Source organism: Xenophilus arseniciresistens (assembly GCF_028023875.1).
GTDB classification, from domain to species: domain Bacteria; phylum Pseudomonadota; class Gammaproteobacteria; order Burkholderiales; family Burkholderiaceae_C; genus Xenophilus; species Xenophilus arseniciresistens.
Window position 1 is genome coordinate 169661 of the sequence record NZ_JAQIPB010000003.1, and the last position, 452816, is coordinate 622476.

Consider the following 452816-nt stretch of genomic DNA (forward strand, 5'->3'; position numbering starts at 1 on the left):
TGCTGGACATCGCCAAGGTCGAAGCCGGCCGGCTCGACGTGCATGCCGAGCATGTGCCGGTGCCGCGGCTGCTCGAGAGCCTGCGTGCCACGTTCGCGCCACTGGCGCAGCAGAAGTCGCTGGCGCTGAGCATCGAGGTGGCGCCCGACGCGCCGGCGCAGTTGGTCTCGGACCGCCAGCGCCTGGAGCAGATCCTCAAGAACCTGATGTCCAACGCCATCAAGTTCACCGACCACGGCCGCGTGGCGCTGTCGGTGGCGCGCGAAGGCGACGGGCTGCGCTTCGACGTCAGCGACTCGGGCATCGGCATCGCGCCCGACCAGCAGCAGCTGATCTTCGAGGCCTTCCACCAGGCCGACGGCACCACCAGCCGCAAGTACGGCGGCACCGGGCTGGGGCTGTCGATCTCGCGCGACCTGGCCGCGCTGCTGGGCGGCACGCTGCAGGTGCGCAGCACGCCGGGCCAGGGCAGCACCTTCACGCTCACGCTGCCGCACGATCTGGCCCAGCCGCTGCCCGAGGCGCTGCGCGCGCAGCCGCCGGGCCTGCGCGCCAGTGCGGCGCTGGCGCCCCCGGCGCAGCACGCGCCGGCCGTGGCCGCGCCCGTGGCCAGTGCGCCGGCCGCCGCCGCGCCGCAGCCCACCTTCGACGACGACCGCGACCAGCCCGCGGGCGAGCGGCGGCGTGTGCTGGTGATCGAGGACGAGCCGCAGTTCGCGCGCATCCTGTACGACCTGGCGCACGAATACGGCTGGCACTGCACGGTGGCCCACGGCGCACACGAAGGCTTCGCGCTGGCCCGGCAACTGCAGCCCCAGGCCATCCTGCTGGACATGCGGCTGCCCGACAGCCCGGGCCTGTCGGTGCTGCAGCAGCTCAAGGACGATGCGCACACGCGCCACATCCCCGTGCACGTGGTCTCGGCCCAGGACCAGGCCGAAGCCGCGCTGCACCTGGGTGCCGTGGGCTATGCGCTCAAGCCCACCACGCGCGAACAGCTGCAGGCCGTGTTCACGCGCCTGGACGCCAAGCTCTCGCAGACCGTCAAGCAGGTGCTGCTGGTGGAAGACGACGACCTGCAGCGCGACAGCGTGGTGCAGCTGATCGCGGACGAGGACGTGCGGATCACGGCCGTGGCCACCGGCGAAGAGGCGCTGGCGCTGCTGCGCGAGCGCGTGTTCGACTGCATGATCACCGACCTGCGCCTGCCCGACATGCAGGGCGGCGAGCTGCTGCAGCGCATGTCGGGCGAAGAGATCTGCTCCTTCCCGCCCGTCATCGTCTACACCGGCCGCAACCTCACGCGCGAGGAAGAGGCCGAGCTGATGCGCTACTCGCGCTCCATCATCATCAAGGGCGCGCGCTCGCCCGAGCGGCTGCTGGACGAGGTGACGCTGTTCCTGCACAAGGTGGAGGCGCAGCTGTCGAGCGAACGCCAGAGCATGCTGCGCAGCGCGCGCGGGCGCGACCGGGTCTTCGAGGGCCGGCGCATCCTGCTGGTGGATGACGACGTGCGCAACATCTTCGCGCTCACCAGCGCGCTGGAGCAGCGCGGCGCCATGATCGAAGTGGCGCGCAACGGCCGCGAGGCGCTGGACAAACTCGATGCCGTGCCCGACATCGACCTGGTGCTGATGGACGTGATGATGCCGGAGATGGACGGCCTGGAGGCCACGCGCCGGCTGCGCCAGGACAGGCGCTTCACCAAGCTGCCCGTCATCACCGTCACGGCCAAGGCCATGAAGGACGACCAGGAGCAGTGCCTGGCCGCCGGCGCCAGCGACTACCTGGCCAAGCCCATCGACCTGGACCGCCTGTTCTCGCTGCTGCGCGTGTGGATGCCGCACATGGAGCGCCTGTGAACGACGCCCCGCAACAGGACGGAGCGGCCGCGCCGGGCCCGCGCGCGCAACCCGCAGCGCCGCCACCCAGCGCCGGCGACATCGAGCTGCGCCTGCTGATGGAAGCCATCTACCTGCGCTACAACCACGACTTCCGCGACTACACGGGCGCCTCGCAGAAGCGCCGCGTGGCGCATGCGCTCACGCAGATGGGCTTTCGCAGCATCTCGGCGCTGCAGGAGCAGGTGCTGCGCGAGCCGGACGTGTTCGCGCGGCTGCTGCAGTACCTGACGGTGCCGGTCAGCGAGATGTTCCGCGACCCCTCCTACTTCCTGGCGCTGCGCGAGCACGTGCTGCCGGTGCTGCAGACCTACCCCTCGATCAAGGTCTGGGTGGCCGGCTGCAGCACGGGCGAGGAGGTGTATTCGCTGGCCATCCTGCTGCGCGAGGAAGGTCTGCTGGAGCGGGCCCTGATCTATGCCACCGACATCAACCCCGAGTCGCTGGAAAAGGCACGCCAGGGCATCTTCTCGGCCGAGGCGGTGCGCCAGTACACCACCAACTACCAGCGCGCGGGCGGACGCCGCGCCTTCTCCGACTACTACACGGCCGCCTATGGCTCGGCCCGCTTCGACCCCTCGCTGCGCGCCAACGTGATCTTTGCCGACCACAGCCTGGCCACCGACAGCGTGTTCGCCGAAACGCACCTGGTCTCCTGCCGCAACGTGCTGATCTACTTCAACCGAAGGCTGCAGGACCGGGCCCTGGGCCTGTTCCTCGACTCGCTGTGCCACCGCGGCTTCCTGGGGCTGGGCTCCAAGGAGAGCATCGACTTCTCGGCCCATGGCGAGAACTTCGACGTGGTCGCGCGCGCCGACCGCATCTTCCGCAAGCGCCAATGAACGGGGTGCCTGCTCCCGCGCCGCTGCCAGCGGTCGACCTGGTCGCCATCGGCGCCTCGGCCGGCGGCATCGACGCGCTGATGCGCCTGTTCCACGACCTGCCGCAGCCCTGGCGGCTGCCGCTGGTGGCGGTGCTGCACCTGCCCGAGGGGCGCGACAGCCGGCTGGCCGAGATATTCGGTCGCCGCCTGGGCCTGCCGGTGCGCGAAGCGCAGGACAAGGCGCCCGTCGCGCCCGGCACCCTGCACTTCGCGCCGCCGGGCTACCACCTGTTCATTGAGCGCGAGCGCGTCTTCTCGCTCAGCTGCGAGCCGCCTGTGCTCTACTCGCGCCCCTCCATCGACCTGCTGATGGAAACCGCGGCCGATGCCTACGGCCCCCGACTGGCCGGCCTGCTGCTGACCGGCGCCAATGAAGACGGCGCGCGCGGTCTTGCGGCCATCGGCGCGGCGGGCGGCCTCACGGCCGTGCAGCGGCCCGACGACGCCGCCGTGCCGCAGATGCCCCAGGCCGCCCTCGACCTGCTGCGCCCGCGCGGCCCCGACCATGTGCTGCCCCTGCCCCGACTTCGCCAACTGCTGATGCAACTGGACTCCCTGCATGCCCCATAAGATCGAAAGCAAGTTGCTGCTGGTCGACGACCTCCACGAGAACCTGGTGGCGCTCGACGCGCTGGTGCGCGGCCCTCAGCGCACGGTCTTCCAGGCCGCCTCGGGCGAGGCTGCGCTGGCCATGATGCTGGAGCATGAGTTCGCGCTGGCGCTGGTGGACGTGCAGATGCCGGGCATGAACGGCTTCGAGCTGGCCGAGCTGATGCGCGGCACCGAGCGCACGCGCCAGATCCCCATCATCTTCGTCAGCGCCGCCGGCCGCGAGCTGAACTACGCCTTCAAGGGCTACGAAAGCGGCGCGGTGGACTTTCTGCAGAAGCCGCTGGACCCCCACGTGGTGCGCAGCAAGGTCAGCATCTTCGTGGAGCTGTACGCCAACCGGCGCGCGCTGATGCGCGAGGTGGAGCACCAGAGCGCGCTGGTGCACGAACTGGAAGCGGCCCGCCAGGAACTGGAGCGGGCGGTGCGCATGCGCGACGACTTCATGTCCATGGTCTCGCATGAGCTGCGCACGCCGCTGAACACCCTGCTGCTGGAAAGCCAGTTGCGCAAGCTGCACCTGGCGCGCGGCCACAGCGCCAGCTTCACGCCCCAGAAACTCCTGGAGATGGCCGAGCGCGACCAGCGGCAGATCCAGAGCATGGTGCGGCTGATCGACGACATGCTGGACGTCACGCGCCTTCGCAACGGCCGGCTGTCGATGAAGCCGCAGCCCTGCGACCTGGCGGTGCTGGCCGGCCGCGTGGTGGACACCCTGCGCCAGCAGGCCGAATCCGCAGGCGTGGCACTGAGCCTGGACGCGCCCGCGCCGGTGCACGGCGTGTGGGACGAGTTCCGGCTCGAGCAGGTGCTGACCAACCTGCTGACCAACGCGCTGCGCTATGGCGGCGGCGAACCCGTGCATGTGCAGGTGGACAGCATCGACGGCTTGGCCCGCATGCAGGTGCGCGACCGCGGCCAGGGCATCGCGCCCGAGGACCAGGCGCGCATCTTCGGCCAGTTCGAGCGCGCCCATGGCGACCGCAGCCCGGTGGCAGGGCTGGGCCTGGGCCTGTTCATCACGCGCGAGATCGTGCAGGCCCACGGCGGCCGCATCGAGGTGCAAAGCCAGCTCGGCGAAGGCTCGACCTTCACGGTGACGCTGCCGCGCGAAGCCCCGCCGCGCTGAGTGCTTCGGCGCGGCGCGGGGTGTACGATGGCGCCCGGCCGCAGCCCGCTGCGGCCAAAGGGAGGATGGCCAAAGCGGTCATCAGGAGAAAAAGCGCGGAGGCACGACGCATGAACTCGCAGCAAATCATCCAGGACCATGACCGCTGGCGCAAAGGCGCGGGCGGCGCGCCCGCCGGCCTGGTGGGCCAGGCCGACAGCCACGCCTACACCGGCCTGGACCTGAACGAGGCCCGGTTCGAAGGCAGCAGCTTTTCGGGCAGCACCTTTTCGGCCACCACCTTCGGGCAGGCCACCTGGAGCGGCTGCCACTTCACCGGCTGCACTTTCACGGGCTGCGACTTCCGCGCCATCGCCATCCAGGGCTGCACCTTCACCGAGTGCAACTTCGCCACCAGCATCTTCGACGAGGGCAGCTTCAACACCACGCAGTTCCTGCGCTGCCGCTGGGACGAACTGAGCTTCCACCACAGCCGCTGGGAACAGGTGCTGGTGCTCGACTGCACCGGCACCATCGTCAGGGGCGACACCCTGACCGGCGAGCATGTGGACTTCACCGGCAGCTACTTCGAGCACCTCGCGTTCAACAACGTCCGGATCAACAACTGAGGCAGGGCGGCGCCCCGCCTTGCGCCGCTGCACTCGCGCGCGGCGGATCATTCCCCTGACGCTGGGGGCCTGACGGCCCGCATGAGAAAATCCGCGCTTTTCCCCGCGCAGGGGAAGCCGCCTGCCGCGGGCCCGCCCTTGCGGCCCGCCCACCCCACCCACCGGAATACAGAGCATCACATGGACGCAGAACGCATCAACCAGATCGGCACCCTCCTGGAAGACCTGAGCACTCGCACGGTCGACCTCCGGAGGTATCTTTGACTACGATGCCAAAGCCGAACGCCTGAGAACCGTCAACGCCGGCCTTGAAGACCCGGCGGTCTGGAACGACCCCAAGAAGGCCCAGGAGCTGGGCAAGGAAAAGAAGGCCCTGGACGGCGTGGTGCTGGCCCTGGACCGCCTGACGGCCGAGCTGGCCGACAACACCGAGCTCTACGAGATGAGCAAGGAAGAAGGCGACGAGGCCGGCCTGCAGGCCATTGCCGACGACGCGGCCGAGCTGCAGAAGGAAATCGAGGCGCTCGAGTTCCGCCGCATGTTCAACAACCCGGCCGATCCGCTGAACTGCTTCATGGACATCCAGGCCGGCGCCGGCGGCACCGAGGCGCAGGACTGGGCCAGCATGCTGATGCGCCAGTACCTGAAGTACGCCGAGCGCAAGGGCTTCAAGACCACGGTCGAAGACGAGTCGCCCGGCGACACCGCCGGCATCAAGGGCGCCACGATCAAGATCGAGGGCGAGTATGCCTACGGCCTGCTGCGCACCGAAACCGGTGTGCACCGCCTGGTGCGCAAGTCGCCCTTCGATTCGTCCGGCGGGCGCCACACCAGCTTCGCCTCGATCTTCATCTACCCCGAGATCGACGACTCGATCGAGATCGAGATCAACCCGGCGGACGTACGCACCGACACCTACCGCGCCAGCGGCGCCGGCGGCCAGCACATCAACAAGACCGACTCGGCCGTGCGCCTGACGCACATCCCGACCGGCATCGTGGTGCAGTGCCAGGACGGCCGCAGCCAGCACAGCAACCGGGACGTGGCCTGGAAGCGCCTGCGCTCGCGCCTGTACGACCATGAGATGCGCAAGCGCCAGGAAGAGCAGCAGAAGCTGGAAGACTCCAAGACCGACGTGGGCTGGGGCCACCAGATCCGCAGCTACGTGCTGGACAACAGCCGCATCAAGGACCTGCGCACCAACGTCGAGATCTCGGCCACGCAGAAGGTGCTGGACGGCGACCTCGACGCCTTCATCGAAGCCTCGCTGAAGCAGGGCGTCTGAGGCGCAGCGCGCCGCGAAGCCCTCGCCCTGAACGAAACCTGCGGCCGGCACCCCCGGGTGCCCGGCCCTCTTCAACCGAATTGCCTGGAGACCGCCTGATGCTGCTCTCTCGTGACGCCCAGGGCCAGCCTGTGGCCATCCGCCGTGAGGACTACACCGCGCCCGCGTGGTGGATCGACACGGTGGACCTCACCTTCGACCTGGAGCCGGCCAAGACACGCGTGCTCAACAAGATGCAGGTGCGCCGCAACCCCGAGGTGCCGGCCGAGCCGCTGCGGCTGCACGGCGACGAACTGAATCTGGCGCGCGTGCTGGTCAACGGCCAGGGCGCGTCCTTCCGCATGGAAGGCAGCGAACTGGTGCTCGACGGGCTGCCCGACGCGTTCGCGCTGGAGATCTTCACCACCTGCTGCCCGGCCAAGAACACCAAGCTCATGGGCCTGTTCGTGAGCCAGGACACCTTCTTCACGCAATGCGAGGCCGAGGGCTTCCGCCGCATCACCTACTTCCTGGACCGGCCCGACGTGATGGCCAGCTACAGCGTGCTGCTGCGGGCCGACAAGGCGCAATACCCGGTGCTGCTGTCCAACGGCAACCTGGTGGAAGAAGGCGATCTGCCCGAGGGCCGCCATTTCACGCGCTGGGTCGACCCGTTCAAGAAGCCCAGCTACCTCTTTGCCCTGGTGGCGGGCAAGCTGGTTTCGCGCAGCCAGCGCATCAAGGCCCGCAACGGCCGCGAGCACCTGCTGCAGGTGTACGTACGCGCGGGCGATCTGGACAAGACCGAGCACGCCATGCGCTCGCTGGTGAACTCCATCGTCTGGGACGAGCTGCGCTTCGGCCTGCCGCTGGATCTGGACCGCTTCATGATCGTCGCCACCAGCGACTTCAACATGGGCGCGATGGAGAACAAGGGCCTGAACATCTTCAACACGAAGTACGTGCTGGCCAGCCAGGCGACGGCCACCGATGCCGACTTCGCCAACATCGAAAGCGTGGTCGGCCACGAGTACTTCCACAACTGGACCGGCGACCGCGTGACCTGCCGCGACTGGTTCCAGCTCTCGCTCAAGGAAGGGCTGACGGTCTTTCGCGACCAAGAATTCAGCATGGACCTGTGCGCCGAACCCTCGGCGCGGGCGGTCAAGCGCATCGAGGACGTGCGCGTGCTGCGCAGCGCCCAGTTCCCCGAGGACGCGGGCCCCATGGCCCACCCCGTGCGCCCCGACAGCTACATCGAGATCAGCAACTTCTACACCGTCACCATCTACGAAAAGGGTGCCGAGGTGGTGCGCATGATGCAGACGCTGGTGGGGCGCGCCGGCTTCACGCGCGGCATGCAGCTGTACTTCGACCGCCATGACGGCCAGGCCGTGACCTGCGACGACTTCGCGCAGGCCATCGCCGATGCGAACCCCGATTCGGAACTTGCACGCCTGCTGCCCCAGTTCAAGCGCTGGTACAGCCAGGCCGGCACGCCGCGCCTGGCCGCCACCGGCCAGTGGGACGCGCAGGCCGGCCGCTACACGCTGCAGCTGACGCAAAGCTGCCCGCCCACGCCGGGCCAGGAGCACAAGCAGCCCTTCGTCATTCCCGTCAACATCGGCCTGGTGGCCGCCGATGGCCGCGCCCTCGCGCTACAGCTCGAAGGCGAGCCTGCGCCGCAGGGCGAATCGCGCACGCTGGTGCTTTCGCAAGCCAGCGAACAGTTCGTGTTCACGGGCCTGAGCGCCGAGCCCGTGCCCTCGATCCTGCGCGGCTTCAGCGCCCCGGTGATCCTGGAATTCGACTTCAGCGACGCCCAGCTGCTCACGCTGCTCGCCCACGACGGCGACCCCTTCAACCGCTGGGAAGCGGCCCAGCGCCTGGGCCTGCGTGCCGCGCTGGCGGCCATCCGCGATCCGCAGCATGCCGCGGGCACGCCCGTGCTGTCTGCGCAGTTCCTCGACGCCATGCGCGAGGTGCTGCGCCATCCGCAGCTGGACGCCGCCTTCAAGGAACTGGTGCTGACGCTGCCCACCGAGGGCTACATCGCCGAGCAGCTCGACGTGGTGGACCCGCAGCGCGTGCACGCCGTGCGCGAAGCCATGCGCCTGCAGCTGGCCACGGCCCTGGCGGCCGACTGGCAATGGGCTTTCGAAGAGAACAGCGACACCGGTGCCTACAGCCCCGACCCGGCCTCGGCCGGCCGCCGCGCGCTGGCCGGCCTGGCGCTCACGCAGCTGTGCCTGGCCGCGCGCGAAAGCGGCGATCCGGTCTGGCCCGGCAAGACGCTGCAGCGCTTCAAGAATGCCGGCAACATGACCGACCGCGTCAATGCCCTGTCGGCGCTGGTCGTGGCGGGCCACCCGCTGGCGCAGCAGGCGCTGGCGCGCTTCCACGCGCTGTTCAAGGACGAAGCCCTGGTCATCGACAAGTGGTTCGCGCTGCAGGCCGGCGCGCCCGACCGCGGCGGCGACGTGCTGCCGCTGGTCAGGCAGCTCATGAAGCACCCGGACTTCTCCATCAAGAACCCGAACCGGGCGCGCAGCGTGATCTTCAGCTACTGCAGCGCCAACCCCGGCGCCTTCCACCGCCCCGACGCCGCTGGCTACGTGTGGTGGAGCGAGCGCGTGATCGAGCTGGACGCCATCAACCCGCAGGTGGCCGCCCGTCTGGCGCGCGCCATGGACCGCTGGAGCAAGCTGGCCGAGCCCTACCGCACGGCCGCACGCGAAGCCATCGCCCGCGTGGCCGCCAAGCCCGAGCTCAGCAAGGACACGCTGGAAGTCGTGACCCGAGCCCTGGCATCGAACTGATCCTCAAGTGAGAGAGAACGCTTTATGACCTCGAAGATTTCACTGACCCGCTACCTCGTCGAACAGCAGCGCGTCGACGGCAAGATCCCGGCCCAGCTGCGCCTGCTGCTCGAGGTGGTGGCCCGCGCCTGCAAGAGCATCAGCCAGGCCGTGAACAAGGGCGCCCTGGGCGGCGTGCTGGGCACGGCCGGCAGCGAGAACGTGCAGGGCGAAGTGCAGAAGAAGCTGGACATCATCTCCAACGAAGTGCTGATCGAGGCCAACGAATGGGGCGGCCACCTGGCAGCCATGGCCAGCGAGGAAATGGACACCATCCACCTGGTGCCCAGCCGCTACCCGCAGGGCGAGTACCTGCTGATGTTCGACCCGCTGGACGGCTCCAGCAACATCGACGTCAACGTCAGCATCGGCACCATCTTCAGCGTGATGAAGAAGCCCGACGACCATCCGGGCGTCTCCGAAGCCGACTTCCTGCAGCCCGGCAGCCAGCAGGTGGCCGCCGGCTATTGCGTGTACGGCCCGCAGACCACGCTGGTGCTCACCGTGGGCGACGGCGTGGCCATGTTCACGCTGGACCGCGAGCAGGGCAGCTTCGTGCTCACGCAGGAGAACGTGCAGATCCCGGCCGACACCAAGGAATTCGCGATCAACATGAGCAACATGCGCCACTGGGACGCCCCCGTGAAGCGCTACATCGACGAATGCCTGGCCGGCAAGGAAGGCCCGCGCGGCAAGGACTTCAACATGCGCTGGATCGCCTCCATGGTGGCCGACGTGCACCGCATCCTCACCCGCGGCGGCGTGTTCATGTACCCCTGGGACAAGCGCGAGCCCGAGAAGGCCGGCAAGCTGCGCCTGATGTACGAAGCCAACCCCATGGCTTGGCTGGTCGAGCAGGCCGGCGGCGCCGCCACCAACGGGCGCCAGCGCATCCTGGACTTGCAGCCCACCAAGCTGCACGAGCGCGTGGCCGTGTTCCTGGGCTCCAAAAATGAAGTGGATCGCGTGACCAGCTACCACGCCGCCGAAAAAACCTAAAAACTGGCGCTATAATCTGAGGCTTCGCCGGTGTAGCTCAGTCGGTAGAGCAGCTCATTCGTAATGAGAAGGTCGGGTGTTCGATTCATCTCTCCGGCACCAAACAAAAAAGCCCGCTGTCTTCGGACAGCGGGCTTTTTTCTTGTCAGCCGGCACGCTGGCATGGCTGTCAGCGGCGGGCCAGACTTGCGGGATTCGCGCGCGCGCGGGCGGCAGAATCCCTGCATGCCTCCCGACACCGCCTCTTCCCCCGCTGCCACGCTGACCGTCCCGCGTTCGCTGCGCCCTGCGGGCGCAATGCCAGGGCAGGTACCGCCGCAACGACAAGGCAGCGAAGCCGTCAGCCGCTTCGGCGCGGCCGCCTACCTGCTGGACCGGCTGGACACCCGCCCCATCGAACAGCGCCAGCCGCAGCGGCCCTGGTGGCGTCTGTGGTGAGGGGTGAGCACGGTTGGCGCCCCGCCCCCATGTGCCGGCGCTGAAGCGACGACGGACGCGGCTGCGCCCTCGCCTTTTCAGCTCTGGATTCGTGCGCGATCAGGCAGAGGCAGCAGCAGCAGGCCCGTGCAGCCTTCACTGTTGTCCGTGACCAGCGGCGCCTTCGCGCAGCCCACCTGTAGCACCACATTGCGACGCGGTCGGGCGCCAGTGTTCATGCCGCCGCCGTGCCTCACCTTGGGATGGATCAGCACCAGGTCGCCAGGCCTGCACGCCAGTGTGCGCACGCCTTCCGTTGGCGGTACCGCACTGCCACGGACGTCCTCCTGGCGCTTGGCCTCGCGCGCCGCCTCGTCGGTCACCCGATGCGAACCTGGGACGAAAGCCGTTGCGCCCGTCTCTTCGTCCATGCCGTCCAGGCACAGCATCAGGCGCATGAAATCCGACCCTTGCGTGCAGATGTAGGTATTCGGAAAGTCGCGGTGCCAGCCGATGGACCGGCCAAATCGCGGATGCTTGAACGTCACGTTCATGAAGTGCGCCACCACGGCGTCGCGGCCCAAGGCCTGCCGCGAGGCCTGTACCAGCGGCGGCCAGCTCAGCAGGCGAAGGAAGATGGGGTCGAAGGTCTCGGGTTCGCCGATGATGAAGAGCGCATCGCCCACCTCTTCGGCCGCGATGCCGCCGCGCCCCCTCGCACTCAGGTCGCGCTCGAAGACCAGCCGTGCGCGCTCATAGTCCTGCAGGCTGGCCACCCGGCCCTGCAACTGGTCGACGGCTTCCCGCATGGCCGCAAGCCAGCCGGCGGGCACGAAATCGGCCAGCAGCGCATAGCCCTGCGACTCGTAATGCGCCAGCCAGTCGGCGGCCGCGGCCGGCGCATCCTTCAATGCGCCTGGTCCCAATTGGGCCCGACGCCGATCTCGGCCAGCAGAGGCACTTTCAGTTCCGCCACGCCGGCCATCAGGCGCGGGATTTCCGTGCGCACCCATTCGACCTCGGCCTCGGGCACCTCGAACACCAGTTCGTCGTGCACCTGCATGATCATCTTCGTGCCGCGCCGCTCGGCGTCGAGCACGGCCTGCACCTTGTTCATGCTGAGCTTGATCAGGTCGGCGGCCGTGCCCTGCATGGGCGCGTTGATGGCCGCGCGCTCGGCGCCGCCGCGGCGCGGGCCGTTGGGCGAATTGATCTCGGGCAGGTACAGGCGCCGGCCGAAGACGGTTTCGACATAGCCCTTTTCCTTGGCGCTGGCCCGCGTTTCGTCCATGTAGGCCTTCACGCCCGGGTAGCGCGCGAAGTAGCGGTCGATGTAGCTCTTGGCAGCCGTGTTGTCGATGCCCAGGTTGCGCGCCAGGCCGAAGCTGCTCATGCCGTAGATGAGGCCGAAGTTGATGACCTTGGCGTAGCGGCGCTGTTCGCTGCTGACCTGTTCCGGCGGCACGCCGAAGACCTCGCCGGCCGTGGCACGGTGCACGTCCAGGCCCTCGGTGAAGGCGCGCAGCAGCGATTCGTCGCCGCTGATGTGGGCCATGATGCGCAGCTCGATCTGCGAGTAGTCGGCGCTGGCGATCACATGGCCGGCCGGCGCCACGAAGGCCTCGCGCACGCGCCGGCCTTCGGGCGTGCGGATGGGGATGTTCTGCAGGTTCGGGTCGTTGCTCGACAGCCGCCCGGTCACTGCCACCGCCTGGGCATAGTGGGTGTGCACGCGGCCGGTGCGCGGCAGCGCCATCTGCGCCAGCTTGTCGGTGTAGGTGCCCTTGAGCTTGGACAGCCCGCGGTGCTCCAGGATCTTGGCCGGCAGCGGATAGTCCTCGGCCAGTTTCTCCAGCACCTCCTCGTCGGTGCTGGGCGCGCCCTTGGCGGTCTTCTTGATGACGGGCAGACCGAGCTTCTCGAAGAAGATCTCGCCGATCTGCTTGGGGCTGCCCAGGTTGAAGGGCTGGCCCGCGATGTCGTAGGCCTCCTGCTCCAGCGCCAGGATGCGCTGGCCCAGCTCATGGCTTTGCGCCGCCAGCGTGGGCGCGTCGATCAGCACGCCGTGGCGCTCGATGCGGTAGAGCGATTCGCTGCTCTGCATCTCCAGTTCGTAGATGAAGCGCAGCCGGTCGTCGGCCTGCAGGCGCGGCCACAGCACGCGGTGCACGTCCAGCGTCTGGTCGCTGTCTTCGCAGGAGTATTCGGCCGCCTTCTCGATGGCGACCTGGCTGAACGGAATCTGGTGCGCGCCCTTGCCGCACAGGTCTTCGTAGTCGATGCCGCTGCGCCCCAGGTGGCGCTCGGCCAGGCTGGCAAGGCCGTGGGGCTTGTGCACTTCCAGCACATAGCTCTGCAGCATCGTGTCGTGCGCGTAGCCCTGCACCTCGATGCCGTGGTTGGCGAACACATGGCGGTCGTACTTGATGTGCTGGCCCAGTTTCTTCCTGCGCTCATCCTCTAGCCAGGGTTTGAGGCGCGCCAGCACCTCGTCGCGCGGCAGCTGCTCGGCCACGCCGGGATAGTTGTGCATCAGCGGGATGTAGGCCGCCTCGCCGGGCTTGACGCTGAAGCTGATGCCCACGATCTCCGCGCGCATCTCGTCCAAAGACGTAGTTTCGGTGTCGATGGCGGCCAGCTCGGCGGCCTGCAGCCGCGCCAGCCAGTCGTCGAACTGGGCCCAGCTCAGGATGGTGTCGTAGGCCAGGTTGCTCGCGCGCGCAGCAGCCTGCTCGGCCATCGACTCGAACATGTCGGGCGTGGCGCCCGCCCCTTCGGACTGGGCCAGCTCGATCTGTTCGGGCGGCACGGCGTGGGCCTGCAGCGTCTTGACCAGGCTCTTGAAGCCATGCAGCTCGTAGAAGGCCTTCAGGGCTTCGGGGTCCTGCTCGCGCGGCGCCAGTGCGTCCAGCGCAGGCAGGCCCTCGAGATGCCCGTCCAGCGCGCAGTCGGTGCGGATGGTGACCAGACGCCGGCCCTGCGGCAACCAGTCCAGCGCCTTGCGCAGGTTCTCGCCCGCGGCGCCCTTGACCTCGGCCGCCTGCGCGATCAGCGCATCGAGCGAGCCATACTGAAGCAGCCACTTGGCAGCGGTCTTGGGGCCCACCTTGTCCACGCCGGGCACGTTGTCCACGCTGTCGCCCACCAGCGTCTGGTAGTCGACCATCAGGCTCGGCGGCACGCCGAACTCGGCCGTCACACCGGCCACGTCGCGGCGCTTGCCGCTCATGGTGTCGATGATGGTGATGTGCTCGTCCACCAGCTGGCTCAGGTCCTTGTCGCCGCTGGAGACGATGACCTCCACGCCCTGCTGCGCACCCACCCGCGCCAGGGTGCCGATCACGTCGTCGGCCTCCACGTCGGGCACGCACAGCACCGGCCAGCCCAGCAGCTGCACCACTTCGTGGATGGGCTTGATCTGCGCGCGCAGGTCATCGGGCATCGGCGAGCGGTTGGCCTTGTACTCGGGGTACCAGTCGTCGCGGAAGGTCTTGCCAGGCGCGTCGAAGATGCAGGCCACATAGTCGGCACGCACCTCGCGGCGCAGGGCCTGCATCATGTTGATCATGCCGCGGATGGCGCCCGTGGCATGGCTGCTGGGGTCGCCAGGCACCGCCCGCAGGTCGGGCATGGCATGGAAGGCGCGGTACAGATAGCTCGAGCCATCCACGAGCAGCAGCGTTTTCTTGTCGGTCATCGCGGCATTTTGCCGCCTCGCCAGAAGGCCGGGCGTGCAGCGCCGCGCAGGCCGGCCACGCCCGCCCAAAGGCCCGTCGGCGGGCAGGCACGCTGCGTGCCCGCCGACAGCGACGCACGGGCGCAGACCTACAATCGCCCCATCATGCGCCCGACCTCCTCGACCCTTCCCGCGCCCCTGCGCACCGGCCTGCTGGCACTGGCCCTGGTGGTGCTGCCGCCAGCCCTGGCACAGGCCCAGACCGCCGCAGCCCCGGCGCCAGCAGCCACGGCTGCGCCCGTGGACCGCTCGGCCGAGCCGCTGGATGGCCGGCGCAACCAGAAGATCGAGCACATTACCGTGGAAGACACCGGCGCGCGCGTGGACGAGATGCGCTACGGCGGCGTCACGCAAAGCATCACCGTGCAGCCCAAGAGCGCCATGCCCGCCTACCAGGTGCAGCCCACCGACGAGCGCCGCGCGCGCCAGGGCGATGGCAACGGCGGATCGCGCGTGTGGAACGTGATGAAGTTCTGACGTCGTGGCAGTTTTCACGGAAGTGGGCTTCGCGGAAGCCGACGCGCTGGTGCAGCGCCTGGGCCTGGGTGCGCTGCAGTCGCTGCGCGGCATCGAAGGCGGCATCGAGAACACCAACTACTTCGCCACCACGGACCAGGGCGACTACGTGCTCACGCTCTTCGAGCGCCTGAGCTTCGCGCAACTGCCCTATTACCTGGAGCTGATGCGCCACCTGGCCGAGCGCGGCCTGCCCGTGCCGGCCCCGGTGGCCGACCCGGCCGCGCTGCCCGGCGCCGCCGCGCATCCGCTGGAGCAGAGCGCCAGCGCGCCCTGCCCGCTGCTGCACACGGTGGCCGGCAAGCCCGCCGCCGTGGTGCAGAAACTCAGCGGCCGCAGCGAACTGGCTCCCACGGCCGCCCATTGCACGGCGCTGGGCACCCTGCTGGCGCGCATGCACCTGGCCGGGCGCGACTTCCCGCGCATCCAGCCCAACCTGCGCGGCCTGCCCTGGTGGAACGAGACCGTGCCCGTGGTGCTGCCCTATCTGGACGCCCACCAGGCCGCGCTGCTGGCGGGTGAGCTGGCCTACCAGAACCACCTGGCCGAATCCGCCGCCTATCAGGCGCTGCCTCGCGGCCCCGTGCATGCAGACCTGTTCCGCGACAACGCCATGTTCGAGCCGCCGCGCTCCGAAGGCGAGGCGCCGCAGCTCACGGGCGTGTTCGACTTCTACTTCGCAGGCACCGACACCTGGCTCTTCGACCTGGCCGTGTGCCTGAACGACTGGGCCATCGACCTGCCCACCGGCGAGCCCGATGCCGCGCGCACCGATGCGCTGCTTGGCGCCTACGAAGCCGTGCGCCCGCTGGGCGCCGCCGAACGTGCGCTGCTGCCCGGCCTGCTGCGCGCTGCGGCGCTGCGCTTCTGGATCTCGCGCCTGTGGGACTTCCACCTGCCGCGCGAAGCCAGCATGCTCAAGGCCCATGACCCGGCGCACTTCGAGCGCGTGCTGCGCCACCGCGCCAGCATGCCCGCGCCCCGTATCGCGCCTGCGGCCCCGCTCGTAGCTGCCGAGCCCGCGGCCACCGCATGAAGCTGCTGGTCGTTGCCCCGGGCACCGGCGCGCGCTGGGTTCGCGAAGGCCTGCTGGCCTTTCGCCGCGCGCCCATGGCCTTCTTCTCGCTGTTCATGATCTTCATGGCCGCGATGGCGCTGGTGGCGGCCCTTCCGCTGGTGGGCGTGCCGCTGGCCGTGGCCTTGGGGCCGGCCAGCACCCTGGCCATCATGGTGGCCAGCGAAACCGTGGCCCAGCCCGGTGCAGCGATCCCGCTGCTGCGCCCCGGCCAGCCCACGCCGCCGCTGTCGGCGCGCGTGTTCATGGCTGCGCTGGGCGCCGTGCGCGAGAAGGCGCGCTCCCTGGCCATCATGGGCGCCCTGTACGCGGTGGCCGTGCTGCTGATCGGCGCGCTGGCCTCGCTGCTGGTGGGCGACCCCATGGCCGATGCCATCAACAGTGACGGCACCTTCAAGGCCGACGTCGTGCGCAGCGGCGCCTTCCAGGGCGCGATGGTGCTGCGCATGCTGATCTACGTGCCCGTGGCGCTGGCCTTCTGGCATGCGCCAGCCCTGCTGCACTGGCACGGCGTGCCGCCCGTCAAGGCGCTGTTCTTCAGCTTCGTGACCTGCGTGCGCAACATCGGCGCCATGCTGGTCTTCATCCTGTGCTGGACCGGCGTGGCCCTGCTGGTGAGCCTGGTGCTGGCCATGGTGGGCTCGCTGCTGGCCTCGGTGGCCGGCCCGCTGGGCGCGGGCGTGATGGTGGGCGGCACCTTCCTGCTGTCGGCCATGTTCTTCGCCTCGGCCTGGTTCAGCTTTCGCGACTGCTTCCAGGCCGATTGAGCCCGCGCGCGGCCTGCCCGCCGGCCTTGCGGCGCACGGGCACCGACCGCGCCAGGCGCCGATCTCCGACACGCTGCCCTCAGGCCCGGGACGAGGGTGTGTCTGTCACACAAAACAGACATGGAGAACAGCATGCGCATCTACAAAGTCCGCATCATCGATTCGGCCGGTCGGCTGCACCGTTTCATCAAGGCCGCCAGCAGCGCCCGCGCGGTGGAATCGCTTTACTGGGCCCGCTTTGGCGTGGTTCGCCTGATGAGCGTGGTGGGCGTGGGCAAGGACGACCCGCTGCCCGCGGGCGCCGGCTTCAGACCGGCGTCAGCTTGGCCACGCTCAGGGCCAGCCACTTGACGCCGTGGCGGCCGAACTTGACCTGCGCCCGCGCGTCGTCGCCGGTGCCTTCCAGCGCCAGCACGGCCCCTTCGCCAAACTTGTTGTGAAAGACCTGCATGCCCACGCGCAAGCCATGCGAGGGTTCTGATTTGCGCGGCACGGGCGCGCTGGGCGCTGCGGCCTGGCCGCCGCCGCTCCAGCCGGGATTGCGGCCACCGTAGCCGCCGCTGTAGCCGCTGCTGGCGCCGTAGCCTGCTCCTGCACGCGCCGCACCGCCCGGCGCAAACTGGCCGAAGCCCGACTGCTTGGGCGTGAGCCACTTCAGCGCCTCTTCGGGCAGTTCGTCGAAGAAACGGCTGCGCAGGTGGTAGCGCGTCTGGCCATGAAGCATGCGCGTTTGCGAGAAGCTCATGTACAGCCGGCGGCGCGCGCGTGTGATGGCCACATACATCAGGCGCCGTTCCTCCTCAAGGCTTTCCACGTCGCTCATGGAGTTCTCGTGCGGGAACAGTCCTTCTTCCAGGCCCGTGATAAACACCGCGTCGAACTCGAGCCCCTTGGCCGCATGCACGGTCATCAACTGCACGGCGTCCTGCCCGGCCTGGGCCTGGTTGTCGCCGGCCTCAAGGGCCGCATGGGTCAAAAAGGCCGCGAGCGGGCTCAAGGTTTCGCCGGTCTCTGCATCCGGCGCCAGCGGCTCGTCCAGCACCGCACGCGAGGGGTCGATGCCCTGGCTCGCCAGTGACTGGCGCAGCTCGTCCACGGGCAGCGCCACGGCATCGCGGCCAAAGCCTTCCTGCGTGACGAAGCTCTCGGCCGCGTTCACCAGTTCGGCCAGGTTTTCCAGACGGTCTGCGCCTTCGCGGTCGGCCTTGTAGTGCTCCTCCAGGCCGCTGGTGTCCAGCACCAGCTCGATGATTTCCTTGAGCGACAGGCCCTGCGTCTGCTCGCGCAGCACATCGATCCTGGCTGCGAAGGCCGACAGGTTGGCGCCGGCCTTGCCGGGCAGGCCGGCAATGGCGCCGTAGAGCGAGATGCCACGCGCGCGTGCGGCGTCCTGCAACTGCTCGATGCTGCGCGCCCCGATGCCGCGCGGCGGGAAGTTCACCACGCGCAGGAAGCTGGTGTCGTCGTCCTTGTTCTCGAGCAGGCGCAGGTAGGCCAGTGCGTGCTTGATCTCGGCGCGCTCGAAAAAGCGCAGGCCGCCATACACGCGGTAGGGCACGCCGGCATTGAACAGCGCGGTTTCGATCACGCGGCTTTGCGCATTGCTGCGGTAGAGCACGGCCACTTCCTTGCGCTCGAAATCCTCGCGCACGAGGTGGCGGATCTCTTCCACCATCCACTGCGCTTCGGCGAAATCGCTGGTGGCCTCGTTCACGCGCACGGGCTCGCCGGGGCCTTGATCGGTGCGCAGGTTCTTGCCCAGCCGCTTCTTGTTGTGGCTGATCAGCGCGTTGGCCGAGTCGAGGATGTTGCTGTAGCTGCGGTAGTTCTGCTCCAGCTTGATCTGGCGCTGCACGTCGTACTCGCGCACAAAGTCCTGCATGTTGCCCACACGCGCGCCGCGGAAGGCATAGATGCTCTGGTCATCGTCGCCCACGGCCAGCACGCTGCTGTGCGGCGCGGGCGTGAAGCGGCCCTGCGCATCGGTCTGGCCCGAGAGCATCTTGATCCAGGCGTACTGCAGGCGGTTGGTGTCCTGGAACTCGTCGATCAGGATGTGGCGAAAGCGCCGCTGGTAGTGCTCGCGCACCGCATCGTTGTCACGCAGCAGCTCGTAGCTGCGCAGCATCAGCTCACCAAAATCGACCACACCTTCGCGCTGGCACTGCTCTTCATAAAGCTGGTAGAGCTCGATCTTCTTGCGGTCGTCTTCGCTGCGCGCTTCCACGTCGCCCGGCCGCAGGCCGTCTTCTTTCGCGCCGGCGATGAACCACTGGGTCTGCTTGGCCGGAAAGCGCTCGTCATCGACGTTGAACTGCTTCATCAGCCGCTTGATGGCCGAGAGCTGGTCCTGCGTGTCCAGGATCTGGAAGCTCTGCGGCAGGCCCGCCAGCTTCCAGTGCGCGCGCAGGAAGCGGTTGCACAAGCCATGGAAGGTGCCGATCCACATGCCGCGCACATTCACCGGCAGCATGGCCGACAGGCGGGTCATCATCTCCTTGGCCGCCTTGTTGGTGAAGGTCACGGCCAGCACGCCGCCTGGCGAGACCTGCCCCGTGGACAGCAGCCAGGCGATGCGCGTGGTGAGCACGCGCGTCTTGCCCGAGCCGGCACCGGCCAGGATCAGCGCATGGCCCTGGGGCAGCGTGACGGCGGCCAGCTGCTCGCCATTGAGACTGCTCAGCAACGGGGAAGGCTGCAGGGTGGCTGCGGTGCCATCGGCTGTGAACGGCTCTCCGAAAAGCGGCAGAGAAGAAGCCGGCGGCGCGGCATCGGAACCCGAAGAAGACATGGCCTGATTGTAGGAAGGCCCTTGCGCCGGGCCCGTGCGGCCCGCGCATGACCCGGCGCGGCCATGGCATGGTTCAGCCCAACGGCGGCATCACGCAATCCGCATAGGGTCTATGCACTTGCGCAGATGAGGGGCGCGCAGGCGGCGGCCTAGAATCAACCACCGGGCCCAAGATTTCTTGCGCCCGGTTTTTTTGTGCCCGCACATTCCACAGATGTGCCGCGCGCACCAAAAAAGCCGGCCAAGCCAAGCGCTCATTCGTTCGTCAACAACGACCTTCCTTCAAGGAGAGCCTGGTCATGGAAATCTTCGACTACGACAACGTCCTGCTGCTGCCGCGCAAGTGCCGCGTGGAGAGCCGCTCCGAATGCGATGCCGGCGTGGAGCTGGGCGGCCGGCGCTTTCGCCTGCCCGTGGTGCCTGCCAACATGAAGACGGTGGTGGACGAGTCCATTTGCCTGTGGCTGGCGCAGAACGGCTACTTCTATGTGATGCACCGCTTCGACCTGGACAACGTGGCCTTCGTCGAGCGCATGCACAAGGCCGGCGTGTTCGCATCCATTTCGCTGGGCGTGAAGCAGCCCGATTACGACACCGTGGACCGCCTGCTGGCCAAGGGCCTGAGCCCCGAGTACGTGACCATCGACATCGCGCACGGCCACGCCGACAGCGTGAAGAACATGATCGGCTACCTGAAGGAAAAGCTGCCCAAGTCTTTTGTGATTGCGGGCAACGTGGCCACGCCCGAGGCCGTGATCGACCTGGAGAACTGGGGCGCCGATGCCACCAAGGTGGGCGTGGGCCCGGGCAAGGTCTGCATCACCAAGCTCAAGACCGGCTTCGGCACGGGCGGCTGGCAGCTGTCGGCGCTCAAGTGGTGCGCGCGCGTGGCCACCAAGCCCATCATTGCCGACGGCGGCATCCGCAGCCATGGCGACATCGCCAAGAGCATCCGCTTCGGTGCCAGCATGGTGATGATCGGCTCGCTGTTCGCGGGTCACGAGGAATCGCCGGGCAAAACCGTGGAAGTGGAAGGCCAGCTCTTCAAGGAGTACTACGGCTCGGCCAGCGACTTCAACAAGGGCGAGTACAAGCACGTCGAAGGCAAGCGCATCCTCGAGCCCGTCAAGGGCAAGCTGGCCGACACACTGGTGGAGATGGAGCAGGACGTGCAGTCTTCCATCAGCTATGCAGGTGGCAGGAAGCTCATGGACATCCGCAAGGTCAACTACGTGATCCTGGGCGGCGACAACGCAGGCGAACACCTGCTGATGTGAGACAGCACCCACGCCGCGTTGAGCGCGTGTTGACGATTTGACGCAGTGATTTGCGCCGAGCCAAAAATATGCGCTATACTTGCGGTCTTGCCTGATGACGCCGACCTTCAAGGAAAGCCGAACAGACAAGGGCTCTTAGCTCAGTTGGTAGAGCAGCGGACTCTTAATCCGTAGGTCGAGTGTTCGAGTCACTCAGGGCCCACCAAAATACCCGAACACGAAAAAGCACTTGGCGCAGAAATGCCCAAGTGCTTTTTTGTTGGCTCTGCGGCAAGTGACGCGACGCCCTCCTCCTCTGCCTGCTTCAGTCGCCCGCCGGGACAAGCAAAAAGCGCTGCAGGTCATCCCACTGCTCGCCTGCGATCCTGACGTGTCCGCCCGGGTAGACATGCAGGCGCTTGTCCGGCGTGCCCAGCGCGTCAAACAGCGCGAGCTGCCCCTGCCGGCTGAACAGCTCGTCATCCCATTTCTGCTGGAACAGCACCGCGCAGCGCAGCGCGGCCGCATCGGCCAGCAGCCGTTCAGAGTTGGGATAGCAGGCGCCCCACATGCCCAGCACGGCACGGTCAATGGCAGTGCCGCGCGCCAGCAGCGGCAGGCCGTAGGCGGTGCCCATCGACACGCCCAGCCAGCGCAGCGCGGCCGTGGGCCAGACGGCCTGCACCTCCTGCAGCACGGCCTGCCATCGGTCCACATGCTGGGCCACATGCGTCGCGTCCTCGCGCCACAGGGCCAGAAAGCGATCGCGCGTGGCGGCGGGCTCCATCGGCGTGGCTGCGCGCGCGCCATGCACCGGGCCGTCGAGGGCGAGCACGCGGCAGCCCAGGCGCGTGAAGGCCGTGGCCGCATCCAGCACGTCCGGCCCGTCCTTGGCGCTGCTGCCCCCGTGCTGCATGCACACCACGGGCACGGCCTCGTCCAGCGCCAGGCCTTCGGGCTCGTAGACGATGCCCGAAGGCAGGCCGCCTTCATGCTGCGGGCTGAAGATGCGGCGGCGGATGCCGTCTTGCGTGTGCGGGTCTTGCGTCCAGTGGAGCATGGGATGGCCGGTGTGCTGGGTCGGCCCCACGGTAGCGGCTAGCGCGCGGCGCCGCCATCAAGCGCGCGCAATGGGCGGATTGCCTGCGCTTGACGCGGCGCAGGGGCGCGGATGTCGAAGCCCAGCGTGGCGGCGCCCGGCACGATCTCTCGGACCTGCTCGCGCAGCCAGCGATGCAGGGCCAGCCGATGCGTGCGCTCGTGCCACACCATGACCGTGGTGGCCGAGGGCACGGCCACGGGCACGGGCGACACCTGCAGCGGCAGCAGCGTGGCGAAGTGCCTGCATATCCATTCGGGTAGCGTGGCGACATGCTGCGAGCCCGCCACGATGTACGGGATCAGCATCACCGAAGAGACCCGGACCAGCCGCCTGCGCTCGTGCCCGGCAGCCGCCAGCGCGGCGCCCAGCGTCTGCTCGAGCGTGGAGCGCGGCGAAAAGGGCGAGCCGAACACCACATGGCTGCGCGCGAGGTACTCGCTCAGCGTCAACGTGCCCCTGACGGTGCCGCGCGCGTGAATGCAGGCCAGCGGCTGCTCCAGCAGCGGGTGGCTGCGCAGGTCCGGTGCCAGATCGGGAAAGTGCCCGATCGCGACATCGCATTCGCCTTCGGCCAGCCATTCGCGCAGGTGCGCAGGGTCGGGCGCACGCACGTTGAGCACCAGCGCCGGCGCCTGCGTGGCCACGGCCTGTGCGAGTGCCGGCATGTAGGCCAGGCCCATGGATTCGGCCAATGCGAGCGTCACGGTGCCGCTGGCCGAAGCCAGGTCCAGCGGCCCTTCGTGCGTGAAGATGTCGTCCATCAGCTCGATGCCGGTGCGCACCTTGCGCGCCAGGGCCTGCGCGCGCTCGGTCAGCAAAAAGCCGTTGCCGCTGCGCACCAGCAGCGGATCGCCCGTGAGTTCGCGCAGGCGGGCCAGCGCATTGCTCACGCCCGGCTGGCTCATGCCCAGCCGCTCCGCGGCGCGCGTGACGGAGCGTTCGGTCAGCAGCGCGTCCAGACAGATCAACAGATTGATATTGCTGCGCTTCATCGTGAGGGCGCATCAAGAAGACCGAATGGCCGCATTGCGCGCGCCTGATTGTGGGTGCGCCACCGCGATGCTCGAATCGGGACATCCTCCAATCCGTGTGCCCCATGACGATCCAGACCACCCTCCCCCGACGTGACGACATGCTGGCCTGCGTGGCCCGCTTCGGCGATTTGCAGCGCTGCGAAACCGGCCTGCCGGACATGCAACTGCCCGAATGCCGCCGCGCCTTCCTCAACGTGCTGGGCTTCGACCAGCCCAAGGGCGAAGGCCAGTTCTCGCCCTTCGGCGACCGGGCCAAGGCCCGGGTGTCCCACCTGCAGGCCGGCTTCGGCGTGTCCTTCATCGCGGCGGCGCCGGGCAAGGGCGTGCTGATGCACACCCACGACACCGTGGAGAGCTTCATGGTGATCAAGGGCCGCTGGAAGCTCGAATGGCAGGGCGATGGCGGCGACGAGCATCTGATCCTCGATCCGCTGGACTTCATCGCCTTTCCGCTGGGCGTGCAGCGCCGCTTCGAATGCGTGCAGGCCGCGCCCGGCGAGGCCGAGGGCCTGCTGCTGGGCATGATCGGCGGCAATGCACCCGCAGCGGAGATCGCGCCCGAGGGCGTGGCACGCCTCATCGAAGCGGGCATCTTCACGCCGGAGCGGGCCGGGGCCTAGACCCGCCGCACAAGAAGACGAGCAAGCAAAGAACAACAAGCAACGGAGACCCACGTGAAGACTGCATGCTTGGCCGCGATGACTGCGGCAACGCTGCTGCAGGGCGCGACGCCCGCGGGTGCGCAGACGGCGTCATGGCCCTCGCGCATGGTGCGCATCGTCGTTCCGGCGGCCGCAGGAACAGGCCCCGACATCATGGCCCGCATGTATGGCGAGCACCTCTCGCGCAGCCTGGGTCAGCCCTTCGTCGTCGAGAACCGCCCGGGTGCTTCCGGGAACATCGGCGCCGAATCGGTCGCGCGGGCCACGGACGGGCACACGCTGCTGTATGCCTATAACCAGATTCCGACCATGAACCCGCACCTGTTCGGAAAGCTGTCCTACGACATGCGCAAGGACATGGCGCCGGTGAGCATCACGCTGACCACCGGCTACGTGCTGCTCGCCAACAACCAGTTTCCGCCCAACACGCTGGCCGAAGCGATCGGCCACGCGCGCGGGCAGCCCGGCAAGGTGGCCTACGCCAGCTACGGCCCGGGCACGGCTTCGCACCTGGCCTTCGAGATCATCCAGGACCAGACGCGCACGCAGTTCCTGCACGTGCCCTACAAGCAAGGCCAGGTCACGGACGTGATCGCAGGACAGGTGGCCATGGTTTTCGAGCCCTTTCCGTCCGCACTGCCCTTCGCGGCCAGCCGGAAGGTCAAGGCCCTGGCAGTGACCACGCCCAAGCGCCTGGACGCGCTGCCAGATGTGCCCACGCTGGCCGAAGCGGTGCCTGGCTTCGATCTGCTGGGCTGGCAGGGCGTCTGGGCCTCGTCGAGCGTGCCGCCCGAAGGCGTGGCCCGCCTGCAGGCCGAGGTCGCGCGCATCACGCGGCTGCTCGACATGCAAAAACGCATCCGCGACCTCGCTTCCGAGCCCGTGGGCGGCACGTCCCAGGAGATGACCCGGGCCATCGACGCCGAATACGCACGCTGGGGTGCGGTCATCAAGGCCAAGAACATCCGGCTGGACTGAACCTGCGCAGGCCCGGTGGCGCGCGGCCCGCGCTCAGCCGCCCTTGTTGCGCATCCAGTCCGCGGTCTGGAAGAAGGAGGCGTTGAGCCGGTGGCGCAGCGGCTCGGGCACGTCGGTCTCGATCATGGCCTGCTCCATGCACGCCAGCCACTGGTCGCGCTCGGCGATGCCGATGGCAAAGGGCATGTGGCGCGCGCGCAGCCGCGGGTGGCCGAAGCGCTCGACGTAGTGGTCGGGCCCGCCCAGCCAGCCACACAGGAACCAGAACAGACGCTGGCGCGCGTTGTCCAGGCTGGTGCCGTGGGCAGCGCGCAGCGCGGCGTAGGCCGGCTCCAGGTCCATCAGGTCATAGAAGCGCTCGACCAGCGCATGGACCCTGGCCTCGCCCCCTATCCATTCGAAGGGGGTGTCAAAGGGCGGCTTTTCCTGAATCTGCATCCGGCGATTGTCGGCGCTCCATCCATCCATCAATCAATCAGCGGCCTGCCGCAAGGTGGCCACCACCGGGCGGCGCAGCACTTCGCGCAGGCCCCACCAGCCGGCCATCAGCGCCAGCACGGCGCCGGCCAGCGCACCGCCCACGGGCACCCAGAAGGAGCCCGTCCAGGTGAACTGGAACACGTAGCGCGCCAGGCCCCAGCCAATGACCGAAGCCACCAGGCTGGCCAGCAGCCCGGCCAGCAGGCCCACGCCCGCCAGCTCCGCACGCTGCACCTGGCGCAGCAGCGCAGCGCGCGCGCCCACCGCGCGCATCACGGCGAACTCCTTGGCCCGCTCCTCGCGCGTGGCCGTGACGGCCGCGAACAGCACCACCAGGCCCGCCGCAAGCGTGAAGCCGAAGAGGAACTCCACCGCGCGGATCACCTGGTCCAGCACGCGCTGCACTTGCGCGATGGTGGCGCTCATATCCACGTTGGTGATGTTCGGGAACTGGCGCACCAGGCCGTTGTCGAAGCCGGCCTTTTCAGGCGCGCGGAAGGCGCCGAGATAGGTGACGGGCACCTCGGGCGGCATCTGCGCCAACGGGAACATGACAAAGAAGTTGGCATGCAGCGAGCCCCAGTCCACCTCGCGCGTGGAGGTGATGCGCGCCTCGCTCTGCATGCCGCCGATGTCGAAGCGCAGCGTATCGCCAAGCTTCAGGCCCAGCTCGGTCATCAGGCCGTCTTCCACGCTCACCACGCCGGCCTCGCCGGTGTTCCAGCTACCGCTGAGCATCTTGTTGTGCGGCGGCGCCTCGGCCGCGTTGCTCAGGTTGAACTCGCGGTCCACCAGGCGCTTGGCGCGCTCCTCGGTGTAGTCGTCGGGCGAGACCGGCTTGTCGTTGATGGCCACCAGCCGGCCGCGGAACATGGGGTACCAGTCGAACTGGCGCACGCCCGCGTCGCGCAGCGCCTGCTGGAAGGCCTGCTCCTGGTCGGGCATGACGTTGAGCACGAAGCGGTTGGGCGCATCGGGCGGCGTGGCCTGGCGCCAGCTGGACACCAGGTCGGTGCGCAGCAGCACCAGCAGCACCAGCGCCAGCAGGCCCACGGCCAGGCTGCTGACCTGCACCACGGCATAGACGGGCCGGGCCGAGATCTGGCGCGTGGCCAGCACCAGCCAGCGCGGCGCGGTGCTTTCATTGACCGCGCGGCGCAGCAGCTTGACCGCCACCCAGGCCAGCGCGGCAAAGAGCAGCACGGCGCCGGCAAAGCCGCCGACGGCGATCAGACCCAAGGTGAGGTCGCTGCTGGCGGCCAGCAGCAGGGCCGCAAAGCCCAGCACGCCCACGCCCAACACGGCGGCCGAAGCCGGCTTGAGCCCGCCCACGTCGCGGCGGATCACGCGCAGCGGCGGCACCTTGGCCAGTTGCAGCACGGGCGGCAGGCCGAAGGCCAGCAGCAAGGTCAGGCCCATGCCGATGCCAAAGGCCGCCGGCCAGAGCGAGGGCGCAGGCAGTGAGCTCTGCACCAGCCCGGCCAGCAGCAGCACGAACACATGGTGAACGCCCCAGCCGATGGCCACGCCCAGCGCGCTGGCCACCAGCCCGACCACCACGAACTCCAGCGCATAGGCGGTGGCGATGCGCCGCTGGCTCTGGCCCAGCACGCGCAGCATGGCGCAATCATCCAGGTGGCTGGCGGCAAAGCCGCGCGCAGCCAGCGCCACGGCCACGGCCGACAGCAGGGCCGCCAGCAGCGCCACCAGGTTCAGGAATTTCTCGGCCCGGCCCAGGGTCTGCTGCATCTCGGGCCGGCCGCTTTCCAAAGACTCCAGGCGCGCGCCGCGCAACTGGCCCGCGTCCAGCGCGGCCTGCATCTGGTCGCTGAAGCGCTTGACGGCAGCGGCATCCTCGCTGGCCACCGCCAGCCGGTAGCGGATGCGGCTGGCCGGCTGGACCAGTGCGGTGCGCGGCACGTCGGCCGCATTGACCATCACGCGCGGCGCGAAGCTCATGAAGCCGCTGCCGCGGTCGGGTTCGATCACGATCACGCGCGCGATGGTGAGCGCGGCATCGCCCAGCAGCAGCGCATCGCCCACCTTCAGGCCCAGCGCGTCGAGCAGCGGCGCATCGGCCCAGACCTGGCCCGGCTGGGGAATCTCGCGCACGGCGCGGCTGGCACCGCCCACCTCGTCGGCCAGCTGCAGGCTGCCACGCAGCGGGTAGCCCGCGTCCACGGCCTTGAAGGCCACCAGACGGCTGTCGCCGCCACGCTCGTCGGGTGCGCGCGCCATGGTGGGAAAGTCATAGCTCAGCGTGGCCTGCAGGCCTTGCGCGCGGGCGCGCTCGATGATCTCCGGCGGCGGCGGGTTGTCGGTGCGCAGCACCGCGTCGCCGCCCAGCAGCTGGCGCGCATCGCGCTGCAGGCCGCTCTTGAGCCGGTCGGCAAAAAAGCCGACCGCCGTGAGCGCGGCCACGGCCAGCAGCACGGCAACGACGATCAGGCGCAGCTCGCCGGCGCGCAGGTCGCGCCAGAGCATGCGCCCACCCAGGCGGAGCGAAGCAGTCATGGGGCGCGACGATAGCCCACAAGGACGCTGCAGGACGCCGTCATGATGGCGCAGCTAGCAAGGCGTAGGGATTTCTATGCAGCGCGACGGGGCACCAGGGACTGCTCGGCGTAGTGCAAGGTCTTGGCATCGAACATGGCGCGGTCGGCCTGCAGCAGCGCGCCTTCGACTTCGCTGGCCTGGTGGGCGCACGCAATCCCGATCGACAGGCTCAGCGGCTGGCCCGGGTAGAACTGGTTGCTGACCTCGATCAGCGATTCGATGCGGGCGTGGACTTCCTGCGCCATGCGCTCGTCCGCACCGGGCAGCAGGGCGATGAATTCGTCGCCGCCCACGCGCGCCACGCACCAGGGCTGGCCCGCGGTGGCGTTGGTCAGCACCTCGCCGGCCCGCCGCAGCAGGTCGTCGCCGGCCGCATGGCCTTCGCTGTCGTTGATGCGCTTGAGGCCGTTGAGGTCCATGACGATCACGGCCAGCGGCCAGGGCCCCTTGCGCGAGATGCGGTTGAGCTCGTCCACGTAGAAGGCCCGGTTGCGCAGGCGCGTGAGCGAGTCGTGCTTGCCCAGGTATTCCAGGTAGGCCTCGGCCTTCTTGCGCGCCGTGATGTCGACCAGCGACAGCAGCACCAGGTCCCAGTTCTCCAGGTGCTCGGGCATCACGGAGAACTGCATGTGGATGTTGATCAGCGACCCGTTGAGGCTGTAGTTGATGACCTCGCGGACCTGCTCGGTCTTGCCGTTCCACAGGTCGATCAGCTGCTCGGCAAAGGTGTCGTGCATCTCGTCCCTGAAGACCTGGCTCAGGTTGGCCAGCAGCTCCTTCTGGCTTTCGGCGCCGAACATCTGCAGCGTCTGCTGGTTCACCTCCAGCACGCGGATCTCCTGCATGCAGCGCTCCACGAACTCGGGATGCACGCTCAGAAAGACGCGGAAGTCCTGGATGCCCTGGTTGCGTGCCTCGTCGAGCAGGCTCTTGACGCCGCTGAAGTCCTCCACCCAGAGCGAAACGGGCGAGTAGTGGAAGAGGTTGCGCGCATGGCGCTCGCTGGCGGCCAGCTGCGCCCGCGCCACCACGGTTTCGGTCACGTCCTCCAGCGAGATCAGCACGCGGTCCCAGAGGTCTTCGTGGCCCTGCAGCACCCGCACATGGATCTGAGCCTCGATGCGGCGGCCGTCGAGCGCGTAGTTTACGGTCTGGTTCGAATAGTCGAGCCGGCCCTCCCACAGCGCCTGCATCTCGGGCAGCATGCGCGTGAGCATGTCGCCCCGAAACACGTCGTGCAGGTTCTGCTCCAACTGCTGCTGGTTCTGGGCCCCGAAAAGCTTGAGCGTCTGCCGATTGACCTTGATCAGGCGGATGCTGGCCGCGCACTGCTGCACGTGCGCCAGGTCAGCCTGCAGGTGGGCCTTCAGGTCGATGACGCCCTGCGCGCGCCAGCCCTCGAACAGGCGCTTGAGGGCACTGAAATCCTCGAGCCACAGAGAAATGGGGGCTCGGTCGAACATCTGTTCGAAGTCGGTTTCGCTGGAAAGGCTCATCTTGGACAAGATTGTGTCTCCAGCAAGGCAATTCGTACACCTTGTGTAACACTTTTATCTGCCCGATGCATGCGGCGGGCGCCCGCCGGTCTCAACCGGCCGTGTAGCGCACCGCGCGCGGCGGCCGGCACAGACCCCAGAGCGCGATGCCGCACAGCCGCGCCATCTGCACGCCCATGGCAGTGGGCGCTGACACCGTGGCCAGCGCCGGCACGCCCAGCTGCGTGCATTTGCGCACCAGCTCGTGGCTGCCGCGGCTGGTCATCACCACGAAGCCCGGCTGACCCAGGCGGCCGGTGCGGGCCAGCCGGCCCAGCAGCTTGTCCAGCGCGTTGTGGCGGCCCACGTCTTCCAGCACGTCGCTGAGGGCACCGTCCAGGCCGGCCCAGCCGGCCGCATGCAGCGCGCCGGCGCGCGCGTTGAGCGCCTGCTGCGCGCGCAGGCCTTCGATGGCCTGCAGCACCACGGGCAGGTCGATCTGCGCGGCCCAGGGATGGGCGGGCACGCGCGGCGGCGACAGGTCCAGCGCGGCGAAGCTCTCGACGCCGCAAACGCCGCAGCCGGTGCGCCCGGCCAGGCTGCGGCGCCGGCCCTTGAGGCGCTCGAAGGCGCGGGTGGATATCTCGATCTGCACCTCGATGCCGGGCATGCCCTCGGGCAGGCCGGCATCAGCGGCGGCCAGCGCCGTAGCCTCGATGCCGCGGCAGTCGGTGGCCGAATCCAGGATGCCTTCGCTGAGCGCGAAGCCCAGCGCGAAGTCCTCCACGCCCTGCGGCGTGGCCATCATCACGGCATGCGAGAGGCCGTTGAACACCAGCGCCACCGGCACTTCGGCCGCCAGCGTGTCCTCGCGCAGCTGGCCCTGCGGCGGCAGGCCGGGTTCGCCAAAGACCTGCACGCCCAGTTGGGCCAGGGGCGGAATGTCGAACTCGGCGGCGGAGGAATGAATGGGTTCGGAAGACATGGCGTGCAGGCGCCCAGGCGGCGCATGGGCCCGATTCTGGCCGCTGCGGCCGATCAGTGCAGCGGCCCGGCCGGCGGCAGGCGCAGGGCCTGCGCGCGCCCGGCCTCGGTCAGGTGCGCGACCCAGCGCCCCTCGAGCTGCTCGACGCGCACCCAGCCGGGCCCGCGCACGCCGCCGAGCACGGCATCGCTCATCAGCGTCAGCTCGCGCATCAGCGCGCTGGCGCCCAGGCTCAGGCGCTTGACCAGGCGCGGCAACGAGACGCCGCGCACGCCGTCGCCCTCCTCGGCCAGCGCGCGCAACAGCGCGGCGGGCAGGTCGGCCAGCGGCTGCGCCTCGTCGGTCATGGCTCAGGCGGCGGTGGTGGCGGCCTCGCTGGCCACGGCGCCGTCTGCGAGCTCGCCGCGGTGCGGCACCAGCAGCACCGGAATCGCCTTCGACGTGGGCGTGCCCGCGGCAATGGCCGTGGCCGAGAGCGGCACCAGCGGATTGGTCTCGGGGTAGTAGGCCGCGAGGTTGCCGCGCGGGATGTCGTAGGCCACGAGCTTGAACTTGTCGGCGCGCCGTACCGTGCCCCCCACGCCCGGCACTGCGTGTCCGGGCGGCCCGGCGCTCGGCTCGGGCCCGTCATCCCACACCGTCATCAAATCCACCCAGTCGCCATCCTTCATCCCCAGCGCACGGATGTCCTCGGGATGAATGAAGACCACGCGGCGCTGGCCGAAGACGCCGCGGTAGCGGTCGTCCATGCCGTAGACGGTGGTGTTGTACTGGTCGTGCGAGCGCGTGGTGAAGAGCGTGAACACGATCGCGTCGCGCTGCTTGCCCTGCATGCGGCGGCGCGCGCGGTGCGTGGGCGTGTCGCGCGGCACGGGGTGCGCAAAAAAGGTCGCCTTGCCCGTGGGCGTCGCCCACACGCGCTCGCTGGCCGTGTTGCGCAGGCGAAAGCCCCCGGGCTGGGCCACGCGGGTGTTGAAGTCCTTGAAGTCGTCGAAGACCGCTTCGATCTTGTCGCGGATGCGCGCGTAGTCCTCGATCAGCCAGAGCCAGGGCGTGCGGCTGCGCCCGGCGAGGGTGGCGTCGGCCAGCCGCGCCACGATGGCGGGCTCGGACAGCAGGTGCTCCGACGCGGGCGGGTTGATGCCCGAGGAGATGTGCACCATGCTCATCGAGTCCTCCACCGTCACGCCCTGCGGCCCGCCGAACTGCATGTCGATCTCGGTGCGGCCCAGGCAGGGCAGGATCAGCGCCTGCCTGCCGTGCACCACATGGCTGCGGTTGAGCTTGGTGGTCACGTGCACCGTCAAGTCGCACTGGCGCAGCGCGCGCCAGGTGGCGTGGGTGTCGGGCGTGGCCGCCGCGAAGTTGCCGCCCAGCGCAAAGAAGACCTTGCCCTTGCCGTCCAGCATGGCCTGGATGGCTTCCACCGTGTCATAGCCATGCGCGCGCGGCGGCTCGAAGCCGAAGACCTGGCCCAGGCGGTCCAGCAGGGCCGCGGGCGGCTTCTCCCAGATGCCCATGGTGCGGTCGCCCTGCACGTTGCTGTGGCCGCGCACGGGGCAGAAGCCCGCGCCGGGCCGGCCCACGTTGCCGCGCATCAGCAAGAGGTTGCCCATCATCTGGATGGTGGCCACCGAATGCATGTGCTGCGTGATGCCCATGCCCCAGCAGAAGATCGCGCTCCTGGCGCCGATGTACACGTCGGCCGCGGCGCGGATCTGTTCCTGCGTCAGGCCCGACTCCTCCACGATCACATCCCAAGGCTCCGCACGGATGTCGTCGGCCACTGCGTCAAAGCCCACCGTGTGCTGCGCGATGAACTCGGCGTCGAGCACGGATTCGCCCGCCTCCTGGCGCTCCAGCAGGTGCTTGGCCATGCCCTTGACGACGGCGAGGTCGCCGCCCACGCGCAGCTGGAAGTAGTGCGAGCTGATGGGCGTGGAGCCCAGGGTCGCCATCTCCATCTTGCTCTGCGGATCCTGGAAGCGCTCCAGCCCGCGCTCGCGCAGCGGGTTGAAGCTGACGATGCGGGCGCCGCGCCTGGAGGCATCGCGCAGCTCGGCCAGCATGCGCGGGTGGTTGGTGCCCGGGTTCTGGCCGAAGATGAAGATCGCGTCGGCCGCCTCGAAGTCCTGCAGCGTCACCGTGCCCTTGCCCACGCCGATCTGCGGGCGCATGCCGCTGCCGCTGGGCTCGTGGCACATGTTCGAGCAATCGGGAAAGTTGTTGGTGCCGTATTCGCGCACGAACAGCTGGTAGAGGAAGGCCGCCTCGTTGCTGGCCCGGCCCGAGGTGTAGAAGATGGCCTGGTTCGGATCGGGCAGTCCGTTCAGGTGCCTGGCGATGAGCGCAAAGGCCGAGTCCCAGTGGATGGGCAGGTACTTGTCGCTCTCGGCGTCATAGACCATCGGATGTGTCAGCCGCCCCTGGTCTTCGAGCCAGAAGTCGCTTTGCTGCAGCAGTTCGGTGACCGTGTACTTGGCGAACAGCTCGGGGCCGGCGCGGCGCGCGGTGGCCTCGGCAGCCACGGCCTTGGCGCCGTTCTCGCAGAACTCGAAGGTGGAATGGTGGTTGCGGTCGGGCCAGGCGCAGCCCGGGCAGTCGAAGCCGTCGGGCTGGTTGGCCGAGAGCAGCGTCTTGGCACCCTTGATCGGGATGTCCTGGCGCAGCAGCGCGTTCTTCACGCTGTTGAGCGCGCCCCAGCCACCGGCGGGGCCCTTGTAGAACTCGATCTTCTGTTCGTTCATCGTGGTCTCCCTGCACGGCCCGGCGCCGTGGCCGGGCACTCTCTTCAATCGGTCAGTGGAAGAACTTCGCCGCGCTGACCAAGGTCTTGTAGATGCCCCAGGCCAGCGGCACGCCCACGGCCACCCAGGCCAGCGCGACCACCACCGGGCTCACGCGGTCCTCGCGGCCGCTGCCGGTGCCCACTTCGGCCGCGGCGGCCTTGTCATGGGCCAGCTTCTTTTCGTGCGCCAGTTCGGCATCGGTCATGAAGTGCTTGTCGGCCACGGGGCGGATCAGCAGGTTGGCGATGAAGCCGATGGCCAGCATGCCCACCAGGATGTACATGGTCTGGTTGTAGACCTGTTCGCGCGCGATGCCCAGCCCCAGCTGGTATTCACGCATGTAGTTCACCACCACCGGCCCCAGGATGCCGGCCGTGGCCCAGGCGGTGAGCAGGCGGCCATGGATGGCGCCCACCATCTGCGTGCCGAACAGGTCGGCCAGGTAGGCCGGCACGGTGGCGAAGCCGCCGCCGTACATCGACAGGATCAGGCAGAAGGCGCCCACGAACAGCAGCTTGCTGCCCATGCCGGCCGAGCTGGGAATGCTGAAGTACAGCAGGCCGCCGAGCACGAAGAAGATCGTGTAGGTCAGCTTGCGGCCGAACTTGTCGGAGGCCGTGGCCCAGAAGAAACGGCCGCCGATGTTGAACAGCGACAGCAGCGCCGTGAAACCGCCGGCCACGGCCGCGATCGCGGCCAGCTGGCCCTTGTCCAGTTCAGAGAACCTGGCCGGCACGTTGATCAGCGCGCCGCCAAACACTTCCTGCAGCATGGGCGAGGCCATGCCGATCACGCCGATGCCGGCCGACACGTTCATGCACAGCACGGTCCACACGAGCCAGAACTGCGGGATGCCCCAGACCTTCTTCACGTGCACATGGCGTTGGGTGACCATGGCGTTGGCAGCCTGCGCGGCGGGCGGCGTCCAGCCTTCGGGCTTCCAGCCGCTGGGCGGCACGCGGTAGCCCAGGGCGCCGCCCATCATGAACACGAAGTACACCAGCGCCATCACCACGAAGGTCTGCATCACGCCCACGTCGGTGGGGGTGGCGAAGTGCTTCATCAGCTCCACGGCCAGCGGCGAGCCGATCATCGCGCCGCCGCCAAAGCCCATGATGGCCATGCCCGTGGCCATGCCGCGACGGTCCGGGAACCACTTGATCAAGGTGGAGACGGGCGAGATGTAGCCCAGCCCCAGCCCGATGCCGCCGATCACCCCCGAGCCCAGCAGCATCAGCCAGAACTGGTGCAGGTGGATGCCCAGCGCCGACAGCAGCATGCCGCCGCACCAGCACAGCGCGCTGATCACGCCGACCTTGCGCGGGCCCACGCGTTCGAGCCAGCCGCCCCAGATGGCGGCCGAGCAGCCCAGGAACACGAAGAACAGCGTGTACATCCAGCCCAGGGTGGAGACGCGCCAGTCGCAGCCCGTGGCGAACATCTCGGCGAAGAAGCTCACGTCGGCGCCGCAGGTGAGCGCCCCCGTGCCGGCCGTGCCCAGCATCTTCGACAGCGGCAACCAGAACACCGAGAAGCCGTAGGCCATGCCGATGCACAGGTGGATGGCCAGCGCGGCCGGCGGCACCAGCCAGCGGTTGAAGCCGGGGCCCGCGATGGTGCGCTCCTTCTCCAGCCAGCCCGGCGCTTGGGCAATGCCCGGGTTCAAAAGGGCCTCGCCGCCCGCGGTGCCGGATGCTGCTCCTGACATGTCGCTCCTCAGTGTGTTGTCTTCAACCAGTACCCCTTTTCAGGGCGGGCGGAGTCTAGGAGCGATGCCCGGGCAGCTCAAATTGAATCAGCACATGCGGCGATTCAATCCTTGAATGAAAGGGCCGTGCAGGGCACTGCGCGGCCATGCCCATCAGGCCATGCTCACCGGCGTGGGCAGCCTGCGCAACGAAGCCAGCCAGCCCTCGTCCTGCAGCAGCGCGATGGCGGCCTCCAGCGCGCGCGACACGCGCTCGCCGCGGTAGCTCATGAAGCCCAGCGGCGTCTGCAGCCGGGGCTCCACCAGCGGCCTGGCCTCATAGCTGCCGCCCTGCAGCAGCGCCAGCGTCACATCGGGCAGCACGCCGCCCAGCGCCCCTTCCTGCAGCGCCGCGGCCAGTGTGTAGATGGAGTTGGTGTCCATGGCCGGGCGCACCATGCCTCCGGCTTCTCGGATGGCGCTGTCGACGATGGCGCGGTTGTGCATGTCGGACGTCAGCAGGCACAGCGGCTGCGCCGCGGCTTCGGCCCAGCCCATGGGCGGGCCTTCGCGCACGCCCTCCTTCGCGCGCCTGGCTGCAGGGGGCAGGCGGCGCACGAAGTAGTAGTGCTCGATGAACTGCGGCCACACCATCAGGCTGACTTCGCGCACCTGCGTGCGCTCGATGTAGCCCAGCGCCATGTCCACGGCCATGCTGTCCAGCGCGGTCTCGATCTCCTGCGAGCTGAGCGACACCACGGTGGGCGTGATGGCCGGGTGCAGGCGCTGCAGCTCGACGGCGAAGCGCGTGAGGATGGGCATGGCCGTGGGCACGGCCGCCAGCCGCAGCCCGCCGCTGGGCCGGTCGGCCTCGCTGCGCAGGCGCTGGCGCAGCAGTTCCTGCTCGTGCAGCATGCGCTGGGCCGTGGCCAGCACGGCTTCGCCTTCGGCCGTGAGGCCCGCAAAGGTGCGCCCGCGCTTGACGATCAGCACCCCGAACTCGCGCTCCAGTGCGCGCAGGGCGTTGGACAGCGCCGGCTGCGTGATGTGGCTGGCCAGCGCGGCGCGGCCGAAGTGGCGATGTTCATTGAGCGCCACCAGGTAGCGCATGGAAGCCAGCAGGTTCATGGCGGGCGCAATGTAGCCCAGAACGGTGCGGGCCCTGCTGACAGCCCGCAGGCGCAAAGGCGCTTTCCGGTCAGCGTATGGCCTTGGCGCGCGCCGCGCCCTGGCGGGCCGCCGCGCTCGCGGGCTTGTTTGCGTCGGCACGCAGGGCCGCGCAGTCGGCATCCTTGCCCGGGCCGGGCTCCAGCGTCGCGGCCAGGGCCAGCAGCGGGTTGATGCTGGCGCCGGCCACCACGGCTGCGGCGCGTGCAATCAGCGGCGCAGCTTCCACGCCGGGGCGCGGATCGCCCAGCGTGCCCTTGACCGTCAGCGGCGTGCGCACCGACAGGATGCTCGGGCTCTTGGGTTCGGGACGGATCACCAAGTCCAGCTGCTCGCTGGCCAGGTTGATGCTGCCCTCGGCCTGGAAGATGGCGTTGCTGGTGTCCAGCACCAGCGTGCGGCTGTTCATCAGGCCCTTCTGGATGTCGAAGGCCAGCGCGGCGCAACGCAGCTGCACATCGCGGTCGCCGCGGGCCAGGAACTTGATCACGTCGCCCCCCACCAGCGTGGCGAACACCGGCAGCAGGTTGCCGAACTGGCCGCTGCCCATGAGCAGCGCCACATCGCCCGAAGAGGCGCCCAGCCAGGTCGCCACCGATTCGCCGCGGCCCGCGATGTTCAGGCGCCCGTCCAGCCGGCCCACGCTGTTGCCGCTGCTCTCCAGCGCCGGCAGCAGGCGCGCCAGCTGCAGGCCCCGCATGTCCAGCGATGCGCGGATGTCGGCGGGCCGGCTCGAGCCATCGATGCGGATGCTGCCCTTGAAGCTGCCGCCGGCCACGCCCAGGTCCAGCGGGTCCAGGCTCAGCACCGCGTCCTTGAGCTTCACGTGCACGGAGCCGCGCTCCAGCGGCACCTCGCGCACGTTGCGGATGCGCTGTGCCGTGTAGCGCACGTCGGCGTCCATGGCGCGCAGCCGCTCGAAGTCCAGCGGTGCGGTGGGCAGCACCTTGCCGTCGGTGCGCCGGCGCTGCGCCTGCTCCTGCGTCACCGGCGGCGGAATGTCCTCGAGCTTCACCGCCCTGGCCGAGCGCGCGCTGGGCTGCAGGCCGATCAGCGGCCCCAGGTCGTCCATGTCCATCAGCTTGGATTGCAGCTCGCCGCTCAGGCGGGGCCGCGTGCCGCCCTGTTCGAAGGCCAGGTCGCCCGCGATGTCCGACAGGCCCAGCCGTCCCTTGAGCGCCGCGGCATCCCAGCGCTGGCCGTTCTTGCGCAACTGGCCCTGCACCGCATAGGGCGGCGTTTCGGGCAGTGCCACGCCCAGCAGCTTGTACAGGTCGCCCAGCGTGCGCCCGCGCAGATCGAACGTGGCCTCGATGCCATCGAGCGTGGACAGCGAGCCCACCCGACCCTCCGCATTCAGCCGCGTGGCGCCGGCGCGTGCGCGGATCTCCAGCGGGAAGGGCGGCGCGCCCACGGCGTCGATCTGCAGCACATGGCCGGTGCGGCCCTTCGCCTGCAGCGGCTGGCCCTGGTAGCGGCCCTTCATCTCGAAGTGCAGCGGCATGGCGCCGCGCGCACTGTCGAAATCGAAACCGGCCTGGATGTCCACGCCATAGGGCGGCGCGAGGAAGTCCAGCGCGCCCCGGTCCACCTGCAGCAGGCCGATCCGGGGCACCGTGCCCGAGCCGCCCTCGCCCGAATCGGACTTGCCCAGCGCCCAGGTGCGCCGGCCGTCGGCTTCCATCTGCAGGCCCAGCTCGGGCGCCGCCAGCGCGATGCGCGGCAGGTCCACCTGGCCCGTCAGCAGGGGCCACAGCCGCACGTCGATCTCGGCCCGCTCGGCACGCACCAGGTGCGGGCTGCGCGCCCAGCCCGGGTTGGCAAAGGTCAGGCCATCGAGCATCACCGTCGCCTGGCGCCAGCCGGGCTTCACATCGAGCCGACGCGTGATCTCAAAAGCGCGGCCGGTCTTCTCGCTCACATAGCGGTTCACGGGGCCGCGCAGCAGATCCCACGGAAAGAAAAGCACCAGCAGCACCAGCGCCAGCATCAGGCCCAGCAGCAGCCACAGGGCGCGGCGAAGCCAGCGCCAGGTGGTGGAGGATCCAGGAGATGCTGCGAAGGTCGGCATGGTTCAAAGGGCTGCAGCAGGGCGCGCGGATGCGGGCGTGCAGGCTGCAAGACCGGAGTCTAAAGACTAGGGCCTGCGTCCATTCCCACCCGGTCGGCGGCCCACGCGCAGACCTGTGCGCGACGGCCTACGCGTGGCAAATTTTTTGAAGGCTCAACCGCCGCGCCCCTCGCCCGCGCTGCTGGGCGCGCGGGCCAGCTTGTCGTTTTCGGCGATGAGGAAGGCCAGTTGCTCCATGAAACGGGCTCGCGCCTCGTCGGGCAGCGGCTCCAGCATGCGCTGCTGGGCGCGCAGCACGGCGGGTTCGGCTTCCTGGACGAGGGCCTGGCCCTCGGGCGTGACGTGGAGCAGGCGCACGCGGCGGTCGGTGGGGCTGCCGCTGCGCACCATCAGGCCGCGGGCCTCCAGCCGGTCGATCACGCTGCCGATGGTGGAGGCATCAAAGCCGATCAGCCGCGCCAGGGTGCGCTGGTCCACGCCGGGCTGGCGCAGCACGGCCGACAGCGCAGCGTATTGCACCGGCGTCACGCTCCAGGGCTGGGCCTCTTCCATGAACACGGCCACGGCGATCTGCTGCAACCGGCGGATGTAGTAGCCGGGAAAGTTCTCGAGTTCGGCGGGGCGGAAGTCCATGGGGATTGACGGCGGCTGGGTCTGCGCGCGCGGGCTGGGCGCACTGCCTGCGGGTGGGCGGGATCATAGGGGCTGGCCTGAATGGGCTTCTCCCCTCTTTTGGAAAGCGGCCGGGTGAGGGGCTGCGCCACAGGCGCACACCCACGGGCAAACCCCAATGTCTGCGTTTCCAATCAAGGCCGTACACTTTTCATCAGTATACTTATTATGTGTATGCAGATGACATGCCGATGCGAACGCGAGCCGCCTTCCCCTGGCGCCGCCTTCGCGTCATGCTGCGTCTGCATCGATATGCCTGCGGGGTGCGGTCTGCAACAGCCGCGGCCTGCGCCCCGCCCCCAGCCCTGAAAGAGGACTTGTCTCATGAGCGTGATTGACATCCCCCCCTCCCCCGTGCGCCTCGCGGCCGTGGCCGCGCCCGGCCAGCCCGAGCCCACGCCTGCGCTGGAGCAGCTTTACCGCGGCTTCGAGCAGGAGTTGCTGGTGCCGCTGTGGACGCAGATCGGCGACCTGATGCCGCGCGAGCCGCGCAGCAAGGCCAGCGCGCATCTGTGGCGCTGGGACCGCCTGCTGGCCCTGGCCGATGAGGCCGGCCGCATCGTGCCCGTGGGCCGCGGCGGCGAGCGCCGCGCCATCGCGCTGGCCAACCCCTCGCTGGGCGGGCGGCCCTTTGCCACGCCCACGCTGTGGGCCGCCATCCAGTACCTGATGCCCGGCGAGGATGCGCCCGAGCACCGCCACAGCCAGCATGCCTTCCGCTTCGTGGTCGAGGGCGAAGGCGTGTGGACGGTGGTCAACGGCGATTCGGTGCGCATGTCGCGCGGCGACTTCCTGCCCCAGGGCGGCTGGAACTGGCATGCCCACCACAACGCCGCCAGCCAGCCCATGGCCTGGATCGACGGGCTGGACATCCCTTTCTCGTACTACACCGAGTCGCAGTTCTTCGAGTTCGGCCGCGAATCGCTGCCGCCGGCCGAGCGCATCTCGCCCGAGTTCTCGCGCTCGGAGCGGCTGTGGGCCCACCCGGGCCTGCGCCCGGTTTCGCAATTGCAGGACCAGCCCACCACGCCGCTGCTGGCCTACCGCTGGGTCGACACCGACCGCGCCCTGGCCGAGCAGCTCGCGCTGGAGGCCGAGGGCGTGCCGGCCACGCTGAGCCCGGGCCATGCGGCCGTGCGCTTTTGCAACCCCACCAACGGCCGAGACGTGCTGCCCACCCTGCGCTGCGAGATGCACCGCATTCGCCAGGGCGCGAGCACGCTGGCGCGCCAGGAGGTGGGCTCCGCCGTGTTCCAGGTCTTCGAGGGCCGCGGCCGCGTGACGGTGGGCGAGCGCAGCTGGGACGTGGCGCGCGGCGATCTGTTCGTCGTGCCCTCGTGGATGCGCTTCGAGGCGCATTGCGACAAGAACGCGGCCTCGCTGGACCTGTTCCGCTTCAGCGATTCGCCCATCTTCGAATCGCTGCACGCGCACCGCACCCTCGTTCAGCCGCGCTGAGCCCTTCTCTGTCTTTCTTCACCTTGCTCACACCATGACCCAAGCTGCTTCCTACCTCTGGACCCCCGCCCCCGTCTATTCGCTGCCCGTGCGCGGCAGCGCGCAGCGCCTGCCGATCCAGCGCCTGTTCTTCGTGGGCCGCAACTACCACGCGCATGCCGTCGAAATGGGCCGCCCCGTCGACAAGAGCGTGGAGCGCCCCTTCTACTTCACCAAGGCGCCATCGACGCTGACCGACTCGGGCGCCACCGTGGCCTATCCGCCCGAAACCAAGAACTACCACTTCGAGATGGAGCTGGTGGTGGCCATCGGCAAGGCGGGCTTTCGCATCGCGGCCGAGCAGGCGCATGAATACATCTACGGCTATGCCTGCGGCCTGGACATGACGCGCCGCGACCTGCAGCTGGTGGCGCGCGACAAGGGGCGCCCCTGGGACCTGGGCAAGGATGTGGAGCAGTCCTCGGTGGCCTCCGAGGTGGTGCCCATGCCCGGCAAAGTGATCGAGTCGGGGCTGATCGAGCTGTCGGTCAATGGCGAGGTCAAGCAGAAGTCAGACGTCGACAAGCTGATCTGGAACATCCGCGAGATCATTGCCGACCTGTCGCTCTTCTATCACCTGCAGCCCGGCGACCTGATCTACACCGGCACCCCCGAAGGCGTGGGCGCCGTGCTGCCGGGCGACCGCATCACCGGCCGCGTGGAAGGCGTGGGCGAGATCGCGCTGACCGTCGGCCAGCCCGAATAAACGCTCACCCAGCCCTCAGGTGTTCTTGCTGATCGTGATGGTGGGGAACCTGGCCGAGAAGTCCTTGGCCTTGTTCGCGATCGTCACGGCCACCTGGCGCGCGATGTCCTTGTACAGCGCCGCCACCTCGCCTTCGGGTTCGGCCACCACCGTGGGCCGGCCGCTGTCGGCCTGCTCGCGGATGGCCATGGCCAGCGGCAGCGCGCCCAGGTAGGGCATGCCGTATTCGGCCGCCATCTTCTTGCCGCCCTCGGCGCCGAAGATGTGTTCGGCGTGGCCGCAGTTCGTGCACACGTGCACGGCCATGTTCTCGACGATGCCCAGGATGGGCACGCCCACCTTCTCGAACATCTTGATGCCCTTGCGCGCGTCCAGCAGCGCGATGTCCTGCGGCGTGGTCACGATCACGGCGCCGGTCACGGGCACGCGCTGGCTCAGCGTGAGCTGGATGTCGCCGGTGCCCGGGGGCATGTCCACCACCAGGTAGTCCAACTCCTTCCAGTGGGTCTGGCGCAGCATCTGCTCCAGCGCCTGCGTGGCCATGGGGCCGCGCCAGATCATGGCCTGGTCGGCATCGACCAGAAAGCCGATGGACATCACCTGCAGCCCGTGCGCCGCGATGGGCTCCATGGTCTTGCCGTCGGTGCTTTCGGGCTTGCCGCTGGCACCCAGCATCAGGGTCTGGCTGGGGCCGTAGATGTCGGCATCGAGCAGGCCCACGCGCGCGCCTTCGGCGGCCAGGGCCAGGGCCAGGTTGGCGGCCGTGGTGCTCTTGCCCACGCCGCCCTTGCCCGAAGCCACGGCAATGATGTTCTTGACCGCCGGCAGCAGCTGCACGCCGCGCTGCACGGCATGGCTGACCACGTCGGTGCGGATCTCCACAGACACGTTCTGCACGCCCGGCACGGCGCGGGCGGCGGCGATCAGGCTCTTGCGCAGGGCCGCATGCTGGCTCTGCGCGGGGTAGCCCAGCACCAGCTCGAAAGCCACGTCGGCACCGTCGACCTGCACGTTGCGCACGGCCTTGGCGGCCACGAAGGATTGCCGGGTGTTCGGGTCTTCGACGCCCTTGAGCGCGTCGAGCAGGGCCTCGGGGGTCACTGTCATGGAAAAAATGCTCCTCAATGCCGGGGAGTCTACGGCGTGCCCCCACCCGGCCCGGCGGGCAGGGACATTGGCCGCCCGGCACGGCCCCGCAATGCACAAGGCGCCCGCGAGGGGCGCCTGGTGCGTGTTCATCAGCCAGCACGCGGGCTCGTCACCCGCGCCGCGCTCACTGCGCCGTGGCCGGCTGCTGGTAGCTCTTGGTGCTGTACAGCTCCACGGGCAGCCGGCCAATGCCCGGCAGGCCCGAGCCTGCGTTGAGCGTCAGGCCCTGCACCCATTCGAGGAACACGTCGGCGTCGAGCACGCCGATGTCCAGGCGGCGCGCGGCCGGCACGCTGGCCAGCGTGGCGTAGCCGTCGCCACCGGTGGCGTTGAAGCTCAGCACGAACAGCTTGTAGCTGCGGGTCTCGCTCAGCGGCAGCCATTGGCCGCTGGCCTGGTCGCGCACCTCGAAGTTGGTGGCGCGCTGGCCCTTGGCCGCGTTGGCATTCACGTCGAAGCGCAGGCCGCCCGTGTACGGGTAGGGGCCGGTGCTGCCGCCGCTTTTGAACACGCCCTCCAGGCCGTCCTCGATCATGCCCTTGACTTCAGCGCCCGTGACTTCCAGGCGGAACAGCATGTTGCCGAAGGGCAGCACTTCGATCAGCTTGGCCGCCGTGACGGGGCCCGGCAACAGCGGCACGCGCGCGCCACCACCGCTTTGCAGCGAGATGTCGGCGCCGCCGTACTTGCGCTGGCCGATGTCCAGGAAGGCCTGGGCCGCGATCTGCTGGATGTCGCCGCCGCGCAGGGACACGCTGCCCAGCGTGTTGCAGCTGGCGCTGGAGCGCGAGTAGTCGACCGTGCCCACCCCGCCCGGCACGCGGCGCGAGCAGATCTCTTCGGTGGCCGTGGCGACCACGGTCTTGTTGAAGACCTCGATCTTGGCCTTGAACGGCGCCAGCACGGCAGTGGCGCTGGCGTCGGGCGTGGTCACGCGCAGGAAGCCGCTGGCGGCCACGTCGGCCATCAGCGCGGTGCGCTGGGCATCGGTGGGCGGGGCGCCGGCGACGGCGAAGTTGTCGCCGATCAGCACGTGCGGCGTGCCGGCGCAGGCCTGCACGTCGCCGTTGGCGTCGAAGCTGACCTTCAGCTCGCCCACGACCTGGCTGTATTCCCAGGCCTGCACCACGCACACGCGCTTGCCGTCCTTGTCCTGGATCACGGTGGGGTAGGCGCCCGCGGGCGAGCCCACGCCGTAGCGGCTCATCGAGGCCGGGCCCACCAGCGTGTGCGAGTCGCCGCCCACCACCACGTCCACGCCCGACAGGCCCTTGGCCACGGTCTGGTCGTAGCCATAGCCGATGTGGCTCTGCACGATGATCTTATTCACGCCCTGGGCCCGCAGCGCGTCGATCTCGCGCTGCGCGGCCACGGTCTCGTCCTCGAAGGTGGTGTCGGGGTCGGGGCTCGAGGACGCCTTGGTCTTGGCCGCGATGGTCAGGCCCACGATGCCGATCTTCTGGCCGCCGCGCTCCAGCACGATCGAAGGCTTGACGTAGCCGGGTGCCGTGTTGGGGTTCAGGGCCGAGTTGGCGCCGAACTTCACGTTGGCGCTGATCACCGGGGTGCTGCACGCGGTCGTGCGCAGGCGCTCCAGGAAGCCCTTGAGGCCGCTGTCGCCCTTGTCGAACTCATGGTTGCCCAGCGTGAAGGCGTCGAAGCAGACGGTGTTCATCATCGCTGCGTCGGCCTCGCCGTCGGCGCCGGCGCGGTTGAAGTACAGCGTGCCGGTCAGCGCGTCGCCGGCATGCAGCTTCAGCACGTTGGGCTTGCCCTGGGCCAGCTCCTGGATGGCGGCCGTCACGCGCGGGAAGCCGGCGGCGTCCACGGTCACGTCGGTGGTCGCATCGCCGCTGCCGGTCTTGAGCTTGAGCGTGCGGCTCTTGCCGTCGAGGTTGGAGTGGTGGTCGTTGATGTGCAGGATCGTGAGCTCCAGGGGCTCGGCCGGCGCGGGGGCCGGCGCAGGCGCCGGCGCGGGTGCGGGCGCAGGCGCGGGGGCCGGCGGCAACACGGGCAGCACGAAGTCATTGCCGCCACCGCCGCAAGCCACCACCAGCGCGCTTGCAGCCACCATCGATCCGACCCTCAGGCCTTGTTTCAGACGCACACCCTTCTCCTTCAATTGCAGAAAAGGGCATCCTCCCGGCCTTGCATGTCGGTCTCATGAAAGCCTGGGCGGCGCGGGGTCACAATCGCAGCCCGATGACCGACGCCCCCGCCTCCAGTGCCGCCGCTGCAGCCGCCGCGCACACCGGCCTGCTGCTGACCGGCGGCGGCGCCCGCGCGGCCTACCAGGTGGGCGTGCTGCAGGCCATCGCGCAGCTGCGGCGCGAAGCCGGCCAGGCGCATGCGGGCAACCCCTTCTCGGTCATCACCGGCACCTCGGCCGGCGCCATCAACGCGGCCGCACTGGCCTGCGGCGCCCATGACTTCGACCGCGCCGTGCGCCGCATCGCGGGCGTGTGGCGGCAGTTCAAGCCACAGCAGGTGTACCGCACCGACGCACTCTCGAGCCTGGACGTGACGGGCCGCTGGCGCATGGCCTGGGGCCTGGCGCAGTTGCTGGTGCGCTGGCGACGCCAGCAGCCGCGCGCGCTGCTCGACAACACGCCGCTGGCCCGGCTGCTGGAACGCCTGGTGCCGCTGCAGCGCCTGCCCGCGCTGCTTCAGGCCGGCCACCTGCGCGCGCTGGCCGTCACGGCCTCCAGCTACAGCTCGGGCGAGCACTTCACCTTCTACCAGTGCCGCGCCGACGAGGCACCGATGCCGCCCTGGGTGCGCTCGCAGCGCCAGGCCGTGCCCGGCCCGCTCACGCATGCGCACCTGCTGGCCTCGGCCGCCATTCCCTTCGTCTTTCCGGCCACGGCGATCGAGCACGCGGGCCACACCGAATATTTCGGCGACGGCTCCATGCGCCAGACCGCGCCCATCGCGCCGGCCATCCACCTGGGCGCCGAACGCGTGCTGGTGGTGGGCGCGGGCCGCCTGCACGAGCCGCGCGAGGCGCCCGGCCCCAACACGCTCAGCGGCTACCCCAGCCTGGCGCAGATCGCGGGCCATGCGATGTCCAGCATCTTCCTGGACGCGCTGGCCGTGGACGTGGAGCGGCTGCAGCGCATCAACCAGACCCTGGCGCTGATCCCGCCGGCCGCGCGCATGCACACGCGCCTGCGGCCCATCGAGCTGCTGGTGATCACGCCCACGGAGCGCATCGACGCGCTGGCCGCGCGCCATGTGCAGGCCCTGCCCGGCGTGGTGCGCCGGCTGTTTCGGGGCAGCCCCGGCACCAACGGCGACGCCGCCACCCAGGCCGTCAAGGCATCGGCCCTGGCCAGCTACCTGCTCTTCGATGCCGGCTTCACGCGCGAGCTGATGGCGCTGGGCCGCGCCGACACGCGGGCGCAGGCCGAGTCGGTGCGGCGCTTCTTCGGCTGGCCGAGCGCGCCGCAGCCCTGAGCGCGGCTGTTCATGCGGCGCGGGCCTTGTTCGCCTCCAGCATGGCCGCCATCTTCTGGTGGATCAGCTGGATCGCCTTGAGCGGCCGCACCATGACCTTGAACTCGGTGATCCGGCCGGCCTCGTTCCAGCTGATCATGTCGATGCCGTTGACGTGGATGCCTTCGATCTGCACCTCGAATTCGAGGATCGCGTGGTCCGCGCCCACGGTCTCCCGCACGTAGCGGAAGCTGTCGTTGAAGAAGACCTTGAAGGCTGCGTAGAGGTACTGCGCCGTGATGGCCTTGCCCACCTGCGGCGTGTGGACCACGGGCGAGTGGAAGACCACCTCATCGGCCAGCAGGGCGTTCAGGCCCTGCATGCTGCGCTCGGCCACCAGCGCATGCCAGGCTTGCAGAACGGCGGGGGTGTTCAGGGTCGTGTTCATGGCTGTCTCTGTTTCTTGGAGGCCGCACGGTAGCGCGAGCGCATCGCGCGTCCAGCGCCGCCAGTCCGCTGCGCGACTGTGACCCTTCTCACGACCCTGCCCGCAGCCCCCGGTGCGCACCCCGCGCGGCTGCGCGTGCGAGCCTCTTTGTTACAGACCCGCCGTGTAGACTGCGCGGTTTTTCCGAACCGGGCCCATGGTGTCTCAAAGCACGGCAATCACCGGCTCGACGCTGGTGCGCCTGCTCGCCCGGCTCACGCAGGTCGACGCCGCTCAATCCCCTCAGGTCTTCACGGAACAGCTCGGTCAATGGATCGGCTGGGCCGAGGCCATCCCGCTGTCGGCGGCGCTGTCGGCGGCCGGCCGGCCCCAGAGCGTCGAAGACGGCGTGTGGCTGCCCGACGCGGCACACGCGCAGCGGGTGCTGGACCAGCTGCAGCGCGAGATCGACGACGAAGCGAAGCCGCCGGTGCGGCGCACGCGCATGCCCACGCTGCGCGGCGTGCCGCTGCCCCCGCCGGTGCCCGACTTCGGCAGCTGGCGCCGCCGCTACCAGACGCGCCAGCAGGCTTTCGACAATGCCGTGGCGCCGCTGCGCGCGCAGTTGCGCCAGGCCCTGGCTGCGCAGTCGGCCGAAGGCGCCAGGCTGGCCGCCGTGGACCAGGTGATGGAGCGCGTGCTGGCGCTGCAGGAGCGGCAGTGGCTGGCCGGCGTGCCGGCGCTGCTGGAGCAGCACTACGAGCGCCTGCGCCAGGCGGCCGAGGCCACGCCCGAGCCCGCGAACCCGCAGGACCCGGGCGACGAGCCGCCCTGGCTGCGGCGCTTCGTGCAGGACCTGCAGCATCTGCTGCGGGCCGAACTTGAATTCAGATGGCAGGCCATCGCCGCGCTGCTCGCAGCCTTGAGCGAGACCCGGGCCCACCCCAACAACAAAGAAACGCAATGAGCCGACTTCCACACCTTGTCATCTTCATCGCAGGCCTGCTGGCCGTCGGCTGGGTGGGCGCGGGCTACCTGGGCCAGCACCTGCTGGCGCTGGCCATGACCCTGCTCATCGCGGCCTTCTACATCCTGGGCGCCTGGGAACTGTGGCGCTGGCGCGGCTACACGGCCGGCCTGCGCCAGGCCCTGGCCGCGCTCACTGCGCCGCCCGCCGCGCTGGACGACTGGCTGCAGCAGTTGCCCCCCGCCCTGCGCAGCGCCGTGCGCCGCCGCGTCGAAGGCGAGCGCGCCGGCCTGCCCGGCCCCACGCTCACGCCCTATCTTGTGGGCCTGCTGGTGCTGCTGGGCATGCTGGGCACCTTCATGGGCATGGTGGTCACCCTGCAGGGCACCGGCAGCGCGCTGGCCACGGCCACCGACCTGGGCACCATCCGCCAGTCGCTGTCCGCGCCCGTGCTGGGCCTGGGCCTGGCCTTCGGCACCTCGGTGGCCGGCGTGGCGGCATCGGCCATGCTGGGACTGATGTCGGCCCTGGCGCGGCGCGAGCGCGCGCAGGTGGTGCAGCAGCTGGACGCGCAGGCTGCCAGCTTCCTGCGCGGCTTCTCGCCCGCGCGCCAGCACGAATCGACTCTGGCCCTGCTGCAGCAGCAGGCCGGCGCCATGCCCGCGCTGGTCGAGCAGGTGCAGACGTTGATGCAGACCCTGGCCAGGCAGCAGGAGCTGCTCAACGAGCGCCTGGGCCAGAACCAGTCGCGCTTCCATGAAGAGGCCCAGAGCGCCTACCGCGCGCTGGCCAGCTCGGTGGACCAGTCGCTGCAGAAAAGCCTGGACCACAGCGCCCGTGTGGCGGCCGAATCCCTGCAGCCCGTGGTGCAGGCCACGCTGGCCGGGCTGGCCGAACAGGGTGGCCAGCTGCAGCAGGCCATGGCCCAGCGCCTGCACGAGCAGCTTGCGGGCCTGAGCGAGCGCCTGGAGGCCACCAGCGGCGCCGTGGCGCAGAACTGGCAAAGCGCGCTGGCCGAGCACCAGCGCAGCAGCGAGGCGCTGTCCCTGTCCCTGCAGCAGACCCACGCGCAGGCGGCCCGCGAACAGGCCGAGCGCCAGGCCGCGCTGATCGAACAGCTGCAGGCGCGGCTGGACGCCAGCAGCGCGCAGCACAGCGCGCAGTGGCACGAGGCGCTTGCCCATCAGCAGCGCAACGGCGAAGCCCAGAGCGGCCAGACCCAGGCCGCGCTGGAAGCCGCCGCAGCGCGCTTCGACGCCGTGGCGCAGCAGTTCGGCCAGCAGGCCGGCCAGCTCTTCGAAGGCGTGGATGCGCGGCTGCAGGGCAGCGTGGCCGCCGTGGCCCAACAGTGGGAACAGGCCCTGGCCCAGCATGCGCACAGCAGCCAGGCCATGGGCGAGCGCACGCAGGCCGCGCTGGAAGCCGCCAGCACGCGCTTCGATGCGCTGACCCAGCGCTTCGAGCAGGACAGCGCCGCGCTGGTCAACGGTGTGGGCACGCGCCTGGAAGGCGCCGTGGCGCAGGTGGTGGGCCAGTGGGAGCAGGCCCTGGCCCAGCAGGGCGAAGCCAGCACCCGCCTGGCCGAGCAGACGCGCAGCGCGCTGCAGGCCGCCGGCGAAGGCTTTGGCCAGCAGGGCGAGCAACTGCTGCAGCGCCTGCAGGCCGCGCAGACCGAGGCACAGGCTTCGTCCGCCGCCCAGGAAGCACAGCGCCTGGCCGCCTGGCACGAATCGCTGGCCGCCCTGCGCGACGGCCTGCAGCAGCAATGGACGCAGCTGGCCGAAGCCAATGCCGCGCGCCAGCAGCAGCTGTGCGACACGCTGGCCGGCACCGTGCGCGAGATCACGACGCAGCATGAAGCGCATGCGCGCGGCACGCTGGAGCAGATCGGCCAGCTGACGGAGGCCGCGGCGGAGGCGCCGCGCGCCGCCGCCGACGTGGTGGCGCAGCTGCGCCAGAAGCTCTCGGAAAGCATGGTGCGCGACAACGACATGCTGAGCGAGCGCGCGCGCATCCTCGAGACGCTCTCGACCCTGCTGGACGCCGTGAACCACGCCAGCACCGAGCAGCGCGGCGCCATCGACGCGCTGGTCAGCACCTCGGCCCAGCTCATGGAACGCGTGGGCGCGCGCTTCGGTGAACAGGTGGATGCGCAGGCCGGCCATCTGCACCAGGCCGCCGCCCAGCTGCAGACCGGCACCGCCGAAATCGCCAGCCTGGGCGAAGCCTTCGGCGGCGCGCTGGCCCACTTCGGCCAGGGCCACGAAAAGCTGATCGGCCAGCTCGCGCGCATCGAAGAGGCGCTGGACGCCTCGCTCGCGCGCAGCGATGAACAGCTCGCCTACTACGTGGCCCAGGCACGCGAGGTGATCGACCTCAGCGTGATGTCGCAAAAGCAGATCATCGAAGACCTGCAGCAGATCGCTTCGCGCCAGGCGCGTGCGGGCCAAGCCGGCGCATGACGCACGAAGAAGACTTTGAGGCGGACGGCGCGGGCGCGGGCTCGAACGCGCCCGTGTGGGCCGTCTTCGGCGACCTCATGGCCGGGCTGCTCGGCGCCTTCGTGCTGCTGCTGGTCTATGCGCTGGGGCTGCAGGCCGACCTGGCCACCAAGCTCGAAACCGAGGTGCAGCAGCGCCAGCAGGAAACCCAGCGCCGCCAGGCGCTGGAACAGGTGCTGGCCGGCCCGCTGGCCAGCGGCCGCGTCACGCTGGTTCATGGCCGCATCGGCATCAGCGGCAACGTGCTCTTCGCCTTCAACTCGGCCGAGCTGCAACCCGAGGGGCGGCAGTTGCTCAAGAGCCTGTCGGCGCCGCTGGCGCGCTACCTGGCCGAGCGGCGCGAGATCCTCATGGTCAGTGGCTTCACCGACGACCGGCCGATGCGCGAGGACGCGCGTCGCTTCGCCGACAACTGGGAGCTGTCGGCCCAGCGTGCGCTGACGGTGACGCGCGCGCTGATCGACGAAGGCCTGCCGGCCGAGGACGTGTTCGCGGCCGCCTTCGGCTCGCAGCAGGCCGTGGCCTCCAATGCCGATGCCGAGGGCCGCGCGCGCAACCGCCGCGTCGAAATGGCGCCCATGCCGCGCCCTGCCCAGGGCGATGCACCCGCGGCGCCCGTGCCGACGGCCAGGCCGGCCGCTGGCACGAACGCCACGCGCTGAGGCGCCGCCCCGCACCCCGACCATGACCGCCGAAGAACGCCCGCTATCGATGCCCGACGCGCCCGCCGAGGACGCGGCCCTGGCCGGCCTGCTGGGCCGATGGGACGCGCTGCCCGGCGCGCAGCCGCGCTTTGACGTGCTGTACGTGCAGGCCCTGGCGCGCCAGGCCCGCCAGCACCAGGGCCGCGTGCGCGCGCAACTGCACGCGCGGCTGGAGACGCTGATTGCCGCACGCGAAGCCAGACTGCCAGCCGCCGCAGAGGTGCCTCCCACGCCTCCCACGCGCCGCAGGCCCGCCGCAGCCGAGCCCGCCGCCGTGCGCCCCAGGGCCGCGCGCACGCCGCTGGCCGGCCTGGTTGCACAGCTGGATGAACTGAGCCGCCCCAGCGCGCTGCCCCCCAGCGCCGACCGCCCGTCGGCCACCGACGAAGCCCTGGCCAGCCTGGGCGGTCCGCCCGACCTCAAGGCCATGGGCTACTTCCGCAGCACCTGGAGCCGCCTGAGCGCCGAGCGCCGCCTCACGCAATCACTCGCGCGCGTGCCCGACCAGGCCGGCCCGCTCAACGCGCAGCATCTGGTGCACCAGACGCTGGCGGCCATGCGCGCGCTCTCGCCCGGCTACCTGAACCACTTCCTGGACTATGCGGACACGCTGATGTGGCTGGAACGCGCGCAGGCGCCCCGGCCCGAAGGCGCCACCCCCGCGCGCGGCGCCACCGGCAAGGCGGCCAAAGGGGGCGGCGGCAAGGCCGCAGCCAGGAAGATGATCACGCGGCGCAGCCGGCCGCGCTGAGCAGGCCTTTTCGTGCGCGGCTGCAGGCAGCTGCGACCCCGGGCGCCCTTATCCAGCCCGGCCGCCAAATCGGCCCGCAGGCCGCATGGGCACTGGCGCATTTGCTTATCCGCATAAAGCGCGAACTAAAAGATCGTTTGTTTTCATAAGGGGCCTCCCTAAAGTGCGGGGCCTCGGGCCTTTGCGCGCGTCGTTGCTGTTGCATTCCTTCGGTTGCCTCAGGGCACGGCGCACGCAGCCCCCGGCCCACGACCTCTTTCGCTGCCCTCCATGTCCCTCGACCTCGCACACATCAACGCCACGCTGGGCCGCAACGCTTGCGGCCTGGTGGACTGGGCCCTCGGCCTGGGCCAGGACGCCATCGTCACGACCAACTTCCGTCCCTTCGAAGCCGTGATCCTGCACATGGTCACGCAGGTGCGGCCCGACGTGCCCGTGGTCTGGATGGACAACGGCTACAACACCGAGGCCACCTACCGCTTCGCCGACGAGGTGAGCCAACAGCTGAAGCTGAACCTGCGGATCTACCTGCCGCGCCGCTCGCGCGCGCACCGCGAGGCCGTCGAAGGCCCCACGCCCGCACTGGACGACCCGCGCCACGCGGCCTTCACCGAAGAGGTGAAGCTCGAGCCCTTCGCCCGCGCCCTGCGCGAGACCGCACCCAAGGTCTGGTTCACGGCCCTGCGCGCCACCGACACGGCCGTGCGTGCGCAGATGGAGCCGGTGAGCCTCAACCCCGACGGCCTGATCAAGGTCGCGCCGCTGCTGCACTGGAGCTCTAAGGAGCTGTACGAGTACTGCGAGAAGCACGGCCTGCCCAACAACTTCGACTACGTGGACCCGACCAAGGGCGAAGACAACCGCGAGTGCGGCCTGCACCTGGCCCACTGAGCAGGGCCCGCCTGCACCTTCCACGATCCGAACGAGCCCCGACGATGAACGCCCGTACCGACGCCGAACTGCTTCTCTCGCACCCCCAGGTGCATGTGTCCAACGCCCACCTCGACGCGCTGGAGGAAGAGACCATCTTCATCCTGCGCGAGGTGGCCGCCGCCTTCGAGCGCCCGGCCCTGCTGTTCTCGGGCGGCAAGGATTCGCTGGTGCTGCTGCGCTGCGCCGAAAAGGCTTTCGGCGTGGGCCGCCTGCCCTACCCGCTGCTGATGATCGACACGGGCCACAACTTCCCCGAGGTGACCCAGTTCCGTGACCAGCGCGCCCAGGAGCTGGGTGCCGAGCTGATCGTGCGCAGCGTCGAGGACTCCATGGCCCGCGGCACCGTTCGCCTGGCGCACCCGGGCGAATCGCGCAACGTGCACCAGTCGGTCACGCTGCTGGAGGCGATCGAGGAATTCCGCTTCGACGCGCTGATCGGCGGCGCCCGCCGCGACGAGGAAAAGGCGCGCGCCAAGGAGCGCATCTTTTCGCACCGCGACGCCTTCGGCCAGTGGCAGCCCAAGGACCAGCGCCCCGAGCTGTGGACGCTGTTCAACACGCGCCTGGCCCCGGGCGAGCACTTCCGCGTGTTCCCGATCAGCAACTGGACCGAGCTGGACGTGTGGCAGTACATCGCCCGCGAGCCCGTGGCGCTGCCCAGCCTCTACTACACGCACAAGCGCGAGGTGGTGGAACGCAAGGGCCTGCTGGTGCCCGTGACCGAACTGACCCCCGCGCGCGAGGGCGAAACCGTGCAGCAGCGCGACGTGCGCTTTCGCACCGTGGGCGACATCACCTGCACCTGCCCGGTCGAGAGCCTGGCCGCCAATGCGCAGGACGTGGTGGTCGAGACCCTGGCCACCGATGTGAGCGAACGCGGCGCGACGCGCATGGACGACAAGACGTCTGACGCTTCGATGGAGAAGCGAAAGAAGGACGGCTATTTCTGAGCGTCCCTCCAAAGCAAACACACACAAGCCCATCATGACGACCCTTGCCACCCCTCACACGCAAGACACCACCGCCGACACCGGCACCGCGCTGCGCTTCATCACCTGCGGCTCGGTGGACGACGGCAAGAGCACGCTGATCGGGCGCCTGCTGGTGGACAGCCGGGCCGTGCTGGCCGACCAGCTCGCGGGCGTGCAGCGCAATGGCGAGACCGACCTCGCGCTTTTGACCGACGGCCTGTCGGCCGAGCGCGAGCAGGGCATCACCATCGACGTGGCCTACCGCTACTTCTCCACCGCCACGCGCAAGTTCATCATCGGCGACGCGCCGGGCCATGAGCAGTACACGCGCAACATGGTCACGGCCGCCTCGAGCGCCGACGCGGCCGTGGTGCTGGTCGATGCGACCAAGCTGCCCTGGGCCGCCGAAGTGGGCGACGGCGAAGTGGTGGCAAGCACGCTGCTGCCGCAGACGCGCCGGCACCTGCTGCTGGCCCACCTGCTGCGCGTGCCCTCGCTGGTGGTGGCCGTCAACAAGCTGGATGCGATCGACGACGCCGCGCTGGCCTTCGAGCGCATCGGCGCGGCGCTGGGCGACTTCGCGGCCGCCGCGGGCATCACGCTCAAGGCCGTGGTGCCGGTTTCAGCCCTCAAGGGCTGGAACGTGACCACGCGCCACCAGGACGGCAAGGGCCAAGACACCGGCTGGGCCGGCTATGAAGGCCCGGCCCTGCTGGAGCTGCTGGAGCAGTTGCCCGTGACCCAGCCCGATGCCGGCCAACCTTTCGCCTTCCCCGTGCAATGGGTCGAGAAGTTTTCGGGCTCCGCCGACACCTCGCAAGGCCGCCGCATCTTCTGGGGCCGCGTGGCCAGCGGCCGCGTGGCGCCGGGCCAGCGCATCGCGATCCTGCCGGGCAACCAGCAGGCCACGGTGGCGCGCGTGCTCACGCACACCCGCGCCGAAGCGGCCGTGGGCGCCGGCCACAGCGCCGGCATCGTGCTGGACCGCGAGGTGGACGTCTCGCGCGGCGACTGGCTGCTGGCCACCGAAGGCTTCGAGCCGCAGCGCGAGCTGCACGCCACCGTGGCCTGGCTGGACGACGAGCCCCTGGTGCCCGGGCGCCTGTACTGGGCGCTGCACGGCCACCGCTGGGTCAAGGCCAAGGTGGCACGCATCGTGTACCGGCTGAACATCCATACCCTCGAAACCGAGGACGCGCAGCAGCTGGAAGCCAACACCATCGGCGAGGTGGTGCTGGCCCTGCAGCAGCCGCTGGCCGTGCTGCCCTTTGCACAGGCACGCAGCCTGGGCTCGCTGATCCTGGTCGACAGCGCGAGCCACAAGACCGCGGCGGCAGTGCTGGTTCGCTCCGCAGCGACTCATTGAGCAAACACTTAACTACAATGGCGGGTTTTCCCGAGCCACATACAAGGGGCGCCCTGCCCGCATGGCCCCGGCCCTGCGCCAGCGCCTTCTTTGAATCAGCGACACCACCATGACTCACGTCGTCTCCGAGAGCTGCATCCGCTGCAAGTACACCGATTGCGTTGACGTGTGCCCGGTGGACTGCTTCCGCGAAGGCCCCAACTTCCTGGTCATCGATCCGGACGAGTGCATCGACTGCGCCGTGTGCATCCCCGAATGCCCGGCCGGCGCCATCTATGCCGAGGAAGACCTGCCGGCCGACCAGCTGGACTTCATCGCGCTCAATGCCGAACTGGCCCAGGCCGACGGCTGGAAGAGCATCACCAAGCGCAAGGCGCCCCTGCCCGATGCCGATGAGTGGAAGGACAAGACGGGCAAGCTGTCCGAGCTGATCCGCTGAGCGCGCTTTTCTCGCACGCACCCCCGCCAGGCCGATGAGCGGCGCCCCGGCCCCCCTCCAGACCAGCGCCCTCATCATCGGGGCCGGCCCCGTGGGCCTGTTCCAGGCCTTCCAGTTGGGCCTGCTCGAGATCGACTGCCACATCGTCGACGCGCTGCCCCATGCGGGCGGCCAGTGCGTCGAGCTGTACGGCCACAAGCCCATCTACGACATTCCCGGCACGCCGGCCACCACGGGCCGCGCGCTGGCGCAGGCGCTGCTGCAGCAGATCGCGCCCTTCAAGGTGCCGATGCACCTGGGCAGCCAGATCGAGACGCTGGCGCGCGAACCCGACGGCCGCTGGCGCGCAGCCACCGCGGCGGGCCAGCAGTTCATCGCGCGCACCGTGTTCATTGCCGCCGGCGTGGGCGCCTTCGTGCCCAAGAAGCTGGGCGTGAGCGGCGCCGAGGCCTTCGAAGGCAGCACCCTCTTCTATCACCCCGGTGAGCTGAGCCGCTTTGCGGGCCAGCGCGTGGTGGTGCATGGCGGCGAGGAAGCCGCCGTTGAAACCGCCCTGGCGCTGGTGGGCCAGGCCCGCGAGCTGTGGCTGCTGCACCGGCGCGACGCCTTCCGCGGCGACGAAGCCACCGTGGGCCGGCTGCGCGCGCAGATCGAGGCCGGCGCGATCCGCCTGGTGGTGGGCCAGCCCGGCGCCTTCGATGGCAGGCAACTGGTGATTGCCACGCCCGAAGGCCAGACCGTGGTGCTGCCGCTGGAAGCATTGATCGTGTGCCAGGGCATCTCGCCGCGCCTGGGGCCCATTGCCGACTGGGGCCTGGCGCTGGAGCGCAAGCAGATCCCCGTGGACACCGAGCGCTTCCAGACCACCGAAGCGGGCCTGTTCGCCGTGGGCGACATCAACACCTACCCGGGCAAGCGCAAGCTGATCGTCTGCGGCTTCCATGAAGCCACGCTGGCCGCCTGGGCCGCGGCCGAGATCGTGTTCGACGGCAAGGTGCCGCCGCTGCAATACACCACCACCAGCACGCGGCTGCACACGCTGCTGGGCGTGGCCACGTCCGCAGCACACCCCGACTGAAAACGCAGGCCCCGCACGGCGCGCGACAGGCATGGCCTTTGGTCGTGGATGAGAACTCCTATCATCCACAGGACACCACTTCGGCCCCAGCCATGCACGCCACCTCTTTTCTGCGCCGCCGCACCTTCACGCTTCTTGCGCCCCTTGCGGCGGCCCTGGCCTTGAACGCGCCAATGGCGCATGCGCAGGCGGCCGAAGCCTTTCCCAGCCGCACCGTCACCTTGATCGTCAACGGCGGCGCCGGCAGCCTGCCCGACAGCTTTGCGCGGCCCCTGGCCGACAAGCTGCGCGCGGCGCTGGGCCAGAGCGTGGTGATCGACAACCGGCCCGGCGCGGGCGGCATGGTGGCCATGCAGCAGCTCAAGGCCCAGCCGGCCGATGGCCACACGCTGGCGCTGATCACCAACGCCCATGCAGTGTGGAACCCGCATGTGTTCAGCAAGCTCAGCTACGACCCCGAAGCCGACCTGCTGCCCGTCGCGCCCATCGCCATCATTCCGATGGCGCTGGCCGTCAACCCCAAGCTGGGTGTGAGCACGCTCGAAGAACTGGTGGCACTGGCCAGGAAGCAGCCCGGGCGGCTGAACTACGCCTCTTCGTCCAACGGCAGCCCGCCGCATGTGCTGTTCGAGCTGTTCAAGCAGCAGGCCGGCATCGCCGTGACCCACGTGCCCTTCAAGACCGGCACCGACGCGCTCACGGCCACCGTCGCGGGCGACACGCAGATCTACCTGGCCGGCACTTCGCTGGTCGAGCCCATGGTCAAGGACGGCCGCCTCAAGGCGCTGGCCGTGAGCCCGGCCGTCAGGAGCCCCGCCTTCGCCGGCCTGCCCACCTTCGAGAGCAAGGGCTACAAGGGTTTCGAGGGCGCCGTGTGGCTGGGCGTGGTGGCCCGCCCCGGCGTGAGCGAAGCCGTGCTGCAGCGCCTGAACCGCGAGATCGGCGCCGCGCTGGCCGACCCGGCCCTGGCCTCGGCCTTCGAAGGCCATGGCTCGCTGCCCTACCATGCAAGCCCGGCCGCCTTCGCCAGGCGCATCGCCGACGACCGCGCCCTCTGGACACCCCTTCTGCAAAGCGTCGGCGTCAAGGCCGACTGACTTCTTCGCATCCCCAACCTCCCCCATGAAACTCATCGACGACATCAGCACCCAGGCCGCCTTCCTGCAATCCGTGCGGCGCGACATCCACGCCCATCCCGAGCTGGCTTTCGAGGAGACACGCACCTCGGACCTGGTGGCCCGGCTGCTGACGGAATGGGGCATCCCCGTGCATCGCGGCCTGGGCAAGACCGGCGTGGTGGGCACCATCGTGGGCACGGGCCAGCAAAGCGGCGCGCGCGCCATCGGCCTGCGCGCCGACATGGACGCGCTGCCCATGAGCGAGCACAACAGCTTCGAACATGCGAGCCGGCATGCGGGCAAGATGCACGCCTGCGGCCATGACGGCCACACCACCATGCTGCTGGGCGCCGCCCAGTACCTGGCCAGGAACCGCGACTTCGACGGCACCGTGCACCTGATCTTCCAGCCGGCCGAAGAGCACGGCGGCGGCGCGCGCGAGATGATGCGCGAGGGCCTGTTCGAGAAGTTCCCCTGCGAAGCCGTCTTCGGCATGCACAACATGCCCGGCATTGCGGTGGGCAGCGTGGCCGCCTCGCCCGGGCCGGTACTGGCCTCGAACAACGAGTTCAAGGCCGTGATCCGCGGCAAGGGCGGCCATGCAGCCATGCCGCAACTGGGCGTGGACCCGATCCCCGTGGCGCTGCAGATGATCCAGGCCTTCCAGACCATCATCACGCGCAACAAGAAGCCGCTGGAGACGGCCGTGATCTCCGTCACCATGATCCACGCGGGCAGCGTGCCCAACGTCATCCCCGACGAATGCGTGGTGCAGGGCAGCGTGCGCGCATACACGGCCGAAACGCTTGATCTGATCGAGCGCCGCATGGGCGAGATCGCCACCCACACGGCCGCCGTCTTCGGCGCCGAATGCGAGTTCCACTTCCAGCGCAACTACCCCTCGACCGTGAACCACGCGGCCGAGACCGCCTTCGTGCGCGAGGTGCTGGCCCAGATGCTGCCGCCCGAGCAGGTCATCACCCAGGTGCCCATCATGGCGGCCGAGGACTTCGCCTTCATGCTCGAGCAGGTGCCCGGCTGCTATGCCTTCATCGGCAACGGCGACGGCGACCACCGCCTGCCGGGCCACGGCGCCGGCCCCTGCGTGGTGCACAACCCCAGCTACGACTTCAACGACGAGATCCTGCCGCTGGGCGCGAGCTTCTTCGTGAACCTGGTGCAGCGCTGGTTCGCGCAGCCGCGCGCTGCCGCCTGAGACCCGCGCCACCACGGGCGCCTGCTCTTGGCGGCCACCCGGCCTTGCTCTACAGTGAAGGCGCACGCGCCTCACAGCGCCCCTGCGGGCGCCCCATCCCAAGGCCCACGCGTGCGGACCTTGGCGATGATGAAGGAGAGCAGCCATGAAACTGGCCTTCAGATGGGATGTCGTCTATGACATCGTCTTCGTCTACAGCTGGGCCGTCGCACTCGGCCTGCTGCTGGGCGCGGTGCGCGGCTGGGCCATCGGCCTGGCGGTGATGGCCGTGGTGGCCGCGCTGATCTACGCCGTGGAGCGCGGCGCCCGGTCTGCCGCGCGCAAATCGCAGCAGACCCAGGTGCCGCCGCGGCGCTTTCCGGCAGGGACTGACTGAGCCCTGCGCGCCGGCCTGAGACGGAACTCGAAGGCAGGTGACTGCCGTCTGAATCCACATTGGACGGTTGTTGAATCCAAATTGGACGCTTCCTCAATCCAAATTGGACGCTCGCTTCAAAGCGGCGCAGCCCGGTACACCAGCACCTTCAACGCCCGCTCGGGCGAACGATCCTCAAACGCGGCCGGGTTGGCCACGCGCTCGACGAATTCAAGCTCGGGCGCCAGCTCCTGCATCTGGGTCTGCAGGAAGTCGGTGCCCAGTTCGGGGGCGTTCAGGCACAGCAGCGCATGGCCGCCGGGGGCCAGCAGTTCGGGCAGGCGGCGCATGAGGCGCGCGTAGTCCTTGGTGGCGACGAAGCTGCCCTTCTGGAAGCTGGGCGGGTCCACGATCACCAGGCCATAGGGGCCGAAGCGCGTGACCTTGCCCCAGGTCTTGAACAGGTCATGCGCGAGAAAGCGCGCGCCCTCGCCCACGCCATTGAGCCGGTGGTTCTGCTGGCCGATGGCGATGGCGCCCGCGCTCATGTCGAGGTTGATCACCTGCGTGGCGCCGGCCTGCAGCGCCACCACCGAAAAGGCGCAGGTGTAGGCGAAGAGGTTGAGCACCTTCAGCCGCGGGTGCTGCGCCACATGCTGGCGCACCCAGCGCCGGCCCTCGGCCATGTCCAGGAACAGGCCGTGGTTCTGGCCCTTGAGCACGTGCACGCGAAAGCGCGCGCCGTCTTCCGTCACCTCGTGCGGCTCGGGCACGGCACCGGCCATCAGGCGCGTTTCGCTGCGGCCTTCGTGGCGGCACTGGTAGACCCAGTTGAGCGGCTCGCCCGTGGCCAGTTGATCCCAGCGCGCCTGCAGGGCCTGGCCGATCTGCGCCAGTGCGTCTTCGGACAGCGGCTGGAAACTGGTCAGCACGAACACGGGCGCAAAGGCATCGAGCGCCAGATGCTCGCAGCCCGGATGCAGGCCGCCGCGGCCGTGAAAGAGCCGCTGGGCCTGGGTGGGCCGCTGCAGCGCGGCGATGGCATTCAGAAGGGCTTGCATCAGATCAAGGACAAAGAGAACGAGGAGGCTCGGACTCGCCCCTCCCCGCCGCGCGCGCGTATGAGGCGCGTATGAGTTCAGCCGCTCAGATCTGCGCCAGCAGTTGCTGTGCCGTCAGCGGCACCCCGCAGGTCGCGGCCACCCACTGCACCGCCATCATGTGCTTCTCGCGCGAGAAGTCGGCCAAGGCGTCGGCCACGAAGAAGGGCTCGATGTCGCGCTGGAAGGCCTCCACGGCCGTGGCCATGCAGCCGATGTGGGCGTACACGCCGCAGACCACCAGCTGGTCGCGCCCGCGCACGCGCATCAGGGTTTCGAGGTTGCTGCGCTGGAAGGCGCTGTAGCGGTGCTTCGTCAGCACGAAGTCGCTGGCCTCGGGCGCCAGCGGCGGGGTGATGCTTTCATGCTCGGCCATCGCGCGCATGCCCGGGCCCCACAGGTCGGCCTGCAGGCCGCGGTCGCGGCGGTCCTGGTTGCCGTGCTGGGCCGTGTAGAACACCGGCATGCCGGCCGCGCGCGCGGCGGCAATCAGGCGCGCGATGTTCTCGATGACGGCTGGCAGCGGCTGCGGCGCATCGCCATAGGCGGCCAGGAAGTAGGCCTGCATGTCATGCACCAGCAGCGCCGCGCGTTTGCTGTCAAAACGCCAGGGGCCGCGCGGCGCGGGCAGTTCATCGGCATGCGGGAGGGCGTATTCGGGGATGCGGGGCAGGCTGCGGGCGGGTTCGGTCATCGCGTGGAAGAAAACATCAAAGATCGGAAGGGAGCGCGGCCAGGTCCAGCTCCAGCGCGTTCAGCATCGCGTTGAACTTGGCGCGCGTCTCGGCGCCCTCCAGGGCCGGCACCGAATCGGCCACGATGCCGGCGCCCGCGAACAGGCGCGCCTCATGGCCCTGCACGCGCGCGCAGCGCAGCGCCACATGCCAGTCGCCGTCGCCGGTCGCGTCGCACCAGCCCACGGCGCCGGCATAGAAGCCGCGCGGCACGCTTTCAAGCTCGGCGATGGCCTGGGCCGCCAGCGCGCGCGGCGTGCCGCACACGGCGGGCGTGGGGTGCAGCAGCGCGGCCAGTGCGGCGCTCGATGTGGCGCCCAGGCCTTCGGGCGAGCTGTCCTTCAACTCGCCCTCGATGCGCGTGCCCAGGTGCCACATGGTGGCCGTGGCATGCAGCGAAGGCGCATCGGGCACGCGCAGCTGGCGGCACAGCGGTGCCAGCAGGTCGGCGATGGCCTGCACCACATAGCGGTGCTCCTGCTGGTCCTTGGCCGAGCCGCGCAGCGCATCGGCCAGGGCCTGGCTCTGCACGGCGTCGCCCACGCGCGCGGCCGAGCCGGCCAGCGGCTCGCTGACGATGCGCGCCCCGCGGCGCGAAAGCAGCAGTTCGGGCGTGGCGCCCACCAGCCAGGCCGGCGCCTCGCCCGCAGGCACGGGCAGCGGCACCACATAGCGCATCACGCCCGGGTCGCCGGCCAGGCGCTGGAGCAGCCGCCATGGATTGACCGGCTGCGCGGCGTGCGCGCGCAGCGTGCGCGCCAGCACCACCTTGTGCAGCGCATCGGGGCCGCGCAGCCGTTGCACGGCCTGCGCCACCGCCTCTTCATAGCGCGTGCGGCTGGGCTGCGGCGTGATGGCCCATGGCGCGGGCGCATCGCCCCGCGCGGCCATGCGCTGCAGCCAGGCTTGCGCAGGCGCGGCGTCGACCAGCCGCTGCGGCGCCATCAGATGGGCCGCCTGCGCGCGGTCGAAAGGCAATGCACCGGCCAGCAGGCCGGCTTCCACGGCCAGCGGCGAGGCGAAGTGCCTGGCCACGGCCGCGCCCAGTTCCGGCAGGGCCGGCGACAGCACGGCGGCCACGCCTTCGCACAGGCGGCTGCCTTCATGCGACTGCAGCAGCAGGTGCGCGCGGCCGTCGTCGTGCGTGGCGGAAGCGGCCAGCGTGTTCGTCATGCTCGGGTCCCGGGTCAGCGCGCCCATGGTTCAGGCCCGCAGGGTGGCGCCGCCGTCCACGTACAGGTCGCTCATCGCGATGTGGCCCGCCTGCTCCGACAGCAGGAACATCACGGCGTTGGCGATGTCTTCGGGCGTGGCCAGCTTGCGCAGCGGAATGCCGGCCTTGTAGAGCTCGGGCAGGCCCGCGATCACGCGCTCGGCGCCGCGTTCGTCGGCCCACATGCCGGTCTGCATGGGGGTGAGCGTGGAGCCCGGCGCCACGATGTTGCAGCGGATGCCGTGCGGCGCCAGTTCCAGCCCCAGGCAGCGCGTGAACATGGTGGCGGCGGCCTTCGAGGCGGCATAGGCAGCCATCGCATGGCGCGGCACGCCGGCCGCGTTGGAGCCCACGGTGACGATGGCGCCCTGCCCGCGCGGCTGCATCACCTGGGCCAGCGCACGGCCCACGTGGAACACGCCGTCGCAGTTCACGGCGAAGACGCGACGCCATTCGGCATCGCTGGTGTCGGCCACCAAGCTGCCCGACAGCACGCCCGCCACGTTCACGCCCAGCGCGATGGGGCCGACCTCGGCCTCGGTCTGCTGCACCAGGCGGGTGACGGCCTCGCCATCGCTCACGTCCAGCGCGCGCGCCAGCAAACGGCCGCTCGCACCTGCCGGGGCCGCGTAGATAGGCGCCGCCACATCGGTGGCCACCACCGTGCAGCCGGCCTGCAGCAGCTGGCGCACCAGCGCCTGGCCGATGCCGCCGGCAGCGCCGGTCACGAAGGCGATGCGTCCGTCGAATCCTGTGAGTTGCATGTTCGTTCCTCTCCTTGTCACTGCGGCGCGGCGCCTTCGGCCATGCGCGCGATCAGCATCGGTGCGATCAATTCGGTGGCCGCTGCGCTGGTCATCTGCGAATGCAGCAGCGGCACTTCCAGGCGCTGCACGTCGTCGGCATAGGCGGCCCAGCCGGCGGCCTGCAGCTGCGGCTTGCCGGCGTGGTCGCGCGCGGCGCGCACGTGCGTGAGCGTGCCGGCCATGCGCCGGTGGTGGTGCTCGCGGATCAGGCGGTTGGTGTCGGTCACCACGCGCACCACGCCTTCGAGCGCGGCCGCAGGCAGGTTGCCCAGCGCGCTGTCGCCCTCGCGCAGGAAGGCGACGAGCTTTTCGCGCGTGTCCAGTTCGGGATGGCCTTCGGGGTCGTAGCCCGCGATGGCCAGCAGCGCGCGCAGCGCCTGCTGCGGCGTGGGTTCGGGCTCGGCGCGCCACACATCGGCGGGGTAGGCGTCGAGCAGCGCCACCAGCCCCACGTCTCGGCCCTGCTGCTGCAGCGCCACGGCCATGGCCTGCGCCAGGATGCCGCCCACCGACCAGCCCATCAGGTGGATGGGCCCCGCGGGCTGCAGCTGCACCACGCGCTGCGCGTATTGCTGCGCCAGCGCGTCAATGCTCGCGGGCAGCGGCGCCTCGGGCGCGAGGGCGGGCGACTGCAGGCCCCACACGCTGCGCGAAACCGCACCGCGCGTGTCTTCCAGCAACTGCGGATTGGCGATCACGCGCGCCAGATGCCGGTAGCCCCAGGCGATGCCGCCGGCGGGGTGGATGACGAACAGCGGCGCCTGCTTCGGATCCCCGGAGGCCAGCTGGATCAGCGGCTTGAGCCCGCTGTCGAAGCTGACTTGGCCGCTGTCGATGGCCGCGGCCAGCGCGGCCACGGTGGGCGATTCGAACAGCGCGCCCAGGCCCGGGTCGCGGCGCCACTGCTCCTGCACGCGCAGCAGCAGTTGCACGGCCGAGAGCGAATCGCCGCCCAGGCCGAAGAAGTCGGCATCGCCGCCCAGCGGCAGGTCGGCCGGCAGCGCCAGCAGCTCGCGGAAGATGCCGGCCACGGCTTCTTCGGTGGCGGTGGCCAGCGGCACCCGCGGCGCACTGCCGCCGTCCGCAGCCAGGGCCGGCGCGGGCAGCGCGCGGCGGTCGAGCTTGCCGTTGGACGTGACGGGCCAGTCGGCCAGGGCCACGAAGGCGGCCGGCACCATGTAGTCGGGCACGCGCGCGGCCACGTGGGCGCGCAGCGCATGCAGGTCGCAGCCCTCCTGCGCCAGGCGGGGCTGCACATAGGCCACCAGGCGGCGCTCGCCCGCGCGGTCTTCGCGCACGATCACCTCGGCGCGCAACACGGCGGGAAAGGAGGCCATGGCCGCGTCGATCTCGCCCAGCTCGATGCGCAGGCCGCGGATCTTGACCTGATGGTCGCTGCGGCCCAGGAAGACCACGGCGCCGTCCTCCTCGCGCCAGCGCGCGAGGTCGCCGGTCTTGTAGATGCGCTCGCCGGGCCGGTGCGGGTCGCTCAGGAAGCGCTCGGCCGTGAGGTCGTCGCGGCCCAGGTAGCCGCGCGCCAGCTGCACGCCGCCCAGGTACAGGTCGCCCGCCACGCCGGGCGGCTGGGCGCGCATGCGCGCGTCCAGCACGTAAAGCCGCGTGTTCCAGACCGGAAAGCCGATGGGCACGGGCAGGCTCAGGTCGCGTGGATGGGCGTTCCAGTAGCTCACGTCCACGGCCGCCTCGGTGGGGCCGTAGAGGTTGTGCAGCTCGGCCGAAAGCGTGGCGTGGAAGCGATCGCGCAGCGGCGCGGGCAGCTCTTCGCCGCTGCAGAACACGCGCTGCATGCGGATGCCGCGCGAGGCCGGATCGGCCAGGAAGGCTGCAAGCATCGAGGGCACGAAGTGGCAGGTGCCGATGCGCTGCTCGCGCAGGATGCGCGCCAGCCAGGCCGGGTCGCGGTGCGCCTCGGGCGGCGCGATGACCAGCGTGCAGCCGGTGATCAGCGGCAGGAAGAACTCCCACACCGACACGTCGAAGGTGGCGGGCGTCTTCTGCAGGATGCGCTCGTCGGGGCCAAAGCCGTAGTGCTCGCGCATCCACTCCAGGCGGTTGACGATGGCGCGGTGCTCCACGAGCACGCCCTTGGGCTCGCCCGTGGAGCCCGAGGTGTAGATGACGTAGGCCGCGTGCTGCGGCTGCACCTCGGGCAGCAGCTGCGCAGAAGGCTGCACGGCCCACTGCGCGGGCGCCAAGGTGGGCAGGCCCGCGGGCAGGCGCGCGGCGTCTTCGGGCTGCACCAGCGCCAGCAGCGGCTGCGCCAGTTGCACCACGCGCGCCAGCCGCTCGCTCGGGTGCGTCAGGTCCAGCGGCAGGTAGGCGCCGCCTGCGCGCTGCACGGCCACCAGCGCGATCAGCAGCTCCAGCGAACGCGGCAGCGCCACGGCCACGCGCGTGTCGGCCGCCACGCCCTGGGCGCGCAGCTGCTGCGCCAGCGCCTGCGTGCGCGCGTCCAGCTCGGCATAGCTGAGCGTGGCGCCCTCGAACTCGAGCGCGATGGCCTGCGGCCGCGCGCGCATCTGCGCCAGCATCAGCGCGACCAGCGTGGTCTCGGGCACCGCGTGCTCGGTGGCGTTGAGCGCGAACACATGGCGCTGCGCTTCGGCCGGGCTGGCCAGCGGCGCGTCGTCCACGGTGGCGGCGTCCAGCGCGGCTTCGATGAAGGCTTCCAGGCGCGTCAGGTGCGATTCGACCGCGGCCTCGCTGTACAGGCCCGGGTTGGCCTCGATCTCCAGCATCAGCGACTGCACGCCGTCGCCGCGAAAGCCGATGGTGATGTCGTCGATGGGGCCCGTGCCCAGGATCTGCAGCACGCAATGCAGGCCCGGCAGGCGCAGCGGCTTGTAGAAGGGCTGCACGTTGATCAGTGCCCCATGCAGGCGGCGCTGCCCGCCCAGCAGGCCCAGGTCGCGGCGCAGCTGTTCGCTGCGGTAGCGCCCGCGCCGGCGCGCCTGGATCTGCGCCCTGGCCAGTTGGGCGATGAACTCGCCCAGCGGCTGGCCCGGCGCAGCGGCCACGCGCAGCGGCAGCACGTTCATCACCGTGGCCGTGGCGCGCGCGCTGGCGCTGCCCAGGCGGCCCATGGAGGGCACGCCCACCACGGCCTCGGGCGCGCCGGCCATGCGCTGGCAGTACAGGGCCGTCAGCGCCGTGAGCACGTCGGGCCACATCTGGCCCTGGGCCTTGGCAAAGCCCAGCACGCGCGCGCGCCAGTCGTCGCTCAGATGCAGGCTGCGGCGGTGGCAGAAATGCGCGCTGCCCGCGCGCCCTGCCGCCATGCCCGCCACTTCGGGCATGGGTGTGAGGGCCTCGCGCCACCAGGCGGCCTCTTCGCTGCGGCGCGTGCTGCTGCGGTAGGCCGCGTCTTCGTCGATCACGCCCTGCAGCGGCGCCAGCGGCGGCGGCACGGCGGCTTGCGCGCCGGGCTCCACGGCCTGCGCATAAAGCTGCGCCACGCGCTCGCCCCACAGCGCCATGCCGTAGCCGTCATTGCTCAGGTGGTGCGCGCGCTGGTACCAGCAGAAGGACTGCGGGCCCAGCACATACAGGCGCTGCAGCGCGAGCCCGTCGCGCAGGGGGTCGATGGCCGTGCCCATGTCCTGCTGCATCGCGGCCTCGGCCGCGGCGCGCGGGTCGGCCAGTGCGCGCAGGTCCACCACGTCCAGCCGCGGCGTGCGCGAGGGATCGATCCACTGCATGGGCTCGGTGCCCTGCAGGCGGAACGCAAGCGACAGCGACTGGCATTCGGCCGCCGCCTGGTCGGCCACCGCGGTGAAGGCGGCCACGTCCAGCGGGCCGTCCATCCACAGCGCGTGCGCGGTGTTGAAGCTGGGATTGGCCGGCGCCAGCTGCTGGGCGTACCACAGGCCCGCCTGGGCCTCCGTCAGCGGCCACGTCACGGCATCACTGCTCATGCTGCAAAGCGCCCCACCTTCACAGGCTCTGGCGAGCGCAGAGCACCTTCCACCAGCCTTCCAGCGTGGTGTGCTCGGCCAGGTCCGAGAAATCGATCTTCAGGCCGGCTTCGTTCCAGCCCATGATCAGGTTGAGCATGCGCATGGAGTCCAGGCCCACGTCCATGAGGTTGTCGTCCAGGGCGATGTCCTCGGGCGCCTCGCCCACCATGCGGGCCACGTCGGCGCGCAGCTTTTCCAGGGTCAGGACGGGGGCGGAGGAAGTCGGATCGGTCATGGCTAAAGGGCAGTCAGCAAAGGGCGCGGCTCACACAGCAGCAGGCGCGCCCCGGAAAAAGAAACAACGGCAGGAAGAATCAGCCCTGCGCGGGCTGCGCCTTGAGGAAGTCTTCGCGCAGGCGCGCGCGCAATTCCTTGCGGCTGGTCTTGCCCACGGCGGTGGTCTCGAAGGCGTCGACAAAAACGATCTGGTCGGGGATCTTGTAGGCGGCCACACCGCGCTCGCGCATCCAGGCCTTGAGCGCGGGGCCGCGCGGCCTGGCCTCGCCAGCGCGCGGGATGACGAACGCGCAGATGCGCTCGCCCAGGTACTCGTCGGGGATCGACACCACCGCCACGTCGAAGACCTGCGGGTTGGCCAGCAGGTGGTCTTCCACCTCTTCGGCCGAGATCTTCTCGCCCGCGCGGTTGATGTGGTCGTGCGCGCGGCCCTGCACGTTCAGGTAGCCCTCGGGCGTGCGCAGCACCACGTCGCCGGTGCGGTAGAAGCCGTCGTCGGTGAAGCTGCGGGCGTTGGCCGCGTCGTCGTTGTGATAGCCGCGGATGGTGTACGGCCCGCGCGTGAGCAGATAACCGGGCTGGCCCTCGGGCACGCTGCGGCCCTGGTCGTCCACGATCAGCACCTCGTCGTCGGGGCTGATCGGGCGGCCCTGGGTGTTCAGCACGATCTCGTCGGCATCATCCAGGCGCGTGTAGTTGACCAGCCCCTCGGCCATGCCGAAGACCTGCTGCAGCCTGCATTTGAGCCCCGCCACCACGCGGCGCGCGGCTTCGGTCGTGAGCTTGGCGCCGCCCACCTGCAGCACGCGCAGGCTGGAAAGGTCGTGCTTCGTGGACTCGGCCGCCTGCGCCCACAGCAGCGCCAGCGGCGGCACCAGGCCCAGGTCGGTCACGCGCTCGCGCTCGATCAGCGCAAAGGTGGTCTCGGGCGAGGGCGAAGGCGACAGCACCACGGTGGCGCCCGCGTAGAAGGCGCCCATCGCGCCGGGCGAGCTCATCGGGAAGTTGTGCGCGGCCGGCAGCGCGACCATGTAGACGCTGTCTTCGCCGATGCCGCAGATCTCGTTGCTGGCCCTGAAGCTGTAGATGTAGTCGTCGTGCGTGCGCGGGATCAGCTTCGACAGCCCCGTGCTGCCGCCCGAGATCTGCAGGAAGGCGACGGACTGCGGGTCGGGGTCTTCGGTGGGCAGCAGCGCGGGGTTGGGCGCGAAGGCGTCGAAGTCTGCGAACTCGCCCGCGTCGCCGCCCACGATCACGGCCTGGCGCAGGTGCGGCAGCTCGCCGGCCTCGGCCTGGGCCTGGAGTTCTCGCGCGAGCAGGCGGTAGTCGTAGTTCTCGTAGCTGCGCAGCGCCACATAGGCCGCGGCCTGCGATTTGCGCATGAAGTGGCCGATCTCGGTGATGCGGTGCGCGGGCAGCGCATACACGGGCACCAGCCCGGCGCGGAACAGGCCGAAGACCACGCTGTAGAAGGCCGGCACGTTGCCCAGCTGCACCACCACGCGGTCGCCGGGCACCAAGCCCAGGGCCAGAAAGCCCGCGGCGGCGGTCTCGGCACGCTCCCACAGCTGGGCATAGCTCCAGCGCTGCTCGCCCCCCACCACGGCGGTGCGGCTGCCCAGGCGCTGCGCGCGTTCGCGCAAGAAGGCCGGGAAGGTCTCGCCGCGCCAGTAACCGGCTTCACGGTAGCGGCGCACCAGCGCGTCGGGCCAGGTCTGGCGCAGGGGAATCAGGGCTTCGGGCATGGGAAACGGAGAGCAGGGCGACTCGAGAACAGCCGCCGATTCTCCCTCAGTTATCAAGAATGATTCTTATCGCGATCGTAAAGCCACGCTGGCCGCCAGGGCGAGCAGCGCCAGCCCCACCAGCGCATAGGGCGCGCCGGGCGCCAGCCGGTAGACCAGGGTGCCGATCAGCGGCCCCAGCACCATGCCCAGTCCCTGCGCGGCCGACAGGTTGCCCGCGGCGGCGCCCTGCTCGTGCGCCTGCACGGCGTTGGCGGCCATGGCCTGGAAGGTGGGGAAGATGAAGCCCATGCCGAAGGCGGCCACGCCATAGGCCGTGAACAGCAGCGCCTGGCTGTGCACCCAGAACACGCTCAGAAAGCTCAGGCCCGAGATCAGCGCCCCCATCCACACCCAGCGCAGCGGCGGCACGCGCTTGAGGCGCATCACCAGTTGCTGCGACACGATCAGTGCGCAGCCCACGGCCGTCAGCGCCAGCCCCGCCACGCGCGCGCCCTCCTCGGCGCGCAGGCCGAAGCGGTCGATGGCGAAGAAGCCCACCGACACCTGTGCCACCGCCACCGAGGCCATGGCGATGAAGGCCGTCAGCAGCGGCAGGCGCAGCCGCGCGTCGCCCAGGCCCAGCCCGGCCTTGCCGCCCGGGCCGCCCGCCGGCGCGGCCACCGGCGGGTGGGCCGGCAGGCGCAGCGCCACCAGCACGAAGGCCAGCGCCGGCAGCGCCGCGGCCACGTACAGCGCCAGCCCCAGGTCGCGCGAGGCCAGCCAGCCCGCGGCCGCAGGCCCGGCCACCATGCCCACCGCATTGGCCGAGCCCAGCTTGGCCATCACCGAGCCACGCGCGGCCGGCACCGTGTGGTCGGCGATCACGGCCGCCGCCGTGGGCGGCACCGCCGCATAGAAGGCGCCGACCAGCGAACGCGCCACCACCAGCGTCAGCACCGCGGCCACGCCGCCGATGGCGCCGCGCAGCGCCAGGTCCACGCCCAGCGCCATCGCCAGGTAGGTCAGCGAGAACACGCCCAGCCCGGCCAGCAGCACGGGCTTGCGGCCCACGCGGTCGCTGGTGCGGCCCCACCAGCGCGCCAGCAGCATCCAGCAGATGCCGCCGGCCGTGACCGACAGGCCCGCCACCCATTCGGGCAGGCCCAGGCGGCGCACGGCCGGGCCCACCACCGCCACGAAGGCCATCATGGCCATCGTGCCCAGCAGCGCAGCCAGCAGCAGCGGGTACAGGCGAAGGGCAGGCGCAGGCGCGCCCGAGGAAAGGGGGGAAGTGGGCAAGGCAGAGGACATGGCAGGCACCGCAAGGGCCGCTGCCTTCCAGCGCAGGCCGGGGCAACGGCAGCGCCCGGTGCCGGCAGAAGCTGGCGCGCGCTGGCGGGATGCCCCTGCAGCCGGGGCGTCCCCGCGCGGCACGGGACGCGAGAGACGGGAAAAAGGGAGGGCAGTGTAGCCAGCGGGGGCGCTTCATGCCGATGCCCGGGGCCCGGCCGTCCTACAGCCGTGCCCGCAGCAGGCCGACTCTGCGCGCGCGCTGCGCTTCCTATGGTGACCCCGTCAGCCCCGCCGAAGCCTTGGTTGAGATCCGAGAAGGAAGGTGGAACAGGCAGACGCTTTCTCTCAAGAACCACTGTTCATCCCAGACTCAAGGAGCACACCATGACCGTTTCGAAGATCAAGCTGTCCCTCGTCACCGCCGCCCTGGTCGCCGCTGGCGCCGTGGTGGCCCAAGGCACGCCGCCGAACCCCAACGTGGCCAATCCCGCCCTGGGCGCCGGCCAGCAGACGCAGCAAGGCACCTCGATGGGCACCACCGGTGTGCCCACCCCCGCACCCGACACGATGCAGCAGGCACCCAGCACGGCCCCCAGCAATGCCGTGACGCCCGCCACTCCCTCGGCCCCGCCCTCGACCAGCATGGACGCTCCGATGCGCCCGGCCCGCGCCGACCGCAACTGAGCCACTGGCTGCGGAGTCCGCATCGTGAGCCTTCGCACCTTTGCCCGCACACGCGCCTGGGTCGCTGCCGCCCTCACGGGGGTGGCGGGCCTGGGCGCGGCGGTGGCGGTCTTCGGGCCCGGGGACTCGCCGGCCGCCCCCATTGCGATGGCACCGTCGGTGGCAGCCAGCGCGGTGCCCCGGCCCGAGCCGGCCGTGGTGCAATCGGCGCCCGCGGCGGTGGAAGTCGTGGCCGCAGTGAGGCCCGCCGCGCGCGCCCCCGCACAGCCACCGGCAGCGCTCAGCACCTCCGCTGCGGCGCTGTGGTCACGCATCACCGCCACTGGCGACCAGGGCGAGCAGCCCTTCGTCATCCTCGACAAGCAGAGCGCGCAGATCTTCGTCTTTGATGCGCAAGGCGCGCTGCAGGGCCGCACGCCGGTGCTGCTGGGCCTGGCCCGGGGCGACGACTCGGTGCCCGGCATCGGCCAGAAGGCCATTGCGCAGATTCGGCCCGACGAACGGACCACGCCCGCGGGCCGCTTCAAGGCCGAGCCCGGGTTGAACCACGAGCACGAGGACATCGTGTGGATCGACTACGACGCCGCCGTGTCCATGCACCGGCTGCGCCCCACCGCCGTGCCTGCCGAACGCCGCCCGCAGCGGCTGGCCAGCGCGCAGGTCGAGGACAACCGGATTTCCTACGGCTGCGTGAACGTGCCCCCTGCGTTCTACGACGCCCACATCGCGCCCGGCCTGGGCCGCGAAGGCGGCACCATCTACGTGCTGCCCGAAACGCGCAGCCTGGCGCAGCAGTTCCCGCAGCTCTTCGAGGGCACGGCGCTGGCCGCGATCTGACGATCTGCTGAAACTCAGGCCCGCACGCGCACCTCGGCCGGGCCCTGCACCATGCGGCCGATCACGGCCGCCTGGGCGAAGCCGCCGTCTGCGAAGGTCTTGAGCACGTTCGCAGCGGCTTCTGGTGCGCAGGCCACCAGCAGCCCGCCCGAGGTCTGCGGGTCGGTCAGCAGCGCGCGCAGCGGCGCCGCGCCTTCTGCATCGGCACCCTCCCAGCGCACCTGCGCACCATACGACGCCCAGTTGCGGCCCGAGGCACCCGTCACGATGCCGCGCGCCGCCAGCGCCTGCACGCCGGGCAGCCAGGGCAGCGCCGCCGCGTCGATCTGCGCCGTAAGCCCCGCGCCGCGCGCCAGCTCCAGCGTGTGTCCCAGCAGGCCGAAGCCGGTCACGTCGGTCATCGCATGCACCTGCGGCAGCATTGCCAGCGCGGTGCCGGGGCGATTGAGCTGCGTGGTGGCGGCGATCATGGCCGCGTAGCCCGCCGCATCCAGCACCTCTTTCTTGAGCGCGGCCGACAGGATGCCCACGCCCAGCGGCTTGCCCAGCACGAGCACGTCGTTCGCGCACGCGGTGGCGTTGCGCTTGAGCTGCGCGATCTCCACGATGCCGATGCCCACCAGCCCGTAGATGGGCTCCACCGAATCGATGGAATGGCCGCCGGCCAGCGGAATGCCGGCCTCGCGGCAGACCGATTCGCCGCCTTCGAGGATCTTCGCGATGGTGGCGTGCGGCAGCACGTTGATGGGCATGCCCACGATGGCCAGCGCCATCAGCGGCTGCGCGCCCATGGCATAGAGGTCCGACAGCGCATTGGTGGCCGCGATGCGGCCGAAGTCATGCGGGTCGTCGACGATGGGCATGAAGAAGTCCGTCGTCGCCACGATGGCCTGGCGCTCGTTGATGCGGTAGACGGCCGCATCGTCGGCGGTCTCGCTGCCCACCAGCAGGTCGGCAAAGGGCATGGGCGGCAGGCTGCTTTGCGCCAGCAGCGAAGACAGCACGCCCGGCGCGATCTTGCAGCCGCAGCCGCCGCCGTGCGAGAGGGATGTGAGGCGCGGGGGCGTGGCGGCTTGAGAAGTCATCGGGCGCTTTTGCAGGAAGTGGGGCACCAAGTTTCGCCCATGCCATCCGCACTTGTCCCCATCACGCGCCGGGCACAGGTGCAAGAATGAACGCCGCTCGCGCGTGTCGCGCAACCTTCATGGAGTGCCATTCATGCAACGCCGCCAATTCATGCACCTGTCCAGCACCGCCGCCGTGGCCGGTGCCGCCACGGCCCTGGGCCTGCCGATGCAGGCATCCGCCGCCACCGCCACGCGCGCGCATCCGGCCGGCGAAGGCTGGCGCGTTTATGAGATCACCACCACCATCGACCTGAGCGAGCGCACGGCCCAGGGCCGCGTGTGGGTGCCGCTGCCGGCGCAGCAGTTGCTTGGCAGCGACGGCAGCCCCTACCAGCAGCTGCTGGGCACGCGCCATGAAGCGCCCGGCGCGCAGCAGGCGCGCGTGGTGCGCGGCCCGGCCGGCGCCCAGATGCTGCAGGTTCAATGGACCGACCCGCAGGCGCCGCAGCAGCTCAAGCTGGTCAACGAGGTGGCATTGCGCGACCGCGCCACCGACCTGGGCGAAGCCGGCCGCGGCCGCACAGCCAGCGATGCCGCGCTCAGGCCCTGGCTGCAGCCCAGCACGCTCAAGCCGCTCGACGGCGTGGTGGGCCAGACCGCGCGCAAGATCACCCACGAAGCCGGCGCGCACACCGACATCGAGAAAGCCCGGGCCATCTACGACTGGATCGTGGCCAACTGCCATCGCAACGGCAGCGTGCGCGGCTGCGGCACCGGCGACGCCGCCTACGTGCTGACCAGCGGCAACCTGGGCGGCAAGTGCGCCGACCTCAACGGCCTGTTCGTGGCCCTGGCGCGGGCCAGCGGCGTGCCCGCGCGCGACATCTACGGCGTGCGCGTGGACGACTCGGCCCGCGGCTACAAGAGCCTGGGCAAGAGCGGCGACATCAGCCGCGCGCAGCACTGCCGCGCCGAGTTCTATGCGCAGGGCCACGGCTGGGTGCCGGTGGATCCGGCCGACGTGCGCAAGGTCATGCTCGAAGAGGAAAAGGGCGGCCTGCCGCGCGCCGACGCGCGCGTGCGCGCAGCCAACGCCCTGCTCTTCGGCGCCTGGGAATCGAACTGGGTCGGCTACAACAGCGCCGAAGACCTGCGCCTGCCCGGCAGCCGCCAGACCGCGCCGCTGGGCTTCTTCATGTACCCCCATGGCGAAACGGCGCAGGGCCGCCTCGACAGCCTGGATCCGGCCAGCTTCCGCTACAGCATCCAGTCCCGGCGCGCCTGATGCACGCTGCGGCCGGCGCCTGGCCCCGGCGCCGCCTGCTGCTGCAGGCCGCAGGGGCCTGCCTGTGGGTGCCCGGTGCGGCGGGCGCGGCCGGCGCCGATGAAGACACCCGCCTCGATCCGTGGCCCTGGCGCCCGCCCGGCCAGCCCGTGCTGCACGCCCGCACGCTGGAAGGCCAGCCGCGCACGCTGGCCGACTTTGCAGGCCGGCCGCTGATCGTCAACCTCTGGGCCAGCTGGTGTGCGCCCTGCCTGGACGAGATGCCCGCCCTCGATGCCCTGGCCCGCGAACTGGCGCCGCAGGGCTGGGCCTTCATCGCGCTGAACCACGGCGAAATGCCCGAGCGGGTGCGTCGCTTTGCGCAGGAGCTGGGGCTCGCGGGCCCGGTGCTGCTCGACCGCGAGCAGGCCACCTTGCCGGCCTGGGGCGGCCGCTCGCTGCCCGCCACCTTCATCTTCGATGCGCAGGGCCGCCCGCGCCGGCGGGCCCAGGGCGCGCGCGACTGGCGATCGCCCGCGCTGCGCAGCGCGCTGCTGGCGCTGGGCTGAACGCCGGCACGCCTTTCCCCCGCCCCTCCGGGCGAGGCACGCACGGGCCTGCCGAGCCGGCGCGCAGAGGGCCCGGCGACACCGCCCCGTAAAATTTAACAACCTGTTTCAAGCACTCCCGTTCCATGCCTCCCGCAGCTTTTCTGAAGACCAGCCATGACCCCTGGTTCGTGGCCGCCTCGCTGCTGGTCGCGGCCTTTGCCGCCTATGTGGCGCTGGACCTGGCCCGGCGCGTGCGGCGCGACGGGCAGCCCAACCCGCTGTGGTGGTTCGGCGGCTCGCTGGCCATGGGCACGGGCGTGTGGTCCATGCACTTCGTGGGCATGCTGGGTTTCGACGCCGAGGGCCTGGTGCTGGGCTACCGCTGGCTGCCCACCCTGTTCAGCTGGCTCGCGGCGGTGGTGGCCGCGGCGGTGGCGCTGGGCATCGCCTCGCGCGCGCGCCGGCTGGACCTGCGGCTGCTGCTGCTGGGCAGCACCAGCATGGCGGCGGCCATCTGCACCATGCACTACCTGGGCATGCATGCCATCGAGCTGGCGCCGCCCATCGTCTGGAGCATGCCCATGGTGCTGGCCTCCATCGGCGTGGCCTGGGTGGCTTCGGCCGCGGCGCTGGGGCTGTTCTTCGGCCTGCGCGAGCAGCGCGGGCGCAGGCGCTACGCGCTGCAGGTGGGTTCGGCCGTGCTCATGGCAGGCGCCATCGGCGGCATGCACTACACGGGCATGGCCGCGGCGCAGTTGCCCGTCGGCACGGTGTGCCTGAGCGCCAACAGCCTCGCGGGCGCGCCGCTGGCGCTGATGGTGACGGTGGCCACCGTGTTCATCCTGGGCGGCGTCATGCTGCTGCTGATGCTCGACGCCATGGCCTACAACCGCGAATCCCAGCTCACCGAGTCGCTGCACCAGGCCAACCACGACCTGCGCCGGGCCAACGACCGGCTGCAGCGCAAGGCCTTTGAAGACCCGCTGACCGGCCTGCCCAACCGCGCCCTCTTCGACGACCGGCTTCAGCATGCCGTCACGCGCGTGGCGCGCACGCTGCGCAACCAGAACCAGGCCGTCAGCGCCAAGTCGCGCGAGCGCGTGGCCGTGCTCTTCTTCGACCTGGACGGCTTCAAGCCCATCAACGATTCCTTCGGCCACGAAGTGGGCGACAAGGTGCTGCGCTCGGTGGCGCTGCGCCTGCAGCAGTCGGTGCGCGAAAGCGACACGCTGGCCCGCCTGGGCGGCGACGAGTTCGTGGTGATGGTGGAAGCCGCCGACGCGCAGGCCGTGGCCATGGGCGTGGCGCAGCGGCTGATCGACAGCCTGCGCCGGCCGCTGATCGTCGACGGCAAGGAAATGAGCCTGTCCTGCTCCATCGGCATGGCCGTGTTCCCCGACCATGACGATGCCGGCCAGCGCCTGCTGGCCTGCGCCGACGCCGCGATGTACACCGCCAAGCGCGCGGGCGGCGGCACCTGCGTGGTGTACGACCAGAGCATGGCCGGCGACTCCACCGAGCAGCTGGCGCTGCGCGAGGCCCTGCGCCACGCGCTCGACCATGGCGAGCTGCAGCTGCACTACCAGCCCAAGATCACGGCCCAGAGCGGCGAGGTCCATGGCTTCGAGGCGCTGCTGCGCTGGCACCACCCGGAGCGCGGCCTGATCAGCCCTTCCACCTTCGTGCCGCTGGCCGAGCGCTTCGGCCTCATCGGCAGCATCGGCGCCTGGGTGATCGAGGAAGCCTGCGCGCAGCTCGCGCGCTGGCACGCCGACGGGTTGCACTGCCGCGTGGCGATCAACCTGTCGCCCTACCAGCTGCGCAACCCCAACCTGGCCGGGCAGATCCGCGACGCGCTGCTGCGCCATGGCATCGAGCCCTCGCAACTGGTGTGCGAGATCACCGAAAGCGCGCTCATCGAGACCATGAACACCGAAGGCGCGACCCTGGCGGAGCTGGCCGCGCTGGGCGTGCGCCTGGCCATCGACGACTTCGGCACCGGCTATTCGAGCCTGGCCCACCTCAAGCACATCCCCGCGGGGCAGCTCAAGATCGACCGCAGCTTCGTCAGCGGCCTGGCCTCGGACGCGGACGCCCGCGCCATGGTCGACGCCATCGTGCGCCTGGCCCATGCGCTGCGCATGGAAGTGGTGGCCGAAGGCGTGGAGACCAGCGACCAGCAGCGCCTGCTGGCCGAGCTGGGCTGCGACGTGCTGCAGGGCTTCGTGTTCGCCAGGCCCATGCCCGCCGCCGAAGTGGCCCAATGGCTGCAGGCCAAGGGCAGCGAGCCCGCGTCGGCCCCGGCGCTTGCGCCAGCTTCCTCGCCCACGGCCTGATACGGTTTCGCCTTCAAACGCATAGCTTCGTTGGGGTGCCTTGCCGTGCGTCAGCACTGTCTGCGGCACCCCGCCTCGCTCTGCGCTTGAATGCAAAACCGTATGAGCGGCGGGCGCTGCGCATTCGCGGCCGGCCACAATGCTGGCCGGCCCCGCCCTCACGCCTTCAGAGCAAAGACCACCAGCCATGCACGACATCATCTGCCCGCATTGCGGCACCGCGTTCACCATCGACGAAGCCGGCTACGCGGACATCCAGAAGCAGGTGCGCGACAAGGAGTTCGACCGCCAGTTGCACGAGCGCCTGGAGGTGGCCGAGCGCGAGAAGAAGAGCGCGCTGGAGCTGGCGCGCAGCCAGATGGCCAGCGACGCCCAGGCCGCCGCCGCGGCCAAGGACGCGCAGATCCAGGCGCTGAAGGCCCAGCTCCAGGGCGAGGACATGACCCGCCAGCTGGCCGTGGCGCAGGCGCGCAGCGAGCTGGAGCGCGAGCGCGACGCGCTCAAGGCCCAGCTGGCCAGCGCGCAGATGCAGCAGAAGCTGGCCGTCACCGAAGCCGTGGGCCGCGTGGAAAAGGAACGCGACACGCTGCAGGCCGACCTGCAGCGCGCGGCGCTGGAAAAGGCGCTGGCTGAAAAGTCGCTGCGCGACAAGTACGAAACGCAGCTCAAGGACCGCGACGACGCCATCGAGCGGCTGCGCGACATGAAGGCGCGCCTGTCCACCAAGATGGTGGGCGAGACGCTGGAGCAGCACTGCGAGACCGAGTTCAACCGCATCCGCGCCACCGCCTTCCCGCGGGCCTACTTCGAGAAGGACAACGACGCGCGCAGCGGCAGCAAGGGCGACTTCATCTTCCGCGACAGCGACGAGGCCGGCACCGAGATCGTCTCGATCATGTTCGAGATGAAGAACGAAGCCGACCAGACCGCCACCCGCAAGCGCAACGAGGACTTCTTCAAGGAGCTGGACAAGGACCGCACCGAAAAAGGCTGCGAATACGCGATCCTGGTTTCGCTGCTGGAGCCCGAGAACGAGCTGTACAACGGCGGCATCGTCGACGTGTCTTACCGCTACCCCAAGATGTACGTGGTGCGGCCGCAGTTCTTCATCCCCATGATCACGCTGCTGCGCAACGCGGCGATGGGCGCGCTGCAATACAAAAATGAGTTGGCGCTGGTGAAGGCGCAGCACATAGATATCACCCACTTCGAATCGCAGCTGGACGGCTTCAAGACCGCCTTTGCGAAGAACTACGAGCTGGCCTCGCGCCGCTTTGCCACGGCCATCGAAGAAATCGACAAGTCCATCGACCACCTGCAAAAAACCAAGGACGCGCTGCTGGGCGCCGACCGCAACCTGCGCCTGGCCAACGACAAGGCGCAGGACGTGACGCTCAAGAAGCTCACGCGCGGCAACCCCACCATGGCGGCCAAGTTCGCGGAGCTGCGCAGCAGCGCGCCGGGCCGGCCCCGGCGCGAGCCCGGTGCCCCGCCCGACGCAGGCGGCACGCCTGAGCTGCCCGGCATGGACTGACGCGGTGCCACGCCCGCGCCCGTCGATCAGGTCTGCGGCTGCGTGCCCATGGTGACCGCCGGCACGCCATTGCGCACCGTGGCCACCAGGCTGCGCGCCATCAGCGGCGCCGTGGGGGCCTGGCCGCCCACCAGCGGGTTGACCTGGCGGAACTCGCAGCGCAGCGCGGCTTCGGTCAGCGTGACCAGCGCATAGCCCTGCACGTCGGTCTGCGACAGCGCCAGCCAGGGGTTGCTGCGCAGGCCGGCCAGTTGCTGCGCCACCGGCAGCAGCTGGCCCACGAAGGCGGCATCGGTCTGCAGCGCGCCCAGCACTGCCGTGTGGGTGGCGTCCAGCTGCGCTTCGGGCACGCCCGCGCGCGCCAGGGCGCCCCGCAGCGGCACGCGGATCTGCTCCACCAGGTCTTGGGCCGTGGGGCTGGGCATGCCCAGCGTGTAGTCGAGCAGGTTCACGTTCACGCGCACGTCGCCGATGCCCGGCACGGGCAGCGTGAGCGGGTAGTACACCAGCGTGGACAGGCCCTCGGCCAGCCCGTCGGCGGCCGACGAGAGGTAGTTGAAGAACGAATCCGAGCTGACGCCCGCGGTCACCAGATCGACCATCACCGGCGTGCCGCCGCCTTCGGCGTCGAAGTCGTCATGCACCGCACCCGCGAAGAAGGCGTGGATGTCGCCCGTGAGCGCCACCACGTTGCGCACGCCGCGGTCGCGCAGGTGGGCCAGCAGCTCGCGGCGCTCGGCGCCGTAGCCGTCCCACTGGTCGCAGTTGATGAGGAACTTCGTGAAGTACGGCGCCAGCGCATCGGCCAGGCCCGCCGCAATCACGAATGGCGAAGCCGCCTTGTTGGCGATCACGTCGCCCTTGACGTAGCCGAAGGCGATGACCTGCGCGCCCGCCGTGGCCTGGGCCGCGGCGCCGCCTTGCTGTTGTTGTTGCGCCTGCGCCGCCTGCATGGCGGCCTGGGCCAGCCCGGCCTGCGTGGCCGTGAGCCCGGCCAGCACGCCGGCCTGCACGCCCCCGGTCTTGATGGCCGTGGCGCCGAGGAAGGCCACCTGCTGGCTGGCGCCCGCCACCACGGCGGCCACCACGCCCGCGGCCAGCGGCACGTCGCCCGCGGTGTTGGCGGCCGTCTGCCCGATCTGCGTGGCCAGCGTGGCGATGGACTGCAGCGCCACCAGCGTGCCGATGGCCTGCGTGCCATCCAGCCCCATGCGCAGCAGCGAGACCTCGTTGCCCCACAGCTTCCAGGTCGCGTCGGAGGCGGCCATGGTGTTCTTCCACCAGCTGCGCTGCGCGGTGCCCAGCATCGACACGTTGGCCAGCGCATCACCCGTGGGCTGCGCGGCGCGGGTGGCGGCGATCTTCTGCGCTTCCAGCGCGCTGATCAGCGGCTGCGGCACCATGTAGCGCGCGCCGATGGAACCCAGCGCCGCGCCCGAGGCAGGGTTGGGCATGGCTTCGGGCACGACGTGGTCGCTGCGGTACAGGCGCTCGTCGGTCATCACCAGATGCGCCAGGCGGCCAAAGCGCAGGTCGCGGTAGATCTGCACGCTGTCGATGCCCGTGGTCTCGGCGTCGAAGGCGATGTCGGCCAGCATGAACTCGAACCACGCCTGGTTGGCGCTGCGGCGGCGCGCGCGCTGGCGGTTGTTGTCGCCGCCGCCCGTGCTGGCGTTGAAGCTGCCGTTGCTGTACGTTTCCGCGTCCTGCCAGGCGTCGTCGCTGAACTCGTGGTCGTCCCACACGGCCACGAAGGCGAAGCGCTCGTGCACGGCCTGCAGGCGCGCGTCACTGCGGTAGTGCTTGTAGAGGTAGCGGTAGTCGGCCAAGGTGGTGGCGTAGCGGCCGCTGCCTTCGGCACCCTCTTTGCTTGCGCCGTCGGGCAGCGCGAGCAGGCCGTGGCGCGTTTCCACCGCGCCGGTCTGGAAGGCCTCGCCCACCGTCTCGTAGATGTAGTCGCCCAGGTGGACGACGAAGTCCAGCTCCTGCGTGGCCAGGTCGCTGAACGCGCCCCAGTGGTTGATGCTCCAGTCCTGGCACGACAGGAAGGCGAACTTGAGCTGCGGCACGGCCGCATCGGCCGCCGCTGCGGTGCGAAAGCGCCCCACGCGCGAGCGCACGTCGCCCGCGATGAACTGGTAGTAGTAGGTGCGGCCGGCTTCCAGGCCCGTGACGCGGTGGCGCACCGTGTGGTCCCACTGCGCCTGTACCGGCACGGCCACATCCAGCACCAGCGTGCCCGCCAGCGCCGCGCTGCCGCCCAGCGCGGGCGCGTTGTCGGCGGCCGTCACCTGCAGGCGGATCGAGAAATCGGCCGTCAGGCTGGCAACGGTGTCCACGTCATGCGCATCGGCCGGCACCGCGCGCGTCCACAGCAGGATCGAGCCGGCCTTGGGGTCACCACTCGCGACGCTCTGCGGAAATTTCCAGTTCGAGCCCGTAGCCGGCGGCACGGAGGGATCGCCACCGCCGTTGTTGTTGTCACCCGGGTCCGAGCCGCCCGGGGTGGGGACGATGGGCAAGAACGGCGGGCTGCCGCCCCCGCCACCGCAGGCCGTGAGCACGGCCGAAGTCGTGATGAACCCGCCCCATCGCAGGAAATGTCTTCTGTCCACGCTGTCTGCTCCAGTTGCAGGAGAAAAAAGAAAGGGCCGCGGGCATCCATCCAGGAAGGCCGGCGGCCCAGCGGGCGCAGCGTAGGCAGGGGGCGTGGCACGGGCATGACATGGCACTGCGCCGGCCCAAGGCGCGGCGGTCACATCACCGCCGCCGCCGCATCACGCAAGTGCCCGCTCACCTATCAAAAACCATTGGACACAGATGTGTAACTGCACCTTACATTGAAGGCCGCAGCAAGAAGAGGAGAAAGACGGATGGGTTGGGGACTACTGCGAAGAAAAGGGGCGGCCGAGGCGGCCGCCCCTGCTGGCAAGGAGCGCGCGCCGAAGGTGGGGCCCACCCTGTTGGCCCGCGCCGCCACCGCCGTGCCGGCACGGGCGGCTGCGCCCCCCGTGGCCGTGCCCGCGCCACCGGTGCCCGAGACGCACTGGAACGCCAAGGTGTTCGACCACATCGAGTGGCGCCGCTTCGAGGCTGTGTGCGAAGCCCTCTTTGCCCAAAGCGGCATGCGCGCCGAAACCCAGTCACACGGCGCAGACGGCGGCGTCGATATCTGGCTGTGGAGCCAATACAGCGACAAGCCCGTGATCGTGCAGTGCAAGCACTGGAAAAAGCGCGTGGTGGGGGTGAAGGAGCTGCGCGAGTTTTATGGGGTGCTGAAGTCGCATGACCTGACATATGGGACGTTTGCGACGAGTTCGACCTTTTCGCAGGACGCGCTTGAATTTGCGAGGGCCAACCGGATCAATGCGCAGGATCGTGGGGGGCTACTCAGGCTCATCGCTGGGCGCACAAACGAGCAACAAACTGCTCTTCTGCAAACGGCATATGCCGACGAGTACTGGAAGCCCACTTACGTGAACTGCGGGATCAAGATGATCGAGCGACAAAAAAAGGAAGACCTATCTTGGTTGTGGGGATGCCCGAACTTTGGGAGAACACGTTGCCGCAGCATGATGAAGGCAACTCAATGACTGGTGGTCAACCGCTCGAGAGCGACGAAGGCAACCGCCGCCTCACAGAATTGGACTCTTATGCAAATCCGAGGTGTCATCAATGCCTCAAGGCACCGCCCACGTTATGCGCATTGCCCGGCACCATACACGCTCACCGCCGGACCCAATCGCGACCGTAGTCGGTGCTGACCACGATAGACGAAAACTCAACTGGAGCGAATATGGAATATCTTAGTGAAATCGTTTCATTTCTTGCCGGCGCTTTCGCGGGCGGCATTGCTACGAAAATTTTCATTGATCGGTCAAATCACAATTCCACAGTCCAAAAATCAAACGTGGCCGGAGGAAACATTGTTGGTAGAGACTCGACAAGCAAATAAGTAAAACAATGTTCCCGCAAACTAGGCAAGAAGGAAACGTTGCGGGCGGACACATTGCGGGTCGTGATGTAAATATCACCACCCACACCGCTCCCCACAACTATATTGACCAACTCTATGAATCATTAAAGCATGAGGTTAACAATTCAACACCGCAAGAGTTCATTGAGCAATTGCAACACTTCATGGCCTCGCCCCCATCTCAACTCTCGAGGAGCCTTGCCGATAAGTTGAGCGACACCAATCGGCAAGATATTGTTGAAACCGCTGAATTAGCTAAGGAGCGAGCAGCAAAGAAGATCATGAGGTTCCAGACTTCTTCGGCTGCTCAAGAGATTTTTGCTCACATCTTGGGCGAGCTACATACAAAATACGTGCAGCACGTTAGGCCCTTGATTGAAGCCGAGGCCACTCGCCTCGAGATCGATGCAGCTTTTGAAGAAAAGGTCGTGGCCCCGGTTGCTCAAAGTATGAGGCCAAGCACTCTCGGACTATCCGCAGATGTTGTGCACGCCTTTCTATTTTTTTTGGCAGGAAGCTGTCACGTTCGCTGGGACTAGTATGCTTATCTACCATCCTGCATACGACGCTTACCATTGTCTTGTCCGATTTTGCGCCATATTAAAGTCGGTTTCAAAACTGGAGTACGAGCGACTGAGAATTTTGGACTACTGCCTTTGCTTCCCTAGCATTGTGGGCAGCTTTAGGCTTCCTAAAAATGCAACAAAGCTGCGTGCCGAGAGTCAATCTTTGAGCAACCCATATCGCACACCAATCGGACTAAAAAAAGTTTTCGAGGATATTCAAAAAATCCAAGATCCTGCATTGGCCTGCTTGAAGACAATTAATGTTATACGCATCGATGCAAATAATTTTTTGACATTAGCTGCGGCTAACATTCCCAGCGAAATAAACGCGCGTTGCGTTCAAATTAGAGAAGAGGAAAAGTTCTTCTTTGAACAATGCCTACCTTCTTTCCTTTCAATTCATTTAAATGGTGAAGATGGATTGAAGGATAGATCAGGATTGATGGAGTACCGCTACGATGCTGCTTGAGCCGACATTACGTGTAAGCGCGATGCGCATTCATCGCGACCGAAATATAGTTTACGAAGCCAATTTCCATAGCGGAGTGAATATTGTTCGGGGGCAAAACTCCACAGGAAAATCTACGATCTTGGATTTTATTTTCTACGGCCTTGGCGGAGAAGATGTGCCGTGGAAGAATGAAGCGCTACTGTGCGATCACGTCACCCTCGAGGTTTTCCTTAACGGCATACCCATATCTCTTCGACGTCAAGTCAATGATTCGATCAGAAATCCCATGTCTATATTCTGGGGGCCTCTAAATGAAGCTTTTAAGTCCAGTGTATCTGATTGGGAAACCTATCCTTATCAAAGATCTACCTCAAAAGAGAGCTTCTCACAGGTTCTATTTCGATCACTTGGCCTTCCTGAGCTTCGTGGAGAAGGAGCAGCCAATATCACGATGCATCAACTTTTGCGCTTGATGTACTCAGATCAGCGGACACCACACGATGAAATTTTCAGAGCAGAGGCATTCGAATCAGATTTAAATCGAGAAACAATCGGCAACTATTTGTGTGGAGTGTATAGCGCCGACCTCTATGAAGCTCAAATTGAGTTAAAACAAGTTGAATCTGATCTCACTAGAGCCGTTTCCGATCTTAGAAACATCTTTGCCGTACTTGGAAAATCAGGCCAAGGTGGTGCAACAACACTTGAATTTCTACAAGCCGAAGCAGCAGCGGTGAATGAAGAAATGGCAGTAAATGAGAGCCACCTACAAGAACTTAGAAAATCAAATACGGTTGATCAGAAGGCGCCGGCTGCTCAGCGGCTAGCCAAACTTCGGAAAGAACTAAACGATGCACAACAGAATTTTTCAAAGGCGCAATCTAGACTTGCTGAGTTAGAGCTTGAGGACAAGGACTCCGAATTATTTTTAAGAGAAATAGATCGACGACTTGTTGCTTTGGATGACTCGCAGAAAGCACGCTCCTATCTGGGCTCGCTTCGTTTTCAGTTCTGCCCTTGCTGTTTGAGCGCTACCTCTACCCCAAGCGATGGCAAGTCATGCCATCTGTGCAGAAATGATCTTTCTGAGGCACCAGGTGATGCGCAAATATTGCGAATGAAGAACGAACTAGAAATACAGAAACGTGAATCCACTGCGCTAATGAAATCCAGAGTCAACGCAATCAATGAGAATCGACAAAATTTAGAGTCGTTCAAGATAAATCTTAAGAATCTCGAACGGGAGTTTTTCAAGTCCGGGCAGACTTGGAGCACTCCTCACGAAATTGAGATCGAGACTACTTCACGCAAGCTAGGTGAACTCAGTCAACGGTTGAAGCAAATTTCTGAGTACTTAAAGCTTGCCAATGTTCTCAACGAATTGCAGCAAAAGAGAGGATCGCTCGAGCACAAGCGCTCTACGCTACAAGAGAAAATTGAATTGCTGCTTTCTGAAAATGAAGATGTTAAAAAGAATGCAAAGCATGCAATCGCTGAGGAATTGCTGTACTTGCTGAAGAATGAACTGCCTCGCCAAGATGAGTTCATTTCGGCAACTGCTGTTGATTGGAGTTTTGGAAAGAATCGTGTTGCAGTCAACGGAGCCACGCAGTTTTCCGAAAGCTCCATGGTGATTTTGAGACATTCTTTCCACGTCGCTCTGTTAATAGCAAGTGCGAAAGAAAAGTTCTTCAGATTTCCTCGATTCCTTATGATCGACGGCATTGAAGATGGCGGACAAGAGCAACAAAGAGCGTTCAAATTTCAGAAACTAATTGTTGACCGTTGCGAGTCGCTCGAAAATGAATACCAGATTATTTACGCGACCTCTGAAATAGAACCGTCTTTGAACACAGACGATTACACCGTAGGGAAATCATCTACTACAGACGACAAAACGCTGTCCATCATTTGATGATCTATTCTTTGAATAAATCAAATTTAAGCTAGCGGGAGAGGCGGAAAGCAGCCGGAGTCGAACCGACCAGGAAGCGGCTGGCGCCCCCTACCGGGTTTGAAGCCCGGGCGCACCACCGGGTGCGTTTGCCTTCCTTGGGCAGCAGGCGCTTGAGTAGGGTTTGAGCCCCGGCCTGTGCGATGCGTGTGTGGCGGGGCTTGCGGGCCGGCCACAACTGTCAAAAAGTCTGGGGGATTCTAGGGTTGGGTTGTTGGGAGCTGGGGGGAGAGCCCTCACCCCTGCCCTCTCCCAGGGGGAGAGGGAGGAAGACCGGGGAAGGGAGGAAGACCGTCAGGGGCGCAGGCGGAAGCTGGCGTCTTTGAAGGTGCCGCTGATGACGCAGGCCATGCCGCTGCCGGCGGGGGTGGCGTCGAAGCGGTAGCTGCCGCTGGCGATGGCCACGCCGCCGTTACTGCCGCCGCCGCCTTCGTCTTCGTCGTCGCGCGCCACCACGCGCACTTCGGTGATCTGCAGTTCGCCTTCGCCGCCCTTCCACATCACGCCGTTGTCGCCAAAGACGGTGGCCATGCCGGTGCGCAGTTCCGGGCCGGGCGCAGCGGCGGCCGCGGCGCCGGCGCCCAGTTCGGCGCGGCGCAGGGCGCTGGGGTCGGCGCTTTCTTCGGCACGCTTGAACAAATCATTGGCGCGCAGCGGAAAGCGGCCCACCAGCTTCGGCGCGCCGTCGGCCTGCAGCAGGCCGGGTTCGCCCTGCAGGTTGAACTGCACGTTCAGTTCGTCGATGGGCTGGTCGGGCTGGGTGGGTGCCTGGCGCGGGATGCTCAGGGCGATGGTCAGTTCGCGCTGGCCGGGCAACTGGCCGGTGTAGAGCGCGTCCCAGTAGTCGGATTTCTGTTCCCAGCTCACGGCGCGGCCGCACAGGTCGGCGTGGAACTGCGAGGTGGGCGGGCGCGGGCTGCAGGCGCCCAGCAGCAACACGGCCGCGCCCAGCAATGCCGCAGACCAGGAAGCGGCTGGGAAGGAAGAAGAGGAAGAGACTGAAGTCGAAAAAGTGGAAGGGCAGGCTCGTCGGGCCGTGCATGGCTGCATCAGAAGGTGACTCCTTGGTTCATGATGAAGAAGGGGCTGCGGGGGTGCCGGCAGCATTGGCGGTGGAAGCATCGCCAGAGCCGGTGACGGGGCCTTCGGCACTCCAGTGCGTGTGAGGGCGCACGAGGTGGGCGTCGCCCACGCGGCGGGTGTAGCCCACGCGGTCGAAGAATTCGAGGATCTGGATCGCGCGCTTGCGGCCCAGTTCGGTGGCGTCGCGGAACAGGCGCGCCTCCACGGCGCCCGGCGGCAGGGCGCCGCGGCGCGCAGGCATGCGGGTGGCGGCTTGCTGGTCGACGTGTGCCTGCGCCGCCAGCCGGGCCACGGCGGCGGCCAGTTGGGCGATGCGCTCTGCGGGGTAGAACAGGTCTTTGACCACCTGGTAGAGCTGGCCGGTGCGCGCCAGCTTGCGCAGCAGTTCGCGCACGGCGTCTTCGCGCGTGGCGCTGGCCTTGGCCAGGTCGCGCACCCATGGCGGGTCGTTGCCGCCTTCGGCCAGCAGGGGCAGCAGGCGGTCGGCCAGCGCGCGTTCGGCCTCGTTCAGGCTGACGCTGTGGCCGGGCAGATGCAGCCAGTGGCCGGTGCGCGCAATGGCACCCTCTTCCACCAGTTGCGCCAGCCAGGCGGCCCAGCCGGGCAGGCCGGCCTGGGCGCTCAGGCGCGATGAAGAAGAAGCTGATGACGAACCTGGCGCCCACTGCAGCGCGGCCGCGCTCGAGGGAAAGGCCATGCGCTGCAGCCGCGCGCTGTTGAGGCCGGGCTCGTCGGGCGCGCGCGCATGGTGGCGCTCCAGCGCGCCCAGCACGCGCTCGCGCACCTGGGCCCATGCGGCCGGCGAAAGCCAGAGCAGATCGGCGCTGCCGCCGATGTCTGCGGTGGATGCAGTACCGCCGACGATGCCAGGCTGGCCCAGCGCAAACACGGGCACTTCAGCACCGGCCCAGTCGGGCGCGGGCAGGCGCCCCAGCAGCCGCGCCAAGCCGCTGCGCGTGAGGCCCGCGGGCGCCGCATCGAGCAGCGCGCGCAGGGCGTCGTCATCGGTGCGGCCGTGCTCGCCCGCGTTCACCACCAGCGCATCCATGGCGGCCAGCCACTGCATGCGCTCGGCGCTGCGGCGGCGGCGCTCGGGCGCCTGCGCATCGAGCACCACGCCACCGCCCACGGTGCGCGTGCCCTGGGCGTTGCGCAAAATGAGCCGGTCGCCGGGCACCACGAACATGGGCACACCGGCATCCAGCACCAGTTGCACCCACGCTTCGGTGCCGGGCGCCATGCTGTCGCCCTGCAGCGTCACGGCATGGGCCTGGCGGTGCGCGGCGCCCAGGTGCACGTGCAGCGGCGTCCAGGCCGTGAGCGCGGGGGCGTCTGGCAGCAGGCGCAGGCGGATGTCGATGCGCGTGGCGCTCTGCAGCACGCGCGCGTCGGCGATCCAGTCGCCGCGCGCGATGGCCTCTTTGCTCAGGCCCGTGAGGTTGAGCGCCACGCGCTGGCCCGCGCTGCCCTGCTCGGCCGCGCGGTTTTGCGCATGCAGGCTGCGCACGCGCACGGTCTGGCCGCTGGCCGAATGGGTCAAAGCCTCGCCCACGCGCACCTGGCCGCCAAAGACGGTGCCGGTGACGACGGTGCCATGGCCGGCCAGGGTGAACACGCGGTCCACGGCCAGGCGGAACAGCCCATCGCGGCGGCGTGCGTGTTGCTGGCGGGCCAGGGCGAAGAGGTGGTTGCGCAGGGCTTGCACGCCTTGCTGCGAAGCGTCATCGGCGTGCTGCCCCTCTCCCAGCCTCTCCCCAGGGGGGAGAGGAGCAAAGCCGGGGGCGATGGCGGTTTCGAAGATGGGCGCGCCCGCCAGCGGCGTGCCGACCAGCAGCGCGGCCACTTCGGCCTTCACGGCGGCGATGCGCGCGGCGTCGGCGCGGTCGCACTTGGTGAGCACCAAGGTGCCCTGGCGGATGCCGAAGAGCAGCGCAATGGCCAGGTGCTCGCGCGTCTGCGGCATCACGCCGTCGTCGGCGGCCACCACCAGCAGCGCGTGGTCGATGCCCGAGGCACCGGCGGCCATGGTGTGGACGAACTTCTCGTGGCCCGGCACGTCGATGATGCCCAGCACCTGCTGCGCCGCGTCGGCGTCATCGCCTGCGGCGGGCGCGCCCGGTTGCGGCGGCACGGGCATGTAGGCATAGCCCAATTCGATGGAGATGCCGCGCGCCTTTTCTTCCTTGAGCCGGTCGGTGTCCACGCCCGAGAGCGCGCGCACCAGCGTGGTCTTGCCGTGGTCGATGTGGCCGGCGGTGCCGAGGATCATGCGGGGCGGGCCTGCAGCGCGCGTTGCAGCGCGGGCAGCTGCGCTTCAAAAACGACCTGCTCCGCGGCCTCCAGGCAGCGCAGATCCAGCCACAGCGCCTGCTCGGCCACACGGCCGATCACGGGGCGCGGCAGGCCGCGCAAGGCTTCTTCGAGCCGCGCGAGCTGGCGGCCCGATTGGCGCGCGCCGGCCGGGCGCAGCCGCAGGCCGGCGCTGGGCAGCACGTCCACCGGCAGGGCGCCGCTGCCGATCTGGCTGCTCATGCCGGCCACTTCCACGGTGTATGCGTCGCCCACGGCAGTCTGCAGCGGCGCCAGCAGCGCCTGGGCCTGCTGCCGCATGGCCGCCTGCGGGCGTGTGAACAGGCGCAGCGTGGTCAATCGCGCGGCCAGGTGCTCGGGCTGCAGGTACAGGCGCAGCACCGGTTCCAGCGCGGCCAGGGTGAGCTTGCCCACGCGCAGCGCGCGCTTGAGCGGGTTCTTCTTGATGGTGGCGATGAGTTCCTTGCGGCCGACGATGAGGCCGGCCTGCGGGCCGCCCAGCAGCTTGTCGCCGCTGAAGCTGACCACGTCGGCGCCCGCGTTGACGATGTCGCGCACGGTGGGCTCGCGCGGCAGGCCCCATTGCGCCATGTCCACCAGGGTGCCGCTGCCCAGGTCCACGGCCAGCGGCAGGCTGCGCGCATGGGCGATGGCGGCCACCTCGGATTCGCTCACGCTCTTGGTGAAGCCGCTCACGGCGTAGTTGCTGGTGTGCACCTTCATCAGCAGCGCCGTGTGCTCGCCGATGGCCTGGGCGTAGTCCTTGGTGTGGGTGCGGTTGGTGGTGCCCACCTCGACCAGCCGCGCGCCCGCGCGGGCCATGATGTCGGGGATGCGGAAGGCGCCGCCGATCTCCACCAGCTCCCCCCGCGAGACGATGACTTCGCGCCCCTGCCCCAGCGTGTTGAGCATCAGCAGCACGGCGGCGGCGTTGTTGTTGACCACGGTGGCGGCTTGCGCGCCGGTCAGCTCGCACAGCAGGTCTTCGACCAGGCCGTCGCGGTCGCCACGGCCGCCGCTGGCCAGGTCGAATTCGAGGTTGGCCGGCGCGGTGAGCGCGCGCATGACGGACTGCACGGCTTCGTCGGGCAGCAGCGCGCGGCCCAGGTTGGTGTGCAGCACGGTGCCCGTAAGGTTAAACACGCTGCGCAGGCGCGGCGCAAAGCGGGCCTGCAGGCGCTGTTCGCAGGCCGCATGCAGGGCGCTGTCTTCGATGGCCGCAGCGCCAAGCGTGCCGGCCAGGGCCTGGGGGCGCAGCGCGTCGAACTCGCCGCGCAAGGCATCTGCCAATGCGCTGTGGCCGTACTGCGCGGCCAGGGCGCGCATGGCGTCGGTGGCCAGCGCGCGGTCCACCGAAGGCAGGCGCAGCGGCACTGAATCGCTCATACCGCCAGCGGCTTTTCAATCACCAGCAGCGGATTGCCGCTGGCGCGCGAGAACTCGGTCTCACCCATCAGCAGATCGAGCGTGAGGCTGGCCAGGTCATCGGCCAGGGGCTCGGCGTAGGGGTCCTTTTCCTGGCTCACGATCTTGCGGTAGGTGTGGCATTCGGTGCAGGTCTCGGCCTGCACCACTTCGCCGATCTTGCCCTGCGCGTCTTCGGCGCCCTGGTAGCGCACGCCGCGGGTCGATTCGCAGTGGCTGCACTTGACGCGCACCATGTGCCATTCGGTGGCGCACAGGCCGCAGTGCAGGTAGCGATGACCGGCGATGTTGCCGCCGATGCGCACCACGCTGGCCACGGGCGCGCTGCCGCACACGGGGCAGATGGTGGCGGGCTCGGTGTAGGGCGCCTGGTGCGCGCCCACGGCCGCGGCGCGCTGCACAAACACGACCTGCAGCGCGGCCATGAGCAGCGGGGCGGTGGCGATGTCTTCGCGCGCCACGTTCTCGGCCAGCACCTGGCGGGCCAGCGAATTGAGCGCGGTATCGTCGCGCGCGGCCAGTTGGGCCATCACGGGCGCCAGCGGCGCGGGCACGGCGGCATCGGCGCCCAGCAGGGCCAGCAACTCGCGCAGCGTCTGCTGCCAGCCTTCAGGCAGCGGCTCTGAAGCCGGCAGCAGCGGCATGCCGCTGGCGCCTGCGCGCTGCACCGCTTCTTCACTGGGTGCGTCCGCAGCCGGTGCCTTCAGGGCGAGCTGGTGCTGGGCCTGCACCACGCGCGCCGCAAAGCGCAGGTAGTCGGCGATGGGGCTGTCCTGGGCCAGTTGCGCCAGGCGCGCGGCACGTTCCTGGAACAGCGTGGCTGGCTGGGGCAGGCGCACGCGCGGGAAGCTCACGCGGTCTAGGGCTTCGATGTCACCGGGCTGGAGGATGCGTTGCACGGGTCGGCCTGAATGAAGAAGGAAAACAGGAAGAGGAAGGCAGGAAGCAAAGCGCCGGGCGAACCCGGCGCTTGCGCCTCAGTCTATGCCAGCGCTTTCGCAGGCGGCTCGCGCGCGCCTGCTGCGCTTGCTGCTCATGCCGGCGGTGCCTGCGTGTCGCGGCTGACGTCCCTGCCGCCGCGGCGCTCACGCGCAAGTTGCTCTTCACGCGCCACCACCTCGCTGTACCAGGCTGCGTGGTGCTTGCGCGCCCAGGCGTAGCTCACGGTGCCGCGCGTCATGGCCTGCACGGCGCCCTTGATCCACAGCGCGGCATAGATGTGCACGATGATCGAGCAGATGATCACGAAGCCGAAGAAGGCATGCAGCAGCGAGGCGATGCGGATCACGCCGATGGGGAACAGGTGGCTGAAGTAGGCGCGCCACATGACCAGCCCGGTGAGCAGCAGCCCCAGCATGGAGAGCACCAGCACCCAGAACAGCAGCTTCTGGCCCGCGTTGTAGCGGCCCACGGGCGGCAGGCGTTCTTCGCGGTTGTTCACCACGTCGCCCATCTGCTTCATCCATTGGCGGTCGCGCGGCTCAAGGATGTTGTGGCGCCAGAAGCGGATGACCAGGAACATGAAGGACAGGAACATCACGATCCCGATGAAGGGATGCAGGATGCGCGTCCAGGGGCCGCCGCCGAAAAGGTGGGTGAGCCAGAACATCGAGGGATGGAACAGCGCCAGCCCCGACAGCGCCAGCAGCACGAAGGTGATGGCGGTCACCCAGTGGTGGCTGCGCTCGTTGGGGGTGTAGCGCTCGATCACGGGCCGCTCGTGCGCGACGGAAAAGTCCTTCGCGGTGGGGCGTTCAGGCTTGCTGCTCATGGCGCACCTCCGGGCGATGGTCGGCACTGGGCGGCACGCCGGCGGCCTCGCGGCGCGCCAGGGCCTGGGCGTCGGCATCGGCTTCCTCTTCGCCGGTGGTTTCGTTGGGGCCCACGCGCGTGTAGTGGAAGAAGCCGGCAATCGCCGTGAGCGCGATGCCCGCCAGCGCCAGCGGCTTGGCCATGCCCTTCCACACGGCCACCATGGAGCTGATCTTCGGCTCCTTGGGCAGGCCCGAGTACAGCGCCGGCTTGTCGGCATGGTGCAGCACGTACATGACGTGCGTGCCGCCCACGCCGGCCGGGTCGTACAGGCCCGCGTTCTGGAAGCCGCGCTCCTTCAGGTCGGCGATGCGGTCGGCGGCCTGGTCCTTCATCGCCTTCTTGGTGCCGAACATGATGGCGCCGGTGGGGCAGGTGGTGACGCAGGCGGGCTCGCGGCCCACGGCCACGCGGTCGGAACACAGCGTGCACTTGTAGGCCTTCTTGTCCTTCTGCGAGATGCGCGGCACGTCGAAGGGGCAGCCGGTCACGCAGTAGCCGCAGCCGATGCAGTGCTCCTCGTGGAAGTCCACGATGCCGTTGCTGTACTGCACGATGGCGCCCGGCGAAGGGCAGGCCTTGAGGCAGCCCGGGTCTTCACAGTGCATGCAGCCGTCCTTGCGGATCAGCCATTCAAGGTTGCCCGATTCCTCGTTCTCGTATTCGGTGAACTTCATCACCGTCCACGCGTTCTCGGTCAGGTCCGCCGGGTTGTCGTACACGCCCACCGTGTGGCCGGGCTCCTGGCGCAGGTCGTTCCACTCCATGCAGGCGGTCTGGCAGGCCTTGCAGCCGATGCACTTGGACACGTCGATGAGCTTGGCCACCTCGCCCGAGTGGGGCTCTCGCGCCTGCGGCGAGGGCGTGGTGGTGGCGGAACGGCGCTTGATATCGAGGGATTGCAAAGACATCGTGCGCCCCTTTAAAGCTTCTCGACTTTCACTAGGAAAGTCTTGAATTCGGGGGTGTTGGTGTTGCCATCCCCCACGAACGGCGTCAGTGTGTTGGCCAGGAAGCCGGGCTTGGTCAGCCCCTTGAAGCCCCAGTGGATCGGGATGCCCACGTGGTGCACGTTTTTGCCTTCGATGCTCATCGCCTTGATGCGCTTGGTCACCACCGCCACGGCCTTGATGAAGCCGCGCTTGGAGCTGACCTTCACGCGGTCGCCGGCCACGATGCCCAGCTCCTTGGCCAGGCCCTCGCCGATCTCGACGAACTGCTCGGGCTGCGTGATGGCGTTGACCAGCGAGTGCTTGGTCCAGTAGTGGAAGTGCTCGGTCAGGCGGTAGGTGGTGCCTACGTGCGGGAACTCCGCGGCCTTGCCGAAGGTGGGCCAGATGTCCTTGAACACGCGGGCCGCCGGCGAATGGGTGGCCTTGGCGTTCTTGGGATACACCGGGTTGAAGCCCAGCGGCGTGTCGAAGGGCTCGTAGTGCGTGGGGAAAGGCCCTTCGTTGAGCCCCTTGCGCGCGAAGAAGCGGGCCACGCCCTCGGGGTTCATGATGAAGGGGCCGTTGCCGGTTTCGGGCGCGATGGCGGCGCCCGTGTCGGGCACGTCGGCGCCCGTCCAGGCGCGGCCGTTCCACTCGACCAGCTTGCGGTGCGGGTTGAAGGCCTTGCCCTTCAGGTCTGCCGAGGCGCGGTTGTAGAGCACGCGCCGGTTGGCCGGCCAGGCCCAGGCCCAGTTCAGCGTGTTGCCGATGCCCGTGGGGTCGGCGTTGTCGCGCCGGCCCATCTGGTTGCCGGCCTGCGTCCAGGCGCCGGCATAGATCCAGCAGCCCGAGGCCGTGCTGCCGTCGTCGCGCAGCTCGCCAAAGCCCGAAACCTGCTGGCCCGCGGGGCGCAGCACCTTGGTCGCATCGTTGGGGTCGAGCAGGTCCGTCAGCGCCTTGCCGTTGTACTCCTTGGCCAGCTCCTCGGAGCTGGGGTGCGCGGGGTGCGCGTACTTCCAGTCCAGGTTGAGGATGGGGTCGGGGAAGGCTCCACCGTCCTTCTGGTACAGGGCCTTCAGGCGCAGGTGCAGCTGCGACATGATGGCCACGTCGGTCCTGGCCTCGCCCGGGGGCTCGGCCGCCTTCCAGTGCCACTGCAGCACGCGCGAGGAGCTGACCACGGCGCCTTCCTCCTCCGCGAAGCAGGTGGTGGGCAGGCGGAACACCTCGGTCTTCACCGAGGCCGTGTCGATGTCGTTGAACTCGCCGAAGTTCTTCCAGAACTCCGAGGTCTCGGTGGCCAGCGGGTCCATGATGACCAGGAACTTGAGCTTGGCCAGGCCGTCGCGCACGCGGGTGCTGTTGGACAGCGCCGCGACGGGGTTGAAGCCCTGCGCGATGTAGCCGTTGACCTTGCCCTCGTTCATGAGCTGGGCGTACTGCAGCATGTCGTACTGCTTGTCCAGCTTGGGCAGGTAGTCGTAGGCCCAGTTGTTCTCGGCCGTGGCCGCAGCGCCGAACCAGGACTTCATGAGGCTGACGTGGAACTTGGGGTAGTTCTGCCAGTAGCTCATCTGGTTGGCGCGCAGCGGCTTTTGCGTGCGCGAGGCGATGTAGCCGGCGTAGTCCTGCTCGGTCTCATTGGGCAGGGTGAGGTAGCCCGGCAGGCTGGCCGACAGCAGGCCCAGGTCGGTCAGGCCCTGGATGTTGGAGTGGCCGCGCAGCGCGTTCATGCCGCCGCCGGCCACGCCGATGTTGCCGCACAGCAGTTGCACCATGGCGGCGCAGCGCAGGATCTGCGAGCCGATGGAGTGCTGCGTCCAGCCCAGCGCGTACATGATGGTCGCGGCCCGGCCCGGCACGGCCGTGGACGCGAACTTCTCGCACACATGCAGGAATTTGGCCTTGGGTGTGCCGCAGGCGCTTTCGACCTTCTCGGGCGTGTAGGAGGCGTAGTGCTGCTTGAGCAACTGGTAGACGCAGCGCGGGTGCTGCAGCGTCGGGTCGGTCTTCACATAGCCGTCTTCACCGAGTTCGTAGTCCCAGCTCTTCTTGTCGTAGCTGCGCTTTTCCTCGTTGTAGCCCGAGAAGATGCCGTCGACGAACTGGTAGTCGTCGCGGACGATGAAGCTGAAGTCGGTGTAGTTGTGGACGTACTCGTGGTGGATCTTGTCGTTGCTCAGCAGGTAATTGATGATCCCGCCGAGGAAGACGATGTCCGAGCCCGAGCGGATGGGCGCGTAGAAGTCCGCCACCGAGGCCGAGCGGTTGAAGCGCGGGTCCACCACCATGAAGTGCGCCTTGTTGTGCGCCTTGGCTTCGGTGACCCACTTGAAGCCGCAGGGGTGGGCTTCGGCGGCATTGCCGCCCATGATCAAGATAACGTCCGCGTTCCTGATGTCGACCCAATGGTTCGTCATCGCTCCACGGCCAAACGTCGGGGCAAGACCTGCCACCGTCGGGCCATGTCAGACACGGGCCTGGTTGTCGAATGCGAGCAGGCCCCAGGAACGGGCGACCTTGTGGGTGATGTAGCCGGCTTCGTTGCTGGAGGCCGAGGCGGCCAGCATGCCGGTGGTGAGCCAGCGGTTGACCTTGAGCCCTTCCGGCGTGGCGGCCTGGAAGTTGGCGTCGCGGTCTGCCTTGAGCAGTTTGGCGATGCGGTCGAGCGCTTCGTCCCAGGACATGCGCTGCCACTCGCTGGAGCCGGGCGCGCGGTATTCGGGGTACAGCAGGCGGTTGGGGCTGTTGATGAAGTCCAGCAGGCCCGCGCCCTTGGGGCACAAGGTGCCGCGGTTGACGGGGTGGTCCGGATCACCCTCGATGTGGATCACCGACGACTTGGCGTTCTTGCCGCCCGTGCCCAGCGAATACATGAGGATGCCGCAGCCGACCGAACAGTAGGTGCAGGTCTGCCGCGTGACCGTGGCCGAAGCCAGCTTGAACTGACGCACTTCCGCGAGGACGGTGGCGGGCGAGAAGCCCATCAACGCCAGGCTCGAGCCTGCCAGCGTGGAGCCAGTCACTTTCATGAACTGGCGACGTGAGAGTTGCATCGTGGGTCCCTCTTGATGGGGTGGTCCGGTCATTCTAGGAACCGGTCCCGCCAAGAGAGCATCGGGTCCCCCCTTAGTCAGAGGGCTTTGCTGCGGTATTGCCGCGGCGGGCGCGGCGCCGTCCTACGGGGCCTCGGCGCGGCGGTCGGGTGTGGAGCCGCTGCGCACCACGTACTGCTGCTCGTTGAGCACGGCCGTGAACACCATGTCGCTGTTGGGCGCCTGCACCCAGCGCCATTCCCATTCGGTCTCGCGCTTGAGCGCATAGGGCGTGACCTTGGCCGGCCTGCCCAGCAGCTTGCGCAGCTCCTCCATCGGCATGCCCGGCTGCACGCGCGCGAAGTAGGCCGGCGCCAGCACCTGGCGCAGCGCGGCCATCTTGCCGTCGGCGCCGATGGTGATCATGTAGTTCTTCTGGCCCGCGGGCTGGCGGTTGTATTCGAAGACGCGGCCCGGCGGGCCCTCGGGGCCGGCGTCCCAGATCGCCTCGGGCTCGCCGAAGCGGGCGCGCACGTCCGCCTCGGTCGAGACACCCTCTTCCAGTTCGCGGATGCGCTGCGGGTCGCAGGCCACCAGGCCCGCAAGCGCTGCGCTGATGGCGGCCCACAGTGTCATTCGACGGCTCAATCCCTGAATTGCTTTTTTCATCGCTGCTGTCGCGGTCGCTAAAATCCGCGCCTCACGAAAGAGTCTATGCCCTTCTTCGCCCGCCCCCACTACACCTCCGACGCGACCCAGTTCATCGAACAGATGCGCCAGCAAAAGCCCACGCTGGAGGCCGAACAGCGCGCCGGCCGCGCCCTGCTGTGGGACAAGCAGATCGACCGCCAGGCGCAGACCGAGATGGCCGCCGGCGAAGTCGCCCAGCAGCCCTACGTCTACCAGACCCACGGCTGAGCGCCGCGGCCGCCTGCACGCGCGCACGCGGCCCGGCCCTTTGGTTCCTGATTCTCTTGCCCAGGCCTTCATGAGCAGCACCCAGGCGTCCGGCTCCCACAGGGAAGACCCGGACGAGGCACCCGTGCTGCCCGCCATGCCCGAGGTCGTCGACCAGGTGGCGCTGGCGCGGCTTTACGGCGAGCCCCTGTTCGCGCTGCCCAACGACCTCTACATCCCACCCGACGCGCTGGAGGTGTTCCTGGAGGCCTTCGAGGGGCCGCTGGATCTGCTGCTGTACCTGATCCGCAAGCAGAACTTCAACATCCTCGACATTCCGATGGCCGGGCTCACGCGGCAGTACCTGGCCTATGTGGACGAGATCCGCACGCGCAACCTGGAGCTGGCGGCCGAGTACCTGCTGATGGCCGCGATGCTGATCGAGATCAAGTCGCGCATGCTGCTGCCGCCCAAGAAGACGGCCGAGGGCGAAGAGGCCGAAGACCCGCGTGCCGAGCTGGTGCGCCGCCTGCTGGAATACGAACAGGCCAAGCTGCAGGCCGCCGCCATCAGCGCCCTGCCCACCTATGGGCGCGACTTCTGGAAGGCCCAGGTCTACATCGAGCAGTCGCTGCAGCCGCGCTTCCCGGAAGTGAGTCTGGCCGACCTGCAGGGCGCCTGGGCCGACATCCTCAAGCGGGCCAAGCTGGTGCAGCACCACAAGATCTCGCGCGAAGAGCTGTCGGTGCGCGAGCACATGAGCTACCTGCTGCGCATGCTGCAGGGCCGCCGCTTCGTGGAGTTCGAGGCGCTGTTCGATCCTTCGCGCGGCGTGCCGGTGCTGGTCGTGACCTTCATCGCGATGCTGGAGCTGGCCAAGGAAACGCTGGTCGAGATCACGCAGGCCGAAGCCTTTGCGCCGATCTACGTGCGCCTGGCCTACTCCCCAGCCTGAGCCTTCAGCCCAATTCGGCGCCGGGCTCGCGCTCCATCAGCAATCGCACGGCATCGGCCGGCGCCAGGCGTCCATCGAGCACGGCCACCACGCCTTCGGCGATGGGCATGTCCACCCCCAGGTGGCGCGCGCGCTGCACCACCGTGCGGGCGCAATAGACGCCTTCGGCTACGTGGCCCAGCGATTCCACGGCCTGGGCCAGCGTGCGGCCCTCGGCCAGCAGCAGGCCGACGCGGCGGTTGCGTGACAGGTCGCCCGTCGCCGTGAGCACCAGGTCGCCCAGGCCCGACAGCCCCATGAAGGTTTCGGGCCGCGCGCCCAGGGCCAGGCCGAAGCGCGTCATCTCGGCCAGGCCGCGCGTGATGAGTGCGGCGCGCGCATTCAGGCCCAGCTGCAGGCCGTCGGCCAGGCCGGTGGCGATGGCCAGCACATTCTTGACGGCACCGCCCACTTCCACGCCGACGATGTCTTCATTGGCATAGACGCGCAACGAGGGGCCATGGAAGGCCTGCACCAGCAGCGCGCGCAGCGCGGCGTCGGGGCTGGCGGCCACCAGCGCCGTGGGCTGGCCGCGCGCAACCTCCTGGGCAAAGCTGGGGCCGCTGAGCACGCCGCAGCGCAACTGCGGCGCCACCTGGGCCTGCACTTCATGGGCCAGCAGGCCTTGTGCGCCCTCGGCATGGGCCGGCTCCACGCCCTTGCAGAGCCAGGCCAGGGGCGCGGCCGGCGAAGGCAGGGCCTGCAAGGCCTGCAGGGTGGAACGCAGGGCCGACATGGGGGCGCCGAGGATCAGCAGGTCGGCGTCGGCCACCGCATCGGCCACGGCACCCGAGACGACGTGCAGCGCTGGCGGCAGCGCGATGCCACGCAGGTAGCGCGTGTTCTCGCGCGCCTGGGCCATCGCGGCGGCCTGCGCCGGGTCGCGCGCCCACAGCCGCACTTCATGGGCTGCGCCGCCGGCGGCGGCCGCCATGGCCATCGCGGTGCCCCAGGCACCGGCTCCCAGAACGCAGATGCGCATCAGACTTTCAGTGCCTGCAAAGACGGCAACGGGCGGCGCATGGGCCGGAAGCTGGAGCCTCCTGGCACATGGTCACCGCCCGTGGCAGTCGGGTGGATGGTTACTGGGCGTTGGCCGGGGTCTGGCCAGCGGCCTGGGCCTGCTGCTGCTCGTACATGGCCTGGAAGTTGATTTCCGCCAGGTGCACGGGCGGGAAGCCGGCGCGCTGCACCACGTCGGCCACGTTGCCGCGCAGGTAGGGGTAGACGATCTGCGGGCAGGCGATGCCCACGATCGGGCCCATCTGGTCTTCGGGCAGGTTGCGGATCTCGAAGATGCCGGCCTGCTTGGCTTCGACCAGGAACACGGTGCGGTCTTCGATCTTGGTCTGCACGGTGGCCGACACGACGATCTCGAAGATGCCTTCCGCGACGTTCTGGGCTTCCACGCCGAGCTGGATGTCGACGGTGGGCTGGGTCTGCTCCAGCAGGATGGCCGGCGAGTTGGGCTGCTCCAGGGACAGGTCCTTCAGGTAGACGCGCTGAATCTGGAACACGGGGTCTGCGGCTTGTTGGTCGGCCATGGTTTTCTTTCAGGTCAGAACAGGGCCTGCAGCCGGGAAGCGACCGAAAAGGCGCTCGCCCAGGCAGGCGGACGGAAACAGGAACTGGACATTATGGCCCCGGCCGTTGACAGCTCCGGCCAGGGCGCCGCGCGCCGCCTCAGGCGCCGCTGAGCAGGGGCACCAGGCCGCCGCGGCCGTCCAGGGCGATCAGGTCGTCGCAGCCGCCCACGTGGGTGTCGCCGATGAAGATCTGCGGCACGGTACGGCGCTGGGTGATTTCCATCATCTGCGCGCGGGCCTGCGGGTCGGTGTCGATGCGGATCTCCTCGATCTGATCCACGCCCTTGGCCTTGAGGATCTGCTTGGCGCGGATGCAGTAGGGGCACACGGCGGTGGTGTACATCTTGACGGCTTGCATGCTCGGTCTCCGAAAGAAGAAGTGGCGATCCGGGGCAGATGGGGGCGGTTTACGCCTTTTCCACCGGCAGATTCGCGTCGGCCCAGCCGCGCATGCCGCCGGCGATCACCTGCGCGTTCTCGTAGCCCAGCTTCTTGGCCGCCGCAACGGCGCCGCGTGCCCGCGTGCCGCTGCCGCAGATCAGCAGCACCGGCACCGTCTTGTTCTTGACCACCGAGGCCAGCTTCGATTCCAGGTCGGCCAGCGGAACGCTGCGCGCGCCCACGGCATGGCCGGCGGCGTATTCCTCGGCATCGCGCACATCCACCAGCACGGCCTTTTCGCGGTTGATCAACTGAACGGCACCCTGTGCCGTGAGCGTGCCCTGCCCCGCCCCGCGCAGCGCCGGAAAGGCCAGCATACCGCCCGAGCTCAAGGCGATCAGGATCAGGACCCAGTTGTCGAGGATGAATTTCACGTGCGAATCCGGTGGCGAAAACCGGCGATTCTAAAATGCGCCCTTTATCCAAAGACACGCAAAGGCCTCCATGCATAAGTTGGTGCTGATCCGCCATGGTGAATCGACCTGGAACCTCGAAAACCGCTTCACGGGCTGGACCGACGTGGACCTGACCCCGACCGGGGTGGAGCAGGCCAAGCAGGCCGGCCGGCTGCTCAAGGCCGAGGGCTATGACTTCGACGTGGCCTACACCAGCGTGCTCAAGCGCGCCACGCGCACGCTGTGGCACACACTGGACGAGCTGGACCGCACCTGGCTGCCGGTGGTGCACAGCTGGCGCCTGAACGAGCGCCACTACGGCGCGCTGCAAGGCCTGAACAAAGCCGACATGGCCAAGCAGTACGGCGACGAGCAGGTGCTGGTCTGGCGCCGCAGCTACGACACGCCGCCGCCAGCCCTGGAGGCCACCGACCCGCGCAGCGAACGCAGCGACGTGCGCTATGCCAAGCTGACGCCCGAGCAGATCCCGCTGACCGAATGCCTGAAGGACACGGTGACGCGCGTGCTGCCCTTCTGGAACGAGTCGATGGCCCCGGCCATCCGCGCCGGCCGCCGCATCGTGGTGGCGGCGCACGGCAATTCGATTCGCGCGCTGGTCAAATACCTGGACGGCATCTCCGACAGCGACATCGTGGGCCTGAACATCCCCAACGGCATTCCGCTGGTGTACGAGCTGGACGACGACCTCAAGCCGCTGCGCCACTACTACCTGGGCGATGCGGAAGCGGCGGCCAAGGCCGCTGCGGCCGTGGCCTCGCAAGGCAAGGCCTGAGCGAACGCGCCGGGCCAAGAGGACAAAAAGCCGCCGAGTCCGCCAGGAAACGGAACCCGGAGCCTTTTGCCGGTTCCAAGCGACGTATATTGCGCAGATTGGGTGCACATTGGGTGCGCACAGCGCTCCCCGGAAGGATTTCCATGGGTCAGAAACTCAAGATCACAGGCTGGGTGGCCGCCGGTGCCTTCGCTGGCGCGCTGACCACCGTCTCGCTCCAGACAGTGGCACGCGGCGCCACGGCCCCGCTGCCGCTCGAGGAGCTGCAGCAACTGGCCGCCGTGTTCGGCATGGTCAAGAGCGACTATGTGGAAGCGGTGGACGAGAAGAAGCTGATCACCGATGCCATCAGCGGCATGGTGGCCGGACTGGACCCGCACTCGCAGTACTTCGACAAGAAGGCCTTCAAGGAATTCCGCGAAGGAACCTCGGGCCGCTTCGTCGGCGTGGGGATCGAGATCTCGCAGGAAGACGGCCTGGTCAAGGTGGTGTCGCCCATCGAGGGCTCGCCGGCCTTCCGCGCCGGCCTCAAGCCGGGCGACCTGATCACCAAGATCGACGACACGGCCGTCAAGGGCCTGTCGCTCAACGACGCCGTCAAGCGCATGCGCGGCGAGGCCGGCACCAAGGTGCTGCTGACCATCTTCCGCAAGGACGAGAGCCGGACCTTCCCCGTCACGATCACGCGCGAGGAAATCCGCACGCAGTCGGTGCGCGGCAAGGTGATCGAGCCGGGTTATGCCTGGGTGCGCCTGTCGCAGTTCCAGGAGCGCACGGTCAGCGACTTCGTCAAGAAGATCGAGGAAATCTACAAGGAAGAGCCCAACCTCAAGGGCCTGGTGCTGGACCTGCGCAACGACCCGGGCGGCCTGCTGGACGCTGCCGTGGCCGTGTCGGCCGCCTTCCTGCCCAGCAACGTCACGGTGGTCAGCACCGATGGCCAGCTGGCCGAGAGCAAGCAGGTGTACAAGGCCACGCCGGCCGACTACCAGCGCCGCTCGGGCAGCGACCCGCTGCGCGGCCTGCCCGCGGCGCTCAAGACGGTGCCGCTGGTGGTGCTGGTCAACGAAGGCTCGGCCTCGGCCAGCGAGATCGTGGCCGGCGCGCTGCAGGACCACAAGCGCGCCACACTCATGGGCAGCCAGACCTTCGGCAAGGGCTCGGTGCAGACCGTCCGTCCGCTGGGCCCCGACACGGGCCTGAAGATCACCACGGCGCGCTACTACACGCCCAGCGGCATCTCGATCCAGGCGCGCGGCATCGTGCCCAACGTGCTGATCGACGAGACCGCCGAGGGCAGCCCCTATGCCGCGCTGCGCATGCGCGAGGCCGATCTGGAGAAGCACCTGTCCAGCGGACAGGGCCCCGAGGTGAAGGACCCCGAGCGCGAGAAGGCGCGCGACGAGGCCCGCAAGCGCCTTGAAGAAGAAGCCAAGAAGCCGCCGCAGGACCGCAAGGTGCCCGAATTCGGCTCCGAGAAGGACTTCCCCCTGGTTCAGGCGCTCAACCAGCTCAAGGGCCAGCCGGTGCTGGCCAGCAAGACGCAGGTGATCGTCGAGAACAAGCAGGAAAAGGAAGGCAGCAACAAGGAAAACTAAAGGCCCGCTGCGGCGACAGGCCCTCACCGCCCATCGGCCTGCCCTGCGCAGGCCGATGTCGCTTTGGGCCGCAACCGCCGCCGCGCGCCAGGGGGCACCACGCCATGGACGATCACGACCTGCTGCGCTATTCGCGCCACATCCTGCTCGAGGAGTTCGGCATCGACGGCCAGGCCCGCGTCAGTGCCGGCCACGCGCTGATCATTGGCGCCGGCGGCCTGGGCTCGCCAGCCGCGCTGTACCTGGCCGCGGCCGGCGTGGGCCGCATCACGCTGATGGACGACGACGCGGTGGACCTGACCAATCTGCAGCGCCAGATCGCCCATGCCGACGCGCGCGTGGGCCAGCCCAAGGTGGAATCTGCCGCCCAGGCCATGCGGGCCATCAACCCGCGGATCACGGTGCAGGCGCTGCAGGCACGGGCCGACGAGGCGCTGCTGGACGAATGGGTGGCGCAGGCGGATGTGGTGCTGGACTGCAGCGACAACTTCCTGACCCGCCAGGCCGTCAACGCCGCCTGCGTAACCCATGGCAAGCCGCTGGTGGCCGGTGCCGCGATCCGCTTCGACGGCCAGCTGGGCGTGTACGACCTGCGCGACCCGCAGGCGCCCTGCTATGCCTGCCTGTTCCCGCGCGAGGCCCAGTTCGAGGAAACCCGTTGCGCGGTGATGGGTGTCTTCGCCCCGGTGGTGGGCACCATGGGCACGCTGCAGGCCCATGAGGCGCTGAAGCTGCTGGCGGGCATCGATGGCGGCCTCAGCGGGCGCCTGCTGATGTTCGACGGCCGCCAGAGCCGCTTCGACACGGTGCGGGTGGCGCGCGACGCGCACTGCAGCGTGTGCGGCCATCGCCCGGCGCCCACGGCCGCAGTCGGCGGCTGAGCAGCGCCGAAGAATCCCTTCAAAAAGGACTCAATGGGGAACCGGCGTCGCCTCCGGCGGGCCTGCGGGCGCAGCCACTTCGGTGGCCGCTCGCACCCAGCCCAGGCCGGCCAGTGCAGGATCGCCCTGCATCACGGCAATCGCGGCCAGCAGCACCAGCACGGCTGCGATCAGGTATTGCGCCAACCCCTTCTTCATGTTGTTCCTCGGTTTGGACTTGCGTTGTGCGGGCGGCGCGTACTGTTTCATGCAGAAACACCTGTCACGCCTGCCCATGCCACACGCTGAACTTAACCGCAGTCAGCGCCCGCACACGTCATCAAGCACACCTGAGTGAGGTGCGCATTTGCCTACGCCATTGGTTCCTGCGGGCCGCCCGCGCCCCTGCAGCACCCGCCGCAGGTCGTAGGCACCCACCTACAGAAAGAGGCCCCAGGGGCTTGCACCCGCGGGCCGGGGGCCGAACATACGATCGCTTGCATCTGCAAAGAATGCAGGCCAGACCGGTGACCATCCGTGGGCCCGGTCGGAGCGAAGGGAGCAAGCAACATGGTGATCGCGGTGGAGCAGGCGCGCCTCAATACATACCTTGTCGAAGACAACCGGACCATCCGCGAGAACCTCGTCGGCACGCTCGAAGAACTCGCGGCCATCCACGTGGTGGGCTTTGCGGAAGGTGAGGATGAGGCGCGCGGGTGGCTGGACCAGCACGGCGGCGACTGGCATCTGGCCATCATCGACCTGTTCCTGAAACAGGGCAGCGGCCTGGGCGTGCTGCAGGCCTGCACGCGGCGCGGTCCGCATCAGAAAGTGGTGGTGCTGACGAACTACGCCACCCCGGACATCCGCAAGCGCTGCCTGGAGCTGGGCGCCGACGCGGTGTTCGACAAATCCAACGAGATCGACGGCCTGGTGGACTACTGCCTGGCCCATGCCGCACCCCCGACCATGGACACGCCCCGCTCGGGCGCCGAACCCGCCGCGCCCGCCTGATGAGCCGCAGCAGCGGCCGTGCAGCTCAGTCGATCAGCTTGTTCTTCAGCGCGTAGTAGGTGAGGTCGCTGTTGGAAGACAGGTTCATCTTCTCCATCAGCCGTGTGCGATAGGTGCTCACCGTCTTGACCGAGAGTGACAAGGTTTGCGCAATCTCCCCCGCCGTCTCTCCGCGTGCGAGCTTCAGGAAGACCTGGAACTCCCGCTCCGACAACTGTTCGTGCGGCGCGGCGTTGTCCTTGCGGTCCAACTGGCGGGCCAGCAGCTCGGCCACGGCCGGCGTGATGTGGCGGCGCCCCAGCGCAATGGTGCGGATCGCGTTGACGATCTCGATGGGCTCGCAGTCCTTGTTGAGGTAGCCGCTGGCGCCCTGGCGCAGCAGGCTCATCGCGTAGTGCTCTTCCGGATAGGCGCTGAGGATCAGGATGCCGACATCCGGCGCCTTGGCGCGGATCATCGCCAGCGCATCGATGCCGCTTTGGCCGGGCATGGACAGGTCCATCACCAGCACATCCAGCTCCGTGGTGCGCACCAGCTCGATGGCCTCACGGCCCGTGCTGGCCTCCCCGGCCACGCGCAGGTCCACATGTTCCGAAAAGAATTGGCGCAGACCGCCGCGCACGATGGCGTGGTCATCCACAATGCCGACTCTGATCATGGGTACTCCCCCTTTGTTGCCCCGTGCCGGCCAGCCAGGCTGCCCGACGACTCACAGGAACCGCTTGACTGCTCCCTGCCACCTTGCCGCCCCGTGCCGCGCCGCATCGCGCGATGCGGTGCGCGCGGCCAGAGGCTCAGAATTGCACGCCGACCATTATTCATGAAAGCAGTGCAATGCTGAGACGCTGGCTCGCTTCCAAACTGGCATGGAGCCTGGTGCTGGGCCTGCTGGCCGCGGGCACCTTGCTGACCATCAATGAAACCGGCTACCGCCAGTCGAGCCGCGCGCTGGCCGAGATCAGCCGCGCCCAGCAGGCGCGCTTCGCCGTGACCATGCTGCAACAGAACGTGCTGGACGCCGAGACCGGCCAGCGCGGCTACATGCTCACCAGCGAGGCGATCTACCGCGAGCCCTACGACAACGCGATCAAGCAGATCGATCTGCACCTGGCGCGCCTGCGCGAGCTTTCCGCAGGCCGCCCCCTGGAGCAGCAGGGCCTGGCCAATTTGTCCAACCACCTGTCGCGCAAGCTGGCGGAAATGGACATGAGCCTGCGCCTGGTGAGTTCGGGCAACGAGGACGCCTCGCGCTTCGTGCTGACCACCGACGTGGGCCGCGAGGAGATGGTGCGCATCCGCGAGGAAAGCGCCAAGCTGGTGAAGCTGAGCAACGACTCGCTGAGCCAGGCACAGCAGCAGATCGCACGCTCGATGCTGCTCTCGCGCGTGGGCATCGCGCTGGTGGTGGCCGCGGGCCTGCTGGCCTTCTTCCTGTACCTGCGCCAGGGCGAGGCCCTGCGCTCGGCCAACGAGCGCCAGCAGCAGGCCCTGCAGCGTGAACGCAACCTGCTGGAGCAGGAGGTGCGCGAGCGCACGGCCTCGCTGGCCGAGCTGGCCACCCACCTGCAGGACGTGCGCGAGACCGAGCGCGGCTTCCTGGCGCGCGAGCTGCACGACGAACTGGGTGCGCTGCTCACGGCCGCCAAGCTGGACGTGGCGCGCCTGAAGTCCCGCCTGGCCGATGCACCCGATGCCGTGCAGCGCCTGCAGCACCTGACCGAGCTGCTGAACTCCGGCATCGCGCTCAAGCGCCGCATCATCGAGGACCTGCGCCCCTCCTCGCTGAGCAACCTGGGCCTGGTCGCCTCGCTCGAGATCCTGGGCCGCGAGTTCAGCGACCGCTCTGGCGTGCGCGTGGACATGGTGCTGGAGAACGTGAACCTCGACGAAAGCCGGCAGCTCAGCATCTACCGGATGGTCCAGGAAAGCCTCACCAACATCGGCAAGTACGCCCAGGCCAGCGAGGCCGCGGTGGTGCTGAAGAACTACGACAACCACGTCACGGTGGAGGTCAGCGACAACGGCAAAGGCTTCGACACCCAGTTCGTGCGGCCGTCCACCCATGGGCTGGCCGGCATGCGCCACCGCGTGGAGGCTGCCGGCGGCAAGCTGCTGATCCAGTCTTCCGAGGGGACGGGCACGCGGCTGCAGGCCATGCTGCCGGCGCACGCGCCGGGCTCCGCGCGCGCACCGGGCGCGAGTTGAATCTCGGCGGGCGCGCGGGCGGCTTTCCTACGGCCGTGCATCGACGCTGCTGACACCTGCGCGCCCCAGCGCCGCCTACATTGAATTTCACCGTCCCCCAGGGGATCCACAACAAGGGAAGCCGGCCTGAGCGGCGCCCCAGGAGAAATTCACATGCTGTACTACACCGTCGTGTTTCTGGTCATTGCCCTGGTGGCTGCGCTGCTGGGCTTCGGCGGTCTGGCGGCCGGTGCGGCCAGCATCGCCAAGCTGCTGTTCGTGATCTTCGCGATCCTGACCATCGCCAGCTTCATCGGCAGCCTCATGCGCCGCAACTCCTGAACCACGGCGGGTGCGCCGATCAACACGCATGCGCGTGCAGCTTTGCCACCCATTCACCTTGAGCCCTGCGCTAGAGTAGGGCCCTGCAAATCTCTGAGTCTTGAGCAATAAAGGAAGGTATCCATGAACTCGACCGCCAAATCTCCTTCGCAACTGGCCGACGAAGTGCGTAGCACCGCACAGGACGCCGTGGAGAGCACCCGAGCCTACGCCCAGAACGCCGTGGACGCCGCGGGCCAGAAGGTGCGCAACCTGCGGCATGACGTGGAACCGGCGGTCGAGCAGATCGCCTCGCGTGTCCAGCAGGCCGTGCAGCGCGGCCTGGAGGCCGCATCCAAGAGCGGCGTGCGTGCGCAGGAGCGTTTCACCGACGCGGCCCAGGTGACCACCCGCTACATCTCCGACCAGCCCGTGCGCTCGGTGCTGATCGCCGCAGCCGCTGGCGCGGCCATCACCGCGCTGCTGGTGCTGGCCACCCGCCGCCGCGACGACTACTGATCCGTCGCCCCTTGCAGACCCCCCTTCGATCTGCAAGCCCGCGCGCCATGCCCCGTGCCACCGCCTGGCACGGCATGGCGCGTTTTGTCGCCATGCGCTGGTGGCAGCGGCATCCCTTGCAGGCGGTCGTCATCGCCGGCGAGCCCGCGCTGCGCGACTACGCGGCGCGCCACCCCTGGCGCCTGGTGGCGGGCGCGGCAGCAGTGGGTTCGCTGCTCGTGCTCGGCCGCGCCTGGCGGCTGGGCCCGCGCGGCTGGTGGTGGCGCACGGCCATCGGACACGGCGTGGCAGCGGGCTTGCTGCTTTCATCGCGCAAGCGGCGCTGAGCGACCGGGGCCGTCCGCCTTTCATACGGTTTTGCATTCAAGCGCAGAGCGAGGCGGGGTGCCGACGACAGTGCTGACGCACGGCGAGGCACCCCAACGAAGCTATGCGTTTGAAGGCGAAACCGTATCAGGCGCTGACGATCCACCCTTCGAGCACATCCATGTGCGCCGGCAGCCCATAGCCTGACGCACCCGCGGGGCGTGGCTGGGCCTGTGCCCAGGCCGCCTGCATCAGGCACAGCACGGCATCGAGCGAATCGCCGCTGGCGTCCGCCAGCAGCAGGGCGTGCTGCGCGGGCTGCAGCTCCAGATGCAGTTTCAGGCGCAGACTGCCCGTTGCCTGCAGGCGTGCGAGGAGGTCCTCGCGCGCAAGCTGGCGGGCCTCGTTCTGGCGTGCAGGGTCGTCGGCCTTGTAGCTGCGCCGGCCGATCAGCTCGCGCGCCAGCAGGCCCGGATAGGCCTCCAGCGCCACGCGTGCCGACCCGCGCAGCCCGCCCAGGCCCGGGAAGCTCGCGCCGACATCGAGCAGGCGCGGAACGCCCGCGTGCATCATCCAGGCCACAGGCGGGTTCACCCACTTCATCGACGGGCTGGCGCCGGCCGGCCCGTCGGTGGCGCGGTGCGCGAACTTGGCCCCTACAGGCCGGGCGTCGCAAAAAGCCTTGAAACGCTCGCGCAGCACGCGGCGCTCCAGGGCCGCATAACGCCGCATGCCCGCCTCCCAGTCGGCCGGCCATTGCCAGGCCTGCCACAGCGCGCGCGGCAGTCCGAAAGGAAAGTCGAAGCCGCCCAGCCAGGCCGGCTGTGCAGCCAGCCACTGCTGCCAGGCATCGAGCGTGGCGAAGCTCAGCAGCTGATGCAGCCGCACGGCGTCGCCCACGCGCTCGCCCACGGCCAGCGTCACGGGCTTGCGCCGCGTGGGGGCCGAGCTGAAATCACAGCCCAGCAGCAGCAGCACAGGCGCCGTTGCCGCGCCCTGCCCGCTCACGGCGGCGCCGCTCAGGTGCGGCCGGCGATGGCCGCAGTGGCCATCAGCTCTTCCAGCAGCGCCAGCGAGACCTTGCCGGAGACGGCATGCGGGTCGAGCACCGGCTTTTCGGAGTACTTGAGCAGCGTCGAGGCGTTGAGCTTGCCCAGGTTGACCTGGCCCATGGTCCAGCTGCCGAAGCGGCGCTCCAGGATCTCCTCGTAGTGCAGCAGCACCACGTCCTGGTGGCGCTCGTCGCGCAGGATGTGGCCGTAGAGCTCATTGACGGCGCGCCGGCCGCCTTCGATGGCCTGCAGGAACACACCGCCGCCGTAGCACAGGATGCCCGTGACGCCGTTGGCGGTGTTGTGGTTGCGGGATTGCGCGAGGATCGCTTCGATGGTCTTCGCGCTGGCGTCGGTGGCGCGGCTGGCGTAGAGCAGGCGGACAAGCATGGGGCGGTCTCCGGGCGTGATGCGCAGCCGCTCAGCCGTTGCGGCGCGGCAGCAGGGACAGGAATTCGCGGCGCAGGTTCGGGTCTTTGAGGAACACGCCGCGCATGACCGAATTGATCATCTTGCTGTCGGTTTCCTTCACGCCGCGCCACTGCATGCAGAAGTGTTCGGCCTCCATGACCAGGGCCAGGCCGTCGGGCTGGGTCTTTTCCTGGATCAGGTCGGCCAGCTGCACCACGGCCTCTTCCTGGATCTGCGGACGGCCCATCACCCACTCGGCCAGCCGCGCGTACTTGGACAGGCCGATCACGTTGGTGTGTTCGTTGGGCATCACGCCGATCCACAGCTTGCCCATGATGGGGCAGAAGTGGTGCGAGCAGGCGCTGCGCACGGTGATCGGACCCACGATCATCAGCTCGTTCAGCCGTTCGGCGTTGGGGAACTCAGTGAGGCTGGGGGCCTGCACGTAGCGGCCCCTGAAGACCTCGTTGACGTACATCTTGGCGACGCGGCGCGCCGTGTTGCCCGTGTTGTGGTCGTTCTCGAGGTCGATCACCAGGCTGTCGAGCACGCCGCGCATCTTGACTTCCACCTCGTCGAGCAGCGCTTCGAGCTCGCCCGGGTTCATGAAGTCGGCGATGTTGTCGTTGGCGTTGAAGCGCTGGCGCGCGGCCTTGAGCCGCTCGCGGATCTTCTGCGACACGGGCACGCCCTCGTCGTCTTCCTTCACGGAAGCGACGGGCAGCGGTCGGTCATCGGCATTCTTGAGCATGGCGGGAATCGTAACAGTGGTGTTCAGGAAGCGCGGGTCGCGCGCAGGGCTGGGCGAAGCAGGCCGAAGGCACTCAGTCGAGCGCGAACTCGGCCACCAGCGGCAGGTGGTCCGACATGCGGCCCCAGATGCGCCCGCGCGGCACATGCAGCGAGACCGGGTGCAGATGCCGGGCATAGACGAAGTCCAGCTGCGTCAGCGGCAGGCGCGAGGGATAGGTGAAGTTGCGGCCGCCAACCATGTCCTTCAGGCCCATGGCATTCATGGCCGCACGCATGCGGGCGCCCCAGTCGTTGAAGTCGCCGGCCACCACCACGGGCTCGTCCTTGGGCACCTCGCGCTCGATGAAGGCACCCAGCTGCGCCACCTGGCGCACGCGGCTGCCCTTGATCAGGCCCAGGTGCACCACGATGGCATGCACGGGCTGGCCGGCGATGGTGAGCTCCACGTGCAGCAGGCCGCGCTGCTCGAAGCGGTGGTCGGACATGTCTTCATGGCGGTGCCGCACCACCGGCCAGCGCGAGAGCAGCGCATTGCCATGCTCGCCATGGCGTGTGAAGGCGTTGGTTTCGTAGACCGCCGTATAGCCTTCGGGGCAGAGGAAATCGGCCTGCGCCTGCTCGGGCCAGCGCGCGAAGCGGCGCTCGCCCTGGCGGTTCATCTTGCGCACTTCCTGCAGGCAGATGAGGTCGGCGTCCAGCTGCTCGACGGCAAGGCCCAGGTTGTGGATCTCCAGCCGCCGCGCGGGCCCAAGGCCCTGCACACCCTTGTGGATGTTGTAGGTGGCCACGCGCAGGGTGTCCAGCGGCGCAAGGCCGGACTCCGAGGGCTCGCTGCGGGGCAGGATCACCGAGGACGTGGAAGCGTCGCGCAGGCTCATCGCGCAAATTGTGGCAGCAACAGAATGGCTTCGGCGTTGGACGGGCTAAAGCAGGCGGCGGCGGCTTCGCGCCAGGGCAGCCAGCGCCAGTGCGTGTGCTCGCGCGGCGCCAGCCGGGGCGTGAGCGCCGCGGGCAGGCACAGGCTGAACAGGTGTTCGGTGTTGTGGGTCACGCCGGGCGCGTAGCGGGCGCGCCAGCGCGGGTAGATCTCGTAGACGTTCTCCAGGCCCCAGTCGGTGAGCCTGCCCTCCACACCGCAGCGCCAGCCCGTTTCTTCCTCGACCTCGCGCCTTGCCGTTTCGGCGAAGGGCTCGTCGGGGCTGTCCTTGCTGCCGGTCACGGACTGCCAGAACTCGGCCTCGGTGTCCGCGCGGCGGATCAGCAGCACCTCGAGCGCCGGCGTGTGGATGACCACCAGCACTGATTCCGGAATCTTGTGCGGCATGGCTTGCGGCGGCGGCAAGGCTTCAGGCCCTGCCCTGCGCCCCGGGTAGGCGCGCGCGTGGCGTGCCGGGCTGCAGGCACCGGGCGGCGAAAGTCACCGGCCCGGCGTGCATGGCCTTATTGCGCAGCGGGCTGCGCGTTGCGCAGGCGGATATGCAGCTCGCGCAGCTGCTTTTCGTCCACCGGCGAAGGCGCCTGCGTGAGCAGGTCCTGGGCGCGCTGGGTCTTGGGGAAGGCGATCACGTCGCGGATCGAATCGGCGCCGGTCATCAGCGTGATCAACCGGTCCAGGCCGAAGGCCAGGCCGCCATGCGGGGGCGCGCCGTACTGCAGCGCGTCCAGCAGGTAGCCGAACTTGGCCTGCGCGGCCTCGGGGGTGATCTTGAGCGCATCGAAGGCCTTCTGCTGCACGTCGGCGCGGTGGATACGCACCGAGCCGCCACCCAGCTCCCAGCCGTTGAGCACCATGTCGTAGGCCTTGGCCAGGCAGGCACCGGGGTCGGTGTCCATCAGGTCCTCATGGCCGTCCTTGGGCGCCGTGAACGGGTGGTGCACGGCATTCCAGCGCTGCTCGTCCTCGTCGAACTCGAACATCGGGAAGTCCACCACCCACAGCGGTGCCCAGCGGTTCTCGAACAGCCCGCTCTTCTTGCCGAAGTCGCTGTGGCCCACCTTCAGGCGCAGCGCGCCGATGGCGTCGTTCACGATCTTGAGCTTGTCGGCGCCGAAGAACAGCAGGTCGCCGTCCTGCGCGCCGGTGCGCTTGAGGATCTCGGCGATGGCTTCGTCATGCAGGTTCTTGACGATGGGCGACTGCAGGCCATCGCGGCCCTTGGTCACTTCGTTGACCTTGATCCAGGCCAGGCCCTTGGCGCCGTAGATCTTCACGAACTCGGTGTAGCCGTCGATCTCGCCGCGGCTCATCTCGGCGCCGCCGGGCACGCGCAGCGCCACCACGCGGCCGCCCTCGGCGTTGGCCGGGCCCGAGAAGACCTTGAAGTCCACCGTCTTCATGACTTCGGTCAGCTCGGTGAATTCGAGCTTCACGCGCAGGTCGGGCTTGTCCGAGCCAAAGCGGAAAGCCGCTTCCTGGTAGCTCATGATCGGGAACTCGCCCAGGTCCACGTTCAACTGGGTCTTGAAGACTTCGGTCACCATGCGCTGGAACAGCGCGCGGATCTCCTCTTCGCCCAGGAAGGAGGTTTCGCAGTCGATCTGCGTGAACTCCGGCTGGCGGTCGGCGCGCAGGTCTTCGTCGCGGAAGCACTTGGTGATCTGGTAGTAGCGGTCGTAGCCGGCCACCATCAGCATCTGCTTGTACAGCTGGGGCGATTGCGGCAGCGCGAAGAACTGGCCGTCATGCACGCGGCTGGGCACCAGGTAGTCGCGCGCGCCTTCGGGCGTGCTCTTGCCCAGCATGGGCGTCTCGATATCCACGAAGCCCTGGGCGTCGAGGAAGTTGCGCACCTGCATCGCCACCTTGTAGCGCAGCATCAGGTTCTTCTGCATGTACGGGCGGCGCAGGTCCAGCACGCGGTGCGTCAGGCGCGTGGTTTCGCTGAGGTTGTCGTCGTCCAGCAGGAAGGGCGGCGTGACCGACGGGTTCAGGACGATCAGCTCCTGGGCGAAAACTTCGATCTTCCCGCTGCCGATCTTCTCGTTGACGGTCTCGGCCGTGCGGGCCTTCACCACGCCCTTGACCTGGATGCAGAACTCGTTGCGCAGGTCTTCTGCGCGCTTGAACTGATCGTTCAGCAGGTCGGGGTCGCACACGACCTGGACGATGCCCTCGCGGTCGCGCAGGTCGACGAAGATCAGCTTGCCATGGTCACGGCGGCGATTGACCCAGCCGCACAGGCTGACGGTTTGGCCCAGTTGGGCTTCGGTCACGAGACCGCAATAGTGAGAGCGCATGGCCATGTGAGATTCCTGTGGCGCCCGAGGGCGCCCTGCTGCTGATTTAGGGGGAGATCGCGTCGCGCGCGGGCAGGCTGGCAGGGCCGCCCGGCACCACCACGCCCATCGAGACGATGTACTTGAGTGCGGCGTCCACACTCATCTGAAGCTCGATGCACTCGCTGCGGCGGAGCATCACGAAATAGCCGCCCGTCGGGTTGGGCGTGGTGGGCACGTACACGCCCACGAAGGCGTCTTCGCCCAGGTGCTGGGCTACCTCGCCCGCGGGCGAACCGGTGACGAAGGCGATGGTCCACATGCCCGGCTGCGGCCACTGCACCAGCACCGCGGTGCGAAAGGCGTTGCCGCTTTCGGAGAACACCGTGTCCGAGACCTGCTTGACGCTGGTGTAGATGGAGCGCACCACCGGGATGCGGCGCACCAGGGCATCGCCCCAGCCCAGCAGGCGCTTGCCCACGAAATTGCTGGCGATGGCGCCCACCGTGAGCAGGATGGCCAGCGTGAGCAGCACGCCCATGCCGCGGATGCGGCCCGAGCCCGCGAACTGGCCCTCGGCCATGAGCCAGTCCTGCCAGTGCTGCGGCAGCAGCCACAGCGTCTGGTCCAGCAGGCCGATGACCCAGTTGAGCACGCCCGCCGTGACGGCCAGCGGCACGATGACCAGCAGGCCCGACAGCAGCCAGCGACGCAAGGCGTTCATGGTGCGCGAGAGTCCTCAGGCGGAGGTGGAGGGTGCGGCGGCCGGCGCAGCGGGCGCCGGGGCGGGCGCTGGCGCGCTGGCGGCCGGCGCTGGCGCAGCAGCAGCAGGGCTGGCCGCGGCGTCAGCCGGCTTCTTGTCGCCACCGCCCGCGCCGGCCTTGTTGGCGCCGCCGTCGCGGAAGTCGGTCACGTACCAGCCCGAGCCCTTGAGCTGGAAACCGGCGGCCGTGAGCTGCTTGCTGAACTGTTCGGCACCGCAGGCCGGGCACACGGTCAGCGGGGCGTCGGACATTTTCTGCAGCACATCCTTGGCATGGCCACAGGCGCTGCACTTGTAGGCGTAGATGGGCATCGGACTCGGGTGTGGTTGGTGCGGGCGCGTCGCGAAGGCACCGCTTCGCGCCCGACAGACATGAAAAAAGAGGGCTGGCGAGAAGGCGCAAGCCGCTCGCAAAGCCCTCGATTATAGGCAGCCGACCGCCTCTGGAGGCGGCCCTGGCAAGGCTCAGGCCGTGCCCACGGGCGCCGGCCGGTGGGGCGTGCGCGTGTTGCGCACCGCCTGCGGCAGCAGCGAACCCAGCACCATGCCGGCCATGGCCGCCAGCACGCCGGCGAGCTGGGCCGGGAAGACCTCGCCCCAGCTCATGGCATGGCCCGAAATCCAGACGCCGATGCCCAGCACCACCGCACAGATCGCGCCCTGCGTGCTGGCCCGGTTCCAGTACAGGCCGAAGACCAGCGGCACGAAGGCGCCCACCAGCGGCACCTGGTAGGCACCCGACACCAGTTCATAGATCGGCGTGCCTTCCATCTGGATGGAATAGGCCAGCACGCAGGCCGCGAAGACCAGCACGCTGATGCGCATGGCCAGCAGGTTCTCGCGGTCGCTGCCGTGGGGGCGGAACTGGCGCCAGATGTTCTCGGTGAAGGTGACGCTGGGCGCCAGCAGCGTGGCCGAGGCGCAGGACTTGATGGCCGACAGCAGCGCGCCGAAGAACAGCACCTGCATCACGAAGGGCATCTTCTCCATCACCAGTGTGGGCAGCACCTTCTGCGGATCGTCGCCCAGCAGCTCCGTGGCACGCTCGGGCATGATCAGCAGCGCGCTGACCACCAGGAACATGGGCACGAAGGCGAACAGGATGTAGGCGCTGCCGCCGATGATGGTGCCGCGCGTGGCGGCCTTGATGCTGTTGGCCGACATCACGCGCTGGAACACGTCCTGCTGCGGGATGGAGCCCAGCATCATCGTGATGGCGGCGGCGAAGAAGAAGACGATCTGATGCCAGGTGGGCTCGGGCCAGAAGCGGAACAGGTCGCGGCTGGTGGCCAGGTCGATCACCTGCCCCGCCCCGCCAGCCATGTTGCCTGCGAACACCGCCAGGATCAGCAGCCCCACCACGAGGATGATCATCTGCAGGAAGTCGGTGACGGCCACCGACCACATGCCGCCGAACAGCGTGTAGGCCAGGATGGACACCACGCCGATGGTCATGCCCCAGGGAATGGAGATGGCGCCGCCCGAGAGCAGGTTGAACACCAGGCCCAGCGCCGTGACCTGCGCCGACACCCAGCCCAGGTAGCTCAGCATGATGATCAGCGAGCAGGCCACCTCGATGCCGCGGCCATAGCGCTCGCGGTAGTAGTCGCTGATGGTGAGCAGCGTCATGCGGTAGAGCTTGCCCGCGAAGAACAGGCCCACCAGGATCAGGCACATGCCGGCACCGAACGGGTCCTCGACCACGTTGTGCAGGCCGCCCTCGATGAACTTGGCCGGCACCCCCAGCACGATCTCCGACCCGAACCAGGTCGCGAAGGTGGTGGTGATGATCATGTACATGGGCAGATGGCGCCCGGCGATCGCGAAGTCGGTGGTGTTCTTCACGCGACGCGCGGCGATCAGCCCGATGACGATGGTGATCAGCAGATAGACGATGACCAGGGTCAACAGCACGGTGGTTTCTCCTCGATGGACGGTGGTTTTTCTTGTCTCAGAACAGGCGGACGCGGACCAGCGCCTGCATGACCAGCAATCCCAATACAAAACCCATGCCAGCCCAGATAATGGCCTGCAGCAGGCGGTTGGTGCGCTTCTGGGCGGCCAGCAGCTCCAGCAGCTCCTGGCGATGGTCCTGCGGGCGCTGGGCCAGCGCGTCATGCAGCAGGCGCGGCAGCGCCGGCAGCAGCTTGGCGTAGCGCGGGGACTCGGCGCGCAGCTGCTCGAAGAGCTTGCGCGGGCCCACCTGGTCGGCCATCCACTTTTCGAGGAAGGGCTTGGCCGTGTGCCACAGGTCCAGGTCCGGGTCGATCTGGCGGCCCAGGCCCTCGATGTTCAGCAGCGTCTTTTGCAGCAGCACCAGTTGCGGCTGGATTTCCACATGGAAGCGGCGCGAGGTCTGGAACAGGCGCATCAGCACCATGCCCAGCGACAGCTCCTTGAGCGGTCGGTCGAAGTAGGGTTCGCACACGGTGCGGATCGCGCCCTCGAGCTCGTCCACGCGGGTGTTGGGCGGCACCCAGCCGCTTTCCAGGTGCAGCTCGGCCACGCGCTTGTAGTCGCGGCGGAAGAAGGCCGCGAAGTTCTGCGCCAGGTATTCCTTGTCCGACTCGGTCAGCGTGCCCACGATGCCGAAGTCCAGCGAGATGTATCGCCCGAAGGTCTCGGGCGCCACGCTGACCTGGATGTTGCCCGGGTGCATGTCGCCGTGGAAGAAGCCGTCGCGAAAGACCTGCGTGAAGAAGATGGTCACGCCGTCGCGCGCCAGCTTCGGGATGTCCACGCCCGCGGCCCGCAACCGGTCCAGCTGCGCGATGGGAACGCCCTTCATGCGCTCCATCACGATCACCTCCTCGTGGCACAGGTCCCAGAACATCTCCGGGATCATGACCAGCTGAAGGCTTTCCATGTTGCGGCGCAGCTGGGCCGCATTGGCGGCCTCGCGCACCAGGTCCAGCTCGTCGTGCAGGTACTTGTCGAACTCGGCCACCACCTCGCGCGGCTTCAGGCGCTTGCCGTCGGCCGACAGGCGTTCGACCCAGCCGGCCATCAGGCGCATCAGGCCCAGGTCCTTCTCGATCACCGCACGCATGCCCGGGCGCAGCACCTTCACGGCCACTTCGCGCACCTCGCCCTTGGGGCTGCGCAAGGTGGCGAAGTGCACCTGGGCAATCGAGGCGCTGGCCACCGGCTTGGTGTCGAACTGCTCGAAGATCTGCGCCACCGGGCGGCGGAAGGCGCGCTCGATGGTGGCGACGGCCACCGCCGAATCGAAGGGCGGCACCTGGTCCTGCAGCAGGGCCAGCTCGTCGGCAATGTCGGGCGGCAACAGGTCACGGCGCGTGGACAGCACCTGGCCGAACTTCACGAAGATCGGGCCCAGGCGCTCGAGCGCCTCGCGCAGGCGCTGGCCGCGCGGCGCGTCCAGCCGTCGGCCCATCGAGATGATGCGCGCCGCGGCCTGCAGCCAGGGGCGCTCGAAGCTGTTGAGAACCAGCTCGTCCAGGCCGTAGCGCAGCGCGACCCAGACGATGAAGGCGCCGCGCGCGACGCGCGTCATTCGGTCTGGCTCGCAGGCTTGGAGGGGCTGCGCGCCGCCTTGTCGATGAACTGGCGCAGGGCGCCGCCGACCTTGCGCGCGGCATTGCCGATGGCATGGGCCGGCGCATCGCCGATCACGCGCGCCAGATCGTCCTCCACATCCCAGCGCACATGGTCGACCAGCCAGTTGACCTCGGCGGCCAGTTGCACGTCGCCTTCGATCTGCACCGCGGGCTTGTCGCCCCGCAGCGTGGCGCCTGCCAGCGCGAAGGGGGAGCTTTCGGTGACCGTCAGGGTCAGATCGGGCGTGGCGCCTTCGGCCGCCAGGTCCAGCAGGCCAGCCGGCGTGGCCTGCAGCCGCATGTTGAAGCCGCGCCACTGGAACAGCACCACGCGGCCCTTCTGGCGCACCAGGCGCTCCTGCGCTTCGGGCTCCTGCTGCAGCACATGGTTGAGGAACAGCACCACCCGGTGCTGCACCTCGTGCACGGCCCACGCAGGGGGCTGCAGATGCTGGCCGACGCGGCCCAGGAGGTCTTCCAGAAATGCGAATGGGGACGATGGTGCTGCCATGTCCCCATTATCCGGCTTGGTGTTGCCGTCCCCGGACAGGAACCCCAAAAAGTCGCGGCCCGGCGGGCCGCGCCGCGCAGCGCCTTATTGCAGGGCCTGCACGCCCGCCACCAGCCAGCCGCCACCGTTGAGCGGCTTGCTCATGTTCCACACTTCGCGGAACGGGCTGGGGCCGGCCGAGTCGTCCTCGCGGATCATGCCCGAGAACTCCACGCTGGCCAGGTAGGCATCGGGCAGTTCCTCGATGCCCAGCAGTTGGGCATCGAGCATGACCACTTCGGTCTTGTTCGGCTGGCCGCCCGAAGCCGCTTCGCGCTCGGCCAGCTGGGCCTGCAGTTCGCTGACCATGCCGTCGGTCATCATGGTGCGCAGCGCGCTGATGTCGGAGCGGTCCCAGGCGTCCTGCAGGGTCACGAAGTTGCGCTTCGCGGCCTTGAGGAAGCCCTCGGTGTCGAAGCCTGCGGGCACACCCCAGCCCTGCGCGCCGCTCAGGGCCGAGCCGATGGACACGCCGGCGCCACCCAGCGCCGAGTGCGCGCCACCCGTGCCGCCACCTGCTGCAGCCGAGCCATCGAACTGCGTGAGCTGCGGCGAGCGCTCGAAGGGGCGCGCCGAGGCGTCATTGCCCACGTTGTTGGGGCTGTACTGCTTGGGCATGCGGCCCGCGCCTGCACCCTGGAAGGCCAGGCCGCCATTGCCGGCCTGCGTCTGGCGCGAGCGGGCGCTGAAGTAGCGCCAGGCCGCGAAGCCCGCCAGGGCCACCAGCAGGATCAGCAGCATGTTGGCGAAGCCGGCGCCCAGGCCCAGCGCATTGGCCAGCCAGGCCAGGCCCAGGCCGGCTGCGATGCCGCCCAGGATGCCGGCCCAGGGGCGCTTGGGCGCGGCGGCTGCGGCCGGCGTGCCGGGGCGCGCCGCGCTGCTGCCGGTCGCGTTCTGCGTGGCACCTGCGTTGGTGGGCGCGGTCGGCGGGGTGGCCTCGCGCTGCGTCACGTTGCTGGACTGGCGGCCAATGGACTTGCCACCTCCCATGCGGCGCGCGTCGGCGTCCAGTGCCGTGAGGCCGACGGCGGCGCACACGAGCACCACGGCCCAGAAATTCCTTTTCATCGTCATGTCTCCTCTGGCGTATGAATCTGCAGTGATCCGGTCAGTGCGGCACGCCCGTGGGCGAATGCCTCAGCACTTGATTCCAACATGAAGGGCGACCACGCCCCCGGTCATGTTGTGATAGTCCACGTGGCCGAAACCGCCCTCTTTCATGAGGGACTTGAGGCCCTCCTGGTCGGGGTGCATCCGGATCGATTCGGCCAGGTAGCGATAGCTGTCGGCATCGCCCGCCACGGCCTGGCCCAGGCGCGGCAGGACCTTGAAGGAGTACCAGTCGTAGGCCTTGCGCAGCGGCTTGGCCACTTGCGAGAACTCCAGCACCAGGAGCTTGCCGCGCGGTTTGAGCACGCGGTTCATTTCCTTGATCGCCGCGTCCTTGTGCGTCATGTTGCGCAGGCCGAAGGCGACGGTGACGACGTCGAAATGGCCGTCCGGGAAAGGCAGCTTCTCGGCGTCGCACACCAGGGTGGGCAGCACCACGCCGGCATCGAGCAGCCGGTCGCGGCCCGTGCTGAGCATGGCGTGGTTGATGTCGGTGTGCACCACCTGGCCGGTGGCGCCGACCTTCTTCGAGAAGGCCAGGGCCAGATCGCCCGTGCCGCCCGCGATGTCGAGCACCTTCGAGCCTTCGCGCACATTGGCCACCATCACGGTGTAGGCCTTCCAGGCGCGATGCAGCCCGCCCGACATGAGGTCGTTCATGAGGTCGTAGCGCGACGCGACCGAATCGAACACGCCGCGCACGCGGCGCGCCTTGTCCTGCTCGTCGACGGTCTCGAATCCGAAATGGGTGCTGCTCATGATGTAGGAGGAATGTTAGGGCTGAACCCCGCTTCGCAAGCGCATATCCGCCTTGTGTCAAGGCTTTTGTAAAGCGCCGGAAGGGGGTTGAACGAGCCGGGGAAGAAGGGAATGCGTCAGTGCGAATGACCGCAGCTGCCACCACCGCCAGCCGCGCGTCTGGCGGGCATGGGGGCGTCACGGTCCACGCCGGCCTCGGCCAGGCGGCGCTCGTAATCGGCCCACAGCTGGGCCTGGCGCGCGCCGAGCTGGTAGAGCAGATCCCAGGAATAGATGCCGCTCTCGTGCCCGTCGCTGAACAGCGGCTGCACGGCGTAGTTGCCCACGGGCTGCAGGTCGACGATCTGCACCTCGCGCTTGCCGGTCTGCAGCACTTCCTGGCCCGGGCCATGGCCCTGCACTTCGGCCGAGGGCGAGCAGATGCGCATCAGCTCAAAAGGAATGCGGAACACCGCGCCATCGGAAAAGCCGACTTCGAGCACGCGCGAGGCGCTGTGGACGGTGATGGATTGCGGCGTCGGGGCGCCGGCTTGCAGACCTGCCATCAGGAAGGGTTCTCGAGCATTTGAAGGGCCTCGATCATCGCCGCTTCGGCTGCGGGCAGTGCGGCGGCCACGCGCGCCTCCAGCGCGGCGTCGCGCGCACGCTGCGCAGCGGCCCATACCGGGGACGGAAAGTGGCTGTCTTGCTCGAAGCGCGCGATCACATGCCAGTGCAGGTGCGCCACCATGTTGCCCAGCGCCGCGAGGTTGATCTTGCGCGGTGCCAGCGTGTTGCGCAGCGCGAGTTCGACGGCCATCACAGCCTCCATGCAACGCACGCGTTCGGCCGGCGCCAGCTCAGAGAACTCGGCCACATGCGATTGCCAGACCACGCGGTAGAAGGCGGGGAAGCCCGCCTCGTCGGCATGGATGACGCGAAAGGCCCGGCCCTGATAGACCAGCCGGCCGCCGAGGGTGTCGCACAAAGGGCAGGTCACACCAGCACCCGTTCAATGCCGCCCTGGTTGGCCGCTTCCACATACTGCGGCATCCAGTCCTCACCGAGGATCTGGCGCGCCATCTCGACCACGATGTAGTCGGCTTCGAGCAGGCCGTTGTTCAGGTCATTGCCGTAGCGGGAGAGGCCCTGCAGGCAGCTGGGGCAGCTGGTGAGGATCTTGAGGTTCTGCTCGGCCGGCAGGCCCGCCTTGGCGCGCAGCGCGGCTTCGCCCTTCTTGAGTTCCTCTTCCTTGCGGAAGCGGATCTGCGTCGAGATGTCGGGCCGGCTCACGCCCAGCGTGCCCGATTCGCCGCAGCAGCGATCACTCTTGAGCACCTGCTCGCCCACCAGCGACTTCACGGTCTTCATCGGGTCCTGCAGCTTCATGGGCGTGTGGCAGGGGTCGTGGTACAGGTAGGCCGAGGCGTTGGCCTCCAGCTTCACGCCCTTCTCCAGCAGGTACTCGTGGATGTCGATGATGCGGCAGCCCGGGAAGATCTTGTCGAACTGGTAGCCCTGCAGCTGGTCGTAGCAGGTGCCGCAGCTGACCACCACGGTCTTGATGTCCAGGTAGTTCAGCGTGTTGGCCACGCGGTGGAAGAGCACCCGGTTGTCGGTGATCATCTTCTCGGCCTTGTCGAACTGGCCCGAGCCGCGCTGCGGATAGCCGCAGCACAGGTAGCCCGGCGGCAGCACGGTCTGCACGCCCGCGTGCCAGAGCATGGCCTGCGTGGCCAGCCCGACCTGGCTGAACAGCCGCTCCGAGCCGCAGCCGGGGAAGTAGAAGACCGCCTCGGTCTCGGCCGTGGTCGCCTTCGGGTTGCGGATGATCGGCACGTAGTCCGCATCCTCGATGTCCAGCAGCGCGCGCGCCGTCTTCTTGGGCAGGCCGCCGGGCATCTTCTTGTTGACGAAGTGGATCACCTCTTCCTTCAGCGGCGCGCGCCCCAGGGTGGCCGGCGGATGCGCGGTCTGCTTCTTGGCCGCGGGGCGCAGCAGGTCGTGCGCCAGGCGCTGCGCCTTGAAACCGACCTCGACCATGCCGGTGCGCATGGCCTTGATGGTGGTCGGGTTGGTGGCGTTGAGGAACATCATCGCGGCCGCGTTGCCGGGCCGGAAGCTCTTCTGCCCCATCTTGCGAAGCAGGTTGCGCATGTTCATCGACACATCGCCGAAGTCGATCTTCACCGGGCAGGGCGTGAGGCACTTGTGGCACACGGTGCAGTGGTCGGCCACGTCCTCGAACTCCTCCCAGTGCTTGAGCGACACGCCGCGGCGCGTCTGCTCCTCGTACAGGAAGGCCTCCACCAGCAGCGAGGTGGCCAGGATCTTGTTGCGCGGGCTGTAGAGCAGGTTGGCGCGCGGCACATGCGTGGCGCACACCGGCTTGCACTTGCCGCAGCGCAAACAATCCTTGACCGAATCGGCGATGGCGCCGATGTCGCTCTGCTGCATGATCAGCGACTCGTGCCCCATCAGCCCGAAGCTGGGCGTATAGGCGCTGGTCAGGTCGGCGAACAGCGGGTGCGAACCGTCGCGCAGCAGCTTGCCGCGGTTGAAGCGGCCTTCGGGGTCCACCTGCTGCTTGTAGCGCGCGAAGGGCGCCAGTTCCTCGTCCGACAGGAACTCCAGCTTGGTGATGCCGATGCCGTGTTCGCCCGAGATCACGCCGTCGAGGCTGCGCGCCAGCTTCATGATGCGCTCCACCGCTTCGTGGGCGGTCTGCAGCATCTCGTAGTTGTCGCTGTTGACGGGGATGTTGGTGTGGACGTTGCCGTCGCCCGCGTGCATGTGCAGGGCCACCCACACGCGGCCCTTGAGCACGCGCTGGTGGATGGCGTTGCATTCGGCCAGGATCGGCTCGAACTCGGCGCCCGAGAAGATCTTGGCCAGCGGCGCCTTCAGCTCGGTGCGCCAGCTCGCGCGCAAGGAATGGTCCTGCAGCTGCGGGAACAGCGCCTGCACGTCGCCCAGCCAGCTCATCCAGCGCGAACGCACTTCGCGCACCAGCGCGATGGCCTGCTGCACGCGGCCTTCGAGCAGCTCTGCCGTGGGGATCTCGTGCGCGTCGTCGGTCTTGCCCAGCGGCAGGTTGCCCCGCGCGAGGAAGGCTTCCAGTTCATTGGCCAGCGCGATCTTGTTGCGCAGGCTCAGCTCGATGTTGATGCGCTCGATGCCATCGGTGTATTCGGCCATGCGCGGCAGCGGGATCACCACGTCTTCGTTGATCTTGAAGGCGTTGGTGTGGCGGCTGATGGCGGCCGTGCGCTTGCGGTCCAGCCAGAACTTCTTGCGCGCCTCGGGGCTGATGGCGATGAAGCCCTCGCCCGAGCGCGAATTGGCGATGCGCACCACTTCGCTGGTCACGCGCGCCACCGCGTCGGCGTCGTCGCCCGCAATGTCGCCGAACAGCACCATCTTGGGCAGGCCGCCATGCTTCTTGCTCTTGGTGGCGTAGCCCACGGCCTTGAGGTAGCGGTCGTCCAGGTGCTCCAGGCCGGCCAGCAGCACGCCCGAACGCTTCTGTTCCGCGAACATGAAGTCCTTGATCTCGACGATCGAGGGCACGGCGTCCTTCGCGTTGCCGAAGAATTCGAGGCAGACGGTGCGCGTGTGCGCCGGCATGCGGTGCACCACCCAGCGGCAGCTGGTGATCAGGCCGTCGCAGCCTTCCTTCTGGATGCCCGGCAGGCCCGAGAGGAACTTGTCCGTCACGTCCTTGCCCAGGCCTTCCTTGCGGAAGGTCTTGCCGGCGATTTCCAGGCGCTCGGTGCGCAGCGGCGTCTTGCCGTCGGCGGCGAAGTACTGCAGCTCGAACACGGCGCTTTCGGCGTCGTGGATCTTGCCCAGGTTGTGGCCCACGCGCGTGACTTCCAGCCACTGCGCCTGCGGCGTCACCATGCGCCACGAAGCGAGGTTGTCCAGCGCCGTGCCCCAGAGCACGGCCTTCTTGCCACCCGCGTTCATGGCCACGTTGCCGCCCACGCAGGAGGCCTCGGCCGAGGTCGGGTCGACCGCGAACACGAATCCCGCGCGCTCGGCGGCGTCGGCCACGCGCTGCGTGACCACGCCGGCCTCGGTCCAGATCGTGGGGACCTGCTGGCCTTCCAGGCCCGGCAGCTCGCGCATCTCCACCTCGGTCATGGCCTCGAGCTTTTCGGTGTTGATGACCACGCTCTTCCAGGTCAACGGGATGGCGCCGCCCGTGTAGCCGGTGCCGCCGCCGCGCGGGATGATGGTCAGGCCCAGCTCGATGCAGCCGGCCACCAGGCGCGCCATCTCGGCCTCGGTGTCGGGGCACAGCACGACGAAGGGGTACTCCACGCGCCAGTCGGTCGCGTCGGTCACGTGGGCCACGCGCGAGAGGCCGTCGAACTTGATGTTGTCCTTGGCCGTGAGCCGGCCCAGCACCTTGCGCGCCTGGCGGCGCAGCGCAGCCACCTCGTCGAAGGAGCGGTCGAAGGCGGCAACGGCACGCTGCGCAAGCTCGCTGAGTTCGCCCACCAGCGCATCGCGCTGCGGATCGTCCTGCGGCGTGCGGCGTTTCTGCACCTCGGCCAGGCGGTGGCCCAGCGCCTCGACCAGCTGCGCGCGGCGGCGCGGGTTGTCCAGCAGGTCGTCGATCAGGTAGGGGTTGCGCTGCACCACCCAGATGTCGCCCAGCACCTCGTACAGCATGCGGGCGGAGCGGCCGGTGCGGCGCTCGTCGCGCAGGCTCTGCAGCAGGGACCAGCCACGCTCGCCCAGCAGGCGGATGACGATTTCCCGGTCCGAGAAGCTGGTGTAGTTGTACGGAATCTCGCGCAGTCGCGCGGGCTCGGCCGTGTGCGTGAGCAGGGCCGTCAATGTGGTCGGGGCATTCATCGTGGGGCACCGCGGCAGGGCACCACGCGCCCTCAACCGGGGCCGGAATTTTATTCGCGCGACGGCTGGGCTGCCGCCGCGGGGCTTTGAGGCTTAGAAAAGCACGCGCGTGCGGATCGTGCCGGGCACCTGGCCCACCTTCTCCAGCGCCAGTTGCGAGGAGGCAGCATCCACGTCCACCACCACGTAGCCCACGTCGCCATGGGTCTGCAGGAACTGGCCCAGGATGTTGATCTGGTTGTCTGCAAACACTTGGTTGATGGCCGACAGCACGCCCGGCACGTTGCGGTGGATGTGCAGCAGGCGATGGCGCCCCGGGTGGGCTGGCAACGCCACTTCGGGGAAGTTCACGCTGCTGATGGTGGTGCCGTTGTCGCTGTACTTGACCAGCTTCTCGGCCACTTCCGTGCCGATGTTGGCCTGCGCCTCCATCGTGGAGCCGCCGATGTGCGGCGTCAGGATCACGTTGTCCAGCCCGCGCAGCGGCGACTGGAACTCCTCGTTGTTGCTGCCGGGCTCGACCGGGAACACGTCGATGGCCGCGCCCCAGAGCTTGCCCGACTTCACGGCCTGCGCCAGCGCATCGATGTCGACCACCGTGCCGCGCGCCGCATTGATGAGGATGCCGCCTTGCTTCATGGCCGCGAATTCGGGGGCGCCAATCATCCACTTGGTGGATTCGCTCTCGGGCACGTGCAGGCTCACGATGTCGCTTTGGGCCAGCAGCTCATGCAGCGCCGGCACCTGGCGCGCGTTGCCGATCGGCAGCTTGGTGACCACGTCATAGAAAGCCACCTGCATGCCCAGGCTTTCGGCCAGCACCGACAGCTGGGTGCCGATGGAGCCGTAGCCCACGATGCCCAGCGTCTTGCCGCGGATCTCGTGCGAATTGGCCGCCGACTTCATCCAGCCGCCCCGATGCACCAGCGCGTTCTTGGCCGGGATGCCACGCAACAGCAAAATGGCCTCGGCCAGCACCAGCTCGGCCACCGAACGGGTGTTGGAGTACGGCGCGTTGAAGATCGCCACGCCGCGCTCGCGGGCCGCGTTCAGATCGACCTGGTTGGTGCCGATGCAAAAGCACCCGGCGGCCACCAGCTTGGGCGCTGCGGCCAGCACGTCGGCCGTGAGCTTGCTCTGCGAGCGAATGCCCAGGAAATGCACGTCGGCCAGCTTGGCCTTGAACTCCTCGCCCTGCAGCGCGCGCGGCAGCGTCTCGATCTGGGAATAGCCGGCAGCGCGGATCAGTGCTTCGGCGGACGGGTGAATGTTCTCCAGCAACAGGAACTTGATCTTGCTTTTGTCGAGAGAGGTCTTGTTCACCAGCGTACCTTCGAAGGCCAGGGAGAGGTTCTTGTCGGCGCATGCCGCGCACGCCAGGGCCCGGATGACGGCAGGCGCATGCGGGCAAATGGGGGCAAATGCGAATGGAAATTGATCCTAGCATGGCGCATAGGACACGATGGCAGTGCGGGCATGCACGGAGGTGCCGCCCCCATGATCGACAGCGAAGGGTTTCCCCGCTTGGAAACGATTACAACGGCGTGAGACAACGACGCGGTTTTGTCACAAACGAAACCTAGCATTCGCGCTTTTGTTTTTTAGCCGAGGAGTTCCCCATGCGCACCCCCCTGCTCGCCCTGGCCACCGCCATGGCCGCCACGATCGCCATTCCGGCCCAGGCCCAGACCGAAATCCAGTGGTGGCATTCGATGACCGCCGTGAACAACGAGTGGGTCAACGACCTCGCCCGCCAGTTCAACGAAAGCCAGAAGGAATACAAGGTGGTGCCCACCTTCAAGGGCAACTACACCGAAGGCATGACCGCCGCGATTGCGGCCTTCCGCGCCGGCAACGCGCCGCACATCCTGCAGGTTTTCGAAGTGGGCACGGCCACCATGATGGCCAGCAAGGGCGCCACCGTGCCCGTGGCCAAGGTGATGACCGATGCCGGCAAGGCCTTCGATCCGTCCAGCTACATCCCCGCCGTGGCCGGCTACTACACGGCGCCCAACGGCCAGATGCTGAGCTTCCCCTTCAACAGCTCGACCACCATCTTCTACATCAACAAGGACGCCTTCGCCAAGGCCGGCCTGAATGCCGACAAGGCCCCCGCCACCTGGCCCGAAGTCTTCGAAGCCGCCAAGAAGCTCAAGGCCAGCGGCCACAGCTGCCCGATGACGCTGGCCTGGCAGGGCTGGACCCAGCTCGAGAGCTTCTCGACCTGGCACAACGTGGAGTTCGCGACCGAGCAGAACGGCCTGTCGAAGGACGGCTACAAGGCGCGCATGAAGATCAACTCGCCGCTGCACGTCAAGCACATCGAGAACCTGGCGGCGGCGGCCAAGGCCGGTGAGTTCGTCTACAAGGGCCGCGGCTCGGACGCGCAGGCTTCGTTCACCTCGGGTGAATGCGCCATGATCCAGACCTCTTCGGGCTTCTACGGCGACGTGGCCAAGAACGCGAAGTTCAAGTACGGCCTGGCCGCCCTGCCCTACTACCCCGACGTGAAGGGTGCGCCGCAGAACACCGTGATCGGCGGCGCCTCGCTGTGGGTCATGGCCGGCAAGAAGCCCGCCGAGTACAAGGGCGTGGCCGAGTTCTTCAACTTCCTGTCGCAGACCAAGGTGCAGGCCGCCAGCCACCAGCGCACGGGCTACCTGCCCATCACGCTGGCCGCCTACGACCTGACCGACAAGTCGGGCTTCTACCAGAAGAACCCCGGCACCGACGTGGCCGTGACGCAGATGATCCGCAAGACCACCGACAAGTCGCGCGGCATCCGCCTGGGCAACTACGTGCAGATCCGCACCATCGAGGACGAGGAACTCGAGCAGGTGTGGGCCGGCAAGAAGGCCCCCAAGGACGCGCTGGACGCCATCGTCTCGCGTGGCAACGAACTGCTGGCGCGCTTTGAGGCAGCCAACGGCGGCAAGAAGTAAGGCCGCGGTGGCAGCGCGCAGCATGCGCGCTGCACATCGTGGACGGGGTGCGCGCATCGCAGACAATGCGCCACCCCTGGGCGGCGCTTCGGCGCCGCCTTCCGTTTGTTGACAAGCCGCCGGCTCGCAAGCGCTGATTCGAAGACATGGAAAAACGCGTCCTCTTCCGTTCCAAATGGCTGCCCTGGGCCTTGCTGCTGCCGCAGCTGCTCATCATCAGCATCTTCTTCTTCCTGCCCGCGGGCCAGGCGCTGTTGCAGTCGCTGCAGCAGGAAGACGCCTTCGGCATGAGCCGCGAGTGGGTGGGCCTGGAGAACTTCCAGCGCATCTTCAACGACGCCGGCTACCTCGCCTCCTTCCAGACCACCGCGCTGTTCTCGGTGCTGGTGGCCGTCAGCGGCATCTGCCTGGCACTGGCCCTGGCCATCTTTGCCGACCGCATCGTGCGCGGCGCCATGCTCTACAAGACGCTGCTGATCCTGCCCTACGCCGTGGCACCGGCCATCGCCGGCGTGCTGTGGGTGTTCATCTTCTCGCCCTCCATCGGCATCGCGACCTGGTACCTGGCCAAGTGGGGCTACACCTGGAACCACCTGATGAACGAGGACCAGGCCATGACCATGATCGTCATCGCGTCGGTGTGGAAGCAGATCTCCTACAACTTCCTGTTCTTCCTGGCGGGCCTGCAATCCATTCCAAAGTCGCTGATCGAGGCCGCCTCCATCGACGGCGCCGGCCCCTGGCGCCGGTTCTGGAGCATCCAGCTGCCGCTGCTGTCGCCCACCACCTTCTTCCTGCTGGTGATCAACGTGGTCTACGCCTTCTTCGACACCTTCGGCATCATCGACGCGATGACCGCCGGCGGCCCGGGCCAGTCCACCTCCATCCTGGTCTACAAGGTCTACCAGGACGGCTTCAAGGCCCTGGACCTGGGCGGCTCGGCCGCGCAATCCGTGGTGCTGATGATGATCGTCATTGCCCTCACGGTGGTGCAGTTCCGCTACGTCGAGAAGAAGGTTCAATACTGATGTTCGCCGCCGCCTTCAACCCTTCGCGCGGAGCGCAAGCATGATCGACCGCCGCCCCTGGCTCACCGTTTTGTCGCACGCCGTGATGATCCTCGGCGTGCTGATCGTGGCCTTCCCGGTCTATCTGGCCTTCGTGGCTTCCACGCACCAGCCCGACGCCATCGTGCAGGCGCCCATGCCGCTGCTGCCGGGCGACAACTTCTGGAACACCTACAGCGCCGCGCTCTTCGGTGGCAGCAAGGAAGGCTTCAACACCTCCGTGGCGCGCATGATGTGGATCAGCTTCGTCACGGCCATGGTCATCAGCGTGGGCAAGATCGCCATCTCGCTGCTGTCGGCCTTCGCCATCGTCTACTTCCGCTTCCCGTTCAAGATGCTGTGCTTCTGGGCCATCTTCGTGACGCTGATGCTGCCGGTGGAAGTGCGCATCCTGCCGACCTACAAGGTGGTGGCCGACCTGGGCCTGCTCAACAGCTATGCCGGCCTGACCCTGCCGCTGATCGCCTCGGCCACGGCCACCTTCCTGTTCCGCCAGTTCTTCCTGACGGTGCCCGACGAGCTGGTGGAGGCCGCACGCGTGGACGGCGCCGGTCCCATGCGCTTCTTCAAGGACGTGCTGGTGCCGCTGTCGCGCACCTCGATCGCGGCGCTGTTCGTGATCCAGTTCATCTACGGCTGGAACCAGTACCTGTGGCCGCTGTTGATGACCACTTCGGAAGACATGTACCCCGTGGTGATCGGCATCAAGCGCATGCTGGCCGGCGGCGAGGCCGCCAACGACTGGAACATCATCATGGCCACGGCCCTGCTGGCCATGCTGCCGCCCGCGCTGGTGGTCATGCTCATGCAGAAGTGGTTCGTCAAGGGCCTGGTCGACACAGAGAAGTAAACGGGCACAAGGCGTCGCACTCCCCCCGCACAACAAGACATTCCTCATGGCAGCTCTTTCCTTCCGCAACGTCATCAAGCGCTATGGCAAAGGCCCGAAGGCCAACCAGGTGATCCACGGCGTGAGCGCCGAGGTCAAGGACGGCGAGTTCGTCGTCATCGTGGGCCCCTCGGGCTGCGGCAAGTCCACGCTGCTGCGCATGGTCGCGGGCCTGGAGGAGATCAGCGCCGGCGAGATCGCGATCGGCGCGCGCGTGGTCAATGACCTGGAGCCCGCCCAGCGCGACATCGCGATGGTGTTCCAGAACTACGCGCTGTATCCGCACATGTCGAACTTCGACAACATGGCCTACGGCCTGAAGATCGCGAAGGTGCCCAAGGAAGAGATCCGCGCGCGCGTGGACAAGGCCGCCAAGATTCTGGAGCTGGGCCACCTGCTCGAGCGCAAGCCGCGCGAACTGTCGGGCGGCCAGCGCCAGCGCGTGGCCATGGGCCGCGCCATCGTGCGCCAGCCGCAGGTCTTCCTCTTCGACGAGCCGCTGTCGAACCTGGACGCCAAGCTGCGCGCGCAGACCCGCCTGGAGATCCAGAAGCTGCATCGCGAGCTGGGCATCACCTCGCTGTTCGTCACGCACGACCAGGTCGAGGCCATGACGCTCGCGCAGCGCATCATCGTGATGAACGCCGGCGTGATGGACCAGTTCGGCACGCCCGAAGAGGTCTACAACCGCCCGGCCACCACCTTCGTGGCCAGCTTCATCGGCTCGCCGCCCATGAACCTGCTGCGCAACGCGCCGGGCGTGCGGCCCGGCCAGATCCTGGGCATCCGGCCCGAGCACCTCACGCTGGACGACTCGGGCTGGAGCGTGAACGTCGAGCAGGTGGAACTGCTGGGCGCCGAGCGGCTGATCTACGGCCGCGTCGGCGACGAGCAGATCATCATGCGCGCCGACGAATCGCAGGGCGCGCCCGCCGTGGGCGCCACCGTGCGCATGGCGGCCCGGCCGGATCGCCTGCACTGGTTCGATGCCGGCTCCGGCAAGCGCGTGGAATGACGAAAGCATGGCCGTGAAACCCTGGCCCTACCCGCGCTGGATCGCGCACCGCGGCGCCGGCCGGCTGGCGCCCGAGAACACCCTGCCCGCCTTCCGTCTGGGCGCCGAACACGGCTACCGCATGTTCGAATGCGACGCCAAGCTCAGCAGCGACGGCGTGGTCTTCCTGATGCACGACGCCACGCTGGAGCGCACCACCAGCGGCCGCGGCGTCGGCGGCGCGCAGCCCTGGCAGGCGCTCTCGCAGCTCGATGCGGGCGCCTGGCATTCGCGCCGCTGGGCCGGCGAGCCGCTGCCCACGCTGGCCGCGCTGGCGCGCTGGTGCCTGGCCAACGGCCATCTGCTCAACATCGAGATCAAGCCCACGCCGGGCACCGAGCACGAGACCGGCGCCGCCGTCGCACGCGAAGCCGCGCAGCTGTGGGCCGATGCGAGCGTGCCGCCGCTGCTGTCGTCCTTCAAGCCCGAGGCGCTGGCCGCCGCGCGCAGCGCTGCGCCGCAACTGCCGCGCGCCCTGCTGCTGGACAGCCTGCGCGAAGGCTGGCTCGAAGAGGCGCTGCGGCTGGACTGCGTGGCCATCGTCTGCAACCACGCGCTGTGGGACGCCGCCACGGTGGCCCGCGCGCGCCAGGCCGGCCTGCGCCAGCTCAGCTACACGGTCAATGACGACTGGGCCGCCCAGCGCCTGATCGCGCTGGAAACCGACGGCATCATCACGGACCGCGTGGACCTGTTCAGCCCGGCCGGCTGACGCGACCCGGCGCAGGCCGCATCGCGCGCCGTCCTCCTGCACCGGACGCGTCCGCGGCCTGCCTATGATTGCCCGGATGCGCTCCTTCCGCATTGCCCTGGCGGCCCTGCTGGGCCTGTGGCTGTTCGTCAGCCTGCCGCCCTCATCCTTCGCCCAGACCGCCGCCGTGGCGCTGCCGGCCGGCGCCGCCCCGCGTCCGACCGAGCCCGAGGTGGACCTGGGCGGGCTGCGCCAGTCGCTGGAGAAACTGCCGGCCTCCGCAGACACCAGCGACGACGCGCGCGCCCTGCTGGCGGCGCTGGCCGACATCGGCCTGCAGGCCCAGAGCTTCATCGCAGCGCGCACCACGCATCTCAATGACCTCAATGCGCGCCTGGGCGAGCTGGGCGAGGCCCCGGCCGCGGGCGGCACCGAAGACGCCGACATCACGCGCCAGCGCGCGACGCTGGTGCGCGAGCGCAACGGCGTCGACGCCGACATCCGGCTCGCGCGGCTGCTGCTGGTGGACACCCAGCAGCGCGCCACCGACATCCGCGGCCAGCAGCGCGCGCTGTTCGAGGCCCGGCTGACCGAGCGCGCGCCCTCGCCGCTGGGCCGCACCTTCTGGAACGACCTGCGGCTGGCCTGGTCGGCCGACCTGGCGCGCCTGCAGCCGCTGCGCACCGAGCTGGCCCAGGCCTGGGCGCTGGCCGGCCAGCCCGACAACCGGGCTGCGCTGCTGTGGGCGCTGGCGCTGGCCGGCCTGCTGATCACCGCCGGCAACCTGCTGGCCGAGCGCGCGCTGGTGGTGCTGGCCCAGCGCCTGCTGCCGGGCGGCCGGCTGCGGCGCTCGCTGCTGATCGTGGCCATCGTCACGGCCAACCTGTTCATCGTCGCGCTGGGGCTGTGGGGGCTGCTGCAGCAGCTCGAGTCGCGAGAGATCCTCGGCCCGCTGAGCCAGAAGCTGCTGCGCACGGCCGACGAATCGCTGCTGTTCATGGCCTTTGTGGCCAGCCTGGGGCGCGCGCTGCTGGCCAACAACCGGCCCTCCTGGCGGCTGCCGCCGATTCCGGACGCGCTGGCGCTGCGGCTGGCGCCCTTTCCCTGGCTCACGGCCCTGATCGGCGCCGTGGTGTGGCTGCCATCGCAGGTCAACGCGCTGGTGGACGCGAGCTTCGCCGCCATCCTCACCACCCATGCCTTCACCGCCGTGGCGCTGGTGCTGCTGATCGTGGCCATGCTGCTGTGCCTGCGCCAGCCCCGGGCGCCCGCGGCGCCGGCGGCAGCCAGCGCCGAAGGCGGCGCGCCGGCCCCGGCATCACCGGCCGTGGCCGAACGGCCGCTGTGGATTGCCTTGCTGATCGGGGGCGTCTCGCTGGCCCTGGTGGTCATCCTTGCGCTGGTGGCCTCGGGCTACGTGGCGCTGGCCAGCCTGGCGGCGGGGCAGCTCACCTGGACCGGCCTGGTCGCAGCGGCCTTCTACGTGCTGTTCAAGGCCGCCGACGATCTGTTCATGGCCCTGGTGTCGGCGCGCAGCAGCCTGGGCCAGCGGCTGCAGGCCAGCTTCGGCTTTGCGCCGGCCACCCTGGACCAGGCCGCCGTCGTGCTCTCGGCCCTGGCGCGCGTGGCCCTGTTCTTCTACATGGTCATCGCGCTGGTCGCACCGCTGGGCACGGGGCCGGGCGAAGTCTTCGAGCGCGCGGGCAAGTTCGGCACCGGCCTGACCATCGGCGAATTCCAGATCGTTCCGGCGGCGCTGTTCACGGCCATCGGCGTGGTGGTCGCCGGCTTCATCGCGCTGCGCGTGTTCAAGCGCTGGCTGCGCGAAAGCTACCTGCCCACCACCGCGCTCGAATCGGGCATGCAGACCTCCATCAGCACCCTGCTGGGCTATGTGGGGGCCGTGCTGGTGGTGGCGCTGGCGCTGTCGGCGCTGGGCATCGGCATCAACCGCATCGCCTGGATCGCCAGCGCGCTGTCGGTGGGCATCGGCTTCGGACTGCAGGCCATCGTGCAGAACTTCATCTCGGGCCTGATCCTGCTGGCCGAGCGGCCCGTGAAGGTGGGGGACTGGGTGGTGCTGGGCACCACCGAGGGCGACGTCAAGCGCATCAATGTGCGCGCCACCGAGATCCAGCTGGGCGACCGCTCCACGCTGATCGTGCCCAACTCGGAGTTCATCACCAAGTCCGTGCGCAACATGACGCTGGCCAACGCCGAGGGCCGGGTGCTGATCCGCCTGCCCATGCCGCTGAACACCGACGCCCACCGCGTGCGCGAACTGATGCTGGCCGCCTGCGCCGAGCACCCGGGCGTGCTCCAGTCGCCCGCGCCCTCGCTGTCGCTGGAGGGCGTCGAGAACGGCATGCTGATCTTCCAGGCCATCGCCTACGTCAGCAGCCCGCGCGTGGCCGGCGGGGTGAGAAGCGATCTGCTGTTCACCATGCTGGACCAGTTCCGCAAGGAAGGCATCGCCATGGCCAGCCCCACGCTGGTGATGGACACGCGGCCGGCGCAGCCGCAGCCCGGGTGACGGGCGGCCGCCCCTCTCCTGGTCAGCGCTTCCAGCCGCGCAGCAGCAGCCACTGCACGGTGGCACAGACGACGACCAGCGCCGCATAGCTGCCCATGCGGCCGTCGCGGCCCAGCAGGATCAGGCCCAGCAACAGCACCAGCGCACCGGCTGCGCTGAGCACGACCCACTGCTTCCACCAGGCCATCTGGCCCGGCGTGCGCCGGATCAGCCAGCGCGCGGCCGCGCTCAGCCCCAGCGCCACGAAGAGGGCCGGCGCGACGAAATTGAGCAGGTGGTTGATCAGGTCAAGAAAGGACATGGCGCAGCGTCTGTCGCGCTCGAGAAAAGGGGCAGCAGAAACGGCAGCAGCGCCGCGTGCAGGGACGAATCGCCCACCCCCGGCCCGCAGATGGCGGCGAATTTTATAATCCGGCCCCATGGCAGTCTGGGCCCTTGGCTTGAACCACACGACCGCGCCGCTCGATCTGCGCGGTCGTTTTGCGTTCGCCCTCGACCAGCTCGCCCCCACCCTGCAAAGCCTGCGCAGCAGCATGGGCCGCAGCGACGGCCATCCGGAGGTGGAGGCCGCCATCCTCTCGACCTGCAACCGCACCGAGATCTACTGCGCCGCCGCGCAGCCGGCCCTGGAGCACACGGTGGGCTGGCTGGCCGAAAGCGGCGGCGTCTCGCCCGCGCTGCTGCGCGCCCACACCTACGCGCTGGCCGACGACCAGGCCGCGCGGCACGCCTTCCGCGTGGCCAGCGGGCTCGATTCGATGGTGCTGGGCGAGGCCCAGATCCTGGGCCAGATGAAGGACGCCGTGCGCGCGGCCGAGACCGCCGGCGCCCTGGGCAGCACGCTGAACCAGCTGTTCCAGCGCTCCTTCGCCGTGGCCAAGGAAGTGCGCAGCGCCACCGAGATCGGCGCCCATTCCATCAGCATGGCCGCCGCGGCCGTGCGCCTGGCCAGCCAGCTGTTCGAGAAGCTGCAGGAAACGCGCGTGCTCTTCGTGGGCGCGGGCGAGATGATCGACCTCGCGGCCACGCACTTCGCGGCCCGGCAGCCGGCGCGCATCGCCATTGCCAACCGCTCGCTGGACCGCGGCGAGAAGCTGGCGGCGCGCTTTGGCGCCGAGGTGATGCGCCTGGCCGACCTGCCTGCGCGGCTGCACGAGTTCGACATCGTCGTCAGCTGCACGGCCAGCACGCTGCCGCTGATCGGCCTGGGTGCGGTGGAGCGCGCGCTCAAGGCACGCAAGCACCGGCCCATGTTCATGGTCGACCTGGCCGTGCCGCGCGACATCGAGCCCGAGGTCAAGCAGCTCGAGGACGTGTACCTCTACACCGTGGACGACCTGGCCCATGTGGTGCGCCAGGGCGAGGCCAGCCGCCAGGCCGCCGTGGCCGAGGCCGAGACCATCATCGACGCGGGCGTGCAGAGCTTCATGCACTGGCTGGACCAGCGCAGCCCCACGGGCGGCATCGTGCCGCTGATCCAGCAGTTGCAGGCCCAGACCGACGTCTGGCGCCAGGCCGAGCTGGCCCGCGCGCGCAAGCTGCTGGCGCGCGGCGACGACGTGGAAGCCGTGATGGAGGCGCTGTCGCGCGGCCTCACGCAGAAGATGCTGCACGGCGCGTTGGCCGAACTGCACGCGGGTGACGCGCAATCGCGCGAGCAGACCGCGCAGACGGTGTCGCGCCTGTTCCTGCGCAAGGAGCGTTAGCGGCGCTGCCGCCCGCGCGTGCCGCCGCCGCGGTGCGCACCCCTCGCGCCTGCTGCCGGGCGCGCCTCTGGTTTTCTCCCCGCGCCTGCCTTGAAAGACTTCCTCCGCCACCAACTCGAACGCCACGCCGAACGCCTCAAGGAGCTGGACTTCCTGCTCTCGCGCGAGGACATCATGGCCGACATGGCGCAGTACCGCGCCATTGCCAGGGAACATGCCGAGGTGACGGCCGTGGCCGGACGCTGGGCGCGCTATCAGCAACGCGAAGCGGACCTGATGGGCGCGCGCGACATGCTCTCAGACCCCGACATGGCCGAAATGGCGCAGGAGGAAATCGCCAGCGCGCAGGCCGAGCTGCTGCAGCTCGAAGACGAAGTGCAGCGCCTGCTGCTGCCCAAGGACCCCGACGACGCGCGCAACGCTTTCATGGAAATCCGCGCCGGCACGGGTGGCGATGAATCGGCGCTGTTCGCGGGCGACCTCACGCGCATGTACACGCGCCACGCGGCCAACGCGGGCTGGCGCGTGGAGGTGATGAGCGCGAGCGAGAACGAGATCGGCGGCTACAAGGAAATCGTGCTGCGCATCGAGGGCCCCGACGTGTACCGCGCGCTGCGCTTCGAATCGGGCGGCCACCGCGTGCAGCGCGTGCCGGCCACCGAAACGCAGGGCCGCATCCACACCAGCGCCTGCACCGTGGCCGTGATGCCCGAGCCCGACGAGACCCAGGCCATCACGCTGAACCCCGCCGATCTGCGCATCGACACCTTCCGCGCCAGCGGCGCGGGCGGCCAGCACATCAACAAGACCGACTCGGCCGTGCGCGTGGTGCACCTGCCCACCGGCATCGTGGCCGAATGCCAGGACGGACGCAGCCAGCACGCCAACAAGGCCAAGGCGCTGCAGGTGCTGCAGGCCCGGCTGCAGGAGAAGGAGCGCAGCGAGCGCGCCGCCAAGGAAGCGGCGATGCGCAAGGGCCTGATCGGCAGCGGCGACCGCAGCGACCGCATCCGCACCTACAACTTCCCGCAGGGCCGGCTCACCGACCACCGCATCAACCTCACGCTCTACAAGCTGCTGGCCATCATGGAAGGCGATCTGGGCGAGGTGCTGGCCGCGCTGCGCGCCGCGCGCGAGGCCGAACTGCTGGCCGAGCTGGAAAACGCTGCATGAGCCCGGCCACGGAACCGACGCTGGCGCAGGCGCTGGCCGGCGCCGGTGCACTGGGCCTGGACCGGCTGGACGCACAGATGCTGCTGCTGCATGCGCTGGGCCGCGCCCCGCACGACCGCGCCTGGCTGCTGGCGCACGACACCGACGCCCTGCCCGCCGCCGCGGCCGAGGCCTATCGCGCCCTGTGTACCCGGCGTGCGGGCGGCGAGCCACTGGCCTACCTGGTGGGGCACAAGGAGTTCCACGGCCTGAACCTGCAGGTCGACGCACGCGTGCTGGTGCCCCGGCCGGACACCGAAACGCTGGTGGAATGGGCACTGGCCGTGCTGGCAGGGCAGGCTGCGCCGCAGGTGCTCGACCTGGGCACCGGCAGCGGCGCCATCGCGCTGGCCCTGCAGCAGGCGCGCCCCGACGCCACCGTGGATGCCGTGGACGCCAGCGCCGATGCGCTGGCCGTGGCCCGCGCCAATGCGCAGCGCCTGGGCCTGCCGGTGCGCTTCAGGCAGGCCCATTGGCTCGCGGGGGCGCCCGCCGCGCACTACCAGGCCATCGTGAGCAACCCGCCCTACATCGCCGAAGGCGACGCCCATCTGGCCGCATTGCGGCATGAGCCCGCGCAGGCCCTGGCCAGCGGCGCTGACGGGCTGGACGACCTGCGGCACCTGGTGCAGCACGCACCCGGCCACCTGGCGCCCGGCGGCTGGCTGCTGCTGGAACATGGCTGGGACCAGGCCGAGGCCGTACGCGCCCTGCTGCACGACCGCGGCTTCGTCGATGTGCAGTCAAAGGCGGACCTGGCGGGCATCGCCCGTTGCAGCGGCGGCCGCTGGATGGCACCCTCGGCCGCATGAACCCGCCTGCTCCGACCACCCCGACCCCGCCGTCCACTCCCTCCGTGCAGCTGGCCTTCGGCGCCGAAGCGCTGCAACTGCGCTGGCTGGATGCGCAAGGGGCCGCGCAACTGCGCGCGCTGCCCATCGGGGTGGACGCGCTGCGGCAGGCGCACCGCTTCACCCGTCCGCCGCGCGCGCTGGCGCTGGAGGGCGCCATCGAGTCCATCGAAGACGCGGTGATGCCGCTGGCGCCCCAATGCCGGCCGGCGCGCTCCTGCTGCTGGACGCGCAGGGTGCGCCTGCAGGCCTGCAGGCGGCGCTGGTCGGGCCTGCCTTCGACCTCGCGGCCGTGGAGGCCGCCTTCAGCCGCCTGTCGGACCTGGCCCTGGGCCGCCCGGCAGCCCAGGCCGGCGTGCCCGATACACCGGAATTCGCCATCGGCCTGCTGATCGTGCGCGAAGCCATGCACCACCTCTTCCTGCACCATGGCCGCTGGCAGGAAGACGCGGCCGGAGACAGTGCGGATGACCCGAGAAGGCCCGCGTCGGGCCAGACTGTGTCATCAGTGAAATAATTACGCCCCAACTTCTTCCCCCCGCCAACATGAGCGAAGGAACCACCATGAGCGACGTCCAGCAACGCATAGCCGAACTCGTCCAGAGCAATGAAATCCTGCTGTTCATGAAGGGCAGCGCCAGCTTCCCCATGTGCGGCTTCTCGGGCCGTGCCATCCAGATCCTCAAGGCCTGCGGCGTGGACCCGAAGACCGTCAAGACCGTGAACGTGCTGGACGACGCCGAGATCCGCCAGGGCATCAAGGAATTCAGCAACTGGCCCACCATCCCGCAGCTCTACGTCAAGGGCGAGTTCATCGGCGGCTCGGACATCATGATGGAGATGTACGAGTCGGGCGAGCTGCAGCAGGTGCTGACCCAGACCGCCTGAGCGACCCAGAGCGCAAGCCTGGTCGCACGCAAGGGCAGCCCAGGCGGAGCTGCCCTTTTTTGCGCCCGCGTGATGAGCCTTGAAGGCCCCGGCCCAGCGCTATGCTCGGCCGGTGTGCATCCGACGGGCCCTGCACACCCGCCATGACGCTGACCCAAAGCCTTCTCCTCATCGCCGCCCTGATCGCCGCCAGCGCCTTCTTCTCGCTGGCCGAGATTTCGCTGGCCGCCGCGCGGCGCCTGCGCCTGCGCCAGCTGGCCGACGACGGCGATACGCGCGCGCAGAAGGTGATGCAGATCCAGGAGCAGCCAGGCCACTACTTCACCGTGGTGCAGATCGGCCTCAATGCCATCGCCATCCTGGGCGGCGTGGTGGGCGAAGGCGCGCTGACCCCCTACTTCGCGCTGCTCTTCGAGGTCTGGGTGGCACCGGCACTGGCGCAGCAGCTGGCCTTTGGCGCGTCGTTCATCTGCATCGTGGCCGTGTTCCTGGTCTTCGCCGATCTCTTCCCCAAGCGCCTGGGCATGAACAACCCCGAGCAGCTGGCGATGCGGCTGGTGGGGCCGATGCAGCTGTGCATCACGGTGCTCAAACCGCTGGTGTGGCTGTTCATGCGCAGCACCGACGGCCTGTTCAGGCTGCTGGGCCTGCCCATGCAGCGCGAGGACACCATCACCTCGGCCGACATCCTGGCCATGACCGAGGCCGGCGCCCAGGCCGGCGTGCTGGCCGCGCGCGAGCAGCAGGTGATCGCCAATGTGTTCGAGCTGGACACGCGCCTGGTCAGCAGCGTGATGACCAGCCGCGACCGCATCGCCTGGCTGCACAAGGACGACCCGGAGTCGGTGCTGCGCGCGCGCATCGTGGCAGCGCCCTACTCGGCCTACCCGGTGTGCGAAGGCGACATCGACCATGTGCTGGGCTACGTGGATGCCAAGGACATGTTCCACCGCGTGCTCTCGGGCCAGCCACTTCAGTTCGACAAGGGCCTGCCGCTGCACAAGGCGCTGGTCATCCCCGACCGGCTGACCTTGACCGAGGTGCTCGAGCAGTTCCGCCTGGCCGGCGAGGACTTCGCCATCGTGGTGAACGAATACAGCCTGGTGGTGGGAGTGATCACGCTCAACGACGTGATGAGCACCGTGATGGGCGACCTGGTCCAGACCGTGGACGAGGAGCCGCAGATCATGCGGCGCGACGAGAACTCCTGGCTGGTCGATGGCGTGACGCCCATCGGCGACGTGCAGCGCGCGCTGGACATCGACGAGCTGCCGCACGCCGACGAGTACGAGACGCTGGCCGGCTTCCTGATGGTGATGCTGCGCCGCGTGCCGCGCCGCACCGACAGCGTGAGCTGGGGCGGCTTCACTTTCGAAGTGATGGACGTGGACAGCCACCGCATCGACCAGGTGATGGTCACGCGCGGCGGCCCCGCCGCAGCGCCGGGCACGCCGGCCAGGCCCGCCTGATCGGTGGCCGCGCTCAGCCGGCGATGCCGGTCGGTGCGCGGTCGTCGAAGCGGTAGTTGCGCTGGTTGGCGAAGACCGCGTTCGGATAGGGCGCGCGCCCGCGGCTGCCGTTGTAGCGGCCCAGGGCCAGGAACAGATCGCCGCGCTCGCGGTCCAGGTAGTGGCGCAGGATCTGGCAGCCGAAGCGAAGGTTGGGCTGCATCTTGAACAGCGTGCTGGGGTCGCCGTCCCCGATGACGCGGGTCCAGAAGGGCATCACCTGCATCAGCCCGCGCGCGCCCGCGCTGGAAACGGCGAACTTGCGGAAGTTGCTTTCGACCTGTATCAGGCCCAGCACCAGGCTCACGTCCAGCCCGGCGCGGCGCGATTCGTACCAGATGGTCTGCAGCAGCTCCAGCCGCTCGCGCCGGTCCGGGACCTTGCGGTGGATGCGATCGCCCATCGCGCCCAGCCAGCGCAGGTAGCGCAGCCGCGATTCAGTGTCGTCGAATTCGGGAACCGGGGGCGCCGCGTTGCGGATGGCGGCCGACAGCGCACTGCGCACTGCATCGGCCATCGGCTCCTCCAGCTGCGCGCCCGCCAGGGCCTGCGAGGGCCAGGCGCCTGCCAGCGACAGTGCAGCGCCTCCGAAGAGGCAGCGCCGTCGCGTCAGCGCATTCATGCCACCGCGGAGGCCGCAGGCGCGGCCTGCGACAGCTTTGCCTGCAGAAAGCTGAAGGCTTCGGCCGCGGGCACCTTGGTGGCGGCCGCGTCGCGGCGATGCTGGTACTCCAGCACACCGTCCTTCAGGCCCTTGTCGCCGATGGTCAGGCGGTGCGGCACGCCGATCAGCTCCCAGTCGGCAAACATGGCGCCGGGGCGCTCGTTGCGGTCGTCCAGGATCACGTCCACGCCCGCAGCCAGCAGTTGCGCGTACAGGCGCTCGGCCTCGGCCTTCACGGCCTCGCTGCGGTCCATGCCGATGGGGCACAGCACCACGGTGAAAGGCGCGATGGCGTCGGGCCAGATGATGCCGCGCTCGTCATGGTTCTGTTCGATGGCCGCTGCCGGCAGGCGCGTGATGCCGATGCCGTAGCAGCCCATCTCGAGGAAGCGCGGCTTGCCGTCTTCCTCAAGGAAGGTGGCGTTCATGGCCTTGCTGTACTTGGTGCCCAGATAGAACACATGGCCCACTTCGATGCCGCGCTCGATGGCCAGCACGCCCTTGCCGTCGGGCGAGGGGTCGCCCGCCACCACGTTGCGCAGGTCGGCCACCAGTTCGGGCTCGGGCAGATCGCGGCCCCAGTTGACGCCGGTGATGTGGAAGTCGGGCTCGTTGGCCCCGCAGATCCAGTCGGCCATCACGGCCACTTCGCGGTCGGCCACCAGCTTCACGGGCTTCTTCAGGTTCAGCGGGCCGAGGTAGCCGGGCTTGCAGCCGAAGTGTTCCTCGATCTCGGCCAGCGTCGCGAAGCGATAGCCGCCTTCGAGGCCCGGCAGCTTGCCGACCTTGACTTCGTTCATGTCGTGGTCGCCGCGCAGCAGCAGCAGCCAGACCTGGGCGCCCTTGATGTTGCCCGCCTCGTCGAGCAGGTCGGTGGCCAGCACCAGCGACTTGACGGTGGTGGCCAGCGGCACGCCCAGCAGCTCGGCGACGTCGGCGCAGGTGGCCTTGCCGGGGGTAGGCGTCTTCGTCAGCGCAGCGGCGGCCGCGGGGCGCGCGCCGGCCGGTGCCAGCGCCTCGGCCTTTTCCATGTTGGCCGCATAGTCGCTGTCGGGGCAGTAGACGATGGCGTCCTCGCCCGTGGCTGCGATCACCTGGAACTCTTCGCTCAGGTCGCCGCCGATGGCGCCGCTATCGGCTGCCACGGCGCGGTAGCGCAGGCCGAAGCGGTCGAAGGCGGCGCGGTAGGCCTGGGCCATCACCTGGTAGCTCGCCTTGGCGCTGGCCATGTCGCGGTCGAAGCTGTAGGCGTCCTTCATGATGAACTCACGGCCGCGCATCAGGCCGAAGCGCGGACGCCGCTCGTCGCGGAACTTGGTCTGGATCTGATAGAAGTTCTTGGGCAGTTGCTTGTAGCTGCGGATCTCCTGGCGCGCGATGTCCGTCACCACCTCTTCGCTGGTGGGCTGCACCACGAAGTCGCGCTCATGCCGGTCTTTGATGCGCAGCAGCTCCGGGCCCATCTTGTCGAAGCGGCCGGTTTCCTGCCAGAGCTCGGCCGGCTGCACCACCGGCATCGTGAGTTCGATGGCGCCGGCGCGGTTCATCTCCTCGCGCACGATGGCTTCCACCTTGCGGATCACGCGCAGGCCCATGGGCATGTACGTATAGATGCCTGCGCCCAGCTTCTTGACCATGCCGGCGCGGGTCATCAGCCGGTGGCTGGCCACTTCGGCGTCGGCCGGGGCTTCCTTGAGGGTGGAGACGAGGAATCTGGAGGCTTTCATGAAGGGGGCGGCGGGGTCGCGAACTCAAAGACAAAGGGCCGTTTTTCACACGGCCCTTGGGCGGGTTGACCTGCATGCACCGGCCTGGGCGCATCTATGCATAATCGAACCAGTTCAAAAATTGGGGTTTGATTATGCTTGACCGGGACGGCTTCAGGCCGAACGTCGGCATCATCCTGCTCAACCAGAGAAACCAGGTTTTTTGGGGCAAGCGCATCCGCACCCATTCCTGGCAGTTTCCGCAAGGCGGGATCGACCGGGGCGAGACCCCCGAGCAGGCGATGTTCCGTGAGCTGCACGAAGAGGTGGGCTTGCGCCCCGAGCATGTGCGCATCGTGGCTCGCACGCGCGACTGGCTGCGCTACGAGGTGCCAGACCGCTTCATCCGCCGCGACGCGCGCGGCCACTACAAGGGCCAGAAGCAGATCTGGTATCTGCTGCAACTCATGGGGCACGACTGGGATCTGAACCTGCGTGCCACCGACCATCCCGAGTTCGATGCCTGGCGCTGGAACGACTACTGGGTGCCGCTGGATGTGGTGGTGGAGTTCAAGCGCGGCGTGTACGAAATGGCGCTGACCGAGCTGGCGCGCTTCCTGCCGCGCCACGACATGCGCAACCGCTTTCTGCGCGGCGGCTCGCGCCATCGGGATGCTGAACGCACGCCGATGGAACCCCAGGCCGAACCTTCCTTCGAACTTCCCCCGGGTGCCAGCTTTGACCCGGACCCCAGCGCGGCGGCTTCGCCGCTGTCTCCGAATGCCGCAAATTTCACGTCCGACCCCAAGAATCAGCGATTTCCTGCGCGCTAGCGCCCTGGCCTGCCTGGCCCTGTTCGCCTCGCAGGCTGTGCAGGCCCAGCCCCAGGAAGAGGCACGCATCCGCCACGAGCGCGATGGCGGCCTGGACCACAGCCGCTTCGAGCCCAAGGAGTGGAAGGAAGAAGAGGCACCTCCGCCGCCGGCCTTCGACATCCGCCGCCTGGTGCCGCTGGAGATGCCGCACTACATGACGCTGCGCTTCGGCGTGGACCCGCAGACCATGAGCGTGACGGGCGACGGCGTGGTGCGCTATGTGGTGATTGCCTATCGTGAAGGCGGCAGCACGGTGAACGCCTTCTATGAGGGCGTGCGCTGCGCGACCGAGGAGTACAAGACCTACGCACGCTACAGCGGCAACCAGTGGGACGAGGTGAAGAAACCCGAGTGGAAGCGCATCGACGACCGCAACTCCATCTACACCTATCAGCTGGCCAAGCAGAGCCTGTGCGCGGGCGGACGCGCGCCGCGCAGCACCGTGGGCGAGATGATCCGCGAACTCAAGCAGCCGGAGATTCTGCGCTACTGAGCCTGCGCGGGCTGCCCATCGGCCAGCCTGAACGCCGGCCCGGTGGGCGCAGGCGGGCGAATCAGCCCGTCAGCACCATGTTGTCGCGGTGGACCATCTCCGGCTCCGCGACATAGCCCAGCAAGGCCTCGATGTCGGCCGACGCACGGCGGCACAACAGGCGCGCCTCGCTGCTCGCATAGTTGGCCAGGCCGCGCGCCAGCTCCAGGCCGGCCTCATCGCGCACGGCGATCACGTCGCCACGCGAGAACTCGCCCTCCACCGCCGTCATGCCGATGGGCAGCAGGCTCTTGCCCTCGCCGCGCAGCTTGGACGCTGCACCTGCGTCCACGCGCACGGCACCACGCAGTTGAAGGTGGTCGGCCATCCAGCGCTTGCGCGCATGGTGCTTGGCCGTCTGCGCCACCAGCAGCGTGCCGATGGATTCGCCGCGCGTCAGGCGCAGCAGCACGTCGGGCTCGCGGCCCCAGGCGATCACGGTTGAGGCGCCCGAGCCCGCCGCCCGCTTGGCCGCGAGGATCTTCGTGAGCATGCCGCCGCGGCCGATGCTGGAGCCCGCACCGCCGGCCATGGCCTCGAGCGCGGCATCACCCGCACGCCCCTCATGCACGAACTGGGCGTCGGGATTGCTGCGCGGATCGGCCGTGTACAGGCCCTTCTGGTCGGTCAGGATCACCAGGGCATCGGCCTCCACCAGATTCGCCACCAGGGCGCCCAGCGTGTCGTTGTCGCCGAACTTGATCTCATCGTTGACCACGGTGTCGTTCTCGTTGATCACCGGAACCACGCCCAGCGACAGCAGCGTGAGCAGGGTCGAGCGCGCATTGAGATAGCGCTCGCGGTCGGCCAGGTCGGCATGCGTGAGCAGCACCTGCGCGCTGCCCATGCCCTGGCTGCGCAGCTGGCTTTCATACATCTGGGCCAGGCCCATCTGACCCACGGCCGCCGCCGCCTGCAGCTCATGGATCTCGCGCGGGCGACGCGACCAGCCCAGGCGCTTCATGCCTTCGGCCACGGCACCGCTGGACACCATGACCACTTCACGCCCCTCGCCCACCAGCGCGGCCAGTTGGCGGCACCATTCGCTGATGGCACGCTCGTCCAGGCCGCGGCCCTCGTTGGTCACCAGGCTGGAGCCCACCTTGACGACGATGCGTCGGGCGTCACGCAGCACGGGAGAAGCGGCAATCTGGTTCATGGTGCAAGAAAGTGGACCGAAGGGGCACGAATGCGGCGCAGGCAGACCTGCGCTGCAGCCGCCATCAAAGAGGATCGGTGAAGCGCGGGTCCTGCTCCGCGGGCGGCTGCGCAGCGACCTGCTCGGCCTTCACGTGCTGATAGACCGCCTGCACGAGCGGCTCGCAACCTTCGCGCGTGAGCGCGGAAATCTGGAACACCGGCCCCTTGAAACGCAGGCGCTTGACGAAGTCAGCCACCCGCGCCTCGCGCTCTTCGGCCGGGATCATGTCCAGCTTGTTGAGCACCAGCCAGCGCGGCTTCTTGTAAAGCCCTTCGTCGTATTTCTTGAGCTCGGCGACGATGGCCTTGGCCTGCGCCACCGGGTCCACGCCCTCATCGAAAGGCGCCAGGTCCACCACATGCAGCAGCAAACGCGTGCGCTGCAGGTGGCGCAGGAACAGATGGCCCAGGCCCGCCCCCTCCGATGCGCCTTCGATCAGGCCCGGCAGGTCGGCAACGACGAAGCTCTGCTCCGGCCCGACGCGCACCACCCCGAGGTTGGGATGCAGCGTGGTGAAGGGATAGTCGGCAATGCGCGGGCGCGCATTGGAAACGGCGCTGATCAGCGTGGATTTGCCCGCATTGGGCATGCCCAGCAGCCCCACATCGGCCAGCACCTTCAGCTCGAGCTTGAGGCTGCGGCGCTCGCCGGGCCAGCCGGGCGTCTTCTGCCGCGGCGCGCGGTTGATCGACGACTTGAAACGCAGGTTGCCAAAGCCACCGTCGCCACCCTTGGCGATGGTGATGGTCTCTCCGGGCGTCAGCAGCTCGAACAGCACCTCGCCGGTCTCGGCGTCGCTGATCACGGTGCCCACGGGCATGCGCAGGGTCACGTCCTGCCCGGCAGCGCCGAACATGTCGGAGCCCATGCCGTGCTGGCCCCGCTTGGCCTCATGGCGACGCGAGAAACGGAAGTCCACCAGCGTGTTGAGGTTCACGTCGGCCACGGCGAGCACGTGGCCGCCGCGCCCGCCGTCCCCGCCATCGGGACCGCCGAACTCCTTGAACTTCTCATGGCGAAACGACACGCAGCCGTTGCCGCCATCGCCGGCGGCGATATCGATGAAGGCTTCGTCGACGAACTTCATGGGAAACCCAGTTTACAAATGCGGCAGGCCTTGCAGCCGGCCTGAAAGCAGAAAAGCCCCGACCAGCGGGGCTTCGCGTGCATCCGAGCGCGAGAGGCTCAGACGGGCGTCACGCTGACGGTGTGCTTGTTCAGCGCACCCTTGGAGCCGAAGGAGATCCGGCCATCGACCAGCGCGAACAGCGTGTGGTCCTTGCCGACGCCGACATTCGTGCCAGCGTGCATGCGCGTGCCGCGTTGACGGACGATGATGGAGCCTGCGCTCACCACCTGGCCGCCGAAGGCCTTCACGCCGAGCATCTTGGGCTTGGAATCGCGCCCGTTTCGCGTTGAGCCGCCGCCTTTTTTCTGTGCCATGGTGTCTTGCTCCAGTTAGCCGGCAATCGCACCGATCTGCAGCTCCGTGAACTGCTGGCGATGGCCTTGACGTTTCTGATAGTGCTTGCGACGACGCAGCTTGAAGATGCGAACCTTGTCGTGCTTGCCATGCGCCACGACGGTTGCCGTGACGGTTGCGCCGGACACCAGGGGCGTACCAACCTTGATTTCAGCGCCGTTGCCGACAGCCAGAACCTGGTCGATCACGATTTCCTGGCCCACGTCCGCAGCAATCTGTTCTACTTTGATTTTTTCGCCGGAAGCAACGCGATACTGCTTGCCACCGGTTTTTATGACCGCGTACATATAAACCCTTCGGATCTTGCGAAGTTAGTCCCCGCGGCGGATTCCGCGAAGCCTGCAATGATAGCACGGCGCCTCAGCCCTGTACAGAACCACGGGGCACGCAAAGCCTTGGCCGACGGGCGCTCCCTATAATTCCCGGCGTTCCGCCTCTACCCGCGCCCAGGCGCGCCGCGCCCCTTGTCTGCCCCCCAAGCCCCCGCCAACCCCACCGCCACCGTGATGCAACTTGTTGCCAAAGACATGGCAGAAGTCGACAAGGTGATCGCCGCCCGACTGTCCACCGGGGTCCCACTGGTCAGCGAGGTGTCTCGCTACATCATCGCCGCCGGCGGCAAACGACTGCGGCCCGTGCTGCTTCTGATGATGAGCGGCGCCCTTGGTTACACCGGGGACCAGCGATTCAACCTGGCGGCCGTGGTCGAGTTCATCCATACAGCCACCCTGCTGCATGACGACGTGGTGGACGAGTCCACCCTGCGCCGCGGGCGGCCGACCGCCAACCAGTCCTTCGGCAACGCCGCCAGTGTGCTGGTGGGCGATTTCCTGTATTCGCGCGCCTTCCAGATGATGCTGGATGCCCGGAACATGCGGATCATGGAAATCCTGGCCGAGGCCACCAACGTGATCGCCGAGGGCGAAGTGCTGCAGCTCATGAACATGGGCGACGCTTCGCTGGACCAGGCCGCCTACCTGCAGGTCATCCGGTCCAAGACAGCCAAGCTCTTTGAGGCAAGCACGCGGCTGGCGGCCGTGCTGGCCGGGGTCTCGGCCGCGCAGGAAGAAGCCTGCGCCACCTACGGCCAGGCGCTGGGCACGGCCTTCCAGGTCATCGATGACCTGCTGGACTATGAAGGCGACGCGACCGAAACCGGCAAGAACGTGGGCGACGACCTGCGCGAAGGCAAGACCACCCTGCCGCTGATCCTGGCCATGCAGAGTGCCCCAGCCGCAGACGCGGCGCTGATCCGGGAAGCCATCCAGCAAGGCGACGTGCAACAGTTGCCGCAGATCATGGCCATCGTGCGCCACAGTGGCGCGCTCCAGGCCACGCGCGATGCCGCTGCAGCAGAGGCCCAGCGTGCAATTCAGGCACTCGATGCGTTGCCGCGCAACCAGCACGCAGAAGGTTTGCTACAATTAGCGGCTCAGCTGCTTGAGCGCAGAGCCTGATGGACCCCGCAGGGTAGGACGGCCAGAAGAGTCAGACTGAAATCGGGGTGTAGCTTAGCCTGGTAGAGCGCTACGTTCGGGACGTAGAGGCCGGAGGTTCGAATCCTCTCACCCCGACCATTTTCCTGGCAGGTCACGCGCGCTGACCACAATGCCAACAGCTTCGCAATTTGTTGCGGACGCGTCATTTACTTCACCCCCTTCATCGGCGATGATCGTGAATCACTTTTCACGTCTAGTTACAAGCGCCGAATGGCTGCCGCCGATCCCATTTCCAAAGATTCAACTGCCGTCGCCCTGCCTGGCTTGGCGCGTGCACTGATTTCTGCCGGAAAGCTGCAGGCGAAGGCTGCGGAAGACATCTACCAGAAGTCGCGCAGTTCGCGTACGAGTTTCATTGCGGAACTCACTGGCTCGGGAGCCGTTTCGGCAGCCGACCTGGCGCACACGCTGTCCACGGCCTTCGGCGCTCCCCTGCTGGACATCGACGCCATCGATGTCCATCGGCTGCCCAAGGATCTTCTGGACGCCAAGCTGTGCCTGGCCTACCGGATCGTCGTGCTGGGCAAGCGCAGCAACCGGCTGATCGTTGCCACGGCAGACCCCACCGACCAGCAGGCCATCGACAAGATCAAGTTCACGGCCCAGATGGGCGTGGACTGGGTGATCGCCGAATACGACAAGCTGCTGCGCCTGGTGGAAGCCACCAGCACCAGCACCACCGATGCGATCGACAGCATGGTGGGCTCCGACTTCGAATTCGACGAGCTGGCCTCGAGCGAGAGCGTCGAAGAGAGCGAGCAGGCGGTCGCCGAAGTGGAAGACGCACCCGTGGTGCGCTTTCTGCACAAGATGTTGATCGACGCCTTCAACATGAAGGCATCCGACATCCACTTCGAGCCCTACGAGCACAACTACCGCGTCCGCTTCCGGGTCGATGGCGAGCTGCGCGAGATCGCCGCGCCGCCCACCGCCATCAAGGAAAAGCTCGCCTCCCGCATCAAGGTCATCTCCAGGCTCGACATCTCCGAGAAGCGCGTGCCGCAGGACGGCCGCATGAAGCTCAAGATCGGACCCGACCGCGTGATCGACTTCCGCGTCAGCACGCTGCCCACGCTCTTTGGCGAGAAGATCGTGATCCGGATCCTGGACCCGAGCAGCGCCAAGCTGGGCATCGACGCGCTGGGCTACGACGCAGACGAGAAGGAGCGGCTGATGGCGGCCATCGGCCGGCCCTACGGCATGATCCTGGTCACCGGGCCGACCGGCTCGGGCAAGACGGTGTCGCTCTACACCTGCCTCAATCTGCTGAACAAGAGCGGCGTCAACATCGCCACCGCCGAAGACCCCTCTGAAATCAACCTGCCTGGCGTGAACCAGGTCAACGTCAACGAGCGCGCCGGCCTGACATTTGCAGCCGCCCTGCGCGCCTTTCTCCGGCAGGATCCCGACATCATCATGGTGGGGGAAATCCGCGACCTCGAAACCGCCGACATCTCCATCAAGGCCGCCCAGACGGGCCACCTGGTGCTGTCCACGCTGCACACCAACGACGCGCCGACCACGCTGACCCGGATGCGCAACATGGGCATCGCGCCCTTCAACATCGCTTCCAGCGTCATCCTGATCACGGCCCAGCGCCTGGCCCGGCGCCTGTGTGCGCAGTGCAAGGCGCCCGCCGAGATTCCGCGGCAGGCGCTGCTGGACGCCGGCTACAAGCCAGAGCAGCTCGATGGCAGCTGGAAGCCCTACCGGCCCGTGGGCTGTGCGGCCTGCAATGCCGGCTACAAGGGACGCGTCGGCATCTACCAGGTCATGCCCATCAGCGAAGAGATCCAGAAGATCATTCTTCGCGACGGCAGCGCCCTGGACATTGCGGCGCAATCGCAAAAGGAAGGCGTTCGATCGCTTCGGCAATCCGGGCTGCAGAAGGTCATGCAAGGCGTGACCTCGCTCGAAGAAGTGCTGGGCGTGACCAACGAATAATCGCGCAGCAGAAAACAAGGGATCGCCATGGCCACCGCCGCACGCAGCAGCCCCCGCAGCAGCACCAGCACGAGCAGCAGCAACAACAGCAAAGAGACCATCTACGACTGGGAAGGGCGCGACCGCAACGGCAAGACCGTGCGCGGCGAGATGCGCGCCTCGGGCGAGAACCAGATCCAGGCCAGCCTGCGGCGCCAGGGCATCCTGGTCACCAAGATCAAGAAGCGCCGCATGCGCTCGGGCAAGGCCATCAAGCCCAAGGACATCGCGATCTTCACGCGCCAGTTGGCCACCATGATGAAGGCCGGCGTGCCGCTGCTTCAGGCCTTCGACATCGTGGGCCGCGGCAATGCCAACCCCAACGTCGCGCGCCTGCTCAACGACATCCGCTCCGATGTGGAGACCGGCACTTCGCTGTCCTCGGCCTTCCGCAAGTACCCCAAGTACTTTGACAGCCTGTACTGCAACCTGATCGAAGCCGGCGAGGCCGCCGGTATCCTGGAAGACCTGCTGGACCGGCTGGCCACCTACATGGAAAAGACGGAGGCCATCAAGTCCAAGATCAAGTCGGCGCTGATGTATCCGACCTCGGTGGTGGTGGTGGCCTTCGTGGTGGTGGCCATCATCATGATCTTCGTGATCCCGGCCTTCAAGGAAGTGTTCACGTCCTTTGGTGCCGACCTGCCCGCTCCCACGCTGTTCGTGATGGCCATGAGCGAATTCTTCGTCTCCTATTGGTGGCTGATCTTCGGCGGCATTGGCGGCGGCTTCTATTTCTTCATGCAGGCCTGGAAGCGCAACGAGAAGGTCCAGCGCACCATGGACCGGCTGCTGCTGCGCGTGCCCATCTTCGGCGACCTGATCAACAAGTCCTGCATCGCACGCTGGACGCGCACGCTGTCCACCATGTTCGCAGCTGGCGTTCCGCTGGTGGAGGCGCTGGACTCCGTGGGCGGCGCCTCGGGCAATTCGGTGTACGCGGATGCCACCGCCAAGGTGCAGCAGGAAGTGTCCACCGGCACCAGCCTGACCACGGCCATGACCAACGTGCAGATCTTCCCGTCCATGGTGCTGCAGATGACGGCCATCGGCGAGGAGTCCGGCTCGATCGACCACATGCTGGGCAAGGCGGCCGACTTCTATGAACAGGAAGTCGACGACATGGTCGCGGGTCTTTCCAGCCTGATGGAGCCCATCATCATCGTGTTCCTGGGCACGATCATCGGCGGCATCGTGGTGTCCATGTACCTGCCCATCTTTAAGCTGGGCCAGGTCGTTTGATGCAGGCGCAGTGGCTCGACGCCGCCTTGGGCGGCGTGTTCGGCCTGCTGGTCGGCAGTTTCCTCAACGTGGTGATCCATCGCGTGCCGCTGATGCTCTATCGCGAGTGGCTGCGCGATGCCGTGGGCAATCTGGCGCCGATCCCCGACGTGCCCAGTCTCTGGCGCCTGGTGATGGGACCTTCTGCCCAGGCGCCGCACGCCCTGGAAAGCAGCGCGGCCGAGGCCCTGGCCGCAGTCGACAAGCTCGGTCCTCTGAACCTCGCCCAGCCGCGCTCGCGCTGCGGCCATTGCGACGCGCCCATCCGCTGGTGGCAGAACGTTCCGCTGCTGAGCTTCGCGCTGCTGCGGGGGCGCTGCAGCGCATGCGGCGGCGCCATCGGCTGGCGCTATCCCCTGGTGGAGCTGGCCTGCGGCCTGCTGTTCGGCCTGTGTGCCTGGCGCTGGGGGCTGAGCCCGCAGGCCGCGCTGTGGGCCACCTTCTGCGCCTTGCTGATCTGCCAGTTCGCCATCGACCTTGACACGCAGTTGCTGCCCGATTCGCTCAACTACCCCCTGCTGTGGCTGGGCCTGGCCGGTGCGGCGCTGGGCTGGACCGGCGTGACGCCGGCCTCTGCCATCTGGGGCGCGGTGGCCGGTTACCTGAGCCTGTGGAGCGTCTACCACCTCTACCGCCTGGCCACGGGCAAGGAAGGCATGGGCTATGGCGACTTCAAATTGCTGGCCGCGCTGGGCGCCTGGTTCGGTGCCGAATTCCTGCTCGCGATCATCCTGGCCTCGTCGCTGGTCGGCGCCATCCTCGGTGGCGCGCTGCTGCTGACGGGGCGCCTGGCGCACAAGGACATCCACATCTCCTTCGGCCCCTTCCTGGCCGGCGCAGGCCTGCTGTGCCTGATCTTGGGGCCATCGGCCCTGCAGGCCTGGGCGCCCTTCGCCTTCCCGCTGGGCACCCTGCGCATTTCCTGAGGATGGCGCAGCCCGTACGCATCGGCCTCACCGGAGGCATCGGCAGCGGCAAGAGCACCGTGGCCGCGCTGTGGGTGCAGCGCGGCGCCACCCTGGTCGACACCGACGCCATCGCCCGCAGCCTCACGCTGCCGGGCGGGGCAGCCATCGGGCCTCTGGCCCAGGTCTTCGGGCCCGCCATCATCGATGCCACCGGCGCCATGGACCGCCAGCGCATGCGCGAGAGGGTCTTCGCCGACGCCGGGGCCAAGCAGCAGCTCGAGCAGATCCTTCATCCCCTGATCGGCCAAGCCTGCGACGAGCAGGCCCTGCGGGCCACGGGCCCGGCCGTGCTCTTCGATGTACCGCTGCTGGTGGAGTCGGGTCGCTGGCGCAGCCGGGTCGACCGGGTGCTGGTGGTCGATGCCGACACGCCCACGCAGATCGAGCGCGTGATCGCGCGCTCAGGCTGGCCGCGCGAAACCGTCGAGCAGGTCATTGCGCAGCAGGCCCCGCGCGCCCTGCGGCGGTCTGCGGCAGATGCCGTGCTGCACAACCAGGGCAAGTCGCTGGCGACCCTCGACGAGGAAGTGGCGCTCTTGTGGGCGCGCTGGGTCGCCGCGCGATAATCGCCGGCTCACCCGCACGTGCCGCCTCTTCTGGCGGCCAGAGACTCCCCATCACCGCGTGTGTGCCACGCGCCCCGTCTCACTCACGATGCTGTTCAATTCATACGCGTTCATCTTCGCCTTCTTCCCGATCGTTCTGCTCGGCTTCTTCCTGATCGGATGGCGCAACACGCGGGCAGCAGCGGGCTTCCTGGGACTGGCCTCCCTGTTCTTCTACGGCTACTGGAGCCTGGAGGCGCTGCCGCTGCTGCTGGCCTCCATCTGCTGGAACTACTGGTTCGGGCTGCAGCTCACGCCCCAGGAAGGGCGCAGCGACAAGGGGCGCAAGCGCATGCTGATCGCTGCCCTGGTGCTCAACCTGAGTGTGCTGGGCGTCTTCAAGTACGCGGACTTCTTCATCAACAGCGTCAACTTCGGTCTCAGCTCGGCCCACATCGAGCCGCTGCCGCTGCTGCACTGGATCCTGCCGATCGGCATTTCCTTCTACACCTTCACGCAGATCGCCTTCCTGGTGGACTGCTGGCAAGGCAAGGTGCGCGAGCGCAGCTTCGTGCACTACGTGCTCTTCGTCACCTACTTCCCGCACCTGATCGCCGGCCCGGTGCTGCATCACGCGCAGATGATGCCGCAGTTCGCCAACCCGGCCACCTACCGCGTCAACCCGGACAAGGTGGCGCTGGGCCTGGCCATCTTCAGCTTCGGCCTGGCCAAGAAGCTGCTGATCGCCGACAAGATGGGCGAGTACGCCGACATGTTCTTCAACGGCGTGGCCGGCGGCACCATTCCCACGGTGGTCAGTTCCTGGTTCGGCGTGCTCGCGTACACGCTGCAGATCTACTTCGACTTCTCGGGCTACTCGGACATGGCCGTGGGCCTGTCGCTGTGCTTTGGCATCTGGCTGCCGCTGAACTTCAACTCGCCCTACAAGTCCACCAGCATCATCGACTTCTGGCGCCGCTGGCACATCTCGCTGTCCACCTTCCTGCGCGACTACCTCTACATCCCTCTGGGCGGCAACCGCAAGGGCGAAGCGCGGCGCTACATCAACCTGTTTTTGACCATGCTGCTGGGCGGCCTGTGGCATGGCGCGGCCTGGACCTTCGTGGTCTGGGGCGCGCTGCATGGCTTCTACCTGACCATCAATCACCTGTGGAACCAGTTCGTGCGCAAGGGCGCCAAGCCCAGCCGCTGGACGGTGCCGCTGCGCTGGGCCATCACCTTCCTGTGCGTGATGGTCGCCTGGGTGGTCTTCCGCGCCGACAGCATGACCACGGCCGTGCACATCTACAAGGGCATGCTGGGGCTCAATGGCGCGTCGCTGTCGGCCTTCGCGGAGTTCTCCATTCCCTACCGCAAGCCCGAGTTCTTTCAGACGCTGCTGCTGGGCATGGTCATCTGCCTGGCGTTGCCGCCCACCATCTCGCTGCAGCGCTGGGTGCCTTCGGTGCCCCGTCTGGCCGCGCGTCCGCAGCTGAGCGCCGCAGCCACCATCGGCATGGCGGCCTTCACGGTGGTGCTGATGGGGCTGTCGATCTCGAAGCTGGGCACCTACAGCCCCTTCCTGTACTTCCAGTTCTGATGCGTCCCGCCAAGCTCTGGCTCAGCATCTTCTGCGCGGGCGCCGTGGTCATCACGGCGCTGCTGCTGGTCACGCTCTTCACGCCCGTGCCCACGGGCGCGCTCACGCGCATCGCGCAGATCTCCGAGCATCAGTTCCAGGGCCGCCAGCGCGAGCCCGACATCCCCTACGCGCGGATTCAGCAGTCGTCCATCGAGCAGGCCGACATCCTGATCGTGGGTGACAGCTTCAGCAACTACTTCGCCTGGCAGAGCGAACTGGTGGCCGCAGGCTACCACGTGTCGACCACGCACTGGGACTTCGTCGGCCCGGTGTGCCAGGATTTCGGCGACTGGCTCAAGACCAGGGGCTTCCAGGGCCGTCTGGTGCTGCTGCAGAGCATCGAGTACCTGATGCCCGAGCGCCTGGAGGCCATGCGCGGCTGCGCCTCCATGGGCACGCGTGCGATGAAGCTGTCGCCGCCGCCCCCCGTCAGCCCCTCGCCGCCGCCGCCCGTGCCGCGGTTCAACACCAATGCGCGGCTGCTCAACGGCGTGATCACCTGGCAGAACACACGGCGCATCGAACGGTCTCCCGGGATCGTGAACTTCGACGCCGAGCGCTTTGGCGCCTCGGTCTTCGCCAGCCCGCTGGAAGATGGCTGCGCGCAGTTCAGCCACCGCCTGTGCGAGAAGAACCTGTTCCTGCTGATGGATCGCACCAACCCCGAGCTGCAGCCGGCCGATGCCGAGTTCATGCACCGCTTCATGCAGCAGACCGCGCCCGTGACGCTGCGCTGGATGATGATCCCGAACAAGACCACCGTGTACCTGGACCGGGCGCGCGCTGCGGCCTACGCCCAGCGCGCCCGGGAACTGGCCGTTGGCCCCGACCTGTTCACGCTGGCGCAACAGGGCCGGCGCGAGATGAAGGACCTGTACTGGCCCAACGACAACCATTGGTCCATGCAGGGCCAGCTGTACTTTGGCCGCCACATGCTCGACTATGTGCGCAGCACCATCGGCGCCCCGCGATGACGCCGCTCAAGACATGAAGAACGCCGCCACTCTCTGGCTCAAGACCTTTTGCGTGGGCTTTGCGCTCATCTCTGCACTGCTGGTCTGGACGCTGTTCACGCCCGCCCCCTATGGCGACCTCACGCGCATCGGTCGCCTGTCGGAAACCCAGTTCGGCTGGACCCACACGCCACCCACCGTCGATGCAGCGCTGCTGCATTCCGCGCCGCTGGACCAGGCCGACGTGCTGGTGCTGGGCGACAGCTTCTCGATGACCTTGTACTGGCAGGCCGACCTGGTGCGTGCGGGCTACAAGGTCGCTACCACCTATTGGGGCGAGATCGGCTACATGTGCGGCGACTTCAACGAATGGCTGCGCGCCCAGGGCTTCAAGGGCAAGCTGGTCATCGCCCAGAGCATCGAGCGCGCCTTCGACGAACGCGTGCAGCGCAGCGAGGCCTGCGCCCACATCGATGAGGGCCGCAAGCTCAAGATCCGTCCCGACCCCTTCCTGGGCCCGCTGACGCAAAAGCCGTCGGGCGGCCTGAACTGGAGCGCCAAGCTCACCACCGGCCTGATCACCTGGCGCAACACGCGCCGCACACTCAACGAGCCCGGCGACACCCAGCATGGCGACGAAACGCTGGTGCGCGTGGTGCCCGATGGCTGCAAGCAGTTCACCCACGCGCTGTGCAACAAGCTGCCCATCTTCAAGGAAGACATCGACCACGGGCCGCTCACGCAGCAGACCTTCGAGCGCATGCAGCGCATCACGGCGACCCAGGCGCCGCTGCAGATCCTGTGGATGGTGATCCCCAACAAGACCACGGTCTACCTGGACCGCGAGCACTCGGCGGCCTTCGTGCAGCGCCTGCGCGCGCACCCCGAACTGGGGCCCAACCTGTTCGACTTCGCCGAAGCCGCAAGGCACGAGGTCAAGGACTTCTACTTCCCCAACGACACGCACATGTCCATGTTCGGCCAGCGGGCCATGGGCGCCCTGATGCTGCAGGAAGTGCGCAAGCACCTGCCACCGCCTACGTCCGCAACTGGCTCTTGACGCTATGATGAAGCGCAAGGCCTTTTCTGCAAGCAAGTGACGTGATCCTCTACGAATATCCCTTCAACGAGCGCATCCGGACCTACCTGCGGCTGGAACATCTGCTCCAGCGCCTGGGCGAGCTGATCACCAGCGATTCGGCCCTCTCCCACCACTACGCGCTGGTGACCCTGTTCGAGATCATGGACGTGGCCGCACGCGCGGACCTCAAGGCCGATGTGCTGCGCGACCTGGACAAGCACAAGGCCACGCTGGTCAGCTATCGCGGCAATCCTGCGATCCAGGAAGCCGCGCTGGAACAGATCATCGCGCGGCTGGAGAAGGCCTTCGCCAGCCTCAATGCCATGACGGGCAAGGCCGGCCTGGCGCTGACGGACAACGAATGGCTCATGGCCATCCGCAGCCGCGCCGGCATTCCGGCCGGCACCTGCGGCTTCGACCTGCCGGCCTACTACGCCTGGCAGCACCACCCGGTGCAGCGGCGCCGCCAGGACCTGGAGCGCTGGGTGGGCACGCTCGCCCCGCTGGCCGAAGGCGTGGTGCTGCTGCTGCAACTGCTGCGCGACACCGACGTGCCCTACCGCGTGGTGGCGCCCAACGGCCAGTTCCAGCAGACGCTGCCGCAGGGCCGCAGCTTCCAGTTGCTGCGCCTGCGCATCGACCCCAAGAGCGGCCTGGTGCCCGAGATCAGCGGCAACCGGCTGATGGTGTCGGTGCGGCTGATGCGCGAAGACGCCGAAGGCCGGCTGCAGCCCAGCCACGAGGACGCGGCCTTCGAACTCACGCTGTGCGCATGAAGCCGGGCAAGAAGGCCTCTGCCGAGCGGACGGTGCCCTGCCCCAGCTGCGGGCAGCCCAGCGTCTATGCGCCGAGCAATCCCTTCCGGCCCTTTTGCAGCGCGCGCTGCAAGGGCATGGACCTGGGCGCCTGGGCCAGCGAGGAATTCCGGGTGCCGGCCGAAGCACCGCCTGAAGACGAACCCTTCGGCGATCCCAAGCTCAGGCCGCTGCAGTAATTGCCTGCAGCGCCGGCGCTCATCAGGCCGTCGTCCGCGCCTGGGCGGCGCTCGGGTCCAGGCCCCGCTCCTGCGCCATCCACTGCAGCACCGGCACCGCGCCCGGCAACACGGGCGCCACATCCAGCGGCAGCTGCTGCCAGCGCATGGCCTGGCCTTCGCGCATTTCGAATTCGCCCTGCCAGTCGAAGACCTTGCACCAGTGCAGGCGCACCAGCGCATGCGGGTAGTCGTGCTCGGTCACGCGCCAGACCTGGGCCGCCGCGATGGTGATGCCCAGCTCTTCGTGCAGCTCACGGCGCAGCGCCTGCTCGACCGACTCGCCGGCTTCGATCTTGCCGCCCGGGAACTCCCAAAAGCCTGCATAGGGCTTGCCTTCGGGCCGCGTGCTCAGCAACAGCCGGCCTTGCGCATCGATGAGGATGCCGACGGCCACCTCCGTGTGCTTGCGGTCTGTGGGGGTGGTGCTGCTGCTCATGCCGCGGCACCCCGCCCGGCGTAATCGCGGGCGAACTGGTAGGCCACGCGGCCGCTGCGCGAGCCGCGCTCCAGCGCCCACACCAGGGCCTCGGGCCGCGCGGCCTCGATGGCCTTCTCGTCCATGCCGAAGGAAGCCAGCCACTGGCCCACGATCGTCAGGTACTCGTCCTGGCTGAAAGGATAGAAGCTCACCCACAGGCCAAAGCGCTCCGACAGCGAGATCTTCTCTTCGATCACTTCGCCCGGATGCACCTCGCCGTCCTCGGTGTGCGTGTACGTGAGGTTGTCCTTCATGTACTCGGGCAGCAGGTGGCGTCGGTTGCTGGTGGCGTAGATCAGCACGTTGGGCGTGGAGGCTGCCACCGAGCCGTCGAGGATGGACTTGAGCGCCTTGTAGCCGGGCTCGCCTTCGTCGAAGCTCAGGTCGTCGCTGAAGATGATGAACTTCTCGGGCCGGCCCGCGACCACTTCCACGATGTCCGGCAGATCCGTGAGATCGGCCTTGTCCACCTCGATCAGGCGCAGGCCCTGGTCGGCAAAGGCATGCAGGCAGGCGCGCACCAGCGAGGATTTGCCCGTGCCGCGCGCGCCCGTGAGCAGCACGTTGTTGGCGGGCTTGCCTTCAATGAACTGGCGCGTGTTGCGCTCGATCTTTTCCTTCTGGACCTCGATTTCCTTGAGCGAGTCCAGCGACATCTGCGCCACATGGCGCACGGGCTCCAGGGTGCCGTGCCCCGAGCTGCGGCGGCGGTAGCGCCAGGCGATGGAGGCGCTCCAGTCGGCCGGCGCCGCCAGCGGCTGCGGCAGCACGGATTCAATGCGTTGGATCAGCGCCTCGGCGCGCTCGATGAGTCGTTCGAACTTGTCGTTCATCTTCTCGATGCTTCATGTCTCTGGGCGCAGGCCGCCCTCTTGCGGCAGCGCACACGGGACCCGCCGGGCCGCACGGGCCGCGGATCAGGATCGGTAGTCGGCGTTGATGCTGACGTAGTCGTGGCTCAGGTCGCAGGTCCAGACCGTGTCCACGGCCTCGCCGCGGCCCAGGCCCACGCGGATCGTGATCTCGCTTTGCTTCATCACGCGCTGGCCGTCTTCCTCGCGGTACTCGGCACGGCGGCCGCCACGCGTGACCACGTGCACGTCGTCCAGGTACAGCTCGATCTTCGTCTGGTCCAGGTCGGTGATGCCCGCATAGCCCACGGCCGCCAGGATGCGGCCCAGGTTCGGGTCGCTGGCGAAGAAGGCCGTCTTGACCAGCGGCGAATGCGCGATGGCATAGGCCGCGAGCCGGCATTCCTCGGCCGTCTTGCCGCCCTCGACGCGGATGGTGATGAACTTGGTGGCACCCTCGCCGTCGCGCACGATGGCCTGGGCCAGCTTCTGCGCCACTTCGAGCAGGCCGGCCTTGAGCGCGCGACCATCGGGCGTGTCCCAGGATTCGACGACCGGGTGCGCAGCCTTCTGCGTTGCGATCACGACGAAGGAGTCGTTGGTCGAAGTGTCGCCGTCGATGGTCACGCGGTTGAAGGAGCCGTCGGCGAGGTCCTTGGCCAGCTGCTGCATCAGCGCCGGCGCGATCTTCGCGTCGGTGGCCAGGTAGCCCAGCATGGTCGCCATGTTGGGGCGGATCATGCCTGCCCCCTTGCTGATGCCGGTGATGGCCACGGGCACGCCCGACAGCGTGACCTGCGTGCTGAAGGCCTTGGGCACGGTGTCCGTGGTCATGATGCCTTCGGCAGCGCGGGCCCAGTTCTCGGGCTTGGCGTCGGCCAGCGCCGCGGGCAGGCCCGCGATGATGCGCTCGCTGGGCAGCGGCTCCATGATCACGCCCGTGGAAAAGGGCAGGATCTGCTCGGGCGCCACGTCCAGGTGCTGGGCCAGCGCCACGCAGGTGGCCTGCGCGCGCGCCAGGCCGTCGTCGCCCGTGCCGGCATTGGCATTGCCGGTGTTGACCAGGATCGCGCGGATGTCATGGCCGGCCGCCAGGTGCTGGCGGCAGATCTGCACCGGCGCCGCGCAGAAGCGGTTCTGCGTGAACACGCCGGCCACCGCAGCGCCTTCGTCCAGCAGCACCACGGTGAGGTCCTTGCGGTTGGCCTTGCGCACGCCCGCCTCGGCCACGCCGATGCGCAGGCCGGCCACGGGCCGCAGGCTGGAGGGGTCGGAGGCGGTGAAGTTGACGGGCATGGCGGTGCTGCGAGATGAGAAAGAGAAAGGAAGGCGCTGCAGCTCAGCTGAGCTTGCCGTGGCAGTGCTTGTACTTCTTGCCGCTGCCGCAGGGGCAGGGGTCGTTGCGGCTCACATGCGCGAAGGCGGCTGCCCCGGCCGACAGGCCCGAAGCCTGCGCACGGCGCGCGCTTTCCTCGTCCAGCCGCACTTCGGCCTCGCCGGTCTCGGTGGGTGCGGTGTAGGTGATGTTGGCGATGTTCTCGCCGCGGCTTTCCATGTCGCCGGCGGCCTGCTCCAGCTGCTCGCCGGACTGCACGCGCACGTTCATGAGCTGGCGCGTGACTTCGTTCTTGACCGAGTCCAGCAGCTGACCGAAAAGCTCGAAAGCCTCGCGCTTGTACTCCTGCTTGGGCTGCTTTTGCGCGTAGCCGCGCAGGTGGATGCCCTGGCGCAGGTAGTCCAGCGCGGCCAGGTGCTCACGCCAGTGCGAATCCAGGCTCTGCAGCAGCACCATGCGCTCGAACTGCGTGAAGTGCTCGGCGCCCACCAGGTTGACCTTGGCGGCGTAGATCTCGTTGGCCGCAGCCACCACCTTCTCCACGATGTCCTCGTCGGACATCGCGGTGGCGGCCTCGACCTGCTGCACCAGCGGCAGCTCGATGCCCCAGTCGGTGGACAGCACCTTCTCCAGACCCGGCAGGTCCCACTGCTCTTCCACCGATTCGGCGGGCACGTACTGGCGCACCAGGTCGGTGAAGCAGCCTTCGCGCAGGCCCGTGATCTGCGCCTGCAGCTCGGCTGCGTCGAGGATGTCGTTGCGCTGCTGGTAGATCACCTTGCGCTGGTCGTTGGCGACGTCGTCGTACTCCAGCAGCTGCTTGCGCACGTCGAAGTTGCGCGCTTCCACCTTGCGCTGCGCGCTTTCGATGCTGCGCGTGACGATGCCGGCCTCGATCGCCTCGCCCTCGGGCATCTTCAGGCGGTCCATGATGGCGCGCACGCGGTCACCCGCGAAGATGCGCATCAGCGGATCGTCCAGGCTCAGGTAGAAGCGCGAGGAGCCCGGGTCGCCCTGGCGGCCCGAACGGCCGCGCAGCTGGTTGTCGATGCGGCGCGACTCATGGCGCTCGGTGGCGATGATGCGCAGGCCGCCCAGCGAGGTCACAAGCTCGTGGTCCTTCTGCCAGTTGGCGCGCAGCTGCGCAAGGCGGTCCTCGTCCGCGGCGCCTTCGGCCTCGGCCGCCTCGATCATCTTCTCGAGGTTGCCGCCCAGCACGATGTCGGTGCCGCGGCCGGCCATGTTGGTCGCGATGGTGATCATCTTGGGCCGGCCGGCCTGCGCCACGATGTCCGCCTCGCGCGCATGCTGCTTGGCGTTGAGCACCTGGTGCGGCAGCCCGGCCTGGGTCAGCAGGCCGTCGATGATCTCGGAGTTCTCGATCGACGAGGTGCCCACCAGCACGGGCTGGCCGCGCTCGTGGCACTCGCGGATGTCCTCGATGGCCGCGTTGTACTTTTCCTGGGTGGTCTTGTAGACGCGGTCCAGCTGGTCTTCGCGCCGGTTCGGCCGGTTCGGCGGGATCAGCACGGTCTCCAGGCCGTAGATGGACTGGAACTCGAAGGCCTCGGTGTCGGCCGTGCCGGTCATGCCAGCCAGCTTGTTGTAGAGGCGGAAGTAGTTCTGGAAGGTGATCGAGGCCAGCGTCTGGTTCTCGGCCTGGATCTGCACGCCTTCCTTGGCTTCGACGGCCTGGTGCAGGCCGTCGCTCCAGCGGCGGCCGCTCATCAGGCGGCCCGTGAACTCGTCCACGATCACCACCTCGCCGTTCTGCACCACGTAGTGCTGGTCGCGGTGGTAGAGGTGACGCGCGCGCAGTCCCGCGTTCAGGTGGTGCATCAGCGTGATGTTGGCCGGGTCGTACAGCGACGCGCCGTCGGGCAGCAGCTTGAACTCCGAGAGCAGGCGCTCGGCCTTCTCGTGGCCGTCTTCGGTCAGGTAGACCTGGTGCGTCTTCTCGTCCACGGTGAAGTCGCCGGGCTTGGTCACGCCCTCGCCCGTGCGCGGATCGGCCTCGCCTTCCTGGCGCGAAAGCAGCGGCACCACCTTGTTGATGGCCAGGTACAGGTCGGTGTGGTCTTCGGCCTGGCCGCTGATGATCAGCGGCGTACGCGCCTCGTCGATCAGGATCGAGTCCACCTCGTCGACGATGGCGAAGTTCAGGCCCCGCTGCACACGGTCAGCGGTCTCGTAGACCATGTTGTCGCGCAGGTAGTCGAAGCCGTATTCGTTGTTGGTGCCGTAGGTGATGTCGCTGCCGTAGGCCTGCTGCTTTTCCTCGCGCGGCATGTTGGGCAGGTTGATGCCCACCGACAGCCCCAGGAAGTTGTACAGGCGGCCCATCCACGTCGCGTCGCGGTTGGCCAGGTAGTCGTTCACCGTGACCACGTGCACCCCCTGCCCCGACAGCGCATTGAGGTACACGGGCAGCGTGCCGGTCAGCGTCTTGCCTTCGCCGGTGCGCATTTCGGCGATCTTGCCGTAGTGCAGGGCCATGCCGCCGAGCATCTGCACGTCGAAGTGGCGCATCTTCATCACGCGCTTGGAGGCTTCGCGCACCACGGCAAAGGCTTCGGGCAGCAGTTGGTCCAGGGTCTCGCCGGCAGCCAGCCGGCTGCGGAATTCCTGGGTCTTGGCGCGCAGGGCCTCGTCGTCCAGCTTCTCGAGCTGCGGCTCCAGCGAATTGATGCGCTCGACGGTCTTGCGGTACTGCTTGAGAAGTCGGTCGTTGCGGCTGCCGAACAGGCGCGTCAGGAAGGTGGTGGCCATGAATTGGAGTTCGCGCAGGCCCGGCCCGCGTCATGTCGGACAGGCAGGCAGACCGGTCGAAAAGCCTAAGATAGGGTGGATGAGATGGGCCCGCACGGTGCCGAATGCAAGAGCGTCCGGACCGTTTGGGCGCCAGCCCCGCCAGCGGAAGCTGGCAAATGGGGCATTTTAGACATCTAAGTTTTCAGGTCAGACACCCCATGACGCGCCGCTCCCAGGCCTTCACCCTGCTGCAGGCCAGCGAGGAATCCCCCACGCTGGCAGGGCTGATGGCGCGTGCGCGCGAGGCCCAGGCCCGGCTGCAGGCCATCGCCCCGCTGCTGCCGCCGGGGCTGCGCGCCGCAGTGACGGCCGGGCCGGTGGAAAACGGCGAGTGGTGCCTGCTGGTCGAGGGCAATGCCGTGGCCGCCAAGCTGCGCCAGATGGTGCCCATGCTGCTGGCGCGGCTGCGCGTGCAGGGGTGGGAAACCAAAGGCATCCGCATCAAGCTCCGGTCGCAGCAGCGTTGAACGCTCAGAGCGTCAGCACCGTGCAACCCGTGGTCTTGCGCGCTTCCAGGTCGCGGTGGGCCTGCTGCACGTCGGCCAGCGCGTAGCGCTGGGCGATCGGGATCTTCACCGCGCCGCTGCCGACCACATCAAACAGGTCGTCGGCCATGGCCTGGGTGCTTTCGCGCGTGGCGATGTGGGTGAACAGCGTGGGCCGGGTGAGGTAGTACGAGCCCTTGGCCAGCAGCGCCGTGTTGAAGGGTGGCACCGGGCCGGAGCCGTTGCCGAAGCTGGCCAGGAGACCGAAGGGACGCAGGCTGGCCAGCGACCCCTCGAAGGTGTCCTTGCCCACCGAGTCGTAGACCACCTTCACGCCCTTGCCGCCTGTGATCTCCTTCACGCGCGCGGCGAAATCCTCGGTGCTGTAGTTGATGGCGTGCGCGGCGCCGTGCTCAAGCGCGAGCTGGCACTTGGCGTCCGAGCCTGCGGTGCCGATCAGCTGCAGGCCCAGCGCCCTGGCCCACTGGCAGGCGATCAGGCCCACGCCGCCGGCCGCCGCGTGGAAGAGCACGAAGTCGCCCGGCTGCAGCCCCTCGGCCGGCAGCGTCTTCTTCAGCAGGTATTGCGCGGTGAGGCCCTTGAGCATCATGGCCGCGCCGGTCTCGAAGGAGATCGTGTCGGGCAGCTTGCACACGCAGGTGGCCGGCATCACGCGCAGCTCGCAGTACGCGCCAGGCGGCTGGCTGGCATAGGCGGCGCGATCGCCCACCTTCAGGTGCGTCACGCCCTCGCCCACGGCCTCCACCACGCCGGCCGCTTCCATGCCCAGCTGCAGCGGCATGGCCAGGGCGTACAGGCCGCTGCGCTGATAGGTGTCGATGAAGTTCAGGCCCACCGCATGGTGGCGGATGCGGATCTGGCCCGGGCCGGGCTCGCCCACTTCGACCTCGACGATCTTCAGTTCCTCGGGGCCGCCGGGGCGGTCGATGCGGATGGCGCGGCTGGTGTGGCTCATGGCAAATGCGTCCTCGATTGGAAGGGCGCCATCCTGCCACGAATGCCCCCGCGGGCGCAGGCGCGGGGGCTTGGCACTACAGTGCCGGCCATGACAGCCCTCGCGCGGCCAGCAGGCCTCGACTTACGCACTGCCCTCCTGCTCACCGTCCCGCCTGCGCTGTGGGCCGGCAATGCGGTGGTGGGGCGCCTGCTGCGCGAGATGGCTTCGCCGATGACGCTGAACTTCGTGCGCTGGCTGCTGGCGCTGCTGCTGCTGGCGCCGCTGGCCCTGGCGGTGCTGCGCAGAGGCAGCCCGCTTTGGCCGCACTGGCGCCGCTATGCCTGGCTGGGCCTGCTGGGCATCGGCTGCTACAACGCGCTGCAGTACCTGGCGCTGCAGACCTCCACACCCATGAACGTGACGCTGGTGGGCGCCAGCATGCCGCTGTGGATGATGGGCACCGGCGCGCTGTTCTTCGGCCAGCGCATCACACGGCAGGCGCTGGCGGGCGCCCTGCTGTCGATGGCAGGCGTGGCCGTGGTGCTGAGCCGCGGCCAGTGGCAGGTGCTGGCCGATCTGCACCTGCTGCCCGGCGATCTCTACATGATGCTGGCCACCATCGCCTGGGCCTTCTACAGCTGGCTGCTCACGCGCACGCACGAGCCCGCTTCGGTGCGCCGCGACTGGGCCGCCTTCCTGATGGCGCAACTGGTGTTCGGCACGGCCTGGTCGGCCCTGTTCTCGGCCGGCGAATGGCTGCTGACGCCCGCGCGCTTCGTCTGGAGCTGGCCGCTCGCTGCGGCGCTGGCCTTCATCGTGCTCGGCCCGGCGCTGCTGGCCTTTCGCTGCTGGGGCGAAGGCGTGCAGCGCGCAGGGCCGAACAACGCCGCCTTCTTCCTCAACCTCACGCCGCTGTTCGCGGCGCTGCTCTCAGCCCTGTTCCTGGGAGAAGCGCCGCAGCCCTATCACGCGCTGGCCTTTGCGCTGATCGTGGGCGGCATCGTGGTGTCGTCGCGGCGCTGAGCGCGTCCGCCCCGCCGCGGCGCAGCGGCGCTCAATAGGTGCCCGGATAGGCCCCGCCGTCGGCCAGCACGTTCTGCCCCGTCATGTAGCCGGCATGCACGCTGCACAGGAAGGCGCAGATCGCGCCGAACTCCTCGGCCGTGCCGAAGCGGCGCGCGGGGATGGTCTTTCTGCGCGCATCCTGGATGGCGTCCACGCTCTGGCCGGTCTTCTTGGACGCGCCCACCGCGGTGTTGCGCAGCCGGTCGGTGTCGAAAGCGCCGGGCAGCAGGTTGTTGAGCGTGACGCCCTGTGCCGCCAGGCCGCTGCGGGCCAGGCCGGCCACGAAGCCGGTCAGGCCGCTGCGCGCGCCGTTGGACAGGCCCAGGATGTCGATGGGCGCCTTCACCGCGCTGCTGGTGATGTTGACGATGCGGCCGAAGCCGCGCGCCGCCATGCCGTCCACCGTGGCCTTGATCAGTTCGATGGGCGTGAGCATGTTGGCGTCCACGGCCTTGATCCAGGCTTCGCGGTCCCACTCGCGGAAGTCGCCGGGCGGCGGGCCGCCCGCGTTGGTGACCACGATGTCGTAGTCCTTGTGAACGGCGAAGACGGCCGCGCGGCCTTCCTCGGTGGTGATGTCGGCGGCCACGGCCTTCACGAAGGCCTCGCCGCTGCGGGCGGCCTCCAGCTTCGCGGCCGCGTCCTGCAGCGCTTCGGCGCCGCGCGCGACGATGACCACGTTCACGCCTTCCTTGACCAGCGCCAACGCGCTGCCGTAGCCCAGCCCCTTGCTGGCGCCGCACACCAGTGCGGTCCTGCCTGCGATACCCAGATCCATCGATTTGCTCCTGTATGGGAAAGTGAAAAGAACGCGCGGCTCAGCCTGCGCCGCGGCGTGTGAAGACATAGATGCCGGCCAGCACCAGCGCCGTGCCGGCCGCCGTCCAGAGTGTGAAGGGCTCGCCCAGCAGCACCACGCCCATGAGGATGGTGGACAGCGGGCCGATCATGCCGGTCTGGGCCGTGGCCGCGGCGCCGATGCGCTCGACGGCCATCATCACAAGCAGCACCGGCACGGCCGTGCACAGCGTGGCGTTGAGCACCGACAGCCAGATCACCTCGGGCGCGAGGGCAAAGGCCGCGTCCAGCGGGTTGAGCAGCAGGAACTGCGCGATGCACAGCACGCAGGCCACGCTGGTGGCCAGGCCCACCAGCCGCAGCGAACCCAGGCGGCGCACGAATTCGCCGCTCCACACCAGGTAGATGGCGTAGCTCACCGCGCTCAGGAAGACCAGCAGCGCGCCCCAGGCCGTGGCGCCGGCCGTGCCCACCTGCACCTCGTGGCCGAAGACCAGCAGCACCCCCGCATAGCTGATGGCCATGCCGGCCATCTGCCGCAGCGTGATGCGCTGGCGCCAGGCCAGCCAGCCGAAGAGCATCACCAGCGTGGGGTTGAGATAGAGGATCAGCCGCTCCAGGCTGGCCGTGATGTAGGCCAGCCCGGCGAAGTCCAGGAAGCTGGCGAGGTAGTAGCCCGAAAAGCCCAAACCCAGCACGCCCAGCCAGTCCCTGCGCGTGAGCGCCGGCTTGCCGCGCCCGGACCACCAGGCCATGGCCAGGAACAGCGGCAGCGCAAAGAGCATGCGCAGCATGATCAGCGTCACCGCATCGACCTGGTGGCGATAGGCCAGCTTGATGATGATGGCCTTGCCGCTGAAGGCAATGGCGCCGATGAAGGCGAAGGCCAGGCCGACGGCCGCGGATCGCGGCGGGCCGGACGAAGGGAAGCTGCCGGGGGTCTCGGCCGTCTGGGTCATCCCCCGATCATCGCGTGATCTTCAATACCCTGCTGCCAGGCCGTCACGGCGCGGGTCGCTGGCAGCCAGATAGCCCTCGACCGACGGCTCGCCCATGCGCCAGATGAACTGGCCGGCGCCGAAGTCCTGGTAGGAATCGTTGATCACCTCGAGCTTGTGGCCGCGCTCGCGCAGGCCCTGCACCGTGGCGGGGTCCATCGTGGCCTCGACGTTGAGCTCCAGGCCCGCATTGAAGCGCCAGCGCGGCGCGTCGCAGGCGGCCTGCGGGTTGTGGCCGTGGTCGAGCATGCGCACCAGGGTCTGCATGTGGCCCTGCGGCTGCATGTTGCCGCCCATCACGCCGAAGCTCATCACCGGTTGGCCGTCCTTCGTCAGGAAGGCCGGGATGATGGTGTGGAAGGGGCGCTTACCCGGCGCCACGATGTTGGGGCTGCCGGCCTTCAGGCTGAAGCCGTGGCCGCGGTTCTGCAGGCTGATGCCGAAGGAAGGCTCCACGCAGCCCGAGCCGAAGCCCATGTAGTTGCTCTGGATGAAGCTCACCATCATGCCGCTCTCGTCGGCCGCGGTGAGGTAGATGGTGCCGCCCTTGACGGGGTTGCCGGCCTGGAAGTCTTGTGCCCTGTTGCGCTCGATCAGGCGCGCGCGCGAGGCCAGGTAGGCGTCGTCCAGCATCTGCTCGGTCGTCACTTCCATCGTGCCGCGCTCCGACACATGGCGGTAGACGTCGGCGAAGGCCAGCTTCATGGCCTCGATCTGCAGGTGCTGCGATTCGGCCGAATCGGCCGGCAGCGCGGCGATGTCGAACTTCTCGAGGATGCCCAGCGCGATCAGCGCGGCGATGCCCTGGCCGTTGGGCGGGATCTCGTGCAGCGTGTGGCCGCGGTAGTCGCGCGAGATGGGCGTGACCCACTCGGGCTGGTAGGCGGCCATGTCGGCCACGGTGAGCGCGCCGCCGTGTTCCTTCGAGAAGCTGGCGATGGCCTGCGCGATCTCGCCCGTGTAGTAGGCCTCGCCCCTGGTGCGGGCGATGGCCTTGAGCGCGCGCGCGGCGGCAGCGAAGCGGAACAGCTCGCCCACCGCGGGTGCGCGGCCCCAGGGCAGGAAGACCTCGGCAAAGCCGGGCTGCGACTGCAGCAGCGGCGTGGCCGCAAGCCACTTGCCCTGCACCACCGGCGGCACCAGGTAGCCGCGTTCGGCGATGTCAATGGCCGGCGCCATCAGGTCGGCGAAGGGCAGCTTGCCGAAGCGATCGCTGAGCGCGACCCAGCCGCGCACCGCGCCGGGCACGGTGACCGAGTCGATGCCGCGCATCGGCGGGGCCACGGCATCGGGGCCGTACTTGGCGCGGAAATACTCGGGCGTCCAGGCCCGGGGCGCGGGGCCCGAGGCATTGAGGCCGTGCAGCTGCTGGCCGTCCCACAGGATGCAGAAGGCATCGCTGCCCAGACCGTTGCTCACGGGTTCGACCAGCGTCATCACGGCGGCGGTGGCCACCGCGGCGTCGACCGCGTTGCCCCCCTGCTGCAGGATGCGCAGGCCGGCCTGCGCGGCCAGCGGGTGCGAGGTCGACACCACGTTGCGCGCGAAGACCGGGATGCGGGTGGAAGGATAGGGATTGCTGAAATCGAAGTTCATGGCGGTCATGGCGTGGAGGGTGGGAAGGACGCGGAGCCGGCCTCGTTCATTCGTTGGCGATCTTGCGCTCGACCACGATCTTCTTCCATTTGGCAGCGTCGGCCGCCACCATCTTCGCGAACTGCTCGGGCGTGCCTGCCGCAGCCGGGGCGATGCCCAGCCGTGCCAGCTTGTCCTTGAGCTCGGGGTCGGCCAGCGCTTCGTTGGCAGCCTTGTTCACGCGCGCCACCAGCTCGGCCGGCAGGCCCTTCGGCCCGTAGAAGCCGAACCAGGTGTTGGACTCGTAGCCCGGCAGCGTGTCGGCGATGGGCGGCAGCTCGGGCGCCAGCGGGCTGCGCGTGAGGCTGGTCACGCCCAGGGCGCGCAGCCGGCCCTCGCGCACATGCGGCATGCCGGTGGGCAGCGAGTCGAACAGCACGTCCACCTTGCCGGTGATCAGGTCCGGAACGGCGAGCGCCGTGCCCTTGTACGGAATGTGCGTGACGAACAGGCCCGCCTGCGCCTTGAACAGCTCGGCCGTGAGCTGCACGATGGTGCCGTTGCCGCTGGAGGCGTAGTTCAGCCTGCCGGGGTTCTTCTTCGCATGCTCGATCCATTCACGCACCGTCTTCGCGGGCGAATCGACCGGCACCAGCATGATGCTGGGCGCATCGCCCACGTGGGCGATGGGCGTGAAGTCGCGCACCGTGTCGTAGGGCAGCCGGGGCGTGATGGCCGGGCCGATCGAATGGGTGCTGGTGGTGGCCAGCAGCAGCGTGTAGCCGTCGGGTGCGGCCTTGGCCGCGATGTCGGAACCGATGGCGCCGCCGGCGCCGGGCTTGTTGTCGATCACCAGCGTGGTACCCAGCCGCTCGCCCATCTTCTGGCCCAGGGTGCGCGCGAACAGGTCGGTGGCGCCAGCCGCCGGGAAAGGCACGACCAGCCGGATCGGCTTGGCCGGGTAGCCCTGTGCGAGGGCGGCGCCCGGCGCCGTCAGGCACAGGGCGATGGACATGGCCGCGAGGCCCTGGAGGAACAGGTGGCGTTGCATGGTGCGGATTCCCTGGCGCGGATGGCAGGCACCGATGCTACGCACCGCAGCCGCATCAAACCAGATAATCCCGCTTATTCAACTATGACGTGAATTCATGGCACGCCTTGCCACCGAAACCCTGTCGCTGCAGCAGTTGCGAGCCCTTGCCGCGGTGGCAGGCACCGGCAGCTTCACGCTGGCGGCCGAGAGCCTGCAGCTGACCCAGCCAGCCATCAGCCACCTCATCAAGCGCATGGAGGAGGACCTGGGCCAGCCCCTGGTGGTGCGCGGGCGCCGCATCCGCATGACCGACGCGGGGCAGATGATGGTCGACACCGCGGTGCGCGCGCTGCGGCTGATCGATGAATCGGTGAACGCCTGCCGCTCGCAGGCGCAGCTTCGCGAGGGCCGGGTGGTGCTGGCCGTGGGGCACCTGACGGCGGGCGCGCTGATGCCGCCCCTGCTGGGCCGCTTCGCGCGCCAGTACCCGCGGCTGGCCACCACGCTGCTCGACAGCACGGCCGAGCAGATGATCTCGCGCATCCTCTCGCAGGAGGCCGATCTGGGCTTCGGCTCCGACATCGGCCAGACCCATTCGGAGCTGGCGACCGAGCCCCTGTTCACCGAGCGCATGGCACTGTTCGTGCGCGCCGACCACCCGCTGGCCACACGCAGCAGCATCGAGGCGCGGCTGCTGGAAGGCCTGCCCTTCATCCACGTGAACCCCGACGCCAACGTCTGGCGCGCGGTGAGCCGCCAGCTCTCGAGCGTGGCCAACGTGTACCCGCAGGTGGCGCACCACGTGTCGATGCTCTCCACCGCCTTCGGCCTGATCCAGGCCGGCGCCGGCGTGGCGCTGCTGCCGCGCTATGTGGAAGTGCTGATGCCGCCGGACCTGCGCGCGCTGGCCGTGACGCGGCCGGTGCTCGAATACCCCGTGATGGCCGTGCGCCTGGCCAAGCATCCGCTGAGCCCGGCCGCCATGGCCTTCCTGGCGCTCGCGCGCCAGCAGCTGAAGCCGCGCCCGGCCTTGCGCTGAAGCGCCCGGCCTTCAGCCCGCGAACTGGCTGCGCAGTGCGCCGTACAGCGCCTGGAAGCGCGCATGCCTTGCGCGATGCAGGCCTGCCCGGGTGTCTCGGGCCTCGAAGCGCTGGCGCACGCGCGGCGGCGCGCAGACCGCGGCCTCGTCGCCGCCATCGGCCAGCCAGGCCAGGCGCGCGGCGCCCAGCGCACCGCCGGCCTCGCCGCCCTCGGCCAGGGTCAGCGGCACTTCGAGGATGTCGGCCAGCAGTTGCGCCCACCAGGCGCTGCGCGCGCCGCCGCCCACCAGGGCCAGCGCGTCGGCGGGCCGCGCCAGCGTGTCCAGCCCGTCGCGCAGCCCCAGGCTCACGCCTTCGACCACCGCATAGGCGATGTGCGCTGCGCCATGCGCCTGCGTGAGGCCGAAGAGCACGCCCTGCGCCTGCGGGTCGTTGTGCGGCGAGCGCTCGCCCGACAGGTAGGGCAGGAACAGCGGTGCCCGCTCCCGCTGGGCAGCGTCCAGCGTGGCGGCCTGGCCCAGCAGCGCGGCCTCGTCGCCAAAGCCCAGGGTCTGCGCGGCCCAGCGCACGGCGCTGGCGGCAGAGAGCATCACCGACATCTGGTGCCAGCGCCCCGGCAGCGCGTGGCAGAAGGCATGCACGGCCTGCTGCGGCCGGGGCTCGAAGCGCGCGCCGGCAATGAAGATCACGCCCGAAGTGCCCAGCGACACGAAGCCCTGGCCCGGCTGCACCACACCCATGCCCACGGCGCTGGCTGCGTTGTCGCCGCCACCACCGGCGATGGCCACGGGCCGGCCATGCGCCGTGCCCACGCCCCATCGCTGCGCCAGCGCGGGCCTGAGCCAGGCCGACACGGCGCTGCCTTCCACCAGCCGCGGCATGTGCGCGCGCGTGAGGCCGGTGGCAGCCAGCATCGCGTCCGACCAGTCGCGGCGCGCCACGTCCAGCCAAAGCGTGCCGGCCGCGTCGGACATCTCGCTGACGGCCTCGCCGCTCAGCAGCAGGCGCAGCCAGTCCTTGGGCAGCAGCACGCGCGCCGTGCGTGCGAAGAGCGCAGGCTCGTGCGCCTTGACCCACAGCAGCTTGGGCGCCGTGAAGCCGGGCATGGCCAGGTTGCCGGTGATCTGCGCCAGCGACGGCATCGCCTGCGTGAGCTGCGCGCATTGCGCCGCGCTGCGGCCGTCGTTCCAGAGGATGGCCGGGCGCAGGACTTCGTCGGCCGCGTCGAGCAGCACCGCGCCGTGCATCTGGCCCGACAGGCCCAGGGCGCGCACCTGCGCCAGCGCCAGGGCGTGCTGCGCGCGCATCTGCGCCATCACCGCCTCGAGCGCCTGGGCCCATTGCGCGGGTGCCTGCTCGGCCCACAGCGGCTGCGGCCGGCTCAGCGTCAGGCGGGCACCGGCGGTGCCGACGATGCGGTGGTCATCGGCCAGCAGCAGCGCCTTCAGCTCGGAGGTGCCAAGGTCCAGTCCCAGGTACATGTGGCGGCGTCCTGTGTGCCAGCGGTTTCAGCCAGGACGGCGGTTGCGCTGGGCCTCGTTGTCGGAAAGCGCAATGTAGCGGCCCGGGCGGCGCCAGTGCAGACCTTCAGGTGCGTGCCGCGCAGGCTCCTCGCTGCACCATGAAAAATTGCCCCCACGCTCCCCCGCTGCGCGAGGTCCGCTGCCCCCCGAGGGGGCTTTTTCATCTTGGGGCGGCCCGGCGATGAAAAATTGCCCCCACGCTCCCCGCTTCGCGAGGTCCGCTGCCCCCCGAGGGGGCGTTTTCATCTTGGGGCGGCCCGGCGATGAACCAGAAAAAAGGCCGCCCGTGGGCGGCCTGCGAACCGGGCGTGGCTTCAGGCCACGGGCGGCGCACCGTACTGGTTGGCCTCGGCCTGGCTGGGCTGCACCATGAAGTAGATCAGCACCAGGCCCACCAGCGGAATGATGCCGATGAGCAGCAGCCAGCCGGTCTTGCCGATGTCATGCAGGCGGCGCACGCCGGCAGAGATCATGGGCACCAGGAACACCAGCACCACCAGGAAGTACACGTACTGGTGGATGAAGCTGCCCACCAGGGCCAGGACGAAGTAGGCCAGCACGAACCACCAGTATTCGGAGCGCGTGGCGCGACCCGAGAAATCGGCGAACTTGGCGAAGCAGGTTTTGACGGCCGTCATGAAATCCATGTGAACAACTCCTCTCTTGTGGATGTATGCCCTCGGGGAAATCCCGCACCGCATCATATCGACGAGGCGGTGCGGGCGTATGACGGCGAAGGCCCTAGGCCTTGTGGCCGAGGCGCTGCACCAGCGCGGCCGTGGAAGGGTCCAGCCCGGCCACGTCGCCCGAGGCCAGCCGCGGCTCGATGTCCCTGGCCAGCACCTTGCCCAGTTCCACACCCCACTGGTCGAAGCTGTTGATGCCCCAGATCGCGCCGCTGGTGAACACGCGGTGTTCGTACATCGCGATGAAGGCGCCCAGCGTCTCGGGCGTCAGCCGATCCAGTACGAAGAAGGTGCTCGGGCGGTTGCCTGGGAAGTTCTTGTGCCCGCCTTCGTCGGCCTTGCCCACCATCAGGGCCTGAGCCTGCGCAATCGCGTTGGCCAGCAGCTTGGGCTGGTGGCCGTCCAGGGTGTGCTCGGCCTCGCGCACGGCGATGAATTCCAGCGGCACCACATCGCTGCCCTGGTGCAGCATCTGGAAATAGGCATGCTGGCCATTGGTGCCCGGCTCGCCCCACAGCACGGGCGAGGTGTCCACCGCCAGCGGCCGGCCCGCGCGGTCCACGCGCTTGCCGTTGCTTTCCATCTCCAGCTGCTGCAGGTAGGCTGGCAGCCGGGACAGTTGCGCGTGGTAAGGGGCGATGCTGCGGCTGCCGAAGCCCTTGAAGTTGCGGTACCAGACATCGAGCAGGCCGAGCTGCACGGGCAGGTTGCGCGCCAGCGGCTCGGTGCGGAAATGCTCGTCCATCGCGTGCGCACCGGCCAGGAAGGCGCGAAAGCCTTCGGCCCCGATGGCCAGCGCGATGGGCAGGCCGATGGCCGACCACATGGAGTAGCGCCCGCCCACCCAGTCCCAGAAGCCGAAGGTGGTGTCGATGCCGAAATCGCGCGCGGCCGCCACGTTGGTGGTCAGCGCCGCGAAATGGCCGGCCACGTCGGTGCCGCCCGATTGCTGGTACCAGCGCCGCGCCGAATGGGCGTTGGCCATGGTCTCGGCCGTGGTGAAAGTCTTGGACGCGATCAGGAACAGCGTGTGCTCGGGCGCGAGGCCCTTGAGCACGGCGTCCAGCTCGTGCCCGTCGACGTTGGAGACGAAATGGAAATGCTTGCCCGGCGCCACGTGGGCGGCCAGCGCCTTCACGGCCATCTGCGGCCCCAGGTCGGAGCCGCCGATGCCGATGTTGACCACGTCGGTGATCGTGTGGTCGGCGCGCACGCGCTCGGCATAGGCCAGCATGGCCTGCAGCGTGGCCTGCACGTCGGCGGCTTCCGGCCGGGCCGAGGCGCCCGCACCGTTGGCCGGCGCGCGCAGCAGCCAGTGCATGACGGCGCGGTCTTCGGTGTTGTTGATGGCCTCGCCGGCGAACAGGGCGTCGCGCTGTGCCTCGAACTCGCAGTCGCGGGCCAGCGCCAGCAGCAGCGCCTGCGTGCGCGCGTCGATCAGGTTCTTCGACAGATCGGCGAAGACATGGGGCGCCTGCAGGCTCAGCGTCTGGGCGCGGGCCGGGTCGTCCGCAAAGGCCTGGCGCAGGTCGAAGTCCTCGCCCACAAGTGCCTCATGTTCCTGCAGGGCCGCCCAGGCCGCCGTTGCATCGCAGCGAATCACTTTCCTTGTCATGACTGCCCTCCCTGGCATTCGTGTATTTCAGATGGATTGCATGAGCTTCTCTAGTTTCACGGCGTCAGCGGCGAAGGCGCGGATGCCTTCGGCCAGCTTCTCGGTGGCCATGGCGTCTTCGTTGTGCGCATAGCGGAAGGCCGCTTCGTTCAGCTCCACCTTGGGCAGGTCCAGCGCGCGGGCGGCCTGCGCGTCCAGCGCATGGGCCAGCGGCGCGTCGCTGGCAGCCAGTTCGGCCAGCAGGTCGGGGCTGATGGTCAGCAGGTCGCAGCCGGCCAGCGCGGCGATCTGGCCCGTGTTGCGGAAGCTCGCACCCATCACCTCGGTGGCAATGCCATGGCGCTTGTAGTAGTTGAAGATCTGGCGCACCGACTTCACGCCCGGGTCATTGGCGCCGGCGTTGGCCGCCTCGTCCCAGGCCGCGCCGGCCGACTTCTTGTACCAGTCGTAGATGCGGCCCACGAAGGGCGAGATCAGTTGCACGCCGGCGGCACCGCAGGCCACGGCCTGGGCGAAGGAGAACAGCAGCGTGAGGTTGGTGTGCACGCCCTGGGCCTCGAGCTGGCGCGCGGCCTCGATGCCTTCCCAGGTGGAGGCGATCTTGATCAGCAGGCGCTTCTCGACATCGATGCCCTCGGCGCGGTACAGCGCCACGATGCGCTCGGCCCGCGCCACGGTGGCGGCGGTATCGAAGCTCAGGCGGGCGTCGACTTCGGTGGAGACGCGGCCCGGCACCACCGACAGGATCTCGCAGCCGAAGCGCACCAGCAGCCGGTCGATGATCTCGTCCATCGGCTTGCCCTTGTGCCGGACCAGCGCCTCGTCCAGCAGCGGCCGGTACTCGGGCTTCTGCACCGCCTTGAGGATCAGCGACGGATTGGTCGTCGCATCCTGCGGCTTGAACTGGGCGAGCTGGCGGAAATCACCGGTGTCTGCGACCACGGTGGTCCATTGGCGGAGGGCGTCGAGTTGGTTCATGGGGCCATTATCCAGCCCGCCGATGACACCCCGGCGCCCCTGCGCCAGCCCCGCGGCGGCAAGCGCGCTGCACGGGCAGGGGCGCAGGCCCGCCGCGCACGGCCGGGCGCGCCGCCGGCTGACACGCGAGGGACGCGGGTGCGCCTAAGCTGCCCGCGACTGGCCTTTTTCATCTGCCGCAGCGCCCCGGTCACCCGCCTGGCCGCTGGGCGCCTTCTTCGATTCCCGGCCCTGCCCGCCCGCGCGGCACGGCCGGCCCCCGGCTTCTGGAGATTCCCCGCATGTCCCAAGCTCCGTCCACACCTCCGACCCGTTTCGACGACGACGCCACCGGCCGCCGCATCGGCACGTTGGCCCTGGCCTTCTGCGTGGGCAGCGCCGCCGCCTTGTGGGCCCTGCACAGCAGCAAGGCGCACGCGCGTCCCGCCGGCCCGGCCGACGGCGCACCCTTGATGCGTGCGCCGCTGCAGGTGGTGGCGCCGATCGACCTCAAGCGTTACGCCGGCCTGTGGCACGAGCAGGCGCGGCTGCCCAACCGCTTCCAGAAATCGTGCGCCGGCCATGTGAGCGCCGAATACACGCCGCTGCCCAACGGCCGCATCGAGGTGCGCAATCGCTGCGTGCAGGAGGACGGCCGCATCGAGGAAGCCGTGGGCGAAGCGCGCGTGGTGCCGGTGCCCGGGCTGCCGGGCGCAGGCCGGCTGGAAGTGCGCTTTGCGCCGGCATGGCTGGGCTGGCTGCCCCTGGTGTGGGGCGACTACTGGGTGCTGAAGCTGGACCGCGAATACCAGGTGGCGCTGGTCGGCACGCCCGACCGCCAGTACCTGTGGGTGCTGTCGCGCGTGCCGCATCTGAGCGAAGGCGCGCTGCAGGCGGAGCTGGAGTACGCACGCACGCTGGGCTTCGACGTGGACAAGGTGGTGCGCAGCGCGCCGGTGCCCACCAGCGGCAACTGACGCGTCTTCATTCAGATCAGGCGCATTCGGCCAGGTGCCGCCAGACCTGCGGCGCCAGCGCCGCGGGCGCGGTGCAATGGATGGCGCGCCAGCCCAGCACGCGTGCCATCTGCACATTGGCCGCGGTGTCGTCGATGAACAGCGTGCGCTCGGGCTCGAGCTGGTACTGCCAGGCCAGCAGCTGGTAGATCTCTTCATCGGGCTTGATGCGCTTGACATCGCCCGAGAAAAGCCCTCCGTCGAAGCACTCGAAGAAGGACAGCCGCCGCAGCAGCGCCTGGGCATAGGGCTGCGGCATGTTCGAGAGGTAGAACAGGCGCAGCGCGGGCCGCTGGGCCCGATGGGCATGCAGCTCGCGCAGCAGTGCCTCGGTCTGCGCGATGGGCTCGAAGCGCTCGCCCAGCGGCACCAGCAGCTCGGCCAGTTGCTGCTCGGGCAGCGCCAGGCGCTGCGCGCTGCGGCTGACCACGTCGTCGAGGCTGCGCAGCCCGGCATCGAAGCTGAGCCAGTCCTCGTGCTGGAACAGGGCCCGCGCCAGCTGCGCCGCGGCGGTTTCGTCGGCCAGCCGGTCCGCAAAATGCGCATGCACCAGCCGAACCGGCTCCCAGCCGATCAGCACCGCTCCCAGATCGAACACCACATTCATGACCCGGGATTTTGCCGCGTTACGCCAGGGTGCCCCGGCGCGGGGCTGCCGGAAAGCCCGCGACTGCCGTTAAAGTGACCGGCGGCGGCGGGGCGGTCCCGCGCGGCCCGACCTTCCAGAAAGCCTACGCCTCATGAGTTTTGATCTCGTTCTGTTCGGTGGCACCGGTGACCTCGCCTGGCGCAAGCTGATGCCGGCCCTGTTCCAGGCCTTTCGCCATGGCAGCCTGCCCGAGGGCGGACGCATCATCGGCGTGGCCCGCGACGACCTGACCGATGACCAGTACCGCGAGCTGATCGGTTCGCGCTTCAATGCCGTCGAAGGCGCCAAGCGGCCCTCGCCCGAGGAGTTCAAGCGCTTTGCGGCCCTGCTGCACTACCTGCCCATGGACCTGTCGCAGCCGCAGGACTACCAGCGGCTGGCCCAGATGCTGAAGCAGCGCGATGCCGACAGCCTGGTGATGTACCTGGCGACGGCGCCTTCGCTGTTCACCCAGACGGTGCAGCAGATCGCGGCGGCCGGCCTGAACGGCCCCAAGACACGCCTGGTGCTGGAAAAGCCGCTGGGCCACAACCTGGCCTCCAACCGCGCCATCAACCATGCCGTGGCCGAGGTGCTGGAAGAGCGCCAGATCTTCCGCATCGACCACTACCTGGGCAAGCCCTCGGTACAGAACCTCTTTGCCATGCGCTTCGGCAACGCGCTCTTCGAGCCGCTGTGGCGGCGCGAATACATCGCCAGCATCGAGATCACCATCGCCGAGGAAGTGGGCGTGGAAAAGCGCGGCGGCTTCTACGACCAGACCGGCGCCATGCGCGACATGGTGCAGAACCACGCGCTGCAGCTGCTGTGCGCCGTGGCCATGGAGCCGCCCATCAACGCGCATGCCGACGCGCTGCGCGACGAAAAGCTCAAGGTGCTGCGCGCCCTGAAGCCATGGACGCCCGAGACGCTGGGCCTGCACGCGGTGCGCGGCCAGTACGTGGCCGGCACGGCCTACGGCGAGCGCGTGGCCGGCTATCTGGATGAGCCCGGCATCGACCCTGCCAGCCGCACCGAAACCTTCGTCGCCCTGCGCGCCGAGATCGCGAACTGGCGCTGGGCCGGCGTGCCCTTCTACATCCGCACCGGCAAGCGCCTGGCCTCGCGCGATGCGCGCATCGAGGTGAACTTCCGCCCCACGCCGCATGCGATCTTCCGCGCGCCGGCGGGCTTTGCGAACAAGCTCGTGATCAACCTGCAGCCCAAGGACGGGCTGGAGCTGCACCTGGTGGCGCAATCGCAGAGCCAGCGCGTGAGCACCCAGGGCGGCGTGCGCGCCGGCATGGCGCCCCTGGCGCCGGTGCAGCTGAACCTGGACTTCGACCAGCGTTTCGGCAGCGAGCGCGTGGGCGCCTACGAGCGCCTGCTGCTGGACGTGATCGAAGGCCGGCTCAACCTCTTCGTGCGCAGCGACGAACAGGAGGAGGCCTGGCGCTGGGTCGAGCCGCTGCTGGAAAGCTGGCAGACCGACAACGGCCCGCGGCCCTATGCAGCCGGCACCTGGGGGCCGAGCGCGTCGAGCGCCATGATCGCGCGCGACGGCAACGCCTGGAGCGAGGAGCATTAAGCCGCCTGCTGCTGCCGCGGCGCCCGTGGTGCGGGGCTAGATCCGGCCCTCCTCCACCGCGTGGCAGGCCACGCGCGCAGCGCCCGTGTTCAGCAGCGCCGGCCGCTCGGCCGAGCAGCGCGCGTTGGCATGCGGGCAACGCGGATGAAAGGCGCAGCCCGTGGGCGGGTTCAGCGGATTGGGCACCTCGCCCTGCACCGGCGTGCGCGCGCGGCCCGTTGCATGCATCTGCGGGATCGCGTCGAGCAGCATGCGCGTGTAGGGGTGGCGCGGCCGCGCGAACAGCTCGGCCTTGTCGGCCAGCTCCACCAGCCGGCCCAGGTACATCACGCCCACCTGGTCGCTCACATGGCGCACCACCGCGAGGTTGTGCGAGATGAACAGGTAGGTCAGACCGCGCTCGCGCTGCAGGTCCTTCATGATGTTGAGCACCTGCGCCTGCACGCTCACGTCCAGCGCGGAAGTGGGTTCGTCGCACACCAGGAACTCCGGCGCCGTGGCCAGCGCGCGCGCGATGGAGATGCGCTGGCGCTGCCCGCCCGAGAACTGGTGCGGGTACTTGACCATGTCCAGCGGCGACAGGCCCACCGATTGCAGCAGCTCGCCCACGCGGGCCTTGATGGCGTCCTTGCCGCTCAAGATGCCATGCTCGTGCAAGGGCTCGGCAATGATGTCTTCCACGATCCAGCGCGGGTTCAGGCTCGCATACGGGTCCTGGAAGATCATCTGGATGCGCTTGCGCAGCTTGCGCCCGTCGCTGGTCTTGAAGGCAGCGTGCGCGTCCTGGCCGTCGAAGTGCATGCCGCCGCGCGTGGGCTCGTACAGCCCCACCAGCAGCCGCGCCACGGTGCTCTTGCCGCAGCCCGATTCGCCCACCAGCGCCAGCGTCTTGCCGCGCTCGATCTCGAAGCTCACGCCGTCGACGGCATGCAGCAGCGTGCGCGGCTTGCGCTCGAGCACGCGGTTGAGCCAGGGCGCGGAAACGTCGAAGGTCTTGGCCAGGTCGTGGGCCACCACCAGGGGCTTGGCGGCGCCCGCCACGGAAGGCTGCGGGCCTTTGGCCATCACTGCTGCGCTCATCGTGCGATCTCTCCTGCCGCTGGGGCGCTGCTGGGCGGCAGGGCCGCATCGGGGGTGGCACGCTCGCCCTGGGCCAGTTGCCGCTCGTGCGCCTGCACCAAGGCCGCATGGCCGCGGTGCGGGTCGGTCGCGTCATGCAGCCAGCAGGCTGCGCGCGTCACGCCCGCGTAGATGAGTTCGGGCCGCTCGTGCAGGCAGCGGTCGAACACGCGCGGGCAGCGCGGGTTGTAGGCGCAGCCCTTGGGAATGGCGTTCAGGCGCGGCATCGCGCCGTCGATCTGGTTCAGGCGCTCGCGGTCGCTGTCCATTTCGGGAATGGAGGCCATCAGGCCACCCGTGTAGGGGTGCGCGGGCTGGTGGATGACCTCGTGCACGGGCCCGATCTCGGCCACGCGGCCAGCGTACATGACGGCCACACGGTCGCAGGTCTCGGCGATCACGCCCATGTCGTGCGTGATCAGCATCACCGCCGCGCCACGCTCGCGGCACAGCTTCTTGAGCAACTGGATGATCTGCGCCTGGATCGACACATCGAGCGCCGTGGTCGGCTCGTCGGCCACGATCAGCTTGGGCTCGGCCGCCAGGGCCAGCGCGATCACCACGCGCTGGCGCATGCCGCCCGAGAACTGGTGCGGGTAGTGGTCGATGCGCTGCTCGGCGGCGGGAATGCCGGTGTCCTTGAGCAGGTCGATGGCGCGCTGGCGCGCTTCGGCTTCGCTCACGGGCAGGTGCGTGCGGATGGTCTCGACGAGCTGCCGGCCCACCGTGTACAGCGGGTTCAGCGAGGTGAGCGGATCCTGGAAGATCGCGCCGATCTTGCGCCCGCGGATGTGGCGCATCTTGTCGTAGGGCAGGTTGTCGATGCGCTGCCCCTCGAGCAGGATCTGGCCGCTGGCCACGCGCCCCGGCGGCTCCAGCAGGCCGATGATGGCCGCGCCGGTGAGCGACTTGCCCGCGCCCGACTCGCCCACCACGCCCAGGATCTCGCCCGGCGCAATCTCGAAGGAAATGTCGTCCAGCGCGCGCAAGGTGCCGCGGCGGTTCGGGAACTCGACGACCAGGTTCTTGACTTGAAGAAGGCTCATGCTTGCGGCTCCCTCTTCAGCGCAGGCGGGGGTTGAGCGCATCACGCAGCCAGTCGCCCAGCAGGTTCACGCTCAGCGCGATCAGCACCAGCATCACGCCCGGGAAGACGGTGATCCACCATTCGCCGGAGAACAGGTAGTCGTTGCCAACGCGGATCAGCGTGCCCAGCGAAGGCGACGTGGGCGGCACGCCCACGCCCAGGAAGGACAGCGTGGCTTCGGTGATGATGGCCGTGGCCACCTGGATGGTGGCCAGCACCAGCACCGGGCCGGTGACGTTGGGCAGCACATGGCGCAGCATGATGCGCATGGGCGACACGCCCGTCACGCGCGCGGCCTGCACGTACTCCTTGTTGCGCTCCACCATGGTGGAGCCGCGCACCGTGCGCGCGTACTGCACCCAGCCCGTGAGCGAGATCGAGATGATCAGCACGCCGAAGGCCAGCGATTCATGCGCGTTGGGAAAGAGCGCGCGGCCCACGCCGGCGATCAGCAGCGCCACCAGGATGGGCGGGAAGGACAGCATCACGTCGCACACGCGCATGAGAAAAGCATCGAGCCAGCCGCCGACGAAGCCGGCCAGCAGCCCCAGCAGCACGCCCACGAAGACCGACAGCAGCACCGACACCACGCCCACCACCAGCGAGATGCGCGCGCCATAGATCAGCGCCGAGAAGATGTCGCGCCCCTGGTCGTCGGTGCCGAAGATGTACTTGGATGTGCCGCCTTCCGACCACATGGGCGGCAGCCGCGCATCGCCCAGTTCCAGCGACGCGAGGTCGAAGGGGTTGTGCGGCGCCACCCAGTTGGCGAACACCGAGCAGAAGATGCACACAAACGCGATGAGCGCCGCCGTGATGGCCACGGGCGAGGTGCGAAAGCTGTAGCCGACATCGCTGTCGAGCCAGCGGGCGATTGTTTTGTTCATCGTGGGGGAGACCGGGCGTCTGGCGTTTGGTGTTCGGCGAGGGGCACCCGTCGTGCCTCCCCGCCCAACGCTCAACGCATGACGCTCAACTGTTTCAAGGTGCGCGCGAGCGCGGCATGTCAGAGGCCTGTGGACCAGGCGGCCCCTTCATGCGCCCTACTTCACGCTCATCCACTTGAAGGTCATGAAGTTGTCGGCGCGCTGCGTCAACTCGACCTTCTTGGCCACGCCCCAGGCCAGCGACTGCTGGTGCAGCGGCAGGTGGCCCACGTCGTCGGCATGCAGCTGGAAGGCTTCCTTGATCATGGCCGTGCGCTTAGCCATGTCGCCTTCGGACTGCACCTTCACCGTGAGTTCGTCCACCTTGGGGTTGCTGTAGGAGCCGAGGTTGAACTGGCCGTCGCCGGTCTTGTCGTCCGGGCTGCGCATCAGCGCATTGAGCGCGTTGTGCGAGTCGTAGGTCGAAGGCGTCCAGCCCAGCAGGTAGAAGCTGGTGTCGCGGCGCAGGATCTTCGGGAAGTAGGTGCCCTTGGTCTCGGCCTGCAGGTTGATCTTGACCCCCACGCGCGCCAGGTTGGCCGCCACGGCCTGGCAGACCTGCGCGTCGTTGACGTAGCGGTCGTTGGGGCAGTTCATCGTGACCTCGAAGCCCTGCGGGTAGCCGGCCTCGGCCAGCAGCTTCTTCGAAGCCTCGGGGTCGAAGGGCAGGCGCTTGTCCTGCGCCTGGGTCCAGCCGTTGATGCCGGGGCCCACCATCAGGCCCGTGGGCTTGGAGGCGCCGCGCATCACCGTCTTCTGGATCGCGTTGATGTCGATGGCCTGGTAGAAGGCCTGGCGCACGCGCTTGTCCTTGAAGGGGTTCTTGCCCTTGACGCTGGAGTACAGCAGCTCGTCGCGCTTCTGGTCCATGCCCAGGAAGATGGTGCGCATTTCGGGGCCGACGATCGCGCGCGTGCTGGCGTTGCCGTTGACGCGCGGAATGTCCTGCACCGGGATGGGCTCCATCACGTCGACCTGGCCCGAGATCAGCGCCGCCACGCGCGTGGCGGGGTTGGCGATGGGCTGGAACACCACCTCCTGCACGTTGCCTTCGATCTTGCCCCAGTAGGTGCCGCTGCGCACGAACACCGTGCGCACATCGGGCTGGCGCTCGCGCACGCGGTACGGGCCGGTGCCGTTGGCCTTGAAGGAGGCCGCGTTCTCAATCCCCTTGCGGCGGTCCACCGGGCGCTCGGCCTTGTTGTCCTCGCTCCACTTCTTGCTCATGATGAACATGTCGGCAAGCACTTCGGGCAGGATCGGGAACGGCCCCTTGGTCTCGATGTCCACCGTGTGGCTGTCGACCTTGCGCACTTCCTTGATGTCGTTGACCTTGGCCTTCACGTCGGAGCCGTCGCCGGCCGCGCGGGCAAAGCTGAAGATGACGTCATCGGCGGTGAAGGGCGTGCCGTCATGGAACTGCACGTTCTTGCGCAACTCGAAGCGCCACACCGAAGGCGAGGTCTGTTTCCAGCTCGTGGCCAGGCCCGGCGCCAGGCTCAGGTCCTTGTTGCGGTCCGTGAGGCCTTCGTACACGTTCGACGCGATGCTCAGCTGCAGCGACTCGTTGAGCGAATGCGGATCGAGCGACAGCGCGTCGCCCTGGTTCGCGATGCGAAGCGTCTGCGCCTGCGCGCCCACGCCGGCCACGGCCAGCACCGAAAGGACGGCCGTTGCAGCCAGGGTACGGTTCAGTTTCATGACAAGAGACTCCTCGGGTTGCGAAGCGTGCAATGACGCGGATCAACTCGCCGCGGTGGCGGCGTGCTCGTGCGCCGTGCCGGGGGTACCAGCAAGCGGCATGCCCTGCTCGACGAGGCTGGCATGCAGCGCCGCCCCCAATGGCAGGATTTCGTCATTGAAGTCGTAGCGCGGGTTGTGCAGGTAGGCCCCCTCGCGCACGTCCTGTCCGATGCGCAGGTAGGCGCCGGCCTTGCGCTGCAGCATGAAGGAGAAGTCTTCCGCGCCCATGCTGGGCTCCAGGTGGCGGTCCACGTTGCCCGCCCCCACCAGCGATTCGGCCACGTCGGCCGCGAACATGGCCTCGGGCGCGGTGTTGATGGTCGCGGGGTAGATGCGTTCGTACTTGACGCTGGCCGTGGCGCCGAAGGCCGCCGCCACCGACGCGCACAGCTCCTTGAGCCGCTGCTCGATCTGGTTCTGCACCCGCAGGTTGAAGGTGCGCACGGTGCCCACCAGCCGTGCCGAGCCGGGGATCACGCTGAACGCGTCCACGTCGCCGGCCTGCATGGCGCACAGGCTGACCACGGCCGCGTCGATGGGCCGCACGTTGCGCGAGACGATGCTCTGCGCCGCCGTGATGATGTGTGCGGCCACCAGCACCGGGTCCACGGTCTGGTAGGCATGGGCGCCATGGCCACCGCGACCGGTGATGTCGATGCTGATGCGGTCGGCCGCCGCCATCATGGCGCCGCGGTTGATGCCCACCGTGCCCACGGGCATGGCGGGCCAGTTGTGCACGGCATAGACGGCGTCGACGGGGAAGCGCTCGAACAGGCCGTCCTCGATCATCACGCGCGCGCCTGCATGGCCCTCCTCGCCGGGCTGGAAGATCAGCACTGCAGTGCCGTCGAAGTTGCGTGTCTCGGCCAGGTAGCGGGCGGCGCCCACCAGCATGGCCGTGTGGCCGTCGTGGCCGCAGCCGTGCATCAGCCCCGACTTGGCCGAGCACCAGCCGAAGTCGTTCTGCTCCTGCATCGGCAGCGCGTCCATGTCGGCGCGCAGGCCCAGCATGCGCCCGCTGCCCTGCTTGCGGCCGCGGATGACGCCCACCACGCCGGTCCGGCCAATGCCTTCGTGGATCTCGTCCACGCCGCAGGCGCGCAGGGCCTCGCGCACGCGGGCGGCGGTGTAGACCTCTTCGAAACCCAGCTCCGGGTGCGCATGCAGGTCGCGGCGAAAGGCCGTGAGCTCCGGATGCATGCGCGCGATCTGCGCAAACACGCGCCCCTGCGCCCGCAGGCGCACGCCCGGCTCCTGCGCAAGCTCCGGCGCAGACATCATCCCCATGTCAGTGCCCCCCTGCCTTGCTCACGCGCAGCCGCGGATCGACCGCGAAGTACAGCAGGTCGACCACCAGGTTGATGACCACGAAGATCAGCGCGATCAGGCACAGGTAGGCCGCCATCACCGGGATGTCGGCGAAGGTCACGGCCTGGATGAACAGCAGGCCCATGCCCGGCCACTGGAACACGGTCTCGGTGATGATGGCAAAGGCGATCAGGCCGCCGAGCTGCAGGCCGGTGATGGTCATCACCGGCACCAGCGTGTTCTTGAGCGCATGGCCGAAATGGATCGCGCGGTTGGAAAGGCCCCGCGCACGCGCAAACTTGATGTAGTCGGTGCGCAGCACTTCCAGCATCTCGGCGCGCACCAGCCGCATGATCAGCGTGAGCTGGAAGATGGCCAGCGTCACAGCGGGCAGCACAATGTGGTGCCAGCCCTTGGGGCTCAGCAGACCGGTGCTCCACCAGCCAAGCCGCGTGACCTCGCCGCGGCCGAAGCTGGGAAACCAGCCCAGGTGTACGGCGAAGACGAGGATCAGCAGGATGCCGATCAGGAAGGTGGGCAGCGACACCCCCAGCAGCGACAGCGTCATGAAGACCTGGCTCATGAAGCTGCCGCGGCGCAGGGCGGCGTACACGCCCATCGGAATGCCCACCACCAACGCCAGCAGAGCCGCCACCAGGGCCAGCTCCAGCGTGGCCGGAAAGCGCTCGGCAATCAGCGTGGAGACCTTGGCACCCTGACGCAGGCTCAGGCCGAACTCACCCTGCGCGGCATTGAACAGGAAGTGCCAGAACTGCACGAAAAAGGGCTTGTCCAGCCCCAGCGCGGCACGCAGCTCGGCGATCTGCGCGGGGGTTGCGTCCTGGCCCAGCAGGAAGGTCACCGGGTCGCCCACGTACTGGAACAGCAGGAAGGCAATGAAGGCCACCGCAACCATGACGATCACGGCCTGAATCAGGCGGCGCAGGATGAAGGCAATCATTCAATGACAGTGATTTCGCGGCATGCTAGCAGAGCAATAGGCGTGCCCAGGCCCACTGGAGACCGGGGTTTGCACCTAAAAGGGGCGGCCAAAAGGCAGGGCTGTCGCAGGGCTCTTCCGCCGGGTTGCAACGCGCCCGTGGCGCGAGGTCGCGGGCATCAAAAAAGGGCTCCGAAGAGCCCTTGGCGCGCGCGGTTCGGGGGCGCTCAGTTCACCTTGATGAGGCGCCAGTCCAGGCGGTTGTCTGCGCGGTGCACCACCTCGATGTTCTTCTTCATCGCCCACGGGATCACCTGGTTGTACAGCGGCAGGTAGGCCACGTCCTCATGCGACAGCACCAGGGCCTTTTCGATGAGCTCGTTGCGGCTCTTGAGGTCGGTCTCGACCTTCACGCGCTCGACCAGTGCGTCCATCTGCGGATTGGAATAGCGGCCCACGTTGTAGTTGCCGTCACCACCCGCGCCCACCGAGCGCACCAGCGACTGCAGGCTGTAGAGCGCGTCGAAGGTGGGCACGCCCCAGCCCAGCATGTAGATGCTGGCCTCGTAGCGCTGGATCATCGGGAAGTAGGTCACCAGCGGCAGCGTGCGCAGCTTGGCCTTGATGCCCACGCGCGCCCACATGGCCGTGATGGCCTGGCAGACCGCCTCGTCGTTGATGTAGCGATTGTTGGGGCAGGCGAAGTCCACCTCGAAGCCCTGCGGATAGCCCGCATCGGCCAGCAGCTTCTGCGCGGCGCTCACGTCGTAGGGCCAGCGCGCATCCGCCTTCTTGGTCCAGCCGTTGACCTGCGGCGAAATCAGCGTGCCCGTGGCTTCGCCCAGCCCGCGCATGGTCACGCGCTGGATGGCATTGATGTCGATGGCCTGGTAGAGCGCCTTGCGCACACGCACGTCCTTGAGCGGGTTCTTGCCCTTCACGCTTGAACCCACCAGCTCGTCACGGAACTGGTCCATGCCCAGGAAGATCGTGCGGTTCTCGGCGCCGTCGAGCACCTTGATGTTGGCGTTGCTGCGCAGCCGGCCCAGGTCCTGCGGGCTGGGATCGAGCACGAAGTCGGTCTCGCCCGACAGCAGGGCCGCCAGCCGCGTGGCCTGCGACTTGATCGGCGTGTAGACGATCTCCGTCACGTTGGTCGGGTTCTTGCCCCAGTAGTGAGGGTTGGCCACCATCACCAGACGCTGGTCGGGCAGCCATTCCTTGACCATGTACGGGCCCGAGCCCATCGCATTGCGGTGAGCGAAGGTTTCGTCCTGCGTCTTGATGTCCTTGGGCTCGAGCGACTTGTTCTTCTCGGCCCAGGCGCGGCTCATGATGCGCAGCTCGGTCAGCTGGTTCAGCAGCGTGGGCGTGGGGGCCTTGAGCAGGATGTCGACCGTGTTGTCATTGACCTTCACGACTTTGTCGATGCCTTGCGCGAACACCGCATGGTTGGAGGTCTTGGCCATGGAGCGCGTGATCGAATACACCACGTCGTCGGCAGTCAGCGACGAGCCATCGCTGAACTTCACGCCCTGGCGCAGCGTGAAGCGCATCTGTGTCGGCGAGACCTGCTGCCACGCCGTGGCCAGTTGCGGCTCGGGCTTGAAGGTCTTGCTGTTGTAGTAGACGAGCGCGTCGTAAATCGCGGCATGCACCCCATTGCCCAGCGCATTGTTCTGCGAATGGATGTCCAGCGTCGGGATGTCGCTGGCACTGGACCACTTGAAGGTCTTGGCATGCAGCGCCGGCACGGCCAGAAGAACGGCGGCAGCCACGGCAGACAGATACGCAGACTTGAACTTCACAAGGCTTCTCCTCGGTAATGGGATGTGGGTCGCGGCACGCTGCCGCAGACCGTCAATGTTGGGCAGAAATGCCGCCCGCAACGCGGGGAGTTTCCCGGGTGCGCGGTCATGGCACGCAAACTCTGCGCCAGTCCCTGGCATCTGGGCCGGGCCATGAAAAAAGCCACCCGACTTGCGTCGGGTGGCTTTGGCTCTTGCCGATTCAGAAGCTGGTCAAGCCAGCCTCAGATCAGAAGGAGTGGCGAATGCCCAGGTCGTAGCCGATCGAGGTCTTGGCCTGGTACACGCCCGTGCCGAACGTGTTGCTGACTTCGGTGACCCACGGAGCCGTGATGTTGCCCGAACCAGCCGAGTAAGCAGCGCCGTTCTTGTTCTTGATGTAAGCCACGGTGGCGTACAGAGCGGTGCGCTTGCTCAGGTTGTGCACGTAGCCCAGAGCCAGCTGGTCAGCCTTGGGGTTTTGCTGGTAGAAGAACGGATCAGCCAGGTAAGCCAGCGGATCGACGTCAACCTTGGTCTTCACGTGGCCATACGACGCACGGATCAGGCCAGCACCCACGGGGGCGGTGATACCGATCAGGTAGCCGTTCAGCTTGGTGGAGGGGTTGTAGGCCGGAGCGTTGATCAGGCCGTTGTACTCGGTCTTGCCCTTCAGGTTGGCGTACTGACCGAACAGCTTCACAACACCAAAGTCGTAGCTTGCGCCGACGTTGAAGTTCTTGGCGGTCTGGTCGGTGCCGGCGTTCCACGACGAAGCGTTGATTTGCTCGCCGTAAGCCACTGCAACATCCAGAGGACCGTTGGCGTAGCCGAAGCGGCCACCCCAGTAACGGCCACCACGGCTGTTGTTGTTCAGCGAACCTTGCAGGTCGTTGTCGTACTTGGTCTGCTCGTGGAACGAGTACTGCACCTGGCCGTAGAAGCCGCCCAGGTTCTTGGGCAGGAAGTAGCCAACGGTGTTGGAAGCGCGAACGTTGGACGTTTCGATGCCGCCTGCAGCGCGCTGGATCAGGGCCGTGCCTGCGCCGTTGGTGCCGAACGGATCGAAGTTCGTGAAGTTCCAGAACGTCGGCTTGTAGTCGCGACCCAGACGCAGTTCACCGAAGTTACCCGACAGGCTCACGGTGGAACGACGCGAGAAGGTGCTCACACCGGTGGCGCCGTCGTCGTTGGTGATGGGGGCTTCCAGCCAGAAGCTGGCAGCCAGACCGCCACCCAGGTCTTCCACGCCGCGGAAACCCAGACGGCTGCTGTTGTAAGCAGAGTTGTTCAGACCCGTCTTGCTGGACTTCACCGAGCCAGGCAGACCGTAGTACGCCAGGGGACTTGCCAGCAGCGTGAAGGGATCGGTCACCAGCTCGCTCTTGTTGCTGACGCTGCTGATCGAAGCATCAACGATACCGAACAGAGTCACCGACGACTGAGCCGAGGCGACGCCGGCAACCGCCAGGGCAGCCAGAGCAACTAGGGATTTTTTCATTGCAAGTTTCTCCAAGGTTAAACATGGGGCGCCGGTACGAAGGGTCTTGCCGTGCTGGCGCTGTTGCGCAACCCACCGGTCCCCGGGCCAACCTCCTTTTGGGAAGTTGGTGCTATTCCACCAGAGGCGTCCCGGCAGGGCAAAGCAAATCCGCCCAAACGGCGGGCCGGCCCAAGGTTTCGTTGTGGATGTGCAACATCCCAATGGCCGGACTCTTTGGCTGACTCGCGGCCAGGGAAGACCCGGATGCGCTCAAATGCGCCCATGACCCACGCCATGGACTCTTTGCTCGAAGCCGCCGACTCGGCGCTGCGCGCCCTTTTCGCCAAACCGCATGCCGTCCGCCCCGTGCCGCAGGCCCCAGGCCCGAAAGAAGAGCTCAGCCCTGCGGAGAAGCGCCATGCTGCGGCGCTCATGCGCGTGAACCATGTGGGGGAAATTTGCGCCCAGGCGCTCTACACCGCCCAGGCGGCCACCACGCGGGACGCCAAGCTTCGAGCAGAGCTGCTCCACGCAGCGAGCGAGGAAACCGATCACTTGGCCTGGACCGCGCAACGTCTGGAAGCACTGGGCGACCGCCCCTCTTTGCTCAACCCCCTCTGGTATGCAGGGGCCTTCGGCCTCGGGCTGGTGGCCGGAAGGATGGGAGATCCGTTCAGTCTCGGATTCGTTGCCGAGACGGAGCGTCAGGTGGAAGCCCATCTCGACGGACATCTTCAGCGCCTGCCGGCAAAGGATGGCGCCTCGCGCGCCATCGTGGCTCAAATGAAAGAAGACGAGGCGCGCCACGCCCGCTGGGCCATGGACGAAGGCGCGGTGGAGCTGCCCCCGCCAGCGCGGGCGCTCATGCGAGCGGCCGCCCGTGTCATGACCACCGTCGCCCACCACATCTGAGCAAATCGCCCGCCAGGCCCGCGCTCAAAGCTCGATCTGCTCGAAACTGGTGGTGATCTGCGCCGTTTTGCCCAGCATGATCGTGGCCGAGCAATAAGTGTCGTGGCTCAGCGCAATCGCCCGCTCGATGGCAGCGGGCGGGATGCCGCGACCCGCGACCGTGAAATGCAGGTGAATCTTGGTGAACACCTTGGGGTCTTTTTCTGCCCGCTCGCTGCTCAGCTTGACACTGCAGCGCTCGACCTGATGCCGGCCACGCTTGAGGATCATGACCACGTCGTAGGCGGTGCAGCCACCGGCGCCGGCCAGAACCATCTCCATGGGACGCGGCGCCAGGTTCTGGCCTCCGTTTTCGGGTCTGGCTGCATCAGGGGCGCCATCCATGGCGACGAGATGGCCACTTCCGGTCTCCGCCACGAAGCCCATCGCAGAACGAGTGCCGGCCTGACCGGTCCAGCTGACGGTGCATTCCATTTGATGAAAAACTTGAAAAATTGGTAAGGACGCCGAGGGTGCTCCCCCGGCGGAAGACTCACGACCGCATTGTTGCGAAAAAGTCACCCGGCTTGTTGCGTCGCAACAATAAGGGCATATACTCTAGTCCATCGCACACAAACTGTTGTGTGCACCGGTTGTCTCCTCCACCCTCCCAATTGGTGGATTTAGCCCCGAGTCGCAAGACTCGGGGCTTTTTTCTTGGCGGGTGCTGGCCGACAAGGCGCGTTGCGGGGTCGGAAAGGGCAGCTGTTTTCCCCGCCCCGGGGCAGCTGCTCTGGCTGCCCTGGCGGTTGCCGGCGTCGCCTCGGCTCAGTCGTCGGTGACTCTGTTCGGCGTGGTTGACGCGTCGATTACCAGCGTGTCGAACAAGAGCAACCTGTACTTTGCCAACTCGGCAGATGCGCTCAACCCGCTGGCTCTGTACCTCCCGGGCTCCCTCAAGTCCAGCCGCACGGGCATGAACAACTCTGGCAACAGCACCAGCCAATTGGGTTTCCGCGGCGTGGAAGATCTGGGTGGCGGTCTGGCCGCCAGCTTCTGGCTGGAAGCGCCCATCACCAACGACGACGGCAAGACCGGTGTGAGCTCCTTCTCGCGTCGTTCCACCGTGAGCCTGTCGGGCAACTTCGGTGAGCTGCGTCTGGGCCATGACTACAAGCCCTCCTTCTGGAATCACACCGTGTTCGCAGCAACGAGCACCAATGGCGTGGGCACCTCGGTGCTGCACAAAGCCATGATCGCCGAAGAAGGCGGTGGTTACGTGCGCCAAAGCAACTCCGTAGGCTACTTCCTGCCGAAGAACCTGGGTGGCTTCTATGGCCAAGTGCAGTACGGCTTCCATGAGCAAGTCAAGTACGACAACGACCTCCAAGGCTCCCTGAACAACAACAGCCGTGGTGGCCGTTACTGGGGTGGCCGCTTCGGATACGCCAATGGCCCCCTGGATATCACAGTGAGCTATGGCCAGCAAAACAACGCCTCAAACTGGGCTAAAGGCTCCGACGATGTGTCCAAGCACGCCAGCCTTGGTGCCTCGTACGATCTGGGTGTGGTCAAGCTCTTCGGTCTGATTGCGCAGAACAAGAACAAGGTTGAATACGCGAACGACAACGGCGCCTTCAACCCCTCCTAGAAACTGAAGGGCTATGAGTTCGGCGTGACTGCTCCTGTCGGCGCTGGTGTGATCCGCGCCTCGTACGGCCGCGTGAAGTTGAGTCAAAGTGTCAACCCGCAAGATGCATGGGACGCCATCCGTACGGGCAACTTCTTCTACCAACCACCGGCCTCCCCCAAGGCTGACCAACTGGCTCTGGGCTATGTACACAACTTGTCCAAGCGCACTGCGCTGTACGCAACCGTTGCGTACCTGAAGAACAATAATGGCTACGGCCTTACGCTGGACTCCAACGTTCCCTATGTGACCGCTTACGAAAGCACTCTGGTGGACATCGGTGGTGTCTATCGCCCGAAGAGCTCGCTGGGCTACGACCTGGGCATTCGCCACTCGTTCTGATCGCGATCTGCTTCTCATCGATCTTCTATGATCGACCAAGGAGCCTTTAAAGGCACGGCGCATGGCGCCGTGCCTTTTTCATTTTTAGCTGCTTTGGCAATGGACAGCCGCCAAAGGAGCCGTGGCTTGTGGTTCTCGGCAAGACGCCTACCCTCTGCTGCCACGCCCGCTACCGACAACAGTGTCAGCAAGCGGGCACAAGTGACTTCAGACCGACCTTCCCCTGCGGCTCTGAAGCATCTGCACATTCATCTCGCCGCTCAGCGGCGACGCATAGAAGCGCTCAATCATGTTGACGCTGGTCCGAGCATTGCGCGCCAGCGTCAACATGTCTATGCCCTGTCCGTAGAGACGTCGCAGCGTGATAGCCGTGTGGCGAAGGCAATAGAGGGTGCGCGTCTGGCCTTGAGGCCCCTTATCCAGGCCTTCGCGTGCCAGGACCCATTGAAAGAAGAAGCCGAGCATCGCCAACGCATGCTCGCGATTGGCGATGTGGGGAAGGAAGAGGTAGTCATCGGGTTGGGCGAGTCCCTGCTGGCGCCGATACGCAAACAACTGCTCATACACATGAACGGCAGGTCTCAGACTCACCATGGGTTGCGAATGCCGCTTCGTTTCCGGCAATCGCAGTCGCAAGTAAAGATTCTTTCCGCGCACGATTTCCACGTGCTTGTGCTGCACAAACTTGATGTCGCTGGGACGCACAAAAGTGTTGACCATCCAGCGGATGAGCCAGGGCAGCTCAGCAGGCATGTGAAGCAGGTCACGTGCGATCCAGAAGCGCTCTCCGGCTGCCATCGAAAGAAGCTGCGGATGCGGCTTGTCGCGAAGGGACCTTGCCGCGAACACGAGCTGCCGGTACTCGCGCACGGTGAAGCTTCCGCGAGGCTGGCTGCGGATCTTGATCTTTGGGAAGCGAGGCATTTCGTCGATGACGCCTTGCAGAACCCCGTGCATCACTACCTTCCGGAAAAGCACCAGGTACTGGGCGATGGTCGTGCTTGTGAAGCCTTTTCGACCCAGGTGATCAATAAGCTCTTGTGCGTGGGTAGCTCGCAATTCAATTGCTGGCAATCCACCAAACAAGGGAAGGATGTGACCCTGCATTCGGTTCTGCATGACCTGCCAACTTCCGCGAGCGATTTCACCGCGTTCCACACGGGCGGCTTCAGCTGCCAGGAGTTGTTGAGCCAAGTTTCTGACAAAAACGGTTGACAGTTTTTGCCGGTCTGTTTCTTGGTTGGCAGTCGATACTGCCGACGGGGAGTGCCTGCGTCTGACATCCGGGTCGTTTGCCGCTGCCAGCCAGTTTGTGGGCAAGTTCATGACAAGTGTGTCCATATGCCCAGACGCATGCAATCCCGATGCCTTCTATCATCGTTGGGTGCCAATGATGAATCCCCCCTCCCAAACTCTTGTGCCGCAGGATGCCGCGGGGCTGTCCCCGACGGATTACCTGCGGAAAATTCTGAACGCGCGTGTCTATGACGTGGCGATTGAATCGCCATTGGAGTTCGCGCGCGTATTGAGTGCCCGATTAAACAATCGAATACTGCTCAAGCGCGAGGATCAGCAACCCGTTTTCAGCTTCAAGTTGCGCGGCGCCTACAACAAGATGGCCCATTTGAGTGCCGAGCAACTGGCAAAAGGGGTGATCTGCGCTTCGGCCGGCAACCATGCGCAAGGCGTGGCACTGGGCGCTCGCAAGCTGGGTACGAGGGCAGTGATCGTGATGCCCGTGACCACGCCGCAACTAAAGATCGACGCGGTTCGCGGCCTGGGCGGCGAGGTCCATCTGCACGGCGACAGCTATTCCGACGCGTACCAATACGCGCTCCAGTTGCAGCAGACCGAAGGGTTAACCTTTGTTCATCCTTTTGACGATCCGGACGTGATCGCGGGCCAGGGCACCATCGCCATGGAAATCCTGCGCCAGCACCAAGGGCCGCTGGATGCCGTGTTCGTGGCCATCGGCGGGGGCGGGTTGATCGCGGGCGTGGCCAACTACATCAAGGCCGTGCGTCCGGGCATCCGGGTGATTGGCGTGCAGACCGACGACTCCGACGCGATGCTGCAGTCGGTGCGTGCCAAGGAGCGCGTGACGCTGCCGGACGTGGGCCTGTTCGCCGACGGCACCGCCGTCAAGCTGGTGGGCGAGGAAACCTTCCGGGTGGCCAGCCACCTGGTGGACGACTACATCAGCGTCAACACCGACGCCGTCTGCGCCGCGATCAAGGACATCTTCATCGACACGCGCAGCATCGTCGAACCGTCGGGCGCGCTGGCCGTGGCCGCGATGAAGCAGTACGTGGAAAAGCACGGCACACAGGGCGAGACCTACGCCGCAGTGCTGTGCGGGGCCAACATGAATTTCGACCGGCTCCGCTTCGTGGCCGAGCGCGCCGAAGTGGGCGAGGAGCGCGAAGCGCTCTTTGCGATCACGATCCCCGAAGAACGCGGCAGCTTCCGGCGTTTTTGCGAAGTGGTGGGCCAGCTTCCGGGCACTTCGCGCAACGTGACGGAATTCAACTACCGCATCAGCGATGCCAACAAGGCGCACGTCTTCGTGGGCCTGACGACCATCGCGCGGGGCGAATCAGCCACCCTCGCCGACACCTTCCGCCAACAGGGATTCGGCGCGGTCGACCTCACGCATGACGAGCTGGCCAAGGAGCATGTGCGCTACATGGTGGGTGGCCGCAGCGCGCTGGCGCACGACGAGCGCCTGCTGCGCTTCACCTTCCCGGAACGGCCGGGCGCGCTGCTCAAGTTCCTGAGCCTGATGCAGCCCAACTGGAACATCAGCCTGTTCCATTACCGCAACCAGGGCGCGGACTACGGCCGCACGCTGGTGGGCCTGCAGGTGCCGGCTTCCGACGATGCAGCCTTCACGGCCTTTCTGGAGGAACTGGGCTACCCCTGGATCGAGGAAACGAACAACCCCGCCTACCAGCTGTTCCTGCAGCAGGGCTGAGTCACGCGGCGCACGCAGGCCACTGGCCGTGGCACTGCGGGCGCCTCGTTCTTCTTCTCGTTTTCAGTCGTTGGAAAGCACGGCCGCGCCGCGTGGCGGCGCGTTGCGGGCCTGCGCCAGCGCAGGCAGCTCCAGCACGATGGGCGCGGCGGGGCTGCCCGCAACGCCGATGCGCGCGCTGCGGCCTTCTACGGCCTGCAGCACATAGCCGTCGCCCAGCGCCGCCCCGGCGCGGAAAGGGCGTGCCGGCTTGCCATCAACGGCCAGCAAAGCGGCGCCACTACCCCGATCGTCGGCCACCACGCCCAACAGCCGGAAGCGGCTGGCAGGGTCCACCTGCGGCCGGCTCGCGGGTGCGGCGGCACCGGGCGCACCCAGCAGGCTGGCCACGGCGGCGGCATCCGTCTGCAGCGGGGCGGCGGCGGCCACAGGCGGCAAGGAAGCCTCGGCCGGCGCTGCCAGCCGCAGCCCCCAGAACACCACGCTGCCCGCGGCAGCGGCCCACAGCAAGGCGGTGCAAGCGGCGCTGGGCCAGGGTGCAGGAGCATTCAGGACTGACATGGCCGGGCATTATCATGCAGCGCACTTCGTTCGATGCCTTGTGACTGCCGCCCTGCGCGCATGCCGCACCTGCGGCAGCAAGCCCAGGCCACTTCCCCGCCTCACGCCCTCTTCTTCCATGCCTGCTTTGCCCCCCGCCAGCCAGTCCCGCCGCCAGCGCGGCTTCACGCTGATCGAGTTGATGGTCGTGCTTGTGATCATCGGCGTGCTCGCTGCGCTGATCGTGCCCAATGTGATTGGCCGCGCCGACGATGCACGCGTCACTGCCGCCCGCACCGACGTCAACAACCTGATGAACGCGCTCAAGATGTACCGCCTGGACAACCAGCGCTACCCGAGCGCCGAACAGGGCCTGGGGGCCCTGGTGGCACGGCCCAGCACCGGCCCGGCCCCGCTCAACTGGAAGCCCTACATCGACAAGCTGCCCAACGACCCCTGGGGCCGGCCGTACCAGTATCTGAACCCAGGCCTGCAGGGCGAGATCGATGTCTTCTCCCTGGGCGCCGATGGCCAGCCCGGTGGCGAGGGCGGCAATGCCGACATCGGCAGCTGGCAGTAAGGGCGGCGGCTCCCGGCCTGCGAAGCGCCGGCTTCGCGTCACCGGCTTCACTGTGATCGAGCTGCTGGTGGTGGTGGCGATCATTGCCTTCTCCACCGCTGGCGTGGCCTTTGCCCTGCGCGACAGCGCGCAGGCGCCGCTGGAACGCGAAGCCCAACGCCTGGCAGCACTGCTCGAGTCGGCCCGCGCCCAATCACGCGCCAACGGCTATGCGGTGCGCTGGTACCCCACGCCGCAGGGCTTTGCCTTCGACGGCCTGCCTGCCGGCGCCCTGCCCACCCACTGGACCCTGGCTGCCGTGCAGGCCCAGCCGCTGGATGCGCGCGGCCTGCCAGTGCCGGCCCTGCAGCTGGGCCCGGATCCGATCGTGGGCGCCCAACAACTGCTGCTGAGCACCGACGACCCCGCGATGGGGCGCGTGCGCCTGTCCACCGACGGCCTGCGGCCCTTCACGGCGCAGGCGCAGCCATGATGACCACGCCCCGGTCCTGCGGCTTCACGCTGATCGAGGTGATGGTCGCGCTGGCCATCACGGCCATCGCATTGGCGGCCGGCGTGCAGGCCAGCAACGCGCTCACGCGCAACGCGCAGCGCCAGTCCGACGTGCTGCTGGCCCGCTTGTGCGCCGAGAACGCGCTGGTGCAGGCCCGGCTGGCGCCGCAGATGCCGCCCGTGGGCGACAGCACGCAGGTGTGCGAGCAGGCGAACACGCGCTTCGACCTCACGGTCTCGACACTGCAGACCCTGAACCCGAATTTCCGCCGCGTGGATGTTCAGGTGCGCGATGCAGCCCAGTGGCCCGTGCTGCGGCTGTCCACCGTGGTCGGGCGCTACTGAAAGCGTTGCCTGCCGATGCCCTTCCTCCGCCCCAGGCACCGCCGCCGCAGCAACAACAACAGCCGCGGCTTCACGCTGATCGAACTGCTGGTTGCGCTTTCGGCCATGGCGCTGCTGGCGCTGATGAGCTGGCGCGGCGTGGACGCGCTGGCGCGCACGCAATCGGCCCATCAGGCCCGCGACGATTCGGTGCTGGTGCTGCAGACGGTGCTGGCCCAGTGGCGAGCCGACCTCGACGCCGCAGCCTCGCCCGACGGCAGCACCGCGCCGCTGGCCTGGGACGGACGCACCTTCCGGCTGACGCGGCGCATCCAGACCGGCGGCGGCCCCGCATTGCAGGTCGTCGCCTGGACGCTGCGCAGCGACAGCACGGGCCCTCGCTGGTGGCGCTGGCAGTCCGTGCCGCTGCGCACGCTGTCGGAATGGAACCAGGCCTGGAGCCTTGGCGCGCAGAGCCTGCAGGACGGCGTGCCGCCCGATGCGTCGGCCACACCGCTGCTGCCGCTGACGGCCTGGTCGGTGGCCTACTACGCCAACGGTGTCTGGAGCAGCAACGCGCCTGCGTCCACAGGCTCGGCCGCCGTGGGCGCCGATGGCGTGCGGCTGGTGCTGGACCTGCCGGCCTCCACCGGGCTGGCGGGCACGATCACGCAGGACTGGCTGCGGCCCACGCATGGCGTCGCACGCTCGGGATGAGCCGCGCATGAGCCCCCTGCGCACCACGCGCCCACGCGGCCAGCACCAGCGCGGCGCCGCCCTGCTGGTGGCGCTGCTGACCGTGACGCTGGTCGCCACCTTTGCGGCCGCGGCGCTGTGGCAGCAATGGCGCGCCACCGAAGTGGAAGCCGCCGAGCGTTCGCGCCTGCAATCGGCCTGGGTGCTGGTGGGCGCGCTCGACTGGTCGCGCCTGATCCTGCGCGAGGACGCGCTGGCCGACGCACGCATCAAGGCCGGCGCCTCGGGCTCCGGCGCCGGAGAAAGCACCAAGGGCCCGGCCGACCATCTGGGTGAGCCCTGGGCCATTCCGCTGGCCGACGTGCAGTTGCGCGACTTCCTGAGTGCCGACCAGAACGTGGCGGCCGAGCAGCTGGAGGGCCTGCCTGAAGCATTTCTCTCGGGCAGCATCGTGGACGCGCAGTCCAAGCTGAACGTGCGCAACCTGGTGGCCAACGGCCAGCCCTCCGCGCAGGCCGTGGCCGCGTTCCAGAAGCTGTTCCAGCTGCTGGGCCTGCCGGCCGATCAGGTGATGACGCTGGTGCAGGGCCTGCTGCGGGTCTGGCCCGCCGCGCCGCCCAAGACCGACGGCCAGGGCGGCGAGCCGCCGGCAACGGCCACCGCAGCAGCGCCCGACGCCAATGCGCCCCTGCCCCCCAGCCGCGTGCAGGACCTGGTCTGGCTGGGCCTGCCGCAGAGCACCGTCGAAGCCATCAGGCCCTATGTGACGGTGCTGCCGGTTGCCACCACCGTCAACATCAACACCGCCAGCGTCGAGGTGCTGACCGCGAGCGCCGACAAGCTGGACATGGCCACCGCGCAGCGGCTGGTGGCGCATCGCCAACGCGAGTACTTCGACACGCTGCAGATGGCCAATGCGCTGCTGCCCAGCGGCAGCGCGCAGCTCTCCAGCGCCATGCACAACGTCAGCACGCAGTACTTCGAGGTGCAGGGCCGGCTGCGGCTGGACCGGCTCTGGGTGCAGGAGCAGTCGCTGCTGCATCGCAACGCCAACAACCTGCAGGTGCTGTGGCGCGATCGCGGCGCGGGCACCGACGCCCCGCCGCCCTGACAGCGCGCCCGGCAGGCTCCCGCATGGGGCCCGCATTGGCCCCATCCCAGCCTCGCACCCCGAGAAACGCACACCGCTCAAGGCGCCAACATTCCAGAATGAATTTCTGATGTGGAATTTTTTTCCATATCAACCTATGATTCCAGAAACGCCCGCTTGACCGGCGCAGAAGGAGACATCGGTGACATTCACCCCACCCCCAGCGACTCTTGCGTCCTCCCTGGCCCGGCCAGCTGGACAGAGCACGTCGCAGCCCCCCCTGGTGCCGACGCGGCCGACAAGGCCACGCCCGGGCGGCCCTTTGCGCTGAGCACTGGCGCCCGGCTGCGCACCCGCGTGGCTGCCGGATAAGCCCTTCCTCCCTTTTTTCCGTCTTGCGCACGGCCTCGCGCGCAAGGGCTGGCTGCGCGCGTCGCATCGAGCCTGGCCTTCTTTCATTCCACCACCCTAGAGGAGACAACCCGATGGCCCAGGCCACTTCATTGACATTCAAGCTGGCGGCCGTGGCCGCTGTGGCCATGGCGCTGGGCGCCTGTGGCGGGGGCGGAGGGGGCGGCACGTCGGCAGAGGCCCTGGCCCTGATCGCCGCCGCCCAGCAGCAACAGCAGCAGCCTCCGACGACCACGCCGCCGACCACGACGCCTCCGGACGACCCGGCGCCGGAACCGGAACCCACGCCCGAGGACGAGCCCTTCTTCGACGCCTACTACAACGTCTGCCGCGGCACCAGCGCCAAGTGCTACAACGACTGGGGCGCCTTTGCCTCCACGCCCAACCGCGTGCTGATCTATTCGCGCACCGCCGGTCCGCGCCATGCCAACCTGGGCACGCCCATGGCCGCCGGCCTGAACCCCACGATGAACGCCGACAACGTGATGCAGGCCGGCCTCAAGCGCATGCTCGAAGCCGAAGGCATCACCGTGGACTGGACCGAGGACGTCACGGTGCTGTCGGGCCGCATCAACAACTACAAGACGGTCATCTTCGCCAGCTCCAACCGCGACACGCTGTGGAACGACGCCTCGCCCACCAGCAAGGACGCGGCACGCACCTCGCTGCGCAACTACATGCGCCGCGGCGGCGGCTTCGTGGGCCTGCACAACGCCTTCGGCGCCGAATACAACTGGCCCTACTACGAAGGCCTGCTGGGCAACGCCAACTTCTACAACCACGGCCCCAACCGCGCGGGCGATGTCGAAGTCATGGCCGCCGACGACCCGTCGATGGCCGGCCTGCCCGAGCGCTTCACCTTCCAGGACGAGTGGTACAACCTGGAGCCCTTCCCCACGCAGGTGAAGTTCCTGATGAAGGTGGACACCTCCACCCTCAAGCCGCTGACCTCGGCGCCGCACCCGGGCCATGAAGGCTTCCACCCCGTGGCCTGGTGCCAGTACTACGACGGCGGCCGCGCCTGGCTCACCACGCTGGGCCACAACGCGAACTCCTTCACCGAGACCAGCACCGGTCCCGGCGCGGAGTTCTTCCAGAAGATGGTCGTGCAAGGCGTCAAGTCCACCATGGGCCTGACGGACTTCTGCACCAGCGCCACCGCCGCGCCGGCCGCGCCCGCCGCGCCAGCCACCCCGGCTGCACCCGCCGCGTCCTGATCGCAGACCGCCCAGCACCGCGGGCCCTGGCGGCCCGCGGCCCCTGCATTCATCGCTCCAACATCATGAAACTTCGCACCCTCGCATGGGCGCTGCTGTCCAGCGGCGCCATTGCCACCCCCCTGCTGCTGACCGCCTGCGGCGGCTCCGGCGGTGGCGGTGGCGGCTTTCCGCTGCCTTCGGCCCCCGCACCGGCGCCTGCGCCCAATCCGCCCGCTCCGCCGCCGCCTCCGGCGCCCGGCCCCAGCACACCGGCTGCCGACCTTTCGGACTGCTGCACCGCCGGCGACAAGGACTTCCCCAAGGTGGGCGGCAACCTGGGCAACCAGAACTACACCAGCCTGGGCCAGATCGACAAGAGCCGCGTCGGCCAGCTCGGCGGCGCCTGGGTCAACAAGATCGAGGGCGGCACCGTCACCGGCAACAGCCAGAGCACCACGGTGGTGGTGGACGGCGTGATCTATATCGAGTCCGCCCAGGGCAACCTGATCGCGGTGGACGGCAAGACCGGCGTGACCAAGTGGAAGTGGACCACGCCCTACGGCAACATCACGCGCCGGGGCGTGGCCGTAGCCAAGGACCTGGGTCTGGTCTACACGGTCGCCTCGGGCAACCGCCTGATCGCGCTGGACAAGGACAGCGGCAAGCTCAAGTGGGTCAAGCAGTACCCCAGCACCACCACCGACGCCGACTACCTGGGCGCGGTGCAGAAGGTGGCCCTGGTCTACCACGACAAGCGCCTGTACATCGGCACCAACGACGGCAACCGCGGCGCGGCCTTCTCGGCCGATGCCGCCACCGGCAAGGTGCTCACGGTGTTCTGGGGCGTGCCCCGCGCGGGCGAGCGCGGCTACGACACCTGGGGCGGCGCGCCCGAGTCGGACCGCACCGGCGCCACGCCCTGGATCCATCCGGCCGTGGACCCGGAGCTGGGCCTGGTCTACTGGACCTTCGGCAACGTGCGCGGCGGCTCGTCGCAGAACGGCTCCACGCGGCCCGGCCTGAACCTGTTCGCCAACTCCATCGTCGCGCTGGACCTCAAGACCGGCGAGTACAAGTGGCACTTCCAGTCGGTGCACCACGACATCTGGGACATGGACAACGTGATGTCCCCGGTGCTGGCCGACGTGAAGATCAACGGCGCCGACCGCAAGGTGGTGATCTACGGCAGCAAGTCCGGCATGTACTACATCCTCGACCGCAAGGACGGCAGCGCGCCGCTGGGCATCGACGAAGTGGCCGTCAAGCAGGACGCCCGCCAGGCCACCTGGCCCACGCAGCCCTTCCCGCGCCAGGGCGCCTGGACCGAGACCTGCGTGGAATCGCAGCCACTGGGCACGGCCGTGCCCGGCAGCCCGAACCGCGCGGTGCCCAACTACGTGGCCGGCTGCCTGTACGACCCGCACTGGGACGTCCCCGTGCTGTCGATCCCCGGCCACGGCGGCGGCGCCAACTGGAACCACCAGTCCTTCAGCAAGCGCACGGGCCTGGTCTACACCGGCATGGGCTATGTGGCGGCCGCGCACTCGCTCACCGAAAGCAGCAACGGCCTGCGCCCGCCGGGCGAGTACATGACCGGCGCCGTGGTGGCGGTGGACCCCGGCACCAACCTGGTGAAGTGGAAGAAGCCCATGCCCTACTCGCTGGCGCACGGCAACGGCATCCTCACCACCGCGTCGGACCTGCTGTTCATCGGCCAGCCCGACGGCCACCTGATCGCGATGGACGCGCAGGATGGCGCCGAGCTGTGGCGCTTCCAGACCGGCTCCGGCATCAGTGCCAGCCCCGTGGCCTACGAGATCGACGGCGAGCAATACATCGCCGTCTATGCGGGCGGCACCAGCATCCCCTATGGCAACTCCGCGCCGCGCGGTGACTCGCTGTGGGCCTTCAAGGTGGGCGGCACGGTGCCGCAGGCCGCCACGCCGGGCGGGCCGGACGTGCGCCGGCCGGTGTCGGGCTCGGCCGTCGAAGGCGCGGCACTGCCCACGCCCAACACGGTCTACCTGGCGCGCGTGCAGACCAGCAGCAACGCACCGGGCACGGCCGAATCGACGGCCGTGAACGCCATGACGCCGACCTGGATGCGCGTGCCGGTCAACACCACCGTGACCTTCACCAACCCGGCCGACAACGCCAACACGCACTGCGCCACGCAGTTCTTCGAAGGCAAGTTCGACTTCCGGCTGGCACCGGGCCAATCGGCGCAGTACAAGTTCGACCAGCCGGGCGAGTACTTCTACAACGACTGCCACAGCCCGCGGCCGACGGGCAAGGTGGTGGTGTACTGAGCGTGCTGCGGCGCCCGGCAAAGGCGCCGGCCCTCAACGCACGCGGGCCCGTCGCACCAGCGGCGGGCCCGCTTTGCTTTTTTTGTGCGAAGAAGAAGGCTCGCCTTCGCCGTGGGTAAGCGCCAGGAAGGCGCTGGTAGCGGGCATGGGAACATCCGACAGCAGGACTTCGGCCCCCGCCCATGCACATCACTCTTCGCCAACTGCGCTATTTCGTCCACATCGCACGCAATCGCAGCTTCTCGCGCGCGGCCCAGCAGTTGGGCATCGCGCAGCCGGCCCTGAGCCAGAACATCGCAGCGCTGGAAGAGAGCCTGGGCGCCAGGCTCTTCGAGCGGCACGCCAAGGGCGTGGACCTCTCGCCCGAAGGCCAGCGCCTCTACGAAAGGGCCGTGCAGCTGATCGGCCATGTGGATGCGCTTCGCCACGACATCCACGGCCATGACGCCCTGCCCACGGGGCCGGTCCGGCTGATCATGGCGGGCTCGGTCGCTGCGGTGCTCATCGCCCCCTTGCTGCGCGAGATCACGCTCCGCTACCCGGGCATCCGGCTCGCCGTGAGCGACAGCATGTCCTTTGAGGCCCGGCTGCAGGTGGAAGCCGGCCATGCCGATCTGGCCCTGATGCCGAACGCATCCGAAATGCAGGGCATGGATGCGATGCCGGTGTTCGAGGAGCACTTCATGGTCTATGGCGCGCCGCAGACCATGCAGCGCGAGCCGCCAAGCATCGACTTTGCACGTCTGGCTCGCTGGCCGCTGGCTGCCCCGGACCGTGCCCACGATCTGCGCAAACTCATCGAGCGCGCCGCGCTGGCCATCGATCAGCCGCTGGACGTGCGCCATGAACTCAACAGCCCTGCGATGCTGGTCTCGGTGGTCAGAGAGGGGCTGGCCTACGCCGTGCTGCCTCCGAGCAGTTGCGCAGAGGCTGTTGCGGCAGGCGTCATCGTGGGCCGCCCGATCGCCGACGCCAGCCTCAGCCGGGTGCAGGCCATCGTCTGGCCGCAGGCACGTCCCCTTTCAGCCGCCGCAGCAGCAGTGCGAGACCTGCTGGCCGAGGTGGCCAGCCAGCAGTTGCGAGCAGGCCTGCTCTACGGACGGGCCATCACGCCGGCCCATGCCGTGCGTCCATAAGAAAAACTGAAGGCACGCCAGCTCAAGACGGTATTGGATTCGGGCGCAAGCCTTGTCCACACTCCAGCGCAAGGGGCCTCGCCCCTGCAACTGGAGACAAGACATGGCAGCAAGGAACGTCGTGGTCATCATGTCCGATGAGCACGACCCACGGATCATGGGGTGCTCGGGACATCCCTTCATCAAGACCCCGCACCTGGACGCGCTGGCCGCGCGCGGCGTGCGCTTCACCAGCTCCTACACGCCCAGCCCCATCTGCGTGCCCGCGCGCGCCGCCTTCGCCACGGGCCTGCGGGTCCACCAGATCAGGCTGTGGGACAACGCCATGCCCTACACCGGTGCGCAGCGCGGCTGGGGCCATGTGCTGCAGGAGCATGGCGTGCGCGTGGAAAGTATCGGCAAGCTGCACTACCGAAGCGTGGAAGACCCGGCGGGCTTCGACCAGGAACACCTGCCCATGCATGTGATCGGCGGCCACGGCATGGTCTGGGCTTCGATCCGTGACCCCTTCAAGCCGCGCGTGGACGGCCCACGCATGCTCGGGGAGCGCATCGGCCCCGGGGAATCCTCGTACACCCAGTACGACAGAGCCGTCACGGCACGCGCCGTCCAGTGGCTCAAGGACGTGGCCTCGGGCCCGCGCGAGCAGGGCTTCGTGCTCTACATCGGCCTGGTGGCCCCGCACTTTCCCTTCGTCGTGCCCAGCAAGTTCTTCGATCTCTACCCGCTGCACACGCTGCCCGAGCCCAAGCTGCATCCCAGCCAGGGGTACCAGCGCCATCCATGGGTGCAAGAGTACGAGGACTTCATGGCGTCGGAAGCGCGCTTTGCCGACGCGCAGGAAAGGCTGCGCGCCTTTGCCGCCTACTACGGCCTGTGCAGCTGGCTCGACCACAACGTGGGGCAGATCGTGCAGGCCCTGGACGAGGCAGGCCTGAGCGACAGCACGCAACTGATCTACACCTCGGACCACGGCGACAACCTCGGCGCGCGCGGTGTGTGGGGCAAGTCCACCCTCTATGAGGAAAGCGTGAAGGTGCCCATGCTGATGGCGGGCCCCGGCATCACGCCCGCCGTGTGCGAAACGCCGGTGGATCTGCTGGACCTGTTTCCCACCATCCTGCAGGGCGTGGGCATCGACCCCGCACCCGAAATGCAGGCGCGGCCCGGCCGCGCGCTGCAGACGCTGGCCCGCTGCGCGCCGGAACCGGAGCGGCCAATCCTGAGCGAATACCACGCCGCGGGCAGCAACAGCGCCGGCTTCATGCTGCGCAAGGGTCGCTGGAAGTACCACCACTACGTGGGCTTCAGGCCCGAGCTTTTCGATCTGCAGGAAGACCCGGAAGAACTCGATGACCTGGCCGCCAGCCCCGCGCATGCGCAGGTGCTGGAGGACATGCACCGCGCGCTGCTGGCCATCTGCGACCCACAGGTGGTTGACCGCGAGGCCAAGGCGGACCAGGCCGCGCTCATCGCGCTCCACGGAGGCATCGAGGCGGCTCACCAGCTCGGCTCCTCCACCTCCACGCCGGTGGCGGTACCGCTGGAGGACAGCCACTGATGGACCCGCAAGAAGACCCTGAAATCGAAGCCCGCTTCCTGAGCGACTGGAGCGGCTTGAGCGTGGGGCGGCCACGCGAAGTTCACCGCCCTCGCAGCACCGAAGAAGTCGCTGCCCTGGTGCGCCGCTGCCACGAAGAAGGTCTTTGCATCACCGTGCAGGGCGGCATGACCGGGGTGGCGGGCGGCGCCGTGCCCGCGCAAGGTGACGTGGTCATCAACCTGGAGCGCATGAATGCGATCGAGGAGATCGATGCGCTCGAAGGCGTGATGCAGGTGCAGGCCGGCGCGACGCTGCAGCAGGTGCAGGAAGCGGCCGAGGCCGCCGGCTGGATGTTCGCGGTGGACCTGGGCGCACGCGGCAGTTGCCAGGTCGGCGGCAATGCGGCGACCAATGCCGGCGGCATCCGTGTGATCCGCTACGGCACCATGCGCGATTCGGTGCTGGGCGTGGAGGCCGTACTGGCCAACGGGCAGGTCGTGTCGTCGCTCACACGCCTGGTCAAGAACAGCACGGGCCTGGAGCCGCGCTTCCTGTTCATCGGCACCGAAGGCACGCTGGGCATCATCACGCGGCTCACGCTGCGCCTGCATCCACCGATGGGGCAGGCCGCGGTGGCCTGGGTCGCGGCCTCCAGATTCGAGGCCCTGCCCGTGTTGCTGCGCCAGCTCAAGAAGAAGCTGGGCAGCGGACTGTGCGCCTTCGAGTTCATGTCCGGCCAATACGTGCGAACCGCCTGCGAATTGACCGGCGCCACCGTGCCGGTGCAGACCGAGGGCGCCTGGCACGTGCTGATCGAGGCCGCCGGGGCTGCGGGCCAGTGCCTGGACGAGCCGTTGCAGGAGGCTCTGATGCATGCCCTCGAAGGCGGCGACATCGATGACTGCGCCATGGCCGCCAGCCAGGCGCATCGCGAGTCCTTCTGGCGCATCCGCGAGGCGATTCCGGAAGTGCTCACGCACCTCAAGCCGCCAGCCACGCTGGACATCGGTCTGCCCTGGGCCCGCACGGCCGAGTACGTGCAGAAGGTGGCTGCCGAGCTTCAGGCCCGGTTGCCGCAAGCCCAGCATCTCTTCCTGGGCCACCTGGGCGACAACAACCTGCACCTGATCAGCGGCCCGCTGGACGAGGCCGGTGTGCATGCCGTGGACGAGATCGCCTATGGCGCCCTGCGCGGCTGCGGCGGGACCGTGAGCGCCGAGCACGGCGTGGGTCGACTCAAGAAGGACTACCTGGCCGTCAGCCGCACACCTGAAGAGATCGCATTGATGCGGACCTTGAAACAGGCGCTGGACCCAGCCGGCATCCTCAATCCCGGGCGGATCATCGACTGACCCGCGCGCGCACGACAACGATCCCACGGAGACACACCATGAAACGCAGAGCAATGCTGAGGCTCATCGGCGCGGGCACGGCCTCGGCCGGCTGGCTGGCCCTGCCGGCGCATTCGACATCCAAGTACCCGAGCGGTCCCATCCGCATGGTCGTGCCCTATGCGGCCGGCGGCGGCATCGATGCCGTGGCCCGGATGCTGGCCCAGGGCATGGCCGATGTCCTGCATCAACCCGTGGTGGTGGACAACCGCGGCGGCGCGGGCGGCATGCTGGGGGCCGAAATCGTGGCCCGGGCTGCGCCCGACGGCTACACCGTGCTGCTGGCGGGCAACCCCGAGCTCACCATCACGCCGCAGCTGCAAAAGGCAAGCTACAGCGCGGCCACCGACTTCAAGCCCGTGGTGCTGGTCTCACAGTCGCCCAATGTGCTGGTGGCCAGGCCTTCACTGGGAGGCAAGGACCTGCGTGAAGCCCTGCAGGCCGCGCGCCAGCAGCCCGGCGGCATCTCGGTGGGCACGCCCGGCAATGGCTCGCCACAGCATCTCGCCGTGGAGCAGCTGCGCGCTCAGACGGGCCTGGACATCGTGCATGTGCCTTACAAGGGCGCCGGCCCGGCGACGGTGGCCGCGCTCGGTGGTGAGGTGAGCTTTGCGCTGGTGGGGGCGCCCCCAGTGCTGCCGCACATCGGCAGCGGCAAGCTCGTGGGCTACGCGGTCACGCAGCCCGAGCGTTCACCGCTGGCGCCGCAGGTCCCCACTCTGGCCGAGGCGCTGGACCTGAAGCAGAAGGACGACTTCGTGTCCTGGTACGGCCTGCTCACCCCGGCCCAGGTACCGGCCGAAGCGGTGCAAGCTTTGGCTCGCGCTGCCTTCGCCGTGCTTCAGCGCAGCGACACGCGCGCGCGGCTGGCGGCGCTGGGCACCGATCTGGTGGCCATGCCGGCTGCGTCTTTTGCGCAGCGCATGCAGCAGGAAACACGGCGCTACGGCGAAGTGATTCAGCGGCTGGGCATCAACAAGGCCAGTTGATGCGTGCCCCGCCGTGACGGCCTCGGCCGGGCTCAGAACCGGTAGGCCGCGCTCACGCCGGCCGACCACTGCCGCCCGGGTGCCGGCTCGAAGAAGCGGGCATTGCCTTCGTTGACGATGACCGAGCCCGCGTAGTTGCGATCAAACAGGTTGTCCACCCGCGCGAAGGCCTCGAGCTGCCAGGGGCCGTAGCTTTGCTGCCAGCCCAGCCAGGCGCCGGTGACGGCATAGCCCGGCGCGCTGACGCTGTTGCGGTCGTTGGCCATGATGCGGCCCTGCGCACGCAGGTCGACGCCGGCCCGCCAGCCCTGCGGCGGCGCCCAGCCCAAAGAGGCGTACAGCGACTGCCGGGCCACGCCGGGCAGGCGCGCGCCGGCCAGCACGCGGTTGGCGTCGTTGCAGGGCAGCGGCGTGCAGAAGCCGTCCACGTAGCGCGCGTCCAGCCAGGTGTAGGCCAGTTGCGTGCGCCAGTGGGTGGCGCTCTGGTGCTGCCAGCCGATCTCCGCGCCCTGGCGTTTGGTGCGGCCCGCGTTCTGGAAGCTGCTGCGCCCGCCCACGCTGCTGTGGGTCACGATCTCGTCCTTCGTGCGGGTGTGAAAGAGCGCCGCCGTCAGCAGGCCGCCGGCCAGCCGCGCCTTGGCGCCCAGCTCCACATTGCTGCTGAGCGCGGGGCGCAGGCCCAGGTTCAGCCCGCCCAGGCCGTCGGTGCGGTAGGAGATCTCGTTGAGCGTGGGCGTCTCGAAGCCGCGACCGGCCGACAGGTAGAAAGAGAGGTCTCGGCCGGGCTGCCAGCGCAGCGCTGCCACGGGCAGCACGCGCGAATGGATGGCCTGGCCGCTGTCGTTGCCGTTGGCCAGGTAGTGGTCCTCGGATTCGAAGCGCACGCGGCTGCGGCGCGCACCCACTTCCAGGCTCCAGGCTTCGGCGAGCTGCCAGTCGGCCTGCACATAGGGGTCGAGGTTGCTGACCGTGTTGCGCTCGTCGCGGCGCAGCCGGCCCTGCACGCCCAGCAGCGGCGCGGCCGGCGTGCCGAGGTAGTTCTCGTAGCCGGTGCGCGTCTCGCGCATGCCGTCCCAGGCCAGGCCCGCAGCCAGCGACAGCGGCCGGCCCAGCAGGTTTTGCTGCGTGGTCCAGCGAAGGTCGATGCCGCTGTAGCGCCGCGCCAGGTCAATCACGCCGCCGGCATGGCGCGGGTTCTGCTGCGCGCCGGGCGGGATGGACTGGAACTGCGTGGTCTGCCGTTCGCCGCCATACAGCAGCACGCGCAGTTGATGGTCGCGCGCCAGGGTCTGCTCGTAGACCAGGCCGGCCTGCCGCTGCGACACCGTCTTGCGCGTGTTGTACTGCTGCGCCAGTGGTGCCGCGCGCGGCGTGCTGCGCCATTGCGCCTCGGTCAGGCCCAGCGGGTCCTGCGCCGAGATGCGCACGTCGTTGTAGACCAGCGTGAGCCTCGCGCCGTTGTCCAGCGCCAGGCCCAGGCGGGCGTTGGCCAGGTCGCGCGTGGCGGCGCTGTGGTCGCGCCAGCCTTCGGTGGCGAAGCGGCTGATGCTGACGCGGTAGTCCATCTGCGCCGCGCCATTTTTGCCGTCGCCCTCCCCCAGCGCCTGTGCGCCGCTGAGCTCCAGCGCCTGGCGCCAGCTGCCGTTGCTGCCGCCGCCCGTGGTCGAGCGCAGCAGCGGGCGGCCTTCACCGGGTGCGGTGAAGGCCTGCAGCACGCCGCCGGAAGAGTTGCCGTAGAGGGCCGAAAAGGGGCCGCGCATCACTTCCACGCGCTCGAGCGAGCCGATCTCGATGTTCGAGGTCTGGCCCTGGCCGTCGGGCAAGGTGGCGGGAATGCCGTCCACGTACAGGCGCAGGCCGCGCACGCCGAAGGTGGAACGCGCGCCAAAGCCGCGCACCGACAGCTGCAGGTCCTGCGCGAGGTTGCGGCGGTCCTGCACCTGCAGGCCGGGCACGGCCCCCAGGCCTTCGCTGAGCTGGGCCTGCAGGCGCTGCGCGCGCAGGTCCTCGCCTTCCACGCGGTCCACCGAGCCGGCCAGCTCGAAGGCCGGCCGCGCACCGGCGGGCGTGCTGACCGTGATGGCGGGCAGGGTCTGCGGCGCATCGGCCGATGCGCCCTGCGCCCAGGCGGCGGGGGCCGGCAGCAGCGGAAGGCCCAGCGCCAGAAGGATGTATGGTTTGTCCATGTCAGTGGCGCCCGGCCGCCCGAAGGCACTGAGGCACCCCCCCGGGGGGCAGCGGACCTCGCGAAGCGGGGAAGCGTGGGGGTCGTTTCATTTCAGCGCACGCGGCTCTTCAGAGGTTCACCAACCAGGCTGGTGCGGCCGGCCTCGTGCGCCCAGAGGCGCTCGTTGCCCTGCCCGTCTTCGGCCACGAAGAGGATGCGCCTGCCCAGGGCCGAGAAGCCCAGCGGCATCGCGTGGCCCGCGCCCGCAACCAGGTCGGCCACGCGGCGCGTGCCCTTGTCGCTGCCGTCGGTGGTCCAGGCCTCCACGCCGTGCGTGCCGTCGCCGGCCGCGAACCAGAGCGCGCTGCCCATCGCGGCCAGCCGCGCGGGCGCGGCGCTGGCCTCGCCCTTGAAGATGTCGCGCACCTGCCGCGTGCCCTCGGCCGTGCCATCGCTGCGCCACAGCTCGGCGCCATGGCGGCCGTCGGTGGCGGCGAAGTAGAGGCTTTCTTCCACCACCGTGAGCGGGCCCGAGACCGAGCCGGCCGCGCCTTCGCGGATGTCCTTGACCAGCCGCGTGCCGGCCTCGCTGCCGTCGCTGCGCCACAGCTCCAGCCCGTGCGCGCCGTCGTCGGCCGCGAAATAGAGATGACCACCCATGGCCGCCATCATCGCAGGCGAGGAGGAGCCCTCGCCGGCCCGGATGTCGCGGATCAGGCGCGTGCCGGCGGCCGTGCCGTCGCTGCGCCACAGCTCCACGCCGTGGCTGGCATCGCGGGCGGCGAAGTACAGCACCGGGCCGATCGCGCGCATCTGCCCCACATCGGCATCTTCGCGGCCGGGCCTGATGTCCATCACCTGCCGCGTGCCGGCGCGCGTGCCGTCGCTCACCCACAGCTCATGGCCGTGCTCGGGCGTGGTGGCGGTGAAGAAGAGCTGGCGTCCGGCCGAGACGAGCTGGCGCGGCAGCGCCTTGGGCCCCAGGTCGCTCACGCGTTCGGGCACGTCGCCGTTGCCGCGCAGGCGCCAGATCTGCCGGCCCGCGCGGCCGTCGTCGGCCACGAAGTACAGCGCGCCGGCATGCACCGTCAGCTCGGCCGGCATCGCGCCTTCGGCGCCGGCTCGCAGATCGGCCACCTGCCCGGTGCCGTCGGCCGTGCCGTCGGTGCGCCACAGCTCAAGGCCATGCACGCCGTCGGTGGCCGTGAAGTAGGCATGCCGCCCATGCACCGTCAGGCCCGCTGGGTAGGCGCTGCGCGGGCCGGGGTGGATGTCCTTGAGCAGCCGCGTGCTGGCCGTGGTGCCTTCGGTGGTCCACAGCTCCTGGCCGCTTTGCGCGTGGAAGGCCGCGAACACCATGCGCGGGCCCAGCAGCGTGAGGTGGGCGGGGGCCACGAAGGCGCCGGGCCGGCCCTGTTCCGCCGGGCGCGGGGCATCGTCGTCGGCGGCCATGGCCGGCTGCGCGCCGACCAGCGCCAGCAGCAACAGTGCTGCGGCGCCATGCTTCAGAAAATGGTGCATGAAAGCGAAGCTCCTCGCGTCAGCCGTGGAACCAGCGGGCCGGCACGGTGACCAGCTGCGGGAACAGCACCATCAGGAACATGATGGCGAACTGCGCGGCCATGAAGGGCAGCACGCCGCGCGTGACCTCGTCCATGCGCATCTTGCCCACGCCGGCCACCACGTTGAGCACCACGCCCACCGGCGGTGTGATCAGGCCGATGGAGTTGTTGATGATGAACATCACGCCGAAGTAGACCGGGTCGATGCCCGCGGCCTTGACCACCGGCATCAGCACCGGCGTCAGGATCAGGATGGTGGGCGTCATGTCCATGGCCGTGCCCACCGCCATCACCAGCAGCATGATCGCGATCATCAAGAGGATCTTGTTGCCCAGGAAGGGCTCGAGCATGCCCACCACCTTGCCGGGCAGGTCGGCCACGGTGATCAGCCAGGCGCTGACCATGGCCGCGGCGATCAGGAACATCACCACGGCGCTGGTCTTGGCAGCGCTCACGAACACGGCATACAGCTCCTTGAAGCTCAGCTCGCGGTAGATGCAGGCGGCCACGAAGAAGGCGTAGACGGCCGCCACCACGGCTGCCTCGGTGGGCGTGAACACGCCCATGCGCAGGCCCACGAGGATGATCACCGGCAGCATCAGCGCCCAGCCGGCCTCGCGCGCGGCGGCCCAGATCTCCTGCCGGCTCTTGCGCGGGGGCGGCTCGATCTTCTCGCGCCGCACCAGCCAGGCCCAGGTGATCCACAGCGCGCCGCCGATCAGCAGGCCCGGCACGATGGCGGCCATGAATAGCTTGGAGATGGAGACGTTGGCCGCCACGCCGAAGATCACCAACCCGATGCTAGGCGGGATCACGGGGCCGATGATGCCGGTGGCGGCAATCAGGCCGCCCGAGCGGGCCCTGTCATGGCCCGCGCGCACCATCATGGGCAGCAGCAGCGCCGTGAGCGCGGCTGCGTCGGCCACGGCCGACCCCGACAGCGCCGACAGCAGGCAGCCGGCCATGATGGTCACGTAGCCCAGGCCGCCGCGCACATGGCCCACCAGCGCCAGCGCCAGATCGACGATGCGCTTGGACAGGCCGCCGGCGTTCATGATCTCGCCGGCAAGCATGAAGAAAGGCACGGCCAGCAGCGGGAAGCTGTCGGCCCCGCCGATGAGGTTCTGCGTCAGGATCTGCGCGTCGAACAGGTCCAGTTGCCACATCAGGGCCACGCCGCTGGCCAGCAGCGCGAAGGAGATGGGCATGCCGATGGCCATGGCCAGCAGCAGGGAGCCCAGGAAGATGGCGATGGTCATGGCTGGCGCTCCTCGGTGCGGGCGGGCGTGGGGGACGGTGCGGCAGCGCCCTGCGGGCCCAGCACCTGGGCCAGCGCGCCTGCCTCCTCGGATTCCTGGATGGCAACCAGCTCGTCTTCGGCCATGCGGCCGCTCAGCAGCCGCCACAGGTCCAGCAGCAGGATCAGCCCGGCCGCCACGGCGAACACGATGCCGGAGGTGTAGACGATGGCCATGGAGGCGCCCGTGACCGGCGCCTGCACGTCCCAGTTGATGCGCGTCTGCGCCACGCTGCCCTGGAACAGCAGCCACAGCATGTACAGCATCAGCAGGTAGCTGATGGCCAGGCACCCCTTCTTGCCCCAGGCCGGCAGGCGCGACACCAGCATGTCCACGCCCAGGTGCGCGCGCTCGCGCAGCGCCACGATGGCGCCCAGGAAGGTGATCCAGATGAACAGCCAGCGCGAGACTTCCTCGGACACCGTGATGCCCGAATTGAAGCCGTAGCGCAGCACCACGTTGCCAAACACCAGCACCACCATCACGGCCAGCATCAGCGCGATCAGCGCCTCCACCGCCCGGCAGGCGCCATCGATCCATCGGTTCATCTCGTCTGTCTCCACCTCATGCGACGGCTCCCTGCCGTTCGATTGCATTGCGCTTGAAAACGGGCCGGCACCCCCATGGAGTGCCAGCCCGCGCCTGTGTCGCGCCTGTTCGCGCCTAGGGCTGGCGGCTGTCGTTGACCAGTTGCACCAGCGCCCGCAGCGCAGCCAGATAGGACTGCGGCCCCAGCCCCTGCACCGTGCCGCGCACGGCCGGCGAGATGATGGAATGTGCACGCCAGGGCTCGCGGGCCGCGATGTTGGACATGTGCACCTCGATCACCGGGAAGGGCATGGCCTTGATCGCATCATGCAGCGGCACGCCGTGCTGCGTCAGTCCCGCAGGGTTCACCAGCGCGCCCTGGGCCTGGTCGATGTGCTCATGCAGGAAGTCAATCAGCGCGCCTTCGTGGTTGGACTGCAGCGTGGCGATGCTCACGTCCAGCTCGCCGGCCAGCGCCTCGAGGCGGGCGTTGATTTCGGCCAGCGTCGTGGTGCCGTAGATGTGGGGCTCGCGGCGCCCGAACAGGTTCAGGTTCGGGCCGTGGAGGACGAGGATTTTCATGGTCTCAATGCGGTGTGACAGGGGAGATGGCATCGGGCACTGCACCTTCGCAGCCATTGGCGAAGGTGCCGCCCATCGCCTTATTGCTTGCGGATGCGGGCCAGCTCGTCGTTGTAGAGCTTGACCACCGCCGGGTCGTACTGGGCCGAGAACTTCTCCAGCGCGGGCTGGGCGATCTGGCGCATGCGGGCCTGCTCGGCGGGGCTCACCTCGTTGAACTGCGCGCCCTTGGCCTGCAGGTCGCCCACGGCCTTCTGCGCCGCGGCGCGGCTGACCTGGCGCTGGTAGGCGCGCGACTCGTCGGCAGCCTCCTGCATCCACTTCTGCTCCACGGGCGTGAGCTGGTCCCAGAACTTCTTGCTCACCAGCAGGATGTTCGCGGCGTACACGTGGTTGGTGGCGCTGACGTACTTCTGCACTTCGTAGAACTTGTTCGACAGGATCACCGCGAAGGGGTTTTCCTGGCCGTCCACGGCCTTGGATTCGAGCGCGCCGTACAGCTCGGCGAAGGGCATGGGCACGGGGTTGGCCTTGAAGGCGCGGAAGGTGTCGAGGAACACCGGGTTCGGGATCACGCGGATCTTCAAACCCGCCAGGTCCTCGGCCTTGGTGATCGGCTGGCGGCTGTTGGTGACGTTGCGAAAGCCCAGGTCCCAGTAGCCCAGGGCCACCAGGCCCTTTTCAGGCAGCTTGGAGATCAGCGTCTTGCCCAGCGGGCCGTCCAGCAGCGCGTCGGCCTGCGCGAAGCTGTTGACGGCGAAGGGGAAGTCGATCAGGCCGAATTCCTTGACGATGCCCGCCAGCGAGGTGGTGGCCGGCGAATACATCTGCTGCACGCCGCCCTGCAGCGCCGACTGCTGCTGCTGTTCGTTGCCCAACTGGTTCGAGGGGAACTCCTGCACCTTCATCTTGCCGCCGCTCTTGTTCGAGAGGATCTCGGCAAAGCGCTTGACGCCGAAGCTCACCGGGTGGTCGGGGTTGTTCAGGTGACCGAAGCGGATCGTGCGCTCCTGCTGGGCCAGCGCGGGAACGGCGATGGCCAGGCAGAGGCCGGCCGCGGTGAGTGCGCGAAGGATGTTCAAGGCTTGTCTCCTTTGAAGGGTGGGATGGACGGCAGGCAGCCGACTTGGCAATCTTATCCATATTGGAAGTAATTTCCAAATTGAAATTTGATTCCTCCATTTGATACAGTCGCACCCGCGGCTGGCGCTTCGCCGGCCCGACCCGAACACGAGGTGTGCATATGAGCGCAGTGATGGAGCGCAGCTTCAAGGTGCTGGAGGAACTGGCGCAGCATCCGCAGGGACGCCCCCTGTCCACCCTGGCGGCCGAGCTGGACATCCCGCTGTCGGCCACGCACCGGCTGCTCACCGAGCTGATCCGCTGCGGCTATGTGCGCCAGGACGCGCGCGACGGCCACTACTTCCTGACCATCAAGCTGGTCTCGCTGGGGCTGAGCTACCTGAGCAACTCGGGGGTGGTCGATATCTCCCAGCCGCTGCTGGACCAGCTGGCCGCCGCCTCCGGCGAGCTGGTGCGCCTGGGCGTGGTGGACGACGAGGAACTGATCTTCGTGGCCAAGGCGCAGGGCGCCACGCACGGCCTGCGCTACGACCCGGACATGGGCCTGTCGGTGGCGCTGTCGTGCAGCGCGGCCGGCCATGCCTGGCTGTCCACCCTGCCCGAAGACGACGCGCTGGCGCTGGTGGCCAAGAAGGGCCTGGGCAAGCCCGAGCAGTTCGGCCCCCGCGCGCCCACCACCATCCAGGGCGTGATGGACTATGTGAAGGCGGCGCGCGAACGCGGCTTCAGCATGATCAACGAGGTCTTCGCACCGGGCATGACGGCCATGGCGGCCCCGGTGGTCAACGCCCAGGGCACGGCCATCGGCGTCATCACCATTGCCGGCCCGGCCGTGCGCCTGACCGAGGAGCGCATGCGCGCGCTGGGCCCGGTGCTGTGCCAGACCGCGGCCGACGTGGCCCAGGCCAGCGGGGCCTCCGCCCTGTTTAAGCGGCGCGCCTGAACGCCCCGGCGGGCCGCAGAAATGACAGATCGGAAACGACGCGTCTGCATTTGCCCACGGCCCCAACGTGACATGACAGTCCAGGGTTGGCCTGCAGACCAGCTGTCACATCTCTGTCGCACAATTGCCGCGGCCCGGCGCTGGCCGTCACAAAAAGTGACGCGGGCGGCTCGCCACGGCACAGCCGGTCGCCTTTCCTGCCTTCCTTATGTCTCTGATCCTTGTACAGCCGCCACCGCCTGCCTCGCCGCCGGGTGAGGAGCATCTGTGGGCACGCTGTGACGCCGCCCGCACGCAGGTGACCGGCCAGGGCCGCGCGGCACCGGCGCTGCTGCCCGGCCCCGGTGAGCTGACCCTGGTCATTCCCGCGGCCGCGCTGTCCTGGCACACCGTGACGCTGCCGCGCGGCACCCTCAATGCCGGAGCGCGCCTGCGCAGCGTGCTGGCCGGCCTGCTGGAAGAGCGGCTGCTGGACGACCCCGAGCAACTGCATTTCGCCCTGGAACCGCGCGCCCGCGAAGGCGAGCCCGTCTGGGTCGCCACCTGTGACCAGGCCTGGCTGCGCGAGGCCATCCAGACGCTGGAGGCCGCCGGCCGCCGCGTGGGCCGGCTGCTGCCCGAGCTCACGCCCCGCGCGAGCGACGCGCCACCGGCCTTCTATGTCACGGGCCTGCCCGAAGACGCGCGCATCACATGCTGCGACGCCAGCGGCGTGGTGACGCTGCCGCTGGCCGAGCATGGCCTGGCCCTGCTGCAGCCCCCGCTGCCCGAAGGCGCCACCCTCAGCGCCGAGCCGGCCGTGGCGCAGGCCACCGAACAGTTGCTGGGCACCGCCGTGCCGCTGCAGACCACCGGCGAGCGCTGGCTGCAAAGCCTGGCCTCGGACTGGGACCTGGCCCAGTTCGCGCTGGCCCGCACCGGCCGCGCGCGCGCGGGCAAGACCCTGGCCGGCTGGGGCCACACGCTGTGGCGCGCGCCGCGCTGGCGTGCCGCACGCTGGGGCGCCGCGGCGCTGGTCGTGGCCCAGCTCATCGGCGTGAACGCCTGGGCCTGGAAGGAGCGCCAGGCGCTTCAGGCCAAACGCGACGCCATCACCCAGACCCTGCGCACCACCTTCCCCAAGGTGCAGCTCGTGATCGACGCGCCGCTGCAGATGCGGCGCGAAGTGCAGGCCCTGCAGCAGGCCACGGGCGGCCTGACGCCGGCCGACCTGGAACCCATGCTCTCGGCCCTGTCGGCCAGCCTGCCGGCCGGCCGCGTGCCCACGGCCATCGACTACAGCGGCGGCCAGCTGCGGCTGCGCGGGCTGGGCCTGTCGGTGTCGGAGCTGTCGGCCCTGGCCTCGCCCCTGGCCGCGCGCGGCTACAACGCACGCGGCGAAGGCGACCTGCTGCTCGTGCAGGCCACGGAGACCCGCGCACCATGAGTTTTGCCAACATGGCTGCCGCGCGCCTGCGCGGCTGGTGGAGCGGCCTCACGCCGCAGGAACGGCGGCTGGTGGGCATCGCCGCCGCCGTGGTGGGCCTGGCCCTGCTGTGGTGGGTGGCCCTGGCGCCCGCGCTGCGCACGCTGGCCACCGCCCCGCAGGAACATGCCCGGCTCGACGCGCAGCTGCAGCAGATGCGCGCGCTGCAGACCCAGGCCCGCGCCCTTCAATCGCAACCGCGCGCCGAGCGCCAGGACGCCATCCGTGCGCTGGAAGCCAGCCTGCAGGGCGGCCTGGGCGGACAGGCCCAGATGCAGGCCCAGGCCGGCGACGCGGTGGGCGTGGCCCTGCGCCAGGTGCCGGCCGATGCGCTGGCCGGCTGGCTGGCCCAGGCCCGCGCCAACGCGCGCGCCGTGCCGCGCGAGCTGCGCCTGACCCGCAGCACCCAGCCTGCGCCCGTGCAGGCCGCGCCTGCCGTGCCCGCGGCACCGCCCGGCCCACCCAACCGGTCGCGCACGCTGCCCCGCACGCCCGAGGCGGCCGGCGCAGCGCCGGCCTCCGCCGCGGCAGCCGCGGCAGCCGCCCCGCCCGCGCCCATCGTCAGCGGCCCGCCCCAGATCCGCTGGGAAGGCACGCTGGTGCTGGCCCTGCCCGCCCCATGACGATCATGCGTGCGCGCCCTGCCGTCTCGATGGACCGGCTCAGCCGCCTGGGCCGCCGCGCGCCTGACGCAGCCGGCGCCGGCGGCCGCACGCCCTGGCGCTGGGCCATTGCCGGCGCCGTGCTGGGCGCCGCGCTGGCCACCGCCGTGTGGGCGCCTGCGCGCTGGCTGGCGGCCGGGCTTCATGCCGCATCGGGCGGCAAGGTGCAGCTGGTCAATCCGCGCGGCACCTTCTGGCAGGGCAGCGCCGGGCTGGTGCTGGCCAGCGGCACCCAGGGCGGCGAAGCCGTGGCCCTGCCGGGGCGCGTGGGCTGGCAGCTGCGGGCGCGCTGGCTGGGCCTGTCGGGCCGTCTCGATCTGCCCTGCTGCGCGCAGGCGCCCGTGGGCTTTGCGCTGCGGCGCGCCGGCGCCGGCATGCAGCTGGCCTGGCAGGACGCGGCCACGCGCTGGCCCGCCACCCTGCTCACCGGCCTGGGCGCGCCCTGGAACACGCTCAAGCCCGAAGGCACGCTCACGCTGCACACGCGCGGCCTGGTGCTGGGCTTCGAACCCGAACGCCTGGCCATCACGGGCCAGGCCACGCTGGACGCGACCGACATGTCGTCCAGCCTGTCCACCCTGCGCCCCATGGGCAGCTACCGGCTGGACCTGGCCGGCGGCCAGGCGCCCAGCCTGCTGCTGACCACCCGGGAAGGCGCGCTGCAGCTGGCCGGCAGCGGCCTGTGGAGCGGCCGGGCCATGCGCTTCAGCGGCGAAGCCACCGCCGCGGCGGGCAGCGAAGACGCGCTGTCCAATCTTCTGAACATCATCGGGCGCCGCGAGGGTGCCCGTTCGATCATCAACCTGAGTTGAATCCGTCATGAAATTCATGCGTTCGCGCAACGCCATCGCCGCGGCCCTGGTCGCGCCCCTGCTGCTGATGACGGCCCCGGCCGGCCTGGCCCAGGCCGCGCGCGGAGAACCTGTGACGCTGAACTTCGCCAATGCCGACATCGAGGCCGTGGCCCGCACCATGGCCGTGATCACCGGCCGCGACGTGGTGGTGGACCCGCGCGTCAAGGGCACCATGAACCTGGCGACCGAGCGGCCCGTCAGCCCCACCACGGCCTTCGAGCAGTTCAGCGCCGCGCTGCGCCTGCAGGGCTTTGCGGTGGTGGTTTCCGAAGGCCTGTACAAGGTGGTGCCCGAGGCCGAGGCCAAGCTGCAGACCGGCACCGTGGCCACCTCCATCGGCGGCCCGTCCACCCTGGCGGGCAACCAGATCGTCACGCAGGTGTTCAAGCTGCACCATGAGTCGGCCGCCAACGTGCTGCCCGTGCTGCGCCCGCTGATCGCCCCCAACAACAGCATCAACGTGAGCCCCGGCAACAACGCGCTGGTGATCACCGACTACGCCGACAACCTGCGGCGCCTGGCGCGCATCGTGGCTTCGCTCGATGTGCCCAACGCCTCGGATGTGGAAGTGATCCCGCTGCGCCACTCCATCGCCGCCGACCTGGTGCCGCTGGTGCAGCGCCTGATGGACGGCGGCAGCGCCACGGTGGGCCTGCCCACGGCCGCGGGCGCGCCGGCCGCGCCGGGGGGCGATGCGTCCTTCCGCACCTCGCTGCTGGCCGATTCGCGCAGCAACGCCATCATCGTGCGCGCGGCCAACCCGGCCCGCCTGGCGCTGGTGCGCTCGCTGGTGCAAAAGCTGGACCGCGCGCCACTGGAAAACGGCAACGGCGCGGCCGGCAACATCTACGTGGTCTACCTCAAGAACGCCGATGCGGTGCGCCTGGCCACCACGCTGCGCGCGGCCATCGCCGCGGGCAACGTGAATACGCTGGGCCAGCCGGGCGCAGCCGGCAGCGGCGCCGTGCCCCAGCCCTCCACGGCCGTCATCAACCAGGCCACCAGCGCCGCCAGCAGCGCCGCGGGCCAGTCGGGCATGAGCTCGGCCGCCACGGCGCCGGTGGACAACGCCAACCAGCCTTCCGTGGGCGGCCAGATCCAGGCCGACCCCTCCACCAACTCGCTGATCATCACGGCGCCCGAGCCGCAGTACCGCCAGCTGCGCGCCGTGATCGACCGGCTGGACAGCCGCCGCGCGCAGGTGCTGATCGAAAGCCTGATCGTGGAAGTCAATGCCGACAAGGCCGCCGAATTCGGCGTGCAGTGGCAAAGCGCGCTGGGCAAGGAAGCGGCCATCGGCACCAACTCCAGCCTCGGCGGCCAGGCCAACATCCTCGACCTGGCGCTGGGCATCGCCGCAGCAGCGGCCACCGGCAGCCCCTCGGCCATCACCAAGCCCTCCACGGGCCTGAACATCGGCATCGGCCGGCGCACCGGCGGCGGCTACGCGCTGGGCTTCATCGCGCGCTTCCTCTCGGCCAACGGCGAGGGCAACGTGCTCTCGACCCCCAACCTGCTGACCCTGGACAACGAGGAAGCCAAGATCGTGGTGGGCCAGAACGTGCCTTTCGTGACCGGCCAGTTCACCAACACCGGCGCGGGCACGGCCCAGGTCAACCCCTTCCAGACCATCGAGCGCAAGGACGTGGGCCTCACGCTGCGTGTGCGCCCGCAGATCAGCGAGACCGGGACCGTGAAGATGACGGTGTTCCAGGAGGTCTCGGCCGTGCTGCCCGGCACCGAGGCCGCAAGCAACGGCCCCACCACCACCAAGCGCTCCATCGAATCGAGCGTGCTGGTGGAAGACGGCAGCATCATCGTGCTGGGCGGCCTGCTGACCGACGAATATTCCAGCGGCCAGGAAAAGGTGCCCGGCCTGGGCGACGTGCCCGTGGTCGGCAACCTGTTCAAGAGCGAGACCCGCAGCCGCCGCAAGAACAACCTGATGGTCTTCCTGCGGCCCACCATCGTGCGCGATTCGCTTTCGGGCGACGCCATCACGGCCGACCGCTACGACATGCTGCGCGCGCTGCAGCAAAGCAGCCAGCCGGCCAGCAGCGCGGCGCTCAACGCCGTCAACGCGGCGCCCCTGCTGCCTGCCTTGCCCGACACCCGCACGCCCGATCCGTCGCGCCGCATCGAAGGCACGCGCCTGATCCCCCCGCCGCTGCCGCCGGCCCAGCCCGTGCGCAGCGCCCCGCCCAGCGACTGGGACCCCATGCGCGGCGCGCCCGCCGCCACGGACGACCCCTCGACCCAGCGACGCCTGCCCTGATGTCCGGCGCCCGTCACCCCCTGCCCTACGCCTTCGCGCGCAGCCAGCAACTGCTGCTGGAGCGCGACGACCAGGACGGCGGCTACACGCTGTGGATGCCCGTGGGCGCGGCCCGCCAGTCGGCCAGCGCGCTCGGCGAGGTGATGCGCAAGTACAACCTGGGGCCGGGCAGCCTGCGCATGCAGAGCCTGCCGGCCGACCAGCTGGCGCAGCGCATCAGCGCCGCCTACGCGCAGGGCGAGTCGAACGCCGCCGCCGTGGTCAGCGAAGTGCAGAGCGACGCCGACCTCACGCGCATGATGCAGGAGCTGCCCGCGGTGGAAGACCTGCTGGAGTCGGCCGGCGACGCGCCCATCATCCGCATGCTCAACGCGCTGCTGACGCAGGCCGCGCGCGACGGCGCCAGCGACATCCACATCGAGCCCTACGAGCGCACCTCGTCCGTGCGCTTTCGCGTCGATGGCACCTTGCGCGAAGTGGTGCAGCCCAACCGCGCGCTGCATGCGGCACTGATCTCGCGCCTGAAGATCATGGCCGACCTGGACATCGCCGAAAAACGCCTGCCGCAGGATGGCCGCATCTCGCTGCGCATCGGCACGCGCGCGGTGGACGTGCGCGTGTCCACCCTGCCCAGCGCGCATGGCGAACGCGCCGTGCTGCGCCTGCTGGACAAGTCAGAAACCCGCCTGACCCTGCCGGCCGTGGGCATGACGGGCGACACGCTCAAGCGCTTTCGCAGCCTCATCACGCAGCCGCACGGCATCATCCTGGTCACCGGCCCCACGGGCTCGGGCAAGAGCACCACGCTGTACGCCGCGCTGGGCGAGATGGACGCCAGCAGCAGCAACATCATGACGGTGGAAGACCCCATCGAATACGAGCTGCACGGCGTGGGCCAGACCCAGGTCAACGCCAAGATCGAGCTGACCTTCGCCAAGGCCCTGCGCGCCATCCTGCGCCAGGACCCGGACGTGATCATGATCGGCGAGATCCGCGACTACGAGACCGCGCAGATCGCCATCCAGGCTTCGCTCACGGGCCACCTGGTGCTGGCCACCTTGCACACCAACGACTCGGTCAGCGCCGTGACGCGCCTGACCGACATGGGCGTGGAGCCCTTCCTGCTTTCGAGCTCGCTGCTGGGCGTGCTGGCCCAGCGCCTGGTGCGCAAGCTGTGCCCCGTGTGCGCCAAACCCGGCGAGCACGGCACCGAGCCCGTGGGCTGCGAAGCCTGCGGCCACACCGGCTACCAGGGCCGCACCGGCGTGTTCGAAATGCTGGTGGCCGACGACGCGGTGCGCGCGCTGGTGCACAACCGCGCCGCCGAAAGCGAGCTGCTCGCGGCCGGCCAAAAGGGCGGCCTGCGCAGCATGCGCGAAGACGGCGAACGGCTGGTGGCCGCGGGCATCACCTCGCAGGCCGAGCTGCTGCGCGTGACCCGGGACTAGCGTCGGTTTCTTCTGCATGCCCGCCTATTCCTTCGAAGCCCTCGACGCCGAAGGCCGCGCCCGCAAGGGCGTGCTGGAAGCCGACACCGCGCGCGCCGCGCGCGGCCTGCTGCGCGCGCAGGCGCTGATCCCGCTCACGGTGCAACCCGTGGGCGGCGAAGCCGCTGCCAACGCCGGCAGCAGCACCCGCCGCGGCCTGTTCAAGCGGCGCCTGTTCAGTGCCACCGAACTGGCCGTGTGGACGCGCCAGCTCGCGGGCCTGGTCAGCGCCGGGCTGCCGCTGGAGCGCGCGCTCACGGCGCTGACTGAAGAATCGGAACGCGAGGACCAGCGCCAGCTCGTGGCCGCGCTGCGCGCCGAGGTCAACGGCGGCGCCACCTTCGCGCGCGCGCTCAGCCAGCATCCGCGCGAGTTCTCGGCCATCTACACGGCCGTGATCGGCGCCGGCGAACAGAGCGGCAACCTGGGCTTGGTGCTCGAGCGCCTGGCCGACGACCTGGAAGAGCGCCAGGCGCTGCAGCAAAAACTGATCGGCGCCACCTTGTACCCGGCCATCGTCACGCTGATCGCCATCGTGATCGTGATCTTCCTGGTCAGCTACGTGGTGCCACAGGTGGCCAACGTGTTCGCGGGCACCAAGCGCGAGCTGCCCATGCTCACGGTGATCATGCTCAACATCAGCGCGCTGGTGCGCAACCATGGCCTGCTGATCCTGGGCGGCCTGGTGGCCGTGGGCCTGGGCCTGCGCACACTGCTGGCCGGCGAGGCCTTCCGCCAGAAGTTCGATGCCGCCTGGCTGCGCCTGCCGCTGGTGGGCCGGCTGGCCCGCGGCTACAACGCCGCGCGCTTTGCCAGCACCCTGGCCATGCTGGCCGCGGCCGGCGTGCCCATCCTGCGCGCACTGCAGGCCGCGGCCGAAACCCTGAGCAACCGCGCCATGCGCGCCGACGCGCTCGACGCGCTGGTGCTGGTGCGCGAAGGCGCGCCACTGGCTTCGGCGCTGGCGCAGAAAAAACGCTTCCCGGGCCTGGTCGCGATGTTCGCGCGCCTGGGCGAACAGACCGGTGAGCTGCCGTCGATGCTGCAACGCGCCGCGCGCCAGCTCGGCGCCGAAGTGCAGCGCCGCGCGATCCACCTCGCGACCATCCTGGAGCCGCTGCTGATCGTGGCCATGGGCGGCATCGTGATGATGATCGTGCTGGCCGTGCTGTTGCCGATCATTCAGCTCAATCAGTTTGTGAAGTAGGCGGCCTCGCCTCCGGCAGCACCAGTTCATAGGCGCTGGCGCGCCCGCCGCCCGGCGCCTTCTGCAGCACACCCAAAGCCAGCAACTGCGTGATGTCGCGCAGCGCCGTGTCGGCCGAGCACTTGGCAATGGCCGCCCACTTGCTGCTGGTGAGCTTGCCGTCGAAGCCGTCGAGCACGCGGTCGAGCAGCTTGATCTGCCGCTCGTTGAAGGGCGCACTGGCCCAGCGCTGCCAGAAGTGCGCCTTGCCCAGCACCGCGCCCAGCGCGGTGTTTGCACTGTCCAGCGCGCGGCCCAGCGCAGCCAGGAACCACAGCAGCCATGGCGTCATATCGAGCGAGTCGCCTTTTTGCGTGCGCGCCAGGATGTCGTAGTACGCGCTGCGCTCGCGCTGGATCTGCGCCGAGAGGCTGTAGAAGCGCTGCCCGGCCCCGTCGGCGCGGGCCAGGAACAGATCGCCCACCGCGCGCGCGATGCGGCCATTGCCGTCGTCGAAAGGGTGCATGGTGACGAACCACAGATGCGCCAGCCCGGCCTTGACCAGTGCGGGCAGTTGCTCGTCATGCGCGTTGGCCCATCGCAGAAAGCGCGCCATTTCGGCCGCCAGCGCATGGGCCGGCGGCGCCTCGAAATGCACCTTGCGCCGATGCACCGGCCCCGAGACCACCTGCATCGGCCCCGTGGCGTCATCGCGCCAGCGGCCCACGGCGATGGGTGACAGGCCCGAATAGCCGGTCGGGAACAGCGCGGCATGCCAGTCGAAAAGACGCTGGGCCGTGAGCGCCGCATCGCTGTGCGCGGTCGCGTCCAGCACCATCTCGACCACGCCGTCCACATGCCGGTCGCTGGGCGCCAGCGCGCCGATGTCCAGCCCCAGCCGCCGCGCGATGGACGAGCGCACCGAGGCCGGGTTCAGCAGTTCGCCCTCGATCTCGCTGGTCTTGAGCACGTCGTCGGTCAGCGCGGCCAGGCTGGCCCGGTCGCGCAATTCCATCCCCACATCGGCCAGCCGGCCCAGCAGCAGGCCCTGCGCACGGCTCACATCCGCCAGCGGCTGGGCCAGCGCGGCGAGCTCGAAGCGCCATTGGGGCCAGTCGTCCAGCTGCCAGATGTAGAGGCTTTCACCGCTTTGCATGCGGAGATTAGAAGACGCCTGCGGTGAATAGGCAAGTTATTTACCGCATCTCATGCGGCGAATAATGAATGCATCCCGGCATGGCAAGTTGGGGATCTGGACGCGAGCCGGCCGCCATGGGCACGAGCAAGGCTGCACGGCGAGATGACAATGCGCGCTGGCCCTTGCAACCGCCCTGCCCATGCCCGTCACCCTCGACGACAAGCTCGTGGTCGCGATTTCCTCGCGCGCCCTGTTCAACCTGGAAGAGGAAAACCTGCTCTTCGAGGCCGGCGACCCCGACGCCTACATGCGGCTGCAGCTCGAGCGGCTGGACGTGCCGGCCGCGCCGGGCATCGCCTATTCACTGGTGCGCAAGCTGCTGCGCTTCAACGACGACGGGCAACAGCGCGTGGAGGTGGTGATCCTCTCGCGCAACGACCCGGCCTCGGGCATGCGCATCTTCAATTCAGGCGCGGCGGCCGAGCTGCGCATCCAGCGCGGCGTGTTCACGCAGGGGCGCTCGCCCTTTCGCTACCTCACGCCGCTCAATGCCGACCTGTTCCTCTCGGCCAATGCCGATGACGTGCGCGAGGCGCTGACGGCCGGCTTCGCGGCCGCGCACGTGAACGTGGAAGCCGCCCTGGCCAGCCAGTTGCACCCCGACGAGGTGCGCATTGCCTTCGACGGCGACGCCGTGCTCTTTTCGGACGAGGCCGAGCGCATCTTCCAGTCGCAGGGGCTGGAGGCCTTTCAAGCGCACGAGGCCGACAAGGCCGCGGTGCCGCTGGCCGCCGGCCCGCTGGCGCCCTTTCTGTTGGCGCTGCATCGGCTGCAGCGCGCCTCGGCCACGGGCATGCGCATCCGCACCGCGCTGGTCACGGCGCGCGGCGCACCCGCACACCGCCGCGCCATCCAGACGCTGATGAGCTGGAACATCCGCGTGGACGAAGCGATGTTCCTCGCGGGCCTGGACAAGGGCGGCTTCCTGCGCGAGTTCGAGCCCGATTTCTTCTTCGACGACCAGATGGGCCATGTGGCCTCGGCCGCGCGCCATGTGCCGGCCGGGCATGTGGCCAGCGGCGTGAGCAACGAGGCGCTGCAGCGCATCGCAGCGCCTGCGCCGCGCGACTGAGGGGCGGTAGCCTGCGGCCTGAAGCCGGCGCCGCGCGCTGCTTCAGCCCGGCTTAAGCCCGGGGGCAGCGGCCGGCGCTAGCATGCGTGACGAGGCCGGTGCGCCGCACCGGCCTTCCCACGACAGCAAAAGAAAAGGCCCGCCCCATGCCCCAGGACAAGCCATCGCTGTGGACCACCGTGCGCCGCATCGGCGCGCTGGCTGCTCCCTACTTCAACTCCGAGCAGAAATGGCGCGCGCGCGGTCTGCTGCTGGCCATCGTGCTGCTCAACCTCGGGGCGGTCTACATGCTGGTGCAGATCAACGAGTGGTACCGCGTGTTCTACGACGCGCTGCAGGAGAAGAACCAGCCGGTGTTCTGGCAGCAGATCGTCAAGTTCTGCTGGCTGGCGCTGATCTACATCGTGATCGCGGTCTACAAGTTCTACCTCACGCAGATCCTGCAGCTGCGCTGGCGCGTGTGGATGACCGACCACTACCTCTCGCGCTGGCTGGCCCACAAGGCCTTCTACCGCATGGAGCTGGCCCGCTTCACCGACGCGAGCGAGGGCGTGGCCGACAACCCCGACCAGCGCATCCAGGAAGACCTCAACCTGTTCACCACCTACAGCGTGACGCTGTCCATGGGCCTGCTCAATGCGCTGGTCACCTTGCTGAGCTTCGTGGGCATTTTGTGGACGCTCAGTGGCTCGCTCTCGGTGCCGCTGCCGCAGGCGCTGGGCGGCGGCAGCCTGGAGATCGTGGGCTACATGGTCTGGGCCGCGGTGCTGTACTGCGCGGTGGGCAGCGCCATCGCGCACTGGATCGGCAAGCCGCAGGTGCAGCTGAATTTCCAGCAGCAGATGCTGGAAGCCAACTTCCGCCACCACATGGTGCGCGTGCGTGAATACAGCGAGGCCATCGCACTGGACGGCGGCGAGCGCGTGGAACGCCAGCAGCTCGATCTGCGCTTTGCCGACGTGATGGGCAACTACTTCAACCTGATCCGCAACCAGAAGCAGCTGACCTGGTTCAGCAGCTTCTTCGCGCAGGCCGCGATCATCTTCCCGCTGATCGTGGCGGCACCGCGCTTTTTCAGCGGCGCCATCCAGCTGGGCCAGCTGATGCAGATCAACTCGGCCTTCGGGCGCGTGCAGGACTCGCTGTCGTGGCTGGTCGACAACTACATGACGCTGGCCGTGTGGAAGGCCACCACCGACCGCCTGACGGGCTTCGAGCACGCCGTGGTCGCCCATTCGCGGCCCAATCCGGCCCTGGCACGCGAAGCCGGCGACGCCGGCATTGCCGCCCAGTCACTGCACATCGGTCTGCCCGATGGCCGCACGCTGGTGGACCAGGGCGCGCTGCAGGTGCGCCCCGGCGACACGGTGCTCGTGCATGGCCCTTCGGGCAGCGGCAAGTCCAGCCTGTTCCGCACCTTGGCGGGCATCTGGCCGCATGCGCGCGGCCAGGTGCAGATGCCCGCGCAGACCATGTTCATCCCGCAGCGCCCCTACTTCCCCGACGGCAAGCTGCGCGACGCGCTGGCCTACCCCGACAGCGCGAAGAACTACAGCGACGAACAACTGCGCCAGGCCCTGAGCGACGCGCTGCTGCCGCAGCTGGCCGACCAGCTCGACCGCGAGGACGCCTGGGGCCACAAGCTGTCGGGCGGCGAGCAGCAGCGGCTGTCGATTGCACGCGTGCTGCTCAAGAAGCCGGCCTGGGTGCTGGCCGACGAGGCCACCAGCGCGCTGGACGAAGACGCCGAAGCCACGCTGTACGAACGGCTGGTGGCGCAGGTCAGGCAGGCGGGCGGCGCCATCGTCTCCATCGCGCACCGCTCCACGCTGCAGGCCCATCACCGGCAGCGCTGGCGTCTGCAACCCACGGGCGACGACAGGCCCCAGGCCGCGCGCTTCCGGATCGAAGCGCATGAACTGAACACGGCCCCGGGAGGCGCCACCCCATGAGCATTGCCAACACCCCCGAGCCGCCCTACTACGCGGTCATCTTCACGTCGCTGCGCACCGAGGGCGACCACGGCTATGGCGCCATGGCCGAACGCATGGTTGCGCTTGCGGCGCAGCAGAGCGGCTACCTGGGCGTCGAATCGGCGCGCGACGGCCTGGGCATCACCGTGAGCTACTGGCGCGACCTGGAATCCATCCGCGCCTGGAAGGCCCAAAGCGAACATCTGGTCGCGCAGCAGCTCGGTCGCAGCGACTGGTATGCCGACTACCGCATACGCATCGCACGCGTGGAGCGCGACTACGGCCTGTTTTCGGCGTAGGCGGCCCAGCCGTTCGCGCGCAGCTCGCAGGCCGGGCACTGGCCGCAGCCGAAGCCCCAGGCGTGCCGTTGGGTGCGGTCGCCCGTGTAGCAGGTGTGCGTGTGCGCCACGATCAGATCGACCAGCGCGCGGCCGCCGAGCTGCTCGGCCAGCGCCCAGGTGGCGGCCTTGTCGATCCACATCAGCGGCGTTTCCACCCGCAGGCGCCGCTCCAGCCCCAGCGACAGGGCCAGCTGCATGGCTTTCATGGTGTCGTCGCGGCAGTCGGGGTAGCCCGAGTAATCGGTCTCGCACACGCCCGTGACCAGCACCTGCAGTCCGCGCCGGTAGGCCAGCGCACCGGCCAGCGTGAGGAAGAGCAGGTTGCGCCCGGGCACGAAGGTGTTGGGCAGGCCGTCAGCCTGCATCTGGAAGGCCATGTCCTCGGTCAGCGACGATCCGCCGATCTGCGCCAGCACGTCGAGATTAAGCAGATGGTCTTCACCCAGCCTGGGCGCCCATTGCGGAAACTGCGCGCGCAATTGCGCCAGCACCGACAGCCGCGCCTGCAATTCCACGCGGTGGCGCTGGCCGTAGTCGAAGCCCAAAGTCTCCACGCGTTCATAGCGCGACAGAGCGTAAGCGAGGCATGTGGTGGAGTCCTGGCCCCCTGAAAAAAGAACGAGCGCGGTGCTGTGCATGCGCGGATTGTGACGGCCGGAAGCCCCTTTTTTGGGCTACCCGGACCCCTGTCCCGACGTCAGCCGAATTTCTGCAGCAACTGCACCAATGGCCCGGCGCCCGATCCCCTGAGATATTGAGACGGTCTGTTCGACTCGCGGGCTGAGCCTTTGCACGAGCATGGCAGGGCCTGTGTTTTTTTCTCAGGGAGATGAAAAATGATGCACAGGTTCCTCCAGCTCCTGCTGGCTGCTGCGCTGCTGGCGCACGCTTCTGCCGGACGGTCTGCCGACGTGGTGGTCGGACAGGTCACCCCGCTCACCGGCCCCGAGGCACGCCAGGGCATGGCCTACGCGGCCGGCCTCAAACTGGCGCTCGAAGCCGCCAACCGCGGCACCCACAACCCGGCGCGGCACACCTTCAAGCTGGTGGCGGTGGATGACCGCGGCGCCCCTGAAGAATCGCTGCAGCAGACCAGCAGGCTCATCGCGCAGAGCCGCCCGCTGGTGCTCACGGGCCACGTGGGAGGCCCTTCGCTCTCGGCACTGCTCAAGTCGGGCCTGCTGGACAGGAACGAACTGCTGATGGTGGGCTACCGATCCGCGCAGATCCTGCCCAGCAGTCAGCGCCTGTTCGCCATCAAGGCCGGCATGCCCGAAGAACTGGGCAAGCTCATGACGCACATCCACACGGTGGGATGGAAGCGCGTGGTGCTGCTCTACGAGAACGAGGGCGGCGCAGAGGGCCTGCTGGCGGCGGCGGACGCCGCGGCCCAGCAGGCCCAGGTGACGCTGGTCGATCGACTGGAGATCGACAAGGGCTCGCTCGATGCCAAGGTGGACCGCGTCCTGCGCGCCAAGCCGCAGGCGCTGGTGGTGGCGGCGGGAGGCTTCGTGGCCGGGGCCTTCATCGAACGCCTGCGGCTGGCCGGCGCCCAGACGCCGATCTTCACGTTGTCCAACGCCGACATGGAGCAGCTGGCGGTGCGGCTGGGCGACGACCACCTGCGCGGGCTGGTGATTTCGCAGGTCATGCCCAACCCCTACAAGGTCACCACCGCGATCAGCAAGGAGTTCAATGACCTGGCGCGCGCCCACGACGTGGCCACGCCCCGCAGCTTCACGATGATGGAAGGCTATGTGGCGGGCCGGGTCATCGTCGAAGCCATCCAGCGCCAGGGCACCAGGCCGACGCGCGAGGGCATGACTGCCGCGCTGGAGTCCATCCACGGCCTCGATCTGGGCGGCTACATGATCGGCTTCTCGGGCGCGTCCCGCGCGGGCTCGACCTATGTGGACCTGTCCATCGTCAACGCGATGGGCAAGGTGCAGCAGTAGCCCGGCGCGCGGGGGTGCCGCGCCTTGGAACGTGTTCCTAGAGCGTCAGGCTCTGCTCCACTTCGGCCGTCTTTCGGCGTGCCAGCGCGAGGTTGGAGCGGCTCTTGTCCAGCACCAGGTAAATGAACAGCCCTTCCTGCCGGACCATGGGGCGGATGATGTGGTACTGCTTGCCCAGGGTGATGAGGATGTCCTCGATGGCGTCGTCCAGGCCCAGCGCGCGCATGGTCTTCATCTTGGCCCGCACCACCTCGGTGTTGCCCGCTGCGGCCACTTCCAGGTCCACGCCCGAGCCGATGTGGCCCAGGACCATGCCGCTGCCCGAATCGACCAGCGCCGCACCCATGGCACCGTCGGTGGTCATGAGCTCTTCCATGGATTGCTTGACGTTGGCCATGTGCCGTTCCTCTTCTTCGCTGCGTTCGTGGTCGGTGCCAGGGGTCGGGCGCGTGCCGCCGCGGACCCGGCGAGATCGTCAACGCATTCTTACAGGAAGCGCTCCAGCAGGCGCCGCGACTGGCGATCCAGTGCCTGCCGGCTGGGCACGCGCAGCTGCAGCCCATGCGCGCCGGTGATCAGCAGCGCCCCGCCCTCCAGGCGGCGGATGTCCTCCTCGGCCTTGAGCACGAAGCGCGTGTCGCCCCGGTCGGTGCGCACGTCCCAGGTGCTGGGCACGCCGAAGGTGGAGACGCTGCGCAGCTGCAGCAGGATGGGCGCGAAGTCGCGGGTGGCCAGCGCCTGGGTGATGAGCGCACGCGCTTCGGGCGCCACGGCCTGCAGGTCGGCGATCCAGTGACGCTCGCGGCCGTCCGGGCCGACGAGCGAAATGCCGGCATCGGGCGCGCTCAGCGCGAAGGCACGCACGGGCGTCACGGCTTCATGGCGGCCGTCGGGCAGCAGCAGTTGCAGCACGCCGCGGGCATCGCTGCGCAGTTGCAGGGCGGCGCTGCCGTCGGCGGCAGCAGAAGAAGCAGCAGATAGGGTTTCGTTCATGTCAGTGGCGCCCGGCCGCCCGAAGGCACTGAGGCACCCCCTCGGGGGGCAGCGGACCTCGCGAAGCGGGGGAGCGTGGGGGCAGTTTCATCTCAAGCCTCTCCGGCCGGGTGGGCTGCATGGCTGGCCTGCGTGGCCGCTGTGGCCACGGCCGCGCGCTCGCGGGCCGCGCCTTCGCTGACTTCGGCCTCGTCGCTGTCGGCCTGGCGCTGCTGGGCCTGATAGAGCCGCCAGTAGGCGCCTTCGCGCGCCATCAGCTCGTCGTGCGGGCCCACTTCCACGATCTCGCCGCGGTCCATCACCACCAGCCGGTCGGCCTTGCGCAAGGTAGACAGGCGGTGCGCGATGGCGATGGTGGTGCGGCCGCGCACCAGGTTGTCCAGCGCCTTCTGGATTTCCTTCTCGGTTTCGGTGTCCACGGCCGAGGTGGCTTCGTCGAGGATCAGGATGCGCGGGTCGATCAGCAGCGCGCGCGCGATGCTGATGCGCTGGCGCTCGCCGCCCGACAGGCCCTGGCCGCGCTCGCCCACCAGCGAGTCGTAGCCGTGCGGCAGGCGCAGGATGAAGTCGTGCGCATGGGCCGCGCGCGCGGCGGCCACGATCTCCTCGCGCGTGGCCTCGGGCTTGCCGTAGGCGATGTTCTGCGCGATGGTGCCGAAGAACAGGAAGGGCTCCTGCAGCACCAGACCCACATGGCGCCGGTAGTCGGCCACGGCGTAGCGGCGGATGTCGGTGCCATCGACCAGGATGGCGCCCTCGCTCACGTCGTGGAAGCGGCAGATCAGGTTGACCAGCGTGCTCTTGCCCGAGCCCGAATGGCCGACCAGCCCGATCATCTCGCCGGGCTGGATGTTGAGCTGCAGGTCGCGGATGACCACGCGCGAGCCATAGCGAAAGCCCAGCTCGCGCAGCTCGATGCCGCCGGCCAGCGTGCCCTCGATGCGCACCGGGTTGGCGGGCTCGGGCACGTTGCTCACGTGGTCGAGGATGTCGAAGATGCGCTTGGCGCCGGCCGCCGCCTTCTGCGTGACCGAGACGATGCGGCTCATGGAATCGAGCCGCGTGTAGAAGCGCCCGATGTAGGCGATGAAGGCCGTGAGCACCCCCACCGTGATGCTGCCGCGCGCCACCTGCCAGATGCCGAAGGCCCACACCACCAGCAGGCCGATCTCGGTCAGCAGCGACACGCTGGGCGTGAACAGGCTCCAGGTGCGATTGAGCCGGTCGTTGACCTGCAGGTTGTAGACGTTGGCCTGGCGGAAGCGCTCGGCTTCGCGCTTTTCCTGGGCGAAGGCCTTGACCACGCGGATGCCGGGGATGGTGTCGGCCAGCACGTTGGTCACCTCGCCCCAGACGCGGTCGATCTTCTCGAAGCCCGTGCGCAGCCGGTCGCGCACCACATGGATCATCCAGGCGATGAAGGGCAGCGGCACCAGCGTAACCACGGCCAGCAGCGGGTTGATGGACACCAGGATGGCGGCCGTCATCACGATCATCAGCACGTCGGTGGCGAAGTCCAGCGCGTGCAGCGACAGGAAGACGTTGATGCGGTCGGTCTCGGAGCCGATGCGCGCCATCAGGTCGCCCGTGCGCTTGCCGCCGAAGTAGTCCAGCGGCAGGGTCAGCAGGTGTTCGTAGGTGGTGGTGCGCAGGTCGGCGCCCATGCGCTCGCTCACCAGCGCCAGCAGGTAGGTGCGGGCCCAGCCCAGGCCCCAGCCCACCAGCGCGGCCGCCAGCAGCCCGCCCAGGTACAGCACCACCAGCATCGGGTCGATGGCCTGGCCGTTCTGGAACGGGATCAGGATGTCGTCCATCAGCGGGATCGTCAGGTACGGCGGCACCAAGGTGGCGGCCGTGGACAGCACCGTGAGCAGGAAGCCCCAGATCAGCTGCTTGCGGTACGGCCGCGCAAAGCGGCCCAGCCGCAGCAGCACCCAGGTCGAGGGCGGGCTCTGCAACTCGGTGTCCACGCCCGGCTCGGCCTCGGCTTCGTCGGGCGGCGCCACGGGCCGGCCGGCCAGGGCATCGGCCTGTTGGGCCAGCCGGCGCTGCAGGCGCAGCATGGGGCCCTGGTGGGCCAGGGTGTAGTGCCAGCCGGCCAGCCGACGCTCGCCGTCCATCAGCTCGGCCGTGCCCACGCCGGCCTGGTCGTGCAGCAGCAGCGCGAGGCTTGCCGTGAGCGCCCACTCCTGCGCGCCAGCGGCGCCAGCGGCCAGCAGGCGCTGGTCGCTCAGCAGCAAGGTGCCGCTGGCAAAGTGCAGGCTGGCATCAAGGTCAACCGGCGCCAAGGCCAGAACGTTCTCCGACTCCAGAAGCCGGCCTTCGAAGCCGGCATGAAGGGCCGATTCACCCTCCGGGGCACCGACTGAATCGTGTAGTTGCATTCTTTTCTTCGTTCATGTCATCGATCACCACGGGCCCGGGACAAGGCCTGATCGACGCGCCGGTCGGGCGCTGCGTATTCTCGAGGACCCACAGGGTCCGCCGGCGCCAGGCCTGAAACCAGGCACAGCGCCGTCCGCGCAATCCCCCTACGAACGTTTACATGCCCCGTTTCGACGACATCCGCCTGATGCGCTCGCGCTACCTGCGCGGCCCCAACATCTGGACCTACCGCCCCGTCCTCGAGGTCTGGCTGGACCTCGGTGCCCTGGAAGACTACCCCTCCAACCTGGTTCCGGGTTTTCCTGAACGCCTGACGCGGCTGCTGCCCGCGCTCATCGAGCACCACTGCGGCGTGGGCGAGCGCGGCGGCTTCATCCAGCGGCTGGAGGAAGGCACCTGGGCCGGCCATGTGCTCGAGCACGTGGTGATCGAGCTGCTGAACCTGGCGGGCATGCCCACGGGCTTCGGCCAGACGCGCAGCACCTCGCAGCACGGGCAGTACCGCATGGTCTTCCGGGCGCGCGACGAACAGGTGGCCCGCACCGCGCTGGCCGAGGGCCACCGCCTGCTGATGGCCACGCTCAACGGCGACCCCTGCGACGCCGCCGACGTGCAGCGCGCCGTCGACGCCATCAAGGCCAAGGTTGACGACTGCTACCTGGGCCCGAGCACGGCCGCCATCGTCAACGCGGCTGTCGACCGCGGCATCCCGGCCATCCGCCTGAACGAAGGCAACCTGGTGCAGCTGGGCTACGGCGCGCGCCAGCAGCGCATCTGGACCGCCGAATGCGACTACACCAGCGCGATCGGCGAATCCATCGCCAGCGACAAGGAGCTGACCAAGTCGCTGCTGGCCAGCTGCGGCGTGCCGGTGCCCGAGGGCCAGGTGGTGGCCAGCGCGCAAGAGGCCTGGGAAGCGGCCGAGGACATCGGCCTGCCCGTGGCCGTGAAGCCTTCGGACGCGAACCACGGCCGCGGCGTCTCGCTTGATTTGCGCACGCGCGAGGAGGTCCTGGCCGCCTTCGCCGTGGCCGAGCCCGAGGGCAGCGACGTGATGGTCGAGCGCTTCGTGCCGGGCCAGGAACACCGGCTGCTGGTGATCGGCGGCGAGGTGGTGGCGGCCGCGCGCGGCGAGATCATCTGCGTGACCGGCGACGGCACGAGCAGCGTGCGCCAGCTGATCGACAGCCAGCTCAACAGCGACCCGCGCCGCGGCGCGCAGGAAGAGTACCCGCTGGACATCATCCTGCCCGACACCGACGCCAAGCTCCAGTTGGAGCTGGCGCGCCAGCACCTGACGGCCGACAGCGTGCCCGCGCTGGACCAGAGCGTGGTGATCCAGCGCAACGGCAACCTGAGCGTGGACTGCACGGACCAGGTCCACCCCGAAGTGGCGCATGCCGCCACGCTGGCCGCGCGCATCGTGGGCCTGGACATCGCGGGCATCGACATGGTGTGCGAGGACATCGCCAGGCCGCTGGCCGCGCAGCGCGGCGCCATCGTCGAAGTCAATGCGGGCCCCGGCCTGCTGATGCACCTCAAGCCGGCCGTGGGTGCGCCGCGCCCCGTGGGCCGCGCCATCTGCGACCACCTCTTCCCCGAGGACGATGCCGACCTGCCGGGCCGCATCCCGATCGTGGGCGTGGCCGGCACACAGGACACCGCCGCGCTGGCGCGCCTGGTGGCCTGGCTGGTGGGCCTGTCGGGCAAGCCCACGGGCCTGGCCTGCCGCGAGGGGCTGTTCCTGGACCGCCGGCGCGTGGACGCGCGCGACAGCGCGAACTGGGAAGCCGGACGCCGCCTGCTGGTGAACCGGCAGATGGAAGCCGTGGTGATCGAGAACGGCGCCCAGACCATCCTGGCCGACGGCCTGCCCTACGACCGCTGCGACGTGGGCATCGTGACCGACCTGGGCGGCGCCGAGGCGCTGGCGCACTACGACATCCAGGAAAGCGACCAGATGGTCAAGGTGCTGCGCACGCAGGTGGACGTGGTGCTGCCGCACGGCACGGCCGTGCTCAATGCGGCCGATGCGCGCGTGGCCGACATGGCGCCGCTGTGCGACGGCGACGTGGTGCTGTACGCCAGCGACGTGAACGCCGCGCCCCTGGCGGCCCACCTGAACGCGGGCGGCAAGGCCGTGCTGGTGCGCCAGGACCGCGTGGTGCTGGCCACCGGCACCAGCGAAGTCTTCTTGCCCGGCATGGGCAGCCTCGCGGTCTGGCGCCAGCGCCATGCCAGCGTGAGCGTGGACAGCCTGCTGGCCGCCGTGGCCGCCGCCTGGGCATTGGGCATCGCGCTCAACCTGATCGGCGCCGGCGTCGAGGTCTTCGACGCCGCGCCCTCCGCCTCCTCCCCCTCTTTTGCCCTGCCGGTCTGAGAACAAGGCACGCACCATGGACATCATCCGCACCCGCGCGCTGCGCGGACCCAACCTGTGGAGCCGGCACACGGCCATCGAAACGGTCCTGTCCTGCAAGGGCAACGAGAACGTGATCGGGCAGCTGCCCGGCTTCGAGACCCGGCTGCGCGCGCTCTTCCCCTTCATCGGCGAACTGCACCCCACGGTGCTGGGCCAGCCGCTGGCGCTGGCGCATGTGCTGGAAAACGCCGCCATCGCGCTGCAGGTGCAGGCCGGCTGCCCGGTCGTGTTCGGCCACACCACGGCCACGCTGGAAGAAGGCGTGTACCAGGTGGTGGTGCAGTACACCGAGGAGGCCGTGGGCCGGCTGGCCGTGCAGCGCGCGGCCGAGCTGATCGCCGCCGCGCTGGCCCCTGAAGGCAGCGCGGCCACCTTCGACGCCGCCGCCGTGGTGGCCGAGCTGCGCGAGCTGGACGAGGACGAGCGCCTGGGCCCGAGCACCGGTGCCATCGTCGAGGCCGCCGTGGCGCGCGGCATTCCCTACCGCCGCCTCACGCGCGGCAGCCTGGTGCAGTTCGGCTGGGGCGCCAGGCAGCGCCGCATCCAGGCCGCCGAGGTGGACAGCACCAGCGGCGTGGCCGAATCCATCGCCCAGGACAAGGAGCTGACCAAGCAGCTGCTCAACGCCGCCGGCGTGCCGGTGCCGCTGGGCCGCCCGGTCAAGGACCTGGAAGACGGCTGGGCCGCCGCGCAGGAGATCGGCCTGCCCGTGGTCACCAAGCCGCAGGACGGCAACCAGGGCAAGGGCGTGACGGTCAACATCGGCTCGCGCGAGCAGTTCGATGCGGCCTATGCCTCCGCCGCCAAGTACGGCGAGGTGATGGTCGAGAAGTTCCTGCCGGGCTTCGACTTCCGCCTGCTGGTGGTGGGCGACAGGCTGGTGGCCGCCGCGCGGCGAGACCCGCCGCAGGTGATCGGCGACGGCGAGCGCACGGTGCGTGCGCTGGTCGACGAGGTCAACCTGGACCCGCGCCGCGGCGAGGGCCATGCGACCTCGCTGACCAAGATCCGGCTCGACGCCATCGCCATCGGCCGGCTCGAATCCCAAGGCCTCACGCCCGACAGCGTGCCCGCGCTGGGCCAGCGCGTGGTGCTGCGCAACAACGCCAACCTCTCCACCGGCGGCACGGCCACCGACGTGACCGACACCGTGCACCCCGACATCGCGGCCCGCGCCGTGGACGCCGCGCAGATGGTGGGCCTGCACATCTGCGGCGTGGACATGGTCTGCGAGAACGTGATCCGCCCGCTGGAAGAGCAGCACGGCGGCATCGTCGAAGTGAACGCCGCGCCCGGCCTGCGCATGCACATCAGCCCCTCCTTCGGCCGCGGCCGGCCGGTGGGCGAGGCCGTGATGGACCAGCTCTTCCCCCCGGGCGACCAGGGCCGCATCCCCGTGGTGGCCGTCACCGGCACCAACGGCAAGACCACCACCGCGCGCCTGATCAACCACCTGCTGGCCGCCAGCGGGCTGGTCACGGGCATGACCAACACCGACGGCGTTTACGTGGACGGCCGCCAGACCGACAGCGGCGACTGCAGCGGCCCCAAGAGCGCGCGCAACGTGCTGCTGCACCCCGACGTGGAAGCGGCGGTGTTCGAGGTGGCGCGCGGCGGCATCCTGCGCGAAGGCCTGGGCTTTGACATGTGCAGCGTGGCCGTGGTGACCAACATCGGCGCCGGCGACCACCTGGGGCTGAACTACATCCACTCGGTGGAAGACCTGTCGGTGCTCAAGCGCGTGATCGTGCGCAACGTCTCGCCCGAGGGCTATGCCGTGCTCAACGCCGCGGACCCGCATGTGGCGGCCATGGCCAGCGTGGTCACGAGCGGCCCGGCACACGTCATCTACTTTGCCGCCGACCGCCAGTGCCCCGTGATGGCCACGCACCGCGCGCAGGGCCACCGCACGGTGTACGTGGACCGCGGCGAGGTGATCGCCGCCGAAGGTGCCTGGCGCGAGCGCGTGCCGCTGTCGGGCGTGCCCATCACGCGCGGCGGCACCCTGCCCTTCCAGGTCGAGAACGTGATGGCCGCCGTGGCCGCGGCCTGGGCCGTGGGCCTGGACTGGGACACCATCCGCAGCGGCCTGGCCAGCTTCAAGAACGACGCCGCGGGCGTGCCCGGGCGCTTCAACATGATGCGCTTTCGCGGCGCCACGGTGATCGCCGACTACGGCCACAACACCGACGCGATGAAGGCCCTGGTGGCGGCCGTGGACACCCTGCCGGCCAAGCGCCGCTCGGTGGTCATCAGTGGCGCGGGCGACCGGCGCGATTGCGACATCCGCGACCAGACGGCCATCCTCGGCGCCGCCTTCGACGACGTGATCCTCTACCAGGACGCCGCCCAGCGCGGCCGCGCCGACGGCGAAGTGATCGCGCTGCTGCGCCAGGGCCTGGAGGGCGCCCAGCGCACGGCCGTGGTCGACGAGATCCGCGGCGAGTTCGTGGCCATCGATTCGGCGCTGGACCGCCTGCAGCCCGGCGACCTGACCCTGATCCTGGTCGACCAGGTGGACGAAGCGCTGGCCCATCTGGCACGCCGCATCGAGGCGGGCTGAAGCGCCGCGGCGCGGGAACCGGGGGCCGTGGGCGCGTCGGAAAGCGCTCACAGCCTGTAGGCTCCCGCACCTCGACGGTCGGGGCAGCACTCCCACACCGGCCCCTCGGGCGGCCCCGGACACTGAAGGTTGCCAAACATCGGGCAAGCGGCGCCCGTCTGCGTGATGGAGCGTGATGGACCGCCGCAACCCGCAAGGAGTCTGTGCATGCATTCCAGAAAACTGCCGTCCCCTCCCGCCACCTCGCTGACCTTTTTGGCACGCGCCGGCCTGCTGGCGCTTGCGCTGGGCAGTGGCGCCGCCGCCATGGCCCAGGCGCCTTCCACCGCGCATTGCGATGGCGTGCAACAGGACCGCGCGGCCTGCCTGCGCGAGGCGGGCGCGGCACGCCAGGAGGCCCAGCGCGGCGGGCTCAGCACGCCCGCGGGCGCCACGGTCGATGCCAATGCACTGGCGCGCTGCCAGGCCCAGCCTGCCGCGGATCGTGCCGCCTGCGAGGCCCGCGTGCGCGGCACCGGCGCCACCAGCACCGAAGGCAGCGTGATGGGCGGCGGCGTGATCCGCGAAACCGTCACCCCCCTGCCGGCCACGCAGCCGGGCGCGCCGCGCTGAGCCTGGCGCTGAGCCCGGGTTTCCCGGCGCTGGCCGCCATTGCAGCGGCGCCAGCACCCGCCCGCCAGGGCGCGCGGTACACCGCGGTACGCCACCGTCCTGGCCTTTCGCCCCGGATCGATGTCCTGACGCTGCATCCACTCAAGGAGAAAGCATGTTGAAGAACAAGAACACCCCTTCCTTCCTGCGCCTGACCCTGGGCCTGGGCGTCGCGGGCCTGATGGCCGTGCCGGCGCTGGCGCAAAGCACCGCGGCTGCCGGCAGCCAGCGCACCTACCAGGAAGAGCGCGCAATGTGCGCCCACCTGCCGCAGGACCCGGCCGCCTGCGCGCGTGAGGCCGGCGCTGCGCGCCAGGCGGCGCGCCAGGGCCAGCTCACCAGCGCGCCCGACTACACCGCCAATGCGCTGGCGCGCTGCGCCGTGCATCCGCCGGTCGAACGCACGGCCTGCGAGGCGCGCGTCACCGGCGCGGGCCAGAGCAGCGTGCAGGGCAGCGTGATGGGCGGTGGCCTCATCCGCGAAGCCGTGACCACGGTCGTGATGCCGGCACCCGCGGCCGCGCCGCAGGGCGCCATGCCCGCGCCCGTGCCCATGCCGCGGCCCGTGGAGGCTGTGCCGCGCCCCATGCCGCGCTGATGCGGCGGGCGCCATGCGCGCGCCGCCTTCGGCAACAAGCCGCACGGCCCTTGCAGGCCGCGCGGCTTTTTTGCGCCGGAAGTTGCGGCGGGGGGTCCGCCGCGGCCTAAAGTGCTGTCGCGCATCAGCCCATCAGCGCATCGGCCCTTGCCCCCATTGATCCGCCTGCGAAGCCCATGAACTCCGTCGCCCCGCCCACCGAAAGCCGCCTGCCCACCGACGCACTGGGCAACCCCGGCACCGTCACCGATGCACTCAGCCGGCGCCTGGTCGACGATTTCGTGCTCGGCTTCATCGCCTGCGAAGCCCGCGCCGCCAACCTGGCCGTGCAGGCGCATGCGGACGAGCACCCCTATGTGCAGGCCTGCCACGCGGCGCTGCAGATGTTTGCGGAAAGCGCCTCGGCCGCGGCCAGCGCCCGCCCCCACATCGCCCGCGCCGCGGCGCAGGCGCACCTGGCCCATCCGCGCGAGCAGCGCTTCATCGCCGCCGTCGCGGCCTGGGTGAACGGCGACCTGCGCACCGCCATCGGCCTGCATGAGGCGCAGGCGCGCGAGTACCCGCGCGACCTGGCCTCGCTCAAGCTGGGCCAGTACCACTGCTTCAACCTGGGCGATTGCGCCGGCATGCTGCGCCTGGCGTTGGCCGCCGCGCCCCACGCCGCCGACGTGCCGCAGATGCACGGCATGCTGGCCTTCGGCTACGAGCAGTGCCACCTGATGCGCCAGGCCGAAGCCAGCGCGCGCCAGGCCATCGCCATGCAGCGCAAGGAGCCCTGGGCGCACCACGCGCTGGCCCATGTGATGCTGACCGAAGGCCGGCTGCGCGAGGGCCTCGCCTTCATGCAGGACGTGAGCGAAACCTGGACGGACCTGAACTCCTTCATGCTCACACACAACTGGTGGCACCTGGCGCTGTTCCTGATCGACCTGGGCCGGGCCGACGAGGCGCTGGCCGTGCACGACACGCACTGCTGGGGCGTGGTCAGGGACTATTCGCAGGACCAGATCGGCGCCGTGTCGCTGCTGGCGCGGCTGGAGCTGGCGGGCGTGGACGTGGGCGCGCGCTGGCAGGCGCTGGCGCCCTGGCTGGCGCCGCGCACGCAGGACCATGTGCTGCCCTTCCTCGACCTGCAGTACCTCTACGGCCTGGCCCGCGCCGGACGGCCCGAGGCCGACACGCTGCTCGCGCACATCGAGGCCCATGCCCCGCGTGCGCCAGAGGCCACGCGCGCCGCCTGGCAGCGCGTGTGCGTGCCCGCCGCCCACGGCCTGCTGGCCCATGCGCGCGGCCGGCACGCGCAGGCCGCGCAGGCGCTGGGCCAGGCGCTGCCGCGCATGATCGAGATCGGCGGCAGCCATGCCCAGCGCGACCTGTTCGGCCAGGTCTGGCTCGACGCACTCGTGCGCAGCGCCAGCCCCTGGGCCCTGGCCACGGCGCAGGACCTGCTGCAGCAGCAGGCCAACGGCCAGCCCGAATCGCTGCGCCTGCGCGCGCAACTGCGCACCGTGTATGCCGCGCTGGGCCTGCCGACGGCCCTCGCAACGGCGGCATCCGGCCCAGCCTGATTGCTGCCAGCGCGCGCAGGCGACTGCGCCCGCGCGAGCGCGTGGCGATACTGCCCCGATGAGCGCCCTGCATTCCGAAGCCACCGCCCACGCCGACTACCGCCGCCGCCAGTTCCACCTGGGCAGCCCCGCGCAGCCGGGCACCATGGCGGCCCTGGCTTTCGGCCCCGAATCGCGGCCGGTCGATCTGGTCTTTGCGCATGCCAACGGCTTCAACGCCATGACCTACCGCCGGCTGCTGGCACCGCTGGGCGCGGCCGGCTGGCATGTGCTGGCCATCGACCAGCGCGGCCATGGCCGCTCGCAGTTGGCGGCCGACCCCGACCCGGTCCCCCACAGCTGGCTGCGCTACCGCGACGACCTGCTGGCGCTGTTCGAGCAGCTGGGCGGTGCGCCGCGTGTGCTGGCCGGCCATTCGATGGGCGGCACGGCCAGCCTGCTGGCCAGCGCCAGCCTGCGCGAGCGCGGCGCGCGCGTGCCGTCGCTGGTTCTTTTCGACCCCGTGCTGATGCCCGCCGGCGCCGACGAACAGGGCGACCTGGACTGGACCGCGCCCGAGCACTCACCGCTGGTGCGCGGGGCGCTGCGCCGCAACGACCGTTTCGACAGCCCCGAAGCCGCGCTGGCCAGTTACCGCGGACGTGGCGCCTTCAAGACCTGGCCCGAGGCCGTGATCGCCGACTACCTGGAAGACGGCCTGCTGCCGCAGCCCGACGGCAGCTGGCGCCTGAGCTGCGCCCCGGCCTGGGAAGCTGCCAACTTCATCCGCGCCCACCGAAGCGGCCTGCCCGCAGCCATGGCGGCCCAGGCCGGCCCTTTGCGGGTGCTGCGGGCCGAGATCGAGACCACCGCCCCCTGGACGCACTGGCCCGCGCAGGCCCGCGTGCAGACGGTGCAGGGCAGCACGCATTTCCTGCCGATGGAGTTTGCCGAGCAGGCCCGCGCCGCGCTGCAGCAGGCGCTGGCTGGCGACGACTGAAAGGCAAGAGCCGGCGCAGACCGCAGCGCCTGCGCCGCGCGCTTCTACACTGCCGGGCTTTTCACGCCGCCCCCGCCTGCCAGACATGCAACGCCGCCCCCTGCTTCATGCCCTTGCCCTCGGCCCCGCCCTGGCCCTGCTGGCCGCCTGCGGGCGCAAGTCCAAGGCCGCCGCGCTGCCGGCCGGCGCCGCGGTGCTGGCCCTGGGCGACAGCCTCACGGCCGGCTACGGCGCCGCGCCGGGCCAGGGCTGGCCTGAGCAGCTGGCCGGCCTCACGGGCTGGCAGGTGGTCAATGAAGGCGTGAATGGCGACACCTCCGAAGGCGCGCTGCAACGCCTGGCCCCGCTGCTGCAGGCGCAGCGCTTCGACGCGATCCTGATCGGCATCGGCGGCAACGACATGCTGCGCGGCGTGGACGCTGCCCAGACCGAGCGCAACCTGCGCGCCATCGTCGATGCGGCGCGCGCCCAGAGCACGCATGTGGCGCTGCTGGCCACGCCGGCCCCCGATGCGCTGCGCGCCGCGGCCGGCCTGCTGGGCGACGCGCCCTTCTACGCGAGCGTGGCGCAGCAGACGCAGGCGCTGCTGCTGCCGGGCATCTACGCCAAGGTGCTGTCCGACCGCGCGCTGCGCTCGGACCCGATCCATGCCAATGCGGCCGGCTATGCGCGCATCGCGCAGGCGCTGGCCGAGGCACTGAAGGACGCGGGTTGGCGCTGACGCCGATCCAGGCCGCGATGGCGCAGCAGGCCGGCCCGGCCCTGCAGGAGGCGCGCGCGGCCTTTGCCCTGTGGCAGGCCCGCGCCGCGCAGGCCGGCGAGCAGCTGCGCCCACCGCCGCCGGAGCCCGAGGGCTGCTGCGGCCGCGGCTGCAACGGCTGCGTGTGGGAAGGTTTCTATGCCGCGGCGCAGTACTGGTGCGAGGAAGCGCAGCTGCGGCTGGACGCAGACGCCTAGCGCGCGTCCTTGGCTAGGTGCCGCCGCTGGTCGTAGGTGGGCTGCGGCGCCAGCCCCAGCAGGTGTGCCGTGTCGGCCCAGTCCAGGATCTGCAGCGCCTGCGGCTGCTGTGCATCGGCAATGCGGATGCGGTTGATGCCCGCATTGGGAATGTCGCTCTGGCGCGGGCCGTCCAGCCCCAGCGCGTGCGCGGTGCGCCACACCATGTCCAGGAAGCCGCCGTGGGTGACCACCAGCACCGTCCGGCCCGCGTGCTCGCGCGCGATGGACGAGAGCGCCGCCATGGCACGGGCGTGGAACTCGCGCGTGCTTTCGCCGCCGGGCATGCCGCGGTCGGCCTTGAACTGCAGCCACTCCTCCCACGCGCGCGGGTGGTGGGCCTGGATTTCCTCGGCCCGCATGCCTTCGACCACACCGAAGTTCTGCTCGCGCAGGGTCACCGTGGTCTGCACCGGCAGGCCCAGCTGCTGCGCGGCCGGCGCCGTGGTCTGCTGCGTGCGCATCAGGTCGCTACAGATGATGTGATGCACCTGCTCGCCCTTCATGCGCAGGCCCAGGCGGCGGGCCTGCTCGTGGCCCATGTCGTTCAGCGGCACGTCGATGTGGCCCTGGAAGCGCAGCTCGCGGTTCCAGTCGGTCTCGCCATGGCGGATGAGGATGAGGTCGGTGGGGGCGGAGGAAGAGGATGTGGTCATGGCTTGGGAAGGCATTGTGCCCATCGCTCATCGCACCCATGTGTCGCAGGCTTTTGCCCTCGGCTCCTGCGCCGAAGCGCCGGGCGCGCCCGGCATGCAGAATGCCGCGATGCCCCAACTCGTTCTTCTGCCCGGCCTTGCCTGCGACGCCCGCCTGTGGGAAGCGCAATGGCCGGTGCTTCCCGCCGCCCTGGACCCCGTCGTCAGCGATGCCAGCACCCGCTTCGACAGCATCGAGGAGATGGCCGCCGCCGTGCTGCGCGAGCACCCCGGCCCGCTGGTGCTGTGCGGCGCCTCGATGGGCGGCATGGTCGCCATGGAATGCATGCGCCAGGCGCCCGGGCGCATCGCGGGCGTGGCCCTGCTGGGCACCTCGGCCGCGCCTGAATCGCCGCAGACCCACCAGCTGCGCAGCCAGGCCATCGAGGTCTTCGCGCGCGGCCCGGCGGCGCTGCGGGAGCTGATCGAGCTCAACGTGATGTTCGCCTTCCACAGCGCGCAGTTGCCCGACCGCGCGCTGACCCGCCGCTATGTGGACCGCGTGGTCGAGGCCGGGGCCGAGCAGCTGATCCGCCAGAACCGCGCCGTGATGAAGCGCCCCGACGCGCGGGCGCACCTGGGCCGCTACAAGGGCCCGGTGCTGCTGGTGTGCGGCGAGGGCGATGCGCTCACCCCGCCCGAATCCATGCGCGAGATTGCCGCCCTGCTGCCGCAGGCGCAGCTGCACTGGCTGCACGACTGCGGCCACATGCTCACGATGGAAAAGCCCGCCGAACTGAACGCGCTGCTGGGCGACTGGCTGCGGCAGTTCGCTACATGAGGCCCGGCAGCCAGGTCACCAGCGGCGGCCACACATAGACCAGCCAGGCCAGGAACAGGATCAGGAACCAGTAGGGCATGGTGCCCACGAAGATCTCGTTCACGCGCACGCTGCTGTCGGGCACGGCCGCCTTCACCACCAGCACGCCGATGCCGAAGGGCGGCGTGAGCACGCCGGCCTCGATCACGAGGATGCCCACCAGCGCGAAGACGACCGGGTCGATGCCGGCCGACTGCGCCAGCGGCCAGAAGATGGGCACCGTCAGCAGCATGATGGAGATGCTGTCGATGATGCAGCCGAGCACGAACCACACCGCGCACATGAACAGCATCATGCCCACCGTGCCCAGGCCCATGCCCTGCAGCCAGTCCTGCACCATCTGCGGGATGCCGTTGAGCGCCAGCAGCTTGCTGTAGATCAGCGCCGTGAGGAGCACCAGCATGATGGGCGTGACGGTGCGGCCCGCGGACACGAAGGCGTCGAAGATGCCCCGCGCGCGCATGCCCTTGGCCAGCGCCAGCACCACGGCGCCGGCCAGGCCGACCGCGGAGCCCTCGGTCGGCGTGAAGTAGCCGAACCAGATGCCGCCCAGGGTCACGGCGATCAGCGCACCCACCCCCAGCGAACCACCGAGCTGCGCCCGCGTGAGCTGCGCCGCCTGCGAAGCCGCCGGCGGGTCCTCGGGCGCGGCCTTCGGAAACAGCTTGGCATACACCACGCAGTAGACCGCGTAGAGCACCGCCAGCAGCACGCCCGGCATCACGCCGGCCGCGAACAGCTTGCCCACCGACTGCTCGGTCAGGATCGCCCACACGATCATGAACAGCGAGGGCGGGATCAGCAGGCCCAGCACGCAGCTGCCCGCGATGCAGCCCGTGGCGAAGCTCTTGCTGTAACTGGCGCGCCGCATCTCGGGATAGGCCACGTGGCTGAAAGCGGCGGCCGCTGCCACGCCCACGCCGGTGACGGCCGCGAAGATGGCATTGCCGCCCACGGTGGCCACCGCCAGCCGGCCCGGCACGCCGCGCAGGAAGCGGTTGACCAGCGCGAACAGGTCGCCCGCCGCACCGCAGTAGGCGATGAGCATGCCCATCACGGTGAAACAGGGAATGACCACGAAGTTGTATTCCTTGATGCCGTGCAGCGCCGTCTGCTGCAGCAGATCGACGGTCGGCTGGACGCCGCCCAGCGCGGACACCAGCCCCACGGCACCGGCCATCGCGAACGCGAAGACCACGGGCACACCCAGCAGTACGAACAGCACCAGCGTCAGCAGGCCGCCCCACAATTGCCAATCCATGACTTCTCCTCCCTGTTGTCAGTCGTCGAGCGTCTCGGTGGCCGTCATGCGGCCGCGAAGGCCCTGCGCCACGAAGCCCAGGCACACCAGCGCCGCCACCGTCCACAGCACCATGCAGCCGAAGCGCAGCGGCCAGGCCGGCACGCGGAAGGCGTCGTTGCCGAAGAACTCCCCGCTGGCCAGGCCGTGCCAGGCCGGCTCCCAGGACGCCCCGGCGATGGCGATGAAGAACACCGCACCCAGCAGGTAGGCCAGCGCATTGAACTGGCTGCGCAGCGCGGGCGGCAGCCGGTCGAGCACGAAGCTCACGCGCAGCAGCTTCTGCTGCCGGATGGCATAGGGCGCCTGCAGGAAGGTCACCAGAACCAGCGCCGTGGCGGTGATCTCCGCCGTGCCCGCAAAGGGGCGGTTGAAGAGCAGCCGCCCCGCAACGTCGTAGCACACCAGTGCCGAGAGAAAGGCCACCACCACGGCGCCGGCCACATGCAGGCCCAGCAGGCCGCGTTCAGTCCACTTGTCCATCATCATCATCAGCGCCAGAGCCCCTGTGCGCTCACAACGGATAGTCGGCCGGGAACTTGTAGCCGGCCTCGCCCAGGAATCGGATGTAGGTCTTGAGCACCTCGGTGGCCGGCAGGCCCCTGGCGTCGAGCTCGCGCGCGGACTTGCCCGGCAGGTCGATCAGCAACTGGGCCCAGCGCTTGCGCTCGCCCTCCGGCAGGGTGTTGACGGTGATGCCGGCGGCCTTGAGCCTGGCCTCCACCTCCTGGTCGCGCTTCCTGCTGGTCTCGGCCACCCGGTCGGCCGTCTCGATCGCCACCTGGTCGATGATCTGCACCACCTCGGGCGGCAGCTTGGCGCGGGTGTCGGTGCTCATGAAGGCCACCAGGGTGCTCAGCGAACCGAAGCCGGACTTGTTCCAGAACTTGGCCACCTCCTGCAGCTTGAAGGCTTCCATGCCCGAGACGTAGAACAGGCTGCCTTCAGCCAGCTTGGTCTGCATGGCCTGGTAGTGCTCGCCGATGCCCAGGGTCACCGGCACCGCCTCGATGGGCAGGAACAGCGGCGCGTTGGTGCCCGCCATGGCCAGCCGCTTGCCCTTGAGCGCGGCCATCGTGTTCCAGTCGAAGGTGGTGGCCAGGCCATAGGCCTCGGAGGTCATGGCCGCGAGCACATGGCTCTTGTAGGGCTTCATGCTTTCCTGCAGCGCCGGCACCTCCTTCATCATGCGGTGGCTGATCTTCTGCTGCAGCACCGGGTCGGGCGAGGTGAAGGGCACGTAGGCGCTGTAGTTCAGCAGTGCGGCGCGCGACTGCTCGAAACCGATGGGCACCAGGCCGATGTCCAGCGTGCCCTTGTGCACCGCCTCGATGGTCGCGTCCACCTTGGCCACGCTGCCGCCCCAGGCCTTGATGAAGCGGATGTTGTGGCCGGTCTTTTCCTTGACGCGCTTGCTCACTTCGGGCGCGAAGTAGCTGTCGAACTGGCCCACGTAGGTCAGGCCCGTGGTGTGGCCCGAGCCCATGCGCAGGGTGTAGTTGTCGGCGTGGGCGCCCAAGGCGCACGCGAGCGAAACGGCTGCAGCCAGGGCCGCCTTGATCATCTTCTTGTTCATTGCTTGTCTCCGGTGGGGTTCTGGTGAAGGCCGCTGCCGCGGCCCTTGTGCGATCAGTAAAGGGTCGAGAGCAGCATCTCCTCGTATGCGGCGGGCGCCAGCAGATGCGGGTAGTGGCCGCCGCTGGGCAGGCGCAGATGCCGCGCGCCCGGGTACTGGCCGCGCAGGCGCGCGCGCACCTCGGGCGGGATCAGCGGGTCGTCGTCGCACTCGAGCACCGTGACGGCCTGCGCCGGCAGCGCCAGCGGCGGGCAGGCCTGCGCCCGCACCACGCCCAGGAAGCGCGCATGCAGGTTGGCGGGCGACTGGCGCTTTTCGAGCATCAGCAACTGCAGCTTCTGCAGCTCGCCGGGCGGCGCCGCGCGCACGCGCTCCAGCCATTGGGCATGCAGGGCCTCGGGCGCCACGGATTCCACCCAATCGGGCTTGAACAGCGGGTTGGCGGCCAGATCGCTGCCATCGACAAAACCGTTGCCGATGACCAGTGCGCGCACCAGCGCCGGATGGCGCAGCGCGAAGAACTGCGCCCAGTACGCGCCGAAGGACGAACCCACGACCACGCTGGGCGGCAGGCCCAGGAACTGGCACACCGCGGCCAGGCCGTCGGCCAGCTCATCGGCGCTGGCCAATGCGGGGTAGGTCACGGCGATGAGCCGCGTGCGTTCGCCCAAGGCGCCGAGCGTGCGCACGAACATGGCCGCATCGCCCACCGAGCCGGGCAGCAGCACGGCCACCGCGCCGGGGGCCGCTGTGTCCAGCCAGCGCCACTCATGGCCGTTGACGATCAGCGACTGCCAGGCGTAGCGCCGCTCCAGCTGGTTCAGCAGCTCCATCCTCAGTCCCTGACGTGGCCGGTGGTGCGCAGCTCGTCCATCGCCTCGGGCGAGAACTCGGCCTTGGGCGCGTTGCCGCCAATGACGAACATCAGGCGCTGCTTCTTGCCCGGCTCGTCGAAGCTGATGTTCTCGAAGCGCCGCTGCACGCCGGGCGGGAAGGAGATGATGTCGCAGGGCCCCACGTCGAAGTACTCGACCTGGCCGTCCACTTCCCACGAGCATCGCCACAGGCCGCTGATGGGCATGAAGGTCTCGTTGGTGTCGTGGTTGTGCATCATCGGGCCCTTGCCGGGCAGTGCTTCGCAAAAGCCGATGTTGAAACCCTCGTTGATCTTGATGGCCGAGGTTTCGGCGGCGCTGGAGCCCACGGGCGAGACGGTGGCCACGTCACCCTTGGGCCGCTGGAAGCCCAGCGCGTTGAACAGCGTGCGTTCGGCGCTGGGGTAGGTGCTGTCAGGCAGGCCGCCATCGTGGCCCTGGAGTTCATGGAAGTAGGCCACGCGCTTGCGCATTTCCTCGCGCGTCACGCGCACGACTGGAAGGCTCATGAGATGTCTCCTGCATGTTGAAAATCGGGGTCGGCTGATTAGAAAAGCGCAGCCTGGCGAGGGCAATTTGCTGAGCCGATAGCCGCTATCGCGTGCGCGATGCACCCTTGCGCGCAGTGCCTGCTAAGTTCCGCGCACCTAGGTAGGAGACAGACGAGCACCATGCGCCTCAAAGACATAGACCTGAACCTGCTGGTGGCCTTCGACGCGCTGATGCGCGAGTGCCATGTGACGCGCGCGGCCTACCGGCTGGAGATCAGCCAGTCCTCGATGAGCCTGGCGCTGGCCAAGCTGCGCACGCTGTTCCAGGACCCGCTGCTCATCAAATCGGGCAGCGCGCTGCAGCCCACCGTGAAGGCGCGCAACCTGGCGCCGGCCGTGGAGCAGGTGCTCAACAGCATCGACCGGCTGGTGCACGAGGAGCAGCCCTTCGACCCCGCGCATGCGCAGGAGACGGTGTCGATGATCGTGATCGACTACATCGACTTCGTGGTCATGCCGCAGCTCGCGTCGGCCCTGCAGCAGGCCGCGCCCGATGTGCGCCTGAACATCGTGGGCCCCAACCCGCGCAGGCTGGGCGAGGTGATGACCAATGGCGAGATCGACCTCGCGCTGTCGTACTTCCCCTCCCCGCCCGACAGCGTGCGCACGCGGCCGCTGTTCAACGACCGGCTGGTGGGCGTGGCGCGCACCGGCCATCCGATGCTGCAGGGGCCGCTGACGCTGGAAGGCTTCTGCGCGCAGCGGCATGTGGCCGTGGAGCCCGCGGCCGGCGCCACGATGTACAACGCGCTGGTGGACGACGCCTTGCGCCGCCATGGGCGCGAGCGGCAGGTGGCGCTGTCCAAGCCCACCTTCCTGGGCGTGCCCTTCATCGTGGCGCAGAGCGACCTGATCGCGATGATGCCCGAGCGCGTGGCGCTGAAGTTCCGCGCGCTGGCGCCGGTGACGCTGTTCGAGCCGCCCTTCGAGCTGGAGCCGCTGACCATCAACCTGATGTGGCACGACCGCACGCACAACAACACCTTCCACCGGTGGCTGCGCGGCCTGATCACCCAGGTCTGCGGCGACATCGAGGCCCAGGCCGGCGTGGCCTGAACCCCTGGAGCGGCTACAGCGCCAGCACCAGCTTCTGGCCGCCGCAGGCGCGCGAGCAGCAGCTCATCATGCGCTGGCCGGCCTCGCGCTCGCTGCGCGTGAGCACCATGTCGCGGTGGTCTACCGGGCCTTGCAGCACGCGCACTTCGCACGAACCGCAAAGGCCCTCCTCGCAGTCGCTCTGCACGTCGATGTTGGCGGCGCGCAGCGCGGCCAGCAGGGTCTGGTCGGCGCGCACGGGCAAGGTCAAGCCTGAGTCCTTGAGTTCGACCTCGAAGGCCTGCTCCTTCGATGGATCGAGCGTGCCCAGCGTGGACTCGAAATGCTCCACGCGCAGCGTGTCTTCGGGCCAGTGCACGCAGGCCGCTTCCAGCGCCTGCAGCATGCGCAGCGGGCCGCAGGCATAGACCTGGGTGCCCTCCTGCGGCGTGGCCAGCAGCGTCTGCAGATCCAGGCGCGAGCCTTCCTCGCTGACGTGCAACTTCAGATGCTCGCCATGCAAGGCCTGCAGCGCATCGATGAAGGCCATGCCCTCGCGCTTGCGGCCGCAGTAGTGCAGCTCATAGGGCGTGCCCATCTCGCGCGCGCGCCGCGCCATGGCCATCACGGGCGTGATGCCGATGCCGCCGGCCACGAAGACCAGGCGCTGCGCGCCTTCGTCGAGCCGGAAGTGGTTGCGCGGGCCGCGAATGCGCAGGCGATCGCCAGGCTTCACATTCGCATGCACCCAGGCCGAGCCGCCGCGGCTGTCAGGGTCGTCCAGCACGGCGATCTCGAAGGCGCGCGCATCGGCCGGGTCGCCGCACAGCGAGTACTGGCGCGAGAGGCCGCTGTCACCGCATTCCACATCGATGTGCGAACCCGGCGCCCAGCGCGGCAGGCTGGTGCCGTCGGGCGCCACCAGGCGCAGGTGCAGCACGCCGTCGGCAGCGGGCGTGGCGGCCTCGACCCGCACGGGCCGCGAGATGGCGTGGCCCGAGGGCTCGCCAATGCGCACGGGCGAGCGTTCGCCCTCGCGCACCGCGGCATCACGACGCTCGGGGTTCTGTGCGGGGTCCCATTCGACCCACAGATGCTCGGGGCCGCGGAAGGAGGTGTTGGGCACGTAGCTGAAGCTTTGCGGCGCCAGCTTCATGTGCGGCAGGCGGCGCGTGAATTCCTCCAGGAAGACCTGCATCTCCATGCGCGCGAGGTTCTTGCCCATGCACTGGTGCGAGCCGTAGCCGAAGGTCAGGTGGTCGCTGGCGTTGTCGCGGCGGATGTCCAGCAGGTCGGCATCGGCGAAGTGGCCTTCGTCATGGTTGGCCGAGGAGGTGACGATCAGCAGCTTGCTGCCCGCGAGAATGGGCACGCCGCCCACTTCGCAATCGACCGTGGCCAGGCGCCGCCAGGCCGCCACCGAGCCGTTGTGGCGCAGGCACTCTTCCACCGCGTTGGGAATGAGCGAGGGGTCTTCGCAGATCTCGCGCCACACATGCGGGTGCTGCAGCAGCAGCTTGACGGCATTGGCCGTGGCGTTGGCCGTGGTCTCGTGCGCGGCCACGATGCCGGCCATCATCATCGAGTGCAGGTAGGAGTCGGTCACGACCTCCGGCATTTCCTTCTGCTTGCGGATGCCGTACTGCATCCAGCCGTCGGCCTCGGGGTTCTGGCGCATCTTCTCGAGCACCTTGCCGGCCAGTTGCCAGAAGTTGCCCACCGCATGGGCCACGGCCACCTGCTCTTCAGGCTTTGGGCGGCCCCAGGTGTTGACGGTGTGCGCGATGGAGTATTCGCGCAGCTTGTCCATGTCTTCCTCGGGCACGCCCAGGAAGTGCAGCGCCACCGTCAGCGGCACTTCCCACAGCATCTGGTCCACCAGGTCTGCGCGGCCGTCGTCGATGAAGCGGTCCACGTACTCGCGCGCCAGCCGGCGCACCAGCGGCTCGTGGTGCGCCAGGTGCTCGGGCGTGAAGGGGTCCATCAGCGCGCGGCGGCGCGGCATGTGGGCCGGTTCGTCTTCATTGACCAGCGTGCGGTTGAGCGCGAAGCCGTACTGCGCCAGCACGGCATTGGCCTCGGGGCCGGTGGGCGTGATCTTCTCCAGCGCGATGGAGGGGCTGAAGCTGATGTTGTCGCGGAAGATGGCCTTGATGTCGTCGAAGCGCGTGACCACCCAGTAGCCCAGTTGCGGGCTGTAGAACACGGGCTCCTGCTCGCGCGACCAGCGCACGTAATCGGGCGGGTTCTGCTGGTAGCCGTCGCTGAAGGGGTCGAAGTCGGCCGCGCGGTGGCTCACGGGGCAGCCAGTGGGCGCCTTGTGGGCCGACAGCGCGGCGTGGTCGATGGGGCAGCCCCTGCGCGCAGCGGCAGCGGGGGAAGGAGCGACGGGTTCAGGGGCAGCGGGGTTCATCGGGGGCTCCGGCGCGGGACAAACGGGAATCGGGAACGCAAAAGCAAAAAGCCCCGGATGCGCAGGCGCACCCGGGGCCGCAGAAGGGTCAGTCCAGCGTGATGTTCAGGTCCTTGATCAGCTTGTGCCAGCGCGTGGTTTCGCTCTGGATCAGCGCGGCGAACTCGGCCGAGCTGCTGCCCACGGGCTCCACGCCGAAGTCGATCAGCTTCTGCTTGACGCCGGGCTCGTTGATGGCCGCGACCACGCGCTTGTTCAGCGCGTCCACCGTGGCCTTGGGCGTGGCGGCGGGCACCACCATGCCCACCAGTGCGGCGGCTTCCACGTTCTTGTAGCCCAGCTCGGCGAAGGTGGGCACGTCGGGCAGTTGCGGCAGGCGCTTGGCGTTGGCCACGGCCAGCGGGCGCACCTTGCCACCCTTGATGAAGCCGGCGCCGGCGGCCATGTCCACCATCATCGCGGGGATCTGGTTGCCGGCCACATCGGCCAGGGCCGGGGCCGCACCGCGGTAGGGCGCGTGCGTCATCTTCAGGCCCGCTTCCACCTTCAGCAGCTCCATGGCCAGGTGGTGCGGGCTGCCGGCGCCGGCCGAGCCGTAGTTCAGGCCATCGGGGCTGGCCTTGATCTGGGCGATGAACTCCTTCGCGTCCTTGGCCGTGACGGCCGGGCCGACGACCAGGATCATCGGGAAGCGGCCCATCAGCGTGACGGGCGCCAGGTCCTTGCTCGGGCTGTAGGTCAGCGTCTTGTACAGCGCGCTGTTGAAGATCATGGTGCCGTTGTCGGCCGACAGCACGCTGTAGCCGTCGGCGGCCGAGCGCGCCACGTCCGATGCGCCGATGGCGGTGTTGCCGCCGGGCTTGTTCTCGACCAGCACGGGCTGGCCGGTCTGCGTGGACAGCGTCTGGCCGATGGTGCGGGCCAGGAAGTCGGAGCCGCCGCCGGCCGGATAGGGCACCACCCAGCGGATGGGCTTGGACGGATAGGCCTGCGCCTGGGCCAGCGAAGGGGCCAGCAGCGGCAGGGCCAGCAGGCAGCCGGCAACGAGTTTCTTCATTGGAAATGTCTCCTCGAGAGGGTCGTGGGGAATCACGTATTGCGTAATTCTATTTTTATATGCGTAAATCGCCGCTCAGGAGTTTCCCCGAGATGACACAGAACAAGAGCCCCTCCCCCGCAGACAAGGCCAGCGCCGGCACCCGCGCGCGGCGCCAGCGCGTGCAGTCGGCCGAAACCGGCATGGCCGTGCTCAAGGGCCTGGCCCGGCTGGGCGGGCGCGCCAGCCTCACGGCGCTGGCCGGCTCGCTGGGCGAAAGCCCGGCCAAGGTCCATCGCTACCTGGCCAGCCTGCAGGAAGAAGGGCTGGTCGCGCAGGACAGCGGCTCGCAGCAGTACCTGCTGGGCACCGAAGCCATCGGCATCGGCCTGGCCGCGCTGCGCCAGGCCGACCCCATCCGCGTGGCCGAGCCGGCGCTGGTGCATCTGCGCGAATCATTGGGCGTGACCAGCTTCCTGGCCGTGCTGGGCAACAAGGGCCCGACGGTGCTGCGCATCGAGGAGCCCGGCCTTCCGGTGACGGTGAACGTGCGGCCCGGCTCGGTGCTTTCGCTGCTGTGGTCGGCCAGCGGCCGCGCCTTCCTGGGCTTTGTCGACGAGCAGGCGCTGCGCGCGCTGGCCGAGCAGGAGCTTGAACAGGCCCCGGCCGAGCAGCGGCGCCAGTTGGCGGCCCGCCAGCCCATCGACCATCTGTGCCAGCAGGTGCGCGAAGCCGGCTGCGCCAGCGTGGTCGACACGCTGCTGCGCGGCATCAGCGCCGTGGCGGCGCCCGTGTACGACCACAGCGGCCGCGTGTGCGCCGTGATCACGGCGCTGGGCGCGACGGGCGGCTTCGATGCCTCGCCCCAGGGCCCCATCGCGCTGGCCGTGCGCGATCAGGCGGCCCGCGTCAGCCGCCTGCTGGGCCACGGGGCTGCAGGCCCAGCCGCCTGAGCCTGCAATGAAGGCTTGAATGCGATGCGCGGAAGGCGCATCCATGCCTCATTGTTTCCATCAACGAAACGCCCCGTTCCAAAGCGCGGCGATCCAGGGCCCATCTGCGCGCCCACAATTCATTTCATCGGGCCAGCGATTGAATGCAGACCCGACACGGACCCGGCAGGCGACATCCAACAACAAGGCGCCCACCCCGTCCGTTTCATTCAACCCTGTCCTTTGAACCGGAGTAGAACCATGAACAAGACCTCTCAAATCATCGCCGCCGCTGCCCTGTCCTTTGCCGCTCTTGGCGGTGCTGCCCATGCAGAAAGCTACCAGGGCGTGCAGGAGCCCGTCTCGGCCCTGAGCCGCGCCGAAGTGCAGCAACAGGCCGTGGCCGCTGCCCATGCCCCCAACCAGAACGTCTCGTCCAGCTCGGTCGTGCTGGGCGCCCTGACCAACGGCCGCGACCGCGCCGCCGTGCAGGCCGAAGCCATCGCCGCCGCCCGCAACAGCACGCAGAACCTGGACGCCAGCGCCTTCGTCGGCAGCCAGCTCCCTGCCGCCCTGTGATGGCACGTCGAGGCGGCCACGTCTTGAGCGTGGCCCGTCTCGACCGGTGGCAAACCCCGGTCTGTGAGAACAGGCCGGGGTTTGCCGCTTCAAGCTCTCAACGGCGCTGCCTGTTTGACTACAGGCGCGCCGCAACACCCGGATCAAGGTCCGGTTCTCCCGCGCGAAGCGCGGGAACTTCGGCTTTAGCACTCCCTCTAATCGAGTGCTAATATGCCCCACCACCAAGGAGAAACCCGAATGACAAGCCTGTCCGGTGCCCCTGCTGCCAACCAGTTGGCCGTGGCCAACCCGTGGGCCATGGTGCCCTCGCTTGGCAATCTGGATGCCTATATTTCCGCCGCCAACCGGCTGCCGCTGCTCACGCTTGAGGAAGAGCAGGGTTTTGCGCGCCGGCTGCGCGACAACAACGACCTGGAAGCCGCCGGGGCGCTGGTGCTGTCGCACCTGCGCCTGGTGATCTCCATCTCGCGCCAGTACCTGGGCTACGGCCTGCCGCACGGCGACCTGATCCAGGAAGGCAATGTCGGCCTGATGAAGGCCGTCAAGCGCTTCGATCCCGACCAGGGCGTGCGGCTGGTGAGCTATGCCATGCACTGGATCAAGGCCGAGATCCACGAGTACATCCTGAAGAACTGGCGCATGGTGAAGGTGGCCACCACCAAGGCGCAGCGCAAGCTGTTCTTCAACCTGCGCTCGATGAAGCAGGGCTTCAAGGCCGATGCCGCCGCGCAGGACGCCGACACGCACCGCGAGACCCTCAACAGCGAGGAGATCGACCTGGTCGCGCAGCACCTGAATGTGAAGCGCGAGGAAGTGATCGAGATGGAAACGCGGCTTTCGGGCGGCGACGTGATGCTGGACCCGGGCCCGGCCGATGACGGCGAAGAAAGCTTCGGCCCCATCGCCTACCTGGCCGACGCCACGCAGGAACCCACGGCGCAGCTCGAATCGCGCCAGCGCGACCGGCTGTCCACCGACGGCATCGCCACCGCGCTGCAAGCGCTGGACGAGCGCAGCCGCCGCATCGTGGAAGAGCGCTGGCTGAAGGTGAACGACGACGGCTCGGGCGGCATGACGCTGCATGAGTTGGCCGCGGTTTACGGCGTGTCGGCCGAGCGCATCCGCCAGATCGAGGTGGCAGCCATGAAGAAGATGAAGAAGGCGCTGGCTGAATACGCCTGAGGCTTCTGCATCCATCCAAAGACAAACCCGGCCTTGTGCCGGGTTTTCTTTTTGGCGCTCAGGCCAGGCTGTCTTCTTCTTCGTCGGCGCCGGCCGTCTTCTTGTTGAGCGTGCGCAGCGCGCGCTTGACGATGTAGCGCGTGGCCGGCGTCGGGCTTTGCGCCAGCCAGCGTTCGCCGATTTCGCGCACCCACAGGGGCTGGCTCTTGCTCGCATCGTTGAGCCAGTTGGCCACCGAGTTCTGCACGTAGCGGCTGCCGTCCGCGCGCAGCGGCTCCAGCAGCGGCAGCGCGCGCCAGGGCTCGGCCTGCAAGGCCTTGATGGGCGCGCACCAGACGCCGCGCGGGCGCGTGAGTTCGCTGGCAAAGCGGCGGATGTTCTCGTCGCCGTCGTGCACCCAGGGCTGCAGCAGCGCGAGCGCGCTGTCCAGCTCGGCAATCACACCGTCGCGCACGGCCATCCAGGCGAACTCGCGCACGCCGAAGTGCGCATCGGCCGCGAAGCGATGCACGCCCTGCAGGCGCCGGGCCAGCGACTGGCCGCCGAACTGCAGCCATTGCACGGCCCAGCTGCGCGCGATGTCGCTGGGGTGCGTGGCCAATTGGTGGGCCAGCGCGTCGCGCTGCGCGTGCTCGGCCGTCATGTCATACAGCGCCCGCGCAATGTGCGTGTGCCGCTGCATGGGCTTGAAGGCCGCCAGCATGGCCAGGGTGTCGGTCAGGCGCTCGTGCGCGGGGTCCAGCCCCAGTTGCTGCGCCACGGCGCGCGACAGCCGCGCCAGATCGAGCGCCAAAAATTCGTTGAGGTTGACGGTGGGCAGCAGGCCGTCGTTGAGGGCATCCAGCACCTCGGGCGGAATCAGCGCGATGCGAAAGGCGCCCTTGCGCGCGCGCAGCAGTTCCAGATCGGCCACCGCCCTCAGCCCTGCTTGAGCAGGGTCTGGATGTCGGCCGCCAATGCATCGACCGGCGTGCCGTAGCGCGCATACAGGCGCAGTCGGCCTTGCGGGTCGTAGAGGTAGCTGGCGGCCGAGTGGTCCATGGTGTAGCTCCCGGGCGTCTTGCCGTCCACCTTCTTGTAGTAGACCTTGAAGTCCTTGGCCGTGGCGGCAAGCTGCTCGGGCGTGGGGATCAGCGCCAGGAAGCTGGGGTCGAAGGCGGCCATGTAGTCCTTCATCACGGCAGCCGTGTCGCGCGCCGGATCGACGGTGATGTAGATCACCTGCAGCTTGTCGCCGTCGGCGCCCAGCTTGTCCTTGATCTGCTTCATCTCCAGCATCGTCGTGGGGCACACGTCCGGGCACTGCGCAAAGCCGAAGAACACGGCCACGACCTTGCCTTTGAAGTCCGCCAGCGTGCGCTCGCGGCCGTTCATGTCGGCCAGTTTGAAATCGCGCGCGTAGTCCGCGCCCGTGAGGTCGATGGCGTTGAAGCTGGGCTTGGACTCGCTGCAGGCGGCCAGGCCCAGCACCGCCAGCGCACCGGCACCGCCAGTCAACAGACGCAGGGCTTGTCTTTTGTTCATCATCGGATGTAGTGGTCCACCAGCAGCGCGGCAAACAGCACGCTCAGGTGCAGAAGCGAAAAACGGAAGGTCTTGCGCGCCAGCGCGTCGGAATAGTTGCGCCACAGCGCCACGCCGTAGGCGCAAAAGCCCATGCTCGCGGCAAAAGCCACTGCCAGGTAGAGCCAGCCGCTCATGCCGTAGATGAAGGGCAGCAGGCAGGCCGCAAAGAGGATCAGCGTGTACAGCAGGATCTGCAGCCGCGTGAACTCATTGCCGTGCGTGACGGGCAGCATGGGCAGGCCGGCCTTGCGGTAGTCCTCCACGCGGTACAGGGCCAGCGCCCAGAAGTGCGGCGGCGTCCACAGGAAGATGATCAGAAAGAGGATCAGCGCTTCGGGCCCCACCTCGCCGCGCATGGCGGCCCAGCCCAGCACCGGCGGCATGGCGCCCGAAGCGCCGCCGATCACGATGTTCTGCGGCGTCAGCGGCTTGAGCACGACGGTGTAGATGACCGCATAGCCCACGAAGGTGGCGAAGGTCAGCCACATGGTCAGCGGGTTGACGGTGAACCACAGAAGCGCCGAGCCCAGTGCGCACAGCGTGGTGGAAAACAGCAGCGTCTGCGCATCGCTGAGCTCGCCGCGCGCCGTGGGCCGCCAGGCCGTGCGTTTCATCTTCGCGTCGATGCCCTTCTCGACCAGGCAGTTGAAGGCCGCCGCCGCACCCGCCACCAGCCAGATGCCCACGCAGGCCAGCAGCAGCGTCAGCCATTGCTGGGCGGTGGGCAGCCCGGGAATGGCCAGCGCCATGCCGATCAGCGCGCAAAAGACGATCAGCTGCACCACACGCGGCTTGGTCAGCGCATAGAACTGCCGCCAAATACCGGGTATGGCGGGCATGGCCACCGAGGCAGGCTGTGCGCTGTGGGCTGGAGGCTCCGGCGGGCGCAGGCCCTCCGAAGAACGGCTGCTACTCATGAACGAACTCCCAAAGGCGGCGGCACCTTGTCGCCCGCGCGCCGCGCCTGCTCAAGCTGCCCTGCCTGCTGCGCTTGCGGCGCGCGGCGGCTTTCGCACAGCGCCCAGGTCAGCACCACGGCCATGGCGGCTGCGCCGCCCGTGTGCAGCACGGCGGCGGCCAGCGGCCAGCCCAGCAGCACGTTGCCCAAACCCGTGGCCAACTGGCCCAGCGCCAGCGCGCCCAGCCAGCGCGCCTGCAGGCGCAGGCGCGGCACCCGATTGAGCTGCACGAAGGCGGCGATCAGCACGGCGAAAACAACATAGGCGGCCAGCCGGTGCACATAGTGGATGGCCGTGAGGGCCGCGAACTCCACCGGTGCGCCGCTGCTGTCCACCCCCAGCTCGCGCCACAGCTCAAAAGCCTGCGAGAAATTCATCTGCGGCCACCAGCTGCCCTGGCAGGTGGGGAACTCGCTGCAGGCCAGCACGGCGTAGTTGGTGCTGACCCAGCCACCCAGCGCGATCTGCAGCACCAGCAGGCCCATGGCCGCCCACAGCAGCCAGCGCGCACCGCCGCCAATGGGCGTGGGCAGCCGCTGCTGCGCCGCCTGCTGGTAGCGCACGGCCTGGATGCACAGCAGCGCCAGCAGCAGCACGGCGCCCAGCAGGTGCAGCGTGACGATGGCCGGGTACAGCTTCCAGGTCACGGTGAGCGCACCGAAGGCGCCCTGCACACAGACCCACACCAGCGTGGCCAGCGGCCACCAGGTGCTCAGCACCCTCGCATCTGCGTTGTGTGGTGAATGCGCGCTGCTGCCGCGCCGCTGCGCGCGGCGAGCCCACCAGGTGGCCAGCGCCAGCACCAGGATCAAGGCGCCCACGCCCGTGGCCAGGTAGCGATGGACCATCTCGATCCAGGCCTTGGAATGCGTGACCGGGCCGGTGGGCTGGGCTGACTGGGCCATGGCGATTTCATGCCGCGCGCCCAAGGGGCTGGCGTTGCCATAGCAGCCGGGCCAATCGGGGCAGCCCAGGCCCGAATCGGTCAGGCGCGTGAAGGCGCCGAACAGCGTGAGGTCGAAAGTCAGGAAGAGCGTGAGCACCGTCAGCGCATGCAGCCGCCGCGCCGCGCCCGCACCGGCATTGCGGCGCCAGATCCACAGCACCGGGCCCAGCGCGATCAACGCGCCCACGCCCAGCAGCCAGGCCACGGGCGCGAGGTCGTAAAGAGGTTGTGCGTCGTTCATCGGCCCGCGTTGTCCCACGAGGAAGAAGCCCGCAGCAACCGGTCGATGTCGCGCTTGGCCTTGGCTGCGGTCTTGGCGTCCATGCGCGCGGGGTAGCGCATCATCCAGTTGCCCATGGGGTCGACCACGAACAGGTGCTCGGCCAGCGCATGGCCGGCCTCGGGCTGCAGCCACTGGGCCAGGGCCTGGCGCGGCACGCGCAGCACCGTGGCGCCGTGCAGGCCGTTGGCCAGGCGCTCGGGAATGGGCGCCTCGTCGGTCACCAGCCACACGCGGTCGATGCGATCCTTTTCGCGGCCGGCCATTTCGCGCAGCTGGCGCTGCAGGTACAGCTGCTGTTCGCACAGCGCATCGCAGGCAGCATCGGCCACCGCCACCAGCAGCCACTGGCCCTTGAGCGACTGCAGGTTCAGCACATCGCCCGCAGGCGTGCGCGCCAGCAGCGAGGGCGCGGGGCGCTGCGGTTCGATCAGCTGGCCGAAGACGCTGCGGCCTTCGGGCCGGATCACGTAGTAGGTGAAGTACGAAGCGATCACCGGGGCCGCACAGCACAGCAGCACGGCGATCATCTTCCAGCGGCCCACGCGCGTGCGGCGCTGCGCGTCCTGCGCGCCCATGGCCTCGCGCGGCGTGGGCAGGCTGTGAACGGTCAGGCCCAGGGGCTCGTCAGCCACGATGGCGGCGGCGGCGGGGGGCGATGAGTTGGAACCAGACATAGAGGACGGTGACGAGGGTCGCTAGACCGAACCACTGGAAGGCATAGCCATAGTGTTTCTCGATGCCGAGTGCCGGCTGGGGCCATTCGCGGTCCAGGCCTTCGGAGGCCGGGCCCACCTGCTGGAGCGAGAAGTCCTCGCGCAGCGGCAGCCCGGTTTCGACACGAAAAGCGTGCAGGTCCAGATTCTGCCGGATGCGCAATGCCTGCGGCCCTGCAGGGGCAGGCTCCGTGGCAGCGGGCGTGGCGGCCGCGGAAGGCGGCTCGGCGCCCTGCGCAGCGGCCGCGCCGGCACCGGCCGGCGCGCCCTCTTCCTTGCCCAGTTGCATCAGCTGGGCCGGCGGCGGCGCGATGCGGGCCGTGATCTCCACCAGGCCGGGCGGCGTTTCCACGGCGGGCAACTGGGTGCGGTCCATGAAGTTGCGCGGCACCCAGCCGCGCTGGACCATGTACGTGCGCTCCGTGCCTTCCAGCGCAATGGGCGTCAGCACATAAAAGCCGGGGCGGCCGTGCATCTGCCGGTTGTCGAGGTAGACGGTCTGCGTGGGCAGCCACAGGCCGCGCAGGGTCACGCGCCTGTGCATCTCGCTGCCGATGTTCTCGATCGACTGCAGGCCCGCCAGATCAATGGGCGGATGGGTCTGCTGCGCCTCGATGCGCGCGGCCAGCGCCTCCTTCTGCGCCGCGCGCGAGAGCTGCCAGCGCCCCAGCGACACGGTCAGTGCCACCATGGCCAATGTGACCAGCGTGACGATCCAGAAGCGCAGGCCCCGCGGCCGACGGGTCGGCTTGCCGCTCAGTTCGATCTCACGCATGGGAACAGTCAGGCCGACGCTTGCGGCCGATAATCAGAATCATGAAATACCTTGTCGCCCTGGCCTTCGTCGGCATCCTCGGGAGCCTGGGCTGGGCCTTGTTTCACATGCTGCGTGGCAGCAGCCAGAAAGGCCGCGGCAAGGGCGGCGGCATGGCGCGCGCATTGACGGTTCGGATCGGCCTTTCAGTGCTTTTGTTCCTCTGCATTCTCGCCGCCTGGAAGATGGGCTGGATCCAGCCGGGCGGATTGCCCCCGGGCCGCTAGCCGGCGCTGCAGGTCACCCGCTTCCACGCCCCATGAAAAAAGCGCCTTGCGGCGCTTTTTGTCTTTGGAGCGGCAGCCTTCGCTGCAGCACTCACATCCAGTAGACCAGGATGTACAGGCCCAGCCACACCACGTCCACGAAGTGCCAGTACCAGGCGGCACCTTCGAAGCCAAAGTGGCGCTCGGCCGTGAAGTGGCCGCGCTGCAGGCGCAGCGTGATGAACAGCAGCATCAGCATGCCCACGAACACATGCAGGCCGTGGAAGCCCGTGAGCATGTAGAAGGTGGAGCCGTAGGCGCCCGAGCTGAGCTTGAGGTTCAGGTCCGTGTAGAGGTGGAAGTATTCATAGCCCTGCACGCACAGGAAGATGACGCCCAGCACCACGGTGGCCCACATGAAGCGCACGCACTGCGCGCGATGGTCGGCCCGCAGCGCGTGGTGGGCGATGGTCAGCGTCACACCGGAAGTCAGCAGCAGCGCCGTGTTGATGGTGGGCAGCCAGAACGGGCCCACGGTCTGGAAGGGCTCCACGATGCCCGCGGGCGAGCCGGTCACGCCCGCCTGCACCGTGGGCCAGATGGCCTTGAAGTCGGGCCACAGCAGCGCGTTGTCCAGGCTGCCCAGGTTGGGCAGCGAATGGGTGCGGGCCCACCACAGCGCCGTGAAGAAGGCGCCGAAGAACATCACCTCCGAGAAGATGAACCAGCTCATGCTCCAGCGGAACGAGAGGTCGATCTTGTGGCCGTACTGGCCGCCTTCGCTTTCGCGGATGGCGTCGCCAAACCACTGGAACAGCACCACGAACCACCACAGCAGCCCGAAGGCCAGCGAATAAGCGCCCCAACCATGCCCGTTGACCCACTGCCCGGCGCCGAGGATCACGAAGAACAGGCCGATGGCCGCCATCAGCGGATGGCGCGATGGACCGGGCACGAAGTAGTAGGGCGTGGCACCGTGGGTGGTCGAACTCATGTCAGCTCCTGCTCTGTTCTCTTCTCTGGGTTGTTCTGAAATTCGTGCAATGCCTCAGCCGGCCACCGCCAGCTTGACCAGCACCAGCAGCACGCCGATGAACACCAGCACCGCGACGAAGCCGACGGCGATGATGTGCAGGGGCGACAGCCGCGCGATGTCCTTCTGATATTCACTGTTCTTGCGCACGCCGAAGAAGCCCCAGGCCACCGCCTTGACGGTGTGCCACAGCGAACCCGCGCGCCGGACGGGCGGCTGGTCGTCGTTCTTCTTGTGCATGGGCGCGCCGCTCATGAATGCGGCTCCTCGCGCGCAGGCACTGCCGCTGCGGCCGTGGGCGCAGCAGGCGTGCGGCCGCCCACCTCGAAGAAGGTGTACGACAGCGTGATGGTCTTCACATCCCTGGAGATGCGCGGATCGATCACGAAGGCCACGGGCCACTGCTTCTTCTCGCCGGCATCGAGCGTGTACTCGCTGAAGCAGAAGCACTCCAGCTTGTTGAAGTAGGCCGTGGCCTGGCGCGGTGCGTAGCTGGGCACGGCCTGCGCTGCCATGCGGCGGTTCTGCACGTTCTGGAACTCGTACATCACGGTGTTGAGCTCGCCCGGATGCACGACCATGGACCGCCGCTCGGGCTTGAAGTCCCAGGGGCCGCGCACGTTGGCGTCGAACTCGACCACGATGGAGCGCGTGCGGTCCACCTGCGTGTTGTCGGGCAGGCGCACCTGCGCGCCGCCGCGGGCGCCGCCTGGCACCTGCAGTTCGCTGCGCGAGAGTACGTTGATGCCCAGCGCCTCGCACACATGGCGATAGATCGGGATCAGCGCATAGCCGAACGCGAACATGCCGGCCGCCACGATGACCAGCTTGCCGACCATGCGGACGTTCTCGCGACGGAGGCGTTGAGCGATGCCCATGCGATCTGCGTTTCCGTTCAGCGGCCCAGCACGACCATGCGGACCATGAAGCCGATGAAAAAGAGCAAGGCAATGGACGCCAGCGTGAGGGCCATGCGTCGGTTCTTGCGCTTTTGCTCGGGCGTCATCATGCGGTGCTTGCCTTGGCCTCAGGCCACGATGCGGGTGGCCGTCGCGTCGAGCTTGGGCGGGGTTTCAAAGGTGTGGAAGGGTGCCGGCGAAGGCACTTCCCATTCCAGACCTTCGGCCGCTTCCCAGGGCTTCTGAGGCGCCGGCTCGCCCTTGCCGCGCATGGCCGGCAGCACGATGAACAGGAAGAAGTACACCTGCGCGAAGCCGAAGAAGAAGGCGCCCACGGTGGCGATCGCGTTGAAGTCGGCGAACTGCATGGGGTAGTCCGCATAGCGGCGCGGCATACCGGCCAGCCCCAGGAAGTGCATCGGGAAGAAGGTGACGTTGAAGGAGATCAGCGACCACCAGAAGTGCAGCTTGCCGCGCGCCTCGCTGTACATCACGCCCGTCCACTTGGGCAGCCAGTAGTACACGCCCGCGAACATGGCATAGAGCGAGCCGGCCACCAGCACGTAGTGGAAGTGCGCCACCACGTAATAGGTGTCCTGCAGCTGGATGTCGACCGGCGCCACGGCCAGGATCAGGCCCGTGAAGCCGCCCATGGTGAACACGAAGATGAAGCCCACGGCAAACAGCATGGGCGTCTCGAAGGTCATCGAGCCCTGCCACATGGTGGCGATCCAGTTGAAGATCTTCACGGCCGTGGGCACCGCGATCAGCATGGTCGCGTACATGAAGAAGAGCTGGCCCGTCACCGGCATGCCGGTGGTGAACATGTGGTGCGCCCACACGATGAAGGACAGGATGGCGATGGACGAGGTGGCGTACACCATCGAGGCGTAGCCGAAGAGCTTCTTGCGCGCGAAGGCCGGCACGATCTGGCTGATGATGCCGAAGGCCGGCAGGATCATGATGTAGACCTCGGGGTGGCCGAAGAACCAGAAGATGTGCTGGTACATCACCGGGTCGCCGCCGCCGGCGGGGTTGAAGAAGCTGGTGCCAAAGTGGCGGTCGGTCAGCGTCATGGTGATGGCGCCGGCCAGCACGGGCATCACGGCGATCAGCAGGTAGGCGGTGATCAGCCAGGTCCAGACGAACATGGGCATCTTCATCAGCGTCATGCCGGGGGCGCGCATGTTGAGGATCGTGACGATGATGTTGATCGAGCCCATGATCGAGGAAGCGCCCAGGATGTGCATCGCGAAGATGCCGGCGTCCATCGAGGGGCCCATCTGCAGCGTCAGCGGCGCGTACAGCGTCCAGCCCGCGGCGGGTGCGCCGCCAGGCATGAAGAACGAGCCCACGAGCATGATGGCCGCCGGAATCATCAGCCAGAAGCTGAAGTTGTTCATGCGCGCGAAGGCCATGTCGGAAGCGCCGATCTGCAGCGGGATCATCCAGTTCGCGAAGCCCACGAAGGCCGGCATGATCGCGCCGAACACCATGATCAGGCCGTGCATGGTGGTGAACTGGTTGAACAGCTCGGGGTTGACCAGTTGCAGCCCGGGCTGGAACAGCTCGGCGCGGATCAGCAGCGCCAGCAGGCCGCCCACCATCAGCATCGTGAAGCTGAACAGCAGGTACAGCGTGCCGATGTCCTTGTGGTTGGTGGCAAAGAGCCAGCGGCGCCAGCCGTGGGGATGATCATGATGCTCATCATGCGCATGCCCGTCGTGCGAGGCGTGGCCGTGAGGGTCGAGAACTGCGCTCATGGGACCGTCTTCCTTGTTATGGGGCGTAGGGCTTACTTGCCACGCTGGGCCAGCACCTCGGCTGGCTGCACGATCTGGCCGGTCTTGTTGGACCAACTGTTCTTGGTGTAGCTGGCCACGGCTGCGATGTCCGTGTCGCTCAACTGTGCCCACGCGGGCATGGCACCGTTGTTCTGGCCCTTGAGCAGGACCTGGATCTGCTTGTTGTGGTCTGCATCCAGCACCACGGCCGCGCCGTCCAGCGGCTTGATCGGGCCGGCGCCCTTGCCGTTGGCCTGGTGGCAGGCGGCGCAGTTGGCCGCGTAGACGCGTTCGCCGCGCGCCATGATCTCTGGCAGGGTCCAGACCTTGTTCGGATCGTCCAGCTTGGCCGCAGCTTCCTTGCGCTTGGTGTCCACCCAGGCCGTGTACTCAGCGGCCGTAACCACCTTCACATGGATGGGCATGTAGGCGTGTTCCTTGCCGCACAGCTCCTGGCACTGGCCGTAGAAATCACCCGTGCGTTCGGCGCGGAACCAGGTGTCGCGCACGAAGCCGGGAATCGCGTCCTGCTTGATGCCGAACTGCGGCACCGCAAAGGCGTGGATCACGTCGCTGGCCGTGGTGATGATGCGGATCTTCTGCTTCTCGGGTACCACCAGTGGGTTGTCCACCTTGAGCAGGTAGTCCACGGGCACGTCGCCCTTGGCGCCGGCGTCGGACATCGCGCGGTGCGAGCTGTCGAGCGTGGAGATGAAGGCCAGGCCTTCGCCCTCGCCGTTGATGTAGTCGTAGCCCCACTTCCACTGGTAGCCCGTGACCTTGATGGTCAGGTCGGCGTTGGTGGTGTCTTTCTGGGCGACCAGCAGCTTGGTGGCCGGCAGCGCCATGAGGATCACGATGATGAAGGGGATGATGGTCCAGATCACCTCGACCACCACCGATTCATGGAAGTTGGCGGCCTTGTGGCCCACCGACTTGCGGTGCTTCCAGATCGAATAGAACATGACCGAGAAGACGCCGACGAAGATGACCGTGCACAGGATCATCAGCGCCCAGTGCAGGAAATACTGCTCCTCGGCAATCTTTGTCACCCCCACCGGAAGGTTGAGTTGACGCACGGCCGGACCACCCGGCAGATCGCTGACGGCATGGGCCGCACCACCGATCGTCGTGCCAAGGGTCAGCATCAGGGATGCCGGCTTGCTCCAAATGCTCTTCATCGTGTTCACTTCTTCAAGGCTTCCAAACAATCCACCGGCACCATCATCGCCGGCCCGCCCGACGCCTCAGGCGCCGCGCAATGCCATGCGAATCTCCCTTGCCAGCGCAGCACGCAACTCAGGTCGCACATAGCGCCCCACCTGCACGCGATGACCCCGGTCCGACAGCTCGATCAACGAACGGTCGCTGCCCCGTGGCTCGATGCGGACCTGGTGTGGAAGGAACTCGGCCCGCTGCACATGGCCCGCGGTTTCGAGTTCGACAATCAGACGCCCTTCCTGCACCGCGATGCGCTCACCGTCGGTGGCATGGCGGGCATAGAGCAGAAATGCGACGCCCACCGCCAGCAGTTCCAGCCAGGCCAGCGGCAGTATCAGGTAGGCGCCCTGCAGCCAGAACGCGGTGCCGATCCCGAGCGAGACCGCACAGAGCGAGGCATAGAGCCAGCCCAACTGGCTCGGCGTGATGGAGCAGTTGCGCTTCAGGAACCAGTGCACGTTCTGGCCTGAAACGGTGGCGAAGCGAAACACAGGATTCGACACAGGCGAGTTCTGCAGATCGGGGGATGCGGCTCCGGACCGCGGGACGGGGTGTCCCGGGCGGCAGAGTCAGGGGACCATCCCCCGATGTTCGCGCATTACCCGATTTTAGCGTGGGCCTTTCGGTATCCGGCACAGGGCAGAACCCCAAGACGTCCACTGCGCGACGCAAGGCCGCCTTCGCTCAGGGTCGCCGGCCGCGCAACATGGCGCGCATGTCGCCCAGTGGCACCGCGCTTTCTGGGGCCAGTGCCACGCGCGCGGCCGGCCTGAAGGCATGGCCGTGCACGATCTCGAAGGTCAGGGCAATGCGCCCGTCATGGGGCTGGCGCAGACGCTCGAGCGCCTCGTGCAGGCGGCCCTGCCAGCCACGGCCACGCAGCCCGCCAAAGCGCCTTGGGTGCAGGTTGCGGCCCAGGCTGCGCAGTTCGGCCAGCGCGGCCTCGGGCGTGGACCAGGTCAGCACCACGCGCTCCATGTCCATCACCGGCTCGGCAAAGCCGGCATGCACCAGCATGTCGCCCCAGTCGTGCATGTCGGTGTAGTCATGGTCCGGCGGCGGCCAGTCCTGTTCGGCATACAGGGTGCGCAGCTCGATCAGTGTGTCCGGCCCGAGACAGGAGAACATCAGGAAGCCGTCCACGGCCACGCTGCGATGCCACTGGGTGATCAGCGCTTCGGGGTCGGCCGCCATGTGCAGCGCCATGTTGGCCCACAGCAGATCCACGCCGCCTTCGGGCACCTGCGCCAGCACGGGCACGGCGGCGCCGCTGCCCAGCCAGCGCTGCGGCTTCCACCAGGCACCGGCCACACCCGCAAAGGCACGCGCGGTGGCGGCTTGCAGGTCAGGTTCGGGCTCGATCAGCAGGCCTTGCGCCTTGGGGTAGCGCTGCGCCACGCGCGCGTGGGCTTCACGGCCCCCGCGCAGCGGCGACCAGTCGGCCCATTGGCGCGGCTGGGCCTTGATCCACTGCAGCCGCTCGTCCATGCGGCGCCCCACCTCCTCGTGCAGCCAGGGCGATGCATCGCCCGGCGACAGGCGCGCCCAGCGCTGGGCCGCAACGGCGTCGATGCTGGGGGGGCGGCGGTCAGGGGCGGTGGCCATGGGGGGGGGAAGCTGCGGGGCGTTGCGCCAGCGAAGCGGCCTGAACGCCATCGGCGCTGCGGCTGGACCCGCAGGCCATTGAGAGCGAAGGGCGGCCAGTATATTGGTGGCCTCATGTCCTTGCTGACCGCCGCCCATGGCCTCGCGCAGCGCGCCTGCGGCTGGCTGGGCGCCCTGCCCAGCCAGTGCGCCGTGTGCCGCGCCTGGCCGGCGCGCGCGCTGTGCGAAGCCTGCGTGACCCGCTTTGCGCAGCCCGCGCCGCGCTGCCGCACCTGCGCCCTGCGCGTGCCGCCGGGCGTCACGCAGTGCGGCGAATGCCTGCGCCACCCGCCGCCGCTTTCGCTGTGCCTGGCGGCCTGCGACTACGACTGGCCCTGGAACGACTGCATCGCGCGCTTCAAGTTCGAGGGCGAAGCCGGCTGGGCCGCGCCGCTGGCCCTGCTGATGCGCGGCATGCCCCTGGCCCGGCAGGCCCTGGACGAAGCCCAGCGCGTGTTGCCCATGCCGCTGTTTCGCGCCCGGCTGCAGGCGCGGGGTTTCAATCAGTCGCTGGCGCTGGCGCGGCAGCTGGCGCCTGATCGCTGCGATGCCGCCTTGCTGCTGCGGCTGCGCGACACGCCCGCGCAAAGTGGCCTCAGGCGCGCGCAGCGCCTGCACAACCTGCGCGGCGCCTTTGCGCTGGCGCCGCTGCGCGCGGCCGAGGTGCGCGGCCAGCGGCTGCTGCTGGTCGATGACGTGATGACCACCGGCGCCTCCCTGTTCAGTGCGGCACAGGTGCTGCGCGATGCAGGGGCCGCGCAGGTCACGGCCCTGGTGCTGGCGCGCACGGCCTGACGGCCGCCACGCGCCCCGAGGGACGCAGGCTCAGACGTTGAACAGGAAGTTCAGCACGTCGCCATCCTTGACGACGTAGTCCTTGCCTTCGGCGCGCATCTTGCCCGCGTCCTTGGCGCCCTGCTCGCCCTTGAGCGCGATGTAGTCGTCGAAGGCGATGGTCTGGGCGCGGATGAAGCCACGCTCGAAGTCACCGTGGATCACGCCCGCCGCCTTGGGCGCGGTGTCGCCGATGCGGATGGTCCAGGCGCGCACTTCCTTCACGCCGGCCGTGAAGTAGGTCTGCAGGCCCAGCAGGCTGAAGCCGGCGCGGATCAGGCGGTTCAGGCCCGGCTCGTCCTGGCCCAGTTCCTTGAGGAATTCCAGCCGGTCGGCGTCGTCCATCTCGGCCAGCTCGGCCTCGATCTTGGCGCAGATGGCCACCACGGGCGCGTTCTGGCCCGCGGCGTATTCCTTCAGGCGGTCGAGGAAGGGGTTGTTCTCAAAGCCGTCCTCGCTCACGTTGCCCACGAACATGGCGGGCTTGGCGGTGATCAGGCACAGCGGCTTGAGCAGCACCAGCTCCTGCTCGCTGAAGCTCAGCGTGCGCACCGGCTTGCCTTCGTTCAGCGCGGCCTGCACGCGCGTGAGCAGTGCCACCAGCGCGATGGCTTCCTTGTCGTTGCCGCTCTTGGCGGCCTTGGTCGAGCGCGCCAGGGTCTTGTCGACCGTGCCCAGGTCGGCCAGGCACAACTCGGTCTGGATCACCTCGATGTCGGCGATGGGGTCGACCTTGTTGGCCACGTGGATGACGTTCGGGTCCTCGAAGCAGCGCACCACGTTCACGATGGCGTCGGTCTCGCGGATGTGCGCCAGGAACTGGTTGCCCAGGCCCTCGCCCTTGGAGGCGCCGGCCACCAGGCCGGCGATGTCCACGAACTCCACGATGGCCGGCACGATGCGCTCGGGCTTGACCACCTCGGCCAGTTGCGCCAGCCGCGGATCGGGCACCTCCACCACGCCCACATTGGGCTCGATGGTGCAGAAGGGATAGTTCTCGGCCGCGATGCCGGCCTTGGTCAGCGCGTTGAACAGGGTGGATTTACCGACGTTGGGCAGGCCGACGATGCCGCATTTCAAGCTCATGGCGGAGCGCTTTCAGGGATTCAGGAAAGGGCGCGATTTTAGGCAGCCGGGCAGCCCGCCCTCTCGCGCCCTTCCCGAAGACCCCGCGCACCGTCGCGACGGCATCCGCCTCGGCATCAGGGAAAAGCCTAGCCCAAAGGGCCGCGCAAACGTTTGCGCAAACGTTTGCTTTCTCTATGATGAATCCGGCGGGCCGCCCCCGGCCACGTGCCAATCACATCCACGCCAAAACAAGGAGACATGCCATGACCCTCAGCCGCCGCACGTCGCAGGCCGCCGCCGCCCTCGTCGTCCTGGGCGCCTTCATCGGTGCGCCCGCACATGCCCAGGACAAGCCCAAGGTGGCGCTGGTGATGAAGTCGCTGGCCAACGAGTTCTTCGCCACCATGGAGAACGGCGCCAAGGCGCACCAGAAGGCCAGCGCGGGCAAGTACACGCTGGTGGCCAACGGCATCAAGAACGAGACCGACACCGCCGCGCAGATCAAGATGGTCGAGCAGATGGTGGCGCAGAAGGTCAACGCGCTGGTCATCGCACCGGCCGATTCCAAGGCGCTGGTGCCGGCCATCAAGGCGGCGATCGACAAGGGCATCCTCGTGGTCAACATCGACAACCGCTTCGACGCCGACGCGCTCAAGGAAAAGGGCATCCAGGTCCCCTTCGTCGGCCCCGACAACCGCGCCGGCGCCAAGCTGGTCGGCGACCACCTGGCCAAGAGCCTGAAGGCCGGCGACAAGGTCGGCATCATCGAAGGCGTCTCCACCACCTTCAATGCGCAGCAGCGCACCCAGGGCTATCAGGACGCGATGAAGGCCGCTGGCGCCAACGTGGTCGGCGTGCAGTCGGGCCAGTGGGAAATCGACAAGGGCAACACGGTGGCCGCCGGCATGATGCGCGAGCACCCCGACCTGAAGGCCCTGCTGGCCGGCAACGACAGCATGGCGCTGGGCGCGGTGGCGGCGGTGAAGGCTGCCGGCAAGACCGGCCAGGTGCAGGTGGTGGGCTACGACAACATCGGCGCCATCAAGCCCATGCTGGCCGACGGCCGCGTGCTGGCCACGGCCGACCAGTTCGCCGCCAGGCAGGCGGTGTTCGGCATCGAGACCGCGCTGAAGGCGCTGGCCGAGAAGAAAACGCAGGCGCAGATGCCGGCCGAGATCAAGACCGACGTCGTGCTGGTCACCAAGGATTCGAAGTAATCCCCAGCCGCCTTCCTTCATTCATTCAACGCTGTCACACGTCTTTTTTTCTTCCGCGCCCATGCCGGACAGCACCGCCGCCCTGCTCGCGCTGAACGACATCGGCAAGGACTACGCCGCGCCGGTGCTGGCCGGCGTGAGCCTGGCGCTGCAGCCCGGCGAAGTGCTGGCGCTCACGGGCGAGAACGGTGCCGGCAAGAGCACCCTGTCGAAGATCGTCTGCGGGCTGGTCGCGCCCACGCGCGGCACGATGCTGCTGCAGGGCCGGCCCTTCCAGCCAGTCTCGCGGCGCGATGCCGAATCGCACGGTGTGCGCATGGTCATGCAGGAGCTGGGCCTGGTGCCGACGCTGTCGGTGGCCGAGAACCTGCTGCTGGACCGCCTGCCGCAGCGCCTGGGCTGGCTGCGCCGCGGCGCGCTGCACGAGGCGGCGCGCGCGCAGCTGGCCAAGATCGGCCTGCAGGACATCGACCCGGCGCTGCCGGTGTCGCAGCTGGGCATTGGCCAGCAGCAGATGGTGGAGATCGCGCGCAACCTGCTGGACGACACGCGGGTGCTGATCCTCGACGAGCCCACCGCCATGCTGACCCCGCGCGAGACGGCGCACCTGTTCGAACAGATCGCGCAGCTGAAGGCGCGCGGCGTGGGCATCGTCTACGTCTCGCACCGGCTGGAGGAATTGCAGCGCATCGCCGACCGCGTGGCGGTGCTGCGCGACGGGCGCCTGGTCGATGTGCGCGCCATGGCCGGCGTGCGCGAGTCCGAGCTGGTCGAGCGCATGGTGGGCCGCGCCGTGCACGAGCACGAAGGCCGGCCGCGCCGAAAGGCCGGCCCCTTGATGCTGAGCGCGCGCGGCCTGGGCCGGGCTCAGGCGGTGCGCGACGTCAACCTCGAACTGCATGCCGGCGAGGTGATGGGCATTGCCGGCCTGGTCGGCTCCGGGCGCACCGAGCTGGTCCGCCTGCTGTTCGGCGCCGACGCGGCCGACCGCGGCGAGATCGCGCTGCACTGGCCCGGCGCGCAGGCACCTGCGGGCGGGCGCTGGCGCTCGCCGATGCAGGCCATCCGCGCCGGCATCGGCCTGGTCACCGAAGACCGCAAGTCGCAGGGGCTGCTGATGCCGCAGTCGATCCGCGTCAACGCCACGCTGAGCGACCTGGGCGCGGTGGCGCGCGGCGGCTGGCTGCGTTTTGCGCACGAGCGCGGCATCGCGCAGCGGCTGGTGCAGAGCTTGCGCATCCGCTCGCGCAGCGAAGAACAGAGCGTGGCCACGCTCAGCGGCGGCAACCAGCAGAAGGTGGTGTTCGCGCGCTGGCTGCACCGCCAATCCGAGAAGATGCTCAAGGTGCTGCTGCTCGACGAACCCACGCGCGGCGTCGACGTCGGCGCGCGCGCCGACCTGTATGCCCAGCTCGACCGCATGGCCGAGGCCGGCCACGCGCTGCTGATGGTTTCCAGCGACCTGCGCGAGCTCATGGCGATGTGCGACCGCATCGGCGTGATGCACGCCGGCCGGCTGGTCGCCGTCTTCGAGCGCGGCGCCTGGAGCGAACAGAGCCTGCTGGCCGCCGCATTCGGCGACGCGCCGCAGACCTCGGGCGCGCCTGCGGGCGCCGCCCCCACCCTCACGCCTTTTGCCGCATGAACTCCCCCACCCTCGCCTCCAGACCCATGGCCGTCACTGGCTCGCTGCGCGGCCAGCTCGGCACCTACATCGGCCTGGCGGTGGTGCTGCTGGGCATGGTCGCGCTGTTCAGCACGCTGTCGGACTACTTCCTGACGGTCGAGACCTTCGTCACCATCGCCAACGAGATCCCCGCGCTGGCGGTGATGGCGGTGGGCATGACCTTCGTGCTGATCATCGCCGGCATCGACCTGTCGGTGGGCTCCGTGCTGGCGCTGAGCGCGGCCGTCAGCGCCGCGGCCATCCTGCAATGGAAGCTGGCGGTGCCGGTCGCCGCCGCGCTGGGGCTGATCACGGGTCTGCTGTGCGGCGCGGTCACCGGCGCGGTGTCGGTGGCCTGGCGGCTGCCCAGCTTCATCGTCTCGCTGGGCATGCTGGAGGCCGTGCGCGGCGGCGCCTATCTGGTGACTGACTCGCGCACGCAGTACGTGGGCGACGCCATCTCCGGCCTGGCCGCGCCCTGGGTCGGCGGCATTTCGGCGGCCTTCGTGCTGGCGGTGGCGCTGGTGCTCGTCGGGCACCTGGTGCTCACCCGCACCGTGTTCGGCCGCTGCGTGGTGGGCATCGGCACAAACGAAGAAGCCATGCGCCTGGCCGGCATCGACCCGCGCCCGATCCGCATCGCCGTCTTCGCCGCCACCGGCCTGCTGGCCGGCCTGGCGGGCCTGATGCAGTCGGCGCGCCTGGAGGCGGCCGACCCGAACGCCGGCGTGGGCATCGAGCTGCAGGTGATCGCCGCGGTGGTCATCGGCGGCACCAGCCTCATGGGCGGGCGCGGCTCGGTGATCAACACCTTCTTCGGCGTGCTCATCATCGCGGTGCTGGAAGCCGGCCTGGCGCAGGTGGGCGCCAGCGAGCCCAGCAAGCGGATCATCACCGGCGCCGTGATCGTCGCCGCCGTCATCATCGACACGGTGCGGCAGCGCCGCGCCGGCAACGCCTGAGGAACCCAAGGCATGGCCACCATCAAGGACGTCGCACTGCGCGCAGGCGTATCGGTCACCACGGTCTCGCACGTGGTCAACGACACGCGCACCGTCAGCGCCAAGGGCCGGGAGCAGGTGCAGCGCGCGATCCGCGAGCTGGGCTACGTGCCCAGCGCGGTGGCGCGCAGCCTGAAGAGCAACACCACGCGCACGCTGGGCATGCTCATCCCCAACAGCTCCAACCCCTACTTCGCCGAGATCGTGCGGGTGGTGGAAGACCGCTGCTTCGGCGCCGGCTACACGCTGGTGCTGTGCAACACCGACGACGAGCCGCGCCGCCAGGGCGTGTACCTGCAGGTGCTGTCGCAGCGGCGCATCGACGGCTTGATCGTGGTTTCCACCGGCGCCGATGCCGAGCTACCGGCCATGCTGGCCGGGCTGCGCATGCCCACCGTGCTGGTGGACCGCGAGATCGAGGACCCGGCCTGCGACCTGGTGGAAACGGCGCACATCCAGGGCGGCCTGATCGCCACGCGCCACCTGCTGTCGCTGGGCCACCGGCGCATCGCCTGCATCGGCGGGCCAGCCGCGCTGCTGCCCAGCGAGCAGCGCATCGAGGGCTGGCGCATGGCGCTGGCCGAGGCCGGGCATTCCGCCGAAAGCGCGCAGCTGCTGTGGCACGGCGGCTTCACGCCGCAGGGCGGCTACGAGGCGATGCACGCCCTCTTGCGCAGCGCGCAGCGGCCCTCGGCGGTGTTCGTCTGCAACGACCTGATGGCCATGGGCGCGCTGCGTGCGGCGCACGAGAGCGGGCTGCGCGTGCCCGACGAGCTGTCGATGGTGGGCTTCGACGACATCGAGCTCGCGGCCTATGCCAGCCCGCCGCTGACCACCGTGGCCCAGCCCAAGACGCGCATCGGCGCACTGGCGGTGGACATGCTGCTCGAGCGCATCGATGGCCGTCGCCAGGACGGGCGCAAGGTGCTGCTGCAGCCCGAGCTGCGCGTGCGCGGCTCGACCGCGCGCCACGCCGGCTTCCCCGGCCCCACCGCCCGCTGAGCAGCCACGACGTGAGCACCACCCCTGAATCCCGCCACGACGCGCCGCAGCTGGTCGTGCTCGGCAGCCTCAACATGGACCTGGCGCTGCGCGTGCCGCACGCCCCGGCGGCGGGTGAAACGCTGCGCGGCCATTCCATCGACTACCTGCCCGGCGGCAAGGGCGGCAACCAGGCGGTGGGCTGCGCGCGCCAGGGCGGCCGCGTGCGCATGCTTGGCTGCGTTGGCGCTGACGCGCACGGCACGGCGCTGCGCGAGGCGCTGGCGCGCGACGGCATCGACACCGCCGGCGTGCGCACCGATGCGGCCGCGCCCACCGGCATCGCGCTGGTGATGGTGGAGGACAGCGGGCAGAACCGCATCGTCTACATCCCCGGCGCGAATGCCGAGGTGCGCGTGGACGCGGCGGCGCTGGCGCCGGTGCTGCAGGACGCGGCCTTCCTGGTCACGCAGTTCGAGACACCGCTGGACCAGATCGACATCGCGCTGGACGCCGCCGCGCGCGCCGGCTGCAGGGTGCTGCTCAATCCCTCGCCGGTGCAGGCGCTGCCCGCGAACTTCTGGCCGCGCATCGACACGCTGGTGGTCAACGAGATCGAGGCCCAGACCCTCAGCGGCCTGCCGGTGGCCAGCCCCGCGCAAGCCGCCGCGGCCGCGCGCGCGCTGCGCGCGCTGGGCCCGCAGCGCGTGGTGGTCACGCTGGGCAGCGCCGGCGCGGTGGCGGCCGATGCCCAAGGCTGCCGCCATCACCCCGCACCGCGCGTGAAGGCCGTCGACACCACCGCGGCGGGCGACACCTTCCTCGGCGCACTGGCCGTCTCGCTGGGCCGCGGCGAGTCTTTCGATGCCGCCGTGCGGCTGGGCATCCGCGCCGCCGCGCTGTGCATCGCGCGGCCCGGCGCGCAGCCGTCGATCCCGCACCGCGACGAGGTGCTGGCCAGCCCCCTTCCCCACTCCTGGACGCTCCTGCCATGAAACGCACACCGCTCCTGCACGCCGAACTCTCCCAGGTCATCGCCGCCATGGGCCATGGCGACATGCTGATGATCGGCGATGCCGGCCTGCCGATCCCCGACGGCCCACGCCGCATCGACCTGGCCCTGACGCTCGGCGTGCCGCGGCTGCACGAGGTGCTGGATGCGGTGCTCAGCGAGCTCACGGTCGAGAGTGCGGTGGTGGCGCAGGAAGCGCTGGCCCCGGGCCAGACACGGCCGCAGTGGTACCCGGCCGCGCTCGATGTGGCGCCGCAGATCGTCCCGCACACCGAGTTCAAGCAGCGCGGCGCCAAGGCACGCGCCTTTGTACGCACCGGCGAATGCACGGCCTACGCCAACATCCTTCTGGTCGCCGGCGTCAGCTTCCCCATCTAGAGATTCAAAAGATCGCGGGGGGCGCAGGAAGCCGCTGGGTGCAAGGCGCCCGCGGGCGAACGCTCACTCGTCGAAACGGAAATTGGCCTTCACGGGCTGGCCGACCTTCAGCATGTGCTCCACGCCCTCGCGCACGATGCAGTTCATGCCGAAGGTGATGGCGCCGTCCAGGCGCGGATCGGCCCGGTAGCTACGCAGCGTGTCGCCCACCTCGGGGCTGCTGAGGGCCGTGGCGGGGTCGATGTCCGGCACGGGGCAGCGCGCGCAGGGCTTGACGGGCTGCAGCCGGGCTTCGCCCTCGCCGGTGGCCACATGCAGCATCTCCAGCCGGTCTTCGTCATGCGCTTCGATGCCCGCAAGCACGATGTTGGACCTGAAGCGCTCGATGCCCACCGGCCCATGGCCGGCGGCAACCAGGCGGGCATTCAGGTCGGCCAGGGAGCCTTCGCCGATCACCAGCAGCGCATAGCCGTCGGCGAACTGCACTTGCGCGTCCACGTCGCCCGTCCACTTGCGGCTGGACAGGCGTTTGTGCTCGGGGTCGAAGCGCACCAGGCGCAGCTTCTGCGGCCTGCCAGGCTCGGAAAGAAAGTCGCTGAACCACTGCGCCGCCACGTCGCCCATGTCGTAGGCGGCCACCTCGTCCTTCCACACCGTGGCGCGCACGGGCGCCTCCGCCCGGTCGTAGGCGATGTGCAGCGCCAGCATGCCCGGCGCGCGCAGCACCATCTCTGCATGCTTCATCTGCGGCTGGACCAGCGCCATGCGCGGCAACTGGCGCTGCGTGACGAATTCGCCCGCCTCGTCCACCACCATCCAGGCGCGGTCGAACTCCAGGCCGCTTTCGATCAGCAGCGACTCCTGCAGCGCCACGCCGGCGCAGGACTTGACGGGGTAGACGAACAGCTGCGAGATGGTGGCGCGCAGGTCGAATTCGGGGGCGATGTCGCTCATGAGGGGTGGCAGGCAGGAGGTACAACCAGCCCGCATTGTGGCGGGCCCTCAGGCAGGCCGCGCGCCAGCCCCACTCCTACAATGCCCGGCATGGCTCTTCCCCCCGAAGTCTGCATCCGCGGCGCTGGCATCGTCGGTCACGCTTTGGCACTGTTGCTGGCGCGAGAACGCGTGCGCGTGGCCCTGGTGGCGCCGCCGCGCGAAGGCCCCCGCCCCGAGGACGTCCGCGCCTACGCGCTCAATGCGCGCTCCCAGCGTCTGCTCGAATCGCTGCGCGCCTGGCCCGACGCCACCCATGCCACCGCCGTGCGCGAAATGCTGGTTCATGGCGACGACGGCGGGCGTGTGCATTTCGATGCGGGCCAGCAGGCCGTGGAAGCCCTGGCCTGGATCGTGGACGTGCCGGCGCTCGAAGCCCGCTTGGCCGAGGCCGTGCGCTACGCGCCTCAGGTGGAAGTGGTGCCCGCGCCCGTGAAAGCCGCGCTCACCGTGGTCTGCGAAGGCAAGGCCAGCAGCACGCGCGAGGCGCTGGGCGTGGCCTATGAGGTGACGCGCTATGCGCAGCAGGCCATCGCGGCCCGGCTGCAGGCCGAAGTGCCGCATGGCGGCGTGGCGCGCCAGTGGTTCAACAGCCAGGGCGAAGTGCTGGCCCTGCTGCCGCTGGGCGGCGAGCAGGGGCACGAGGTGGCCCTGGTCTGGTCGGTGGACCAGCTGCGCGCGCCTGAACTCATCGCGCAGGACGACACGCTCTTTTGCGAAGGCGTTCGCAGTGCCTGCGGCGATGCGCTGGGCGGCCTCAGGCTGAGCAGCCCGCGCGTGGCCTGGCCGCTGCAGCGTGCTACCGCGCAGCGCTGGGTGGGCCGCCTGCCGGCCGAGGAAGGCGGCGGCGCCTGGGCGCTGGCCGGCGATGCCGCCCACACCGTGCATCCGCTGGCCGGGCAGGGCCTGAACCTGGGCCTGGCCGACGCACAGGAGCTTGCCCGCGTGCTCAAGGAGCGCGACTACTGGCGCAGCGCCGGCGACGCCCGCCTGCTGCGCCGCTACGAACGCGCGCGCCGCGCCGACGTGCTGGCCATGGGGCTGGCCACCGACGGCCTGCAGCAATTGTTTGCCCACACCGCCCAGCCCCTGCCGCAATTGCGCAACTGGGGCATGCGCGGCTTCGACCAGCTTCCGCTGGTCAAGAACTGGGTTGCGCGCCAGGCCATGGGCCTGGCCTGAACCTCGCGCCCCTTCATTTCCTGACCGGCACCCGGGCCCGCCCGCGCCACGCACCAGACCCAACACCCATGAAACTGCACCCTGCCCTGCGCCGCTTCAGCGGCCTTGCCTGCGCCGCGCTGGCCCTGTCCTGCGCCCTGATGCTGCCCACCGCCCATGCCGGTGAGGCCGAGATCCGCAAGAATCTCGCGGCCTCCATTCCCCAGCTGGCCAACATCGACGAGGTGCGCCCCGCCCCCATGCCGGGCCTTTTTGAAGTGCGCGTGGGCTTCGACGTCTTCTACACCGACGAGGACGGCAGCTTCCTGCTGCAGGGCTCGCTGCTGGACGTGAAGAACCGCAAGAACCTGACCGAGGAACGGGTGGCCCAGCTCAGCGCGGTGAAGTTCGAGCAGCTTCCGCTGAAGGACGCCTTCAAGATCGTGCGCGGCAACGGCAAGCGCAAGCTGGCCGTCTTCGAAGACCCGAACTGCGGCTACTGCAAGATGTTCGAGAAGGACCTGCGCAACGTGAAGGACGTGACGGTCTACCTCTTCCTCTACCCCATCCTCGGCTCGGACTCGGTGGTCAAGTCGCGCGACATCTGGTGCGCCAAGGACAAGGCCGCGGCCTGGAACGGCTGGATGGTGGACGGCGTCAAGCCCGCCACCGCCGAATGCGACAGCGCCGCGCTGCAGCGCAACGTGGCCTTCGGCCGCAAGTACAACATCACCGGCACGCCCACCCTGATCTTTGCCGACGGCACCCGCGCCCCCGGCGCGCTGCCGGCCGCGCAGGTCGAGAAGATGCTCGCGGCGGCCGGCAACTGATGGCCGCCCGCCGTCATACGCCGGCCGACAGGGCCGTTCGCGCCGCCGCGCCCGCAGCCGGCATCCAGTACACGGTGCGCTGCGCCGATTTGCACGCGCATCTTTATTCGGTGACGCTGCGCATCGAGGCACCTGCGGCGAGCCAGCGCCTGAGCCTGCCGGCCTGGATACCCGGCAGCTACCTGCTGCGCGAATTCGCCAAGAACCTGCAGCAGCTGCGCGCCAGCCAGGGCCGGCGCAAGAGCGCCGTGCGGCAGTTGGACAAGGCCACCTGGGAGGTCGACTGCCAGGCCGGCCAGCCGCTGGAGCTGCACTACGAGGTCTGCGCCTTCGACCCTTCGGTGCGCACCGCCTGGCTGGATGCGCAGCGCGGCTTCTTCAATGGCACCAGCCTGTGCCTGCGCGTGCAAGGCCAGACCGAGCAGCCCTGCACGCTGCAGATCGAGGCACCCGCCGGCTCCGACACGGCCGAGCGCTGGCACTGCGCCACCGCCCTGCAGCCGCTGAAGGTGGACAAGCACGGCTTCGGCCTGTACCAGGCGGCCGACTACGACGAGATCGCCGACAGCCCCGTGGAGCTTGGCGCCTTCTGGAGCGCCGAGTTCGAAGTGCTGGGCGTGCCGCACCGCTTCGTGGTGGCCGGCGCCACCGCGGCCTTCGACGGCGACAAGCTGATCGCCGACACGCTGGCCATCTGCGAGACGCAGATGCGCTTCTGGCACGGCGCCAAGGCCGATGCGCACGCGCGCCACGCCGGCCAGCGCCCGCCGCACGACCGCTACGTGTTCATGCTCAATGCCGTGGGCGACGGCTACGGCGGGCTGGAGCATCGCCACAGCACGGCACTGATCTGCACCCGCGCCGACCTGCCGCAGCGCGGCGCGGCGCGGCAGGCCGAGGGGTACACCACCTTGCTGGGCCTGATCAGCCACGAGTACTTCCACACCTGGAACGTCAAGCGCCTGCGCCCGGCCGAACTGGCGCGCTATGACTACGCGCAGGAGAACTACACGCAGCTGCTGTGGTTCTTCGAGGGCTTCACCAGCTACTACGACGACCTGCTGCTGCGCCGCGCCGAGCGCATCACCGACGCCGATTACGTCAAGCTGCTGAACAAGACCGCCAACCAGGTGCTGCAGACCCCCGGGCGGCAGGTGCAGTCGGTGGCCCAGGCCAGCTTCGAGGCCTGGACCAAGTACTACCGCCCCGATGCGCAGACGCCCAACGGCACGGTGAGCTACTACACCAAGGGCGCGCTGGTGGCGCTGTGCCTGGACCTGACGCTGCGCTGCGAAGGCCCGGGCACGCTCGACGACGTGATGCGGCTTCTGTGGACGCGCAGCGGCGGCGGCCCCATCGACGAGGCAGCCATCGCGCAGGCGCTGGCCGACGTGGGCGGCCGCTCCTTCGCGCCCGAGCTGGCGCAATGGGTGCACGGCACGGCCGAGCTGCCGCTGCGCGAGCTGCTGCAGGCCCATGGCGTGGCCGCGCTCGACGAGCCCGCACAGCGCGCGCAGCGCCTGGGCCTGCGCGTGGACGAGGAAGGCGGCGGCATCCGCGTGAAGGTGGTGCTGCGCGGCAGCGCGGCCGAGAAGGCCGGCTTTGCGGCCGGCGACGAATGGCTGGGCATCGAGCTGCCGGCCTCCCGGGGCCGCGCGGCCGAGGGCTGGCAGCTGCGCAAGCTCGATGACCTGGCGCTGTACCTGGGCGAGGCCCGCAAGTTCACGGCCCTGGTGGCGCGCGACCGGCGCCTGCTGCGCCTGACGCTCGCCCTGCCGGCCGATCCGCACACCCTGCGGCTGGCGCCGCAGGACGCGCCCAAGCTGTCGGCCTGGCTGCTCAACCGCCGCTGATCAGCGCAGCGGCATCGTCCTGCACGGGCCGCAGCCACTGCACGGGCTGCGCCTGGCCGCCGATCAGCACGCAGGGCTTGCCTGTGCGGCGGCAATGGTCCTGCACGCGCCACCACGCGCCGTGGCTGACACAGCCGGTCTGGCAGATCACGAGGTCGGCCGCGCGCAGGCTCGCTTCGATGGCCGCTTCATCGGCCGTCTCCAGAATGTCCGCGCGCTGGTGCAGGTAGCGCCCGCCGGCGATCTCGACCAACTGCTGCGCCAGTTCCGAGGCCGCTTCGCCTTCGGCGATGCACAGCACCGCTTTTTCCTGCAGGCCGCCCTTGCCATCGGCGACGGCCGGTGCGGCCAGCCGCGTGCGGCCGCGGCCCACCTGCAGCAGGCCCAGCAGCCGACGCGACAGGCTGGGGCCGCGCTCGGCGCGCGCGCCCAGTTCCTCGCGCACCAGGGCCATGGCCGAATCCCGCAGCACCAGCGCCGCATGCAGGCGCATCACCTGGCCCTGCAGGGCCTCGATCTGGACCGCCTGTTCGCGCACGAGGCGCGTGCAGCGCTCCTGCGCCCGGGCATAGGCGCCCATCAACACGGCATGTTCTTCCATCGACGGCTCCATGGCTGCGGCATTCTAGATGCGAGCCATTCTCAACTCCATGGCGATGCACACACGGCCATGCTGGGTATAGTGAGTCGGCGGGAAAGCTCTTTTCCAGAATTCCTGCCCAAAGAAGTTTCTGGCGGCGCCCATGCACGCGGTGCCCCTGCCCCATCCCCTTTTTTCAACTTCCCCGGAGACAGCATGAGCTACGAGAACATCGAGGTGCGCACCGAAGCCGGCAAGGTCGGCATCGTGACGCTGAACCGCCCCAAGGCCCTGAACGCACTCAACAACGCGCTGATGGACGAACTGGGCGCCGCCCTGAAGGCCTTCGATGCCGACGACAGCATCGGCTGCATGATCGTCACGGGCAGCGAGCGTGCCTTCGCGGCCGGCGCAGACATCGGCGCCATGGCCAAGTACAGCTTCGTGGACGCCTACAAGGGCGACTACATCACCCGCAACTGGGAAATCATCCGCAGCGTCCGCAAGCCCGTGATCGCGGCCGTGAGCGGCTTTGCGCTGGGCGGCGGCTGCGAGCTGGCCATGATGTGCGACTTCATCATCGCGGCCGACAACGCCAAGTTCGGCCAGCCTGAAATCAAGCTGGGCGTGATCCCCGGGGCCGGCGGCACGCAGCGCCTGCCGCGCGCCGTGGGCAAGGCCAAGGCCATGGACATGGCGCTGACGGGCCGCATGATGGACGCGGCCGAAGCCGAGCGCGCCGGGCTGGTCAGCCGCGTGGTGCCCTTCGACAAGATGATGGACGAAGCGCTGGGCGCGGCGCTGCAGATCGCCGACTTCTCGCAGATCGCCGTGATGGCGGCCAAGGAATCGGTCAACCGCGCCTTCGAAAGCGGCCTGTCCGACGGCGTGATGTTCGAACGCCGGCTGTTCCACGCACTGTTCGCCACGGCCGACCAGAAGGAAGGCATGGACGCCTTCGTGAACAAGCGCAAGGCCGACTTCAAGCACCAGTGATGGGCTGAGCAACCGTCCTGGCACCAGGCCCACATCTGCAAAGGTGTGGGCCTTTTTTTGTTGCTGCTTGATCAGCGCGCGCGTTCGTGCGCCTGCGCCAGCCACGTGCGCAGGGCGCTCAGCGCTGCGGGCGGCGGCAGCGCGAAGGCCGGCGCAGCGCCTGCCGCATGCCAGCGCACGGCATTGCCGCCCAGCTCCAGGGTGCCCAGCACGCGCGCGCCCTGGCGCAGGGTGAGGCGGCCATCGACGGATGCAGGCAAGGCGGCATCGCGCGCCTCGGCCCGGGGCAGCGGAAGCACCTGCTCCAGCAGCGCCGTCAGTTCTGCCGCGCGCTCGCGCGGCACGGTGCCGCTGCGGCCTTGTGCGTCGGTGAATTGCAGCTCGGTCCATTGCTGCCACGAGGGGAATTCGGGGGCTGCGATGGGCGCCGGCGGCGGTGCCGCAGCGGCGGGCGCAGGCGCGCGCGCTTCGGCCTGTCGCGCATCGGCAGCAGTTGCACCGGCCTCCAGGGCATCGCGCTGCGATTCAATCGGTGCGCGCAGGCGTGCCTGCGGCGCAGCAGGTTCAGCGGGTGGCGGGGCGCGCTTGTGTTGCTCGCGTGAAGCCTCAGCATTTGGCGCTGCGGGCTGTGCAGGCGCGGGCTCAACCGCAGCGGGCCCGGGTGCAGAGGTTGCGGGCGCGGGCGCTGCCTGCGGCATCGGCGCAGGCGCAGCAGGCGCTGCCGGCGGCGCCATCTCGGCCTGCGGCGCCTCGCGGCTCAGGGCTGCACGGTCCCCATCAGGCTGTGCCTGTGGCACTGGCTCGCCCTGCCATATCAGGGTGATGAAGAAGGCCATGACCACGGTGGCCAGGGCGGCGCTCCAGGGTGCGGAGGCGCGCGGCAGCAACCGGTCCAGCCAGCGCAGCAGGAAGAACGAGGTGCCGCCTGCGACGGGCTTTGCTGCAGGCGCCTGCACCGCACGATGGGCGGCCTCCAGAATTGCGGCCCGCGTGGCTGCGCTCGGCTGCACCTGGGCATCGGGCGCATGGTCCAGCATGCGCTGCCAGCGCGCATCGGGCGCCAGGTCGTCGTGCGCGTTGGGTGCCTGGCTCATGCACGCGCCTCCAGCACCGACAGGTACTGCGCCATGCAGGGCCGCAGCTTCTGCAGCGCATAGCGCAGCCGGCTCTTGGCGGTCTCAAAGCCCAGGCCCAGCTGCTGAGCCAGCGCGTCCACGCTCAAGCCCTCTTCATGCTGAAGAAGAAAGGCGGCGCGCTGCTCGCTCGGCAGTTCATCCAGACACGCCAGCAGCCGGCGACCCGCCGCGCGCCAGAAGGCCAGCTCTTCGGCCGAGGGCTGGGCCGTGGCCTGGGCGGCCGCACGCAGCACGGGCACATCGGCCTCGTCTTCGCCCTCGTGCGCGTCCAGCGTCACTTCGCGGCCGCTCACGCGCAGCCGGTCCATGGCCAGGTTGTGGGCGATGGTGAAGGCCCAGGTGCGCCAGCTCGCGCCCTGCGGCGAGAAGGAGGCGCGGGCGGCCACGATGCGCAGCCAGCAGTCCTGGAACACCTCGTCGGCCTGCGCCGCCAGCCGCGCGCCCAGCAGCCGGCGCACGAAGCGCAGCATGGCCGCTTCATGCCGGGCATAGAGCAGGTCGAAGGCAGCCGCGTCCCCGCCGGCATAGGCCAGCATCAGCTGCTCGTCCGCCACTGCATGGCGGCCTGCTTCGACGGCGGGTGGAGATCGCATGGAGGCTGCATTGTCACCAGCCCTTGTACGGCCCGGGACGCGAAGAAGGGTTGCGCGATGCAGGCCGTGCAAGGCTGGCGTGAACATCCCGACGGCCAACTTCGCCAAAGATTTGCACGCCCCCGAAATCCCTGCATATAATGGCGGGCTCGGCGCTTTAGCTCAGTCGGTTAGAGCGATGGAATCATAATCCACAGGTCCGCGGTTCGAGTCCGTGAAGCGCCACCAAACAAGTCAAGGGGCTACGTGAAAACGTAGCCCCTTTTGTCTTGGGCCCTCTTGGGGCGCGCCGCGCAGCGGCACAGGTGTCAGCAAGCCGTGCTACTGTCGCGGCCCCGGCCCACCCAGCAGTCGCGCCCATGCCCACCGCCCATCTTTCCGTCTACTTCTTCATCCAGGTTGCGGTGATCATCACGGCGGCGCAACTGGTGGGCCGGCTGGGCCAGCGGTTCGGGCAGCCGCAGGTGGTGGGCGAGATGATTGCCGGCGTGCTGCTGGGGCCTTCGCTGTTCGGGCTGCTGCTGCCCGAGCTGCAGCGTGCGCTCTTCCCCAAGGAAACGCTGGGCATGCTGTACGTGGCGGCCCAGCTGGGCGTGGGCCTTTACATGTTCCTGGTGGGCACCGAGTTCCGGGCCGACCACTTCCGAAGCCGCGCGCGCAGCGCAGCCAGCGTCTCACTGGCCGGCATCCTGGTGCCCTTCGTGCTGGCCTTCCTGCTGGCGCCGCAGATTCTGCAGGTGCCCGGCCTGTTCGCGCAAAAGGTCAGGCCCTTCGAAGCTTCGCTGTTCCTCGGCGCGGCGATTGCGATCACGGCCTTTCCGATGCTGGCGCGCATCATCTCCGAGCGCGGCCTGGCCGGCACCTCGCTGGGCACGCTGGCGCTGACGGCCGGCGCCGTGGACGACGCCGTGGCCTGGTGCATCCTGGCGGTGGTGCTGGCCAGCTTCAGCGGATCCTGGAGCGGCGCCTACATGGCGGTGCTGGGCGGCGCGGCCTTCGCGCTGTTCATGGTCCTGGTCGGCAGCCGCCTGCTCAGGCGGCTGGGGCAACACGTGAACCCCGCGCAGCCGTTGAGCAGTTCCATGCTGGCCACCGTGCTGGTGCTGTTCGCGCTCAGTGCCTTCACCATGGACCTGGTGGGCATCCATGCGGTGTTCGGCGGCTTCATCCTGGGCGCCTGCCTGCCGCGCGGGCCGCTGACCGAGAAGCTGCGCGATCAGCTGCAGCCCTTCGTGGTGGTGTTCCTGCTGCCCATCTTCTTCACCTATTCGGGGCTGAACACGCGGCTTTCGGTGCTTTTCGATCCCGGCATCCTGCTGGCCGCCGTGGCCATCCTGCTGGCTTCGTTCTGCGGCAAGGGGCTGGCCTGCTGGGGCGCGGCACGTCTGACCGGCGAGAACCAGCGCGACGCGATGGCCATCGGCGCGCTGATGAACGCGCGCGGGCTGATGGAGCTGATCATCATCAACATCGGCCTGCAGGCCGGCGTGATCCTGCCGGGCCTGTTCTCGGTGCTGGTGCTGATGGCGGTGCTGACCACGCTGATGGCCACGCCGCTGTTCAATCTGGCCGTGCGCATGCGCGAGCGGGGCGCACTGGTTTCATCGGGTTAGAACCCGGCGCCGCAGGCAGTACTCAGGCGGCGGCGTGCGCGGCCGCCACGCGGCCCGCAGGCGCGCCAGCAGCCAGCTTCATGTGCTGTGCCCAGTCGAGGATCTCCAGCGTGCCGTCGGCATGCTCGGCCAGGGCGGTGAGGCTTTCGACCCAGTCGCCGTCGTTGCAGTAGAGGATGCCGTCGATGTCGCGCATCTCGGCATGGTGGATGTGGCCGCACACCACGCCCTGCACGCCGCGCTTGTGAGCCTCGCGCGCCACGGCCGATTCGAAGTCGCCCACGTAGCTCACAGCCCGCTTCACCTTGCCCTTGAGGTACTTGGAGAGCGACCAGTACGGCAGGCCCATGCGCGCACGCAGGCTGTTGAGGTGGCGGTTGAGCTTGAGGGTGAATTCGTAGAGCGAATCGCCCACGTAGGCCAGCCACTTGGCGCACTGGATCACGCCGTCGAACAGGTCGCCGTGCATGATCCACAGCTTGCGCCCGTCGGCGGTCTCGTGGATCCATTCCTCGGCCACGTCGATGCCGCCGAAGTTGTGATTGAGGTACTTGCGCGCGAACTCGTCGTGGTTGCCAGGAATGAAGATCACGCGCGTGCCCTTGCGGGCCTTGCGCAGCAACTTCTGGATCACGTCGTTGTGCGCCTGCGGCCAGTACCAGTGCCGCTTGAGCTGCCAGCCGTCGATGATGTCCCCGACCAGGAACAGCGTCTCGCACTCGGTGTTCTTCAGGAAGTCGAGCAGCGCCCGTGCCTGGCAGCCGGGCGTGCCCAGGTGCAGGTCCGAAATCCACAGCGTGCGAAAGCGCAGCGGTGGCGGGCCCGAAGCCGGCTCCTCGGGTTCGGAGGGCCGGTCGGCGGTGTCGCGCCATGCGCGGATGAAGGCATCGTCGCGTTGCATGGCCCGCAAGCTTCGGCCTGGCGCATGACCGCGTCATGTCGGCTTCGTGACCGGGGCATGACATGCCCGCGCCCGGGCCCGGAAATTCGCGGCCGTTCAGCCGCCGAACAGGTCGGCTTCGCCCTGGCGGCTCGCAGGCGGCGTGGCGCCCACATGGCGGTAGGCCGCCAGAGTGGCGATGCGCCCGCGCGGCGTGCGCTGCAGGTAGCCCTGCTGGATCAGGTAGGGCTCGATCACGTCCTCGATGGTGCCGGACTCCTCGCCGATGGCCGCGGCCACGTTGTCCAGGCCCACGGGGCCGCCGTCGAAGCGGTGGATCACGGCCTCGAGCAGCTTGCGGTCCATCAGGTCGAAGCCCTGCGGGTCCACATCGAGCATGGCCAGCGCGCGCTGCGCGATGCCCTGGGTGATGCGGCCATCGCCCTTGACGTCGGCATAGTCGCGCACGCGGCGCAGCAGGCGGTTGGCGATGCGCGGCGTGCCGCGGCTGCGGCGCGCGATCTCGAACGCGCCATCGGCGTCGATGGGCGCCTTCAGCAGACCGGCGCTGCGCGTGACGATGCGCGTGAGCTCCTCGGGCGAGTAGAACTCCAGCCGCGCCACGATGCCGAAGCGGTCGCGCAGCGGGTTGGTGAGCATGCCCGCGCGCGTGGTGGCTCCCACGAGCGTGAAGGGCTGCAGATCGAGTTTGATGCTGCGCGCGGCCGGGCCCTCGCCGATCATGATGTCGATCTGGTAGTCCTCCAGCGCGGGGTAGAGGATTTCCTCGACCACGGGCGAGAGGCGGTGGATCTCGTCGATGAACAGCACGTCGTGCGCTTCGAGGTTGGTCAGCAGCGCGGCCAGGTCCTTGGGCTTTTCGAGCACCGGCCCGCTGGTCTGGCGCAGGTTCACGCCCAGCTCGGCCGCCACGATGTGGCTCAGCGTGGTCTTGCCCAGCCCCGGCGGGCCGAAGAGCAGCACGTGGTCCAGCGGCTCGCCGCGCTTCTTGGCGGCGCCGATGAAGATCTCCAGCTGCTCGCGCGCCTTGGCCTGCCCCACGTACTCATCCAGCAGCTTGGGCCGCAGGGCGCGCTCGATGGCCTCCTCCTGCGGCGAGGCAGGCGCGGCGGACACCATGCGCGGGCGCGGTGCGGGGTCGAAGTCGTCGGTCTGGATGCTCATGGCGCTGTCTGGTCGCGGTGGTCCCTGTGGACGCTGTGAGTCTAGGGCCTGTGAACGCGCTTTCAGGGTGGCGCACGGGTAGCAAATGGCGGTACCCGGCGGGGCGCACTTTCATTCCGGTACAGATCGATGACAGAGCGATGAAGGGCGGCTGGCAGAATCGCCCGCCATCGTTGCCCACGCCCGCCCACACCCTCGCATGTCCATCTACGCCCTCAAACCCCGCTTCCAGGCCCTGCTGAGACCGGGCGTGCGGCGGCTGGCCGAAGCCGGCATCACGGCCAACCAGGTGACGGTGGCCGCCTGCGTGATTTCTGTGGCGCTGGGGCTGTGGCTGTTCTTTGCCGCGCCGGGCCGCTGGGCCTTTGCGCTGGTGCCGCTGTGGATGCTGCTGCGCATGGCCTTCAATGCGATCGACGGCATGCTGGCGCGCGAGCACGGCCAGCAAAGCCGGCTGGGCGCCTTCCTCAACGAGCTCACCGATGTGGTGTCCGACGCCGCGCTCTATGCGCCTTTTGCGCTGATCGAGCCGCTGGGCGCCTTCTGGGTGGGCGCGCTGATCGTAGGTGCCGGTTTGAGCGAATTCGCGGGCGCGCTGGGGCCCACCGTGGGCGCCAGCCGCCGCTACGACGGGCCGCTGGGCAAGAGCGACCGGGCCTTCGTGTTCGGCGCGCTGGGCCTGTACATCGCACTGGGCGGGCCGCTGCCGCCGGGCATCGCAGCCTGGCTCATGCCGCTGCTCACCGCGCTGGTGGCGTGGACCACCGTCAACCGCGTGCGCCGCGCACTGGCTGAAACCGGCGGCGCCTGAGCGCGTCCGCCACACAGATTGGATGTCATGACCGAACGCATCGCACAGGAACTGCATTTCGACACCCACGATGGCGTGTCGCTCTTCTACCGCCACTGGCCGGCCGTGCCCGCCGAAGGGGCCGGGCGCCGCGGCGCGGTGCTGCTGTTCCACCGCGGCCATGAGCATGGCGCGCGCATGGCGCATCTGGTCGACGAGCTTCAGCTCCCCGACTTCGACTTTTTCGCCTGGGACGCGCGGGGCCACGGCCAGTCGCCCGGCGAGCGCGGCCACAGCCCCAGCTTTGCCCATTCGGTGCGCGACGTGCAGACCTTCGTCGAACACATCAGAGCCCGCCATGGCGTGGCCGAGCAGGACATGCACGTCGTGGCGCAAAGCGTGGGCGCGGTGCTGATCAGCACCTGGGCCCACGACTACGCGCCCAAGGTGCGCGGCCTCACGCTGGCCTCGCCGGCCTTCAAGGTCAAGCTCTACGTGCCCTTCGCGCGGCCGGGCCTGGCGCTGATGCACAAGCTGCGCGGGCTGTTCTTCGTCAACAGCTATGTGAAGGCGAAGTTCCTCACGCACGACCCCGCGCGCATCGCCAGCTACGAGGCCGATCCGCTGATCTCGCGCCCCATCGCCGTCAACATCCTGCTCGATCTGTACGAGGCCGCCGAGCGCGTGGTGCAGGACGCCAACGCCATCGTGCTGCCCACGCAGCTGCTCATCTCCGGCGCGGACTGGGTGGTGCACCACAAGCCGCAGCACCAGTTCTTCCAGCGCCTGGGCAGCGCCGTGAAGGAGAAGATCGAGCTGCCCGGCTTCTTCCACGACACGCTGGGCGAAAAAGACCGCGCGGGCGCCGTGAGCTCGGTGCGCCGCTTCATCCTGCAGGGCTTCGACACGCCGGCCACGCCGGTGGACCTGCGCGCGGCCGACCAGCAGGGCGCGACGGCCGACGAGTCGCGCGCACTGGCGGCGCCGCTGCACCCGCTGTCACCGCGCGGCCTGTACTGGGGCGCCACGCGCGCGGGCCTGCGGCTGGGGGGTGCGCTCTCGCGCGGCGTGGCGCTGGGGCATGCCACCGGCTTCGATTCGGGCAGCACGCTCGACTACGTCTACCGCAACGAGGCCGCGGGCGCGCCGCTGATCGGCAAATCCATCGACCGCTCGTACCTCGATTCGATCGGCTGGCGCGGCATCCGCCAGCGCAAGCTGCATGTGGAAGAGCTGCTGCGCGAAGCCATGGAGCGCCTGGCCGCCGCGCACCGCGAAGTGCGCCTGATGGACATCGCCGCGGGCCATGGCCGCTACGTGCTCGATGCGGTGGCCGCCAGCCCGGTGAAGGCCCATTCCATCCTGCTGCGCGATTACAGCGACATCAACGTGCGCGACGGCCAGAAACTGATTGCCGAGCGCGAGCTGCAGGACCGCGCGCAGTTCGTGCAGGCCGACGCCTTCGACCGCATGAGCCTGGCAACCGTGATGCCGCGGCCCACCTTGGCCGTGGTCTCGGGCCTGTACGAGCTCTTCCCCGACAACGAAATGGTGCGGCGCTCGCTCGCAGGCGTGGGCGACGCGGTGGAAGACGGCGGCTATCTGGTCTACACGGGCCAGCCCTGGCACCCGCAGCTGGAGATGATCGCGCGCGCGCTCACCAGCCACCGGCAGGGCGCGGCCTGGGTGATGCGCCGGCGCACGCAGGCCGAGATGGACCAGCTCGTCGAGGAAGCGGGCTTTCGCAAGATCACCCAGCGCATCGATCGCTGGGGCATCTTCACCGTCTCTCTGGCACAACGCGTGGTTCGATGAGCGCCCGCGCGCAGCCGCCAGGCCGCCCCTGGAAACGCGCCGCCGCCTGGCTGGCCTGCCTGGGTCCGCTGTTCTACCTGAGCTATGGCCTGGCCAACTGGTGGGCCGGCACGCGCGCGCAGGTGCCTTCGGTGGTGTTCGGCTGGGAACATGGCATGCCCTTCTGGGCCTGGACCATCTTTCCCTACTGGTCCATCAATGCCTTCTACGCGCTGTCGCTGTTCCTCGGCCGCAGCCGGCACGAGGTGGACCGGCACGGCGCGCGCCTGCTCACGGCCCAGTTCATCGCGGTGAGCTGCTTCGTGCTGTGGCCCCTGCACTTCAGCTTCGGCCAGCCGGAGGTCAGCGGCGCACCGGCCTTCCTGTTCAACGCGCTGCGCGGCTTTGACCAGCCCTACAACCAGGCGCCCTCGCTGCACATCGCGCTGGCCGTGATTCTGTGGGACTGGTACCGCCGCCTCGTGCACGCGCGCTGGGCGCGGGCCGTGCTGCACGTGTGGGCGCTGCTGATCTGCGGCTCGGTGCTGACCACCTACCAGCACCACTTCATCGACATCCCCACCGGCGCGCTGCTGGGCCTGGTGTGCGTGTGGCTGTGGCCGCTGGAGCGCCGCGCGGCCCTGCCGCGCGCCTGGCGCATGGCCCGCGATGCGCAGCGCTGGAAGCTGGCCGCCTTCTACACAGCCGGCGCCGTGCTGTGCCTGGCGCTGGCGCTTTGGCTGCAGGGCGCCGCCCTGTGGCTGTGCTGGCCCGCGGCCTCGCTCGCGCTGGTGGCGCTCAACTACATCGGCTTCGGTGCCCGGGGCTTCGCGATGGACGCGCAGGGCCGCATGGGCTGGGCCGCACGCTGGCTCTACGCGCCCTACCGCGCGGGTGCGGCGCTGAACGCCTGGCTGTGGACGCGCCGCCTGCCGGCCAGCGTGGCCGTGGCGCCGGGCCTGCACCTGGGCCGCGTGCCCGATGCCGCCGAATGGGAAGCCGCCGGCCGCCCGCACCTGCTGGGCCTTTGCGCCGAACTGCAGCTGCCCGCCCCGGCCGCGGCCGCCGGTCGCGCGCGCAGCCTGCCCTTGCTGGACCTGGTGGTGCCCGCACCCGCGCGCCTGCGCCGCGCGGCCACGCTCATCGAGGCCCAGCGCCGCCGCGCCGGTCCCGAAGGCGCCGTGTGGGTGTGTTGTGCGCTGGGCTTCTCGCGCAGCGCCGCAGCGCTGATCGCCTTCCTGCTGACGGGCCAGGGACATTCGGCACAGGCCGCGCAGCAGCTGGTGCGCGCGGCGCGTCCGCAGATCGTGCTGCGCGAGCGCTGGATGCAGGCGCTGGGCACGCTAAGCTCGCGGGCCCAGGAGCCACCGCAACCATGACCGAACACGAGCGCACCCAGTGCGCAACCCTTGCCGCCCTGCTGCATGCCGGCGCCCTGGTGGGCCTGTGGGGCTTTGCGCTCAGCGCCATCTCTGCCGCCGTGCTGGCGCTGCTGATGCCCGACCTGAGCTTCACGGCCACCCTGAGCTTCGGCTGCGCCGCGCTGCTGGGCCTGCTGGAGCGCTATTTCGCCTTCCGCCTGCGCTTCGATGAAAAGCTGTTCGACGGGCTGGCCAGGGGCCATGTGGTGTCGCTGCTGTCCCTGGATGTGGCGCTGGAGCGCCTGGGCCTGCGCACCGCGCCGCGCGCCGAGCGCGGCCTGGAAGAGCGCATGCGCGCCACGCGCCAGTTGCTGCGCCGCCACGCGGTGGTGGTGGTCTGCCAAAGCCTGATGTTCGTGCTGGCCCTGATGACGGAAACCTTGAGATGACGGCACTCCCTGCCCCCGGATGCGGCCCAGCGCCGAAGCCTGAGCACCCCCAATGAAAGACGCCCTGAGTTCCGACACCCCGCCCGCGCGCGAGATCGCGCGGCGCCTGCTGGCCGCCGTCACGGGGCGGCTGATCATCGGCGCGGCCGGCCTGCTGACCGGCGTGCGCGCCGTGTGGGCCGGCAGCACGCCCAAGGCCGAGCAGACGCTGTACTTCGCCAACCACACCAGCCACGGCGACTTCGTGCTGCTGTGGGCCACATTGCCGGCCGACCTGCGCGCCGTCACGCGGCCCGTGGCCGGGCAGGACTACTGGATGGCCTCCAGAACCCGCCAGTTCATCGGCCAGGACGTCTTCAATGCGCTGATGATCAAGCGCGACGGCTCCGATGGCGGACCCAACCCGGTCGAGCAGATGACGACGGCCCTCAATGCCGGCGACTCGCTGATCATGTTCCCCGAAGGCACCCGCAACACGGGCGACGAGATCATGCTGCCGCTCAAGAGCGGGCTCTTCCACATCGCGCGCGCCTGCCCGCAGGTGCGCCTGGTGCCGGTGTGGATCGAGAACCTCAAGCGCGTGCTGCCCAAGGGCACGCTGGTGCCCATTCCGCTGGCCTGCTCGGTGCGCTATGGCGCGCCGCTGGTGCTGGCCGAAGGCGAGGACAAGGCCAGCTTCCTCGCTCGCGCACGCCAGGCCATGCTGGACCTGCGCCCCGAACATGACCGCGAAGACGCCGCACCCGCGCCGGAGGCCGCACCATGATGAGCGCGCAGACCCAGACCACCTTGATGCTCTTCGGCGGCGTGGCCGGCGTGCTGCTGCTGGCCTCGGCCATCGGTGCCCTGCTCAAGCGCCAGGTGGCGCATGGCGCGCCGCACGGCGTGATCGACAACCTCAACGCCCGCGTGAACGCCTGGTGGGTGATGGTGGCCGTGATCGGCCTGGCCTTTGCCTTCGGCAAGGGCGGCGTGATCCTGCTGTTCTACCTGATCTCCTTCTACGCGCTGCGCGAGTTCATCAGCCTGGCCTACACGCGGCGCGGCGACCACCACGCCATCGCGGCGGCCTTCTACATCGGCCTGCCGGTGCAGTACCTGCTGGTGTGGATCGAGTGGTACGGGCTGTACTCGATCTTCATCCCGGTCTACGCCTTCCTGGTGCTGCCCATCCTCTCGGCCGTGGGCGGCGACACCAAGCGCTTTCTGGAACGCACGGCCAAGGTGCAGTGGGGCCTGATGGTCTGCGTGTTCTGCATCAGCCATGTGCCCGCGCTGCTGACCCTGCAGATCCCGGGCTTCGAGGGCCGCAACCTGCTGCTGATCGCCTTTCTGGTGATCGTGGTGCAGGGCAGCGACGTGCTGCAGTACATCTGGGGCAAGCTCTTTGGCAAGCGCAAGGTCGCGCCCGAACTCTCGCCCTCCAAGACCTGGGAGGGCCTGATCGGCGGCGTGGCCAGCGCCACGCTGATGGGCGCCATGCTGGCCTGGGCCACGCCCTTCACCTTCTGGCAGGCGGCGCTGATGGCGCTGGCCATCTGCATGATGGGCTTCTTCGGCGGCCTGGTGATGTCGGCCATCAAGCGCGACCGCGGCGTCAAGGACTGGGGCACCATGATCGAGGGCCACGGCGGCATGCTCGACCGGCTCGATTCGGTGATCTTCGCTGCGCCGATCTACTTCCACGCGCTGCGCTTCTGGTGGGTGCCGTGAGGGCCAGGGCGGCCTTCGATCAGTCGGCCGCCGCAATCTCCCGCAGCAACCGGGCGTCCCGCACGGTGACCCGCTTGTAGGCCAGCTCGATCACCCCGGCTTCCACCAGCGCCCCCAGTTCCTTGTTGATGGTCTGCCGCGACAGCCCCAGCATCGCGGCCAAGTCGTGCTGCGACAGCCTCACCCGCAGGTCCAGCCCCGCATCCTGCTTCGCGCCGTAGATCGCGGCCAGGTTGAGCAGGGTGGCGGCGACGCGGCGGTGCACCGAGCCCAGCATCTGGTCCTGCAGGACCGACACGCTCAGGCGCTGGCGCTGCAGCCCGAGCCGCGCCACGTCGCGCCACAGCACGGGCTCGGCATCGAGCCCCGCGATCACGGCATCGCAGGGCAGGTGGATGATCACCGAGTCCTCGTGCGCGTGGTAGTCGTAGGCCAGCGGCACGTCTTCCAGCAGGCGCACCAGCGGCGCCACCTGGCCCGGGCCGAGCAGCGCGTTGACGTACTTGCGGCCCAGCGCGCTCAGGCTGCTGATCTCCAGGCAGCCCGAAACCACCACCAGCAGCTCGCGCCGATGGCGGTCATGCGACAGCACCTGGGTGCGGCGGTTGTAGCGCTCCAGCCGGGCCGACTTGAGCAGCGCGTTGCGGCGCTCGACCGGCCAGTGCCGGAACAGCTCGTTCAGGCACAGCGCGTGCGCCATCAATGCAGCGTCTTCGCCGGCCTGCGGTGAGGGTTTGCGAGGGGGCATGGTGTCGGCTGAGCGACTCCCCGCGGCGACTTGGACGAATGTGTCGGCGCCTTGACAGATTCGGGGAGCGCTCGTTTTTATCGTAAGCCGGGTATCGCAACAACCACAGAAAAGGCAGCGCGGCGCACCGCCCGCGACATGCCAGCCCGGAGACACAAGCCCATGAAGAAAAGCATCGCCGCGGCCTTCGCGCTCGCGGCCCCGTTTGCACAGGCCCAGAGCAGCGTGAGCCTGTCGGGCATGGTCGACCTGTATGTGGCCCATGCGCGCTCGGGCAAGACCTCGGTGAGCAAGCTGGACGAAGGCGGCGGCGGCGCCTCGCGCTTCGTGCTGCGCGGCCGCGAGGACCTGGGCGGCGGGCTGGAGGCGCGCTTCCTGCTGGAAGCCGGTTTCGCGCCCGACACCGGCCTGGGCACCCTGCCCGGCCCGGCGATCTCGTTCTCGCGCCAGTCCTTCGTCGGGCTGGCGGGGCGCTGGGGCCAGTTGGATGCGGGCCGCATGTACACGCCGATGTTCTACACGCTGTTCCGCGCCGATCCCTTCGGCATCAATTCGGTGTTCTCGCCGCTGAACCTGATCGCCGCCACCGACGCGCAGCCGGGGATGACGCCCTTCACCGCGCGCGCCAGCAACATGGTGCGCTACCGCACGCCGGCCAACAGCGAGTTCTTTGCCGACATCGCCTACGCGCCCGGCGAGGCGGCATCGCTGAGCCGCAGCAGCGGCAAGATGTACGGCGGCGCGATCGGCTGGGGGCGCAAGCCCTACTACATCGCCTACGCGTTCCAGAAGAACCGCGCGGGCTCGGCCGCCGCGCCGCAGGCCTCGCCGGCGGCCAGCACCTTCCATGCGCTCAGCGGCTCCTACGAGTTCAGCGCGCTGCGCCTGTACGCGAACTACGTCAGCACCGCGTCGAGCCTGGCCAGCGTGCCGCGCGCGCGGCTGGTCAGCCTGGGCGCGCAGTACCCCGTCACGCCAGCGTCGAACCTGATCGTCGAGGCCATGCAGCGCAAGGTGCATGGCAGCGAGCGCTCGCAGCTCGGATGGACGCTGGGCTACGACCACTTCCTGAGCAAGCGCACCGCGGTGTACGCACGCTGGCTGCGCCTGAACAACCGCCACGGCGCCTCGGCCTCGCTGGCCGGCGTGGCCGTCGCGCCCAACAGCGGCGACGACGTGCGCGTCATCGCCGCAGGCATCCGCCACAGCTTCTGAGCTTTCACCATGGAACCTTTCGACTTCCGCACCGACTCCCTCTCGGCCCTGTTCGCCCCGCGCTCGATCGCGGTCGTCGGCGCCTCGTCCAGCCCACAGAAGATCGGCGGCATCCCGATCGACTATGCGCGCCGCTTCGGCTTCGACGGCGCGCTGTACGCGGTCAACCCGAAGGCCGCGCAGGTGCAGGGGCTGGCCACGGCGCCCACGCTGCGCGCCATCGGCGAGCCGGTGGACCTGGCCATCCTCGCCGTGCCCGCGGCGCTGGTCGACGAAGCGCTGGACGACGCGATCGCGGCCGGCGTGAAGGGCGTGGTGCTGTTCTCCTCCGGCTTCGCGGAGATCGGCGCCGAAGGCGCCGCGGCGCAGGCACGGCTGGCGCAGCGCGCACGCGCCGGCGGCGTGCGGCTGGTGGGCCCGAACTGCCTGGGCCTGATGAACCTGCGCCGCAACGTGTACGCGACCTTCTCGCCGGCACCCGGCGCGGGCCTGGTGCAGCCCGGCCGCATCGGGTTGGTGAGCCAGTCCGGCGCCTTCGGTGCCTATGCCTACGCGATGGCGCGCGAGCGCGGCGTCGGCCTGTCGACCTGGGCCACCACCGGCAACGAGGCCGACGTGCAGCTGGCCGACTGCCTGGCCTGGCTGGCCGAGGACCCGGACACCGACGTGATCATGGCCTACATGGAAGGCTGCCGCGACGGCCCGCGCCTGCGCGCCGCGCTGGCACTGGCGCAGCAGCGCGCCAAGCCGGTGGTGATGGTGAAGATCGGCAGCACCGAGCTGGGCGCGCAGGCTGCGGCCTCGCACACCGCCGCGCTGGCGGGCGACGATGCCGTGTACGACGCGGTGTTCCGCCGCTACGGCGTGCTGCGCGCGCGCAGCCTGACGCAGTTCTTCGACCTGGCCCACAGCGCCGCGGTGGCGGGCCGCCCGCGCGACCGCGCGATCGGCCTCTTCACGCTGTCCGGCGGGGTCGGTGCGCTGATGGCCGACGACGCCGCGGCGCAGGGGCTGGACGTGCCGGCGCTCAGCGACGCGGCCCAGGCCACGCTGCGCGAATGGGTGCCCTTCGCCGCGCCGCGCAACCCGGTCGACATCACCGGGCAGGTGACCAACGACCTGAGCCTGATGGAACGCAGCGCACGCCTGATGCTGGAAGACCGCGGCTTCGGATCGTGGATGGGTTTCCTGGCCGCGGCCGGCGCGTCGGATGCGTTCTGGCCGGTGCTGCGCGATCTGGTCGCGTCGCTGCGCGCCGCCTATCCCGACACGCTGCTGGCGATCAGCACACTGCTCTCGCCCGCACGCCGCGCCGAGCTGGAGGCGATGCGCTGCCTGGTGTTCGCCGACCCTTCCGATGGCATCCGCACCATCGCCGCGCTGGCCGGATTGAGCGCACCCACCATCGATGCCCCTGCCGCACCGCACGGCGAGGCGATCCACCTTCCCGCGGGCGGCCTGAGCGAACCGCAGGCCCTGGCCCTGCTCGCCGAGGCCGGCGTGCCGGTGGTACCGCACCGCGTGGTGCACAGCGCCGAGGCAGCCGCCGATGCGGCCGAGACGCTGGGCGGCCCGGTGGCGGTGAAGATCGTCAGCGCCGACATCCCGCACAAGTCCGATGCCGGCGGCGTCGCGCTGAACCTGCAAGGCGCGGCGCAGGCGCGCGCTGCTTTCGAGCGCACCCGCGACAGCGCACGCGCCGCGCAGCCCGATGCGCGCATCGACGGCGCACTGGTGGCGCGCATGGCCAGCGGCGGCGTGGAATGCATCGCCGGCGTGCACCGCGATCCGGTGTTCGGCCCGGTGCTGATGGTCGGCCTGGGCGGCATCCACGTCGAAACGCTGCGCGACGTGGCCTTGCGCGTGCTGCCGGTCTCGCGCGACGACGCGCTGGCGATGGTGCGCGAGTTGCGCGGCTTCCCGATCCTGGCCGGCGCGCGCGGCCGTGCGCCGGCCGACCTGGAGGCCATCGCCGACGCGCTGTGCGCACTGGCCGGCTTCGCGCTGCGCGCCGGCGACACGCTGCAGAGCGTCGAGGTCAATCCGCTGATCGCGCGCTCGCGCGCCGAGGGCGGCTGCGTGGCGGTCGATGCGCTGATCGTCGGCCGCGAACCTTCAAACCTCTCTTGAAAGGCATGCCATGAAGAACTGGAGACCGCTCCTTGGCGCGGCATTCGCGCTCGCCGCCATCGGCGCGGGTGCGCAGACGGCCTACCCCACCAAGCCGGTTCGCATCGTCGTGCAATACCAGCCCGGCGGCTCGACCGACACGCTGGCGCGCATCCTGGCCGAGGGCCTGACCAAGCGCCTCGGGCAGCCGGTGGTGGTGGAGAACCGCAGCGGCGCCGGCGGCATCATCGGCACCGACTACGTGGCCAAGAGCCCGGCCGACGGCCACACGCTGCTGCTCACCGTGCCCGGCCCGGTGACGGCCAACCTGGCGCTCTACAAGAAGCTGTCCTACGACCCGCGCACCGAGCTGCGCATGGTGTCGGACATCGTCACGCCGCGCATGGTGCTGGCGGTCCACCCCTCGGTGCCGGCGAAGGACTTCAAGAGCCTGATCGAGGCCGTCCGCAAGGAGCCCGGCAAGTACGCGATGGGCTCCTGGGGCCCGGGCACGCAGCCGCACCAGATCCAGGTCTACATGGACAAGAGCTACGGCCTGAAGACGCTGCACGTGGCCTACAAGGGCGAGGGGCCGATGTCCATCGACCTGCTGGGCAACGTGATCCAGATGACGGTGGGCTCCACCACCACGCTCAAGCCCCACATCGCCGCCGGCAAGCTGCGCGCGCTGGCGGTGGCCGGCACGCGCCGCGTGCAGGTGCTGCCCGAGGTGCCGACCTTCGCCGAGCAGGGCTACAAGGAGCCGGTCTATGCCATCACCGGCTCGATCTCGCTGATGGCGCCGGCGAAGACGCCCGAGGCCGTCGTCGAACGCCTCGGGCGCGAGGTGGCGGCGGTGGTGCGCGAGCCCGAGGCGCGGCGGCGCATCAAGGAGCTCGGCTTCGAGCCGCAGGGCAACACGCCCGCCGAGGCCGCCGCGGCCTACCAGGCCTTCCTGCCGATCGCGCTGCAGCTCACCCGCGACACCGGCGTCACGCTGGACTGACGCCCTCCCCCCAACCGTTTTACCAAAGGCCTATCGCCATGAACAAGCCCGCCCCTTCGCTGCCGCAAGCCCGCCAGGCCCTGGCCCGCGCCGTCGGCCTCAGCGCCTTCGTCTACGGCTACCCGCTGACCGAGACCTACCGCACCTGCCGGCTGCAGACCGACCCGCAGGCCCAGCGCCGCGCCGGCGCCTCTGCCGGCTCGGACGTGCGCGCGCCGCTGAACACGCTGCACCACAGCCCGCGCCCCTCCACCCACGAGGACCGCGACGTGGTCACGCCGGCCAACGACCTGCTCTATTCGATGGCCTGGATCCACCTGGCCGACGGCCCGCGCCTGCTCACCGTGCCCTCGTCGGCCGCGCACCCGGGCCGCTACTTCGTGCTGGCGCTGTACGACGCCTACACAGAGAACTTCGAGAACCTGGGCCCGCGCAACTGCGCGCCCGAAGGCGAAACCGTTGTGCTGGTGGGCCCCGGCGGCAGCGTGCCCGAGGCGCTGCGCGGCCACCGCGTGGTGCAGTGCCCGACGAACCTGGTCTGGCTGATCGGCCGCATCCTGGTCGGCGACGAGAGCGACTGGCCGGCCGCACGCGCACTGCAGGCCGAGATCCGCCTTGCCCCCGCGCCCGGCACGCCCGAGGGCGCGCCGCCGCCGGCCATCGCGCAGTGGGCCGGCGAGCCGGTGGATGCGATGGCCGCCGCTTTCGAGAACGACGAGCCGGCCGCGCAGGTGGCGCCGCGCTTCTTCACCAACCTGTGCCATGCGCTCGCCGAGGCGCCCGGGCGCGTGGAAGACCGCGCGCTGGTGGCCTGGTTCGGCCAGGCCGGGCTGCTGCCGCTGGCCGACTTCCGGTGGGAGGCGCTGGACGAGCCGGTGCGCAACGGCCTGATCGAAGGCTTCTCGGAAGGCGTCGCGCTGGTCGCGGCGATGGGCCGCAACCGGCGGCCGAAGCCCTGGACCATGGCCGTCGCGACCGGCCGCTACGGCCATGAGTTCCTCGGCCGCGCACGCGTGGCCTACATGGGCCTGGGCGCGCTGGCCACCGACGAGGCGGTCTATGCCGCGGGCCATTTCGACATGCACCAGCAGCCGCTCGATGGCCAGCATCGCTACGCGCTGCGCTTCGCCGCCGACGACATGCCGCCGGTCGACGCCTTCTGGTCGGTCACGCTCTACGACGCCGACCGCTTTCTCTACCCGAACGCGCTGCAGCGCCACGCCCTCGGCGACCGCAGCGCGGGCCTGCAGCACGAGGCCGACGGCAGCCTGCAGATCGACATCGGCCATGCGCCGCCCGCACGCACGTCGAACTGGCTGCCCGCACCGGCCGGGCGCTTCTACCTGATCCTGCGCATGTATCACCCGCGCGAAGGGGTGCGGCAGTGGCGCATTCCCGAGCTGCAGGCGCTGGAGGGCTGAGCCATGGCCGCATTGAACGCATTGGCCGAGGAAGCGCTGGTCTATGCCTGGCCGCTCTACGAGATGTGCCGTATGCGCGCCGCCACCTCGCCGCGACGCACCGACAGCGGCGGCGACGCACCCGCGCCACAACGCTGGTGCAACGTCTTCACCCACGCGCGCCAGCTGCTGCGCGCCGGCAAGAGCCGGGTGGTCACGCCCAACAACGACACGCTCTACACCAACGCCTGGCTGGACCTGCGCGCCGGGCCGCTGGTGATCGACGTGCCCGACACCGCCGGGCGCTACTACGTGCTGGGGCTGCTGGACTTCTACACCAACCCCTTCGCGCACCTCGGCCAGCGCCTCACCGGCACCACGGCGCGCTCCTTTCTCATCACGCCGCCGGGCTGGCAGGGCGCGCTGCCGGCGCCCTTCGACGCGCCGGGCGCGCACATCGAGGCGCCGACGAAGTGGCTGTGGGTGATCGGCCGCATCCTGGTCGACGGGCCGTCGGACCTGCCCGCGGTGCATGCGCTGCAGGACGGCTTCATCGTGCGCCCGCTGGCCGACTGGCTGGTGCGCGAGCCGGTGCGCCCGCGCCTCTTCGATCCGGCCTGCGATCCATCGGCCCCGCTCAGCGCGGCGCACTTCGCCGGGCAGGTGAATGCGGCACTGCGCGACAACCCGCCGCCCGCGCACGAGGCGGCGCTGTTGGCGCGCTTCGCGGCGGTGGGCATCGGCCCCGAAGCGCCCGCGCCGAACGACGAACAGCAGGCCGCGCTGCAGCACGCCATCGACACCGTGCTGCCGCGCCTGCGCGCCGCCTCGCCGCGCACCGGCGGTGCGGGCTGGACCCAGCCGCCCCTGGTCAGCGGCAGCTTCGGCGACGACCACCTCGGCCGCGCGCAGGTGGCGCTCAAGTACATCGGCATGCTGGAAAGCCGCGAGGCGGTCTACCCGCTGGCCTGGCACGACGCGCAGGGCCGCGCGCTCGACGGCAGCGCGCGCTACCGCCTGCGCTTCGCCGCCGATGCGCTGCCGCCGGTGGATGCCTTCTGGTCGATCACGATGTACGACGCGCGCGACTACATGCTGGTCGACAACCCCATCGACCGCTACGCCATCGGCGACCGCACGCCCGGCCTGCAGCGCGATGCGGACGGCGGCCTCACGCTGCAGGTGCAGCATGCGCCGCCCGCCGACGAAGCCAACTGGCTGCCCGCGCCCGCGGGCGCCTTCTACCTCTGCCTGCGCGCCTACATGCCGCGCGAGGACATGCTCGACGGCCGCTATGCGCTGCCGCCGCTGCAGCGTGTGAACGACCCAGGAGACCGCGCATGAGCAATACCACCACCGACGACGACAAGCCCTTCCTCATCGTGGGCAGCGGCAGCGAGACCGTGGCGCCGGGCCTGCACATCCTGCGCGGCCAGGGCCAGTCCTTCGTGGCCGAGACCGACGCCGGCCTGGTCGTGATCGACGCCGGCCCGGGCGGCGCGGTGACGGCGGGCATGATCGAGGCGCTGCGCGAGCTCAGCGACGCGCCGGTGCACGCGCTGTGCTACAGCCACGGCCACGTCGGCTACAACGCCGGCGTGCCCGAGTGGCTGGCGCATGCGCGCGAACGCGGCGAGCCGGCGCCGCGCGTGATCGCGCACCGCAACGTGCCGCGCCGCTACGCGCGCTACCGCGAGACGCAGGCGCTGCAGCACCGCATGGCCGAGGTGCAGTTCAACCGCGCGCCCGGCTTCTTCGACAAGCGGCTGGCGATGCACGAGCCTGGCGAGACCTTCGACGAGCGCCTGGTCATCGGCAGCGGCGATCGGCGCATCGAGCTGTTCTGGGCGCCCTCCGAAACCGACGATGCCATCGCCCTGTGGAGCCCGGTGCAGCGCGTGCTGTACGGCGGCGCTGCGCTGCTCGACTCCATCCCCAACATCGGCACGCCGTTCCGCACCATGCGCGACACGGTGCGCTGGGCCGGCACGCTGGAGGCCATGGCGGCGCTGAACCCGCGCAAGGCGGTGCGCGAGTTCGGTCCGGTGATCGACGGCGAGGCCGCAGTGCAGCAGGTGCTGACGCACACCGCGCGCGCGCTGCGCTGGCTGCGCGCGGAGGTGGTACGGCTGATGAACGAGGGTCTGAACGAGCAGCAGGTGCTGGCGCGCATCCGCTTCCCCGAGGAACTCTTCGGCGTGGCATGGATGAAGCCCAGCTACGGCGACCCGGGCTACATCGTGCGCGACATCTACCGCTCCGAGAACGGCTGGTGGGACCGCAACCCGACCTCGCTGCACCCGGAAGCGCCCGAGGATGCGGCCGGCGCGGTGGCGGCGGCGATCAGCGACAAGGCCGGCGTGATCGCCAGCGCGCAGGCGCTGGCCGATGCCGGACGCTGGCAGCTGGCGCTGCATGTGATCGACCTGCTGGCCACCGCGCCCGGCGAGGCGCCGGAGATCGTGCAGGCACGTCGGCTCAAGGCCGCCTGGCTGCGCGAACGCGCTCGGCAGGTGGCGAGCTACGTGTCGCGCAACCTGTACCGGGTGAGCGCGGAGATGATCGAACAGGGCACGCAGGCGCGCTTCGGCATCCGCTGAAGCAACGCCAGGATTGCAAGGAGACACCGATGACGAAGAAAAGACTGCTGGCGACACTGCTGCTGGCGGGCACGTTCGCCGCCCACGCGCAGAACGCCGAGCGCTATCCCGAGCGCCCGGTGACGCTGATCGTTCCCACCGCGCCCGCTGGCGGCACCGACACCATTGCGCGGCTGTTCGCCGACGCGCTGGGCAAGGCGATGAAGCAGAGCTTCGTGGTCGACAACCGCCCTGGCGCCAACGGCATCCTCGGCACCGAAACGGCCGCGCGCGCAGCGCCCGACGGCTACAGGCTGCTGTTCACCTACGCGGCGACCATGGCGATCAACCCCAGCCTGTACAAGAAGCTGCCCTACGACCCGCTGAAGGACTTCGCCCCCATCGCCCAGATCGGCCGTGGCGGCAACCTGCTGATGGTGCGCAAGGACCTGCCGGTGAACACGGTAAAGGAGTTCGTCGCCTACGTGAAAGCGCGCCCCGACAATCTGAGCTACTGCTCGTGGGGCGCCGGCTCCGGCGGCCATCTGGCGATGGAAAGCCTGAAGAAGCAGGCCGGCCTGGTGATGACGCACGTGCCCTACAAGGGCACCGCGCCCTGCGTGCAGGACCTGCTGGGCAGCCAGGTGGACGCAGCCTTCGCCGACATCTCCTCCACGGTGGAGATCGCCCGCTCCGGCCGTGTGAAGGTGCTGGCCTACGGCGGCGCCGGCCGCATGCCGATGCTGCCCGACGTGCCGACGATGACCGAGGCCGGCTACCCCTTCAGCAACTACTCCTGGTACGGGCTCTTCGCGCCCGCGAAGACGCCGCCGGCCATCGTCAAGCGCCTCAACGAGGCAGTGAACCAGGCATTGAAGGACCCGGCCGTGGTGCAGCGCATGCGCGAGCTGAACTTCACCGACCTGCCGGTCGAGACGCCGGAACAGTTCGCGGCAACGATCCGGCAGGACCTCAACGACTGGGGGTCGCTGGTGAAGGCGGTCGGTCTGTCGCTGGATTAGGGCCTACTTGGCCAGGGCCTTGAGCGCGAGCTTGATGCCCTCGCTCACGCCCACGTCCTGGGGCAGCGTCTTCAGCGTGGCCGCGGCCTCGCGGTCGCTGTAGCCCAGCGCCAGCAGCGCCTGCAGGATGTCAGCCTGCACATCGCTGGCCGGCTGCGCCAGGCCTGCGGCCGGCGTGCCCAGCGCATCGCCCAGCTTGCCCTTGAGCTCCAGCAAGAGTCGCTCGGCCGTCTTCTTGCCGATGCCGGGAATCTTCACCAGCCGGCCGGGCTCCTGCAGCGAAATGGCCTGCGCCAGTTCATTGACGCTCATGCCCGACAGCAGCGCCAGCGCGGTGCGCGGCCCCACGCCCGAGATCTTGATCAGTTCGCGAAAGGCCGCGCGCTCGCCCGCCGAGCCAAAGCCATAGAGAATCTGCGCGTCCTCGCGCACCACGAAGTGGGTGAGCAGGGAGACCTTCTCGCCCGTGTTCGGCAGGTTGTAGAAGGTGCTCATGGGCACATCGACCTCGTAGCCGACACCATGGCAGTCGATCACGATTTGGGGCGGATTGCGCTCGGCGAGCGTGCCGGTGAGTTTGCCTATCATCGAAGCTTCTGGCCGCTTTCCGGCCCCCTAATAAGTCAGGACTGAGTGATTCTCCGCCACAGCTTCACCCCCCCCAGCAACACCCGCCTGGCCCATCTGTGCGGCCCCATGGATGCGAACCTGCGCCGCATCGAGGAAGCGCTGGGGGTGAAGATCGCGCACCGCCACGAGGTGTTCAAGGTCGATGGCCCCAAGGTCAAGGCCACGCGCGCGATGGAAACGCTCCAGGCGCTGTATGAGATGGCGCAGCGCCCCATCGACAGCGCCGTGGTGCAGCTCATGCTGGCCGGCGACGGCGCCATGGCCGAGGCCGCCGACGGCGCGGTGGTGCTGAACACCCGCCGCAACGACCTGCGCGCACGCACGCCCAACCAGAGCGTGTACCTGGACAACATCGCGAGCCACGACATCACCTTCGGCATCGGCCCCGCCGGCACGGGCAAGACCTACCTGGCCGTGGCCTGCGCGGTCGATGCGCTGGAGCGCAGCAGCGTGCAGCGCATCGTGCTCACGCGGCCGGCCGTTGAAGCCGGCGAGCGCCTGGGCTTCCTGCCCGGCGACCTGACGCAGAAGGTGGACCCGTACCTGCGTCCGCTGTACGACGCGCTCTACGACCTGATGGGTTTCGAGAAGGTCAACAAGGCCTTCGAGCGCAATGCGCTGGAGATCGCACCGCTGGCCTTCATGCGCGGGCGCACGCTCAACAACGCCTTCGTCATCCTCGACGAGGCGCAGAACACGACGCCCGAGCAGATGAAGATGTTCCTCACGCGCATCGGCTTCGGCAGCAAGTGCGTGGTGACGGGCGACGTGAGTCAGATCGACCTGCCCAAGACCCAGACCAGCGGCCTGATCGACGCCGAGCGCGTGCTGCGCCGTGTCCAGGGCCTGGCCTTCACGCACTTCAACAGCAGCGACGTGGTGCGCCACCCGCTGGTGGCGCGCATCGTCGACGCCTACGACAAGACCGGCAAGCGCGCCTGAACGACAGACAAGCCAGAAGAAAAAGCCCCGCATGCCCTTGCCCGAACTTTCACTGTCGCTGCAGTTCGCCCGCTTCGATGACGTGGCACGGCACCGCGCCGCGCTGCCGCGCCACCGCGTGGCGCGCTGCATCCGCCACGCGCTGGAGCTGCCGGCCGAGATCACGGTGCGCATCGTCGACGCCGAAGAAGGCCAGCAGCTCAACCGCGAGTTCCGCGGCAAGGACTACGCCACCAATGTGCTGACCTTCGACTATGCGCAGGCGCCGCTGGTGATGGCCGACCTGGTGCTGTGCGCGCCCGTGATCGCGCGTGAAGCCAGGGAAGCGCGCCGGAGCCTGGCCGACCATTACGCGCATCTGCTGGTGCACGGCACCCTGCACGCGCAGGGCTGGGACCACGAGACCGGCGACGAGGACGCCGAGGCCATGGAGGCGCGGGAGATCGAGATTCTGGCCGGCCTGGGCGTGCGAAACCCCTACCGCTGAGCCATGTTCGACATCGCCGTGCTGCTGGCTGCAGCCTTCGTCGCGGGTGCGCTCAATGCCGTGGCTGGCGGCGGCAGTTTTCTGACCCTGCCCGCGCTGGTGCTGACCGGCGTGCCGCCCGTCGTGGCCAACGCCACCGGCACGGTCGCCCTGCTGCCCGGCTACCTGGCGGGCGCGTGGGGCTTCAGGGAGGACTGGCAGCCGCCGCCCGGCCTGACGCTCAGGCGCCTGCTGCTGCTGTCGCTGGTGGGCGGCGCCGCGGGCGCCGTCCTGTTGCTGCTGACCTCCGACGCGGCCTTCCGCCGCATCGTGCCCTGGCTGCTGCTGGCCGCCACGGCCATGTTCGCGTTGGGGCCGCGGCTGCGCGCCTGGAGCGCGTCTGCCGCCGGCGGTGCCGCCGGCCATGCGGCGCCATCCGGCCTCAAGGCCACGCTGGGGGTGCTGGCGGTGGCGGGCTACGGCGGCTATTTCAACGGCGGGCTGGGCATCCTGCTGCTGGCCCTGTTCGGGCTGCTGGGGCAGACCCAGTTGCATGCCATGAACGGCATGAAGAACCTCGTGTCGGCCGTGCTCACAGCCATCGCCGTGCTGATCTACGCGGCCGGCGGGCTGGTGCTGTGGCCGCAGGCGCTGCTGATGATGGTGGCCGCCACCGCAGGCGGTTATGCGGGCGCCCGCGTCGCGCGCCGCATCCCCGCGCCCTGGCTGCGCGCGGGCATCGTGGCCACGGGGCTGGTGATGGCTGCGGTGTTCTTCTGGCGGCAGTAACAGGCGCGCGTCTCAACGCATGTCGATCGGGATCGTGACCGGTCCGTCGTTGAGCAGATGCACCTGCATGTCGGCGCCGAAGATGCCGGTCTGCACCGCGGGATGGGCCTGGCGTGCGCGCGCGACGAAGTCCTCGTAAAGCCGCCGCCCCAGGTCCGGCGGCGCCGCCGCCGTGAAGCTGGGCCGGTTGCCGCCTCTCACATCGGCTGCCAGCGTGAACTGGCTGACCAGCAGGAGGCCGCCGCCCACGTCCTGCACGCTGCGATTCATCTTGCCGGCCTCGTCGCTGAAGATGCGCAGCTTGAGGATCTTGGCCAGCAGCCGTTCCCCGACGGCCTCGCTGTCTTCGGGCTCGGCGCACACCAGCACCAGCAGGCCCTGCCCGATCTGCCCCATCACCTGGCCGCCGACTTCGACCCGTGCCTCGCGCACACGTTGCAACAATGCCTTCATTCGCTTCCTTTGAACCTCGTTTTGTGTGAAAGTCGCCCGCGCCAGCCCCGGCGGGCGCGATTATGAGCAGTCGCGCCTGCCAGCCTGCTTACCATTCGGTCCCCCGATTTCCCTGAAGGATGCGCATGCCCCAACCCAGCGTGAACACTCTGCGTCCGCTCGCCACCACGGCGCGGCGCTGCCTCGGCGCACTGGCCATGGGCGGCGCCTGCCTGGCTTGGCTGCTGGGCCCGCAACCTGCGGCAGCCCAGCCCAGCCAGGAGGCCACGCCTTCCGCCAGCGCCGATGTGGCGCATGCCGGCGTGCTGAAGTCGGTGCAGGGCGAGGTGCAGCTTCTGCGCGCTGGCGGCCAGACCAGGCTGGCACAGCCCGGTGACGTCGTGCATGTGGCAGACCGCCTGAGCACCGGTGCCAATGGGGGCGCCAGCCTGCGGCTGCGCGATGGCACGGTGCTGATCATGGGCGCCCAGTCCCAGCTGGATCTGAAGCAGTACCAGTTCGACACCACCACGCACGAGGGCAACATCTTCGTGTCGCTGCTGCGCGGTTCGCTGCGCATGGTCAGCGGCCTGATTGCCAAGAAGCAGCCCGAGGCCGTGCGCGTCGACACGCAGACCGCCACCATCGGCATTCGAGGCACGGACTTCATCGTCAGCGCCGATTCCCGACCATGAAGAAGACTAAAGCTCCGACCTCGGCCACGAAGATGCGTGCTCTGAACGTCTGCGGCATGGTGGCGCTGGGCGCACTGCTTGGCGCCTGCAGCACCCCGGCCACCCGCGTGGTGCTGCTGCCGCAGGAAGACGGCAGCCCTTCTGCGGTGGTGGTGCGCAGCGCCGGCGGCAACGAGGTGGTGACACTCTCCCAGCCCTACCAGCGCGCCACGCTGCCCGAAGGCTCGACCGCCGCGCCTGTGCTGGACCAGGCAGAGCCTGCGCAACTGCGTCAGGCGCATCCGGCCCTCTTCGAGCTGCTGCCCCCGGCCGCGCAGCTGTACACCCTGTACTTCGTCACGGGCGGCGCCACGCTGACCCAGGAATCGCAGCAGCAACTGCCCGAAGTGCTCGATTCCGCGACGGCGCGCCCGGGCGCCGACATCGTCGTCACGGGCCACACCGACACCCAGGGTAGCGGCCCCAACAACGACAGCCTGTCCTTGCGGCGCGCGCAGGAAGTGCGGCAGATGCTGGTGCAGCGGGGCTTTCCGGTGCAGCGGATCGAAGCGGCCGGCCGCGGAGAGCGGGACCTGATCGTGCCCACGGCCGATGAAGTGAACGAGCCGAGGAACCGAAGGGTGACCGTGGAAGTGCGCTGAGGCCGCACCGGCCCGCGCGGGCGCCGCGGCGCTACACCGTCAGGATCTCATCGCGCTGCAGCCACCGGATGTCCGGCTCCGGCACACCCCCTGGCTCGAAGACGAATTCATGGTTGGTGGCCAGCATGTCGATCTGGCTCATGATCTCTTCGGTCTCGGCGGGTTTGGTGTGGGTGATGTAGATCGGATAGTTGTGGTGCGGCGAGATCCGTGTCAGTTCGGAAGCCAGCGTCGCCGGCGAGAGATGCAGGCTGCGCTCGGCCAGCAGGCGCTCGCGGTCGCTGAAGGCCGTTTCGATCACGAGTGCGCCGACGTCCATTGCATTCACGCGGCGCCAGAAAGCCTCGTTGCGTTCGGTGTCGCCGCTGAAGACCCAGTGCAGCCCGCCCTCGGCCCGCCGGATGGCAAAGCCGCATGCCGGCACGGTGTGGACGGCCGGGAGCACTTCGACGACCTTGGGAATCTGCGCACCCAGCGCCAGGCGCTGGCCCTGGGCGAAGGGGTGAAAGCGCATGAAGGGCTCGGCCTCGCTGGGAATGCGCGTGAAATCGGGCCAGATGACGTTGTTGAAGATGTGGGCGCGCAGGGCCTCGATGGTTTCCGGCAGCGCATGCACGCGCAGGGGCGTGCTTCGCCGGCCCGCCACGGCGTCCAGCATCAGCGGCAGGTGGGCCACGTGGTCCATGTGCGAATGGGTGAGCACCACATCGTCGATGAGGCTCATCTCGTCGAGCGTGAGGTCGCCCAGGCCGGTGCCTGCATCGACCAGCAGGTCGCTGTCGACCAGGAAGGAGGTCGTTCGGCACTCCTTGGCAATCGCGCCGGAGCAGCCCAGCACCCGGACCTGCATCAAGATAGCCCTCCGTCGGACTGGATGGGATGATGGTGGCTGAGCGCCATTACTTGGCCTGGATGTGCTCGGTACCGTCCCACCCAGGCTCGGCCGGCTGGGCGAGCAACAAGGCTACGCGCTCCGCATAGAGCTGGTAAAGGACATTTTTCTCGTCGCGCTTGCGCAGCGACTGCAGCAGTTGCTGCGCAAGCAGCCATTGTCGTGTCAGGTAGGCGTGCCGCACCTGTTGCCATTGCGACAGCTCGGCAAGCAGCGCCTCGTCGGCCTGGCTTGCCAGACCGCGCGGCGCATGGATGAGCACGGCCTGCTGCTTGCCCTTGACGCGCACGCGGTCAAGCTCCTGCCACAGATAGGCGCTGGCGCTGCCGGCGGTCTCGGGGCCGACGACGATATCGACGCCATAGCGCTCGCCCAGCCCTTCCAGCCGCGAAGCCAGGTTGACGGCATCGCCGATCACGGTGTAGCTGCGCCGGAGCGTGGAGCCCATGTCGCCCACCATCATCAGCCCGGTGTTCAGCCCGATGCCCAGCTGCACGGGCGGCAGGCCCTGGCCCTGGTGGTCGCGGTTGATGCTGGCCACCTCTGCCACCAGCTGGCAGGCGGCGTCCACGGCCAGCGTCGCGTGCTCGGGCGTGTCGACCGGCGCGCCCCAGAACGCCATGACGCAGTCGCCCATGTATTTGTCCACCGTGCCGCGGTGCGCGGCAATGACCGTGGCCAGCCTGCTGAAGATGTCGTTGAGCAGCGGCTGCAACTGCTGCGGCGCCATGCCCTCCGACAGGCGCGTGAAGCCACGCATGTCGCAGAACATCACCGTGAGCTGCTTGCTTTCGGCACGCATGCTGTAGCGCTCGGGGTCCTGCAGCATCTGGCCCACCAGCTGCGGCGGCACATAGGAGCCGAACAGGCGCACCAGGCTGCGCCGCGTGCGGGCTTCCACGAAATAGTCCCAGGCCATGTTCGACGCCAGCGCCAGCGCCACCGCCAGCAGCATCGCCGCCAGGGGTATCACCATGCCCTCGCGCAGGTACAGCCACTGCGTGACGGCCACCACGGCTGCCGTGCCCAGCACCACCACCAGCAGCATGGTGGAAATCCTGAACACCGCCAGCCCGATGGCCAGCCCCCCCACCAGCACCACGACAGCCAGGGCCACGAAGGCGTCGGCATGCAGCGGAACATGCAGGAAGCGGCCATCCATCAGGGCCGACAGCACGCTGGCATGGACTTCCACCCCAGGCAGGGTGGCGTTGACGGGCGTGACGCTCAGGTCATTGAGCCCCGCAGCACTGGTGCCGATCAGAACGGCCTTGCCCTGAAGTTCGCCAGGCGCCAGCCGCCCCTCGAGCACATCCGCGGCCGAGACATAGCGGTAGATGCCGCCCTGCGGCCCGCCGCTGTGGCGATAGGGCACCAGAATGCGCCCCATGGCATCGACGGGCACCACGCGCTGGCCCGCTGCGGACTGCAGAAGCAGGGACTGCAGCCGCGGCGGGTCACCGGCCCCGCCCGCGTCCACCGAGACCGCAAGCTGCGCGCCGAGCCAGCGCCTGTAGACGGCCAGGCTCAGGGCTTCGTAATAGCCGCCCTTATCGGCCTCTTCTGCGTTGGGAGGCGCATAGCGTCCCAGAAGCGGCACTTCGCGCACCATGCCGTCCGCCTGCGGGTCCAGCACCACATTCAGGAAGCCTGCGGGCGCCACCTTGGCCAGTTGCGGCAGGCTGGTGCCGTAATGGCTCCAGCGCGGTACGTGGTCTGCGGCGGCGGGCAGCAGCCCCGTCGGCAAGACGGCAGGCGGCAGCACCCCCGCGCTGCCACCCGCGGCGGCAGCCCCATCGCTCTGCGTGAAGTAGAAGCCCAGCACGGCCGGCTGGTCGCGCAGCGCCTGCGCGAACAGGCGCTCGGAGTCCGTCGTGGCGGCCAGCTGCTCGAGTTGCGCCATCACGGCGCTGTTGCCGGCCAGAGGCCCCTCACGCAAGGCCTGCAGCACGGCTTGGGCGGCGCTGCGCTCCCTTTCGACGAACATGATGTCGAAGCCCAGCACACCGGCCTGCTGCCGCACGGTCAGCTCGCGCGTCAGCGCAGCCAGCCGGTCGCGCGTCCATGGCCACTGGCCGTATTGCAGCAGGCTGGCGTCATCGATGTCCACGATGACGACGCGCGGGTCGGCCTGCTGGGACGCGGTCAGGCGCAGCCGCGCGTCATAGATGAATGCGTCCAGCGCCTGGATGACCGGAAGCTGCATCCAGCCGCCAAGGTGGGCCAGCACCAGAACCAGGGGCAGCAGGGACAGCACGATGCGCGGCCCCTGGCGCGGGCGCCACTTCATGGCGAGCACCGCCCCTTCAGCCTGGGCATCCGATCGGGTCGCCCGCCGGCATTCACGGCAAGCAGGCCTCGTCAGCCCTGCACGAATTGCATGCGCGTGCCGCCGAGCTCGAGCACATCGCCATCCTGCAGCGCGACCGCCGTGCTGCCGATCGCCTCGCCGTTGAGCAGGGTTCCGCCGTCGATGGGCGCCACCACATAGCCCTGCAGCCTGCGGGTGACCGCGGCCACCGCCACGCCGGGCTTTCCGATGGTGGTGACCACCTTGTGCAAGGCCACTTCCTGGCCGGCCCCGGCACCGGTGAGCATGCGGATCATGGCCGGACCGGAGCCCCCCAGAGGCACGGGCGCGGTGTTGCTGGAAGCGAGCGACAGGGACGGCGGCACCGCCATGGCAGGCGCAACACGTGCGGACATGGGCGTGGTACTGACCTCGTTGCTATTGAGGTAGCGGACCTTGTACTTGCCGATCTCGATGACGTCGCTGTGGGTCAGCAAGTGGCGCCGAACCGCGCGGCCACTCACATAGGTGCCGTTGGTGCTGTTCAGGTCCTCGAGATAGACATCGGCACCGATCATGTGGAACGCCGCGTGCTCGCCGCTCACGGCGAGGTTGTCGATCACGATGTCGTTGTAGGGCCTGCGGCCCAGGGTGGTCCGCTCCTTGACCAGCAGGACTTCCTTGAGGACGACCTCATCGATGGCAACCACCAGCTTCGGCATGGCCGAACTCCTCTGCGCGTCTTATTGGGAAAGCTTCGGGCTTCGCACTCCACGCTAAGCCGGGCCTGGGGCCGGCGCCTGGGCCGCCTGCGCGAGCAAGACCGAAATATTGTCTTTGCCGCCATTCTCGTTGGCCGCTGCAACCAAAAGTGTTGCCTTCTGAGCCAAAGACACTTTTTGTGACAAAATTGCCGCGATTGCAGAGTCTGTGACCATCTCGCTGAGCCCATCGGAGCACAGCAAGAAAAGATCGGCCGCTTCGACCCCATGCTCGTCGACGTCCAGATCGACCTCGCGCTCGATGCCCAGCGCGCGCGTCACCAGGTTGCGATAGGGGAACTGCTCGGCCTGTTCCTGCGTGATCTCACCCGAATCCAGTCGCTCCTGCAGCAGGGAATGGTCCCGGGTCAGCAGGGTCAGGGCGCCCTGCCGCCAGCGGTAGCAGCGGGAATCCCCGATGTGGCCCACCACGGCCCGGTCGGTGCCGAAAGCCGCCAGCACCAGCGTGGTTCCCATGCCGCGCAATTGTGGATTGGCCGCGCTGGCCTCATAGATGGCGGCATTGGTCTCATCCACGCATTTCTGCATGGCGCGGCGCATGCTGCGCAGGGGCAGCGGCGTGGCGGTGTGCGCCAGCCAGCGCCCGAAGCCCGCCTGCAGCAGGGCGATGGCCATCCCGCTGGCCACCTCCCCGCCGTTGTAGCCACCCATGCCATCGGCCAGAACGGCCAAACCCAGGCTGGGATCAAAGGCAATGGCGTCTTCGTTGTTGCCACGCACCCGCCCCGGGTCCGTCAGCGCCGCGAACTCCCAGCCGGGCGCGGACGCAGGCGCCAACGGCGCCAGACGGGAGGAGGAAGGCTGAACACTCATCAGGCCTCGATCATCGCAGCAGCCACGCCGGTTGTGGCGCGCGGCCATCAAAAATGTGTTTGAAAGTTTCCAGCACAGCGCTGCGCGTTTGACCTGAGCGCAGCATGGCGGGGCGGCCCGCGGCGCACGCGCGTGCGCTGCGGTGCATTCCAGGCCACCGGTTGGGAGCGCTTACTTGCCCAGAATCACCCGCGCAAACTTGCGCTTGCCCACTTGGACCACATAGGAGCCCGCCTCGAGCTTCAGGCCCTTGTCGCTGATGACCACCGAATCCACGCGCACGCCGCCGCCGTCGATCAGGCGGTTGCCCTCGGAGGTGGAAGGCGCCAGGCCGGCCTGCTTGAGCAGGTGGGCGATGCCCAGCGGCGCACCGCCCAGCTGGACTTCGGGGATCTGCTCCGGCACGCCGCCCCGGCTGCGATTGGCAAAATCCTGCTCGGCCGCATCAGCCGCCTGGGCGCTGTGGAAGCGCGTGGTGATCTCGCGCGCCAGCAGCACCTTGGCGTCCTTGGGATTGCGCCCGCCCGCCACCTCGGCCTTCAGGGACGCAATGTCTTCCAGCGAGCGGAAGCTCAGCAAGGTGAACCACTTCCACATCAGTTCGTCGGAGATGGACAGCACCTTGGCGAACATGCTGTTGGGCTCTTCCGAGATGCCGATGTAGTTGTTCTTGCTCTTGGACATCTTCTCCACGCCGTCCAGCCCCTCGAGCAGCGGCATGGTCAGGATGCACTGCGGCTCCTGCCCGTATTCCTGCTGCAGGTGGCGGCCCATCAGCAGGTTGAACTTCTGGTCGGTGCCGCCCAGCTCCAGATCGGCCTTCAGCGCCACCGAGTCATAGCCCTGCATGAGCGGATACAGGAACTCATGCACGGAAATCGACTGGCCGCCCTTGAACCGCTTGTCGAAGTCGTCGCGCTCCATCATGCGGGCGACGGTGTACTTGGCCGCCAGCTGGATCAGGCCGCGCGCGCCCAGTGCATCGCTCCATTCGCTGTTGTAGCGGATCTCGGTACGGGCCGGGTCCAGCACCAGGCTGGCCTGCTGGTAGTAGGTCTGGGCATTGGCCTCGATCTGCTCGCGCGTGAGCGGCGGGCGCGTGCTGTTGCGCCCCGAAGGGTCGCCGATGGTGGAGGTGAAGTCCCCGATCAGGAAGATGACCGTGTGGCCCAGGTCCTGGAGCTGGCGCATCTTGTTCAGCACCACCGTGTGGCCCAAATGGATGTCGGGCGCCGTGGGATCCAGGCCCAGCTTGATGCGCAGTGGCTGCCCGGTGGCTTCGGACCGCTGCAGCTTCTTGACCCATTCGTCCTGGGGCAGCAACTCCTCCACGCCGCGCAGCGAAATCGAAAGTGCCTGTCCTACATCAAGTGAGGACGCGCGACTAGTAACAAACGCAGAATTCATCAGATTTTTCGCGGTGGAAACAACGCTGCTGGCTATACTTCCGCAGCTTTTTGCGGGCGCGCCATTCTACGGGCGTCGCTCCCCTCGCCCCGGTTGCACGTCTGGCCCGCTTCTTGCGCCTGGCAATCGGTTGACGATACCGCGCAGGATTTCAGAGTTGTCCAAACTGATCAACGGCATTCTGGCCGCCGAGGAGCTTGTTGCCTCCCGAGTGGTCCGAACCTTCAAGAGTTATCCCCGGCAAATCGGTGCCGCCATTGCAGGCTTGCTGCTGTGCGCCGGCGGCGGCGCCTTCGCAGTCGCCACGCTGGACCAGAACGTGGCTGCACTGCCCGTGCAACAGGTCTTCGAGTCGGTGGCCCCGCTGTCGCTCGAATCGCAAAGCAGCGAACTCGACCGCTTCAGCTTCACGCTGTTCCGCACCGACGCCACCCGCGCCAGCGACACGGCCGAGGCCCTGCTGGGCCGCCTGGGCGCCAGCGATGCGGCCGCGGCCAGCTTCATCCGCGGCAATGCGGAGGCCCGCAATGCGCTGTTCAGCCGCGTGGGCCGCACGGTGTCTGCCGAGCTCAACCATGACCAGCGGCTGAACCGCCTGCTGGCGCGCTGGATTCCCGACGGCAACGGCGGCTTCAAGCGCCTGGTGGTGGAGCGCCAGGGCGAAGGCTTCGGCGTGCGCCACGAGGCCGAAACCCTGGTCGCCACCAGCCGGCTGTCCAGCGGCGTGATCCGCAGCACCCTCTTTGCCGCCACCGACGCCGCCGCCCTGCCCGACTCCGTCGCGAGCCAGCTGGCCGACATCTTTGCCGCCGACGTGGACTTCCGCCAGTTGCGCAAGGGTGATCGCTTTGCCGTGCTCTACGAGAGCTTCGAAGCCGACGGCCAATCGCTGCGCGCCGGCCGCGTGCTGGCGGCCGAGTTCGAAAGCAACGGCCGCACCTTCCAGGCCATGTGGTACCAGGAGCCCGGCCAGCAAAAGGGCAGCTACTACCGCCCCAGCGGCGAAAGCCTGCGCAAGGCTTACCTGGCCTCGCCCGTGGAATTCACCCGCGTGTCCAGCGGCTTTGCCATGCGCACGCACCCCATCCTGAACACCTGGCGCCAGCACAACGGCGTCGACTATGCGGCTCCCACCGGCACGCCCGTGCGCACCGTGGGCGATGGCGTGGTCGACTTCGCCGGTCGCCAGAACGGCTACGGCAACATCGTCGTGGTCACGCATCGCAACAAGCAGCAGACCGCCTACGCCCACCTGTCGCGCATCGACGTGCGCGAGGGCCAGAGCGTGAGCCAGGGCCAGACGCTGGGCGCCGTCGGCGCCACTGGCTGGGCCACCGGCCCGCACCTGCATTTCGAGTTCCGCATCGACGGCCAGCCGCACGATCCGACGGCCATCGCGCAGCAGAACGAAGGTGGCATGCCCATCACCGCAGCTGCGCGCCCGGCCTTCGACAAGCTGGCCCAGGCCAACCGCACCGAACTGGCGGCCGCCTTCTCTGTGGTGCAGGCCAACGCCAACTGAGGCCAGCAGCGCCTGCCCACCCACCCCAAAGCGCCGCCACTGCGGCGCTTTTTTTCATGAGGCTTTCGCATGCAGCAGGGCGCTCTGTACATCGGGCTCATGTCCGGCACCTCGATGGACGGCATCGATGCGGTGCTCGCGCGGATCCATGACCGGCAGGTGCAGGTCCAGGCCCATGCCTGCGCCGATTTCGACCCGGCCTTGCGGGCCGAGCTGCTGGCCCTGAACAGTGCCGGCGGCACGGACGAACTCCACCGCGCCGCACTGGCCGCCAACAGCCTGGCCCGCAGTTGCGGCGCGCTGGTGCGCAGGCTGCTTGCGCAGGAAGGCCTCGCTGCCGAACACATCACCGCCATCGGCGCCCACGGCCAGACCGTGCGGCACCAGCCCGGCATGCACGACGGAACGGGCTACACGCTGCAGCTCAACAATCCCGCGCTGCTGGCCGAAGAGACGGGCATCGACGTGGTGGCCGACTTCCGCAGCCGCGACGTGGCCGCGGGCGGCCAGGGCGCCCCGCTGGTGCCGGCCTTCCATGCAGCGCTGTTCAGCCGGCCGCACGAGGCCGTGGCCGTGCTCAACCTGGGCGGCATCGCCAACCTGAGCCTGCTGCCGCCCGGCGAGGACCACGGCACACCGGTTCGCGGCTTCGACTGCGGACCGGCCAATGCGCTGCTGGATCACTGGGCGCAGCGGCATCTGGGCCAGGCTTATGACGCGCAGGGCGCCTGGGCCGCCGGCGGCAAGGTCGACACCGAACTGCTCGCACTGTGCCTGCAGGAGCCCTACTTCGCCCTGCCGCTGCCCAAGAGCACGGGGCGCGACCTCTTCCACGCGCAATGGCTCGATGCGCGCCTCGCGCAGCTGCAGGTGGCGCCCGGGCCGCAGGACGTGCAGGCGACGCTGGCCGAGCTCACGGCCCGCAGCTGCGCCGAGGCCCTGCTGCGCCACGCGCCGCAAAGCCAGGCCCTGCTGGTGTGCGGCGGCGGCGCCCGCAATGCAGACCTGATGGATCGGTTGCGCCGCCTCCTGCCTGCCACGCCGCCCGAACCCACCGACGCCCACGGCCTGCCGGCCCAACAGGTGGAAGCCACGGCCTTCGCGTGGCTGGCGCATCTGTGCCTGTCGCGAGTCGCCGGCAACCTGCCGGCAGTGACGGGCGCGCGCGGCTTGCGCGTGCTGGGCGCCCTCCATCCGCGCTGAGCGCGCCGCACGGCTTTCAGCGCTGGCCCGAGACCTCGGGCCCTTCCAGCTCGGGCACGCGCGCCTGCGGCGGCAGATGCCAGAAGACCACCGCCGACACCATGGTGATGAGGCCCACGGTGGTGAAAGTGGCCTCGAAAGCCCGCTGCGCCGCGCCCGCGCCTGCCGCCGCGAAGGCGTCGCTGAAACCTGCCAGCACGGCGCCAGCCACCGCCACGCCCAGGCTCATGGCCAGCATCTGCACCATCGACAGCAGGCTGTTGCCGCTGCTGGCGCTGGCACCGTCCAGGTCCTTGAGCGTGATGGTGTTCATGGCCGTGAACTGCAGCGAATTGAAGGCGCCGAACACCGATAGCAGCAGCACATGCAGCCAGATCGGCGTCCCGGGCCCCGCCAGCGCAAAGCTGGCCATGAGCGCGCCGATGATCAGGGTGTTGACCACCAGCACGTTGCGATAGCCAAAGCGCAGGATCAGGGGCGTGGCGCCCCGCTTCATGGCCATGCCCGCCAAAGCAGTGGGCAGCATCATCAATCCCGCATGCAGCGGCGTGTAGCCCAGCGACACCTGCAGCGACACCGGGATCAGAAAAGGCATGGCCCCGCTGCCCAGCCGGCAGAACAGATTGCCTAAAAGGCCCACGCTCAGCGTGCGCACCCTGAACAGCAGCGGCGAAAACAGCGGCCGCTGCGCGCGTGCCGCATGCAGCCAATAGACCGTGAGCGCCGCCAGCCCGAACACCGCCAGCACGAAGCCGCCGCCGCGGCCCAGCCCCATCTGGGCACTGCCCTCCACCGCCAGCGAAATGGCCACCATGGCCGTGGCCAGCAGCGCATAGCCCGCCACATCGAAGCGCACCTGCTCGGGCGCCCGCACGTCCGGCATGTAGCGCAGGGTGGCCACCAGGCCTACGAGGCCGACGGGCAGGTTGATCAGGAAGATCCAGTGCCAGGACGCCGCCTGCACCAGCCAGCCGCCCAGCGTCGGGCCCAGCAGCGGTCCGATCAGCCCCGGCACGGCGACGAAGCTCATGGCCTGAAGAAACTCGCCGCGCGGCACCGTGCGCAACACGGCCAGGCGCCCCACAGGCAGCAGCAAGGCGCCCCCGATGCCCTGCACCACCCGCGCCGCCACCAGCGTGGGCAGCGTCGCCGCCAGCGCGCAGGCCAGCGAGCCCAGCGAGAAGACCGCGATGGCGCACATGAAAACCCGGCGCGTGCCAAAGCGGTCCGCCAGCCAGCCCGAGGCCGGAATCAGCATGGCCATGGTCAGCGAGTAGCCCACCACCACCGACTGCATGCGCAGCGGGCTTTCGCCCAGGCTGGCGGCCATCGCCGGCAATGCCGTGTTGATGATGGTCGCATCCAGCGCCTGCATGAAAAAGCCGATGGCGACGAGCCACAGCAACAGGCGGGAAGAAGGCGCGGCGGTGGTGGCGGGGGCAGAAGCTGGAGGCATGGACACCGATGGAGCAGCGCAGGCCCCATGAAAAAAGCCGCCCGTGGGCGGCTGACGTACGTGGGGTAGCGCCCCCGTCCCTCAGGTCGAGAAGCTCGAGCCGCAGCCGCAGGTCGTGGTCGCGTTCGGGTTCTTGATCACGAACTGGGCGCCCTGCAGGTCTTCCTTGTAGTCGATCTCGGCTCCGACGAGGTACTGGTAGCTCATCGCATCGATGAGCAGGGACACGCCATTCTTGGTCATGGTCGTGTCGTCCTCGTTGGTGATCTCGTCGAAGGTGAACCCGTACTGGAAGCCCGAGCAGCCGCCGCCCTGCACGAACACGCGCAGCTTCAGGTCGGGATTGCCTTCCTCGGCGATCAGGTCAGCCACCTTGGCGGCGGCACTGTCCGTGAAAACGATGGGTTCGGGCATGGCCTCGGTCGAGGCAACAGTTTCTTCGGCAACAGCACTCATGGCAGGTACTCCGTGGGGACCACATCGGCCAGAAAAGCCGTGCAGCCAAGGTGTGGAATGCTAACGCAGACAAAGAAAAACCGCCCGGAGGGCGGTTTTTCTGCAGCAAGGGCAGCCAAGCGTATGAGATTTGCGTCGCGAGCCGCCGCAGGGCAAGGCGCAAACCGGAACCGGACTCCAGTCCGGTGAGGATTTGCAACGCCGCCATGCGGTGGCGCAGTAGCAAAGCTCAGCGCTTGGAGAATTGCTTGCGACGGCGGGCAGAGTGCAGACCGACCTTCTTGCGTTCCACTTCGCGAGCGTCACGCGTGACGAAACCAGCCTGGCTCAGCACCGGCTTGAGGTTTGCGTCGTAGTCGATCAGGGCACGGGTGATGCCGTGGCGCGTGGCGCCGGCCTGGCCCGATTCGCCGCCGCCATGGACGTTGACCTGGATGTCGAAGGTTTCGACGTTGTCGGTCAGCACCAGGGGCTGCTTGGCGATCATGATCGAGGTTTGACGACCGAAGAACTCTTCGATGGCCTTGCCGTTCACCGTGATCTTGCCGGTACCCTTCTTGAGAAACACACGAGCGACGCTGGACTTGCGACGGCCGGTGCCATTGTTCCAATCACCAATCATCTCAAGACTCCTCAGATTTCCAGCGGCTTGGGCTGCTGGGCGGTGTGCGGGTGCTCCGCGCCGCCGTAGACCTTCAGCTTCTTGATCATGGCGTAGCCCAGAGGACCCTTGGGCAGCATGCCCTTGACGGCCTTCTCGAGCGCACGGCCAGGATGCTTGGCTTGCAGATCGCGGAAGTTGGTGGCGGTGATGCCGCCGGGGAAGCCCGAATGACGGTAGTACACCTTGTCGAGCGACTTGGTGCCGGTGACCTTGAGCTTGGAAGCGTTGACGATGACGATGAAATCGCCGGTGTCGACGTGAGGCGTGTAAATGGCCTTGTGCTTGCCGCGCAGTCGGTGGGCCACTTCGCTGGCGACCCGTCCGAGAACCTTATCGGTTGCGTCAATCACAAACCACTCGTGCACGACCTCAGCGGGCTTTGCGCTGAAAGTAGACATGAGTTTTCCTTGAGGGAAAGAGGTTTGCAAAGGGCCCTTTTCCACGGTCGGTCTTCCTCTGAAGGGAGCTCTTAGGTGGGAGGGAGTCGGTCTGGCGCGCGCTAGGGTTGCCCCCAAACGCCCCAAAACCGCAATCTTTGCCGCGGGACCCGAAAATCGCTGCAAAGCCCGCCATTATAGGCGGGCGCTGGAATCCGGCGCAATTCCCCAGTCCGCGCGGTTAGCATTGGCCCATCATGTTCAGCTACCGACACGCCTTCCACGCCGGCAACCATGCCGACGTGCTCAAACACACGGTGCTGATTGCGGCCCTGGAGCGCCTGCTTGAAAAGGAGGCTCCGCTGACGGTCGTGGACACCCATGCCGGCGCGGGGCTGTACCGGCTCGACGGCGACTATGCCGGCACCAGCGGCGAGGCCGCCCAGGGGGTGCTGCGCCTGCTGAACCCGAGCAACGACACCCAGCCGGCAGCAAAGAAACCGGCGGTGCCCGAAGAGCCCGCGCCCGCCCTGGCCCGCTATCTGGAGCTGGTGCGCAGCTTCAACCGCGCCGGCCAGGCCCGCGTCTACCCTGGCTCTCCGTTCATCACCCAGCACCTGCTGCGCGAGCAGGACAAGCTCAAGCTCTATGAGCTGCACCCCACCGACGCGCGCACGCTGGATGCCAACATCGCCCAGCTCGAGGCCGGCCGCCAGGTGGCCGTGCTGCGCGAAGACGGCTTTGGCAGCGCCACCAAGTTCCTGCCGCCGCCCTCGCGCCGCGCGCTGGTGCTGACCGACCCGAGCTACGAACTCAAGACCGATTACGCGCGCACCGCGGCCTTCGTGGCCGAAGCCCTCAAGCGCTTTGCCACCGGCGTGTACACGGTCTGGTATCCGATCATTCCGCGGCCCGAGGCGCACGAGCTGCCGCGCCGCCTGAAGACGCTGGCCACCAAGGCCGGCAAGCCCTGGCTGCATGCCACGCTGACGGTGAAGTCCAGCAAGATCGCCGCCACGCCCGACGGCCAGGGCAAGCGCCCCGGGCTGCCAGCCAGCGGCATGTTCCTGATCAACCCGCCCTTCACCCTGGCCGAACAGCTGCGCCCGGCACTGGCCCAGATGGCCGTGTGGCTGGCCCAGGACCGCAACGCCGGCTTCACGCTCGAACACGGCGGCTGAGCGCCGCGCCTCGTCGCGCGCAATCAGCGCCGAGCCCGCGGATTGCGCGGCGCGGCGGCGGGGCGCCGGGCGGGCGCCGCCGGCTTGCTCTGCGCCGGCCTCACGGGCTCGGCCCGGGGCGGCTCGACTTCGGCGCCGGCCACCGACGCGCCTGCGCAGCGGCCGCCCTGCGTGCCGATCAGCGTCAGGCTGACCTGCTTGATGCCCGTGTCGATCATGTCCAGCGCCTCGGCGGCCGCCTGGCTCAGGTCGATCACGCGGCCGGGCACGAAGGGGCCGCGGTCGTTCACGCGCACCAGCACTTCCTTGCCGTTGACGAGGCTGCGCACGCACACGCGCGTGTTGAAGGGCAGGGTCTTGTGGGCGGCGGTCATGCCGCGGATGTCGAAGCGCTCACCGCTGGCCGTGCGCCGCTGGTGGAACTGGATGCCGTAGTAGGAGGCGCCGCCGCGCTGGTACACCTCACCGGGCGGCTCGTCGCCGGGCACGCCGTCGTCGGGCTCGTCCTCGGTGCGGCCAATGGCCAGGTCGTAGCGCGCCTGCGGCACCAGGCTGCGCGGCGCATCGGCCGGCGTGCCGGGCTGGCGTGCAAGTGGGCGCAGGGGCGGGGCAGGCTCTGCCGGCGCCTGCGCATCGTCGGGCGGCGGCACGGCGGCACAGGCCGCAAGCAAGGCCAGGGCCGCCAGGGTGAGCGCCGGCCGCAGGCCCCGCAGCGGCGCGCCGAAGCGCCGCCACCGCGAGGACCCGACCTGCGCCCCCTTCATGCCGCCCAGCCCAGCCGCTGCAGCACGCCCAGCGTGGCCTGCGACTGGTTCATGGTGTAGAAATGCAGCGCCGGTGCGCCGCCGGCCTGCAGGCGCTCGCACAGCCCGGCCACCACATCGAGGCCGAAGGCCTTGATGGAGGCCGCATCGTCGCCAAAACCCTGCAGCCGCAGCCGGATCCAGCGCGGGATCTCGGCGCCGCAGGCGTCGGAAAAGCGCATCAGCTGCGTGGAACTGATGATGGGCATGATGCCCGGCACGATGGGCAGGTCGAGGCCCTTGGCGCGCGCATCGTCCACGAAGCGGAAGTAGGCCTCGGGGCTGAAGAAATACTGCGTGATGGCCGAATCGGCACCAGAGCGCACCTTGGCCGCGAAGGCCTGCAGGTCGGCGTCGGCCGAACGGGCCTGCGGATGCACTTCCGGATAGGCCGCCACTTCGATGTGGAAGTCGCTGCCAGTCTCGGCACGGATGAAGGCCACCAGATCGCTGGCGTACTGGAACTCGCCGCCGATGCCGTAGCCGCTGGGCAGATCGCCGCGCAGGGCCACCAGGCGCTTCACGCCCAGGGCCTTGAGCTCGGCCAACTGCGCACGCACGGTGTCGCGCGTGGCGCCGATGCACGAGAAATGGCTGGCCGCGTCCACGCCCTCGGCCAAGATCTCCTTCACGGCCCCAAAGGTGCCGGCTTGCGTGGAGCCGCCTGCGCCATAGGTGACCGAGCAGAACTCGGGCTTCATCGCATAGAGCTGCGCGCGCACCGCGCGCAGCTTGACCACGCCCTCGGGCGTCTTCGGCGGAAAGAATTCAAAGCTCAGTGGCAGGCGCATCGCCCCCTCCTTCGCTGCTGGTGCCCTGCCGGGCATGAATGAAGAACTCGCGGTTGCCGTCCCCGCCCGCGATGGGGCTGGGCAGCCAGTGTTGCACGCGCAGGCCGCAGGCCTGGGCTGCTTCGTGCAGCCGCGCCTGCACTTGTGCGTAAAGCTGCACGTCGCGCACGATGCCGCCCTTGCCGATCTGCGCCGGCTGCAACTCGAACTGCGGCTTGACCAGCATGAGCAGGTCGCCGCCTTCGCGCAGCAGCGGCGCCAGCGCGGGCAGCACCAGCGTGAGCGAGATGAAGGACAGGTCGCCCACGATCAGGTCGAAGCCCACCGGCGCCCGGCCCGCGAAGGGCGCGGCATCGCGCAGCTGCGCGGGCTCGAGCGCGCGCGCGTTGCACTTCTCGATGGCCGTGACCCGCGCGTCGCCGGCCAGCCGCGCATGCAGTTGGCCATGGCCGACGTCCACGCCCACCACATGGGCGGCGCCCTGCTGCAGCAGGCAGTCGGTGAAGCCGCCCGTGGACTGGCCCACGTCCAGGCACAGCCGGCCGGTCACCGGCACGGCCGTGGCCGCCAGCGCGCCTTCGAGCTTGAGCCCGCCACGCGAGACATAGCGCGCCTCGGCCGCATCGGCCAATTCAAGCTCGGCCCCTTCGGGCAGCTCCTCGCCGCTCTTGGCCACACTGCGCCAGGGTTGCGCCGCATGCGCGCGCCAGCGCAGCCCGCCCGCGATCAGGCGCGCTGCCTGGGAGCGCGAAGCGGCCAGGCCGCGTGCGACAAGAAGCTGATCGGCTCGCATCTGCTTGCTGGGCGCCCGCCGGCTTTCAAGCCAGGCGCAAGGCCCAAGCACCTCGTGCGCTCAATACCTGTACGTATCGGGCTTGTACGGGCCCTGCACCGGCACGCCGATGTAGGCGGCCTGCTCCTTCGTGAGCTTGGTCAGCTCGGCACCCAGCTTGGACAGCTGCAGGCGCGCGACCTTCTCGTCCAGGTGCTTGGGCAGCACGTAGACCTGGCCGACCTTGTACTCCTTGGGCTTGGTGAACAGCTCGATCTGGGCGATGGTCTGGTTCGCGAAGCTCGACGACATCACGTAGCTCGGGTGGCCCGTGCCGCAGCCCAGGTTCACCAGACGGCCCTTGGCCAGCAGGATGATGCGCTTGGCGGGTTTGCGACCCACCTTGGGGAAGATCACGTGGTCGACCTGCGGCTTGATCTCTTCCCACTGGCAGCTCTTCTCCAGCGAGGCGACGTCGATCTCGTTGTCGAAGTGGCCGATGTTGCAGACGATGGCCTGGTCCTTCATGGCCACCATGTGCTCGTAGCGGATCACATCGCGGTTGCCCGTGGTGGTCACGAAGATGTCGGCCTTGTCGGCGGCGTACTCCATGGTCACGACCCGGTAGCCTTCCATGGCGGCCTGCAGCGCGTTGATGGGGTCGATCTCGGTCACCCACACCTGGGCGCTGAGTGCGCGCAGCGCCTGGGCCGAGCCCTTGCCCACGTCGCCGTAGCCGCAGACCACGGCCACCTTGCCCGCGATCATCACGTCGGTGGCGCGCTTGATGCCGTCCACCAGCGACTCGCGGCAGCCATACAGGTTGTCGAACTTGCTCTTGGTGACCGAGTCGTTGACGTTGATGGCGCGCATCTGCAGCGTGCCGTTGGCCGACATCTCGTTGAGGCGGTGCACGCCCGTGGTGGTCTCCTCGGTCACGCCGATGATGTTCTTCAGGCGGCGGCTGTACCAGGTCGGGTCTTCCTTGAGCTTGGCCTTGATGGCGGCATGCAGGATCTTTTCTTCCTCGCTCTTGGCGCGGCCCAGGGCCTTGATGTCCTTCTCGGCCTTGGCACCCAGGTGCATCAGCAAGGTGGCGTCGCCGCCGTCGTCCAGGATCATGTTCGGGCCTTCGGTCTTGCTGCCCTTGGGGCCGAACTCGAAGATGCGATGCGTGTAGTCCCAGTAGTCCGTGAGGGTCTCGCCCTTGATCGCGAACACCGGCGTGCCGGCCGCGGCGATCGCGGCTGCGGCGTGGTCCTGGGTCGAGAAGATGTTGCACGAGGCCCAGCGCACCTGCGCGCCCAGTGCCTGCAGCGTTTCGATCAGCACCGCCGTCTGGATCGTCATGTGCAGCGAACCCGTGATGCGCGCGCCCTTGAGCGGCTGGCTCCTGGCGAACTCGTCGCGGATGGCCATCAGGCCGGGCATCTCGGTTTCGGCAATTGCGATCTCCTTGCGGCCCCAGGGCGCAAGTCCCAGGTCTGCGATGGCGCAATCGGCGTTGGTCAGTTGTTTGGAAGTGGCAGGCGCGTTCATCAATGCTCCATACGGCAGGTTGAAGACGACCACGTTCTGGGGAAAACTCACCGCACAGAGCCGTGGGCGAGCGTCGTTGCAGGAAGAAATCTGCTCCGAGCCTCGCACCCGCTGGGCCCGTGGGCCCGGGGCGCTGCAACGCTCCTCGGAGGAAGGGCGCGATTATAGGGAGGCAAGTTTTGGCACGGTTTCGACGAGCGCGCCGCTTCGGCCTACGCCGCACGGCCAGCCCTGGCGGCGCCCGGCCATCCGCCATTCGGCCAGGCCCGTCAATCGACATATCATGTCAAAAATCGATTGACATGATATGTCGGCGTCCGCATACTGCGATCACAGCAGCCTGCACTGCATCCATCGATCCACAGGAGGGTTCATGACCGCTTTGCTTCATCAACTGAGCAACCTGGACACGCTGACGTCGGCGCTGATGGGCGGCGTGGCCGTGCAGCTGCAGCCCATTGCCGGCGAGGTGCCGGTGATCCAGGTCTGCATCGAAGGGCGCGACGAGCTGCCCATCTTCGTCACCTGCTCGGACACGCAGTTCATCTGCCTGTGCTACCTGTGGACCGACGAGGACGTGCGGCCCGAGCGCCGCGCCGAGCTGCATGAAGCCCTGCTGGACCTGAACCCCTCGGTGCCGCTGTCTTCCTTCGGCCGCGTGGGCGGGCGCTATGTGCTGGGCGGCGCGCTCTCGCGCAGCGCTCGCGCCGAAGACGTGGCGCATGAAGTGGCCGTGCTCAGCGACAACGCGCTGGACGCCCTGGATGCGCTGGCCGAGTTCCTGCGCTGATGCCTTCCCCACGCTTCCTCACGAACACCACCGGAGCCGAACATGACCGTCATCAAGAAACTCGTCACCCTGCTGCGCGGCAGCGCGCGTGAACTGGGCCAGAGCGTGGTCGACGACAACGCCACGCGCATCTACGAGCAGGAGATCGTCGACGCCAAGGCCAGCATCAGCGAGGCCAAGACCGAGCTGACCGCCGTGATGGCCAAGGAGATGCAGACCGCGCGCGACATCGAACGCATCAAGGGCGAGATCCGCCGCCATGAAGACATGGCGCTGCAGGCGCTGGACAAGACCGAGGAAGGCCTGGCCCTGAAGGTGGCCGAGCGCGTGGCCGGCCTGGAGGCCGAGCTGCAGGCGCAGACGCAGGCCCATGCCGGCTTTGCGGTGCAGGTGCAGCGGCTGAAGAACCTGATCCGCAGCGCCGAGGCCCGCGTGCGCGAGCACGAGCGCGAGATCGGCATCGCCAAAACCACCGAGAGCGTGTACCGCGCCACGCAGAGCATCTCCGACAGCATCGGCAGCACGGGCTCCAGGCTCACGAGCGCGCGCGAGTCACTGGACCGCATCAAGAAGCGCCACGAGGACCTGGCCGACCGCATGGCCGCCGCCGAGGCGCTGGACAAGGAGTTCGGCCACAAGGCGCTCGAGCAGGAGCTGGCGGCCGCCGGCATCGGCGAGAACGACAAGGCGCGCGCCGAATCGGTGATGGCTCGCCTGCGCGCGCGCCAGGCCGCCGCGGCTGCGGCCAAGGACGGCGGCACGCCCGCGGCCTGAGGCCATCGTCCCCACACGCCCCAAGGACCTCGCGTCACACGCCCGTCACGCGCATGAGCAACAACAACAGCAGCAGCACGAGCAAGAGAAAGACGCCGGCGCGCTGGCAGGGCTCTGAGTCGGCCCTGCATGCGGTGCAGGTGGCTTTTGACGTGGAGATCGCGGTGATGGAGGCCATCCGCATCGCGGCCTTCCACGAGAACGTGTCCACCTCGCAGCAGATCCGCAGCGTGCTGGGCCTGCCCGTGGCGGCGCGGCCCAAGAGGCCGCGCCTGACGGTCACCTTGGACGAGTCCGACTACGCCCTGCTGGCCCAACGCTACGGCCTCGCGCCCGATGACCGATTGGGCATCAAGGAGGCGGCCACGCGCGAGCTGATCGCCTTCGTGCCTCCTCCCGCGCCGCCGCGCACATCGACGTCTCGAAAGCCCCGGAAAGGCTGACCCCCAACGCCGCCCGGCCCCAGGGAGCCGGCCCACCACAACCATTCGCCAACGCACAACAAACACAACACCATGCGCGAATTCCTCTCCGTCATCTTCGGCTTTCCGACCTTCCTCTACAGCCTCGCGCTGGTGGTCGTGCTGGTGTACTGGATCGCCGCCGTCATCGGCCTGGTCGACTTCGGCGAAAGCAGCATCGACCTGGACATCGCCGAGCACGCCGACGTGAGCGTGGACGACCTGGGCACCATCGCCGGCTACGTGGTGGCCTTCGGCCTGTCGGGCGTGCCCTTCTCCATCGTGGTCACGCTGCTGGTGGTGATCGGCTGGACGCTGAGCACGCTGGCCGGCATCTGGGTGCTGGCCTGGGTGCCCACGCTGCCCTTGCAGATCGTGGCCGGGCTCGTGGTGCTCGGCGCCTGCTTCGCGCTGTCCATCGTGATCGCCGCGCGCATCGTGCGGCCGCTGCGCGGCGCCTTCGTGACCGAGTACGCGCGCCACAACAGCGACCTGATCGGCCAGACCTGCACCATCACCACCGGCAGCGTGGACGAGAAGCAGGGCTATGCCCAGGTGGCGCAGCGCGGCGCCGGCCTCTTGATCCAGGTCTGGGCGCCCAGCCCCAACACGCTTGAGCGCGGCAGCCAGGCGCTGATCGTGGAATACGACGGCGCCGCGCGGCGCTACCTGGTCCAGCCGATGGACGCAGTGGCCTGAGCAGCACTCAGCACCACGGCGCCCGCCCCTTTTCCTTCTCCTCACAGAGCCTCAGCATGTCCTCTTCGATCATCACCTTCGTGGTCCTGGCCGTCATCGCGGTCATCGTGATCTTCGGCATCTTCGCGATGTTCTCCCGCTTCTATCACAAGGTGGAGCAGGGTCACGCACTGATCATCAACCCCTTCCGCGGGGACCCCAAGGTCACCTTCACGGGCGGGCTGGTGCTGCCCATCATCAACAAGGCCGAGCTGATGGACATCTCGATCAAGACCATCGAGATCGACCGCTCGGGCGACCAGGGCCTGATCTGCGCCGACAACATCCGCGCCGACATCAAGGTGAAGTTCTTCGTGCGCGTGAACCAGACCTCCGAAGACGTGCTGCACGTCGCGCAGTCCATCGGCTGCGACCGCGCCTCCAATCAGAGCACGCTGGAAGACCTGTTCTCGGCCAAGTTCTCCGAGGCGCTCAAGACCGTGGGCAAGGCCATGGACTTCGTGGACCTGTACGACGCGCGCGACGTCTTCCGCGACAAGATCATGAGCCAGATCGGCAACGACCTCTCGGGCTACGTGCTCGAAAGCTCGGCCATCGACTACCTGGAGCAGACGCCGCTGGCGCGCCTGGACTCCAACAACATCCTCGACGCGCAGGGCATCAAGAAGATCACCCAGCTCACGGCCGTGGAACACGTGACCACCAACGAGCTGCGCCGCAACGAGGAAATGCAGATCAAGAAGAAGAACGTCGAGACGCAGGAAGCCCTGCTGGAGCTGGAGCGCCAGCAGGCCGATGCCACCGCCCGCCAGGCGCGTGAAGTGGCCAGCGTGCGCGCGCGCGAAGAGGCCGAAACCGCCAAGATCCAGGCCGAGGAGCGCACGCGCTCCGAAATGGCCCGGCTGCAGGCCGAGCAGCAGATCGCGGTGCAGAACGAGAACGTGCTGCGCGAAAAGGAAGTGGCCGAGAACAACCGCAAGCGCGCGGTGGTGATCGAGCAGGAACGCGTGACCCGCGCCCAGGACCTGGAAGTGGTGGCGCGCGAGAAGGAAGTGACGCTGCAGCGCATCGAAAAAGACAAGGCCGTCGAGGTGCAGAAGAAGGCCATTGCCGACGTGATCCGCGAGCGCATCGTGGTCGAGCGCACGGTGGCCGAGCAGGAAGAGGCGATCAAGGAAGTGCGTGAAGTGGCCGAAGCCGACCGCACACGCAAGGCCGTGGTGATCGGCGCCGAGGCAGCGGCCGAAGAGAAGGTCATCCTGGAAGTGAAGGCCGCCGAAGCGCAGGAGCGCAAGGCGCGCCACAAGGCCGCCGAAGACCTGGTGCTGGCCGACGCGCGCCTGAAGGTGGCCGAGCGTGAAGCCGAAGCCAAGAAGCGCGAGGCCGAGGGCATCGAGGCGCTGTCGGCCGCGCCGGGCCTGGCCGACGCCAAGGTGCAGGTGGCCGGCGCCAGCGCCAAGCTGGCGACCATGGAAGCCGAGGCCACCGGCACCGAGAAGGTGGGCCGTGCCCAGGCGCAGGTCAAGGAAGTGCAGGCCCAGGCCGAAGCGGTGGGCATCCGCGCCCGCATGGAAGCCGAAGCCGCCGGCAAGGAAAAGATCGGCCAGGCCGACGCGCTGGTGCGCACGGTGGACGCCGAGGCGCTGGCCAAGCTGGGCGATGCCGAGGCGCACAACATCGACGTGAAGTTCAACGCCGAGGCGCGCGGCCTGAAGGAGAAGTTCGAGGCCATGAAGGCCATGAGCCCCGAAACGCGCGAGCACGAGGAATACCGCATGCGCCTGGAGCGCGCGCACCTCGAGACGCTCAAGCAGATCGACGCGCAGCAGGCCATCGCCAAGGAACAGGCCGAAGTGCTGGGCATCGCGCTCAAGAACGCCAAGATCGACATCGTGGGCGGCCAGGGCGACTACTTCGACAGCTTCGTCAAGGCGCTGTCAGTGGGCAAGGGCATCGATGCGGCCGTCAACAAGAGCGACACGCTGCAGATCGCCTTCAAGGAACAGCTGGCCGGCGAACGCGATGTGGTCAACGACCTCTCGCAGCTGCTGGGCGCAGCGGGCCAGTCGGCCGGCGCGCTGCAGAACCTCAGCGTGTCGGCGCTGGTGGGCAAGGTGATGCGCGAAGGCTCCGACAGCCAGAAGCAGGCGCTGCAGAACCTGGTGCAGAGCTTCAGAAAGTAAGGCCGCCCGCACGGCCCCGTGGCGCGTTGGCGCACGGGGCAATCCGAAGTCGCCCTCACGCTCGCCCAACCGCTCAGTCGAACCTGCATGTCCAGCCCTTCCGCCCCCTCCGCTGACGCGAAAGACAGCGCCGCCATCGACGCCAGCGTCGCCGAAAGCAGCAGCTACGAGCTGCTCAAGAAGCGCCTGGAAACGCAGGGCGACCAGTTGCTGGCCAAGGCGCAGGCGCTCAATGCGCAGCGCATCGCGCACTTCGGCCAGCGCGAACAGCAACTGCTGCTGCGCACCCGCGCGCGCACCGAGCACAACTGCGTGGCGCGCGACCTGGCCTGGATCGGCGGCAATCGCCTGCTCTTTGGCTACAACGTGTTCATGGGCCTCAAGCGCGAGACGCGCGTGCAGGACGTGTTCGCGATCTACGAGCTGGCCCACCATGCGGCCGACAGCGCGGGCAACCCCGAAAGCGACGAGCTGGTGCAGGTGCCGCTGGACGACAGCTTCCTGGCCGATCCGCGCTTCGTCTCGGACTTCAACGAGCTCTACACCTACTACAAGCAGGCCACGCTGCAGCTGCTGCGGCCCACGCCCGAGTTCCTGCTGGCGGCCTTCCAGATCGGCCAGACCGCCGGCGACATCCGCGTGTTCCGCTGGAAGCGCGAGAACGACGGCTCGCTGAAATACGTGGACAACCGCGGCGAGCGCGACCTGATGCCGCCGCCCAGCCACGATTTCACGTGGACGCCGCTCACGCGCGAGCACCACATCGGTGGCGCCCATCCGCACATCAACGTGCTGGACACGCTTTTTGTCGAGACCACGGGCGGCACGCTGACCATCAAGGTCGAGAACAACACAGAAACGGGCCTGGGCATCTACGAAGAACCCGTGGACGACGCCAACCAGGCGCTGGGCGATGCCGAGATCGCCTATGCGCGGCTGGGCCTGCTGATCCTGCTGCAGGTGCGGCCCTACCGCGAACAGCAAACGCGCTACCTGGTCTACAACCAGCGCACGCAGCAGGTGCTGCGCATCGACGCCATCGGCGCCTCGTGCATGCAGCTGCCCGAGGACCACGGCATCATCTTCCCCGGCGGCTACTACCTGCAGTCGGGCGAACACAAGCGCTTCGACCTGCCGCCCGAGCTGACCGAGCAACTGCGCTTCACGCGCATGCTGCGCTCGCCCAATGGCGAAGACGTGGCCTACGTCTTCTACGGCACGGTGCCGCCGCCCCAGGGCAGCCCGGCCACGCTGGACGCGGGCTGCTACGCCATCTTCACCTACAACCTGATCGAGAAGTCGCTGGCCGCGCCCATCCTGGCCGACGGCTACAGCCGCTTTCCCGATGGCCGCCTGCTGGTCTTCCAGGCCGCGCGCGGCGAAGCCACGCGCGTGCACCCGATGCAGCTGTGGCAGACGCCCTTTGCCGCCGAAGAGCATGCGAGCCGGCAGCCGGCTGGTGCTGGCTTTTTCGCGAGAGTAGGCAATGCCGACCTGGTGCGCGGCGTGTCCGACCTGCTGAGCATTGCGCGCGCCGTGCGCGAGCAGGTGCCCACGCGCACCGCTTATGAAGACCTGATCCGCCAGTGCCTGCGCGCGCGCGACGCCTACTTCTGGCTCGATGCCGGCGAGGCCCAGAACACCGCCGCCGACCTGCAGGCCATCGAGCAGACCGCGCAGGCCACGCTGGGCGAGTTCGAGAAGGTCGAAAGCATCCGCCAGGACACGGCGCGTGCACTGCAGAAAGCCGAAGGCCAGCAGCGCGAGCTGATGACCGACATCGCCAGCCAGATGTGGCGCAGCCCGCAGGACTTCGTGCGCGCACTGGAGCGGCTGCGCCAGCGCCAGGGCGAGCTGCACCTGCTGCGGGAGCTGCGCTATGCCGACCTGCCGCGCATCGACGCCATGGCCGCACAACTGGCCACCGAGCAGCAGCGCGTGGGCGAGCGCGCGATGCAGTTCCTGTCGGACGAAAAGGCTTTCGACGGGCAGCGCAAGGCGCTGGCCGCCGTGGCCGCGGCGCTGCCGCAGGCCGCCACCGCCACGCTGCTGGGCGAGCAGCTTTCCGCGCTGGATGCCGAAGCCGCTGGCCTCGATCTGCTCAGCGAGCAGTTGGGCAACCTGCCGGGCGGCGACGCCGTGCAGCGCACCGCCATCCTGGACCGCATCGCGCTGCTGTATGCCGACATCAACCGCCTGCGCGCCGATGCGCGCGCACGCCGGCGCAACCTGGGTGCGGCCGAGCAGCGCGCCGAGTTCGGCGCCCAGTTCAAGCTCTTCGGCCAGGCCGTCGAAAACGCGCTGGAGCTGTCGGACACGCCCGAGAAGTGCGACGAGGCGCTCACGCGCTTGCTGGCGCAGCTCGAAGACATCGAAGGCCGCTTTGCCGAGCAGGAGGAATTCCTCGCCGACATCGCGACCCAGCGCGAGAGCGTGTACGAAGCCCTGTCGGCGCGGCGCCAGACCCTGGTCGAAGGCCAGCAACGCCGTGCCAAGGCGCTGGGCGATGCGGCGGGCCGCGTGCTCGACGGCGTGCCGCGCCGCGTGGCCGGCTTCACCGAGCTGGCGCAGGTCCACAGCTACTTTGCCGCCGACCCCATGCTGGCCAAGCTGCGCGAGCAGATCGCCGAGCTGCGCAAGCTCGGCGCCAGCGTGGCGGCCGACGACATCGACACGCGGCTGAAGACCGCGCGCGACCAGGCCGTGCGCGCGGTGCGCGACCAGCGCGAGCTTTCAGCCGGCAGCGAAGGCGGCATCAAGCTGGGCACGCACAGCTTCACCGTCAACAAGCAGCCGCTGGACCTGACCCTGGTGGGCCATGGCGAGGGCCTGGCCTGGCAGATCACGGGCACCGACTACCTCGCGCCCGCGCAGGACGCGCGGCTGGACGCACTGCGCCCCTTCTGGCAGCAGGCGCTGGTCTCTGAAACGCCGCAGCTCGCGCGCGCGGAGTTCCTCGCGGCCGAGTGGCTGACTGCCCTGGAGCGCGGCGAGGCCCAGCCGGGCTGGCCCGAGCTGCTGGTGCTGCTGGCCGAACATGCCAAGGCCGCCAGCACGGCCACCGACGCGCCGCCGCCCGCGGCGCTGCTCGATTCACTGCGCCGCTTTGCCGCCAGCCGCTACCAGGAGGGCTACCAGCGCGGCATCCATGACGATGACGCGCTGGCCATCGTGCGCGTGCTCGCGCCCATCCAGGACGCCGCCGGCCTGCTGGTGTACGGCCCGGCCGAACGCGCGCTGGCCAAGCTCTACTGGCACCTGGGCCTGCGCGAGGAAAGCCGCCTGTCGCTGGCCCGCCGCGCGCGCAGTGCCCAACACATCGCCCAGCTCTTTGCCCAGACCGCCGCGCGCGACACGCTGGAGCATGAAGCCGCACAAGGCCTGCGCCACTTCCTCGACGCCCAGCGCGTGCTGCAGCAGGAATGGCTGCCCGCGCTGGCGCAGGCCCTGGGCGTGGCGCTGGAGGCGGACGACCGCCACGACCCGCAGCGCGATGCCCTGCTGCAGACCCTGGCCGAAGAGGCCGCGGCCTATCTGGTGCGCGAACTCGCGCAGACCGAAGGCGCGGCCGACCTCACGCCCACGGCCCCGCACTGGGTGATCAGCAGCGCCGGCGAAGACCTGGCGCAGGCGCTGCAGCGCGCGCTGGACCGCGGTGGCCTGCAAGCGGCCTGGCAGCGCGACCTGCAGGCCGCCGAGCCGCTGGAGCGCTGGCGCCTGGCGCGCGGCTGGCTGCAGGCCTTCGCCCAGGCAGAAGGCGCGCAGCAGGCCCACCAGGCCATGGCGTGGATCGACGACGCCGCCACCGCGCTGAGCTTCGGCGGCCCGCGCCGCCGCGTGAATGCCGCGCTGGACGCCACCGTCAGCGGCCTGCGCAGCGAACACCCGCGCATCCGCGAAGCCGCCCTGGCCTTCAACCTCAACGACTTCCGCCGCCGCGTGCGCCACCACCGCAGCCATGCGGCGCGCGGCTTTGCCCAGTTGCAGGCGCTGCGGCACGAGTTGCTGGTGCAGGAGAAAAAGCGACTGCACCTGGAGCAGTTCCAGGCCAAGCCGCTGGCCACCTTCGTGCGCAATCGCCTGATCGACGAGGTGTACCTGCCGCTGATCGGCAACAACCTGGCCAAGCAGCTGGGCGCCGCGGGCGACAGCGCGCGCACCGACCGCATGGGCATGCTGCTGCTCATCTCCCCGCCCGGCTACGGCAAGACCACGATCATGGAATACGTGGCCAACCGGCTGGGCCTGGTCTTCGTGCGCATCAACTGCCCCGCGCTGGGCCACAGCGTGACCAGCATCGACCCCGGCACCGCACCCAACAGCGCCGCGCGCCAGGAGCTGGAAAAGCTCAACCTGGGCTTGGCCATGGGCTCCAACGTGATGCTGTACCTGGACGACATCCAGCACACGCACCCCGAGTTCTTGCAGAAGTTCATTGCGCTGGCCGACGGCACGCGCCGCATCGAGGGCGTGTGGCAGGGCCAGCCGCGAACCTGGGACATGCGCGGCAAGCGCTTTGCCATCGTCATGGCGGGCAACCCGTACACCGAGTCGGGTGACGTGTTCCGCATTCCCGACATGCTGGCCAACCGGGCCGACATCTACAACCTGGGCGACGTGCTCTCGGGCCGCGAGGCCGTGTTCGCGCTGTCGTACATCGAGAACAGCCTGACCTCGCACCCCGTCACGCAGCCACTGGCCTCGCGCGAGCCCAAGGACGTGCACCTGCTGGTGCGCCTGGCCCAGGGCGAGCAGATCGACGCCGGCAGCTTTGCGCACCCGTACAGCGCGGTGGAGATCGACGAACTCAAGGGCCTGCTGCAGCGCCTGTTCAAGGTGCGCGACGTGCTGCTGAAGGTGAACCTGGCGTACATCGAATCGGCCGCGCAGGACGACCGCTATCGCGAGAAGCCGCCCTTCCGCCTGCAGGGCAGCTACCGCAACATGGCCCGCCTGGCACCGCAGGTCACGCCGCTGATGCGCGACGACGAGATCGACGCGCTGCTGCGCGACCACTACCGCGGCGAGGCGCAGACGCTGACCACCGGCGCCGAAGAGAACCTGCTGGCGCTGGCGCACCTGATCGGCCGCGCCACGCCCGAGGAGCAGGCGCGCTGGCAGCAGATCCGCGAGGACTTCGTGCGCCAGCGCAAGCTGGGCGGCAGCGAGGACGACCCCAGCCTGCGCGTGACCAACGGCCTGCTGGACATCGCGCGCAGCGTCGACGCGCTGGCGCCAGCGCGCGAGCCCCTGGCCGACCTGGGCGCGCTGGCCCGGCAGCTTCAGGCCGGCAACACCGAAGCCCAGCAGCAGATGCGCGCCAGCCTCGACGCCAGCGCCGCCGCGCTGCAGGCCCTGCGCCAGAGCACCGAAGCGCTCAACACCCACAGCGACTCGGCCCAGAACCAGCGCATGGTCGACGCGCTGCTGTCGCTCTCGGTCACCTACCGCCAGCTGATCATGCCGCTGGTCAAAGCCGTGGAAACACGCATGGGAATGGACAGCGCGCAGGCCGACGTGGCGCGCGTGGAGGGGGAGATGGAGGCGCTGGAGAGGGCGCAGAAGGGGCGGCGGCAAGAGAGGAAGTAGCGCCACGCCGCCTTGGCGCATTGAGGCCAACGTTCATCCATCCATGTGAACAGGGGAGCGCATGAGAACACCTGCAAGCCAAAGCCGTACGCAACAGCGCCGCACCGCATGCGTCCGAGGCTTGGCGGCCCTGTTGCTGGCCGTGACAGCCGGACCCACCCTGGCGCAATGGCTTGCCTCATCACCGCAGGAACAGGCCCTCGATGAAATCGCGTTCAGCGACATCCGACGATCTCTGGAGACAGGGCTGGACGACGTGCAGAGCCTTTTCGTCGCCTCGGGTGGCCGCGTGCTTTTCGAGTATCACCGTGATGGCCAGCCGGACGCGTTGCGCGACGTTCAGTCGGTGGCGAAAAGCGCGCTGTCCACGTTGGTGGGCATCGCGTTGACACGGGGACATCTCGCGTCCGTGGATCAGGCGGTGCTCGACCTGATGCCTGAATGGGAGACTGCCAACATGGACCCCCGTGCCAGGCAGATCACCGTCCGCCACCTGCTGACCATGACCGCCGGCTTCGACACCCGGGTCGCTCCGACCCCATCCGCCGATCCTTTGTCCAAGCGGCTCTGGGCGCGACCCCTGGCCCACACGCCCGGCAGTTCATTCGCATACGACAACGGGGCCGTACCGATCCTGGCGGCCGTGCTGGAACGGGCTGTAGACATGCCTCTGCCCCAGTACGCACGGGAACATCTGGTGGCACCACTGGGCATGCATGAGCCGGTCTATGGCCCCACCAGCGCACGCATGCGAACGCAGGACATGGCCAAGCTGGGCCAGTTGCATCTGCAGGAAGGTCGCTGGAATGGCGCACAGCTCGTTGCAGCCGACTACATCGGGTCGGCCACGACACCGAGGAATGCAGGCGGCCCGCCCGTGGGCCTGTCTTACGGCTACATGTGGTGGTCTGCGCCATCGCAGGCATCGCGGCCCACGTTTCTGGCCAGCGGCTTCGGCGGGCAGTTCATATGGGTGAATCCGGCCACTGAGTTGGTCGTCGCCGGCACGTCCACGGTGTCACCGCAATCCGCTGCCCGAGGACAACTGCTGCGGCTCATCCGCAACGAAGTCTTCGCCGCTGCCCAAAAGCGCCGGAAAGACGGCGGCTGATAGCTCACTTGGTGCAGCCGACCGCGTCGAGTACGTCACCCTCGCTTGCCGCTCTCTCAGCAGCCCTGCACTGGTTGTCGGTGAACTATCAGCAGTTGATCATGCCGCTGGTCAAGGCGCTGGCGAACGTGGCGGCAGGGAGCGATCGAAGCTGGCGTTTTCGTCCGGCGCTCGGGTTCACGAAGTGGCGGTAAGCGCCTGACCTGTGGCCTGACCGGCCGCGGCAGTGATGGCGCGCAGCTCTGCCAGCAGATCCGGCAACGCCGACTGGACAGTACGCCAAACAACTTCGGTATTGATCGTGAAGTAGCCATGCGCCACCTGGTTGCACATGTCGCGGATGCTGCGCCAGGCCACCTGTGGATGCTGGGCGAGGAAATCGGCATGCTTGACCATCAGCTTAGTCACAGCTTCGCCGAGGATCACAAAATTGAAGAGCACAGCCTTCTGTGTGATTTCGTCTGCCAAGAAAGCCGCGTAGTCCATGTCCGCGGTGTATTCCAGGCTGAGTTGCGCCGCTTCCTCCATGTGACGCAAGTAGTCGGGCAGGCGGGGATCAGAAGCCATACCGGCTGTGCTTCGGCAATGACCGCCGCGCGGAACTTGAGTGGCAAGCTCCCCGGGGTTCGAATGTCCACCGGCACGCCGAGCAAGTCTTCCAGCGCGCCCTGCAAACCACCAAGGTCGAACAAGGTGGTCTCGGGCAGAGGGTCCACCAACAGATCCAGGTCGCTGCCTTCAGCGTCGTTCCCGTGCAGCACCGATCCAAACACACGCGGGTTCGCCACCGGAAAGTCGCTGGCGATCCGGCGGATGTCTTGGCGCTTGCGCGCAAACTGGACGGACGGTTTCATGCGGCGTGGCCCTTGGGCTCATGCGTGGAAGGCCTGAACGTTCTATTGACCGGCCCTGCGTTTCCCAGCGTCAGCAAATCGGACGTGAGGGCCAGCCACCCGCGCCCTCACCCGAACTCCGCAAGAGTCCCACCCCACGGCCGCGCTTATATTCACTGCCCTTGCCGCCATGAACTCCGCCCCCGACCTGACCGACACCCTTCTCGCCACGCCCGCGGCTGCCCGGCGCGGGGGTACGCGCATGCGCGAGGGCCGCCAGCGCATCCTGGCCGACATCCAGGCGGCGGCGATCACCGAGTTCAGCCGCAACGGGCTCAAGGGGACGTCCACGCAGGCCATTGCCGACCGCGCCGGCCTGACCAAGCCGCAGCTGCACTACTACATCACGGGCAAGGAAGAGCTCTACAACGAGCTGCTGATGCGCGTGCTGCACGACTGGAAGGTGGTGTTCTCCTTCGAGGAGCACAGCGACGAACCGGCGCGCGTGCTGGGCGCCTACATCCGGCAAAAGCTGGACCATGCCTTCGACCACCCCGAGATGTCGCGCATCTTCACGCGCGAGGTGCTGGACGGCGGGCACAACCTCGAGCGCTTCTGGCCCGTGTCGCGCCAGTGGACGCAAAAGAAGATCGACGTGATCAATGGCTGGATCGCGCGCGGCCTGATGCGGCCGCTGGATGCCCAGCTGCTGCTGCAGCATATCTGGGCCATGACCCAGTACCACGCCGACTACGCGCTGCAGGTGCGCGCGATGGCAGGCCTGCCGCCCGATGCGCCGCTGGAGCGCGAGCCGGTCGTGCGCGAGCTCACGGCGTTCATCCTGGCTGGCTGCGGGATCAAGCGCTAGCAACCCCACCTCGCGGCTCCACGGGCCGCACGCACCACATCGGCGCACCCACGCCCATGCCAGGCCCGGCCAGCCCTGGCACATGACTTGCATGAAACCTGACCAGTTGCTCTGATTAACTGGTCAAGCCCCATGCGTGTGCTCGTTGTCTATTGCCACCCCGTCGAAACCAGCTATGCCGCCGCCTTGCACGAAGAGGTGCTGCAGGGGCTGCGCGCGGCGGGGCACGAGGTGGACGACTGCGACCTCTACGCCGAGGGCTTCAACCCCGTGATGTCGCGCGAGGAACGGCTGGGCTATCACGACGTGCCGGCCAACCAGCGGCCGCTTCAGGGCTACATCGATCGCCTGCACCGCGCCGAGGCCATCGTGTTCTGTTTTCCCACCTGGTGCTTCGGGCTGCCGGCCATGCTCAAGGGCTGGTTCGACCGGCTGCTGATGCCCGGCGTGGCCTTCGACATTTCCGACCCGGCCAAGGTCAGGCCCATGCTCACGCACATCCAGCGCATCAGCGCCGTGGTGACCTACGGGCGCCCGCGCTGGATGGCCTGGTACATGGGCGATCCGCCGCGCAAGATCATCACGCGCTACATGAAGCGGCTGACGGCCGCACAGGCGCGGGTGGACTACCACGCCCACTACCACATGAACGTGGCCACGCCCTCGCAACTGGCCCGCTTCAAGACCCGCGTGGGCCAGGCCATGGCCCGCCTGGCCTGAGCACAAACCGAGCCCCTCATGCACCGCACCCCCACGCATCTGCACGACGTCCGGCTGCCGCGCTGGCTGCTGCCCGCCGACTGGCCCCTGGTCCACGGCCTGCCCGCGCTGGCGCAGCTGGAGATGGCGCACGGCCGCATCACGGCGCTGACACCGGCCATGCCGCAGCCACAGCAGCAGCAGGCCACGCCGCAGGCCTGGCAGCTCCATGGCGCGCTGGCCCTGCCGGGCTTCGTCGATGCCCATGTGCACCTGGACAAGACCTTCACGCTGCCGCGCATCCCGCACATCGTGCCGGGGCTGCTGGGCGCCATCGAGGCCATGATGGCCGACCGCGAAGGCTGGACGCACGAAGACGTGCGCCAGCGCGCCGACCGCGCCCTGCAATGGGCCTGGGAAGCGGGCAGCACGCGGCTGCGCACCCATGTGGACTGGTGGGAGGCCGACCGCGTGCCCGTGGCCTGGCCCGTGCTGGGCGAGCTGGCCCAGGACTGGCGCGGCCGCATCCGGCTGGAGCGCGTGAGCCTGATGCGCCTGGCGTTTTATGAAGATGCGCAGCAGGCCGATGCGCTGGCCCGCCGCGTGGCCGCCAGCGGCCCTGATGCGCTGCTGGGCGGCTTCGTCCACACCTCGCACTGGAACGAGGCGGGGCTGCGCCAGTTGCTGCTGGCCGCCCAGCGCCACGGCCTGGACGTGGACCTGCATGTGGACGAGGAGCTGGAGCCTTCTGCCCATGGCCTGGCCACCATTGCGCGGCTGCTGGGCGAGATCGGCTTCGAAGGGCGCGTGGTCTGCGGCCATGTGTGCGCGCTGGCCGCGCAGGACGAGGCCACGGCGCTGCGCACGCTCGATGCGGTGGCGCGCGCGCCGATCACGCTGGTCTCTTTGCCCGCCACCAATTTGCTGCTGCAAGACGCCGTCACCGGCCGCACGCCGCGCCAGCGCGGCCTGACCCTGGTCAAGGAAGCGCGCGAGCGCGGCATTCCCCTTTTGCTGGCCAGCGACAACGTGCAGGACCCGTTCTGCCGACTGGGCAGCTACGACCCGGTCGATGCACTGGCCACGGGCGCCCTGGTGGGCCAGTTGCCCGAGCCTTTCGACACCTGGTCCGAAAGCCTGTGCCGCGCGGACTGGCTGGAGCGCGCACCTGCCGCCACCCAGGCGCCCTCGCTGATCGGCGCGCCCGCCGACCTGGTGCTGCTGTGCGACGCCGATGCGCATGGCTTTCCCTCGCGCGCCGCACGCCGCGTGGTGCTGCGCGAAGGCGCGCTGGCGCACGGCACGCCGCCGCCTGCCTGGCGGGGGCCGCAGGCCTGAGCCCGCCTTCTTCCGTCCCACCGTCTTCCCTCCTTCTTCCGACCCCGAGGCCCAAGTCATGCTCCACGGCTACATCCCGCCCCATCGCTTCCTGCCCTACCTGAGCTGGACCGAGATCGACCAGTTGCCCGACCGCGAGAACACCGTGATCGTGCTGCCCTGCGGCGCCATCGAGCAGCATGGCCCGCACCTGCCCTGTTCGGTGGACAGCGTGATCTCCTCGGGCGTGATGGGCGAGGCCCTGCGCCGCCTGCCGGCCGAGGTGCGCGCCTTTGCGCTGCCCACCATCACCTACGGCAAGTCCGAGGAGCATCTGCACTTCCCGGGCACCATGACGCTCACCGGCACCACCTTGCTGTCCACCGTGATCGAGATCGGTGAATCGGTGTACCGCAGCGGCTTTCGCAAGCTGCTGCTGGCCAACGGCCACGGCGGCCAGCCCCAGGTGCTGGAGATGGCCGCGCGCGAGCTGCGGCTGCGCCATGGCGACTTCGTGATCGTGCCGCACGGCGTCTCGCGCCTGCCCAGCGCGGCCAGCAAGCAGGTCAGCGAGCAGGAAAAGAAGCTGGCCATGCACGCCGGCCATTCCGAAACCGCGCTGATGCTGGCCCTGGCGCCCGAAACGGTGCGCATGGACCGCGCCGCCGCCAACTTCCCGCCGCCGTTCCCGATCAAGCTGCTCTCGCCCGACGGCCGCCCGGCCTGCGCCTGGACGGCGCGCGACTTCGGCCCTTCGGGCGTGATCGGCGACCCCACCTCGGCCACGCGCGAACAGGGCGAGGAGATCCTCGGCACCCTGGCCGACAGCTGGGTCCAGGCGCTGACCGAGCTGTACCAGCTGCGCTGGCTGGTACGCGAAGAAGCGACCTGGGAGCGTGGCAACCAGAGCGGCTTCATCCAGACCAGCGCGGCGCTCATGCCCGCCTGAGCGGCCCGCGACTTGCATTCCCCCCTCCCCTCATTCCCCACTGGAGAAACCCATGCGCTTTCGCTTCGCTCCCCTGCTCGCCACCGCTGCGCTGGCCGCCGCTTCCATCGGCACCCAGGCGCAGGAGAAGTTCACCTACATGACCAACTGGTACGCGCAGGCCGAGCACGGCGGCTTCTACCAGGCCGTGGCCACGGGCATCTACAAGAAATACGGGCTGGACGTGACCGTGAAGATGGGCGGCCCGCAGGTCAACATCCTGCAGATCATGGGTGCCGGCCAGGCCGACTGCATCATGGGCTCGAGCGACCTGCAGATGATGATCGCGCGCAACGGCGGCCTGCCTGTGGTCACCGTCGCCGCGGTGTTCCAGAAAGACCCGCAGGTGCTGATCGCGCATGAGGACGTGAAGAGCCTGGCCGACATGAAGGGCAAGACCATCCTCATCGCGCCCGCGGCCCAGCGCGGCTACTACGCGTGGCTCAAGGCCAAGTTCGGCTTCACCGACGCGCAGACCCGCCCCTACACCTTCAACATCCAGCCCTTCGTGGCCGACAAGAACGTGGTGCAGCAGGGCTACCTCACGTCCGAGCCCTTCGCCATCCAGAAGGCCGGCGTGAAGGCCAACACCTTCCTGCTGGCCGACAACGGCTACCCCTCCTACGCCACCACCATCTCCTGCATGGAAAAGACCGTGAAGGAGCGCAGCAAGGCCGTGGAGGCCTTCGTCAAGGGCACGGCCGAAGGCTGGAAGTCCTACCTCGCCGACCCGGCGCCGGCCAACGCGCTGATCAAGAAGGACAACCCCAACATGACCGACGAGCAGCTCGCGCACAGCGTGGCCAAGCTCAAGGAGATGGGCATCGTGGCCAGCGGCGACGCGCTGACCCAGGGCATCGGCACCATGACCGAAGCGCGCGTGAAGCAGAACCACGAATTCGCCGTCTCGGTCGGCCTCATCGAAGCCGGCAAGGTGGACCTGGCCCAGGCTTTCGACCTGCGCTTCGTCAAGGCCGCCAAGGTTCTGCCCTGAACGCAGGCACGGCCCCGGCCCTGCCCCACCCCGCGAAAGACACAGCCATGAGTGATCACGCCCCCGTGCCGGCCATCGAGGTGCTGTCGGCACAGAAGACCTACCCCAACGGAACGGTCGCACTGCAGCCGGTCGACCTCACGATCCAGGAGGGCGAGTTCGTCACCCTGCTCGGCCCTTCGGGCTGCGGCAAGAGCACGCTGCTCAAGATGGTGGCGGGCCTGCTGGAGCCCTCCGACGGGCGCCTGCTGCTGTGGCGCAAGCCGGTGGCGGCGGCGCTCGAAGGCGCGGTGCAGGCCGAGGCGAAGAAGATGGCCTTCGTCTTCCAGTCGCCCACGCTGATGCCCTGGGCCAGCGTGCAGGCCAACGTGCGCCTGCCGCTGGACCTGGCCAAGGTGCCGCGCGCCGAAGCCGACGCGCGCGTGGCCGAGGCGCTGGAACTGGTGGGCCTGTCGAAATTCGCCAAGGCGCTGCCGCGCGCGCTCTCGGGCGGCATGCAGATGCGCGTGTCCATCGCGCGCGGCCTGGTGGTGCAGCCCAACCTGCTGCTGATGGACGAGCCCTTCGGCGCGCTGGACGAGATCACGCGCCACAAGCTGGACGCCGACCTGCTCGAGCTCTGGCGCAAGAAGAAGCTCACCGTGGTCTTCGTCACCCACTCCATCCACGAGGCCGTGTTCCTGTCCAGCCGCGTGGTCATGATGGCCGCGCGCCCGGGCCGCATCGTCGAAGAGGTGCGCATCGATGCGCCCTACCCGCGCAGCGCGGAGTTCATGGTCTCCAGCGAATTCCAGCACTACGCCAAACACCTGCAACGCAGCCTGCTGGCAGCCAGCCAGCACAACGAAGAGGAGCATCCGGCATGAGCACGACCTGGAATGCCGCGGCTTCCACGCCGCCTCCCGCAGCCACCACATCCTCCCCGGCACTCGCCCCCGCCCCCACCAGGCCCGCGGCGCGCAGTGCGCCCGTGCGCGTCCCCCTGCTGCGCCAGCCGCGCGTGCAGCGCGTGCTGCTGCCCGTGCTGGTGGGGCTGGTGCTCATCGGCGCCTGGCAGGCGCTGGTGGTGGGCCTGGAACTGCCGCCCTACCTGGTGCCTTCGCCCGGCCTGATGATGCAGACGCTGCTCACCGACGCCGGCATGCTGGGCATGGCCCTGCTGGTGACGCTGAAGATCACCGTGCTGTCCTTCCTGGTGGCCACGGTGCTGGGCGTGCTGATCTCTTTCGTGTTCGTGCAGAGCCGGCTGATCGAAACGGCCCTGTTCCCCTACGCGGTGCTGCTGCAGGTCACGCCCATCGTGGCCATCGCGCCGCTGATCATCATCTGGGTCAAGGACCCGACGGCCTCGCTGGTGCTGTGCGCCACGCTGGTGGCGCTGTTCCCCATCATCAGCAACACCACCCTGGGCCTGCGCAGCGTCGACCCGGACCTGCAGGCCTACTTCAAGATGAACCGCGCCACGCGAGCGCAGACGCTGGTGCGGCTGCGCGTGCCCAGCGCACTGCCCTACTTCTTTGGCGGCCTGCGCATCTCCAGCGGCCTGGCGCTCATCGGCGCCGTGGTGGCGGAGTTCGTGGCCGGCACCGGCGGCGCTGCCACCGGCCTGGCCTACCAGATCCTGATGGCCGGCTACCAGCTCAACATCCCGCGCATGTTCGCGGCCCTGCTGCTGATCTCGCTCACCGGCGTGGCCCTGTTCGTGCTGATGGCCTGGGCCACGCGCGCAGCGCTGGGCTCCTGGCACGCCAGCGAGCTTTCGAATGACTGATGAGACCCTCACCGTGAACGCTCCCGCCTCCGCCATCGAACAACTGCAGCTGGGCCTGCCCGAGCTGGACTGGATCACCGACCCCAACCGCATCCAGCGGCTGTCGCAGGACTTCTCCTGGTTCAGCCCCGTGCTCACGCGCCAGCTCGAGGGCAAGGTGGCCGACGCCGTGGTGCGCCCGCGCACCGAAGAACAGATCCGCCAGGTGGTGGCGGCCTGCGCGCGGCTGAAGCTGCCGCTGACCCTGCGCGGCAGCGGCACCGGCAACTACGGCCAGACCACGCCGCTGGCCGGCGGCGTGGTGCTGGACATGACCAGCTTCAACGAACTGCTGTGGCTGCGCCCGGGCCTGGCGCGTGCGCAGGCCGGCATCCGCCTGAACGAGATCGAGAAAGCCGCGCAGGCTGAAGGGCAGGAGCTGCGCTGCATGCCCTCCACCTACCGCAGCGCCACGCTGGGCGGCCTGTTCGGCGGCGGCTTCGGCGGCGTGGGCTCCATCAACTACGGCCCCCTGGCCGCGCCCGGCAACGTGGTGGGCCTCAAGGCCATGACCATCGAGCCCGAGCCGCAGATCATCGAGCTGCGCGGAGCCGAGGCGATGCGCATGCACCACCTGTGGGGCACCAACGGCCTGGTGCTGGAACTGGAGATCGGCCTGGCGCCGGCCCAGCCCTGGCTGGAGACCCTGGCCGTCTTCGACGACTTCGACGCCGCGCTGGCCTTTGCCGACCAGCTGGCGCGCGCGCCCGGCCTGGACAAGCGCGAAGTGGCCTTCCTGGCCAGCCCCGTGCCCGACTACCTGACGCAGCTGGCCGAGTCCCTGCCCAAGGGCTGCCACGCCGTGCTCTCGCTGGTGGCCGAGGCCGGCGAAGAAGCGCTCGCCGAGCTGGTGTCTGCCCACGGCGGCAGGGTGAGCTACCGCCGCACCGCGGCCGAGGTGAGCAAGAGCCACAAGACGCTCATGGAGTACACCTGGAACCACACCACGCTGCATGCGCTGCGGGTGGACAAGAGCCTGACCTACCTGCAGACCACCTTCACGCCCGGCGAGTACGTCAGGCAGATCACCGAGCTGAGCCGGCGCTATGCGGGCGAGGTCTTCATGCACGCCGAGTTCCTGCGCAACATGGAAGGCCAGACCAACTGCAGCGCGCTGCAGATCGTGCGCTTCACCACCGAAGAGCGGCTGCAGCAGATCATCGACGAGCACCGTGCCTACGGCGTGCGCATCAACAACCCGCACACCTTCATCGTCGAGGACGGCAAGGCCGGCGGCGACCTGCCCGAAGACGTGCTGGCCATGAAGGCCCGCTTCGACCCCCTCGGCCTGCTCAACCCCGGCAAGCTGCGCGGCTGGCCCGTGGGCGCAGCATCATGAGCATGGGCAGCCCCATGGCCCGCTACGCCGCGGCGCAGCGTGTGGGCGATTTCGTCTTCATGAGCGGCGTGGTGGCCGTGGACCCCGCCACGCGCCAGGCCGTCTCTTCCTACGAGCAGTTGCCCGAAGCGGCCCGCACCGAACTGGGCCGCCTGGGCTTTTGCACCGGCCAGATGTCGGTCGACGTGTTCGAGGCGCCCATCGTGGCCCAGAGCTGGTTCGTGCTCGAGCGCATCCGCGCCCTGGCGGCCGAGCATGGGGGCAGCATGGCCGACGTGTTCAAGCTGGTGCAGTACTTCCGCCGCCTTCCCGACTACGCCCCCTTCAACCGCGTGCGCGGCCTGTTCTACCCCGACGCGCCGCCCGTCAGCACCGTGCTGGAAGTCAACCGCTTCCTGCCGGGGGACGAGGTGCTGATCGAGGTGGAAGCGACGATGTACCTGCCGCGCACGGCCAGCCGCTAGGAACGCGCCTCGCGGGTCGGGCGGCAGGCGCTGTCATCTTCGTGGATGACAGCGCCCCGCCGCACATGCTCCTACGCTCGGTCGCGGTTCGCACAGGCTCCCCAGAGCCGGAACCGATGCGAGGAGACATGACGATGACGACGACCACCATGCGCAACAGGAGCGGACGGCCACGCCCCGCTGCAGCCTGCGCCCCCACGCTGCTGGCGCTGGCCCTTTTGGCCGGATGCGGCGGCGGAGGCGGCAACCCCAACTACGCGCTGCTGGGCCTGCTGCGGCCCACCGAACCGGGCACGCCGGCCCCTGCGCCGGCGCCAGCTCCCAGCCCCGAGGCCCGCTGCGCCGACATGGTGGGCCAGCACGGCCTGGCGGGCACCACGCTCAAGACCCGCTACGTGGCCGCGGGCACGCGCCGGCCGGGCACGGCCACCACGGGCGACTTCCTGGGCGGCCACTGCGTGGTCACGGGCAGCATCGACCCGCGCACCGGCGTGGACGGCAAACCCTATGCCATCGGCTTCGAACTGAGCCTGCCCGACGACTGGAACGGCCGCTTCCTGTACCTGGGCGGCGGCGGCAACGACGGCACGCTGCGCGACACCTCGCTGTCGTCCAGCATCTCCATCGGCACGCCTTCCCCGCTGGGCCAGGGCTATGCGGTGGTCTCGACCAACGCGGGCCACGAAGGCACCAGCGCCAGCTTCGGCGCCGATCCGCAGGCGCGCATCGACCATGCCTACAACGCGCATGACAAGACCGCGCAGGCAGCCAAGGCGCTGATCACCTGGCGCTACGGCAAGGCGGCGCACCACGCCTACTTCTCGGGCTGCTCGGGCGGCGGGCGCCAGGGGATGATGTTCTCCCAGCGCTTCCCCGACTACTTCGACGGCATCACGGCCGGCGCGCCGGCCATGCGCGTGTCCAGCGGCGCCACCATCGCGGCGATGTGGAACAACCGCAAGTTCACCGACATCGCGCCCGTTGGCGGCGACGGCAAACCCGTGCTGTCGCAGGCCTTTTCCAACACCGACCTGAACCTGGTGGCCGATGCCGTGCTGGCCGCCTGCGATGCGGGCGACGGCGCCGTCGATGGCCTGGTGCAGAACACCCGGGCCTGCCGCTTCGACCCCGCGGTGCTGCAGTGCGCGGGCACCAAGAACGACAGCTGCATCAGCGCGGCCCAGGTCCACGCGCTCAAGGATGTGTTCGGCGGCCCGAAGGATTCGGCGGGCAAGGCCCTGTACGTGACGCAGCCCTGGGACCCGGGCATCCGTGATGCGGGCTGGCGCGCCTGGACGCTGGGCACCTCCACCACCGGCACGCCCAACTCGCGCTACAACGTGCTGATGGTCGATGCGCTGGTCAACGAGTTCTTCACGCCGCCCGACCCGGCCTTCAACCCGCTGGCCTTCAACTTCGACACCGACCCGGCGCGCATGCAGGCCTTCTCGGCCGTGTACGACACCTACCGCGACGACCAGCTCACGGCCTTCAAGGCGCGCGGCGGCAAGCTGATGTTCATCCACGGCATGGCCGACCCCATCTTCTCGGCCGACGAGGTGGTGGAGTACTACGAGCGCCTGGCGGCCAACCACGGCGGCATCGCGGCCACACAGGGCTTCGCGCGGACCTTCCTGGTGCCGGGCATGGCACACTGCTCGGGCGGCCCGGCCACCGACACCACCGACTCCCTGCAGGCCATGGTGGACTGGGTCGAAAAGGGCATCGCCCCCGACACCCTGGCCGCGCGCGCCAGCGCCACCAACGCCTACTTCCCCAACCGCACGCGCCCGCTGTGCCCCTACCCCAAGTTCGCGAAGTACAAGGGCTCGGGCAGCATCGAGGAGGCTGCGAGCTTCAGTTGCGAGGCGTCTTGAGGGGCGTGCAGGCCTGAGGGCGGCATTGCGGCCTGCGGCTTGATCAACCGCCGGCCGCAGCCTCCTGCACCAACAACGCATCCAGCTTGCGCGTCATCTTCTCCTCGACCGTCGGCGCCAGCGCCGCCATGAGGCCGCCCAAGCTCAGGTGCACGACGAAGCGCGTGGCGCCCACCTGCACGGTGCCTTCGGCGCCCATGCCGCCAAAGCGGATGCGGTCTTCCGGCTCCTGCCCATCCGCAGAGGTGGTGGCTGCTGCGGCGGCGGGTTCGTGCTCGAACTGCAGGCCCCAGCGTTCGCGGGCCTGGGCCATCCACTGCGTGGCCACGCCGCGCGCACGCGGCAGGCCCAGGTTGTGGGGGCGCTCAATGTGAATCTCGGACATTCTTCTTCAGGTCTTGGTGTTCATGATCGCTGCGTGCCGCCACGTCGCCGGGCGCGGCATCGTCACCGGGGGAAGGGGCGGCCGCCAGCGCCGCGCGGCGGGCCTGCGCGGTGGGCAGCGCGGCAATGCGCCGCACGGCGGCATGAAAGCGCGCCCAGTCGCGGCCCTGTTGCAGGAACAGGCGCTCGAAGGCCGGCACCAGGTCTTCATAGGCTGCCTGGGTGGCAAAGCTGGCGTTGTTGGCCGCGGCGACCCAACCGTCCCACGCGCCCTGGCGCGGGCCCGGCGGCCACTGGGCGCGCAGCGCGGCATAGCGCTCTCGGAAGGCGGCCATGGCGGCCTGCTTGTCCTGCTCCACGCGCGCCCAGTCCTTCGCCCTGGCGGCTTCGGAGCCATAGACTTTTTCCAGCGCGTCGCGCGTGGCGCGCATCAGCGCGCGCATTTGGCGTCGGCGCGCGTCGAATTCGGCGTACTCGGTGCGCGCGGCCTCGCCGGCCTGGGTGCGCAGCCATTGCGCACTGCCCAGCCGTTCCACCGCCGTGGCGTAGGACTCGTTGAAGCCCGTGTCGCCGGCCACGTACAGCACCTGGTGCGCCAGCTCATGGAACACCAGCCGCGCCAGTTCGCCTTCGGGATAGCGGATGAAGGTGGAGAGCAGCGGATCGCCGCCGGCCCAGTTGAGCCAGCCCAGGGTGGAATAGGCGGGCACGGGGTAGACGGCCGCCTCCAGCCCGGCTTCGCGCTGGGCCTGGGCCTCCTTTTGCGCGGCGGCGAGGTCGTAGTAGCCGCGGTAGCCCACGCACCCGGCGACGGGGAAGCACCAGGTCTTGAGCGTCAGCGCGTAGGGCGGCGTGGCCACCACGTTCCACACGGCGGCGGCGCGGCCCAGGTCGGCGTAGCCGGTGTAGCTGGCGTTGTCGGGCAGGGCCAGTTCTTGGCTGGCGAAGCGGCGGATGCGCTGGGCCAGCACCAGCCGCTCGCGCAGCGCGGATGGCGTGGCGTCGTCGGCCAGCCAGTCGGCCACGGGGCGCGATGCACGCATCAGACCCACATGGCCCTGCGCGGCCTGCCAGTAGTAGCCCAGCGTGCCGCAGCCGCTCAGCGACAAGGCCGCGCCCAGCGCCGCGAGTGCCAGCGCAGCCCGCCACAGCCCCGGCCGCCTGCGGCGCATGCCCTGGCTCATCCGCCCAGCGCTTCGACCTGCACCAGGCAGTCGTAGAAGGTGGGGCCGCGGCCGATGTCGGTCAGGCGCTGGCTCGTGAGTTCGTTGACGTTGGTGCCATCGCTGCCCAGCTTGCGCCACCAGATGCCCAGGCCGTTGACCACGCCGGGCCGCGCGCGGCGCGAGACCTCGGCGCGGCAGCGGTGCTCGCCGCGCGCGTTGAACACGCGCACCATGGCGCCGTCGGCAATGCCGCGCGCGGCGGCGTCCTCGGCATGGATCTCGATCAGCGGCTCGCCCTCGATGCTGCGCAGGCTCCTGACGTTGACGAAGCTGCTGTTGAGGAAGTTGCGCGCGGGCGGCGAGATCATGGCTAGCGGGTAGTCGCGGCTGCTGCCGGCCGGCTCGTAGTTGGGCAGGTGGTCGGGCAGGCCGTCGATGCCCTGCGCGGCCAGCCGGGCGCTAAAGAACTCGCACTTGCCCGAGGGCGTGGGGAAGCGCCCTTGCGCAAAGGGGGCCTCGGGCATGGGCAGGCTGGCAAAGCCGTCGTGCTCCAGCGCGGCCCAATCGATGGCGCCGGGCGCGAAGGCCTGGCGGCACAGCGCCTCGTCCTCGTCGGCGAAGCAGGGCTCGTCGAAGCCCATGCGCCGCGCCAGCTCGCGGAACACCCAGGCGTTGCTGCGCGCCTGGCCGCGCGGCGCCACGGCGGGGCGGTTCAGCAGCACGTCGGTGTGGCCATAGCTGGTGTGGATGTCCCAGTGCTCCAGCTGCATGCTGGCCGGCAGCAGGTAGTCGGCATGGTCGGCGGTGTCGGTCTGGAACTGCTCCAGCACCACGCAGAACAGGTCTTCGCGCGCGAAGCCGGCCGCCACCTTGGCCGATTCGGGCGCCACGGCCACGGGGTTGCTGTTGTAGACCACGATGGCCCGCACCGGCGGGCCGCCGGCCAGGGCCTGCGCATCGCCCGCGAGCGCATCGCCGATGCAGCTCATGTTGATGGTGCGCGGCTGGCGGCCGGCCAGCAGGTCGGGCCGCTGCAGCGCGGCGCGGTCAACCGGGAACTGGCCCGAGCTGCTGAGCAGCACGCCGCCGGCCCGATGGCGCCACGCGCCCACCAGCGCCGGCAGGCAGGCGATGGCGCGCGCGGCGTTGCCGCCGCCGCGCACGCGTTGCATGCCGTAGTTCAGGCGGATGGCCGCGGGCTTCGTGGTGCCATAGGCCTGGGCCAGATCGCGGATCTGCTGCACCGGCACGCCGCACACCTGCGCCGCGCGCTCGGGCGGCCATTGCAGGGCGCGCTCGCGCAGCGCCTCCCAGCCCAGCGTGTGCTGCGCGATGTAGTCGTGGTCCAGCCAGTCATGCACGATCAGCTCGTGCATCAGCGCCAGCGCCAGCGCGCCGTCGGTGCCGGGCAGCAGCGCGATGTGCGCGTCGCACTTGTCGGCCGTCTCGGTGCGGCGCGGGTCGATGCACACCAGGCGCGCGCCGGCGCGCCGCGCGGCCTGCGCATGGCGCCAGAAGTGCAGGTTGCTGGCGATGGAGTTGCTGCCCCAGATCAGGACCAGCTTCGCTTCGGCGAAGAACTCCATGCGCATGCCCACCTTGCCGCCCAGGGTGTAGGCCATGGCTTCGCCGCCCGCGGTGGCGCAGATGGTGCGGTCCAGCAGCGAGGCGCCCAGCCGGTGGAAGAAGCGCCGGTCCATCGACTCGCCCTGCACCAGGCCCATGGTGCCGGCGTAGCTGTACGGCAGGACGGCCTGCGGATCGTCCTGGGCCAGGGCGCGCAGGCGGCGGGCGATGTCGTCCAGCGCCTCGTCCCAGCTCACGGGCTCGAAGCGGCCCGAGCCCTTGGGGCCGCTGCGCCGCAGGGGCTGCACCAGGCGCTCGGGGTGGTCGTGGCGCTCGATGTAGCGCGAGACCTTGGTACACAGCACGCCGCCGGTGGGCGGGTGATCGGGGTTGCCCTGGAGCTTGACGGCGCGCCCGTCCTGCACCGTGGTCAGCAGCGCGCAGGTGTCGGGGCAGTCGTGCGGGCAGGCGCCGCGCACCAGGGTGGCATCGGGGGCGTGGGAAGTCATGGCTTTTGGGAGATGGCACGGCGGCGCAGTCGCCAGCGTGGAAGGCGCAGTCTAGGCCCTCTGGCCCCGTCACCGAAGGCCGGGGCGCGCTACAGCCCGTGCTCGCGCAGGAAGCGGTCGAGCTGGTGGCTGTTGGCCACGCCGAGCTTGGCAAAGGCGTGGGCCCGATGGGTCTCCACGGTGCGCTGTTCCATGGGCGCCAGCTCCCTGGCGATCTGCTTGTTCGGCTTGCCTTCGGCCGCCAGCAGCGCCACCTGCTTCTCGCGCGGGGTCAGCCGATCCCACAGCGCCTGGGCGGCCCGGCGGGCCTGGCTGCGGGCGGCCAGCTCGCCGGCATGCGCCAGGGCCGCGGCGATGGTGTCGAGCAGGCGCTCGTTGTTGCACGGCTTCTCGAGCCAGCCGAAGGCGCCTTTCTGCACCGCCTCGACGGCCGCGGGGATGTCGCCATGGCCGGACAGGAAGATCGCCACCAGCGGGCTGTCCTGGGCGCGCAGCGCATGGAACACCTCCAGCCCGCTCATGCCCGTCATGCGCAGGTCCAGCACGACGCAACCTGCGCGCTGCAGGTCGGCCTGCGCCAGGAAGTCCTCGCCCGAGGCGAAGGCCTGCACCGCGTAGCCGCGCGACAGCAGCAGCAGCCCCAGCGATGTGCGCACGGACTCGTCGTCGTCCACGATGCACAGGTGATTCACGACGGTGGCATTCATGAGGGCGTGATCTCGAGTTCGAGGGTGAAGGTCGTGCCGCCGCCTTCGCGCGCGGCAAAGAAGAGCTTGCCGCCATGGGCTTCGACGATGGTCCGGCAGATGTTCAGCCCCAGCCCCAGGCCCTCGGCCTTGGTGGTGAAGAAGGGGGCGAACACCTGCTCGGCCAGGGCGGCGTCGATGCCGCAGCCGCGGTCGGCCACGCGGATCTGCACGCGGCCCGCGCGCAGTTCGGCGTCGATGCTCACCACGCGCTGCGGCTGCGGCGTGGCCTGCATGGCCTGCAGGCCGTTCGAAAGCAGGTTCAGCAGCACCTGCTCCAGCAGCACGCGGTCGCCGCGCACCAGGGGCAGATCGGGCGGCAGTTGCACGGTGGCGCGCGCCTTGCGCTGGTGCAGCTCGCCCTGCAGCAGCGCCAGCGCGTTGGCCACGAGTGCGGGCACGGCGCAGTTCTCGATGCCCATGGTGCGGTGGCGCACGAAGCCGCGGATGCCGCGCACGATGTCGGCGCTGCGCTCGACCTCCGCCACGGCCTTGCCCAGGCTCTCGAGCAGCAGCGCCTGCCGCCCCTGCAGCGCGAAGGCCTGGGCGGCGCTGGCGTAGTTGCTCAGCGCCATCAGCGGCTGGTTCAGCTCATGCGCCAGCGTGGAGGCCATCTCGCCCAGGCTGGCCAGGCGCTGCGCGTGCTGCAGCTGTTCGTCGTGGCGGCGCAGGCGTTCCTCGGCGCGCTTCTGCTCGGTGATGTCGACGATCGAATTCATCCAGCCCGTGTGCCGGCCGGCCGCATCGATCAGCGGCGCGGTGTAGACCATGGCGATCAGCGCATGCCCGTCGCGATGGCGCATGGGCGATTCCAGGCCCACCCGCCCCGACTGCCCGCGGATGGTGGCCTCGTAGCGCTGCCACAGCAGCGTCATCTCGTCCGGATCCCAGAATGGGTAGGGCGGCAGCCGCCCGAGCAGCTCGCCGGCCTCGAAGCCCGTCATGGTGCAGAAGGCCGGGTTGACGTAGGTGATGCGGCCCTCAAGATCGCGCGCACCCATGCCCACGGGCAGCGAGTCCTCCATCGCCTTGCGCACGGCGTGGGCCTCGTCCAGCGCCTGGGTGCGCTCGCGCACGCGGATCTCCAGGTCGCGGCGGGCATTGCGCTGCTCTACGAAGCGGCGCTCGCGCAACTGCCAGTACAGGCCGCCCAGCAACAGCACCGTGGCCGCCAGCAGGCCGATGAGCCAGGCCTGCTCGCGCGCGAGCGCCACGTCGCCGTGGTCGGCCGTCACGGTCAGGCTCCAGCCCAGCTCGGCCAGCGGCCCCTCCATGGCCAGCAGCCGGCGCGACTTGCCGGCGACGCGGGCATCCACCAGATAGCGCGAGGGCACGGGCTCTGCCTCGGGCCTGCGCTGCCAGGGCAGACGCGCGAAGTGGGTGCGGTCGCCGTACTGCAGGTTCTGGCGGATGGTGCGCAGGTCCTCGGCGTCGAGCGCCCGGGTGGCGGCATAGAGCCAGGACGGCTCCGAACTGAGGAACACCACGCCCCGCGCGTCGGTCACGAAAACCGGGTCCCGCTCCGCGGCCCATGACTGCTGGAGCGCATCGAAGCTCACCTTCACCGCGACCACGCCGATGACGCTGCCGTCGGCGGGCGCCCGCACCGGCGACGCGATGAACAGCCCCGGCTCCCCGGTGGTCTGGCCCACGCCATAGAACAGGCCCTGCCTGCCGGCCGCGGCATCCAGGAAGTAGGGCCGGTTGGCATAGGACTCGTTGACGAAGCTCAGCGGCGAGTTCCAGTTGCTGGCCGCCAGCGTCAGGCCCTTCAGGTCGATCAGGTAGAGCGCCTCGGCGCCCGCGACCTGGTTGACTTCCTGCAGGTAGAGGTTCGCGCGGCGGATGGCCTCGCCGTCCTGCGCCCGGGCCAGGGCGGCCTGGATGAGCGGATGCAGGCCCACCGTGTGCGGCAGGTGCCGATGCTTGCCGGCCGCATCGCTCAGGCCCAGCGCGTGCAGCTCCACCGCGCGCCGCATCGCGCCCACCTTCTGGTGCTCCTCGCGATCGGCCGCCCACTGGCCGGCCAGCGCGATCAGCACCAGCGTGGCGGCCAGCACCACGGCCCAGACCACGAAGGAAAGCCGCCAGTCGTGCCGCTGCGCCGACGCGGGCGCCGGCACGGCGGGCGATGGATTCGGCATGTGGGCGGACATGGCGAGTTGAAGCAGTCCCCGGCGGGGTCTGGACCGGCCCGATGATAGGGCTGGCCGGCAGCAGCCTGCGGCGCTCAGCCGGCGCGCGCCGGCCGCGCCTCGGCGGGCGGTTCGGCGCCCTCGCGGCGGCCGCGCAGGAACTCGAGGGCCTCGGACTGCTTCTCTAACACATGCGCCGCCACGTCGCGGCTGGCCAGCGCGGCGCCCAGTTTGGCCCGCATGAAGGCGCTGGTGGTGTAGCGCCGGGCCGATTCGTAGAACCTGGACTCCAGGTCCTGCACCATCTCGAAGTAGGCGTCGCTCAGGGTCTCGTCCAGCCGGAAGCCGTCGTAGTTGGCCACCAGGTTGACCTTGCGGCCGATGCCGCTGCACAGGGCCTCGAACACGCGCCGGATGCTGTCGATGTCGGCCGGCTCGCGGATCGCCAGGCCCTCGTAGTTGGCGAACAGGATGTTGCGCTGCGGCTCGTAGCTCAGGCGATCGGACAGCTCCAGGTCGCCCAGCAGCGAGCGCAGCTGCATGGGCTTGGGCCGCAGCAGGCGCGCGTCCATGGGTTTGAGCTCGCCCATGATCGGCCGGAAGTCCATGAGGCGCAGGATGTCGCGCTCCACGTCGATGCCAGGCGCCACCTCGTCCAGCCGCAGCCCGCCGCCAGGCGCCAGCGAGAACACGCAGCGCTCGGTCACGTAGAGCACCGGCTGGCCGCGCCCGGCCGCATGCGCGCCGCTGAAGGTGATCTGCTCCACCTTGCTGACGAACTTGCGCTGGCGGCCTTCCTCGGTGATGCGCACCTTGCCGTCTTCCACGCTCACCTTCAGGCCGCCGGCCGTGAAGGTGCCCGCGAACACCAGCCGGCGCGCGTTCTGGCTGATGTTGATGAAGCCGCCGGCGCCGGCCAGGCGCGGGCCGAAGCGGCTGACGTTGACGTTGCCCTGCCCGTCCACCTCGGCCATGCCCAGGCAGGCCAGGTCCAGCCCGCCGCCGTCGTAGAAATCGAAAAGCTGGTTCTGGTGCAGCAGCGCCTGCGTGTTCACGGCCGCGCCAAAGTCCAGCCCGCCCTGCGGCATGCCGCCGATCACACCGGGTTCGGCCGTGAGCGTCAGGTGGTCGAGCACGCGTTCCTCGGCGGCCACCGCGGCCACCATCTCGGGCATGCCGATGCCCAGGTTGACCACGCCGCCCAGCGGCAGCTCGAAGGCGCAGCGCCGCGCGATCAGCTTGCGCTCGTCCAGCGGCGCGGCGGCGATGCGATCCACCGGCACCCGCACTTCCGACGAGAAGGCGGCGTTGTAGCTGGTGGCATAGGTCTGCTGGTGGGTCTGCGGCTCGGCCAGCACCACGCAATCGACCAGCACGCCGGGCACCACCACGCGGCGCGGGTCCAGCGATCCGGCCGCGGCGATGCGCTCGACCTGCACGATGACCAGCCCGTTGGCGTTGCGCGCGGCCATGGCGGCGGCCTGGGCGTCCAGCAGCAGGGCCTCGCGCTCCATGGTCACGTTGCCGGCCGGATCGGCCGTGGTGCCGCGGATCAGCGCCACGTCGATGCGCGGCGCCTTGTAGAACAGCCACTCCTCGTCGTCGATGGACTGCAGCTTCACCAGCGGCTCCACCGTGATGGCGTTGATCTGCCCGCCGCCCTGGCGCGGATCGACGAAGGTGCCCAGGCCCACCTTGGTGAGCGTGCCCGCGCGGCGCGCGGCAGCATCGCGGTAGAGGTTGGAGATGATGCCCAGGGGCAGGTTGTAGGCCTCGATCCTGCCCTCCAGCGCCAGGCGCGAGAGCTGGGGCACCAGCGCCCAGTGGCCGCCCACGGCGCGGTGCACCAGGCCCTCGTGCGCCAGCCGGTTCAACCCGCGCTGCGCGCCGTCGCCGGGGGCCGCGGCGAAGATCAGCCCGAGATCGCGCGGGGCGGCGGTTTCCAGGAAGCGCCGCTCCAGCGCCGCCAGCAGGGCCTCGGGCGTGCCGATGCCCACGAAGCCCGAGCAACTGACCATGTCGCCGTCGCGGATCAGGGCCACGGCTTCCGCGGCGGTGGTGATCTTGTCCCGGATCATGGCGTGGTGACTCCTTTTTTCTGTCTCGGCGCCTTCTGCGCGGCGCGCGGCGGCGGCGCTTCGGTTGGCGCCGCCCCTCCCGCGCCCTCGCCCATCAGGAAGCGCCGCACGAGCGCGATCTGGTGCGGGTCCATGAGCGCAGGCGCATGGCCGCAATCGCGCAGCTCCACCGCCTGCACGCGGCCGGCGGCCGCTGCCGCCCCCCGGCGCAGCATCTCCTGCACCGTGGCCGCCTCCAGCAGGTCGGAATGCTCGCCGCGCAGGATCAGCACCTCGCGGTCGATGGCATCCCACAAGGCCCACAGCACCACGTCGAACATGATGGGCACGGCGAAGCGGCGGCCAAAAGCCGGGTCGAAGTGGAAGCGCCAGCCGCCGCGCCCGTCGCTGCGCAGGCTGTGTTCGGCCAGGTGCTGCCACTGCGCGTCGCTCAGGCGGCCAAAGGGCGCATGCAGCTCGCGCAGGTGCGCCTGCCCCTCTTCGAGGCTGGCGAAGCGCCAGTCCTTCATCAGGTAGCTGCCGATGCGCCGCAGCGCCTGCGCCGACAGGCGCGCGCCGAAATCGTTGAGCACCAGCCGGCGCAGGGGGCTTGCGCGCTCGGCCGCCACCATCATGCCGATGTGGCCGCCCAGCGAGCTGCCCACCCAGTCCAGCTGCGGCACGTCCAGCCGCGCGATCAGCGCGGCCATCGATTCGACATAGGCCCGGTCGGTGTAGTCGGCGGGGCCGCCCAGCCAGTCGCTGCGCCCGCGGCCCGGCAGGTCGGGGGCGACCACGCGCAGGCCGTGCGCCGCCAGGTCGGCGGCCAGCACGTCGAAGTCGCGGCCGTTGCGCGAGATGCCGTGCACGCACACCACGGTCTGCTCGGCCTTCTCGGGCCCCCACTGCGCATAGGCCAGGCGGCGAAAGCCGTGGGGGCCCAGCACCTGGACCTCCTTGAGCGTGGGTTGCGGAGCGCGCTTCATGCAGGAACAGCCATCAGTCGCGCGCGCCCAGCCAGTCGACGATGCCCTTGCCCAGCACGCCCTGCGACTTGCCGCTGACGAACACGCCCACATGGCCGCCCGGCAGGCCCAGCTCGGTGTAGTCGCGCGTGCCCACCAGCGCGCCCAGTGCCCGCGTGGTCGGGGGCGGGATGATGTGGTCGTCCTTGGCATAGACGTTGAGCACCGGAGACGTGATGGCGCGCAGGTCCACGGTGCGTTCGCCGATGCGGAACTCGCCGCGCGCCAGCTCGTTGTTCTTGTAGAGGTTGATCAGCAGCTGCTTGGCCGCCTCGCCCGGGTGGTCGGGCCGGTCGGCCAGCCACTTCTCCATGCGCAGGAAGTTCAGCAGCTTGCCTTCGTCGTCGAAGGTGTCGAGCAGGCCCAGGTTGTACTTGGACAGGCTGGCGGCCGGCGTCATCTGCGAGAACGCATGGCTCATCAGCTCGCCCGGCAGGTTGCCGTTGGCTTCAATCAGCCGCTCGATGTCCTCGTCTTCCAGGCTGCGCGCCCAGAGGTTGATCAGGCCGTGGCCGGGCCGGCCCTCCGCCTGGTCCTGGTGGAAGTCCACCGGCGTGATCGTGAGGATCAGGTTGCGGATGCGCTGCGGGTGCAGCGCCGCGTAGCACAGCGAGAAATCACCGCCTTCGCAGATGCCCAGCAGGTTGATGGCCGGCAGGCCGTGCGCGGCGCAGATGTGCTCCACGCAGCCCGCCAGGTACACCTCCACGTAGTCCTCGAAGCTGAGCCAGCGGTCGCCGCGGCTGGGGCTGCCCCAGTCCACGGCGTACACGTCCACCCCCAGCGACAGCAGGTTGCGCAGCAGCGAGCGGTCTTCCTGCAGGTCGGTCATGGTGTAGCGCCCCACCTGCCCGTACGCCACCAGCACCGGGGTGCCGATGCGGCGCTTCGCCGTGGGCTTGTAGCGGTAGAGCGTGGTCTTGTCCTGCCGCAGCACCACTTCCTTGTCGGCCGTGGCGATCTTCACCTGCTCGTCCTTGATCCGCTGCAGCATCCGGTGGCCGCGCGCCAGCTTCAGGTTCAGCGCGTTCATCTCCTCGAGCACCTGCGCGGCGGGATGGAGGTTCTTGGGCATGGGCGGGCTCCTCAGGACGATGCAGCGCCGCGCGTGCGGCGCCGGGGCGCCGCCGGGGCGGTCTTGGCGGCAGCCTTGGCGGCTTTCTTTGCCGCCGGCTTTGCGGGGGCGGCGATGGCAGGCGCAGCGGCAGGCCCGGCCGCGCGGCGGGCCAGGCGCAGTTCGCGGCGCAGCTCGCTGACCTGCTTTTGCAGCTCGTCCACTTCGCTGCGCGAAGGCAGGTGCGCGAGCTTGCACCAGGCCTCGGCGATCTCGCGCTCCTTCAGTTGCAGCTCCGACACCGAGCGCAGCAACTGCCGCTGCGCCTGCAGGAACTCGGGGCTGCGGTAGGTCTCGATCAGCGTGCTGTTGACAGCGGCCAGCCACTGGTCGGTCAGGCCGCGCCAGCTATGCGGGCGCTCCTCTTCGGGCTGCGTGCGCAGCGCCGCGCAGAAGCGCTCGAAGGCCAGGCCCCAGGCCTTGTGAAGCACGGCCTGCAGTGCGGCGGCATCCTTGTCGCGCTGCAGGCCCTGGCGGTTGCACGCCAGCAGCTTGCGGTCCAGGTCCCAGAGCGTGGCGTAGCGCGGGCCTTCGAGCATGCGCTGCAAGGTGGCGTCGAGCATGCCGGCGCCCGGGGCCGCCGCGCGCTCGGGCATGAACATCTCGCGCAGCTTCGCGGCATCGGGCATCTCGCCCACGGGCAGGTCCCTGGCAAGCTCGCTCCACTTGGCCATCGAGGCCTGCCAGCTCTCGCTCATCTGCGCGAACTGCGCCTCCAGCGGGCCCTCGCCCTGCCCCGCCGCAGCGCCGGGCCAGCCCAGCAGCTTGCGCCAGGCCGCCTGCTGGTCGGCCAGCCACTGGGCGTCCCAGGGGGCAAAGGCCGCGGCCACGGGCTCGTCCTGCGCCGCGCCGGAAGCGGCCCTTCCCTTCGAGGTGCGCTCTGCGCTCATTGGATGACCTTCGCGCAGACGCGCTGCGGTGCGAGCGCCTTCGGGCGGCCGGGCGGCGCTCATGGGAACACCACCACCTGCCGGATCGCCTCGCCCGCATGCAGCCGGTCGAAACCCTCGTTGATCTCATCGAGCGTGAGGCGCCCGCTCATCAGCCGGTTCACGGGCATGCGCCCGCGCTGGTAGAGCGCCACGAAGCGCGGGATGTCGCGCGTGGGCACGCAGGTGCCGATGTAGCTGCCCTTGATGGTGCGCTCCTCACCCACCAGGTTGACGATGGGCAGGCCGAAGGCCGCGTTCGGCGGCGGCAGTCCGGCGGTGGTGGTGGTGCCGCCGCGGCGGGTGATGCGGTAGGCCGTCTCGAAGGCGCGCACCGAGCCGGCGAACTCGAACACATGGTCCAGCCCGCCACCGGTGGCTGCGCGCACCTTGTCCACGCATTCGGGGTCGGCGCCGTCGAAGGCCAGCGTCGCGCCCATGGCCAGCGCCTGCTCGCGCTTGGCGGGCGACAGGTCGATGGCGACGACCTCGCGCGCGCCGGCCGCCACGGCGCCGATCACGGCCGCCAGCCCGACGCCGCCCAGGCCCAGCACCGCCACGCTCTGGCCCGCGCGCACCTGCGCCGTGTTGACGACCGCACCCACGCCGGTGAGCACGGCACAGCCGAAGAGCGCGGCCTCGTCGAAGGGCAGCGCGGGGTCGAGCTTGACCAGCGAGCGGCGCGACACCACCGCATGCTCGGCAAAGGCCGAGCAGCCCAGGTGGTGGTTGACGACGCCACCGTCGCCGTCCGCCAGCCGCCGGGCGCCCGACAGCAGGGTGCCGGCGCCGTTGGCCGCCGCGCCGGGTTCGCACAGCGCGGGCCGCCCTTCGCTGCAGGGCATGCAGTGCCCGCAGCTGGGCACGAAGACCAGCGCGACGTGGTCGCCCACGGCCAGGTCATGGACCCCCTCGCCCAGCGCCATCACTTCGCCGGCGGCCTCATGGCCCAGGGCCATGGGCAGCGGGCGCGGGCGGTCGCCGTTGATCACCGAAAGGTCCGAATGGCACAGGCCGGCCGCGCGAATGCGCACCAGCACCTCGTCGCGGCCCGGCGGCGCCAGCTCGACCTCCTCGATGGACAGGGGCTTCGATTCGGCATAGGGGTGGGGAAGGCCGGCCTGGCGCAGCACCGCGACACGGGTTTTCATGGCATGGCTCCTACGAACATCTTTTCCGTCTGCATGTCGCGGAAGGTGAAGGGGATGCCGCCCACGCCCAGGCCCGACTCGCGCAGGCCGGCAAAGGGCATCCAGTCGACGCGAAAGGCGGTGTGGTCGTTGATCATCACGGTGGAGGCATCAAGGCGGGAATAGGCGCGCATGGCGGTGGCATGGTCGCGCGTGAAAACGGCGGCGTGGAAGGCCACGGGTAGCGCGTTGGCGCGTGCGATCGCCTCGTCCATGTCGTCATAGGCGTAGACGCACACGACCGGGCCGAAGACTTCCTGCGTCGACACCCTGGCCCCGGCCGGAGGCTCGAGCAGCACGGTCGGCGCGTAGCAGCCATGCGCCAGCGGCGTGCCGCCGCACAGCAGCCGGGCGCCGCCCTGAACCGCCTCTCGCACCCAGTCATCGACGCGCTCGACGTCGCGCTGGCGGATCAGCGGCCCGACCTCGGTGACCGCCAGCGTGGGGTCGCCCACCTTCATGGCACCGGCCAGGTCCGCGATGCGCCGCGCGAGTTCAGCCGCGACCGAGCGGTGGGCGAAGATGCGCTGCACCGACACGCACACCTGCCCTGCGTGATAGAAGGCGCCCTTGGCCAGCCGGGGAACGGCCGCGTCCAGGTCGGCGTCGGCGGCCACCACCACGGGCGCAACGCCGCCATGCTCCAGCGCACAGCGCACGCCCGGCGCCAGTTTGGAGCGCAGCATCCAGCCCACGCGGCCGCTGCCGATGAAGCTGAAGAAGCCGATCCGCGCATCGGCCACCAGCCGGGTGGCCAGCGCCGTGTCCTCGATGATCAGCGGCTGGCACCACTCGCGCGGCAGGCCGGCCTCGCGCAGGATCTCGACGAACTGCAGGCACGACAGCGGCGTCTCGGCCGCGGGCTTGACGATCACCGGGCAGCCGGCCGCCAGCGCCGGCCCCACCTGGTGCACGATCAGGTTCAGCGGATGGTTGAAGGCGCTCACCGCCAGCACCACGCCCACGGGTTCGCGCACGGTGAAGGCCACGCGGCCGGCCGAAGCGGCGTTGATGTTCATCGGCACGCCGTGCCAGACCTCGGAGCGCAGCAGCTCGGCGCAGTTCTGCACGCCGTCGATCGCGCGCGCCACCTCCACCTGCGAATCGAGCAGCGGCTTGCCGCCCTCGCGCGCGGCCTCCAGGGCCAGCTCGTCGGCGCGCTCCTCCATCAGGCGCACGGCCTTGCGCAGGATCTCGATGCGCCGCGTCGGCGACAGCCAGGCATCGCGGTTGCGGAACAGCGCCTGCGCCGTCGCCAGCGCCTGCTCCACCTGCTCCTCGCCTGCCGTGGGGAGTGTGGCCAGCAGCTCGCCGCCGTAGGGCGAGCGCACTTCCAGCAGCCTGTTCATCATCACAGCGGCGAGGTCAGCGCCTTCAGGCGGTTGGTGAGCTTCATGTTCTCGCCATAGTCCACCTGGCAGTCGATCACCACCACCGTGTCGTCGGCGATGGCCTGCTTGAGCGTGGGCAGCAGGTCTTCGGCACGCTGGACGCGGTAGCCCTTGGCGCCGAAGCTCTCGGCGTACTTCACGAAGTCCGGGTTGTTGAAGGAGATGTGGCTGGGCCGCCCGAAGTGGCGCAGCTGGTGCCAGGTGATCAGGCCGTACTCGGAGTCGTTCCAGATCAGGATCACGATGGCGGTCTTCATGCGAAGCGCGGTCTCGATCTCCTGCGAGTTCATCATGAAGCCGGCGTCGCCCGTCACGGCGACCACCGTGCGATCGGGATGCACCAGCTTGGCCGCGATCGCGCCGGGCACCGCGATGCCCATGGCCGCGAAGCCGTTGGAGATGATGCAGGTGTTGGGCCGCTCGGCCCGGTACATGCGGCTCATCCACATCTTGTGGGCGCCCACGTCGGAAATGGCGATGTCCTCCGGGCCCAGGGCCTCGCGCAGGTCCCACACGATCTTCTGCGGCTTGATGGGGAAGGCGTCGTCCGTCGAATGCTCGGCGCGGTCCTGCTCGATGGCCCGGCGCACCGCGCCGAAGGGTACCGCGGGCTGCGGCTTGGCCTTGAGCGCGATCGAGCGCAGCGAGTTGGAGATGTCGCCCAGCACGCCCACGGCGACGATGTAGCGTTCGTCGACCTCGGCCGCCAGGCCGTCGATGTGGATGATGGTCTTGTCGCCATTGGGGTTCCACATGTCGGGGTGGTACTCGACCATGTCGTAGCCCACGCAGATCACCACGTCGGCCTTCTCGAAGGCGAACCACGGCAGGTCGCGCGCCTTCAGGCCGATGGTGCCCAGCGACACCGGGTTGGTGAAGGGCACCACACCCTTGGCCATGAAGGTGTTGGCCACCGGGATGTGCAGCATCTCGGCAAAGGTGACCAGCGCGTTATCGGCACCCTGGCGGATGACGCCGTTGCCGGCCAGGATCACGGGCGCCTTGGCGGCGCTGATCAGCTCGGCGGCGCGCTCGAGCTTGGCGGCCGGCGCATGTGCCGTGTAGGCGGTCTGCACGCGGATGGGCTGCTTGCCGGCCGGCACCTCCATCTCGGCCACGTTCTCGGGGAAGTCGATGAAGGCGGCACCGGGCTTTTCGGCCTGCGCGACCTTGAAGGCCTTGCGCACCACCTCTGACACGATCTCGGGCGCAAGGATCTGGGTCGCGTACTTGGTGATCGGCTTGAACAGGCTGACCTGGTCGAGGATCTGGTGGCTTTCCTTGTGCAGCCGGGTGGTGGCGCCCTGGCCGGCGATGGCCACCACGGGCGCGCGGTCCATGTTGGCATCGGCCACGCCGGTGATCAGGTTGGTGGCGCCGGGGCCGAGCGTGGACATGCACACGCCCGCGCGGCCGGTCAGGCGGCCGTACACGTCGGCCATGAAGGCGGCGCCCTGCTCGTGGTGGCAGGTCACGAAGGTGATGGGGCTGTCCAGCAGCGCGTCCATCACGTCGATGTTTTCCTCGCCCGGAATGCCGAAGATGTATTCGACGCCTTCGTTTTCCAGGGCCTTGACAAAGAGTTGAGCGGCTTTCATGGGGTGACTCCCAGGTCTTTCTTGTTCAGCGTTCGTGCTGCAGGTATTGCGGCTGCTTGGGCAGGCGCAGGCTGACGATCAGGGCGATCACCATCATGGCGGTGACGTACCAGAAGAATGTGGTTTCGTAGCCGATGGCCTTCAGGCCCAGCGCCACGTATTCGGCGGTTCCGCCGAACAGCGCGTTGCCGATGGCGTAGGCCAAACCGACGCCGAGCGCACGCACCTCGGGCGGGAACATCTCGGCCTTGACGATGCCGCTGATGGAGGTGTAGAGGCTGATGATCGCCAGTGCCGCCGTGACCAGCATGAAGGCCGTCGTGGGGCTGCTCGCGTAGCGCAGCGCGGTGAGGATGGGCACGGTCGCCAGCACGGCCAGGCTGCTGAACAGCAGCATGTTGTTGCGCCGGCCGATGCGGTCGGACAGCGCGCCGAAGACCGGCTGCAGGCACATGAAGACGAACAGCGCGCCGGTCATCACGTAGCTGGCGGTCTTGATGGGCAGGCCCACCGTGTTCACCAGGTACTTCTGCATGTAGGTGGTGAAGGTGTAGAAGATCAGCGAGCCGCCGGCCGTATAGCCCAGCACGGCCAGGAAGGCGCCGCGGTGGTTGCGCCACAGCCCGGCGATGGTGCCGGCCCCTTCGCTGGAGCGGGACTCTTCGCTCTGCGTCTCATGCAGCGTGCGGCGCAGCAGCAGCGCGACGATGGCCGCCAGCGCGCCGATGACGAAGGGGATGCGCCAGCCCCAGGCCTTGAGCTCGTCGGTGCTCAGCAGGGATTCGAGGATCACCATGACCAGCACGGCCGTCAGCTGTCCGCCGATCAGCGTCACGTACTGGAAGGAGGAGTAGAAGCCGCGGCGCCCGCGCATGGCGATCTCGCTCATGTAGGTGGCGGTGGTGCCGTACTCGCCGCCCACCGACAGGCCCTGGAACATGCGGCACAGCAGCAGCAGGAAGGGCGCCCATGCGCCGATCTGCGCGTAGGTGGGCAGCGCGGCGATGACGAGCGAGCCGCCGCACATCATCAGCACCGAGATCAGCATCGAGGTCTTGCGGCCCACCCGGTCGGCGATGCGGCCGAACAGCCAGCCGCCGATCGGCCGCATGAGGAAGCCCGCGGCGAACACGGCCGCGGTGTTGAGCAGCTGCACCGTCGGGTCGGCCTTGGGGAAGAAGGCCGGCGCGAAGTACAGCGCCGCAAAGGCGTAGACGTAGAAGTCGAACCACTCCACCAGGTTGCCCGAAGAGGCCGCCATGATGGAGAAGATGCGGTGGCGTTTTTCCGCCGCGGTGTAGCCGTCCGAGTCTGATGTGGACACGGGCACGGCGGAAGCAGTGTTGACGGTTGTCATCGATGTCTCCTGTGTCTGAACGGGATCAGTGGGGCCACAGGTGCGGCGTCTCGCGCCGCGTACCGACATGGCCTGGCGGCAGTGTGTTCAGGCACACGCGCGCTGTCGTCCGTAGTCGTCGGGCGACGGCCTCTGTAGTTGCACGCAGGGGAAAACCCGTAGCTCCGGGCGGTTTGAACGGCGCGCAGCGGCGCGCGCCCGGGGTCTGTCAGCCGATGCCCAGCACCGTCAGGGCGTGGATCAGCAGCCCCACCAGCCCGCCCACCAGCGTGCCGTTGATGCGGATGAACTGCAGGTCGCGGCCGATGTTGCGCTCGACCTCGCGCACCAGGGCATCGGTGTCCCAGGCGGCCACGCGTTCCTCGATGTAGCGGCGCCCGTCTTCGCGCCAGCGCTCGATCAGCGCCGGGGCGGCGCCGAGGATCTGTTCGTTGAGCCAGTGGCGCATGGCTTCGTCGGCTTCCAGCCGCCGGCCCAGCCCGGCCGCCAGCAGGCTCACGCGCTGGCGGATCGCCGAGTCCTCGTTGGCCGCCAGGTCGGCATCGAGCCAGTCGCGCAGCTGGCCCCACAGGCCCTGCAGATAGCCGGCCAGGGCCGGATGGGCCAGCAGCTCGTCGCGCCAGCGCTCGCCGCGCGCGATGAACCCGGGGTCATGCTGCAGGCGCTCGATGAAGGTGGCCATGAAGCGGTCGAAGCGCAGGCGCAGCGGGTGCCCGGGCGAAGCGGCCGTCTCGCCCAGCGTGCGCGCCACAGCGGCCACGATCTTGCGCGTGGCCAGCCGCGCGGCCACCTGGTCCAGGCCCACGTAGCGCAGCGCCTTCACCTCGCGGGCGATGGCGTCGGTCAACTGCTCCTGCAGCGCCTCGTCGTCCAGCAGCTCGGCCAGTTGGCCCAGCACCTCGTCGAGCAGCGCCTGGTGCCGCCCCTGGGCCGTGAGCGCGCCCAGCAGCTGGCCGGCCAGCGGCGCCACGTCGATGTGCCGCAGCCCGGCGCCGGCCGCGCGCGCCACGAAGTCGCGCACGCGCGCATCGTCCAGCGCGCCCAGCGCCAGCCGCACCAGCGCCACGGCCTGCGCGCCCAGCTGCTGCGCATGCGCGCTCTGCATGAGCCAGTGCGCGATGCGGCCGGCCGCATCGAAGCTGCGCAGCTTGGCCAGCACCTGCGGCGTGGCCAGGAAGTTGTCGCAGATGAAGTCGGCCAGGTTGCGGCCCAGCCGCGCCTTGCGCGCGGGCAGGATGGCCGTGTGCGGGATGGGCAGGCCCAGCGGGTGGCGAAACAGCGCCACCACCGCGAACCAGTCGGCCATGGCGCCCACCATCGCGGCCTCGGCGCCCGCGGCCAGCCAGCCCCAGCCCGCATGCGGATGGGCGCGCCCGCCCCACACGGCCAGCGCATACAGCAGCGCCGCGCCCGCCAGCAGGGCCAGCGCCACGCGCTTCATGCGCGCCGCGGGGTCGGTGGGGCCGGGGCTTCTTTCAGGCAATTTCGCGCGCAGTGGCCAGGCCCTGCACGAAGGCTTCGCAGCGGGCCAGTTGCGCCAGGCTCACGTATTCGTCGGGCTGGTGGGCCTGGGTGATGCTGCCGGGGCCGCAGACCACGGTGGGAATGCCCGCGCCGCGGAACAGGCCCGCTTCGGTGCCGAAGGCCACCAGCGTGGTGCCCGCCTCGCCCGACAGGCGCTGCGCGAGCTGCGTGATGGCGTCGCCGGCCGAGCCCTGGAAGGCCGGCACCTCGCAGGTGTTCTCGAAGGAGAAGCCGGTGCCGGGCGCCACGGCCTGCATGCGCGGCTCCAGCATGCGCGCGTACTGTTCCACCTCGCGCTGCAGGGCCTGCGCATCGACGGTGGGCAGGTTGCGGAATTCATAGCGGAACTCGGCATCGCGCGGCACCACGTTGTCGGCGATGCCGCCGTGGAACTGGCCCACGCTGGCGGTGGAAAAGGGCACGTCGAAGCCGGGGTAGCGCGGCTCGTTCGCCTCGAAGCCCTCGGCCATGTCGCGCACCTTGCCGATCACGCGCGCCGCCATCTCGATGGCGTTGACCGACTGCGGCGTGAGCGAGGAATGCGCCTCCTTGCCGCGCACGCAGCAGCGCCAGCGGTACACGCCCTTGTGCGCGATGGCCGGCACCATCAGCGTGGGCTCGCCCACCACGCAGGCCACGGGCCGGATGCCGGCCTCCTTCATGTCGGCGATCAGCTCGCGCACGCCGAAGCAGCCCACCTCCTCGTCGTAGCTCAGCGCCAGGTGCAGCGCGAAGGGCGCGTCGCTTTCCAGGAAGTGCCTGGCCTGCGCCAGCGCGATGCCGATGAAGCCCTTCATGTCGGCGCAGCCGCGGCCGTAGAGGCTGGGGCCTTCGGGGCCGTCCTGCACCAGGGCCGACAGCGGGTCCACCGTCCAGGCCTGGCCGTCCCAGGGCACGGTGTCGGTGTGGCCCGAGAGGATCACCCCGGCCGGCCGGCCCTCGCCCAGCGTGGCGAAGAGGTTGGCCTTGGTGCGTCCGGCGTTGTAGGTGATGCGACTGCTCACACCCAGGCTGGCCAGGTGCTCGCGCGCAAAGTCGATCAGTTGCAGGTTGCTGTTCGCGCTGACGGTGTTCATGCGCACCAGGGACTGGGCGAAGGCCAGGCCCTGGTCAGAAAGCGTGGGGAGCGTGGGGGTGGGCATGGCAACCATTGTGGGGCAAGGCCCGCGCCCGCCCTGCCTGCACGGGATTGGCGAGCGCACGGTCTCAACCCTTGTGCGGGCATCGGTATTGCTTCGCCTGGCAGCGCCCTCCGGCCCGGCCTAGACTCCCGTTCATGAAACTGATCGACACCATCGTCACCCAGGCCGCCGGCATTGCCGCGGTGCGGCGTGACCTGCACGCCCATCCCGAACTCGGCTACGAGGAAGTGCGCACCGCCGACGTGGTGGCGGCGCAGCTCACGCAGTGGGGCATTCCCATCCATCGCGGGCTGGGCAAGACCGGCGTGGTGGGCATCCTCAAGAACGGCAGCAGCGCGCGCGCCGTGGGCCTGCGCGCCGACATGGACGCCCTGCCCATCCAGGAGATCAACACCTTCGCCCATGCCAGCCGGCATGCCGGCAAGATGCACGCCTGCGGCCATGACGGCCACACGGCCATGCTGCTGGCCGCGGCGCAGCATCTGGCGAAGCACCGCAACTTCGACGGCACGGTGTACCTGATCTTCCAGCCGGCCGAGGAAGGCGGCGGCGGCGCCGACGCGATGATCAAGGACGGCCTGTTCGAGCGCTTCCCGATGGACGCGGTCTACGGCATGCACAACTGGCCCGGCATGAAGGCCGGCCAGCTGGCCGTCAGCCCCGGGCCGGCCATGGCCTCGGGCAACAAGTTCTACGTGACGGTGCGCGGCAAGGGCGGCCATGCGGCGCTGCCGCACACGGGCATCGACCCGGTGCCCATCGCCTGCGAACTGGTGCAGGCCTGGCAGACCATCGTCACGCGCAAGATGAAGCCCACCGATTCGGCCGTGATCTCGGTGACCACCATCCACGCGGGCGACACCAACAACGTGATCCCCAACGACTGCGAGCTGACCGGCACGGTGCGCACCTTCTCGATGGAGGTGCTGGATTTGATCGAATCGCGCATGCGCCAGATCGCCGAACACATCTGCGCGGCGCATGACGCCGAGTGCGATTTCCGCTTCGAGCGCTACTACCCGCCCACCATCAACACGCCGGCCGAGGCCGACTTCGCGCGCGAGGTGATGGCCGAAGTGGTGGGCCCGCAGAACGTGCTCAAACAGGAGGCGGCCATGACCTCCGAGGACTTCGCCTTCATGCTCCTGGCGCGCCCCGGCGCCTATGCCTTCATCGGCAACGGCGACGGCACGCACCGCGACGCGCTGCATGGCGAAGGCCCCTGCACCCTGCACAACCCCAGCTACGACTTCAACGACGACCTGATCCCGCTGGGCGCCACCATCTGGGTACGTCTGGCCGAGCGCTTCCTGGCCGAAGCGCCGGAGCGCTTTGTGCAGGGACGGCCGGAGCGCTTCAAATGATCGGCGTGGCCGAGGCCTTCAGCGACAGCTACGCGCTGGCCCGGCAGAAGTTCCTGCGCGGCTGCCTGGCGGCGGGCCTGGCGGTGGACTCCCAGCCCCTGCCGCTGCCCGGCGCGCAGGGCGAGCCGCTGGCGCTGGACGCCGCATTCGACGGCCCCGCCGATGCGCAGCGGCTGCTCATCGTGAGCAGCGCCTGCCACGGCGTCGAAGGCCACTGCGGCAGCGGCGTGCAGGCCTTTGCGCTGCACGACGACGAATGGCGCGCCAAGGCCCGCGACGCGGGCGTGGCCGTGCTGTACCTGCATGCGCTGAACCCGCACGGCTTCTCGCACGGGCGGCGCGTGACGCAGGAGAACGTGGACCTGAACCGCAACTTCGTGGACTTCGGCCACGCCCTGCCGGCCAACAAGGCCTATGCGCAGCTGCATGCGCTGCTGCTGCCGGCGCAGTGGCCGCCCTCGCCCGCCGACGAGGCCGAGATGGCCGCCTGGATGGCCCGCCACGGCGTGCAGGCCTTCCAGGCCGCGGTCTCGGGCGGGCAGTACCAGTTCGCCGACGGACTGTTCTTCGGCGGCCAGGCCGCCACCTGGAGCAACCGCACCCTGCGCACGCTGCTGCGCCGCCATGCGCGCAAGGCTTCGCGCATCGCCTGGATCGACCTGCACACCGGCCTGGGGCCCAACGGCCATGGCGAGCGCATCTTTGCCGGCCACAACGACGGCGCCGAGCTGGCCCGTGCGCGCGCCTGGTGGGACGGCGGCGGCAGCACGCCCGTGACCTCCATGTACGACGGCAGCTCCACCTCGGCCGAGCTGCGCGGCCTGATCATCAACGCGGCCTATGACGAGTGCCCGCAGGCGCAGATCACCAGCATCGCGCTGGAGTACGGCACCGAGCCGCTGCTGGAAGTGCTGGCCGCGCTGCGCGGCGACCACTGGCTGCACCTGCATCCCGAGGCCGCGCCCGAGTTGGCCGCCACCATCCGCCAGCGCATGCGCCAGGCCTTCTACACCGACACCGACGCCTGGAAAGGCCAGGTCATCAGCCAGGCGCGGCAGGCCATGTTCCAGGCGGTGGACGGGCTGGTCCGATGAGCATGCTCTCGCTCACCCCGCTGTCCGGACGCAGCTACGACGTCGACGTGTGGGGCAGCGTGGCCGACCCGCTGGACCGCGTGCAGGCCGCGCAGGCCTACGCGCAGAGCCTGGAAGCGCAGCTGGGCGGGCCCGAGGCGCTGATGCGCTGCTTCCTGGCGGCGCAGTCCGAAGAGAAAGCGCAGCAAGGCGCAGACAAAAGCCCTGCCAGCAAGGATGCGCAGGCCTGGGTGCGGGCGCACCGCCATGCGGCGCATGTGGCCGAGCGATTCATGCAGGCCCAGCCGCCGCCGGCCTTCGTGCTGCAGCCCAAGCCCGGCCACGCCGCGGCCTGAGCGCGCGCAGGGCCTTGGCTTACGCGAGCCTTTGCTGCTCGCGCTGCTGCGCGATCACCAGCAGCCCGTCCATGATCAGGCTCTCGACCAGCTCGAAGCTGCCGATCATCGACGGCGCCATCTTCCAGCCCGCGCCGCCGGCCATGTAGCACACGGGCTCGGCGCCGCAATGCTGGCGCAGGTGCTGCACCATGCGCTCCACGGCGCCGGCGATGGCGTAGGTGCCGCCGCTGGTGAGCGCATCGCTGGTGTTGGTGGGAAAGATCTGCACCTCGCCCGTGGGCACGTGCAGGCCGGCCGTGCCCGATTCGAGCGCGCGCAGCATGATGCCGTGGCCCGGCAGGATCAGCCCGCCCAGGAAGCGGCCTTCGGCGTCGATCGCCTCCACCGTCACGGCCGTGCCCACCAGCACCACGATGATGGGCCGCGGCGCGGCGCCGGCCTGCGCGGCCAGCATGCGGTGGCGCGCGCCGATCATCGCCACGAAGCGGTCTGCGCCCAGGCGCGTGGGATGGTCGTAGCCGTTGACGATGCCGGCCTCGGCCACGCTGGAGACGGCCCAGCGCGGCGAGAAGTCGAAAGCCTCGGCGATCTGCTCCTCGGCCCGGCGCCGCACATGCTCGCCGGCCACCACGCAGCCCAGCATGGCCGTGGGCGTGACGGGCAGCTCGGCCCAGGGCCCTTCGGCCAGGCGGTCGATGTGGTCCAGGAACTCGGCGCCATGCGCCAGCAGCGGCGCACCGGGTTCGCCGCGCGCATAGAGCGACCATTTCAGGCGGGTATTGCCAATGTCGATGGCCAGGAGGGCGCGATCAGGGCTTTGCTGCTGCATGCGCGCGATTATTCACCCTGGCCCGGGCCGGGCCAGCCGGGGGCTGTCGCCTGCGCGGGAGGACTTGTTCACGGCTTCTCAGCAATCCATCTGCTGCGCCGCCTGCTTGAAGGCCGCCACGAAGTCGGCGGCCACGCCATCGCGCGGTGCGCCGCGGCGCGTGACGGCGAACAGGTCCAGGTGCACGGCCGGCTCCACCAGCATCGAGACGCTGAGCCCGTGGCGCAGGCACTCCTCCAGCACGAACGAAGGCACCACGCCATGGCCCAGGCCCGCCTCCACCATGGCGATCAGGGTGCCTAAAAAGTTCATCGCCGTGCGGTTCTCGTTGCGGGCCCGGCCGCGCGGCAGGTGCGCTTCCACCAGCGCCTGGATGGGGTTGCCGGGCGGCAGGCACACCAGCGGCAGGCCGGCCAGGCTGCGCCAGGGGCGGCTGAGGGCCAGGCCCGGGGGCGCCGTGCCCGGTGGGCTGATGCACATCAGCCTGAAGCGGCGCACCGAATCGCGCACCAGCCCCACCGCGGGCTTGACGAAGAAGCCCAGGCCGATGTCGGCCTCGCCGGCCAACAGGTTCTGCCGCACCAGGCCCACGTCGCCGTCGGCCACATGCACGCGCACGTGCGGATGGGTGTGGCCGAACTGGCGGATCACGCGCGGCAGCAGGCTGGTGGCCACGATGGGCGTGGCCGCCACGTTCAGGCGCGAGCGGATCGCGGCTTCGGAGCCGCGCACGGCTTCATCGAGGTCGCGCAGCTGCTCGACCACGCGCTCGGCGAAGGGCACCAGGCGCCGGCCCGCATCGGTCAGGGTCAGCGAGCGCGTGGTGCGCTCGAACAGGCGCGCGCCCACCTGCTGCTCCAGCTCCTTGACCAGCATGCTCACGCCCGACGGCGACAGATGCACGCGCTCGGCCGCGCGGGCAAAGCTCTGGTGGCGGCAGATCTCGAGGAAGGCCAGCAGTTGCCGGCTGCTGACATTGATCAATTTCGCTGATGAATTCACCAAAATGTTCCGTTTGATTCAACGCAGGGAAGCGGTTGAAATTCTCCGTCAAGGATGTCCGGGTCCGCATGCCCGCCGCGCACGCCTCGCGCAGGACATCCGCCACCGCCAAGGAGACACCATGAACCGCCTTCCGACTTCCATCGGCGCGAGCGCCGCGGCCGCCGTTTCCCGCCGCCAGGCGCTGCTTGCCGGCGCGGCGGCGCTGACGCTGGGCCCCGCCGGCCTGGCCCGCGCCGCAGACAGCCAGGCCCCGGTGCGCCTGCTGGTGCCCTTCACGCCGGGCACGGGCATCGACCTGATCGCGCGCCTGGCAGGCCCGGCCCTGTCGCAGCGCCTGAAGCGCCCCTTCTTCGTGGACAACAAGCCCGGCGCCTCGGGCAACATCGGCACGCAGGAAGTGGTGCGCGCCACGCCCGACGGCAGCACCCTGCTGGTGACCGTGAACACGGTGGTGATGAACGCGGCCCTGTACCCCAAGCTGGGCTTCGATCCGGTCAAGGACCTCGCACCCATCAGCCTCACGAGCTGGGGCCAGCTGCTGCTGGTGGCCACCCCGCGCGTGAAGTTCGATTCGCTCACCGGCCTGATGGACTTCGCGAAGAAGAACCCCGGCGTGCTGAACTACGGCTCGCCGGGCGCGGGCACGCCGCACCACCTGGCCATGGAGCTGCTCAAGAGCCGCGGCAAGGTCTCGCTCACGCACATCAGCTACCGCGGCACTGCGCCGGCCGTCACCGACCTGCTGGGCGGCCAGATCGACGTGATGTTCCTGCCCATCCACGTGGCCCTGCAGCACATCAAGGCCGGCAAGCTCAAGGCGCTGGCGATCAGCTCCGACAAGCCCTCGCCGCTGCTGCCCGAGGTGCCGCCGCTGAACACGCTGAAGATCGGCGACCTGAACGTGGACATGTGGTACGGCATCTTCGCGCCCGCCGGCACGCCCGAGTCCTTCATCCAGCGCGTGAACGAGGAGCTGCGCCTGATCCTGCGCGAACCCGAGGTGGCCAAGGCCTTCGAGGCGCAGGGCATGACGCCCGCCCACAGCACGCCGCAGGAGTTCCAGCGCCTGGTGCAGGCCGACGCGCGGCGCTGGGGCGAGCTGATCCGCACGCAGGGCATCACCGCCGAATAAGCCTTCCTCATGACATCCCCTGAAGACACACGCACCGTGACCCCCTCCTCCCAACAGCCCGGTACCTCGACCCACGATGCCGAAGTGATCATCGTCGGCGGCGGCCCCGTCGGCATGGGCCTGGCCATCGAGCTGGGCCAGCGCAACATCCGCTGCATCGTGGTCGAGCGCTACGAGCAGCCGCAACCCATCCCCAAGGGTCAGAACCTGACCCAGCGCACGATGGAGCACTTCCATGCCTGGCAGGCCGAAAAGGAGCTGCGCGCCGCGCGCACCATCCCGCCCGAATACGGCATCGGCGGCCTGACGGCGCACGGCACGCTGCTGGGCCCCTATTCCTACGACTGGCTGCAGCGCGACCTGGTCAAGCCCTACTACTACACGGCCAACGAGCGCCTGCCCCAGTACGCGACCGAAGCCGTGCTGCGCGCACGCGCGGCGCAGCTGCCCTCGGTGCAGCTGCTGACGGGTCATGACGCGGTGGAAGTGGCACAGGACGAGCAGGGCGTCTCGGTGCAGGTGGCGCCGCGCGGCGAGGCCGGCGGGCAAGCCCCCCGCGTGCTGCGCGCGGCCTACGCCGTGGGCTGCGACGGCGCGCGCTCACGGGTGCGCGAGCAGTCGGGCATCACGCAGACGCGCACCGACCACGACCGCCTGATGGTGCTGCTGGTGTTCCGCTCCACCGGGCTGCACGAGCTGCTGGCGCGCTTTCCGGGCAAGAGCTACTACAACGTGCTGCAGAGCGAACTCAAGGGCTACTGGAAGTTCTTCGGCCGCGTGGACCTGGGCAGCACCTGGTTCTTCCACGCGCCGGTGCCGCCCGGCACCACGGCTGAGAACTTCGACTTCAAGGCCTACGTGCAGGAAGCCGTGGGCGCGCCCTTCGACGTGGACTTCGAGCACATCGGCTTCTGGGACCTGCGCTTCATGCTGGCCGACCGCTACCGCCAGGGCCGCGTGTTCGTGGCCGGCGACGCCGCGCACAGCCACCCGCCCTATGGCGGCTACGGCGTGAACTCGGGCCTGGAAGATGCGCGCAACCTGGGCTGGAAGCTGGCCGCCGCGCTGCAGGGCTGGGGCGGCGAGGCGCTGCTCGATTCCTACGACGCCGAGCGCCGGCCGGTGTTCCGCTCCACCATCGACGACTTCATCGCCAAGTCCATCGAAACCGACCGCCAGTTCCTCGAAAGCCACGACCCGGCGCGCGACCGCGAGGCCTTCGAGGCCGCCTGGCATGCGCGCGCGCATGGCGCCGTGGGCGAGGTGCATGCCTTCGAGCCGCACTACGAAGGCTCGCCCGTGGTGGGGCAGGAAGAAGGCCAGGCTGCGGCCGTGTGCAGCGCCAAAGGCTCGCACCGCTTTGATGCGCGCGCCGGCCATCACCTGGCGCCCGCGCTGCTGCCCGATGGGCGCAATGTGTTCGAGGCTTTCGGTGCGGGCTACACGCTGCTGGCGATGGGCGCCGATCCGGCTTCGGTGCAGCGCTTTGCGGCCGCGGCGCAGCAGGCCGGGCTGCCGCTGACCGTGGTCCAGACCCAAGCCCAGGGCGAAGCCGCGCGCTACGAAGCCCCGCTGGTGCTGGTGCGCCCCGATGCCTTCGTGGCCTGGGTGGGCCATTCGGTGGAAGTGGACGAAGGCACGGTGCAGGCGGTGCTGCAGCGCGTGCAGGGACGCTGAGCCCGCGCGAACACGTCAAGGCTCAACGGCCGCCTGCGGGCGGCCGTTTTTTCTTGTCGCTTTTTCGGCGCAGCGTCAGTTCTGCTTCCAGGGCAGGCCGCGCAGGCGCCAGCCGCCGCGCTGGCCGCGATGCCCTTGCGCGTCGGCATCGCCCTCGAAGCCTTCGAGGATGTTGTAGGCCTGCACGCCCAGCTCGGTGGCGCGGCGCGCGGCGGCGATGGAGCGCACGCCGCTGCGGCACAGCAGCATCACCTTGCCGCCCGGCGGCACGGCCGCGCGCAGGCCCTCGTCAAAGCCCGGGTTGATCGCCATCCCTGGCCATTGCTTCCAGGCCAGCGGCACGGCGCCGGGCACGAAGCCCACCCACTCGCGCTCGGCGTCGGTGCGCACGTCAACCAGCACGGCCTGCCCGCCGGCCAGCCACTGGCCGGCCAGTTCGGGGCTGATGTCGCCCGCGTAGCCTTCGGCCGCCTGGGGCGCCGTCAGCGCCTTTCGCTCCTCACCCATGGGAAATGCCTTTCATGAAACTGACTGCGCTGAAGTATTGCAGTGCATCAAGTGCCCTGCGCTGCACGGGATTTTTCACCATCGGGTGAAAACCCTCTTGGTCTGATCGGGCATCGCGTCAACAGTCAGGCCCGCTGGAAGCCTTTGATTTCCGGTTCTAACGAATGGAGACAAAACTGATGACAGACAGCAAGACGACGACCCGCCGCCGCAGCCTGCTCAAGGGCGCGGCCGTGGCCGCAGGTGCCCTTTCGGCGCCGATGGTCAGTCAGGCACAGACCACCACCTGGCGTTTCCAGAGCACCTGGCCGGCCAAGGACATCTTCCACGAGTTCGCGCAGGACTACGCCAAGAAGGTCAACGACATGGCCGGCAACCGGCTCAAGATCGAGGTGCTGCCCGCAGGCGCGGTGGTGCCGGCCTTTCAGCTGCTCGATGCGGTGGCCAAGGGCACGCTCGACGGCGGCCATGGCGTGATCGCCTACTGGTACGGCAAGAACCAGGCGGTGGCGCTGTGGGGCTCGGGCCCGGCCTTCGGCATGGACGCCAACATGGTGCTGGCCTGGCACAACTACGGCGGCGGCAAGGAGCTGCTGGACGAGATCTACAAGAGCCTGAACATGGATGTGGTGTCCAAGCTCTACGGCCCCATGCCCACGCAGCCGCTGGGCTGGTTCAAGAAGCCAGTTGCCAAGGTGGAAGACCTCAAGGGCCTGAAGTTCCGTACCGTGGGCCTGGCGGTGGACGTGTTCACCGAGATGGGCGTGGCCGTGAACCCGCTGCCCGGCGGCGAGATCGTGCCGGCGCTGGACCGCGGCCTGCTCGATGCGGCCGAGTTCAACAACGCTTCGAGCGACCGCGTGCTGGGCTTTCCCGACGTGGCCAAGAACTGCATGCTGCAGAGCTTTCACCAGTGCAGCGAGCAGTTCGAGGTGCTGTTCAACAAGACCAAGTACGACGCGCTGCCGGCCGAGCTCAAGTCCATCATCGACTACGCGACCCAGGCCGCCAGCGCCGACATGAGCTGGAAGGCCGCGGACCGCTATGCCAAGGACTATGCCGAGATGCAGTCCAAGCAGGGCGTGAAGTTCTACAAGACGCCCGACGCCATCCTGCGCGCGCAGTTGGCGGCCTGGGACAAGGTGACCACGAAGAAGGCGGGCGAGAACCCGATGTTCAAGAAGGTGATGGATTCGATGCGCGCCTTCGCGCAGCGCAGCGGCCGCTGGAAGAACGACACCGACATCGACTTCAAGATGGCCTGGAACCACTACTTCTCTCAGAAAAAGAGCTGATGCGTCTGGCCACGAACGGGCGGCGTGCTGCCGCCCGTTTTGTGCGTGTCCTTGTCTTCCCTTTCTCCTTCCCTCCGTCGCGCGCGCTGCGCGACTGACCGGATCGCCACATGCAGAAACTCTTGCTCGGGGTCGACGCCATCTCGACCTTCATCGGAAAAGTCGCGGCCTGGGCCGTGGTCGGCCTCACGGTGCTCATCAGCTGGGAGGTGTTTTCGCGCTACGCGCTGAACAACCCGCATGCCTGGGTGCTGGACGCGCAGATCATGCTCTACGGCACGCTGTTCATGCTGGCCGGGGCCTACACGCTGGCCAAGAACGGCCATGTGCGCGGCGACGTGCTCTACGGCTTCTTCAGCCCGCGCGCGCAGGCCGGCGTGGACTTCACGCTCTACCTGCTGTTCTTTTTGCCGGGCGTGGTCGCCATGACCTGGGCCGGCTGGACCTACGCACAGGAGTCGCTGGCCATCCGCGAGCAGACCTTCTCGGCCACCCCGCTGCCGCTGTACCCCTTCAAGTTCGTGATCCCGCTGGCGGGCGCCGTGCTGCTGCTGCAGGGCCTGGCCGAGATCGCGCGCTGCGTGATCTGCCTCAAAACCGGCGCCTGGCCGCTGCGCGGCGACGACGTGCAGGAGGTGGACGTGGACAAGCTCAAGGAGATGGTCCACGTCAAGGACAGCGACATCGAGGCGCTGGACCGCGAACTGGCCCGCCAGCAGGCAGGCGCCGCGCCGCAAGGGAGGGCCTGAGCCATGCGCAAGGAACTCTGGTTCGGCTTTTCCATCATGGGCCTGGTGGTCCTGGCCGCCATCTGGCTGCTGCTGGGGGTGGAGACCATCACCAACGGCCACCTGGGCCTGCTGATGCTGTCGCTGGTGGTCATCGCGATCATGCTTGGCTTTCCCACGGCCTTCACGCTGATGGGCATGGGCATGATCTTCACCTGGCTGGCCTATGACCGGAACATCCAGCACACGCTGGACCTGATGGTGCAGGCGGCCTACAAGAGCATGGCCAACGACGTGCTGATCGCGGTGCCGCTGTTCGTGTTCATGGGCTACCTGGTCGAGCGCGCCAACCTGATCGAGCGCCTGTTCAAGAGCATGCACCTGGCCATGGCGCGGGTGCCGGGCTCGCTGGCCGTGGCCACGCTGGTCACCTGCACCATCTTCGCCACGGCCACCGGCATCGTGGGCGCGGTGGTCACGCTGATGGGCCTGCTGGCGCTGCCGGCCATGCTGCGCGCGGGCTACGCGACGCCCATGGCGGCCGGCGCCATCACCGCGGGCGGCTGCCTGGGCATCCTGATCCCGCCTTCGGTGCTGCTGATCCTGTATGGCGCCACGGCCGGCGTGTCGGTGGTGCAGCTCTATGCGGGCGCCTTCTTCCCCGGGCTGATGCTGGCCGGCCTGTACGTGGGCTACGTGATCCTCATGGCCAAGCTCAAGCCGCACTGGGCGCCGCCGCTGGCCGCGGCCGACCGCGAAGTGGTGCTGCCCGCGCTGACCCAGGCCCTGCCGGCCGACAACGCGCAATATGCGCCGCGCCGGCTGCTCGACGCGCTCAAGGGCCGGCGCAACGCCGACGTGCCCACCGGCTACGTGCTGCGCCAGCTGGCCCTGGTGCTGCTGCCGGGTCTGATCTTCGCGCTGCTGGCCATCGGGAGCTGGCGCGCCGTGACCACGGTGGAGGCCGCGGCCGAATCCGGCCTGCAGCCCATCGGCTTCTCGGACAGCGGTGCGGCCAGCGGCAGCTCGGGCACCGGGCTGCAGGAGCCGCCTTCGAGCGGCACCGGGCTGCAGGAGCCCCCCGCGGAAGGCACCGGACTGCAGGAGCCGCCAGTCGAAGGCTCGGGCCTGCACGAACCTCCGGGCGCATCCTCGGCCCTGCAGGAGCCCCCTGGCGCCGCGGCGCCAGGCGCCTCTTCAGCCCCGCCAGCCGCCTCCGCCGAGGCCCCGGCGAGCGCCACCACCCAGCCGGCTGGCGACGGCGCCGCGCGGACCCAGCCCGCGCCCACCTGGTGGTGGGTCTGCTTCGCGCTGCTGGGCGCGGTCACGGCGCTGTTCTATCTGTTCCTGAGCTTCGCCCGGCTCGAGATCTTCAAGATGCTGCTGGGCTCCTTCTTCCCGCTGGTCGTGCTGATCCTGGCGGTGCTGGGCTCCATCGTCTTCGGCCTGGCCACGCCCACCGAAGCGGCGGCCATGGGCGCGCTGGGCGGCTTCGTGCTGGCGGCGGCCTACCGGCGCCTGACCCTGTCGGTGGTCAAGGAATCGGTCTACCTCACGGCCAAGACCGCGGCCATGGTGTGCTGGCTCTTCGTGGGCTCGGCCATCTTCTCGGCCGCCTTCGCGCTGCTGGGCGGGCAGGAGCTGATCGAGAAGTGGGTGCTGTCGATGAACCTGACGGCCTTCCAGTTCATGGTGCTGTCGCAGGTCGTGATCTTCCTGCTCGGCTGGCCGCTGGAATGGACCGAGATCATCGTGATCTTCATGCCCATCTTCATCCCGCTGCTGGACCACTTCGGCGTGGACCCGCTGTTCTTCGGGCTGCTGGTGGCGCTGAACCTGCAGACCGCCTTCCTCTCCCCGCCGGTGGCCATGTCGGCCTTCTACCTCAAGGGCGTGGCCCCGCCCCATGTCACGCTCAACCAGATCTTCGCGGGCATGCTTCCCTTCATGGGCATCCAGATCCTGGCCATCGTGCTGCTGTACACCTGGCCGCAGATCGGGCTGTGGCTGCCGCAGCTGCTCTACAAGTGAGGGCCGCGCGCACGCTCACGCGGCCGTGAGCGTGCGCAGCAGCAGTTGCCCCAGTTCCGCGCGCCGCGCCAGGCTCAGGCGCGACTTGCTGGAGGCGATGGAGACGGCCGCGAAGGCGCTGCCCTGGTGCGGGATCACGGCGCCCACGCCGGCCACGTTGGAGGTCACGGTGTCGGCCATCTCGCAGTAGCCCAGCCGGCGGGTCTTGGCCACGTTGCGGGCCATGGCCTCGCGCCCCAGCCCCGCCGCCTGGAAGGCCGGCGCATGGCGCAGGTAGATGCGCTCGATCTCCTCGTCCGAGACCGTCGCCAGCATGGCCATGCCGCCCACGCCGATGCCGATGGGCCGGATGTCGCCCACGTTGGTGCTGAAGATGCGCGAGGGCGCCCTGCCGTCCAGCCGCAGCAGGCAGACCGTGTAGTCGCCCTGGCGCGCCAGCAGGAACACCGTGTCTTCGGAGATGCGCGCCAGCCGCTGCACGATGGCCTGGTAGTTGGCCACCAGCGGCGCGCGCTTGAGCGACGCGAAGCCCAGACGCATGGCCTCCAGCCCCAGCCGGTAGCGGCGCGTGCGCTCGTCGCGCTCGGCGAAGTGCTCCTCGGCCAGCACGGCCATCATGCGGTGGGCCGTGGAGCGCTCCAGCCCGGCCATCGCCACCACGTCGCTCACGCCCAGCCCGGTCTCGTGGTGCTCGGCCAGCAGGCGCAAAACGGCCAGCGAACGGCGCAGGCTCTGCGCCCCCGGGGTTTCCTGTAGTTTGCTCACCATATGGGATTTGTGACGCTTTCCGCTCGGCAAGCATAGTCGCAGCAGACACCATGCGCGGCATCGAGAACGCCCTTGAAACCTTGCCTGGAACGCATGATGCAAGCCCAACAACAGATAGAGATCGAGCAGCTGGGTGCGGTGCGCCGCATCTGGCTCAACCGGCCCGATCGCCGCAATGCCCAGAGCCAGCAGATGCTGGACCAGCTGGACGCAGCCTTTGCCGAGGCCCGGGACGACGCCAACACCCGCGTGGTGGTGCTGGCCGGGCGCGGCCCGCACTTCTCGGCCGGGCACGACCTGAAGCAGGCCCAGGCCGAGCGCGCCGAGTTCACGGTGGAGCAGCGCTGGGCCTATGAAAGCCGGCACTACTACGACTACTGCCTGCGCATCTGGGACTTTCCCAAGCCCACCATCTGCCAGGTGCAGGGCGCCTGCGTGGCCGCGGGCTTCATGCTGGCCAACATGTGCGACCTGCTGGTGGCCGCCGAAGACGCGCAGTTCAGCGACCCGGTGACCCACACCATGGGCGCGGCCGCCACCGAGGTGCTGATCCACCCCTGGGTGCTGGGCCTGCGCGATGCCAAGGAGCTGCTGTTCACGGGCGAGCGCTTCGACGCCCGGCGCGCCCGGGAGATCGGCATGGTCAACCGCGTGGTGCCCACCGAACGGCTGGACGAGGAGACGCTGGCACTGGCCCAGCGCATTGCCCAGGCGCCGCCTTTTGCGCTGCAGATCCTCAAGAAGTCGCTCAATCGTTCGGTGGACGTGCGCGGCATGCGCGAGGCCCTGTCGGCGCACTTCGACCTGCACCAGCTCAGCCATGTGAGCGAGGAGTACCGGCAGACCAAGGAAGCCGGCCTGGCTTCGGCGATCCAGAAAGGAGCCGCGCGTGGCGCATCGTCTTGACCCCCTGCTGGCCCCGCGCTCCATCGCGCTGGTGGGCGCGAGCAATCAGGCCGGCCGCATCGGCGGCATGCCGCTGGACCTGCTGCGCCACTTCGAGTTCGCGGGCGCGGTCTACCCCGTCAACCCCAAGTACGAAGAGGTGTTCGGCTGGCGCTGCTACGCCGACATCGAGTCGCTGCCCGAGGCGCCCGACCTGGCCGTGCTGGCCATTGGCGCCGAAGAGGTCACGCCCATGCTCGAGCGCTGCCACGCCAGGGGCATCCGCGCGGCCATCGTCTATGCGGCCGGCTTTGCCGAAGCGGGCGCGGCCGGCGCTGCGCTGCAGGCGCGCCTGGAAGCCTTTGCCGCGCAAAGCGGCATGGTGATCGCCGGCCCCAACTGCATGGGCTTCGCCAACCTCAACATCCGCGCCTTCACGGCCTTTGCGGCCATCTTCAAGACCGTGGCGCCGCAGCAGGAACCCGGGCGCGTGAGCATCGTCACGCAAAGCGGCAACGTCTGCTCGGCCCTGTTCGGCCTCACGCGCCAGCAGGGCGTGCCGGTGAGCCACTTCATCAACACCGGCAACGAGGCCGTGGTCGACTTCTCGCAGTACCTGGCCTTTCTGGCGCAGGACAGCGGCACCGACTGCGTGCTGGGCTATGTGGAAGAGCTGCGCAACGGCCCGCTGTTCATCGACACCGCGCTGCGCCTGGCCGCCGCGCGCAAGCCGCTGGTGCTGTACAAGGCCGGCGAAACCGAGCGCGGCGCCGCGGCCGTGCAGTCCCACACCTCGGCGCTGGCCGGCGACATGGCGCTGTACCGCGCGGGCTTCTCCCAGCTCAACGTGATCCAGGCGCAGGATTTCTCGCAGATGGCCGACCTGGCCATGCTCAGCGGCTTCAGGCAACGCCAGGGCGGGCTGCGCGCGGCGGTCATCACCATGTCGGGCGCGCTGGGCGCCATCCTGGCCGACAAGCTGATCGGCGCCGGCATGGACCTGCCCGTGCTGCCCGAGGCACTGCAACAGCTGCTGCGCGACGGCATTCCCGACTACGGCATGGTCAGCAACCCCGTGGACGTGACCGGCAACATCGTCAACAACCCGGACTTCGTGCGCACCGTGTTCGAAGCCCTGGCCACCACCGATGCGGTGGACGTGGTGGTGGTCAACGCGCCCGGCTACCTGCTGGACCGCATGGCCGACGCGCTGGCCGACGTGTGCGCGCGGCACCCGCGGCTGTTCGTGGCCATCGACACCGGCGCCGCACAGTCGCGCCAGAAGCTGGCCGCGGCCGGCGTGCCGGTGTTCGGCGATCTCGGCCGGGCCGTGCAGGCGCTGGCGCCCTGGTGCCGCTGGCTCGCGCAGGCGCCGGCCACCGCGCGCTGGGCCGCGCTGCGCGAAGCTTCCGGTGCCGTGGGCGGCCAGGCGCTGCCCGCGTCGCTGAACGAACACCAGACCAAGCAACTGCTGGCCCGCCACGGCGTGGCGCCCGTGCCGGAGCAGGTGGCCGCCGATGCCGACGGCGCCGTGGCCGCGGCGCAGGCGCTGGGCTGGCCCGTGGTGCTCAAGATCCTGAGCGCCGACATCGCGCACAAAACCGAGGTGGGCGGCGTGCGGCTGAACATCGCCGACGCGCCCGCGCTGCGCGAAGCCTGCGCCGCCATGCGCGAGCAGGTGGCGAAGAAGGCGCCGCAGGCCCGCATCGAGGGCTTCCTGGTGCAGCCCATGGCGCGCGGCGGCGTGGCCGAGCTGATCGCCGGCATCACGCACGACCCGGTCTTCGGCCCCGCGCTGACAGTGGGCCTGGGCGGCGTGCTGACCGAGTTGTACCGCGACGCCAGCCACCGCCTGCTGCCGGTCGATGACGCGCTGGTGCAGCAGATGCTGGGCGAACTCAAGGCCTGGCCGCTGCTCGATGGCTTCAGGGGCCGGCCGCTGGGCGATGTGCAGGCCGCCTGCGCCAGCATCGCCGGCCTCTCGCGTGCCGCGCTGGCGCTGGGCCCGCAGGCCGCCCAGATCGAGATCAACCCGCTGCTGGTGCAGCCGCGCGGCGAAGGTGCGGTGGCGCTCGACGCGCTGATCGTGCCGGCTGCTGCCGCCACCAGCGCCTGACCTTTTTCGCCAACTGACAACGACGGAGACATGCCATGAAGACGACCCCCACCTCCCGCATCGGCCGGCCCTCGCTGGGCCGGCGCCTGGCCTGCGCGCTGGCAGCTGCGGCCACGCTGGCCTTCCCGCTCGCGGGCCTGGCGCAGGAAGCGGCCTATCCGAGCAAGCCCATCCGCATGGTGCTGCCCTTCCCGCCCGGCGGCGTGACCGACCTGCTGGCCCGCGCGCTGGGCGAGAAGCTGAGCCAGCGCCTGGGCCAGCCCGTGATCGTGGACAACAAGGCCGGTGCGGGCACGGTGCTGGCGTCCGACCTGGTGGCGCGCGCGCCGGCCGATGGCTACACGGTGCTGCTGGCCGCGTCCTCGCTGGGCACGGCGCCGCTGCTGTACGACAAGGTCTCCTACGACGCCGTCAAGAGCTTCGCGCCCATCACGCTGGTGGCCTCGGTGGTGCACGTGCTGGTGGTGAACCCGCAGCAGCCCTTCAGGAACGTGGCCGAGCTGGTGGCCTATGCCAAGGCCAACCCGGGCAAGCTGAACTATTCGTCCACCGGCACCGGCACCTCCACCCACCTGGAGGGCGAGCTGTTCAAGAGCATGGCCCAGACCTTCATGGTCCACATTCCGTACAAGGGCAGCGGCCCGGCCCTCACCGACCTGGTGGCCGGCCAGGTGCAGGTGATGTTCGACGCCTGGGGCTCCTCGGGCCCCTTCGTGAAGTCGGGCAAGCTGCGCGCGCTGGCCGTGACCACCGCCAGGCGCTCGCAGTCGGTGCCCGAGCTGCCCACCGTGGCCGAATCGGGCGTGCCGGGCTTCGACGCCATGCCCTGGCTGGGGCTGGTGGCACCGGCCGGCACGCCGCAGCCGGTCGTGGACCGCCTGCACCGCGAGGTGGTCGAGATCCTCAAGGAGCCCGAGATGCGCGAACGCTTCAAGGGCTGGGGCCTGGACATCGTGGGCAACACGCCCACCGAATTCGCCAGCTTCATCCGCCGCGACATCGACCAGTGGGCCAAGGTCATCCAGGGCGCAAAGATCAAGGCCGACTGACGCACGCCGATGCAGACTGCACTGAACGAAGAACAGCAGCTGATCCAGGCCAGTGCCCTGGACTGGCTGCGCGAACGCTACGACCTGCGCCAGCGCGAGGCCGGCCTGCACCGCGATGGCGGCAACGCCCAGGCCTGGCAGGCCTTCGCCGACATGGGCTGGCTGGGCCTGCCGCTGCCGCAGGACTGCGGCGGCCTCGAAGCCGGGCTGCTCGAATGCGGCCTGCTCGCGCAGGCGCTGGGCCGCCACCTCGTGGTCGAACCCTGGCTGGGCTGCGTGATGCAGGCCGCCCGGCTGCTGGCCCGGGCCGGCGATGCCGCGCAGCACGCGCGCTGGCTGCCCGGCGTGGTCGACGGCAGCCACCGGCTGGCGCTGGCGCACCGCGAGCGTGGCGAACAGCGGCAGACCCGCCTGCTGGCCGATGGCGACGGCGGCTGGCGCCTGCACGGCGCCAAGCTGGCCGTGGCGGGCGCGGCCGGGGCCGTGCGCTGGATCGTCCCGGCGGTGGATGCGCAGGGCGCCACGCGCCTGTGCCTGGTCGATCCGCAGGCGAGCGGCGTGCATTGCGACGCCTATGACAGCACCGACGGCGGCCGCGCGGCCGACCTGCGCTTCGAAGGCGTGGCCGTGGCCGCGGCCGACCTGCTGGATGCGGCCGAGGCCGGTGCCACGCTGCAGCGCAGCCTGGCCGAAGCGCAGCTCATGGCCCTCTGGCAGGGCACCGGCACCATGCAGGCCGCGCTGGCGCAGACCGTGGCCCACGTGCAGCAGCGCCGCCAGTTCGGCCAGCCGCTCGCGCAGTTCCAGTCGGTGCAGCATCGGCTGGCCGAAATGGCCGTGCAGTGCGCCGAAGCCCAGGCGGCCTGCGAACTGGCCACGCTGCGGCTGGCGGCCGACGGCGGCAGCGCCGACGCCGCCTGGTGCGCAGCGCACATGGCCGGCAGCAAGGTGCTGCGCGCTGCGCGCGAGGTGGCGCAGGGCACGGTGCAACTGCACGGCGCCATGGGCGTGTGCGAGGAGCTGGCCATCGCGCCGGGCTTCAGAACCCTGCTGGCCCTGGAGGCCGAGCTGGGCGGCACCGCCGCGCAGGGCACGGCGCTGGGCCGCCTGCTGCTGGCCGACGGCGGCTTCGCCACCAGCGCCACCCTGGGCCACCCCGAAGAGACACTGGCATGAACCTGGACCTTGACGCGCGCGACCGCGCCTTCCGCGCCGAAGTGCGCGCCTTTCTGGCCGAGCAGTTGAGCGACGAGATGCGCGCCGGCCAGCGCGCCACCACCGGCCTGTACCCCGAGCCCGAAGTCAGCGGCCCGTGGCAGCAGGCGCTGCAACAGCGCGGCTGGCTGGTGCCGCTGTGGCCCAGGGAATGGGGCGGCACCGGCTGGACGGCGCTGCAGCGCTTCATCTTCGAAACCGAATGCGCGCTGGCCGGCGCGCCGCTGGTGCACCCCATGGGCACGCGGCTGGTCGGCCCGGTGCTGCTGCGCTACGGCACGCCGGCGCAGAAGGACTTCTACCTGCCGCGCATCCTCTCGGGCCAGGACTACTGGTGCCAGGGCTTCTCGGAGCCCAACGCGGGCTCCGACCTGGCCTCGCTGCAACTGCGGGCACGCGCCGATGGCGATGACTACGTGCTCGACGGCACCAAGATCTGGACCACGCACGCGCACCATGCCAACCGCATGTTCGCGCTGGTGCGCACGCGCAGCGAAGGCAAACCGCAGGCCGGCATCAGCTTCCTGCTGGTCGACATGAAGCTGCCCGGCATCACGGTGCGGCCCATCGCCACCATCGGTGGCGACCACGACCTCAACGAAGTGCACTTCGACGGCGTGCGCGTGCCGCAGTCCGAGCGCGTGGGCGAGGAGAACGCAGGCTGGGAATGCGCCAAGTACCTGCTGGAGTTCGAACGCGGCGCCGGCATCTTCAGCCCGCGCCTGCGCGCGCAGCTCAAGCGCGTGGCCGCTGCGCTGCCGCCTGAACCGGGCGATGCGCTGGTGCAGCGCCTGGGCGAAGTGGCGGCCGACGTGGACGCCTTCGAATGGCTGGAGCTGCGCACCTTCGGCGCCCTGGCGCCGGGCGAGCGGCCGGGGCCCATGGCTTCGGTGCTCAAGCTGCGCGCGAGCCGGCTCAAGCAGCTGATCGGCGAACTGGGCGTGCAGGCGCTGGGGCCGCGCGCGCTGCGCTGGCGCAGCGCCCCGGGCGACGACGATCTGGCCGCGCTGCTGGTGCCCGAGTACTGCAACAGCCGCGCCACCACCATCTTCGGCGGCGCCTCGGAGATCCAGCTGGGGCTGATCGCCAGGCAGCTGATGCAAGGCAGCGCCTGAGGGCCATGCCGCGCAGCCGCTCAGGCGGCGCGCGCATCCGCACTACAGTGGGCGCTGTTCCCACTGCAAGGCGGATGCGCACCCATGGCTTCATACGACTTCGACCTCTTCGTCATCGGCGGCGGCAGCGGCGGCGTGCGTGCGGCGCGCATGGCGGGCCAGGCCGGTGCGCGCGTGGCGCTGGCCGAATGCGCCGAGCTGGGCGGCACCTGCGTGAACGTGGGCTGCGTGCCCAAGAAGCTCTACAGCTATGCCGCCGGCTATGCGGCCTCCTTCGAGGAAGCCCCAGGCTACGGCTGGACGCTGCCCGAGGCGCCACGCTTCGACTGGGACACGCTCAAGCGCCAGCGCGCGCAGGAGATCCGGCGCCTGAACGGCGTTTACCGGAAGCTGCTGGACGGCGCCGGCGTGAAGACGCTGCAGGGCTGGGCGCAACTGGAAGACGGCCACACGGTGCGCGTGGGCCAGCGCAACTACAGCGCGCGGCACATCCTGGTCGCGACCGGCGGCATGCCCCACGCGCCCGACCTGCCGGGCCGCGAACTGGCCGTGGTGTCCGATGCGATGTTCGACCTGCCGCAGTTCCCCCGGCGCCTGCTGGTGATGGGCGGCGGCTACATCGGCTGCGAATTCGCGTCCGTCTTCCGCGCGCTGGGGGCCGAGGTCACGCTGGTCAACCGCGGCGCGCACATCCTCAATGGCTTCGACGACGACGTGCGCGAGGCGCTGGCGCGCGAGATGGGCCGCCACGGCATAGACCTGCGCATGACGGCCCAGGTCGAAACGCTGCGGCGCGAAGGCGACCACATCGTCGCCATGCTCTCGCGCGGCCAGCAGATTGAAGCCGACACCGTGCTGCTGGCCACCGGCCGGCGCCCCAACACGGCCGGCATGGGGCTGGAGGCTGCCGGCGTGAAGCTGGACGAACGTGGCGCCGTGGTGGTCGATGCGCGCTACCGCAGCAGCGTGGACTCGGTGCTGGCCATCGGCGACGTGAGCAGCCGCCTGGCGCTCACGCCCGTGGCGCTGGCCGAAGCCATGGTGGTGGTGGACCAGCTCTTCGGCCAGGGCAGGCGCCGCATGCGCTACGACAACGTGCCCACGGCCGTGTTCACGCACCCCAACGTGGGCGTTTGCGGCCTGACGGAAGCGGCCGCGCGCGCGAAGTTCGGCGAGCAGGGCGTGCGCATCTTCGCCACCGATTTCAAGGCGCTGCGCCACACCCTGTCGGGCCGCGAGGAGCGCACCTTCATGAAGCTGGTGGTCGACGCAAAAAGCGACCGCGTGGTGGGCCTGCACATGGTGGGCGCCGAGGCCGGCGAGATCGTGCAGGGCTTTGCCGTGGCCATGAACGCCGGTGCCACCAAGGCCCAGTTCGACAGCACCATCGGCATCCACCCGACCACGGCCGAAGAGTTCGTGACGATGCGCGAGCCGATGGCGGGCTGAGTGCCACGGCGCAGCGGCACAATGCCGCCATGCCTCATATGCCGCCCTTCGTCGCCCCGCTGCGTTTCACCGACCCCGCCGCCGCGCTGGCGCAGGTACGCAATATCTACGACAGCGGCATCCAGCACCTGCGCAACTGCATGCAGCGCTTCGTGGCCGGCGAAGACCTGCCGGGCCGCGTGCGCGCCTGCTACCCCTTCGTGCGGGTCCACACCCACACCAGCACGCGCCATGCCACGCCGGTCACGGCGGGCCTGAGCTACGGCTTCGTGGCCGGGCCGGGCCGCTACGAAACCACGCTCACGCGGCCGGACCTGTTCGCGCGCTACTACGAGCAGCAGTTCCGCCTGCTGCTGGCCAACCACCCGGTGGAGCTGGAGGTGGGCACCAGCACGCAGCCCATCCCCATTCACTTCTCCTTCGGCGAGAACGACCATGTGGAAGGCACCATGAACGCCGCCCGGCGCGCGCTGATGCGCGAGGTCTTCGACCTGCCGGACCTGGGCGCGATGGACGACGGCATCGCCAACGGCACGCACCGCACCCCGCCGGGCGAGGCCGAGCCGCTGGCCCTGTTCACGGGCGCGCGGGTCGACTACTCGCTGCAGCGCCTGCGCCACTACACCGGCACCCTGCCCTTCTGGTACCAGAACTTCGTGCTGTTCACGAACTACCAGTTCTACATCGACGAGTTCGTGCGCCTGGGCCACGAGGCCATGGCCGACGAGCACAGCGAATACATCGCCTTCGTGGAACCCGGCAACGTCATCACGCGCCGGCGTGGCCTGCGCAGCGAGGATGCGGGCGATTTCGACGCGATGCTGCACGGCCTGCAGGGCACGCCGCCGGGCCGGCTGCCGCAGATGCCGGCCTACCACCTGGTGCGCGCCGACCGCAGCGGCATCAGCATGGTCAACATCGGCGTGGGCCCGGCCAATGCCAAGACCATCACCGACCACATCGCCGTGCTGCGCCCGCATGCCTGGATGATGCTGGGCCACTGCGCGGGCCTGCGCAACACGCAGCAGCTGGGCGACTACGTGCTGGCCCACGCCTACGTGCGCGAGGACCATGTGCTGGACGAGGAACTGCCGCTGTGGGTGCCGATCCCGGCGCTGTCGGAGATTCAGCTCGCGCTGGAGGAAGCGGTGGCCGATGTGACGCAGTGCAAGGGCGCCGAACTCAAGTCGATCATGCGCACCGGCACCGTGGCCAGCACCGACAACCGCAACTGGGAGCTGCTGCCCGACAACGAGCCGCAGCGCCGCTTCAGCCAGAGCCGGGCCGTCGCGCTGGACATGGAAAGCGCCACCATCGCGGCCAATGGTTTCAGGTTCCGCGTGCCCTACGGCACCTTGCTGTGCGTCTCCGACAAGCCGCTGCATGGCGAGATCAAGCTGCCCGGCATGGCCAACCACTTCTACCGCGAGCGCGTGGAACAGCACCTGCGCATCGGCATGAAGGCCGTCGAACTGCTGCGCGGCCAGAACGCGAGCCGGCTGCACAGCCGCAAGCTGCGCAGCTTCGCCGAGGTGGCCTTCCAGTAGTGCCGTCGCGCCGCCGGCGGCGCCCGATGCGCTGCACGAGCGCCATTCGGTGATGCAGTGAACGCTTTCCCTCTGAAGAAGCGGCTTTTGCGGCGTGATGCGTCACACATCCTCCACTACACTGGGCGTGGCCGCGCTGCCCCCGGCAACTGCATCTGGCAGCGCGGCATCATCATCAAAGCAAAGAGGTAAGTCTCAGTGAACCGTCAAGAACTCGTTGAAAAGATCGCCACCGCCCACACGCTCTCCAAGGCCGAAGCCGGCCGCGTGCTGGACACCGTGACCGAAGCCATCGTGAGCGCCGTGAAGAAGGGCGACGCCGTCCAGCTCGTGGGCTTCGGCAGCTTCAAGCAAGTGGCCCGCGCCGCACGCACCGGCTTCAACCCCCAGGCTGGCGAGAAGATCAAGATCGCCGCCCAGAAGGTGCCCAAGTTCGTGCCGGGCGCTGCCTTCAAGGACGCCGTGGACCCCAAGGCCGCCAAGCGCCGCGCCGAGAAGGCCGCCGCCAAGAAGACCACGGTCACCAAGAAGGCCGCCGTGAAGGCCAAGAAGAAGTAATTGCGCTTCTTCATCGTTCGCAGCCGCGAGCGATTTCCAAAGGCCCCGAAAGGGGCCTTTTTCGTTGGCGCGCGCCCCAGGCCTTAGGCCGCACCCGCAGCCAGGATGCGCCGGATCACACTGGCCTGCGTGGCCTCGTCGTCATCGAAGCCGCCGTGCGTGGCGCTCTGGGTGTCGCGGCTTTGCGCCGCATGCAGCGCCACGTTGGCGCGTTCGGCCAGCCCGGGCGGCAGGTACTTCTGCATGCCCAGGATCGGCGTGCGCTGCCCGCCTTCGAAGGACTCCGAGACCAGGTACAGCAGCGAGCGGCCATAGCCCAGGATCGGCCGGCAGGTGCTGTCGGCGCTTTCGAGCGGGTCGGACAGATGCCACTGGTTGTACTGCCGCACCGCGCCGCTTTGGATGTGCGGCAGCAGCTTCTGTTCGAACAACTCCACCGTGGCGGCCGGCGCCATCAGGTTCACGCTGTGGAACTTCCACTTCAGGCCGGCCAGCAGATCGACCAGATGGCAATGCACGATGCCACCGGCCGAATGGCCGATCAGGTGGATGCGGTCGCGCCCCGGCTTGAAGGCCTCTGACTTCATCGCGCTGTCGTACAGCACGCGCCCACCGCCGTTGCGGGCGCCCGAAATCAAGCGCCCGTTCTCCTTCATCTCGCCCCAGATGGCAGTGCCCGGCCGCGCCAGCGTGCGCTCCAGCCGCGTGTTCCACCAGTTCTGCAGGCCGCCGCGCGTGCGCGTGTCCTCGCCATCGAACAGGTCTTTGACGATGTTGCCCAAGGTGGCCAGCAGCCCCGTTTCCCACATGAAGAAGATCGGGAAGATGTGGCGCTCGTACAGCGCGGGAATCCAGCGCGCGGCGGTCCTGGCGGCATCGGCTTCGCTGGTCAGGCCGCCATGCGCGTAGATGGCGATGTCCACCGGCGCGTCGGGCGCCAGCTTCCACTGCTCGCGCGCCCGCGCCAGGTAGATGCCCACCAGCGCCTGCACGTCGCCCTCGCTGGTGCGGAAGTCGCCCGAATCGGACAGGCGCCCGTTGTTCTCCATGTTGACGATGTAGGGCGCCAGCTCGTGGTTGCGCAGCCGCTCCTCGGTCGCCAGCTCCACCTTGCCCGCGCGCGGCATGCGCAGCGACGCGCTTTCCGCGACCTTGAGGTGCTGCGAGGTGGCCACGCCCATCTGCACCACCCAGCAGTCCATGGCGTTGGCGCCCCAGTCCTCGTAGCGCAGCAGCGCGCGGCCCTCGCTGCCCCACTCGCGGCCCCAGGAGTTCTGGATGATGAAGCCCTCGTGCGTGTAGCCCAGGATGACGAAGGCATGGCCGCCATCGCCCGGCGCCAGCTCGCGCTGCGGAATGGCCCACAGCGTGCGCGTGCCCGCGCCACCGGCCGCGGGCTGGAGGCCGAAGCCTTCGCTCCAGCCGCCGTGGCACATCGCGCTGGCATACAGCACCCCCACGTCGGCCAGCGCCACGTGCATGTCGGCCAGGGCGCGCGGGTCGATCCGGTAGTAGGCGCCCAGCGGGCGGCGCATCGCGTCGGGCCACCAGTCGTCGCGCGGGTCTTCGGGCACCTCTTTGGGCATGGGCTCGCGCGGCCACAGCGCGCGGCGGCAGACGCCGTGCTTGTGCCAGCCCTTGAGCGCACCGCGCAGGCTGGAGCCCGTGTCCTGCGTGGCGCCCGGAAACTCGTCATAGCGCCGCGCCATGGAATAGATCATGAAGGGCGAGACGGGCTCCGCCGTGCCGCCCTCGGCGCCCAGCAGCCAGTGCACCACGGTGGCCAGCGCGAAGCCCGTACAGGCGCTGCTGTTGCCCTGCTGCAGCACGGGCAGCGCGCGCTGCGGCAGCAGTTGCCCGCCGGGGCGCGTGCGCACCGGTGGCGCATAGGCGCGGTCACGGAAGTCGATGGGATCGGCCTTCACCACCGTGCGCGGGCCGGGCGCCTTTTTCTGGCCGGTGGCGCTCGCGGGTGCGGGCTTGCGCCTGGGTGCAGCCTTCTTCCCGGATGTCTTTGCCCCTGTGCGGGTGCCTGCCCTTGTCGTTGTGCTTGCCATCATCCCCTCCTCCTTTTGAGGCGCATTGTTCGCGTCCGCGCCGCCGCCAGCCATCGGCCGGAAGCGCTGGCCAATGGGCCAGCCCGGGCGTGTTCCCCTGCCACTGGTGCTGGCACAGAATCCGCTTGTGCCCAGCCACTCACTTGCAAGGTCCCGCCCATGAAAACACTGCGATCCCTGGCCCTGACTTCGCTCACCTTCTTGCTGGCGCTGCAGGCACCCGCCCACGCGCAGGCGCGCTATCCCGATCGCCCGGTCAAGGTCATCGTGGCACTGCCGGCCGGCGGCAGCGTGGACATGGTGGCGCGGCTGCTGGGGCAGAAGATGGCGGACCAGCTGGGCCAGCCCTTCGTCGTCGACAACCGGGCCGGCGCCTCGGGCCAGATCGGCGTGCCGGTGGTGGCGCGCGCCGCGCCCGACGGCTACACGCTGATGGTGTCGCCGGCCTCGTTCCTCACCACCAACAAGAGCATCTTCAAGACCCTGCCCTACGACCCGGAAGCCGACTTCGCGCCCGTGGCCAAGCTGGTGAACCAGGCGATGGTGCTGGTGGTGCGCGACAAGTCCAGGTACGGCACGGTGGCCAATGTGCTGGCCGCGGCCAAGGCTGCGCCGGGCAAGCTGACTTACGCCTCTTCGGGTGACGGCAGCCCGCAGCACCTGGCGGGCCTGATGTTCGAGAACCGCGCGGGCGTGCGCATGCTGCATGTGCCCTACAAGGGCGGCGCACCGGCAATCACCGACCTCATGGCCGGCACGGTGGACATGGTGTTCGCGCCCATCCCCGAAGCGCTGCCGCACATCAAGGCCGGCAAGCTGCACCCGGTGGGCGTGCTCGGCGAACAGCGCTCGGCCATCCTGCCCGAGGTGCCGACGATGAAGGAAAGCGGCATCGAGCGGCTGGTGCTCTCGGCCTGGATCGGCCTGCTGGCGCCGGCGCGCACGCCGCAGCCCGTGCTCGATCAGTTGCAGCAGGCGGCCCGCGCGGCCCTGCAGGGCGAAGCCCGTGCGCGGCTGATCGAGTCAGGCATGGAGCCCGCACTGGACGACCCCACGCCGCTGAAGCAGACCATCTCGCAGGAGATCCGCATCCACGCGGAGCTGGTGAAGGCGGCCGGCCTGGTGCCGCAGTAGCGGCAGCCGCGGGCTCGCGGCGGATCGGGCTCAGGCCTCGAATGCGTCCGTGTCAAAGGCTTGCGCAAAGGCTGCGCAAAAGCCCGGCGCGCCCACCACGCTGAAGGTGAAGCTGCGCCGGCCTGCGAGGGTGTCGTCGGTCTCCAGGTGCGCGTCCCATTCGCCGCCCTCTTCGACCGGCCCGCGCGCACTGCCGAAGTGGCGCTGCGCCCAGGCCAGCACGGCATCGATCTCGGCCTGCACCGCGGCCGCGCGCGCCAGGGGCACGTCGGCCATGGCCTCGAACAGGCCGATGCCGTCGTCGCCCTCGCTGGCTTCGAAGAGCAGGTAGTCCAGCCTCATGCCTTGCCGCCCTTGGGTTGGGCGGCAGCGGCAGCAGTTGCAGCAGCAGCGGCGCGCAGCTTGTCCTTCTTGCTGGGCCGCTTGCCCTTGATGCCGCCACCCGGCGCGGGGGCGTCGGCGGGCGCGGCCTGCACGGGCTCGAAGCCGGCGATCCGCTCACGCGGCACGCGCAGGCCCTGGCGCTTCTCGATCAGGCGGAAATGGCCTTCGGCCGCGGCGCTCACGAAGCTCAGCGCCACACCGGCGCTGCCGGCGCGGCCCGTGCGGCCGATGCGGTGCACATGGTCGGTGGCCGATCGCGCGAGGTCGTGGTTGACCACCACCGGCAGTTGCGCGATGTCGATGCCGCGGGCCGCCAGGTCGGTGGCCACCAGCACCTGCAGGCGGCCGGCCTTGAAGTCGGCCAGCACCTGCGTGCGCTTGCCCTGGCCCAGCACGCCGTGCAGCGGCTCGGCCGCCAGGCCGGCCTTGCGCAGCTTGTCGGCCACGGTTTCGCAGGCATGCTTGGTGGCCACGAAGACCAGCACCTGGCGCCAGCCTTCCTGCGCGATCAGGTGGCGCAGCAGGCCGGTGCGGCGGCCTTCGTCCACCTCGATCGCGCGCTGGCGGATCAGCGGCAGCTCGGCCGTGGGCGCCTGGCCTTGGACGGCCACGGGGTCCTTGAGCAGCGCATCGGCCAGCTGCGCCGTGCGCGGCGCGAAGGTGGCCGAGAACAGCAGGTTCTGGCGCTGCGCGGGCAGCGCATCGAGGATCTGGTCCAGCTCGTCGGCAAAGCCCAGGTCCAGCAGCCGGTCGGCCTCGTCGAGCACGAGCAGCGCGCATTCCTGCAAGCGCAGGGCGTTGTGATCGGCCAGGTCGAGCACGCGACCCGGCGTGCCCACCACGATGTCGGCGCCGCCGCGCAGCGCCATCAGCTGCGGGTTGATGGACACGCCGCCGATGGCGCGCACCACCTTGGGCCGTTCGGGCAAGTGCACGGCCAATTGGGCGATGTGTTCGGCCACCTGCGTGGCCAGCTCGCGCGTGGGCACCAGCACCAGGCTGTGCAGCGCGCGCCGCGAGCGGTGGCGCGGCCCCTCGTGCCAGCGCTGCAGCAGCGGCAGCGCGAAGGCGGCCGTCTTGCCCGAGCCCGTCTGCGCCATGCCGCGCAGGTCGCGCCCCTGCAGGGCCACGGGAATGGCCGCGGCCTGGATGGGGGTGGGCGCGGTGTAGCCCAGGTCGGCGGCGGCGCGCTGCAGTTCGGGGCGCAGGCCCAGGGCCGCGTAGTCGGAAGATGAAGACGACGACAAGAGGTGTTCAGCCAAAGGGAAAGCCGCGATTGTCGGGCTTGGAACGCTGGCGCTGCCGCGCGCCTTTTCCTATGCTTGGGCGGCATGAAACACCTCCCGCTGAAACGCCTGCGTTCCCGTACGGCCTGTTGTTGTGCGCTCGCGCTGCTCTTCACGCTCGCGGGTGCGCCTGCAGCGGCCACGCCGCCCGTGCCCTTCATCGATGCCCATGTGCACCTGAACGACCCGCAGATGCAGCTGGCGCTGATGGACCGCTTCGGCGTGGAGCGGGCCGTGGTGTTCTGGGGCGGGCGCAGCAGCAATGAATCGGTGGCGCAGGCTGCGCGCGATCATCCCGACCGCTTCATCGCCTTCGCATCCATCTCGCCCGAACGCCGCAGCTACCAGCCGGCCTGGCGCGGCAACGGCGACGCGAACGCGCTGCTGGCCGAGCTGGACGCCCTGCTGGCCAGCGGCCAGTACCGCGGCATCGGCGAGATCAACGCCGTGCATTTCGAATCGGCCGGCTTTGCCGAAACCGACTATGCGCTGGCCTCGCCCATGATGGACGGCATCATGGCGCTGGCAAGGCGGCACCGCGTGCCGGTGATGCTGCATGTGGAGTCCACGCGCATGGCAGAGCTTTCGGCGCTGCTGGAGCGCTTTGCGGACGTGCCGGTGATCTGGGCCCATGGCGGCTACACGCCGCTGATCCTGGCGCGCCGCATGCTGGCCCAGCATCCGCAGCTCTACTACGAGCTCAGTGCCCGCACCTGGCCGCGCCATCCGCGTTCGCCCGAATTCACGCTGCTGCGCGACGGCCGGCAGCTGTGGCCCGAATGGCTCAAGCTGATCGAGGCCATGCCCGAGCGCTTCCTGGTCGGCACCGACGCCAGCCACCGCGACCCGGTCAGCGAGCAGATGAAGTTCGCCAGCGTGCAGAACTTCTTGTCGCAGCTCAGCCCCGCCGCGCAGGCCCGCGTGGGCCGCGACAACCTGCTGCGCCTGCTGGGCCTGGACAGCGGCCTTCGCTGACGCGCCCGCGCCGCACGCCTTTGCCACAATGCGGCGTGCGCAACGATCCCCTTCACGCCACCGACCCCGGCCCGGCCGCCCCCGCGGCCACGGCGCCGCTGCTGCAGGTGCGCCATCTGCACAAGCGCTATGGCGCCAGCACGGTGGTCGATGACCTGAGCTTCGAGATCGCGCCGGGCGAGTGCCTGGGCGTGATCGGGCCCAACGGCGCGGGCAAGACCACCACCATCCGCATGTGCCTGGGCCTCACCGCCCCCGACAGCGGCGAGATCAGCGCGCTGGGCGGGCTGCGCATGCCGCAGGACGCGCGCGCCATCAAGGCGCAGCTGGGCGTGGTGGCGCAGTACGACGCGCTGGACCCGGACTTCAGCTGCGCCGAGAACCTGGTGGTCTATGCGCGCTACTTCGGCTTCTCGCGCCGCGCCTTTGCGCCGCGCGTGGCGCCGCTGCTGGACTTTGCGGCGCTGGCCCACAAGGCCGATGCCCGGCCGGGCGAGCTCTCGGGCGGCATGCGCCGGCGCCTGTCGCTGGCACGCGCGCTGGTCAACGACCCGAGGCTGCTGATCCTCGACGAGCCCACCACGGGCCTGGACCCGCAGGCCCGCCACCTGATGTGGGAGCGGCTGCAGACGCTGCTGCAGCAGGGCAAGTCCATCCTGCTGACCACGCACTTCATGGACGAGGCGGAGCGCCTGTGCTCGCGCCTGCTGGTGATCGACCATGGCCGCAAGATCGCCGAAGGCAAGCCGCGCGAGCTGATCGCCCGCCACCTCGAACCCGAGGTGGTCGAGGTCTTCGGCCAGGCCGGCAGCGGCACGGGCGCCGACGCGCAGGCGCTGGCCGCTTCGGCCGCGGCGCAGCTGGCTTCACGCGTGGAAGTCAGCGGCGAAACGGTCTTCTTCTACACCCACCAGGCGCGCGCCCTGCTTGATGCGCTGGAGGCCGCGCACGGCGGCCAGGGCCTGCGCACCTTCCACCGCCCCGCCAACCTCGAGGACCTGTTCCTCAAGCTCACGGGCCGCCAGATCCGCGAAGGCGGTTGAGAAGCCATGGAAGACACCGCAGCGCCCCACCACGCGCAAGACCCCTCGATCTGGCAGCCGCCGCAGATCACGGCGCGCTGGTGGCCCGTGTTCTTGCGCAACCTGCTGGTGTGGCGCAAGCTGGCCCTGCCCAGCCTGATCGGCAACATCGCCGAGCCGCTGATCTGGCTGGTGGCTTTTGGCTACGGCATGGGCGCGCTGGTGGGCACCGTGCAGGTGGGCGACACGGCCGTGCCCTACATCCTCTTTCTGGCCAGCGGTTCCATCTGCATGAGCGCGATGAACGCCGCGAGCTTCGAGGCGCTGTATTCGGCCTTCTCGCGCATGCATGTGCAAAAGACCTGGGACGGCATCATGAACGCGCCCGTGGGCCTGGACGACGTGGTCTTCGCCGAGATGCTGTGGGCCGCCTTCAAATCGATCTTCACCGTCTCGGCCATCCTGCTGGTGATGCTGGCGCTGGGCATCAGCCACAGCCCCAAGCTCATCGCCGCCTGGTTCGTACTGGCCGGCTGCGGGGTCGTGTTTTCGAGCATCGCGCTGATCTTCAACGCGCTGGCCAAAAGCTACGACTTCTTCACCTACTACTTCACGCTGTTCATGACGCCCATGATGTTCCTCTCGGGCGTGTTCTTCCCGCTCGACCAACTGCCGCCGCTGGTACGCGCGGCCGCCGACTGGCTGCCGCTGACCAACGCCGTGGCCCTGGTGCGCCCGCTGTTCATGGACCAGTGGCCCGCCGCCCCGCTGCGCCCGGCGCTGGTGCTCGCAGCCTATGCGCTGCTGGCCTTCTGGCTGGCGCTGGGGCTCACGCGCAGGCGCTTTAGGGGTTGAGCGGCGCGGGCGCGTCGCAAGACGGCCCGCTCGGCTGAACGCGGCACAAGAACTGCCACGCCTGGCTGCAAGCCTAGGGGCTCCCGACCGGTGCGTAGTCGATGGTGTGCAGCAGCCAGGAAGTGCCGCTCCTGGAGAACTTCAGCATCTGACCGCGGTATTGCCCGGATGCCGCCACCCAAAGTGACTGAGTCGATGCCAATGGGGAGCTCAGGCCTCCTCTGTCCGATGAGATCTGGAGAGTGAACTTGCAGGCATCGAAGAGTCCCTGCGGCGTCTGCACGGCTTCGCGGCCGTGGTAGGTCAGCACGAAGTAGCCCTGGTGCGTCAGGCCCGGGATGGTGACGCCCGCAGGCATCGCAAAAGGCTTTCCGTCGATGCCCAGATAGGAGTCCGTTCGCACCACCTGTCGCTTGACGGTTGTGCCCGGCTGCATGGCGACGGGAAAGGAAATCGGAGGTTCGAAAGCCCTCATCGTGCCACCCCCGACCTCGACGGGGGCGGCGTTGCTTGACTCGACCTTCGAGATCGACTCAAGCTTTTCGCCATACAGGACGATCTGCCCATCGACCAGATCCTTGTACTCCTTGTGCGTGGAGGTGCTCGTCATCGTGTACGTCACCGACCCCAGGGTCATGGTCGATTGCTTGGTGTCGCTTCCCACATTGAACGCCACAGGGCTCGCGCTCATGAAGTTCTCGCGTGCCAGCGTTGTGCTCTCCCGCCGAAACGCGCTGCCCGTGTTGGCCGCGGCGCCTTCGGGCAACGCACGGAACGCCAGCTTTGTGCCGGCCCGGAAGTCCGCCTCGTTGACGCAAGGCGCCGAACTCTGGTCGCCGGACGGTGCGGGTGCGGGTGCGGGTGCGGGTGCGGGTGCGGGTGCGGGCGCCGGCGCCGGTGCCGCTGGCAAAAAGGGCAAACCTCCCCCGCCGCCGCCCCCACCACCACCGCATGCAGTCAGCCCTGCCGCCGCGACCACCGCGAGCCATGCGCCAGCGCGGCGGCCCGATTTCATGCTGTTCCTCTGTGCTTTCACAGTCACTTCCTCCCTTTGTTGATTGAACGGGGAAGGATAGGTGGGGCAGTGCTCAGGCGGCGCAGAGCCATTCGCCGCGATGCACCACCGTCCGCCAAAAAATGCTGCAAAGCCGCACAAATAGATACGTGCCTGCGCAACGCCCCTGGGTGCCCGCTGCGGGTGCTGCCTGCTGAGCACCGCTGACCAGAGGCTTCCTTTTGGTGCCTCCAAACGCTTGTGGATTTCGTTGCAAACCAAAGCACACAAAACCCTGTAAAGAAAACTTTTTATGGAATTGTGAACTGCTGACCAATTGTCATCAAATGCAAACGAAGTTGGATTTGGTTCAAGAACAACCGCTTGCACAAGGGCAGCCATCATGGAACTCCAGGTCGGTCAGATCCTCAATCCGCGCTACGGCATGAGCATGGTGGCGCTGTCCTTCGTGATGGCCTGCGCAGGCTCCTTCGTGGCGTTGCTGTGCGCCCGGCGCATGTTCCGCACCACGGGGCAGCTGGACTGGCCCATGGCCGTGGGCGCGGCCGTGGCGCTGGGCGGCATCGGCATCTGGTCCATGCACTTCATCGGCATGGTGGCGTACAGCCTGCCCGTGCGCGTGTCGTACGACATCGGGCTCACGCTGGTGTCGCTGGTGGCTGCGGTGCTGATCTCGGGGCTGGCGCTGTACCTGGCCGGGCGCGGCCGCAACCGCTTCAACCGCCAGGGCTGGGCCGCGGGCAGCCTGCTGGCCGGCCTGGGCGTGTGCGTGATGCACTACATGGGCATGTTTGCCATGAACATGCGTGCCACCATGGAGTTCGACACGGGACGCGTGGCCATGTCGGTGCTCATTGCCGTGACGGCGGCGGCCGCGGCGCTGTGGCTGGCCTTCCATCTGCGCAAGACCCTGCACCAGGCCGTGGCGGCCCTGGTGATGGGCCTGGCCGTGTGCAGCATGCACTACGTGGGCATGAGCGCCGCCACCATGGTCTGCACCGCTGCCGCGCCGGCCAACAGCTTCACCATCGGCGGCAGTTCCCTGGGGCTGATGGTCTTCGGCCTGGCCGGCGCCGTGCTGCTGGGCATCGGCTACCTGATGGCCGAGCGCAGCATCGCCCATGCGCGCGAAGGCACGCAGGACTCGCTGTTCGGCCGGCTGACGGCGGGGCCGACGCAGCGGCGCTGAGCCCGGAACCGACCGGCCCGCAGCGCCGGTTTACTCCGCCCGCGCCGGCCGCACGCGCGAGGCGGCTTCCTTGGCGCGCTGGCGTGCGGTGTCCACGTCGTCGGCGTGCACCAGGGCCACGCCCATGCGGCGCTTGACGAAGCTCTCGGGCTTGCCGAACAGGCGCAGGTCGCTGCCGGGCACGGCCAGGGCGTGTTGCACGCCGTCGAAGACGATGCCGTTGGCGTCCACGCCGCCATAGATCACGGCGCTGGCGCCCGGGCTCTTGAGCGTGGTGTCCACCGGCAGGCCCAGGATGGCACGCGCATGCAGCTCGAATTCGCTCTGCCACTGCGTGGCCAAGGTGACCAGGCCGGTGTCGTGCGGACGCGGGCTCACTTCGCTGAACCACACCTGCTCGCCCTTGACGAACAGCTCCACGCCGAACAGGCCCTGGCCGCCCAGGTCGCTGGTGACGCGGCGCGCGATCTCCTGCGCTTTTTCCAGCGCCACGGGGTGCATGGGGTGCGGCTGCCAGCTTTCCACATAGTCGCCGGCCACCTGCACATGGCCCACGGGTGCGCAGAAATGCGTGTGGACGCCGCCGTCCTCGCCCCGGGCGCGCACGGTCAGCAGCGTGATCTCGTAGTCGAAGTCGATAAAACCCTCGACGATCACGCGGCCGTGGCTCACGCGGCCACCGGCCATGGCGTAGTCCCAGGCTTTCTTCACGTCGTCGGGGCCGTCGATCTTGCTCTGGCCCTTGCCGGAGCTGCTCATCACGGGCTTGACGATGCACGGATAGCCGATGCCTGCATCGATGGCGGCCTGCAGTTCTTGAAGCGAATCACAGAACTTGTAGGGGCTGGTGGGCAGGCCCAGGGTCTCGGCCGCCAGGCGGCGGATGCCTTCGCGGTCCATGGTCAGGCGCGCCGCGCGCGCGGTGGGAATCACGCGCACCACGCCGGCCGCCTCCAGCTCTTCGAGCATGGGCGTGGCGATGGCCTCGATCTCGGGCACCACCAGGTCGGGCTTTAGCGTTTCGATCAAGGCCTTGAGCTGCGCCGGATCGCTCATGGTGATGGTGTGCGCATGGTGCGCCACCTGCTGGCCGGGCGCGTTCTCATAGCGGTCCACGGCGATGGTTTCCACGCCCAGGCGCTGCAGCGCGATCAGCACTTCCTTGCCGAGCTCGCCCGAGCCGAGCAGCATCACGCGGGTGGCGGAGGGGGACAGGGGCGTTCCGAGGCGGGTCATGGTGCGGCAGCGTGGATGCGGAAGTTGAACGAAAGCCCGCAATGGTAGCCAGTCGGGTCTTCAGATCCTCTTCACGGTCTCGCCTGCGGCCTGCCGCGCCACGGCCTGCGCCACCTGCGCGAAGTTCAACACCATCTGCGACACCGGCCCGCGCCGGTGCGCCACCGCCAGGCCCACCCGCACCGAGCACTGGCGCAGCGGGCGATAGACCACGCCCTGCAAGCTGAGTTGGCGCGCCGAAGCTGGCAGCAGCGCCACACCCATCTCGGCCGACACCAGCGACAACACCAGCGCGATCTGCGGCGCGGTGGGGCCGCGCAGGGGCTCGAAGCCGGCCTCGCGGCAGGCCGCCAGCATGCTGTCGTGCAGGCTGAGGCCCACCTCGCGCGCCGTGAGGATGAAGGCATCGCCGCGCAGCGTGCGCAGCGACAGCGCGCTGCGGCTGGCCGGCGCGCGCGCGGCCGCATGGGTGGCGGGCAGCGCGGCCACCAGCGGCTCGGCCAGCAGGCGCTGAACCAGCAGCTCGGGCGGGTCCGACTCGGAGGGCCGCAGCAGGGCCACGTCGAGCTGCTGCGCCTGCAGCGCTGCGCTCAGGCGCACCGAATTGCCCTCGGTCACGCGCAGGTCCACGGCCGGAAAGCGTTGGCGGAAGGCGCGGATGCTGGCCGGCACCAGCGGGTTCAGCGCCACCGATCCGGTGAAGCCCAAGGTCAGTTGCCCGCTTTCGCCGCGGGCCGCGCGCTGCGCCCGCAGCACCGCGTCGGCGGCCTGCCCGGGCATGGGCCCGACGGCTTCCAGGAAGGCCTGGCCGGCTTCGGTCAGCGCCGCGCCATGGGGCAGCCGCCTGAACAGCGCTGCGCCCACTTCGGCTTCCAGGTCGCGGATCTGCAGGCTCAGCGGCGGCTGGCCAATGCCCAGCCGCGCCGCCGCGCGCGTGAAGTTGCCCTCTTCTGCGACGGCCAGAAAGTAGCGGATGTGGCGCAGTTCCATCGGTATTTGCGAAACAGATCAGATCGGTTGCGGACATATATTAGACAGATGCCGATGCAATGCCTACAGTGCGGGCTCGGTCCGAAGAACGTCATGCTCAGCACGCCCTCCGCGGCCGCCGGCTCTGCCGGCAGCGCCGCCGCCACCTCCCCCGCGCCCCCTTCGCCCGCCGACGCCGGCATCCGCCCCGGCACGCCCGAATCGCGGCGCGCGGGCCTGGCCATGTTCCTGGTGGGCTTTGCCAGCTTCTCGATGATCTATTGCGTGCAGCCGCTGCTGCCGGCCTTCTCCGCCAGCTTCGGCATCGGCCCGGCCGCCAGTTCGCTGGCGCTGTCGCTGACCACGGGCTTCCTGGCGGTGGCTATCGTGCTGGCCGGCGCCTTCTCGCAGGCGCTGGGGCGCCGCGGCGTGATGGCGGCCTCGATGCTGCTGGCGGCGCTGCTGAACCTGGCGGCGGCCGTGCTGCCGAGCTGGCATGGCCTGCTGGTGGTGCGCGCGCTCGAAGGCCTGGTGCTGGGCGGCGTGCCGGCCGTGGCCATGGCCTGGCTGGCCGAAGAGATCCACCCCGCGCACCTGGGCCGCAGCATGGGCCTGTATGTGGCGGGCACGGCTTTCGGTGGCATGGCCGGGCGCGTGGGCATGGGGCTGATGACGGAGTTCACCTCATGGCGCATGGCCATGGGCCTGCTGGGCGTGCTCTGCCTGCTGTGCGCCATCGCATTCCTCAGGCTGCTGCCGCCGTCGCGCCACTTCACGCCCCGGCCGGGGCTGGATCTGCGCTACCACCTGCAGACCTGGGGCGCGCACCTGCGCAACCGCGGACTGCTGCGCCTGTACGCCATGGGCTTCCTGTGCATGAGCGTGTTCGTGGCGCTGTTCAACTACGCGACCTTCATGCTGTCGGCGCCGCCGCACGCGCTGAGCCAGACGCTGGTCAGCCTGATCTTCCTGAGCTATGCGCTGGGCATGGTGTCTTCGTCGATGGCCGGGCGCCTGGCCGACCGGCTGGGCCGCAGGCCGTTGCTGGCGGCGGGCTTCGCCATGATGCTGTGCGGCGTTCTGCTCACGCTGGCCGGTTCGCTGTGGCTGGTCATCGCGGGCATCGCGGTGGTGACCACGGGTTTTTTCATCGCCCATGCGGTGGCCAGCAGCGCGGTGGGGCCGCAGGCCGGCGCGGCCAAGGGCCATGCGGCCTCGCTGTACCTGCTGTTCTACTACCTGGGCTCCAGCGTCACCGGCTCGGTGGGCGGCTGGTTCTGGCAGCACGGCGGCTGGCCCGCCGTGGTGGCGCTGACGGCCGGGCTGTGCCTGACGGCGCTGGCCATGATCCTTTTCCTCAAGCCCCTGCCGCCCGCGCGCGCCGCCGCATGAGCGCGATGGGCGGCCATGTGGCTTTCGAGACCTTGCGCCCGGCGCCCTGAGGCGCGTCACCCACGCGCCAAACGCAGCACCTTTTTATAAAACTGCCATCGATCCGACACGCCGAAGTCATCTGCGATTCCTAGATTGCGCGGTTTCGTCAAGAAAGAGGAAGCCCTCGATGCACAACAAGCACCGGATCGCGCTGGCGATCGCCACCGTCCTTGCCCTGAGCGCCTGTGGCGGCGGCGGCAACAACAGCAACAGCGATGCGCTGGCCCTGCTGGCCCTCGCCAATGCCAACCGCCCGCCTGCAAGCAACCCCGAAGCGCCGACACCCACCGACCCGGGTACGCCGCCCACCGAGCCTGCGACGCCCGAGCCTGAGCCCGAGCCGCAACCGGAGCCCGAGCCCGAGGCCAAGGTGCTGCTGGAGGAAAGCTTCGAAGGCCTCACGGCGCTGCCAGCGGGCTGGCGCCTGAAGTCCAACAACGTGGGCACAGTGGCCGTGCAGGACGGCAGCCTCTTCATCGACGGCCGCGCCCATTCCACCAACATGACGGCCGTGCTGCTGCCGCAGAGCCTGGAAGCGCTGTCGAACTACCGCATCGACGTGGTGTTCACCTTCGGCGCGGCCAACAACAACGCGCGCTGGGGCAGCGTGATGTACCGCACCTCGAGCGACTCGGCCACGCCGGTCAACGAGCCCTACTACCAGTTCGCCATCCGCCAGAACGCCACCGCCAGCAACGGCACCGAGTTCGCGCTGCGCAAGAACGGCGGCTGGAACGTGCAGGGCACGCACGCCTACGGCGAAGCCATCGACGCCGAGAAGACCTACACCGCCACGGTGATGGTGCACGGCAACCGCGTGCGCCAGTACCTCAACGGCCGCCTCACGCATGACATGAGCCTGGACGAGGCCATGAGCAAGGGCGGCATCGGCCTGCAGACGGCCGGCCTGGTGATGCGCGTGGACAGCGTCAAGGTCACCGAGCAGCTCAAGGCCCTGCCCGAGATCACCAAGCTGGTGGCCGTGCAGGACAGCGGCACCCAGGCCGCCATGGCGCCCACGCTGGTGCTGTCGGCCGGCGCCAACCAGGACCTGGCGGCCAGCGGCGCAAGCAACCTGCTCTACGGCATTGATTCGAGCCTGAACCTGCGCAGCGAAGCCGGCGAAAGCCTGGGCACGCTGACCCAGTACTTCGCGCAGGCCGAACGCCGCACCATCCCCGTGCTGCGCATCGCCGACAGCGCCACCGTCGACGCGCTGGTGCAGTTCACGCAGGAGAACGACAGCCTGGGCGACGTGACCCTGCTGTCGGACAACGTGGAGCTGCTGGCCAAGGCCCGCGCGCAGCTGCCGGCCGTGCGCACGGCGGTGGACTTTTCGGCTTCGGGCTTCCTCGGCAACACGCGCCAGGACATCCTGCAGGTGGTCAGCGCCACCAACCGCGCCAAGGCCAAGATCGCCGTGCTGCCGGCCGGCATGGTCAACCGCGCCACGGTCTCGCATCTGCAGCGGCTGCTGATCACCACCTGGGCCCGCTCCGGCGCCAGCACGGCCACGCAAGCGGCCGAAGTGCTGCTCACCGGCATCAACGGCGTGGTGCCGGCCAATGCGGCCAGCTCGGCCGTGTTTGCGAAGGTGCTGCGCGCGCTGCCGGCCAACACGCTGCTGCGCAAGCCGCTGGTCACGGGCCATCGCGGCATGCCCTCGCAGGTGGATGAGAACACGCTCGAAGGCGCGCGCGCGGCCGTGGCCGCGGGCGCCGACGCGGTGGAGAACGACATCTACATGACCACTGACGGCCACCTGGTGATCATGCATGACGCCACCGTCAACCGCACCACCAACGGCACCGGCAACATCGAGAGCATGACGCTGGCGCAGGTGCAGGCCCTGCGCACCAAGGGCCAGGGCTACGCGGTGCCCACGCTCAAGCAGTTCTTCGAGGAGTTCCGCGGCCGCTCCACGGTCCACTTCGTGGAGATCAAGAGCGGCAACGCGGGCATCGTGCCGCTGCTGCAGAAGGAGCTGGCCGAGCTGGACGTGCGCGACCAGATGGTGACCATCTCCTTCGACGGCAACCAGATCAAGCGCATGGGCAGCACGCTGCCGGAGATCACCAACGGCTATCTCAACAGCTTCGCCGGTGGCAGCGACCCGCTGCTGGACCTGCGCACCATCCTCAACGCCACGCAGCAGAACTCCAGCACCTTCAACCCGAGCTACACGGGCCTGAGCGCAGCGGCGATGGAAGCCGGCAAGCACCGCGGCATCACCTTCTGGCCCTGGACGCTGAACAACGAGAGCGAGTTCTACCGCTTCTACAGCTACGGCACCCACGGCCTGACCACCGACTACGCCTGGTGGGCGCGCGACTTCCCCGTCGCGCTCAGCGCAGCCGCCACGGGCACGGCCACGGTGGGCCAGCCCCTGAGCCTGCCCGTCACGCTGAGCACGCAGGTGGGCCAGACGCTGAGCCCGACGAACACCGGCCTGGCGGCCGTGATCGACGGCAATGCCACCCACAGCACGGCGCCCGACGGCACGGTGACCTTCACCTCCGCCGGCACGGCCACGGTGCTGCCGGGCTATCGCCACCGCATGGGCGACGGCACCTACAGCTACGTGATCGTGGGCAAGCCCATGACGCTCACGGTGTCGGCCACGCCCGCGCCCTGATATCGCCACGCAGCGTTGAATGACACGCGGCCCGGCTGCCTTGAGCAAAGGCAGCCGGGCCGCTGTGTTTTGAACTGCCCTTTTTTCAGTAGCCGCGTTCGGGGTCAACCACGCCGGCCACAGCCTCGCCACGCTGCAGCGCGCGGATCTTGTTGCTGATCTGCGCGATGGATTCGCTGCGCAAGGTGCGCGCCGAGGCATGCGGCGTGACGCTGATCTTCGGGTGGTGCCAGAAGGGATGCCCGGCGGGCAGCGGCTCCTGCTGGAACACGTCCAGCGTGGCGCCGGCCAACTGGCCGCTGTCCAGCAGAGGGATCAGGTCTTCCTCCACCAGATGGCCGCCGCGCGCGATGTGGATCAGGTAGCCGCCGCGCTTGAGCGCGCCCAAGGTGGTCCTGTTGAGGATGCCGCGCGTGGCCTCGGTCAGCGGCAGCAGGTTGACCAGCACGCGCGTATTGACCAGAAAGTCGCCCAGCCGCGCCTCGCCCGCGAAGCAGCGCACGCCGTCCATCTCCTTGCGCGAGCGGCTCCATCCCAGCACCGGAAAGTCGAACTGCTGCACGGCGCGGGCCACGCGCTGCCCCAGCACGCCCAGGCCCATGATGCCCACCGGAAAGTCGGCGCGCGCCTGCGGCTTGCGATAGACCCAGCGGCCCTCGCGCGCCTCGGCCTCGTACACGTCGAACTCGCGGAAGTGCCGGATCAGCGCATGGCACACGTATTCGGCCATCTGCACCGACATGCCCGCATCGTCCAGCCGCACCACCTGCAGCGAGGGCGGCAAGCGCAGCTTCATGATCGCGTCCACGCCGGCACCGATGTTGAACAGCGTCCTGAGCTGCGGCTGTTCGTCGACCAGCTGCTGCGGCGGCGCCCACACCACCGCATGGTCGGCCTGCGGCGCACCGGCCGACCAGACGAAGACCTCGGCCTCGGGCAGGGCGGCCTGCAGGCCCTGGACCCAGGGTTCGGCTTTGGTGTCGGTCAGGCAGACGGCAATGCGCACAGCGGGGCTCCTTCAAGCAGATTCACGAACAACAACAACAACAAAGAAAAGGGATGCGCGGAATTGTCAGCCCTGCCGCGCCTTCTTGCGGCGCCACATCACACGCAGGCCCCACAGCGGCAGCAGCAGCACGGGCAGCCAGGGCAGGGCCGCGGCCACGAAGCTGATCACCGCCGCCGCGCTTTCCGCCAGGGTCTCACCCGCCTGCGCCCAGGCCCGCGCGATGGGGTTGTCGCCGCCCCCGCTCACCATGCGCTGCTCGGCGCGGAACTCGATGTCGATCTGCTGCATGCGCGTGCGCGACTGCAAGGCTTTGAGCTGCGCGGCATGGCTGTCCAGCTCGGACTGGGTCTGCGTGAGCGTGCGCTGGATCTCCAGCACGTCCTTGAGCGCGCGCTGCCCGTCCGCACGCGCCAGCAGCGCCCGCAGGCTGTCGCGGAACTCGGTGCGGTTGCGGATGTGCGCCTGCACGTCGATCACCTGCGCCGTGAGGTCTTCGCTGCTGCTGTCTTGCTGCACGACAAGGCCGCCGCCCTGCAGCGCGCCCAGCAGCTTGTCCACGTCTTCGGGCGCCACGCGCAGCGACAGGCTCGCGCCAGCCGGCTGGCGCGGCGTCTGCTGCCGCAGCGAGGCCTGCAGCAGTTCGCAGCGCAGCGCAGCGCATTGCGCGCGCACTTTCTCCCACAGCGCGGGCAGTTGCTCGCCCGGGCTTTCGACGGTGAGCATCTGCCGCACCGCGATGTGGCGCTGGGCCTCGGGGCTGTCCTGCACCCCGGCAGCGGACTGCGCGGCGCCGCCGGCCCCATCGGCCGCGGCCATGCGCGCCATCGGTGCCGGCGCGGGCATGGCCTCGGCCACCACCTGCTCCTTCAGCGCCATGTCGGCCTCGGGCGCCTGCGCGGCGCGGTCGCAGCCAGTCAAGACCAGCGCCAGGGCCAGCGCGGTCAGCGGCACAGCACGGGCGCGGGCTGCAATGGAAAGACGAGGGATGGTCATGCGCAGAACTCCTTGATGGCTCGAATTTACGGGAAGGGTCTGGCTGATACGGGGCTCGCAGCGAAATGGGGTTGGGCAACCGGGAAATCGCTTCTAGCATGGCGCAATCGCCATTGCCCGCCTTGCCGACATGCCAGACAAGCCGCAGACCATCGCCGCCTACATTGCCGCCGCGCCCGCCGAAGGCCAACCCTTGCTGCGCGAGTTGCACGCCTTGCTGCGAAAGGCCGCACCCGACGCGCAGGAAGCCATCAAATGGGGCCAGCCTTTTTTCATCGAGCCGCGCTTCGTGTATGCCTTCTCGGCCCACAAGGGCCATGCCAGCTTCGCTCCGCCAGCGGCCGCGATGCGCGAGTTTGCGGAAGAACTCCAGTCATGGCCCACCACCAAGGGCACCCTCCGCCTGCCCTACGACCAGCCCCTGCCCGAGGCACTGCTCATGCGCATCGCCAAACGCTGCGTGGCGCTGGTGAGTGAACGCAAGGACGACGCGTTCTGGCCGGGGGAGGATGTGCCGGGGGGTGGTGCGAAGAAGTGAAGCGGGGGCAAGGAGCCAACTGCGCAAGCGCTTGCCGCTGGCGTCGTTGAAGGGCACGCCCGCTTCATGCACCTTCAGGCTCGGCACGCTATGCCGCCGCGCACTTGCGCACGGTATCGAATGTGCGCGTGGTGATGGTCTTGCCGAAGGTGCGCTCCAGCAGCGCCATGAACACGGGGCCTTTCTGGTTCGGAACGTAGGAAACAAGAACCTCGAGCCCGCGCATCTCATGGATGCACGCACCTTCCAGTTCGATGGGCAGTTTGGGCACGGATTCCAATGCCGCAGGCAGGAAGGTCACCACCGGCTTGGCCGCAGCTGAAAGCCCGAACGCCTTGAACGGATCGGCCTCGACCAGGGCCTGCAGATGCCTGGAAGATCGCACGATGGTGCCGAATGCCTTGCCGAGGTGGGCCTGCATCGCAGCCTCTGCCTTGCGCGCCAGCAGCGGCTCTTTGGAGGCCCTGCAGGAGAAGGCCACATTGCCGCTGGACAGCAGCGTGCGCACATCCTCGAAACCCGCCGACTCAAAGCACTTTTTGAGCTCGGGCATCTTGGCGTTCATGGGGCTGACACCGCGCAGGAAGGCTACGTAGCGGGGCATGGGCTTGAGTGCGCCAAAACAGCCTCAGCCGGTCACTGCGCCGCCGCCAGACGCAGCAGCTCCGCCCCTTCCGTCACCTGATCGCCCGGCGCATAGAGCAGTTCCTGCACGGTGCCGTCGGCTGGTGCGGCGATGGTGTGCTCCATCTTCATGGCTTCCATCACGGCCAGGGGCTGGCCCTTGGTGACGCTGTCGCCGGCCTTGACGGCGAAAGACACGACCTTGCCGGGCATCGGCGCCGTGAGGCGCCCGCCTTCGGCCTGCGTGTCGCCGGCATGGGCCAGACGGTCCACGGGCGTGATGCGCGTGGCGCCTTGCGGCGCGAAGACATGGGCCTGCTCCTGCAGCAGGTACACGTTCAGCGCGTGTCGACCGCCGTTGAACGCGAGTTCGATGCGGCCGTCCGGGAACTGGCCGACGGCCAGCGGGCCGGCAACGGCCGCGTCGCCCTCGCCCACCGTCAGGTGCAGGCCGCCATCGCCCTCATAGCGCAGCAGCGCGTTGACCGGCTCGCCATGGAACTCGAAGGCAAAAGGCCGGCTGTAGGTGCCCAGCGCGCGCCAGCCGTCGCGGCGCGCAAAGCCGGTGGCCGGGCCGCTGCGCTGGCTCTGCGGCCATTCGCCCAGGATCTGCTGCGTGACGGCCGCGGCCACGGCCAGCGGCAGGCCCAGCGGCTCGCGGTCGAAAAGCACGGCGCGTTCGCGCTCGATCAGGGCGGTGTCCAGCCGGGCCTGCGCGAAGGACTCGGTGGCCAGCACGCCGCGCAGGAACTGCACGTTGGTCTGCACGCCCACGATGTGCACCTCGGCCAGCGCGGCATCGAGCCGGGCCAGGGCCTCGGCGCGCGTGGCGCCGTGCACGATGAGCTTGGCGATCATCGAGTCGTAGAAGGGCGAGATTTCGCCGCCCTGGCGCACGCCGTCGTCCACGCGCACCGGGCTGCGTTCGAAGGCCGAGTGCTGCGCGGGCTTGCGATAGACCTGCAGGGTGCCGGTGGCGGGCAGGAAATTGTTGTCGGGGTTCTCGGCGCAGATGCGCGCCTCGATGGCGTGGCCGTGGATCTGCAACTGCTCCTGCGCGAGCGGCAGCGGCTCGCCGGCCGCCACGCGCAGCTGCCACTCCACCAGGTCCAGGCCGGTGATGGCTTCGGTCACGGGGTGTTCCACCTGCAGCCGCGTGTTCATTTCCATGAAATAAAACTTCATGGCTTCCGGTTGGTCATAGCCCCCGGTCTGCTCGACGATGAATTCCACCGTGCCCGCGCCCACGTAGTTCACGGCGCGCGCGGCGTTCACGGCGGCTTCGCCCATCTGCCGGCGCATGGCTTCGGGCATGCCGGGCGCAGGAGCCTCCTCCAGCACCTTCTGGTGGCGCCGCTGCACCGAACAGTCGCGCTCGAAGAGGTAGACGTAGTTGCCGTGCGTGTCGCCAAACACCTGGATCTCGATGTGGCGCGGGCGCTGCACGTACTTCTCGATCAGCACGGCGTCGCTGCCGAAGCTGTTGATGGCCTCGCGCTGGCAGCTGGCCAGCGCGGCGGCGAAGTCCTCGCTCTTTTCGACGATGCGCATGCCCTTGCCGCCGCCGCCCGCGCTGGCCTTGATGAGCGCGGGGTAGCCGATGCGGTCGGCCTCGCGCTGCAGCAACTGCGCGCCCTGCTCGGCACCGTGGTAGCCCGGCACCAGCGGCACGCCGGCCTTTTCCATCAGGCGCTTGGACTCGGCCTTCAGGCCCATGGCCAGGATCGCTTCGGCCGGCGGGCCGATGAAGACCAGGCCCGCTTCGGCGCAGGCCTTGGCGAAGTCCTCGTTCTCGCTCAGGAAGCCGTAGCCGGGGTGGACGGCCTGGGCGCCCGTGGCCTTGGCGGCCGCGATGATCTTTTCCCAGCGCAGGTAGCTGTCCTTGGGCGCGCTGCCGCCCAGGTGCACCGACTCATCGCAGGCGCGCACATGGTTGGCATGGGCGTCGGCGTCGGAATACACGGCCACGGTGCGAATGGCCAGGCGGCGCGCCGTGGCGGCCACACGGCAGGCAATCTCGCCTCGGTTGGCGATCAGGATCTTCTTGAACATATCGGTCTCCTTCGATTCAGGCAGGTGGCGCCACCGGCGTGGCCCCTCCAAAAAAAGCACGCAGCTTGCGCAGCACCCCGCGCAGGAACTTCCACAGCACGATCAGCAGCAGCACCGACACCAGCAGCATCAACAGCAGCGCCGCGCCGAAAGCCATGGGGTGCTGGGTGGCCAGCCACAGCAGGCCCACGACCAGCCCGTCTTCGAACAGCGAGGCCAGCCAGTTGGAAAAAGGCTCTGGCGAGGTGTTGATGACCGCGCGCGTGGTGGCCTTGGTGGCAAAGGCGGTGGCCGCCAGCGAGCCGCCCAGCAGGCCGGCCACCAGCCCCCACAGCGCGCTGTCGCCGCCGAAGACGCCGGCCGCCAGCAGGGCGCCGCCGGGAATGCGGATCACGCTGTGGATCGAGTCCCACAGGCTGTCGAACCAGGGCACCTTGTCGGCGAAGAACTCCACCACCAGCATGAAGCCGCTGACGGCCAGCACCACCGGGTGCTGCAGCAGCTGCAGGCCGCCGGGCAGCACGATCCAGTCGGCCGCACCCATGGCGCCGACCAGGAAGACCACCGCGTACAGCCGCAGCCCGCTGGCCCAGCCCAGCGCGCCGGCCAGCGCCAGCAGCGCGGGCAGGTCCATGCCCGACAGCGCCCGGCTGGCCTGCTGGCCAGCCGCGCTTGCGGCGTCGGCCAGCGCGGGGTCGGCGTGCAGGCCCAGGCGATGCAGCCACTGGATGAGGGCGTCGATCATGGTCGGCGATGCGGCGTGTGGGCTTGCCCGGCTCAGCGGCGGCTCATGCGCCTGGCTTGATCCAGCCCGGCTTGCGCTTGCCGAGGAAGGCCCTCAGGCCCTCGCGGCCTTCGTCGCTCGCGCGCAGCGCCGCGATGCGAACCACGGTCTCGTGGTTCAACTCCTCGGTGATGGGCTGGCCCACCATGTCGCGCCACAAGCGCTTGGCCTGGCCCACGGCGTTGGGCGCGGCCAGCAGCAGGCTGGCGACCACTTCGTCCACCTTGGCGTCCAGCGCATCGGCGCTCACCACCTCGTGCACGAAGCCGATGCGGTGCGCGTCGGCCGCGCCAAAACGCTCGGCCGTGAGGAAGTAGCGCTGCGCCGCGCGCGGCCCCATGGCGCGCAGCACGTAGGGGCTGATGGTGGCGGGGATCAGGCCGATCTTGACTTCGCTGAGGCAGAAATGGGCCGTGTCCACGGTGATGGCCACGTCGCACACCGACACCAGCCCCATGCCGCCCGCGTACACATCGCCCTGGATGCGCGCGATGACCGGCAGGCGGCTTTGCTCCAGCGTGCGCAGCATGCGCGGCAGGCCCGCGGCGTCCAGCAGGTTCTGTTCGTAGGTGTACTCGGCCGCCTGCTTCATCCAGTTGAGGTTGGCGCCGGCGCAGAAGGCCGGGCCGCGCCCACCCAGCACCACGGCGCGCACCTCGGGTGCGGCCTCGGCCAGCGCGAAGGCTTCGCCCAGCTCGCGGATGAACACGTCGTCGATGGCGTTGCGCATCTCGGGCCGGTTGAGCCAGATGCGAGCCACGGGGCCGTCGATGGCCAGCTCGAGGGTGGTGAAGTCGGTCATGGAGTGACTCTCCCTTGGATTTGCAAAAACCTGACCCAGTCCAGCTCGGGGGCCTGCAGCCCGAGCGCGGTGAGCGCGGCCGTGAGCTGGCCCCGGTGGTGGGTGGCGTGGTTGAACACATGGCCCAGGGTGGGCGTGAAGGGCAGGCGCATGGACTCGCCGTTGGCGCGCGTGTAGTGCAGCTCACCGCCCAGTTGCGCGGCGCTGAGCGTCGCGGCCCAGGGCTGCCAGCGCTGCACGGCCGCGAGCAGGGCCGCGACCAGCGGCGCGCGCGCCGCATGCGGCTGGGCGTCGAGCGCGGTGCGCGGCGACTCGCCCAGCGCAAAGCGCGACCACCAGATCTCGTCGGTCACCAGCAGGTGGCTCACGGTGCCGTGGACCGAGCCGAAGAACAGGCCGCAGTCACCGAACCACTGCGCGTCGTCCAGCAGCGCCAGGTGCTCGATCAGCAGGCGCTGCGTGGCCCACGCGTGGTAGCGCGCGAGTTCGGCGAAGTAGTCGGGCAGGGTCATGAGCTGCTGATTGCGCTAGTGCATCCATGTCTGTAGGCCTTCAATGCCATCAAAGTCACGGTCGCCCTGCAACAGCGGGCAGCCAGTTTCGAGGCACCAGGCGGCAACCATCAGGTCGATGGAGCTGCGGATGGTGATACCGCGCCGGCGCTGGCTGCGGTAAAGCTCAGCGGCGCGCAGGGCGACGGCCTTGCCGCCCGCGGGCAACACGGGCAGGCCACCCAGTGCCTTACGCGCAGCCATCCATTCGGCATCGCGCACAAAGCCGCGCAGAACCTCCATCAGCACGAGATCGAGGAGGATGACTTCGTCATCTCTTCGCAGCGCCCCGCGCAAGCGCTCCACCGCAGGCGTCAGTTGGCCCCGGAAATGGTCGATCCAGACACTGGAGTCGGCGGTCATCATGCGGCGGCCTTCCGGCGGGGCTTCTTGTGTGCGTCGCCACGATGGGTTGCGATGCGCGGCTTGGCCTTGGACACCTTGCGCTCGGCCACGGGCGCGTCCGGGATCGACTCGTCTGCCGGGATCGTCCTCCAGTCCACGCTGTCGTCGCCCGCCCATTGAAGCTTGCCCCCCAAGGCCAGAAGGTCCTGGTGCGCCTTGCGCCGTGCCAGCAGGCGAAGCCCTTCCTCCACCGCCTCCTTCTTGGTGGCAAAGCCGCCTGCCTTCATGGCCGCGGCCATGAGCTTGTCATCGATCACGATGTTGGTGCGCATGGAAATTTCGTGTGTATGAAACTCTTAAATCATACACATCATCACATGCGAAACACCCCGAACTTCGGCTCCGGAATGGGCGCATGCCGCGCCACCGCCAGGCCCAGCGCCAGCACGCGGCGCGTGTCGGCCGGGTCGATGATGCCGTCGTCCCACAGCCGCGCGGTGGCGTAGTAGGGGTGGCCCTGGTCTTCGTACTGCTGGCGGATGGGCGCCTTGAAGGCCTCTTCCTCGGCGGCGCTCCACTGGCCGCCCTTGCCCTCGATGCCGTCGCGCTTGACGGTGGCCAGCACGCTGGCGGCCTGCTCGCCGCCCATCACGCTGATGCGCGCGTTGGGCCACATCCACAGGAAGCGCGGCGAGTAGGCGCGGCCGCACATGCCGTAGTTGCCCGCGCCGAAGCTGCCGCCGATGATGACCGTGAACTTGGGCACATTGGCCGTGGCCACGGCCGTCACCATCTTGGCGCCGTGGCGGGCAATGCCTTCGTTCTCGTACTTGCGGCCCACCATGAAGCCGGTGATGTTCTGCAAGAACACCAGCGGGATCTTGCGTTGGCCGCACAGCTCGATGAAGTGCGCGCCCTTCTGGGCCGATTCGGAAAACAGGATGCCGTTGTTGGCCACGATGCCCACGGGCATGCCCTCGATCTCGGCGAAGCCGCACACCAGCGTGGCGCCATAGCGGGCCTTGAATTCGTGGAACTCGCTGCCATCGACGATGCGCGCGATGATCTCGCGCACGTCGAAGGGCTTGCGCGTGTCGGTGGGGATCACGCCATAGAGCTCCTCGGCCGCAAAGAGCGGGGCGCGCGGCGCATTCACCGCAGGGGCCTGCGCCTGCGCGCTGCGGGCATTGAGATGGGCCACCGCCTGGCGGGCCAGCGCCAGCGCGTGCAGGTCGTTCTGCGCCAGGTGGTCGGCCACGCCCGACAGCCGCGTGTGCACGTCGCCGCCGCCCAGGTCTTCGGCCGTCACCACTTCGCCCGTGGCCGCCTTCACCAGCGGCGGGCCGCCCAGGAAGATGGTGCCCTGGTTCTTCACGATGATGGACTCGTCGCTCATGGCCGGCACGTAGGCGCCGCCGGCCGTGCACGAGCCCATGACCACCGCGATCTGCGCGATGCCCTGGGCGCTCATGTTGGCCTGGTTGTAGAAGATGCGGCCGAAGTGCTCGCGGTCGGGGAAGACCTCGTCCTGGTTGGGCAGGTTGGCGCCGCCCGAATCGACCAGGTAGATGCAGGGCAGGCGGTTCTGCTGTGCGATCTCCTGCGCGCGCAGGTGCTTCTTGACCGTCATCGGGTAGTAGGTGCCGCCCTTGACCGTGGCGTCGTTGCAGACGATGAGGCAGTCCACCCCATTCACCCGCCCGATGCCCGCGATGATGCCCGCGCCCGGCGCGGCGCCGTCGTACATGCCGTGCGCAGCCAGGGGCGAGAGTTCGAGGAAGGGGGTGCCCGCATCGAGCAGCTGGTTCACGCGCTCGCGCGGCAGCAGCTTGCCGCGCGCGGTGTGCTTGGCCCGCGCCGCCTCGCCGCCGCCCTGGGCCACGCGCTCGAACTGGGTTTGCAGGTCATCGACCAGCGCGCGCATGGCGCTGGCATTGGCCTGGAAGTCGGCCGATCGCGAATTGAGTTGGGTGGCCAAAGCCGTCATGGCATCGCTTTCCTGTTCAAAAAATTCTTCGAGGGGGCGTCGGCAGCGGTGCGGCCGTGCGGCTCATGCCGTGCGCTCGGCCACCAGGCCCAGCTCAACCGACATCTGTTCGCGGATGCGGTACTTCTGGATCTTGCCGGTCACCGTCATCGGGAACTCGGTGACGAAGCGGATGTACTTCGGCACCTTGTAGTGCGCGATCTGGCCCTTGCAGAACTCGCGGATCTCTTCTTCGGTGAGCTGCTGGCCCGGCTTGGCGATGACCCAGGCGCACAGCTCCTCGCCGTACTTCCGGTCGGGCAGGCCCACCACCTGCACGTCCTGCACCTTGGGGTGGCGGTAGAGGAACTCCTCGATCTCGCGCGGGTAGATGTTCTCGCCGCCGCGGATCACCATGTCCTTGATGCGGCCGACGATGTTGACGTAGCCCTCGGCGTCCATGGTGGCCAGGTCGCCGGTGTGCATCCAGCCCTCGGCGTCGATGGCCTCGCGGGTCTTGGCTTCGTCGCCCCAGTAGCCATGCATCACCGAATAGCCGCGCGTGCACAGCTCGCCGCGCTCGCCCCGCGGCACGGTGGCGCCGCTTTCGGGATCGACGACCTTCACCTCCAGGTGCGGCTGCACCGTGCCCACGGTGGACACGCGGCGCTCCAGCGGCGTGTCGGTGCTGCTCTGGCAGCTCACGGGGCTGGTTTCGGTCATGCCGTAGGCGATGGTGATCTCGCCCAGGTGCATCTGGCTGACCACGCGCTTCATCACCTCGATGGGGCAGGCCGTGCCGGCCATGATGCCGGTGCGCAGGCTGGAGAGGTCGAACTCGGCGAAGCGCGGGTGGTCCAGCTCTGCGATGAACATGGTGGGCACGCCATGCAGGCCCGTGCAGCGCTCGGCCTGCACGGCCTCCAGCGTGAGCAGCGGATCGAAGCCGTCGTTCGGATACACGATGGCGCTGCCATGCGTGAGGCAGGCCAGGTTGCCCAGCACCATGCCGAAGCAGTGGTACATGGGCACCGGGATGCACAGCTTGTCCTGCGGCCCCAGCTTCATGCATTCGCCGATGAAGAAGCCGTTGTTCAGGATGTTGCGGTGCGTCAGCGTCGCGCCCTTGGGAAAGCCCGTGGTGCCGCTGGTGAACTGGATGTTGATGGGGTCGGTGGCCTTCAGGCCCTGCTGCACCTGGGCCACGCGCGCGTCATTCGCGTTGCCGCTGGCCAGCAGTTGAGACAGGCGCGCCAGCGGAATGTCGAAGCCGGCCTCGTCCGCGTCTTCGGCGCGGTCGATCCACCAGACGTTCTTCAGCTGCGGCAGCCTGGCCGCGCCCAGTTCGCGCAGCATCGCCAGGTACTCGCTGGTCTTGAAGCGCGGCATGGTCACCAGCGCCTTGCAGCCCACCTTGTTCAGCGCGTACTCCACCTCGGCCGTGCGGTAGGCCGGGTTGATGTTGACCAGGATCAGCCCGGCCTTGGCCGTGGCGATCTGCATCAGCACCCAGGCCAGGTTGTTGTGCGACCAGATGCCGACGCGGTCGCCCGGCACCAGCCCCGTGGCCAGCAGCGCGCTGGCCAGTTGCGTGGCCTCGGCCTGCAGCGCGCGGTAGCTGCGGCGCACGCCTTCATGGCGGCTGACCAGGGCCAGCGCGTCGGGCTGCTTCGCGACCATGGCGTCGAAGAAATCGCCGATGGTTTCTTCGATCAGCGCGGGCTCGGTGGCGCCGCGGGCGTAGCTGTCGGTCATGTCTTGTCTCCTGATCTTGCCCCCTCTCCCTCTGGGAGAAAAAATCAAGCCGTCTCGTTGAACAGCTCGCGCCCGATCAGCATGCGGCGAATCTCGCTGGTGCCCGCGCCGATTTCGTACAGCTTGGCGTCGCGCCACAGACGCTCCACCGGGAATTCCTTGGTGTAGCCCACGCCGCCCAGCGTCTGGATCGCCTCGCCGGCCATCCAGGTGGCCTTCTCGGCGGAGTACAGGATGGCGCCGGCCGCATCCTTGCGGAAAGTGCGCGCGTGGTCGTTGCGGTCGCAGGCCTTGCCCACGGCGTACACGTAGGCGCGGGTAGCCTGCCAGGTGCTGTACATGTCGGCGATCTTGCCCTGCATGAGCTGGAACTCGCCGATGCTCTGGCCGAACTGCTTGCGCTCGTGCACGTACGGAATCACCGCATCCATGCAGGCGGCCATGATGCCCAGCGGGCCGCCGGAAAGCACCGCGCGCTCGTAGTCCAGCCCGCTCATCAGCACCTTGGCGCCCTGGCCTTCGCCGCCCAGGATGTTCTCTTCGGGCACTTCGCAGTTGTCGAAGAACAGCGGGAAGGTGTTGGAGCCGCGCATGCCCAGCTTGTCGAGCTTGGTGCCGGCCGAGAAGCCCTTGAAGCCCTTCTCGACGATGAAGGCCGTCATGCCGCGCGCGCCCATTTCCGGCTCGGTCTTGGCGTAGATGACCAGCGTGTCGGCATCGCCGCCGTTGGTGATCCACATCTTGGAGCCATTGAGCACGTAGCAGCCGTCCTTCTTCTCGGCCTTGAGCTTCATGCTCACCACGTCGGAGCCGGCGTTGGGCTCGCTCATGGCCAGCGCGCCCACGTGCTCGCCGCTCACCAGCTTGGGCAGGTACTTCTTCTTCTGCGCCTCGGTGCCGTTGCGGTGGATCTGGTTGACGCACAGGTTGGAGTGGGCGCCGTAGGACAGGCCCACCGATGCAGAGGCACGCGAGACCTCTTCCATGGCCACGATGTGCGCCAGGTAGCCCAGCTCGGTGCCGCCGTATTCCTCTTTCACCGTCATGCCGTGCAGGCCCAGGCTGCCCAGCTTGGCCCACAGGTCGTGCGGGAAGAGGTTGTCGCGGTCGATCTCGGCCGCGCGCGGCGCAATCTCGTGGGCGCAGAAATCGGCCACGGCATCGCGCAGCGAATCGATGGTCTCGCCCAGGTCGAAATTGAGGCCGGGCAGGGTGTGGTGGGCCATGGGTTCTTGTCTCCGCAGGGGTTGGGGTCGCGCCTGTTGGCGAGCCGTCAGGGCCGGCCAGGACCCGCAGCTTACGCCCGCCCTGCCCGCATTTGGCGCCACAATGGTTGCAAATCACGCCACATCCAAGCTCCGGCCATGCCTGCTTCCACACTTGCCAGACCCCCGCGCGCAGCCACGCCCATGGCCTTCGTGCAAGCGATCGTGAAGGGCTATGCGCGCTACGGGGTGGACCCGGGCGGCGCCCTGCGTGCGGCACAGATCACGCCGCGCGAGCTGTGGCGAGCCGGCGCGCGCGTGACGGCGGCGCAGTTCGAGGCCTTGAACGCCCACGCCATGCAGGAGCTGGACGACGAGGCCCTTGGATGGTTCGGCCGCCGCCTGCCCTGGGGCAGCTACGGCATGCTGTGCCGCGCCTCCATCACCGCGCCCAACCTGGGCGTGGCGCTCAAGCGCTGGTGCCGCCACCACCGGCTGCTGGTGGACGACATCGCGCTCTCGCTGGAAGTGCACCAGGGCCAGGCCACGGTCGCCATCGAGGAGATGCGCGCGCTGGGCGCCTTCAGGGAGTTCTGCCTGGTTTCCAGCCTGCGCTTTTTGCACGGCTTTGCCAGCTGGGCCATGGATTCACGGCTGTGGCTGCGCGAGGCGGCCTTTCCGTTCGCGCCGCCGCCGCATGCCGATGCCTATGGCCTGATGTTCCCGGGGCAGTTGCGCTTTGACGCGCCGCGCGCGAGCTTCAGCTTCGACGAGCGCTACCTGGCCCTGCCCCTGCTGCGCGACGAGGCCGCGCTGCGCCAGATGCTGCGCCGCGCGCTGCCGCTGACGGTGCTGCAGTACCGGCGCGACCGCCTGCTGGGCCAGCGCGTGCGCGAGCTGCTGCGCACCCAGGGCGCCGAACTGACCAACGCCGAGGCCATGGCGCAGGCGCTGCACATGTCCAGCCGCACGCTGCATCGCCAGTTGCAGGCCGAGGGGCTGCAGCTGCAGCAGCTCAAGGACGAGGTGCGCCGCGACCATGCGCTGGACCTGCTGCGGCGCAGCCAGCGCTCGCTGCAGCAGATCGCGCTGGCGGTGGGCTTTCGCAATGAGAAGAGCTTTTCGCGCGCCTTCAGGCAGTGGACCGGCATGGCGCCGGGGGCCTGGCGGGCGGGTTCCGAGCAAGCGCTTGCCCCCTCGCCCTCCGGGAGAGGGTTGGGGTGATGGCACGCACCACATTTGCGACGAAGCAGGTTCACAAGCCCAGCGCAGCCCCTCACCCAAGCTCTCCCCAGAGGAAAGAGGAGCAAGACCTTCAGAAGTTGCCCCGCGTGCTGTCACGCCGCCGTCACGGCGCATCGGCATGTTTCGCGCTTCATCGACACCCTTGCATCCTCCATGACACACATCGCCTTGCGTTCCTGCCTCGCCCTTGCCGCCGCACTCGCCTGCGCCGGCGCCGCTGCGCAGACCGCCTACCCCGCCACCCTGGCCGGCCATGCGCTGCTGCCGGCGCAAAGCTTCGTCGCCGCCCCCAAGGACGCGCCGGCCGACCTGCAGATGAGCGGCAAGTTCACCACCGGCAAGCGCGTGGAAGCCGCCGGCAGCATCGAGGGCCTGTCGGGCGGGCGCGGCACCGGCGTGTCGCTGCCCTTCAAGGGCCAGCCGCTGCAGGGCCACTCGGGCATCAAGACCATGGCCGACGGCAGCTTCTGGGTGCTGACCGACAACGGCGCCGGCGCCAAGGCCAACTCGCCCGACTTCATGCTCTACCTGAACCACTACAAGGTGGACTTCAAGAGCGGCAAGATGCAGCGCCTGGCCACCGTGTTCCTGCACGACCCCGACAAGAAGGTGCCCTTTCGCATCGTCCACGAGGGCACGAAGCAGCGTTATCTGACCGGCTCGGACTTCGACCTCGAGAGCTTCCAGTTCGCGGGCGGCGCGCTGTGGATCGGCGAGGAATTCGGGCCCTACCTGATCAAGGCCGACCTCAAGGGCAAGGTGCTGGCCGTGTTCGAGACGCAGGTGGACGGCAAGGCCGTGCGCTCGCCCGACCACCCGGCCGTGACGACGCCCGGCGCGCCGGGCGGCGCGGTGGACTTCCAGGTCAAGCGCTCCAAGGGCTTCGAGGGCATGGCCGCCTCCAAGGACGGCAGCAAGCTCTATGCGCTGCTCGAAGGCCCGGTGTGGAATGCCGAAGCCAGGGACTATGAGAAGGTCGAGGGCAAGGAAGCGCTGCGCGTGCTGGAGTTCGACGTGGCCAGCGAGAAATGGACCGGCCGCCACTGGAAGTACGTGCTCGAGGCCAATGGCCACGCGATCGGCGACTTCAACATGATCGACGGCACCACGGGCCTGATCATCGAACGCGACAACGGCGAAGGCACGAGCGACAAGGCCTGCCCCGAAGGCAGCAAGCGCAGCGACTGCTTCCACGACATCGCGAAGTTCAAGCGCATCTACAAGGTGGAACTGAGCGACGCCAACGTGGGCGCGGCCGTGCGCAAGATCGGCTACATCGACCTGCTGAACATTGCCGACCCGGACAAGCTCGCGCGCAAGCCGCTGAACGACGGCGTGCTGAAGTTCCCCTTCTTCACCATCGAGAACGTCGACGTGGTGGACGCCACGCACATCGTGGTGGGCAACGACAACAACCTGCCCTTCTCCAGCAGCCGCGAGCCCAACAAGGCCGACGACAACGAACTGGTGCTGCTGGAAGTCGGCGCCTTCCTGCAGGCCCGTTAAAGCCGCCCGGCACGCGGCACGCTTCTTGCCCCTCGCACCCGGCGCAACAGCGCAAGGGACGGTCTCGCTCGCTCGCTCGAGTGAGCGGGTCCAGTCCGGTGTGACAAATTAGGACTAAAAAGGGGAGCAGTTACATGAAGCGACAAGTTTTGTCAGGCTGGCGGAGCGGGCCTGCGCGCCGTTGCCGGTCCGCCCTGGTGGGTGGTTTGATCATGCTGCTGAGCGCCTGCGGGGGTGGGGGCGGCGGGGGCTTCGGCGGCAGCGAGGGCAGCCCGGGTCTTGGCGGAGGCGGTGCAGGCGACCGGGAGGGCCAGAACGCCACGCCAATCCTGACAGCAACCTCCTATGTGGCAAGCGAGCAGAGCGACGCCGAGCGCTTCGACGCCTGCACCCATGATCCTGCCGTGGCCGTGGGCACGGGTGACACCGGCCGCCTGGCCGCGGGGCTGTCGGTGCATGCCGTGGAAGCCAACCAGGGCGTGGGCATCGCGCTGGCCAGCAAGGGCAACCTGCTGACCGACGCCGCGGCCCGGCCGGCGCCGCTGATCACGGACCGCCCGCTGAAGCTGCGTGCGCAATGGAAGCTCAAGGCCGGGTTTGCGCCGCGCGACATCGAAGGGCGGCTGGTCATCCGCAACGGCACCAGCGAATACGTGTTCCGGCAGACGCGCCGGGTCGAAGGCACGAGCAACTGGACGGCCAACTTCTTCTCATGGACCGTGCCGCGCTGCCTGGTCAGGGCCGAAACCGCGTGGGCCATCGGCTTCTACGACCTCACGACCAGCGGCCAGGCAGGCACGGGCCGGCTGCCTGCGACGGGCGTGACGCCGCTGGCGCCATGGTCCGACAAGATGGAGCTGAACGTCGTCTTCGTGCCCATCAACGCCACGCGCGGCGTGGGAGGCCAGACTTGTGTTTCCTACCTGGGCCAGGAAGCCTCGCACAACACCGACTTCAGCAACACCCAGATCCAGCAGGACCTCAAGGCCTACCTGATGTCCATCCTGCCGGTGCAGAACGTCAACATGGTCATGAAGCCCCCCATGGACGTCAGTTGGGGCGACGCCTGTGATAGCGACTGGCCGACCTTCACCGCCCTGCGCACCCTGCGCGCGCAGGAGGCCAAGGGCGACAACTGGTACTACCAGGGCCTGGTGCCCTTCGATCCGGGCTGGAGCGGCTATGCCGCGCTGGCGGACGACAGCCGCCAGGCCGACCGCACCAGTTGGGCCGAAGCCTGGGACTACCTGCCCATCCTGTCGGCGCATGAGCTGATCCACAACAACGGCCTGAGCCACCGCGACGGCAACATCACGGCCTGGGGCTGGGGGCCCTATGACGGCCCGTACCCGTGGGCGGGTCGTCCGTCCCTGGGCACGCTGAAGGATCCTGCGTCCTACCGCGACATCATGAATGCGGGCGCCAGCGGGACGATGTGGATCGACGTGGGGGCCTACAAGAGCGTGGCCCAGCGCGTGCGCACCCTGAGCAGTTGGTAAGCCGGGCGCTTCCTGCCCTTGCGGCCCGGCGCAACAGCGCAAGGTGGCCTTGCTGGCACGCCAAAGCGTCGGGGCGAAGCGATGTGAAAGATCACGACTAAAAAAGGGACAAACTCATATGAAGACACAGGCTTTGTCAGGCAGGCGGAGCGGGGCTGCGCGCCGTTGCCGATCGGCCCTGGTGGGTGGCTTGATCATGCTGGTGACCGCCTGCGGGGGCGGCGGTGGGGGTGGAGGCGGCGGCATCGCCCTGGGCCCCGTGGGCGGCGGCCCCGGTGGCGACAGCGCCCCGGCTCCCGCACAGACCGCCAGCGGCGGCAATGCCCCTGCCCCGACCACGCCCGGGACGCCAGCGGGCCCCGCGCAGGGCGACGCCCAGCGCTTTGAAGCCTGCACCCACGACCCGGCCGTGGCGGTGGGCAAAGGCGACGAAGGCACGCTGGCCTCGGGGCTGTCGGTGCTGGCGGTGGAAGGCAACCAGGGCGTGGGCATCACACTGGCCAGCAATGGCGCCGTGCTGACCGACGCCGCGGCCCGGCCGGCGCCGCTGATCACCGACCGGCCCCTGATGCTGCGCGCGCAATGGAAAAGCAGCGCCGAGTACGTGCCGCGCGACATCGAAGGGCGGCTGGTCATCCGCAACGGCAGCAGCGAATACGTGTTCCGGCAGACGCGCCGGGTCGAAGGCACGAGCAACTGGACGGCCAACTTCTTCTCATGGACCGTGCCGCGCTGCCTGGTCAGGGCCGAAACCGCCTGGGCCATCGGCTTCTACGACCTCACGACCAGCGGCCAGGCGGGCACGGGTCGGCTGCCTGCGACGGGCGTGACGCCGCTGGCCCCCTGGTCCGACAAGATGGAGCTGAACGTGGTCTTCGTGCCCATCAACGCCACGCGCGGCGTGGGAGGCCAGACTTGTGCGTCCTACCTGGGCCACGAGGCCTCGCACAACACCGACTTCGGCGACGCCCAGGTGCAGCAGGACCTGAAGGCCTACCTGATGTCCATGCTGCCGGTGCAGAACGTGAACATGGTCATGCACGCGCCTGTGGCTGCAAGCTGGGGCGATGCCTGCAACGACGACTCGGCCACCTTCACCGCCTTGCGCACCCTGCGCGCGCAGGAGGCCAAGGGCGACAACTGGTACTACCAGGGCCTGGTGCCCTTCGATCCGGGCTGGAGCGGCTATGCCCTGCGGGCGGACGACAGCCGCGACGCCGACCGCACCAGTTGGGTCGAGGCCTGGGACTACCTGCCCATCCTGTCCACGCACGAGCTGATCCACAACAACGGCCTGGGCCACCGCGACGGCAACATCACGGCCTGGGGCTGGGGCCCCTACGACGGCCCCTACCCGTGGGAAGGCCGTCCGTCCCTGGGCACGCTCAAGGATCCGCAGACCTACCGCGACATCATGAACACGTCCGCGGGCGGAGAGATGTGGATCGACGTGGAGGCCTACAACAGCGTGGCCCAGCGCGTGCGCACCCTGAGCAGTTGGTAGGCCGCACGGCCCGCGCCGCAATCGAAAAAGAAAGCTCCGGCGCCGCGCGGCGCCGGAGCTTTTTTTCTTGCGCTGACGGGTGCGCTGGCTGTCAGTCCAGCTTCAGGCCCACGTCCTGCGCGGCCTTGGGCAGCACGGCCAGCTCGCGCTGCAGCACTTGGGCAAAAGCCTCGGGCGTGTTGCCGCTGGCCGGCGCCACGCCGCCCAGGTCCAGCAGGCGCTGGCGGAAGGCCGGCTCGGCCGTGATCTTGGCGATCTTCTCGCCCAGCAGCTTGACCACGGGCGCGGGCGTCTTGGCCGGCGCCACCACGCCGAACCACACATCGAAGTCCACGCCGCCGGGCACGCCCTGCTCGGTCAGCGTGGGGATGGCGGGCCACAGCTCCGAGCGGCCCTGGCGCAGCTGGCCGATGGCCTTGAGCTTGCCCGACTGGATGAAGCTGCGCACGTCGCCCGTGCCCAGCAGGCCCCAGGCCACTTCATTGGCCATCAGCGCCTGCACCAGCGGCGCGCCGCCCTTGTAGGGCACATGGGTGAAGTTGCCGTTGGCGTGGCTGTTGACCGATTCCGAGGCCAGGTGCGAGAGCCCGCCCGCGCCGGCCGAGCCATAGGCCATGCCGCCCTTGCCGGCCTTCTTGCCGGCCTCCAGCAGTTCCTTGACGTTCTTGTAGGGCGACTTCTCGGGCACCACCAGCAGCAGCGGCGCCAGCGACACGCGCGAGATCGGCACGAAGTCTGTCGCCTGGAAGCCGGCCTTGCTGTAGATCACGGGGTTGATGGAGAGCATGCCCGTGAGCGTCATGGCCAGCGAATAGCCGTCGGGCCCGCCCTGCAGCACGTTGGTCATGGCGATGTTGCCGCCGGCGCCGGGCCGGTTCTCCACGATGACCGGCTGGCCCAGCTCTTCCTGCAGCCGGGGCTGCAGCGTGCGCGCGGCCACGTCGGTGGCGCCGCCGGCCGGGTAGGGCACGACGAGGCGGATCGGCTTGCTGGGGTAGCTGCCCTGCGCCAGTGCCGCCGCGCCCAGGCCAAGGGACAGAGCGCCCGTCATGACGATGCGGCCGATGAGAGAGAGGGTTCGCACGGTGTGGTCTCCGGTTGTTCTAGATGGGAAAGGTGAATCTCAATGCGCCCTGGCGGTTTCGTAGTGCGCCTGGCGCTCTTCCAGCGCATGCCAGCCGATCAGTTCCTTGAAGGCGGCCATGGTCGTCTGTTCGAAGGGCAGGTCCGCGAAGTCGCCCGAGCGGCGGCGCGCCAGTTCGGCCAGGTTGGCCTGCACTGCATGCACGGTCGTGAGCAGGCCCGCGATGGGGTAGGAGGCGAAGGCCGCCACGCTTTCGATCTGCGCGCGCGTGAGCGCCGTCATCCAGGTGCCGGCCATCAGCTGCAGCGACAGGCGCTTGCCGCAAGCCTCGCGCAGCTGCACCAGTTGCGCATGGCTGTTGAAGGTGCGCGAGATCGGCTGGATCAGGTCGGCGCCCGCCTCGGCATAGCGCGCGGCGCGCTCCAGCGCCTCGCCCGGGTCCATGGCGTCGGTGCGCGCGACGATCAGCAGGTCGGGGTCGGTGCGCGCATCCAGCGCGGCCTGGATGCGCGCGACGGCGTCAGCCACCGACACCAGCGTGGACGTGGTGGTGGCGGCCGGGCAGCGCTTGGGGCTGATCTGGTCCTCGATCTGCAGCGCCGCGGCGCCGGCCTTTTCGAATTCACGCACGGTGCGGCCCATGTTCAGCACGCTGCCGTAGCCGGTGTCCGCATCCACGAAGATGGGCTTGCGCACGACGTTGGCCATGCGGTTGACGGTGGCCACGTTCTCGCTGAGCGTGTACAGCTCCATGTCCGGCTGGCCCAGCAGCGCGGCCGAGATGCCGAAGCCGGTGCTGAAGATGCCGTCGAAGGGCGACTGGTCCACCAGCAGGGCCGACAGCGCGTCCTGCGCGCCGCCGAACCAGAGGGTGGAACCGTCGTTGATGCGCTGGCGCAGCGCCTGGCGGGATGAAGTCATGGCAAGTCTCCGAAGAAGGGATGAGGCGCCGCGCCGGCAGGGCGCGGCGCGGCCAGGGTCGGGGTTGAGGCAGGCAGCAGGCTCAGGCTGCCTTGGCCTGGTCCTGCGCCCGGGTCTGCGCCATGCGACGCTTGAGGTAGGGAATGAGGCCGCCGGCTTCGAGCATGCCGCGCTCCGAAGGCGCGAAGGGCTGCAGCGCCAGCGTCTTGCCCGTGCGCAGGTTCTTCACCTCGCTGCGCGCCCAGTCCACCGTCAGTTCGTCGCCGCGCGCCACGGCCGCGCGGATGCCCGGGCAGGTCACGAGCGGAAAGCCCATGCTCATCTCGCCGCGGAAGAAGCCCGGCGAGAAGGACTCGGCGATCACCGCCGAAATGCCCAGGTGCCGCATGGCGCGCATGGCCGGGTAGTGCGGGTGGCCGTAGCCGAAGTTCTCGCCGCCCACCAGCAGATCGCCCTTGCTCACGGTGGAGGCAAAGTCGCTCACATAGTCCGACATGGCCAGCGCGGCCAGTTCCTTCACGTCGGTGATCTTGATGTTGCGCACACCGACGATCAGGTCGATGTCGTAGTCGTCTTCCTCGAAGACCCAGGCCACGCGGCCACGCAGGTTCTGCAGGTTCGGCGGGCTCATGCGCCGGCTCCTTCGGCCGCGGCAGCCTGCGCGAGAAGGTAGGGCCGCGGATCGGCGATGCGCCCTTCGAGCGCAGATGCCGCCACCACCGCCGCATTGCAGATGTAGATCTCCGAATCCACGCTGCCCATCCGGCCGGGCGTGTTCAGCGTGCCGGTGGAGACCGCGCGCTGGCCGTCGCTCATGGTGGCGATGCGGCCGAAGCAGTAGTCGCAACTGGGCGAGCTGATGAAGGCGCCCGCCTCTACCAGCGTCTCGATCAGCCCTTCGCGCGCGGCCGCCGCCATGATGGCCCTGGAAGTGGGCACCACATGCAGCTGGAAGCCCGGCTGGATGCGCCGCCCGCGCAGCACATCGGCCGCGATGCGCAGGTCTTCCAGCCGGCCGCTGGCGCAGGAGCCCAGGTAGCCGGTGTGCACTTCCACATGGGTGTAGTCCTTGAGGTCGCGCGTGTTGGCCGGGCTGGGCGGCACCACCACGATGGGCTCCAGATCGGAGATGTCGATCTTCACCACGCGTTCGTACACGGCATCGGCATCGGGGTAGACCGGCTCCAGCGCCACCTTGGCGCGGCCCTTCACGTAGTCCAGCGTCTTGGCGTCGGGCGCGATCAGCATGGTGGTGGCGCCCAGGAACATCGCCTGGCCGCACAGCACCTGCCGGCCTTCGATGCTCATCGCGTCGATCACCGGGCCGCAAAGCTCCACCACCTTGAAGCGGCAGGAGGCCGGGCCCATCACGCGCACCATGTGGTGGAACACGTCGCGCGCCATCACGCCGGGCTGCAGCGTGCCCGTGAGTTCGACCTTGATGGTGGCCGGCACGGTCAGGGTGAGGGTCTCGGTGGCGAAGGCTTCCACCACGCCCTTGCGCGCGCCGAAGGCGAAGGTGCCAAAAGCGCCCAACTGGCTCACATGGCCATCGAAGTGCACGGCGAAGGCGCCCGGCGTGGCGTAGCCCATCTCGGCCGAGACCTGGTGGCCGATGCCCTCGCGCTCGACCACCGGCACGCCCTGCTCCCTGCCCCAGGCGCGGGTGATCTTGTGCAGCTCTTCTTCCTTGGGCGCGGTGGCCGGCACCATGTGGTCGATGAAGAGCACGAAGCGCTCGGGGCTGGAGACCTTCTCGACGCCGAAGTCCTCGCGCGTTTCCTTGAAGAACACGTCGGTGTAGCCGGGAAAGTCATAGCTGATCACGAAGTCCGGGCGGGCCGTGATCTCGTCACCGGGCGACACGCGGGCCAGGCCCGAAGCGCGCGCCAGGATCTTTTCAGTCATCGTCTGGGGCATCTGCAAATCCGTTCCATCAACTTCCACCATGTGGTTGTTGATAAATCCTCATGCAGCCAATTACATTGGAGCCAGAGACAGGATCGCTCAGGAACAACCCGAGTTACTGCCACACTGTGGAAACTAAACGCAAAGCCCGCGCCGCCGCCAAGGCCGCCCCAACCCCGACCGAAACCGCCGCCCGCACCGGCACCCAGAGCATCGAAAGAGTGGTGGGCATGCTGCGCGTGGTGGCCTCGCGCGGGCGCCGCGGCATGCGCATTGCCGATGTGGTGAGCGTCAGCGGCCTGCCCATGTCCACCTGCTTTCGCATGCTGCAGCGGCTGGAGCTGGAGGGGCTGGTGGTGCGCGATGCCATGACGCGCAAGTACCACCTGGGCCCGCTGCTGTACGAGCTGGGCCTGCTGGCGCAGCCGCGCTACCGCTTGGCCGAGTTGTGCGAACAGGCCATGCACACCATCGCCGAACAGACGCAGGACACGGTCTACCTCAGCGAGCGGCGCGGCGCCGAATCCATCTGCACCAGCCGCGCGCTGGGCGACTATCCGATCCAGGCGCTAACGCTGGACGTGGGCATCCGCCGCCCCATGGGCGTGGGCGCGGGCGGCCTGGCCATCCTGGCCGGTCTGCCCGAATCAGAGGCGGCGCAGATCGTGGCCGCCAACAGCACGCGCTATGCGCGCTTCGGCGCCTTCGAGCCCGAATTCCTGCATGCTGCCCTGGCCCAGGCCCGCACGCAGGGCTACGCCTTTCTGGACAACGCGGCCACCCCCGGCACGGGCGCCGTGGGCGTGGCCTTTCCGCCCGACAACCCCATTGCCGCGATCAGCGTGGCGGCCATCTCCAGCCGCCTGGGGCCGGAGCGCAGGGCCGAAGTCGCGCGCATCCTTCAGCAGCAGGTGCGCGGCATCTGCGCACTGCTGCAGGCGCAGGGCGCAGGCACGCCCGCCCCTGCAGCAGTGCGCAAACGCTAGAAGGCGTTCGAGATCGGTCTTGCCCTACGCGGGGCGGTGCAGTTGCGCGTCCAGCGCGCGCGTGCCCGCCGCCAGCGCGGCTTCGTAGCTGTCACAGCCTTCTTCGGCCCGACGCGCCACCCGCACCGGCGCGCCGCGCGCGTCCGTCTGCATCAAAACCCACAGGAAGACACCGGGCTGGGGCTCTTCCACGGAAAGTTGAAGAGGTTCGTGGTTCATCATTTCATGCTGCGCGCGGCCCCGCCCCCCTCGTGTCAGCCGATGTCGCATGAATGCCCAGGTATTACCCTGACTGCTGCTCCACCCCCTGGCCCGCAGCCAGGCGCCGGTCGTGCCACAGCACCGCGGCAGCCAGCAACACCAGCGCGGCGCCCAGCGCACAGCAGGCCGGCCAGCCGCCCTGCCGCCAGGCCGCCGCACCCAGGGCCGAACCGGCCGACGCCCCGAGGAAGTAGGTGCTCATGTAGACGGCGTTGATGCGCGAGCGCGCCTGCGGCGCCAGCGCATAGATCACGCTCTGGTTGCTGATGTGCACGCCGGGCAGGCCCATGTCGACCAGCAGGAAGCCCAGCACGAACCAGCCCAGATGCTGGCCACCGAGCGCCAGCGCGCCCCAGCCCAGCAAGAGCAGCAGCACCGACACCGCCGTGGTGACATTGCCCCAGCCGCGGTCGGCCAGCCGTCCGGCCAGGCTGGCCACCAGCGCTCCCGCCACGCCCACCAGCCCGATCAGGCCGATGGCCTTGTCGTCGAGCCCGTGCGCCGGCCCGCCCAGCAGCAGGGCCATGGTCGAGAACAGCACGCTGACCGAGCCGAAGCTCAGCGCCCCCAGCAATGCACGGCTGCGCAGCCGCGGGTGCTGGCGCGCCAGCCGGCCCAGCGACCACAGGGCCTGGCCATAGCGCACGGGCTGCGGGTTGCGCGAGCGCGGCAGCACGAAGAACAGGGCTGCGGCCAGCAGCAGCATGGCCAGCGCCGACACCCGGTAGACCAGGCTCCAGCCGCCCACGCTCGACAACAGCCCCGCCACGCTGCGCGCCGCCAGGATGCCCGTGAGCAACCCGCTCATCAGCAACCCGACCGCGCGGCCGCTGCGCGCGGGGTCGGACAGCGTGGCGGCCATGGGCACCAGGATCTGCGCCGCCACCGAGAACAGGCCCGTGATGGCCGTGCCCGCCACCAGCATCGCAAAGCCCTGCGCCCAGCCACTGAGCATCAGGCCCACGGCTGCCAGCCCCATCAGGCTCACGGCCAGGCGGCGGCGCTCCAGCAGATCGCCCAGCGGCACCAGCAGCACCAGCCCCAGCGCATAGGCCAGCTGTGCCAGCGTGACGGTGGATGCGGCGGCCGCGTCCGTCACGCCCAGGCCCTGTGCGATGGAGTGCAGCAGCGGCTGGTTGAAGTAGTTGCTGCCGGCGCACAAGCCCGCGGCCACGGCCATCAGCAGCAATGCGCCATCGCTCAGAAAACCCGCGCCCACGCGGCCATCGGCCGCCGCCGTCATGCGCGCGCCGCTCACGACAGGCGCGCCGCGAAGCCGCCGGCCGGCGACGGCGCCAGCGGCACCGCGGCCATGGCGTCGATCTCGAACAGCATGCCGTCCAGCGCCAGCCGCGGCACCGGGATCAGCGTGCAGGCCGGCGTGGGCAAGGCGCCCCACAGCGCCTTCAGCGCACCCGAGACGCTGGCCAGGCGCGCCTGGCTGTGGTCCACGACCAGCAGCGTGAGCTTGAGCACATGCTCGGGCCCGGCCCCCGCCGCCGCCAGTGCGAGCTGCAGGTTCCAGAGGGCCTGCGCCACCTGCGCATCGAAATCATCGGGCAGCCGGCCGCCAGCGTCTTCGCCGCCCTGCCCGGCCACATGCACCAGCCGCAGCGCGCCTTCGGCCATCGCCACGTGCGAGTAGCCATTGGGCGCGGGGTCATACAGGCCTGGCGGGTTGATGAAGCGGTGCATGGGGACGGGGGTGGACATGGTCTGTGGCTGTGCCTGCGCATCGCCGCGCCATGCACGGGCACGCGGCCCCTGGGGTCTGGCCTGCGGGCGAAAGGGAAGGCGGGGGAAGTACATGGCGCCAAGTATCAAACCTCAACCATAATTGAGGTCAAGCACCTGTTTCGCTTTTTCTTCTTCGCCCGCGTTCACGCCCTCTGCGCCCATGTCCATCGACCACCGCATGCCCGCCCGCTTCGACGCGCCGGCCGAACTCAGCGTGGGCCAGTTGGCCGCGCGCAGCGGCGTGGCGGTGTCGGCCCTGCATTTCTACGAGGCGCGCGGGCTGATCCATTCGGTGCGCAGCGCGGGCAACCAGCGGCGCTACCCGCGCGCCATGCTGCGCCGCGTGGCCGTGATCAAGGTGGCCCAGCGCGTGGGCGTGCCGCTGGCCGCCATCGGACAGGCACTGCAGGCCCTGCCCGAAGGCCGCACGCCCACGGCGGCGGACTGGCGGCGCCTGTCGGCCCGCTGGCGCGCGGAACTCGACGCGCGCATCCACGCGCTCACCCAACTGCGCGACCAGCTCGACGGCTGCATCGGCTGCGGCTGCCTGTCGATCAAGGCCTGCCCGCTGCGCAATGCGCAGGATGCGCTCGCACAAACGGGCCCTGGGCCGCATTTCGAATAGCACCCCCCAAGCGGCTTCGCTGCGCCGACCGGGCTGGGTGCAGGTCGCCGATCAGGCCGGCTGGATCGGGACGTACAGCTCCCCGCCCGCAGCCTTGAACTCGGCCGACTTGGCCTGCATGCCCGCGGCGGCGAACTCGCGCACGTCCTGCGTGATCTTCATCGAGCAGAACTTGGGGCCACACATGGAGCAGAAATGCGCCTCCTTGCTCGAGTCCTTGGGCAGGGTCTCGTCATGGAAATCGCGCGCCGTCTCCGGGTCCAGCGCGAGGTTGAACTGGTCGTTCCAGCGGAACTCGAAGCGGGCCTTGCTGATGGCGTCGTCGCGCACGCGTGCGCCCGGGTGGCCCTTGGCGACGTCGGCCGCATGGGCCGCGATCTTGTACGCGATGATCCCCTGCTTCACGTCCTCGCGGTCGGGCAGGCCCAGGTGCTCCTTGGGCGTCACGTAGCACAGCATGGCGGTGCCCATCCAGCCAATCATGGCCGCGCCGATGGCCGAGGCGATGTGGTCGTAGCCGGGCGCGATGTCGATGGTCAGCGGCCCCAGCGTGTAGAACGGCGCCTCGTGGCAGTGCTTCAACTGCTCGTGCATGTTGGCCTGGATCATGTGCATGGGCACATGGCCCGGCCCTTCGATCATGGTCTGCACGTCGTGCTTCCAGGCGATGCGCGTGAGCTCGCCCAAGGTGCGCAGCTCGGCGAACTGGGCTTCGTCGTTGGCATCGGCGCCGCTGCCGGGGCGCAGGCCGTCGCCCAGCGAGAAGCTCACGTCGTAGGCCTTCATGATCTCGCAGATCTCTTCGAAGTGCGTGTAGAGGAAGCTTTCCTGGTGGTGCGCGATGCACCACTTGGCCATGATGGAGCCGCCGCGGCTGACGATGCCCGTGCGCCGGTTGGCCGTGAGGTGGATGAAGGGCAGCCGCACGCCGGCATGGATGGTGAAGTAGTCCACGCCCTGCTCGGCCTGCTCGATCAGCGTGTCGCGGTAGATGGCCCAGCTCAGGTCCTCGGCCACGCCGCCCACCTTCTCGAGTGCCTGGTAGATGGGCACGGTGCCGATGGGAACCGGTGAATTGCGCACGATCCAGTCGCGCGTGGTGTGGATGTTGCGGCCCGTGCTCAGATCCATCACGTTGTCGGCGCCCCAGCGGATGGCCCACACCAGCTTTTCCACCTCCTCCTCGATGCTCGAGGTGACGGCCGAGTTGCCGATGTTGGCGTTGATCTTCACGAGGAAGTTGCGCCCGATGGCCATGGGCTCCACCTCGGGGTGGTTGATGTTGGCCGGGATGATGGCGCGCCCGCGCGCCACTTCGTCGCGCACGAACTCTGGTGTGATCGGGCCGGAAGGCAGGGCCGCGCCCAGGCCATTGCCGCGCAGCCGCTGCTCGCGCTGCGCGTCGGCCAGGTACTCGGCCATCCATTCGCGCCGGCCGTTTTCACGCAGCGCCACGTATTCCATCTCGGGCGTGACGATGCCGCGGCGCGCGTAGTGCATCTGCGTGACATTGGCGCCGGCCCTGGCGCGGCGCGGCAGGCGCTGCAGGCCCGCGGCCTCGGCGCGCAGCGCGGCGATGCGCGCAGCCGACAGGTCCTCGTGCTTCACGCCGTCGTCCAGCGCCTGGTGCAGGCGGCCCGCATAGGGCTCGGTGTCGGCGCGCGCGGCGATCCACGGCGTGCGCACCCCGGGCAGGCCGCAGCGCACGTCGATGGCCACGGCCGGATCGGTGTAGGGGCCCGAGGTGTCGTACAGGTGAACGCGCTCGCCGTTGGAGAGCAGCACTTCGCGCAGCGGCACGCGCACATCCGGCCGCGAGCCCTCGATGTAGGTCTTTGTGGAAGCGGGGAAGGGTTCGCGCGTGCGCGCCAGCAGCGCGGCGAAATCGGGGCTGGCGTGGACGGCTTTGTCAGGGGCATTCATGCGGGCAATCTCCTTGAAGGTGGATGGATTGCTCCGCGTCGTGCCCGTGGGTGAACCCGGACGCACCCCATCCACACAAAAAAGGCGGAGGGACGCACGCCGGCCCACAGGCACTGCAGCTCTTCTTACGCTGGTACTAACCAGATCAAGTTCGCGGTTCCGGCGGTCAGGTCCGCCGTCTCAGCACGCCATTACGTGCACCCCGGAGCGAGGCGGATTCTAGGGAATGCGCTCCGCCCTTCAAGCCCCCGCGCCCATCGCTGCACATGAGCCCTGGCGCGCACGCCACTTGCATGCGCACAATGTCACGACGCCACGCCCACCATGCGCTACCGCCACACCCACGCCCACAGCACCTGGCAGTTCGACGACCTTCGCACGCTGATGGCCAAGGCCACGCCCGCGCGATCGGGCGACGTGCTGGCCGGCGTGGCCGCCGCCAGCGCGGTGGAGCGCATGGCCGCGCGCATGGCGCTGGCCGACGTGCCGCTGCGCCAGTTCCTGAACGAGGCGCTGGTGCCCTACGAAGAGGACGAGGTCACGCGCCTGGTCATCGACACGCACGATGCAGCCGCCTTCGCGCCCATTGCGCACCTCACGGTGGGCGACTGGCGCGACTGGCTTCTTTCGGAGACCGCCGACACGGCCATGCTGGCGCGCATCGCGCCCGGCGTGACGCCCGAGATGGCCGCCGCCGTGAGCAAGCTGATGCGCAACCAGGACCTGATCCTCGTGGCGCGCAAGTGCCAGGTGCTCACGCGCTTTCGCAACACGCTGGGCCTGCCGGGCCACCTGGCCGTGCGGCTGCAGCCCAACCACCCCACCGACGACCTGCGCGGCATCGCGGCCTCCATGGTCGATGGCCTGCTCTATGGCGCGGGCGACGCGGTGATCGGCATCAACCCCGCCACCGACAGCCTTCCCGCGCTCACGCGGCTGGTGCACATGCAGGATGAACTGATCGCGCGGCTGGGCATTCCCACGCAATCCTGCGTGCTGACCCATGTGACGAACACGCTGCAGATGATCGGGCAGGGCGCGCCGGTGGACCTGGTGTTCCAGTCGGTGGCCGGCACCGAAAAAGCCAACACCAGCTTCGGCATCAGCCTGGCGCTGCTGCGCGAGGCGCACGAGGCGGCGCTGTCCCTCAGGCGCGGCACGCTGGGCGACAACGTGATGTACTTCGAGACCGGCCAGGGCAGCGCGCTGTCGGCCGGCGCGCACCACGGCCTGGACCAGCAGACCTGCGAGGCACGCGCCTATGCGGTGGCGCGCGCCTTTCGCCCGCTGCTGACCAACACCGTGGTGGGCTTCATCGGCCCCGAGTACTTGTACGACGGCAAGCAGATCATCCGCGCGGGCCTGGAAGACCACTTCTGCGGCAAGCTGATGGGCCTGCCGCTGGGCTGCGACGTCTGCTACACCAACCATGCCGAAGCCGATTCGGACGACATGGACACGCTGATGACCCTGCTGGCCACGGCGGGCCTGACCTTCATGATGGGTGTGCCCGGCGCCGACGACATCATGCTCAACTACCAGAGCACCTCCTTTCACGACGCGCTGTACCTGCGCGAGCTGCTGGGACTGCGCCGCGCGCCCGAGTTCGAGGCCTGGCTCGCGCGCATGCAGCTGAGCGACGCGCAGGGCCGCATCGCGCCCGTGACGGCGCAGCACCCCGCGCTGGCCCGCATGCGGCAACTGGGCCTGGGCGGGCCCGCATCCGCACCATGATCCACGCCGACCCCTGGGACGACCTGCGCGCCTACACCGCCGCCCGGCTGGCCCTGGGCCGCGCGGGCGCCAGCCTGCCCACGACCGAGCTGCTGCGCTTTGGCTTTGCCCATGCGCAGGCGCGCGATGCGGTGCATCTGCCGCTGGAGGCGCGGGCGCTGGCCGATGCGCTTGCGGCCGATGGCTTGCCAACGTTGCAGGTCCACAGCGCCGCGCCCGACCGCGCGGCCTACCTGCTGCGCCCCGACCTGGGCCGGCGCCTGGACGACGCGAGCGTGCAGCGCCTGCGCGATGCCGCCGGGCCCGACCCGGTGGCGGGCTGCGACCTGCTGCTGGTGGCCGGTGATGGCCTGTCGTCGCTGGCCGTGGCGCGCCATGCGCAGCCGCTGATCGCGGCCATCCGCGCGAGCCGGCCGGCCGACTGGACGCTGGGGCCGGTGGTCATCGCGCAGCAGGCCCGCGTGGCGCTGGCCGACGAGGTGGGCGCCCTGCTGGGCGCGCGGCTGGTGGCCATGCTGATCGGCGAGCGGCCCGGCCTGAGTTCACCCGACAGCCTGGGCCTGTACCTGACCTGGAAGCCCGCCGTGGGCTGCCACGATGCGCAGCGCAACTGCATCTCCAACATCCGCGCCGACGGCCTGCGGCCCGAAGCCGCGGCCGCCCGCTTCTGGTGGCTGGCGCAGGAGGCGCGCCGCCTGCAGCTCACGGGCGTGGGCCTGAAAGACCGCAGCGAAGGCGAACTTTTGACGGCCGCCGCGCCGCCGCCCTCGGCGCTGCCGGGCCAGGCGTGATCAGGGCCGCCAGGCAGCCAGCACCGCGGGTAGCTGTGCCATGTCGCTGAACAGGTGCTGCACGCCGATCTCACGCATGGCCTGGGCGCTGCTGTGACCGGGGCCGCCCGGGCAGTAGCCAAAAACGGTGGCGCCCGCGCGCAGGCCGGCCATCGCGCCGGTCACCGAATCCTCCACCACGGCGCAGCGCTGTGCGTCCACACCCAGCGCCAGCGCCGCGGCCAGGTACACGTCGGGCCAGGGCTTGCTGCGCGGCGTTTCATGGCCGCTGAAGACGCGGCCTTCGAACAGCGCGCTCAGGCCCACCTTGGCCAGTTGCAGCTCGACCTTGTGCCGGTCTGCCCCCGAGGCGCAGGCGATGCGCCCGCCCGTGGCCGCGTGCACCGCGCGCACGCCCTCCACGGCGCCAGGCACGGCCAGCAGGTCGCGCTCCAGCGCTTCGTTGCGGCGGGCCCAGAAGCTTTTCAGCCATTCGGGCGTGATCCTGAAGCCGGTGCGGGCCTCGATCAGCGCCGCTTCGTCCTTCACCGCCTTGCCCACGAAGATGGCCATGCACTCCTCATGGCTCAACTGCCAGCCCAGCTCGCCCAGCATCTGCACCAGCACGCCGTGGGTGATGGGTTCGGAATCGACGAGCACGCCGTCGCAGTCGAAAAGGATGGCGTCGAAGGGAAGGTCAGTCATCGAAAAGGAAAAAGCAGTGAGCAGCGAAGAAGCGCGAAGGCCCGCATCATCGGCCATCGCGCGCGCGGCTGCCGCCGGCCGCGCGCAAGACCTCACACGGCCGATGCGCGCGGGCCCAGCGGCCGGGCCTGGATCGCACGCAGTTCCTCGGCCGCCAGCGCCATGAAGCGCTGGCCCAGCGTGGACAGCGGCCGGTGGATGTTGCTCACGCGCAGGATCGGAAAGCGCGGTGCCCTGGGCAAGGCCACCAGGGCCAGCCCTTCGGGGCGGAAGGCGCGCGCGGAAAGGTCGTCGACGAAGGCCACGCCCGCCCCGTGGGCCGCCATGGCGCAGGCCGCATAGCCCGAGCGCACTTCCACGCCGCGGCGCCGATGGATGTTGCGCTCACTGAGCCAGCCGTCGATCACGCGGCTTTGCGGCGCCTCGGGGCTGTAGAGCACCAGCCGCTCGCGCAACGCCGCGGAAAGGTCGAAGCGCCTGGCTGCCAGCAGCGCATGGCCGGGCGGCAGCGCGCACCACAGGCGCCACTGGCCGAATTCGCGCACGTCCAGAACCGGATGGTCCAGCGGCGCGCTGGAGATGGCCAGGTCGGCCTCCTCGGCCACCAGCAGCTTCACGATCTCGCGCGTGGGCAGGGCCTCGAAGGCGATCTGCGCATTCGGGAACTGCTGCATCACGCGCGCGATGGTGCGTGGCACCAGTTCCAGCGCCGTGTTGGCGCTGGCCAGCACGCGCAAGGTGGCATGCGCGCCAAAGCGCAGGTTGGCCGCCACGTCCTGCACGTGGCGCACGCCGCGGTAGACCTTCTCGACCTCGGCTTCCAGCGTGTAGGCCTCGGGCGTGGCCACCAGGCGGCCGCTGCTGCGCACGAACAGCGACACGCCCAGCTGCAGTTCCAGATGCCGGATCAGCCGGCTCACGCCCGGCTGCGACACGTGCAGCAGCCTGGCCGCATGGGTGATGGAGCCCGTGCTCATCACGGCGCGGAAGACTTCGATCTGCCTCAGGTTCACGGGAAACGCACTCCACAGGGCATGGCCAGAACACATTCTCTCCTGATGCAGACGAGACATAACACGGAGGCATGCCCTTGCGACGCCTTGGTATTGGCGCGGCCAGCGACCGGCTCCTAGCATTCCTGCATTCGTCCCGCCCCGAGGACGAGTTCCGACGGAGACACACACATGCACGCAACTTCACGGCGCCGCTGGCTCATCCGGTCCGCCGCCCTGGCCCTGCTGACGGCGAGCCTGCCCATTGCCGGCGCGCACGCGGCCGAAGCCTTCCCCACCAAGCCCATCACCATGGTCGTCGGCTTTGCGGCCGGCGGCTCGGCCGACATCCTGGCCCGCCTGCTGGGCGAAAGCATGGGCAAGACGCTGGGCCAGCCCATCGTGATCGACAACCGCCCCGGCGCAGGCGGCACCATCGCCAACAGCTTCGTGGCCGGAGCACCGGCCGACGGCCACACGCTGCTGTTCGTCACCAGCGGCTTCCCGGGCGCGGCGGCGCTGTACCCCAGGCTCAAGTACGACAACCAGAAGAGCTTCGCGCCCGTGGCGCTTGTGGGGCAGTCGCCGGTGGTCGTGGTGGTGCCGGCCAGCTCGCCCGTCAGGGACTTCAAGTCGCTGCTGGAAGCCGCACGCAAGGCTCCGGGCAAGATCAACTATTCGGCCGGTGGTGGCGGCGCCACCACCACCGCGCTGGCAGCGGAGTTCCTCAAGAACGACGCCAAGGTGGACATGCAGATGATCCCGTACAAGGGCTCGGGGCCTGCGCTCACTGCGCTGCTCTCGGGCGAGGTCGATGCGGGCTTCGACATTCCCTCCAGCGCCCTGCCCTACATCCAGGCCGGCAAGCTGCGCGCACTGGCCGTGACCACGGCGCAGCGCGCCCCGGTGCTGCCCGAGGTGCCCACCGTGGCCGAGCTGGCCGTGCCCCGGTTCGAGGTGACGGGCTGGTTCGGCGTGCTGGCGCCCGCAGGCACGCCCCCGGCGGTGGTGCAGCGCCTGCACAAGGAGGTGAATGCCGCGCTCCGGCAAAGCGCGGTGGCTGAGCGCCTGAAGTCGCTGGGCGTGGAGCCCGGCAAGGCCAGCAGCGCCGACTTCGCCCAACTGATCGGCACGGAGACCCAACGCTACGGCGAGGCCATCCGGCGCCTGGGCCTGACGCCCGACTGAAGAAACCCGCACGAGGACCGCCTTGCCCATGAATTCCTGCGAACTGCAAGCCGACCTGGTCGTGATCGGCGGCGGTCTCGGCGGCATTGCCGCCGCCCTGGCCGCCTTGCGCCTGGGAGCGCGCGTGATCCTGGCCGAGGAACTGGACTGGCTGGGTGGCCAGCTCACGGCCCAGGGCGTGCCGCCCGACGAACATCCGTGGATCGAGCATCTGAGCGGCTCGCACAGCTACGCGGAACTGCGCCGTGGCATCCGCCAGTACTACCGCGACTGCTTCCCGCTGACGGCGCAGGCGCGGCTGAACCTGCGGCTGAACCCCGGCCAGGGCAACGTGAGCAGCCTGTGCCACGAGCCCTGGGTGGCAGTGAAGGTCATCGACCAGATGCTGGCCCCGCACGAGGCCGCGGGCCAGCTCACGGTGCTGCGCGAGCACCGCCTGCAGTCGGTGGAAACGGACGGAGACCAGGTGCAGGCCATGCACGTGCTGGACCTGCGAGAGAACCGCCTGTGCGTACTGCAGGCGCCGATGTTCATCGACGCCACCGAGACCGGCGACGTGCTGGAGCGTGCCGGCGTGGAGCATGTGTTCGGCGCCGAATCGCAGGCACAGACGCAGGAGCCGCGCGCGCTGGCTGAAGCCGACCCCTTCGACCAGCAGGCCGTGACCTGGTGCCTGGCGGCCGACTACCTGCCCGGCGAAGACCACACCATCGAGCGCCCGCGCGACTACGAGCGCCTGCGCACGCTACAGCTGGACTGCTGGCCCGGCCCGCAGCTGAGCTGGACGCTGAGCGACTTCGTGACGCACGCGCCGCGCGAGCGGCCGCTCTTCGTGGGCCCGACCGAGGCCGAAACGCTCTACGACCTGTGGCACGCCCGACGCATCGCCTGGCGCCAGAACTTCCAGCCCGGCAGCTACGCCAGCGACATCACCTTGGCCAACTGGCCGCAGATGGATTACTGGGAGCGGCCCCTCATCGGCGTGGGCCCGCAGGAACAGCAGGCCGCACTGCAGGGCGCGCGCGACATCAGCCTGGCCTTCTTCTACTGGATGCAGACCGAGGCGCCACGCCACGACGGCGGCTGGGGCTACCCGGGTCTGCGCCTGCGCGGCGACGTGCTGGGCACCGCGGACGGGCTGGCCAAGCAGGTCTACTACCGCGAGGGGCGGCGCATCCAGGCCGAGTTCACGGTGTGCGAGCAGCACATCGGCGTGCAGGCGCGCGCGGGCTTCGACGCGGCCGAGCACTTCGACGACAGCGTGGGCATCGGCGCCTACCGCATCGACCTGCACCCGAGCACGCGCGGGCGCAACACGGTGGACATCGATGCCTACCCCTTCCAGATCCCGCTGGGCGCGCTGCTGCCCGTGCGCGTGCGCAACCTGCTGCCGGCCTGCAAGAACATCGGCAGCACGCGCATCACCAACGGCGCCTACCGCGAACATGCCACCGAATGGAGCATCGGCGAAGCCGCGGGCTTTCTGGCAGCCTTTGCGCTGCAGCGCCAGCAGCCGCCGCGCGCGGTGCGTGCCTCGGCCGAACTGCTGGCGGACTTCCAGCGGCTGCTGCGCAGCCAGGGCGTGCTGCTCGAGTGGCCGCGCTTCGGCGCGCTCACGCCCACGCGGCGCGTGGGCTACCAGTTCGACGCCGGCAAGGCCGGCCGATGAGCAGCGGACGCGCCCGCACGCTTCAGAACAGCTCGCCGTCCACGTAGTACCAGCGCCCATCGTCCTCGCGCACGAAGCGGCTGCGTTCGTGGAGGCGGTGCGCGCGGCCCGAGGCGTCGCGCGAGCGCGCCACAAACTCCACCTGCGCATGGGTGGCGTCTTGCACGCTGTGTTGGCGCACCTCCAGGCCCAGCCACTTCGCGCCTGCGTCAAAGCTCAGCTCGGCCGGCCGATGGCTGGCCGCCCAGGTGGCCAGCAGGTAGTCGGCGCGTTCGCGCACGAAGGCCGTGTAGCGCGATCGCATAAGCGATTCGGCGTCGGGGGCCGGGCTGTGCGCGAAGTCCTCAACGTAGCGGCCACAGCACTGCGCATAGGCCAATGGCTTGCGGCGCGCGTCGGTGCGCCCGCAGGGGCAGGGGCCGGCAGCGGGTTCAGCCATGCTTGTCGGAAAAGCCGGGGGAAGGCACATCCGCCTGCATCACACGCTCGGCGATCCAGGCCTTGAACTGGCTTTCGGCCTGCTGGCGAAAGGCGTTGCGCGCCGCATTGCAGGCACCGTGCGCCAGCCGGCGGTGCGACTGCTTGCGCACGCTGCCCAAAGTGGCGTCGTTCAGGTGCTCGATGGTGGCCGATTCGGGTCGGCCCGCGGGCTCGTCGAAGTCCATCGGCAGCGCGCACCAGTGGCACAGCGGGCCGAAGGTGGCGCGAAGCGCCTTGACGCTCATCGTCGAACCCTCATGCCAGCGCCCGCGTGATCAGCAGCTTCTGGATGTCCGAGGTGCCTTCGTAGATCTGGCACACGCGCACGTCGCGATAAATGCGCTCCAGCGGGAAGTCGTTCACGTAGCCATAGCCACCCAGGGTCTGGATGGCGGCGCTGCACACGCGCTCGGCCATCTCGCTGGCAAAGAGCTTGGCCATGGCCGCTTCCTTCAGGCAGGGCCGGCCCGCGTCGCGCAGCGCGGCGGCATGCCAGATCAGCTGGCGCGCAGCCTCGATCTGCGTGGCGCAGTCGGCCAGCCTGAAGCCCACGGCCTGCTGGTCGAAGATGGGGCCGCCGAAGGCCGTGCGCTCCTTGGCGTAGTTCACCGCGAACTCGAAGGCGCTGCGGGCCATGCCCACGCTTTGCGCCGCGATGCCGATGCGCCCGCCCTCGAGCGCGCCGAGCGCGATCTTGTAGCCCTCGCCTTCCGCACCGATGAGGTTCTCGGCCGGGATGCGGCAATCGTCGAACTGGATCAGCGCGGTGTCGCTGGAATGCTGACCCAGCTTGTCTTCCAGCCGTGCCACGACGTAGCCCGGCGCATCGGTGGGCACGAGAAAGGCGCTCATGCCCTTCTTGCCCGCGGCCTTGTCGGTCATCGCGATGACGATGGCCACCTGGCCGTTCTTGCCGCTGGTGATGAACTGCTTGGTGCCGTTGATGACGTAGCCGTCTGCATCCTTCGCCGCCGTGGTGCGCAGGCTGGACGCATCGCTGCCGGCCTGCGGCTCGGTCAGGCAGAAGGCGCCGAGCATCCGGCCCTGCGCCAGCGGCTGCAGCCACTGCTTTTTCTGCTGCGCGTTGCCATAGCGCATGAGGATGGCGTTGACCGGGCAGTTGGTCACGCTGATGGCAGTGCTGGTGCCGCCATCGCCGGCCGCGATCTCTTCGAGCACCAGCGCCAGCGTGAGGTAGTCCAGGCCCGCGCCGCCGTCTTCCTCCGGCACGCAGATGCCGTAGGCGCCCAGCGCGGCCAGGCCTTCGTGCGCGGCTTTGGGAAAGTGGTGCTCGCGGTCCCATTGCGCGGCATGGGGCCACAGCTCGGCCTGGGCAAATTCGCGCACGGCGTCGCGGATGGCTTCCTGGTCAGGGGTCAGCAGCATGGTTGTCTTGTCTCCGGGGATGTTCCGTGCGGGCGCTTTTTTTCTCTCGTCTTCAGTTGCCGGCGCGCGCCTCTGCGGCCAGTTGGGCGCGGTAGCGCGCCATCGTTTCGCTGTCGCTTTCGCCCACGAAACCGGCGCCGATCTGGTCGCCGATCATGCGGCCCATCGACGGCAGAGCATCGCGCGGGCCCCAGGTGGCCGGCTGCCACAGCTGCGAGCGCATGAAGGCCTTGGCGCAGTGCAGGTAGGCCTCCTGCACCGCGATCTCGATCACGAGCTTGGGCCGCTGCCGCTCCTGCGCGAACAGGCCCGTGAACTCATCTTCCTCGCGCAGGCGGGCCGCGCCGTTCACGCGCAGCGTTTCGTCCACGCCCGGGATCATGAAGATCAGCGCAGCGCGCGGATCGTCGATGAGGTTGTGCAGGGTGTCGAGCCGGTTGTTGCCGCCCGAATCGGGCAGCAGCAAGGTCTGCGCATCGCGCACCTTGACGAAGCCCGGCGTGCCACCGCGCGGCGAAGCATCGAGCAGCGCGCCACCTGCGCCCGCACTGGCCAGCACGCAAAAAGGCGCCAGCGCGATGAAGCGCTGCGCATGCACGTCCAGCTGCGCCATCTGCTTGCGCAGCGCGCGTTCGCCGGGCTGCGCGTACAGGGCGCGCAGTTGCTCGCGGGTGGTGATGGCCATGGTGCGCGCTCCGGTGCCTCGGGGCCTCAGCGGCCCTGGGCCAGCTCCATCACCAGCTTGGCCGACATGTACAGCCGGCGCGGGATGGCGCTGATGTCCACGTACTCGGCCTTGTCGCTGTGGTAGCCGAAGCCCGGCAGGCCCAGGCTTTCGATCACGGGCTTGCCCGACAGCGCGGCATAGGCCGCGTCGGTGCCGCCGCCCGTGCGCTCGACCACGCCCACTTCGCCGCCCGCTTCCTTGTAGATGGCCACGGCCTTGTCCACCAGCGCCTTGCCGGCCGGGCCGGCATCGAAGGCCGGACGGCCGCGCGTGACGACCAGCTTCACTTCTGAATCGGGCAGCTTCTTTTTCTGCGCGCGCTCTTCCAGCAGCTTCACGGCGGCGTCGAAGTCCTCGTTGCGCGCATAGCGCATGTCGGCGTTGAGCGTGGCGCTGTCGGGGATGATGTTGCTCACGGCCCCCGCCTTGGCGATGGTCCAGTTGAAGCGCAGGTTGCGCGCCTTGTCGTCGATGTCCTGCGTGCGCAGCACGAGGTCCGACGCCTCCACCAGCGCGTTCACGCCCAGCTCGGGCGCGGCGCCCGCATGCGAGGCCTTGCCCTTGATGTTGGCCTGCACGTAGGCGATGCCCGAGGTGCCCAGCGAGAAGCCTTCCTTGCCCGCGCTGGTGGGCTCGTACGACAGCACGTAGTCCACCTTGGCGGCCTCGGCCTGGATCAGCTCGCGCGAGCCGAAGGAGCCTTTTTCCTCGTCGGTGTTGAACAGCACGGTGAGCGTGCCGTAGTCCTCGAAGCCGCGCTCCTGCAGCAGTTGCAGCGTGTGCAGGATCACGGCATTGCCGCCCTTGTCGTCGGCGATGCCGGGGCCGTAGGCCTTGTCGCCCTCCACGCGGAAGGGCGACTTGGCCAGCGTGCCCTTGAGGTAGACGGTGTCCATGTGCGAGATCAGCAGCAGGTTCTTGCCGCCGCGGCCCTTGCGCGTGCCCACGATGTTGTCGCCCACCACCATGCCGGCGGCCTTGCTGCGCGTGACGGCAAAGCCCAGGGCCTTGAGCTTGTCCTCGAAGTACTGGCCGGCTGCAGCCATGCCTTCGGCATCGCCGGTGCCGGTCTCGATGTTGACCAGTTGCTCCAGCGTCTTCACGACGGCGGGCTGCGCGGCGGTGGCGGCCTTGAGCAGCGCCTCGTCGCGCTGGGCAAAGGCCGGCGTCAGGAAGGCCGTGGCCAGCAGGCCGGCCAGCAGGGGGCGGGAAAAGGTGGGGTTGCGCATGGATGACTCTCTGGCAGATTCAAGGGAAGAAGACGAAGGCCCGGCTTGCGCCAGGGCCGCGTTCGTCAGAGCAGTTCGATGGCCACGGCCGTGCCTTCGCCGCCGCCGATGCACAGCGTGGCGACGCCGCGCTTGCCGCCGCGTTGCTGCAGGGCGTGGATCAGCGTGACCATGATGCGCGCGCCGCTGGCACCGATGGGATGGCCCAGCGCGCAGGCGCCGCCGTGCACGTTGACGATGTCGTGCGAGACGCCCAGTTCCTTCATCAGCGCCATGGGCACCACGGCAAAGGCTTCGTTGACCTCCCACAGGTCCACGTCCTTCGCGCTCCAGCCGGTTTTGGCAAAGAGCTTCTGCACGGCGCCGACGGGCGCGGTGGAGAACCACTCGGGCTGCTGTGCATGCGTGGCATGGGCCACGATGCGCGCGATGGGCCTGGCGCCGATCTTCTGCGCATGCGAGGCGGTGCTCATCACCAGCGCGGCGGCGCCGTCGTTGATGGACGAGCTGGAGGCGGCGGTGATGGTGCCGCCGTCCTTCTTGAAGGCCGGCTTGAGCGCGGGAATCTTGTCGAGCTTGACCTTGCCCGGGCCTTCGTCGATGGCGATCACGGTCTCGCCCGCGCGGCCCTTGACGGTGACGGGCGCGATCTCGGCCTTGAACAGGCCGTCCTTGGTCGCATGCTGCGCGCGCTGCACGCTGGCGATGGCGAAGGCGTCCTGCTGCTCGCGCGTGAAGCTGTACTTGGCGGCGCAGTCCTCGCCGAAGGTGCCCATGCTGCGGCCGGGCTGGTAGGCGTCTTCCAGGCCGTCGAGCATCATGTGGTCGAAGATGCGGTCATGGCCCATGCGGTAGCCGCCGCGGCCCTTGAGCATGAGGTAGGGCGCGTTGGTCATGCTTTCCATGCCGCCGGCCACCATCACTTCGTGCGTGCCGGCCAGCAGCATGTCGTGCGCCAGCATCGCGGCCTTCATGGCCGAGCCGCACATCTTGCTGAGCGTGACGGCGCCCGCGCTGTCGGGCAGGCCGCCCTTGTAGGCCGCCTGGCGCGCCGGCGCCTGGCCCTGGCCGGCCATCAGGCAGTTGCCGAACAGCACTTCGCCCACGGCCTCGGGCGCGATGCCCGCGCGCTCGACCGCGGCCTGGATCGCCACGCCGCCGAGGTCGTGCGCCGCCAGCGATGCGAAATCGCCCTGGAAGCTGCCCATGGGGGTGCGCGCGGCACCGAGGATGACGATGGATTCGCTCATGTGTGTCTCCGGTTGAGGTAATGTCGGGTGCGGGGGCCTTTTTCGGCCGGGTTCAGGCCGGCTCGTTGCCCAGCTGGCGGTTGCGGCGCGGCTCGATGGTCAGGACTTCGCCGCCAGCCGGCTTGCTCCACTTGTGGCGGATGCGCTGCACCGCCGCCTTGTAGATGCCGTCCAGGGCCTTGTCGCCGTTGACCGTGATGCCCAGGTCCTGCAGCAGGCCGTCGTGCACGCCGAAGGCCCAGCCGTGGATGTTGACCTTCTGGCCGCGCGCCCAGGCATCGACCATCACGGTGCTCACGGCCACGTTGATCACCTGCTCGGCCACGTTGAGTTCGACCAGCGCGTCGATCCGCACCTCGGCGGGCAGCGCGTCGAGCATGGACTGGTGGCGGTCGCGCACGTTCTTGATGTTGCGGATCCAGTTATCGGCCAGGCCCACGCGCACGTTGTCCAGCGCCGCCTTCACGCCGCCGCAGCCATAGTGGCCCACCACCATGATGTCTTCCACCTTGAGCACGTCCACCGCGAACTGGATCGCCGACAGCGCGTTCAGGTCCGACGACACCACGATGTTGGCCACGTTGCGGTGCACGAAGACCTCGCCCGGATCCAGCCCCGTGATCTGGTTGGCCGGCACGCGGCTGTCCGAGCAGCCGATCCACATGTACTTGGGAGTCTGCTGCTTGACCAGGCTGGTGAAGAAGCCGGGGCGGTCGCGCTCCATCTGGGCTGCCCATTCGCGGTTGTGGGCAAAGAGGTCTTCAATGGATGTGGTCATGGACGTCCTGTGGAAAAAAATGATCAGCTCGCCGGCCGCGCAGCGCTGCCCTCGCCCCGCTGCGCACGGGTGGCCCCCGATTTGGCAGGCCCGCGCCGGCGCACCCGTGCCAGCACGGCCCGGGCCTGGTCCTCATGCGATCTCACTTCGCTGAGGTTGGCCTGCAGGTCGGCCAGCTGGGCTTCGAGCTGGGCGCGGTGGCTGCCCAGCACACGCAGGAATTCTTCCAGCTGCGGCGCGGTGTCGCGCGGGCTTTCGTAGATGTCGAGGATGGATTTGGCCTCGGTCAGGCTCAGGCCCAGGCGTTTGGCGCGCAGGGTCAGCGCCAGCCGCGTGCGGTCGCGCGCGCTGTAGATGCGCTGCACGCCCGAGCGCTGCGGCGCGATCAGCCCCAGGTCCTCGTAGAAGCGGATGGCCCGCGTCGTGAGGTCGAACTCGCGCGCAAGTTCGCTGATGGTGAAGGTCTGGCTGGACATTCGCTGCGTTTGCCTCGTCGTGCCTTTCAGTGCCTGGGGTGCGTGCCGCCCGTGCCTTCTGGCCGCAGGGCCCCGCACAGGCGACAGCGCCGCCCGGCGCGGCTCCCTACAATGAAGGCCCGCTTATGACGTTTACGTAAACGTCAACATCCCGGATCATAGATGAATCTGCTCGAACGCGAACTGCACTATCCGCTGGGCGACCGGCTGCCCGGCGTGGGCGAGACCATCGAGGTGGCGCCCGGCGTGCGCTGGATCCGCATGGCCCTGCCCTTCGCGCTGGACCACATCAACCTGTGGCTGCTGCGCGACCGCATCGACGGGCGCGAAGGCTGGACCGTGGTGGACTGCTGCATCTCGCGCGACGAATCCCGGGCGCAGTGGGAGCGCATTTTCGCCACCCAGCTGCAGGGCCTGCCCATCCTGCGCGTGATCGTCACGCACATGCACCCCGACCACATCGGCCTGGCGGACTGGATCTGCACGAAATGGGACGCGCCGATGTGGATCAGCGCGACGGACTACCACGTGGCGCGCGTGCTGGTGCAGGCCGGTGATTCGCTGGCCGGCGGCGCGGCGGCGGCCGGGTTCTTTGCCGCCCACGGCCTGCCCGAAGGCGAGATGCTCAGCACCATCCGCCAGCGCACCAGCTACTTCAACACCCTGGTGCCCTCGGTGCCCGAGCGCTTCGTGCGCATGATGGACGGCGACACAGTGCGCATCGGCGGGCGCAGCTGGCGCTGCATCAGCGGCTACGGCCATGCGCCCGAGCACATCTCGCTGTTCTGCGACGACCTGGGCTGGACGCTGGGCGAGCGCAGCGGCCACAGCGTGCTGCTGGGCGGCGACATGATGCTGCCGCGCATCTCCACCAACGTGAGCGTGCACGCGGGCGAGCCCGAGGCCAATTCGCTGCAGCTCTTCCTCGACAGCATTCAGAAGTTCCTGTCGCTGCCCGAAGACACGCTGGGCCTGCCCGCGCACGGCAAGCCCTTCCTGGGCATCCACCGCCGCGTGGGCCAGCTGCAGGAGCACCACCAGGAGCGGCTGGCCGAGCTGCTGGCCGCCTGCGCCGGACGGCCGATGAGCGCGGCCGACGGCCTGCCCATCCTCTTCAAGCGCGCGCTGGACGTGCACCAGATGACCTTTGCCATGGGCGAGACCGTGGCGCACCTGCACTACCTCTGGTATGCCGGGCAGGTGCAGCGCCAGCGCGACGCCCAGGGCGTGTGGCGCTTCAGCGCCCAAGCCTCGCGGGCATGACGCAGGCCACGCTGGCCGCCTTGCGCGCCGGCGAGCTGCGCGGCGCCACGCAGCTCAAGCTGGCCTGCGACCTGCAGGCCTTCCCGCCCGAGATCTTCACGCTGGCCGACAGCCTGGAGGTGCTGGACCTCTCGGGCAACGCCCTGCACGCGCTGCCTGAAGACCTGCACCGGCTGCGCCGCCTGCGCGTGCTCTTCGCCTCGGGCAATGCCTTCACCGAACTGCCGCGCGCGCTGGGCTGCTGCGACAACCTGGAGATGGTGGGCTTCAAGGGCAGCCGCATCGCCGAAGTGCCGGCGGCCTCGCTGCCGCCGCGCCTGCGCTGGCTGATCCTGACCGACAACGCCATCGAGACCCTGCCCGAGGCGCTGGGCGAATGCCCGCGGCTGCAGAAGCTGATGCTGGCGGGCAACCGGCTGCGCGCCCTGCCCGATGCGCTGGCGCGCTGCACCGCGCTGGAGCTGGTGCGGCTGGCCGCCAACCGTTTCGAGGCACTGCCGCCCTGGCTGCTGCAACTGCCGCACCTGGCATGGCTGGCGATGGCGGGCAACCCGCTCACGGCGGCGCGCGAAGCACAGGTGCGCGACGACGGCAGCGCCGTGCCGGCCATCGCCTGGACGCAGCTGCAGGTGGGCGAGCTGCTCGGCGAAGGCGCCTCGGGCTTCATCCATGCCGCGCAATGGCGGCGCGACGATGGCGTGAGCGAAGCCGTCGCGCTCAAGCTCTTCAAGGGCGGCCTCACCAGCGACGGCCGGCCCGAAAGCGAGATGGCGGCCAGCCTGGTGGCCGGCACGCATGCGGCGCTGATCGGGCTCAAGGGGCGCCTGGTCGGGCATCCCGAAGGCCGCGAGGGCCTGGTGCTGACGCGCGTGGACGCGCAATGGCGCAACCTTGCCGGCCCGCCCAGTTTTGCGAGCTGCACGCGCGATGTGTACGCGCCCGGCACCGCCTTCGACGCCGCCACCGTGCAGCGCCTGGCCAGCGATGTGGCCGCCGCCATGGCGCATCTGCATGCCAGGGGCCTGGTGCATGGCGACCTGTACGCACACAACGTGCTGTGGCGCGCGGCGGTGGAGGATGGCGATGGCGCAGCAGCACCGGCCCGCGCGCTGCTGGGTGACTTCGGCGCCGCGGCCTGCGCGCCGGCGCAGCTGCAGCCCGCGCTGCAGGCCCTGGACGTGCTGGCCTTCGGCCGCCTGCTGGGCGAGTTGCTGGCGCATTGCACCCAGGCCGATGCGCTGCCCGCGCTGGCGGCCCTGCGCGAGGACTGCCTGCGGCCCGACCCCGCCGCGCGCCCGCGCTTCGAGGCCATCGCGCGGCGTTGCGATGGCTGAAGCCGGCGCTCAGGCCGGCATTGGCGCCAACTGGTAAAGCCAGGTCTCGCTGAGCGTGCGCCGGCCTTCGCGCAGGTACAGGCGCAGGTCCACGGCCTCGGTCTGCCCCTCGGCGGGGATGTAGTCGAACTGAGCCCGCCAGTGGCCGGCCACGCCGTTGGGCACGGGCTCGGCGAACACATCGCCAAAGCGGCCGCTGGCGGCGCTGAGCACGGGCTCGGGCTTCACGCCGAAAGGCAGCCTGGCCAGCTCGCCGCCGCTGAACTCCACCATGAACTTGTGCACCCCCTGCGGCCGCGGCGTGCCGGGCTGGCCACCGCGGCCCACGCGCGTGGCGCCGCAGCGCGCCAGCAGCGGCACAAAGGGCTCGTCGTCCACCCAGTGCAGGCGATAGCGCAGGCCCAGCTGCTGGCCCCTGCGTGCCGGCGCGGCCGGCACCCAGCAGGCCACGATGTTGTCGTGGATCTCGTCATCGGTCGGAATCTCGATCAGCTGCACCGAGCCTTCGCCCCAGTCGCCCACGGGCTCCACCCACAGGCTGGGCCGGCGCTCGTAGTGAACGCCGTCCTGGTAGTGGTTGAAGTCGCGGTCGCGCTGCATCAGCCCAAAGCCCTTGGGGCTGCGGTCGTTGAACTGCGAGGCGCGCGTGGCCGCGGGGTTGTTCAGCGGGCGCCACAGGCGCTCGCCCCCGCCGGTCCACAGCGCCAGCCCGTCGGAGTCATGCACCTCGGGCCGCCAGTCGGCGCCGCGCGCGCCCTGCGTTTCCGAGTACCAGTACATCGAGGTCAGCGGTGCCAGGCCCAGCCGCGCCACGTCGCGCCGCAGGAACAGCCGCTGCTCCACATCCATGGTCACGGCCTTGTCGCGCTGCATGTGGAAGCGGAAGGCGCCCGTGACGCTGGGCCCGTCGAGCAATGCGTACACCGTCACGCGGCGGCTGCCCTCGGCCGGCGGCTCGAACCAGAAGTGCGTGAACAGCGGGAACTCCTCCTCGCGCCCGGGCACGGCCACGTCGATGGCGATGCCGCGCGCCGACAGGCCGTACTGGTTCAGCGCGCCAATGGCGCGGAAGTACGAGGCGCCCAGGAAGGCCACCCAGTCGTGCGTGCGCCAGTCCAGCGCGTCGGCGGCGCCGCTGCCCTGGCGGCTTTCCTGAAAGCGAAAGCCCGCGAAGCCGGCGCCGTCGGGCAGCTCGCGCGCGGGGCTGTCGGGCGGCATCTGGAAGTAGTCGGCGTCGTAGAGCAGCTCGCGCGCGTGCCATTGCTTCTGCTGTTGCTGCAGCACATGCATGTGAACCGGCGTGGGGAAGAAGCGGCCCAGGTGGAAGAAGGTCAGCGCAAAGGCGCCCGGCCCGTCGCGAAACAGCGCGTACTCGCTCTTGAAGCGCAGGCGCCCGTGCTGGTCGTAGTCGATGCGCTCGATCACCGCTGCCGGCAGTGTGGCTTCGCGCTTGTGCGGCTGCCCCGCCAGTTGCTGGGCGCGCTGGACCAGTCCGTCCCACGAGAAGGCCTGGGCCGGTCCCATGCGCATCGCGCCAGCGGCCGTGGGCGTGCTGGCGCGCGCCCCCGCACTGGCGGCCAGCGCCGCCAGCGCCGTCCAGGCACCGTGGTTGAGCAGGGTGCGTCGGCGAAGCTGCTGCTGGCTCATCCGATCAAAACTCCTTTGGGTGAAGGAAGCTACCGCGCACTGCAGCACTCCGGTGTCGGACACCGCCCGCCGCGCCGGCCAGCGCATGGCACCTTGGCGACCGGCGCGTGCGCCAGCGCGTCTTAAGCTGCCGCGGCATCGGGCCTGCGCCCTC

Annotated in this window: 408 protein-coding genes, 5 tRNA genes, 2 pseudogenes and 2 riboswitches (1 of these 417 cut by a window edge); of the genes and pseudogenes, 209 read left to right on the forward strand and 206 right to left on the reverse strand. The window is 69.0% G+C overall.

The window, feature by feature from the left end; translation table 11 throughout:
• The 10 genes from PGB34_RS09470 to PGB34_RS09515 all read left to right on the forward strand — a co-directional run.
• Positions 1-1862 carry the 3' portion of a response regulator gene (locus PGB34_RS09470; protein ID WP_271427833.1) on the forward strand. 1642 nt of this gene lie to the left of the window's left edge, so the window shows 1862 of its 3504 coding nt (coding positions 1643-3504); its start codon lies off the left edge, out of view; its stop codon occupies positions 1860-1862.
• Positions 1863-1942: 80 nt separating this feature from the next.
• Positions 1943-2743 carry a CheR family methyltransferase gene (locus PGB34_RS09475; RefSeq protein ID WP_271428252.1) on the forward strand — a complete coding sequence of 267 codons (801 nt, stop codon included), beginning with the start codon at positions 1943-1945 and terminating at the stop codon, positions 2741-2743.
• Entirely contained in the window at positions 2740-3354 is a 615-nt protein-coding gene (locus tag PGB34_RS09480; protein ID WP_408647859.1) for a chemotaxis protein CheB, read from the forward strand. The genes PGB34_RS09475 and PGB34_RS09480 overlap by 4 nt, the downstream gene beginning before the upstream one ends.
• A complete protein-coding gene (locus PGB34_RS09485) occupies positions 3344-4522 on the forward strand; it encodes a hybrid sensor histidine kinase/response regulator (protein WP_271427835.1) in 1179 nt (392 codons plus the stop codon). The genes PGB34_RS09480 and PGB34_RS09485 overlap by 11 nt, the downstream gene beginning before the upstream one ends.
• Before the next feature lie 110 nt (positions 4523-4632).
• Positions 4633-5130 carry a pentapeptide repeat-containing protein gene (locus tag PGB34_RS09490; RefSeq protein WP_271427836.1) on the forward strand — a complete coding sequence of 166 codons (498 nt, stop codon included), beginning with the start codon at positions 4633-4635 and terminating at the stop codon, positions 5128-5130.
• Positions 5131-5310: 180 nt separating this feature from the next.
• Positions 5311-6415, forward strand: a protein-coding gene (gene prfB / locus PGB34_RS09495) for a peptide chain release factor 2 (protein WP_271427837.1) whose coding sequence is annotated in 2 segments (ribosomal slippage) — positions 5311-5391 and positions 5393-6415 — 1104 coding nt in all. Because the reading frame shifts where the segments join, the coding sequence is not laid out codon by codon here.
• Between the two features lie 98 nt (positions 6416-6513).
• Positions 6514-9213, forward strand: a complete 2700-nt coding sequence (gene pepN / locus PGB34_RS09500; protein ID WP_271427838.1) for an aminopeptidase N — start codon at positions 6514-6516, stop codon at positions 9211-9213.
• A gap of 24 nt (positions 9214-9237) precedes the next feature.
• Positions 9238-10251, forward strand: a complete 1014-nt coding sequence (locus PGB34_RS09505; RefSeq protein WP_271427839.1) for a class 1 fructose-bisphosphatase — start codon at positions 9238-9240, stop codon at positions 10249-10251.
• Between the two features lie 26 nt (positions 10252-10277).
• Positions 10278-10353 (forward strand) — tRNA-Thr (locus PGB34_RS09510).
• Positions 10354-10476: 123 nt separating this feature from the next.
• A complete protein-coding gene (locus tag PGB34_RS09515; protein WP_271427840.1) occupies positions 10477-10689 on the forward strand; it encodes a hypothetical protein in 213 nt (70 codons plus the stop codon).
• 77 nt (positions 10690-10766) lie between these two features.
• Here the strand turns inward: PGB34_RS09515 and PGB34_RS09520 are convergent, their stop codons facing one another.
• On the reverse strand, positions 10767-11579 hold the full coding sequence (locus tag PGB34_RS09520; protein WP_271427841.1) for a phytanoyl-CoA dioxygenase family protein: 813 nt from the start codon (positions 11577-11579) through the stop codon (positions 10767-10769).
• A complete protein-coding gene (gene polA, locus PGB34_RS09525) occupies positions 11576-14365 on the reverse strand; it encodes a DNA polymerase I (protein ID WP_271427842.1) in 2790 nt (929 codons plus the stop codon). Before polA ends, PGB34_RS09520 begins: the two co-directional genes overlap by 4 nt.
• 144 nt (positions 14366-14509) lie before the next feature.
• Between polA and PGB34_RS09530 the strand changes: the two genes are divergently transcribed.
• From PGB34_RS09530 to PGB34_RS09545, 4 genes are all read left to right on the forward strand, one after another.
• The gene (locus PGB34_RS09530; RefSeq protein WP_271427843.1) at positions 14510-14881 is read left to right on the forward strand and encodes a hypothetical protein; all 372 of its coding nucleotides are present in this window, start codon (positions 14510-14512) and stop codon (positions 14879-14881) included.
• Positions 14882-14885: 4 nt separating this feature from the next.
• On the forward strand, positions 14886-15956 hold the full coding sequence (locus PGB34_RS09535) for a homoserine kinase (protein ID WP_271427844.1): 1071 nt from the start codon (positions 14886-14888) through the stop codon (positions 15954-15956).
• Complete coding sequence (locus tag PGB34_RS09540; protein WP_271427845.1) at positions 15953-16762, forward strand: BPSS1780 family membrane protein; 810 nt, start codon at positions 15953-15955, stop codon at positions 16760-16762. Before PGB34_RS09535 ends, PGB34_RS09540 begins: the two co-directional genes overlap by 4 nt.
• A gap of 132 nt (positions 16763-16894) precedes the next feature.
• Complete coding sequence (locus tag PGB34_RS09545) at positions 16895-17113, forward strand: hypothetical protein (protein ID WP_271427846.1); 219 nt, start codon at positions 16895-16897, stop codon at positions 17111-17113.
• Here the strand turns inward: PGB34_RS09545 and PGB34_RS09550 are convergent.
• Positions 17070-19553: a UvrD-helicase domain-containing protein gene (locus tag PGB34_RS09550; protein ID WP_271427847.1), complete on the reverse strand. Its 2484-nt coding sequence runs from the start codon at positions 19551-19553 to the stop codon at positions 17070-17072. The two genes, PGB34_RS09545 and PGB34_RS09550, sit on opposite strands and share 44 nt — an antisense overlap.
• 299 nt (positions 19554-19852) lie before the next feature.
• On the opposite strand from PGB34_RS09550, the gene PGB34_RS09555 reads away from it, so the two are divergent.
• Both PGB34_RS09555 and PGB34_RS09560 read left to right on the forward strand, forming a co-directional pair.
• Positions 19853-20830: a GMP reductase gene (locus PGB34_RS09555; RefSeq protein ID WP_271427848.1), complete on the forward strand. Its 978-nt coding sequence runs from the start codon at positions 19853-19855 to the stop codon at positions 20828-20830.
• Between the two features lie 129 nt (positions 20831-20959).
• A tRNA-Lys gene (locus tag PGB34_RS09560) sits at positions 20960-21035 on the forward strand.
• 99 nt (positions 21036-21134) lie between these two features.
• On the opposite strand, the gene PGB34_RS09565 is transcribed toward PGB34_RS09560, so the two are convergent.
• The gene (locus PGB34_RS09565) at positions 21135-21869 is read right to left on the reverse strand and encodes an alpha/beta fold hydrolase (RefSeq protein ID WP_271427849.1); all 735 of its coding nucleotides are present in this window, start codon (positions 21867-21869) and stop codon (positions 21135-21137) included.
• A gap of 38 nt (positions 21870-21907) precedes the next feature.
• Positions 21908-22903, reverse strand: coding sequence for a LysR family transcriptional regulator (locus PGB34_RS09570; protein ID WP_271427850.1), 996 nt, complete (start codon positions 22901-22903; stop codon positions 21908-21910).
• 104 nt (positions 22904-23007) lie between these two features.
• On the opposite strand from PGB34_RS09570, the gene PGB34_RS09575 reads away from it, so the two are divergent.
• Both PGB34_RS09575 and PGB34_RS09580 read left to right on the forward strand, forming a co-directional pair.
• The gene (locus PGB34_RS09575) at positions 23008-23565 is read left to right on the forward strand and encodes a cupin domain-containing protein (RefSeq protein WP_271427851.1); all 558 of its coding nucleotides are present in this window, start codon (positions 23008-23010) and stop codon (positions 23563-23565) included.
• 78 nt (positions 23566-23643) lie between these two features.
• Positions 23644-24585 (forward strand): Bug family tripartite tricarboxylate transporter substrate binding protein, encoded by a 942-nt coding sequence (locus PGB34_RS09580; RefSeq protein ID WP_271427852.1) that lies wholly within the window; start codon positions 23644-23646, stop codon positions 24583-24585.
• 33 nt (positions 24586-24618) lie between these two features.
• Here the strand turns inward: PGB34_RS09580 and PGB34_RS09585 are convergent, their stop codons facing one another.
• From PGB34_RS09585 to PGB34_RS09630, 10 genes are all read right to left on the reverse strand, one after another.
• Positions 24619-25023, reverse strand: a complete 405-nt coding sequence (locus tag PGB34_RS09585; protein WP_271427853.1) for a group II truncated hemoglobin — start codon at positions 25021-25023, stop codon at positions 24619-24621.
• Between the two features lie 33 nt (positions 25024-25056).
• Positions 25057-27579, reverse strand: coding sequence for an ABC transporter permease (locus PGB34_RS09590; RefSeq protein WP_271427854.1), 2523 nt, complete (start codon positions 27577-27579; stop codon positions 25057-25059).
• A 74-nt stretch (positions 27580-27653) separates the two neighbouring features.
• A complete protein-coding gene (locus PGB34_RS09595) occupies positions 27654-29117 on the reverse strand; it encodes a sensor domain-containing diguanylate cyclase (RefSeq protein ID WP_271428253.1) in 1464 nt (487 codons plus the stop codon).
• A 91-nt stretch (positions 29118-29208) separates the two neighbouring features.
• Positions 29209-30081 carry a formate dehydrogenase accessory sulfurtransferase FdhD gene (gene fdhD, locus PGB34_RS09600; RefSeq protein WP_271427855.1) on the reverse strand — a complete coding sequence of 291 codons (873 nt, stop codon included), beginning with the start codon at positions 30079-30081 and terminating at the stop codon, positions 29209-29211.
• A 53-nt stretch (positions 30082-30134) separates the two neighbouring features.
• A complete protein-coding gene (locus PGB34_RS09605) occupies positions 30135-30428 on the reverse strand; it encodes a hypothetical protein (RefSeq protein WP_271427856.1) in 294 nt (97 codons plus the stop codon).
• Between the two features lie 3 nt (positions 30429-30431).
• On the reverse strand, positions 30432-32828 hold the full coding sequence (locus PGB34_RS09610) for an FdhF/YdeP family oxidoreductase (RefSeq protein ID WP_271427857.1): 2397 nt from the start codon (positions 32826-32828) through the stop codon (positions 30432-30434).
• A 52-nt stretch (positions 32829-32880) separates the two neighbouring features.
• Positions 32881-34578 (reverse strand): OFA family MFS transporter, encoded by a 1698-nt coding sequence (locus PGB34_RS09615; RefSeq protein ID WP_271427858.1) that lies wholly within the window; start codon positions 34576-34578, stop codon positions 32881-32883.
• A gap of 153 nt (positions 34579-34731) precedes the next feature.
• Positions 34732-35685 carry a LysR substrate-binding domain-containing protein gene (locus tag PGB34_RS09620; protein WP_271427859.1) on the reverse strand — a complete coding sequence of 318 codons (954 nt, stop codon included), beginning with the start codon at positions 35683-35685 and terminating at the stop codon, positions 34732-34734.
• A 70-nt stretch (positions 35686-35755) separates the two neighbouring features.
• The gene (locus tag PGB34_RS09625) at positions 35756-37795 is read right to left on the reverse strand and encodes an AsmA family protein (RefSeq protein ID WP_271427860.1); all 2040 of its coding nucleotides are present in this window, start codon (positions 37793-37795) and stop codon (positions 35756-35758) included.
• 153 nt (positions 37796-37948) lie between these two features.
• On the reverse strand, positions 37949-38428 hold the full coding sequence (locus PGB34_RS09630; protein WP_271427861.1) for a MarR family winged helix-turn-helix transcriptional regulator: 480 nt from the start codon (positions 38426-38428) through the stop codon (positions 37949-37951).
• A gap of 363 nt (positions 38429-38791) precedes the next feature.
• On the opposite strand from PGB34_RS09630, the gene PGB34_RS09635 reads away from it, so the two are divergent.
• The gene (locus PGB34_RS09635) at positions 38792-39925 is read left to right on the forward strand and encodes a cupin domain-containing protein (protein ID WP_271427862.1); all 1134 of its coding nucleotides are present in this window, start codon (positions 38792-38794) and stop codon (positions 39923-39925) included.
• Between the two features lie 34 nt (positions 39926-39959).
• Positions 39960-40670 carry a fumarylacetoacetate hydrolase family protein gene (locus PGB34_RS09640; RefSeq protein ID WP_271427863.1) on the forward strand — a complete coding sequence of 237 codons (711 nt, stop codon included), beginning with the start codon at positions 39960-39962 and terminating at the stop codon, positions 40668-40670.
• A 15-nt stretch (positions 40671-40685) separates the two neighbouring features.
• On the opposite strand, the gene apbC is transcribed toward PGB34_RS09640, so the two are convergent.
• Positions 40686-41777 carry an iron-sulfur cluster carrier protein ApbC gene (apbC, locus tag PGB34_RS09645; RefSeq protein WP_271427864.1) on the reverse strand — a complete coding sequence of 364 codons (1092 nt, stop codon included), beginning with the start codon at positions 41775-41777 and terminating at the stop codon, positions 40686-40688.
• 166 nt (positions 41778-41943) lie between these two features.
• Positions 41944-43893 carry a bifunctional metallophosphatase/5'-nucleotidase gene (locus tag PGB34_RS09650; RefSeq protein WP_271428254.1) on the reverse strand — a complete coding sequence of 650 codons (1950 nt, stop codon included), beginning with the start codon at positions 43891-43893 and terminating at the stop codon, positions 41944-41946.
• Between the two features lie 128 nt (positions 43894-44021).
• Between PGB34_RS09650 and PGB34_RS09655 the strand changes: the two genes are divergently transcribed.
• The gene (locus PGB34_RS09655) at positions 44022-45275 is read left to right on the forward strand and encodes a patatin-like phospholipase family protein (protein WP_271427865.1); all 1254 of its coding nucleotides are present in this window, start codon (positions 44022-44024) and stop codon (positions 45273-45275) included.
• A gap of 10 nt (positions 45276-45285) precedes the next feature.
• On the opposite strand, the gene PGB34_RS09660 is transcribed toward PGB34_RS09655, so the two are convergent.
• Positions 45286-45702, reverse strand: coding sequence for a nuclear transport factor 2 family protein (locus tag PGB34_RS09660; RefSeq protein ID WP_271427866.1), 417 nt, complete (start codon positions 45700-45702; stop codon positions 45286-45288).
• A 196-nt stretch (positions 45703-45898) separates the two neighbouring features.
• Between PGB34_RS09660 and PGB34_RS09665 the strand changes: the two genes are divergently transcribed.
• The 12 genes from PGB34_RS09665 to PGB34_RS09720 all read left to right on the forward strand — a co-directional run bounded on the left by PGB34_RS09665 (position 45899) and on the right by PGB34_RS09720 (position 58101).
• Positions 45899-46648, forward strand: coding sequence for a DUF3348 family protein (locus PGB34_RS09665; protein WP_271427867.1), 750 nt, complete (start codon positions 45899-45901; stop codon positions 46646-46648).
• Positions 46645-49110: a DUF802 domain-containing protein gene (locus PGB34_RS09670; RefSeq protein WP_271427868.1), complete on the forward strand. Its 2466-nt coding sequence runs from the start codon at positions 46645-46647 to the stop codon at positions 49108-49110. Before PGB34_RS09665 ends, PGB34_RS09670 begins: the two co-directional genes overlap by 4 nt.
• Positions 49107-49811 (forward strand): OmpA family protein, encoded by a 705-nt coding sequence (locus tag PGB34_RS09675; protein WP_271427869.1) that lies wholly within the window; start codon positions 49107-49109, stop codon positions 49809-49811. Before PGB34_RS09670 ends, PGB34_RS09675 begins: the two co-directional genes overlap by 4 nt.
• Positions 49812-49833: 22 nt before the next feature.
• Entirely contained in the window at positions 49834-50604 is a 771-nt protein-coding gene (locus PGB34_RS09680; protein ID WP_271427870.1) for a DUF2894 domain-containing protein, read from the forward strand.
• Between the two features lie 270 nt (positions 50605-50874).
• Entirely contained in the window at positions 50875-51495 is a 621-nt protein-coding gene (locus tag PGB34_RS09685; RefSeq protein WP_271427871.1) for a phosphoadenosine phosphosulfate reductase domain-containing protein, read from the forward strand.
• Between the two features lie 44 nt (positions 51496-51539).
• The gene (gene cysD, locus PGB34_RS09690) at positions 51540-52487 is read left to right on the forward strand and encodes a sulfate adenylyltransferase subunit CysD (protein WP_271427872.1); all 948 of its coding nucleotides are present in this window, start codon (positions 51540-51542) and stop codon (positions 52485-52487) included.
• Between the two features lie 34 nt (positions 52488-52521).
• Positions 52522-53874: a sulfate adenylyltransferase subunit 1 gene (locus tag PGB34_RS09695; protein ID WP_271427873.1), complete on the forward strand. Its 1353-nt coding sequence runs from the start codon at positions 52522-52524 to the stop codon at positions 53872-53874.
• Between the two features lie 109 nt (positions 53875-53983).
• Positions 53984-54313 (forward strand): ferredoxin FdxA, encoded by a 330-nt coding sequence (gene fdxA / locus PGB34_RS09700; RefSeq protein WP_271427874.1) that lies wholly within the window; start codon positions 53984-53986, stop codon positions 54311-54313.
• Between the two features lie 34 nt (positions 54314-54347).
• Positions 54348-55391 (forward strand): NAD(P)/FAD-dependent oxidoreductase, encoded by a 1044-nt coding sequence (locus tag PGB34_RS09705; protein WP_271427875.1) that lies wholly within the window; start codon positions 54348-54350, stop codon positions 55389-55391.
• Between the two features lie 92 nt (positions 55392-55483).
• Positions 55484-56488: a Bug family tripartite tricarboxylate transporter substrate binding protein gene (locus PGB34_RS09710; protein WP_271427876.1), complete on the forward strand. Its 1005-nt coding sequence runs from the start codon at positions 55484-55486 to the stop codon at positions 56486-56488.
• Positions 56489-56513: 25 nt separating this feature from the next.
• Positions 56514-57725: a M20 aminoacylase family protein gene (locus PGB34_RS09715; RefSeq protein ID WP_271427877.1), complete on the forward strand. Its 1212-nt coding sequence runs from the start codon at positions 56514-56516 to the stop codon at positions 57723-57725.
• Positions 57726-57870: 145 nt separating this feature from the next.
• Positions 57871-58101 (forward strand): hypothetical protein, encoded by a 231-nt coding sequence (locus tag PGB34_RS09720; RefSeq protein ID WP_271427878.1) that lies wholly within the window; start codon positions 57871-57873, stop codon positions 58099-58101.
• Between the two features lie 116 nt (positions 58102-58217).
• On the opposite strand, the gene PGB34_RS09725 is transcribed toward PGB34_RS09720, so the two are convergent.
• The 8 genes from PGB34_RS09725 to PGB34_RS09760 all read right to left on the reverse strand — a co-directional run bounded on the left by PGB34_RS09725 (position 58218) and on the right by PGB34_RS09760 (position 69173).
• On the reverse strand, positions 58218-59141 hold the full coding sequence (locus PGB34_RS09725; RefSeq protein ID WP_271427879.1) for a class I SAM-dependent methyltransferase: 924 nt from the start codon (positions 59139-59141) through the stop codon (positions 58218-58220).
• An 85-nt stretch (positions 59142-59226) separates the two neighbouring features.
• On the reverse strand, positions 59227-59874 hold the full coding sequence (locus PGB34_RS09730) for an isochorismatase family protein (protein ID WP_271427880.1): 648 nt from the start codon (positions 59872-59874) through the stop codon (positions 59227-59229).
• Positions 59875-59890: 16 nt separating this feature from the next.
• Entirely contained in the window at positions 59891-61087 is a 1197-nt protein-coding gene (locus PGB34_RS09735; RefSeq protein WP_271427881.1) for an isochorismate synthase, read from the reverse strand.
• A gap of 30 nt (positions 61088-61117) precedes the next feature.
• Complete coding sequence (locus tag PGB34_RS09740) at positions 61118-61891, reverse strand: 2,3-dihydro-2,3-dihydroxybenzoate dehydrogenase (protein WP_271427882.1); 774 nt, start codon at positions 61889-61891, stop codon at positions 61118-61120.
• A 17-nt stretch (positions 61892-61908) separates the two neighbouring features.
• Positions 61909-65868: an amino acid adenylation domain-containing protein gene (locus PGB34_RS09745; protein WP_271427883.1), complete on the reverse strand. Its 3960-nt coding sequence runs from the start codon at positions 65866-65868 to the stop codon at positions 61909-61911.
• A 19-nt stretch (positions 65869-65887) separates the two neighbouring features.
• Entirely contained in the window at positions 65888-66145 is a 258-nt protein-coding gene (locus PGB34_RS09750) for a phosphopantetheine-binding protein (RefSeq protein WP_271427884.1), read from the reverse strand.
• A gap of 79 nt (positions 66146-66224) precedes the next feature.
• Positions 66225-67892, reverse strand: a complete 1668-nt coding sequence (locus PGB34_RS09755; protein ID WP_271427885.1) for a (2,3-dihydroxybenzoyl)adenylate synthase — start codon at positions 67890-67892, stop codon at positions 66225-66227.
• Positions 67893-67958: 66 nt separating this feature from the next.
• Positions 67959-69173, reverse strand: coding sequence for an MFS transporter (locus PGB34_RS09760; RefSeq protein WP_271427886.1), 1215 nt, complete (start codon positions 69171-69173; stop codon positions 67959-67961).
• A 378-nt stretch (positions 69174-69551) separates the two neighbouring features.
• On the opposite strand from PGB34_RS09760, the gene PGB34_RS09765 reads away from it, so the two are divergent.
• Positions 69552-69851 carry a proteophosphoglycan ppg4 gene (locus PGB34_RS09765; protein WP_271427887.1) on the forward strand — a complete coding sequence of 100 codons (300 nt, stop codon included), beginning with the start codon at positions 69552-69554 and terminating at the stop codon, positions 69849-69851.
• 24 nt (positions 69852-69875) lie between these two features.
• Positions 69876-70688 carry a L,D-transpeptidase gene (locus PGB34_RS09770; protein ID WP_271427888.1) on the forward strand — a complete coding sequence of 271 codons (813 nt, stop codon included), beginning with the start codon at positions 69876-69878 and terminating at the stop codon, positions 70686-70688.
• Positions 70689-70702: 14 nt separating this feature from the next.
• On the opposite strand, the gene selD is transcribed toward PGB34_RS09770, so the two are convergent.
• Positions 70703-71773 (reverse strand): selenide, water dikinase SelD, encoded by a 1071-nt coding sequence (gene selD / locus PGB34_RS09775; protein WP_271427889.1) that lies wholly within the window; start codon positions 71771-71773, stop codon positions 70703-70705.
• Positions 71774-71906: 133 nt separating this feature from the next.
• Between selD and PGB34_RS09780 the strand changes: the two genes are divergently transcribed.
• The 4 genes from PGB34_RS09780 to PGB34_RS09795 all read left to right on the forward strand — a co-directional run bounded on the left by PGB34_RS09780 (position 71907) and on the right by PGB34_RS09795 (position 77440).
• Entirely contained in the window at positions 71907-73040 is a 1134-nt protein-coding gene (locus tag PGB34_RS09780; RefSeq protein ID WP_271427890.1) for a transglutaminase-like domain-containing protein, read from the forward strand.
• Positions 73040-73588 (forward strand): TlpA disulfide reductase family protein, encoded by a 549-nt coding sequence (locus tag PGB34_RS09785; protein ID WP_271427891.1) that lies wholly within the window; start codon positions 73040-73042, stop codon positions 73586-73588. The genes PGB34_RS09780 and PGB34_RS09785 overlap by 1 nt, the downstream gene beginning before the upstream one ends.
• Before the next feature lie 125 nt (positions 73589-73713).
• Positions 73714-75906, forward strand: coding sequence for a putative bifunctional diguanylate cyclase/phosphodiesterase (locus tag PGB34_RS09790; protein ID WP_271427892.1), 2193 nt, complete (start codon positions 73714-73716; stop codon positions 75904-75906).
• Between the two features lie 187 nt (positions 75907-76093).
• Complete coding sequence (locus PGB34_RS09795; RefSeq protein ID WP_271427893.1) at positions 76094-77440, forward strand: DUF2130 domain-containing protein; 1347 nt, start codon at positions 76094-76096, stop codon at positions 77438-77440.
• A gap of 26 nt (positions 77441-77466) precedes the next feature.
• Here the strand turns inward: PGB34_RS09795 and PGB34_RS09800 are convergent, their stop codons facing one another.
• Positions 77467-80055 (reverse strand): alkaline phosphatase D family protein, encoded by a 2589-nt coding sequence (locus tag PGB34_RS09800; RefSeq protein ID WP_271427894.1) that lies wholly within the window; start codon positions 80053-80055, stop codon positions 77467-77469.
• Between the two features lie 258 nt (positions 80056-80313).
• Here PGB34_RS09800 and PGB34_RS09805 point away from each other — a divergent pair, with 258 nt between their 5' ends.
• From PGB34_RS09805 to PGB34_RS09820, 4 genes are all read left to right on the forward strand, one after another.
• Positions 80314-81033 carry a restriction endonuclease gene (locus tag PGB34_RS09805; protein WP_271427895.1) on the forward strand — a complete coding sequence of 240 codons (720 nt, stop codon included), beginning with the start codon at positions 80314-80316 and terminating at the stop codon, positions 81031-81033.
• 370 nt (positions 81034-81403) lie between these two features.
• Complete coding sequence (locus PGB34_RS09810) at positions 81404-81955, forward strand: ABC-three component system protein (RefSeq protein ID WP_271427896.1); 552 nt, start codon at positions 81404-81406, stop codon at positions 81953-81955.
• A 1-nt stretch (position 81956) separates the two neighbouring features.
• Complete coding sequence (locus PGB34_RS23075; protein WP_333909027.1) at positions 81957-82451, forward strand: ABC-three component system middle component 5; 495 nt, start codon at positions 81957-81959, stop codon at positions 82449-82451.
• A complete protein-coding gene (locus PGB34_RS09820; protein ID WP_271427898.1) occupies positions 82441-84348 on the forward strand; it encodes an AAA family ATPase in 1908 nt (635 codons plus the stop codon). Before PGB34_RS23075 ends, PGB34_RS09820 begins: the two co-directional genes overlap by 11 nt.
• Positions 84349-84392: 44 nt before the next feature.
• Here PGB34_RS09820 and PGB34_RS09825 read toward each other — a convergent pair.
• The 9 genes from PGB34_RS09825 to PGB34_RS09865 all read right to left on the reverse strand — a co-directional run bounded on the left by PGB34_RS09825 (position 84393) and on the right by PGB34_RS09865 (position 95620).
• A tRNA-Sec gene (locus PGB34_RS09825) sits at positions 84393-84485 on the reverse strand.
• Between the two features lie 196 nt (positions 84486-84681).
• Positions 84682-85341, reverse strand: a complete 660-nt coding sequence (locus PGB34_RS09830; RefSeq protein ID WP_271427899.1) for a hypothetical protein — start codon at positions 85339-85341, stop codon at positions 84682-84684.
• A gap of 115 nt (positions 85342-85456) precedes the next feature.
• Complete coding sequence (selB, locus tag PGB34_RS09835) at positions 85457-87739, reverse strand: selenocysteine-specific translation elongation factor (protein WP_271427900.1); 2283 nt, start codon at positions 87737-87739, stop codon at positions 85457-85459.
• A complete protein-coding gene (selA, locus tag PGB34_RS09840; protein WP_271427901.1) occupies positions 87736-89166 on the reverse strand; it encodes an L-seryl-tRNA(Sec) selenium transferase in 1431 nt (476 codons plus the stop codon). The genes selB and selA overlap by 4 nt, the downstream gene beginning before the upstream one ends.
• Entirely contained in the window at positions 89163-90104 is a 942-nt protein-coding gene (gene fdhE, locus PGB34_RS09845; protein WP_271427902.1) for a formate dehydrogenase accessory protein FdhE, read from the reverse strand. Before fdhE ends, selA begins: the two co-directional genes overlap by 4 nt.
• Before the next feature lie 134 nt (positions 90105-90238).
• Positions 90239-90976 (reverse strand): formate dehydrogenase subunit gamma, encoded by a 738-nt coding sequence (locus tag PGB34_RS09850; protein WP_271427903.1) that lies wholly within the window; start codon positions 90974-90976, stop codon positions 90239-90241.
• Positions 90960-91928 carry a formate dehydrogenase subunit beta gene (gene fdxH, locus PGB34_RS09855; RefSeq protein WP_271427904.1) on the reverse strand — a complete coding sequence of 323 codons (969 nt, stop codon included), beginning with the start codon at positions 91926-91928 and terminating at the stop codon, positions 90960-90962. Before fdxH ends, PGB34_RS09850 begins: the two co-directional genes overlap by 17 nt.
• 11 nt (positions 91929-91939) lie before the next feature.
• Positions 91940-95005, reverse strand: a complete 3066-nt coding sequence (gene fdnG / locus PGB34_RS09860) for a formate dehydrogenase-N subunit alpha (protein WP_271427905.1) — start codon at positions 95003-95005, stop codon at positions 91940-91942.
• Between the two features lie 123 nt (positions 95006-95128).
• Positions 95129-95620, reverse strand: a complete 492-nt coding sequence (locus PGB34_RS09865) for an outer membrane protein assembly factor BamE (RefSeq protein ID WP_271427906.1) — start codon at positions 95618-95620, stop codon at positions 95129-95131.
• Between the two features lie 78 nt (positions 95621-95698).
• Between PGB34_RS09865 and PGB34_RS09870 the strand changes: the two genes are divergently transcribed.
• Both PGB34_RS09870 and PGB34_RS09875 read left to right on the forward strand, forming a co-directional pair.
• Positions 95699-95902 (forward strand): DUF3460 family protein, encoded by a 204-nt coding sequence (locus PGB34_RS09870; RefSeq protein ID WP_271427907.1) that lies wholly within the window; start codon positions 95699-95701, stop codon positions 95900-95902.
• Between the two features lie 136 nt (positions 95903-96038).
• Complete coding sequence (locus PGB34_RS09875) at positions 96039-96836, forward strand: segregation and condensation protein A (RefSeq protein ID WP_271428255.1); 798 nt, start codon at positions 96039-96041, stop codon at positions 96834-96836.
• A 4-nt stretch (positions 96837-96840) separates the two neighbouring features.
• On the opposite strand, the gene PGB34_RS09880 is transcribed toward PGB34_RS09875, so the two are convergent.
• The 4 genes from PGB34_RS09880 to PGB34_RS09895 all read right to left on the reverse strand — a co-directional run bounded on the left by PGB34_RS09880 (position 96841) and on the right by PGB34_RS09895 (position 99276).
• Entirely contained in the window at positions 96841-97857 is a 1017-nt protein-coding gene (locus tag PGB34_RS09880) for an NAD(P)H-dependent glycerol-3-phosphate dehydrogenase (RefSeq protein ID WP_271427908.1), read from the reverse strand.
• A 100-nt stretch (positions 97858-97957) separates the two neighbouring features.
• A complete protein-coding gene (secB, locus tag PGB34_RS09885; protein ID WP_271427909.1) occupies positions 97958-98419 on the reverse strand; it encodes a protein-export chaperone SecB in 462 nt (153 codons plus the stop codon).
• A 139-nt stretch (positions 98420-98558) separates the two neighbouring features.
• The gene (grxC, locus tag PGB34_RS09890) at positions 98559-98819 is read right to left on the reverse strand and encodes a glutaredoxin 3 (protein WP_271427910.1); all 261 of its coding nucleotides are present in this window, start codon (positions 98817-98819) and stop codon (positions 98559-98561) included.
• 49 nt (positions 98820-98868) lie between these two features.
• Positions 98869-99276, reverse strand: coding sequence for a rhodanese-like domain-containing protein (locus tag PGB34_RS09895; RefSeq protein WP_271427911.1), 408 nt, complete (start codon positions 99274-99276; stop codon positions 98869-98871).
• Between the two features lie 70 nt (positions 99277-99346).
• Here PGB34_RS09895 and gpmA point away from each other — a divergent pair, with 70 nt between their 5' ends.
• The 3 genes from gpmA to PGB34_RS09910 all read left to right on the forward strand — a co-directional run bounded on the left by gpmA (position 99347) and on the right by PGB34_RS09910 (position 102569).
• Entirely contained in the window at positions 99347-100090 is a 744-nt protein-coding gene (gpmA, locus tag PGB34_RS09900; RefSeq protein WP_271427912.1) for a 2,3-diphosphoglycerate-dependent phosphoglycerate mutase, read from the forward strand.
• A 143-nt stretch (positions 100091-100233) separates the two neighbouring features.
• Complete coding sequence (locus PGB34_RS09905; RefSeq protein WP_271427913.1) at positions 100234-101688, forward strand: S41 family peptidase; 1455 nt, start codon at positions 100234-100236, stop codon at positions 101686-101688.
• Positions 101689-101792: 104 nt separating this feature from the next.
• Positions 101793-102569: a HesA/MoeB/ThiF family protein gene (locus PGB34_RS09910; RefSeq protein WP_271427914.1), complete on the forward strand. Its 777-nt coding sequence runs from the start codon at positions 101793-101795 to the stop codon at positions 102567-102569.
• A 30-nt stretch (positions 102570-102599) separates the two neighbouring features.
• Here the strand turns inward: PGB34_RS09910 and PGB34_RS09915 are convergent, their stop codons facing one another.
• Entirely contained in the window at positions 102600-102767 is a 168-nt protein-coding gene (locus PGB34_RS09915; RefSeq protein WP_271427915.1) for a hypothetical protein, read from the reverse strand.
• A gap of 351 nt (positions 102768-103118) precedes the next feature.
• Between PGB34_RS09915 and PGB34_RS09920 the strand changes: the two genes are divergently transcribed.
• The gene (locus PGB34_RS09920) at positions 103119-103562 is read left to right on the forward strand and encodes a response regulator (protein WP_271427916.1); all 444 of its coding nucleotides are present in this window, start codon (positions 103119-103121) and stop codon (positions 103560-103562) included.
• Positions 103563-103587: 25 nt separating this feature from the next.
• Here the strand turns inward: PGB34_RS09920 and PGB34_RS09925 are convergent, their stop codons facing one another.
• A complete protein-coding gene (locus tag PGB34_RS09925) occupies positions 103588-104220 on the reverse strand; it encodes a response regulator (protein ID WP_271427917.1) in 633 nt (210 codons plus the stop codon).
• Between the two features lie 176 nt (positions 104221-104396).
• Between PGB34_RS09925 and PGB34_RS09930 the strand changes: the two genes are divergently transcribed.
• The 4 genes from PGB34_RS09930 (at position 104397) to PGB34_RS09945 (ending at position 106912) form a co-directional block, all read left to right on the forward strand.
• Positions 104397-105767, forward strand: coding sequence for a CHASE3 domain-containing protein (locus PGB34_RS09930; protein WP_271427918.1), 1371 nt, complete (start codon positions 104397-104399; stop codon positions 105765-105767).
• A gap of 153 nt (positions 105768-105920) precedes the next feature.
• Entirely contained in the window at positions 105921-106088 is a 168-nt protein-coding gene (locus tag PGB34_RS09935; protein ID WP_271427919.1) for a DUF1328 family protein, read from the forward strand.
• A 123-nt stretch (positions 106089-106211) separates the two neighbouring features.
• The gene (locus tag PGB34_RS09940) at positions 106212-106586 is read left to right on the forward strand and encodes a hypothetical protein (RefSeq protein WP_271427920.1); all 375 of its coding nucleotides are present in this window, start codon (positions 106212-106214) and stop codon (positions 106584-106586) included.
• A gap of 47 nt (positions 106587-106633) precedes the next feature.
• Entirely contained in the window at positions 106634-106912 is a 279-nt protein-coding gene (locus tag PGB34_RS09945; protein WP_271427921.1) for a hypothetical protein, read from the forward strand.
• Between the two features lie 127 nt (positions 106913-107039).
• Here PGB34_RS09945 and PGB34_RS09950 read toward each other — a convergent pair whose 3' ends face one another.
• The 17 genes from PGB34_RS09950 to serA form a co-directional block, all read right to left on the reverse strand.
• Complete coding sequence (locus tag PGB34_RS09950) at positions 107040-107900, reverse strand: DUF429 domain-containing protein (protein WP_271427922.1); 861 nt, start codon at positions 107898-107900, stop codon at positions 107040-107042.
• 11 nt (positions 107901-107911) lie between these two features.
• Positions 107912-108334 (reverse strand): BLUF domain-containing protein, encoded by a 423-nt coding sequence (locus PGB34_RS09955; protein ID WP_271427923.1) that lies wholly within the window; start codon positions 108332-108334, stop codon positions 107912-107914.
• A 31-nt stretch (positions 108335-108365) separates the two neighbouring features.
• Positions 108366-109106 carry a GTP cyclohydrolase I gene (folE, locus tag PGB34_RS09960; RefSeq protein WP_271427924.1) on the reverse strand — a complete coding sequence of 247 codons (741 nt, stop codon included), beginning with the start codon at positions 109104-109106 and terminating at the stop codon, positions 108366-108368.
• Positions 109107-109179: 73 nt separating this feature from the next.
• Positions 109180-109986, reverse strand: a complete 807-nt coding sequence (locus PGB34_RS09965) for an endonuclease/exonuclease/phosphatase family protein (RefSeq protein ID WP_271427925.1) — start codon at positions 109984-109986, stop codon at positions 109180-109182.
• Positions 109983-110432 carry a dihydroneopterin triphosphate diphosphatase gene (nudB, locus tag PGB34_RS09970; protein WP_271427926.1) on the reverse strand — a complete coding sequence of 150 codons (450 nt, stop codon included), beginning with the start codon at positions 110430-110432 and terminating at the stop codon, positions 109983-109985. Before nudB ends, PGB34_RS09965 begins: the two co-directional genes overlap by 4 nt.
• Positions 110433-110548: 116 nt before the next feature.
• Entirely contained in the window at positions 110549-112351 is a 1803-nt protein-coding gene (aspS, locus tag PGB34_RS09975) for an aspartate--tRNA ligase (protein WP_271427927.1), read from the reverse strand.
• Positions 112352-112391: 40 nt separating this feature from the next.
• Entirely contained in the window at positions 112392-113048 is a 657-nt protein-coding gene (locus PGB34_RS09980; RefSeq protein ID WP_271427928.1) for a DUF502 domain-containing protein, read from the reverse strand.
• Between the two features lie 15 nt (positions 113049-113063).
• Positions 113064-113399 (reverse strand): FmdB family zinc ribbon protein, encoded by a 336-nt coding sequence (locus PGB34_RS09985; RefSeq protein ID WP_271427929.1) that lies wholly within the window; start codon positions 113397-113399, stop codon positions 113064-113066.
• Between the two features lie 153 nt (positions 113400-113552).
• Entirely contained in the window at positions 113553-115001 is a 1449-nt protein-coding gene (locus tag PGB34_RS09990) for a sodium:solute symporter family protein (RefSeq protein ID WP_271427930.1), read from the reverse strand.
• 37 nt (positions 115002-115038) lie between these two features.
• Positions 115039-116604 carry a ubiquinone biosynthesis regulatory protein kinase UbiB gene (gene ubiB, locus PGB34_RS09995; protein WP_271427931.1) on the reverse strand — a complete coding sequence of 522 codons (1566 nt, stop codon included), beginning with the start codon at positions 116602-116604 and terminating at the stop codon, positions 115039-115041.
• Positions 116601-117158, reverse strand: a complete 558-nt coding sequence (locus tag PGB34_RS10000) for a ubiquinone biosynthesis accessory factor UbiJ (protein ID WP_271427932.1) — start codon at positions 117156-117158, stop codon at positions 116601-116603. Before PGB34_RS10000 ends, ubiB begins: the two co-directional genes overlap by 4 nt.
• 84 nt (positions 117159-117242) lie before the next feature.
• Complete coding sequence (locus tag PGB34_RS10005) at positions 117243-118265, reverse strand: Tim44 domain-containing protein (protein ID WP_271427933.1); 1023 nt, start codon at positions 118263-118265, stop codon at positions 117243-117245.
• A gap of 69 nt (positions 118266-118334) precedes the next feature.
• Positions 118335-119066 carry a bifunctional demethylmenaquinone methyltransferase/2-methoxy-6-polyprenyl-1,4-benzoquinol methylase UbiE gene (ubiE, locus tag PGB34_RS10010; RefSeq protein ID WP_271427934.1) on the reverse strand — a complete coding sequence of 244 codons (732 nt, stop codon included), beginning with the start codon at positions 119064-119066 and terminating at the stop codon, positions 118335-118337.
• A 116-nt stretch (positions 119067-119182) separates the two neighbouring features.
• Positions 119183-119611, reverse strand: a complete 429-nt coding sequence (locus PGB34_RS10015) for a DUF971 domain-containing protein (RefSeq protein ID WP_271427935.1) — start codon at positions 119609-119611, stop codon at positions 119183-119185.
• Positions 119611-120045, reverse strand: coding sequence for an HIT family protein (locus tag PGB34_RS10020; RefSeq protein WP_271427936.1), 435 nt, complete (start codon positions 120043-120045; stop codon positions 119611-119613). The genes PGB34_RS10015 and PGB34_RS10020 overlap by 1 nt, the downstream gene beginning before the upstream one ends.
• Positions 120042-123911 (reverse strand): FAD/FMN-binding oxidoreductase, encoded by a 3870-nt coding sequence (locus PGB34_RS10025; RefSeq protein WP_271427937.1) that lies wholly within the window; start codon positions 123909-123911, stop codon positions 120042-120044. The genes PGB34_RS10020 and PGB34_RS10025 overlap by 4 nt, the downstream gene beginning before the upstream one ends.
• Positions 123912-124004: 93 nt before the next feature.
• The gene (serA, locus tag PGB34_RS10030; RefSeq protein ID WP_271427938.1) at positions 124005-125234 is read right to left on the reverse strand and encodes a phosphoglycerate dehydrogenase; all 1230 of its coding nucleotides are present in this window, start codon (positions 125232-125234) and stop codon (positions 124005-124007) included.
• A 296-nt stretch (positions 125235-125530) separates the two neighbouring features.
• Here serA and ugpB point away from each other — a divergent pair, with 296 nt between their 5' ends.
• From ugpB to PGB34_RS10060, 6 genes are all read left to right on the forward strand, one after another.
• On the forward strand, positions 125531-126853 hold the full coding sequence (ugpB, locus tag PGB34_RS10035; RefSeq protein ID WP_271427939.1) for a sn-glycerol-3-phosphate ABC transporter substrate-binding protein UgpB: 1323 nt from the start codon (positions 125531-125533) through the stop codon (positions 126851-126853).
• Between the two features lie 146 nt (positions 126854-126999).
• Positions 127000-127881: a sn-glycerol-3-phosphate ABC transporter permease UgpA gene (ugpA, locus tag PGB34_RS10040; RefSeq protein ID WP_271427940.1), complete on the forward strand. Its 882-nt coding sequence runs from the start codon at positions 127000-127002 to the stop codon at positions 127879-127881.
• A 40-nt stretch (positions 127882-127921) separates the two neighbouring features.
• A complete protein-coding gene (gene ugpE / locus PGB34_RS10045) occupies positions 127922-128770 on the forward strand; it encodes a sn-glycerol-3-phosphate ABC transporter permease UgpE (protein WP_271427941.1) in 849 nt (282 codons plus the stop codon).
• Positions 128771-128816: 46 nt separating this feature from the next.
• Positions 128817-129824, forward strand: coding sequence for a sn-glycerol-3-phosphate ABC transporter ATP-binding protein UgpC (gene ugpC, locus PGB34_RS10050; RefSeq protein WP_271427942.1), 1008 nt, complete (start codon positions 128817-128819; stop codon positions 129822-129824).
• Between the two features lie 7 nt (positions 129825-129831).
• Positions 129832-130575 carry a glycerophosphodiester phosphodiesterase gene (gene ugpQ, locus PGB34_RS10055; RefSeq protein WP_271427943.1) on the forward strand — a complete coding sequence of 248 codons (744 nt, stop codon included), beginning with the start codon at positions 129832-129834 and terminating at the stop codon, positions 130573-130575.
• Positions 130576-130651: 76 nt separating this feature from the next.
• A complete protein-coding gene (locus tag PGB34_RS10060) occupies positions 130652-133087 on the forward strand; it encodes a DUF3772 domain-containing protein (protein ID WP_271427944.1) in 2436 nt (811 codons plus the stop codon).
• Positions 133088-133109: 22 nt separating this feature from the next.
• Here PGB34_RS10060 and PGB34_RS10065 read toward each other — a convergent pair whose 3' ends face one another.
• Positions 133110-133388, reverse strand: a complete 279-nt coding sequence (locus tag PGB34_RS10065) for a hypothetical protein (RefSeq protein WP_271427945.1) — start codon at positions 133386-133388, stop codon at positions 133110-133112.
• Positions 133389-133506: 118 nt separating this feature from the next.
• Between PGB34_RS10065 and hemA the strand changes: the two genes are divergently transcribed.
• The 6 genes from hemA to PGB34_RS10095 all read left to right on the forward strand — a co-directional run bounded on the left by hemA (position 133507) and on the right by PGB34_RS10095 (position 139213).
• Entirely contained in the window at positions 133507-134793 is a 1287-nt protein-coding gene (gene hemA, locus PGB34_RS10070) for a glutamyl-tRNA reductase (RefSeq protein WP_271427946.1), read from the forward strand.
• Between the two features lie 90 nt (positions 134794-134883).
• Positions 134884-135966, forward strand: a complete 1083-nt coding sequence (prfA, locus tag PGB34_RS10075) for a peptide chain release factor 1 (RefSeq protein ID WP_271427947.1) — start codon at positions 134884-134886, stop codon at positions 135964-135966.
• Positions 135963-136817 (forward strand): peptide chain release factor N(5)-glutamine methyltransferase, encoded by an 855-nt coding sequence (prmC, locus tag PGB34_RS10080; RefSeq protein ID WP_271427948.1) that lies wholly within the window; start codon positions 135963-135965, stop codon positions 136815-136817. The genes prfA and prmC overlap by 4 nt, the downstream gene beginning before the upstream one ends.
• 238 nt (positions 136818-137055) lie before the next feature.
• Positions 137056-137373, forward strand: coding sequence for a hypothetical protein (locus tag PGB34_RS10085; RefSeq protein ID WP_271427949.1), 318 nt, complete (start codon positions 137056-137058; stop codon positions 137371-137373).
• Between the two features lie 47 nt (positions 137374-137420).
• Positions 137421-137744: a Grx4 family monothiol glutaredoxin gene (gene grxD, locus PGB34_RS10090; RefSeq protein WP_271428256.1), complete on the forward strand. Its 324-nt coding sequence runs from the start codon at positions 137421-137423 to the stop codon at positions 137742-137744.
• A gap of 143 nt (positions 137745-137887) precedes the next feature.
• On the forward strand, positions 137888-139213 hold the full coding sequence (locus PGB34_RS10095; protein WP_271427950.1) for a hemolysin family protein: 1326 nt from the start codon (positions 137888-137890) through the stop codon (positions 139211-139213).
• A gap of 13 nt (positions 139214-139226) precedes the next feature.
• Here the strand turns inward: PGB34_RS10095 and PGB34_RS10100 are convergent, their stop codons facing one another.
• Positions 139227-139874: a lytic transglycosylase domain-containing protein gene (locus PGB34_RS10100; protein WP_271427951.1), complete on the reverse strand. Its 648-nt coding sequence runs from the start codon at positions 139872-139874 to the stop codon at positions 139227-139229.
• Positions 139871-141643: a proline--tRNA ligase gene (locus PGB34_RS10105; RefSeq protein WP_271427952.1), complete on the reverse strand. Its 1773-nt coding sequence runs from the start codon at positions 141641-141643 to the stop codon at positions 139871-139873. The genes PGB34_RS10100 and PGB34_RS10105 overlap by 4 nt, the downstream gene beginning before the upstream one ends.
• A 134-nt stretch (positions 141644-141777) precedes the next feature.
• On the opposite strand from PGB34_RS10105, the gene PGB34_RS10110 reads away from it, so the two are divergent.
• A complete protein-coding gene (locus PGB34_RS10110; protein ID WP_271427953.1) occupies positions 141778-142455 on the forward strand; it encodes an RNA pyrophosphohydrolase in 678 nt (225 codons plus the stop codon).
• 37 nt (positions 142456-142492) lie between these two features.
• Entirely contained in the window at positions 142493-142990 is a 498-nt protein-coding gene (locus tag PGB34_RS10115) for a CNP1-like family protein (RefSeq protein WP_271427954.1), read from the forward strand.
• Between the two features lie 61 nt (positions 142991-143051).
• Here PGB34_RS10115 and proB read toward each other — a convergent pair whose 3' ends face one another.
• The 4 genes from proB to rplU all read right to left on the reverse strand — a co-directional run bounded on the left by proB (position 143052) and on the right by rplU (position 146000).
• Positions 143052-144188 (reverse strand): glutamate 5-kinase, encoded by a 1137-nt coding sequence (gene proB / locus PGB34_RS10120; protein ID WP_271427955.1) that lies wholly within the window; start codon positions 144186-144188, stop codon positions 143052-143054.
• A 64-nt stretch (positions 144189-144252) separates the two neighbouring features.
• On the reverse strand, positions 144253-145317 hold the full coding sequence (gene cgtA, locus PGB34_RS10125; protein WP_271427956.1) for an Obg family GTPase CgtA: 1065 nt from the start codon (positions 145315-145317) through the stop codon (positions 144253-144255).
• A gap of 98 nt (positions 145318-145415) precedes the next feature.
• The gene (gene rpmA, locus PGB34_RS10130) at positions 145416-145673 is read right to left on the reverse strand and encodes a 50S ribosomal protein L27 (protein WP_271427957.1); all 258 of its coding nucleotides are present in this window, start codon (positions 145671-145673) and stop codon (positions 145416-145418) included.
• 15 nt (positions 145674-145688) lie between these two features.
• Positions 145689-146000: a 50S ribosomal protein L21 gene (gene rplU / locus PGB34_RS10135; protein WP_225783837.1), complete on the reverse strand. Its 312-nt coding sequence runs from the start codon at positions 145998-146000 to the stop codon at positions 145689-145691.
• Between the two features lie 219 nt (positions 146001-146219).
• Between rplU and PGB34_RS10140 the strand changes: the two genes are divergently transcribed.
• The 11 genes from PGB34_RS10140 to PGB34_RS10190 all read left to right on the forward strand — a co-directional run bounded on the left by PGB34_RS10140 (position 146220) and on the right by PGB34_RS10190 (position 156659).
• On the forward strand, positions 146220-147170 hold the full coding sequence (locus PGB34_RS10140; protein WP_271428257.1) for a polyprenyl synthetase family protein: 951 nt from the start codon (positions 146220-146222) through the stop codon (positions 147168-147170).
• Between the two features lie 43 nt (positions 147171-147213).
• Positions 147214-147290, forward strand: a tRNA-Pro gene (locus tag PGB34_RS10145).
• Between the two features lie 132 nt (positions 147291-147422).
• The gene (gene pilB / locus PGB34_RS10150; RefSeq protein WP_271427958.1) at positions 147423-149156 is read left to right on the forward strand and encodes a type IV-A pilus assembly ATPase PilB; all 1734 of its coding nucleotides are present in this window, start codon (positions 147423-147425) and stop codon (positions 149154-149156) included.
• 27 nt (positions 149157-149183) lie between these two features.
• Complete coding sequence (locus PGB34_RS10155) at positions 149184-150437, forward strand: type II secretion system F family protein (protein ID WP_271427959.1); 1254 nt, start codon at positions 149184-149186, stop codon at positions 150435-150437.
• Positions 150434-151402 (forward strand): prepilin peptidase, encoded by a 969-nt coding sequence (locus PGB34_RS10160; protein WP_271427960.1) that lies wholly within the window; start codon positions 150434-150436, stop codon positions 151400-151402. The genes PGB34_RS10155 and PGB34_RS10160 overlap by 4 nt, the downstream gene beginning before the upstream one ends.
• Positions 151403-151404: 2 nt before the next feature.
• A complete protein-coding gene (coaE, locus tag PGB34_RS10165) occupies positions 151405-152010 on the forward strand; it encodes a dephospho-CoA kinase (protein ID WP_271427961.1) in 606 nt (201 codons plus the stop codon).
• A gap of 88 nt (positions 152011-152098) precedes the next feature.
• Entirely contained in the window at positions 152099-153589 is a 1491-nt protein-coding gene (locus tag PGB34_RS10170) for an MBOAT family O-acyltransferase (protein ID WP_271427962.1), read from the forward strand.
• Positions 153589-154605, forward strand: a complete 1017-nt coding sequence (locus PGB34_RS10175; RefSeq protein ID WP_271427963.1) for a hypothetical protein — start codon at positions 153589-153591, stop codon at positions 154603-154605. Before PGB34_RS10170 ends, PGB34_RS10175 begins: the two co-directional genes overlap by 1 nt.
• Before the next feature lie 13 nt (positions 154606-154618).
• Entirely contained in the window at positions 154619-155644 is a 1026-nt protein-coding gene (locus PGB34_RS10180) for a hypothetical protein (RefSeq protein ID WP_271427964.1), read from the forward strand.
• A gap of 41 nt (positions 155645-155685) precedes the next feature.
• A complete protein-coding gene (gene zapD / locus PGB34_RS10185; RefSeq protein WP_271427965.1) occupies positions 155686-156441 on the forward strand; it encodes a cell division protein ZapD in 756 nt (251 codons plus the stop codon).
• Positions 156438-156659, forward strand: coding sequence for a DNA gyrase inhibitor YacG (locus PGB34_RS10190; RefSeq protein ID WP_271427966.1), 222 nt, complete (start codon positions 156438-156440; stop codon positions 156657-156659). Before zapD ends, PGB34_RS10190 begins: the two co-directional genes overlap by 4 nt.
• A gap of 22 nt (positions 156660-156681) precedes the next feature.
• Here PGB34_RS10190 and PGB34_RS10195 read toward each other — a convergent pair whose 3' ends face one another.
• The 4 genes from PGB34_RS10195 to secA form a co-directional block, all read right to left on the reverse strand.
• Positions 156682-157137: an NUDIX domain-containing protein gene (locus tag PGB34_RS10195; protein WP_271427967.1), complete on the reverse strand. Its 456-nt coding sequence runs from the start codon at positions 157135-157137 to the stop codon at positions 156682-156684.
• A complete protein-coding gene (locus PGB34_RS10200) occupies positions 157134-158012 on the reverse strand; it encodes an ATP-binding protein (protein WP_271427968.1) in 879 nt (292 codons plus the stop codon). The genes PGB34_RS10195 and PGB34_RS10200 overlap by 4 nt, the downstream gene beginning before the upstream one ends.
• 84 nt (positions 158013-158096) lie before the next feature.
• Entirely contained in the window at positions 158097-159326 is a 1230-nt protein-coding gene (gene argJ, locus PGB34_RS10205) for a bifunctional glutamate N-acetyltransferase/amino-acid acetyltransferase ArgJ (RefSeq protein WP_271427969.1), read from the reverse strand.
• A gap of 43 nt (positions 159327-159369) precedes the next feature.
• A complete protein-coding gene (secA, locus tag PGB34_RS10210; protein WP_271427970.1) occupies positions 159370-162135 on the reverse strand; it encodes a preprotein translocase subunit SecA in 2766 nt (921 codons plus the stop codon).
• A gap of 200 nt (positions 162136-162335) precedes the next feature.
• On the opposite strand from secA, the gene PGB34_RS10215 reads away from it, so the two are divergent.
• On the forward strand, positions 162336-162644 hold the full coding sequence (locus PGB34_RS10215) for a DciA family protein (protein WP_271427971.1): 309 nt from the start codon (positions 162336-162338) through the stop codon (positions 162642-162644).
• Between the two features lie 4 nt (positions 162645-162648).
• Here PGB34_RS10215 and PGB34_RS10220 read toward each other — a convergent pair whose 3' ends face one another.
• On the reverse strand, positions 162649-163638 hold the full coding sequence (locus PGB34_RS10220) for a quinone oxidoreductase family protein (RefSeq protein ID WP_271427972.1): 990 nt from the start codon (positions 163636-163638) through the stop codon (positions 162649-162651).
• Between the two features lie 90 nt (positions 163639-163728).
• Between PGB34_RS10220 and PGB34_RS10225 the strand changes: the two genes are divergently transcribed.
• Positions 163729-164643: a DMT family transporter gene (locus PGB34_RS10225; protein ID WP_271427973.1), complete on the forward strand. Its 915-nt coding sequence runs from the start codon at positions 163729-163731 to the stop codon at positions 164641-164643.
• A gap of 31 nt (positions 164644-164674) precedes the next feature.
• Here the strand turns inward: PGB34_RS10225 and PGB34_RS10230 are convergent, their stop codons facing one another.
• Genes PGB34_RS10230 through PGB34_RS10245 form a run of 4 tightly spaced genes read right to left on the reverse strand, consistent with a single transcriptional unit; the run spans position 164675 to position 169107 of the window.
• Positions 164675-165463: an SDR family oxidoreductase gene (locus tag PGB34_RS10230; RefSeq protein WP_271427974.1), complete on the reverse strand. Its 789-nt coding sequence runs from the start codon at positions 165461-165463 to the stop codon at positions 164675-164677.
• Positions 165464-165503: 40 nt separating this feature from the next.
• Positions 165504-166442, reverse strand: coding sequence for a DMT family transporter (locus PGB34_RS10235; protein WP_271427975.1), 939 nt, complete (start codon positions 166440-166442; stop codon positions 165504-165506).
• Between the two features lie 21 nt (positions 166443-166463).
• On the reverse strand, positions 166464-168077 hold the full coding sequence (locus tag PGB34_RS10240) for a gamma-glutamyltransferase family protein (protein ID WP_271428258.1): 1614 nt from the start codon (positions 168075-168077) through the stop codon (positions 166464-166466).
• A gap of 46 nt (positions 168078-168123) precedes the next feature.
• Positions 168124-169107, reverse strand: a complete 984-nt coding sequence (locus PGB34_RS10245; protein WP_271427976.1) for a Bug family tripartite tricarboxylate transporter substrate binding protein — start codon at positions 169105-169107, stop codon at positions 168124-168126.
• A 97-nt stretch (positions 169108-169204) separates the two neighbouring features.
• Between PGB34_RS10245 and PGB34_RS10250 the strand changes: the two genes are divergently transcribed.
• Complete coding sequence (locus PGB34_RS10250) at positions 169205-170128, forward strand: LysR family transcriptional regulator (RefSeq protein WP_271427977.1); 924 nt, start codon at positions 169205-169207, stop codon at positions 170126-170128.
• Between the two features lie 12 nt (positions 170129-170140).
• Here the strand turns inward: PGB34_RS10250 and xylB are convergent, their stop codons facing one another.
• From xylB to tal, 4 genes are all read right to left on the reverse strand, one after another.
• Complete coding sequence (gene xylB / locus PGB34_RS10255; RefSeq protein WP_271427978.1) at positions 170141-171610, reverse strand: xylulokinase; 1470 nt, start codon at positions 171608-171610, stop codon at positions 170141-170143.
• A gap of 356 nt (positions 171611-171966) precedes the next feature.
• Positions 171967-172299, reverse strand: coding sequence for a DUF805 domain-containing protein (locus PGB34_RS10260; protein ID WP_271427979.1), 333 nt, complete (start codon positions 172297-172299; stop codon positions 171967-171969).
• Positions 172300-172393: 94 nt separating this feature from the next.
• Positions 172394-173953, reverse strand: coding sequence for a glucose-6-phosphate isomerase (pgi, locus tag PGB34_RS10265; protein WP_271427980.1), 1560 nt, complete (start codon positions 173951-173953; stop codon positions 172394-172396).
• Positions 173954-173980: 27 nt separating this feature from the next.
• On the reverse strand, positions 173981-174931 hold the full coding sequence (tal, locus tag PGB34_RS10270; RefSeq protein WP_271427981.1) for a transaldolase: 951 nt from the start codon (positions 174929-174931) through the stop codon (positions 173981-173983).
• 281 nt (positions 174932-175212) lie between these two features.
• Here tal and PGB34_RS10275 point away from each other — a divergent pair, with 281 nt between their 5' ends.
• The gene (locus PGB34_RS10275) at positions 175213-175887 is read left to right on the forward strand and encodes a lipocalin family protein (protein WP_271427982.1); all 675 of its coding nucleotides are present in this window, start codon (positions 175213-175215) and stop codon (positions 175885-175887) included.
• A 16-nt stretch (positions 175888-175903) separates the two neighbouring features.
• Here the strand turns inward: PGB34_RS10275 and PGB34_RS10280 are convergent, their stop codons facing one another.
• Entirely contained in the window at positions 175904-176533 is a 630-nt protein-coding gene (locus PGB34_RS10280; protein WP_271427983.1) for an HAD family hydrolase, read from the reverse strand.
• Positions 176534-176666: 133 nt separating this feature from the next.
• Between PGB34_RS10280 and zwf the strand changes: the two genes are divergently transcribed.
• Positions 176667-178142: a glucose-6-phosphate dehydrogenase gene (zwf, locus tag PGB34_RS10285; protein WP_271427984.1), complete on the forward strand. Its 1476-nt coding sequence runs from the start codon at positions 176667-176669 to the stop codon at positions 178140-178142.
• 36 nt (positions 178143-178178) lie between these two features.
• Here the strand turns inward: zwf and PGB34_RS10290 are convergent, their stop codons facing one another.
• The 8 genes from PGB34_RS10290 to PGB34_RS10325 all read right to left on the reverse strand — a co-directional run bounded on the left by PGB34_RS10290 (position 178179) and on the right by PGB34_RS10325 (position 188553).
• The gene (locus PGB34_RS10290) at positions 178179-179222 is read right to left on the reverse strand and encodes an ABC transporter ATP-binding protein (RefSeq protein WP_271427985.1); all 1044 of its coding nucleotides are present in this window, start codon (positions 179220-179222) and stop codon (positions 178179-178181) included.
• On the reverse strand, positions 179219-180307 hold the full coding sequence (locus PGB34_RS10295) for an ABC transporter ATP-binding protein (RefSeq protein ID WP_271427986.1): 1089 nt from the start codon (positions 180305-180307) through the stop codon (positions 179219-179221). Before PGB34_RS10295 ends, PGB34_RS10290 begins: the two co-directional genes overlap by 4 nt.
• Before the next feature lie 16 nt (positions 180308-180323).
• On the reverse strand, positions 180324-181235 hold the full coding sequence (locus PGB34_RS10300; protein ID WP_271427987.1) for an ABC transporter permease: 912 nt from the start codon (positions 181233-181235) through the stop codon (positions 180324-180326).
• Positions 181236-181391: 156 nt separating this feature from the next.
• Positions 181392-182975 (reverse strand): ABC transporter substrate-binding protein, encoded by a 1584-nt coding sequence (locus tag PGB34_RS10305; RefSeq protein ID WP_271427988.1) that lies wholly within the window; start codon positions 182973-182975, stop codon positions 181392-181394.
• 42 nt (positions 182976-183017) lie between these two features.
• Complete coding sequence (locus PGB34_RS10310; protein WP_271427989.1) at positions 183018-184298, reverse strand: M20 aminoacylase family protein; 1281 nt, start codon at positions 184296-184298, stop codon at positions 183018-183020.
• Positions 184299-184305: 7 nt separating this feature from the next.
• Complete coding sequence (locus tag PGB34_RS10315) at positions 184306-185286, reverse strand: ABC transporter permease (protein ID WP_271427990.1); 981 nt, start codon at positions 185284-185286, stop codon at positions 184306-184308.
• 206 nt (positions 185287-185492) lie between these two features.
• Entirely contained in the window at positions 185493-187073 is a 1581-nt protein-coding gene (locus PGB34_RS10320; RefSeq protein WP_271427991.1) for an ABC transporter substrate-binding protein, read from the reverse strand.
• Positions 187074-187302: 229 nt separating this feature from the next.
• Positions 187303-188553, reverse strand: a complete 1251-nt coding sequence (locus PGB34_RS10325; protein WP_271427992.1) for a porin — start codon at positions 188551-188553, stop codon at positions 187303-187305.
• 264 nt (positions 188554-188817) lie between these two features.
• Between PGB34_RS10325 and coq7 the strand changes: the two genes are divergently transcribed.
• Positions 188818-189447 carry a 2-polyprenyl-3-methyl-6-methoxy-1,4-benzoquinone monooxygenase gene (gene coq7, locus PGB34_RS10330; protein ID WP_271427993.1) on the forward strand — a complete coding sequence of 210 codons (630 nt, stop codon included), beginning with the start codon at positions 188818-188820 and terminating at the stop codon, positions 189445-189447.
• Positions 189448-189471: 24 nt separating this feature from the next.
• Here coq7 and PGB34_RS10335 read toward each other — a convergent pair whose 3' ends face one another.
• Positions 189472-189921 carry an OsmC family protein gene (locus PGB34_RS10335; protein WP_271427994.1) on the reverse strand — a complete coding sequence of 150 codons (450 nt, stop codon included), beginning with the start codon at positions 189919-189921 and terminating at the stop codon, positions 189472-189474.
• A gap of 298 nt (positions 189922-190219) precedes the next feature.
• Between PGB34_RS10335 and PGB34_RS10340 the strand changes: the two are divergent.
• Positions 190220-191458, forward strand: a pseudogene (locus tag PGB34_RS10340) (porin).
• 207 nt (positions 191459-191665) lie between these two features.
• On the opposite strand, the gene PGB34_RS10345 reads toward PGB34_RS10340, so the two are convergent.
• Positions 191666-192784 carry a hypothetical protein gene (locus PGB34_RS10345; protein WP_271427995.1) on the reverse strand — a complete coding sequence of 373 codons (1119 nt, stop codon included), beginning with the start codon at positions 192782-192784 and terminating at the stop codon, positions 191666-191668.
• 67 nt (positions 192785-192851) lie between these two features.
• Between PGB34_RS10345 and ilvA the strand changes: the two genes are divergently transcribed.
• Complete coding sequence (ilvA, locus tag PGB34_RS10350) at positions 192852-194432, forward strand: threonine ammonia-lyase, biosynthetic (protein WP_271428259.1); 1581 nt, start codon at positions 192852-192854, stop codon at positions 194430-194432.
• A gap of 63 nt (positions 194433-194495) precedes the next feature.
• On the opposite strand, the gene PGB34_RS10355 is transcribed toward ilvA, so the two are convergent.
• Positions 194496-194993 (reverse strand): general secretion pathway protein C, encoded by a 498-nt coding sequence (locus PGB34_RS10355; protein ID WP_271427996.1) that lies wholly within the window; start codon positions 194991-194993, stop codon positions 194496-194498.
• A 118-nt stretch (positions 194994-195111) separates the two neighbouring features.
• Between PGB34_RS10355 and gspG the strand changes: the two genes are divergently transcribed.
• From gspG to PGB34_RS10410, 11 genes are all read left to right on the forward strand, one after another.
• Positions 195112-195552 carry a type II secretion system major pseudopilin GspG gene (gene gspG / locus PGB34_RS10360; RefSeq protein WP_271427997.1) on the forward strand — a complete coding sequence of 147 codons (441 nt, stop codon included), beginning with the start codon at positions 195112-195114 and terminating at the stop codon, positions 195550-195552.
• The gene (locus PGB34_RS10365; protein ID WP_271427998.1) at positions 195527-196024 is read left to right on the forward strand and encodes a pilus assembly FimT family protein; all 498 of its coding nucleotides are present in this window, start codon (positions 195527-195529) and stop codon (positions 196022-196024) included. Before gspG ends, PGB34_RS10365 begins: the two co-directional genes overlap by 26 nt.
• Complete coding sequence (gene gspI / locus PGB34_RS10370; protein ID WP_408647860.1) at positions 196021-196389, forward strand: type II secretion system minor pseudopilin GspI; 369 nt, start codon at positions 196021-196023, stop codon at positions 196387-196389. Before PGB34_RS10365 ends, gspI begins: the two co-directional genes overlap by 4 nt.
• 15 nt (positions 196390-196404) lie before the next feature.
• The gene (locus PGB34_RS10375; RefSeq protein WP_271427999.1) at positions 196405-197085 is read left to right on the forward strand and encodes a PulJ/GspJ family protein; all 681 of its coding nucleotides are present in this window, start codon (positions 196405-196407) and stop codon (positions 197083-197085) included.
• Between the two features lie 7 nt (positions 197086-197092).
• The gene (gspK, locus tag PGB34_RS10380; RefSeq protein ID WP_271428000.1) at positions 197093-198175 is read left to right on the forward strand and encodes a type II secretion system minor pseudopilin GspK; all 1083 of its coding nucleotides are present in this window, start codon (positions 197093-197095) and stop codon (positions 198173-198175) included.
• Between the two features lie 464 nt (positions 198176-198639).
• A complete protein-coding gene (locus PGB34_RS10385) occupies positions 198640-199782 on the forward strand; it encodes a ThuA domain-containing protein (RefSeq protein WP_271428001.1) in 1143 nt (380 codons plus the stop codon).
• A 65-nt stretch (positions 199783-199847) separates the two neighbouring features.
• Positions 199848-202073: an outer membrane protein assembly factor BamB family protein gene (locus PGB34_RS10390; RefSeq protein ID WP_271428002.1), complete on the forward strand. Its 2226-nt coding sequence runs from the start codon at positions 199848-199850 to the stop codon at positions 202071-202073.
• A gap of 182 nt (positions 202074-202255) precedes the next feature.
• A complete protein-coding gene (locus tag PGB34_RS10395; protein WP_271428003.1) occupies positions 202256-203209 on the forward strand; it encodes a LysR family transcriptional regulator in 954 nt (317 codons plus the stop codon).
• 103 nt (positions 203210-203312) lie between these two features.
• Positions 203313-204770 carry a sulfatase-like hydrolase/transferase gene (locus tag PGB34_RS10400; RefSeq protein ID WP_271428004.1) on the forward strand — a complete coding sequence of 486 codons (1458 nt, stop codon included), beginning with the start codon at positions 203313-203315 and terminating at the stop codon, positions 204768-204770.
• On the forward strand, positions 204770-206104 hold the full coding sequence (locus PGB34_RS10405; RefSeq protein ID WP_271428005.1) for an FAD-binding oxidoreductase: 1335 nt from the start codon (positions 204770-204772) through the stop codon (positions 206102-206104). Before PGB34_RS10400 ends, PGB34_RS10405 begins: the two co-directional genes overlap by 1 nt.
• A 38-nt stretch (positions 206105-206142) precedes the next feature.
• Positions 206143-207132 carry a Bug family tripartite tricarboxylate transporter substrate binding protein gene (locus PGB34_RS10410; RefSeq protein WP_271428006.1) on the forward strand — a complete coding sequence of 330 codons (990 nt, stop codon included), beginning with the start codon at positions 206143-206145 and terminating at the stop codon, positions 207130-207132.
• A 32-nt stretch (positions 207133-207164) separates the two neighbouring features.
• Here the strand turns inward: PGB34_RS10410 and PGB34_RS10415 are convergent, their stop codons facing one another.
• From PGB34_RS10415 to PGB34_RS10440, 6 genes are all read right to left on the reverse strand, one after another.
• Complete coding sequence (locus PGB34_RS10415) at positions 207165-209318, reverse strand: TonB-dependent receptor (RefSeq protein ID WP_271428007.1); 2154 nt, start codon at positions 209316-209318, stop codon at positions 207165-207167.
• 92 nt (positions 209319-209410) lie between these two features.
• On the reverse strand, positions 209411-210820 hold the full coding sequence (locus PGB34_RS10420; protein WP_271428008.1) for an ELWxxDGT repeat protein: 1410 nt from the start codon (positions 210818-210820) through the stop codon (positions 209411-209413).
• Positions 210821-210839: 19 nt separating this feature from the next.
• Positions 210840-212120, reverse strand: coding sequence for a TRAP transporter large permease (locus PGB34_RS10425; RefSeq protein WP_271428009.1), 1281 nt, complete (start codon positions 212118-212120; stop codon positions 210840-210842).
• Positions 212117-212707, reverse strand: coding sequence for a TRAP transporter small permease (locus PGB34_RS10430; protein WP_271428010.1), 591 nt, complete (start codon positions 212705-212707; stop codon positions 212117-212119). The genes PGB34_RS10425 and PGB34_RS10430 overlap by 4 nt, the downstream gene beginning before the upstream one ends.
• 115 nt (positions 212708-212822) lie before the next feature.
• Positions 212823-213269 (reverse strand): type II 3-dehydroquinate dehydratase, encoded by a 447-nt coding sequence (locus PGB34_RS10435; protein WP_271428011.1) that lies wholly within the window; start codon positions 213267-213269, stop codon positions 212823-212825.
• An 80-nt stretch (positions 213270-213349) separates the two neighbouring features.
• On the reverse strand, positions 213350-214351 hold the full coding sequence (locus PGB34_RS10440; RefSeq protein ID WP_271428012.1) for a TRAP transporter substrate-binding protein: 1002 nt from the start codon (positions 214349-214351) through the stop codon (positions 213350-213352).
• A 161-nt stretch (positions 214352-214512) separates the two neighbouring features.
• On the opposite strand from PGB34_RS10440, the gene PGB34_RS10445 reads away from it, so the two are divergent.
• The 7 genes from PGB34_RS10445 (at position 214513) to gspF (ending at position 223245) form a co-directional block, all read left to right on the forward strand.
• Positions 214513-215295, forward strand: a complete 783-nt coding sequence (locus PGB34_RS10445) for an IclR family transcriptional regulator (RefSeq protein ID WP_271428013.1) — start codon at positions 214513-214515, stop codon at positions 215293-215295.
• Between the two features lie 208 nt (positions 215296-215503).
• Positions 215504-216721: a type II secretion system protein GspL gene (gene gspL, locus PGB34_RS10450; protein ID WP_271428014.1), complete on the forward strand. Its 1218-nt coding sequence runs from the start codon at positions 215504-215506 to the stop codon at positions 216719-216721.
• Positions 216718-217383 (forward strand): type II secretion system protein GspM, encoded by a 666-nt coding sequence (gspM, locus tag PGB34_RS10455; protein WP_271428015.1) that lies wholly within the window; start codon positions 216718-216720, stop codon positions 217381-217383. Before gspL ends, gspM begins: the two co-directional genes overlap by 4 nt.
• Before the next feature lie 29 nt (positions 217384-217412).
• A complete protein-coding gene (gene gspN / locus PGB34_RS10460) occupies positions 217413-218234 on the forward strand; it encodes a type II secretion system protein N (RefSeq protein WP_408647871.1) in 822 nt (273 codons plus the stop codon).
• A gap of 7 nt (positions 218235-218241) precedes the next feature.
• Positions 218242-220551 carry a type II secretion system secretin GspD gene (gspD, locus tag PGB34_RS10465; protein WP_271428017.1) on the forward strand — a complete coding sequence of 770 codons (2310 nt, stop codon included), beginning with the start codon at positions 218242-218244 and terminating at the stop codon, positions 220549-220551.
• The gene (gene gspE, locus PGB34_RS10470) at positions 220551-221999 is read left to right on the forward strand and encodes a type II secretion system ATPase GspE (protein ID WP_271428018.1); all 1449 of its coding nucleotides are present in this window, start codon (positions 220551-220553) and stop codon (positions 221997-221999) included. The genes gspD and gspE overlap by 1 nt, the downstream gene beginning before the upstream one ends.
• Before the next feature lie 16 nt (positions 222000-222015).
• Positions 222016-223245, forward strand: a complete 1230-nt coding sequence (gene gspF / locus PGB34_RS10475; RefSeq protein WP_271428019.1) for a type II secretion system inner membrane protein GspF — start codon at positions 222016-222018, stop codon at positions 223243-223245.
• Here the strand turns inward: gspF and PGB34_RS10480 are convergent.
• Positions 223226-224380, reverse strand: a complete 1155-nt coding sequence (locus tag PGB34_RS10480) for a Fic family protein (RefSeq protein ID WP_271428020.1) — start codon at positions 224378-224380, stop codon at positions 223226-223228. The two genes, gspF and PGB34_RS10480, sit on opposite strands and share 20 nt — an antisense overlap.
• Before the next feature lie 181 nt (positions 224381-224561).
• Between PGB34_RS10480 and PGB34_RS10485 the strand changes: the two genes are divergently transcribed.
• The 3 genes from PGB34_RS10485 to PGB34_RS10495 all read left to right on the forward strand — a co-directional run bounded on the left by PGB34_RS10485 (position 224562) and on the right by PGB34_RS10495 (position 227766).
• Positions 224562-225494, forward strand: a complete 933-nt coding sequence (locus tag PGB34_RS10485) for a 5'-nucleotidase (RefSeq protein ID WP_271428021.1) — start codon at positions 224562-224564, stop codon at positions 225492-225494.
• 146 nt (positions 225495-225640) lie between these two features.
• Positions 225641-227446, forward strand: a complete 1806-nt coding sequence (locus tag PGB34_RS10490) for an ABC transporter ATP-binding protein/permease (RefSeq protein WP_271428022.1) — start codon at positions 225641-225643, stop codon at positions 227444-227446.
• Positions 227443-227766 carry an antibiotic biosynthesis monooxygenase family protein gene (locus tag PGB34_RS10495; protein WP_271428023.1) on the forward strand — a complete coding sequence of 108 codons (324 nt, stop codon included), beginning with the start codon at positions 227443-227445 and terminating at the stop codon, positions 227764-227766. The genes PGB34_RS10490 and PGB34_RS10495 overlap by 4 nt, the downstream gene beginning before the upstream one ends.
• On the opposite strand, the gene queC is transcribed toward PGB34_RS10495, so the two are convergent.
• Positions 227745-228446, reverse strand: coding sequence for a 7-cyano-7-deazaguanine synthase QueC (gene queC, locus PGB34_RS10500; RefSeq protein WP_271428024.1), 702 nt, complete (start codon positions 228444-228446; stop codon positions 227745-227747). The two genes, PGB34_RS10495 and queC, sit on opposite strands and share 22 nt — an antisense overlap.
• A gap of 198 nt (positions 228447-228644) precedes the next feature.
• Between queC and PGB34_RS10505 the strand changes: the two genes are divergently transcribed.
• Positions 228645-229763, forward strand: a complete 1119-nt coding sequence (locus PGB34_RS10505) for an ABC transporter substrate-binding protein (protein WP_271428025.1) — start codon at positions 228645-228647, stop codon at positions 229761-229763.
• 37 nt (positions 229764-229800) lie between these two features.
• On the opposite strand, the gene PGB34_RS10510 is transcribed toward PGB34_RS10505, so the two are convergent.
• The 3 genes from PGB34_RS10510 to PGB34_RS10520 all read right to left on the reverse strand — a co-directional run bounded on the left by PGB34_RS10510 (position 229801) and on the right by PGB34_RS10520 (position 233140).
• Entirely contained in the window at positions 229801-230160 is a 360-nt protein-coding gene (locus PGB34_RS10510) for a hypothetical protein (RefSeq protein ID WP_271428026.1), read from the reverse strand.
• Positions 230161-230249: 89 nt separating this feature from the next.
• Complete coding sequence (locus tag PGB34_RS10515; protein WP_271428027.1) at positions 230250-230756, reverse strand: cyanophycin metabolism-associated DUF1854 family protein; 507 nt, start codon at positions 230754-230756, stop codon at positions 230250-230252.
• Positions 230757-230848: 92 nt separating this feature from the next.
• Positions 230849-233140 (reverse strand): cyanophycin metabolism-associated ABC transporter, encoded by a 2292-nt coding sequence (locus PGB34_RS10520; RefSeq protein WP_271428028.1) that lies wholly within the window; start codon positions 233138-233140, stop codon positions 230849-230851.
• Between the two features lie 161 nt (positions 233141-233301).
• Here PGB34_RS10520 and PGB34_RS10525 point away from each other — a divergent pair, with 161 nt between their 5' ends.
• The 8 genes from PGB34_RS10525 (at position 233302) to PGB34_RS10560 (ending at position 242879) form a co-directional block, all read left to right on the forward strand.
• Complete coding sequence (locus PGB34_RS10525; RefSeq protein WP_271428029.1) at positions 233302-235521, forward strand: cyanophycin synthetase; 2220 nt, start codon at positions 233302-233304, stop codon at positions 235519-235521.
• Positions 235522-235537: 16 nt separating this feature from the next.
• On the forward strand, positions 235538-238126 hold the full coding sequence (gene cphA, locus PGB34_RS10530; RefSeq protein WP_271428030.1) for a cyanophycin synthetase: 2589 nt from the start codon (positions 235538-235540) through the stop codon (positions 238124-238126).
• Between the two features lie 207 nt (positions 238127-238333).
• The gene (locus PGB34_RS10535; RefSeq protein ID WP_271428031.1) at positions 238334-238738 is read left to right on the forward strand and encodes a hypothetical protein; all 405 of its coding nucleotides are present in this window, start codon (positions 238334-238336) and stop codon (positions 238736-238738) included.
• A gap of 154 nt (positions 238739-238892) precedes the next feature.
• Positions 238893-239375, forward strand: coding sequence for a hypothetical protein (locus PGB34_RS10540; protein WP_271428032.1), 483 nt, complete (start codon positions 238893-238895; stop codon positions 239373-239375).
• Between the two features lie 176 nt (positions 239376-239551).
• Complete coding sequence (locus tag PGB34_RS10545) at positions 239552-240943, forward strand: tetratricopeptide repeat protein (protein ID WP_271428033.1); 1392 nt, start codon at positions 239552-239554, stop codon at positions 240941-240943.
• Positions 240944-241001: 58 nt separating this feature from the next.
• The gene (locus PGB34_RS10550) at positions 241002-241922 is read left to right on the forward strand and encodes an alpha/beta hydrolase (protein WP_271428034.1); all 921 of its coding nucleotides are present in this window, start codon (positions 241002-241004) and stop codon (positions 241920-241922) included.
• An 85-nt stretch (positions 241923-242007) separates the two neighbouring features.
• Positions 242008-242643, forward strand: coding sequence for a GDSL-type esterase/lipase family protein (locus PGB34_RS10555; protein ID WP_271428035.1), 636 nt, complete (start codon positions 242008-242010; stop codon positions 242641-242643).
• Positions 242644-242660: 17 nt separating this feature from the next.
• On the forward strand, positions 242661-242879 hold the full coding sequence (locus tag PGB34_RS10560) for an oxidoreductase-like domain-containing protein (protein ID WP_271428261.1): 219 nt from the start codon (positions 242661-242663) through the stop codon (positions 242877-242879).
• Here PGB34_RS10560 and PGB34_RS10565 read toward each other — a convergent pair.
• The gene (locus PGB34_RS10565) at positions 242876-243574 is read right to left on the reverse strand and encodes a histidine phosphatase family protein (protein ID WP_271428036.1); all 699 of its coding nucleotides are present in this window, start codon (positions 243572-243574) and stop codon (positions 242876-242878) included. The genes PGB34_RS10560 and PGB34_RS10565 overlap by 4 nt on opposite strands.
• Positions 243575-243683: 109 nt before the next feature.
• Here PGB34_RS10565 and PGB34_RS10570 point away from each other — a divergent pair, with 109 nt between their 5' ends.
• Complete coding sequence (locus PGB34_RS10570) at positions 243684-244394, forward strand: alpha/beta fold hydrolase (RefSeq protein WP_271428037.1); 711 nt, start codon at positions 243684-243686, stop codon at positions 244392-244394.
• Here PGB34_RS10570 and PGB34_RS10575 read toward each other — a convergent pair.
• From PGB34_RS10575 to PGB34_RS10595, 5 genes are read right to left on the reverse strand one after another with little or no spacing between them, the layout of a single operon-like run.
• Positions 244387-245694 (reverse strand): TRAP transporter large permease, encoded by a 1308-nt coding sequence (locus PGB34_RS10575; protein WP_271428038.1) that lies wholly within the window; start codon positions 245692-245694, stop codon positions 244387-244389. The two genes, PGB34_RS10570 and PGB34_RS10575, sit on opposite strands and share 8 nt — an antisense overlap.
• Before the next feature lie 18 nt (positions 245695-245712).
• A complete protein-coding gene (locus tag PGB34_RS10580) occupies positions 245713-246225 on the reverse strand; it encodes a TRAP transporter small permease (RefSeq protein WP_271428039.1) in 513 nt (170 codons plus the stop codon).
• 22 nt (positions 246226-246247) lie between these two features.
• Positions 246248-247309 carry a TRAP transporter substrate-binding protein DctP gene (gene dctP / locus PGB34_RS10585; RefSeq protein ID WP_271428040.1) on the reverse strand — a complete coding sequence of 354 codons (1062 nt, stop codon included), beginning with the start codon at positions 247307-247309 and terminating at the stop codon, positions 246248-246250.
• A 53-nt stretch (positions 247310-247362) separates the two neighbouring features.
• Positions 247363-248142 (reverse strand): alpha/beta fold hydrolase, encoded by a 780-nt coding sequence (locus tag PGB34_RS10590; protein ID WP_271428041.1) that lies wholly within the window; start codon positions 248140-248142, stop codon positions 247363-247365.
• 2 nt (positions 248143-248144) lie between these two features.
• The gene (locus PGB34_RS10595) at positions 248145-248693 is read right to left on the reverse strand and encodes a cupin domain-containing protein (RefSeq protein WP_271428042.1); all 549 of its coding nucleotides are present in this window, start codon (positions 248691-248693) and stop codon (positions 248145-248147) included.
• A 162-nt stretch (positions 248694-248855) separates the two neighbouring features.
• On the opposite strand from PGB34_RS10595, the gene PGB34_RS10600 reads away from it, so the two are divergent.
• Complete coding sequence (locus tag PGB34_RS10600) at positions 248856-249791, forward strand: LysR family transcriptional regulator (protein ID WP_271428043.1); 936 nt, start codon at positions 248856-248858, stop codon at positions 249789-249791.
• Positions 249792-249804: 13 nt separating this feature from the next.
• Here the strand turns inward: PGB34_RS10600 and PGB34_RS10605 are convergent, their stop codons facing one another.
• Entirely contained in the window at positions 249805-252183 is a 2379-nt protein-coding gene (locus PGB34_RS10605; RefSeq protein WP_271428044.1) for a cytochrome P450/oxidoreductase, read from the reverse strand.
• 88 nt (positions 252184-252271) lie between these two features.
• Positions 252272-253240, reverse strand: a complete 969-nt coding sequence (locus tag PGB34_RS10610) for a Bug family tripartite tricarboxylate transporter substrate binding protein (protein ID WP_271428045.1) — start codon at positions 253238-253240, stop codon at positions 252272-252274.
• Between the two features lie 92 nt (positions 253241-253332).
• On the opposite strand from PGB34_RS10610, the gene PGB34_RS10615 reads away from it, so the two are divergent.
• From PGB34_RS10615 to rpoH, 3 genes are all read left to right on the forward strand, one after another.
• Positions 253333-254172, forward strand: a complete 840-nt coding sequence (locus tag PGB34_RS10615) for an IclR family transcriptional regulator (RefSeq protein ID WP_271428046.1) — start codon at positions 253333-253335, stop codon at positions 254170-254172.
• A gap of 240 nt (positions 254173-254412) precedes the next feature.
• Positions 254413-254730 carry an alpha/beta hydrolase gene (locus tag PGB34_RS10620; protein WP_271428047.1) on the forward strand — a complete coding sequence of 106 codons (318 nt, stop codon included), beginning with the start codon at positions 254413-254415 and terminating at the stop codon, positions 254728-254730.
• A gap of 240 nt (positions 254731-254970) precedes the next feature.
• On the forward strand, positions 254971-255915 hold the full coding sequence (gene rpoH, locus PGB34_RS10625; RefSeq protein ID WP_271428048.1) for an RNA polymerase sigma factor RpoH: 945 nt from the start codon (positions 254971-254973) through the stop codon (positions 255913-255915).
• A gap of 58 nt (positions 255916-255973) precedes the next feature.
• Here rpoH and PGB34_RS10630 read toward each other — a convergent pair whose 3' ends face one another.
• The 6 genes from PGB34_RS10630 to PGB34_RS10655 all read right to left on the reverse strand — a co-directional run bounded on the left by PGB34_RS10630 (position 255974) and on the right by PGB34_RS10655 (position 261157).
• Positions 255974-256828 (reverse strand): DNA alkylation repair protein, encoded by an 855-nt coding sequence (locus PGB34_RS10630; protein WP_271428049.1) that lies wholly within the window; start codon positions 256826-256828, stop codon positions 255974-255976.
• Positions 256829-256833: 5 nt separating this feature from the next.
• Entirely contained in the window at positions 256834-257439 is a 606-nt protein-coding gene (locus PGB34_RS10635) for an SCO family protein (protein ID WP_271428262.1), read from the reverse strand.
• Positions 257439-258320 carry a heme o synthase gene (gene cyoE, locus PGB34_RS10640; protein WP_271428050.1) on the reverse strand — a complete coding sequence of 294 codons (882 nt, stop codon included), beginning with the start codon at positions 258318-258320 and terminating at the stop codon, positions 257439-257441. Before cyoE ends, PGB34_RS10635 begins: the two co-directional genes overlap by 1 nt.
• Positions 258321-258394: 74 nt before the next feature.
• Positions 258395-259627 carry a COX15/CtaA family protein gene (locus PGB34_RS10645; RefSeq protein ID WP_271428051.1) on the reverse strand — a complete coding sequence of 411 codons (1233 nt, stop codon included), beginning with the start codon at positions 259625-259627 and terminating at the stop codon, positions 258395-258397.
• Positions 259624-260343 (reverse strand): hypothetical protein, encoded by a 720-nt coding sequence (locus tag PGB34_RS10650; RefSeq protein ID WP_271428052.1) that lies wholly within the window; start codon positions 260341-260343, stop codon positions 259624-259626. Before PGB34_RS10650 ends, PGB34_RS10645 begins: the two co-directional genes overlap by 4 nt.
• Positions 260294-261157: an SURF1 family protein gene (locus PGB34_RS10655; protein ID WP_271428053.1), complete on the reverse strand. Its 864-nt coding sequence runs from the start codon at positions 261155-261157 to the stop codon at positions 260294-260296. Before PGB34_RS10655 ends, PGB34_RS10650 begins: the two co-directional genes overlap by 50 nt.
• 41 nt (positions 261158-261198) lie before the next feature.
• On the opposite strand from PGB34_RS10655, the gene PGB34_RS10660 reads away from it, so the two are divergent.
• Positions 261199-261423 carry a twin transmembrane helix small protein gene (locus PGB34_RS10660; RefSeq protein ID WP_271428054.1) on the forward strand — a complete coding sequence of 75 codons (225 nt, stop codon included), beginning with the start codon at positions 261199-261201 and terminating at the stop codon, positions 261421-261423.
• 91 nt (positions 261424-261514) lie between these two features.
• Here PGB34_RS10660 and PGB34_RS10665 read toward each other — a convergent pair whose 3' ends face one another.
• The 8 genes from PGB34_RS10665 to PGB34_RS10700 form a co-directional block, all read right to left on the reverse strand.
• Complete coding sequence (locus PGB34_RS10665; RefSeq protein WP_271428055.1) at positions 261515-262396, reverse strand: cytochrome c oxidase subunit 3; 882 nt, start codon at positions 262394-262396, stop codon at positions 261515-261517.
• Positions 262397-262450: 54 nt separating this feature from the next.
• Positions 262451-262690 carry a DUF2970 domain-containing protein gene (locus PGB34_RS10670; RefSeq protein WP_271428056.1) on the reverse strand — a complete coding sequence of 80 codons (240 nt, stop codon included), beginning with the start codon at positions 262688-262690 and terminating at the stop codon, positions 262451-262453.
• Positions 262687-263313 (reverse strand): cytochrome c oxidase assembly protein, encoded by a 627-nt coding sequence (locus PGB34_RS10675; protein WP_271428057.1) that lies wholly within the window; start codon positions 263311-263313, stop codon positions 262687-262689. The genes PGB34_RS10670 and PGB34_RS10675 overlap by 4 nt, the downstream gene beginning before the upstream one ends.
• Before the next feature lie 17 nt (positions 263314-263330).
• Entirely contained in the window at positions 263331-263441 is a 111-nt protein-coding gene (locus PGB34_RS10680) for a cytochrome oxidase small assembly protein (RefSeq protein ID WP_271428263.1), read from the reverse strand.
• A gap of 21 nt (positions 263442-263462) precedes the next feature.
• Positions 263463-265097, reverse strand: a complete 1635-nt coding sequence (gene ctaD, locus PGB34_RS10685) for a cytochrome c oxidase subunit I (protein ID WP_271428058.1) — start codon at positions 265095-265097, stop codon at positions 263463-263465.
• Positions 265098-265129: 32 nt separating this feature from the next.
• Positions 265130-266299 (reverse strand): cytochrome c oxidase subunit II, encoded by a 1170-nt coding sequence (coxB, locus tag PGB34_RS10690; protein ID WP_271428059.1) that lies wholly within the window; start codon positions 266297-266299, stop codon positions 265130-265132.
• Between the two features lie 66 nt (positions 266300-266365).
• Positions 266366-266842: a DUF2244 domain-containing protein gene (locus tag PGB34_RS10695; protein WP_271428060.1), complete on the reverse strand. Its 477-nt coding sequence runs from the start codon at positions 266840-266842 to the stop codon at positions 266366-266368.
• 181 nt (positions 266843-267023) lie between these two features.
• Positions 267024-267944 (reverse strand): methyltransferase domain-containing protein, encoded by a 921-nt coding sequence (locus PGB34_RS10700; protein WP_271428061.1) that lies wholly within the window; start codon positions 267942-267944, stop codon positions 267024-267026.
• A 114-nt stretch (positions 267945-268058) separates the two neighbouring features.
• Between PGB34_RS10700 and PGB34_RS10705 the strand changes: the two genes are divergently transcribed.
• Positions 268059-268778 (forward strand): ComF family protein, encoded by a 720-nt coding sequence (locus tag PGB34_RS10705; RefSeq protein WP_271428062.1) that lies wholly within the window; start codon positions 268059-268061, stop codon positions 268776-268778.
• Between the two features lie 30 nt (positions 268779-268808).
• Here the strand turns inward: PGB34_RS10705 and ychF are convergent, their stop codons facing one another.
• The gene (ychF, locus tag PGB34_RS10710) at positions 268809-269903 is read right to left on the reverse strand and encodes a redox-regulated ATPase YchF (RefSeq protein ID WP_271428063.1); all 1095 of its coding nucleotides are present in this window, start codon (positions 269901-269903) and stop codon (positions 268809-268811) included.
• 245 nt (positions 269904-270148) lie between these two features.
• Between ychF and PGB34_RS10715 the strand changes: the two genes are divergently transcribed.
• The 6 genes from PGB34_RS10715 to rbsD all read left to right on the forward strand — a co-directional run bounded on the left by PGB34_RS10715 (position 270149) and on the right by rbsD (position 276140).
• Positions 270149-271102, forward strand: coding sequence for a sugar ABC transporter substrate-binding protein (locus tag PGB34_RS10715; protein ID WP_271428064.1), 954 nt, complete (start codon positions 270149-270151; stop codon positions 271100-271102).
• 61 nt (positions 271103-271163) lie between these two features.
• On the forward strand, positions 271164-272747 hold the full coding sequence (locus tag PGB34_RS10720; RefSeq protein WP_271428065.1) for a sugar ABC transporter ATP-binding protein: 1584 nt from the start codon (positions 271164-271166) through the stop codon (positions 272745-272747).
• A complete protein-coding gene (locus PGB34_RS10725) occupies positions 272744-273730 on the forward strand; it encodes an ABC transporter permease (protein WP_271428066.1) in 987 nt (328 codons plus the stop codon). Before PGB34_RS10720 ends, PGB34_RS10725 begins: the two co-directional genes overlap by 4 nt.
• 12 nt (positions 273731-273742) lie before the next feature.
• A complete protein-coding gene (locus PGB34_RS10730; protein WP_271428067.1) occupies positions 273743-274771 on the forward strand; it encodes a LacI family DNA-binding transcriptional regulator in 1029 nt (342 codons plus the stop codon).
• An 11-nt stretch (positions 274772-274782) separates the two neighbouring features.
• Positions 274783-275745: a ribokinase gene (rbsK, locus tag PGB34_RS10735; protein WP_271428068.1), complete on the forward strand. Its 963-nt coding sequence runs from the start codon at positions 274783-274785 to the stop codon at positions 275743-275745.
• A complete protein-coding gene (gene rbsD / locus PGB34_RS10740; RefSeq protein WP_271428069.1) occupies positions 275742-276140 on the forward strand; it encodes a D-ribose pyranase in 399 nt (132 codons plus the stop codon). Before rbsK ends, rbsD begins: the two co-directional genes overlap by 4 nt.
• 63 nt (positions 276141-276203) lie before the next feature.
• On the opposite strand, the gene PGB34_RS10745 is transcribed toward rbsD, so the two are convergent.
• Entirely contained in the window at positions 276204-277094 is an 891-nt protein-coding gene (locus tag PGB34_RS10745) for an MOSC domain-containing protein (protein WP_271428070.1), read from the reverse strand.
• Positions 277095-277184: 90 nt separating this feature from the next.
• Here PGB34_RS10745 and PGB34_RS10750 point away from each other — a divergent pair, with 90 nt between their 5' ends.
• From PGB34_RS10750 to PGB34_RS10760, 3 genes are all read left to right on the forward strand, one after another.
• Positions 277185-278315: an FAD-dependent monooxygenase gene (locus PGB34_RS10750; RefSeq protein WP_271428071.1), complete on the forward strand. Its 1131-nt coding sequence runs from the start codon at positions 277185-277187 to the stop codon at positions 278313-278315.
• Between the two features lie 68 nt (positions 278316-278383).
• The gene (locus tag PGB34_RS10755; protein WP_408647862.1) at positions 278384-279124 is read left to right on the forward strand and encodes a DsbC family protein; all 741 of its coding nucleotides are present in this window, start codon (positions 278384-278386) and stop codon (positions 279122-279124) included.
• Positions 279124-280977 (forward strand): M61 family metallopeptidase, encoded by a 1854-nt coding sequence (locus tag PGB34_RS10760; RefSeq protein ID WP_271428072.1) that lies wholly within the window; start codon positions 279124-279126, stop codon positions 280975-280977. The genes PGB34_RS10755 and PGB34_RS10760 overlap by 1 nt, the downstream gene beginning before the upstream one ends.
• Here PGB34_RS10760 and PGB34_RS10765 read toward each other — a convergent pair.
• Positions 280964-281578 carry a DUF2325 domain-containing protein gene (locus PGB34_RS10765; protein ID WP_271428073.1) on the reverse strand — a complete coding sequence of 205 codons (615 nt, stop codon included), beginning with the start codon at positions 281576-281578 and terminating at the stop codon, positions 280964-280966. The two genes, PGB34_RS10760 and PGB34_RS10765, sit on opposite strands and share 14 nt — an antisense overlap.
• Positions 281579-281773: 195 nt before the next feature.
• Here PGB34_RS10765 and PGB34_RS10770 point away from each other — a divergent pair, with 195 nt between their 5' ends.
• Positions 281774-282553 carry an enoyl-CoA hydratase gene (locus tag PGB34_RS10770; protein WP_271428074.1) on the forward strand — a complete coding sequence of 260 codons (780 nt, stop codon included), beginning with the start codon at positions 281774-281776 and terminating at the stop codon, positions 282551-282553.
• Positions 282554-282624: 71 nt separating this feature from the next.
• On the opposite strand, the gene PGB34_RS10775 is transcribed toward PGB34_RS10770, so the two are convergent.
• Entirely contained in the window at positions 282625-283647 is a 1023-nt protein-coding gene (locus PGB34_RS10775; RefSeq protein WP_271428075.1) for a hypothetical protein, read from the reverse strand.
• On the reverse strand, positions 283644-284282 hold the full coding sequence (locus tag PGB34_RS10780; protein WP_271428076.1) for a sigma-70 family RNA polymerase sigma factor: 639 nt from the start codon (positions 284280-284282) through the stop codon (positions 283644-283646). Before PGB34_RS10780 ends, PGB34_RS10775 begins: the two co-directional genes overlap by 4 nt.
• 151 nt (positions 284283-284433) lie before the next feature.
• On the opposite strand from PGB34_RS10780, the gene PGB34_RS10785 reads away from it, so the two are divergent.
• A tRNA-Met gene (locus tag PGB34_RS10785) sits at positions 284434-284510 on the forward strand.
• A gap of 131 nt (positions 284511-284641) precedes the next feature.
• A complete protein-coding gene (locus PGB34_RS10790) occupies positions 284642-285895 on the forward strand; it encodes a cation:proton antiporter (RefSeq protein WP_271428077.1) in 1254 nt (417 codons plus the stop codon).
• Between the two features lie 22 nt (positions 285896-285917).
• Here PGB34_RS10790 and PGB34_RS10795 read toward each other — a convergent pair whose 3' ends face one another.
• Together PGB34_RS10795 and ruvB are read right to left on the reverse strand one after the other, a co-directional pair.
• The gene (locus PGB34_RS10795; protein WP_271428078.1) at positions 285918-286796 is read right to left on the reverse strand and encodes a UDP-2,3-diacylglucosamine diphosphatase; all 879 of its coding nucleotides are present in this window, start codon (positions 286794-286796) and stop codon (positions 285918-285920) included.
• A gap of 96 nt (positions 286797-286892) precedes the next feature.
• Positions 286893-287960 carry a Holliday junction branch migration DNA helicase RuvB gene (gene ruvB, locus PGB34_RS10800; RefSeq protein WP_271428079.1) on the reverse strand — a complete coding sequence of 356 codons (1068 nt, stop codon included), beginning with the start codon at positions 287958-287960 and terminating at the stop codon, positions 286893-286895.
• 199 nt (positions 287961-288159) lie between these two features.
• Here ruvB and PGB34_RS10805 point away from each other — a divergent pair, with 199 nt between their 5' ends.
• From PGB34_RS10805 to PGB34_RS10830, 6 genes are read left to right on the forward strand one after another with little or no spacing between them, the layout of a single operon-like run.
• Positions 288160-288771, forward strand: a complete 612-nt coding sequence (locus PGB34_RS10805; RefSeq protein WP_271428080.1) for a CDP-alcohol phosphatidyltransferase family protein — start codon at positions 288160-288162, stop codon at positions 288769-288771.
• A 27-nt stretch (positions 288772-288798) separates the two neighbouring features.
• Positions 288799-290565 carry a bifunctional alpha/beta hydrolase/class I SAM-dependent methyltransferase gene (locus PGB34_RS10810; protein ID WP_271428081.1) on the forward strand — a complete coding sequence of 589 codons (1767 nt, stop codon included), beginning with the start codon at positions 288799-288801 and terminating at the stop codon, positions 290563-290565.
• Positions 290562-291923, forward strand: coding sequence for a phosphatase PAP2/dual specificity phosphatase family protein (locus tag PGB34_RS10815; RefSeq protein ID WP_271428082.1), 1362 nt, complete (start codon positions 290562-290564; stop codon positions 291921-291923). The genes PGB34_RS10810 and PGB34_RS10815 overlap by 4 nt, the downstream gene beginning before the upstream one ends.
• A complete protein-coding gene (locus PGB34_RS10820; protein ID WP_271428083.1) occupies positions 291920-292354 on the forward strand; it encodes a hypothetical protein in 435 nt (144 codons plus the stop codon). The genes PGB34_RS10815 and PGB34_RS10820 overlap by 4 nt, the downstream gene beginning before the upstream one ends.
• Before the next feature lie 52 nt (positions 292355-292406).
• Positions 292407-293120 carry a lysophospholipid acyltransferase family protein gene (locus tag PGB34_RS10825; RefSeq protein ID WP_271428084.1) on the forward strand — a complete coding sequence of 238 codons (714 nt, stop codon included), beginning with the start codon at positions 292407-292409 and terminating at the stop codon, positions 293118-293120.
• A complete protein-coding gene (locus PGB34_RS10830) occupies positions 293120-294067 on the forward strand; it encodes a phosphatidate cytidylyltransferase (protein ID WP_271428265.1) in 948 nt (315 codons plus the stop codon). Before PGB34_RS10825 ends, PGB34_RS10830 begins: the two co-directional genes overlap by 1 nt.
• A gap of 19 nt (positions 294068-294086) precedes the next feature.
• Here the strand turns inward: PGB34_RS10830 and PGB34_RS10835 are convergent, their stop codons facing one another.
• A complete protein-coding gene (locus PGB34_RS10835; RefSeq protein ID WP_271428085.1) occupies positions 294087-294815 on the reverse strand; it encodes a Crp/Fnr family transcriptional regulator in 729 nt (242 codons plus the stop codon).
• 162 nt (positions 294816-294977) lie between these two features.
• Here PGB34_RS10835 and PGB34_RS10840 point away from each other — a divergent pair, with 162 nt between their 5' ends.
• The 7 genes from PGB34_RS10840 to PGB34_RS10870 are packed head-to-tail and all read left to right on the forward strand — an operon-like array spanning position 294978 to position 304146.
• Complete coding sequence (locus tag PGB34_RS10840; protein WP_271428086.1) at positions 294978-296030, forward strand: porin; 1053 nt, start codon at positions 294978-294980, stop codon at positions 296028-296030.
• Positions 296031-296039: 9 nt separating this feature from the next.
• Positions 296040-298160 carry an acetate--CoA ligase family protein gene (locus PGB34_RS10845; protein ID WP_271428087.1) on the forward strand — a complete coding sequence of 707 codons (2121 nt, stop codon included), beginning with the start codon at positions 296040-296042 and terminating at the stop codon, positions 298158-298160.
• 10 nt (positions 298161-298170) lie between these two features.
• Positions 298171-299145, forward strand: coding sequence for a Bug family tripartite tricarboxylate transporter substrate binding protein (locus PGB34_RS10850; RefSeq protein ID WP_271428088.1), 975 nt, complete (start codon positions 298171-298173; stop codon positions 299143-299145).
• 32 nt (positions 299146-299177) lie between these two features.
• Positions 299178-300566, forward strand: a complete 1389-nt coding sequence (locus PGB34_RS10855; protein ID WP_408647872.1) for a DUF1254 domain-containing protein — start codon at positions 299178-299180, stop codon at positions 300564-300566.
• Between the two features lie 3 nt (positions 300567-300569).
• Positions 300570-301889: a DUF1254 domain-containing protein gene (locus PGB34_RS10860; protein ID WP_271428090.1), complete on the forward strand. Its 1320-nt coding sequence runs from the start codon at positions 300570-300572 to the stop codon at positions 301887-301889.
• Positions 301886-303145: an alkyl sulfatase dimerization domain-containing protein gene (locus PGB34_RS10865; protein ID WP_271428091.1), complete on the forward strand. Its 1260-nt coding sequence runs from the start codon at positions 301886-301888 to the stop codon at positions 303143-303145. The genes PGB34_RS10860 and PGB34_RS10865 overlap by 4 nt, the downstream gene beginning before the upstream one ends.
• Before the next feature lie 29 nt (positions 303146-303174).
• Positions 303175-304146 carry a Bug family tripartite tricarboxylate transporter substrate binding protein gene (locus tag PGB34_RS10870; RefSeq protein ID WP_271428092.1) on the forward strand — a complete coding sequence of 324 codons (972 nt, stop codon included), beginning with the start codon at positions 303175-303177 and terminating at the stop codon, positions 304144-304146.
• Between the two features lie 3 nt (positions 304147-304149).
• Here the strand turns inward: PGB34_RS10870 and ruvA are convergent, their stop codons facing one another.
• Positions 304150-304734, reverse strand: coding sequence for a Holliday junction branch migration protein RuvA (ruvA, locus tag PGB34_RS10875; RefSeq protein ID WP_271428093.1), 585 nt, complete (start codon positions 304732-304734; stop codon positions 304150-304152).
• 45 nt (positions 304735-304779) lie between these two features.
• Between ruvA and PGB34_RS10880 the strand changes: the two genes are divergently transcribed.
• From PGB34_RS10880 to PGB34_RS10890, 3 genes are read left to right on the forward strand one after another with little or no spacing between them, the layout of a single operon-like run.
• A complete protein-coding gene (locus PGB34_RS10880) occupies positions 304780-305718 on the forward strand; it encodes a PhoH family protein (RefSeq protein ID WP_271428094.1) in 939 nt (312 codons plus the stop codon).
• Positions 305719-305749: 31 nt separating this feature from the next.
• Positions 305750-306205, forward strand: a complete 456-nt coding sequence (gene ybeY / locus PGB34_RS10885) for an rRNA maturation RNase YbeY (RefSeq protein ID WP_271428095.1) — start codon at positions 305750-305752, stop codon at positions 306203-306205.
• A gap of 3 nt (positions 306206-306208) precedes the next feature.
• Positions 306209-306973: a sulfite exporter TauE/SafE family protein gene (locus tag PGB34_RS10890; protein ID WP_271428096.1), complete on the forward strand. Its 765-nt coding sequence runs from the start codon at positions 306209-306211 to the stop codon at positions 306971-306973.
• 12 nt (positions 306974-306985) lie between these two features.
• Here the strand turns inward: PGB34_RS10890 and dtd are convergent, their stop codons facing one another.
• A complete protein-coding gene (gene dtd / locus PGB34_RS10895; protein WP_271428097.1) occupies positions 306986-307426 on the reverse strand; it encodes a D-aminoacyl-tRNA deacylase in 441 nt (146 codons plus the stop codon).
• 125 nt (positions 307427-307551) lie between these two features.
• On the opposite strand from dtd, the gene PGB34_RS10900 reads away from it, so the two are divergent.
• Positions 307552-308100 carry a FecR family protein gene (locus PGB34_RS10900; protein ID WP_271428098.1) on the forward strand — a complete coding sequence of 183 codons (549 nt, stop codon included), beginning with the start codon at positions 307552-307554 and terminating at the stop codon, positions 308098-308100.
• Positions 308097-308741 (forward strand): OmpA family protein, encoded by a 645-nt coding sequence (locus PGB34_RS10905; protein ID WP_271428099.1) that lies wholly within the window; start codon positions 308097-308099, stop codon positions 308739-308741. Before PGB34_RS10900 ends, PGB34_RS10905 begins: the two co-directional genes overlap by 4 nt.
• Before the next feature lie 31 nt (positions 308742-308772).
• On the opposite strand, the gene PGB34_RS10910 is transcribed toward PGB34_RS10905, so the two are convergent.
• The 5 genes from PGB34_RS10910 to tyrS form a co-directional block, all read right to left on the reverse strand.
• Positions 308773-309591, reverse strand: coding sequence for an MBL fold metallo-hydrolase (locus PGB34_RS10910; protein ID WP_271428266.1), 819 nt, complete (start codon positions 309589-309591; stop codon positions 308773-308775).
• Positions 309592-309640: 49 nt separating this feature from the next.
• Positions 309641-311923 (reverse strand): CHASE2 domain-containing protein, encoded by a 2283-nt coding sequence (locus tag PGB34_RS10915; protein WP_271428100.1) that lies wholly within the window; start codon positions 311921-311923, stop codon positions 309641-309643.
• A gap of 71 nt (positions 311924-311994) precedes the next feature.
• On the reverse strand, positions 311995-312645 hold the full coding sequence (locus PGB34_RS10920) for an FHA domain-containing protein (RefSeq protein WP_271428101.1): 651 nt from the start codon (positions 312643-312645) through the stop codon (positions 311995-311997).
• A gap of 54 nt (positions 312646-312699) precedes the next feature.
• Complete coding sequence (locus PGB34_RS10925; protein ID WP_271428102.1) at positions 312700-313518, reverse strand: Stp1/IreP family PP2C-type Ser/Thr phosphatase; 819 nt, start codon at positions 313516-313518, stop codon at positions 312700-312702.
• 171 nt (positions 313519-313689) lie between these two features.
• A complete protein-coding gene (tyrS, locus tag PGB34_RS10930; protein ID WP_271428103.1) occupies positions 313690-314925 on the reverse strand; it encodes a tyrosine--tRNA ligase in 1236 nt (411 codons plus the stop codon).
• A 166-nt stretch (positions 314926-315091) separates the two neighbouring features.
• On the opposite strand from tyrS, the gene PGB34_RS10935 reads away from it, so the two are divergent.
• Positions 315092-316447, forward strand: a complete 1356-nt coding sequence (locus tag PGB34_RS10935; protein WP_271428267.1) for a M23 family metallopeptidase — start codon at positions 315092-315094, stop codon at positions 316445-316447.
• 69 nt (positions 316448-316516) lie between these two features.
• Entirely contained in the window at positions 316517-317650 is a 1134-nt protein-coding gene (locus tag PGB34_RS10940; protein WP_271428104.1) for an anhydro-N-acetylmuramic acid kinase, read from the forward strand.
• Positions 317651-317666: 16 nt separating this feature from the next.
• Here PGB34_RS10940 and mdtD read toward each other — a convergent pair whose 3' ends face one another.
• The 4 genes from mdtD to rplM form a co-directional block, all read right to left on the reverse strand.
• Positions 317667-319106, reverse strand: coding sequence for a multidrug transporter subunit MdtD (gene mdtD / locus PGB34_RS10945; protein WP_271428105.1), 1440 nt, complete (start codon positions 319104-319106; stop codon positions 317667-317669).
• 81 nt (positions 319107-319187) lie between these two features.
• Positions 319188-319562, reverse strand: coding sequence for an iron-sulfur cluster insertion protein ErpA (erpA, locus tag PGB34_RS10950; protein WP_271428106.1), 375 nt, complete (start codon positions 319560-319562; stop codon positions 319188-319190).
• Positions 319563-319791: 229 nt separating this feature from the next.
• On the reverse strand, positions 319792-320184 hold the full coding sequence (gene rpsI, locus PGB34_RS10955; protein WP_225783640.1) for a 30S ribosomal protein S9: 393 nt from the start codon (positions 320182-320184) through the stop codon (positions 319792-319794).
• A gap of 11 nt (positions 320185-320195) precedes the next feature.
• Positions 320196-320624 (reverse strand): 50S ribosomal protein L13, encoded by a 429-nt coding sequence (gene rplM, locus PGB34_RS10960; protein WP_271428107.1) that lies wholly within the window; start codon positions 320622-320624, stop codon positions 320196-320198.
• 236 nt (positions 320625-320860) lie between these two features.
• On the opposite strand from rplM, the gene PGB34_RS10965 reads away from it, so the two are divergent.
• Positions 320861-321784: a 23S rRNA (adenine(2030)-N(6))-methyltransferase RlmJ gene (locus PGB34_RS10965; RefSeq protein ID WP_271428108.1), complete on the forward strand. Its 924-nt coding sequence runs from the start codon at positions 320861-320863 to the stop codon at positions 321782-321784.
• Between the two features lie 23 nt (positions 321785-321807).
• On the opposite strand, the gene PGB34_RS10970 is transcribed toward PGB34_RS10965, so the two are convergent.
• Genes PGB34_RS10970 through ahcY form a run of 4 tightly spaced genes read right to left on the reverse strand, consistent with a single transcriptional unit; the run spans position 321808 to position 325689 of the window.
• Positions 321808-322548: a septal ring lytic transglycosylase RlpA family protein gene (locus tag PGB34_RS10970; protein WP_271428109.1), complete on the reverse strand. Its 741-nt coding sequence runs from the start codon at positions 322546-322548 to the stop codon at positions 321808-321810.
• Complete coding sequence (gene metF / locus PGB34_RS10975; protein ID WP_271428110.1) at positions 322545-323378, reverse strand: methylenetetrahydrofolate reductase [NAD(P)H]; 834 nt, start codon at positions 323376-323378, stop codon at positions 322545-322547. Before metF ends, PGB34_RS10970 begins: the two co-directional genes overlap by 4 nt.
• Positions 323356-324171, reverse strand: coding sequence for a TlyA family RNA methyltransferase (locus PGB34_RS10980; RefSeq protein ID WP_271428111.1), 816 nt, complete (start codon positions 324169-324171; stop codon positions 323356-323358). The genes metF and PGB34_RS10980 overlap by 23 nt, the downstream gene beginning before the upstream one ends.
• A 60-nt stretch (positions 324172-324231) precedes the next feature.
• The gene (gene ahcY, locus PGB34_RS10985) at positions 324232-325689 is read right to left on the reverse strand and encodes an adenosylhomocysteinase (RefSeq protein ID WP_271428112.1); all 1458 of its coding nucleotides are present in this window, start codon (positions 325687-325689) and stop codon (positions 324232-324234) included.
• 61 nt (positions 325690-325750) lie between these two features.
• Positions 325751-325842, reverse strand: a riboswitch (S-adenosyl-L-homocysteine riboswitch).
• Between the two features lie 220 nt (positions 325843-326062).
• On the opposite strand from ahcY, the gene PGB34_RS10990 reads away from it, so the two are divergent.
• The 7 genes from PGB34_RS10990 (at position 326063) to PGB34_RS11020 (ending at position 337296) form a co-directional block, all read left to right on the forward strand.
• Positions 326063-326479, forward strand: coding sequence for a YjfI family protein (locus tag PGB34_RS10990; RefSeq protein WP_271428113.1), 417 nt, complete (start codon positions 326063-326065; stop codon positions 326477-326479).
• A 42-nt stretch (positions 326480-326521) separates the two neighbouring features.
• Positions 326522-327253 (forward strand): PspA/IM30 family protein, encoded by a 732-nt coding sequence (locus PGB34_RS10995; RefSeq protein WP_271428114.1) that lies wholly within the window; start codon positions 326522-326524, stop codon positions 327251-327253.
• A gap of 53 nt (positions 327254-327306) precedes the next feature.
• The gene (locus tag PGB34_RS11000; RefSeq protein ID WP_271428115.1) at positions 327307-327696 is read left to right on the forward strand and encodes a hypothetical protein; all 390 of its coding nucleotides are present in this window, start codon (positions 327307-327309) and stop codon (positions 327694-327696) included.
• 72 nt (positions 327697-327768) lie between these two features.
• Positions 327769-328413 carry a ubiquinone biosynthesis protein gene (locus tag PGB34_RS11005; protein WP_271428116.1) on the forward strand — a complete coding sequence of 215 codons (645 nt, stop codon included), beginning with the start codon at positions 327769-327771 and terminating at the stop codon, positions 328411-328413.
• 56 nt (positions 328414-328469) lie between these two features.
• Positions 328470-330596, forward strand: a complete 2127-nt coding sequence (locus tag PGB34_RS11010; protein WP_271428117.1) for a hypothetical protein — start codon at positions 328470-328472, stop codon at positions 330594-330596.
• A gap of 87 nt (positions 330597-330683) precedes the next feature.
• A complete protein-coding gene (locus PGB34_RS11015; RefSeq protein WP_271428118.1) occupies positions 330684-336185 on the forward strand; it encodes a DNA repair ATPase in 5502 nt (1833 codons plus the stop codon).
• Between the two features lie 121 nt (positions 336186-336306).
• On the forward strand, positions 336307-337296 hold the full coding sequence (locus PGB34_RS11020) for a serine hydrolase domain-containing protein (RefSeq protein WP_271428119.1): 990 nt from the start codon (positions 336307-336309) through the stop codon (positions 337294-337296).
• Between the two features lie 177 nt (positions 337297-337473).
• On the opposite strand, the gene PGB34_RS11025 is transcribed toward PGB34_RS11020, so the two are convergent.
• Positions 337474-337863 carry a HepT-like ribonuclease domain-containing protein gene (locus PGB34_RS11025; RefSeq protein WP_271428120.1) on the reverse strand — a complete coding sequence of 130 codons (390 nt, stop codon included), beginning with the start codon at positions 337861-337863 and terminating at the stop codon, positions 337474-337476.
• A pseudogene (locus PGB34_RS11030) lies at positions 337863-338150 on the reverse strand (nucleotidyltransferase family protein); the annotation flags it as partial. The pseudogene PGB34_RS11030 and the gene PGB34_RS11025, both read right to left, overlap by 1 nt.
• 241 nt (positions 338151-338391) lie before the next feature.
• Between PGB34_RS11030 and PGB34_RS11035 the strand changes: the two are divergent.
• From PGB34_RS11035 to PGB34_RS11080, 10 genes are all read left to right on the forward strand, one after another.
• Positions 338392-338997: a TetR/AcrR family transcriptional regulator gene (locus tag PGB34_RS11035; RefSeq protein ID WP_271428268.1), complete on the forward strand. Its 606-nt coding sequence runs from the start codon at positions 338392-338394 to the stop codon at positions 338995-338997.
• A gap of 132 nt (positions 338998-339129) precedes the next feature.
• Positions 339130-339717, forward strand: coding sequence for an NAD(P)H-dependent oxidoreductase (locus tag PGB34_RS11040; protein ID WP_271428121.1), 588 nt, complete (start codon positions 339130-339132; stop codon positions 339715-339717).
• Between the two features lie 18 nt (positions 339718-339735).
• Complete coding sequence (locus PGB34_RS11045; protein WP_271428122.1) at positions 339736-341034, forward strand: amidohydrolase family protein; 1299 nt, start codon at positions 339736-339738, stop codon at positions 341032-341034.
• A gap of 58 nt (positions 341035-341092) precedes the next feature.
• On the forward strand, positions 341093-341962 hold the full coding sequence (locus PGB34_RS11050) for a creatininase family protein (protein WP_271428123.1): 870 nt from the start codon (positions 341093-341095) through the stop codon (positions 341960-341962).
• Between the two features lie 52 nt (positions 341963-342014).
• Positions 342015-342995 carry an ABC transporter substrate-binding protein gene (locus PGB34_RS11055; RefSeq protein ID WP_271428124.1) on the forward strand — a complete coding sequence of 327 codons (981 nt, stop codon included), beginning with the start codon at positions 342015-342017 and terminating at the stop codon, positions 342993-342995.
• A gap of 47 nt (positions 342996-343042) precedes the next feature.
• Entirely contained in the window at positions 343043-343861 is an 819-nt protein-coding gene (locus tag PGB34_RS11060; protein WP_271428125.1) for an ABC transporter ATP-binding protein, read from the forward strand.
• Positions 343858-344766, forward strand: a complete 909-nt coding sequence (locus PGB34_RS11065; protein ID WP_271428126.1) for an ABC transporter permease — start codon at positions 343858-343860, stop codon at positions 344764-344766. Before PGB34_RS11060 ends, PGB34_RS11065 begins: the two co-directional genes overlap by 4 nt.
• Positions 344767-344779: 13 nt before the next feature.
• Positions 344780-346144 (forward strand): FAD-binding oxidoreductase, encoded by a 1365-nt coding sequence (locus PGB34_RS11070; protein ID WP_271428127.1) that lies wholly within the window; start codon positions 344780-344782, stop codon positions 346142-346144.
• On the forward strand, positions 346141-346608 hold the full coding sequence (locus tag PGB34_RS11075; protein ID WP_271428128.1) for a RidA family protein: 468 nt from the start codon (positions 346141-346143) through the stop codon (positions 346606-346608). The genes PGB34_RS11070 and PGB34_RS11075 overlap by 4 nt, the downstream gene beginning before the upstream one ends.
• A 134-nt stretch (positions 346609-346742) precedes the next feature.
• On the forward strand, positions 346743-348485 hold the full coding sequence (locus PGB34_RS11080) for a DUF6351 family protein (RefSeq protein WP_271428129.1): 1743 nt from the start codon (positions 346743-346745) through the stop codon (positions 348483-348485).
• Positions 348486-348528: 43 nt separating this feature from the next.
• On the opposite strand, the gene PGB34_RS11085 is transcribed toward PGB34_RS11080, so the two are convergent.
• From PGB34_RS11085 to argE, 15 genes are all read right to left on the reverse strand, one after another.
• On the reverse strand, positions 348529-348870 hold the full coding sequence (locus tag PGB34_RS11085; protein ID WP_271428130.1) for a polyhydroxyalkanoic acid system family protein: 342 nt from the start codon (positions 348868-348870) through the stop codon (positions 348529-348531).
• Positions 348851-350053, reverse strand: coding sequence for an aminopeptidase (locus tag PGB34_RS11090; RefSeq protein ID WP_271428131.1), 1203 nt, complete (start codon positions 350051-350053; stop codon positions 348851-348853). The genes PGB34_RS11085 and PGB34_RS11090 overlap by 20 nt, the downstream gene beginning before the upstream one ends.
• Positions 350050-352110, reverse strand: coding sequence for a molybdopterin-containing oxidoreductase family protein (locus PGB34_RS11095; RefSeq protein WP_271428132.1), 2061 nt, complete (start codon positions 352108-352110; stop codon positions 350050-350052). The genes PGB34_RS11090 and PGB34_RS11095 overlap by 4 nt, the downstream gene beginning before the upstream one ends.
• Before the next feature lie 89 nt (positions 352111-352199).
• Complete coding sequence (locus PGB34_RS11100; RefSeq protein ID WP_271428133.1) at positions 352200-352817, reverse strand: response regulator transcription factor; 618 nt, start codon at positions 352815-352817, stop codon at positions 352200-352202.
• Positions 352814-355000: an ATP-binding protein gene (locus tag PGB34_RS11105; protein WP_271428134.1), complete on the reverse strand. Its 2187-nt coding sequence runs from the start codon at positions 354998-355000 to the stop codon at positions 352814-352816. The genes PGB34_RS11100 and PGB34_RS11105 overlap by 4 nt, the downstream gene beginning before the upstream one ends.
• Before the next feature lie 86 nt (positions 355001-355086).
• Complete coding sequence (locus PGB34_RS11110) at positions 355087-357069, reverse strand: acyl CoA:acetate/3-ketoacid CoA transferase (RefSeq protein WP_271428135.1); 1983 nt, start codon at positions 357067-357069, stop codon at positions 355087-355089.
• Positions 357066-358034, reverse strand: a complete 969-nt coding sequence (locus tag PGB34_RS11115; protein ID WP_271428136.1) for an alpha/beta fold hydrolase — start codon at positions 358032-358034, stop codon at positions 357066-357068. The genes PGB34_RS11110 and PGB34_RS11115 overlap by 4 nt, the downstream gene beginning before the upstream one ends.
• 13 nt (positions 358035-358047) lie before the next feature.
• Positions 358048-359148, reverse strand: coding sequence for a class III poly(R)-hydroxyalkanoic acid synthase subunit PhaC (phaC, locus tag PGB34_RS11120; protein ID WP_271428137.1), 1101 nt, complete (start codon positions 359146-359148; stop codon positions 358048-358050).
• Between the two features lie 11 nt (positions 359149-359159).
• Complete coding sequence (locus PGB34_RS11125) at positions 359160-360077, reverse strand: poly(R)-hydroxyalkanoic acid synthase subunit PhaE (protein WP_271428138.1); 918 nt, start codon at positions 360075-360077, stop codon at positions 359160-359162.
• Positions 360078-360136: 59 nt separating this feature from the next.
• Positions 360137-361267: a zinc-dependent alcohol dehydrogenase family protein gene (locus PGB34_RS11130; RefSeq protein ID WP_271428139.1), complete on the reverse strand. Its 1131-nt coding sequence runs from the start codon at positions 361265-361267 to the stop codon at positions 360137-360139.
• On the reverse strand, positions 361264-362658 hold the full coding sequence (locus PGB34_RS11135) for an aldehyde dehydrogenase family protein (RefSeq protein WP_271428140.1): 1395 nt from the start codon (positions 362656-362658) through the stop codon (positions 361264-361266). Before PGB34_RS11135 ends, PGB34_RS11130 begins: the two co-directional genes overlap by 4 nt.
• Positions 362658-364295 carry an acetolactate synthase large subunit gene (locus PGB34_RS11140; protein ID WP_271428141.1) on the reverse strand — a complete coding sequence of 546 codons (1638 nt, stop codon included), beginning with the start codon at positions 364293-364295 and terminating at the stop codon, positions 362658-362660. Before PGB34_RS11140 ends, PGB34_RS11135 begins: the two co-directional genes overlap by 1 nt.
• Positions 364296-364320: 25 nt before the next feature.
• Entirely contained in the window at positions 364321-365652 is a 1332-nt protein-coding gene (locus PGB34_RS11145) for an MFS family transporter (protein ID WP_271428142.1), read from the reverse strand.
• 208 nt (positions 365653-365860) lie between these two features.
• Positions 365861-367135, reverse strand: coding sequence for a DUF445 domain-containing protein (locus tag PGB34_RS11150; RefSeq protein WP_271428143.1), 1275 nt, complete (start codon positions 367133-367135; stop codon positions 365861-365863).
• Complete coding sequence (gene argE, locus PGB34_RS11155) at positions 367128-368318, reverse strand: acetylornithine deacetylase (protein WP_271428144.1); 1191 nt, start codon at positions 368316-368318, stop codon at positions 367128-367130. The genes PGB34_RS11150 and argE overlap by 8 nt, the downstream gene beginning before the upstream one ends.
• Before the next feature lie 134 nt (positions 368319-368452).
• Between argE and PGB34_RS11160 the strand changes: the two genes are divergently transcribed.
• Genes PGB34_RS11160 through PGB34_RS11170 form a run of 3 tightly spaced genes read left to right on the forward strand, consistent with a single transcriptional unit; the run spans position 368453 to position 371111 of the window.
• Positions 368453-369682: a M20 aminoacylase family protein gene (locus PGB34_RS11160; protein WP_271428145.1), complete on the forward strand. Its 1230-nt coding sequence runs from the start codon at positions 368453-368455 to the stop codon at positions 369680-369682.
• Positions 369679-370776 carry a M14 family metallopeptidase gene (locus PGB34_RS11165; RefSeq protein WP_271428146.1) on the forward strand — a complete coding sequence of 366 codons (1098 nt, stop codon included), beginning with the start codon at positions 369679-369681 and terminating at the stop codon, positions 370774-370776. Before PGB34_RS11160 ends, PGB34_RS11165 begins: the two co-directional genes overlap by 4 nt.
• A complete protein-coding gene (locus PGB34_RS11170; protein WP_271428147.1) occupies positions 370773-371111 on the forward strand; it encodes a hypothetical protein in 339 nt (112 codons plus the stop codon). The genes PGB34_RS11165 and PGB34_RS11170 overlap by 4 nt, the downstream gene beginning before the upstream one ends.
• Before the next feature lie 19 nt (positions 371112-371130).
• On the opposite strand, the gene PGB34_RS11175 is transcribed toward PGB34_RS11170, so the two are convergent.
• Positions 371131-371943 (reverse strand): type III pantothenate kinase, encoded by an 813-nt coding sequence (locus PGB34_RS11175; RefSeq protein WP_271428148.1) that lies wholly within the window; start codon positions 371941-371943, stop codon positions 371131-371133.
• Between the two features lie 78 nt (positions 371944-372021).
• Complete coding sequence (locus PGB34_RS11180; protein WP_271428149.1) at positions 372022-372927, reverse strand: LysR family transcriptional regulator; 906 nt, start codon at positions 372925-372927, stop codon at positions 372022-372024.
• A 139-nt stretch (positions 372928-373066) separates the two neighbouring features.
• Between PGB34_RS11180 and PGB34_RS11185 the strand changes: the two genes are divergently transcribed.
• Entirely contained in the window at positions 373067-374080 is a 1014-nt protein-coding gene (locus PGB34_RS11185) for a tripartite tricarboxylate transporter substrate binding protein (protein WP_271428150.1), read from the forward strand.
• Between the two features lie 9 nt (positions 374081-374089).
• Positions 374090-375757, forward strand: a complete 1668-nt coding sequence (locus PGB34_RS11190) for an FAD-dependent monooxygenase (protein ID WP_408647864.1) — start codon at positions 374090-374092, stop codon at positions 375755-375757.
• 75 nt (positions 375758-375832) lie between these two features.
• Here PGB34_RS11190 and PGB34_RS11195 read toward each other — a convergent pair whose 3' ends face one another.
• Positions 375833-376264 (reverse strand): rhodanese-like domain-containing protein, encoded by a 432-nt coding sequence (locus PGB34_RS11195; RefSeq protein ID WP_271428152.1) that lies wholly within the window; start codon positions 376262-376264, stop codon positions 375833-375835.
• Between the two features lie 179 nt (positions 376265-376443).
• Here PGB34_RS11195 and PGB34_RS11200 point away from each other — a divergent pair, with 179 nt between their 5' ends.
• The 3 genes from PGB34_RS11200 (at position 376444) to PGB34_RS11210 (ending at position 380318) form a co-directional block, all read left to right on the forward strand.
• Positions 376444-377559, forward strand: a complete 1116-nt coding sequence (locus PGB34_RS11200; RefSeq protein WP_271428153.1) for a TRAP transporter substrate-binding protein — start codon at positions 376444-376446, stop codon at positions 377557-377559.
• A 110-nt stretch (positions 377560-377669) separates the two neighbouring features.
• A complete protein-coding gene (locus PGB34_RS11205; RefSeq protein ID WP_271428154.1) occupies positions 377670-378308 on the forward strand; it encodes a TRAP transporter small permease subunit in 639 nt (212 codons plus the stop codon).
• Between the two features lie 3 nt (positions 378309-378311).
• Positions 378312-380318 (forward strand): TRAP transporter large permease, encoded by a 2007-nt coding sequence (locus PGB34_RS11210; RefSeq protein WP_271428155.1) that lies wholly within the window; start codon positions 378312-378314, stop codon positions 380316-380318.
• Between the two features lie 15 nt (positions 380319-380333).
• Here PGB34_RS11210 and PGB34_RS11215 read toward each other — a convergent pair whose 3' ends face one another.
• Entirely contained in the window at positions 380334-381086 is a 753-nt protein-coding gene (locus tag PGB34_RS11215; RefSeq protein WP_271428156.1) for an IclR family transcriptional regulator, read from the reverse strand.
• Between the two features lie 96 nt (positions 381087-381182).
• On the opposite strand from PGB34_RS11215, the gene PGB34_RS11220 reads away from it, so the two are divergent.
• The 8 genes from PGB34_RS11220 (at position 381183) to PGB34_RS11255 (ending at position 391020) form a co-directional block, all read left to right on the forward strand.
• Positions 381183-381992: an enoyl-CoA hydratase gene (locus PGB34_RS11220; RefSeq protein ID WP_408647865.1), complete on the forward strand. Its 810-nt coding sequence runs from the start codon at positions 381183-381185 to the stop codon at positions 381990-381992.
• Positions 381976-384087, forward strand: a complete 2112-nt coding sequence (locus tag PGB34_RS11225) for an acetate--CoA ligase family protein (protein WP_271428158.1) — start codon at positions 381976-381978, stop codon at positions 384085-384087. Before PGB34_RS11220 ends, PGB34_RS11225 begins: the two co-directional genes overlap by 17 nt.
• 35 nt (positions 384088-384122) lie before the next feature.
• Positions 384123-385136, forward strand: a complete 1014-nt coding sequence (locus tag PGB34_RS11230) for a tripartite tricarboxylate transporter substrate binding protein (RefSeq protein ID WP_271428159.1) — start codon at positions 384123-384125, stop codon at positions 385134-385136.
• A 9-nt stretch (positions 385137-385145) separates the two neighbouring features.
• Entirely contained in the window at positions 385146-386312 is a 1167-nt protein-coding gene (locus tag PGB34_RS11235) for an acyl-CoA dehydrogenase family protein (RefSeq protein ID WP_271428160.1), read from the forward strand.
• A complete protein-coding gene (locus PGB34_RS11240; protein WP_271428161.1) occupies positions 386309-387466 on the forward strand; it encodes an acyl-CoA dehydrogenase family protein in 1158 nt (385 codons plus the stop codon). Before PGB34_RS11235 ends, PGB34_RS11240 begins: the two co-directional genes overlap by 4 nt.
• Positions 387467-387550: 84 nt before the next feature.
• Entirely contained in the window at positions 387551-388915 is a 1365-nt protein-coding gene (gorA, locus tag PGB34_RS11245; RefSeq protein ID WP_271428162.1) for a glutathione-disulfide reductase, read from the forward strand.
• 29 nt (positions 388916-388944) lie between these two features.
• Positions 388945-390462 carry an AMP nucleosidase gene (locus PGB34_RS11250; RefSeq protein ID WP_271428163.1) on the forward strand — a complete coding sequence of 506 codons (1518 nt, stop codon included), beginning with the start codon at positions 388945-388947 and terminating at the stop codon, positions 390460-390462.
• 198 nt (positions 390463-390660) lie between these two features.
• Complete coding sequence (locus PGB34_RS11255) at positions 390661-391020, forward strand: HU family DNA-binding protein (protein WP_271428164.1); 360 nt, start codon at positions 390661-390663, stop codon at positions 391018-391020.
• Positions 391021-391103: 83 nt separating this feature from the next.
• Here PGB34_RS11255 and PGB34_RS11260 read toward each other — a convergent pair whose 3' ends face one another.
• Positions 391104-392945, reverse strand: a complete 1842-nt coding sequence (locus tag PGB34_RS11260) for a C1 family peptidase (RefSeq protein ID WP_271428165.1) — start codon at positions 392943-392945, stop codon at positions 391104-391106.
• A gap of 291 nt (positions 392946-393236) precedes the next feature.
• On the opposite strand from PGB34_RS11260, the gene PGB34_RS11265 reads away from it, so the two are divergent.
• Positions 393237-394211: a Bug family tripartite tricarboxylate transporter substrate binding protein gene (locus PGB34_RS11265; protein WP_271428166.1), complete on the forward strand. Its 975-nt coding sequence runs from the start codon at positions 393237-393239 to the stop codon at positions 394209-394211.
• Positions 394212-394241: 30 nt separating this feature from the next.
• Here the strand turns inward: PGB34_RS11265 and PGB34_RS11270 are convergent, their stop codons facing one another.
• Both PGB34_RS11270 and PGB34_RS11275 read right to left on the reverse strand, forming a co-directional pair.
• Complete coding sequence (locus PGB34_RS11270; RefSeq protein ID WP_271428167.1) at positions 394242-394553, reverse strand: hypothetical protein; 312 nt, start codon at positions 394551-394553, stop codon at positions 394242-394244.
• Positions 394550-395842 carry a DEAD/DEAH box helicase gene (locus PGB34_RS11275; protein ID WP_271428168.1) on the reverse strand — a complete coding sequence of 431 codons (1293 nt, stop codon included), beginning with the start codon at positions 395840-395842 and terminating at the stop codon, positions 394550-394552. The genes PGB34_RS11270 and PGB34_RS11275 overlap by 4 nt, the downstream gene beginning before the upstream one ends.
• Before the next feature lie 84 nt (positions 395843-395926).
• On the opposite strand from PGB34_RS11275, the gene PGB34_RS11280 reads away from it, so the two are divergent.
• The 3 genes from PGB34_RS11280 (at position 395927) to PGB34_RS11290 (ending at position 398733) form a co-directional block, all read left to right on the forward strand.
• Positions 395927-396856, forward strand: coding sequence for an amidohydrolase family protein (locus tag PGB34_RS11280; protein ID WP_271428169.1), 930 nt, complete (start codon positions 395927-395929; stop codon positions 396854-396856).
• 98 nt (positions 396857-396954) lie between these two features.
• Positions 396955-397899: an ATP-binding cassette domain-containing protein gene (locus PGB34_RS11285; RefSeq protein ID WP_271428269.1), complete on the forward strand. Its 945-nt coding sequence runs from the start codon at positions 396955-396957 to the stop codon at positions 397897-397899.
• Between the two features lie 6 nt (positions 397900-397905).
• Positions 397906-398733, forward strand: coding sequence for an ABC transporter permease (locus tag PGB34_RS11290; RefSeq protein ID WP_271428170.1), 828 nt, complete (start codon positions 397906-397908; stop codon positions 398731-398733).
• A 73-nt stretch (positions 398734-398806) separates the two neighbouring features.
• Here PGB34_RS11290 and PGB34_RS11295 read toward each other — a convergent pair whose 3' ends face one another.
• Positions 398807-400132, reverse strand: a complete 1326-nt coding sequence (locus PGB34_RS11295; RefSeq protein ID WP_271428171.1) for a hypothetical protein — start codon at positions 400130-400132, stop codon at positions 398807-398809.
• Between PGB34_RS11295 and PGB34_RS11300 the strand changes: the two genes are divergently transcribed.
• The gene (locus tag PGB34_RS11300) at positions 400131-400937 is read left to right on the forward strand and encodes an MHYT domain-containing protein (RefSeq protein ID WP_271428172.1); all 807 of its coding nucleotides are present in this window, start codon (positions 400131-400133) and stop codon (positions 400935-400937) included. The genes PGB34_RS11295 and PGB34_RS11300 overlap by 2 nt on opposite strands.
• Before the next feature lie 30 nt (positions 400938-400967).
• On the opposite strand, the gene purT is transcribed toward PGB34_RS11300, so the two are convergent.
• Both purT and PGB34_RS11310 read right to left on the reverse strand, forming a co-directional pair.
• Positions 400968-402173, reverse strand: a complete 1206-nt coding sequence (gene purT, locus PGB34_RS11305) for a formate-dependent phosphoribosylglycinamide formyltransferase (RefSeq protein ID WP_271428173.1) — start codon at positions 402171-402173, stop codon at positions 400968-400970.
• Between the two features lie 60 nt (positions 402174-402233).
• A complete protein-coding gene (locus PGB34_RS11310; protein ID WP_271428174.1) occupies positions 402234-403163 on the reverse strand; it encodes a LysR family transcriptional regulator in 930 nt (309 codons plus the stop codon).
• A 93-nt stretch (positions 403164-403256) separates the two neighbouring features.
• Here PGB34_RS11310 and PGB34_RS11315 point away from each other — a divergent pair, with 93 nt between their 5' ends.
• Entirely contained in the window at positions 403257-404534 is a 1278-nt protein-coding gene (locus tag PGB34_RS11315; RefSeq protein ID WP_271428175.1) for an MFS transporter, read from the forward strand.
• Between the two features lie 169 nt (positions 404535-404703).
• Positions 404704-407211: a glycerophosphodiester phosphodiesterase family protein gene (locus PGB34_RS11320; protein ID WP_271428176.1), complete on the forward strand. Its 2508-nt coding sequence runs from the start codon at positions 404704-404706 to the stop codon at positions 407209-407211.
• Positions 407212-407296: 85 nt separating this feature from the next.
• On the opposite strand, the gene PGB34_RS11325 is transcribed toward PGB34_RS11320, so the two are convergent.
• Positions 407297-408217 (reverse strand): 2-hydroxyacid dehydrogenase, encoded by a 921-nt coding sequence (locus tag PGB34_RS11325; protein ID WP_271428177.1) that lies wholly within the window; start codon positions 408215-408217, stop codon positions 407297-407299.
• 66 nt (positions 408218-408283) lie between these two features.
• Positions 408284-409213: a DUF4349 domain-containing protein gene (locus PGB34_RS11330; RefSeq protein WP_271428178.1), complete on the reverse strand. Its 930-nt coding sequence runs from the start codon at positions 409211-409213 to the stop codon at positions 408284-408286.
• A gap of 130 nt (positions 409214-409343) precedes the next feature.
• On the opposite strand from PGB34_RS11330, the gene PGB34_RS11335 reads away from it, so the two are divergent.
• Positions 409344-409751, forward strand: coding sequence for an iron chaperone (locus PGB34_RS11335; RefSeq protein WP_271428179.1), 408 nt, complete (start codon positions 409344-409346; stop codon positions 409749-409751).
• Between the two features lie 88 nt (positions 409752-409839).
• Here the strand turns inward: PGB34_RS11335 and PGB34_RS11340 are convergent, their stop codons facing one another.
• The 10 genes from PGB34_RS11340 to PGB34_RS11385 form a co-directional block, all read right to left on the reverse strand.
• The gene (locus PGB34_RS11340) at positions 409840-410355 is read right to left on the reverse strand and encodes a DUF1697 domain-containing protein (protein ID WP_271428180.1); all 516 of its coding nucleotides are present in this window, start codon (positions 410353-410355) and stop codon (positions 409840-409842) included.
• Between the two features lie 32 nt (positions 410356-410387).
• On the reverse strand, positions 410388-412427 hold the full coding sequence (locus PGB34_RS11345) for an acetyl/propionyl/methylcrotonyl-CoA carboxylase subunit alpha (protein ID WP_271428181.1): 2040 nt from the start codon (positions 412425-412427) through the stop codon (positions 410388-410390).
• A 16-nt stretch (positions 412428-412443) separates the two neighbouring features.
• Positions 412444-413172, reverse strand: coding sequence for a DUF4126 domain-containing protein (locus PGB34_RS11350; RefSeq protein ID WP_271428182.1), 729 nt, complete (start codon positions 413170-413172; stop codon positions 412444-412446).
• 43 nt (positions 413173-413215) lie between these two features.
• Positions 413216-414013, reverse strand: coding sequence for an enoyl-CoA hydratase/isomerase family protein (locus PGB34_RS11355; RefSeq protein WP_271428183.1), 798 nt, complete (start codon positions 414011-414013; stop codon positions 413216-413218).
• The gene (locus PGB34_RS11360) at positions 414010-414525 is read right to left on the reverse strand and encodes a DinB family protein (protein ID WP_271428184.1); all 516 of its coding nucleotides are present in this window, start codon (positions 414523-414525) and stop codon (positions 414010-414012) included. Before PGB34_RS11360 ends, PGB34_RS11355 begins: the two co-directional genes overlap by 4 nt.
• Before the next feature lie 15 nt (positions 414526-414540).
• Positions 414541-414930 (reverse strand): type II toxin-antitoxin system VapC family toxin, encoded by a 390-nt coding sequence (gene vapC, locus PGB34_RS11365; RefSeq protein ID WP_271428185.1) that lies wholly within the window; start codon positions 414928-414930, stop codon positions 414541-414543.
• A complete protein-coding gene (locus tag PGB34_RS11370; protein ID WP_271428186.1) occupies positions 414927-415241 on the reverse strand; it encodes a type II toxin-antitoxin system VapB family antitoxin in 315 nt (104 codons plus the stop codon). Before PGB34_RS11370 ends, vapC begins: the two co-directional genes overlap by 4 nt.
• 41 nt (positions 415242-415282) lie before the next feature.
• On the reverse strand, positions 415283-416896 hold the full coding sequence (locus PGB34_RS11375) for a carboxyl transferase domain-containing protein (protein ID WP_271428187.1): 1614 nt from the start codon (positions 416894-416896) through the stop codon (positions 415283-415285).
• Positions 416897-416959: 63 nt separating this feature from the next.
• Positions 416960-418630 carry an AMP-binding protein gene (locus tag PGB34_RS11380; protein WP_271428188.1) on the reverse strand — a complete coding sequence of 557 codons (1671 nt, stop codon included), beginning with the start codon at positions 418628-418630 and terminating at the stop codon, positions 416960-416962.
• A 44-nt stretch (positions 418631-418674) separates the two neighbouring features.
• On the reverse strand, positions 418675-419856 hold the full coding sequence (locus tag PGB34_RS11385; protein WP_271428189.1) for an isovaleryl-CoA dehydrogenase: 1182 nt from the start codon (positions 419854-419856) through the stop codon (positions 418675-418677).
• Positions 419857-420039: 183 nt separating this feature from the next.
• Here PGB34_RS11385 and PGB34_RS11390 point away from each other — a divergent pair, with 183 nt between their 5' ends.
• The 4 genes from PGB34_RS11390 (at position 420040) to PGB34_RS11405 (ending at position 425589) form a co-directional block, all read left to right on the forward strand.
• Positions 420040-421059, forward strand: coding sequence for an AraC family transcriptional regulator (locus PGB34_RS11390; protein WP_271428190.1), 1020 nt, complete (start codon positions 420040-420042; stop codon positions 421057-421059).
• 174 nt (positions 421060-421233) lie between these two features.
• Positions 421234-422586 (forward strand): esterase-like activity of phytase family protein, encoded by a 1353-nt coding sequence (locus tag PGB34_RS11395; RefSeq protein WP_271428191.1) that lies wholly within the window; start codon positions 421234-421236, stop codon positions 422584-422586.
• 347 nt (positions 422587-422933) lie between these two features.
• A complete protein-coding gene (locus PGB34_RS11400; protein ID WP_271428192.1) occupies positions 422934-424085 on the forward strand; it encodes a hypothetical protein in 1152 nt (383 codons plus the stop codon).
• A gap of 196 nt (positions 424086-424281) precedes the next feature.
• A complete protein-coding gene (locus PGB34_RS11405) occupies positions 424282-425589 on the forward strand; it encodes a hypothetical protein (RefSeq protein ID WP_271428193.1) in 1308 nt (435 codons plus the stop codon).
• Between the two features lie 91 nt (positions 425590-425680).
• Here PGB34_RS11405 and PGB34_RS11410 read toward each other — a convergent pair whose 3' ends face one another.
• The 4 genes from PGB34_RS11410 to PGB34_RS11425 all read right to left on the reverse strand — a co-directional run bounded on the left by PGB34_RS11410 (position 425681) and on the right by PGB34_RS11425 (position 429502).
• Positions 425681-426673 (reverse strand): Bug family tripartite tricarboxylate transporter substrate binding protein, encoded by a 993-nt coding sequence (locus PGB34_RS11410; protein ID WP_271428194.1) that lies wholly within the window; start codon positions 426671-426673, stop codon positions 425681-425683.
• A gap of 39 nt (positions 426674-426712) precedes the next feature.
• A complete protein-coding gene (locus PGB34_RS11415; protein ID WP_271428195.1) occupies positions 426713-427594 on the reverse strand; it encodes an isocitrate lyase/PEP mutase family protein in 882 nt (293 codons plus the stop codon).
• Between the two features lie 82 nt (positions 427595-427676).
• Positions 427677-428225 (reverse strand): LeuD/DmdB family oxidoreductase small subunit, encoded by a 549-nt coding sequence (locus PGB34_RS11420; RefSeq protein WP_271428196.1) that lies wholly within the window; start codon positions 428223-428225, stop codon positions 427677-427679.
• Positions 428222-429502, reverse strand: a complete 1281-nt coding sequence (locus tag PGB34_RS11425) for a 3-isopropylmalate dehydratase large subunit (RefSeq protein ID WP_271428197.1) — start codon at positions 429500-429502, stop codon at positions 428222-428224. Before PGB34_RS11425 ends, PGB34_RS11420 begins: the two co-directional genes overlap by 4 nt.
• 128 nt (positions 429503-429630) lie before the next feature.
• Between PGB34_RS11425 and PGB34_RS11430 the strand changes: the two genes are divergently transcribed.
• Entirely contained in the window at positions 429631-430488 is an 858-nt protein-coding gene (locus PGB34_RS11430) for an IclR family transcriptional regulator (RefSeq protein ID WP_271428198.1), read from the forward strand.
• Between the two features lie 24 nt (positions 430489-430512).
• On the opposite strand, the gene PGB34_RS11435 is transcribed toward PGB34_RS11430, so the two are convergent.
• The 3 genes from PGB34_RS11435 to PGB34_RS11445 form a co-directional block, all read right to left on the reverse strand.
• A complete protein-coding gene (locus PGB34_RS11435; RefSeq protein WP_271428199.1) occupies positions 430513-430680 on the reverse strand; it encodes a hypothetical protein in 168 nt (55 codons plus the stop codon).
• Positions 430681-430771: 91 nt separating this feature from the next.
• Complete coding sequence (locus tag PGB34_RS11440) at positions 430772-431992, reverse strand: MFS transporter (protein ID WP_271428270.1); 1221 nt, start codon at positions 431990-431992, stop codon at positions 430772-430774.
• 11 nt (positions 431993-432003) lie between these two features.
• Positions 432004-432462, reverse strand: coding sequence for a RidA family protein (locus tag PGB34_RS11445; protein ID WP_271428200.1), 459 nt, complete (start codon positions 432460-432462; stop codon positions 432004-432006).
• A 184-nt stretch (positions 432463-432646) separates the two neighbouring features.
• Here PGB34_RS11445 and soxR point away from each other — a divergent pair, with 184 nt between their 5' ends.
• Positions 432647-433111 carry a redox-sensitive transcriptional activator SoxR gene (soxR, locus tag PGB34_RS11450; RefSeq protein ID WP_271428201.1) on the forward strand — a complete coding sequence of 155 codons (465 nt, stop codon included), beginning with the start codon at positions 432647-432649 and terminating at the stop codon, positions 433109-433111.
• Positions 433112-433162: 51 nt separating this feature from the next.
• On the opposite strand, the gene thiC is transcribed toward soxR, so the two are convergent.
• Positions 433163-435034, reverse strand: a complete 1872-nt coding sequence (gene thiC / locus PGB34_RS11455) for a phosphomethylpyrimidine synthase ThiC (RefSeq protein WP_271428202.1) — start codon at positions 435032-435034, stop codon at positions 433163-433165.
• Positions 435035-435139: 105 nt separating this feature from the next.
• Positions 435140-435249, reverse strand: a riboswitch (TPP riboswitch).
• A 109-nt stretch (positions 435250-435358) separates the two neighbouring features.
• Here thiC and PGB34_RS11460 point away from each other — a divergent pair.
• Together PGB34_RS11460 and eutC are read left to right on the forward strand one after the other, a co-directional pair.
• The gene (locus tag PGB34_RS11460) at positions 435359-436768 is read left to right on the forward strand and encodes an ethanolamine ammonia-lyase subunit EutB (RefSeq protein ID WP_271428203.1); all 1410 of its coding nucleotides are present in this window, start codon (positions 435359-435361) and stop codon (positions 436766-436768) included.
• On the forward strand, positions 436765-437559 hold the full coding sequence (gene eutC / locus PGB34_RS11465; RefSeq protein ID WP_271428204.1) for an ethanolamine ammonia-lyase subunit EutC: 795 nt from the start codon (positions 436765-436767) through the stop codon (positions 437557-437559). Before PGB34_RS11460 ends, eutC begins: the two co-directional genes overlap by 4 nt.
• Here the strand turns inward: eutC and PGB34_RS11470 are convergent, their stop codons facing one another.
• Positions 437560-438243, reverse strand: coding sequence for an HAD family hydrolase (locus tag PGB34_RS11470; RefSeq protein WP_271428205.1), 684 nt, complete (start codon positions 438241-438243; stop codon positions 437560-437562).
• Positions 438244-438335: 92 nt separating this feature from the next.
• A complete protein-coding gene (locus PGB34_RS11475) occupies positions 438336-439256 on the reverse strand; it encodes a LysR family transcriptional regulator (RefSeq protein WP_271428206.1) in 921 nt (306 codons plus the stop codon).
• A 171-nt stretch (positions 439257-439427) separates the two neighbouring features.
• Between PGB34_RS11475 and PGB34_RS11480 the strand changes: the two genes are divergently transcribed.
• Positions 439428-440423 (forward strand): Bug family tripartite tricarboxylate transporter substrate binding protein, encoded by a 996-nt coding sequence (locus PGB34_RS11480; RefSeq protein ID WP_271428207.1) that lies wholly within the window; start codon positions 439428-439430, stop codon positions 440421-440423.
• A gap of 28 nt (positions 440424-440451) precedes the next feature.
• The gene (locus PGB34_RS11485) at positions 440452-442092 is read left to right on the forward strand and encodes an FAD-dependent oxidoreductase (RefSeq protein ID WP_271428208.1); all 1641 of its coding nucleotides are present in this window, start codon (positions 440452-440454) and stop codon (positions 442090-442092) included.
• A gap of 22 nt (positions 442093-442114) precedes the next feature.
• Here the strand turns inward: PGB34_RS11485 and PGB34_RS11490 are convergent, their stop codons facing one another.
• From PGB34_RS11490 to PGB34_RS11525, 8 genes are all read right to left on the reverse strand, one after another.
• Positions 442115-442531 carry a YchJ family protein gene (locus tag PGB34_RS11490; protein ID WP_271428209.1) on the reverse strand — a complete coding sequence of 139 codons (417 nt, stop codon included), beginning with the start codon at positions 442529-442531 and terminating at the stop codon, positions 442115-442117.
• Positions 442524-442817 (reverse strand): hypothetical protein, encoded by a 294-nt coding sequence (locus PGB34_RS11495; RefSeq protein ID WP_271428210.1) that lies wholly within the window; start codon positions 442815-442817, stop codon positions 442524-442526. Before PGB34_RS11495 ends, PGB34_RS11490 begins: the two co-directional genes overlap by 8 nt.
• 10 nt (positions 442818-442827) lie before the next feature.
• Entirely contained in the window at positions 442828-443958 is a 1131-nt protein-coding gene (locus PGB34_RS11500) for an acyl-CoA dehydrogenase family protein (RefSeq protein ID WP_271428211.1), read from the reverse strand.
• Positions 443959-444010: 52 nt separating this feature from the next.
• Positions 444011-444643, reverse strand: a complete 633-nt coding sequence (locus tag PGB34_RS11505) for a pyridoxamine 5'-phosphate oxidase family protein (RefSeq protein ID WP_271428212.1) — start codon at positions 444641-444643, stop codon at positions 444011-444013.
• Positions 444644-444669: 26 nt separating this feature from the next.
• Entirely contained in the window at positions 444670-445914 is a 1245-nt protein-coding gene (locus PGB34_RS11510) for a glutamate carboxypeptidase (RefSeq protein ID WP_271428213.1), read from the reverse strand.
• A gap of 65 nt (positions 445915-445979) precedes the next feature.
• Complete coding sequence (locus tag PGB34_RS11515; RefSeq protein ID WP_271428214.1) at positions 445980-447164, reverse strand: acetyl-CoA C-acyltransferase; 1185 nt, start codon at positions 447162-447164, stop codon at positions 445980-445982.
• Positions 447165-447216: 52 nt separating this feature from the next.
• Entirely contained in the window at positions 447217-447942 is a 726-nt protein-coding gene (can, locus tag PGB34_RS11520) for a carbonate dehydratase (RefSeq protein WP_271428215.1), read from the reverse strand.
• A gap of 23 nt (positions 447943-447965) precedes the next feature.
• Positions 447966-448418 carry a MerR family transcriptional regulator gene (locus PGB34_RS11525; RefSeq protein ID WP_271428216.1) on the reverse strand — a complete coding sequence of 151 codons (453 nt, stop codon included), beginning with the start codon at positions 448416-448418 and terminating at the stop codon, positions 447966-447968.
• A gap of 162 nt (positions 448419-448580) precedes the next feature.
• On the opposite strand from PGB34_RS11525, the gene PGB34_RS11530 reads away from it, so the two are divergent.
• On the forward strand, positions 448581-449681 hold the full coding sequence (locus PGB34_RS11530) for an MBL fold metallo-hydrolase (protein WP_271428217.1): 1101 nt from the start codon (positions 448581-448583) through the stop codon (positions 449679-449681).
• On the forward strand, positions 449678-451015 hold the full coding sequence (locus PGB34_RS11535) for a leucine-rich repeat-containing protein kinase family protein (protein ID WP_271428218.1): 1338 nt from the start codon (positions 449678-449680) through the stop codon (positions 451013-451015). The genes PGB34_RS11530 and PGB34_RS11535 overlap by 4 nt, the downstream gene beginning before the upstream one ends.
• A gap of 9 nt (positions 451016-451024) precedes the next feature.
• Here PGB34_RS11535 and PGB34_RS11540 read toward each other — a convergent pair whose 3' ends face one another.
• A complete protein-coding gene (locus tag PGB34_RS11540) occupies positions 451025-452662 on the reverse strand; it encodes a glucan biosynthesis protein (protein ID WP_271428219.1) in 1638 nt (545 codons plus the stop codon).
• Positions 452663-452816: the final 154 nt, after the last annotated feature.

Coding starts and splice junctions, on each gene's coding strand:
- PGB34_RS09480 (WP_408647859.1), top strand. CDS start 2,740: ATGAACGGGGTGCCTGCTCCCGCGCCGCTGCCAGCGGTCGACCTGGTC.
- PGB34_RS09485 (WP_271427835.1), top strand. CDS start 3,344: ATGCCCCATAAGATCGAAAGCAAGTTGCTGCTGGTCGACGACCTCCAC.
- PGB34_RS09490 (WP_271427836.1), top strand. CDS start 4,633: ATGAACTCGCAGCAAATCATCCAGGACCATGACCGCTGGCGCAAAGGC.
- pepN (WP_271427838.1), top strand. CDS start 6,514: ATGCTGCTCTCTCGTGACGCCCAGGGCCAGCCTGTGGCCATCCGCCGT.
- PGB34_RS09505 (WP_271427839.1), top strand. CDS start 9,238: ATGACCTCGAAGATTTCACTGACCCGCTACCTCGTCGAACAGCAGCGC.
- PGB34_RS09515 (WP_271427840.1), top strand. CDS start 10,477: ATGCCTCCCGACACCGCCTCTTCCCCCGCTGCCACGCTGACCGTCCCG.
- polA (WP_271427842.1), bottom strand. CDS start 14,365: ATGACCGACAAGAAAACGCTGCTGCTCGTGGATGGCTCGAGCTATCTG.
- PGB34_RS09530 (WP_271427843.1), top strand. CDS start 14,510: ATGCGCCCGACCTCCTCGACCCTTCCCGCGCCCCTGCGCACCGGCCTG.
- PGB34_RS09540 (WP_271427845.1), top strand. CDS start 15,953: ATGAAGCTGCTGGTCGTTGCCCCGGGCACCGGCGCGCGCTGGGTTCGC.
- PGB34_RS09545 (WP_271427846.1), top strand. CDS start 16,895: ATGCGCATCTACAAAGTCCGCATCATCGATTCGGCCGGTCGGCTGCAC.
- PGB34_RS09550 (WP_271427847.1), bottom strand. CDS start 19,553: ATGTCTTCTTCGGGTTCCGATGCCGCGCCGCCGGCTTCTTCTCTGCCG.
- PGB34_RS09555 (WP_271427848.1), top strand. CDS start 19,853: ATGGAAATCTTCGACTACGACAACGTCCTGCTGCTGCCGCGCAAGTGC.
- PGB34_RS09565 (WP_271427849.1), bottom strand. CDS start 21,869: ATGCTCCACTGGACGCAAGACCCGCACACGCAAGACGGCATCCGCCGC.
- PGB34_RS09570 (WP_271427850.1), bottom strand. CDS start 22,903: ATGAAGCGCAGCAATATCAATCTGTTGATCTGTCTGGACGCGCTGCTG.
- PGB34_RS09575 (WP_271427851.1), top strand. CDS start 23,008: ATGACGATCCAGACCACCCTCCCCCGACGTGACGACATGCTGGCCTGC.
- PGB34_RS09580 (WP_271427852.1), top strand. CDS start 23,644: ATGACTGCGGCAACGCTGCTGCAGGGCGCGACGCCCGCGGGTGCGCAG.
- PGB34_RS09585 (WP_271427853.1), bottom strand. CDS start 25,023: ATGCAGATTCAGGAAAAGCCGCCCTTTGACACCCCCTTCGAATGGATA.
- PGB34_RS09590 (WP_271427854.1), bottom strand. CDS start 27,579: ATGACTGCTTCGCTCCGCCTGGGTGGGCGCATGCTCTGGCGCGACCTG.
- PGB34_RS09595 (WP_271428253.1), bottom strand. CDS start 29,117: ATGAGCCTTTCCAGCGAAACCGACTTCGAACAGATGTTCGACCGAGCC.
- fdhD (WP_271427855.1), bottom strand. CDS start 30,081: ATGTCTTCCGAACCCATTCATTCCTCCGCCGCCGAGTTCGACATTCCG.
- PGB34_RS09605 (WP_271427856.1), bottom strand. CDS start 30,428: ATGACCGACGAGGCGCAGCCGCTGGCCGACCTGCCCGCCGCGCTGTTG.
- PGB34_RS09610 (WP_271427857.1), bottom strand. CDS start 32,828: ATGAACGAACAGAAGATCGAGTTCTACAAGGGCCCCGCCGGTGGCTGG.
- PGB34_RS09615 (WP_271427858.1), bottom strand. CDS start 34,578: ATGTCAGGAGCAGCATCCGGCACCGCGGGCGGCGAGGCCCTTTTGAAC.
- PGB34_RS09620 (WP_271427859.1), bottom strand. CDS start 35,685: ATGAACCTGCTGGCTTCCATGCGCTACCTGGTGGCGCTCAATGAACAT.
- PGB34_RS09625 (WP_271427860.1), bottom strand. CDS start 37,795: ATGCCGACCTTCGCAGCATCTCCTGGATCCTCCACCACCTGGCGCTGG.
- PGB34_RS09630 (WP_271427861.1), bottom strand. CDS start 38,428: ATGGACTTCCGCCCCGCCGAACTCGAGAACTTTCCCGGCTACTACATC.
- PGB34_RS09635 (WP_271427862.1), top strand. CDS start 38,792: ATGAGCGTGATTGACATCCCCCCCTCCCCCGTGCGCCTCGCGGCCGTG.
- PGB34_RS09640 (WP_271427863.1), top strand. CDS start 39,960: ATGACCCAAGCTGCTTCCTACCTCTGGACCCCCGCCCCCGTCTATTCG.
- apbC (WP_271427864.1), bottom strand. CDS start 41,777: ATGACAGTGACCCCCGAGGCCCTGCTCGACGCGCTCAAGGGCGTCGAA.
- PGB34_RS09650 (WP_271428254.1), bottom strand. CDS start 43,893: ATGGTGGCTGCAAGCGCGCTGGTGGTGGCTTGCGGCGGTGGCGGCAAT.
- PGB34_RS09655 (WP_271427865.1), top strand. CDS start 44,022: ATGACCGACGCCCCCGCCTCCAGTGCCGCCGCTGCAGCCGCCGCGCAC.
- PGB34_RS09660 (WP_271427866.1), bottom strand. CDS start 45,702: ATGAACACGACCCTGAACACCCCCGCCGTTCTGCAAGCCTGGCATGCG.
- PGB34_RS09665 (WP_271427867.1), top strand. CDS start 45,899: ATGGTGTCTCAAAGCACGGCAATCACCGGCTCGACGCTGGTGCGCCTG.
- PGB34_RS09670 (WP_271427868.1), top strand. CDS start 46,645: ATGAGCCGACTTCCACACCTTGTCATCTTCATCGCAGGCCTGCTGGCC.
- PGB34_RS09675 (WP_271427869.1), top strand. CDS start 49,107: ATGACGCACGAAGAAGACTTTGAGGCGGACGGCGCGGGCGCGGGCTCG.
- PGB34_RS09680 (WP_271427870.1), top strand. CDS start 49,834: ATGACCGCCGAAGAACGCCCGCTATCGATGCCCGACGCGCCCGCCGAG.
- PGB34_RS09685 (WP_271427871.1), top strand. CDS start 50,875: ATGTCCCTCGACCTCGCACACATCAACGCCACGCTGGGCCGCAACGCT.
- cysD (WP_271427872.1), top strand. CDS start 51,540: ATGAACGCCCGTACCGACGCCGAACTGCTTCTCTCGCACCCCCAGGTG.
- PGB34_RS09695 (WP_271427873.1), top strand. CDS start 52,522: ATGACGACCCTTGCCACCCCTCACACGCAAGACACCACCGCCGACACC.
- fdxA (WP_271427874.1), top strand. CDS start 53,984: ATGACTCACGTCGTCTCCGAGAGCTGCATCCGCTGCAAGTACACCGAT.
- PGB34_RS09705 (WP_271427875.1), top strand. CDS start 54,348: ATGAGCGGCGCCCCGGCCCCCCTCCAGACCAGCGCCCTCATCATCGGG.
- PGB34_RS09710 (WP_271427876.1), top strand. CDS start 55,484: ATGCACGCCACCTCTTTTCTGCGCCGCCGCACCTTCACGCTTCTTGCG.
- PGB34_RS09715 (WP_271427877.1), top strand. CDS start 56,514: ATGAAACTCATCGACGACATCAGCACCCAGGCCGCCTTCCTGCAATCC.
- PGB34_RS09720 (WP_271427878.1), top strand. CDS start 57,871: ATGAAACTGGCCTTCAGATGGGATGTCGTCTATGACATCGTCTTCGTC.
- PGB34_RS09725 (WP_271427879.1), bottom strand. CDS start 59,141: ATGCAAGCCCTTCTGAATGCCATCGCCGCGCTGCAGCGGCCCACCCAG.
- PGB34_RS09730 (WP_271427880.1), bottom strand. CDS start 59,874: ATGACCGAACCCGCCCGCAGCCTGCCCCGCATCCCCGAATACGCCCTC.
- PGB34_RS09735 (WP_271427881.1), bottom strand. CDS start 61,087: ATGACGAACACGCTGGCCGCTTCCGCCACGCACGACGACGGCCGCGCG.
- PGB34_RS09740 (WP_271427882.1), bottom strand. CDS start 61,891: ATGCAACTCACAGGATTCGACGGACGCATCGCCTTCGTGACCGGCGCT.
- PGB34_RS09745 (WP_271427883.1), bottom strand. CDS start 65,868: ATGAGCAGTGATGCCGTGACGTGGCCGCTGACGGAGGCCCAGGCGGGC.
- PGB34_RS09750 (WP_271427884.1), bottom strand. CDS start 66,145: ATGACCGATCCGACTTCCTCCGCCCCCGTCCTGACCCTGGAAAAGCTG.
- PGB34_RS09755 (WP_271427885.1), bottom strand. CDS start 67,892: ATGCCCGAAGCCCTGATTCCCCTGCGCCAGACCTGGCCCGACGCGCTG.
- PGB34_RS09765 (WP_271427887.1), top strand. CDS start 69,552: ATGACCGTTTCGAAGATCAAGCTGTCCCTCGTCACCGCCGCCCTGGTC.
- selD (WP_271427889.1), bottom strand. CDS start 71,773: ATGACTTCTCAAGCCGCCACGCCCCCGCGCCTCACATCCCTCTCGCAC.
- PGB34_RS09780 (WP_271427890.1), top strand. CDS start 71,907: ATGCAACGCCGCCAATTCATGCACCTGTCCAGCACCGCCGCCGTGGCC.
- PGB34_RS09785 (WP_271427891.1), top strand. CDS start 73,040: ATGCACGCTGCGGCCGGCGCCTGGCCCCGGCGCCGCCTGCTGCTGCAG.
- PGB34_RS09790 (WP_271427892.1), top strand. CDS start 73,714: ATGCCTCCCGCAGCTTTTCTGAAGACCAGCCATGACCCCTGGTTCGTG.
- PGB34_RS09795 (WP_271427893.1), top strand. CDS start 76,094: ATGCACGACATCATCTGCCCGCATTGCGGCACCGCGTTCACCATCGAC.
- PGB34_RS09805 (WP_271427895.1), top strand. CDS start 80,314: ATGGGTTGGGGACTACTGCGAAGAAAAGGGGCGGCCGAGGCGGCCGCC.
- PGB34_RS09810 (WP_271427896.1), top strand. CDS start 81,404: ATGTTCCCGCAAACTAGGCAAGAAGGAAACGTTGCGGGCGGACACATT.
- PGB34_RS23075 (WP_333909027.1), top strand. CDS start 81,957: ATGCTTATCTACCATCCTGCATACGACGCTTACCATTGTCTTGTCCGA.
- PGB34_RS09820 (WP_271427898.1), top strand. CDS start 82,441: ATGCTGCTTGAGCCGACATTACGTGTAAGCGCGATGCGCATTCATCGC.
- selB (WP_271427900.1), bottom strand. CDS start 87,739: ATGATCCTCGGCACCGCCGGCCACATCGACCACGGCAAGACCACGCTG.
- selA (WP_271427901.1), bottom strand. CDS start 89,166: ATGAGCGATTCAGTGCCGCTGCGCCTGCCTTCGGTGGACCGCGCGCTG.
- PGB34_RS09850 (WP_271427903.1), bottom strand. CDS start 90,976: ATGAGCAGCAAGCCTGAACGCCCCACCGCGAAGGACTTTTCCGTCGCG.
- fdxH (WP_271427904.1), bottom strand. CDS start 91,928: ATGTCTTTGCAATCCCTCGATATCAAGCGCCGTTCCGCCACCACCACG.
- PGB34_RS09865 (WP_271427906.1), bottom strand. CDS start 95,620: ATGACACTGTGGGCCGCCATCAGCGCAGCGCTTGCGGGCCTGGTGGCC.
- PGB34_RS09870 (WP_271427907.1), top strand. CDS start 95,699: ATGCCCTTCTTCGCCCGCCCCCACTACACCTCCGACGCGACCCAGTTC.
- PGB34_RS09875 (WP_271428255.1), top strand. CDS start 96,039: ATGCCCGAGGTCGTCGACCAGGTGGCGCTGGCGCGGCTTTACGGCGAG.
- PGB34_RS09880 (WP_271427908.1), bottom strand. CDS start 97,857: ATGCGCATCTGCGTTCTGGGAGCCGGTGCCTGGGGCACCGCGATGGCC.
- secB (WP_271427909.1), bottom strand. CDS start 98,419: ATGGCCGACCAACAAGCCGCAGACCCCGTGTTCCAGATTCAGCGCGTC.
- grxC (WP_271427910.1), bottom strand. CDS start 98,819: ATGCAAGCCGTCAAGATGTACACCACCGCCGTGTGCCCCTACTGCATC.
- gpmA (WP_271427912.1), top strand. CDS start 99,347: ATGCATAAGTTGGTGCTGATCCGCCATGGTGAATCGACCTGGAACCTC.
- PGB34_RS09905 (WP_271427913.1), top strand. CDS start 100,234: ATGGGTCAGAAACTCAAGATCACAGGCTGGGTGGCCGCCGGTGCCTTC.
- PGB34_RS09910 (WP_271427914.1), top strand. CDS start 101,793: ATGGACGATCACGACCTGCTGCGCTATTCGCGCCACATCCTGCTCGAG.
- PGB34_RS09915 (WP_271427915.1), bottom strand. CDS start 102,767: ATGAAGAAGGGGTTGGCGCAATACCTGATCGCAGCCGTGCTGGTGCTG.
- PGB34_RS09920 (WP_271427916.1), top strand. CDS start 103,119: ATGGTGATCGCGGTGGAGCAGGCGCGCCTCAATACATACCTTGTCGAA.
- PGB34_RS09925 (WP_271427917.1), bottom strand. CDS start 104,220: ATGATCAGAGTCGGCATTGTGGATGACCACGCCATCGTGCGCGGCGGT.
- PGB34_RS09930 (WP_271427918.1), top strand. CDS start 104,397: ATGCTGAGACGCTGGCTCGCTTCCAAACTGGCATGGAGCCTGGTGCTG.
- PGB34_RS09935 (WP_271427919.1), top strand. CDS start 105,921: ATGCTGTACTACACCGTCGTGTTTCTGGTCATTGCCCTGGTGGCTGCG.
- PGB34_RS09940 (WP_271427920.1), top strand. CDS start 106,212: ATGAACTCGACCGCCAAATCTCCTTCGCAACTGGCCGACGAAGTGCGT.
- PGB34_RS09945 (WP_271427921.1), top strand. CDS start 106,634: ATGCCCCGTGCCACCGCCTGGCACGGCATGGCGCGTTTTGTCGCCATG.
- PGB34_RS09955 (WP_271427923.1), bottom strand. CDS start 108,334: ATGCTTGTCCGCCTGCTCTACGCCAGCCGCGCCACCGACGCCAGCGCG.
- folE (WP_271427924.1), bottom strand. CDS start 109,106: ATGCTCAAGAATGCCGATGACCGACCGCTGCCCGTCGCTTCCGTGAAG.
- PGB34_RS09965 (WP_271427925.1), bottom strand. CDS start 109,986: ATGAGCCTGCGCGACGCTTCCACGTCCTCGGTGATCCTGCCCCGCAGC.
- nudB (WP_271427926.1), bottom strand. CDS start 110,432: ATGCCGCACAAGATTCCGGAATCAGTGCTGGTGGTCATCCACACGCCG.
- aspS (WP_271427927.1), bottom strand. CDS start 112,351: ATGGCCATGCGCTCTCACTATTGCGGTCTCGTGACCGAAGCCCAACTG.
- PGB34_RS09980 (WP_271427928.1), bottom strand. CDS start 113,048: ATGAACGCCTTGCGTCGCTGGCTGCTGTCGGGCCTGCTGGTCATCGTG.
- PGB34_RS09985 (WP_271427929.1), bottom strand. CDS start 113,399: ATGCCCATCTACGCCTACAAGTGCAGCGCCTGTGGCCATGCCAAGGAT.
- ubiB (WP_271427931.1), bottom strand. CDS start 116,604: ATGACGCGCGTCGCGCGCGGCGCCTTCATCGTCTGGGTCGCGCTGCGC.
- PGB34_RS10000 (WP_271427932.1), bottom strand. CDS start 117,158: ATGGCAGCACCATCGTCCCCATTCGCATTTCTGGAAGACCTCCTGGGC.
- PGB34_RS10005 (WP_271427933.1), bottom strand. CDS start 118,265: ATGAAAAGGAATTTCTGGGCCGTGGTGCTCGTGTGCGCCGCCGTCGGC.
- ubiE (WP_271427934.1), bottom strand. CDS start 119,066: ATGAGCAGCACCCATTTCGGATTCGAGACCGTCGACGAGCAGGACAAG.
- PGB34_RS10015 (WP_271427935.1), bottom strand. CDS start 119,611: ATGGCAGGTCTGCAAGCCGGCGCCCCGACGCCGCAATCCATCACCGTC.
- PGB34_RS10025 (WP_271427937.1), bottom strand. CDS start 123,911: ATGAATGCCCCGACCACATTGACGGCCCTGCTCACGCACACGGCCGAG.
- ugpB (WP_271427939.1), top strand. CDS start 125,531: ATGCGCACCCCCCTGCTCGCCCTGGCCACCGCCATGGCCGCCACGATC.
- ugpA (WP_271427940.1), top strand. CDS start 127,000: ATGGAAAAACGCGTCCTCTTCCGTTCCAAATGGCTGCCCTGGGCCTTG.
- ugpE (WP_271427941.1), top strand. CDS start 127,922: ATGATCGACCGCCGCCCCTGGCTCACCGTTTTGTCGCACGCCGTGATG.
- ugpC (WP_271427942.1), top strand. CDS start 128,817: ATGGCAGCTCTTTCCTTCCGCAACGTCATCAAGCGCTATGGCAAAGGC.
- ugpQ (WP_271427943.1), top strand. CDS start 129,832: ATGGCCGTGAAACCCTGGCCCTACCCGCGCTGGATCGCGCACCGCGGC.
- PGB34_RS10060 (WP_271427944.1), top strand. CDS start 130,652: ATGCGCTCCTTCCGCATTGCCCTGGCGGCCCTGCTGGGCCTGTGGCTG.
- PGB34_RS10065 (WP_271427945.1), bottom strand. CDS start 133,388: ATGTCCTTTCTTGACCTGATCAACCACCTGCTCAATTTCGTCGCGCCG.
- hemA (WP_271427946.1), top strand. CDS start 133,507: ATGGCAGTCTGGGCCCTTGGCTTGAACCACACGACCGCGCCGCTCGAT.
- prmC (WP_271427948.1), top strand. CDS start 135,963: ATGAGCCCGGCCACGGAACCGACGCTGGCGCAGGCGCTGGCCGGCGCC.
- PGB34_RS10085 (WP_271427949.1), top strand. CDS start 137,056: ATGCCGGCCGGCGCGCTCCTGCTGCTGGACGCGCAGGGTGCGCCTGCA.
- grxD (WP_271428256.1), top strand. CDS start 137,421: ATGAGCGACGTCCAGCAACGCATAGCCGAACTCGTCCAGAGCAATGAA.
- PGB34_RS10095 (WP_271427950.1), top strand. CDS start 137,888: ATGACGCTGACCCAAAGCCTTCTCCTCATCGCCGCCCTGATCGCCGCC.
- PGB34_RS10100 (WP_271427951.1), bottom strand. CDS start 139,874: ATGAATGCGCTGACGCGACGGCGCTGCCTCTTCGGAGGCGCTGCACTG.
- PGB34_RS10105 (WP_271427952.1), bottom strand. CDS start 141,643: ATGAAAGCCTCCAGATTCCTCGTCTCCACCCTCAAGGAAGCCCCGGCC.
- PGB34_RS10110 (WP_271427953.1), top strand. CDS start 141,778: ATGCTTGACCGGGACGGCTTCAGGCCGAACGTCGGCATCATCCTGCTC.
- proB (WP_271427955.1), bottom strand. CDS start 144,188: ATGAACCAGATTGCCGCTTCTCCCGTGCTGCGTGACGCCCGACGCATC.
- cgtA (WP_271427956.1), bottom strand. CDS start 145,317: ATGAAGTTCGTCGACGAAGCCTTCATCGATATCGCCGCCGGCGATGGC.
- rpmA (WP_271427957.1), bottom strand. CDS start 145,673: ATGGCACAGAAAAAAGGCGGCGGCTCAACGCGAAACGGGCGCGATTCC.
- rplU (WP_225783837.1), bottom strand. CDS start 146,000: ATGTACGCGGTCATAAAAACCGGTGGCAAGCAGTATCGCGTTGCTTCC.
- PGB34_RS10140 (WP_271428257.1), top strand. CDS start 146,220: ATGCAACTTGTTGCCAAAGACATGGCAGAAGTCGACAAGGTGATCGCC.
- pilB (WP_271427958.1), top strand. CDS start 147,423: ATGGCTGCCGCCGATCCCATTTCCAAAGATTCAACTGCCGTCGCCCTG.
- PGB34_RS10155 (WP_271427959.1), top strand. CDS start 149,184: ATGGCCACCGCCGCACGCAGCAGCCCCCGCAGCAGCACCAGCACGAGC.
- coaE (WP_271427961.1), top strand. CDS start 151,405: ATGGCGCAGCCCGTACGCATCGGCCTCACCGGAGGCATCGGCAGCGGC.
- PGB34_RS10170 (WP_271427962.1), top strand. CDS start 152,099: ATGCTGTTCAATTCATACGCGTTCATCTTCGCCTTCTTCCCGATCGTT.
- PGB34_RS10175 (WP_271427963.1), top strand. CDS start 153,589: ATGCGTCCCGCCAAGCTCTGGCTCAGCATCTTCTGCGCGGGCGCCGTG.
- PGB34_RS10180 (WP_271427964.1), top strand. CDS start 154,619: ATGAAGAACGCCGCCACTCTCTGGCTCAAGACCTTTTGCGTGGGCTTT.
- PGB34_RS10190 (WP_271427966.1), top strand. CDS start 156,438: ATGAAGCCGGGCAAGAAGGCCTCTGCCGAGCGGACGGTGCCCTGCCCC.
- PGB34_RS10195 (WP_271427967.1), bottom strand. CDS start 157,137: ATGAGCAGCAGCACCACCCCCACAGACCGCAAGCACACGGAGGTGGCC.
- PGB34_RS10200 (WP_271427968.1), bottom strand. CDS start 158,012: ATGAACGACAAGTTCGAACGACTCATCGAGCGCGCCGAGGCGCTGATC.
- argJ (WP_271427969.1), bottom strand. CDS start 159,326: ATGCCCGTCAACTTCACCGCCTCCGACCCCTCCAGCCTGCGGCCCGTG.
- secA (WP_271427970.1), bottom strand. CDS start 162,135: ATGGCCACCACCTTCCTGACGCGCCTGTTCGGCAGCCGCAACGACCGA.
- PGB34_RS10215 (WP_271427971.1), top strand. CDS start 162,336: ATGACGCGCCGCTCCCAGGCCTTCACCCTGCTGCAGGCCAGCGAGGAA.
- PGB34_RS10220 (WP_271427972.1), bottom strand. CDS start 163,638: ATGAGCCACACCAGCCGCGCCATCCGCATCGACCGCCCCGGCGGCCCC.
- PGB34_RS10225 (WP_271427973.1), top strand. CDS start 163,729: ATGACAGCCCTCGCGCGGCCAGCAGGCCTCGACTTACGCACTGCCCTC.
- PGB34_RS10230 (WP_271427974.1), bottom strand. CDS start 165,463: ATGGATCTGGGTATCGCAGGCAGGACCGCACTGGTGTGCGGCGCCAGC.
- PGB34_RS10235 (WP_271427975.1), bottom strand. CDS start 166,442: ATGACCCAGACGGCCGAGACCCCCGGCAGCTTCCCTTCGTCCGGCCCG.
- PGB34_RS10240 (WP_271428258.1), bottom strand. CDS start 168,077: ATGAACTTCGATTTCAGCAATCCCTATCCTTCCACCCGCATCCCGGTC.
- PGB34_RS10245 (WP_271427976.1), bottom strand. CDS start 169,107: ATGCAACGCCACCTGTTCCTCCAGGGCCTCGCGGCCATGTCCATCGCC.
- PGB34_RS10250 (WP_271427977.1), top strand. CDS start 169,205: ATGGCACGCCTTGCCACCGAAACCCTGTCGCTGCAGCAGTTGCGAGCC.
- xylB (WP_271427978.1), bottom strand. CDS start 171,610: ATGTACCTGGGACTGGACCTTGGCACCTCCGAGCTGAAGGCGCTGCTG.
- PGB34_RS10260 (WP_271427979.1), bottom strand. CDS start 172,299: ATGGATTTCATGACGGCCGTCAAAACCTGCTTCGCCAAGTTCGCCGAT.
- pgi (WP_271427980.1), bottom strand. CDS start 173,953: ATGACAAGGAAAGTGATTCGCTGCGATGCAACGGCGGCCTGGGCGGCC.
- tal (WP_271427981.1), bottom strand. CDS start 174,931: ATGAACCAACTCGACGCCCTCCGCCAATGGACCACCGTGGTCGCAGAC.
- PGB34_RS10275 (WP_271427982.1), top strand. CDS start 175,213: ATGTCCCAAGCTCCGTCCACACCTCCGACCCGTTTCGACGACGACGCC.
- PGB34_RS10280 (WP_271427983.1), bottom strand. CDS start 176,533: ATGAATGTGGTGTTCGATCTGGGAGCGGTGCTGATCGGCTGGGAGCCG.
- zwf (WP_271427984.1), top strand. CDS start 176,667: ATGAGTTTTGATCTCGTTCTGTTCGGTGGCACCGGTGACCTCGCCTGG.
- PGB34_RS10290 (WP_271427985.1), bottom strand. CDS start 179,222: ATGAGCGCAGCAGTGATGGCCAAAGGCCCGCAGCCTTCCGTGGCGGGC.
- PGB34_RS10295 (WP_271427986.1), bottom strand. CDS start 180,307: ATGAGCCTTCTTCAAGTCAAGAACCTGGTCGTCGAGTTCCCGAACCGC.
- PGB34_RS10300 (WP_271427987.1), bottom strand. CDS start 181,235: ATGAACAAAACAATCGCCCGCTGGCTCGACAGCGATGTCGGCTACAGC.
- PGB34_RS10305 (WP_271427988.1), bottom strand. CDS start 182,975: ATGAAACTGAACCGTACCCTGGCTGCAACGGCCGTCCTTTCGGTGCTG.
- PGB34_RS10310 (WP_271427989.1), bottom strand. CDS start 184,298: ATGATGTCTGCGCCGGAGCTTGCGCAGGAGCCGGGCGTGCGCCTGCGG.
- PGB34_RS10315 (WP_271427990.1), bottom strand. CDS start 185,286: ATGATTGCCTTCATCCTGCGCCGCCTGATTCAGGCCGTGATCGTCATG.
- PGB34_RS10325 (WP_271427992.1), bottom strand. CDS start 188,553: ATGAAAAAATCCCTAGTTGCTCTGGCTGCCCTGGCGGTTGCCGGCGTC.
- coq7 (WP_271427993.1), top strand. CDS start 188,818: ATGACCCACGCCATGGACTCTTTGCTCGAAGCCGCCGACTCGGCGCTG.
- PGB34_RS10335 (WP_271427994.1), bottom strand. CDS start 189,921: ATGGAATGCACCGTCAGCTGGACCGGTCAGGCCGGCACTCGTTCTGCG.
- PGB34_RS10345 (WP_271427995.1), bottom strand. CDS start 192,784: ATGAACTTGCCCACAAACTGGCTGGCAGCGGCAAACGACCCGGATGTC.
- ilvA (WP_271428259.1), top strand. CDS start 192,852: ATGAATCCCCCCTCCCAAACTCTTGTGCCGCAGGATGCCGCGGGGCTG.
- PGB34_RS10355 (WP_271427996.1), bottom strand. CDS start 194,993: ATGTCAGTCCTGAATGCTCCTGCACCCTGGCCCAGCGCCGCTTGCACC.
- gspG (WP_271427997.1), top strand. CDS start 195,112: ATGCCTGCTTTGCCCCCCGCCAGCCAGTCCCGCCGCCAGCGCGGCTTC.
- PGB34_RS10365 (WP_271427998.1), top strand. CDS start 195,527: ATGCCGACATCGGCAGCTGGCAGTAAGGGCGGCGGCTCCCGGCCTGCG.
- gspI (WP_408647860.1), top strand. CDS start 196,021: ATGATGACCACGCCCCGGTCCTGCGGCTTCACGCTGATCGAGGTGATG.
- PGB34_RS10375 (WP_271427999.1), top strand. CDS start 196,405: ATGCCCTTCCTCCGCCCCAGGCACCGCCGCCGCAGCAACAACAACAGC.
- gspK (WP_271428000.1), top strand. CDS start 197,093: ATGAGCCCCCTGCGCACCACGCGCCCACGCGGCCAGCACCAGCGCGGC.
- PGB34_RS10385 (WP_271428001.1), top strand. CDS start 198,640: ATGGCCCAGGCCACTTCATTGACATTCAAGCTGGCGGCCGTGGCCGCT.
- PGB34_RS10390 (WP_271428002.1), top strand. CDS start 199,848: ATGAAACTTCGCACCCTCGCATGGGCGCTGCTGTCCAGCGGCGCCATT.
- PGB34_RS10395 (WP_271428003.1), top strand. CDS start 202,256: ATGCACATCACTCTTCGCCAACTGCGCTATTTCGTCCACATCGCACGC.
- PGB34_RS10400 (WP_271428004.1), top strand. CDS start 203,313: ATGGCAGCAAGGAACGTCGTGGTCATCATGTCCGATGAGCACGACCCA.
- PGB34_RS10405 (WP_271428005.1), top strand. CDS start 204,770: ATGGACCCGCAAGAAGACCCTGAAATCGAAGCCCGCTTCCTGAGCGAC.
- PGB34_RS10410 (WP_271428006.1), top strand. CDS start 206,143: ATGAAACGCAGAGCAATGCTGAGGCTCATCGGCGCGGGCACGGCCTCG.
- PGB34_RS10415 (WP_271428007.1), bottom strand. CDS start 209,318: ATGGACAAACCATACATCCTTCTGGCGCTGGGCCTTCCGCTGCTGCCG.
- PGB34_RS10420 (WP_271428008.1), bottom strand. CDS start 210,820: ATGCACCATTTTCTGAAGCATGGCGCCGCAGCACTGTTGCTGCTGGCG.
- PGB34_RS10425 (WP_271428009.1), bottom strand. CDS start 212,120: ATGACCATCGCCATCTTCCTGGGCTCCCTGCTGCTGGCCATGGCCATC.
- PGB34_RS10430 (WP_271428010.1), bottom strand. CDS start 212,707: ATGAACCGATGGATCGATGGCGCCTGCCGGGCGGTGGAGGCGCTGATC.
- PGB34_RS10435 (WP_271428011.1), bottom strand. CDS start 213,269: ATGAAAATCCTCGTCCTCCACGGCCCGAACCTGAACCTGTTCGGGCGC.
- PGB34_RS10445 (WP_271428013.1), top strand. CDS start 214,513: ATGAGCGCAGTGATGGAGCGCAGCTTCAAGGTGCTGGAGGAACTGGCG.
- gspL (WP_271428014.1), top strand. CDS start 215,504: ATGTCTCTGATCCTTGTACAGCCGCCACCGCCTGCCTCGCCGCCGGGT.
- gspM (WP_271428015.1), top strand. CDS start 216,718: ATGAGTTTTGCCAACATGGCTGCCGCGCGCCTGCGCGGCTGGTGGAGC.
- gspN (WP_408647871.1), top strand. CDS start 217,413: ATGGACCGGCTCAGCCGCCTGGGCCGCCGCGCGCCTGACGCAGCCGGC.
- gspD (WP_271428017.1), top strand. CDS start 218,242: ATGAAATTCATGCGTTCGCGCAACGCCATCGCCGCGGCCCTGGTCGCG.
- gspE (WP_271428018.1), top strand. CDS start 220,551: ATGTCCGGCGCCCGTCACCCCCTGCCCTACGCCTTCGCGCGCAGCCAG.
- gspF (WP_271428019.1), top strand. CDS start 222,016: ATGCCCGCCTATTCCTTCGAAGCCCTCGACGCCGAAGGCCGCGCCCGC.
- PGB34_RS10480 (WP_271428020.1), bottom strand. CDS start 224,380: ATGCAAAGCGGTGAAAGCCTCTACATCTGGCAGCTGGACGACTGGCCC.
- PGB34_RS10485 (WP_271428021.1), top strand. CDS start 224,562: ATGCCCGTCACCCTCGACGACAAGCTCGTGGTCGCGATTTCCTCGCGC.
- PGB34_RS10490 (WP_271428022.1), top strand. CDS start 225,641: ATGCCCCAGGACAAGCCATCGCTGTGGACCACCGTGCGCCGCATCGGC.
- PGB34_RS10495 (WP_271428023.1), top strand. CDS start 227,443: ATGAGCATTGCCAACACCCCCGAGCCGCCCTACTACGCGGTCATCTTC.
- queC (WP_271428024.1), bottom strand. CDS start 228,446: ATGCACAGCACCGCGCTCGTTCTTTTTTCAGGGGGCCAGGACTCCACC.
- PGB34_RS10505 (WP_271428025.1), top strand. CDS start 228,645: ATGATGCACAGGTTCCTCCAGCTCCTGCTGGCTGCTGCGCTGCTGGCG.
- PGB34_RS10510 (WP_271428026.1), bottom strand. CDS start 230,160: ATGGCCAACGTCAAGCAATCCATGGAAGAGCTCATGACCACCGACGGT.
- PGB34_RS10515 (WP_271428027.1), bottom strand. CDS start 230,756: ATGAACGAAACCCTATCTGCTGCTTCTTCTGCTGCCGCCGACGGCAGC.
- PGB34_RS10520 (WP_271428028.1), bottom strand. CDS start 233,140: ATGCAACTACACGATTCAGTCGGTGCCCCGGAGGGTGAATCGGCCCTT.
- PGB34_RS10525 (WP_271428029.1), top strand. CDS start 233,302: ATGCCCCGTTTCGACGACATCCGCCTGATGCGCTCGCGCTACCTGCGC.
- cphA (WP_271428030.1), top strand. CDS start 235,538: ATGGACATCATCCGCACCCGCGCGCTGCGCGGACCCAACCTGTGGAGC.
- PGB34_RS10535 (WP_271428031.1), top strand. CDS start 238,334: ATGCATTCCAGAAAACTGCCGTCCCCTCCCGCCACCTCGCTGACCTTT.
- PGB34_RS10540 (WP_271428032.1), top strand. CDS start 238,893: ATGTTGAAGAACAAGAACACCCCTTCCTTCCTGCGCCTGACCCTGGGC.
- PGB34_RS10545 (WP_271428033.1), top strand. CDS start 239,552: ATGAACTCCGTCGCCCCGCCCACCGAAAGCCGCCTGCCCACCGACGCA.
- PGB34_RS10550 (WP_271428034.1), top strand. CDS start 241,002: ATGAGCGCCCTGCATTCCGAAGCCACCGCCCACGCCGACTACCGCCGC.
- PGB34_RS10555 (WP_271428035.1), top strand. CDS start 242,008: ATGCAACGCCGCCCCCTGCTTCATGCCCTTGCCCTCGGCCCCGCCCTG.
- PGB34_RS10560 (WP_271428261.1), top strand. CDS start 242,661: ATGGCGCAGCAGGCCGGCCCGGCCCTGCAGGAGGCGCGCGCGGCCTTT.
- PGB34_RS10565 (WP_271428036.1), bottom strand. CDS start 243,574: ATGACCACATCCTCTTCCTCCGCCCCCACCGACCTCATCCTCATCCGC.
- PGB34_RS10570 (WP_271428037.1), top strand. CDS start 243,684: ATGCCCCAACTCGTTCTTCTGCCCGGCCTTGCCTGCGACGCCCGCCTG.
- PGB34_RS10575 (WP_271428038.1), bottom strand. CDS start 245,694: ATGGATTGGCAATTGTGGGGCGGCCTGCTGACGCTGGTGCTGTTCGTA.
- PGB34_RS10580 (WP_271428039.1), bottom strand. CDS start 246,225: ATGATGATGATGGACAAGTGGACTGAACGCGGCCTGCTGGGCCTGCAT.
- dctP (WP_271428040.1), bottom strand. CDS start 247,309: ATGAACAAGAAGATGATCAAGGCGGCCCTGGCTGCAGCCGTTTCGCTC.
- PGB34_RS10590 (WP_271428041.1), bottom strand. CDS start 248,142: ATGGAGCTGCTGAACCAGCTGGAGCGGCGCTACGCCTGGCAGTCGCTG.
- PGB34_RS10595 (WP_271428042.1), bottom strand. CDS start 248,693: ATGAGCCTTCCAGTCGTGCGCGTGACGCGCGAGGAAATGCGCAAGCGC.
- PGB34_RS10600 (WP_271428043.1), top strand. CDS start 248,856: ATGCGCCTCAAAGACATAGACCTGAACCTGCTGGTGGCCTTCGACGCG.
- PGB34_RS10605 (WP_271428044.1), bottom strand. CDS start 252,183: ATGAACCCCGCTGCCCCTGAACCCGTCGCTCCTTCCCCCGCTGCCGCT.
- PGB34_RS10610 (WP_271428045.1), bottom strand. CDS start 253,240: ATGAAGAAACTCGTTGCCGGCTGCCTGCTGGCCCTGCCGCTGCTGGCC.
- PGB34_RS10615 (WP_271428046.1), top strand. CDS start 253,333: ATGACACAGAACAAGAGCCCCTCCCCCGCAGACAAGGCCAGCGCCGGC.
- PGB34_RS10620 (WP_271428047.1), top strand. CDS start 254,413: ATGAACAAGACCTCTCAAATCATCGCCGCCGCTGCCCTGTCCTTTGCC.
- rpoH (WP_271428048.1), top strand. CDS start 254,971: ATGACAAGCCTGTCCGGTGCCCCTGCTGCCAACCAGTTGGCCGTGGCC.
- PGB34_RS10635 (WP_271428262.1), bottom strand. CDS start 257,439: ATGAACAAAAGACAAGCCCTGCGTCTGTTGACTGGCGGTGCCGGTGCG.
- cyoE (WP_271428050.1), bottom strand. CDS start 258,320: ATGCCCGCCATACCCGGTATTTGGCGGCAGTTCTATGCGCTGACCAAG.
- PGB34_RS10645 (WP_271428051.1), bottom strand. CDS start 259,627: ATGAACGACGCACAACCTCTTTACGACCTCGCGCCCGTGGCCTGGCTG.
- PGB34_RS10650 (WP_271428052.1), bottom strand. CDS start 260,343: ATGTCTGGTTCCAACTCATCGCCCCCCGCCGCCGCCGCCATCGTGGCT.
- PGB34_RS10655 (WP_271428053.1), bottom strand. CDS start 261,157: ATGCGTGAGATCGAACTGAGCGGCAAGCCGACCCGTCGGCCGCGGGGC.
- PGB34_RS10660 (WP_271428054.1), top strand. CDS start 261,199: ATGAAATACCTTGTCGCCCTGGCCTTCGTCGGCATCCTCGGGAGCCTG.
- PGB34_RS10665 (WP_271428055.1), bottom strand. CDS start 262,396: ATGAGTTCGACCACCCACGGTGCCACGCCCTACTACTTCGTGCCCGGT.
- PGB34_RS10670 (WP_271428056.1), bottom strand. CDS start 262,690: ATGAGCGGCGCGCCCATGCACAAGAAGAACGACGACCAGCCGCCCGTC.
- PGB34_RS10675 (WP_271428057.1), bottom strand. CDS start 263,313: ATGGGCATCGCTCAACGCCTCCGTCGCGAGAACGTCCGCATGGTCGGC.
- PGB34_RS10680 (WP_271428263.1), bottom strand. CDS start 263,441: ATGACGCCCGAGCAAAAGCGCAAGAACCGACGCATGGCCCTCACGCTG.
- ctaD (WP_271428058.1), bottom strand. CDS start 265,097: ATGAGCGCAGTTCTCGACCCTCACGGCCACGCCTCGCACGACGGGCAT.
- coxB (WP_271428059.1), bottom strand. CDS start 266,299: ATGAAGAGCATTTGGAGCAAGCCGGCATCCCTGATGCTGACCCTTGGC.
- PGB34_RS10700 (WP_271428061.1), bottom strand. CDS start 267,944: ATGGCCACCGCCCCTGACCGCCGCCCCCCCAGCATCGACGCCGTTGCG.
- PGB34_RS10705 (WP_271428062.1), top strand. CDS start 268,059: ATGTCCTTGCTGACCGCCGCCCATGGCCTCGCGCAGCGCGCCTGCGGC.
- ychF (WP_271428063.1), bottom strand. CDS start 269,903: ATGAGCTTGAAATGCGGCATCGTCGGCCTGCCCAACGTCGGTAAATCC.
- PGB34_RS10715 (WP_271428064.1), top strand. CDS start 270,149: ATGACCCTCAGCCGCCGCACGTCGCAGGCCGCCGCCGCCCTCGTCGTC.
- PGB34_RS10720 (WP_271428065.1), top strand. CDS start 271,164: ATGCCGGACAGCACCGCCGCCCTGCTCGCGCTGAACGACATCGGCAAG.
- PGB34_RS10725 (WP_271428066.1), top strand. CDS start 272,744: ATGAACTCCCCCACCCTCGCCTCCAGACCCATGGCCGTCACTGGCTCG.
- PGB34_RS10730 (WP_271428067.1), top strand. CDS start 273,743: ATGGCCACCATCAAGGACGTCGCACTGCGCGCAGGCGTATCGGTCACC.
- rbsD (WP_271428069.1), top strand. CDS start 275,742: ATGAAACGCACACCGCTCCTGCACGCCGAACTCTCCCAGGTCATCGCC.
- PGB34_RS10745 (WP_271428070.1), bottom strand. CDS start 277,094: ATGAGCGACATCGCCCCCGAATTCGACCTGCGCGCCACCATCTCGCAG.
- PGB34_RS10750 (WP_271428071.1), top strand. CDS start 277,185: ATGGCTCTTCCCCCCGAAGTCTGCATCCGCGGCGCTGGCATCGTCGGT.
- PGB34_RS10755 (WP_408647862.1), top strand. CDS start 278,384: ATGAAACTGCACCCTGCCCTGCGCCGCTTCAGCGGCCTTGCCTGCGCC.
- PGB34_RS10760 (WP_271428072.1), top strand. CDS start 279,124: ATGGCCGCCCGCCGTCATACGCCGGCCGACAGGGCCGTTCGCGCCGCC.
- PGB34_RS10765 (WP_271428073.1), bottom strand. CDS start 281,578: ATGGAAGAACATGCCGTGTTGATGGGCGCCTATGCCCGGGCGCAGGAG.
- PGB34_RS10770 (WP_271428074.1), top strand. CDS start 281,774: ATGAGCTACGAGAACATCGAGGTGCGCACCGAAGCCGGCAAGGTCGGC.
- PGB34_RS10775 (WP_271428075.1), bottom strand. CDS start 283,647: ATGAGCCAGGCACCCAACGCGCACGACGACCTGGCGCCCGATGCGCGC.
- PGB34_RS10780 (WP_271428076.1), bottom strand. CDS start 284,282: ATGCGATCTCCACCCGCCGTCGAAGCAGGCCGCCATGCAGTGGCGGAC.
- PGB34_RS10790 (WP_271428077.1), top strand. CDS start 284,642: ATGCCCACCGCCCATCTTTCCGTCTACTTCTTCATCCAGGTTGCGGTG.
- PGB34_RS10795 (WP_271428078.1), bottom strand. CDS start 286,796: ATGCAACGCGACGATGCCTTCATCCGCGCATGGCGCGACACCGCCGAC.
- ruvB (WP_271428079.1), bottom strand. CDS start 287,960: ATGAGCATCCAGACCGACGACTTCGACCCCGCACCGCGCCCGCGCATG.
- PGB34_RS10805 (WP_271428080.1), top strand. CDS start 288,160: ATGTCCATCTACGCCCTCAAACCCCGCTTCCAGGCCCTGCTGAGACCG.
- PGB34_RS10810 (WP_271428081.1), top strand. CDS start 288,799: ATGACCGAACGCATCGCACAGGAACTGCATTTCGACACCCACGATGGC.
- PGB34_RS10815 (WP_271428082.1), top strand. CDS start 290,562: ATGAGCGCCCGCGCGCAGCCGCCAGGCCGCCCCTGGAAACGCGCCGCC.
- PGB34_RS10820 (WP_271428083.1), top strand. CDS start 291,920: ATGACCGAACACGAGCGCACCCAGTGCGCAACCCTTGCCGCCCTGCTG.
- PGB34_RS10825 (WP_271428084.1), top strand. CDS start 292,407: ATGAAAGACGCCCTGAGTTCCGACACCCCGCCCGCGCGCGAGATCGCG.
- PGB34_RS10830 (WP_271428265.1), top strand. CDS start 293,120: ATGAGCGCGCAGACCCAGACCACCTTGATGCTCTTCGGCGGCGTGGCC.
- PGB34_RS10835 (WP_271428085.1), bottom strand. CDS start 294,815: ATGCCCCCTCGCAAACCCTCACCGCAGGCCGGCGAAGACGCTGCATTG.
- PGB34_RS10840 (WP_271428086.1), top strand. CDS start 294,978: ATGAAGAAAAGCATCGCCGCGGCCTTCGCGCTCGCGGCCCCGTTTGCA.
- PGB34_RS10845 (WP_271428087.1), top strand. CDS start 296,040: ATGGAACCTTTCGACTTCCGCACCGACTCCCTCTCGGCCCTGTTCGCC.
- PGB34_RS10850 (WP_271428088.1), top strand. CDS start 298,171: ATGAAGAACTGGAGACCGCTCCTTGGCGCGGCATTCGCGCTCGCCGCC.
- PGB34_RS10860 (WP_271428090.1), top strand. CDS start 300,570: ATGGCCGCATTGAACGCATTGGCCGAGGAAGCGCTGGTCTATGCCTGG.
- PGB34_RS10865 (WP_271428091.1), top strand. CDS start 301,886: ATGAGCAATACCACCACCGACGACGACAAGCCCTTCCTCATCGTGGGC.
- PGB34_RS10870 (WP_271428092.1), top strand. CDS start 303,175: ATGACGAAGAAAAGACTGCTGGCGACACTGCTGCTGGCGGGCACGTTC.
- ruvA (WP_271428093.1), bottom strand. CDS start 304,734: ATGATAGGCAAACTCACCGGCACGCTCGCCGAGCGCAATCCGCCCCAA.
- ybeY (WP_271428095.1), top strand. CDS start 305,750: ATGCCCTTGCCCGAACTTTCACTGTCGCTGCAGTTCGCCCGCTTCGAT.
- PGB34_RS10890 (WP_271428096.1), top strand. CDS start 306,209: ATGTTCGACATCGCCGTGCTGCTGGCTGCAGCCTTCGTCGCGGGTGCG.
- dtd (WP_271428097.1), bottom strand. CDS start 307,426: ATGAAGGCATTGTTGCAACGTGTGCGCGAGGCACGGGTCGAAGTCGGC.
- PGB34_RS10900 (WP_271428098.1), top strand. CDS start 307,552: ATGCCCCAACCCAGCGTGAACACTCTGCGTCCGCTCGCCACCACGGCG.
- PGB34_RS10905 (WP_271428099.1), top strand. CDS start 308,097: ATGAAGAAGACTAAAGCTCCGACCTCGGCCACGAAGATGCGTGCTCTG.
- PGB34_RS10910 (WP_271428266.1), bottom strand. CDS start 309,591: ATGCAGGTCCGGGTGCTGGGCTGCTCCGGCGCGATTGCCAAGGAGTGC.
- PGB34_RS10915 (WP_271428100.1), bottom strand. CDS start 311,923: ATGAAGTGGCGCCCGCGCCAGGGGCCGCGCATCGTGCTGTCCCTGCTG.
- PGB34_RS10920 (WP_271428101.1), bottom strand. CDS start 312,645: ATGCCGAAGCTGGTGGTTGCCATCGATGAGGTCGTCCTCAAGGAAGTC.
- PGB34_RS10925 (WP_271428102.1), bottom strand. CDS start 313,518: ATGAGTGTTCAGCCTTCCTCCTCCCGTCTGGCGCCGTTGGCGCCTGCG.
- tyrS (WP_271428103.1), bottom strand. CDS start 314,925: ATGAATTCTGCGTTTGTTACTAGTCGCGCGTCCTCACTTGATGTAGGA.
- PGB34_RS10940 (WP_271428104.1), top strand. CDS start 316,517: ATGCAGCAGGGCGCTCTGTACATCGGGCTCATGTCCGGCACCTCGATG.
- mdtD (WP_271428105.1), bottom strand. CDS start 319,106: ATGCCTCCAGCTTCTGCCCCCGCCACCACCGCCGCGCCTTCTTCCCGC.
- erpA (WP_271428106.1), bottom strand. CDS start 319,562: ATGAGTGCTGTTGCCGAAGAAACTGTTGCCTCGACCGAGGCCATGCCC.
- rpsI (WP_225783640.1), bottom strand. CDS start 320,184: ATGATTGGTGATTGGAACAATGGCACCGGCCGTCGCAAGTCCAGCGTC.
- rplM (WP_271428107.1), bottom strand. CDS start 320,624: ATGTCTACTTTCAGCGCAAAGCCCGCTGAGGTCGTGCACGAGTGGTTT.
- PGB34_RS10965 (WP_271428108.1), top strand. CDS start 320,861: ATGTTCAGCTACCGACACGCCTTCCACGCCGGCAACCATGCCGACGTG.
- PGB34_RS10970 (WP_271428109.1), bottom strand. CDS start 322,548: ATGAAGGGGGCGCAGGTCGGGTCCTCGCGGTGGCGGCGCTTCGGCGCG.
- metF (WP_271428110.1), bottom strand. CDS start 323,378: ATGCGCCTGCCACTGAGCTTTGAATTCTTTCCGCCGAAGACGCCCGAG.
- PGB34_RS10980 (WP_271428111.1), bottom strand. CDS start 324,171: ATGCGAGCCGATCAGCTTCTTGTCGCACGCGGCCTGGCCGCTTCGCGC.
- ahcY (WP_271428112.1), bottom strand. CDS start 325,689: ATGAACGCGCCTGCCACTTCCAAACAACTGACCAACGCCGATTGCGCC.
- PGB34_RS10990 (WP_271428113.1), top strand. CDS start 326,063: ATGACCGCTTTGCTTCATCAACTGAGCAACCTGGACACGCTGACGTCG.
- PGB34_RS10995 (WP_271428114.1), top strand. CDS start 326,522: ATGACCGTCATCAAGAAACTCGTCACCCTGCTGCGCGGCAGCGCGCGT.
- PGB34_RS11000 (WP_271428115.1), top strand. CDS start 327,307: ATGAGCAACAACAACAGCAGCAGCACGAGCAAGAGAAAGACGCCGGCG.
- PGB34_RS11005 (WP_271428116.1), top strand. CDS start 327,769: ATGCGCGAATTCCTCTCCGTCATCTTCGGCTTTCCGACCTTCCTCTAC.
- PGB34_RS11010 (WP_271428117.1), top strand. CDS start 328,470: ATGTCCTCTTCGATCATCACCTTCGTGGTCCTGGCCGTCATCGCGGTC.
- PGB34_RS11015 (WP_271428118.1), top strand. CDS start 330,684: ATGTCCAGCCCTTCCGCCCCCTCCGCTGACGCGAAAGACAGCGCCGCC.
- PGB34_RS11025 (WP_271428120.1), bottom strand. CDS start 337,863: ATGGCTTCTGATCCCCGCCTGCCCGACTACTTGCGTCACATGGAGGAA.
- PGB34_RS11035 (WP_271428268.1), top strand. CDS start 338,392: ATGCGCGAGGGCCGCCAGCGCATCCTGGCCGACATCCAGGCGGCGGCG.
- PGB34_RS11040 (WP_271428121.1), top strand. CDS start 339,130: ATGCGTGTGCTCGTTGTCTATTGCCACCCCGTCGAAACCAGCTATGCC.
- PGB34_RS11045 (WP_271428122.1), top strand. CDS start 339,736: ATGCACCGCACCCCCACGCATCTGCACGACGTCCGGCTGCCGCGCTGG.
- PGB34_RS11050 (WP_271428123.1), top strand. CDS start 341,093: ATGCTCCACGGCTACATCCCGCCCCATCGCTTCCTGCCCTACCTGAGC.
- PGB34_RS11055 (WP_271428124.1), top strand. CDS start 342,015: ATGCGCTTTCGCTTCGCTCCCCTGCTCGCCACCGCTGCGCTGGCCGCC.
- PGB34_RS11060 (WP_271428125.1), top strand. CDS start 343,043: ATGAGTGATCACGCCCCCGTGCCGGCCATCGAGGTGCTGTCGGCACAG.
- PGB34_RS11065 (WP_271428126.1), top strand. CDS start 343,858: ATGAGCACGACCTGGAATGCCGCGGCTTCCACGCCGCCTCCCGCAGCC.
- PGB34_RS11075 (WP_271428128.1), top strand. CDS start 346,141: ATGAGCATGGGCAGCCCCATGGCCCGCTACGCCGCGGCGCAGCGTGTG.
- PGB34_RS11080 (WP_271428129.1), top strand. CDS start 346,743: ATGACGACGACCACCATGCGCAACAGGAGCGGACGGCCACGCCCCGCT.
- PGB34_RS11085 (WP_271428130.1), bottom strand. CDS start 348,870: ATGTCCGAGATTCACATTGAGCGCCCCCACAACCTGGGCCTGCCGCGT.
- PGB34_RS11090 (WP_271428131.1), bottom strand. CDS start 350,053: ATGAGCCAGGGCATGCGCCGCAGGCGGCCGGGGCTGTGGCGGGCTGCG.
- PGB34_RS11095 (WP_271428132.1), bottom strand. CDS start 352,110: ATGACTTCCCACGCCCCCGATGCCACCCTGGTGCGCGGCGCCTGCCCG.
- PGB34_RS11100 (WP_271428133.1), bottom strand. CDS start 352,817: ATGAATGCCACCGTCGTGAATCACCTGTGCATCGTGGACGACGACGAG.
- PGB34_RS11105 (WP_271428134.1), bottom strand. CDS start 355,000: ATGCCGAATCCATCGCCCGCCGTGCCGGCGCCCGCGTCGGCGCAGCGG.
- PGB34_RS11110 (WP_271428135.1), bottom strand. CDS start 357,069: ATGATCCGGGACAAGATCACCACCGCCGCGGAAGCCGTGGCCCTGATC.
- PGB34_RS11115 (WP_271428136.1), bottom strand. CDS start 358,034: ATGAAGCGCGCTCCGCAACCCACGCTCAAGGAGGTCCAGGTGCTGGGC.
- phaC (WP_271428137.1), bottom strand. CDS start 359,148: ATGCCCAAGAACCTCCATCCCGCCGCGCAGGTGCTCGAGGAGATGAAC.
- PGB34_RS11125 (WP_271428138.1), bottom strand. CDS start 360,077: ATGAGCGCAGAGCGCACCTCGAAGGGAAGGGCCGCTTCCGGCGCGGCG.
- PGB34_RS11130 (WP_271428139.1), bottom strand. CDS start 361,267: ATGAAAACCCGTGTCGCGGTGCTGCGCCAGGCCGGCCTTCCCCACCCC.
- PGB34_RS11135 (WP_271428140.1), bottom strand. CDS start 362,658: ATGATGAACAGGCTGCTGGAAGTGCGCTCGCCCTACGGCGGCGAGCTG.
- PGB34_RS11140 (WP_271428141.1), bottom strand. CDS start 364,295: ATGAAAGCCGCTCAACTCTTTGTCAAGGCCCTGGAAAACGAAGGCGTC.
- PGB34_RS11145 (WP_271428142.1), bottom strand. CDS start 365,652: ATGACAACCGTCAACACTGCTTCCGCCGTGCCCGTGTCCACATCAGAC.
- argE (WP_271428144.1), bottom strand. CDS start 368,318: ATGCCCACCCCCACGCTCCCCACGCTTTCTGACCAGGGCCTGGCCTTC.
- PGB34_RS11160 (WP_271428145.1), top strand. CDS start 368,453: ATGAAACTGATCGACACCATCGTCACCCAGGCCGCCGGCATTGCCGCG.
- PGB34_RS11165 (WP_271428146.1), top strand. CDS start 369,679: ATGATCGGCGTGGCCGAGGCCTTCAGCGACAGCTACGCGCTGGCCCGG.
- PGB34_RS11170 (WP_271428147.1), top strand. CDS start 370,773: ATGAGCATGCTCTCGCTCACCCCGCTGTCCGGACGCAGCTACGACGTC.
- PGB34_RS11175 (WP_271428148.1), bottom strand. CDS start 371,943: ATGCAGCAGCAAAGCCCTGATCGCGCCCTCCTGGCCATCGACATTGGC.
- PGB34_RS11185 (WP_271428150.1), top strand. CDS start 373,067: ATGAACCGCCTTCCGACTTCCATCGGCGCGAGCGCCGCGGCCGCCGTT.
- PGB34_RS11190 (WP_408647864.1), top strand. CDS start 374,090: ATGACATCCCCTGAAGACACACGCACCGTGACCCCCTCCTCCCAACAG.
- PGB34_RS11195 (WP_271428152.1), bottom strand. CDS start 376,264: ATGGGTGAGGAGCGAAAGGCGCTGACGGCGCCCCAGGCGGCCGAAGGC.
- PGB34_RS11200 (WP_271428153.1), top strand. CDS start 376,444: ATGACAGACAGCAAGACGACGACCCGCCGCCGCAGCCTGCTCAAGGGC.
- PGB34_RS11205 (WP_271428154.1), top strand. CDS start 377,670: ATGCAGAAACTCTTGCTCGGGGTCGACGCCATCTCGACCTTCATCGGA.
- PGB34_RS11210 (WP_271428155.1), top strand. CDS start 378,312: ATGCGCAAGGAACTCTGGTTCGGCTTTTCCATCATGGGCCTGGTGGTC.
- PGB34_RS11215 (WP_271428156.1), bottom strand. CDS start 381,086: ATGGTGAGCAAACTACAGGAAACCCCGGGGGCGCAGAGCCTGCGCCGT.
- PGB34_RS11220 (WP_408647865.1), top strand. CDS start 381,183: ATGCAAGCCCAACAACAGATAGAGATCGAGCAGCTGGGTGCGGTGCGC.
- PGB34_RS11230 (WP_271428159.1), top strand. CDS start 384,123: ATGAAGACGACCCCCACCTCCCGCATCGGCCGGCCCTCGCTGGGCCGG.
- PGB34_RS11235 (WP_271428160.1), top strand. CDS start 385,146: ATGCAGACTGCACTGAACGAAGAACAGCAGCTGATCCAGGCCAGTGCC.
- PGB34_RS11240 (WP_271428161.1), top strand. CDS start 386,309: ATGAACCTGGACCTTGACGCGCGCGACCGCGCCTTCCGCGCCGAAGTG.
- gorA (WP_271428162.1), top strand. CDS start 387,551: ATGGCTTCATACGACTTCGACCTCTTCGTCATCGGCGGCGGCAGCGGC.
- PGB34_RS11250 (WP_271428163.1), top strand. CDS start 388,945: ATGCCTCATATGCCGCCCTTCGTCGCCCCGCTGCGTTTCACCGACCCC.
- PGB34_RS11265 (WP_271428166.1), top strand. CDS start 393,237: ATGAAAACACTGCGATCCCTGGCCCTGACTTCGCTCACCTTCTTGCTG.
- PGB34_RS11270 (WP_271428167.1), bottom strand. CDS start 394,553: ATGAGGCTGGACTACCTGCTCTTCGAAGCCAGCGAGGGCGACGACGGC.
- PGB34_RS11280 (WP_271428169.1), top strand. CDS start 395,927: ATGAAACACCTCCCGCTGAAACGCCTGCGTTCCCGTACGGCCTGTTGT.
- PGB34_RS11290 (WP_271428170.1), top strand. CDS start 397,906: ATGGAAGACACCGCAGCGCCCCACCACGCGCAAGACCCCTCGATCTGG.
- PGB34_RS11300 (WP_271428172.1), top strand. CDS start 400,131: ATGGAACTCCAGGTCGGTCAGATCCTCAATCCGCGCTACGGCATGAGC.
- PGB34_RS11295 (WP_271428171.1), bottom strand. CDS start 400,132: ATGATGGCTGCCCTTGTGCAAGCGGTTGTTCTTGAACCAAATCCAACT.
- purT (WP_271428173.1), bottom strand. CDS start 402,173: ATGACCCGCCTCGGAACGCCCCTGTCCCCCTCCGCCACCCGCGTGATG.
- PGB34_RS11310 (WP_271428174.1), bottom strand. CDS start 403,163: ATGGAACTGCGCCACATCCGCTACTTTCTGGCCGTCGCAGAAGAGGGC.
- PGB34_RS11315 (WP_271428175.1), top strand. CDS start 403,257: ATGCTCAGCACGCCCTCCGCGGCCGCCGGCTCTGCCGGCAGCGCCGCC.
- PGB34_RS11320 (WP_271428176.1), top strand. CDS start 404,704: ATGCACAACAAGCACCGGATCGCGCTGGCGATCGCCACCGTCCTTGCC.
- PGB34_RS11330 (WP_271428178.1), bottom strand. CDS start 409,213: ATGACCATCCCTCGTCTTTCCATTGCAGCCCGCGCCCGTGCTGTGCCG.
- PGB34_RS11335 (WP_271428179.1), top strand. CDS start 409,344: ATGCCAGACAAGCCGCAGACCATCGCCGCCTACATTGCCGCCGCGCCC.
- PGB34_RS11340 (WP_271428180.1), bottom strand. CDS start 410,355: ATGCCCCGCTACGTAGCCTTCCTGCGCGGTGTCAGCCCCATGAACGCC.
- PGB34_RS11345 (WP_271428181.1), bottom strand. CDS start 412,427: ATGTTCAAGAAGATCCTGATCGCCAACCGAGGCGAGATTGCCTGCCGT.
- PGB34_RS11350 (WP_271428182.1), bottom strand. CDS start 413,172: ATGATCGACGCCCTCATCCAGTGGCTGCATCGCCTGGGCCTGCACGCC.
- PGB34_RS11355 (WP_271428183.1), bottom strand. CDS start 414,013: ATGACCGACTTCACCACCCTCGAGCTGGCCATCGACGGCCCCGTGGCT.
- PGB34_RS11360 (WP_271428184.1), bottom strand. CDS start 414,525: ATGACCCTGCCCGACTACTTCGCCGAACTCGCGCGCTACCACGCGTGG.
- vapC (WP_271428185.1), bottom strand. CDS start 414,930: ATGATGACCGCCGACTCCAGTGTCTGGATCGACCATTTCCGGGGCCAA.
- PGB34_RS11370 (WP_271428186.1), bottom strand. CDS start 415,241: ATGCGCACCAACATCGTGATCGATGACAAGCTCATGGCCGCGGCCATG.
- PGB34_RS11375 (WP_271428187.1), bottom strand. CDS start 416,896: ATGACGGCTTTGGCCACCCAACTCAATTCGCGATCGGCCGACTTCCAG.
- PGB34_RS11380 (WP_271428188.1), bottom strand. CDS start 418,630: ATGACCGACAGCTACGCCCGCGGCGCCACCGAGCCCGCGCTGATCGAA.
- PGB34_RS11385 (WP_271428189.1), bottom strand. CDS start 419,856: ATGGCCCACCACACCCTGCCCGGCCTCAATTTCGACCTGGGCGAGACC.
- PGB34_RS11390 (WP_271428190.1), top strand. CDS start 420,040: ATGGCCTTCGTGCAAGCGATCGTGAAGGGCTATGCGCGCTACGGGGTG.
- PGB34_RS11395 (WP_271428191.1), top strand. CDS start 421,234: ATGACACACATCGCCTTGCGTTCCTGCCTCGCCCTTGCCGCCGCACTC.
- PGB34_RS11405 (WP_271428193.1), top strand. CDS start 424,282: ATGCTGGTGACCGCCTGCGGGGGCGGCGGTGGGGGTGGAGGCGGCGGC.
- PGB34_RS11415 (WP_271428195.1), bottom strand. CDS start 427,594: ATGACTTCATCCCGCCAGGCGCTGCGCCAGCGCATCAACGACGGTTCC.
- PGB34_RS11420 (WP_271428196.1), bottom strand. CDS start 428,225: ATGAGCCCGCCGAACCTGCAGAACCTGCGTGGCCGCGTGGCCTGGGTC.
- PGB34_RS11425 (WP_271428197.1), bottom strand. CDS start 429,502: ATGACTGAAAAGATCCTGGCGCGCGCTTCGGGCCTGGCCCGCGTGTCG.
- PGB34_RS11440 (WP_271428270.1), bottom strand. CDS start 431,992: ATGACGGCGGCGGCCGATGGCCGCGTGGGCGCGGGTTTTCTGAGCGAT.
- PGB34_RS11445 (WP_271428200.1), bottom strand. CDS start 432,462: ATGTCCACCCCCGTCCCCATGCACCGCTTCATCAACCCGCCAGGCCTG.
- soxR (WP_271428201.1), top strand. CDS start 432,647: ATGTCCATCGACCACCGCATGCCCGCCCGCTTCGACGCGCCGGCCGAA.
- thiC (WP_271428202.1), bottom strand. CDS start 435,034: ATGAATGCCCCTGACAAAGCCGTCCACGCCAGCCCCGATTTCGCCGCG.
- PGB34_RS11460 (WP_271428203.1), top strand. CDS start 435,359: ATGCGCTACCGCCACACCCACGCCCACAGCACCTGGCAGTTCGACGAC.
- eutC (WP_271428204.1), top strand. CDS start 436,765: ATGATCCACGCCGACCCCTGGGACGACCTGCGCGCCTACACCGCCGCC.
- PGB34_RS11470 (WP_271428205.1), bottom strand. CDS start 438,243: ATGACTGACCTTCCCTTCGACGCCATCCTTTTCGACTGCGACGGCGTG.
- PGB34_RS11480 (WP_271428207.1), top strand. CDS start 439,428: ATGCACGCAACTTCACGGCGCCGCTGGCTCATCCGGTCCGCCGCCCTG.
- PGB34_RS11485 (WP_271428208.1), top strand. CDS start 440,452: ATGAATTCCTGCGAACTGCAAGCCGACCTGGTCGTGATCGGCGGCGGT.
- PGB34_RS11490 (WP_271428209.1), bottom strand. CDS start 442,531: ATGGCTGAACCCGCTGCCGGCCCCTGCCCCTGCGGGCGCACCGACGCG.
- PGB34_RS11495 (WP_271428210.1), bottom strand. CDS start 442,817: ATGAGCGTCAAGGCGCTTCGCGCCACCTTCGGCCCGCTGTGCCACTGG.
- PGB34_RS11500 (WP_271428211.1), bottom strand. CDS start 443,958: ATGCTGCTGACCCCTGACCAGGAAGCCATCCGCGACGCCGTGCGCGAA.
- PGB34_RS11505 (WP_271428212.1), bottom strand. CDS start 444,643: ATGGCCATCACCACCCGCGAGCAACTGCGCGCCCTGTACGCGCAGCCC.
- PGB34_RS11510 (WP_271428213.1), bottom strand. CDS start 445,914: ATGCGCAACCCCACCTTTTCCCGCCCCCTGCTGGCCGGCCTGCTGGCC.
- PGB34_RS11515 (WP_271428214.1), bottom strand. CDS start 447,164: ATGAGCGAATCCATCGTCATCCTCGGTGCCGCGCGCACCCCCATGGGC.
- can (WP_271428215.1), bottom strand. CDS start 447,942: ATGACCACATCCATTGAAGACCTCTTTGCCCACAACCGCGAATGGGCA.
- PGB34_RS11525 (WP_271428216.1), bottom strand. CDS start 448,418: ATGTCCAGCCAGACCTTCACCATCAGCGAACTTGCGCGCGAGTTCGAC.
- PGB34_RS11530 (WP_271428217.1), top strand. CDS start 448,581: ATGAATCTGCTCGAACGCGAACTGCACTATCCGCTGGGCGACCGGCTG.
- PGB34_RS11535 (WP_271428218.1), top strand. CDS start 449,678: ATGACGCAGGCCACGCTGGCCGCCTTGCGCGCCGGCGAGCTGCGCGGC.
- PGB34_RS11540 (WP_271428219.1), bottom strand. CDS start 452,662: ATGAGCCAGCAGCAGCTTCGCCGACGCACCCTGCTCAACCACGGTGCC.